A 347,472-nucleotide genomic window follows, 5' to 3' on the forward strand; every position below is an offset into this window, starting at 1 on the left:
TCCGGGCGAAGCCTCGTACACCCAAACTCCACTACTCGCTTCGCGCGCACCCTCCCCCCAACCCTCTCCGGGCGGAAGAGGCGCCAAGGCGGTCCCAAGCCGCGCCCGGCGTAGAATTGCCCGATGAGCCGATTAGTCCTGATCGACGGGTCCAGTTACCTGTATCGCGCGTTCCACGCGCTTCCCCCGCTGACCAACCCCGCCGGCGAGCCCACCGGCGCGCTGTTCGGCGTGGTCAACATGCTGCGCGCCACGCTGAAGGAGCGCCCCGAGTACGTCGCCTTCGTGGTCGATGCGCCGGGCAAGACCTTCCGCGACGACCTGTACGCGCAGTACAAGGCCAACCGCCCGCCGATGCCCGACGAGCTGCGTGCGCAGGTCGAGCCGATGTGCCAGATCGTGCATGCGCTGGGCATCACCATCCTGCGCGAGGGCGGCGTGGAGGCCGACGACGTGATCGGCACCCTGGCCCTGCAGGGCGCCGGCGACGGCCTGGAGGTGACCATCTCCACCGGCGACAAGGACTTCGCCCAGCTGGTGCGCCCCGGCGTGCAGCTGGTCAACACCATGAGCGGCAGCCGCATGGACTCCGACGCGGCGGTGATGGAGAAGTTCGGCGTGTGGCCGAGTCAGATCGTCGACCTGCTGGCGCTGATGGGCGACGCCATCGACAACGTGCCGGGCGTGGACAAGTGCGGCCCCAAGACCGCGGCCAAGTGGCTGGCCGAATACGGCTCGCTGGACGGGGTGATGGCCAACGCCGACGCGATCAAGGGCAAGATCGGCGAGAACCTGCGCGCGGCGCTGGCGCGGCTGCCGCTGAACCGCGAACTGGTCACGATCAAGACCGACGTGGCCCTGCCCGGCGGCCCGCGCACGCTGGGCCTGCGCGAGCAGGACCCGGAGCAGCTGCGCGGCCTGTACCAGCGCTATGGCTTCACCCAGGCGCTGCGCGACCTGGACGGCGGCGTGGCCGCCCCGGCCGGCGCCGCCGAGGTCGCGCCCAGCCTGCGCGGTACCGCCGCCGGCTATGCCCGCGCCGCTGCGCCCATCGATGAAACGCTGGACCCGGCGCTGGCCGCCAAGGGCGAATACGCCGCGATCATGACCCCGGAGCAGTTCGAGGACCTGCTGGCGCGCCTGCGCGCGGCCGACGGCTTCGCCTTCGATACCGAGACCGATGCGCTGGACGCGATGCGTGCCAACCTGGTCGGGCTCAGCTTCGCGATCGAACCGGGCCGCGCCGACTACCTGCCGCTGGGCCACGACTACCCCGGCGCGCCGGTGCAACTGGACCGGACCCTGGCGCTGGCGGCGCTGAAACCGCTGCTGGAAGACCCGGCCAAGGCCAAGGTCGGCCAGCACGGCAAGTACGACCTGCACGTGCTGCGCCGGCACGGCGTGGACGTGCGCGGCTACGCCGACGACACCATGCTGGAGAGCTTCGTGCTCAATTCCACCGCCAGCCGCCACGACATGGACTCGCTGGCGCGGCGCTACCTGGGCTACGCCACGGTCAAGTACGAGGACGTGGCCGGCAAGGGCGCCAAGCAGATCGCGTTCTCGCAGGTGGCCATCGACGACGCCACCGGCTATGCCGCCGAGGACGCCGACATCACCCTGCGCCTGCACCGCGCGCTGTCCGCGCAGCTGGACGCCGAACCGGCGCTGGCCAAGGTCTACCGCGAGATCGAGATGCCGCTGGTGCCGGTGCTGGCGCGGATCGAGGCCAACGGCGTCAGTGTGGACATGGCCGAACTGCGCAGGCAGAGCCAGGACCTGAGCCAGCGCATGCTCGCCGCGCAGCAGAAGGCCACCGCGCTGGCCGGGCGCACCTTCAACCTGGACTCGCCCAAGCAGCTGCAGGCGGTGCTGTTCGACGAGCTGAAGCTGCCGGCGCTGCTGAAGACCCCCAAGGGCCAGCCCAGCACCAACGAGGAGGCGCTGGAGGCGATCGCCGACCAGCACGAGCTGCCGCGGGTGATCCTGGAGTACCGCGGCCTGGCCAAGCTGCGCAGCACCTATACCGACAAGCTGCCGGAGATGATCAATCCCGACACCGGCCGCGTGCACACCAGCTACCACCAGGCCGGCGCCGCCACCGGACGCCTGTCCTCGGCCGATCCGAACCTGCAGAACATCCCGATCCGCACCGACGACGGCCGCCGCATCCGCCGCGCCTTCGTCGCCCCGCCCGGGCGCAAGCTGATCGCCTGCGACTACTCGCAGATCGAGCTGCGGATCATGGCCCACCTGTCCGAGGACCCGGGCCTGCTGCGCGCCTTCGGCGCCGGCGTGGACGTGCACCGCGCCACTGCCGCCGAGGTGTTCGGGCGCAAGCTGGAGGACGTCACCAACAACGAGCGCCGCGCCGCCAAGGCGATCAACTTCGGCCTGATGTACGGCATGAGCGCGTTCGGCCTGGCCCGCAACCTGGGCATCGGCCGCGGCGAGGCGCAGGACTACGTGGCGCTGTACTTCAGCCGCTACCCCGGGGTGCGCGACTTCATGGAGCGCATGCGCGAGCAGGCGCGCACCCAGGGCTACGTGGAGACCCTGTTCGGCCGCCGCCTGTACCTGAACGACATCAACGCCAAGCAGCAGGGCCTGCGCGCCGGCGCCGAGCGCGCGGCGATCAACGCGCCGATGCAGGGCACCGCGGCGGACATCATCAAGCGCGCCATGGTCACTGTGGACGCCTGGCTGGAGCCGCACCGCGCGCGCGCGCTGATGATCCTGCAGGTGCACGACGAACTGGTGTTCGAGGCCGATGCCGACTTCGTCGACACGCTGCTGCCCGAAGTGACCCGGCTGATGGCCGGCGCCGCCGCGCTGAAGGTGCCGCTGGTGGTGGACAGCGGCGTCGGCGACAACTGGGACGAGGCGCACTAGCCTTTTCTCGGGACTCGGGACTCGGGACTCGGGACTTGCCGGTGCCGCTGCGGCGAAGACGGCGCCGGCGCTGCGCCCGGCCCGGGTTGGTCACCTGGCAGCGAGCGCACCCAACGCCGCGGTCGCGATGCAGCAGTGCGACTGAACGCCTTCATTCGGCCGCGTAAGCGTCTGCGGAGCGATGCGGACGGCGGAGGGATGCGCGGCGTCCGTGCCCGATGCGTTCGGCGTCATCGCCAGCATGCGCCGCCGGATCGCGTCGCTGCTGGAACATCGGCGCGGCAAATGACGAACAGCGCACGGTTTCAGGCTCCACTCCGCAGCGCAAACGATCGTCCGCCGTGTTCTTGCGCACGGATCCCTCCTATAAAAAGCGGTTGTTTCTGACACCCTGCGCTGCACTGGATTTCGTGAATGAATCGGCCCTAAATTCGATGAATTTTTAACTGAAATCTTCACGAACTAGCAAGGTGCAAAATGTTTTTATATCCCTCGACAGGCGCAATACCTGTCGCGGATCTCCTCCCATCCCCTGGAGCAGATCCAGGAACGGCGACTCCTCCCCAAGTCTCCGTTCCCTGGCCCCGCCGACCTCCCCCTGGTCCGCGGGGCTTTTTTATTGCCTGCGAAAAAATCCAGCTCAGCGCCATCGCCGCCGGCGTCCGTCGCGGCGCCACCACCAACCTGCGAGCCGTGCGATGCCCGATCTTTTTCATTTGTCGATGCCGTGGTGGGAATTCATTTTCCGCGCGGTGGTGGTGTATGTGGCGGTGCTGAGCATGGTGCGGGTGTCGGGCAAGCGGGCGATGGGGCAATTGACACCGTTCGACATGCTGCTGATCGTGCTGCTCGGCAACGCGGTCCAAAACGCCCTGCTCGGCGAGGACACCTCGCTTGGCGGCGGCCTGTTGCTGGCGGCGACGCTGATCGCCCTGAACTTCGCGGTCGGCCTGATCACCTCGCGCAGCGATCGCGCCGAGCGCCTGATCGAAGGCGAGCCGGTGGTGCTGGCGCGCGACGGCCACGTGTTCCGCCAGGTGCTGCGCCGCGAACTGGTCAGCAACGCCGACTTCCAGGCGGCGATGCGCCAGCAGGGCTGCCCCGGCCTGGACAACGTGCGCCTGGCGCTGCTGGAGACCAACGGCCACATCACCATCCTCACCAACAAGGACAGTTGAGCGCGAATGCCGCGCGGAGGCAACCGCGGGGCGGTCGCCGCGCTGCTGCCGGCAGTGCGAGCTGCGGCGGGCTAGCGGCGCGGCTCGGTCGGTCGCTCCAACTGGTAGAGCGCGTCGTCCAGCGCGTCCAGCTGGGTGGCCAGCAGCGCGCGCGCATCCTGCAGGCCGCGGTTGTAGAACTGCGCGCCGATGCGCTCGGCGACGAAATCGAGCAGGAATTCGGCCTCGAAGCCACCGATCTGCTGCTGTAGCTCCTCGCGCAGATAGCGCTGCAACTGCTCGGCGATGCGTGCCTTGTCCTCGCGCCCCAGCACGCTCGATGGCAGCGGCGCGCTCATGCCAGCCAATCGCGCGGCACCAGGTAGTCGGCCAGGCGCGCTTCGGCGCTGCCGGGTTCGGGCTGGAAGCCGTATTCCCAGCGTACCCGCGGCGGCAGGCTCATCAGGATGCTCTCGCTGCGGCCGCCGCTCTGCAGGCCGAACAGGGTGCCGCGGTCGTAGACCAGGTTGAACTCCACGTAGCGCCCGCGCCGGTACAGCTGGAATTCGCGTTCGCGTTCGCCCCACGGCAGGTCGCGGCGGCGCTCGACGATCGGCAGGTAGGCGTCCAGGAAGCCGTCGCCGACCGCGCGCTGGTAGGCGAAGTCGCGCTCGAAGTCGGCGTGCAGGTCGTCGAAGAACAGCCCGCCCACGCCGCGGGTCTCGTTGCGGTGCTTGAGGAAGAAGTACTCGTCGCACCAGCGCTTGTGCGCGGCATAGCGGTCCTGCCCGAACGGCGCGCACAACGCCTGCGCGGTGCGGTGCCAGTGGCGCACGTCCTCGTCGAACGGGTAGTACGGGGTCAGGTCGAAGCCGCCGCCGAACCACCAGGCCACGGTTTCGCCGTCGCGCTCGGCGCGGAAGAAGCGCACGTTGGTATGGGTGGTGGGCAGGTAGGGGCTGTGCGGGTGGAACACCAGCGACACGCCGGTGGCGCGCCACGAGGCGCCGGCCAGTTCCGGGCGGTTGGCGCTGGCCGAGGGCGGCAGGCGCGTGCCGGACACGTCGGAGAAGCCGATCCCGGCCTGCTCGAACAGCGCGCCGTCGCGCAGGATGCGGGTGCGCCCGCCGCCGCCCTCCGCACGCTGCCACAGGTCTTCGGCGAAGCGGGCGCGGCCGTCGGCGGCCTCGATGGCGGCGCAGATGCGGTCCTGCAGCCCGGTCAGGTAATCGCGTACTCGGTCGAACTCGGTCATGGTGGCGGTAGGCAGTCAGGCGGGGGAGGGGGGCCACCTGTAGCTGGGCGACAGGCAGCGGCGTGCCGCGCATTATTGCGTGCCGGTCGCCGGCGGCTGTTAACGCGATCGGATGACCGCATTGCGGTGCGCTGCGTTCAAGCGTCGAGGCGCGGCGCCGCGGCTGGCTGGGCGCCCGGGCGCCTTTCCGGGCCGTCCGCTGCCATGTGCCTGGGGGTGTCATCCATTGCAGGGCAGGTCGCAGCCCCAACCCGCAGGACCACGCTTGCGCGTGCGCGCTGCCGTGTCGGCGCCGAGGTGGACACGCCTGCGCGGCAGTGGCGTGAGTCGCCCGGGGAGGCAGGACACGCCCTAGGGCGCCGTGGCCCCGCAGTGGTCGGCCTCGTCGCCGAAGAACACCACGAAGCGGTGCGCGCGATCCAGGCCGAGCAGCCGCTTCGCGCCGAGCGGACGCAGCCGCCATGGCTGTCCATCCTGCTGGCGCAGTGCGACCTGGCCGTCCTGCAGACGCGCTTCCATCACGTTGCCGTTGCCGTCGCGCACGCGGCCATCGGCGCCGAACTGCAGGCTGATCGCGTCGCCGATGGGGGCGATGAAACGGCCGCATGGCAGCCGTGTGGCCGGCGGCGACTGCAGCAGCGCCGCGTCCACGTCTTGCAGTGCCGTGGTGCGGCCGCAGGCCACCGGATCGGACAGGGCGCAGGCCTGTTCCAGCAGCGCTTTCGCCTGCAGGAACTGGCCGTCGTCCCACTGCCGTTCCGCCGCCGCAGTGCAGATCTGCGGGGAGGCGCTGCGCTGGCACACGGCTTCGGGCTGCACGGCGGCCCCGGCCCGGCCGGGGGTGGCGGTCGCCGTCGCGGCGGGATCGAGCAGCGCACGGCAGGCGAACGGCAGCTGCGGCCCGCACAGCGCTGCGGCTTGCGCCTGGTCGCCTCGCGCCAGCCGCTGCGCGCAGGCCGGCAGGTCCGCGCGGCATTGCGCGATCGCCGCGGTCGCCGCCGGGACGGAGGCGGCGCACGGCGCGCTGCTGCCGCGCCGATAGACGGTGCCGTCCGCCGCACGGACCTGCGCGGCGTCCGCCGACAGCGTGTAGCGCTCGCTGCGGCCGCTGGCCAGATCGAACAGCTGCAAGGCGTTGCCCTCGCGCTGCAGATGGAAGCGCCGCGGCGTGTCCTGCTCCGGTTCCAGCCGCGCGCTGTCGGCGCTGTCCAGGGACAGCGCGTTCTGCGCGCCGTCCACGTACAGGCCGCAGACCGGGGCGGCGGGCGTGGCGTCGGCGCAGGCGGCGACGCCGAGCCAGGCCAGCGCGAACAAGAGGGTGCCGGCCGGGAAGCGGCGGCGGTGGGCATGCGATGTCATCGGAAATCCTTTTCGAAGCCGGCGCGATGCCGGCGGGTGGGATCAGCTGCGGAATTCGGCGCGGATCGCCGGCCGGTACAACTGGTAGACGATCCAGCCATGCAGCGCGGCGAAGACCAGCGCGGTCACCGTGGCGGTGGCGATGCTGATCGTGCGCCCGGTCTGCAATTGACCGAGCAGCTGCGCGCCTTCGGCGGTGTGCCGCATCGCTTCGGGCAGCACCTGGTTCAGCGCTCCGAAGAATTGCCACAGCACCGGCAGACTGGCGAAGTTGGCCAGGCCGGTGACGATCAGGAAGAGCACGAAGCACAGCCGCGCCCATTCGCGCCGTCGCAACAGTCCCCAGCCAGCGGCGCTGAACAGCAGCGCCAGCAACACGGACAGCAGCGACAGGGCGAGCATGTGGTCCAGGCACCATTGCAGCAGCGCCGGCAGCGTGATGCCGATGCGCAGTACCACGCCTTGCAGCGCGCCATCGGGCAATAGCGCCAGCACCGCCAGCTGGCCCAGCGCGTACAGCAGCCAGACCACGCCGAGCACCAGCGAGATCTTCGCCATCGTGTCGATCATCGGGTTGCGTGCGGCGGGCAGGGGCGGTGGCGGCATCGGCGGTCCTTCGATGGGTGGCGCGGCCGGTGTGCCGCGAAGCGTCGGGCAAGGATAGGGCGGGTTGCTGCCGGCGCAAGCGAGCTGTGTCCCTTCGCCCGTCGGTCAGCGGCAAGCCGGCGCTTCGCTCGTCGCCACTGAAGTCGCTCCCACAACAGCCCCTGCGTTCCGCAGGCGGCCCTGTAGGAGGCTTCCGCCGCGACTGCTTGCCGCAGGCAGGCGCCTACTTCAACTGCTGCTCGAACAGCTTCAACACCCGCTTGTATTCGTCCAGCCACGAGTCGGCGCGGGTGAAGCCATGTTTTTCCAGCGGGTACGGGGCGATCTCCCAGTTGTCCTTGTGCAGCTCGATCAGCTTCTGGCTCATGCTCACCGAATCGCGGAAGAACACGTTGTCGTCGACCATGCCGTGGGCGATCAGCAGGTGGTCGCGCAGGCCGGCGGCGTATTCGATCGGCGAGGAGGCGCGGTAGGCCTGCGGGTCCAGTTCCGGGGTGTTGAGGATGTTGGCGGTGTACTCGTGGTTGTACTGGGTCCAGTCGCCGACCGGGCGCAGCGCGGCGCCGGCCTTGAACGTGCCGGGGCTGCGGAACAGCGCCATGTAGGTCATGAAGCCGCCGTAGGAACCGCCGTAGATGCCGGCGCGGTCGTGGTCGCCCTGCTTGTCGGCGACCAGCCAGTCCAGGCCGTCCAGGTAGTCCTCCAGCTCCGGATGGCCCATGTTGCGATAGATCGCGGTGCGCCAGTCGCGGCCGTAGCCGGCGCTGGCGCGGTAGTCCAGGTCGAGCACCACGTAGCCCTTCTGCACCAGCAGGTTGTGGAACATCTGCTCGCGGAAATACGGGGTGTAGCGCGCCGACACGTTCTGCAGGTAGCCGGCGCCGTGCACGAACATCACGATCGGGTAGCGCTTGCCGGGCTCGGGATGCTGCGGGCCGTAGTACTTGCCCCAGACCACGCCGGCGCCGTGCCTGGACGGCACTTGCACGTACTGCGGCTGGATCCAGTCGCGCGCCTTGAACGCGGCGCTGCGCGTGTCGGTCAGGACGCGCGCGCTGCCGCCGGCCACCGGCACCACCGCCAGCTGCGGCGGCAGGTAGCTGCCCGAATAGCGCACCAGCAGCTGCTGGCCGTCCGGCGACAGCGCGAAGTCTTCCACGCCGTCGAGTGCGGTCAGTTCGCTGACGCGGTCGTCGCGCAGGTCGAGCTTGCACACCTCGTAGTCGCCCGGCCACTTGCGGTTGCACAGGAACAGGAAGCCCTGGCCGTCGGCAGTGGCGACCGGCGCGGAGACTTCCCATTTGCCCGAGGTGCGTTGCCGCGGCTTGTCGTTGCCGCGCTGGGTGTACAGGTGCGCATAGCCGGATTGCTCGGACAGCAGCCACAGCGTCTGGTTGTCCGCCAGCCAGCCGAAGTCGTTGAAGCTCCAGCCGATCCAGGCCGCATCGGTGAGGCGGTGGCGGTTCTGCAGCGTGGCCTTGTCCAGATCGACGCTGGCGATCCAGCGGTCCTTGTTGTCCACCGCGCGCAGCATCACCGCGGCATTGCGGCCGTCGTCGCTCCAGTGGATCGCCGGACCGGCGCCATCGCCGTCGGTCTCCACGCGAATCGCGCGCGGGCCCTTCAGCGGCTCCTGCCTGGCCGCCTTGCGCAGCGCCGCCAGCGGATCGGCGTCGATGCCGGGCAGGGCGGCGACGTCGAGCTTGCGCGCGCTGCCGGCGCTCACGTCCACCAGCCACAGCGTCTGCGCCAGCGGCGGATTGCGGCCGACGCGGGTGCGGGTTTCCTGGAATTCCTCGTAGCCCGATTCGGTCACGTACTTGGGCATCTTGCCGTCGCGGCCTTCGTCGCCGCCCTTGGCGTGGGTCACCACCAGCAGGTGGCGGCCGTCCGGCGACAGCGCGCTGTCGTCGATGGCCACGTCTTCGCCCAGGTACACCGGCGCCGGCGCGCGGCTGCCGTCGGCGCGGCGCCAGGCTTTTTCCTGCTGCCGCGCCAGCTCGCGCTGCGCGCGATCGCGGGCCAGGGTTTCCAGGGTGCGCAGCTGCTGCTCGCGCAGCGCATCGGGCTTGGGCGCGGCGTCGGGATCGCGCTCGGCCTTGAGCACCGCCGCCTGCAGCGTGCCGCCGCCGGCGCTCCAGCGGTACCAGTCGTTGCCGACCCGCCACAGCGCGCCGCCGTCGGTGGTGAACTGCGGGCGCGCCGCGGCGTCGTTGCTGCGGGTCAGCTGGGTCAGCGCGCCGCTGCGCAGGTCGCGCAGGAACACGTCGCCGTTGCGCACGAACAGCATGCGCTGGCGGCGCGCGTCGTAGACCGGGTTGGCCGCGTCCAGGGTACTGCGCTGGGTGTCCTCCACCCGCTGCGCGGCGGCGCCATCGGTGCCCTGGCGGTAGGTGTCGCGCACCGGGCTGCCGGCGCGCTTGAGCTGGTACTGCACCTGGCGCCCGTCCCAGGCCCACCATGCCGCCTCGACCGGCGGCCCGATCCAGTCCGGATCGGCCATCGCCTGCTCGATGGTCAACGGGGCGGCGGCATCCTGCGCGGCGGCCAGCGGCGCCAGGCAGGACAGGGACAGGGACAGCAACACAACGCACAGGGTTACGCGACGCATCTGGATTCCGGACGAACGGGCAAGCGGGGAGGGTAGCAGGGGGGCTGGGAATCGGGAATCGGGAATCGGGAATGGCAAGAGCGGTTTCCTGAGAGGCTGTTGACCGCGCGTGCAATGCAGATGCAGACGAAGTGCCTTTGCCATTCCCGATTCCCCATTCCCCACTCCCAGCCCCCTGCGACAAGACGTCACACGCAATTTCGCCCGGCTGGGCCAACAATGGCGGCCATTCACGGTTTCTCGAGCAAAGGTCCATGGACGCAGTGCTGCTTTCGCGCATCCAGTTCGGATTCGTCATCAGCTTCCACGTGTTGTTCCCGGCCTTCACCATCGGCCTGTCGAGCTGGCTGGCGTTCCTGGAATGGCGCTGGCTGCGCACGCGCGACACGCTGTGGCGCGACCTGTATTTCTTCTGGCTGAAGATCTTCGCCGTGTCGTTCGGCATGGGCGTGGTCAGCGGCATCGTGATGAGCTTCCAGTTCGGCACCAACTGGTCGGTGCTCAGCGAGCGCGCCGGCAACATCCTCGGCCCGCTGCTCAGCTACGAGGTGTTGACCGCGTTCTTCCTGGAGGCCTCGTTCCTCGGGGTGATGCTGTTCGGCTGGCGCAAGGTGCCGGAGAAACTGCATTTCCTGGCGACCTGCCTGGTCGCGGTCGGCACGCTGATCTCCACCTTCTGGATCCTGTCGGCCAACAGCTGGCTGCACACGCCGGCCGGCTACGCCATCGTCGATGGCGTGTTCCAGCCGGCCAGCTGGCGCGAGGTGATCTTCAATCCGTCGTTCCCGTACCGGCTGGCGCACATGGTGCTGGCCGCGTTCATCACCACCTGCTTCGTGATCGGCGGGGTCAGCGGCTGGTATCTGCGCCGCGGCGTGCACGTGGACGTAGCCGGGCGGATGCTGAAACTGGCGGTGGCGTTCGCCGCGATCGCGGTGCCGCTGCAGATCGCCGCCGGCGACGCGCATGGTTTGAATACGCTCGAGCACCAGCCGATCAAGGTGGCGGCGATGGAAGGCCATTGGCATGGCGAGGCGCCCGGCGCCGGCGTGCCGCTGGTGCTGTTCGCGGTGCCCAACGAGCAGGCCGAACGCAACGACTACGAGGTCAAGATCCCGCGCGTGGGCAGCCTGATCCTGACCCACACGCTGGACGGGGAGATCGCGCCGCTGACCTCGGTGCCCGCCGACCAGCGGCCGCCGGTGAAGCCGGTGTTCTACGCGTTCCGGATCATGGTCGGATTGGGCATGGCCATGCTCCTGCTGGCCTTCGCGTCGCTGTGGTTCTGGTGGCGCGGCACGTTGCTGCGGCAACGCTGGCTGCACCTGGCCTGGAACGCGATGCTGCCGGCCGGCTTCGCGGCCTTGCTGGCGGGCTGGTTCGTCACCGAGATCGGGCGCCAGCCGTACGTGATCTACGGGCTGCTGCGCACCCGCGACGCGGGCAGCGCGATCAGCCCGGCGATGGTGTGGGTGTCGCTGGGCGTGTACGTGGCCGCGTACGCCTTCGTGTTCGGCTTCGGCGGCTGGTACATCCTGAAGATGCTGCGCAAGGGGCCGCTGCCGCACGAGCCCGAGCCGCAGCTGCACGATGGCGACAGGACGCCGGCGCGGCCGATCTCGGCGGCCGGCGACGCTCTCGAGGAGACGCGCTGATGGACATGGCCACCGTGCTGCCGGTGATCTGGTTCGGGGTGATCGGGTTCGGCGTGCTGATGTACGTGCTGCTGGACGGCTTCGTGCTCGGCCTGGGCATCCTCGCCCCGTTCGCCGAGGACGAGGACCAGCTCGACCTGATGATGAACACCGCCGCGCCGATCTGGGACGGCAACGAGACCTGGCTGGTGCTCGGCGGCGCCGGCCTGCTGGCCGCGTTCCCCAAGGCCTATGCGTTGATCCTGTCGGCGCTGTACCTGCCGGTGCTGCTGATGCTGATCGCGCTGGTGTTCCGCGGCGTGGCGTTCGAATTCCGCTTCAAGGCGCATCGCTCCAGGTACCTGTGGGGCTGGGCGTTCGCGCTGGGCTCCCTGTGCGCGGCGTTCTGGCAGGGCGTGATCCTCGGCGCGCTGGTCGAGGGCATGCCGCTGCAGGGCGGCAAGTATCTCGGCGGCGTGCTCGGCTGGTTCAGCCCGTTCTCGATGCTGACCGGCGCGGCGGTGGTGTTCGGCTATGCGCTGCTCGGCGGCAGCTGGCTGATCCTGAAGACAGAAGGGCCGATGCGGCGCATCGCGCGTTCGCTGACCCGGCCGCTGGTGCTGGTGGTGGTGGTGTTCATGGGCCTGGTCAGCGCCTGGCTGCCGTTCCTGGACTCGCGGATCATGGCGCGCTGGTTCCACGACGGCCATTTCTGGTGGCTGTCGCCGGTGCCGCTGCTGGTGCTGCTCAACGCGTTCGCGCTGTGGCGCGCGGCGATGGCGCAGGGCCGCGATGCGCGCCCGTTCGTGCTGACCCTGTGCTTCTTCGTGCTCGGTTTCTTCGGGCTGGTGCTGGGCATCTGGCCGAACATCGTGCCGCCGGGGCTGAGCATCTGGGACGCGGCGTCGCCGCCGTCCTCGCAGGGTTTCGTGCTGGCCGGACTGGTGGTGCTGCTGCCGGTGATCCTGGGCTATACGGCATGGTCGTACCGGGTGTTCCGCGGCAAGATCACGGCCGACAGCGGCTACCACCACTGAGTTCTTCGGTGGAATCGCGGCGCGCGTGCGGCGTGCCGCCATCGCGTGAGCAGTGCGCCCGGCTTGCCAGCGACGGCGGTGGCCGCCAAGCTACCGATTCGCGCTGCCCGTTGCGGGCCAGTCGCCCGCCGAGTCTTCGCCACGCATGCCTGTCGCTTCGTCCGCCGTTTCCCCGCCGCTCCTGCATCCGCTTGCCATCGGCGACCTGCACCGCCCGCTGGCCTACGCCGGCGGCCAGCACATCGATCTGGCCACGTTCCTCGGCCATGTGCGCGGCCTGGCGGCGGCGCTGCCGCCGGGGCGGCATGCGCTGAACCTGTGCGAGGACCGCTACCGGTTCATGGTCGCGTTCTGCGCGGTGGCGCTGCGCGGGCAGACCTCGCTGCTGCCGTCCTCGCGCGCGCCGGCAGTAGTCGCCGAGGTGCAGCGCAGCCATGCCGACAGCTATTGCCTGGGCGACCTGGCGCTGGCCGAGTCGCCGCCGCGCTACTGGCAGCTGCCCGACCCGTTGCCGAGCCTGGACGGCGCCATGCCGCAGCTTGCGGCCGATGCGCTGGTCGCGATCGGCTTCACGTCCGGCAGCACCGGCGCGCCCAAGCCCAACCCCAAGACCTGGGGCAACTTCCTGACCAGCACGCGCCAGGACCTGCTGGCGCTGGTCGGCCTGTGGGAGGCGGACGCGGTGCCGCAGGTGGTGGCGACGGTGCCGCCGCAGCACATGTACGGCATGGAGCTGTCGGTGTTGCTGCCGCTGGTGACGCCGCTGGCGGTGCATGCCGGGCGGCCGTTCTTCCCCGAGGACGTGGCGCGCGCGCTGGCGCAGGTGCCGGCGCCGCGGCTGCTGGTGACCACGCCGGTGCACCTGCGCGCGCTGGTCGAATCCGGCATCGCCCTGCCGCCGCTGGCCGGCATCGTCTCGGCCACCGCGCCGCTGGCGCAGGACCTAGCCGCGGCCGCCGAGGCGCGTTTCGGCGGGCAGGTGCGCGAGATGTTCGGCTCCACCGAAACCTGCGTGTTCGCCAGCCGCCGCACCGCCTGCGAGGCGCAGTGGACGCCGCTGCCGGGCGTGCGCGTGGCGCCGCAACCGGACGGCACCCTGGTGCACGCGCCGCACCTGCCGCAGCCGGTGCTGCTGGCCGACCTGATGGACGTGGACGCCGACGGCCGTTTCCAGGTGCGCGGCCGCCAGGCCGACCTGCTGGAGATCGCCGGCAAGCGCGCCTCGCTGGCCGACCTGACCCGGCGCCTGCTGGCCGTGCCGGGCGTGGTCGACGGCGCGATGCTGCAACTGGAGCCGGAGCCCGGCCACACGGTCGGCCGCATCGCCGCGGTGGTGGTCGCGCCGAGCCTGGACGAAGCCGCGATCCTGGCCGCGTTGCGCCGCGAGCTGGACCCGGTGTTCCTGCCGCGCCGCCTGCGCAAGCTCGATGCCCTGCCGCGCAATGAGACCGGCAAGCTGCCGCGCGACCGCTTGCTGGCATTGTTGGCGGGCGCGCGCGCGGGCTGAGTTGCGGCTTGTGGCGTTGCGCCCATCGCGCGGCGCTGAGTCTTGTCGAGTCCGGGTCAGCGCGGATTGTGCATTGGCCGCAGATGCCTGATGGCGCAGCGCCAATGGTTTTGGAGGGCTCGATTCGTATACTGGCCCCGTCGCTCCGTGCATCAGGGACGTTTCGCATGCGCTATCGCGCTTCTCCCGTCTTCGCCGCCCTGTTCCTCGTGGGCGCCTGCGCCTACGTTCCTGCGCGAACGTCTTCCGTTCCGACTCCCGCCAAGGAAACTCCTGCCATGACCTCGTCCGCCACGCCCGGCGCTGCCGATCAGGCCGCAGCGCCCTCGTCTCCGAAGTTGACGGCCGAACAGATGCTGACGCGATTGCTGGCCCTGATTCGCACCAGCAAGAGCGTTGCCGAGTTCACGCCGCAGCGATTGAGCGAGGTGATGGGGGTGGAGGTCGAATATTCGGAGAAAGGAGTGGAGCGTTATGGGTTCGGCGAAAAAGTGAGTCCGGAATGGACTCATGGCTTTGAGGTCAACACAGGCAAGCCCTATCCGCGATTGGATTTTGGATTCAATCCGATCGTTCGAGGTGCTTCGCCAGACATGCAGGATATATGTCGCCTCGACTTCGATCAATTCGCCAGCCAACTGGAGGCGATGGGTTTCACTCGTCAGCATAATTTCGATTCGCCTCCGCAGCCCCCTCCGGGGCAACCGAGTCTGCCGAATGGTCGACTTTTATACGACTATTTTGATCGTCCAGGCATGCACGTCGAGGTCTACCCGGAAGGCGAACGGGTGTGGACACCGGGAGCCGGTAGCGGTCGTTCTTGCGTCAAGATGGTCATTGTCACTTGATGGCAGGAGAACATCATGACGGCACTCAGCTCGCAATCTCAAGGTGTCATTGCTGCGTTCGCAGCTCAGCCAGGCGTCACCCAAGATCAAGCCAGTAACTTGCTGGCGATCATAAATGCGTCCCCTACATTGATAGATCATTTTAACGCGGCTGTTGAGCAACGGCACTTGAGGCAGGTCTTACCCTTGACAAACCCCAATGCAGGTGGCGAATACGATGCTCAAAACCATGCCATGCGCATCCCCTTGGCGCGACTTGCTACGCCGCCAGGAGGGCGGTTGTCAACCGCAGGCGAGATCACCTTCGTGTTGGGTCACGAACTGCAACATGGATTCAATGCTGCTGCCACCAAGCAAGCACTCGCGGATTTCGACAGTGCCGTTAAAGATATTGCTCGGCATCATCCAGCACCTCGCGATTACACCGATCCTGCCATGACTTTGCTGGCTCAGAATCGTCGTGATGAGGCCGAGGCAGAAATTGCAGGCTGGAATGCAATTGTGGGCAAAGTAAGGGCGGCTAATTCGAATCCCACGCTGGAGGAAATCTACAGGGAGCAGCCGGGTCGAATGGCCGATTTCATAGATATAACCAATGGTCCGCGTGGTTTTTCCTACAGCCTGAAACCAAATCTAAGTATAAATCATGACCTCACGCTCAGCCCGACGTCTGCCAATCTGGAAGCGATGGGGCAGAACTATTTCGATAAGCCGGCTAGAAACCCCGGTGGCCTGGGTGCTCTCGGCAACTCGGACTACCCGAATTACTACGCAGTGAATCCGATCTCGTTCATTGCGCAGACGGAGCGTTCGCTGCATCCGCCGCAGCCCGGTGACAACACCCCGCAAATGATGCTGAATCTATCGCGCCTGCATCTGCGCGAGCCGCTGCTGGAGGAAAACGGACTGAACCTTGGCCGGAACACGCAACCGCTGCCATATTTGGACAGCAGTACGCAACCGCCTACCGCAGGATTGTTCCAGCACACCATCGACACCCACCGGCATGTCGCTCCAGTCGCAAATCAGTTGCCTGAGGTCGAGCCTGCCTTCAGACACGGCGGTACGCCTCCACATGGCTCTGATCCCACGCACCCGGAGCATTCCGATCACGCCCTGCTGGAACAGATCCGCACCGGCATGCGCAAGCTCGATGCTGGCCTGGGCAAGGCCTACGACGACGACAGCGAACGTCTCAGCCGCAGCCTGCTGGCGGCCTGCAAGGACAACCGCGACATGTATCCGGGCAAGGCCGATTATTCGCTGGCGGGCAATGCGCTGGATCGGGTCGACCACGTCGTGCTGGGCAAGACCGGCAATCTCATCGCCGTGCAGGGGGCGCTGGACGATCCGGCGATGAAGCGCGCGATCGTTCCGGTGGAACAGGCGCTGGCCACGCCGGTGGAGCAGTCGGACCAGAAGCTGGCGCTGGCCAATCAGGCGCTCGCGCAGGAGCAGCAGCGCACCGCGCAGCAGCAGGAACTCGCCCGCGGCATGGACGAGCCATCGCGTGCGATGCCGGGGCGTTAGCGGCCGCGCCCTGTCCGTTGCTGTGCTGTGGCCGTGCCGCCGTCCTGGCAGCCCAGGGCGGGCTTCGGCAATGCCCTGTCGCGGCTGAAGCCGGGCATGCTGTGGCTTGCGGCGATTCAGCACAAAGCGCTCAATACCTTCGCCACGAGCCGCTCCAGGTCCACCGGCATCCGCGTATCCACTGCGATCACGGTCCCCAGCCGCACCGGTCCGGCGTACTGCGCAAGCATGTCCGGCGGCAGTTCTTTCAAGGGATGCGCTGCATGATGCGCGCTGGCCGCGGCGCGATCCCGAAAGCGTCGGGCGGTTTCGTCGGGGCCGCAGTCGCAGTGAACCTCGACGATGACCGCGTCCAGGCTGGCCAGTTTGTCGCGTTCGTATGTGCTGCGCGGCCGGAAGTTGGCTTCCAGCACCGCGTGCGGCGCTTGGCGCGCCAGCGACCATAGCAGTTCCATCGCCGCGCCGCCGATCCGGCGCGATGCGGCGAGATCGCCGCCGCTGTCGCCGAGGCTGTCGGTCAGCGTTTCCTTGATGAAATCCTTGCAGAACAGCGGAAACCCGAGCCGTGTGGCGAGCGGTACCGCCAAGGTGGTTTTGCCTGCGCCAGGGGCGCCGGACACGATCACGATCTTGCGGCGACTGTCGGACATGGCATGCCAGTGCGAGGATCTGGAGCCAACGCCGCCGAGCAGCTGGCGACGTTACTTGGGATTGGGGTGCGCGCATCTGCGAGTGGCGAACCGCGGCGGCGGTCGCGGCCGAGCGTCCTGCATTGCTCGACGCCCGCGCGAGCGAACCGCACCCGCCGTCGCGGCGATGGCGAGCTGGCGCGCTCGGCCGCGCGCCAGCTCACCCATGCACGCCATCGATCTCCACCGCCAGTTCGTTGCGGCAGATCACCGCGTGCAGCAGCAGGCGCGGCACGCGGTCGCCGAAACGGGCGTCCAGCGCGGCGGCCACCAGCGGCAGGTCGGCCGCTTCGCGCACGTAGACCTTGAGCCGGGTGCCGTCGCCGAACTGCGCCGGCAGGTCGGGGCTGTGGGTGCGCGCGGCGGCCAGCAGCGCGTCGAAGTTGGCGAAGGTTTCCTCCAGCTGCGCCAGCAGCTGGCCGGTGTGCATCGAGGCGTGGCCGACCACGCTGGCGGTGCCGGACAGCAGCAGCGGCATGTCGCTGCCGGCCGGCGGCAGCATCGCGCGGGCGAAGCTCGGCGATTGCGGGCCGTACTGGCGCGGATAGCGGTAGGCGCTGACCTGGCGCGGGTTTTCCAGCGGGGTGCCGGCCTGCGCGGCGGCCAGCCAGTAGATCTGGATCACCCGCGCGTCGTCGCAGCGGCCGACCGCGGTGGCGGCCGGCAGCTGGCTGGCGTCGAAGTCGCCCAGGCCGCGCGCGCGGCCGACGCAGAACTGGCGGTAGCGCTCGCGGTCGCCGCTGCCCAGGGTGATCGCGTCGAGGTAGTTCCAGATGCGCAGCAGGCGCGGCGTGGCGCTGCGGGCGACGAAGGCGGTGATCTGCGCATAGGCCAGGGCCGAGGCTTCTTCGATGTCCAGCGCCTGCTCGTCGATCTCGATCACGCCGAACTGCAGGCGCCCGTCGCTGGCCCAGGCGATGTCGCCGTCGTGGCCGCTGCTGACCGGCGCGTCGGTGCGCCAGACCTCGAGCATGCGCGGGCCGTGCGGCTGCAGCGGCACGCGCAGGTAGCGCGGATCGGCGCGGCGCGGCGCGTCGTTGCCGAAACCGAACACCGCCAGCACCCGTGCGTCGCGCAGCAGCTCGCCCGGATCGGTCTCGGCGACGTAGTCCACCTGCAGCTGCGGATGCCGCTGCTCGTGGTGCGGGAACTGCGGGTGCGGCCGGCTCATCGGTTGTCTCCGTGCAAGGTGTCGCCGTGGAACTGTTCGCGTGCCTGGCGCCGCCGCTGGCGCCAGGATCGCCAGGCGCGCGGCAGCATCGCGGCGGCGGACATGGCGTAGATCGCGCGGAACACGCGCAGCCGGCGCAGCACCGCGCGGTTGTCGAACACGTCGCCGGCCAGCATCGCCACCACCGCCTGTTCCACCTGCAGCACGTTGCGCGGCTGCGCGAACAGCTCGCGCATGGTCGGCGAGGTGAAGCGGTAGATGAACCATTTGAACTCGCCCAGGCCGCGCCGCAGGTGTTTCTCCAGGCCGCGCTGCAGCCGCGCCTCGCGCGCCGGATCGCGCAGCGCCGCATCGACCATCGCCGCGCCGCGCTCGGCGCTGTGCATGGCCAGGTACACGCCGGAGGAGAACATCGGATCGACGAAGGCATAGGCGTCGCCGAGCATCAGCCAGCGCGGCCCGCTCATGCGCGTGCACTCGTAGGCGTAGTTGCCGGTGGCGTGCACCGGCGCCACGCGCTGCGCGCCGGCCATGCGTGCGACCACGTCGGGGTTCAGCGCCAGGGTGCGCATCAGGAACGCCTCGCTGTCGCCCTGGCGGGTCTTCATGTAGTCCGGGTAGCACACCGCACCGACGCTCATCACGTCGTCGGGCAGCGGGATCAGCCACATCCAGCCATGCGGATGGCGGTAGATGCTGATGTTGCCGGCGTCCTCGCCAGGGCGCCGCGCCACCCCGCGGAAATGGCTGAACAGCGCCGCCGACTGGTGCCGGGCGTTGGCGCGCTTGAGCTTGAGCTTGTTGCCGAGGAAGGTGTCGCGGCCGCTGGCGTCGATCAGGTAGCGCGGGCGGAAGCTGTGCACGCCGTCGGCGCTGCGCTCCTGCACCAGCGGCTGCGCGCCGTCCAGCTGCACGGTTTCGACCTTGATGCCTTCGCGCAGATCGGCGCCGGCGGCGCGGGCGTGGGCGAACAGGACCCGGTCGAAGTCGGCGCGCGGCACCTGGAACGCGTAGTCGGACTGCGCGTCCAGCGCCTTGGCGAAGCGGAAGGTGTTGTAGCCGCCGCTGTCGTTGGGGAAATCGGCGCCGAGCTTGAGCACGCCGATCGCACGCACCTGCTCGAGCACGCCCAGCCGCTGCAGGATCGGGATGTTCATCGGCAGCAGCGATTCGCCGATGTGGAAGCGCGGATGGCGGTCCTTTTCCAGCAGGATCACCTGCCAGCCCTGCTGCGCCAGCAGGGTCGCCGCGGCGCATCCGGCGGGGCCGCCGCCGATCACCAGCACGTCGGGCGTTTCCGCCGCGGGCGCCTGTGGGGCGGCGGGGGACGGCGCGGACGCGCGGACAGAGGCGGTGGAATTCATCCTGAAAAACCTGCGCTGGACATGTAAGACGGATGCCATGATAGCTTGCCTGCCAGGGTCGGACAGTTGCGTCGCTGCGCGCGATGCACCATCTTGTCGCACCTGTCCTCACCGCCTGGAAGCCCCTGGATGTCTTCGCAAACCGCCGCCGAACGTGAACTGGCCGAGCTGCTGGTCGAGAGCCTGAACCTGGAAGACGTGCAGCCCGGCGACATCGATCCGGAGGCGCCGCTGTTCAATACCGGGCTGGGACTGGACTCGATCGACGCGCTGGAACTGGCGCTGGCGATCAGCAAGCGCTACGGCTTCCAGCTGCGCTCGGACAACGACGAGAACCGCCGCATCTTCGCCTCGCTGCGCGCGCTGTCGGCGCATGTCGAAGCCAACAAGACCAGCTGACCCGGCCGCCGCCGCGCCGTGGGCGCTGGCGCTGGGCGTCGTGCTGGCGCTGGCGTATTCGCCGCTGGCGCACTGGGCCAACGCCGCGCACCGTCCCGATCTGGCCGTGCTGGCCGGCGCGGCGCTGGTGCTGATGGTGCTGGTGGAGCCGATGGCGCGGCGGCGGCCGTGGGCCTGGGCGCTGGCGCTGCTGGCGCTGGCCGCGCTGGCGCCGTTGTGGCGTTCGCCGCACGCGCTGCTGCTGCTGGCCGCGCCGCCGGTGCTGTTCACCGCCTGGGTGGCCTGGTTCTTCGGGCGCAGCCTGCAACGCGGGCGCACCCCGCTGATCTCGCGCATCGTCGACGCACTGTATCGCCAGGCCGGGTTGCCGCTGACCCCGGAGCAGCTGCGCTACACGCGCCGGCTGACCCTGGCCTGGACCCTGCTGCTGGCCGCCATGACCTTGCTGAACCTGTTGCTGGCGCTGTGCGCCGTGCCGAGCGGGGTGCTGGCGCAGCTGGGGCAGGCCTCGCCGGTGCCGATCGGCGATGCGCGCGCCTCGCTGATCGCCAACCTGCTGGGCTACGGCGTGATCGGCGGCTTCTTCGTCGGCGAGTACTTCCTGCGCGGGCGCTGGTTTCCGCAGCGTCCCTACCGTAATCTGCCTGACTTCCTGCACCAGCTGGCGCGGCTGGGGCCGGTTTTTTGGCGCGATCTATTGCGCTGACGCGCGCATCGGGGGATGCAGAGGCTTGTGCAGATCATCAAGGACAAACTGAAGATGCCGCAGGCAGGGATGCCGTCGCGCATGGCCTGGGCCGTGTGGAATACCTTGCAACTGCTGTTCACCCTGGCGTTCACCGGGTTGGGCATCGTCGTGGCGCTGGGCCTGTTGCTGCTGGCCGGGCCGCGGCTGCCGCTGCGCATGGGTGCGCGGGTATGGGCGCCGGTGCTGTTCTTCGGCGCCGGCGTGCGCTTCGAAGTGGAAGGCCAGGAGCGGGTGGACTGGTCGCGCAACCACCTGTTCGTCAGCAATCACCAGTCGATCATCGACATCTGCGCGCTGTTCGCGGCGCTGCCGGTGCCGCTGCGCTTCCTGCTCAAGGACGAAATGCTGCAGGTGCCGTTCGTGAACTGGTACGCGCGCGCCACCGGCATGCTGTTCCTGGACCGCGACAGCCGCCGCGCCGGCGCCATGGTGCGGCGCCAGGCCGCGGCGCTGCTGCGCCAGGGCCAGGACCTGTGCCTGTTCCCGGAAGGCACCCGCAGCCGCAACGGCGAACTGGCCGACTTCAAGGCCGGGCTGCTGCAGGCCGCGATCGATGCTGGCGTGGACGTGGTGCCGGTGGCGTTGGACGGAGCAGGCAAGGTGCTGCCGTCGACCAGCCTGTTCCGGGTGCGGCCCGGGGTGATCCGGGTGCGGATCGGCACGCCGATCAACGTGAACGGCGCCGACGGCGCGCTGGACCGGCAACAGCTGACCCAGCGCGCACACCAGGCCGTCCGTGCCATGCTCGAACCCAGGATCTGAGTCGCCAGCCTTATGGATTTCGTCGTACCGCATGATCATCCCAGCCTGCCAGGGCATTTCCCGGGCCACCCGGTGGTGCCCGGCGTCGTCGTGCTGGACCACGTGCTGCAGGCCGTGGAGGCCGCGCACGGTGCGTGCGGGCCGCTGCGCCTGCCGCAGGTGAAGTTCCTGCAGCCGCTGCTGCCCGGGCAGCCGGCGCGGGTGGAACTGGACGGCGCCGCGCCGCGCTGGCGTTTCCGCGTGCGCCGCGGCGAGGACCTGCTGGTCAGCGGCGACCTGGTCGCCGAGGCGGCCCCGTGAGCGCCAGCTGGAAACACCGCCCCGAGGGCGGTGGCCGCTTCGCGCTGTGGCTGATCCGCAGCATCGCCCGCTACGGCGGCCGCGCGCTCGGGCGCCTGCTGCTGTATCCGATCACCGTGTATTTCCTGCTGGTGCGCGGCCCGGAGCGTCGCGACTCGCGCGACTACCTGGGCCGCGTGTTCGCTCGCCCGGCCACGCTGCTGGACGTGGCCCGGCACATCCACACCTTCGCCTCGACCATCCTGGACCGGGTGTTCATGCTGTGCGGGCAGATGCACCGTTTCCGGGTCGACATCCAGGGCCTGGAGCAACTGCACGCGCAGATGGACCGCGGCCGCGGCGTGCTGATCTTCGGCTCGCACCTGGGCAGCTTCGACGCGCTGCGGGTGCTGGCCACCGAGCGCCCCGACGTGCAGGTCAAGGTGGTGCTGGACAAGGCCCACAACCCGGCGATGACCGAACTGCTGGGCGCGCTGAACCCGCAGCTGGCGGCCAACATCATCGATGCCGGCATGGACAGCACCTCGATCGTCATGGCGATCAAGCAGGCCACCGACGAAGGCGCGCTGGTCGCGCTGCTGGTCGATCGGCCGCGCCCGGAAGACCCGGCGCTGCCGGCCGCGTTCATCGGCCAGGGCGCGATGTTCCCGACCTCGCCGTGGCTGATCGCCGCGGCGCTGAAGGTGCCGGTGGTGCTGGCGTTCGGCCTGTACCGCGGCGGCAACCGCTACCAGCTGGTGTTCGAGACCTTCAGCGAAGGCCTGGACCTGCCGCGCCGGCAGCGTGCGCCGGCATTGGCCGCGCTCATCCGCGATTACGCCGCCAGGCTGGAACATTACACGCGCTCCGCGCCGTACAACTGGTTCAACTTCTACGATTTCTGGAACAACCGCCATGCCGATGCGCCGCCTCTTGCCGTGGATGCTGATACTGCTGTGCAGCGCCGCACCGCTGTGCGCCGCGTCGCCTGAGCCGCTGGACCCCGGCTGGATCCTGCAGAAGCTGGCGCGGCCGGTCCCGGTCAGCACCGAGTTCGTCGAACTGCGCGGCTCGGCGCTGCTGAAGGCGCCGTTGCGGGTGCAGGGCCAGTACCGGCGCCCGGACACCGACACGCTGGTGCGCGAGGTCACCGCGCCGTACCGCGAGACCACCACCCTGCGCGGCGGCGAAGCCACGCTGGAGCGCGCCGGCAAGCCGCCGCGGCGCTTCTCGCTGGCGCGGGTGCCGGAACTGGCCGGCCTGCAGAACGGTTTCGGCGCGCTGCTGTCCGGCGACCAGGCGCAGCTGCAGCAGCACTACGCGCTGAGCAGCAGCGGCACGCGCGAGCGCTGGCAGCTGCAACTGCAGCCCAAGGACCCGGCGCTGGCCGCGCAGGTGCGCAGCCTGCGCCTGTACGGCCGCGGCGCCGAGCTGCGCTGCATCGAGACCACCCCGGCCAAGGGCGACGTGCAGCGCACCCTGCTGGCCGGCGCCGCGCGCGACGCGGCCAGCCTGGCCGAGACCGAGGCGCTGACCGCGCTGTGCCACGGCGACGCGCGCTGATGTCCGCCTGCGATCGCTGCGGGCGGGCCGTGCTGCGCGTGGCCCCGGGTAAGAACGTGCTGGCGCTTGCGTGGTCGCAGCGATGAAACGTGGATTGAGTTCGAAGGCGCGTATCTCGCTGGCGCTGCTGTGGCTGGCGCTGCTGACCGTGGCCGGCATCTGGCTGGGCAACGTGCTGCAGGTCTCGGGCGATCTGCGCAAGTTCATGCCCGAAGCTCAGACCCCCGCGCAAAGATTGCTGCTCGACGAACTCGGCGAAGGCCCGGGCTCGCGGCTGCTGCTGATGTCGCTGTCCGGCGCCGATGCGCCGACCCTGGCGCGGCAATCGCAGGCGCTGCGCGCGCAGCTGGCCGCGCAGCGCGACACCTTCGAGCTGGTCGCCAACGGCGCCGATGCCGGCCTGGACGCGATTCCCGAGCGCCTGCTGGCCTACCGCTACCTGCTCAGCGACAGCTTCGACGCCCAGCCGCTGGATGCGGCCACCCTGGCCGACGCGCTGCAGGCGCGGCTGCAGGACCTGGGCTCGCCGGCCGCGGCGATGGTCGAGCCGTTGCTGCCGCGCGATCCGACCCTGGAAGTGCTGCACCTGGCCGAAAGCCTGCAGCCGGCCGGCGGCCCGCAGCAGCGCGACGGGGTCTGGTTCGACCGCGCCGGCAAGGACGCGTTGCTGGTCGCGCAGACCCGCGCCGCCGGGTTCGATCCGACCGGGCAGCAGCAGGCGGTGGACGCGATCCATGCCGCCTTCGCCAAGGCCAGCGCCGGCAGCGGCAGCCGCCTGACCCTGACCGGCCCCGGCGCGTTCTCGGTGGAGATCGGCGGGCGCACCCAGAACGAGGCGCAGTGGATCGGCATGCTGGATACGCTGGGCCTGATCGTGCTGCTGCTGGTCGCCTACCGCAGCTGGAAGATCCCGGTGCTCGGCGTGCTGCCGCTGGCCAGCGCCGGCCTGGCCGGGCTGGGCGCGGTGGCGCTGCTGTTCGACGGCGTGCACGGCATCACCGTGGCGTTCGGCTTCACCCTGATCGGCGTGGTCCAGGACTATCCGATCCACCTGTTCAGCCATCAGCGCCCGGGCCTGGATCCGCGCGCCAACGCGCGCCACCTGTGGCCGACGCTGGCCACCGGCGTGGTCTCCACCTGCATCGCCTACGTCACCTTCCTGTTCTCCGGCGTGGACGGCCTGCGCCAGCTGGCGGTGTTCACCATCGCCGGGCTGCTGGTGGCGGCGCTGACCACGCGCCTGCTGCTGCCGGCGCTGATCGATCCGTCGCCGCGCGACCATGCCGATTCGCCGGCGCTGGCGCGGCTGTGGCGCGGCATCGCGCGGTTGCCGCGGCCGCGCTGGTCGCTGCTGCCGCTGGCGCTGGTCGCGGCGGCGGTGATCGCGTTCGCGCCGGGCCCGTTCTGGCAGAACGACCTGTCCAAGCTGACCCCGGTGCCGGCCGACGGCCTGGCCCGCGACGCGCACCTGCGCAAGGAACTGGGCGCGCCCGACGTGCGCTACGTGCTGGCGCTGCCGGCCGCCTCCGCCGACGCCGCGCTGGCCGCGTCCGAACGGCTGCGACCGCGCCTGGATGCGCTGGTCGCGCGCGGCGAGCTGGCCGGCTACGACATGGCCGCGCGCTACCTGCCCAGCGCGGCGACCCAGCAGCGGCGCCAGGCGGCGTTGCCGGACGCGGCGCAGGCGCGCGCGCTGACCGCCGCGGCGGTCGCCGCCACGCCGTTCCGTGCCGATGCCTTCGCCCCGTTCCTGGCCGACCTGGAGCGCGCGCGCAATGCGCCGCCGCTGACCGCGCGCGACCTGCATGGCACGCCGCTGGCAACCACGGTCGATGGCCTGTTGCTGGACCGCGCCGACCGCGCCACCGCGCTGGTGTCGCTGACCGGCCTGCGCGATCCGGCGCTGCTGGCCGGCGCGGTGCAGGGCAGCGGCGCGCAACTGATGGACCTGAAGGAGGCCTCCGAATCGCTGGTCGCCGCCTACCGCGGGCGCGTGCTCGGCGCGCTCGGCATCGCCGCGCTGCTGCTGGCGCTGACCGTGGCGATCGCGCTGCGCACGCCGCGCCGGATCGCGCGCGTGCTGCTGCCGATGGCGCTGACCACGCTGCTGATCCTGGCGATCCTGCGCGGCTGCGGGGTCGAACTGAACCTGTTCCACCTGATCGCGCTGATCCTGGCCGCCGGCCTGGGCCTGGACTACGCGCTGTTCTTCGACCATGCCGGCGACGACCGCGCCGACCAGCTGCGCACCCTGCACGCGCTGATCGTGTGCAGCCTGATGACGCTGCTGGTGTTCGCGTTGCTGGCCGCCTCCAGCATCCCGGTGCTGCGCGCGATCGGCAGCACCGTGGCGCTGGGCGTGCTGTTCAATTTCGTGCTGGCGTTGCTGATCTCGCGCGAGACCGCCAGCGACGCGCCGGCCGTGGCGCATTAGGAGACGCTGCATGACCGAGCTTCCGCGCGGCCGCGACGCGATCGCGGCGCTGGTGCCGCACCAGGGCCTGATGTGCCTGTGGGAAGACGTGCTCGCCTGGGACGCGCAGCGCATCGTGTTGCGCAGCCACGCGCACCGCGCCAGCGCGCATCCGCTGCGCAGCGGCGGCCGCCTGCGCGCGCTGCACCTGTGCGAGTACGGCGCGCAGGCGATGGCGGTGCACGGCGGCCTGCTCGGCCGCGCCAGCGGCAAGCCGGTGCGCCCGGGCATGCTGGTCGCGCTGCGCGGGGTGCAGCTGCATGTGGCCGAGCTGCAGGATCTGCCGGAGGCGATCGAGTGCGAGGCCGACGTGCTGCTGCAGGCCGAGGACAGCCAGCAGTACGGCTTCCGCATCGTGCATCGCGACCAGCTGCTGGCCGAAGGCCGCGCCACGGTGATGCTGGGCGCGGCGTAGCGCCCAGCGGGCTCGGCGGGGGCGCGCCTACCAGGCCCAATGCGGCGTACTCGGGAATTGATGTCGCGCCCTAGGGGTCCCGCTCGAGTCCGGTTCGAATCCCGCTCGCTACGCCGCCGCCACCGCCGCCGCGCCGGACTGCGGGCGCGATCCAGCCGACCGCTGCGGCAGCGGCCAGGAGGTAGACGCTGCCCGCCAGCATGGCGACGCTCCACAGCGCGGTGACCAGCTGCGGCGCCAATGCCGAGGCCGCACTGGCGGCCGCGACGCCAAGCAGGCTGCCGGCCTGGCGCAGCGCGTTCAACAGGCCGGATGCGACACCGGATGCCGTATCGGGCACTTGCTCGAGCACGACCGCGATCATCGGCGGCACCGAAGCGGACGTGCCCGCGCCGAACACGGCGAGCGCCGCCGCGATCGCTAGCCAGGACGCATGTCCGGCCAGCAAGTGCGCCGCCAACGGCACAGACACGGCGGCGAGGAGCAGGCTGCCGGCGATGAGCCGGCGCGGCGACACGCGCGGCTGCAGCCTTCCGGCGATCGCATTGCCGATCGACAGGCTCGCCGCGACAGGCAGCAAGGCCAGCCCGGTGTGGTGCGCGTCGAGCCCATCGCCATCATGCAGGTAGAGGCTGAGGATGAACAGCATCCCGAAATAGCCGACATAGACCAGACAGCCGATGAGGTTGGCCGCGACGAAGACCGGATTGCGGAACCACGCGAGCGGGACCATGGGGACGTGCACGCGGCGCTCGATCGCGACCCAGCCGAGGGCGGCGCCGACCGCGATGGCCGCGGCGAGCCAGATGGCAGGTGACCTCGATCCCTGATCCGGCCATTCGATCATGACGAAGCAGAGCGCGCCGAGCGCTGCGATACTGGCGATCTGCCCTCCCCAGTCGAACCGCTGCGGGCGCGGCGTCGAGCGGTCGCGCACGACCCGGGCGGTCAGCGCGAAGGCCAACAAGCCCGTAGGCACGTTGACGAAGAAGACGCTGCGCCAGCCGAAGCTGCCGACCAGCAGGCCACCGCCGACCGGGCCGAGCGCTGCAGCGACGGAAGCGATACCGGCCCATGTCGCGATCGCGCTCGCTCGCTCGCCGGCCTCGTCGAAGGTCGCGCGCACCACGGCCAGCGAGGCGGGCAGGAACAGCGCCGCTCCGATGCCTTGCACCAGCCGGGCCGCGACCAGCCATGCCACTGTGCTGGCGCCCGCGCATAGGGCGGAAGCCAGGACGAACAACGCCAATCCCGCGAGATAGACCCGTTTGCCGCCCCAACGATCCGCCAAAACGCCGCCGGCCAGGATCAGCGCCGCCATGCTCAACGTATAGGCATCGACGATCCAGGCGAGGCCACCGACCGTCGCGGCGAGATCGGCGCGCAACGCCGGCAGCGCGACGTTGACGATGGTGGCGTCGAGCACCGCCATGAACATGCCGCCGGCGACGAGCCACAAGGTCGCCTTGCGCCGCCTTGGCGAGATCGGTCCATGGTCGCCGCTGCCAGGAACATCGGCGCGGGAAGGGCTTGGAATATCGCATCGCATCATCGGACACCTCTTGCTGGATCCGATTCTACGAATGCGCGTGATGCATCAAAGCAGTATATTTGCGTACGTCTGATGCATGAATGCGTCAGCGCCCACGCGCTCGGGAGGGCTGCGATGAACTGGGACAATGCGCGGTTCTTCCTGGCCATCGCGCGCGCTGGCACGCTGCGCGGCGCGGCGCGGCAGTTGCGCGTCGATCAGGCGACGGTCGGGCGGCGCCTGGCGGCACTGGAAGAAGAGCTCGGCGCGCGGCTGTTCCTGCGCACGCCCTCGCTCTACGTGCTCACGCCTGCCGGCGAGGCGCTGGTCGAACCGGTCGAGGCGGTCGAACGCTCCGTCGCGCAGATGGAGCGACGGGTGATGGGCCTGGACGAACGGCTGACCGGTTCGGTGCGGGTGGCGACGACCGATTCCCTCGGCAAGCGCTTCGTCCTTGCGGCGATCGCCCGCATGCGCGGCCAACACCCCGGCATCGAGGTCGCCTGCCTGACCTCGCAGGATGTCGCCAACCTGACCCGGCGCGAGGCGGATATCGCCATCCGCACCGTGCGCCCGGACGCGCCCGATTTGATCGTGCGCCGCCTGGCGACGCTGCAGACGGGAATCTATGCCTCGCGGGCTTATCTCGCCGTGCGCGGCACCCCGGCCCCGGGCAGCGGCCTTGCAGGCCATGATCTGGTCGCCTACCACCAGCCGGTGGCGCCGACGGCGCCGGCCACGCTCTGCGGGGAACCGGCCGGCAGCGGGAGGGTGGTGCTCCGCGCATCCTCCTCGGTTGCCCTCGTCGATGCCACGGTGGCCGGGATCGGCATCGCCGAACTGCCCTGCTACCGCGCCGACACCGAGCCGGAACTGATGCGGCTCATGCCGGATCGCCACGCCGATTTCGACGTCTGGCTTGTGGCCCATGCCGATCTCTACAAGACCGCCCGTATCCAGGCGCTGATCGAGGCGCTGGTCGAGCAGTTCGAGCTGGCCCGGTCCTGAACCCAACCCGGCCTCGCGCATCGCCGCCCACAGCGGCTTGCGCGCAGACGCAGGGTCGCGGGAAGCGCGCATGACCGTGCCGGCAATCGCCGCTTCGGACGCGCAGCGGCCGGCGCCACGGCCTCGCTCATCGGCCGCTGCGCCGCGAGCGGGCATTGGCGCGTGGCAGCATGCCCGCGAATCGCTAGGATGACGGCCCGCCCATGTTCCGCCGCGTCCGCGGCCGAGGAAACCCGATGCCACAGCTTCCCTCTCCGCGCCGCGCCCTGGTCACCGGCGGCAGCGGCGACCTTGGCGGTGCGATCTGCCGGCGCCTGGCCGCGGACGGACTGCACGTGATCGTGCACGCCAACGGCAATCTCGCACGCGCCGCGGCGCTGGCGCAGGAGATCGCCGCCGCCGGCGGCAGCGCCGAGGCGGTGGCGTTCGACGTGGCCGATGCCGATGCCAGCGCCGCGGCGCTGGCGGCGCTGCTGGAGGCCGGGCCGATCCAGGTGGTGGTCAACAACGCCGGCATCCACGACGACGCGCCGATGGCCGGGATGCGCGCGGCGCAATGGCACCGGGTCATCGACGTGTCGCTGCACGGCTTCTTCAACGTGACCCAGCCGCTGCTGCTGCCGATGGCGCGCACGCGCTGGGGGCGCATCGTCAGCGTGTCGTCGGTGGCGGCGGTGCTCGGCAATCGCGGGCAGACCAACTACGCCGCGGCCAAGGCCGCGCTGCACGGCGCCAGCAAGTCGCTGGCACGGGAGATGGCCAGCCGTGGGATCAGCGTCAACGTGGTCGCGCCCGGGGTGATCGAAGGCGCGATGGCCGGCGCGGCGTTCGCGCCGGAGGCGATCAAGCAGCTGGTGCCGGCCGGTCGCCCCGGCAAGGCGGACGAGGTCGCCGCGCTGGTGGGCTTCCTGTGCTCGGACGCGGCCGGCTACATCAACGGCCAGGTGATCGGGATCAATGGCGGCATGGGCTGAGGCCCGCGGCGCGGCACTTGGAATGCGAGTGGGCCGGGCCTATAGTCGGGGCATGTCCGCTGTTCCTGCCATCAAGAAGCGCCCTAGCCGGATCCCTGGCGGGACGGTCGCGACCGTGTCCGAACTCAAGGACCGGACCTATGCCGTGTTCACCGGGTCCGGCGTGCGCGTGGACCTGCAAGCGTTCTTCAACAGCGAGTCCGGACGCCAGGCGGTGAGCAAGCTGGCGCGTACGGTCAGGGGCCACGTCGAGGCGAAGCGCTCCAAATAGCCGCAGGGGCAAGGAATGCCTTTCAACCAATTGCTGTTGCCGCTCATCGGCGGCTACCTGTTCGTCAACTTCACCTTCATCACCTCCTACTGGGCATCGCGCCAGGGCAAGGAGCAACTGCTGTTGGCCTCGGCGTTGGTCGGCATCGTCGCGCTGGCGCTCGCGCGGGTGCTGGCGGTGCTGTTGATGGCCACCGCCTGGGGTCAGGAGGCCTGGCGGCTGCTGCATCTGGTCGCGCCGTATCCGGGCATCGGCACCGCCTTGCTCGCCTTCCTAGTCTGCTTGGCGCTGCGGGTGTGGATCAATTGGTTCTGGCCGCGCGACGAAGCGGCGCTGTGGCTGTATGGCACCGGCACCTACAACAGCCTGGAGCGGTTGTTCTTCCTCAGTGTGCTGCGTGTGGAGCAGGTCCGGACCCGCGGCTTCGTCGCCGAACTGGCGATCCGCATGCTGTGGCATCCACCGCTGCGTCTGGGCCGCTGGCTGTCGCGCCTGCTGCCGCCGCGCTCGGCTTCGGAACAGGCTGCGCTGGATGCGCAGGTGCATCCGGCCGATCGCCTGGACGCACTGGAGACCAGCGACGGCCTGCTCGCGCCGGTGCCGGTGCTACTGTCGCTGAAGGACCGCAAGGTCTATGCCGGCTGGCTGGAATGGATTCCGCCGTTGCGCGCCGACGCTTCGCCGTACCTGCGCATGATTCCGGTGTGGAGCGGCTACCGCGATGCGCAGACATTGCGCGTGGTGGTGACCGAAAACTACTCCGAGGACATCTTCTCCGGTTCCGAACTGCCGGCGGCGAAGGTGATCTCCACCGGCGACATCGCCAACGCCAGCCTGTTCGATCCGGATGTGTTCGATCGCTTCGGCGGCGAGCCGGACGAGGCGGAGCAGGGCGAGCCGGGTGCCGCCGAGGGTTCGGTCCAGGCAACGCCGCCTGCATTGCCCAAGCAATGACGCGGCCAGGGGGGCGCTGCGCACGCTGGCAGGCCGGCGCCCGCCCGCCAGCTCACGCGGCGCGCGCGTACCAGGTGTCGGCCAGCGAGCTCTCGCCTTCCAGCATGTCGGCGAGCAGCGCGTCCAGGCCGTGGTCGTCGATCTGCGGATGCTGTGCACGCGCCTGGCTCAGCACTTCGCGCGCCAGCCATCCCATCCGCGCGACGTTGCCGCGCAGGCGCGCCAGGAACGCCGCGTCGTCCAGCTCCTCGCGCAGTGCCGCGTTGAGCTGGTGGAACCAGCCGATCAGGTACTGGTCGAGCAGCCGGCCATCGGCGTCCGGCCGGCCTTGCGCGTCGTTGTGCCGGCCCCAGTCGCGCAACAGCGCCTGCATGCCCAGGTTGAGCGCGCGCGCGCGGGTGAACTCCGGCCGCAGCCGGCCCAGCATGGGCAGATCGGCGATGCGTTCGGAGAAGTACAGCGGCGCCAGCAGCGCCCAGTAGTAGGTGTAGTCCCAGATCACCTTGACCGGCATCACCTGCGCGTCGCCGAACAGCGGGTACTGGTTCTGGTACAGGGTCAGGGTGTTCTCGTAGAACGAGAAATACAGCTGCTGGTACAACTCGGTGTAGGGCGCGATGGTGCGGCCGGCGCGATCGAGTCCGATCAGTTCGCAGATGTAGGTGTTGGAGATGGCGATGAAGTCGCTGCCCGGCGAATAGAACGGATCCAGGAACACGCCGGCCTCGCCGGTCAGCGCCCAGCGCTGCGCCGAGAACACCTGCTTGCAGCCATAGGAGAACTTGCGCAGGAACAGGAAGTCCTGCAGCGCGTGCTGGCTCTGTTCGAGCGTGCGCGCGACCTGCGGCTGGTGCGTGTGCAGCCAGGCCATCGCTTTTTCGTGTGTGTTCATCGTCTCCAGCGGATGCATCTGCGCATCGCAGACGATGCCCAGCGAATGCGCGCCGGAGGACAGCGGGATCAGCCAGAACCAGTAGCCCGGGCCGCACATGTGGTTGGTCGAACGCCAGCGGTCCGGCGGCGTGCAGCGCTGCAGCCAGGCGCTGTCCTGCGACCAGGCATTGGGATCCACCAACCCGTCCACCCGCCACCACACCGCGTTGGCGTGGTGCGCGTTGTCCTGGGCCAGGCCCAGCTTGCGCTTGAGCAGGCCGGCGCGGCCGCTGGCGTCCACCACCCAGCGCGCATGCAGCGTCGCCGCTTCGCCGTCGCGCTCGTAGCGCACCTGGTGGTCGGCGTCGTCGTCGGCCAGATCGATGCCGCGCACCGTGCAGCCGTCGATGAATTCGATGTCCAGCGCGCGTGCGCGTTCGCCGAGGAAATTCTCGAAGCGGCCGCGGTCGATCTGCCACGACGGGGTCGGCAGCAGCTGACTCACGCCCAGCTCGGTGCAGCGGTCGATGTCCTCGCGCCCGTCGGAGAAGAAGAAGCGGAAGCCGAACTTGCGGATCTGTTCGCTCTCCAGATGCTCGTGCAGGCCGAGCACGTCGGCGAAGTAGTGCGCGCCGATCTCCACCGAGGATTCGCCGACCTTGAACGCGGCCTCGCGCACCGGATGCGCGCGCCGTTCCAGCACGCTGATGCGCAGCTGCGGATCGCGCTGGCGCAACTGCAGGGCCAGGGTCAGCCCGGCCAGGCCGCCGCCGGCGATGACCACATCCGCATGCCGTTCGTTCATGTCGCTTCTTCCTTGTCCAAAGGGAGGGGCTTGGCCGCGAACTCGCCGGCCGCGTCGTCGATCAGTACCGGGTTGGCGCGGGCGCGGCGGTATTCGCGCACCACGTGGCCGTACTGCCAGACCTGGGCGATCACGTGCGAGGTGATCTTCCACAGATCGCGCACCAGGCGGAAATGGCTCTTGCGGAAGCTGCCCGGCGTCTGGTTGGCGTAGCGCGTCTCGATCGGCACCGCGACCACGCGCGCGCCGGCCTGGCGCGCGGCGGAGATCAGCAGTTGCGCCTCGAACACGAAGCCCTCGCCGGGCACGTTGGGCAGGGTGTACACCGCCTGCGGATACAGGCGCTGCCCGCTCTGGCTGTCGACCAGGCGGAAGCCGCAGCCCCAGGCGATGCCCCAGTCGCCGAAGTCGTTGCCGATGCGGCGGATGGTCGGCTGGCTGGCGCGCTTGCGCAGGCGCGCGCCGACGATCACGCAGCCGGGATGGCGGTTGGCCGCGGCCAGCAGGCGCGGGAAATCGGCGGCGCTGTGCTGGCCGTCGCCGTCCATGGTCATCACTGCGCGCGCGCCCTGGCGCTGCGCTTCGGCGAAGCCGCTGCGCAGCGCGGCGCCCTTGCCGCGCCGCTGCGGATGGCGGATCAGGGTGACCGGCAGATCGGCGATGCAGTCGCTGGTGCCGTCGTCGGAGCCGTCGTCGACCACGATCACCCGCGGGCAGTGCGCCAGCGCATCGCCGACCACCTCGCGGATGCGCAGCGCTTCGTTCAGCGCCGGAATCAGGATCGCGGCATCGGCGGCGCTCAGCGCGATCCGGCTCATGCCTGCAGCTCCACGTGCAGGCAGCGGCCGCCGCCTGCATCCAGCGTGCAGCCGGCGGCGCCGGCGGCCAGTGCGTCGAACAGCACCAGCATCGGCGCCATTGCATTGCCGGCGGCATGCCGCGCCAGTGCGCCGTCGCAGGCGCTGGCGTCGCCATCGGCCAGGTGCACGCGCAGGCGCGGCTTGCCGGGCAGCGCCGCGGCGCCGAGCACCAGCGCGCCGCCGAGCAGGCCCTCGCTGTGCGAGATGCGGCCGAGCGGACCGGTCGAGCGGCTGTCGTAGCCGGCCAGCAGCACCGCCGCCTCGCCGGCGGCCAGCTGCGACAGCGCTTCCAGCAGGCCCTGCGCGAAGCTGGCGCGGTGCGCGCTGATCGCGGTCGCCGCGACGGTGGCGCCGGCGCCGATGGTCCAGTAGCCGGCGGCGGCGTTGTGCACCGAGTTGTGGAACTTGGTCGGCGAGATCGCCAGCGGATCGCTGGCCAGCGTGGTGCACATGTAGTCGGTGATCGCCAGGTCGCCGTGGGTGGAGGTGAACACCGACGGCAGCGCGGCCGGATCGCGGCCGGCGTCCTGGCAGGCGGCCAGCGCCACTTCCAGCGACACCGCCACCGTGTCCGGCGCGCGGCGCCGCTCGTTGGGCGCGAGCAGTTGCGAGGCCGGTCGCGCCGGCGTGTCCACGGTGCCGCCACTGCCGGCGGCGAACGCGCGCGCGGCCGCCCAGCTGGGCAGGCCCGCGGTCCAGAAACCGATGCCTTCGAGGGTCGCGGTCAACATCGGCGTGCTCATGCGCGGCCGAACAGCAGCGAGCAGTTGTTGCCGCCGAAGCCGAAGGAATTGTTCATCGCGTAACGGACCTGTGCGTGGGCATTGGCGAAGCGGATCTGCGGGCCGCACTCCGGATCGGGCTGTTCGCTGTTGAGGGTGCCGGGGAGCAGGCCGTCGCGCAGCGCGAGCAGCGCGAACACCGACTCGACGATGCCCGCCGCGCCCAGCGTATGCCCGGTCCAGGCCTTGGTCGAACTGGCATGCAGGGTGGCCGGGAACAGCGCGGCGACCGCGGCGGCCTCGACGCTGTCGTTGGCCGGGGTGGCGGTGCCGTGCAGGTTCAGGTAGCCGATCTCGGCAGCGTCCACGCCCGCGCGCTGCAGCGCGCCGCCCATCGCCAGGCGCGCGCCCAGGCCCTGCGGGTGCGGCGCGGACATATGGTGCGCGTCGCTGGATTCGCCATAGCCGCACAGCAGCGCCAGCGCCGGCGGCGCGGCGGCGGCATCGGTGCGCTCCAGCAGCGCGTAGCCGCCGGCTTCGCCCAGCGACAGCCCGATCCGGCGCACGTCGAACGGCCGGCACAGCTCCGGCGACACCAATTGCAGCGCATTGAAGCCGAACAGCACGCTGCCGCAAAGCGTGTCCACGCCACCGACCAGGGCCGCATCCACCACCCCGGCGGCGATCAGCCGCGCCGCCTGCGCGAACACCTTGGCGCTGGACGAACACGCGGTGGCCACGGTGATGCACGGGCCGCGCAGGCCGGTGGCGGCGCGCACGAAATCGCCCAGCGAATGCGGGGTGTGCACGATCGGCCGCTCCAGGTCGGCGGGAAAGCGCGCGCCCTCGGCGTCGTGGTCGAGCCGGGTATAGGCCTCTTCGCTGGCGCCGATGCTGGAAGTGGAGGTGCCCATCACCACCGCCACGCGCTCGGCGCCATGGCGTTGCGCGGCGGCGGCGACCGCCTCGCGCAGGCCGTCCTGCTGCAGCGCCAGCCAGGCCAGGCGGTTGTTGCGGCATTCCCAGGCGGCCAGCGCCGGCGGCAGCGGCAAGGTCTCCAGCGCGTCCACGCGGCCGATCCAGCAGGGCAGCGGCTGCGCGCCGAAATCGTTGCGGCGCAGGCCGCTGCGGCTGTCGCGCAAGGCCGTGGCCTGGGCCTGCAGTCCGCTGCCGAGCGCGGTGGTCGCGGTGTATGCACGAATTGCGACGGGTGCCATGCGGGGCGACGGGGACGCTTCGGTCACGCGATATTCCGTAAAGAATGAATTCAGGGAGTATATCGACGCGCTCCGCAAAGCCGTGAAGCGCGCGCCCACGCTGAACGTGAACGTGAACGGGCACGGCGCATGCATTTAATGCAGCGCGGCGCGCGCGCTTTCGCCGCTGGCGCATTTCCTCCACAATCGCTTGCCTTTCCACGCCAGGCGCACGCCACGGGCATGCAAGCCTACGTCTACAAAAGCCAACGCAAGCCGGACACCTATCTCTACCTCGCCAAGCGCGACGACTTCGGCTGTCTGCCGCCGCCGCTGCTGGCGTCGTTGCAGCCGCTGGTGTTCGTGCTGGACGTGGCGTTGACCGCCGAGCGCACCCTGGCCCGGACCGACCCCGCGGCGGTACGCGCGAACCTGGCCGGCTGCGGCTTCCATCTGCAATTGCCGCCGCTGCCCGACGGCCGGACCGATCGACACGATGACTGAATCCCCCTTCCGCGCGCGCGCTCCCTGGATCGCCGCCGCGCTGGGCGCGCTGTTGGCGCTGGTCGCCGGGTTCGGCCCGCTGGCCGCGGCGCTGGGCGCGTGGCTGGCGCAGCCGGCGTTCGCGCTGGCGCTGTCCTGGTCCCGCGGCAGCCGGCCGCGGCCGGCCAGCCTGGCGGCGCTGGGCCGCGAACTGCTGCCGCTGCTGGCGCTGTGGGCCGGCGGGTTGGGCCTGGTCGCGCTGCTGGTGGCCTGGCCGCTGGCGGCGCTGCGCGACAGCGGCAGCCTGGCCGCCGCCCTGGCCCTGAGCGTGGCCGCCAGCGCGGCGCTGCTCGGGCTGTGGCGCACCTGGCCGCTGTGGCACGGCAGCGAATGCGAGGGCGGCGCGCTGGGCGCGCGCTGGCATGCGCTGGCGCAGCAGGACGTGCAGGCCTGGCGCGGCCTGGCGGTGGCGGCGCTGGTGCTGCTGCTGGCCGGGGTGGGCGTGCTGCTGGCCTGGCCCGGATTGCTGGCCGCCGCGGCGCGCTGGCCGCTGGCGCTGGCCTATGCGCTGCTGTCGCCGCTGCTGCATGCCCTGCTGCAGCGCGTGGCGCCGCCGCAGGCGCTGCCGGTGCGGGCGACCTCGGCGGACCTGTTCGCCGAACTGAGCGCCAAGGCCGCGCCGCGCGAGGACGAAGCGGCGCCGGCGGCGGACGAACTGCATGCGGCGCTGTACGCCGCCGCGCGCGGCGGCCGCGTGGACCGCGCGCTGCAGCTGCTGCAGTCCGGCGCCGACCCGCATGCGCTGCCGGCGCCGGACTGGCGCGACCAGCGCAGCCTGCCGGTGCTGGCCGCGGTGCTGCCGGACCTGCGCCTGCTGCGCGAGCTGATCGTGCGCGGGGTGGACGTCAACCAGCCGCACCTGGGCATGACCCCGCTGCTGGCCGCCACCCGCGACAGCTGGCACGGCCGTCCCGAGGCGGTGATGACCCTGCTCGCCAACGGCGCCGATCCGCGCGCCAGCGACAGCGACGGCAACACGCCGCTGCACCACGCCGCGCGCAGTTCCGATCCGGGCGTGGCGGCCTTGCTGCGCGATGCCGCGGCCGAGCTGGACGCGCTGAACCGCGACGGCCTGACCCCGCTGGCGGTGGCCTGCCACGTCGGCAACTGGCGCATGGGCAAGTTCCTGCTCGAGCGCGGCGCCAAGCCCGAGCCGGCCGACGGCAGCCCGGTGCTGCTGGCCGCCGCCGGTACCGAGGAAGACGATCCGGCCGGCGTGCAGCTGCTGCTCAAGCACAAGGCGCGGGTCGATGCGCGCGACCGCCAGCGCCGCAGCGCCCTGCACGAGGCGGCGCAGGCCGGGCACGTGGAGATCGTCGATGCGCTGCTCGGCGCCGGCGCCAACCTGGAAGCGCGCGATGCCTTGGGCCGCACGCCGTGGCTGGAAGCGGCGCGGCATGGCCGCGTCGCGGTGCTGGAACACCTGCTGCCGCACAAGCCCGACCTCACGGCGGTCGATGGCGACGGCCGCAACGCGGTGCTGCTGGCCTGCACCGCCGACCAGGTCTCGCCCGGGCTGATCCGGCGCCTGCTGGAACTGGGTATCGCCGCCGCGCAGCCGGACCAGAGCGGACGCCGCGCGGTCGATCTGGCCGCAGAGGCCGGGCGCTGGGCGATCGTGTCCGCGCTGGACCCGGACTACCCGCTGCCGGCCGCGGTCAGCGACGGCCAGGGCGAGGTCGGCAGCGCCAGCCTGCCCGACCGGCCGCCGCTGGAACTGCTGCGCGAAGGCCTGCAACTGGGCCAGCGCGACGGCCTGGCGGCGCTGGCGCGGCTGTGCGCGGCCGAGGAACTGGGCGCGCTGCTGCACGATCCGCACCTGGCGCTGAACCCGCAGGCGGTGGACTGGCTGCTGGCGCATGGCGCCGCGCCGGAAGTGCTCGACGCCTGCGGCGACACGCCGATGTTCGCGCTGCTCTCGCGCGGCGTGGAAGCGGTGCCCAGCCTGCAGGCGATGCTGCGCCAGGGCGTGTCGCCGGCCGGCCGCGGCGGCCTGACCCGGCTGCTCGCCGCCTGTGCGCAGCACGACCACGCCTCGCGCGCGCTGGAGCAGTTCGCGCTGGAACTGCTGGAACGCGGCGCCGACCCGTTCGCGCCGTCGCCGGCCGGCGACCCGCCGCTGTCGCTGGCGGTGCGCCTGGGCTGGCTGCGCCTGCAACTGCAATTGCTCGAACGCGGCGCCGACCGCGAGGCGCGCGACAGCCACGGCATGACCGCGCTGCACCTGGCCGCCGCGCTGGGCCGCGAGGCCTCGCTGAAGCTGCTGATCCAGCAGGGCGCCTCGCCGGAGGCGCGTGCCGCCGACGGCCAGACGCCGCTGGGCGTGGCCCTGGCCAGCGGCCGCCGCGACCTGGCCGACTGGCTGGACTGGCGGATCTGGCCGTTGCCGCGGCGCCCGCTGCGCGAGGCCGACCTGCCGGCCGCGGCGATGGTCGGCGATGCCGATGCGATCCGCCGCCTGATCGACCTGGGCCTGGCGGTGGACGCGATCGACGCGCAGGGCTGCACCGCGTTGCTGCGCGCCGCCGGCGGCGGCCATGCCGCGGCGGTGGACCTGTTGCTGGCGCGTGGCGCCGACCTGCAGCACGCCGCGGCCAGCGGCGCCACGCCGTTGTCGGCGGCGGTGAGCATGCGCCAGACCGAGATCGTCGCCGCGCTGCTGGCCGCCGGCGCGCAGATCGAACACCGCCTGCCCGGCGGCGTCACCGTGCTGATGCTGGCCTGCGCGCTGGGCCTGCCGGACATCGCCGCGCGCCTGCTGGCCGCCGGCGCCGACGTGCATGCCGGCGACGCGCAACAGCTGGCGCCGCTGCACTGCGCCGCGCTGTACGGTTTCACCGCGCGCGACAAGTCGCGCCTGCTGGCGTTGCTGGACACCTTGCTGCTGGCCGGCGCCGAAGCCGACCGCGGCGCCGCCGGCGGGGTGACCCCGCTGTTGCTGCTGCTCGGCGCGCGCGCCGAACCCGGTACCGCCTGCGAAGAGCCGGTGGTGCTGGCCGGGGTGGAGCGCCTGCTCGACGAAGAGGTGAGCCTGGACGTGCAGGACCCGCGCGGCTTCGGCCCGCTGCACCTGGCGGCGTTGCACGGCCTGCCGCTGCTGGTGCAGCGCCTGCTGCGCGCCGGCGCCGACCCGGACCTGCGCGATACCTTGAACCGCCCGCCGCGCGAGATCGCGGTGATGCGCGGCTTCGTCGACGTCGCCGGCCAGTTCCAGCCGGCGTTGCCGGGCGTGTCGTCGATGGCCCGCTTCCTGCGCGAAGGCCGCTGAGCCGACGTCAGGATCTCGCAGAAGGCAACGCGCGTCCCCTCATCCGCCCGGCGGGCGCTTTCCGCCGGAGGGGGGCATGGTCCCGGTGGGAGAAGGGCAACTGCTGCACTCAGACCGACGCGGTAAAGCAGAACCACCACGCAACCTCACAGCGCATCGGGCGCCTGCGCCTGCGCCGCCGGATGGCCCGGGCCGCCAGGTGCGACACGAGGTCGCGCCGGATGCAAGCCTCGGGACCGCGACCGGTTGCCATCCGCCGCAACGCCGCCGTCAGCTTTTGCAAACATTTGCCATGGGAAACTGACGGTTTGGTGCGCCAATGCGCGCCGGCAAGCGCGGAGAGCGGTACCCATGGCAGCACGCATCGAGGACTACGCCATGCTCGGCAACTGCCGCAGCGCGGCGTTGGTGGACAGGCATGGATCGATCGACTGGCTCTGCCTGCCGCGCTTCGATTCCGATGCGTTGTTCGCGGCCCTGCTGGGCACGCCGGAACATGGGCGCTGGTCGATCGCGCCGGTCGGCGAGTTCCGCAGCACGCGCCGCTACCGCGACGGCAGCCTGGTGCTGGAGACCACGTTCGAGACCGACGATGGCGCGGTGGCGGTGCTGGATTTCATGGCCGCCAGCCACGACGAGGTGCCGCACAACCAAGTGGTGCGCATCGTGCGCGGGCTGCGCGGCCGGGTGCCGCTGCGCATGCAACTGCAGCTGCGCTTCAACTACGGCCGCACCGTTCCGTGGGTGTCGCAGATCGAGGGCGGCCTGCAGGCGATCGCCGGGCCCGACCAGATCGCGCTGCGCAGCCCGCAGCCGATGCATGGCCACGGCTTCGCCACCGAGGCGGACGTCACCCTGGAGCCCGGCGACAGCACCTGGTTCGTGCTCAGCCACGGCGCTTCGCACCTGGAATTGCCGCCGCCGCTGGCGCCGGAACAGGCGCTGGCGCAGACCGAGGCGTTCTGGCACGCCTGGTCGCACCGCTGCGTGGATGCCGGTCCGTGGACCGAGGCGGTGCGGCGCTCGCTGGTGGTGCTGAAGGGCCTGAGCTACCTGCCCACCGGCGCGATCGTCGCCTCGCCTACCACCTCGCTGCCGGAACGCCTCGGCGGCGAGCGCAACTGGGACTACCGCTTCTGCTGGCTGCGCGATGCGGTGTTCACCCTGACCGCGTTGCGCGCCGCCGGCTATTCCGACGAAGCGGCCGCCTTCCATGGCTGGCTGCAACGCACCGTGGCCGGCTCGCCGGACCAGGTGCAGGCGCTGTACGGCATCGGCGGCGAACGGCGCATGCCCGAATGGGAAGTGGAGTGGCTGCCCGGCTACGAAGGCGCGTTGCCGGTGCGGGTGGGCAACGCCGCCGCTGGCCAGTTCCAGCTCGACGTGTACGGCGAGGTGATCGGCGCCTTCCATCGCGGGCACCAGGAAGGCATGGCCACCGCGGTGCATGGCCGCTCGCTGGCGCGGCAGCTGCTGGAAGTGCTGGAGCAGCGCTGGCGCGAGCCGGACGAAGGCATCTGGGAGATCCGCGACCGGCGCCGCCACTTCGTGCATTCCAAGGTGATGGCATGGCTGGCGTTCGACTGCGGCGCGCGCGACGGGGTCACCGACGCCGACGCCGCGCAGCGCGCGCACTGGCGCGCGCTGGCCGACGAAGTGCATACGCAGGTGCTGGCGCAGGGCGTGCATCGCGATGGCCACTTCGTGCAGAGCTACGGCAGCGACCGCCTGGACGCGGCGACGCTGCTGATCCCGCTGGTCGGCTTCCTGCCGGCGGACGATCCGCGCGTGGCCGCCACCGCCGATGCGATCGCGCAGCAGCTGAGCATCGACGGCCTGGTCGAGCGCTACCGCGCCGACGACGGCAGCGGCGACGGCCTGCCGGCGGGCGAGGGCACCTTCCTCGCCTGCAGCTTCTGGCTGGTGGAGAACTACGCATTGCTCGGCCGCACCGCGCAGGCGCGCGCGCTGTTCGAGCGCCTGCTCGGCCTGTGCAACGACGTCGGCCTGCTGGCCGAAGAATACGATCCGCGCAGTGGCCGCATGCTCGGCAACTTTCCGCAGGGCTACTCGCACGTGGCATTGGTCCACGCCGCGATGCGCCTGCATGGCTTACTCGGCGAACAGGAAACCCATTCATGAGCGATGCGACGCAAACCACCCCGCCCTGCCTGATCGTGGTCTTCGGCGCGCGCGGCGACCTGACCCGGCGCCTGGTGCTGCCGGCGCTGTACAACCTGCGCCGCAGCGGCGCGTTGCCCGAGCAGTTCGCGGTGATCGGCGTGGACCATGGCGACATCAGCGAGAACAGCTGGCGGCGCATGCTCGGCAATTCCCTGCACGGACTGATGGCCGACCGCGACGCCGAGTTCAAGGCCGACGGCCTGGATGAAGACGTGTGGACCTGGCTGCGCACGCGCCTGCACTACCTGCGCGGCGACTTCGCCGCTGCGGCGACCTATCGCGCGCTGGGCGAGGTGATCGCCAAGTACGACGCGCAATACCAGACCTGCGGCAACGTGCTGTTCTACCTGGCCACCGCGGCGCGCTTCTTCGCCCCGGCGATCGAACAGCTGGGCGCGGCCGGGCTGGTCAAGCAGCACGCCGGCGGCGGCTGGCGCCGGGTGATCGTGGAGAAACCGTTCGGCCACGACCTGCGCAGCGCCAAGGACCTCAACGCCATCGTCGGCCGCGTGCTCGACGAGGACCAGGTGTTCCGCATCGACCATTTCCTGGGCAAGGAGACGGTGCAGAACATCCTCGCCTTCCGTTTCGCCAACGGCCTGTTCGAGCCGGTGTGGAACCGCGACCGCATCGACCACGTGCAGATCACCGCCGCCGAGACCATCGGCGTGGAAGGGCGCGGCGGCTTCTACGATCCGACGGGCTGCCTGCGCGACATGGTGCCCAACCACCTGTTCCAGCTGCTGGCGATGATCGCGATGGAACCGCCGGCGGCGTTCACGCCTGCGTCGATGCTGCGCCGGCGCGCCGAGGTGATCGAGGCGGTGCGGCCGCTGGCCCCGGCCGACGTGGTGCGCGGCCAGTACGCGGCCGGCGCGATCGGGCGCAACGCGGTGCCCGGCTACCGCGAGGAAGACACGGTGCCGGCCGATTCCAACACCGAGACCTACGTGGCGATGAAGCTGCAGGTCGACACCTGGCGCTGGGCCGGCGTGCCGTTCTACCTGCGCACCGGCAAGCGCCTGCGCGAACGCACCACCGAGATCGCGATCCGCTTCAAGCCGGCGCCGCTGGCGCCGCTGCGCAGCGCCGAGATCGGCGGCTATGGTCCCGACTGGCTGGTGCTGCACATCCAGCCCGACGAGGGCATCTCGCTGCAGTTCGACGTCAAGCGTCCGGGCGCGCGGGTCAGCCTGGCGCCGGTGCGCATGGACTTCCGCTACCGCGACTGGTTCCCGAAGGAATACACGGTGGGCTACGAACGCCTGCTGCAGGACTGCATGAACGGCGAGGCCGGCCTGTTCCAGGACGCGACGATGGTCGAGGCGGCCTGGCGCATCGTGCAGCCGATCCTCGATGCCTGGCAGGCCTCGGCCGACGAAGTGGCGCAATATCCGGCCGGCAGCGCCGGCCCGGCCGCGGCCGATGCGTTGCTCGCGCTCAACGGCGGCCACAGCTGGCGCACCCTCACCGCCGGCCGCCGCCCACCGCCGCGGCGCCCGCCGGAAGCCGGCGCCGAGGCCAAGTCCGCTGCGCCGCCGAAGCGCCTGGCGACGGCCAAGCCGGCCGCGTCCAAGGCCAAGGCGGCTGGCGCTGCCGCGCCCAGGAAAGTCGCTGCGGCCGGCGCTGCTTCGGCCAAAAAGGCGGTCAAGAAGGCGGCCAAGGTTACGAAGGCGACCGAGGGTAAAAAGACGCCAGAAGGCGAGAAGACGGCCACGCCCAAGAAGGCAGTCAAATCCTCTTCCGGAAAAGTGAGCAAGCGCGCGACGAAGAAGCCGCCTGCGACGCTGGCTAAACGCGCTGGGACGAAGCGCTGATCAGCAATGCGCTTCGCCTGGGGAAAGCGGCCTCGGATGGCCTTGGGCGATCCGTCGCGACGAGGACTTGGCTGCAGTCGGGACTGAAGTCCCTCCCACAGTGCACGCGGCACGTGAGCCGCAAGTCCTGTGGGAGCGACTTCAGGGCACCTCTAATAACCCCAAAAAACTCGACTAAAACGCTCGCAAGTCATTGATGCGCATAGTGCGAAATTTTTAGAATCGAGGTTATTAGAGGTGCCCTTCAGTCGCGACGAACGAAGCGGCGGAGTCGTCCAGGTTTCGGATTCTGTCGGGGCCGATGGCCCGAGGCCATCAGGATTCCCTTCCACAGCACCCGGCAAGCTGGCCGCAAGTCCTGTGGGAGCGGCTTCAGCCGCGACGAACGAAGCAAGGATCCGGCCGGCATCCGGCACTGCCGTGGCCGGCACATCTGCCGCCCGTCCCTGTGTCGCATAAGCCGCGCAAGCGCCGCATCACCAACATCCCCATGCCCGCCACTACGACGGCGTCTTCGCCGCCGCATTACCCTCCGCCGCTTCCCCAGGCGCCTCGCTCACATCCGCCTCGAACAGCTGCATCAGGTCCGCGCGTGCGGCGCGCGAGGTCTGCACCACCGCCGCCTCGTCGTCGTACACCAGGTGTTGCGCGCGCAGCAGCTGTTCGTCGTGCTGGCGGAAGCGGGCGATGCGGTCGCGGGCGGTGTCCTCGCTCAGGCCCAGGTTCACCAACACCTTTTCGCTCAGTTCCAGGCTGGAGGCGAACACCTCGCGGAACGGTTCGGCGCCCAGGTCCATCAGCCGCCAGGCGTGCTGGCGGTTGCGCGCGCGCGACAGCACCTGCGCCTTCGGATACAGGCGGCGGATCAGCCGTGTGGTCTTGATGTTGGTCTCCGGGTCGTCCATCGCCACCACGAAGACGCGGATGCCATCGCTGCCGGCCGCGCGCAGCAGGTCCGGGCGGCTGGGGTCGCCGTAGTAGATCTTGTTGCCGAAGCGGCGCAGGTCTTCCACCGTGTCCGGGTTGTGCTCCAGCGCCACGAACGGGATGCGCTGCGCGGTCAGCAGGCGCGCCACGATCTGGCCGAAGCGGCCCATGCCGGCGATCAGCACCTGCGCGCGCTGCTCGTCCACGGTGTCGTACTGGGCGGCCGGGGGCGGCGTGCGCCTGGCCTTGGCCGCCTCGCCGCGGTCGAGCAGGCGCTGGATGCCGATCAGCAGCAGCGGGGTCAGCGCCATCGACACGCCGACCACCGCGACCAGGCGGTCGTGGTTGGCGTCGTCGAGCAACTGCACGCGCTGCGCTTCGGTGAACACCACGAAGGCGAACTCGCCGCCCAGCCACAACAAACTGCCCAGCAGCAACGCGCTGCGCAGCGGCAGCCGCGCCACCCGGCCGATGCCGACCAGCAGGCTGAACTTGACCAGCAGCAGGGTGGCCACGCCGCCGGCGATCAGCCACGGCTCGGCGACGATGCGGTCCAGGTCGATGCCCATGCCCACGGCGATGAAGAACACGCCCAGCAACAGGCCCTGGAACGGCTCGATCTGCGCCTCCAGTTCGTGCCGGAATTCCGAATCGGCCAGCAGCACCCCGGCCAGGAACGCGCCCAGGCTCGGACTCAGCCCGGCCTTCTGCAGGAACCACGCATTGCCCAGCACCACCAGCAGCGCGCTGGCGGTGAACACCTCGGGCATGCGCGTGCGCGCCACCATGCGGAACAGGTGGCGCAGCGCGAAGCGGCCGCACAGCACCACCACCGTCAGCGCACCCAGCGCCTGCGCCACTTCGGTCCAGGTCAGGGTGTCGTTCTTGGCGCCGCCGAGCAGCGGGATCGCGGCCAGCAGCGGGATCGCGATCAGATCCTGGAACAGCAGGATCGCGAAACCGAGCCGACCGTAATCGCTGTTGAGCGCCTTGCGCTCGGCCAGCAGCTGCAGGCCCACCGCGGTGGACGACAGCGCCAGCGCCAGGCCCACCACCAGCGCGCTCTTCCAGTTCAAATCCAGGCACAGCAGCAGCACGCCCAGCGGCAACGCGGTCAGCGCCACCTGCGCGGTGCCGGCGCCGAACACCGCGCGCCGCATCAGCTTCAGTCGCGCCGGCGACAGCTCCAGGCCGATCAGGAACAGCAGCATCACCACGCCGATCTCGGCGGCGTTGAGGATGCGGTCGGTGTCCTGCACGAAGCCCAGCCCGTCCGGACCCAGCACCACGCCCGCGGCCAGATAGGCCAGCACCGCGCCCAGGCCCAGGCGCTTGAACACCGGCACCGCGATCACCGCGGCCAGCAGCAGCACCAGCGCCAGTTCCAGGCCGCCGCTATGCACGAGTCGTCTCCATCGCAATAGTATGCGGCCGTCGCGCGACCGTCCGCTTACCCGGATGGGGGGTAGGGCGCAGGCGGCGCTGACCTTCGGCAGGGTCAGGATGCCGGGCGGGCCGGGGGTGGGGCGCCTTGGCGGCCTCGGGCCAGCGGCGCCGACAAGGCGCGACGTCGGCAAGCGTCCCCCGCTTCGTTCGTCGCGACTGAAGTCGCTCCCACAGAACCTGCGGCCAGCGTCCGGTGCACTGCGGGAGGGGCTTCAGCCCCGACGCGCGGACGTCGGAACCCACCGTCTTTCCCGCATCGGCCCAAGCCGCTTCGCGGCAGGCCGCGGCGCGTCCGCATTCCCCGATCATCCCCGCGCCAGCATCACCCGTGTACCGTGGTCGCACCGCTTGCCCGCCCCGCGCCCGCCATGAGCACCTACCACCTGCAGTCCGTGTTCCGCCCCGCCTCGGTCGCCATCGTCGGCGGCAGTCCGCGCGAGCGCTCGGCCGGCCGCGCGGTGGTGCGCAACCTGCGCGCCGCCGGATTCCCCGGGCAGATCGGCTGGGTCAGCCCGCGTTACCGCGAGATCGACGGCGTGCCCACCGTGCGCCGGCTCACCGATCTGGCGTGGGTGCCGGACCTGGTGGTCATCACCGCGCCGGCACGGATCGTGCCGCGCATCGTCGCCATCGCCGCGCGGCGCGGCGTCGCCGCGGCGATCATCCTCACCGCCGGGCTGGGCGAAGGCCCGGGCTCGGCCGCAGCGCGGGTCGAGGCGGCCGCGCGCGCCAAGGGCCTGCGCATCCTCGGCCCGCATTGCCTGGGCGTGATCGCCCCGCACGCCAAGCTCAACGCCAGCATCGCCGCGCACTGCCCGCAACCGGGCGACCTGGCGCTGGTCTCCGAATCCAGCGCCATCGCCGCGGCGCTGGTGGAGTGGGGCGTGGCGCGCTCGGTCGGGTTCTCCGCGGTGGTGTCGCTGGGCGATGCGCTGGACGTGGACTTCGGCGACCTGCTCGACTACTTCGCCACCGACTACCGCACCCGCGCCATCCTGCTGTACGTCGAACACATCCACGACGCGCGCAAGTTCATGTCCGCCGCGCGCGCCGCGGCGCGCGCCAAACCGGTGGTGGTGGTGAAATCCGGGCGCCTGCTGCGCATCGATCCCACTGCCGACACCCACGTGCAGGCGCTGGCCAGTTCCGACGCGGTCTACGGCGCCGCCTTCGCCCGCGCCGGCCTGCTGCGCGTGCGCGCGCTGGACGAACTGTTCGCCGCGGCCGAGACCCTGGGCCGGCTCAGCACCTTCCCTGGCCGGCGCCTGGCCATCCTCAGCAACGGCGGCGGCGTCGGCCGCCTGGCGGTGGACACGCTCGCCGACCTCGGCGGCACCCTGGCCGCGCTGTCGCCGCAGACCCTGCAACGCCTGGAGCAGGCGCTGCCGCAGGAGTGGTCGCACGCCAACCCGGTGGACATCGTGGTCGACGCCGACGGCGAGCGCTATGCCGCCGCCGCCGAAGCGCTGCTGGCCGATCCGGAGAACGACGCGGTGCTGGTGGTCAACGTGCCGACCGCGTTCACCTCCTCGGCCGACGCGGCGCAGGCGCTGACCCGCACCCTCGGCCTGCGCCCGCGCCACCACCGCGACAAGCCGGTGTTCGCGGTGTGGCTGGGCAACGACGAAAGCGCCACCGCCGCACTCAACGCCGCGCACATTCCCACCTACGCCACCGAGGCCGACGCGGTGCGCGGCTTCATGCACCTGGTGCGCTACCGCGAAGCGCAGGCGGCGCTGATGGAGACCCCGCCCAGCCTGCCCGAGGATTTCGTGTTCGACGCGGCCACCGCGCGCGGCATCGTCGACGCCGCGCTGGCCGCCGGGCAGACCTGGCTGGATCCGCTCGCCACCACCCGCCTGCTCGCCGCCTACGGCATCCCCACCGCGCCGGTGGTGCATGCCGCCAGCGCCGCCGACGCCGCGCTGGCGGCGGCGCCGATGCTGGCGCAAGGCCTGGCGGTCGCGGTGAAGATCCATTCGGCCGATATCCCGCACAAGTCCGACGTGGACGGCGTGCGCCTGAACCTGGTCAGCGCGCAGGCGGTGCGCGACGCCGCCGAAGGCATCCTCGCCCGCGCGCGCGCCGCGCGTCCGGACGCGCGCATCGACGGCGTGCTGGTGCAGCCCACGCTGTTGCGACCGAAGGCGCGCGAACTGATCGCCGGCATCGCCGACGACCCCACCTTCGGCCCGGTGATCGTGTTCGGCCGTGGCGGCACCGCGGTGGAGGTGATCGACGACAAGGCGCTGGCGCTGCCGCCGCTGGACCTGCGCCTGGCCCACGAACTGATCGGCCGCACCCGCGTCAGCCGTATCCTCAAGGCCTACCGCGACGTGCCCGCGGCCGACGAGCGCGCGGTGGCGATGGTGCTGGTCAAGCTCGCGCAACTGGCCGCCGACCTGCCGGAAATCCGCGAACTGGACATCAACCCGCTGCTGGCCGACCGCGACGGCGTGATCGCGGTCGACGCCCGCGTGGCGGTGGCGCCGTCGCGGCGCCTGCACAAGGGCCGCGGCCACCCGCGCTTCGCGATCTTTCCGTATCCCAAGGAATGGGAGCGGCGCATCGTGCTCAACGACGGCACCGCCGCCTTCGTGCGCCCGGTGCGCCCGGAAGACGACGCGCTGTTCCGCAGCTTCTTCGCCCGCGTCACCGACGAGGACCTGCGCCTGCGCTTCTTCCAGGCGGTGAAGCACTTCAGCCACGAATTCATCGCGCGCCTGACCCAGCTCGACTACGCCCGCTCGATCGCGCTGGTGGCGATCGAGCCCAAGACCGGCGACATGCTCGGCGCAGTGCGCCTGCACGCCGACGCCGATTACGATCGCGGCGAATACGGAATCCTGATCCGCTCCGACCTCAAGGGCCACGGCATCGGCTGGCAGCTGATGCGGATCATGATCGAATACGCCCGCTGGCTCGGCCTCAATATCGTCGAAGGCCAGGTCCTGCGCGAGAACCGCACCATGCTCGCCATGTGCGAACACCTGGGCTTCAAGGCCACGCCGGACCCGGAAGATGCGACGCTGATGGATGTGGTGTTGCCGGTGGGGAAGGGGTGAGCGGGCTGTCGTTGTCGATCAGGTTGGCGTGTCGCGGAGGTTGGAGCGGCGTTTTCGCTGATGTTCATTGCGTTCCTTGTCCTTTCCATATTGGTCGCGGTGCCTATCGCTCGGACCCTGCGGCCGCCGAAGCATAGCCCGCTGATCTTCGCTACCGGCGGCTCCTTCATGTTTCTCCTGGGCACGATGGGTGGCTGGGCATTGCGTCAGGATCTCCAATCCGGATATGTCCACTTCAATGGCCGGCTGTTGGGTGAGGTCCACGCCGTCTCCATGCAGCAACCTTTGAAGTATTGGATGATCGTCCTGATGCTCTATGCCTTATCTGTGTCTATTGCAGGCTTCGGACTCGCCGGGATTGGTCTTTGCTTCCGAAAGAAGGCAGGCGGTGGCTCTCGATAGCGCGATCGGATCGGCGCTGGCTGCAGAACATCCTGACCCGCAACACGTCGTTAGCAGGTCCTCGCTTCGTTTCGATGCAGGCCGCGTCGCGGCAGCGGTGATTGCCGGCGAGTCCGCGCTTGGCTGTCACCATCGGAGCAGCGCATCGTGGCGGTGCATTCCTACCGCCGCACGCCAGGCGGGCGGCGTGCCCACCTGGCGTGCATTCCATGGCACTGGACCTACGTCGAGCGAGAAGGTGCGTGTTGCGTTGGCAGGCGGCATCGGGGGACGAATGCTGCGGGGCGGGCGGTGTCGCTGCCGCGCGGGTGCCGGACGTCGTCTTGCTCGACGGTCCCGACTCTAGTCGATCGCCCCGGTGCAAGGAGTAGACAACCCCGATGCGGCGCAGGCGCTGTGACGCATGCCGCAACAGTGGCAGCGAATACGATGGCGTACGGAAAATGGCGGGCCGCCACGCGTGCCGATTTGCTGGCGCTGGACCGTGGTCGGTGTCAGGCTTGCGCAATCCGGCGTCAGGGAGGACGACAGCACATGGTGCCATTGCGTTGCGATCGCGACCGGCGCCGGCATGGCCGCTGCGCTGCATTCTTGCCGTTGCCTGCAGTGACGGTTTGCCAGTTCCGGTCTTTCCGGTGATCGCATGCGTACGCACGGGACGTTGATCAAATGGAACGAGGAGCGGGGCTTCGGCTTCGTGCGCTCGGCGCATGCCGATGCCGAGGTGTTCGTGCACATCGCCGCGTTCCCGCGCGACGGCATACGGCCGCGGCTCGGCGAGTTGATTTCGTTCGATCTGGAACAGGACGCGGAAGGACGACCGCGCGCGGTACGGGTGATGCGCCCGGGGCGCGCGGCGGCCAAGCCCGCGCCTCGTGCCACCGCCGATGCGCCGCCTCGCAGTGCCTTCGGCCGCGTGCTCGCGGTGCTGCTGGTGGTCGGTATCGGCGCCTGTGCGTATTGGCTGGTCGCTCCCCGCGTCGCAGCGCCACCGACGCCGACGCCGACGCCAGCTCCAATCATGACTCAGGCACCGATCCAGACACAGACATCGAGCGCGGTAGCGCCCGCCGCGAACGTGGCGGTACCGCAGCCGGGCTTCCATTGCGACGGACGCACCCGCTGTACGCAGATGACTTCGTGCGAGGAGGCCACCTATTTCCTGCGCAACTGCCCCGGCGTCCAGATGGACGGCAACCACGATGGCGTGCCGTGCGAGCGGCAGTGGTGCCGTTAGGGCGGGCGCTTCACTTGCGCAAGCCGATATCCTTTTGCAAGGCGACTCGAACCAGGGGCTGGACCATCGTGCGATATCTTCCAACGATCGATATCCCCGCAGCGTTCCGTCGCGGGAAGTCCGTTGAACAGTTCCTCGGCCGCAGTCTCAATGACAAAGGATGCATTCGTCAGGTCGAGTTGCGCCCCTCGAAAGGAGCGATAGAGGTCTGCGTCCATGATGTCGAGGCTATCGGCGAGGAGGAACACCTGGATCTGTACGACTTCCCCTCTCTGCAGCCAGGCGGGCCCGAGGCGCCGGTGGCGACATTCGCCGATCCGCAAGACGCACTTGTCCATGCGAGCGCATCACTGGCCGCCGATCCGAGCCGCTGGGTGAACGAGGGCGTGGCTCAGTCCGACTGCCTCGATTACATCCGCGCAGGCCGGCCAAAGGCCCGGATGCCAGTTGAAGATCACGGAAGAACCGAGGCGGCTTCGCAGGCCGGTTTTCGACAGTGGACCTTGTGCGCAGATGCTTGCGCGCAGCCAGCCACTCGCAGGGCAACGACATTCCTTCGCGATGCGTTGACGCCAGCTCAGTTGTCGCCCTCGTCGCGGGCGAACGGCGCCAGCCGCAGCTTGACCCGATGCTCGATGCCGGCCGGGCACTGCCCCGGCGCCGGCCCGCGGAAGTAGCTGCGCTGCCAGCCCTCGCGCTGGGCCGCCGGATCGGCCTGCGCCAGGTCGTGCAGGAACTGGCCGCGGCTGCGCATCCAGGCCTGGTAGTCGCGCTCCAGTTCCGGGGTCTGCGACAGCGGTTGCCAGCGCGGCTCGGTCTCGGCCAGCACCCGCCGCTGCACCGGGAAGAAGTGGCAGAACGGTTCGCCGGCGTCGAAGCGCACGCGTCCGGGGCGGGTGAACTGCCAGTTCATGGTGAAGGTGTAGGGACTCCAGTCGGTCTCGATCAGGCCGGTCAGCCCGGCGATGCCGTCCTTGGGCCGGTTGACCGGCGCGGTCACGTACAGGTCCATGCCCGGCTCGGTGCGGAACAGGCAGGGCACGTGGAAGGTGAGCACGCCGTAGCCGAAATGGCTGACCGCCGGTGCGTGGCTGCCGGCGTCGGCGTGGAGGCGGATCGCGTCGAGCGCGTTGCCGCCGTTCCATTCGGCCTCGAACCCGCTCTGGCACAGCAGTTCCCAGCCGTGCGCGTTGGCGATGTCCAGCGGCAGGCAGCGGTAGGCGTAGCGCTGGTCGGTGCGGTCCATCCACGGCCGCTCGCGCGGCGCCGGGCGCACGTCGAGGGTGTGGCCGTCGAGAACGTGGGCGGTGAGTTTCATGGCGGCGGCGTTGGCTGAGGGTCCGCCGAGTGTGACGCGTCGGCGCCGGCATGGCGACCGGGGTCGCTGCCGCGGTGCGCTCGTTGCAGCCGGCCTCGGCTGGCCTCGACCGCACGCATCGAAGTGCGATCGCGCGCGGTCGACGGTGCAAAGCAGTCAGTGCCTCTTCTGCAAGGCGTGCGCGCTGCCCGGCGCGCGGACCCGTGCTCAGTCGGCCTCGAACTCCAGCAGCGCCACGCCGTCGCCGACCAGCTCGCCCTCGCGCACGCGGTAGCCGTGCACCACGCCGTCGGCGGGGGCCTGCAAGGTGTGCTCCATCTTCATCGCCTCCAGCACCAGCAGCGGCGTGCCGCGCGCCACGTGCGTGCCGGGCGCGACCAGCAGCGCGACGACGCGGCCGGGCATGGGGGCGGTCAAGCCGCCGGTATCGGCGATCGGCTGGTCGGCCTCGGCGACCGGGTCGTGCAGGTCGAACAGCTGCGCCTGGCCAGCGACGAACAGATGCAGGCGGCTGCCGGCGAACACCACGTCGGCGTGCACCCGCTGCGCCTCGAGCCGCGCCTGCAGGCGGCCATCGTGCAGGCTGCCGGCGGCGAAGAGCACCGCATCGGTGGCGTTGTCGTGGATGCGCCAGCCCGTGTCGGTTGCCGCCGCGCGCAAGGTGCGGCGTGCCTCGCCCGACTGCAGCATCAGGCTGCGCGGCGCACGTTCGCCCAGGCGCCAACCGTCGCGCAGATCCCAGGGCGAATGCGGGTCGCCCGGCTGCGCGGCGTCGGCACGCTCGTGCAGCAGCCAGGCCAGCGCGGCCAGGGTCCAGGTCGGCTCGGCGGTAGCCGGCGCGGTGTCGAACAGCGCGGCATGCTCGCGCTCGATCAGCGCCGTATCCAGGTCGGCCTGTGCGAACGCCGTGGTGCCGATCAGGCGCTGCAGAAACGCGGCATTGGTGGCCACGCCGACCACCTGGCACGCGGCCAGCGCCGCGTGCATGCGCCGCAGCGCGCGTTCGCGGGTCTCGTCCCAGACGATCAGCTTGGCGATCATCGGGTCGTAGTGCGGGCCGATGACGTCGCCCTGTTCGACGCCGGCATCGACGCGGGTATGTGCGTCGGCCGCCGGCAGGCGCAGATGCTGCAGCGTGCCGGTCGAGGGCAGGAAGCCGCGGGCCGGATCCTCGGCGTACAGCCGCGCTTCCAGCGCGTGGCCGCGGATCGCCAGTTCGTGCTGGCGTTTGGGCAACGGCTGGCCGGCGGCCACGCGCAGCTGCCACTCGACCAGGTCGGTACCGGTGATGCACTCGGTGACCGGATGTTCCACCTGCAGCCGCGTGTTCATTTCCATGAAGTAGAACGCGCCGTCGGGCGCGACGATGAATTCCACCGTGCCGGCGCCGACATAGCCGACCGCGCGCGCGGCGTCCACCGCGGCCTGGCCCATCGCCGCGCGGCGTTCGCCGCGCATGCCCGGCGCCGGCGCTTCCTCCAGCACCTTCTGGTGGCGGCGCTGCACCGAGCAATCGCGTTCGAACAGGTAGGCGAGTTCGCCATGGGTGTCGCCGAAGACCTGGATCTCGATATGCCGCGGTCGCAGCACGTAGTTCTCCACCAGCACGTGGGCGTTGCCGAACGCGGCCTGCGCTTCGCGCTGGCAGGCGGCCAGGGCGGCGACGAACTCCTCGCTGCGGTCGACCCGGCGCATGCCCTTGCCGCCGCCGCCGGCGCTGGCCTTGATCAGCACCGGATAGCCGATGGCGTCGGCCTGTTCGCGCAGGAACTCCGGTTCCTGGCGTTCGCCGTGGTAGCCCGGGGTCAGCGGCACGCCGGCGGCATGCATCAGCGCCTTGGCCGCGCTCTTGTCGCCCATGGCGCGGATCGCCGCCGGCGGCGGCCCGATGAACACGATGCCGCGCGCGGCGCAGGCCTCGGCGAAGTCGGCGTTCTCGGAGAGGAAGCCGTAGCCGGGGTGGATGGCTTGCGCGCCGGTTGCCAGGGCGGCGTCGAGGATGCGTTCGCCACGCAGGTAGCTGTCGCGCGCGGTTGCGGCGCCGATGTGGATCGCTTCGTCGGCCAGGCGCACGTGGCGGGCGTCGCGGTCGGCATCGGAGTAGACGGCGACGCTGGCGATACCGAGTGTGCGGCAGGTGGCGATCACGCGGCAGGCGATCTCGCCGCGATTGGCGATCAGGATCTTGTCGAACATCGGCAGGTCGGGCGTGGCCATGGTCAGTTGCCTGGAGAAGGGGTGTCGTGTGTGGCTTGCGCAGTTGCAGTTGCAGTTGCAGTTGCTTTGGCTGTTGCTGTTGCTGTTGCTGTTGTTGTTGCCATTGCTGTTGCCATTGCTTTTGACTTACCGGGTTCCCTTCCGAAGCGGCGGCCATGCCGGGGAAAAACCCCGAAGGGGCGGCGCACAAGGATGTGCGCCGTTCGCGGCAGGGGCAGGATGCCCCTTCCGCGAATCCCCGGTATGGACGCGGACCCGGAGCGCGCAGCGCGGAGGGCGCGAGGCAGGGCGCGCTTTCTTTTGGTTACTTTTCTTTGCGCGAGCAAAGAAAAGTGACTCGCCGTAAGGCGAAAGCTTTTGCCTTTGCGTTTGCCGTTATCTTGGTTCTGGCATTGGTGTTTTGAAGCTTTGAAGCAAGAGCAGGAGCTTCCGCTGGCGCGGGTCACTTTTCTTTGCTTGTGCAAAGAAAAGTAACCAAAAGAAAGCACACCCCGCAGCGCGCCCTCCGCGCTACGCGCTCCGGGTCCGCAGCCCCGACGGGCATTTTTCGATGGCACATCCATGTGCCAGCGAAAAACGTCGCGCATCCTGCGCGCCGCCCTTCGGGTATTCGCCCGCCGGGTCTGCCGCGCTGAGGGGACCCCGTAGATCAAAAGCAAAGCAAAGGCGACAGCAACAGCAGAAACAACGGCAACGGCAGAAGCAACAGCAGAAGCAACAGCAACAGCAGAAGCAACAGCAACAGCAACAGCAACAGCAGAGCTGTCGGCCACGGTCGGTGGGACGACCGCCGACCGCGATGCGTGCAAAGCAGGGCGGTCGCGCCCGCTCACATCCGGAACACCCCGAACCGGGTCGGTTCCGCCGGCGCGTTCAACGCCGCCGACAGCCCAAGCCCCAGTACTCGCCGCGTCTGCGCCGGATCGATGATGCCGTCGTCCCACAGCCGCGCGCTCGCGTAGTATGGATGGCCCTGGCGTTCGAACTGCTCGCGGATCGGCGTCTTGAACGTCGTCTCGTCCTCGGCCGGCCAACTGCCGCCCCTGGTTTCGATGCCGTCGCGGCGCACCGTCGCCAGCACGCTCGCCGCCTGTTCTCCGCCCATCACCCCGATGCGCGCGTTCGGCCACATCCACAGGAAATTCGGCGAATACGCACGGCCGCACATGCCGTAGTTGCCGGCGCCGAACGAACCGCCGATCACCACCGTGAACTTGGGCACCTTCGCGCAGGCCACCGCCATCACCAGCTTGGCCCCGTCCTTGGCGATGCCGCCGTGCTCGTACTTGCGCCCGACCATGAAGCCGGTGATGTTCTGCAGGAACACCAGCGGGATGCCGCGCTGCGCGCACAGTTCGATGAAATGCGCGCCCTTCAGCGCCGACTCGGAGAACAGGATGCCGTTGTTGGCGACGATGCCGACCGGATAGCCGTGCAGGTGCGCGAAGCCGGTGACCAGGGTGGTGCCGTAGCGCGCCTTGAACTCGTCCAGGCGCGAACCGTCGACCATCCGCGCGATCACCTCGCGCACGTCGAACGGCTTGCGCGGGTCGGCCGGGATCACCCCGTACAGCTCCTCGGCCGGATACAGCGGCGGCTCCGGCGCGCGCAGCGCCAGGGCCGGCACGGGCTTGCGCCAGTTGAGTCGGGCCACGATCGCGCGTACCCGCGCCAGCGCCTGCAGGTCGTTGTCGGCGAAATGGTCGGCCACGCCGGAGATGCGCGTGTGCACGTCGGCACCGCCCAGCTCCTCGGCGCTGACTTCCTCGCCGGTGGCCGCCTTCACCAGCGGCGGGCCGCCGAGGAAGATGGTGCCCTGCTCGCGCACGATCACCGTCTCGTCGCTCATCGCCGGCACGTAGGCGCCGCCGGCGGTGCACGAACCCATCACGCAGGCGATCTGGGCGATGCCCTGCGCCGACAGGTTGGCCTGGTTGTAGAAGATGCGGCCGAAATGGTCGCGGTCGGGGAACACCTCGTCCTGCAGCGGCAGGAACGCGCCGCCGGAATCGACCAGGTAGATGCACGGCAGCCGGTTCTGCTGCGCGATCTCCTGCGCGCGCAGATGCTTCTTCACCGTCATCGGGTAGTAGGTGCCGCCCTTGACCGTGGCGTCGTTGGCGACGATCACGCATTCCACCCCGGACACGCGGCCGATGCCGGCGACCACGCCGGCGCACGGCACCTCGTCGGCGTACAGGCCCAGCGCGGCGAGCGGGGCGATTTCCAGGAAGGCGCTGCCCGGGTCGAGCAGCGCGTCGATGCGCTCGCGCGCCAGCAGCTTGCCGCGCGCCTGGTGCTTGGTGCGTGCGGCGGCGCTGCCGCCCTGGGCGATGCGCGCCTGGGTCTGTTGCAGGTCGTCGACCACCGCGCGCAGCGCCGCGGCGTTGGCGGCGAAGGCGTCGCTGCCGGGTTGCAGTTGGGTCTGGATCACGCTCATGGCATGGGACCGTGGAGGAGAAGAGGAAAGGCAGTTTCTGTAGGAGGGGTTTCAGCCCCGACGTGGCCTTGCCGAAAAGGCGTCGGGGTTGAAACCCCTCCCACAAGGGATCACTTGGTCCGCTCGAACAGCTCGCGGCCGATCAGCATGCGGCGGATTTCCGAGGTGCCGGCGCCGATCTCGTACAGCTTGGCGTCGCGCCACAGGCGTCCGGTCGGGTAGTCGTTGATGTAGCCGTTGCCGCCCAGCACCTGGATCGCCTGGCCGGTCAGCCAGGTCGCCTTCTCGGCGGCGTACAGGATCGCGCCGGCGGCGTCCTGGCGGGTGGTGCGGCCGGCGTCGCAGGCGCGCGCCACCGCATACACGTAGGCGCGGCAGGCATTGAGGCCCACGTACATGTCGGCCAGCTTGCCCTGCATCAGCTGGAAGCTGCCGATCGCCTCGCCGAACTGGCGGCGCTCGTGCACGTACGGCAGCACCACGTCCATCGCCGCGGCCATCAGCCCCAGCGGGCCGCCGGACAGCACCAGCCGCTCGTAGTCCAGGCCCGACATCAGCACGCGCACGCCGCCGCCGACGCTGCCCAGCACGTTCTCCACCGGCACCTCGCAGTCCTGGAACACCAGCTCGCAGGTGTTGGAGCCGCGCATGCCGAGCTTGTCCAGCTTCTGCGCGGTGCTGAAGCCGGGCATGCCCTTCTCGACCAGGAACGCGGTGATGCCGCGCGCGCCGCCGGCCGGGTCGGTCTTGGCGTAGACCACCAGCACGTCGGCATCGGGGCCGTTGGTGATCCACATCTTGTTGCCATTGAGCACGTAGCGGTCGCCGCGCAGCTCGGCGCGCAGCTTCATCGACACCACGTCCGAACCGGCGCCCGGCTCGCTCATCGCCAGCGCGCCGACGTGTTCGCCGCTGCACAGCCGGGGCAGGTAGCGTGCCTTCTGCGTTTCGCTGCCGTTCTTGCGCAGCTGGTTCACGCACAGGTTCGAATGCGCGCCGTAGGACAGGCCGATCGCGCCGGAGGCGCGCGAGATCTCCTCCATCGCCACCACGTGCGCCAGGTAGCCCATCGCGCTGCCGCCGTACTCCTCTTCCACGGTCAACCCGAGCAGGCCCTGTTCGCCCAGCTTGCGCCACAGCGGCGCCGGGAACGCGTTGTCGCGGTCGGCCTGTTCGGCCAGCGGCGCGATCTCGCGCGCGGCGAAGGCGGCCACGGTGTCGCGCAGCAGGTCGATGTCCTCCCCCAGTTCGAAATTCAACGACGGCATCAGCATGGCGGGCGGGCTCCGGAAGGCGGGCGTGCGGCGGATGGGGCGCCTAGAATCCAGGCGGCGCCGGGGAATGGACGCCAGCGTAGCCGGGAACGGCAAAGAAGTGAACAATAATTCATTAATTGAACATAGAATCACCGCATGGCCTACAAACGCTCCGCCCTGATGGAAGAACGCCTTGCCGGCAACCGCCAGCGGATCCTGCTGGCGGCGCGGCGGCTGGTCGCGGCCGGCGGCTTCCGCGGCGCACCGGTGACCGCGGTGGCGGCCGAGGCCGGGGTGTCCACCGGGCTGATCTACCGCCACTTCCCGTCCAAGGCCGAGCTGTTCGTGGAAGTGCTGACCGCGGCGGTGGACCACGAACTGGCGATCCTGCGCGGCATCGCCGCCGAACCGGCGCCGGCGGCGCAGCGCCTGCGTGCGGCGATCGCCTCGTTCGTGCGCCGCGCGCTGGCCGGGCCCGGGCTGGCCTATGCCTTCATCGCCGAACCGGTGGAGCCGGAGGTGGACGCCGAGCGCATCCGCTGCCGGCGCCTGTTCGGCGACCTGTTCAAGGGCATCCTGGCCGATGGCGTGGCCGCCGGCGAATTCCCGGCGCAGGACCTGGACGCGGCCGCGGCCTGCCTGGTCGGCGCCTATACCGAAGCCCTGGTCGGGCCGACCGCGCCCAGCCGCGATGGCCCGCGCGACAGCGAACGCCTGGTCGAAGCGGTGTGCGGTTTCTGCCTGCGCGCGGTCGGCAGCGCGCAGGCGCCATAGCGGCACGCGCGTCGCCACGGTCCTCCAATCGCGCAGGCAGGTGCGGTGCGAACCGGCTTGGCGCAACGCGGCCTGTGCCGCAACGTCTCGCTCGCTGCACCGGACTGTGAAGGCGGGCCGGTCGCCCTGCAGGAGGGCGTCAGCCCCGACGGCATCCCAGGCCGGAAGGCACGAGGCGCGTTCGTCGCGCCAGCTGCTGCAGGAAGTGCGGGTATCCGCCGACCGCGCCCGAAGTCGGCGTCGCGGTGGCGATGCCTCCGCGCGGTCCAACTGCTGCGATGCAGCACGCATCGTCTGCGATCCGCCGCGTCGCCGGGCTGCCGTGCACGGCAAACGCTGGCTATACTCGGCCGCGTAGCGGTGGTCCGGTCACCACGTGCCAAAGGGGTGTGATGTGCGGAATTACGACCTCGAATTTCTCAAGCGGTTCTCGATGGTGATCGGCCTGTTGGTCGTCATCACCCTCGGCCTGATCGCGTTCGCGGCCTACCTGCAGCGGGCGATCCCGCCGGAGGTGTCGCCGGTGGCGCTCAAGCGCACCGAGGAACGCATCGCGCCGGCGGGCGCGGTCTACGCCGGCAGTACCGGCGCCGCGGCGCAGGCCGCCGCGCAGGCGGCGGCGCTGGCCAAGGCCTCGGCGCAGGTCGCCTACGGCGGCACCACCGACGGCAAGGTGATCTTCGACAACCTGTGCACCGCCTGCCACACCACCGGCGTCGGCAAGGCGCCGACCCTGGACCATGCGCATTGGGATGCGCGCATCGCGCAAGGCAAGGACACGCTGTACAAGCACGCGATCGAGGGCTACACCGGCCCCGATGGCGGGATCATGCCGCCCAAGGGCGGCAATCCGGCGCTTAGCGAAGCGCAGATCCACGCCACGGTCGATTGGATGCTGTCCAACCTGAAGTAATCTGCGCATCCTGCGGGTTTCAGCGCCGCCTCCGGGCGGCGCGTTCGTATTCGATGCCGGCCGCGTGCCGGCGAGCTAAGGAGAGTGATCGCATGCGCGTACTGCCCCCGATGTTGTCGTTGTTGCTGCTTGCCGGCGTGCCCGCCGCCGATGCGCTGACCCCGCCGCAGATGCTCCCGATCGGGCAGTTGCGGCCGGCCGATACCGCGCAGGGCGTGGTGTTCGAAGGCGTGGTCACCGCGCGCGTGCAGGCCGGCGGCGACGGCTATCTGGTGCAGGATGCCGGCGACGGCGATCCGCTCACCGCCGACGCGCTGCTGGTGCGCGGCGATGCCGACGCCACGCTGGCGCCGGGCGATCGCGTGCGGGTCTGGGGCGAGTTGGCGCCGCGGCGTGCGCCGGGCGCGACGCCGGCCGGCATGCCGTTCGCCGGGCGCAGCGTGCGCGAGGCCGGGCACACCGTGCTGGCGCGCGCGCAGCCGCTGCCGCTGCAGGCGCTCGACGCCGCACCGGCCGACTGGTCCGCGTTGGCCGGCATGCGTGTGCGCATCGATGCGCCGCTGACCGTGGTCGATACCGACGCGCTGGCCAAGGCCGGCGAACTCGGTGTCGCCTTCGGCGGGCGCCTGTGGCAACCCAGCGAAATCGCTGCACCGGGCAGTGCCGAGCTGGCCGCGGCGAACGCCGACAACGCACGCCGGCTGCTGCGCCTGGGCGAGGTCGGCGCGCATGCGCCCGACAGCCTGCCGGCCTACCTGGGCACCGGCGCGGCCGCCGCGGCGCCGCGCGCCGGCGCGACCCTGCAAGGCGTGGAAGGCATCGTCGGCGGGGTGGTCGAGGGAGCGGCACGGCTGTATCCGACCACGCCGCTGCAACTGACGCCGCCGCCGGCACCGGCACCGCCGCAGGTCGCCGGCACGCTGCGCGTGGCCGCGTTCAACCTGGAGAACTTCTTCAACGGCGATGGCCGCGGCGGCGGCTTCCCGACCTTGCGCGGCGCGCGCAACGCGGCCGAATTCCAGGCGCAGCTGGCCAAGCTGGTCGCCGCCATCCGTCCGCTGCAGGCCGACGTCGCCGCGCTGATGGAACTGGAGAACGACGGCTACGGACCGACTTCGGCGATCGCCGCGTTGGTCGCCGCGCTCAATGCCGGCGACGGCGGCGACTGGCGCTTCGTCGATGCCGGGCGCGGCCCGGGCGACAACCCGATCCGGGTCGGCCTGATCTACCGCGCCTCGCGGGTCAGTCCGGTGGGCAAGCCGGCGGTGCTGGAAGGCGGCCCGTTCGCCGCGCACAGCCGGGTGCCGCTGGCGCAGGCGTTCCGGCGCGGCAACGGACAGCCGTTCGTGGTCGTCGCCAACCACTTCAAGTCCAAGGGCTGCGGCGACGCGACCGGCGACGATGCCGACCGCGGCGACGGCCAGGGCTGCTGGAACGCCACCCGCACCGAATCGGCGCGGCGCCTGGACGCCTGGCTGCGCACCGATCCCACCGGCAGCGGCAGCCATGCCAGCGTGCTGCTCGGCGACTTCAACGCCTATGCGATGGAAGACCCGCTGCGCCTGCTGCGCGACGCCGGCTGGCGCGATGCGCTGGCGCAGGCGCATGTCGAACAGCCCTACAGCTTCGTCTACCGCGGCCTCAGCGGCCGTCTCGACCACGCCCTGCTGAGCCCGGCGCTGGCGCCGCTGCTGCGCGGCGCCGCCGAATGGCACATCAATGCGGACTCGCCCGACGAAGACGGCTACCGCGAGCGCAACCTGCCGGGTCCTTGGCGCAGCTCCGATCACGATCCTCTGCTGCTGGGCTTTGAGCTTTGAGAGCGGGGATTGGGGATTCGGGATTGGGGATTCGTTGAAGCGCAGGGTCGCGGGCGGTCGGTTTTACGGTCTACGTTCGGCAAGAGCGGGGTGACCAGCCACTCGGCTGTTGAACAGTCGGGATTGGGGTGGAGCGAACCGCAGGCCGCGATCTGCGCTTTTGCCAATCCCGAATCCCGAATTCCCAATCCCGGCTAGCCGTGGCGATGCCCACTGCGCCGCCAGTTCCACAGGTGCGCGCTCGCCAGCAGCAGGCTGCCGATCACGGTGACCGGGGTTTCGGCCTGCGCGCTGGGGAATCCGATCGCGCCGGCCAGCAGGCCGCACAGGCCGAGCCCGGCCATCGCCCACAGCGGCCACGGCAACGGCCGCTGCCGCTGCGCACGCCACAGCGCCAGCCCGGCCAGGGGCAGCGCGATCGCCACGAACAGCGCATGCACCCATTCGGCCTGCGCCCACACGCCGAACAGGGGCAGGGCCGCGGCCAGCAGGGGCAGGGCCAGGCAGTGCAGCAGGCACAGCGCGGACAGCAGCACCGCTGAAGCATCGAAGAACGGCTGGGGCAGGGATTTCATGGGCGGCGACTCCGGCATTGAAGTGTTATATAGTAACATTTCTCCCGCCACGTCCAAGCCGCCATGCCAACGTCCGCCGTGCTCGACCGCCGCCTTCCCGTCACCGTCCTGTCCGGCTTCCTCGGCGCCGGCAAGACCACCTTGCTCAACCGCGTGCTGCGCAACCGCGACGGCCGCCGCGTGGCGGTGATCGTCAACGACATGAGCGAGATCAACATCGATGCGGCGCTGATCCGCGACGGCGGCGCCGCGCTCAGCCGCACCGAGGAGACCCTGGTCGAGTTCAGCAACGGCTGCATCTGCTGCACGCTGCGCGAGGATCTGCGCCAGGAGGTGCAGCGCCTGGCCGACAGCGGCCGCTACGACTACCTGCTGATCGAATCCACCGGCATTTCCGAGCCGATGCCGGTCGCCGCCACCTTCGCGGTGCGCGACGAGCACGGCCGCAGCCTGGCCGACGTGGCGCGGCTGGACACCATGCTCACCGTGGTCGACGGCGCCAGCTTCCTGCGCGACTTCGGCTCGGCCGAACGGCTGGCCGAGCGCGGCCTGCAGGCTGGCGCCGACGACGAGCGCGGCCTGGTCAACCTGCTGGTGGAGCAGATCGAGTTCGCCGACGTGATCGTGATCGGCAAGTGCGACCTGGCGACCCCGGCCACGGTGGCGCGCACCCGCGCGGTGCTGCGCGCGCTCAATCGCCACGCGCACATCGTCGAAGCTTGCGACGGCGACGTGCCGCTGGACCTGGTGCTGGACACCGGCCGCTTCGACTTCGTCCGCGCGCAGCTGGCGCCGGGCTGGATGCAGGCATTGCGCGGCGAGCACGCGCCGGAAACCGAGCAGTTCGGCATCGGCAGCTTCGTCTACCGCGCGCAGCGCCCGTTCCATCCCTTGCGCTTCGCGCGGCTGGCGCAGAACGGCCTGCGCGACGTGGTGCGCAGCAAGGGCTTCTTCTGGCTGGCCAGCCGCATGGACTGGGTCGGCGAACTGTCCATCGCCGGCGCGGCCACCCAGACCCAGGCCGCCGGCTTCTGGTACGCCGCGCGCGAACGCGTCGAGCAGGGCCTGCTGGACACGCCGCTGCCGTTGCCGCCGCGGCCGCTGCCGTATACCGAGCTGGGCTGGCAGCGGCAGCACAGCGCGTGCTGGAGCGCGCCGCCGCCGCGCGCCGAGGAAGTGGGCGACGCGCGCGAATACGCGGCGCTGCGCGCGCTGTGGCATCCGCTGTGGGGTGACCGCCGCCAGGAACTGGCGGTGATCGGCGTCGACCTGGACCAGGCGCGGGTGCGCGCCGAACTCGATGCCTGCCTGCTCGACGACGCGGAACTCGGGCGCGGGCCGGCGGCCTGGCAGGCCTTGGCCGATCCGTTCCCGGTGTGGCGGCGCTGAGCGGGTACCCGGCGTTGTGCAGCAGCCCGGCTTCGGCGTCTGCCGGCACTGAAAGTCTCCAGCATCTCCTGATCCGGGACTCCTGCGCGTTGTGCTGGGCGGCGGCCATGCCTTTTGTGGGAGCGGCTGCAGCCGCGACAAGTGGAGACATGCAACCGTCCGGCCGGGAAGCCGTCGGGATTGAAGTCCCTCCCAGCGTGTCTCCGGCCGGCGATCGCGGCGAGGCGATCTTCTGCGGCGCAATTGGCCGCCGGCCCCGTCGCTATCGGCGCGCGCCGACCGCGATCAGCACGATCGCCAGCAGCGCCGCCAACAGGCCGGCGCGATTCCAGGCGCTGGTCTTCTCGCCGAACGCCAGCACCCCGAGCAGCGCGCCCAGCACGATCACCCCCAGGTTCATCGCCGCGAACACCACCGCCGGGCTGTCCGGCAGCGCCTGGTGCGCGCGCACGTAGAACGCGATGTTGCCGAAGTTGAACGCGCCCAGCAGCAGGCCGGCGCCGAGATTGCGCCAGGCCAGCGGCGCGCTGCCGCGCAGGTGCCGCCACAGCTGCACGCCGAGCAGCAGCACGAAGGCGATCGCGAAGGCGACCAGCAGCGAGGCGGCGAACGGCGTGCCGGCCTGGGCGATACGCTTGAGCAGCACGTCGATCAGGGCGAAGCCGGCCCATACCAGCAGCAGCCACGGCGCCGCGCGCGCCGTGCCGGCCGGGGCCGGCCCGGGCCGGTGCACGATGCCGGCGATGGCCAGCAGGCCCAGCGCCAGCCCGGCCAGCTTGTAGCCGTTGGCGCGCTCGCCGAACAGCGCGAACGCCGCCGCCAGCGACAGCAGCAGCGACAGCCGCTGCGCCGCGTCGGTGCGCACGATGCCGGCCAGCGCCACCGCGCGGCCCAGCACCAGGAACAGCGTCGGCAGCAGCACCGCCAGGCCGAGTAGTTCGGTCCACGGCGCCTGCGCGCCGCGCAGCGTGGCCAGCGGCGGTTGCAGCAGCGCCGCGCACAGCAGCGCCGCCGCCAGGTAGTTCCAGGTCACCGCCTGGGCCAGGTCGATGCGCCGGCGCGGCGCCAGCTTCAGCAGCATCGAGACCAGCACGCTGCACAGCACACTCAGCAAAACGAACGCCATGCGCGGGAATCCTTCGGGGAAGAGAACGCTGCGTGCGCATGGCCGGCATGTGGCCTGCACGCCGCCCCGGTATTATGAGCGCATGACCTCTCCCGCTTTCCCCACCGAATCCGGCGCGTTGACGCTGGACGGCCCCGCCGGCCCGCTCGAGGCCGCGGTCGATCTCCCCGATGCCGCCGTGGCCGCCGTGCCGGTCACCGCGATCGTCTGCCACCCGCTGTCCACCGAGGGCGGCACCATGCACAACAAGGTGGTGACGATGGTCGCGCGCGCGCTGCGCGAGCTCGGCGTGCAGGTGGTGCGCTTCAATTTCCGCAGCGTCGGCGCCTCCGCCGGCAGCTTCGACCATGGCGACGGCGAGCAGCAGGACCTGGCCGCGGTGGCCGCCTGGGTCCGCGCGCAGCGCCCGCACGACGCACTGTGGCTGGCCGGCTTCAGCTTCGGCGCCTACGTGTCGCTGCGCGCCAGCGCCGCGCTGCAGCCGCGGGCGTTGATCTCGATCGCGCCGCCGGCCGGGCGCTGGGACTTCGCCGGCGTGGAACCGCCGCCGCAGTGGCTGCTGATCCAGGGCGACGCCGACGAAATCGTCGATCCGCAGGCCGTGTACGACTGGCTGGAGACGCTGGAACAGCAGCCGCAGCTGGTGCGCATGCCCGACACCAGCCATTTCTTCCACCGCAAGCTGATCGACCTGCGCGGCGCCTTGCAGCACGAGGTCAAGGCATGGTTGCCGGCCAAGCAGGCGTGAGCGCGCTGCGTCGCCAGGCGGCCGCATGGCCGCAGGCAGGGCGCTGCGCGGGCACGCGCCGATGAGTTCCGCCGCCACGCCTTCGCAACGCTACGCCGCCGGCGTGGCGCGCGGCGATTGGCGCGACGACCCGGCGCAGCATGCCGCGCTGGCCGAGCTGGACCGCATCCACGCCGCGATCGTGGACAGCGACCAGGACGGCTGGCTGGATCGCCTGGCCGCGTTCTGGAAGAAGCCCGAGCCGGTGCGCGGCCTGTATTTCTGGGGCGGCGTGGGCCGCGGCAAGACCTTCCTGGTCGACCTGTTCTACGACGGCCTGCCGATCGGGCAGAAGTACCGCACCCACTTCCACCGCTTCATGCGCGGCGTGCACGAGCGCCTGCGCGAGCACGCCGGGCAGAGCGACCCGCTGGCCAAGATCGCGCAGGAGTGGCGTACCCAGTTGCGCGTGCTGGTGCTGGACGAATTCTTCGTCACCGACATCGGCGACGCGATGCTGCTGGCGCGGCTGCTGGAGCGCCTGTTCGCCGAGGGCGTGACCCTGGTCACCACCTCCAACACCGCGCCGCAGAACCTGTACCTCAATGGCCTGCAGCGCGAGAGCTTCCTGCCGGCGATCGCGCTGTTGCAGAAGTACTGCGTGGAGCTGTACGCCGAAGGCACCGAGGACTACCGCATGCGCGCGCTGACCCGCTCGCCGGTGTACCGCGCGCCGCTGGACCCGCAGTCCGACGCATGGCTGGAGGGGCGCTGGGGCGAACTCAGCGGCAACGAAGCCGCGCGCAGCGGCAACATCGTCATCGAGGCGCGCAAGATCCCGGTGCGCGGCCGCGGCAAGAGCATCGCCTGGTTCGATTTCGCCGCGCTGTGCGAAGGCCCGCGCGGGCCGGCCGACTACATCGAGATCGCGCGCGAGTTCAACACCGTGCTGCTCGGCGGCATCCCGCACTTCGATCGCATGAACGAGGACGCGGCGCGGCGCTTCGTCAACCTGATCGACGAGCTGTACGACCGCCAGGTCAACCTGGTCTGCACCGCGCAGGACCCGCCGCCGCAGCTGTACAGCGGCGAGCGCCTGGCCGGCGCGTTCGAACGCACCGCCTCGCGCCTGATCGAGATGCAGAGCGCCGAGTACCTGGCTACCGCGCACCGCGCCTGAGCGCGGTGGCATCCCAGCGCGGGCAATACCTTCAAATTGCCGGTACGCCGATGTGCGCCAGGTTTTTCCTGTGGGAGCGACTTCAGGGCACCTCTAATAACCTCGATTCCAAAAATTCCGCGCTATGCGCATCAATGACTTGCGAGTGCTTTGGTCGAGTTTTTGGGGTTATTAGAGGTGCCCTGAAGTCGCGACGAACGAAGCGGCGGACTCGCCGGGCACGGTGCAGTCGGGACTGAAGTCCCTCCCACAAGGAGCGGCAGGCGCGCTGTATCGCCAATCTCCCTTTATGGAGCGACTTCAGCTGGTCCCGGGGCATCAGTTGCAACGAGCGAAACCGCGGGCAATTCGACCGAAGAGAGCTGAGGTGCTTGCAATTAAATAGCGCACTATGTAAATTGCAGCCATGCCGAAGAAGCGCACCCCTGCCGAGATCCCCAGCCGCGACGCCGCGCTGCAGCTGGATCAGCAGCTGTGCTTCGCGCTGTACTCGGCCAACCTGGCGATGCACAAGCTCTATCGCGGCCTGCTGAAGACGCTGGACCTGACCTATCCGCAGTACCTGGTGATGCTGGTGCTGTGGGAGCAGGACGCACGCACGGTCGGCGCGATCGGCGAGCGCCTGTTCCTGGATTCGGCCACGCTGACGCCGTTGTTGAAGCGGCTGCAGGCCGGCGGCCTGGTCACCCGCGAACGCTCGGCCGACGACGAACGCCAGGTCGTGGTGCGCCTGACCGCGGCCGGCCGCGCCTTGCGCAACAAGGCCGGCACGGTGCCCGAGCAGGTGTTCTGCGCGGCGGCGTGCTCGCTGCAGGACCTGCGCCAGCTCAAGCAGCAACTGGAAACCTTGCGCGGCAACCTGGGCGGCGGCTGATGCCGTTGCCACGGAGCCGACACGGGTCCATGACGTTCCGTTAATTAAGTAGTGTGCTATTAAATAGCTGTCAATCAACCGGCGCGACGCGCCTCACCAGGAGCAACCACCATGGCCTCACCCGAAAAGATCCTCTACACCGCTCACGCCACCGCGACCGGCGGCCGCGAAGGCCGCGCCGTGTCTTCCGACAAGGCGCTGGACGTGAAGCTGTCCACCCCGCGCGAGCTGGGCGGCGCCGGCGGCGATGGTACCAACCCGGAGCAGCTGTTCGCGGCCGGCTATTCGGCCTGCTTCATCGGCGCGATGAAGGCGGTGGCGGCGCAGGACAAGCAGAAGCTGCCGGGCGAGGTCAGCATCGAAGGCAGCGTCGGCATCGGCCAGATCCCGGGCGGCTTCGGCATCGCGGTGGAACTGCGCATCGCGGTGCCGGGCATGCCGCGCGCGGAGCTGCAGGCGTTGGTCGACAAGGCGCACCAGGTCTGCCCGTACTCCAACGCGACCCGCGGCAACATCGACGTGAATCTGGTCGTCCTCGACTGATTGATGCGGCTGGCCCGAAAACCCCGTCGCGCGACTGCGCGGCGGGGGTTTTTGCTGTCTGCCATACGGCAGTGGTCCGAGCCACCGTGCCGTAAGCGCGGCGACGGCATCGAGAGCAAGGCCGGCAGTTGGTCGGCCGAGAACGAAACGTCTTTCAAGACGCCGATCCGCGAACAATTCGAACAGCAGGGCCATCCGTGCCACGCGAGCGCGCGGCTGTGTGGTGACAGTAGCGAGATGCGGTGCAGACGTGGTGGGCTGCTGGGACTGGGGCTGTCGGCGGTGTTGAACGAGCCGGCGAAACTGATCCGATTCGGAGTATTCCGTAACTGAGCGAGCGCGATAGCTCTGCGTTGCATGCGCGGCGGTCACTGGCCGTTCCATCGATCGTGTCTACTAGCTCGGCTGTTGTTTCTGCTTCTGCTTCTGCTTCTGCTTCTGCTGTTGCTGTCGCTTTTGCTTTGCTTTTGATCTACCGGGTCCCCTCAGCGCGGCAGCCCCGGCGGGCGAATACCCGAAGGGCGGCGCGCAAGGATGCGCGACGTTTTTCGTTGGCACATGGATGTGCCATCGAAAAATGCCCGTCGGGGCTGCGGACCTGGAGCGCGTAGCGCGGAAGGCGCGCTGCGGGGTGTGCTTTCTTTTGGTTACTTTTCTTTGCACAAGCAAAGAAAAGTGACCCGCGCCAGCGGAAGCTCTTGCTTCAAGCTTCAAGCTTCAAGCTTCAAAAGCTTCAAAATCTCAATGCCAGAACCAAGGCAAAGGCAAAGGCAAAGGCAAAGGCTTTCGCCTTGCGGCGAGTCACTTTTCTTTGCTCGCGCAAAGAAAAGTAACCAAAAGAAAGCGCGCCCTGCCGAGCGCCCTCCGCGCTGCGCGCTCCGGGTCCGCGTCCATACCGGGGATTCGCGGAAGGGGCATCCTGCCCCTGCCGCGAACGGCGCACATCCTTGTGCGCCGCCCCTTCGGGGTTTTTCCCCGGCATGGCCGCCGCTTCGGAAGGGAACCGGTAGGTCAAAAGCCACAGCAACAGCACCAGCCACAGCAACAGCAACAGCAACGCCTCACGCAATTACGATGACGACACGACAGCACCGACGGCAGCCGGTCGCATGTCATGGCGACAGCGATCGCATGGCCTTCGTCTCGAAACTTGTGTCGTATCCACAGCCGCGGCGGCATTGCTGTGCTGCAGATTGAGGTGGAACTGGGTCAATGCAATAGTGCGAATACCATCACCTTTGTGTGCGCCATGCTCAGCTCCGCCTACAACGCCGATACCGTTGCCGCCTTCATCCAGGGCGCGCGCCGCCTGCTGGTCCTCACCGGTGCGGGCATGTCCGCCGAGAGCGGCGTGCCGACCTTCCGTGGCCAGGACGACAGCCTGTGGGCGCGCTTCGATCCGCAGCAGCTGGCTACCGAAGAGGCGTGGCGGGCGGACCCGGCGCTGGTCTGGGGCTGGTACCGCTGGCGCATGGCGATCGTCGCGCAGGCGCAGCCGCATGCCGGGCACCACGCGCTGGTCCGCCTGGCCGCGTGGAAGAGCACCACCCTGGTGACCCAGAACGTGGACGACCTGCATCAGCGCGCCGGCAGCGAGGTCGCCGCGCATGTGCATGGGCGCCTGTCGGCATTGCGCTGCGGCGACTGCGGTCAGGCCTGGCACGGATTGCTGCCACCGATCGACGTGCAGGCACCGGCCCAGCGCCTCACCCCGCCGGCCTGCGCGGCTTGCGGCGGTGCGGTGCGTCCGGGCGTGGTGTGGTTCGGCGAGGCGTTGCCGGCCGCGGACTGGGCGCGCGCCGAGAGCGCCGCCGACGCGGCCGACCTGGTGCTGGTGATCGGCAGCTCCGGCCTGGTCCATCCGGCGGCCGGGCTGCCGCTGCGGGCCAGGGAGCGCGGCGCCTACGTGGTCGAGATCAATCCCGAGCCCAGCGCGCTGTCCGCCCGCGCCGACCTGCACTGGCGCGACAGCGCGGCGGTGGCCTTGCCGCTGTTGCTGCAGCGCTGGCCGGCGGGCTGAACTCCGCGCGCGCCGCCCGCCAGGCGCGCGCTCAGCGCAACGAACGCAGGAAGGCGTCCACCGCGTCGGTATAGGCCGAGGACAGGCCCAGGTCGTGATTGATCTCGGCGTGGCTGCGGTCCTGCGGCAGCACCTCGACGCGGATCCGCCGCGCCGTCGCCTTGTCGGCCAGGTGCCGGGCCTGCGCGCAGGCATCGGCGCGGCGGCTGGAGCACACCGCCAGCAGCGGCGGCGCGGCGGTGCCCATCTGGTGATACGGCGAGGCGGCGATCCACTCGCTGCGCCGGCTGCCGAAGGCGCGGTCGTACAGCGGCAGGTGCCGCGCCTGCATCACCTGCTCCACGTCCATCGCGGCGCTGTCCAGCGCCACGGTGGCCAGCGGCGCATGCGCGCCGGCCTGCGCCAGCAGCGTCGGCGACAGGTCCAGCAGCGCCACCAGATGCGCGCCGGCCGAGTGCCCCATCAACACCATCCGTGCGCCATCGGCGCCCCAGCCGGCGGCCAGCGCCTGTACCCTGGCCACGGCGAGGGCGACATCGCCGGCCTGCTGCAGCGGCGTGGCCTGCGGCAGCAGGCGGTAGTTCACCGACACCAGGGCGTAGCCCTGTGGCAGCCAGTGCGCGACCTTGTTGGCGGCGACCCCGGGATTGTCCTTGTCGCCGTTGGCCCAGCCGCCGCCGTGCACCATCACGAGCAGCGGCGCGTTGCGCGCATTGGCGGGCAGGTAGACATCGAAGCGCTGCGCCGGATCGGCGCCGTAGGCGACATCGCGCAGCACGCGCGTGCCGTCGGGCAGCGGCGCGCGCGGCGCGGACGCCGACTGCGCCAGCCGCGCACGCAGGCGTTCGTGCAGGCGGCCATCCTGCGCATGCAGCGTTGCCGCGGATAGCGCGGTCAGCAGCAGCGAGACGCCAAGCAAGGTACGGGCGAGCGAGGTCATCGGCGGAGTCCTTCGAGAGCGGAGGCGTGGGAGGGAGGGGTGGGGTGACGCGGGATCGATCCGTTTCCGGCGCGAGCGCAACGCCGCGGGTCCTCGGGTGCAGCGGCTGCCGCAGTGCGCATGGCTGCCTGCGCCGTCGCCGCGGCGCCCGCGCTCATGCCTCGCGCACCCGCAACGTCGCGCGCAATCCGTGCGGCGCGGCGTTGTCCAGGCGCAGTTCGCCGTGATGCTGGCGGGCGACGCGCTCGACGATCGCCAGGCCCAATCCGCTGCCGCCGTGGCCGCCGTGCACGAACGGCTGCCGCGCGCTTGCGGCCAGCGCCGGATCCAGCCCCGGGCCGTGATCGCGCACCTCGATGCACCAGCCGTCGCCGTCGCGCGCCAGGCGCAGCTGGAACGGTGCGGCGCCGTGGCGCTCGGCATTGCCGATCAGGTTGCCGAGCGCGCGCTGCAGCGCCATCGGCTTGGCGTACAGCGGCGCCTGCGCCGGCAGGTCGACGTCCCAGCCCGCCTGCGCCGCGCCCAGCGCATGCCGGCACAGTTCGGCCAGGTCCAGCGGCGCGCTGGCTTCGTCGCGGCCGTCGCGGGCATAGGCGATGAACTGCGCCAGGATCGCGTCGATCTCGCCGATGTCGCGCTCCATGCCGTCGCGCAGCTCCGGCTCCACCTGCGGCAACAGCGCCAGGGCGTACTGCAGGCGGGTCAGCGGCGTGCGCACGTCGTGCGAGATGCCGGCCAGCATCAGCGTGCGTTCGGCCGCGGCGGTGCGCACGTCGGCGCTGGCGTCGGTCAGCGCCCGTGCCAGGTCGTTCACTTCGCGCGGGCCGCCGCTGACCACCGGCACGGCGCCATCGCCGCGCACCAGATGCGGCGCCGCCTGCGCCAGCTGCCGCAGCGGCAGCACCAGGCGCCGCGCGAAATAGGCCGCTGCCAGCCACACCAGCAGCGCGCAGGCGGCCAGCAACGCCACCGAGAAGCGGCGTACGCCGTGGCCGCGGCGCTCGCCGGCGAACGACACCCACAGCGGATCGGGGGTGGCGAGCTTGAGCCACACCGCGCCGTCGCCGTCGCCGCGGCGCAGCTCGCGCCCCGGACCGAGCTGGTCCGTAGCGCGCCGTTGCAGTTCGTCGGCCAGTGGCCCGCTGCGCGCATCCACCACCGGTGGCGGCGCGTGCCGGACCTGCAGCCCGGCCTCGCGCAGCGCCGGCTCCAGCGCCGCCGAAGACGGCGAGCGCTGCAGCGCCTCGGCGACATTGGCGAAGCCGTCCATCGCCCGCAGCAGTTGCTGCGCGGCCGGACGCAGCGCCAGTTCGCGGCCGAGCAGCAGCGCCAGCAGGCCGGCGCCGGCCAGCACCAGCGCGATCACCAGCGCCAGCTGCCCGAACAGGCTGCGCGGCCAGCCATCGCCGACGTGGCGGGTGCGGCTCATGGCGCGGTCTCCGGCGGCACGTAGACGTAGCCGATGCCCCACACGGTCTGGATCAGCCGCGGGGTGCGCGCGTCGTCTTCGAGCAATTTGCGCAAGCGCGCCACGGTGACGTCGATGCTGCGCGCCAAGGCGTCGTGCTCGCGGCCGTGCGCCAGGCTCATCAGGCGGTCGCGGCTGAGCGGCTGCTGCGGATGCCGCAGCAGCACCGACAGCACCGCGAACTCGGCGGTGGTCAGTTTCAGCGGTCGCCCATCGCCGCTCAGTTCGCGCCGGCCCAGGTGCAGGCGGAAGCGGCCGAAGCCGATCTCGCCGCCGTCCGGCTGCGGCGCGCCGGCGCCGGCCGGGCGCGTGCGGCGCAGCACCGCGCGGATCCGTGCCAGCAGCTCGCGCGGGTTCACCGGCTTGGGCAGGTAGTCGTCGGCGCCGATCTCCAGGCCGACGATGCGGTCGACCTCGTCGCCCTTGGCGGTGAGCATCACGATCGGCGTGGTGTCGCCCTGGCCGCGCAGGCGCCGGCAGATCTCCAGGCCGCTCTCGCCGGGCAGCATCAGGTCCAGCACCACCAGGTCGTAATGGCCGCGCGCCAGCGCCTGCTGCAGCTGGGCGCCGTCGGCCACCGCCTTCACCGAGAAGTCCTGGCTTTCCAGGTAGCGGCGCAGCAGTTCGCGCAGGCGTTCGTCGTCGTCGACCAGGAGCAGGCGGGCAGGGGCGTCGTTCATGGAGCCCACTATCGGCGGTGCCGCGGTCGCCCGGCAACGCCCCATGGAGGGTTTTTGTAAGCGGATGTTTCCATCGCCGCCGGCGGAAACATCCGCTGGCCAGGACGCAACACCTTGCGGCCGCGCGCGGCCTACCGTGGCTCCACCGCAGCGCTCGTGCTGCTTCCCCGGAGAGCAACGATGACCCTTTCGCTACGCAATTCGATCCTGCTGCTGACCCTGGCCGCCGGCGGCCTGAGCGTCCTGGCGGCGCCGGACGCGCAGGCGCGCGAGCGCACCCGCACCCGCACCGCCAGCCACGTGGACGGTGCCCGCAGCGCGGCGACCCATGCCAGCGCCAGCGGCGCCAACGGCAGCGCGACGCGGGCGCGGCAATGGCAGGCCGACGGCCAGGGCAACGCGTCGGGCAGCAGCAGCGCGACCGCCAGCGGCGTCAACGGCGGCGCGGCCACGCGCCAGGGCGGCTTCTACCGCAACGCCGACGGCAGCGCCGGCCGCCAGGGCAGCGCCAGTGTCAGCGGCACCAACGGCGGCAGCGCCAGCAGCAGCGGCAGCGTCGCCAAGAGCGCCGACGGCAGCGTCACCGGCAGCCGCCAGACCAGCGCCATCACCGCCAACGGCGCCAGCTATCAGGGCTCGACCACCGCCGCCGACGGCAGCGTCACCCATACCGGCACCTGCACCAACGCCGCCGGCGAGGTCGTGGCCTGCCGTCCGTAACCGGGTGCCGCGGGGTGCTGTGTCGCGCTTCCACGGTCGCCATCGCGCTGCGGCGCCGCGTGCGCCGCAGCGCCTACGTCCATCCCTTCCATCTCTTGCCCGAGGATCGCCATGAAGACCGTCATCGCCCAAGCAACGCTGTGCAGCCTGCTGTTGGCCGGCAGTGTCGCCGCCCAGACCGCGCAACCGGCGCCGAGCGCTGCGCAGAAACAACCGCTGCAGCAGCGGCTGAAGGCGGCCGACGCCAACGGCGACGGCCTGATCAGCCGCAGCGAGGCCGATGCGTCGCTGCCGCGCATCGCCAAGCGCTTCGATGCGCTCGACGGCAACCGCGACGGCCAGTTGTCGCCCGACGAGCTGCGCGCGGCCATGCAGGCCATGCAACAGGCCAAGCAGCGCGAACCCTGAGCCGGCGATGCGCCCCTGGTTGCCACTGCTGGTGTTGCCGTTGCTGGCGGCGGTCGCCGCGCTGGAGGCCTGGGCCTGGCGCAGGCGCGGCCGTCGCTACGACTGGAAGGCCTACTGGGCCTCGCTCGGCGATGCGCTCGGCCGCGCCGCGCTGGGCCTGCTGCTGCAGGGCGGTGTGGTCGGCGCGCTGCTGTACGCGGTCTGGCCGCTGCGGGTGGCGACGATCGCGATGGACCGGCCCTGGCACTGGCTGGCGTTGTTCGTGGGCCAGGAGTTTTGCTACTACTGGATGCATCGCGCCGATCACCGGGTGCGCTGGTTCTGGCTCAACCACGCAGTGCATCACTCTCCCCAGCAGTACACCCTGGCCAATGCCTACCGGCTGGGCTGGACCGGCAAGCTCACCGGCGCGGCGGTGTGTTTCGCGCCGCTGGTGTGGCTGGGCTTCCCGGTCCCCTATGTGCTCGGCGCGCTGGCGGCGAACCTGTTCTACCAGTTCTGGCTGCATACCGAGCTGATCGGATGCCTGCCGCGGCCGCTCGAGTTCGTGTTCAACACCCCGGCGCACCACCGTGTGCACCATGCCAGCAATCCCCAATACCTGGACTGCAACTACGGCGGGGTGCTGATCCTGTTCGACCGGCTGTTCGGCAGCGTCCGCGCCGAACTGCCCGGGGTACCGCCCCGCTACGGGCTGACGACCCCGCTGCGCAGCCACAATCCGGTGACGATCGCCTTCCATGCCTGGCCGCCGCTGCTGCACGACCTGCGCCGCGCCCGCGGCTGGCGGCAGCGCCTGCGGGTGCTGTTCGGTCCGCCCGGCGCGGCAGGGGCCGACGTTGCGGCCGATCCCCCGCGCAGTTAGCGCTGGCCGCTGCGCACCGACGGCCGCCGACGGCCGCGCCGAGGCCCTTGCGGCATGGGCGCTGCGGCCGGCTCCAGGCCCGATCCGGCGCCCCGCCGCGGGGTTTTGCCGCGTCGCCACGGCAAACTCTTGCCCCGCTTGGGTTTTCGCTTTTTGGACTACATTTAGCGTTGACGACGCCGGGGGACCCCACTATCTTGTGGTGGTCGGTTCCAGTAGCCACCAGGCTGCGGGATCAAAAGGGAAGCCGGTGCGGCGCGCGAGCGCTCAGGCCGGCGCTGCCCCGCAGCGGTAATTGGGAACGAACCCGTCACCCGCACTGAGGCGCCCTGCCTTGGGAAGCGACGGGCTAGGACACCGGCCATCGGCCGTCGCCCATCAGCCCGAAGACCTGCCGACAGCCGCGCGATGCACACAGCGCGGCGCCGACCGTTGCATCTCCGGGGGGAGATGGTCGGTGAAGCGTTGACCGCCCGCAGGCTTCGCGCCTGCGCCGTCGCGGTCTCTGCGACACCGCGTCTCCACCCTGCTGATCCGGTCGGACCGTTGCCTGCGAGGGTCAGGCAGCCGGGTGCACCACGCTTGGAGACCTTCATGAGCCAGACCCACAGCCTGCCGGCCGCAGCCCCCCTCGACACCGCCGATGTCGACCCCACGCCTGCCGCCGCCGCTGCCGCGCAGCCCGATGTGGCCGCCAGCGAGCCGAGCAACGACCAGCGCGCCGTGACCTGGATCGTCAAGGACGGCGGCAACCGCCGCATGGCCTTCGACCGCTCGCGCCTGCAGCGCACCCTGGACCGGATCCATGCCGAGTTCCCGCAGCTGGACGTGGCCGACTACGAGCGCAAGGCGTTCGCCTTCGTCGAGAAGAAGGAAAGCCTGTCGGCCGACGAGATGGTCGACTACCTGATCCGCGAGGCCGAGTCGCGCGTGGACATCGCCACCCCGGAGTGGGAGTACTTCGCCGCGCGCCTGTACCTGCACCGCCTGTACAAGCGTGCCAGCAAGAACCGTTTCTACGATGCCGGCGAGAAGTACGGCTCCTACGTCGGCCTGCAGGAAAGCCTGGCCGACCGCGGCGTGTACTCGATCGACATCCTCAAGAACTACTCCAAGGACGAACTGGCCGAAGCCGGCCGGATGATCGACCCGGAGCGCGACAAGCTGTTCGCCTACAACGGCCTGTACCTGCTGGCCACGCGCTACCTGGCCACCGACAACTCGCGCAAGGTCTACGAACTGCCGCAGGAGCGCTGGCTGACCATCGCGCTGTACCTGATGCAGGACGAAAAGCCCCGTGAGCGGCGCATGCAGCTGGTCGGCGAGGCCTACTGGGCGCTGTCCAACCTGTACATGACCGTGGCCACGCCCACGCTGGCCAACGCCGGCAAGATCGGCGGGCAGCTGTCGAGCTGCTTCATCGACACCGTCGACGACAGCCTGCAGGGCATCTACGACTCCAACACCGACGTGGCGCGCGTGTCCAAGCACGGCGGCGGCGTCGGCGCCTACCTGGGCTACGTGCGCTCGTCCGGCTCGGCGATCCGCGGGGTCAAGAACTCCAGCGGCGGCGTGGTGCCGTGGATCAAGCAGCTCAACAACACCGCGGTGTCGGTGGACCAGCTCGGCCAGCGCAAGGGCGCCATCGCCGTGTACCTGGACATCTGGCACCGCGACATCGAGGCGTTCCTGGACCTGCGCCTGAACAACGGCGACCAGCGCCTGCGCGCGCACGACGTGTTCACCGCGGTGTGCGTGCCGGACATCTTCATGGAAGCGGTGGAGCGCCGCGGCGAGTGGTACCTGTTCGACCCGCACGAGGTGAAGGAGGTCAAGGGCTGGTACCTGCAGGACTTCTTCGACGAGAAGCGCGGCGAAGGCAGCTTCCGCGCCCGCTACGAGGAAGTGGTGGCCGACGAGCGCATCGGCCGCAAGGTGGTCAAGGCCATCGACATGCTCAAGCGGATCATGGTCAGCCAGCTGGAGACCGGCAACCCGTTCATGTTCTATCGCGACGAAGTCAATCGCATGAACCCGAACAAGCACCAGGGCATGGTCTATTCCAGCAACCTGTGCACCGAGATCCTGCAGAACATGAGCCCGACCCGGGTCATCCAGGAGATGATCAGCGGCGACCAGATCGTGACCACCAAGCAGGCCGGCGACTTCGTCGTGTGCAACCTGTCCTCGGTGAACCTGGGCCGCGCGGTCACCGCGCAGCCGGACCTGCTGTCGGCGGACGTGCTGGAGCGGCTGATCCGGGTGCAGGTGCGCATGCTCGACAACGTGATCGACCTCAACGACCTGCCGGTGCCGCAGGCCACCATCACCAACCAGAAGTACCGCGCGATCGGCCTGGGCACCTTCGGCTGGCACCATCTGCTGGCGCAGAAGGGCATCGAGTGGAACTCCAGGCAGGCCGAGGACTACTGCGACGAGCTGTACGAACGCATCAACTACCTGACCATCCAGGCGAGCCTGGCGCTGGCCAAGGAGAAGGGCGCGTACAAGGTGTTCAAGGGCAGCGACTGGCAGAACGGCGAGTACTTCAGCAAGCGCGGCTACGACAGCGCGCAGTGGCAGGAACTGGCCGCGCAGGTCAGCATCAACGGCGTGCGCAACGCGTGGATGATCGCGGTGGCGCCGAACATGAGCACCGCCCAGATCGCCGGCTCCACCGCCTCGATCGACCCGATCTACAGCGCGTTCTACTACGAAGAGAAGAAGGACTTCCGCCGTCCGGTGGTGGCGCCGGGCCTGACCGTGGACACCTATCCGTACTACGAGAAGGGCGCCTACCGGGTCGACCAGTTCGCCAGCGTGCGCCAGAACGCGCGCCGCCAGCGCCACGTCGACCAGTCGATCAGCTTCAACTTCTACGTGCCTAGCACCATCCGCGCCAGCACCCTGCTCGACCTGCACATGACCGCGTGGAAGGAAGGCCTGAAGACCACCTACTACGTGCGCTCCAACGACATCGACATCAGCGAATGCGAGTGGTGCTCGAGCTGATCGCCACCCCGTAGCGGCGCCTGCGCGCGCATGGCTTCCCCCTGGGAACACCATGCGCGTGGTGCGCCGCTCCCGCATCGCCGCGCCGCCTGCCGGCGCGCTTCACCCCACTACCGAATCCCACCCATGGCCATCGCGCTCGACCGCATCAAGATCCTCGAACCGATGCATCCCAACCGTTCCACCGGGATCATCAACGGCACCACCAGCGGCATCCTCAACTGGAACGACATCCCGTACCCGTCGTTCTATCGCGCGTACAAGGAGCTGTCGACCAACTTCTGGATCCCCGACGAGGTGGACATGAAGGGCGACGCCAAGCAGTACGGCGAACTGTCGGCGCGCGAGAAGAACGCCTACGACTCGATCATCGGCCTGCTGGCCACGCTGGATTCGCCGCAGACGCGCTTCATCTACAACGTCGCCGAATACATCACCGACCCGGCCGCGCACGCCAACGCGGCGATCATCGGCCAGCAGGAAGTGATCCACAACGAGAGCTATTCCTACGTGCTGGCCTCCATCGCCGGGCTGGCCGACCAGAACCGCGTGTTCGAGATCGCGCGGACGCACCCGACCATCATCGCGCGCAACCAGCCGATCATGCAGGCCTACGACGACTTCATGCGCGAGAAGACCGCAGAGACCCTGCTGCGTTCGCTGATCCAGTCCTCGATCCTGGAAGGCATCAACTTCTATTCCGGCTTCGCGTATTTCTACAACCTGGTGCGGCAGAACCGCATGACCGGCACCGGCAAGATCATCAGCTTCATCAACCGCGACGAGCTGGCGCACACCAAGTTCATCAGCGAGCTGATCCGCGCCATCATCGGCGAGAACGCCGAGCTGCAGACCAACGAACTGACCGACTACGTGCACCAGGCGTTCGAGCACGCGATCCGGCTGGAGACCGAGTGGTCCGCCGAAGTGCTGGACGGCATCGAGGGCATCGACGTGGACGAGATGATCCAGTACGTGAAGTACCGCGCCAACAAGATGTCCGGCATGCTCGGCATCGAGAAGCTGTACACCGACGCCAGCGACAACGTGATGCCGTGGATCAAGGCCTACGCGGACAACTTCACCGAGACCAAGACCGACTTCTTCGAGATGCGCAACGCCAGCTACAAGAAGACCAACTCGGACAACGGCTTCGACGATCTGTGAGGGGCCGGGATTGGGGATTCGTGATTGGGGATTGGCAACAGCAAATCCCCGTGCTCTGACGAATCCCCAATCCCCAATCCCCAATCCCCGCCTCATGAACATCCTGCTCGCCTACGCTTCGCTCAGCGGCAATACCCGCGACGTCGCCCGCCGCGTGCATGCGCAGTGTGAGGCGGCCGGGCATCAGGTGACCTGGATCCACACTGACCTGCAGACCCTGCACGGCGCGCTCGGCGATGCCGCGCGCGCGGCGGACTTCGACCTGCACCTGCTCGGCAGCTGGAGCGACAACGCCGGGCGTACCCCGGCGGAGATGAAGCGCTACATCGCCGAACTGGTCGAGGCGACCGGCAAGACGATCGAGGTGGCGGCGTTCGGCACCGGCGAGACGCAGTGGGGGCTGGAGTACTACTGCGGCGCGGTCAAGCGCATCGCGCGTTTCTTCGGCAGCGCCTATCCCTTGCTGGAGATCGAGCAGATGCCGCACGGCGACCGCGACTACGCCGCGATCGACGCCTGGTGCGCGCAGGTGCTGGCGCTGCGCGCCGCGCGTGCGCTGCCGGCCGGGACCGCGCCCGTGGCGACCGCCGCCGAACCCGCGTTCGGCAGCGCGACCGGGTTCGCCTCGACGGCGTTGCCGCTGCACGGCAGCGGTTGACGCCGCATTGGTCCATTCGTTTTGCTGGCATCGCCGGCGTCGGGACATCCCGCGCCAGGCATCCTCCGACATCAGACAAGGTTCCGCACCATGTTCACCACCATCACCGTCGCCACCGCCGAACAGTTCGCCGACGCCATCGCCGCGCATCCGCGCGTGCTGGCCGATTTCAACAAGGACAACTGCCCCGGCTGCCGCATGCTCGACAAGTCGCTGGAGCGCTTCGCCGAGAGCGACAGCGCGCAGGGCGTGACCTTGCTGAAGGTGAAGATGGAGGACGTGGGCGAGGACTTCTTCCGCGCCCGGGGCCTGCGCCAGACGCCGACGCTGATGCTGTTCCGCCAGGGCGAGGAAGTGGCGCGGGTGCCGGGTTTCGTACCGCCGGCGAAGATCGACGAAGCGGTACGCGCGCATCTGGGTTGAGCCGCTGCGGCGGGTGCCGCGGTTCGATCGCCAGTGTGTGCGTTCGCCCTGGTGTTCGACCGGAATCGTGCATGCGCGATCGCCTGGCTGAGGCCATCGCGAAGCAGCGCGTTTGCCGCTCATGCCATTGCCGCATTGAATTCTGCGCAGTTGCCGGTCTGCTCGTTGCGCCGCGCAGCATCCTTGTGGGAGCGACTTCAGGGCACCTCTAATAACCCCAAAAAACTCGACTAAAACGCTCGCAAGTCATTGATGCGCATAGTGCGAAATTTTTAGAATCGAGGTTATTAGAGATGCCCTGAAGTCGCTCCCACAGGCGACATTGACGGCAGAGCGCGGCAGCGCATGCCGAACAATGGTCGGACTTCCATGCCTGACGACCTCCGCGGTACGCGGTACACGCTCGTCAACACGCTTGACCTCAACCACGCTTGAGGTCGTCCAATAAAGGCTCCCGCACAAGGAGCCACCATGCGCATCACCCAACTGAGCCTGCCCGCCAGCGATCCTGCGGCGAGTACCGCCTTCTATCGCGACGTCCTGCAACTCCCGGTCGCGGCCACGCAGGTGCGCATCGGCTGGAGCCTGCTCGATCTGCTGCCCGCCGACGCCGAGGTCGGCAGTGTGCATCTGGCCTTCAACATCCCGTCTGCGCGCTTCGACGCCGCCTCCGCCTGGCTGTCCCGGCGCGTGCCGTTGTTGCGCGATCCGCTGGGCGAATCGCGCTTCGCGCTCGACGCGGCGTGGCAATCGCAGTCGGTGTATTTCGCCGGGCCCGATGGCGCGGTGCTGGAACTGATCGCGCGCAAGCCATTGCCGGCGCACGCTATCGCCGACGGCGCGTTCTCCGCGGCCGAGCTGCTGTGCATCAGCGAGATCGGATTGCCCAGCGCGCAGGTGCCGGCGGTTGCCGCGGCAGCGCAGGACCGTATGGGGCTGCCGCCGTTCATGCCGGCATCCGATGTGTTCGCGCCGCTCGGCGATCACGAGGGCCTGTTGATCGTGGTCGATGGCCAGCGGCGCTGGTTCCCCGAGCAACGCCAGTTGCCGTTCGCGCACGGCGTGCGGGCGGTCGTCGAGGGCGTGCGCGGCGGGCAGGTGTTGCGCGACGCGGCGGGGTGGGACGTGGTGTCGCAGTGAGCCTGTCCGCACGGGCTCCCACATCAGGTGGCGCGGCGCGCGCCGATCCGCGGCTACCCGCGCTTGCCCGCCGCATGCGCCTGCGCCAGCTGCCACAGGTGGCGCACCACCGGCAGCGCCTGCGCGGTGGCCGGCAGCGCCGCCAGCGCCAGCCGCGCCATCGGCACCCGGCCTTCGATGTCCAGGTAGCGCACGCCCGGCAGTTGCACCTGGGTGGTCGAGGCCGGCACCACCGACACGCCCAGTTCGGCGGCGACCAGGTTGACGATCGACGACATCTGCGGCGCTTCCTGCCTGATCTGCAGTTCGAAACCGGACTGGCGGCAGGCTTCCAGGATCTCGTCGTACAGGCTGGTGCCGAAGCTGCGCGGGAACAGGATGAACGGTTCGCCGGCCAGCGCCGACAGCGGCGCGCGCCGGCGCCTGGCCAGGCGATGCGCGGCCGGCACCGCGATCTTCATCGGCTCGTCGGGAAATTTCAGCAGCTGCAGCTCGGGTGGGGTGACCACGCTGTAGCGGATGAAGGCCGCATCCAGGCGCCCCTGCACCAGCGCGGCGAGCAGGCCGGCGGTGTTGGTTTCCTCCAGCGCCAGTGCCACCGCCGGCCAGCCGCGGCGGAAGTTGCGCACCAGCGTCGGCACGATCGGGTTGAACGCGGCCGAGGCGGTGAAGCCCAGCCGCAGCACGCCGCTCTCGCCGCGCGCGGCGCGGCGGGCGGCATCGCCGGCGCGTTCCAGGTCGGCGAGCACGCGCCTGGCCTCGACCCGGAACGCGCGGCCGGCCTCGGTGAGGTCCGCGCCGCGCGGGGTGCGCACGAACAGCGGCGTGCCCAGTTCCTGTTCCAGCGCGCGGATCTGCTGGCTCAGCGGCGGCTGCTGGATGCCCAGCTGCGCCGCGGCGCGGGTGAAATGGCCGGCCTCGGCCACGGCCAGGAAATAGCGCAGATGGCGCAGTTCCATGTCATATCCAGAAGATATGGAGAATGCCCAGATCATATATTGGACACCGGATCGACGCAGGCAAATACTGGCCGCCCTTGTTCGTTGCCGCGCCGTCGTGACCACTTCCAGCCAATGCCCGCCGCTACAGGCCGTGGCGGACGCGCCGCTGTTGCGCATCCGCCTGGCGCTGTTCCTGGCCGGTTTCGCCACCTTCTCGCTGCTGTACAGCGTGCAGCCGTTGCTGCCGGCATTCGCGCGCGAATTCGGGGTCGACGCGGCGACCAGTTCGCTGCCGCTGTCGCTGGCCACCGGCGGCCTGGCGATCGCGATCTTCTGCGCCGGCGCGGTGTCGGAGAACCTGGGCCGGCGCGGGCTGATGTTCGTGTCGATCGCGTTGGCGGCGCTGCTCAACCTGCTCGCCGCCTGCCTGCCGCACTGGGGCGCGCTGGTCGTGGTGCGCGCGCTGTCCGGCGTCGCCCTGGGCGGCGTGCCGGCGGTGGCGATGGTGTATCTGGCCGAGGAAGTGCCGGCGTCCAGGCTCGGCGCGGCCACCGGTCTGTACGTGGCCGGCAACGCGTTCGGCGGCATGGTCGGGCGCATCGGCATGAGCGTGCTCACCGATCATTTCGACTGGCGTACCGCACTGGCGGCGGTCTCCGCGATCGACCTGCTGGCCGCGGTCGGCTTCGTGCTGCTGCTGCCGCCCTCGCGGCATTTCGTGCGCCGCCGCGGCATCAACCTGCGTTTCCATCTGCAGGCCTGGGGCGGGCATCTGCGCGACCGCTGCCTGCTTTGGCTGTTCGCGATTCCGTTCCTGGCGATGGGCGTGTTCGTCAGCGTCTACAACTACGCCGGCTTCCGCCTGGGCGGGCCGGAATTCGGGCTCAGCCAGAGCCAGCTCGGGATGATCTTCAGCGCCTACGTGTTCGGCATCGTGTCCTCGTCGGTGGCCGGCGCCGCGTCGGACCGCTTCGGCCGCGGCCCGGTGGTGCTGGCCGGCATCGCGGTGGCGGCGCTGGGCGTGGCGCTGACCATCGCGCACGTGCTGGCGGTGGTCATCGCCGGCATCGTGCTGTTGACCATCGGCTTCTTCATCGCGCACTCGGCGGCCAGCGCCTGGGTCGGCCGCCTCGGCGGGCGCAACAAGGGCCATGCCGCGTCGCTGTACCTGCTGGCCTACTACAGCGGCGCCAGCCTGATCGGCTCGCTCAGCGGCGCGGCCTGGCAGCACGGCGGCTGGAATGCGCTGGCGGGCTGCTGCCTGCTGCTGCTGGGCATCGCGCTGTTCGCCGCGCAGGCGCTGCGCCGCGGCGCCGACGACAGCCGGCCGTACGGACGTTTCGGCCCGCATCCGCCGCGCGGCGAATAGCGGATGGGGAATGGGGAGTGGGGAGTGGGGAATCGGTAGAACAGAGCAAAGGCGATTGCCCGTGTTTTCCGATTCCCGATTCCCATTTCCCCACTCCCGGCATCATCGGCGCGTCATTGCACCGAGTAGGCCACCGACAGGCTCACGTTGGCGTAGCCGCCGCTGCCGCCGACCGGGCGGATGAAATAGCTGCCCGACACCGGCAGCGCCATCTGTACGTTCTGGGTGGTCCCGCTGCGCACCGAGCTGTAGTCGGCGTCGCTGCCGTCGGCGCTGGGCGCGCGGATGGCCCGCACGTAGAGCTTGAGCTGACCGCTGCCGCCCAGGGTGCGGATCTGCAGGTTGCGTGCGTTGGCCGGCAGGTCCAGCCGGTACAGCGTGCCCTGGCCGGCGGCCGCGGACAGCTTGCTCAGCGTGCCCGGCCCGATCGCGACTGCGGTGGCTTCGTCGCCGCCGCCGCTGGCGCCGGCAGCGCGCGCCACCGCCTTGCCGGCGTTGAGGATACCGGCGCCGACGCGCAGGGTCTGCTTGACCGGGAACACGTTGGAGGTCTGGGTCAGGATGTCGCGCAGTTGCGCGATCGAGGGCATCGGCCGGCCTGCGCCGATCGCGGCGCTGATCGCCAGCGCGGCCACGCCGGCCACGTGCGGCGAGGCCATCGAGGTGCCTGCGTAGCCGGCATAGACCGGCTGGTCGGGGCCGTGCGCGCCGTTGTTGAGGGTCGACCAGACCAGGCCGGTGCGCACCGAGCCGCTGCCGCTGGACGCATCGTTGGCATACACGCCGCCGCCAGGCGCGGACAGGGTGATGGTGTTGCCGTAGTTTGAATAGTAAGCGCGACCGCCGGTGATGCCGGTGGCCGCCACATTGATCACTCCCGGGCAGCTGGCCGGCGTGAACGCCGCCGCGTCCGCGTTGCTGTTGCCGGCCGCCACCACCACCAGGGTGCCGCGCGCGATCGCGCCGGCGACGGCCTGCGCGGTGACCGTGTCCTGCGTGCAACTGCCGTAGCCGCCCAGGCTCATGTTGATCACCTCGGCCGGGTTCGGGTTGTCCGGCACCCCGTCGACGTGGCCGCCGGAGGCCCAGACGATGGCGTCGGCGATGTCGGCGGTGCTGCCGCCGCAGTGGCCCAGCGCGCGGACCGGCAGGATCCTGGCGTCCGGGGCGATGCCCGCCATGCCCACGCCATTGTTGGTCCGCATGGCGATGGTGCCGGCGACGTGGGTCCCGTGCCAGGAGCTGTCGCTCTGCTCGCCCGGCTCCGCGCAGCCGCCGTTGGAGGTCAGGTACTTGTCGTCGCTGGTCCAGTCGCCGCTGTCCCAGCCGCCGGGCACGCGCCCATTGCTGGCGCGGCCGGACATCAACGCGTCGCTGATGAAGTCGTAGCCGGCGTTGGCCAGCGAGGTATCCAGGTCCGGATGCGCGGTGATGCCGGTGTCGATCACCGCGACCACCACGCCCTGGCCGGTGCCGTACTGCCAGGCCGGCAGCAGGTCGATGCCGCCGCGGTTGGCGTAGCCGGTGGTCTCCGGAGCCAGTGTCTCCAGGTGGCCGTCGGGCGTGCGCAGGTGCCACTGCACCACGTAGCCGGGATCGTTGGGTGCGGCGATCGCGCTGGCGGTGGCCTGGATGGTGCTGCGCACCGGCTTGAGGATCAGGTTCGGTTCGACGTGCGCCACCGCCGGATCGGCGCGCAGGCTGGTCATCAGCATCTCCAGCTGGGACGGGCTCAGCGCGCGGTTGGGGCGCACCAGGTCGGCGCCGATGGCGAGCCGGCGCACCCGGCTCAGCGCTGGTGCGCTCTGCCGGTAGGTGCTGGACCAGGTCGACGTGGTGCTCGGTGCGGCCATGATCTGCCTGAGTTTGGTCGCGGCGGCGCCCGCGTCGCGGCGTTCGCTGCTGCCGTCGCGGTAGGTCACGATCAGGCCGTCGTAGACCTTGGACTGGCCAGGCACGCCGGCGTCGAGCACCGAGAAGCGCGGTGCAGTCTGCGCGTGGGCGGTGGAGGCGAGCGCCAGGCTCAGCGACAGGGCCAGCAGGGTGCGGGAAAGCGATGGGACGGTGGTCATGTCTGTCTCTCTACGAGGAGGGTGATGGGGAGCGCCGGCCGCGCAGTGCGGCCGGCCTGCGGAAAACGGTGCGTGGATGTGCGGCCGGCGCGCCCGGCGCGGCATCACCAGCTGAAGCCGGCGCCGGCGGAAACGCTCTTGTCGTTGCCGGAGAACGCACCGCCCAGCGAGACGCTGGCGCGGTTGCCGATCGCGCGCTGGTAGCCCACCGCCAGCGCGCTCTCGCCGCCTTGCGAGCCGACACCGACACCCATGCGGTTGGCGCCAGCCAGCCCCGAGGTGTTGACCGCCATGCCGGCATAGGCGGCACTCATCGCGCCCATGCGGTCGATGCGCCGGTCCACGTCGTGGAAACGGCGGTCGGTGTCGCTGCGCAACTTGGTCAGGTTGTCGTCCCAGCCGGCCATGCGGCTGTCGGTGTAGGCGTTGGCGCTGCTCAGCGTGGCGCTGTCGCCGGCCTGCATCTGGCCGACGTTGGCCGCGTCGGTGGCGGCGGTGCCGGCCGCCACGTTGCTGATCTGGCGCTCGTTGCCAGCGCTGCCCACCGACACGGTGTTGGCGCGGGTGGCGCTGGAGCCACGGCCCAGCGCCACGGCGTTGTCGGCCGAGACCGCGGCGCCCTGGCCGAGCGCGGTGCCGGAGGCGGCGGTGACCGTGGCGCTGTCGCCGACCGCCACCGCGTTGGTGGCATCGGCGCTGATGCTGGCGTTGGCGCCGACCGCGGTGCTGCCGTCGGCATTGACCCGCGCGTTGCCGCCCAGCGCGGTGTCATTGGGACCGTAGGCCAGGGCATTGGCGCCCATCGCGGTGCCGTTGTGGCCGTTGGCGGTGGCTTCCGCGCCGACCGCCACCGCATTGGTGCCGGCCCCGACGCTGGTGCCGCCGCTGGTGCCGCTGCCCATCGCCACCCCGCCGCCGCCACTCTGGGTCAACGTGCCGACGCGGGTGTCCAGCGACGACAGCGCACCGTCCAGCGCCGACAGCGCCGAGCCGACGCTGCCGTAGGTGTGGCCCTGGATCAGGTAGGCGCTGCCGCTCAGGCTGCCGTCGCTGCCGACCACGCTGCCGGCGCCGAGCGCGCTGGCGATGCTGCGCAGCTGCAGCACGTTGACCGCATCGGTATCGGCGGTCCCGGCGGCGACGTAGGTCAACTGGCGCAGCGCGCCGTCGTTGCCGAAGGCCACTGCGTTGTCGCGGTCGGCTACCGAGCCGGCGCCGATCGCCACGCTGTTGGCGCCGCTGGCGGCGCTGTTGTAGCCCAGCGCCACGCTGCCTGCGGTCAGCGCAGTGGCGCCGCTGCCGAGCGCGGTGGCGCCGGCGGCGTTGGCGCTGGCGATGGAACCGAAGGCACTGGCGTCCTCGCCGTCGGCGAAGGACTGCGTGCCCACCGCCACCGCGTTGCCGCTGGTGGCCAGCGCCTGAGCGCCCAGCGCCATGCTGTAGGCCGCGTCGGCATGGCTGTCGAAGCCCAGCGCGGTGCCGTAGTCGGACAGCGTCCACGCGCCGGCGCCGACGGTGACCCCGCCCAGGCCGTTGGATTGCGCCTGGATGCCGCCGTTGCTCGCGCCGATCGCCACGCTCTGTTGGCCGGCGGCCGAGGCGCTGTCGCCTATCGCGATGCCGCCGTCGCCGCTGGCGGAGGCGGTGTAGCCCATGGCCACGCCGAAGAAGCCTGAGGCGACGCTGTAGCCGCCGTGCGCGATCGCGCCGGTGCCGCTGGCGGAGGCGGCGTAGCCGAACGCGCTGGCCTGCTCGCCGCGGGCCTGGGTCGAACTGCCGAAGGCGGTGGCGTATTGCCCGCTGGCGGACGAGGCCGCACCGACCGTCGTCGCGCCGGCGGCGCTGGCGCTGGCGTTCCAACCGAGCGCACTGGCGGTGGTGGCGGACGCGGTGGCGGCGGTGCCGATGGCTAGCGCACCGAAGCCGGTGCTCTGCGCGCCGGCCGAATCGCCGTAGGTGCTGCCGAAGAAGCTGCCGCCGATCGCGATCGCCGAGGTGCCGCTGGCTACCGCGCCGTCGCCCATCGCGATGGCCGCGCTGTCGGAGGCGGTGCTGTGGTGGCCGATGGCGATGGCGAAGTCGCCGGCGGCGTCGGCGCGGGCGCCCATGGCCACCGCGCGCAGGCCCGCGGCGGTGGCGGCATCACTGCCGTCGTTCAGGCCTTCGGCGAGGAAGTAGCCCAGGGTGTTCTGGCTGCCGGGCGCTATCGGAGCGACCGCGGCGGGCGCGGAGTCGTCGGAGTCGTCGGTCTCCTCGGCGGCTCTGGCGGTCGCTGTCTCTGCCGCCGTTGGGTCGGCAGCGGTGGCGGCGCGGGCGGCCGGCGCCGTCAGCGTGCCCATCGCCAGCAGCAGTGCGGCGGTCAACAGGCGGTAAGACGTGTGCGGCAGGATGGCAGGATGGGCGAGTGTGGGGGGCGAGTGTACGGGGGCTGGGACGGCGGGCATGGTCGGATCCAGGGTGAGAGCCGGGCGCAAGGCGCCGGCGGTGGGTTTAAGTCCGATTAAGGCGCCAAGCCCGGTACCCCTTCAATGCTCGGAAATTCACCCGAACCTCACGGTAGACTCACCGTCATGGGGTCCCGGCCGAGACATGCATCGCAAAATTCCGTCGCCGCACCGAGGGCCCGACTCTGGCGGCGCGGCTCGGCGTGGCTGCGCCGCGTGCCGATCGCCGACCCGGTGGACCGGCGCAATGCGCCCGCGCTGCAGGTGCTGTTTGTGTTCCTGGGCAGCGAGATCCCGCTCAACAAGCTTTATCACCTGTTGACCGCGCCGCAGATCCAGATGACCGCCGGGCAGCTGGCGGTGGACGTGGGCACCGACACGGCGATGGCCTCGGCCGCCTGGGCCGGGGTCTGGATGATCCGCCGCGGCCTGTTGAAACAGGCCGCCGCCATGTTCGTCGCTGTGGTGCTGTGTTCGGCGGTGGCCGCCAACCTGGCGTTCGGCTACCAGCTGCAGGCCTTCGATCCCTACCCGATGATGATGTTGACGCTGGCGGCGCTGGTGATCGGGCGGCGCGCGCTGTGGTTGGTGTACCTGTGCATCACGCTGATCTTCTGGCTGGGCATGGAGAGCCCGTGGGGCCAGGATCCGCACGCCAGGCGCAGCCCGTTCCAGAACCTGCCGTCGCTGGCGCTGAGCTATCTGATGATCACCCTGGTACTCGATCGGACCGTCGCCGCGCTGCGCGAGAGCCTGTGGCGTGCGCGCCGCAACGCCGCGTGGCTGCGCGTGGAGATGCGCGAGCGCGCTCAGGCGCAGCAGCGGTTGTTGCACCTGCAGAAGATCGAGTCGGTCGGGCATCTGGCCAGCGGGGTATCGCACGATTTCAACAACATCCTCGCCGCGATCGTCGGCTACACCGAGCAGCGCCACCGTGTGCACGAGCTGGATTTCGAGCCGCACGGCGACGCGCTGGCGATGGCCGAGGCGCTGGAGGGCATCGAACTGGCGGCGCAGCGCGGCGTGGCGATCAGCCGCAAGCTGCTCAGCTTCAGCCGGCGCGAACTGAGCGTGCCCGAGCGCTTCGATGCGAACGAGGCGCTGCGCGGCATCCAGCCGATGTTGCGGCAACTGTTCGGGCCAGCGGTGCGGCTGCAACTGGAACTGGCGCCCGAGCCGATGGCGCTGTTCCTGGACCGCAGCCAGCTCGATCTGGCGATGCTCAACTTCGCCGCCAACGCGCGCGATGCGATGCCCGGCGGCGGCTGTTTCTCGGTGCGCCTGCAGCGCGACGGCGAATCCGCGCGCATCGAGATCGTCGATACCGGCATCGGCATGAGCGCGGACGTGCAGCAGCAGGTGTTCGAGCCGTTCTTCACCACCAAGCCGGCCGGGCAGGGCACCGGGCTGGGGCTGGCGGTGGCCTTCGAGATGGCCCAGCAGGCGCGTGGCAGCCTGCAGGTGCACAGTGCACCGGGCGCGGGGACCCGCTTCGTGCTGCGCCTGCCGCTGGCCGCCGCGCTCAGCGCTCCTGCGGCATGAACAGGTAGCCTTCGCCGCGCACCGACTTCAGCGGCAGCGGCGCGCCGGTGCGCTCCTGCACCTTCAGGCGCAGCCGGTGCAACAGCGCGTCCAGCCGATGCGGGTCGATCTCCATGCCAAGGTTGCCGCCGAGCATGCCGACCAGCGCGTCGCGGGTGACCAGCCGCCCGCGCGCGCGCCACAGGCTTTGCATCACCTTGCGCTCGGAGCCGGTCAAGGGCACGGCGTTGCCGTCGGGCGCGAACAGGCACCAGCCATCGTCCTGCAGCTGCCATTCCTCGCTCGCGGCCGGTTGCGGGTCATGCAGGCGGCGCATGCGCCGGGCTACGCTGAACAAGGTGGCGGCCAGGATCTCGATCTGCACTGGCTTGACCAGATAGGCGTCGGCGCCCTGGTTGAGGCCGCGCAACAGATCGGGGTGGTCGCCGCGCCCGCTCAGGATGACGATGCCCAGTGCCGGCCGCAGCGACTGCAACTGCTCGGTCAGGGTGAAGCCATCGCCGTCCGGCAGGCCGATGTCGAGCACGATCAGGTCGAAACCGCCGCCGTCCAGCGCCGTCCACAGCGCCTGGATGGTGCGCAGCGGCGTCACCTCCAGGCCGTGCCGCCGCAGTCCGGGCACCAGGACCCGGTCGCGCAACAGATCGTCGTCCTCCAGCAACGCCACCCGCAGCGCGGCGTTGGCGGTGGAGGCGGTCGGCAGGCCACTGGAATCGGAAAGTCTGCTCACGACGCGGGATCGGGGAAGAGGCGGCATTCCCCGCGGCCGCAACGTGCGGCGGCGAGCAAGGTCCGGCGTCATGCGGCCTGCAAGCAGCGCATTCCGTGAAGTCCCGACAGTAGCCAGTTTCCGCAGCGCTTTCAATGCGCGGCGCCGCGCACCGCCCGCGCTGCGCCGCCGCGCCGGTGACTGCGGCGCGCATGCGCCGCCGTTGCCGCGTCCTTGCGTTGCCGCGCAGAGCACCCAAGATAGGCGGCATCGCCGCGTTTTTCGGAAATTCCCATGCATGCGCCTGCCGACCGCTGCCCCGCCACCACCTGCGCTGTTGTCGACGCGGCGGGAGCCATGCGATGAATGATCCGTTGCAGGCAGCCGATCCGCGCACCGATCTCGCCTCCGTTGCGGCGCTGGAAGCCTTCGTCGCCCGCCACCGGCGCCTGTTCGTGCTGACCGGCGCCGGCTGCAGCACCGATTCGGGCATTCCCGATTACCGCGATGCGGCCGGCGGCTGGAAGCGTGCGCAGCCGGTCACCTACCAGGCGTTCATGGGCGAACTGGCCACGCGGCAGCGCTACTGGGCGCGCAGCCTGGTCGGCTGGCCGCGCTTCGGCCACGCCCGGCCCAATGCCACGCATGCGGCGCTGGCGCAGCTGGAAGCGCGCGGCCAGGTCGAACTGCTGTTGACCCAGAACGTGGACCGCCTGCACCAGGCCGCCGGCAGCCGCGCGGTGATCGACCTGCATGGACGCCTGGACGTGGTGCGCTGCATGGGCTGCGAACGGCGCCTGCCGCGCGAGGACTTCCAGCAGCAGTTGCTGCAGGGCAATCCGCACTGGGCGACGCTGCAGGCCGGGCAGGCGCCGGACGGCGACGCCGACCTGGAGGACGTGGATTTCGCCGCCTTCGCGGTGCCGGCCTGCACCCTCTGCGGTGGCGTGCTGAAGCCGGACGTGGTGTTCTTCGGCGAGAACGTGCCGCGCGAGCGCGTGGCCGCGGCGTTCGCGCACCTGCAGCAGGCCGACGCGATGCTGGTGCTGGGGTCGTCGCTGATGGTGTATTCCGGGTTCCGCTTCGTGCAGGCCGCGGCCAAGGCCGGCGTGCCGATCGCCGCGGTCAACCTGGGCCGCACCCGCGGCGACGACCTGCTGAGCCTGAAGCTGGCCCAGCCCTGCGCGCAGGCGCTGGCGTTCCTGCTGCCGCGCGCGGCCGCGTAGCGGGCGCGGCGCAGCGCGTTTCGAATCCTGACACGAACTGATCCATCGGCAGTGGTTGATCGGCAGCGGCCGCAGGAGTGCAATGGCCGCTTGCCTGCGCTACAGCAGGCGCCCCCACGGAACGCCGCCTTGAGCCATCTGTTCTCGCCCCTCGCGCTGGGGCCGCTGTCGCTGTCCAATCGCATCGTCATCGCGCCGATGTGCCAGTACTCGGCCGAGCAGGGCCAGGCCAGCGATTGGCACACCATCCATCTCGGCCAGCTGGCGCAGTCCGGCGCTGGCCTGCTGATCCTGGAAGCCACCGCGGTGGAGCCGCGCGGGCGCATCAGCTATGCCGACCTGGGCCTGTGGGACGATGCCACCGAAGCGGCGCTGCGCACCGTGCTGGCCTCGGTGCGGCGCTGGTCGCCGATGCCGCTGGGCATCCAGCTGGCGCACGCCGGGCGCAAGGCGTCCACCGGCAAGCCTTGGGACGGCGGCGGCGCGATCGCGCCGGGGCAGCCGAACGGCTGGCAGACCGTGGCGCCGTCGGCGTTGCCCTTCGCCGAACACGGCACGCCGCCGCAGGCGCTGGACCTGGCCGGCATCGACGCCATCGTCGCCGCGTTCGTCGCCTCGGCGCAGCGCGCCGAGCGGCTGGGCTTCGAACTGATCGAGCTGCATGCCGCGCACGGCTATCTGCTGCACCAGTTCCTGTCGCCGCTGAGCAACCAGCGCGACGACGCCTATGGCGGCAGCCTGGAGAACCGCATGCGCCTGCTGCTGCGCGTGCATGCGGCGGTGCGCGCGGCGGTGTCGGCCTCGGTCGCGGTGGGCGTGCGCCTTTCCGCCACCGACTGGGTCGAGGGCGGCTGGGACGTGGCGCAGAGCATCGCGTTGGCGCAGGCGCTGCAGGCACAGGGCTGCGACTACCTGCACGTGTCCAGCGGCGGCCTCGACCGCCGCCAGCAGATTACGCTGGCGGCCGGCTACCAGGTGCCGCAGGCCGAGGCGATCCATCGCGCGGTGCGCATGCCGGTGATCGCGGTCGGCCTGATCACCGAGCCGCAACACGCCGAGGCGATCCTGGCCGAGGGCCAGGCCGACGCGATCGCGCTGGCCCGCGGCATCCTCTACGACCCGCGCTGGCCGTGGCATGCGGCCGCCGCGCTGGGCGCCAGGCTGAAGCCGTCGCCGCAATACCTGCGCTGCGAGCCGCGTTCGGCGCGCGGCCTGTTCGACGCGTGATGCGCACGCGCTGCGTCGCGCAGGTCGCGGCATCCCCGACGAATTGTGCAAGGAGCTTGCGATGAGCATCGGATTTCTGGGCCTGGGCACGATGGGCCGGCCCATCGCGCACAACCTGCTGCGCGCCGGGCACGCATTGACCGTATGGAACCGCAGCGCGGCTGCGGCGCAGCCGCTGCTGGAAGCCGGCGCGCAGCTGGCCGCGCAGCCGGCCGACACGGTGCGCGGCCAGGTGCTGTTCTCGATGCTGGCCGACGACACCGCGGTGCGCGAGACCCTGCTCGAGCGCGGCGCGCTCGACGCGCTGCCCGCCGGCAGCGTGCACGTCAACATGGCCACGATCTCGGTGGCGCTGGCGCGCGAGCTGAGCGCCTTGCATGCCGAGCGCGGCGTGGCCTACCTGGCCATCCCGGTGCTGGGCCGCAACGACGTGGCCGCGGCCGGCCAGCTCAACCTGCTCGCCGCCGGCGACACCACCGCGCTGGCGCGGGTGCAGCCGCTGCTCGATGCGATCGGACGCAAGACCTGGTATTTCGGCGCGGCGCCGGAGCAGGCCAACGCGGTCAAGCTGGCCGCCAACCTGTGCCTGGCCAGCGCGATCGGCACCATGGCCGAAGCCTCGGCGCTGGTGCGCGGGCATGGCGTGGACGCGGCCGATTTCCTGGGCATGCTGGTCAATACCCTGTTCGCCGCACCGGCTTACCAGAACTACGGCGGCATGATCGCCGAGCAGCGCTACAGCCCGGCCGGCTTCAAGACCACGCTGGGACTGAAGGACGTGCGCCTGGCCTTGAACGCCGGCGAGACCCGGCATGTGCCGATGCCGCTGGCGGCGGTGCTGCGCGACCAGTTCATCGACGCGATCGCGCACGGCGACGGCGAACTGGACTGGTCGGCGCTGGCCAAGGTCGCCGCCCGCCGCGCCGGCCAGGCCTGAGCGTTCGCGGCTCGCACGCGGCTGCGCGCATCTTCAGGCGCTCTTGCCGCGGTGTGGCGCAGACTGCGTCGCCGCGCTTGAGCTGGCCGCGTGCTTGCCGCTAAGGTGCGGCGGCCTGCAAGCGCATCATAGGAGGATGCCATGAGCCCGAATTCGCCCGACCCCGGCGCCATGACGCCCATCCAGCCGCCGCGTGCGGTCGCGCGCGAGGCCGTGCTCGGCCCCGAGCATCCGGAGCATCCCGATCATCTGCTGTATGCGCAGATCCGCGAGGGCGTGCATGCGCTGGACGCCGCCTGCGGCCGCGCACCCGATGCGATCAGCGAGCGCATGGTGGCGCGGCTGCTGCCGCTGGCCAAGGAATACGGCTTCGACCAGGTCGACCACGTGGTGCTGAGCCGCGAACTGGGCGAGGTGGAGCAGGGCGAGAACGTGTTCCTGGTGCGCGGCGACCTGGACGACCCGGCGCATCTGCGCGCGCACATCACCACCCACGAGGCGGTCGGCATGTCGGTGGAAGACTCGCTGGCGCGGCTGGAGAAGGTCAACCGGCGCCTGGCGCTGCGCCTGCGCCCCGAGTGAGCGCGGCCTGGCGCGCAGGCGAGGCTGTGTGCCGCCAGCATGCGGATGCCGCACCTTGCAGGGGCGGCGTCAGCCGCGACGAGCGAAGCGGTGCGCTTTCCTGTGCATTGGAGCGTCGGCACTGAAGTCCCTCCCACAGTGCACGCGGTTGGCCCGCCGCAAGTTCCCTGTAGGAGACACAAGCGGCTTCAGCCGCGACAGGACCTATTGGTCAAGCCCGTCGCGGCCGGAGCCGGCTCCTACATTCGGCAAGACGCCGGGCAGCGCCGCTGCGGCATCCCACAGGCAACGGCCTGGCAACATCCGCAGCCCACCATCCCGAGTCCCGAGTCCCGAGTCCCGAGTCCCGGAATTCTCCCCTATCATTGCGCGGATGCGCCCCGACTACATCCTGACCCTGTCCTGCCCGGACCGTACCGGCATCGTCTACCGCGTCAGCGGGCTGCTGTTCGAGCACGGCTGCAACATCCTCGACGCGCAGCAGTTCGGCGACGAGGAGAGCGGCCGCTTCTTCCTGCGCGTGCACTTCGACGTGCCCGCCGACGGCATCGCCGCCGCGGTGCAGGCGCAGCTGGCGCCGCTCGCCGCCGACTACGCGATGGACTGGCAACTGCACGATGCGCGGCGCCGCGCGCGCCTGCTGGTGCTGGTCAGCAAGCAGGGCCATTGCCTCAACGACCTGCTGTTCCGCGCGCACAGCCGGCAGCTGCGCGTGGACATCGCCGCGGTGGCGTCCAATCACAATGATTTCGCCGCGCTGGCGCGCTCCTACGACGTGCCGTTCCACCACCTGCCGGTCGGCGCCGGCAACCGCGCCGAGCAGGAAGCGCAGCTGTTGGCGCTGGTGGAGCGCGAGCGCATCGACCTGGTGGTGCTGGCGCGCTACATGCAGATCCTGTCGCCGCCGCTGTGCGCGGCGCTGGCCGGGCGCGCGATCAACATCCACCACAGCTTCCTGCCCAGCTTCAAGGGCGCGCAGCCGTACCACCAGGCGCACGCGCGCGGGGTCAAGATCATCGGCGCCACCGCGCACTACGTCACCGGCGATCTGGACGAAGGCCCGATCATCGAACAGGACGTGGCCCGCGTGGACCACGCGATGACCCCGCGCGACCTGGTGCGGCTTGGCAGCGACACCGAATCGCAGGTGCTGGCGCGCGCGGTGCGCCGCCACGTCGAACACCGCATCCTGCTCAACGGGCATCGCACGGTGGTGTTTCGGTGAAGCCGGGATTGGGGATTGGTGATTCGGGATTGGTAAAAGCGGCTTGACTGATTACCGTTTCAGCCGTGGCGCCGCCGGCTCTTGCGAATCCCCAATCCCGAATCCCGAATCCCGAATCACAGCTCAAACCGATAGCCCGCTCCATACACCGAGCGCACCCACTCTTCGCCGCCGACGTCGGCGAGCTTGCGGCGCAGGTTCTTGACGTGGCTGTCCACGGTGCGGTCGGTGACGATGCGGTGGTCGGCGTAGAGCCGGTCCATCAGCTGTTCGCGCGAATACACCCGGCCCGGCGCGGCGGCGAGGGTGCGCAGCAGGCGGAACTCGACCTGGGTCAGGTCCAGGTCGTGGCCTTGCACGCTGGCGCGGCAGGCCGCTTCGTCGATGCGCAGGCCCGGCGCCGGCGCATCGTTGGGATCGTGGCGATGGCGGCGCAACACCGCCTGCACCCGCGCCACCACTTCGCGCGGACTGAACGGCTTGCAGATGTAGTCGTCGGCGCCGATCTCCAGGCCGAGCAGGCGGTCGATCTCCTCCACGCGCGCGGTGACCATGATCACCGGCACCGCGCTTTCCTTGCGCAGGTCGCGGCAGATCTCCAGGCCGTCGTGGTTGGGCAGCATCACGTCCAGCAGCACCAGGTCCGGCTTCTGCGCGCGGAACGCGCCCAGCGCCAGCGCGCCGTCGGCGATCCAGTTGTGAGAATAGCCGGCCGCATGCAGGTATTCGCGCATCACCGCGGCCAGGCGCGGTTCGTCCTCGATGATCAGGACGTGGCCGATCGGATCCAGGCCGCTCATGCCGCCAGCGCCGGCAGGCGCAGCACCACGCGCAGGCCGCCGAGCGCGGAGGCCTCGGCGTTGATCGAGCCGCCGTGCGCCTCGGCGATGTTGCGGCAGATCGCCAGGCCCAGGCCGCTGCCGCCGCTGCCGCGGTTGCGCGAGGCCTCGGTGCGGTAGAAGCGTTCGAACAGGCGCTCGCGCTTGTCCGCGTCCACGCCCGGCGCGCTGTCCTCGACCACCAATTCCAGCACCGTGTCGCGACGCGCGCAGCTTACCCGCACCGTGCCGCCGGCATCGGTGTAGCGCAGCGTGTTCTCCAGCAGGTTGCCGAGCAGTTGCTGCAGCCGGCGCTCGTCGCCGTCCACCTGCAGCGGGCCGGCGTCGATCTGCACCTGCAGCTGCAACGGCGCGGCGGCGAAGCGCGCCCGCACGCCGTCCAGCACGGTGCCCAGGATCACCGCCAGATCGACCGGCGCGCGCCGGTAGGCGAGCGCGCCGACGTCGGTCAGCGACACGTCGTACAGGTCCTCGATCAGTTTGCCGAGCTGGCCGACCTGCTGGTGCAGCGAGCCCAGCGTGGCCGGGGTCATCGGCCGGATGCCGTCCTGCAGCGCTTCCAGTTCGGCGCGCAGCACCGCCAGCGGCGTGCGCAGCTCGTGCGAGATGTCGGCCATGAACTCGCGCCGTGCGCGTTCGTTGTGTTCCAGCGCCTGCGCCAGCAGGTTGAAGTCGCGCGCCAGCTGGCCGAATTCGTCGCGCGCGCCGGTGTCGATGCGGGTGGCGTAATCGCCGGCAGCCAGGCGATGGGTGGCACCGGTGAGCCCACGCATGCGCCGCAGCAAGGCGCGCGACAGCAGCCAGCCGAGCAGCGCGGCGACCAGCAGCGAAGCGCTGCCGATCGTCCACCAGGCGCGTTGCTGCGCCGCATAGAAGCGCGCATCCTCCGCCGCCAGCACCTTCTGGAACGGCAGCATCGCCATCCAGCCGACGGTGCGGCCGGCGACCACCACCGGGCGCAGGATGTCGTTGCGGCCGACATCCGGATTGCCGATCACCGACTTGTAGTCCTTGTCGAGCACGGCGAAGCGGAACACCGCGCCGGTCTGGTCGGAGATCGGCGGCGGGCGCCGCGGCAGGCCGGGGCCGCGCTCCGGGCGCATCAAGACGAACCAGGCGTCGGGGTTGTCGCGCACGAAGTCCCAGTTGCCGTGCCGCGCGTACTCGGCCCTGACCCGCGGCAAGGTCTCCAGCATGCGTTGCACGCCCTGTTCGTTGAGGTAGTCCAGGAACTGGCGCTTGACGAAGACCTGCACGGCCATGCCGTTGATCAGCAGCACCGCCACGCACGCGGCGAGGATGGCGAGGAACAGCTTGGCGGTGATGCCCAGTTTCATCGGAGAGACAATGCGCGACGCGGCGACGGGGATGCTGCGTATTAGCCGCGCCGCGGCAGGGGAAATCAAGCGAATCCGCACCGTTGCCGGCAATCTCCAAATTTGCTGCACATTCGCGCCGTAGCGTGGCCACATTCGGATAAACCGTGAGTTCGCCGCATGCTGCCCGTCGTCGCCCGTCGCTTCCCCGTTTCGTCCTCGCGTTGGCTGCTGGCCATGGCCATCGCCGCAGCGGTCGCCGCATGTTCCTCCGAGCAGCCGCCGCAGCCGCCGCAGGCGCAGGTCGGCGTGCAGACGGTGAAGGCACAGCGGTTGGCGCTGGAGCAGACCCTGTCCGGCCGCACCGTGGCCTACATGACCTCGGAGGTGCGCCCGCAGGTGGCCGGCATCATCCAGAAGCGGCTGTTCACCGAGGGCCAGGACGTCAAGGCCGGGCAGGTGCTGTACCAGATCGATCCGGCCAGCTACCAGGCCAGCTACGACAGCGCCAAGGGCGACCTGGCCGAGGCCGAGGCGGCGGTGCTGTCCTCCAAGCCGGAGGCCGAGCGCTACGCCAACCTGCTCAAGGTCGACGCGGTGAGCAAGCAGGACGCCGACGACGCCATCGCCACGCTGCGCCAGAACGAGGCGGCGGTGGCGGCGGCCAGGGCCTCGCTGCAGAGCGCGAAGATCAATCTCGACTACACCCGCATCAAGGCGCCGATCGCCGGCCGTATCGGCACGTCGACCTACACCCCGGGCGCGCTGGTGACCTCCGAGCAGGACACGGCGCTGACCACGATCAACCAGCTCGACCCCATCTACGTCGATGTCACCCAGACCAGCGCGCAACTGCTGGCGCTGCGCAAACAGCTCGATAGCGGTGTGCTGAAGGCGGTGGACGGCAAGGCAGTCGTGAAGATCGTGCTGGAGGATGGCAGCACCTACACGCATACCGGCACGCTGGAGTTCGTCGGGACCTTGGTGGACACCGGCACTGGCACCGTCACCTTGCGTGCGGTGGTGCCCAACCCCGAGCGCCTGTTGCTGCCTGGCAGCTATGTACGCGCGCTGCTGCCGATGGCGATCAACGACAGCGCGATCCTGGTGCCACAGGGCGCGGTGACCCGCAATACCAAGGGCGAGGCCACCGTGAAGTTGGTCGGCAATGACGCCAAGGTGGTTGAACGGGTGGTGCAGGTCGGCGACGCGATCAAGGACCAGTGGGTGGTGACCTCCGGGCTCAAGCCCGGCGAGAAACTGATCGTCGACGGTGGCAGCAAGGTTTCCGCCGGCCAGGCGGTGAAGGCCGAATCTGCCACCACGACCAGCGATGCTGCCGCGACCAAGACCGGTGCTGCCAGCACCAGGGTCGAGTAAGGAACCGCCATGGCTCGTTTCTTCATCGACCGCCCGATCTTCGCCTGGGTCATCGCGATCGTCATCACGCTGGCCGGCATGCTGGCGGTGTTCACGCTGCCGGTGGAGCAGTATCCGAACATCGCCCCGCCGAGCGTCTCGATCCGCGCCACCTACACTGGCGCCTCGGCCGAGACCGTCGAGAACGCGGTCACCCAGGTGATCGAGCAGAACATGACCGGTCTGGACAGCCTGCTGTACATGTCCTCCAGCAGTTCGTCCGCGGGCAGCTCACAGGTGACCCTGACCTTCGCCTCCGGTACCGACCCGTACATCGCCCAGGTACAGGTGCAGAACAAGCTGCAGCAGGCCGAGTCGATGCTGCCCGACACGGCGCAGAGTACCGGCGTCACGGTGACCAAGTCGTCCGGCAGCATCTTCATGGTGCTGGCCTTCACGTCGGACAACGGCAGCATGAACGGCACCGACATCGCCGACTACATGGTGTCCACGCTGCAGGATCCGGTCAGCCGCGTTTCCGGTGTCGGCAATGTGCAGGTGATGGGTTCGCAGTATGCGATGCGCATCTGGCTCGACCCGGAAAAGCTGCGCACCTACTTGCTGATGCCGTCTGATGTGACCAGCGCGATCACCGCGCAGAACGCCGATGTGTCCTCCGGTTCACTCGGCGCGCTGCCGGCAGTCGAGGGTCAGGCGTTGAGCGCCACGGTGACTTCACGCAGCCGCCTGCAGACCGTGGACCAGTTCAAGGCGATCGTGGTCAAGTCCGACAGCAGTGGTGCGAAGGTGCTGCTGTCGGATGTGGCGCGGGTAGAGTTGGGTAGCGAGTCGTACTCGGCCGTCAGCCAGTTCGACGGTAAGCCTGCCGCCGGCATGGGCATCGAACTGGGCTCGGGTGCCAACGCACTGGATGTATCCGAAGCGGTCGATGCCAGGCTCAAGGAACTGGCGCCGTACTTCCCCACCGGATTGAGCTACCACGTTGCCTACAGCACCACGCCGTTCGTGCGGATCTCGATCGAGGAGGTGGTCAAGACCTTGATCGAGGCGATCGTGCTGGTGATCGCGATCATGTACCTGTTCCTGCAGAACTGGCGGGTGACGTTGATCCCGGCGGTCGCCGTGCCGGTGGTGCTGATGGGCACGTTCGGGGTGCTGTCGCTGCTGGGCTACTCGATCAACACGTTGTCGATGTTCGGCATGGTGCTGGCGATCGGCCTGCTGGTGGACGATGCGATCGTGGTGGTGGAGAACGTCGAGCGGCTGATGAGCGAGGAGGGGCTGTCGCCGTATGAGGCCACGCGCAAATCGATGGGCCAGATCACCGGTGCACTGGTCGGCATCGCGCTGGTGCTGACCGCGGTGTTCCTGCCGATGGCGTTCTTCGGCGGCTCCACTGGCGCGATCTACCGCCAGTTCTCGGTAACGATTGCTTCGGCGATGATCCTGTCGGTGCTGGTGGCGATGACGCTGACCCCGGCGCTGTGCGCGACGATCCTGATCCCGGTCGAGAAAGGCGGCCACGTCACCACCAAGGGGCCGCTGGGACGCTTCTTCGCGTGGTTCAACGAGCGCTTCGACCGCGTCGGGCGTCGCTATCACCGCGGCGTGAAGCACGTGACTGGGCACCGCAAGCTGGGCGTGCTCGCCTATGCGGTGATCCTGCTGGTGATGGGCCTGCTGTTCTGGCGCCTGCCCACCTCGTTCCTGCCCGAAGAGGACCAGGGCATGCTGATGGTGCAGATCAAGCTGCCTTCCGGCGCTACCCAACAGCAGACGCTGAAGGTGATCAATCAGGTTGCCGACTACGTGCGCGAGCAGCCGGAGGTCGCATCGGTGATGGCGGTGGCCGGTTTCAGCACCGGCGGCAGTGGCCAGAACTCGGGCATGGGTTTCGTGCGTCTGAAGGACTGGAGCGAACGCGATGCCGACGCTGCCTCGATCGGCATGCGTGTCACCCGCGCGATGACGCAGAAGTTCCGCGACGCGCAGATCTTCGCGATTGCGCCATCCGGTATCCCAGGACTGGGGCAGAGCGCCGGCTTCACATTCGAGCTGCAGGATCTGGGCGGCGCCGGTCACGAAGCGCTGGTATCGGCGCGGCAGCAGTTGTTGGCGCTGGCGGCCAAGAACGACAAGCTGCAATCGGTGCGCTACGGCAGCCTGGAGGATGCACCGACCTTCGACATCAAGATCGACGATGCCAAGGCCGGCGCGTTGAGCCTGGCGCAGAGCGACATCAATAGCACGTTGTCGACCGCACTGGGCAGCACCTACGTCAACGACTTCATCAACCGTGGCCGGATCAAGAAGGTCTACGTGCAGGGTGAGGCGCAGGCGCGAATGCTGCCGCAGGACATCGGCCGCTGGTCGGTGCTCAACAGCAGCGATGCGATGGTGCCGTTCTCGGCCTTCGCCACCACCGGCTGGAGCTATGCACCGGCCTCGCTGGCGCGCTTCAACGGTTCTGCGTCGATGGAGCTCAGCGGCGAGCCTGCCAGCGGCGTCAGCTCGGGTACCGCGATGACCGAGATGGCGGCGTTGGTGAAGCAGCTGCCGAGCGGCTTTGGTTATGCGTGGTCCGGCCTGTCCTATCAGGAACAGCAATCCGGGGCGCAGGCGCTGCTGCTGTACGCGGTCTCGCTGCTGGTCGTGTTCCTGTGCCTGGCGGCGTTGTATGAGAGTTGGTCGATCCCGTTCTCGGTGATGCTGGCGGTGCCGATCGGCATCCTCGGCGCGCTGCTGTTCACCACGCTGCGCGGGCTGGAGAACGACGTGTACTTCCAGGTTGGCTTGCTTGCCAGCGTCGGTCTGGCAGCCAAGAACGGCATCCTGATCGTCGAGTTCGCCAAGGAGCTGGAGGAGCAGGGCAAGCCGTTGGTCGCCGCCACGTTGGAAGCCGCACGTCTGCGTCTGCGTCCGATCCTGATGACCTCACTGGCGTTCATGCTCGGCGTGCTGCCGCTGGTGGTCAGCAGCGGCGCCGGTTCGGGTAGTCGCCATTCGCTTGGCACCGGCGTGCTTGGCGGCACTTTGGCCTCGACCACGCTGGGCATCTTCTTCGTCCCGTTGTTCTACGTGATTGTGCGCAGCCTGTTCCCCGGGAGGACCGCTCCCGGCAACGGCAAGGCCGCCATGCACGAGGAGGTGACCCCGTGATGCGCGTCCGCGTCCCCCGCCTGGCGCTGGCGAGCGCCTGCGCCGTCGCGCTGGCCGGCTGCGCCAGCACGGCGCCGCGCTACCAGCGTCCGGCCGCGCCGGTGCCGGAGCAGTTCCGCGACGCCCCGGCCGGCGCTGCCGCCGCCGCCGCGGTGGCGGCGCTGGACTGGCGCCAGGTGTTCCTGGACCAGCGCCTGCAGAAGGTGATCGCGCTGGCGCTGGACAACAACCGCGACCTGCGCGTGGCCGTGCTCAACATCGACAAGGCGCGTGCCGAATACCGGATCCAGCGTGCCGATCTGTTCCCGAGCATCACCGCCAGCGGCAGCCAGACCAACGAGGGCGCGCGGTCGGGTGGGCAGTCGCAGGTCAGCCGCAGCGCCAGCGCCGAGGTCGGCGTCAGCAGCTGGGAGCTGGACCTGTTCGGGCGCATCCGCAGCCTCAAGAACGAGGCGCTGGAAACCTACCTGGCGACCGAGCAGACGCAGCGCGACACCCGCTTGAGCCTGGTCGCCGAGGTCGCCGGCGACTGGCTCGCTGTAGCCGCCGACCAGCAGTTGCTGGCGTTGGCCAAGCAGACCCTGGAGAGCCAGCGCAAGACCCTGGAGCTGACCGAGCGCAAGCACGAGCAGGGCGTGGTCTCCGGCGTCGACCTGGCCTCGGTACAGGCCAGCGTGGAGCGCGCGCGCGCCGACCTGGCCAGCTACAGCACCTCGGTGGCGCAGGCGCGCAATGCGCTGGAACTGGTGGTCGGTGCGCCGCTGCCCGAGCAACTGCTGCCGGGCCCGGCTGCCGGCGCCGACGTAGTGGCCCTGGCGCCGCTGCCGGCGGCACTGTCCTCCACGGCGCTGCTGCAGCGCCCGGACGTGCTGTACGCCGAGCACACGCTCAAGGCTGCCAACGCCGATGTCGGCGCGGCGCGCGCGGCGTTCTTCCCGACCATCTCGCTGACCACCTCGGCCGGGCGCAGCAGCGATCAGCTGTCCGACCTGTTCAAGGGCGCCGGCAGCCGTACCTGGTCGTTCGTGCCGAGCATCAGCATCCCGATCTTCCAGGGTGGAGAGCTCAAGGCCGAACTGGATCAGGCAAAGATCAGCAGGAACATCTACGTGGCCGACTACGAGAAGGCGATCCAGAGCGCCTTCAGCGAGGTCGCCGACGCGCTCGCCGAGCGCGCGCATGTAGACGAGCAGCTCGATGCCCAGCGCGCCTACGTCGACGCGACCCGGCGCAGCTACGAGTTGAGCGATGCGCGCTACCGCAACGGCGTGGACAGCTACCTGGACGCGCTGACCTCGCAGCGCTCGTACTACAGCGCACAGCAGGACCTGATCACCCTGCGCCTGACCGAGGCCAGCAACCGCGTCGCCCTGTACAAAGTGCTGGGCGGCGGCGCCGACGCGCAGAGCGATGCGCCGATGGCCGACGCGGGACGTTAGCGCGTCCCCGACTCCGGTACTCGCAGTTCGCGCAATGTTGTGGGAGCGGCTGAAGTCGCTCCCACAAAACACATCAGACTTCACCGGGCCTGCAGTGTCCGTTGCAGCCGCTTTTGCCAATCCCTAATCGCGGCTTTCCGCAGCCGAATGGCTGGTCATACCAGACCCGCCCCTCACCGCGCCGCGTTGGCGTTCATCGTCGCGTTGCGGCTGGCATCCAGATACTGCGCCGGATCGCGCATGCCGGTGGTGTGGCACTGGCCGGTGGTGTGGCCGCGGTTGATCCCGCCCGGCAGCTGCGCGTTGACCTGCTCGACCACGCCGTCCTCCGGATCGTCCAGCACCAGGTCCGAGGCCGCGTTGCAGTAGTCGTTGGTGTACCAGTTGGTCTTGGCGAAGGAGGTGGTGTAGTAGTTGACCAGCGCCCGCGCCGAGGTCGGGATGCCGGCCAGCCACGCCTTGGCGCCGTCGTAGGTCATGTCGCTGTTGCTGCCGCAGCCCACGCCGAACCACGAGCCCACCGTGGCCAGGATGCCGGACAGGTTGGTGCCCTGGTACGGCGTGCCCACCGACTGCATGACGCGCCCGCCGCTGGCGTTGTCCAGGCCGCTCCAGTAGTAGCTGTACAGATGCAGCGCGGCCATGCCGCCCTGGCTGTGCGCCACCGTGCCGAACGAATTCCATTGGCTGCCGAACTGGCCCAGCAGCTGCGCGAACTGGTCGTTGCTGCGGTTCTGGTTGGCGTCCAGGAAGGTCGAGGCGTTGCTGAACTGCGCCACCGGCCACACCCCGCCCGAGCAGTAGCCATGCACCAGCACCAGCCGCTGGTCGGTCGCCTGCGCTTGCGCATCGGTCGCCGCGCGCTGCAGCGCGGCCGGTCGCTCGCCCATGCGCATGCTGGCGTCGATCGCGCCGCCGCGCGCCACGCTGCTGCGGCGCAGGGCCGGCAGGCTCAGCGCCAGCGTGTCGCGCGTGGCCAGCAGCACGAAATGGTCCGGGTCCTCGATGCGCAGGTTGCGCAGCGTGAACGGCGCACGCGCGCCGGCACGGACGATCCAGCGTTCGTCCACGCTCAGCGGCAGGCGTCCGTTCTGCGGCGCGAGCATGCCGCCGAGCCAGGCGACCGGCACGGCGCTGCCATCGCGGCCGGTGCCCCACAGTTCGCCGAGCACGCGGTAATGCGCCGGCGCCTTGCCGTCGGCGCTGACCGGGATCGGCAGCGACAGGCGGGTGCCATCCTGCGCGCTGGCCGTCACCGCGTCGGCGGCGATGCGCAACGTGGTGTCGAGTACCGGCAGCACGTGTTCGGCGGTCCGCACGAAGCTCTGGCCGGCCGCATCCTCGCCATGCACCACCACCTGCGCGAGATAGCTGCCGGGGACCTTCGCCGGGAAATCGCCGGCATAGATGCCGTCGCCGGCGGCGCCGTCGCCGTGGCGGCCGTCGTCGGCCATCGGCCATTGCGTCACCGTGCCGTCGGGCGCGGTCACGCGCAGCTGCGCATCGCGGATGCGCCCGGCAGTGGCGCCGAGCGCGGTGGCGCCGTGTTCGTCGCTGCCGCCGAGCATCGCGGTCAGGCCGATGCGCTGGCCGCTGTGCAACTGCCGGCGATCGCTGGGATAGGACGCCAGCTGGGTGCGCGCATCGCCTTCCATCAACAGGTAGCCGCGTTGCGCGGCGCTGCCGTCGGCGCGCAGGGTCAGCGTCCAGCTGCCGTTGGCGGCGCTGTCCACGCGGTACTCGCGCGCCGGCAGCGCGGTATCGCCGCTGCCCAGGCGGGTGGCGACGGCGTTCGGCACGACGGCGGCGGCGCTGGTGCGTGCGTTCGCCGCACCGGGCGCATGCAACTGCGGTTGCCAGTCGTGCGTGCCGGACAGCAGCACGAAGCGCAACTTGCCGTTTTCCACGGGCAGCGTCGCCTGCCATTGCGCCGCCTCGCCGCTGCGCGCGGAAGCGAATTCCACCGGCAGCAGCGCACTCTTGGACAGGATCGCCGCCTCGGCCGGCGCCGGCGCGCGCATCTGCGCGAATTCCTCGGGTGGACCGGCCAATTGCTTGGGGACCAGCTCGGCCGCATGCGCGAACATGGGCGACAGCAGCAGCGTGGACAGCAGGGACAGCGTCGGTAGCGTCGACATGGCGGCTCTCTCCTTGAACAGTGCGAAGCCGGACAGTGCGCCGATCGCGATCGCGATCGCGATCGCGACCGCACGCCTGCGCAGCGGATGCAGCGCCCCCTCGCCGCGACGTGACTGCGTTATACCCCGCCACCATGACAGTTCCACGATGCGCTGCAGCACCGCCGTGCGTGCTGCGCTGTGGTACGGCCGCGGCGGATGGTCTAGTGTCTGCGCTGGGGCGGCACCGCGGTGCCGGCGGGGATGCTGGAACAGCCAGGGGGATGTCCGGATGCTGCGCTATGCAATGCCTTTGTCTATTTTTTGCGCCGCGCTGGCGCCGGTTACGGGCCTGGCGCAAGCGCCTGCGCCGATCCGCAGCGCGTTCGCCTTCTGCAGCGTGACCGACACCGGCGGGGTGCCGGCCAAGGTCTGGGCCTCGCCAGTCGTCGAGGTGTCCTATCAAGACGACGCCACCGGCTGGCTGCGGCGCAGCAACGAGCTGGCCAGCGATTTCCTGCAGCACGTGGGCAGCCTGGGCGGGGCCGGAACCAAGGACTGCATGCTCGGTCCCGGGCGCGAGCAAGCCCAGGCGCAGCGCGAGCAGCAGCGCGCCATATGGAGCAAACGCCTGTTGCTGATGAAGGTGGGCAGCTGGCGCGACGTGGACTGGACGCCGCCGCCGTGGGATGCCAGCGCCAAGGCGCCTGCGCAGACGATGCGCTATTTCTATTGCTACGCGACCCAGGTCGACATTCCCGATCGCAGCGACCTGGCGCGCACGGTCGCCAGCCAGGTCTTCGTCATGCCCACCGGCGCCGATCCGATGGCGGTCTACACGCAGAGTGCGGCGTACGCCGAGGAATTCAAGCAGACCGTGCGCGCGCATGGCCTGCCGGACGAAGGCACCACCTGCACCGCGTACGACACCCAGGGCGAAGCAGGCAAGGCCAGTCGCGACTACCGCAGGCTGTTCGGCGGGTTCAATACCAAGTTCACCGACGTGGCGTGGATGCCGAGCGGGCGCGCAGCTGCCGCGGTCGCTGCGACGCCGATGCCGATGCCGACGCCCGCAGCGCCGGCCGCGGCGGCTGCGACTGCGGCTCCCAGAGCGTTGGGAGTGCGCATCGGATCGGTCACCGAGACGGTGGCGCAGGCAACCGGACTTCCTGCCGCGCGCGGCGCTTGGATCGTGGAGGTGATCGACGGCAGCGTCGCCATGCAAGCCGGGATCAAAGCGATGGACGTGTTGCTGGAGATCGACGGCCGGCCTGTCGGCGCCCCTCAGGACCTGCCAACCCTGGTGGCCGGGCTGCGCGCAGGCGTTCCGGTGCCGGCGCAGGTATGGCGCGATCGCCGCGTGCAGCAACTGAGCCTGCTGTTTCCGGGCGGCGCTGCCGCTGCGGCGCCGACGCAAGGACAAGTGCCGGCGGCCACTGCGCCAACGACGCAATGAGCCGCGCCCGCCTGTAGCGTTGCAGGGTGTCTGTCGCCTGCCGCGGGTTCGTGGCCGCCGCCCGCGGCGCGTCTGGCAATGTCGCAGGGCAGGGCTGTTTCGATAGCACCGGCATCAACCAGACGCTGCGCGGCGATGCCCGCGAACGGCAGGCCGGGCACCGCTGTCGCTGCGATGCCCGGCGTGCAGCACGCCGGGCACCGTTGGCCTACGTCGATGACCTACGCCGCTTGCGCCTGCTGCGCGCGTAGCTGCCGCGCCGCGGCCACCATCGCTTCCAGCGCGCTGCGCGTTTCCGGCCAGCCGCGCGTCTTCAACCCGCAATCCGGATTGACCCACAGCTGCTGCGGATCCAGCACCGCCCGCGCCTTGTCCAACAGCTGCACCATCTCCTGCGTGCCGGGCACGCGTGGCGAGTGGATGTCGTACACGCCCGGGCCGATCGCGTTCGGATAGCGGAAGCGCACGAACGCATCGAGCAGTTCCATCCGCGAGCGCGAGGTCTCGATCGAGATCACGTCGGCATCCATCGCCGCCACCGCCTCGATGATGTCGTTGAACTCCGAATAGCACATGTGGGTATGGATCTGGGTGGCGTCGCGCACGCCGGCTGCGGCGATGCGGAAGCACTGCACCGCCCAGTCCAGGTACGCCTGCCAGTCGGCGCGGCGTAGCGGCAGGCCTTCGCGGATCGCCGGCTCGTCGATCTGGATCACGCCGATGCCGGCCGCCTCCAGGTCGCGCACCTCGTCGCGCAGCGCCAGCGCGATCTGCCGGCAGGTCTGCGCGCGTTCCTGGTCGTCGCGCACGAACGACCACTGCAGCACCGTCACCGGTCCGGTCAGCATGCCCTTCATCGGCTTGTCGGTCAGCGACTGCGCGTACTGGGTCCAGCGCAGCGTCATCGGCGCCGGCCGCTGCACGTCGCCGAAGATGATCGGCGGCTTCACGCAGCGCGAGCCGTAGCTCTGCACCCAGCCGTGCTTGGTGAAGGCGAAACCGTCGAGCTGCTCGCCGAAGTATTCGACCATGTCGTTGCGCTCGAACTCGCCGTGCACCAGCACGTCCAGCCCGATCTGCTCCTGCGCGCGCACGCAGCGTTCGGTCTCCGCGGCCAGGAACGCGTCGTACTCGGCATCGCCGAGCTTGCCGGCCTTGTGCTGCGCGCGCGCCTGCCGCACCTGCGCGGTCTGCGGGAACGAGCCGATCGTGGTGGTCGGGTAGGCCGGCAACCGCAATGCCGCCTGTTGCGCATCGCGCCGCTGCGGATACGGCGACTGCCGGTGGCCGGCATCCTCGCTCAGCGCCGCCACCCGGCGTGCGACCTCGGGCCGATGCACGCGCGCCGACGCGCGCCGCGTCGCCAGCGCCTCGCGCGCCGCGTCCAGCTCGGCCTGCGCATGCGGCAACTCGTGCACCGCGTCGGCCAGCGTGCGCAGCTCCTGCAGCTTCTGCCTGGCGAAGGCCAGCCAGGCGTACAGCTCGCGGTCCAGCGCCTTTTCCTGTTCCAGGTCCACCGGCACGTGCAGCAGCGAGCACGACGGCGCCAGCCACAGGCGTTCGAGGCCGACATGCCCGGCCGCGTAGCGCGCCAGGGTCAGCGCGTTGTCCAGCGGCGTGCGCCACACGTTGCGGCCGTTGACCAGTCCGGCCGACAGCACCCGGTCCGCCGGCAACGCCTGCAGCACCGCGTCCAGCTGCGCCACGCCGCGGACCAGGTCCACGTGCAGGCCGTCCACCGGCAGCGCCGCGGCCAGTTCCAGGTTGTCGCCCAGCTCGCCGAAATACGTGGTCAGCAGCAGCTTCGGCCGCGGTGCCTGGGCCAGGAACGCATAGGCGCGGCGGTAGGCGTCGCGCGCGGCCTCGTCCAGGTCCAGCACCAGCGCCGGCTCGTCGATCTGCACCCAGTTGGCGCCGGCCGCGTCGAGCTGCTGCAGCAGCTCGGCGTAGACCGGCAGCAGGCTGTCCAGCAGCGCCCAGCGATCGCTGCCGTCCACGGTCTTGGACAGCAGCAGGAAGGTCACCGGCCCGATCAGCACCGGCCGCGTGGTGATGCCCAGCGCCTTGGCTTCCAGGAACTCGGCCAGCGGCTTGTCGCCGCGCAGGCGGAAGTGCTGGCGCCGCGCCAGCTCCGGCACCAGATAGTGGTAGTTGGTGTCGAACCACTTGGTCATTTCCAGCGCGTGCAGGTCCAGGCCGTCCTCCTGCGAGCCGCGCGCCATCGCGAAGTAGCCGGCCAGCGGATCGGCATCGGCCAGCGCGCGGTAGCGCTGCGGAATCGCGTCGAACAGGAACGCGGTGTCGAGCATCGCGTCGTACAGGCTGAAGTCGTTGCTGGGCGGCAGATCCACCCCGGCTTCGACCTGCAGCCGCCAGTGCCGCTGGCGCAGCTGCCGCGCCGTGTCTTGCAGGCTTGCCTCATCCGTTTCGCGGCGCCAGTAGCTTTCCAGCGCACGCTTGAGCTCGCGCCGCGCACCGATGCGCGGGAAGCCCAGGTTGGTCACGATCGTCATTTGCGTTTCCTCATTGCGTTCATGGGCATTGAGGAACGAAGGAACCGCGCGCCGTCCGCCCGTTCGCACGGGACGCCCGCCACGCCAGCGACCTTCGCCCCCGCGGGCGAACCGGCGCCACGCGGGCAGGCGGAAGAGCGCGGCGCGGCGCAGGGCCACGGCACGGCTTCCGGCCGCCTCCCCGCGGAGGCGCCAGGTCGAATCGGAGGACGCACAGGTCCTCCGGCCGGGGCCGGTATTCGGGCTGATGGACGAGCGCACCGTGCCGGCTGCGCGCCTACTGTCCGCCGCTTCCCAGGCCGGCATGCGCCGGCCCAGTGCCATTGACGGAGGTCGTTTCCATTCACCGCTGCGGGGCAGCTCCGGAATGGGCAGGCGCTTGCGGCGCCGGCCGTCACCGGATTCCCGTTTAAATCCATCCCTTCATCCGAATGAAGCGATGGATACCTTCGGCGAGCGCACGATAGGCCGGATGCGGCGGCGGGTCAAGCGCCAGGTGAATGGAGGCTGATGTACAACTTGTATATGCATCCTGCTGCTGCACGCAATTCGCGCTAGCGAACGGGCATGTAGCTTGATGCATTGTGGTCCTCGAGGTCGGCTTGTCCCAAGCACTCCAAGTCTCGGCCTGTCAGATCAGTCAATGATCCTATAGATTGCATGGAGGAGCGGCTTCGGCGCCCTTGATGAGAACTTCGCTTTGTAACCGTTATAGGCAAGTTTCAGAAGTCGGCTGTTCATGAGCACTTCCCCAGCTCGCGTTTGATGTAGGCCTCGCTCAGCCGGTGCGTGAGTTCGATCAGGTTGATGATACGGCCTTGCTGATCTTGATCCGACCAGGGGAGAACCATGTCCCCGTGCATTGAGGAATTGCGGATGCGACTCCATGCGTCGATCTGGTCAGAAGTGACGATCCCTTGTTGCACCAGCGATTTCAGCGTCTTGGCGATGCCCTTCTTCTTGAATCCATTGAGATAGTCCAAGACTCTGTTGCGAAGGTTGCTGTCGCCTTTCCAATCCTTGACTACCTGCTTGAGGCTATCGACGTCGGTGGCTGCCCAGTCGGCCTTCCACTCTGCCTCGGAGAACATCATTTTCGCGATGCCTTCGACAGTGCTGGCCAACGTCATGCAAACGACCCAGTTGGAGCCCCTGCTTGCCTGTACGATCTCCCAGTAGTATCGAGTCAACGGATGTGCCTCGAAGTTTGGGTGGCCATCTGCGTCTCGAGCTGCGGCAACTATCGTCAGGATGTCGCGGTACAGGTTCCAAAAGCGCTCACCGGCTCCAAGCGGATCTTCGCGCAAGATGCTGGCCGTCAGCGTGGTGGCTGGTTCCCACGAGGATGGGCTGAACCTGATAAAGGCTCTGCCGTCGCCGAAATTCCGGGCGTACAGGCTTGGGGACACGATTTCACCTGGCAGGAGATTCAGAGGTTCGCTGAGCCAGTTTTCCAGATGCGGATGTGGGAAGTCTGGCGTAGTGTTCGCCACGGCCCAGACATGTTGATGCTCAGGTGACAGAAAGAACTCAATCTCTGCATCCAGCACATTGATGGTTCTAGTGCCTGAACTGCGCGACCAAAGAACCTGCTTGTCGCCCCGAAGCACGGTCTTGACCATGTTCATAGGCATCGGTAGCCGTAGAGACCGATCAAATATCAGCTCAACACCGCTCTTCTCGGCAACGCCGAAACCGCTGGCGTCTGTAGCAGGCTATGTATGGGGCCGGATAGCCGCCAGATGTTTGCGGCCTCTTCGCCCACAGTCAGCTCCCGACCACTCCGCTCCATCGTATGCGGTCGCATTGATCCTGAATTGGCGCTGGATGTCATGGGGATGCCTCTGCGCCTGGACTATCCTTTTGAAGGCATCGGATCCGTCTCGTGGAGTGCCGTGCATGACGAAGTAGATGCGCTTGTCGGAACCGACCTTGATATGCCCTGGTCCAGTAAAAACTGGCGGCTCATGGTCGCGCCCAAGGATCTCCATGCGCGGGCATTCAATCGTGACCGAACCCTTCAGTAGGCGATCGACCCATCGGGAGAGCGTGCGGACTGTCACTAGTTATCGATCAGGCAGCTTCAAGCTCGACGTGGACTTGCTGGCCCAGGGCGGCGGCGATGTTCACCAGCGCATCGAGCGAAAATCTAGAGATCCGACCACGCAGCAGGTCATTGATGCGTGGCTGAGTGATGCCGCACCTTTCAGCCGCAACAGCCTGCGTCCAGCCGCTTCCCTGGATCAGATAGGCGATCTTCCTCATCAGTTCGGCGCGGACCTTGAGGTTGGCGGCTTCCTCGGTGGTATCTGCAAGCGCATCCCAGACGCTGGTGAATCGGTCGGTCTTGGTCTTGCTCATGGTCATTTCCTGCTTAGCAGGGCGAAGCGTTGCTTCGCCAGGTCGATGTCGCGTTTCGAAGTGGCCTGCGTCTTCTTCTGGAAGGCATGAAGTACGTAGACAGCATCGGTCAATCGGGCCATGTAGATGACACGGTAGGCGCCAGTCTCGTCACGTACCCGAATCTCCTCGACGCCCTTGCCGATCGTCGGCATGGGTTTGAAGTCGTCCGGCTGCAGTCCGTGCTGTACGCGATCCAACTGGTATCCGGCATCTCGCTTCGCGTCGTCGGGGAACTCCCGCAGACGGTGCAGGGAGTCCCCCAAGAACTCGATTGGCCTGGCAGGCATGAATATATCCGTTTTGATATAAATGGCAAGTGAGTCATGAAGTGGCCTTGGTGGGGCGTTCCTCGACTTGCTCAGGCCGCAGGTGGGTGTACCTCTTCAAGATCGTCCAGGACTCGTGCGTGGGAACGGGGCGTTCCGAGACGTCTTTCCGTGCTCGGCCTCGTCAGCCGCAACACGTTCTCTGTGCGATTTCGTAGCCTTGAGGTCCACATTCTTGGTGCGTCTCCATGCGGGGGTTCCTCGATGTCTTTACGGTAGCACTCCAGTAGCCCGACTGACATCGAGCCTTTCTTAGAGGCTTGCTGCGGCATGCGTTGCTGTCCAACTGGGCCTTGCAGAGGCGCATTCATTCGGTTGCCAGTTGGCGGCGATCAAGGGTCTCCGGCTCGGAGTGGATGCGCTTGCTCTGCCGGTGGGGGCGGATCTGGGCCGTGTACTCTAGTGATCTGCCTTTGCAACCACCGCTGACGATTGTTCTCATGTGGCCGATGCTACATGGCCATTCTCGTAGCTCCAGCTTAGCAATGGGCACCCGAAAGCTCGCAAAATCGACCGATCATGAGCGTAACCAACCATCACGAAAATGTAGGCATGTCATTGGATCTGCGAGAGAAATCGCGCTATGAGGCGACCTTTCGTCTTTCGGTCGCCCCGATGATGGACTGGACCGACCGCCATTGCCGCGTGTTCCACCGGCTGCTGGCGCCGTCGGCGCGGCTGTATACCGAGATGGTGCACGCCAATGCCGTGGTGCTGGGCGACCGCGAGCGCTTGCTGGGCTTCGATGCGGTCGAGCATCCGCTGGCGCTGCAGCTCGGCGGCAGCGATCCGGCGCTGCTGGCGCAGGCGGCGCGGATCGGCCAGGAGTGGGGTTACGACGAGATCAATCTCAATTGCGGCTGCCCGTCCGACCGGGTCCAGGCCGGGCGCTTCGGCGCCTGCCTGATGCGCGAGCCGGCGCTGGTCGCCGACTGCGTGGGGGCGATGGGGCAGGCGGTGGACATCCCGGTCACGGTGAAGTGCCGGCTCGGGGTGGACCAGGACGACGATTACGCGGGGTTCCTCGCCTTCGTCGACCAGGTCGCCGCCGCCGGCTGCGGGCTGTTCGTGGTGCATGCGCGCAACGCATGGCTGCAGGGCCTGTCGCCGAAGGAGAACCGCGAGGTGCCGCCGCTGCGCTACGACTGGGCCTACCGGCTCAAGCGCGAGCGCCCGCAGTTGCAGATCGTGCTCAATGGCGGGTTGGCCGACGTGGACACGGCGCGGGCGCAGCTGGAATCGGTGGATGGGGTGATGCTGGGCCGCGCCGCCTACCACGATCCCTACGTGCTGCACCGGCTGGACGCGGCGCTGACCGGCGCCGCGCCGCGGCCGCGCGCCGAGCTGCTGCGTGCGCTGCGGCCGTATGTCGAGGCGCACCTGGCCGAGGGCGTCGCGCTCAAGCACATCGCCCGGCACCTGCTCGGCCTGTTCCACGGCCAGCCCGGCGGCCGCGCGTTCCGCCAGGTGCTCAGCGAGGGCGCGCACCGGCCGGGCGCGGACTGGGCGCTCCTGGAACAGGCGTTGCGCATGACCGAGGGGACACCGCGGGTCGCAGCGTAGTGGTGCACCGGCCGGCGGGCGGTTTGTCCTCCGCCAAGGCGCCCGGCGACCCAACGCAAGCTGTCCCGACCGACGCCACGCTTCCCTTTCGGATACGCGTTCAGTTACTTTGTTCAGCTTGCTGCGGCAGCCGACACCGCCGCAGCAGGGGCGGCAGATCGTTGCCGAGGCGGGGTCAGGCGCCGCTGGCGAGGGCCTGCCGGCGCGGTGCCGGGAGTTCATTTCACTGAACGCAAGCGGCCGCGGCGGGAAAAGTTCAGATCGGATTCACCCCGAAAAATCAAGAATTTGGCTCGATTTTGCGAAATCGCGGCACCGCTGCCGGGTGCCCTGTTTCACGACTTTTGAACGTTTCCGATCAGTCCGTTAGGATGCCACCTCGTGACCTCGCCCACTCTCCGCCGCTGCCGTACCACTGCCGTGATCGCGCTCGCGCTCATGGCGGTCGGCCATGGCTGGGCGCAGCAGCCCGGCCCGCCAGGCGTACCGCCGATGGCGCCGGCCCGAGAGGCGGCCCGGGCGCGCGACAACGGCAGCTCGCTGTCCGATGCGGTGCGCCGGGTGCAGCGGTCTACCGGTGGACAGATTCTCGGTGCCGAGCGTGTGCCGTTCGACGGGCGCGACATCAATCGCGTCAAGTACATGGATGGCCGCGGCCGCGTGCGCTACATGGACGATCCGCAGCCTGGCCGCGCCACGCCGCCGCGCGTGCCGCGCCCGAGCGACGCGCAGGAACCACCACGCGGCGATAACCCCTGAGCCCGGATAGTCTGGTTCAGCTTGTCATACACACTGCCCCGGCCGCCGGCCAACTGTAAGTCACTAGGGAGAGTTCATGCGTATCCTTCTGGTCGAAGACGAAGCTCCGCTGCGAGAGACCCTGGCTGCTCGCCTGAAGCGCGAAGGCTTCGCGGTGGATGCGGCGCAGGACGGCGAGGAAGGCCTGTACATGGGCCGCGAAGTGCCGTTCGACGTGGGCATCATCGATCTCGGCTTGCCGAAGATGTCGGGCATGGAGCTGATCAAGGCGCTGCGCGACGAAGGCAAGAAGTTCCCGGTGCTGATCCTCACCGCGCGTTCCAGCTGGCAGGACAAGGTGGAGGGCCTGAAGCAGGGCGCCGACGACTACCTGGTCAAGCCGTTCCATGTCGAGGAGTTGCTGGCGCGGGTCAACGCGCTGCTGCGCCGCGCCGCGGGCTGGAGCAAGCCGACCCTGGAATGCGGGCCGGTGGCGCTGGATCTGGCGGCGCAGACGGTCAGCGTCAGCGGCAGCAACGTCGATCTGACCAGCTACGAATACAAGGTGCTCGAGTACCTGATGATGCATGCCGGCGAACTGGTCTCCAAGGCCGACCTCACCGAGCACATCTACCAGCAGGACTTCGATCGCGACTCCAACGTGCTGGAAGTGTTCATCGGCCGTTTGCGCAAGAAGCTGGATCCGGACGGCGAACTGAAGCCGATCGAGACCGTGCGCGGTCGCGGTTACCGGTTCGCGATCCCGCGCACCGAAGGCTGATCCCACGCGCCTGCGACGAGCGACCGAAGGACGCGACAGCGTGGCGGCACGGCCCAAGTGGTACAAGCGCTGGCGCCCGCGCTCGTTGCAGGCGCGCCAGCTGCTGGCCGCCAGCCTGAGCCTGGTGGCGTTCCTGGCCGCGGCCGGCTATGCGCTGGACCAGGCCTTCGCCGACACCGCGCTGAGCAACCTGCGCGAGCGCCTGAAGAGCTACGCCACCGCCTACGCCAACAACGTCGACGTGGCGCGCGACGGCTCGCTGTACATCAACAACGACAAGCCGCCGCCGGACCCGCATTTCGACCGGCCGGGCAGCGGCCTGTACGCGCAGATCGTGCTGCCCAACGAACGCTGGATCTCGATGTCCAGCGAGGGCCCGCTGCCGCCCAGGGGCGGCATGCTCGAACCGCGCCAGGAAACCTTCGACGGCCCCTGGCCGATGACCCAGATCGACGGCAGCGAAGGCGAGGTCTACCGCTACGGCATCGGCCTGGCCTACGTGCGCCGCGACAAGGAAACCCCGGTCACCATCTACATCATGGAGGACACCCGCGCGCTGGGTGCGCAACTGCGCGTGTTCCGCGGCCGGGTATGGTTCAACCTCGGCGGTGCCGGGCTGATCCTGCTGCTGCTGCAGGCCTTCATTCTGCAATGGAGCCTGCGCCCGCTGCGACGGGTGATCAACGAACTGACCAAGGTGCAGCGCGGCGAAGCGGTGCGCATGGGCGATCGCCATCCGCGCGAACTGGAACCGCTGACCGACAGCATCAACGCCTTCATCGAGAGCGAGCGCGAGAACCTGGACCGCCAGCGCAACACCCTGGCCGACCTGGCGCACAGCCTGAAGACGCCGCTGGCGGTGCTGCGCACCCAGCTCGACAGCGGCACCGAAGGCCCGGAGCTGCGCGAGGAACTGGACGCGCAGCTGCGGCGCATGAACAACCTGGTGACCTACCAGCTCAGCCGCGCCGCTTCCAGCGGCCACAAGCTGTTCTCCGCGCCGCTGCCGATCGAACCCAACGCCGAGGAGATCGTGCGCGGGCTGGAGAAGGTGTACGCGGCCAAGGGCGTGCTGTGCGAGTTCGACATCGAGCCGAGCGCGCGCTTCCACGGCGAACCCGGCGACCTGCAGGAACTGCTCGGCAACCTGCTCGAGAACGCCTTCAAGTGGGCGCGGCGGCGGGTGCTGCTGAGCGTGCGTCCGGCCCCGGCCGCCGGCAGCCGCCGCGCCGGCCTGGTGATCTCGGTGGAGGACGACGGCCCCGGCATCGCGCCGGAGGAAGTGGCGCACATCCTGCAGCGCGGCGTGCGCGGCGACGAACGCGTGCACGGCCACGGCATCGGCCTGGCGATCGTGCAGGACCTGGTCAAGGGCTACCGCGGCGAACTGCAGGTGAGCCGTTCCGAGGAGCTGGGCGGCGCGCGCTTCCTGGTCACCATGCCGCCGGGACTGTAGCCGCACAGCGTCCGTGTGCTTCAGGTGAATCCCGCGCAAACGTCGCGGCGGCTTCCGACATCGGCTTAACGCCTGGCGCAGGCAGACGCGGATACTGCGCGAGTCGTCACACCCGGTTTTTCCGTCCAAGGAGTGCCGCATGCCCGAGCCCCGGCATCGTCCCGTATCGCGTCTGCGCGTGCATGGGCGCCGCGCGTTGCGCAACGCGCAGCGGCTGCTGCTGTCGCTGTTGCTGGTGCTGTTCACCGTGGGCGCCATCGCCGGCAGCCAGAAGGTGCTGGAGCGCGACGACGCGCGCTGGCTGCAATCGATGACCACCGGGCTGGACAGCGCCAGCATGTCGCAGCTGCAGCACGACGGACGCAAGCGCTTCCTGCGCGACCAGTTGCAGGCCTCCAGCGGCGACGACGCCCTGCCCGCCGCGGTGCGCACGCAACTGGACGGCTACGAGGCGTTGCATACGCCGGTGCAGGAGTTGCTCAAGCAACTGGACGCGCGCCAGCAGTACATCAAGGCGATGCCCGACGGCGAGGCCAAGATCGCGGCGAAGAAAGCACTGCAGCAGCGCGCCGATGCGCTGCTGGCGCAGGCGCGGCAGGCGCAGCTGCTGCGCGCGGTGTATTCGCGCGACCAGTTGCGCGAGCAGATGGTGTGGTTCTGGCTCAACCATTTCAGCGTGTTCGCCGACAAGGGCCGCCTGCACTGGACCGTCGCCGACTACACCGACAACGCGATCCGCCCGCATGCGCTGGGCAAGTTCTCCGACCTGGTGATGGCGACGCTGCAGAGCCCGGCCATGCTCGAGTACCTGGACAACGCGCAGAACGCCAAGGGCAAGGTCAACGAGAACTATGCGCGCGAACTGATGGAGTTGCACACGCTGGGCGTGGACGGCGGCTACAGCCAGCGCGACGTGCAGCAGCTGGCGCTGATCCTCACCGGCGTCGGCATCGCCCCGCCCAACCGCGATGCGCCGCCGAAACTGCCGCCGCCGCAGCAGGCGCAGTACCTGCGCCGCGGCGCGTTCGAATTCAATCCGGCGCGGCACCAGCCCGGCGACAAGACCCTGCTCGGCCAGCGCATCGCCGGCGGCGGTTTCGACGAGGTCCAGCGCGCGGTGCAGCTGATCGTGCGCCAGCCGGCCTGCGCACACTTCGTGTCGCGGCGCCTGGCCGAGTATTTCATTGCCGACGATCCGCCGCCGGCGCTGGTGGAGAAGATGGCGCGCGCCTTCCAGCGTAGCGATGGCGATATCGCCGACGTGCTGCAGGTGATGTTCACCGCGCCGGAAATGGCCGCCGGCGCGCCGCACAAGTTCAAGGATCCGTACCGCTTCCTGGTGTCGTCGCTGCGCCTGGCCTACGACGGGCAGACCCTCGTCAATCCGCAGCCGCTGCTGGGCTGGCTGAGCCAGATGGGCGAACCGACCTATGGCCGCATCACCCCCGACGGCTGGCCGCTGCAGTCCAGCGCCTGGAACAGTTCCGGGCAGATGGCGCAGCGTTTCGAGATCGCGCGGGCGATCGGCGGCGGCAATACGCAGCTGTTCACCAGCGACGGCCAGCAGCGCGGCGGCTTTCCGCAACTGACCACGCCGCTGTATTACCAGGCGATCGAGCCGCAACTCGGCGCGACCACCCGCCAGGCGCTGGCGCAGGCGCGATCGCAGCAGGAGTGGAATGCGTTCCTGCTGGCCTCGCCCGACTTCAACTACCGCTGATCCGGCCCATAGCGCCGGGCGCGGCGGTTGCCGCCACGCCCGGCGATCACGGAGGTCCATCCCATGCACCGTCGCCATTTCCTGTTCGCGTCCGCCGCCGCCGCGGCCAGTCTGCCGTTCGCCGGGCGCCTGTTCGCCGCGCCGGCACCCTCGCCGCGCCTGCTGGTGGTGTTCCTGCGCGGCGGCTACGACAGCAACAATCTGCTGATTCCCTACGCCAGCGATTTCTACTACGCGTCGCGGCCGACCCTGGCGATCGCGCGGCCGGATCCGGCCAACCCCAACAGCGCCATCGCGCTGGACACGCAGTGGGGCCTGAACCCGCGGCTGCGCGATACCTTGCAGCCGCTGTGGGACGACAAGCAGCTGGCATTCGTGCCGTTCGCCGGCACCGACGACCTGTCGCGCAGCCATTTCGAAACCCAGGACAGCATCGAGGCCGGGCAACCGGCCGGACAGCGCAGCGACTACCGCTCCGGCTTCCTGGCGCGGCTGTCGCAGGTGGCCACCGGCACCCCGGCGATCGCCTTCACCGATTCGCTGCCGCTGAGCTTCCAGGGCGGCGGCGACATTCCCAACCTGTCGCTCAAGCGCAATCCGACCCCCGCTTTCGACCAGCGCCAGGCCGGGATCCTGGCGCAGATGTACCAGGGCACGACCCTGGCCAGCGCCGCGCACGAGGGCCTGGCGCTGCGCCAGCAGGTGTCGCAGGCGTTGCAGGACGAAATGCAGCAGGCCAACCGCGGCGCCGCCAGCGCGCGCACCTTCGCCGAGGAGACCCGGCGCATCGCCACGCTGATGCGCGAGCGCTATCGGCTCGGCTTCGTCGATGTCGGCGGCTGGGACACGCACGTCAACCAGGGCAGCACCGACGGCACCCTGGCGACCAATCTCGGCAACCTGTCCGAGGGCCTGGCCGCCTATGCCGAGGCGCTGGGACCGGAGTGGCGCAATACCGTGGTGGTGGTGCTGTCCGAATTCGGCCGCACCTTCCGCGAGAATGGCGACAAGGGCACCGACCACGGCCACGGCACCACGTACTGGGTGATGGGCGGCGCGGTCAACGGCGGCCGCATCGCCGGCGAACAGGTCGCGGTGAGCAAGGAAAAACTGTTCCAGGATCGCGACTACCCGGTGCTGACCAACTACCGCGACCTGTTCGCCGGCCTGCTGAGCCGCATGTGGGGCCTGTCGCCGGCGCAGTTGCAGCAGGTGTTCCCGCAGGCGCATGCGCGGGATCTGCAACTGGTGTGAGGCGCGCGATGCGGCATTGCCGCACGCGCGGCGGCGGGCCGACTCGGCGCACCTGCAGAAACGGGCTTCAGTCCCCGGCGCTATCCGGCACCGTGATGTCTGCCACTGCGCCGGCCGCGGCTGAAGGGCACCTCCGATAACCTCGATTCCCAAAAATTGCACGTTGTGCGCATCAATGAATTGCGAGCGCTTTAGCCGGGTTTCTTGGGGTTGTTGGAGGTGCCCTGAAGTCGCTCCCACAGGGGCTTGCGGCAAGCTGGCTGGGTGCACTGACCCATCGTCGGATGCTGTGCGCCCGCTGCTTCGCTTGGCGCGGTTGAAGCCGCTCCTGCACAGACAGTAGCGAGCCAACTGGGTGCACTGTGGGAGGGACTTCAGTCCCGACAGCGTCCGCAGCCGCAGGGTTCACCGCTCCGATCGTCGCGGTTGAAACCGCTCCTGCAGGGCATTGGTCATGCCGTGGTCTGTGCGCCTATGACCGAGCGGTTACGCCGCAGCGAACGGAGAACGGCCATAGAAGCGTGCCAGGTGCGCGGCCACGTCCGGCATCTCGCGCTGCAACCGTTCCGGCGCGGAGAAGTGGTATTCGCTGACCACCGCGAAGAATTCTTCCGGCGCCTCGGCGGCATAGGCGTCGATCGCGCTGGCGCGGCCGCGGTCCACGCGCTTGCAGAACGCGTCGTAGCTGCGCTGGAAATCCGCGGCCCAGCGCCGCTGCCAGTCGCGCGGCAGCGGCGGGGTGCCGTCCAGCGCGCCGTCGAGCACGTCGAGCTTGTGCGCCATCTCGTGCACCGCCACGCAGTAGCCTGCATGCGGGTCGTCCAGGTCGGCCTGCACATCGGCCCAGGACAGGATCAGCGGGCCGCTGTCCCAGGATTCGCCGATCAGTTCGTCTTCCCACTCGTGCAGCACGCCGGCCGCATCGACATGGCTGCGCTGCACGCGGAACGCGTCCGGATACACCAGCACTTGCGACCAGCCGCGCAGGCCGTCGGCGCCGAACTCCAGCAACGGCAGGCAGCACAGCGCCGCCAGCACGGTGCGCTGCGCCGCATCCAGGGTCAGCCCGTGCAGCGGCGAGATGGTCTTGCGTTGCAGGAAGTGCGCGGCCAGCGTGCGCAGCCTGCGCTCGCGTTCGGCATCCAGCGCCGGCACCCACGCGCAGCGCTGCCGCACCCGTTGCCAGGTCGTGTCGTCGATCGCAACAGGCGCCGGTCGCAGCCAGCGCAACCAGCGTGGGATCAGCGGAACATCCCCGGCAGGAAGCTGTGCCACTTGGGCATGCGCAGGCGCGGCACCAGGTCGCTGTCGCTGCCGCCACCGCTCGGCGCGGCGGGCTTGGCCGCCGCGGCGGGCGGGCGCGCCGTCGAGGCCGGGCGCGCCTGGACGGCGTCCGCCTCGGTGGTGTCGGCGTAGACGCAGTCGTTGCGCTGCTTGTTCGTCAGCGCTTCGGACGCGTGGACGGCAGCCAGCGGGAGCAGCAGCAGGATCAGGCACGGCAGGAAGCGGCGCATCGTCGGCATCCAGGGCGAGCGGCGGTGAATCGCGATTCTAACGCGGTTTTTACCCGTTGCAGGGCCGGCGCTGGGCGCGGGGAGGGCGCTTCCCGCATACTTTTCCGATTCGAGGTCACGTCTTCAGGGGCGTGTGGATTGAAACGAGGCGATGGAATCTGCGTGGACGAGCGCGAACTACTGACCCGGCTCAGCCAGGGCCGCCTTTCCGGCGACGCCCTGGCGCGCTCGTTCGGGCTGACCCGGGCCGCGGTATGGAAGCGCATCCAGGGCCTGCGCGCGGCCGGGGTGGAGATCGACGGCCGCGCCGGCGAGGGCTACGGGTTGGCTCGGCCGCTGGAATTGCTCGAGGCCGGGGGTATCCGCGCCGCGCTGGCGCCGGCCGCGCGCGACGAGTTGGCCGGGCTGGAGATCGCCTGGAGCCTGGCCTCCAGCAACAGCACCCTGCTGGCACGGCCGGCGCCGGCGCGCGGCAGCGAGGTGCTGCTGGCCGAGCGCCAGACCGGCGGCCGCGGCCGCCGCGGCCGGGTCTGGGCCTCGCCGCTGGCGGCGCACCTGTACCTGTCGGTGGCGCGCGGCTTCGACGGCGGGCTGGGGCGGCTGGGTGGCTTGAGCCTGGCCGCCGGCGTCGCCGTGGCCGAGGCGCTGCGCGCGGCCGGCTTCGCCACGGTCGGGCTGAAATGGCCGAACGACCTGCTCGCCGACGGGCGCAAACTCGGCGGGCTGCTGGTCGAAGGCGGCGGCGAGTTCGCCGGGCCGGCGCGCGCGGTGATCGGCCTGGGACTCAACGTGCGCATGCCGGCGGCCAGCGCCGCGAGCATCGGCCAGCCGTGGACCGACCTGGCCACGCTGGCCGGCGCCGACGCCGACGCCGAGGTCTCGCGCAACGCGATCGCCGCGATGGTGCTGTCGCATCTGCTGCCGGCGTTGGCGCTGTTCGACGCGCAGGGCCTGGCGCCGTTCCTGCCGCGCTACGCCGCGCTGGACCTGCTGGCCGGGCGCGCGATCCGCATCGACGAGGGCGGCGTGGCGCGCGAGGGCGTGGCGCTGGGCCTGGCCGACGACGGTGCGCTGCGGGTGGCCTTCGCCGATGGCGAGCGCCCGCTGCATGCCGGCGAAGTCAGCGTGAGGCCGGTATGAGCGATTGGTTGTTCGACCTGGGCAATTCGCGCTTCAAGTTCGCTGCGCTGGAACACGGCCGCGCCGCTGCGGTGCAGGCCTGGCCGCACGGGGCCGAAGCGATGGACGCGGCCGCGGTGGCGGCCTTGCCGCGCGGCGACACCGCCTATGTCGCCAGCGTCGCCGCGCCGGGCTTGACCGCCACGGTGCTGGACGCGCTGCGCGCCCGCTTCGCGCAGGTGCAGGTGGCGCACACCGAGGCGGTCTGCGCCGGCGTGCGCATCGCCTATGCGCAGCCGCACAGGTTCGGCGTGGACCGTTTCCTGGCCCTGCTCGCCGCGCATGGCGCCGGCGATGTGCTGGTGGTGGGGGTCGGCACCGCGCTGACCCTGGATCTGCTCGATCGCGACGGCCTGCACCACGGCGGGCGCATCGCGCCGTCGCCGACCACGATGCGCCAGGCCCTGCAGCAGCGCGCCGCGCAGCTGCCGGCCGAGGGCGGCGACTATCGCGAGTTCGCCGCCGATACCGCCGATGCGCTGGCCTCCGGTTGCGATGGCGCGGCGCTGGCGCTGATCGAGCGCAGCCTGCAGCAGGGCGAGGCGCTGCTGGCGCGGCGGCCGCGGCTGCTGCTGCACGGCGGCGGCGCGCCACCGTTGCTGCACGCGTTGCCGGCGGCCGAGCAGCGGCCATCGCTGGTCCTGGACGGGTTGGCGCTGTGGGCGCAGGCGCACGCCGCGGCCGGGTCCGCCGGGTAGAATCCGCGCATGCTCGTCCGCGCCCTGCTCGTCGTCCTGGCCATCCTCAATCTCGGCGTCGCGCTGTGGTGGGCGACGCAGCCGCAGACCCCGGCGCCGGCACCGATGCCGGCATTGCCGGCCGGCGTGGCGACGCTGCAACTGGTGCCGGCGTCCGCGTCCGTGCCGCAGGCCGCGCCTGCGGAACCGGCTGCCGCGGCGGCGGCACCGACACCTGCCGTCCACCCTGCCACCGTGCCGGCCGCGGTCGCCACTGTGCCGGTGGCGGACGCGCCTGCGACCAGCGCAGTGCCCACAACCGCAGTGCCCGCCGCCACCGCGCCGGCTGCCGCCGCCGCGCCGCCGCCGCCGCCCAAAGCGTCCAGCGCCGCAGCGGCTGCCGCCGCCGAGCCTGCCGCCGCCGCCGCCGTGTGCCTGAGCCTGGGCCCGTATCCGGACCGCGCCGCCGCCGAGACGGCGGCCGCCGCACTTGGCGCCGCCGCGTCGCGCCCGCGCCTGCGCGAGGTCGGCGACGGCGACGCCACCAGCTTCCGCGTGCTGCTGCCGACCATCGGCGGCGAGGACGGGGTCAAGGTGGCGGTCGACCGCATCGTCGCCGCCGGCATCCGCGACTACTACCCGATCCGCCAGGGCGACGCCGGCAATGCCATCGCCCTGGGCCAGTACCGCAGCCGCGAAGGCGCCGAGCGCCGCAAGGCCGAACTGGCCAAGGCCGGCTTCAACGTCGATCTGATCCCCAGCGGCGGCAGCGGCCAGTCGCGCTGGTGGCTGGACCTGCGGACCGACTCCGCCGCGCAGGCCACGGCGCTGCGCCGGCAACTCGGCGCGCAGCGGCAACGCGCGCTGGACTGCGCCACGCTGCGCTAGAATGCCGCGCTGCAGCTGCTTCGGTCGTGTGCGGCCGGCGCGGCTCGCGGTCCAGCACCGCCACCGCGATGTGCCGCAGCGGCCTGCCAGCAGGTAGACTGCGACGGCCCGCAGCGCGGGCGCTGCAGTCCCCGTGCCGCTTTAGCTCAGTCGGTAGAGCAACTGATTTGTAATCAGTAGGTCGTCCGTTCGATTCGGACAAGCGGCACCACACTTCATGCATCGCATCGCGCAGGCCCGTGTCACGCTGCGCCCTCCTCGTGTCGATCTCGCGCGCAAGCACGCTGCAGCGCTGCATTTCCCGTGTATTTCCGGCAACCGGCGCACACCGTCAGTGTCCGTCCTGCTGCGCCGCGGCGGGTCGCGCTGCGGGCGGCTCGCTAGACTGGCGCACACTTTCGCTGGAGCGTGTCCGCATGAGTTCCTCTTTTTTGCCGGTGACCCTGATCGGCGTTCCTACCGACATCGGCGCCGGTCACCGCGGTGCGCGCATGGGGCCGGAGGCGCTGCGCATCGCCGGCCTGCACGAGGCGCTGGCCAATCGCGGCATCGAGGTGCGCGACCTGGGCAACCTCGACGGTCCGCGCAACCCGTGGCAGTCCCCGGTCGGCGGCTATCGCCACCTGGACGAAGTGGTGGCCTGGAACCGCGCGCTGATGGAGGCCAGCTACGCCGAGCTGCGCGGCGGGCGCATGCCGATCATGCTCGGCGGCGATCATTGCCTGGGCATCGGCTCGATCACCGCGGTGGCCCGGCATTGCCGCGAACAGGGGCGCAAGCTGCGGGTGCTGTGGCTGGATGCGCATTCGGACTTCAATACCAGCGAGGTGACCCCGTCGGGCAACGTGCATGGCATGCCGGTGGCCTGCCTGTGCGGGCTGGGGCCGCAGGCGCTGACCGAACTGGGCGGCGCCGCGCCGGCGCTGCGCCCGGAGCAGGTCCGCCAGATCGGCATCCGCTCGGTGGATCCGGACGAGAAGCGGCTGATCAAGCAGCACCGCATCGACGTGTACGACATGCGCTACATCGACGAGATGGGCATGAAGCGGACCATGGAAGCGGCATTGGACGGGCTCGACGCCGACACCCACCTGCATGTCAGCTTCGACGTGGATTTCCTCGACCCGAGCATCGCGCCTGGTGTCGGCACCACCGTGCCCGGCGGACCGAATTACCGCGAAGCGCAATTGGTGATGGAGATGATCGCCGACAGCGGACGCATGGGGTCGCTGGACATCGTGGAGCTCAATCCGGTGCTGGACCATCGCAATCTGACCGCCGAGCTGGCGGTGGACCTGGTCGAGAGCCTGTTCGGCAAGTCCACGCTGATGCGCGATTGACGCGGTTTTCGCCACGAAGCTGAACATTGCCGCGCTTCATTCACGTGAAATCCACAGTCGTGAAGTCAGATTCACCGCCAGACGGTAGCTCGGCAACGGCTATCGCCGCCACCACCCAGATCCGATCCACTGCGAGGACTCCACGATGAAGCGACTGCTCACCTTGATGATGCTGACCCTGTTCTGCGCGGGCATGCTGACTGGCTGCAACACCATGGCCGGTGCCGGCAAGGACATGCAGAAGGCCGGCGACAAGGTGGAAACCAAGGCCGACGATTGCAAAGACGGCAAGTGCTGATCGATTGTCCGCAGTGGTTTGGCGTTGACCGATTACCCAATGCGTAACCCCGCGCGGCCACCTGCGCCGCGTTCCCATGACCAAGAAGGAGTGAGATCTATGAAGCGTACTTTTGCGTGGATGCTGCTGGCGATGTTTTCGGTGGGCCTGCTGTCGGGCTGCAACACGGTTGCCGGTGCCGGCAAGGACGTGAAGAGCGCCGGCGAGAAGGTCGAAGACGCCGCGAAGAACTGAGCCCAGCGCTCGGTGACGAAAGACGGGTCGGCTTGCCGGCCCGTTTTTTTTTGCGCGTTTTTCAGCGCGTATCGGCAGATTCGCGCTAAACGATTCAGCGCACTCATGCGCCGTTGACGGCGCATTGATCGATCGGCAACGGCGCCGGCGCAATGCTGTGCCCGCGGTGCAATCGCCGCCCACCTTCAACGAGAGCGATGCTATGAACAAAGACATCATTTCCGGCAAGTGGACCCAGCTCAAGGGCAAGATCAAGGCGCAATGGGGCGACCTGACCGACGACGATTTCGACGTGGCCACCGGCAATGCGCAGTACCTGTCGGGCAAGCTGCAGGAACGCTACGGCTGGGATCGCGACCGTGCCGAGAAGGAAGTGCGCACGTTCCAGGACGGCCTGGGCAAGGAATACCGCGACTGAGGCGATCCATGCGCCTTGCGCGGAAAGACGGGCCGCGATGCGGCCCGTTTGTTTTTGCGCGGTCGTGCAGGCTCAGCGCGCCGGCGGATCCGGCACGAAGTCGCCGGGGAAGGCCTGCGGGACGTCGGCCACGCGCGGGTAGGGGCGCGGCCGCGGGATCACCCCGCGCGCGACCAGCCGCGCATGGCTGTCGTAGCGCAATTGCAGGCGCTGCCGCGGCACGTCGCTGGCGCGTTCGAATTCGGTGACGCTGGACGGCGACCATTCGCGTTCGCCATGGCCGGTGCCCAGGCGCTGCATCCTGCCTTGCGCCGCGTCGCTTTCCTGCGCGCGTGCGGCGGCGGCGGGCGCGGCTGCGACCGGCGCCGCAGCGCGCTCGCCGTACCGCTGTTCGCTGTCCTGCTCGACGCTCGCCTGCGGCACGCTCGTCGGCGCTTCCTCGAACACCGCCATGCCGATCACGCCGACGTTGTCGGGGCGGCCGGTGCGCGCGGCGTAGCTGTCGGCGAGGTCGGTGAACACGAACTGCGCGATCTCGCGCTGCGACTTGCGCCAGCCGGCGATCTCGGTGCTCTGCCAGGGCGCCAGCACGTAGCCGCGCTGGTCGCTGGCCGCGGTCTGGCCGCTGACCGCGTTGACCCCGTCCACCGACAGCACCGCCAGCACGCGGCGGCCGCTGCGGTTGGTCAGGCGCAGCGCATAGCGGTGGCCGGGCGCGGCGGCGATCCAGCGCTCGCCGCGCTGCACGTACTGCGGCAGGTCGGCGCCGTCGGCGTCGCGGTCGATCACGCTCAGCTCCACCAGCGGGGCGGACGCGGGCGGCGCGGGGTAGGGGCGGAAACCGCACAACAGGCCGATGCACAGCAAGGCGATCGAGATCGGGCCGATCGGGCGGATCGAAAGCAGGCGGACGAGGGTGCGCATCGCGGCGACTCGAGGAAGGGACCCAGCGTTGAACGCGCCATGCGCCGGAACGGGGTTGCCGCGCAGCGGTTAAACTCGGCGGGTTTTCTTCTGGCCGTCGATTCCCCGCATGACCACCCGCGTCCTTACCGGCATCACCACCTCCGGCACCCCGCACCTGGGCAACTACGTCGGCGCGATCCGCCCGGCATTGCAGGCCAGCCTGCGGCCCGGCATCGAGAGCTTCTATTTCCTGGCCGACCTGCACAGCCTGATCAAGGCGCAGGACCCGGCGCGTACCCAGCGCTCGACCCTGGAGATCGCCGCGTCGTGGCTGGCGGCCGGGCTGGATCCGTCGAAGGTGTGGTTCTACCGCCAGTCGGACGTACCGGAAACCAACGAGCTGACCTGGTTCCTGACCTGCGTCGCCGGCAAGGGCATCCTCAACCGCGCCCACGCCTACAAGGCGGCGGTGGACAAGAACCGCGCCGACGGCGAGGACGACGATGCCGGGGTCAGCGCCGGACTGTTCATGTACCCGGTGCTGATGGCCGCCGACATCCTGCTGTTCAACGCGCAGCAGGTGCCGGTGGGCCGCGACCAGATCCAGCACATCGAGATGGCGCGCGATTTCGGCCAGCGCTTCAACCACGTCTACGGCCACGACTACTTCACCCTGCCCGAAGCGCTGATCGACGAGAACGTGGCCACCTTGCCCGGCTTGGACGGGCGCAAGATGAGCAAGAGCTACGACAACACGATTCCGTTGTTCGCCCCGCGCGAGGAGCTGAAGAAGCGCGTGTTCGCGATCGTCACCGATTCGCGCGCGCCGGGCGAGCCGAAGGACACCGAGGGCTCGGCGCTGTTCCAGCTGTACCAGGCCTTCGCCACTGCCGAGGAAACCGCTGCGTTCGCGCAGGCCTTCGCCGGCGGCATCGGCTGGGGCGAGGCCAAGCAGCAGCTGTTCGCGCGCATCGATGCGGAGATCGCGCCGCTGCGCGAGCGCTACGAGGCGTTGATGGCGCGGCCGGGCGAGATCGAGGCGATCCTGCGCGACAACGCGCAGCGCCTGCGCGCGCGCTATGCCACCCCGTTCCTGGCCGAACTGCGGCATGCGGTGGGCCTGCGCGACCTGTCGCTGCGCGAGGCCGGGCACGCCGATGCCGCCGCGGCCAGGCAGGCGCTGCCGAGCTTCAAGCAGTACCGCGAAGGCGACGGCCGCTTCTACTTCAAGCTGCTCGACGGCGAGGGCGCGCTGCTGCTGCAGAGCGGCGGCTTCGATTCGCCGCGCGAGGCCGGGCGCGTGATCGGCGCGCTCAAGCAGGCCGTGCAGGCCGATGCGCTGCACAGCGCGGAGCTCGCCCTGGCGGTGCCGGCCGAGGCCGTGCTGGCCGCGCTGCAGCGGCTGCGCGACGCGGGTTGAAGTGAGAGCCGGCCGCGGGTTCGGCCATGGATTTTGTGGGAGGGACTTCAGTCCCGACGAGGCCTTGGCGGTAAGGCGTCGGGACTGAAGTCCCTCCCACAACGGCTGAAGATCGTGGTTGACTGTCAGCGTGGGTCATTCGCGCAGCAGTACGTCAGGACGGCATGTCCCGATGGCACCGCGGGTGCCGTGGATTGCCTGGAGACCGAGGCGTAGCCAGCGGGGCTGGCAACCGCTTCCATACGGTCTGGAATGGAGGTTCGCCCAGCCAACGCCCTGCGCATGCCACGCGACCCCAGCATCCATCTCATCGACACCGGCTTCCAGCGCGCGCAGTTCGATGCGGCCTACCTGATCGTGGAGAACGGACGCGGCGCGTTCGTCGATTGCGGCACCAGCCACTCGCTGCCGGCCATGCTGGCCGCGCTCGACGGCGCCGGCCTGGCGCCGGGCGACGTGGACTGGCTGATCCTGACCCACGTGCACCTGGACCACGCCGGCGGCGCCGGCGCGCTGCTGCAGCAGCTGCCGAACGCGCGCCTGCTGGTGCATCCGCGCGGCGCGCCGCACATGATCGATCCGGCGCGGCTGATCGCCGGCGCCACCGCGGTGTACGGCGCGGCCGAGATCGCGCGCAGCTACGGCACCATCGTGCCGGTGCCGGCCGAGCGCGTCGTCGTCGCCGAGGACGGCCATCGGCTGCGGCTGGGCGAGCGCGAACTGCTGTGCATCGATACGCCCGGCCACGCGCGCCATCACCTGTGCGTGTGGGACGCGCGCAGCCGCAGCTGGTTCAGCGGCGACACCTTCGGTCTGTCCTATCGCGAACTGGACAGCGCGCAGGGCGCGTTCGTGATCCCGACCTCCTCGCCGGTGCAGTTCGACCCGGAAGCGATGCGCGCCTCGATCCAGCGCATGCTCGGCCATGCGCCGGAGACGCTGTATCTGACCCACTACGGCCCGGTCGGCGCGGCGGACACGCTGGCGGCGGACCTGTTCGAACAACTCGACGCGATGGTGGCGATCGCGCGCGGTTGCGACGGGCGTTCCGATCGCCATCGTTGCCTGGTCGCCGCGCTGAGCGCGCTGTACCTGGAGCGCGCGCGGCTGCATGGCTGCCCGCTCGACGATGCCGGCGTGGAGCGGGTGCTGCAGATGGATATCGAGCTCAATGCGCAGGGCCTGGCCTGCTGGCTGGATCGCTGAGAGGCAGGGAAACGGGAGTGGGGAATCGGGAATGGGAAAAGCGGTGTGTCTGCGCTGCTCGCGTCTCGATCCACCTCATTGCTGTTTCGTGACGGTGTCACGCTCTACACTGTGCGGCCCGCTGTTTTCCAGGTCGTTGCCGTGAATCCGATGCGTATGTTGCTGCTGTCCGCCTGCCTGTTCATGGGGGGCGCCGCGCAGGCGGCCAACGAGGCGCTGCCTGGCGGCGGCATCGATGCGCAGGCGCTGGAGCGGCATGTGCGCACGCTGGCGTCCGATGCGTTCGAGGGCCGCGCGCCGGCCACGCCGGGCGAGGACAAGACCATCGCCTATCTCAGCGAACAGTTCCGCCTGGCCGGCGTGCAGCCGGGCGGCGACAACGGCGGCTGGACCCAGGCGGTGCCGTTGGTGCGCGCGCAGGTGGACGGGCCGGTGACGGCGACGCTGCGCGTGGCTGGCGCTTCGCAGGCGCTGGTCAACGGCGAGGACGTGGTGCTGCAGAGCCTGCGCCCCGGCAGCAAGGTGGCGCTGAAGGACGCGCCGCTGGTGTTCGTCGGCTACGGCATCCATGCGCCCGAGCGCGGCTGGGACGACTACAAGGGCGTGGACCTGAAGGGCAGGATCGCGGTGATGCTGATCAACGACGCCGACTTCGAGACGCCGCAGCCCGGCGCCTTCGACGGCCGTGCGGTCACCTACTACGGGCGCTGGACCTACAAGTACGAGGAAGCCGCGCGGCGGGGCGCGGCCGGCGTGCTGATCGTGCACGAGACCGCGCCGGCCGCGTACGGCTGGGCCACGGTGAAGAGTTCCGGGCTGTCGCCGCTGTTCGACATCGAGCGCAGCGACGCGCAGGCGCGCGCGCAGCACGTGCCGGTGCGCGGCTGGATGCAGCGCGCGCTGGCGGTGTCGCTGTTCCAGCGCGCCGGGCTGGATTTCGAGGCGGAGAAGCAGCGCACGCAGCGCGCCGACTTCCGCCCGCAGGCGCTGGGCGATGCGACGCTGTCGGTGCGCTTCGCGCTCAAGCGCGAGCGCGTGGTCACCCACAACGTGGTGGCCAAGCTGGAAGGCGCCACGCACCCGGAGGAGACCATCATCTACTCGGCGCATTGGGACGCGTTCGGCCTCGGCGCGGCCGACGCCGGCGGCGACCGCATCCGCCATGGCGCGATCGACAACGCCACCGGCGTGGCCAGCGTGCTGGAGCTGGCGCGGGTGTTCGCGGCCGGGCCGCGGCCGCAGCGCACGCTGTATTTCATTGCGCTCACCGCCGAGGAGAAGGGCCTGCTCGGCGCGACCTACTACGTCGCGCATCCGCTGGCGCCGCTGGCGACCACCGTGGCGGTGATCAACAGCGAGATGTTCAGCCCCGACGGCGCCACCCGCGACATCGCCTCGTGGGGCCGCGGGCGGGTGTCGCTGGAACGCGATCTGGCCGCCGCGGCGCAGGCGCGCGGCCGCGCCTATTCGCCGGATCCGAACCTGGAGGCGGGCTTCTTCTACCGCGCCGACCATTTCGCCTTCGCCCGCGCCGGCGTGCCGGCGATCACCGTGGGGCCTGGCTTGGACAGGCTGGACGGCGGCGTGGCGGCCGGCAAGGCGATCCGCGACCGCTATTTCGCCGACTGCTACCACCAGCCCTGCGATCGCTGGAACGCGTCCTGGGATCCGGCCGGGCATGCCGCCGACACGCTGCTGCTGTACGACCTGGGCCAGCGCCTGGCCGACAGCCGCGAATGGCCGCGCTGGGACGAGGGTTCCGAATTCAAGCCGGCGCGCGATGCGAGCGAGGCGGCGCGGCGCTGAGATTGTGCGGCGCTGAAGTGATATGGCCGCGGGCCGGAAATGGTATCCGGTGGCATGTGGCCATCGCCCCGCCGGGTTTCCGGGCCATCAGGCTTGGCCGACTCCGCTCGTCGCGACTGAAGTCGCTCCCACAAGGGATTTGCGGCGAGCGTGCTGGGTGCACTGTGGGAGGGGCTTCACCCCGGCGCTGTCCGTCCTGACACCGTCCTTGGCTGTTGTTCCCGGCTTCGCTCGTCGCGACTGAAGTCGCTCCCACAAGGGGGTTGCGGCGAGCGTGCTGGGTGCACTGTGGGAGGGGCTTCAGTCCCGACGCGGGCGAGTCTGCCGGCGGCGCGCGGCATCGATGGGCCGACGTCGCCAGAGCTGCTCGTGCGCGGAAAGCGGGTGCGCTGCCGCGATCGGATATCGATCATGCGCCGTCGATGCGTCGAGAAGGCGGCGCGTGCGCCACGCGCAAAACAGCGTGCCGTGGATGGCGTGCCGCGTCGCTGTCGCTGGTCGTCGTCGCGGCCTAGAATCCCTCTCCACACCGCCAGGTCCTTCTGCGCATGTCGTCGTCCCCGTCTTCTCCCGTCGCCGCCGTGCCCGCGCGCGGCGGTTTCGTGGTCCTTGCGCTGCTGCTGGTCTACGTGGTCTGGGGGTCGACCTATCTGGCGATCCGCTTCGCGCTGGAGGGCGGCACGCCGCCGTTGAGCATGGTCTCGGGACTGCGCTTCGTGATCGCCGGCTCGCTGCTGTACGCGGTGCTGCGCTGGCGCGGCGTGGCGCCGCCGACGCGCGCGCAGTGGCGCGCGCTGACCGTGCTCGGCGCGCTGCTGCTGTTGTGCGGCAACGGCATGGTGGTGCTGGCCGAACGCCAGGTGTCCTCCGGCCTGGCCGCGGTCGCGGTGGCCTCGGTGCCGCTGTGGATGGCGCTGTTCGGTGCGTTGCGCGGGCAGCACGCCAGCCGCGGCGAGTGGCTGGGCATCGTGGTCGGCTTCGCCGGCGTGCTGTGGCTCAACGCCGGCAGCAGCCTCAGCGCCAGCCCCAAGAGCCTGGTGCTGCTGCTGATCGCGCCGATCGGCTGGGCGTTCGGGTCGGTGTGGTCGCGCGGTCGCGATCTGCCGACGCCGTTCATGGCCGCGGCCGGGCAGATGCTGTGCGGCGGCGCGCTGCTGGTCACCGCGGGGGTGCTGAGCGGCGAACGCCCGCATGCCTGGCCGACCCCGCATGCGTTGATGGCGGTCGCCTACCTATGCGTGTTCGGCTCGATCGTGGCCTTCACCGCCTACGTGTGGCTGCTGCAGAACGTGCGCCCGGTGCTGGCCGGCAGCTATGCCTACGTCAATCCGGTGATCGCGGTGGCGCTGGGCAGCTGGCTCGGCGGCGAGCGCTTCAGCGCCAGCGACCTGGGCGCGATGGCGGTGATCCTGGCCGGCGTGGTGGTCATCACCGTGGCGCGGACGCGGCGATGAGCGTCACCGAGCAGGAGACGCGTCGCGGCCTGGTGATCACCGCGCTGACCTTCGCGCTATGGGGCGTGGTGCCGGTGTACTGGCATCTGCTCAAGGCGGTGCCGTCGGCCTCCATCATCGCCCACCGCATCGTCTGGAGCGCGGTGCTGGTGGTGGCCTGGCTGCTGTACAGCACGCGCCTGCAGTGGTGGCGCAGCATCGCCGCGCAGCCGCGTGCGCTGGCCATCCTGGCGCTGAGCAGCCTGGCGATCGCGTTCAACTGGAGCCTGTACATCTGGGCAATCAATGCCGGCCACGTGATCGAGGCCAGCCTGGGCTATTTCATCAATCCGCTGGTCAACGTGTTGCTCGGCGTGCTGGTGCTGAAGGAGCGGCTGCGTGGACTGCAGTGGCTGGCGGTGGCGTGCGCCGCGCTCGGCGTGGCCTGGCTCACCGTCGATGCCGGGGCGTTGCCGTGGATCGCGCTGAGCCTGGCCGCCTCGTTCGGGCTGTATGGCCTGCTGCGCAAGCTGGTGCAGGTGGATGCGGTGGCCGGACTGGGCGTGGAGAGCCTGTACCTGTTCCTGCCGGCGCTGGGTTTCGTGCTGTGGAGCGAGAGCGGACACGGTGGCGGTTTCGCCGCCGGCTGGGGCTGGCGCAACGATCTGCTGCTGGCGTTCGGCGGCGTGGTCACCGCGGTGCCGCTGATCGGGTTCGCCTACGGCGTGCGGCGCATTCCGCTGTCGCTGGTCGGCTTGCTGCAGTACATCGCGCCGAGCCTGCAGTTGCTGCTCGGGGTGTGGTTCTTCCGCGAGCCGTTCGACAGCGGCAAGGCGGTCGGCTTCGCCGCGATCTGGGTCGGCCTGTTGCTGTTCGCGGGCGAAAGCCTGTGGCGCTCGGGCTGGCGGCGGCGGGGGGGCTGAGAGGCCGGGATTGGGGATTCGGGATTGGGGATTCGTAACAGCGACCTGCGCGGGCCGCTACGCCCCCGCTGTGAGCGGCTTCGGCCCTTGCGAATCCCCAATCCCGGCTCAACCCCGGCTGGCGCTCGCAATCGGGGTACCCGTCAGCTGCTGCTCGGCGTCCACGCGCGGCGCCAGCGGCTGCGGGCAGTGGCCGTCGTGGCGCTGCGCCGGCAGTTCGGCGAACCAGTCCTCCACGGTCGGCGCCAGCAGGTCCAGCCGCATCGGCAGGCTGATGTGGTTCTCGCCGGGCATCTCCAGGTAGTGCGCGCGCGGCGCATCCAGCGCCAGCAGGCGGCCGTGCGCGACCGGGATGTGCTGGTCGGCGCTGCCGTGCAGCAGCAGCAGGCAGGCCGGCGCGGTGCGCGCGGCGGCGGTCACATCGACCTGGTCCAGGTTCAGCGCCAGGCGCTGGTTGGCGTTGGCGATGACCGCGTCCAGGTTCTGCCCGCCGTAGCGCCAGCGCGCCAGGTCCATCGCCGCGCTGGCCATCCAGCCCTGTGGGCGGCTGGCGAGCATGTGCGGGATCATGTCGCGGATGCCGCGCCCGGCGTTGGCGAAGGACTCCATCGCGACCACGCCCTCGACCTCGCCGCCCAGCTTCTGCGCGGTGAACAGCGCGGTGGCGGCGCCGTAGGAGACGCCGAACAGGTACAGCGGGCCCTGCACCTCGCCGCGCGCGCGCAGCGCGCGGATCACCGCGACCACGTCGTCGGATTCGCGGGTGCCGTAGCCGGCCAGGCCGCCGCCGGAGCGGCCGTGGTTGCGCAGGTCGATGCTGATGCTGCGGTAGCCGGCCTGGGCCAGGTCCAGCGACCACGGCAGCAGCGAATCGCCATCCATCATCCAGCCGTGCAGCAGCACCACGGTGCCGCGCGGCGCGGCGCGGGTGCCGGGCTGCGGGGCGGCCACGTCCATCGCGAAATCGGCGTGCTCGTGGCCGTTGGCGTCGCGGCCGGCGTGCTCGTAGCGGTAGCGCATGCGGTAGTCGCCCGGATCGATCGCGCGCCAGAAGATCGGGATCCCGGCCGGGGTGAGCACGTGCCCGCTGCGGTTGGGCAGCGTGGCCAGCAGGCCCTGGATGCGTTCCTCGTCCATCAGCGGCGACACGCCGCCCGGCGCGACCAGGCGGTCGCTGAGCGAGGTGGCGGAGCGGGCGGCCAGGCAGCCGGCGGCCAGGCACAGGCTGGTGCAGAGGACGAGCAGCAGGCGGAGGCGCGACGGCATGGCGATAGGCGGTGGATGAACGGCCGCGCAGGCTAGCGTCTTCGCCGGCGCGGCTCTACCGCAATTGGATGACGAAACCATGACGCGCGCCGGGTGCGGGGCGCCGAGGCGCGGCCGCCGGCCCGGTGTTCCCGGCCGCGCCTTGCGCTGCGGCGCTTTGCGGCCTGCGTGTCGGCCACGCCGGGCCTGCGTGGGACTCGCTCGGCGGCGCGTGGTGCAGCCTGGCATTCAGGTCGGGGCATGGCGGCGCCGGCTTGCGGCACGCCGCGCCGGACCCGCAGTGCCGCGCTTGCGCAAGCGGACGGGTCCGCCCCGGCCTGGCCTTCGCCGAGCCGGGCAGCAAGCATGGCGCGCCTGCCGGGGGACGCAGGGCGGCCGCTACAGCGCACGCAGGGCGGTGGTGATCGGCAGCCGCGCCGCGCGCAGCGCCGGGAACAGCCCGCCGACCAGGCCGATGCCCAGCGCCCACTTCAGCCCGCTCCACAGCAGCGCGGGGGAGACCTTGAACTGGAACACCACCTGGCTGAAGTTGCTGCCCAGGGTGGACACGCTGTAGCCGTTGAAGATGGCCCAGGCGATCAGCCCGCCGAGCACCCCGCCGAGCAGCGCCAGCAGCATCGTCTCCAGCATCACCGCGGTCACCACCGGCAGGCCGCGGAAGCCGATCGCGCGCATCGTGGCGATCTCGCGGGCGCGGGTGGCCACCGCCGCGTACATGGTGTTGAGCGCGCCGAACACCGCGCCGACCGCCATGATCGCGCCGATCACGGTGCCGAGGATGCTGATCAGCTTGCTGAGGTTGCCGCCCTGCTTGGCGTAGTAGGCGCGGGTGGTTTCCACGTCGAGCTTGAGCCGCGGGTCGGCGGCCATCGCCGCCTTGAACTGGGCGTAGCCGTCCTTGCCGGCGTTACGCACGCTGATCGACTGGTAGGCGCTGCGGTTGTAGGTGGACGCCAGGGTCTGCGCATCGGCCCACAGTTCCGAATCGTGCGCGTCGCCGGAAGCGAACACGCCGACCACGGTCCATTGCTCGCGGCCCAGGCTCAGGGTCTTGCCCACGTCCAGGCCGCGGAACTGCGCCTTGGCGCCCTGGCCGACCACGATCTCGCGCAGGCCGGCGCCGAAGCGGCGGCCCTCGACGATCCTGAGCTTGTCGTGCACCGCCCAGCCGGCGTCGCCGACGCCGCGGAACTGCACGTTGGTGTCGGTGCCGTCGGCCTTGCTCGGCAGGTTGATCACCTGCGACAGCTCCGGGGAGACCAGCGGCTTGCCGTCGGCGCCCTTGGCCACGCCGGCCAGGCTGGCGATCAGCGGCACCTGGTCGCGGGTGATCACCGAATTGGTCTCCGCGCCGGAGCCGCCGCGCAGCACGATCGCGGTGCTGTCGTCGCCGGTGCTGTTGAGCGTGGCCTGGAAGCCTTCGCCCATCGCCAGCATCGCCACCAGCACGCCGACCACGCCGGCGATGCCGACCACGATCACCGACGAGGCGCCCCAGCGCTGCGGCAGGCTGGCCACGCCGATGCGGGTGGCGGCCAGCGCCAGGCGGCCGCCGCGGGTCAGCAGCAGCCACAGCGCCACGCCGAGCGCCAGCGCCAGCAGGCCGTACCAGGGCAAGGCGATCCACAGCGCCAGCCCTGCGCCGAGCAGCAGCAGCGAGAGCAGATTTCCCAACCAGAGTTTGAGTTTCATCAGTGCGTCTTCCGAGAAGGCGAAAGGGAACAATGCGGCGGCGGGCTCAGCGCCCGGCCAGCGCGTCCACGATCTTCAGGCGCTGCGCGCGCAATGCCGGCAGCAACCCGACCACGATGCCGATGGCGACCATCAGTCCCAACGCCACCCCCCAGGTCTGTGCCGGTACGCCGCGCATCGGCATCATGCCGCCGCTGGCCGCGGCCACGCCGGGGATGATCAGCGCCGCCAGGCCCATGCCGATCAAGCCGCCGAGCACGATCAGCAGCACCGACTCCACCATCACCAGGGTCAGCACGGTGCCGTCGCGGAAGCCGAGCGTCTTCAGCACCGCCAGTTCCGGGATGCGCTCGCGCACCGCCTGCGCCATGGTGTTGCCGGTGAGCAGCAGCAGGGTGAAGAACACCGCGGCCATGATCGCGGTGACGATCAGGCCGACGTCGGCGAACTGCTTGGCGAAGGCCTGCGAGAACGCGGCTTCGGTCTGGCTCTTGGTCTCGTGGTCGGAGTTGAGCGACAGCGCATCGATCGCCTGCGCCACCCGCGAGGCCTGCTCGGCGCTGCCCAGCTGCACGGTGTACCAGCTGACCTTGTTCTTGATGTAGTCGTTGGACTCGTCGAAGTACTTCCAGTTCATCATCAACTGGTTCTCGGCCTGCACGTTCCTGGCGTCCTTGACGTGGAAGATGGTGGTCAGGGTCAGCGGCCAGTCGTTGCTGCCGCCGCGCGGGAAGATGGTGGCCTGCAGCGGAATGGTGTCGCCGATCTTCCAGCCGTTCTTCCTGGCCAGCGACGCGCCCACCGCCGCCGCGGTGCGTGTCTCGCGGAACGCCTTGAGCTGCGCCGGCGGCACGTCGTATTCGCTGTACACGTCGAAGAAGTTCGGCGCCACCGAGAAGTTCGGGAAGAAGTTCTTCGGGTCGCGGTAGATGCCGCCGAACCACATCGCGTAGGTGACCTTCTTCACTCCCGGCACCGATTCGATCTGCGACTGCAGGCTGACCGGCAGCGACTGGGTGATCGACAGCCGCGAGGACACGATCAGCCGGTTGGCGCCTTCGACGCTGCCGCCGGAATTGAACGCCACGCGTACCGAGTCGAGCATGCCGAACAGCAGGAATGCGGCGACCACCGACAGCAGGGTCAGCAGGGTGCGGGTCTTGCTGCGGAACAGCTGCGCCCAGATCAACGAAAAATATTTCATGTTCGATCCTCCAAGGGACGGGATGCCGGGGCGCGGAACCCGCGCGGCGGCAGCGGCCGATTCAATGCGCCACGAGCGGCGCGTCGACCAGCTCGCCCTTGTCCAGGTGCACGGTGTGGCTGGCGTACTCGGCGGCCTTGGGGTCGTGGGTGACCATGATGATGGTCTTGCCGTGTTCGCGATTGAGCTGCTGCAGCAGGTGCAGGATCTCCTCGGCGGCGGTGCGGTCCAGGTCGCCGGTGGGTTCGTCGCAGATCAGGAAGGTGGGGTCGGAGACGATGGCGCGGGCGATCGCCACGCGCTGCTGCTGGCCGCCGGACAGTTCGTTGGGGCGGTGGCTGCGGCGATCGGCCAGGTTGACCAGGGTCAGCGCGATCTCGGCGTTGCGTTTGCGCTGGGCGGCGCCGAGGTTGGTCAGCAACAGCGGCAGTTCCACGTTCTTCTGCGCGGTGAGCATGGGCATGAGGTTGTAGAACTGGAACACGAAGCCGACGTGCTGGCTGCGCCAGGTGGACAGCTGGCCGCCGCTCATGCGGTCGATGCGTTCGCCTTCGATCTCGATCTCGCCGCCGCTGGGGGTATCCAGGCCGCCGATCAGGTTCAGCAGGGTGGTCTTGCCGGAGCCGGAGGGACCCATCAACGCGACGAAGTCGCCGCGTGCGATGTCCAGGTCGATGCCGTGCAGGACTTGTACTTTCTCGGGCCCGCGCTGGTAGGTCTTGGTGACGTTGCGCAGTTTGACGAGGGTGGACATGGTGGTGTTCCTGGCAGTGGACGGTGGTGGATGTACCGATTGCGGTGAGGCGGTTCGCGGATACTTGTGTCGCTTGCAGTTGCAGTTGCCTTTTTTGCTTTGCCCTTCAGCTTTTCGCTCTACCGGGTCCCTTCCGCAGCGGCGAATAGGGCGGGAAAACCCCCGAAGCGGCGGCGCACATCCCTGTGCGCCGCCCTTCGGGTTTTTTTCCGGTCCATCCGCCGCTGCGGAAGGGAACCCGGCAAGTCAAAAGCAAAAGCAAAGCAACAGCAGAGCAACAGCTGGAGCAGAGCAAAAGCACAGCCGAGCAACAGCTGGAGCACGGCGACAGCCAAAGCAAGATCAACAGCTGGATCAATGGCAATCTCTGGAGCTGGAGCAACAGCTAATGCGGCGTGGCGGTTGAAGCGTTTGCAGCCAGCTGCAGGCTCGATCCGGCACGAGCGAAACCAAGCGGCGCGATGACAGGATGGGCTGGAGCCATTCCCCCTACGACATGCACTGCCCGGGAACCGGCGCAAACGCCGTCCGCATCTCGGCCAAGCGAGCGCCATGCGGCAGCGATGGCTCGCGGCGAAGCGCGGTCCCTCGCAGGCATCCGTCGCTATTGCTCGCTCGCCTCCGCCAGCTTCACCTTGACCCCGTCGCGCAACGTCTCCGGCGGATCCAGCACCACCGTGTCGCCCGCCGCCAGGCCCGACAGCACCTGGCGGTCGTCGCCCAGGGCGATGCCGGTCTTCAGCGCGCGCTGCTCGACCGTGTTGTCCTCCTTCAGCGCGAACGCCACGTCCTGGTCGCCGCGCTTGACGATCGCCGCGCCCGGGGCGCGCACGCCCGGCGGCTTGTCCTGCGCCTGCGCCTGCGGCGCTTCCAGGAAGCTCACGCGCACGCCCATTTCCGGCACGATCCGCGGGTCCTTCTGCTTCAGCGCCACGCGCACCTTCACCGTGGCCTTGCCGCGGTCGGCCGAGGGGATGATCGCGATCACCTCGGCCGGGATCTTCCACTCCGGGTAGGCGTTGAGCGTGGCTTCCACCGGCATGCCCGGCTTGACCCGGCCGATGAAGGCCTCGCCCACTTCCACCTCGATCTCCAGCGAATCCATGTCCACCACCGTGCCGATGCCGGTGCGGGTGAAGCCGCCGCCGGCCGACAGCGGCGACACGATCTCGCCAGGCTGCGCCGCCTTGGCGGTGACCACGCCGGAGAACGGCGCGCGCACGATGGTGTTGTCCACGTTGAGGTCGGAGATCGACAGCTGGTTGCCGGCCACCACCACGTTGCGCTGCGCGCTCTGCAGTTGCGCGCGCAAGGCGTCGCGCTGCGACAGCGCCTGCTCGTATTGCGAGCGCGACACCAGCTGCTGCGCGGACAGGGTCTGTAGCCGCTGCGCATCGGCTTCGGCCTGGCGCAGCTGCGCCTGCATGTTGGTCACCTGGCTGCGCGCCGCGTCCAGCTGCGAGGCCGACAGCTGGCGCTGCGCGCCGGCGTCGATCGGGTCCAGCGTCGCCATCACCTGGCCCTGCTCCACGCGCATGCCTTCCTCGATCAGCACTTCGCGCACCTTGCCGGTGATCTTGGCCGACACCGTGGCCATGCGCCGCGCCACCACGTAACCGCTGGCGTCCAGCACCGAGGCGCTGCTGCTGCCGGCGGCGATCGCCACCACCGGCGCGGTGGTCACTTCGACGGCCTTGCCGCGGCCGAACAGCAGCCAGCCGCCGACGCCGAGCGCGAGCAGCAGCGCCACGGCCGCGGCGATCCACAGCCCGCGCCGCGACGGCGGTTCGCTCGGCGGTGCCTTGCGGTCGATACGGAGTTCTTTGAGCAGATCGGCGGAGGTACTCATCTTGTCCCTGGATGAATCGGTAGGCGCAGTGTGGATCGGCGAGGCGCGCGCTTCCAAGTTGCCGGAAGTCACTTTCTGCGTTGCGCTGCGGCAGGTGCGGCGCCATTCCCCATGGCGTGGAGCGCAGCATGCGGCAATCGCGCGGCCATCGCCAGTGACAGCTGTCACCCGCCGCGGCTGACGGGCCGCACTGGGATGCGCCGACGGCGCGGCGCAGCATGGCCGCTCCTGCCACGACCGGTCCATGCCGATGCGCGCTCCCGACACTCTCCCGCTGGCGCAGCTGCGCGGCGTGCACAAACGCTACGGCGCGGTGGTCGCGCTGGATGGCGTGGACCTGCAGCTGCAGCGCGGCCAGTTGCTGGCGCTGCTCGGCGCAAATGGCGCGGGCAAGAGCACGGCGGTGGCGCTGCTGCTCGGGCTGCAGGTGGCCGATGCCGGCAGCGCGCAGCTGTGCGGGCAGGACCCGCGTGCGCTCGGCGCGCGCCGCCAGGCCGGGGTGATGCTGCAGTCCGCCGGCCTGCCGGACACGCTGCGCGTGGGCGAACTGCTGGAGCAGGCGCGCGGCTACTACCGGCGCCCGCGCAGCGTCGCCGATTGCGTGGCGCTGGCCGGGCTGGAGGGCCTGATGTCGCGCCGCTACGGCGGCTTGTCCGGCGGCCAGCAGCGGCGCGTGCAGTTCGCGATGGCGATCTGCGGGCGGCCGCAGGTGCTGTTCCTGGACGAACCCAGCACCGGCCTGGACATCGAGGCGCGGCAGGGCCTGTGGCGGGCGATCCAGGAGCTGGTCGCGGACGGCTGCGCGGTGCTGCTGACCACGCATTATCTGGAAGAGGCCGAGGCGCTGGCCGACCGGGTCGCGGTGCTGCAACGCGGCACGCTGATCGCCGAGGGCAGCGTGGCGCAGCTGCGGGCGCGCTTCGAGCAGCGCACCATCCGCTGCCGTAGCGCGCTCGCCGCGGCGCAGGTGGCGAGCTGGCCGCAGGTGCGCCGCGTGGAAGCCCGCGACGGCGTGTTGGAGATCGTCGCCGAACCCGCCGAGCCGGTGGTGGCGCAATTGCTCGCCGCCGATCCGGGGCTGGACGAACTGGAAGTGAAGCGCGCCGGCCTGGCCGACGCCTTCCTCGCCATCACCCGTGCGCAGGCCGCATGAACGCTCACGATCCACGCCGCATCGAGCCCGTCACAGCGCCAGCGCATGGCGCAACCGCCGCACTGCCGTACGACGCGTCGGCGTTGCCGTTGCGCGCGTACGCGGCGCTGCTGTTGCGCGAAATCCGCTACGAACTGCTGCGCTGGCTGCGCGCACCGTCGTTCGCGTTGCCGACCCTGCTGTTCCCGCCGATGTTCTACCTGCTGTTCGGCGTGGTGCTCAACCGCGGCAATCCCGCGGCCGCGGTGTACCTGATGGCCAGCTACGGCGTGTTCGGGGGGATGGCGCCGGCGCTGTTCGGCTTCGGCGTGGGCCTGGCGCTGGACCGCGAACGCGGCCTGCTGACCCTCAAGCGCGCGATGCCGGTGCCGCCGGGCGCAATGCTGCTGGCGCGCACCGTGCTGGCGATGCTGTTCGCACTGGCGATCGGGGTGTTGCTGCAACTGCTGGGCAGCACGCTCGGCGGGGTACGGCTGGCGCTGCCGCAGCGCGCCTTGTTGCTGCTGATCGATGTGCTGGGCACGCTGCCGTTCTGCGCGATCGGCCTGTACATCGGCGCCCGCGTCGGCGGCAGCGGCGCGCCGGCGGTGGTCAACCTGATCTACCTGCCGATGGCGTTCCTGTCCGGCCTGTGGATCCCGTTGCAACTGCTGCCGTCGCTGCTGACCACGCTGGCGCCGCTGTGGCCGTCCTATCATCTGGGCCAGCTCGCACTGCGCGTGGTCGGCCAGGATGGCGGCGGCAGCAGCGCCGGTCACGTCGCCGCGCTGCTGGCGGTGACCGTGGCGTTCTATGCGCTGGCGCACCGCCGCCTGCGCCGCGGCTGATGGCCGGCTTCTGCCGCGCCGGCGCGGCCACGCCGGCACCATTCATTGCAGCCACGCCGCCCGCACCGATGCGCGGTATCCCTGCGCGCTCGCTATGCTATGGAGCGCGGCAGCGCGTCCGCCCCTGGAGCCTGCCGTGATCGCCTTGCTGCACGCCTCGCCCGATTCGCTGATCTCACGGCGCCTGGGCTGGAACACCGCCCGGCCCGGCGCGCACTGGTTCGTGTGGCTGTCGCTGATCTGGTCGATCTGGCTGTTCGTGACCCCGCTGTACGAGCCGCACTACTTCACCCGCTGGTTCTGGCCGACCATGGTCAGCTACGCCGTGTTCCTGGCGCTGTATTACTGCGCCTATTACCGCCATCGCCGCTACCTGCGCTGGTGCGTGGCCGGCATGGCTGCGCTGGGATTCGTGTTGCTGCCGTACAACCCAGGCGCGCAGTGCTACATCATCTATGCCTGCGCGTTCCTGCCGTTCTGCTTCCGGCCATTGCGCGCGCTGCTGGGGATGCTGCTGCTGCTGGCCGCATTCGCGCTGGCCTGGTGGGCGCGCGGCTGGTCGCCGCTGTACATGACCAGTGCGGTGCTGGTGGGTCTGGCGGTGGGGTTGATGAACATCAGCTTCGAACGTCGCGCCCGCGCCGATGCGCAGCTGCGCCTGAGCCACGAGGAAGTGCGGCGCCTGGCCGGCGTCGCCGAGCGCGAGCGCATCGGCCGCGATCTGCACGATCTGCTCGGCCACACGCTGTCGCTGGTGGCGCTGAAGGCGGACCTGGCCGCGCGCCTGCTGGCGCGCGACCCGGCCGCGGCGCGGCAGGAAATGGAGGACGTCAGCCAGGTCGCGCGCGAGGCGCTGGGCCAGGTGCGGCGTGCGGTCAGCGGCATCCGCGCCGCGCAGCTGGCGGCGGAGATGGCCTCGGCCAAGCTGCTGCTGGAATCCTCCGGGGTCACGTTCCGCTACCAGGTCGATGCGCTGCCGCAGTGCGCGCAGCTGGAGACGGTATTCGCGATGGTGCTGCGCGAGGCCGCCACCAATATCCAGCGCCACGCTGGCGCCGGCAATGCGCAGCTGCGGCTGTGGTGCGAGCGCGACCAGGCGTGGCTGGAGATCCGCGACGATGGTCGCGGCAGCCCGATGCAGCCGGGCACCGGCCTGGCCAGCATGCGCGAACGGCTGGAGGCGGTGGGCGGTGCGTTGCGGATCGAGTCCGAGCGCGGCCAGGGCACGCGCCTGCTGGCGTCGGCGCCGTTGCCGCGCACGCCGCCTGCGCCGCCGCCCGCAGCGGAGATCGCACCGGAAGCGCGCGGCTGCCAGGATCCCGCGCTGCGCTGAGCGTCGCTGTGGCCGGCGCCCTACAATGCGCCCATAGGGACCGGGGGCAGGCGTGATTCGACTAGTGCTGGCGGAAGACCAGGCGATGGTGCGCGGCGCGCTCGGCGCGCTGCTGGGCCTGGAAGCGGATATCGAAGTGGTCGCCAGCGCCGCCGACGGCGAGGCCGCGTGGCGCGCGCTGCAGGCGCACACGCCGGACCTGCTGGTCACCGACATCGAGATGCCCGGCCTCGGCGGCCTGGAACTGGCGCAGCGGGTGCAGCGCCAGCAACTGCCGATCCGCGTGGTCATCGTCACCACCTTCGCCCGTCCCGGCTTCCTGCGCCGCGCGCTGGATGCCGGTGTCGGCGGTTATCTGTTGAAGGACGCGCCGCCCGAGCGCCTGGTCGATGCGATCCGCCAGGTGCATCGCGGCGGCCGCGCGATCGATCCGGAACTGGCGCTGGAAGCCTGGTCCGAAGCCGATCCGCTCAACGACCGCGAGCGCCAGGTGCTGCGCCTGGCCGGCGAGGGCGCCTCGGCCGGCGACATCGCCGCGCAACTCGGACTTTCGCACGGCACGGTGCGCAACTATCTGTCCGAAGCGATCGGCAAGCTAGGCGTCGGCAACCGCATCGAGGCGGCGCGGCTGGCGCGGCAGAAGGGCTGGCTGTAGCGGCGCCGAAAAACGCGAATGCCGGTGGACGCGGGCCACCGGCATTCGGGTCGAAACCAGGCCCGTCCGGCGCAGCGCGCCGGACGGGACGACGGATCAGAACGACCAGGTGAAGCTCAGCGCGCCGCTGCGCGGTTCGCCCCAGGCGCCGTAGCCGTAGATCTGCGCGTAGTACTTCTTGTCCAGCAGGTTGTTGAGGTTGGCCTGCACCGTGAATTCGTCGGACAGGCGGTAGCGCGCGAACGCGCTGACCAGCGCATAGGCGTCCTGCTCGAAGCGGCCGTAGGGCGCATCGACGTAGTAGATGCGGTTCTGCCAGTTGACGCCGCCGCCGAAGGTCAGCTCGGTGAGGCGGCGCGGGGTGTAGCTGGTGTAGAGCTTGAGCGTGGTCTGCGGCAGCTGCGCGTTGATGTCCGCACCGCCGGCATCCTTGGCGACGTAGCGCGAGGCGCCGAAGGTGCCGTTCCAGCCCGGCGCCAGTTCGCCGTTCACCTCGAACTCGAAGCCGCGGCTGACCGTGCCCTGCGCCGCGACGTAGGCCGTCTCGGTGGTGCCCTGGACGAACTCGGTGGTCGCCTGCGCGACGTTGTCCTGTTCGATGCGGAACACCGACAGCGAGGCGTTGAGGCGGTTGTCGAACCAGGCGGCCTTGACCCCGGCCTCGTAGCTCTTGCCGATCACCGGATCCAGGTAGGCGCCGCTGCGGGTGCGCGACGTCTGCGGCTGGAAGATGTCGGTGTAGCTGGCGTAGGCCGACCACACCTCGTCGATCGTGTAGACCAGTCCGGCGTACGGCGTGGTTTCCTTCTGCCGGCTGCTGTAGGGCACGCCGCTTTCGGCGCCGTCCACCTTCCAGTCGGTGTAGCGCGCGCCGACGATCAGCTTCAGCGGATCGGCCAGCGAGAAGCGCGCGGCCGCATAGCCGGCCTTCTGGGTGACGGTGCCGCGGCTGAACTCGGTCAGCGCCGACCAGGCCGGCTCCGGATAGTTGCCGGTCCAGTTCAGATAGCTGGCCATCGGCGCCGGGAAATCGAACGCGCCGTCGTTGACGTAGCGGCGGCGGTTGTAGCTGACCCCGGCCATCAGTTCGTGCTCGCGCCCGAACAGCTGCAACGGGCCTTCGGCATAGCCGTCCAGGCCATCGACCTTGCGCTCGGTGACGTAGTAGCCGGAGTAGGGCACCACGCCGGCGCCGGTGTTCTTGTCGAAGCCGTAGATCGTGTAATACGGGTAGAACAGCTTGTCGGTGACGTTGGTCTGGTCGTGGGTGGCGTTGGCCTTGAGTTTCCAGCCGCTGGCGAAATCGTGCTGCAGCGTGGCGAAGGCGCGCTTGGTGGTGGTGTCCCAGAACGTCCAGTCGGCGGCCGGGTTGAACGAGCGCGCATAGTCGGTGCGGCTGCCGTCGGAATACCACAGCGGGAAGCCGCCCCAGGTGACGTCGTCGGACTGCTTCTTCTGGTAGTCGTAGCCCACGCTCAGCTGGGTGTCCGGGGTCAGGTCGGCGTCGATCACCGCATAGCCCAGGGTCTTGTTCTGGCGGTAGCGGTCCACGTACGAGTCGGTATCCAGGTAGCTGCCGATCACCCGCGCGCGCACCGTGCCGCTGGCGTTGAGCGGGGTGCTGACGTCCACCGTCGAGCGGGTCCTGCCCCAGCTGCCGGCGGTGACCTGCACGCTGCCGGTCAGCTCGGCGCTGTCGGCGTGCTTGCGGATCAGGTTGACCGAGGCCGACGGGTTGCCCGCGCCGGTCATCAGCCCGGTGGCGCCACGCACCACTTCCACGCGGTCGTACAGGGCCAGGTCCAGCGCCGAGTCGCCGTAGCTCCAGTTCTGCACCATCGTGGTCGGGATGCCGTCGAACTGGTAGTTGTCGATGTAGAAGCCGCGCGCGTAGAACTCGAAGCGCTCGCTGTCCGAGCGGGTGTTGGACACGCCGGTGGTGTTCTCCAGCACGTCGATGATGTCGTCCAGGCCCTGATCCTCGATGCGCTGGTGGCTGATGATGCTCACCGACTGCGGGATCTCGCGCGGCGCCAGTTCGAAGCGGGTGCCGGCGGTGGTCTTGCGCACGCTGTAGCCTTCGGCGCGCTCACCCTTGACGCTGACCTTGTCCAGGGTGGTGACGTCGCTATCGGCGGCGCTGTCGGCGGCCGCTTCGGCGGCGAAGGCCGGCACGCTGGCGAGCAGGCAGGCCATGGCCAGGGCGCAGCGGCGCGGGAAACGGCGGGGAGGGAGGAAACGGGTCATTGCAGGGCTCCGTGGCAAGCAGGCATGGCCATCGACGGCGCTGCACGAAGCGCCGCAGGACGGTCGGGTTTGGCTGCTGGCTTGGAGCGGGACGCCCGGCGTGCGCAGGGCAGGCCTGTGCGCGGGACGTCGGCACCTGGCTGGCGCTGTCGATGCGACCGGCTGCCGCGGGAAGGGCGGCCTGCGCAGGGACGGGTGTTTCGGGAAACGGGCGGGGTGACCTGGCGATCAAGGCGCGCCCACGGTGGCAAGTGTAACGGTGTCGGATCGGCGCGGCCATGTCGGCGCGGCCATGGTGCGCGCAGGCCCTGGCGTTTTTTTGCGCGGGAGGATGGGGGCGCGCTGGGGCGATGCAGGCCGCCGCAAGTGGCCCGCCGGCGAGGGCTGCGGCGGACACGCCCGCCGCGCGCTGGCCATCGGTATGCCGGAAGCGCAGGCGCCTATGAAATTGTGCGTGCCCGCGTGGTCGCGCTGTCGCCAGTGACTATGCTGTCCGCAATCGGATCCAGCGACGCGCCAGGCCGGGAGTGCCCGGGATGGAGCGTCTGCGGACGGCGGTGCGATGCCGCCCACCGCCACCCTCTCGAATCCCGATGGAGGCGCCCGGATCGATGGACAGGAGGAGTTGCATGAAGTGGATGCGCGCAGTGTTGTGCGGATGGTCGTTGCTGCTGGCCTGGTCGCTGCCGGCCGGCGCCGCGCTGGCCGCCGACGGGCAGTTCAAGGTGCTGGTCGCGGCGATTCCCAACAAGTACCACCACGACTACATCCCGGTGGCCAAGCCGCGGTTCGAGGCGCTGGCGCGACAGCACTACTTCGAGCTGGTGTGGGCCTGGAATGCCGAGGCCTTCGATGGCGACCTGTCGCAGTACGCGGCCATCGTGCTGCTCAATACGCCGGCCACCGACCTCAATCCTGCGCAGCGCGCCAATTTCCAGAAGTACGTGCGCGGCGGTGGCGGCGTGGTCGCGGTGCACAAGGCGTTCGCGATCGCACGCGGGCAGTGGGACTGGTACGACCGCCTGATCGGCCGCGCGTTCCGCACCCATCCGTACCTGCAGACCGCGATGGTCGATGTGGTCGACCACAACTTCCCCGCTACCGCCGGCCTGCCGCAGCGCTGGCTGTGGTCGGACGAGTGGTACGAATACGATCCGCCGTACAGCGACGACCTGGTCACGCTGCTGACGGTGGACGAATCCAGCTACGACCCCACGCTGATCTGGCCCGGCCAGGTCGCCAAGGGCATGGGCAAGCCGCACCCGGTGGCCTGGTACCACCGCTTCGAAGGCGCACGCGTGTTCGTCACCGCCCTCGGCCACCAGGCCGAGGCCTACAACGATCCGCGCTACCTCGAACACCTGTACGGCGGCATTTACTGGGCCGCCACCGGCCATGGCATCGCCAACGATCCGGCCGCGGCCGCGCCGCCCTCGCGCTGAATCCGCTTTGCACGCCGCGCCCAACCAACACACACCGCACGCTTTTGCAGGCGACTTCAGCCGCGACAGGAGCCAAACCGTCGCCGGCAACCTGTCGGGGCCGAAGCCCCTCCTACCGAAGCGCCTCGCCAGCGCGTCGCCCGCTTTTTGTGGGAGCGACTTCAGGGCACCTCTAACAACCCCAAAAACTCGGCTAAAACGCTCGCAAGTCATTGATGCGCATAGCGCGGAATTTTTGGAATCGAGGTTATTAGAGGTGCCCTTCAGTCGCGACGGGCGTTACCGACAACGCCCGCCGCGACCGATGGCCCAGTCCACCATGGCCCGCGAACAGCAGCGAGCAACCCCTAGACCTGCTCCCGCCGCAGCGCCGGCTCCACCACCGGCGCCGCACCACCCCGCGCCATGCTCGAAAATACCCCATCGCGGCGCACCCAGGCATGGAACAGCGCCGCGCACAGATGCCCCAGCACCGTGGCGAACAGCAGGTAAGCCAGCCAGCCATGCGCGCTGCGCAGCCAGGCGTACAGCGCCGGGCTGTGCGGCGCGATCGGCGGCAGTTGCGCGCCCGGCCACAGCACGACCGGATAGCCGCCGGCCGACAGCATCGACCAGCCGAGCAGCGGCATCGCCAGCATCAGCGCGTACAGCAGCCAGTGCGAGGCCAGCGCCGCCGTCTTCTGCCACCACGGCAGGTCCGCCGGCAGCGGCGGCGGCCGCTGGCGCAGGCGGTTGCCCAGGCGCACGATCGCCAGCAACAGAATCGCGATGCCCAGCGGGCGGTGCAGGTCGAGCAGCCACGGCCGCTGCGACACCGAGGCGACCATGCCCACGCCGACGAACAGCATGGTCAGGAGCATCGCCGCCATCAGCCAGTGCAGCACGCGGGCGGTCAGGTTGAAATGCCCGGAGGCGTTCGCGCGGCTCATTGCGCACCCCCATGCGCCTGGCCGGTCGCCTCGGGCGCTTGGCCGCGGCCGATCTCGCGCTCGCGGCGGTTGAACGACTGCGAATACACCGCCGAGCGCGCGGCCAGGATCGGATCGTCCGAACCGGCGATGCCATGCGGCAGGATCAGCGGGTCGTAGTTGAGATCGCGGCACGGGCCGCTGGCCTGCGGCTCGGCGTGGTCGAGCACCAGCGTGCCGGCGACCACCTGTTGCCGGTCCTGCGGCCAGGGTTGCGACGGATCGTTCACCGGATCGCCGGGCGCGGCCACGGTCAGCACCAGGTCCCAGCGCAGCGGTCCTTGCGCCAGCCGCGCCTGCAGGTCCTCGCCGAGGAAGTCGGCATCGGCCTGCGCGCGCTGCGCCGCGGACAGTTCCTTGAACGCGGTCTGCGGCCGCATCGACCAGCGCACGAAACGGCTGCTGCCGTCGGCGGCGATGAAGCGGAAGCTGTTGACCCCGTTGTACTGCGTGTTGGCCCAACTGTCCGACCACGGCGCGGTCTTGACCCACTCCTGGAACTTCTTCGCTTCCGGATAGCGCTGCGCGAACGCGGCCAGCTTCGCCGGGTCCGGCTTGCCGGTGGCCGGGTCCGGCTGCGCGGCCAGGGTCTGCGCCATGAAGCCCTCCGGCGTGGCCACCACGAAGAACGGGAAACTGTTCATCGCCGTGCGCCACTGCTGGCCGTCGTCGCTGCGCAGCAGCAGCGCCATGCTGCGCACCCGCGCGCTGGCATCGGCGCCGTGCGGATCGCCGCCGCCGATCGACATCCGCCCCAGCACCGGCACCGATGCCTGGGTGAACACCCGCGCCGCGGACAGCGCGCGCGCCTGGCCGTTGCCTTCGAAGTGGCCGCTCACGCACATGCCCTTGCTGTGCGCGCGGCGGAAGCCCGGATGCGGCGGGCCGCCGGCTTCGATGGCATCGGTCATGCGCTGCGCGGTCAGCCGCTGCGGCCCGCCCAGCCAGCCCGCGCTCCAGGCGAAGGCGGCGGCGAGCACGGCGGCGATCGCGGCGATGCCGGCCAGCGGCAGCCAGGGCCGCGGGCGGGGCGGCGGGGTGGGATCGGGATGGGACATGGGGCGACTCCTGTGGCGGCGGCGATTGGGAGTGGGACGTGCGGCGCCGCGTTCTATTCCCGGCGCAGGCGCTGGTTCGGGGTTTGCGTTGCGTTTTTCGCCGGCAGCGGTTCCTTGCGGCCCGGCAGGCGGCACAATCGCGTGCCAGCCGCCCGGACAGGCGGCTCGCCCAGGCCAGGGAATAATCCGCCTTGCCGTGCGTCCTACCCGTGATTGCCCCTTCCCGAGCGCTGCACGCGACCCTGCCCATGGACGAACTCGACGACGACGCCCTGCGTGCGCTCATGCCCCGATTGCGGCGCTTTGCCCAGTCGCTGAGCGGCGATGCGGCCAGTGCCGACGACCTGGTGCAGGCGGCGCTGGAGCGCGCGCTGCGGCACTGGTCCACGCGCCGCGATGCCGATGCGCTGCAGCCGTGGCTGTTCGCGATCGTGTACCGGCAGTTCGTCGACGCGCGCCGGCGCGCGCAGCGCTGGCAGCGGGTGCTGGCCCTGTTCGCGCCGCAGCAGCCGACCCAGGTGCCGTCCGCCGAGCAGGTGCACGACGGCCGCGCGATGCTGGCCGCGTTCGCGCAACTGCCGGCCGCACAACGCGCGCTGCTGTTGCTGGTCAGCGTCGAAGGCTTCAGCTATCGCGACGCCGCCGCCGCGCTGGACCTGCCGATCGGCACGGTGATGTCGCGGCTGTCGCGCGCCCGCGAGAAACTGCGCCAGATAGGCGAAGGCCGCAGCGCCGGCGGCCCTGCCTTGCGAGTGCTCAAATGACCGTGCTGCGCCCCGACGACCAAACCCTGCACGCCTATGTCGATGGCCGCCTGGATCCTGCGCAGCGCGCGCAGGTCGGCGCATGGCTGCAGGCCAATCCCGCGCAAGCCGCGCGCGTGGCCGGCTGGAAACAGGACGCCGACGCGCTGCGCGCGGCCTGGGCCGGCGCCGAGGCGATGCCGGCCAACCCCGCATTGACCGTGCCGGCCCTGCGCCGCCGCGTGCGCCAGCGGCGCCGCACGCTGGCCGCCATGGCCGCCAGCTGCGTGCTGATGCTGGGCCTGGGCACCGGGCTGGGCTGGCAGTTGCGCGACAGCCGCCTCGGCGGCGAGCGCCTGCCGATGGCCGATGCGGTAGCGGCGTATCGCCTGTTCGCCGACGGCGAGCAGCCGCTGGAATTCGACCCGGCGCGGCGGGTCGCCTTGCAGGGCTGGTTGCGCCGCCATTTCGGCGCCGCCGGCGCGGTGCCGGACCTGCAGGCGCAGGGCTTCGCGCTGCGCGGCGGGCGCCTGCTGTCCACCCCCGAGGGCGCCGCGGCGATGCTGGTCTACCAGGACGCCAATGGTGCGCGCATCGGCCTGTACCTGCGCCCGCGCAGCGCCCGCCTCGGCGACGGCGAGCGCCGCGACGGCCGCCTGCTGGCGCAATACTGGTCCGAAGGCGACACCGCCTTCGCCCTTGTCGGCCCGGCCACGCAGACCCGCATGCGCCAGATCGCCCCGTTGCTGCGCGGGCAGGGCTGAGCCAGCAGAAGGCGAAGGCGTCGGGACTGAAGTCCCTCCCACAACGCACCCGGCAAGCAAATCGCAAGTTCCCTGCGGGAGCGACTTCAGTCGCGACGAGCGAAGCGATGGAGGTGGCGCGACCGGATCGCGCCGGGACTGAAGTCCCTCCCACAGTGCACCCGGCGGGCAGGTCGCAAGTCCCCTGCAGGAGCGGTTTCAACCGCGACGAACGACGCCGGGAACCCCGGCAGCTTCGAGCGTCTGTCGGCGCCGAAGCACGCCTGCAACGAGCGCTCCGGCAACCTCAGCCACGCCTGCGGGACGACACCCCGCCAAACCCTACCCGGCGTAGCGCGCCTTCAGCATCGCGTAGGCCGAGCGCAGCGCCAGCGCTTCGCCGCCGGCCGGGCGGCCGGGGCGGTCGCTGTCGTTCCAGGCGTACACGTCCAGGTGCGCCCAGGCCTGCCGCGCCGGCACGAAGCGCTCCAGGTACAGCGCCGCGGTCACCGCACCGGCCATGCGCGAGCCGGCATTGGCCAGGTCGGCGATCGAGCTGGTCAGGTAGCGCAGGTAGGGGCGCCACAGCGGCATGCGCCACACCGGGTCGCGGCTGCGTTCGCCGGCGGCAATCCAGGCCTGCGCCAGCGCGTCGTCGTTGCAGAACAGCGCCGGCAGGTCCGGGCCCAGCGCGACCCGCGCCGCGCCGGTCAGCGTGGCGAAATCCAGGATCGCGTCCGGCGCCTGTTCGCTGGCATAGGTCAGCGCGTCGCACAGCACCAGCCGGCCTTCGGCATCGGTGTTGTCGATCTCCACGCTGATGCCCTGGCGGGTGGCGATCACGTCGCCGGGGCGGAACGCGTCCGGGCCGACCGCGTTCTCCACCGCCGCGAGCAGCACGGTCAGCCGCAGCGGCAGCCGCTGCGCCATCACCAGCCCGGCCAGCGCCAGCGCATGCGCCGCGCCGCCCATGTCCTTCTTCATGTGGCGCATGCCGTCGGCCGGCTTCAGGTCCAGCCCGCCGGTGTCGAAGCACACGCCCTTGCCGACCAGCGCCACATGCGGGTGCGCGTCCTCGCCCCAGCGCAGCACGATCAGCCGCGGCGCGCGGTGCGAGGCGCGGCCGACCGCGTGGATCGCCGGGAAATTGCGCAGCAGCAACTCCTCGCCGACGATGCTTTCGCACTGCGCGCCATGCGCGTCGGCGATCGCGCGCGCCGCCGCTTCCAGGTGGTCAGGCCCCATGTCCTCGGCCGGCGTGTTGACCCAGTCGCGCACGCGCACGCACGCCTCCAGCTGGTCGCGCACCTCCGCGCTCGGCGTGGCCAGCAGCTGCGCCGGCAGCCGCGTCGGCTGCTTGTAGCGGGCGAAGCGGTAGCTGCCCAGGCCCCAGCCCAGCTGCAGCGCGGCCTGCTCGTCCTCGTTCAGCGCAGTGGCCAGCCGCCAGCGGCTGCCGGCCGGCAGCGCGTACGGTGCGTGCGCGTACGCATGGGCATCGCCGCGGTCGCCCACGCCCAGCACCGCCGCGGCCACGCCGTCCGCGCCGGGCAGCAACAACATCGTGCCGGGGGCGGCCACGAACTGCTGCGCATCCAGCCACCCCACCCAGGCCGGCGCCTGCGCGGCGCGCCATTCGGCCAGGCGTTCGCGGTCCAGCACATGCAGCGGCAGCGCATGGGGGGAGGCATCGGTGAAGCCGGAAGGCAGGGACATCAGCGGGTCCTTGTGGGTCGGGCGCGGCCGGCGGCAGGCGCGGCCAGGGCAAAAAGGCAGTGGGCAGCGCTCATGCGCGCGCGCCGCCGGCCGGCTGGGTGGCGTCCAGCCAGTCGGCCAGGCCGGTGAGGGTGTCGAAGTGCAGGTCCGGCGGCGTCGGCGGATGCCAGGCCTGCGCCTCGCGGTTGATCCAGCAGCCGCGCAGCCCGGCCTGCATCGCGCCGACCACGTCCATCTCGATGTGGTCGCCGACGTGCAGCACCTGCGCGCAGGGCAGCCCCAGCCGCGCGCAGGCGGCGTGGAAGATGCTCGGGTCCGGCTTGGCCGCGCCGTGTTCGCGCGCGCTGAGCTGGAATGCGAAATGCGGCGCCAGGCCGATCGTGCCCAGGTCGGCGTTGCCGTTGCTCAGCGCCGCCACCGGCACGCGCGCGGCGATCCGCTGCAGCGCGGCGATGCTGTCCGGGTAGCACTCCACCTGGTTGCGCGCGGCATAGAACACCGCGAACGCCGGCTCCACCAGCGCCTCGTCGCCACCGCTGTCGCGCAGCGCGCGGCGCAGGGTCAGGCGCCGCATCTCGCTCAGGTCGTGGACCAGGTGTGGATGCGCGGCGAACACCTCGTCGCGCAGCTGGCGCATCGCCGCGATCGGGAACCGCTCGGCGGTGCGCGGACTGTGCTGCAGCAGCCAGTCGTGCAGCACCTGTTCGATGCGCGCGCCGATCGGCGCGAACGGCCACAGCGTGTCGTCCAGGTCCAGCGTGATGGCGCGAACGGGGAAGGAAGGCAAGGAAGTCACTCGCAACATTTTACGCCAACCGACAGTGCCGGCTCCTGCCAACAGGAGACACACGTGCCGGCCCCGGCGCCGCATCGATCGCTTTTCCGAGTCCCCAGTCCCCAGTCCCCAGTCCCGGCTTCATTCCAGCAACCTGGCCCAGCGCTGCATGCCGTCCACCCGCGCCAGCACCATCTTGATGCACACCAGCAGCGGCACCGCCAGCAGCAGCCCGATCATGCCCCACAGCCAGCCGAACAGCATCAGCGCCAGGATCAGCATCAGCGGCGAGATCGCCATGCGCCGGCCGAGCACGATCGGCGTCACCACCTGGCCTTCGAGCATGTGCAGCGCCAGGTACAGGATCGCCGGCAGCGCCGCGCTCAGCGGATCGCGGAATTCGACGAAGCCCATCAGCAGCATCAGGATCGCGCCGATCAGCGGGCCCACGTACGGGGCGAAATTCAACAGCGCCACCACCGTGCCCCACAGCAGCGCTTCCTGCAGCGGAATCTTCAGCAGCACCAGCATGCCGGCGAAGATCAGTCCGACCAGGGTGTTGATGATGCTGATGGTCAGCACGTAGCGCGAGACCTCGCGCTCGATCGAACGCAGGATGTCGGTGGTGAATTTCTGCTGCTGGCGGTTCGGCAGCAGCGCGATCGCATGCCGCTGCAGGTTCTCGCCGAAGACCATGAAGAAGAACGTCAGCAGCACCACCGCCAGCGCCGAGGCGGCCAGCCGCGGGGTCCGCACCAGCGCCTTGTACGGATCGTCCAGCTGGGTGCGGATCACCTGCACGCGGCGCCCGTTCTCGCCGCCGGCGGCGCGCGCGAAATTCTCCGCCGCCTGGTTGGCCTGCTGCATCGGCTTGGTCAGGTCGCGCACCTGGGTGGCGATGTGGCGCATCTGCCCGGGCGCCTGCTGCACCCACTCGGCAGCCGGCCCGGCCAGCTGCATGGTCAGGGTCGCGGCCACCGCCATGCCCGACAGCAACACCAGCAGCGCGCCGAGGAAGCGCGGCACGTACAGCCGCCGCAGCCCGCGCAGGATCGGGTTGCCGACCAGGGCGAAGAACGCGGCCAGCAGCACCGGCAGGATCACCTCCTGCGCCGCCCACAAGGTGTAGCCCACGGCCAGCGTCGCCAGCACCACCAACGACACCGGTCCGCGCGGGCGCGGTGCGGGCGGTGGCGGGAGGGCGTCCTCGGGGGGCGGTGCCACGTCGCCGGCGTCGGCCACGGATTCGAACAGAGTGCTCATCGGACCTGCGCTGCGTACGGTGGCCCGGGCACGTGTCCTGCGGACACGCACCTTTCGGCGCGAAAAGGGGAAGCGGAGTGTAGGCCGATCCTGGCCTGCGCGGTATGAAGGCGGTGTGGCGACCGCAGCGGGTCGCCGGTGCTGCTCAGCGTTCGGACACGTCCGTGGCCGCTTCGGCTGCGCGCGGCGGTGCGGCGGACGGCGCATCGACCGGTGCAGTGGCCACGGCGGGCGCAGCCGGCTGCCGCCGCGGCGCGCCTGCGGCCGCGGGTGCCTCGACCGCCTGCGCGGTGTCCGCCGCGCGTTCGGCTTGGTCGGAGGCGTCCTTGACCCCGGTCGCGGTCAGCAGGCTGGAGACCGCGCTGAGCATCTGCAGCCAGCGTGCGCCGCCGAGCTTGCCGATCGCCGCCGCCGGCTCGGCGCGTCCGGCCAGGAAGCCGGCCCCCAAGCCCACCGCGACGATGCGCAGCGGCGTCCAGCCTTCGCGCCAGACCCGCTGCAGCGTGGTCCACTGCGTCTGCATCTGCTGCTGGCGGCCTTCCAGCACCGTTTCGGCGCGGGCGATGCGGTGCTGCAGTTGATCGAATTTCATCGGTGCGCCTCGGCTGCCGCGGCCGTGTGGCCGTCGGCCTTTTCGTCGTCGTCGCCACCGATCCCCAGCTTCGCCAGCTGGCGGCGGGTGGCGTCGAGCTTGCTCATCTCGAAATAGCGCAGCGCCTGCCAGGCGCCCAGGGCGGTGACCACCAGACTGAACGCGGCGGTCGCCGAGATCGACGCCAGCCACGACCAGCCCAGCCGCTGCAGCACCGCGATCAGTGCGCCCATCAGCAGCATCCACGCCGACGCGCCGAACGACACCGCGATGGTCAGCCACACCAGCGCGCGCGCCAGCGCCGCGCGCGCCAGGGCCAGATCCGCCACCACCAGCTTGCGCAGCGCGCGGCTGGCTTGCAGCGTGGCGGTCAGGCCCTCGCGGCCGGCCTGGCCGAACTCGCGGAACGATTGCTCCAGCGACGGCTGTTCGGCCTCCGCTGGATCGGGCGCAGCGGCGTCGCGGGCCTGCTCGTCGCTCACGTGGCTTACTTGTCGCTGCTGCGCGCCAGCTTGGCGATGATCCAGCCGGTGGCGAAGGCCACGCCGAACGAGGCCAGCGGGCGCTCGCGGATCAGTTCGGCGGCGCTGTCGATCAGGTCGCGGCCCTTGTCCAGCAGCACATCGACCTGCTCCTTCGCCGCGGCACCGCCGAATTCGGCAGCGGCCAGCCCGGACAGCGCGCTGTCGGACAGCTCGGCCTTGACGTTGGCCTTGCCCAGCTTCAGCTCGTCGCCCGCGGCACCGGCGGCGCCCTTGATCGCTTCGCCGGCGTAGCTGGCGGCCGACTTCAGGTGCGAACCGGCTTCGCTGAGGTTGTCCTTGAGGTTTTCGGTATTGGTGGGATTGGCATTCATCGCGTGTCTCCTGACGGTGGTAGGGGCATACCTGCGCACGGCAGGCGGTTCGCGGATCGCGATCCAGAGAAATAGCACCGACGCGGTGTAGAGCTTGTTAGGTCCGGACGCCGCGCGTACATCCCGATGGACCGGCATTATGGCCAACTGCGGGCCGCGCCGCGCGCGCCGAGCAGATGCGTGCCTTGTGCAGGAGCGGCTGCAGCCGCGACGAGCGGAGCCGAAGCAACCGGTCGCGGCTGAAGCCCCTCGCACCGTGCACCCGGCCAGGCGCCCACACGCCTTTTGTGGGAGCGACTTCAGTCGCGACAAACGAAGCCGCCGGCCCGGCCGAGCCCGGACCCGTTCCGCACCGCCCTCACCCCCGCCTCACTGCATCAACAAATCCGCCTGCGCGCCGCCGCGGATCACCCGCAGCACCAGCTGCGCCGGCTTGCGTGCGAAATTGGCGCGGTAGCTGGCCAGGTCGGCGAACTCGCCGGTGGACGCGGCCACCACGATGTCGCCGCCGGCCAGGCCGTTGCGCGCGGCGCGACTGCCGCGCGCCACGGTGCCGACCAGCACCCCGTTGATGCCGGACTGGCGCAGCGACTCGGGCAGGTCGGTGAAGGTGGCGCCGCCCAGCCGCGGGTCCAGCGATTCGCCGCTCACCGCACGCGGCTGTTCCTTCAGCATGGCCTTGAGTTGCAGCGGCTTGCCGTCGCGGCGCACGTCCAGCGTCACCGTGCTGCCCACCGGCTGCAGGCCTTCGTAGTTGTGCAGCGCCTCGGCGCTGTCCAGGCGCTCGCCGTTGGCGCCGACCACCACGTCGCCGGGCTGCAGGCCGGCCGCGGCCGCCGCCGAGCCGGTCAGCACCCGCGTCACCAGCGCGCCGCGCGGCGCGTCCAGGCCCAGGCCCTGCGCCATCTGCGCGGTCAGGTTCTGGGTCTCGATGCCGAAGGTGCCGCGGATCATCACCCCATTGTTCTTCAGCAACTGCTCGACCACCGCCCGCGCCAGGTTCGACGGGATCGCCAGGCCCAGGCCGATGTTGCCGGCCATGCTGCCCTGCGGATTGAAGCTGGCGGTGTTGATGCCGACCAGTTCGCCGTGCAGGTCCACCAGCGCGCCGCCGGAGTTGCCCGGGTTGATCGAGGCGTCGGTCTGGATGAAGTTCTGGTAGCCCAGGCCGCGGATGCCGTTGCGGCCCATCGCCGAGACGATGCCCGAGGTCACCGTCTGGGTGAAGCCGAACGGGTTGCCGATCGCCACCACGAAATCGCCCACGCGCAGCTTGCTGCTGTCGCCCAGGCGGATCTCGGTGAGCTTGTCGGCCTTGATCCGGATCAGTGCCACGTCGGTGTCCGCGTCCGAGCCCATGAACTCGGCCTTGAAGCTGCGCCCGTCGGCCAGGGTCACCTGCACGTCGTCGGCGTTCTCCACCACGTGGTGGTTGGTCAGCACGTAGCCGTTCTTGGCGTCGATGATCACGCCCGAACCCAGCGACTCGTTGATCCGCTCCTGCGGGATGTCCGGAAACAGGCGGCGGAAGAACGGGTCGTTGAAGTACGGATTGCGCACCCGCACCACCTGCTTGGTGTTGATGCTGACCACCGCCGGCATGGTCTGCTGCAGCATCGGCGCCAGCGACGGCAGCGGCTGGCCGGCCACCGAGGCCGGCAAGGCCGCGCTGCCGGCCACCGTCTGCGCCACCGGCGCGGCGGGGGCGGGCGCGGCCTCGGCGCGATTGTCCAGGTGCGCGTTGATCGCGGTGGCGGCGAAACCGCCGAAGGCAGCGGCGGCGGTCAGGGTCAGCAACGTGGGCAGCGGTCGCATGGGTCGGGTTCCGGATGACAGCGGCGGGAGACGCAAGGCAGATGGGCGCCGGGGCGTATAAATCAAGATGAACGCGCGGCGTTTAACCGCCAGTGAAAGCCCGTCGCAGGCCAAATCCGCAGCGGCGTACGGAGGCGCCGAACCACCGGGTGTCGGCGTTGACAGCCGGGTCGCCCAGGGTTAGCTTGGACACTGGGTTTTGCCACTACATGTAGCGGTAGGACGTCAAAGCAACCCAACTACTGGGGTTTTCACTGGGGTCCACACCCCAGGGGGCGCACGCAGTGACGCATGGCGTGAACGTGAGACGGGCGGGCGAACGCCCTACGCATTCCCATTCGGCCGAAGGGCGCCGCCGCGCGCGCTGCCGCGGCTGTCGTCGTCGCGCAGCGCAAACCGCATACAAATGAGAAACGCGGCGGACGGCCACCCCCATCCGCCCCATCGGGACAGGTTCGAGGAGAACACAACAGAATGAGCACGGTGCGCCTGGAAGTCGTCCAGACCGAGTCCAAGCAGAACCCCATCCCGATGCAGCCTGCGTCGCAGGATATCTGGGACAAGAAGTACCGCCTGAAGACCAAGCAGGGCGAGCCGCTGGATGCCGACATCGACGGCACCTACCAGCGCGTGGCGCGCGCGCTGGCCGATGCCGAGGCCACCGAGGAAAAGCGCGCCTACTGGTTCGAGCGCTTCGCCTGGGCGCTGCGCCGCGGCGCGATCCCGGCCGGACGCATCACCTCCAACGCCGGCGCGCTGGAACACAAGCCGGCCACCAGCACCATCAACTGCACCGTGTCGGGCACCGTCACCGACTCGATGGACGGCATCCTGGAGAAGGTCCACGAAGCCGGACTGACCCTCAAGGCCGGCTGCGGCATCGGCTACGAGTTCAGCACGCTGCGCCCGCGCGGCGCGTTCGTGGCCGGTGCCGGCGCCTACACCTCCGGGCCGATGTCGTTCATGGATATCTTCGACAAGATGTGCTTCACCGTGTCCTCGGCCGGCGGCCGCCGCGGCGCGCAGATGGGCACCTTCGACGTGTCGCACCCGGATGTGAAGGACTTCATCCGCGCCAAGCGCGAGGACGGGCGCCTGCGCCAGTTCAACCTGTCGCTGCTGATCACCGACGGCTTCATGCAGGCGGTGGAGAGCGACGCCGACTGGCCGCTGGTGTTCCCGGTCAACCGCAAGGAAGAGGCCGACATCGACCTGGCCGACGCCAGCGCCGTGGTCTGGCGCGACTGGCCCACCCACAGCAACTACATCGTGCGCGACGACGGCCTGGTCGCGTGCAAGGTGTACGGGCAGATCCGCGCCCGCCACCTGTGGGACATGATCATGGTCTCCACCTACGACTACGCCGAGCCGGGCTTCATCCTGATCGACCGCGTCAACGAGATGAACAACAACTGGTGGTGCGAGAACATCCGCGCGACGAATCCCTGCGTCACCGCCGATACCTGGGTGCAGACCGCCGAGGGGCCACGCCAGGTCGTCGACCTGCTGGGCACCCAGTTCCTGGCCAGGGTGGATGGCGCCGACCATGTCACCGCAGAGCAGGGCTTCTTCAAAACCGCGCGCAAGGACGTGGTGCGGCTGCAGACGGAGGAAGGCTACGCGCTGCGTCTGACCGAAGACCACCGCGTGCGCCGCGTCGTGCGCCAGACCCGCTGGTCGCTGGACACCGAATGGTGCGCGGCTGGCGCGCTCGTGGCCGGCGATCGCGTGCTGCTCAACAACCACCGCGCCGGCGCCGAGTGGCGTGGTTCGCGCAGCTACGAGGAGGGTTTCCTGCTCGGCATGCTGGTGGGCGACGGCACGCTCAAGCAGGACGCCGCGCTGTTGTCGGTCTGGTCCCAGGCCGCCGCGGTCAATGCGGCCGCGACGGCGCCGGTGGCGCTGATGGACGAAGCCCTGCGCTGCGCGCGCAGTCTGCCGCATCGCGCCGACTTCGCCGGCTGGACCGAAGTGCGCGATCGCGGCGAGTACCGCCTGAAGTCGGCGCCACTGCGCGACCTGGCACTGGAGCTGGGCCTGCGCCCGGGCGACAAGGCAATCACGCCGGCCGTCGAGAAAACCTCCAGCGATTTCCATCGCGGTTTCCTGCGTGGCCTGTTCGACACCGACGGTTCGGTGCAGGGCAGCCAGGACAAGGGTGTCAGCGTGCGCCTGGCGCAGTCCGATCTGGCGCGGCTCGAGGCGGCGCAGCGCATGCTGCTGCGGCTGGGCATCGCCTCGCAGATCTACCGCGAGCGGCGCCCCGCCGGCACCGCGCTGCTCCCTGACGGGCATGGCGGCAAGCGCGCCTACGCCACACAGGCCCAGCACGAACTGGTGATCAGCGGCGACAACCTCGACGCATTCGCGCAGCGGGTGGGCTTCGCCGACACCGCCAAGGCCAACCGCCTGAAGGCGCTGCTGTCCGGCTACCGCCGCCAGCTCAACCGCGAGCGCTTCATTGCGACCGTGCAGTCGGTGCTCGCCGATGGCCACGAAGACGTCTACGACGTGCAGGTGCCCGGCATCAATACCTTCGACGGCAACGGCCTGCACGCGCACAACTGCGGCGAGCAGCCGCTGCCGCCCTACGGCGCCTGCCTGCTCGGCTCGATCAACCTCACCAACTTCGTGCGCGACCCGTTCACCGCGCAGGCGCGCTTCGACTGGGAGGAATACAAGGAAGTGGTGCGCGTGTTCACCCGCATGCTCGACAACGTGGTCGAGGTCAACGGCCTGCCGCTGCAGCAGCAGCGCGACGAGATCCTGCGCAAGCGCCGCCACGGCATGGGCTTCCTCGGCCTGGGCTCGACCATGACCATGCTGCAGATGAAGTACGGCAGCGCCGCCTCCTGCGAGTTCACCGAAGCCATCGCCCGCGAGATGGCCGTGGCCGGCTGGGAAACCGCGCTGACCCTGGCCAAGGAAAAAGGCCCGGCCCCGATCATGCAGGAGACCTTCGCCGTCACCGCCGCGATGCTGCGCCAGCGCCCGGAAATGGCCAAGGACGGCTGGCACGTGGGCCAGCAGATCGAAGGCAAGCGGCTGCACGCCAAGTACAGCCGCTACATGCAGCGCATCGCCGACGTGGCGCCGGAACTGGTGGACGAGCTGGCCGAGGTGGGCGCGCGCTTCACCCACCACAGCTCCATCGCCCCCACCGGCACCATCTCGCTGAGCCTGGCCAACAACGCCTCCAACGGCATCGAGCCCAGCTTCGCGCACCACTACAGCCGCAACGTGATCCGCGAAGGCAAGAAGTCCAAGGAGAAGGTGGACGTGTTCTCCTTCGAGCTGCTGGCCTACCGCCACCTGGTCAACGCCAAGGCGATGCCGTTCGCCGAGGCCGCCGACGCGCAGCTGCCGGACTACTTCATCTCCGCCGACGACATCCACCCCAAGGAACACGTGGACGTGCAGGCCGCGGCGCAGAAGTGGGTGGACAGCTCCATCTCCAAGACCGCCAACGTCCCCACCGACTACCCCTACGAGCAGTTCAAGGACATCTACCGCTACGCCCACCAGCAGGGGTTGAAGGGCTGCACCACGTTCCGCTTCAACCCGGCCGCCTTCCAGGGCGTGCTGGTCAAGGAAGCGGACCTGGAGAACACCACCTACCGCTTCGAACTGGAAGACGGCAGCGTGGTGGAAGTGAAGGGCAACGAGCAGATCGAATACGACGGCGAAATGCACACCGCCGCCAACCTGTTCGACGCCCTGAAAGAAGGGTATTACGGCAAGTTCTGACGGCCGTCTCGCGCGTCCCCCCGCGGCGACGGGGGGCGCCGCGGGGGCGGGAACCCAGGGTGGCCGCGCGCCGGCTTTCCCCAACGCTTCCCTACCGCCCATCGTTTGTCGCCACATCCGGTTCCACGCTTTGCTTCAATCGGTATAGCATCGCCCGCGTTACATAAACACTGACACCCTGAGGAGGGTTTTTATGAGCAACGGTAATGGTGTGACGGCGACGCTGACGCAAGTCGCCGAAAACGTGAAAGAGACTGCCAGCAACGTCGGCGACGCGATCGCCGCCACCGCCAGCGACGCCGTCGCCAGCGTCAAGCAGACCGCCGAGAACGTGCAAAAGCGCGTGCAGGACCAGGTCGCCAAGACCCGCAAGGCGGTCAAGAAGGCCGAGAAGGCCGTCGTCAAGCGCGCCGAGAAGGCCGGCAAGTCGGTGAAGAAGACCGTCGCCAGCGCGCGCAAGAAGCTGGAAGCGGCCAAGGCCAGCGCCCAGTCCGAAGCCGCCGCGCTGAAGAAGGCCGGCAAGAAGACCGCCAAGAAGGCGGCGGCGAAGAAGACGGCCACCAAGAAGGCCGCAGTGAAGAAGGCCCCGGCCAAGAAGGCGGTCGCGAAGAAGGCCGCGCCGAAGAAGGCGGTCAAGAAGGTCGCCGCGAAGAAGGCCGTGGCCAAGAAGTCGGTGGCCGCCAAGAAGACCGCGGTCAAGAAGAGCGTCGCGGTCAAGAAAGCCTCGGCCAAGAAGGCAGTGAAGAAGGTCGCCAAGGCCGTCAAGAAGAGCACCGCCAAGGTCGCCAAGAAGACCGCCGCGGTGAAGAAGACCGCCGTGCGCAAGAGCGCCGGCAAGAAGGCCGCGGCCACCCGCGCCAGGAAGTAAGCCGTCCCACGCTGCACCCTCTCTCCCGTGCGCGGGAGAGAGGCAGCGCGCGCGGGACGCGCGCCCAATACGACACGCACACCAGGAACGCACCATGGCCGTCAAGATCGACAAGAAAATCAAGGGCTACGCCGTCGTCACCGCCGAAGACAAGGCGCGCGAGGCCGCACCGCCCGTGCCCGCCGCGTCGATCGACCGCGCCACCGCCGAGGCCGAGACCCCGGTGGACAACATCATCCACATGCACGAGCGCATCGAGCGCCCGGACGTGCTGATCGGCAGCACCTACAAGATCAAATCGCCGTTGGTGGAACACGCCATGTACGTGACCCTCAACGACATCGTGCTCAACGCCGGCACCGAGCACGAACTGCGCCGCCCGTTCGAGATCTTCGTCAACTCCAAGTCCATGGAACACTTCCAGTGGATCGTGGCGCTGACCCGCATCATGTCCGCCGTGTTCCGCAAGGGCGGCGGCGTCACCTTCCTGGTCGACGAGATGAAGGCCGTGTTCGACCCCAAGGGCGGTTACTTCAAGGCCGGCGGCGTGTACATGCCCTCGCTGGTGGCCGAACTGGGCAGCATCGTCGAAGAACACATGAAGTCCATCGGCCTGCTGCACGACCCGGAGATGAGCGACCACCAGCGCGCGCTGATCAACGAAAAGCGCAAGCAGTACGAAGACCGCTCAAAAAAAAACAGTGAAGTGAAGCCGGCCGTGCCTTCTCCTGCGGGAGAAGGTGCCCGAAGGGCGGATGAGGGTACGGGTTCGAGCGACTCCACCGCCGACCACGAAGAAGACATCGCCGTCACCGGCGACGGCGCGAGTTTCCCGCCGTCGGCCACGATGTGCCACAAGTGCAACACCAAGGCCCTGGTGATCATGGACGGGTGTGCTACTTGTTTGAATTGTGGGTACAGTAAGTGCGGGTGATGATTAGCGAAAGCTTGGGGAATCTACTCGCATTTGTGTATGATCCAGAGCAGTTTCTTGCTCTAGTGCTATTTTAGTGACATATGCTTTCTATGCAATGATCAATTGGTTCGATAGAGAACGCATTTTTTATACGTTTCTTTCAGGTTTTTTGGGGGGTGTATGCGCTGGATTCTGCTTTTGCTTCTGATGATTGCGGGGCAGGTTAATGCTGACGGCTGGAAGTATTTCGGTGGCGCGAAAATTTTGTCGATCACGGAATGGCAGGGGAATGGGCCGGTCTTTATTGAAATGGAATCCGGAACTTACTGCTTCATCCCGTCCGATGAGAAGAACATGATCGCTCTTGTTTATAGCCTCTATGCTAATTCAAAGGCAGTCGATATCTATTGCAACCCTGCAGAATCCACTGTATTCGCTGGAATGACCGGGGATAGGGTGCATCGGATCGCGACCACTCGCCTCTGAAGAACGGACGTCGGGGAGCGAATACCGGCGAATACCACGGGCGGAGTCTGAGGTGTTCCTGCGTTTCATATTGTCAAATCGGCAGCTTACAGGATGTCATGCTGGAAGTGAGAGCGCGCATGGCGCAGTCTTCTACAAAGCATCGTTGATGCCGACAGTGTCAACGAGTAAGAATGAATCGCTGTGTTAAATCACGCAGCCGGGATTGGTCTCCCGCTATCGAGCCGCACCAGCGCCCATCGTCCGATGCTCGGCGCTTTTTTGTTGCCCTGCATTGTGCGAGGCGCGTGCTCGCCAGCTCATGGCGGACGGTACGCGGGGGGCTTCGGCCCCGCCGGTCCTCGGTCCGGTAGACCAACCCGTACCGTCCGCCACCTCGATTGGTCTCGGTGTGGCGGATTCCCTTTCTACCGAGGAATCCCCTATGGCTCGTAAAGCAAGCGTATCCGCAAACACCTCTGTTCCCCGTCCCCGCGCGCGTAGGCCCGCAAACCCGTTCGATGCGTCTGCCAACACGTGACAGATGCTGGGCCTATCGCTTGGCGACCTGAGGTACACGACGCTGTTCAAACCATTGCTCACGAAGACGAACTGCCGCCCAAACGCGCGCCGCGCCCGCGCCAGCCCGCCCAGTGCACTATTGGCTGCACCTGCCACGACGTGCTGGTGGACGGCAGCCGCAGGCAGAGCCAGCGCATTCCCACCTTGCGCCTGAGCGGCCAGCGGCTGGAAGCTTTGGGATTCGTGCCGGGTAGCAAACCGCGTATCGCCATCGTCGATGGGGCGCTGATGATCAAGCCGACGTGGAAAGCATCATAGTTAGTAGTACCTCTTCATTTCCTCGCGCGAGGAAGTGGAGCAGCACTCCAGTCGTTGCGGTACTTTTCCATCTGGTAGAAGTGTCTTAGTGCTTTTGCATGTTCACCAGCATCTCTAGCCAAGAGCAGGTCGCCTGCTGGAAGCATTTGATGGTTGCATAGGCCCTATGTCGTTCAATGCGTTATGCTGAAATGTTGAAGGCGCTCGACTTACCGGTGCCTTCGTTAATAATTTAATGTTCAAATAGTCAAAGAGGGTTGTCTCAGGTGAGAAGGCCATTAATGCGATTGCTTGGCTATGAAGTTACAGTCTTCCTGGTCTGCCTGCTCTGCTATGGGGTTCTCTACCTGAGGGGCATGCCGAACGGCTGGAAGTTCGCGCTCTATGAGCTCGTAATCATCCAGCCGTTCTTGATAATCCCACACTATGTGGCTTGGAGAAGGTTGCGCAGAAGGAAGTAGGTCGCTAGTGGCTAGCGTGGCCCACCGAGCACGTTCTTCGTCGGAAAATCGGCGTCAGAGTAGAATTCCCATTGGTACAAAGCCTGTACTGCTGTCTACAAAGCTTGTTGACGCCTATCTTGTCAAAGAGCAATATTTAGTTGTTGCTTTAAATCACGCAGCCGGGCTTGGCAGCCCGATCACTCATGAAACGCTGGGGTCAGAGTAGAATATCTATAGGACTGGGATTCGCCGCGGGCAGCAAGCCGCACGTTGCCATCGTCGATGATGCGCTGGTGATCACAGCCGCGCCGCAAGCGTAGGACGCTAAGCAATCGCACCGACTGACGGGCTGCGTCAGTCAGCGCTGACCAGGTTCCATCCAGGCTCGCTTCGCGAGACGTGGTGGATGGAATCAACGTGAGCGCTTTAAAGGATCCGTAGCTCGGAAATGCAGACGGCGGCTGGGACTCTTTCCGCGATTGCGATAGGGTTTCCGCTGTGCTAGAAAACCCATCCTGCCGCGCGTTGGATGGTCGTGAAAACACCCTTCGTCCTTTTGTTGGTCGCTAGCGTCCTTTCCTCGTGCGGTTCATGGAAGGCGCCCGATGCGCCAATCTCCGTCGCTTCCGCAGCTGCCGCGGCCGCAGTTGGAACGGTAGAGTACCCCCGGGAGCGACGTGGCGCATGGATGCCTGCCGATCTTGGGTGCCCGGCGGCAGATAGCGAGTCGCTTCTGCTGATCGAGGCAGACATCCTTGGGCAACACGAAAATACCAGCAAGCCGTTGCGTGTAGAAAAGGTAAAACAGCATCCCCGTGATCTGGCGCATACGCTCTACGTATAGCCCTGGGACGGGCGAATGCGAAGGAGAGGATGACGAGACGTTTCTGCTGGATGGGCAGTCCCTGTCTATCAAGAATGAGCGCGCTACAACCACTTATGTCAGATGCAAATGATGGAGTCTGCATATGCCCGAACAACCACGGACGTTCTTGGTCGAACAGTTAGGCCCTCCACGCGGAGCGAATGGCGCTCAGGCGAACGAGGCGGTTGCCGATCTGGATGATGTAACGACGCATCATCCAGGTGCCAATCGTGCCATTCATATGGAAGATGGCCACATCCAGGGTGCGGAAGACCAGCAGCCGACCTATTGAGGTGGTGACAGGGCATACGCCTACATCGATGGCGAGTTCCAGGAGGTAATAGACCAGGCGACCGATCGTTACGGATCGTTGAAGCAAGATCAGGTTCTGATGGTCAAGGACTACATCTTGGAGGGCCCCTCGCCACCGCAAGGAACCAGTGCTCGCGCGATAGGCGTTCCTTCCCCGACCGCGGGCTATGTCAGTCTCGTTAGGGACAGCGGCGGTATGGTCGAGATCATGGATCGGCAAGGGGGCGATGTGATCGCAAGAGTCCGTCATCTCGATCCGGTTTCTGTGCGGCAAGGCGACACTATCGCCTGCGGCGAGTCGCTCGGCACGCAAAGCAACAAGGGGCTTCCTCGCAGCGCTGGCGTGCACATTCACGTCGAAATGGAAACCGCGCATCATCAACAATTTGCGAACTATTTCGATGATCTGAATACTAGCAGGCTTTCTGTCCAGTCCGAATTGCGTGCAAACACTGCGCAGGCAGTCGTTGGTGACGGAACTTTTTAGCCTTGGCCAGTCGAATGAACGGATTCGCGACGTCCAACGTGTCATGGCAGGTGAAGGATATCGTGCCGTGGATGGTGCCGCATTGGTTCAAGACGGTGTGTATCGTCCCAACATGCAGGGCGCCTTGCTCGATTTCCAGAGAGACCACGGTCTGCCGCAGACTGGAATATCGATCCGCCAACGTTGGACCTTGCGCCCCCTTTGCCGTGCCGTGAGCTAGACGGCGATCACGGTCGCCCTGCGTATCAAGCTCCGCTACCACCTGCCGCGCCCGGTCATCCGAATCATCCCGACCATAGGCCCAATCTTCCGGAGCAGCCTGCTCCTGCATGAACCAGCAAAGAAGAAATCACGCCTCAACCGATATGCGCGATAGCCATCATCCGGGCAACCACGACTATCGGAGCGCATTGGGAATAGTCCAAAGATTTGAAGTGACGCATGGAATCGAGAGTGGGACGCACAGCGAGCAATTCGCCGCCGCATTCGCGGTGATGAGCGAGCGCGACAAGTTTAGCGTCCACCACATTGAGAAGGGACAGAGTGGCAACATCGAGGCTGTGCGATGGTTGACGCACTATAACGGTGAAGAGGAGCGTCGTTATGTCGATGTAAGCGCCGCGCTGGCGCTTACGGTCGAACAGCACTCGGCCCAATGGTCGCAACTTGGCTCCGCTCACTACGCGAGCCACGCACAAAACTCCGATCGGACACCGGAGCAGGCTCAAGCGATAAGTCCGCTCTCCGCATCCGACCGAGAAATGTTTGAGAAGTTGCTGGATCGGATTCCTGGGTATATTTCTGATGACGCGTTAGCCGCAGCACTTCATGGTGCGAAGAAGGTCGATATCAACTCTGCCGAAAAAGTGGCGGATGTTAGGTTGGCAGGAGATAAGATGTATGTTGTCGGTACCACCCCAGGATTTCGAGCAGTCGTAGATTTGTCGCAGAGGATTCCTCCTGCGAAAGAGAGCGTTCATCAAACCCAGGTGCTAAACCAGGCGCAGGCGCTGGCGCAACAGCAAGAAGAACAGCAGCGGCAGGCACGTGCCGCAGATAGCAACTGCCGGGCGGTTTGAATGCTTTCCGCTTGATGACGGCTTGGATTCGAACGAGCGGATGGACTTCCAGGAAAAGCAATACGATTCTTACCAGGTGATTTGATGAAAAAGGACGTTGTTCTGTGTATGGCCGCACTTTCCATTGTGCTCGCCGCGTATGGAAAAGCAGATAGACCTGCAGGCGAGAGCGCTTCCGCAACGTCGCAGTCGAAGGTCGCCGTATCCGCAGTCCATGCAAGCGAATATCGTTCCGCCGCGAATCCAGAGCATCAAGAACGTGCCCAGGCGCCGACGCATCGCCAGGACGCCAAGCAGTATCTTTGCCAGGGCGGTGCAGGTGCCTGCAGGGTCAGGGGGCCTTTGGTGGCCAACTCCGAGGCGGAAGCGCAGTGGCTGCTGTCTCATGGCTATCCGACGGAAGCCGAACTCGCGCGCCTGGAAGCGATGGGGCTGTCGCAGCTGAAAGCGGAGACGCAAGCTGGCAATACGCTCGCGACCGTGATCTATGGCAGGAAGACCGCGATCGAGGGCGGTCGCTTCTTCGAAGGCCTGGGCGTTCTTCGAGATGCGGCGATGTCGGGCAACCTGTACGCGTATTACGGGCTGTCCGACGTCTATGGCGCCGAGACGAAGCAAAAGAACCTGGTCCACAGTGCGGCTTATTTGCGGTTGGCTTACCTGCTGGGTGACGGAAAGGCGTCGGCAGGCATGGCGTTGCAGGGCCTGAACGGTGTCGAACGTGTCGCTGCGGATGAGCGTACGGCTTCGCTCTACCAGACATTTGCCAAGAATCGGAGGCCTTCGCCTAGGCCGCTCGAATGATGTTGTCGCGATTTGAATACTGTGGGGGAAGCGTCGACTTCCCCGCTCTTGCCCTACCAAGTTCCGTTCTATGCTCTCCGGCGCTACGCATGTTGGATCGGCGGCAACAGGAGATCACCATGTCACGCGTCATGTTGAGCAGATCGCTGCATTGCGGGCGTTGGCCGCAGTCGCGATGCTGCCGCTGACGTCCTGCGCCAATGCAGGCACCAACGGCAGTACCAGCCAGGAAGACGCCATGCACTCAGCAGTTGGCCCCGCTGCTGGAAGAAACCTACGCCTCCCGGAAGCCGGTTCGCACCCCCTTCGATCCTCAAAAGGCCCTTGCCTGTTAGAGGGGAGGACGGTCTCTACGAAATGCATGATGCACGCAGAGACAAACCTGCAGGCATAGGCGCCGTCTTTACGCGGACGACGGTGTGGACGGATGCGCCACCGGCGCGGAGGCCGCCGCCGGCAGACAGCCCAACCCGATCAGCGTCGCCTCCACCGCCGCGTCCAGCGGCGTATGCGGTTCTTCGCCGAGCGTGCGCAGCAGGCGCGCGTTGCGCATGCGCAGCGGATGCTGCCACAGCGGGCGCATCTCGCGCAGTTCGCGCGCCAGTGGCCAAACCGGTGCGGCCAGGGTCAGCAGCCACCACGGGAAGCGGCGGGTCTTCGGCGGCGCCATGCCATGGCGGTGCAGCACGCGCGCGATCGCCGCGGCCATCTGCGTGCCGTCGGCGTCCCAGTGTCCGTCCATGTGCAGCCGCGCGAACGCCGGCAGCGTCGCGCGCTGCTGCAGCAGCCGCAGCATGGTCCGCGCCACGTCCGGCACGTACGCCCATTGGTGGCCGACGCCGGGGGCTCCCGGCAGCGTCACGCTGGCGATCGGGCGCCCCGGTTTCACCAGGCCCTGCGCGAACCAGCTGTTGCCCACGCGTGGGCCGAAGAAATCGCCGGCGCGCACCACGATCGCCCGCGCGCCGTGCGCGGTCGCGGCCTGCAGGCGCCGCTCCAGTTCCACCCGGATCGCGCCCTTGCGCGTGGTCGGCGTCTGTGGCGCGTCTTCGTCCGGCGCCGGGTAGGCATCGAGGCCGTAGTTGTAGACCGTGCCCGGCAGCACGATGGTCGCGCCTTCGGCGCAGGCCGCGGCGATGGTGTTGTCGATCATCGGCAGCACCAGCTCGGCCCAGCGCCGGTAGCCGGGCGGATTGACCGCGTGCACGATCGCCGCGCAGCCGCGTGCGGCCTGCAGCACGTGTTCGCGGCACATCGCGTCGCCGCGCAGCCAGTGGATGCCGTCGCGGGTTTCGCTGGCGGCCGCAAGCCCGCGCTGCAGGGCGCGCACCTGCCAACCGGCGTCGCGCAGCTGGCGCGCCAGTTCGCCGCCGATGCCGCCGCTGGCGCCCAGGACCAGGGCGGTGGATGTCGTTGTCATGCGGGTGCTCCGTTGTGGGGAATGCGATCAGTGTGATCGCCGCCGCATAGCGAAGGAATTGGCGAACATCGGCCATCGGCTATACATTTATGTATGGACAACGCCATCGGTTGGGAGCTGTACCGGTCCTTCCTCGCGGTGCTGGAGGAGGGATCGCTGTCTGCGGCGGCACGCGCGCTGGACCTGACCCAGCCCACCGTGGGACGGCATGTGGCGGCACTGGAGAAGGCGCTGGCGGTGCCGTTGTTCGTGCGCTCGCAGAGCGGATTGCTGCCGACCGACGCGGCCCTGGCGTTGCGCGGTCATGCCCAGGCCATGGGCAGCATCGCCGCGTCGCTGCAGCGTGCGGCGGGCCGCCACGGCGAGGCGGTGCAGGGCACGGTGCGGATCTCCGCCAGCGAGGTGATCGGCGCGGAAGTGCTGCCGCCGGTGCTGGCCGGATTGCGCCTGGCGCATCCGCAGCTGCGGCTGGAACTGGTGCTGAGCAACCGCGTGCAGGACCTGCTGCACCGCGAGGCCGACGTGGCGGTGCGCATGACCCGGCCGCAACAGGATCTGCTGATCGCCCGCCGCATCGGCGAAGTCGCGCTCGGTCTGTACGCCCATCCGGACTACCTGGCCCGGCACGGCACGCCGCACCACCTGGACGAACTGGCGCAGCATTCGCTGATCGGCTTCGACGTGGAGACGCCGTTCCTGCGGGCCGCACGTGCCGGGTTGCCGCTGTGGCGTCGCGAGGCGTTCGCGCTGCGTGCCGACAGCGACGTGGCGCAATTGGCCTTGATCCGCGCCGGCTGCGGTATCGGCTTCTGTCAGGTGGCCCTGGCCCGGCGCACGCCGCACCTGCTGCCGGTGTTGCCGCAGCAGGTGCGCGTGGGCCTGGACACCTGGATCACCATGCACCAGGACCTGCGCGGCAGTGCCGCCTGCAGCGCCGTGTTCGCGGCGCTGGCGGAGGCGATGACCGCGCACGTGGCCTGAGCGACGTGCGCGGCGATTCGCTGGTGATTCGATGGGGCGAGCCGCCCGTCTGCGCAGATGCGGTCTGTTCGCGCGAGTGCAAGTCGCTTCCGCAACTCCACATACGCCCACGGGATCGACACAGCCTCAGCAGGCGACGCGGCGAATCCCCAATCCCCAATCCCGAATCCCTGCTTTCAAGGCAGCGTCAACGCGATCGGGGTGGACTTCATCGCCGCGGCGATCGACGGGAACGGATCGACGCTGGCCATGGTGATCACGTCGTCGATCGAGACCACGTCGCAGCTGATGCTGTCGTCGTTCACGCACAGGTATGCCGCCGCGCCCACGCCCGGCTCGTACACCGCCTTCCACACGTACTCCGGCACTTCCACCTTGTCGGTGCCGATGGTGGTCGCGTTGCTGTCGAAGGCCGGGCCGGTCACCACGTAGATCTCGCCGCGCTGCTTGGCCAGCTGCCGCACCTGCTCCTCGATGCGCGCCCACTCGCCGGTGTTGAGCTTGTGGTCCTGCGGGACCACGTTGGCCATCGAGAAGGTTTCCTTCTCCGTGCTTTCGGTGGAGGCGTCGCCGGCCGGGGTCATGTGGCCGCGGTCGAAGCCGGTGTTGGTGTAGTCCGAGCTCTTGGAGCGGTCGGCGGCGGGAATGGCGGTTTCCTCGTGGAACGAGCCGACCCGGCCGATCGCCTCGGCGCCGGCGACCTGCTGGTCGGTCAGGTGCTCGGCTGAGTACAGCGGGCCCTTGGTCACGCCCGAGGCCAGAATCGCGTATTCGGTGTGGCAGACCTCGGTGGTGCGGGCGGTCAGCGAGGCATCCACGCTCGGCGGTTTGCCGCCTGCGTACAGCGTGGCGCAACTGGTGGCGGCCATCGCCGTTTGGGCCGTGAACAACGCAAGCAGAACCAGACAACCGCGCAGGGAGAAGGACATCGCGTACCTCGCTAGCCAAGGGGGAGTGAAGAAACTGGCCAGGGGCGATGTCGTTACGGTGACGACTCGATGTGTCGCGCATGGCAAATGAGCGGCCGGTCACACTTACGGGTAGACGGCGCGGGTCGCGCCGAGGCGGATCCGATAAGCGTTCTCATTTACAATGCGCGGCCGCCTTTCGAACGTGTCCTGCGCCGTGACCAAGAAGCTGCTGTTCCAGCTGCACTGGCTGTTCGGCATCAGCGCCGGGCTGGTGCTGTCGGTGATGGGCCTGAGCGGGGCCACGCTGGCGTTCGAGGACGAGATCGTGCGCTGGGCCAATCCGCCGCTGGCCGAGGTGGCCGCGCGCCATGCGGCCGGCGAGTCGCCGCTGCCGCTGGCCGAACTGGTGCGGCGGCTGGACCTGGGCGGCTCGCACCGCACCACGCGCTTGCTGATCGACCCCACCGGCACGCGTCCGTCCAACGTGCGCCTGGCCGGCCGCGACGCTGGGCGCCTGTACTTCGACCCCTATACCGGGCAGACCGTGCCGGAGCCGCGGCTGACCGGCGTGTTCGAATTCGTCGAGGATCTGCATCGGCATCTACTGGCCGGCGAACGCGGCAAGGCCGTCACCGGCGCCTGCGTGATCGCGCTGCTGTTCTTCTGCCTGTCCGGACTGTATCTGCGCTGGCCGCGGCAGTGGTGGAGCTGGCGCGCGTGGTGGGTGGTGGAATGGAAGCGGCAGGGCCGCAGTTTCCTGTGGAGCCTGCATTCGGTGATCGGCACCTGGTGCCTGGCGATCTATCTGCTGATCGCCCTGACTGGCCTGTACTGGTCCTACGACTGGTACCGGCAAGGGCTGGTGGCGGTGCTCGGCGGCGAGCGTGCGGACAACGAGGGCGGCGGTGGCGGCCGCGGCGGCAAGCCGCCGGCGGTGGACTATGCGCGGCTGCAGGCCACGCTCGACGCGCTGCCGGACGTGCGCCGCGCCTATCTGGACCTGCGCCTGCCCGGCCGCCCCGGCCAGCCGCTGACCGCACGTTATCTGGCCGCCGATCCGGTGCACAGCCGGGCCTTCGACGGCCTGGAGATCGATCCGCGCAGCGGCCGCATCGTGCGCCGCCTGGACTATCGGCAGCAGCCGCTGGGGCGGCAGCTGCTGAGCAGCGTGTTCGCCCTGCACACCGGCAGTTTCTTCGGCCTGGCCGGGCGCGTGGTGGCGATGCTGGCGAGCCTGTGCATGTCCTTGTTCTTCGTCACCGGCTGGCTGCTGTACCTGGACCGGCGGCGCAAGAAGCGCGCGCTGCGTGATGCGCGGCGCGGTCTGGCCTCGCCCGCGGCGGCGGCCGCCGAGCCGTGGCTGGTGGGGTTCGCCAGCCAGAGCGGATTCGCCGAGCGGCTGGCCTGGCAGGCGGCCGGCCAGCTGCAGGCGGCCGGCGTGCCGGTGCAGGTGCAGTCGCTGGCGCAACTGGATGCGGCGCAGCTGCGCCGTGCACGGCGTGCGTTGTTCGTGGTCAGCACCTTCGGCGACGGCGAAGCGCCGGACCCGGCCCGCACCTTCGAGAAGACGGTGCTGCGGCAGGCGCAGGCCCTGCCCGAGCTGGGCTACGCGCTGTTGGCGCTGGGCGATCGCCAGTACGCGCGCTTCTGCGGGTTCTCGCGCCGGCTGGAGCAATGGCTCGCTGCACAGGGCGCGCAGGCGCTGTTTCCGTCGGTGGAGGTGGACAACGCCGATCCGCAGGCGCTGGCGCAGTGGCAGCGGCAGTTGTCCGCGGTCACCGGCGTGGCCGAGGCGCCACCGGAACTGCAGGCGCCGCCGCCGCTGGAGTGGCGCCTGGCCGGACGCGCGTTGCTCAACCCCGGTAGTGCCGGCGCGCCGGTGTGGCGCGTCGATCTGCTGCCGCCGGCGCAGGCGCAGTGGCAGGCGGGCGATATCCTGGAAGTGCAGCCCTGCCACGCGGCGGACGACGTACGTGCCTGGCTTGCCGCGCATGGCCTGGCGGCCGACACGCCGGTGCGCGCCGGCGGCGTGCCGGTGCCGCTGCAGGCGGCGCTGGCCGATCGCGCGCTGGTGCCGCCGTCCGCGCATCCGCAGGATCTGCAGGCCTGGCTGGATGCGCTGCCGCCGCTGCCGCTACGCGAATACTCGATCGCCTCGGTGCCGGCCGACGCTGTGCTGCACCTGGTGGTGCGCCTGACCCGCTGCAGCGACGGCAGTGCCGGCGTGGGTTCGGGCTGGCTGTGCCTGCATGCGCCACCGGGTGCCGCGATGCAGGCGCGGGTGCGCGCCAATCCGGGTTTCCGCCGTCACGGCGATGCGCCGCTGCTGTTGATCGGCAATGGCACCGGCATCGCCGGCCTGCGCAGCCTGCTGCGCGAGGCCGAACAGGCCGGCGTGCATGGGCACTGGCTGTTGTTCGGCGAACGCAACGCCGCGCACGATGCGCTGTTCGGCGCGGAACTGCGCGCCTGGCAGGACAGCGGCCATCTGCAGCGCCTGGATCTGGTGTTTTCGCGCGACCAGCCGGGCAAGGTCTATGTGCAGGACCGCCTGCGCGACGCCGCCGACGAAGTGCGCGCCTGGCTGGGGCGTGGCGCCACGCTGCACGTCTGCGGCAGCCTGGACGGCATGGCCCGCGGGGTGGATGCGGCCTTGCGCGAGATCCTCGGCGAGGATGCGCTGGATGCACTCAGCGCGGCCGGGCGCTATCGGCGCGATGTGTATTGAGATGGGCCGATGCGGTTGCAACGATCCGGGCGGAGTTCTTGGCCCGGACCGAACCCGATCGCGTTGTTTCCGCCGCTGTGCCTGTCGCGGCTGAAGCCGCTCCCACAAGGATTGGCGATCGGCCGGCTGGGTGCACTGTGGGAGGAACTTCAGTCCCGACGCCCGCTGAGTGGTCCACCGCTGCGTCTGTCGCGGCCGAAGAAGGTATCTACAAAGAGCAGAGCGCGCCCGCTGCTTCCATGGTAGCGGCTTCAGCCGCGACCAAGGGTTCGGCGCTCAGTGTGGCCACCGCTGCGGCAGCGGCTGGCAACGAATGTGCGGCAAGCGGTTTCCGGCACCCACACGATCCGCTCTCGAAACCATCGCCAATCACCGCTCACCCGCACAATCGCCGCTGCCGCTCGCAACCGGCGCCTTCATCCGGTACACGTCGAGCTTGCCGGCCTTCGGGGCGCGCGCGCTGCCGATCACCAGCAGCTCGGTCGGCTTGGAGGCATCCACGACCGCACCGCGCGTGTCGCCGTCGGCGCTGTTGAACGACAGCGCCAGCGGTTGCGGCTGCACGTAGTGTCCGCCGGCGCATTGCGCGAGCGACAACTGCGTGCCCTGCGCCTTGCGTGCCCGCGCGAACACCAGCGCGCGGCCGTCGCCCAGCCAGGCGGCATCGGTTTCGTCGTCGGCGCTGTTGATCCCATCCAGCGCCTGCAGTTGGCCGAAGGCCTGGCCCTGCAGCCGCGCCACGAACAGATCCATCCCGCCGGCACCGCCGTGGCCGTCGCTGGCGAACAGCAGCCGGGTGCCGTCCAGCGACAGCGTCGGCGCGCGCTCGTCGCCGCGCGAGTTCACCGCCGCGCCCAGGTTCTGCGGCGGGCCGTAGCGGCCGGCGGCCAGCACCGGCGCGCGGTACAGGTCGCTGCCGCCGTGGCCGCCGGCGCGGTCGGAGGCGAAGTACAGCCAGTGTCCGTCGGCGCTGAAGAACGGGTCGCTGTCGGCGCCGGGCGAGTTCAGCGGTGCCGGCAACGGTTGCGCGTCGACCCAGCGTCCATCGCGCAACGTGGCCTGCCACAGGTCGCCGCCGCCAGGCCCACCGGTGCGGTCGGGGCTGGCCCAGACGATGCGCTGTCCGTCCGCAGCCACGCTGGCGCGGATCTCGCTGGCCTTGGTCGAGACCACGCCCATGCCCTCGATGCCGAACTCGGAAAGCGCGAACGCCGACGGCGCGCAGAGTAAACTCGCGGCCAGCGCGAGCGGCAGGGCGGGGGTCCGCATGTCGGATTCCTTCGGATGTCGCGACCAGTCTAAAACAACCAACGAGCGTTCCATGCCCACATCCCGTTATGCCGTGTTCGGCCATCCCGTCACCCATTCGCTGTCGCCGCGCATCCATGCCGACTTCGCCAAGCAGACCGGCATCGCGCTGCAGTACGACGCGATCGACGCCGTGCCGGACGGCTTTGCGGCGACGCTGGCGGCCTTTGCTGCAGAAGGCGGCGCGGGCGCCAACGTGACCCTGCCGTTGAAGGAAGCCGCTTATGCGCTCAGCGTCATCCACAGCGAGCGCGCGCAGCGCGCCGGGGCGGTCAACACGCTCAGCTACCGGGACGGGCAGTGGCACGGCGACAACACCGACGGCGCCGGCCTGGTGCGCGACCTGACCGGGCGCAACGGCCTGGATCTGCGCGGCCGCCGCGCGCTGCTGCTCGGCGCCGGCGGCGCCGCGCGCGGCGTGGCGCCGGCGCTGCTGGAGGCCGGCGTGCAGCAGTTGCTGATCGTCAACCGGTCGCCCGAGCGCGCCGACGCGCTGGTCGATGCGCTGGGCGATCCGGCGCGCGCCGTGTCCCGCTATTGGGAAGACCTGCGCGAGCAGGGCGACTTCGAACTGATCGTCAATGCCACCGCCGCCGGCCGCGACGCCAGCGCGGGTTTCTCGCTGCCGCTGTCGCTGGTCAACAGCATGACCCTGGCGGTGGACCTGAACTACGGCGAGGTCGCGATTCCGTTCCTGGCCTGGGCGCGTGCGGCGCACTGCCGCGATACCGTGGACGGGCTGGGCATGCTGGTCGAGCAGGCGGCCGAGAGCTTCGAGCGCTGGCACGGCGTGCGCCCGGATACCGACCCTGTCTACGCCGCGCTGCGCGCGCGCGACGCGGTGCTGGTCAGCGCCGACTGAGTCCGGCGCCGCGGCGCTTCCTTTCCTAGCTCGATGAAGATGGCCATGGACGATGGATTCGCGATGCAGCTGTTGACCACGGTGGGCTTCCAGCTGCCGATCCTGATCGTGCTCGGCACCGGCCTGGTGCTGCTGGCCACGCGCCGCCCCGGCCGCGCCCGCACGCTGGGGCTGTGGGGATTGAGCCTGCTGCTGCTCGGCGGGCTGTGCGGCACGGTGGCCTCGCTGCTGCCGATGTGGGTCATCGCGCAGGGCGGGACCTTCTCCAGCTACGCGGCCTGGTACGGCATCCTGCAGGCGGTGTTCACCCTGCTGCATGCGGTGGCGATGCTGCTGGTGGTGCTGGCGTTGCGGCTCGCCTTGCCGCGCTAGGCGCGTCGCCGGCGTTGGACGCTGCAGCGTTGGGCGCTGTTACCATCGGCGACGCCTACCGTAGCTGGAACGATCGCGATGCGCCTTGACCATTTCGTGGATTTTGCGCTGGTGGCCGGCAGCGTCGGCCTGGCCGTGAAGTTCGGCGTCCTGCTGCTCGGGTTCCTGCTGCTGTTGCGCTGCGCACCCGGCCGCCCGCGCACGTTGTTGCAGTGGGGGGTGGTGGTGCTGCTCGGCAACGTGCTGCTGCCGCTGTTTCTGGTGGCCGCGGTGAGCGTGGTGCGGCTGATCACCGGTTTCTCCGGCGACATGTGGGCGGACACGGCGATCAAGCTGCTGCAGGATGTGCTCTTGGCGATCGGCGTGGCGCTGCTGCTGCAGGCCTTGTGGCTGACCTTGCCGCGCAAGCGCGCGGCGGCGCCGGACTGACCGAGCGGCAGATGCACGCCGGGTCGCGATGGCTGCGACCAGACGTGAGAAAATGCCGGCATGAACGATGACGCCACAGCGGCCGCGGCCCGTGCCGCCGACAAGCCCCAGCGCCAGCTGACCGAGCCGCTGAAGCTGGCGATCCGCGACGCCTACACCAAGCTGCAGGCCAACACGCCCGGTTTCCGCGTGCGCCGCGCGCAGAGCCAGATGATCGGGGTGGTGTCGCGCGCGCTGGGCACTTCCGGCGGTGTTGGCGTGGCCGAGGCGCCCACCGGCGTCGGCAAGAGCCTGGGCTACCTCACCGCCGGCGTGCCGATCGCGCTGGCCAGCAAGAAGAAGCTGGTCATCAGCACCGGCACCGTGGCGCTGCAGTCGCAGCTGGTGGAACGCGACATCCCCGCCTTCCTCAAGGCCACCGGCATCGAGGCGACGGTGGCGCTGGCCAAGGGCCGCACCCGCTACCTGTGCGCGCGCAACGTCGCCGAGCTGCATGGCGAAGCCGCGCAGAACAGCATGTTCGAGGACGAGGCGCCGCTGTACGACCGCCCGCTGAGCCCGGCCGAGGCCGAGCAGGCGCGCAGCCTGGCCAAGGCCTACGCCGACAAGACCTGGAACGGCGATCTGGACACCGCGCCGGAGCCGATCCCGTCGTCGCTGCGCGCGCGCATCACCACCAATGCCGCCGGCTGTGCCGGGCGCCGCTGCTCGTTCGCGGTGCAGTGCCCGGTGCTGAAGGCGCGCAGCGATGTGCGCGAGGCGCAGATCGTGGTCACCAACCACGCGTTGTTGCTGTCGGCGCTGGCGCTGGGCGACAGCGACAACGGCCAGCCGCTGATCGCACCGCCCGCGGACATGCTGCTGGTGCTCGACGAAGGCCACCACATCGCCGGCGTCGCCATCGACCAGGGCGCGGCCAACCTGGCGCTGGACGACATGGCGCGGCGCACCGGCCGCCTGCAGGCGCTGGTCGGCGCCGCCTACCGGCTGGCCGACAAGGACACCATCGGCAACCAGTTGCCGAACGAAGCGATCGAACTGGCGACCCAGGTCAGCAAGGGGCTGAAAAGCTTCCGCGCCGAGATCGAACGCGCCTGGGTGCCGGACCCGGGCCAGGAAGAACCGATGTGGCGCGCGCCCAACGGGCGCCTGCCCGAGGACTGGAAACCCTTCATCGAGGCGCAGGCGCAGGACACCGCCGCGCTGCTCAACTGGGTGCAGGCCGCGCATCAGCTGGTGGCCAAGTCCAAGCAGGAGGACGCGGCCAAGGAACGCCTGCAGCGCAGTCTGGGCATGGCCCTGGAGATGGTCGAGCAGCAATACGCGCTATGGCTGGGCTGGCGCCGTGAGGACCAGGACGGGCAGGCGCCGATGGCGCGCTGGATCACCGCCTCGCGCGATGCCGACCTGGTCTGCCATTGCTCGCCGGTGTCGGCCGCGCAGGTGCTGCGCGCGCTGTTGTGGAGCGAAGTGGACTCGGCGGTGCTGACCTCGGCCACGCTGACCGGCGGCGGCGATTTCCAGGCGCTGGCGATCGACAACGGCCTGCCCGCGCATGCCGAGATGGTGTCGCTGTCCTCGCCGTTCGACCTGCCCAACCAGGCCGAGCTGATCGTGCCGAAATTTCCGGTGGCGCCGGACGACCGCGACGGCCATCCGCGCGAGGTCGCGCGCTACCTGGTCAAGGAGCTGGACTGGGGCAAGGGCTCGATCGTGCTGTTCACCTCGCGCTGGAAGATGCTCAAGGTCGCCGACCTGTTGCCGATCGCGCAGCGCAACCGGGTGCTGGTGCAGGGCGAGGGCTCCAAGTCGCAGATGATCGGCGAGCACATGCGCCGCATCGGCGCCGGCGAAGGCTCGGTGCTGTTCGGCCTGAATTCCTTCGGCGAAGGCCTGGACCTGCCGGGCGAGGCCTGCACCACCGTGGTCATCACCCAGGTGCCGTTCGCGGTGCCGACCGACCCGCAGACCGCCACGCTCGGCGAGTGGTTCGAAAGCCGCGGCCTCAACGCCTTCAACCTGATCGCGGTGCCGCACGCGCTGCGCACGCTGACCCAGTTCGCCGGCCGCCTGATCCGCAGTTCCAGCGACCATGGTCGGGTCATCATCCTCGATTCGCGCCTGCTGACCAAGCGCTACGGCAAGCGCATCATCGATGCGCTGCCGCCGTTCAAGCGGGTGATCGGCTAGCGCCGCGCCGCGGGCCGCTGCCCGCTCACTGCGGTGCGTACCGATCCAGCTCCGGCTGCAACACCACGCTCTCCTGTTCGTTGGGATCGGTGCGCGCGATGACCATCGTCGCCGGACGCTCGCTGAGATTGGCGGGAAGATGCGCCACCCCTGCAGGGATGTAGAACATCTCGCCTTCGCGGACCACAGTGTGCTCCTGCAACTGCTCGCCGTACCAGCAGTGGGTCTCGCCGGAAAGCGCATAGATCGCGGTTTCGTGCGACGCGTGCAGATGCGCCTTGGCGCGCCCGCCCGGTGGAATGGTCAGCAGATGCATGCAGATGCCGGTCGATCCGACGGTCTCGGCGGCAATGCCCTCGAAATAGCTCAGGCCTTGCTTGCCTGCATACAGATTGCCGGGCCGCACGAGAAGGCAGGTGGGCTTCGCTGCTGCGTTCATGGCCTTGATCCTCATCAACGGTGTTGGGGAATCGCTATGCAGCGCCGGCTGCAATGGGGGGGCACGCTAGCACGCAAGCGGCGCTGGGCGGTGAGACGGCGGCGCGCCCTGGCGCCGCCGCTCACGCTTCAGACAGCTTGCGAGCGGCAGACGCTGCCAGGCAGCGCCGCCGGATGGCGCTTACGGGGTCTGCTGCAGGCTGTACATCAGCGTGCCGTAACCCAACTGGTCGTAGCCGCCGCTGGTGCTGCCATAGTCGCCGCCGCCGCCTTCGGCACGCAGCTTCTTGGCGAACCTGGTCACATACGGCGCGTCCAGGCCTTTCAGGACCACGTAATGGTTGTACAGCAGCTCCCATTCCGGGCGTATGGTGCCGCGCGCGGTTGCCGAAAGCGTCGTCTGGGTCACGTCGCTATTGGTGTAGGTGGTGTAGGGCAGCACCAGCGTGTTGTCGCAGTCGCCGTTGCTGTTGGTGTCGCAGACGTTGTAGGCGGCAACGTATTCGGCACCCTTGAGCACGCGGTTGTCGTCGTAGCCGAACAGATCGTCGCCCTGGTTCCAGGCCATCTGGCACAGCGAGCCGAGCAGCGCGATCACCAGCGTGGCATGGCCCTGGTCGCGTCCGCTTTCCTGCACCTGGCCCATGCCCAGGTCCGGATACAGCTTCCACACCGCATGGGCGATGCTGCCGTTGCCGGCGCCTTGCTTGAAGTAATCGACCGCCTCGTCGTACAGATCCGAGCGGTCGGTCAGCACGCCGATGGCCATGATCGCGTTCATTTGCGCCAGGTCCCAGTTCGCCCAGTAGTGGTCGATTTGCCGATTGTTGTGGCGGACCAGGAAGTCATGGTTGATCGGATAGAACACGGTCAGCATCATCTGCTTGAAGCTCGCGAAATCCGTGCTGGTCCAGCCCTGGTAGCCGCGCATCAGTTCGGCGGCGTTGGCGAACTCGTAGCCCTGGATGCCGGCGACCAAGGCGGCGTCGCTGGTGCCGTGGATCGCGGTGAGCGTGGACGACCATGCGTTCATGATCTCCACGGCCTTGTCGGCATAGCGGGTGTCGCCACTGAGCGTCCAGTACAGGGCCAGTGCATACGCGGCGGCCGCGTCTTCATACAGCTGCGGATAGTTCTCGGCGTGTTTGCCGTCGTAGCCGCGGTAGATGACGGCCGCCGGGTTCGGTTTCCAGGTCAGCGCCGTATGCCGGTTGGCGGCCAGGCGGTCCCACCCAGCCTGCCAGGGTTGCAGCCCGCCGGCGAGTTTTTCGCGGGTCCTGGCCAGGTCCTGCGCACTGTGCAGCAAGCCCGGATGGGAAAAGGTTCGCGTCGCGGCCGCGGCGGGGGCGAGGCAGGCCAGGCACAACAGCAGCAGTGCAATCCAGCTCAACGCCATCCGCGCGCAGCGGTGGCGTTCTTGCTTGGGAACGGTCATCGGATCATGCATCGGAATTTTCCTACAAGGTGGTGGTGGGGGGGGAGCGGCGGAACGGTCATCGCCGCGAAGGCATGCTGGTCCGCAGCGTCTACATTTTCATGTCGGTTTGCGGCCTGCGGCGGCGCGTGTGCGTGGCGATGTCGGACTTGCGACAAGCCCTGCAGGCCATAAGCGACGGCAGTCACATCGTAGGCCCCACATCCGGGCTGCCTATTGCTGCCATAGCAACTATCGAATTCTCCGCGCGCAGCACGACCGCCATGATGCAGTCCCCTTAAACACGAGCTGACGCCATGCGCCCTGGATCACTGTTGGTGCTCGCCCTGCTGTCGCAGACCCTGATCGTCCCCGCCGGGTTCGCCCAGTCCACGCTCACCCGCGACAACGGCGCGCCGGTCGGCGACAACCAGAACTCGCAGACCGCCGGCGCCACCGGCCCGACCCTGCTGCAGGACGTGCAGCTGATCCAGAAACTGCAGCGCTTCGACCGCGAGCGCATTCCCGAGCGCGTGGTGCATGCGCGCGGCACCGGCGTGCACGGCGAATTCACCGCCAGCGCCGACATCTCCGACCTGACCAAGGCCAAGGTGTTCGTCGCCGGCGAGAAGACCCCGGTGTTCGTGCGCTTCTCCTCGGTGGTGCACGGCAACCATTCGCCGGAGACGCTGCGCGACCCGCACGGCTTCGCCACCAAGTTCTATACCAGCGAAGGCAACTGGGACCTGGTCGGCAACAACTTCCCGACCTTCTTCATCCGCGATGCGATCAAGTTCCCGGACATGGTGCATGCGTTCAAGCCGGATCCGCGCACCAACCTGGACGACGATGCGCGCCGCTTCGATTTCTTCTCGCACGTGCCGGAAGCCACGCGCACGCTGACCCTGCTGTACTCCAACGAAGGCACGCCGGCCGGCTACCGCTTCATGGACGGTAACGGCGTGCACGCCTACAAGCTGGTCAACGCGCAGGGCGAGGTGCACTACGTCAAGTTCCACTGGAAGTCGCTGCAGGGCCTGAAGAACCTGGATCCGAAGCAGGTGGCGCAGGTGCAGGGCAAGGACTACAGCCACCTGACCAACGACCTGGTCGGCGCGATCAAGCAGGGCGACTATCCGAAGTGGGATCTGTACATCCAGGTGCTCAAGCCGGAAGACCTGGCCACGTTCGATTTCGATCCGCTGGATGCGACCAAGATCTGGCCCAACGTGCCCGAGCGCAAGATCGGGCAGCTGGTGTTGAACAGGAACGTGGACAACTTCTTCCAGGAGACCGAACAGGTGGCGATGGCGCCGGCCAACCTGGTGCCGGGCATCGAGCCGTCGGAAGACCGCCTGCTGCAGGGACGCATCTTCTCCTATGCCGATACCCAGCTGTACCGCGTCGGCACCAACGGCCTGAGCCTGCCGGTGAACCGGCCACTGGTGGCGGTCAACAACGGCAATCAGGACGGCGCGATGAACTCCGGCGCCACCGCCAGCGGCGTCAACTACGAACCGAGCCGGCTCAGCCCGCGTCCGCAGGATCCGAATGCGCGCTACAGCCAGTTGCCGCTGTCGGGCAGCACCCAACAGGCGAAGATCGTCCGCGAGCAGAACTTCAAGCAGGCCGGCGATCTGTTCCGCAGCTACAGTAAGAAAGAGCAGCAGGACCTGATCCAGAGCTTCGGCGAATCGTTGGCCGGCGCCGACGACGCCAGCAAGCACATCATGCTGTCGTTCCTGTACAAGGCCGATCCGGCCTACGGCAGCGGTGTCGCCCGCGTCGCCAAGGGCGACCTGGCGCGGGTCAAGCAGCTGGCCGCGCAGTTGCAGGACTGATCGTTCACCGCGCAGCGCGGCGGCGCCTCCCCCACGCCGCGCTGCGCCTTCTTCTCCGGAGACCGAGCATGCGTCGTTTCGTTTTTCTCGTCATGAGCCTGGCGGCCGCCGCGTCCGCCAGCGCAGCGCCCGCGGCGGTGGCGGCCGACCCGGCCAAGGTCCAGGCGCAACTGCGCGACTACTTCTTCGATGCCGCGCGCGAAGGCCGCCAGGACATGCTGGCCGAGTTCATCCATGCGCACTACGACCTCAATACCCGCGACGACAAGGGCTATACCGCGCTGATCCTGGCGGCCTACCACGGCCAGCAGCCGGCGGTGGAGCAATTGCTGCAGGCCGGCGCCGATCCCTGCGCACAGGACAAGCGCGGCAACACCGCGCTGATGGGCGCGATCTTCAAGGGCGAGCTGGCGATCGCCAAGCGGCTGATGCAGGCCGATTGCGCGCCCGACCAGCGCAACAACGCCGGGCAGACCGCAGCGATGTACGCGGCGCTGTTCCAGCGCACCGAGGTGCTGAAGGACCTCGCCGCCAAGGGCGCCGATCTGCAGGCGAAGGACGCGCAGGGCAACGACGTGGCCAGGTTGCAACGCGGCGAGTTCGCGCAGGCGCCGGCGCGCTGAGCAGGCGGTCGCGATGGACAGGGCTTGCAGCAGGCCTGGGCGAACGCAACCTGCGTCGCCACGGACGCAATCCGGTCACCGCAGCATGCCGGTCGCTGTGTCGGCAGCGATGCGGCAATGCGGCGACGCGGTCGCGTGGGCTGCCGATCGCCGGCTAGGTCTCGGCAAGCTCCAGTAACGACAGGGCGGGCTGCGCCAGCTCGAACACGCCCTGGCCCTGGCGCTTGCCCTGACGCTTGGCCGCTGCGGCCAGCGAGGCCACCTCTTCGGGGCTGTGGCATTGGCTCGGTTGTACCATCGCCACGCCGATGGTCAGGGTCGTCAACGGGAAGCGGTTGATCTGCCCATTGCGGTCCTCTCCTTCGAGCATGCCGCGGACCAGGTCTTCGGGGTCGAAGAGCGCCTTGGCCGCCTCGTTGAAGTCGCGCACGCAGTCCTGGCAGATGCGCATCCAGTCATCGCTTTGCAGCAGCATCACGAAGTCATCGCCGCCGACGTGGCCGACGAAGTCCCAGTTCGGCTGCGCATGATGCTGCAGCGTGGCGGCAACAAGCTGGATCATGCGGTCGCCGCGAAAATAGCCGTACTGGTCGTTATACGGCTTGAAGTAGTTCAGGTCGCAATAGGCGGCCACGAACGGCCGCGTGGAGCGCAGCAGGCGGCCGATATGCTCGGAGATCGGCATATTGCCGGGTAACAACGTCAATGGATTGGCGTAGCGCGCCGCCTCGATGCGCAGCTCGGTCACGCGTCGGACCAGCGCCTCGCCGGTGGCCACGCCGAGATAGCGGCCGTCGCGGGTGATGACGAAGCCGTCGCTCAGGTAGCGCTGGTCCTCGCCGAGCAGAATCGCCGACATTTCGTCGATGTTCTGCTGCACGTCGCAGACCACCGGCGAGGCATGCATCATCAGCGTGCACGAGCGTCGTGCATTCAATTCGCGCGAGAACGGGCGCCCGATCCACTCGCTGAAGATGCGCCGATTGATCAGCCCTAGCGGTTGCTGTGCGGCATTGACCACCGGTAGCGCGGCCAGGTTGGGATGCCGCTGGAACAGCCGCTCCGCTTCCAGGTTGTTCTTGTCGGCGCCGATGCACGGTGCAGGAATCAACAGGTGCCCGGCATTGATGTTGCGAAAGCCGGTGGGGCGGTTGTTGCGCGGCAGCACCGGCAGCTTGCTTTGATGCGCCGTCAGCACCGAATCCGGCACCTCGCGGCAGGGCGTGGGCAGCGGGCGCCCGAGCAGGTATCCCTGCGCGTTGGTCACGCCGAGGTCGCGCAGGATCTCCAGGTCTTCCTGTCGCTCCACGCCTTCGGCGATCAGTTCGCTGCCCAGGTCGTCGGCGATCTGGATCAACGCGCGCAGGATGCTCAGCGCGCCGCTGGACTGGGCGATATTGTGGACCAGGCAGCGATCGATCTTCAGGTAGTCCGGGGATATCCCCATCCACAACGCGAAGTTGGAATGCGCATGGCCGAAATCGTCCAGCGCCACGCGCACACCCGCTGCGCGCAGGTAGGCCAGCGCATCGGCCAAGCCGCGGACGTTGTCGACCGTGTCGCGCTCGGTGATCTCGATGACGAAGCGGCCGAGATCCTGCCCGCGCGCGCTGAGCTGATCGAGCAATCGCCGCGGATGCTGGTGCAGGGCCAGGACCGAGTTGCCGCTGATATTCAGGAACAGGCGTCCGCCCTGCGCGAAATCGAAGCCGTCCATCGCGGCCTGGATCGCCAGCAGCTCGAACCGCTCCAGTGTGCCGGCCGCCTTGGCTCGTTCCAACAGTGCGACAGGAAACGCCTGCAGGTCGGCGACCCGCATCAATCCTTCGTGTGCGAACACTTCATGGCTTGCCAGCCTGACGATCGGTTGGTACACCGGGCGCAGGCCGCCCGGCGATAGTGCCTGCTCGAGCAAGGCGTGTGGATCGAATCGAACGCAATGCTCAGTCATGGCCGGCTGTCTGCCTCACTCCCCAAGAGTCGACAGTTACTATCGTATTCATTGCCGGTGACACTACTGCGGCAACTGCGCGTACAGGTTGATTATGTCGCCGCTGAAGTCGACGAGTTATTGACGCCTCCAGCCGTGCAGGCCAGGCGGCGGTTTTCTGGCGCTGGCCGGAGCGAAAGCGCGCCAGAGTGGCGGGGTAATGCCCTGGCACGTGCGCACAAGCGCGCTGTGCGTAGCCCCGCCGCCGCCGTGCATCGCACGCACTCCGGCGCGTCATTGGCGGCGACGGCCGCCGCCGTACGAGGGTGCGCTCTATGCACCACATCGCGAAGAGCTGGCGCAGGCTTGGAGCATGGGATTCGATAAACTCCATCATCGGCGTGGGCGATTCGGTTTCTGAAGTAGAACCAGCCGCCGCCGCCATGGCGCCAACGCCACTGGATCGGCGAATGCGCCTGCCCTGTCGGCTGTGCACAGCTTCGTGCGATGTTCCCGACGCAGCCGCGCCTTCCACGGCTTGTTGTCGCTTCTCCCTGGATCCATCTTGAACACCAACGCGCGAGATCCCGGAGAGTATCTGGTCGCGCCGGTCGCGCCGCTACGCTCGCTCGAGGCGCCGGCGAGAGCAGTGGGACATCGAAGCCGGCATCGGTCGCGGGAAGCAGGTCGTGTGCGTCCCACAGGCCACGATGTCGCTGCTTGGCGACGCAGCGGACGGACCTCGCATCCGTCCGCGGCAGAGGCTGCTGCGCAAGGTCGACGCGCCTGCCGATGGCGCATGAGCGCGGCGCCTGCGGCGCGGGCGCCGGCCGCACTGGGCCGCCAGGCGGGATTGCGCGATGATGCACGGCCGACATGGCGCCGGCACCCCCGGATCGGCGAAAATGCCGCCTGGCCGCTCCCTCCCGGCCCCTCGCAACGCCTCTTGCGCTGCCGATGCCCGTTCGCCGCAAGCGCCGGGTGCGCAGCATCGCCGCCCACCGCCGTCTTGCCCCGGCTCGCTGCCGCGCTTTCCTCACGGCTCGCCACCGCCCACTCCGGATCCGTCTTGAACACCACCGCCTCGCCCCCCGCCACCGACGACCTACCCCTGACCGAGCGCCTGCGCGTCGCCCTGGACCTGCTCGAAGCCATCGACGCCGACCGCAGCTTGCTCGACGCGCTGCCCGAGGCCGACCGCGTGCGCCTGCACCAGGTCGTCGCCAAGGTCTACCACCCCGAGCCCAAGGCGCGCCGGCAACTGCTCAAGCAGCAGGCGCGCGAACGCCACCAGGAGAAGGTGCGCAAGGCCGAGGCGCTGCTCGAGCAGACCGGCATCCGCGCGCTGCGGCGCAAGCCGGTGTTCAGCACGCCGAACTACTTCCCGCCGCATGCCGCCGGCCTGCACGACGCCAGCAATGCCGCGGCCGAGGAACCCGCGGCGGCGCAATCGCCCGAGCTGCGCCACTGCTACGTGTGCAAGCAGAAGTTCACCCAGCTGCACCATTTCTACGACCAGATGTGTCCGGCCTGCGCCGAGCTGAACTACTTCAAGCGCACCGAGACCGCGGACCTGCGCGGGCGCGTGGCGCTGCTGACCGGCGGCCGGGTCAAGATCGGCTACCAGGCCGGCCTGAAGCTGCTGCGCGCCGGCGCCGAGCTGATCGTGACCACGCGCTTCCCGCGCGATTCGGCCGCGCGCTACGCGCAGGAACCGGATTTCGCCGAATGGGGCCACCGCCTGCAGGTGTTCGGCCTGGACCTGCGCCACACGCCCAGCGTGGAGGCGTTCTGCAGCCAGCTGCTGGCCACGCGCGAGCGCCTGGACTTCATCGTCAACAACGCCTGCCAGACCGTGCGCCGGCCGCCGCAGTTCTACGCGCACATGATGGCCGGCGAGACCGCCGCGCTGCACGAACTGCCCGAGCACGTGCGCCGTCTGGTCGGCCACTACGAAGGCCTGCGCAGCCCGGAGCTGCTGCCGGCGGCGTCGGCGACCACGCTGCCGGCGGGCCAGGGCCACGGCATCAGCGGCGCCGACGGCCTGACCCGCGCCGCCGAACTGTCGCAGGTGCCGTTGCTGGCCGACGAACTGCTCGGCCAGCAGCACCTGTTCCCGGAAGGCCGGCTGGACCAGGACCTGCAGCAGGTGGACCTGCGCGGGCGCAACTCCTGGCGCCTGCTGATGGCCGAGGTACCGTCGGTGGAGTTGCTGGAGACGCAGCTGGTCAACGCCATCGCCCCGTTCATCATCAACGCGCGGCTCAAGCCGCTGCTGCTGCGCACGCCCGAGCGCGACAAGCACATCGTCAACGTCTCGGCGATGGAAGGGCAGTTCTACCGCAACTTCAAGACCACCCGGCATCCGCACACCAACATGGCCAAGGCCGCGTTGAACATGATGACGCGGACCTCGGCGGCCGATTACCAGAACGACGGCATCCACATGAACAGCGTGGACACCGGCTGGGTCACCGACGAGGATCCGGCCGAGATCGCCGCACGCAAGGTGCAGGAAGAACGTTTCCACCCGCCGCTGGACATCGTCGACGGCGCCGCGCGCATCGTCGACCCGATCATCCACGGTTTCAACACCGGCGAACACGTGTGGGGCCAGTTCCTGAAGGATTACGCGCCGACCGATTGGTGAGGGGCGGCGTGGCCCACGCCAACCCCTCTGCTTCCACGATCGTGGCGATCTGACCCACCACGGGAGGCACGCCGCGGCGTCGGCGAGGACCTATTTGCGCACGCTCTGCGTGTGCGACTTCAGCGCGTCCTCCAGGCCCGGCACCTGTGCCGCGCCGTCCGGCACGCCGAGGCTGGAGCCGACCAGGTCCTGGCCGAACGGCTGCGTGCGTCCGCCCAGGCACTTGCCCAGGAACGCTTCGCTCACCGCGTTGAAGGCCTTGTTGTTCTCCGGCCGCGCGAAGCCGTGGCCTTCGTCGGGAAACAGGACGTAGGTGACCGGGATCTGCTTGGCCTTCAGCGCGTTGACGATCTGGTCGGCCTCGGCCTGCTTGACCCGCGGGTCGTTGGCGCCCTGGCCGATCAGCAGCGGCCTGGCGATGCGGTCGGCGCGGCTCAGCGGCGAGCGTTCTTCCAGCAGTTTCTTGCCGGCCTCGGTGCGCGGATCGCCGATGCGCCGCGCCATCTGCTCGAAACCGGATTTCCAGTACGGCGGGATGGTGCTGAGCAAGGTGTTCAAATTCGACGGGCCGACGATGTCCACGCCGCACTTGAACGTGTCCGGCGTGAAGCTCAGCCCGACCAGCGTGGCGTAACCGCCGTAGCTGCCGCCCATGATCGCGACCTGGTCCTGGGTGGTGACGCCCTGCTGCACCGCCCACTGCACCGCATCGAGCAGGTCGTCGTGCATCTTGCCCGCCCACTCGCCGTCGCCGGCGTTGGTGAAGCGCTTGCCGAAGCCGGTGGAACCGCGGTAGTTGACCTGCAGCACCGCGTAGCCGCGGTTGGCCAGCCACTGGTTGTAGCCGCTGTAGCCGTAGTCGTCGCGCGCCCACGGCCCGCCGTGCACGAACAGCACCAGCGGCACCGGCTTGTCGGCCTTGCCGTCGCCGTTGGCGTCGGCCTCGCGCGGCAGGGTGAGGTAGCTGACCAGGGTCAGCCCGTCGCGCGAGCGGATCTCCTGCGGCCACTGCGGCACCAGCGGCTGCCCTTCCAGCGCAGGGCGCGCGGCGAACAGCTTGGTCAGCTTGCCCTGCGCGGACGGCGTGCGCTCGTAGCGGTAAAAGGTGGCCGGCGCATCGGCGGCGGAGTAGGCGACGATCCAGGTGCGGTCGTCCTGGGTGCGGGTCAGCACCGAGATCTCGCCCGGGCCGATCGCCTGCAACTGCTTGATGTCCGCGGCGATGGCCGGGTCCAGCACCTTCCATTCCGGGCGCAGGTAATTCGATTCCACCGCCTGCACCACGCCGCTGCGCGGATCGGTCAGGGTGCCGCCCACGTCGGCGCGCGCATCCTCGAACAGCAGCTTGCGCGTGCCGCCGGCCACGTCCACCGCGTACAGCGCCGAGGTGTCGCGCTGGCGCGAATCGACGAAGTACAGCGTCTTGCCGTCGGCGGTGAAGCCGGACGGCGCGGTGGTCAGCGAATCCTCGAACGGGATCTCCTCGCGCTTCTGCCAGCCGCCCTTGCCGTCGGGTTGCAGCAGATCCTCGCCGCCGTCCTCGCGCGAACGCGTCGCCAGCCGCACCTGGTAGTCGTCGTGGGCCAGGTACTCGCCGATCTGTTGGGTGTTCTTCTGCAGCAGGGTGCGCTTGCCGCCGGCCAGGTCGACCCGGTACAGATCGTGCCACTGCGCATCGCGGTCGTTCATGCCGACCAGGATCGATTCCGGATGCTTGCGGCTGACCGCCACCACCCGCGCGCGGGTCTTGGGGAAGTCGCTGAGGTCGCGGCCCTTGCCGCCCTTGGCGACGTCGAGCGCGAACAGGTGGAAATCCTCGTCGCCGCCGCTGTCGCGCATGTACAGCAAGGTGTCGGGCAGGAACGACCAGAAATAGGAGCGGATGCCGCGGCCGCTGTCGTGGGTGACGGCGCGCGCCTGGTCGGGCGCGTCGGCCGGCGCGACCCAGACGTTGAGCACGCCGTCCACCGGCGCCAGCCAGCTCAGGGTCTTGCCGTCGGGGCTCAGCTGCACGCTGCTGCGCTCGGGGTTGCCGAACAGCACGTCGCGCGGGATCAGCGGCGGCGGCGCGGCAGTCGCCGCCGGTGCCTGTGCGGCGGGTGCGGCCTTGGCGGCGGGAGCGGCGGCCTGCTGCGAGCAGGCGGAGACAGCGAGGGCGAGACTGGAAGCCAGGACGAGGCGGCGCATGGGATCTCCGGGAAAGGCGAGGGGCAGGCAAGGTGGCGGGCGATTTTGTTACTGAATAACAATTTCGATTGTAGGCGCTCGTGCGCGGCGCGTAACCATGACTTCCGACGCACACGGCGGTGGCCGCAGCGTCCCTGGCTCACTGCAGCGCGTGCAACTCGCCGCGGACGCCGCCGGCCTCCAGATACAGATAGCCCACGCCGATTGGTAGCTTGAAGCGACGCGGCCCGGCGCTGCCGGGGTTGAGGGACAGCACCCCGTCGCGGGTCTGCAGTGCGGGTGTGTGCGAGTGGCCGCTGACCACCACGTCCACGCCAGCCAGATCGCGCGCCAGCGTCTTCAGATCGTGCAGCACGTGCAGGCGCACGCCTGCGATCTCCACGTCCAGCGTGTCGGGCAGCGCCCGCGCCCATGGCGCGGTATCGATGTTGCCGCGGATCGCATGCAGCGGCGCGAGCGCGCGCAGCGCATCGAGAATCTCCGGCTTGCCGATGTCGCCGGCATGCACGATGGCGATGCAATCGTGCATCGCTGCCAGCGCCTGTGGTCGCAACAGGCCGTGGGTGTCGGAGATCAGGCCGATTCTCTGAGGCTGGGCGCGGCGCATCGGCATCGATTCGAATGGAACTCGGGACGGACTAGCCTAACCCCAAGTCCGCTGTCGCCGTCGCCATTGTTGGCTGCCGTGGCGCGCCGCTTACGGCGCCTGATTGATGACGGCCTCGATAGGCTGGCCATCCGGATCCGCCACGAATGCGGCGTCATGATCGGGACCGTCGTCCGGGCGCCGACCGGCAGCGCCGTTGCTGCGGCCACCATGCTGCAACGCCGCGTCATGGAACGCGGCGCCCGCGTCCCGGCTGGGCGCGGCGAAGGCGAGCTGGAAACCGGGACCGGGCACTCGCGCGCTGCTGCCTCGCAGCTTGATCGTCAGCAGGTCGGCGCCGCCCGGTACGCCATAGCCGACGGCCTGGTCGTCGTCTCCCCGGGCACAGGTCGTCCCCCACCCGGGCATAGCCGAGTGCGCCCAGCACCGCGCCGTAGAGCCGCGCGGCGCGTTCGATGTCGGCGACGCCGGGGAAACGTGATCGAGCATGCTGCGGAGTGCCCGATCAGGTGGATCGGCGCCTGTGCGGCAGCAGGTGAAGTGCGACGGTGCGCGGTCCGTTGCGGACCGACAATTTCAGACGCGGCGTGATCCAGATATCGGGCTCACCAACGCCAGCCATATTTCTTCATCCGCTTCCTGTGCGCCTGCTTGTCTTCCGCGGCCGTGGAGCCCCGGCGAACCCTTCCATAGCGGCCGACACAGTAGGCGACAAGCGCAAGCACGATGCCCAGCGCTGCGTAACAGGCATGGCGGAGGTCTTGCAGCGCCAATGCGAGGTACACGTTGCGCAGCGCGCCGAGTACCAGCAGCATGCAGAATCCAAACAGCACCAGGCGCCTGACGCCAAGCCAGGTCGTCGCCAAGGCTTCTTCTGCAGATCGCATGGGCCGGCGCCTGCTGCGCAGCCAGAACAATGCGGAGAAAAGGAACGCGAGAAGGCCGAGAATGTAGATTCCAGCATGAGGCATGCAACGTCCCTGTTAGTCCCCCATGCGTCGGCTTGAACAGTTTAATCGCCATTGAGCGGCTTGTGCGCCGACCACGCGCGCTCGAACTCGGCTTGGCCGATGCGAAACGGCGCGAACTCGTCTGGATCGAGCGCTGCGCCACTCAGGCCCCCATACGCATCCTCGAGATGGGCGTGGTGGTAGCACAGGACCTGGCCGGCGTCGTAGATTTCGATCTGCCGGGTCGGCCAGAACGCATCATCGGTTTCGAAGAACCACCAGGAACGACCCCATGCGTCGTAGCGATCGGCGCGAGACTGGTTCCAGCGGCGTTTGTAGTAGTGCGGCATGGGGGAGCGCCAACCTAGGGGGACGTCGAGCCGCGAAGTGGCCTCGACCGCATATGGCGTCAGGAAACCTTGCCTCCCGCAGCCAGGACCCGGGCGATGATGAACTCCGCGGTCTCCGGGGGCATGTCGGCGAGGGGCAAGGTGACGAATTGAGCCTTCGAAAGCAGGAGCAGCCAGCAAGATTCGAATTGCCACACTTCCACGATTGCGGACCAGGGCAGCGTGGTCTTGCCGGCGCCGGAGGACAACGACAGCGACGTCTCGGCTGCGTCGAGCGTGGCGCTGGGAGCGCCCATTGCATCGAGCCTGAGCAGCGAGTTGCGATAGTGGATGGCATACAGGGCAATGGGGAAGGCGACGCCGAGCGCGAGCACGCTTGCCAAGACGCTCGCCACCCAGGAGGTGTCGCCGCGGGCAATGATGACACCAAGGGATACCGCCAGGAAGATCAGGGCTGCGACATATCGGAAGCCGGCGACGCGCCACCAGAAGTTCCGTACCGCTCGACGAATCAGCTTCCTGTCGTAGCGGAGGGTGGCATGGCGCATGGATGGCATCCGAATTGGGCTCCGCTGCGAAACGGCATCATCGATAGGAGTACGGAATCTGCACGGCTGCGGCCGTTGCGCATCGCCGGGGCTGGCAACACGGCGGCCACGCGCCTGTTCAGTCCTGTCGGGCGTCGTCGGCAGGACGCCGCGCCACTCCGACGGATCACTCCGCCGGCACGGCGCCGTCGGCATCGTCCAAGGCATGGTGGACATACAAGTGCTTGACCAGCACGTAGATCACCACGGTCAGCGGCGCCGCCAGCACCACCCCCATCGGTCCGAACAGCACGCCGATGCCGAACAGCGAGAACAGCAGCAACGCCGGCGGCAGGTCCACCGCGCGCGCCTGGATCAGCGGTTGCAGCACATGGCCCTCGATCTGCTGCAGCACCACGAACACCAGCAGCGCGCCCAGCGCCACCTGCGGACTGACCGTGAAGCCGAGCAGCACCGCCGGGACCGCCGCCACGATCGGGCCGACGATCGGGATGAAGTCCAGCAGCGCGGTCAGCAGGCCGATGCCGAGCGCCACCGGAACGCCCAGCAGCCACAGTCCCAGGCCGGTCAGGCTGCCGATCACCAGCATCGCCAGGAACTGACCGCCCAGCCAGGCGCGCAACACCTGGCCGCTGGCGGCCAAGGCCTCGTCGGCGACATCGCGCCGGTCGCGCGGCAGCAGCCGCAGCAGCCCGCGCCGGTACAGCTTGGGCTGCGCGGCAAGGTAGACGCCGCCGACGAGCATCAGCACCGCGTCGGTGATCCCGCCGCCGGCCGATAGCACGATCGCGCCGGCATGCGTGGCCAGCGTCGAAGCGCCGTCGCGCAACTGGTCGGGGATGCTCTCGATCTGCGGCCCGAGCGGGCCGGACTGCAACCACGCGTGGAACTTGTTCCATGCCGCCGGCAACGTGGTCCGGAACGCGTCGATCTGGGCGGCGACTTCCGCGCCGAACAGCAACACGATCGAGGACAGGATCAGCACCAACAGCAGGATCACCAGGCCCAGTGCGGCCCATTCCGGAACCGGCAGCCACTTGCGCAACGCCGACGCCAGCCCGTGCAGCAGCACGCCGACCACCACCGCGCCGAACACGACCAGCAGCAGTTCGGAGAGTTGCCAGGCCAACAGGGCCAGGCCGCCCAGCGCCATGACGACCAGGACACGCGCCGCGAAAGGCCGCAGCGGGGACGGAGAACTCGGGGCGGAGGACAGCATCTGGAACATCCCGGCAGAACGGCAGTGTACGGACGATACGGTCAGCGAAGTGCAAGCCGGGCGAAGAGCGCGAGGCGCCGCGGTTGCCGCAACCATGCCCGTCCATGACCCGGGCTCGGCGCGGATGACCGGCCTGGGCGCATTCCTGGCATGGGAAGAAGAAGTAGGCGAACGCCGGCGCCTGGCCGCCTAGCCTACGCCGACCATCCCGCAAGACCCAACGCCGATGACGGCACAGCGGGCAAGCCAGCGCATGCCACGCGAGCGCCGGACCAGGTAAGCGAACGGCAGGCCGCCAACGACGATGCCCACGGCGGCGACCAGCCGGCCCGGCAGGTCGACGATCGGATTCTTCGGGCCGAATTCGGGCGGGCATTGGCTCGTCGCGTAGGCGGGGAAGGAGAGCGCGAGTAGCGCAATAAGCGCGCCGCCTGGCGAACGCCGCGATCGAATCTTTGTCCGTGCTAGCGCAGCGATCGCACAATGGCCGCAGGAGCGGCGACGGATGCCAAGACCACGGCGGGCGCAACGGCTGGCACGGCGCCTGGGTCGCGTGCCTATCTGAGTTCCTTGCGAATGACCAACTTCAGGCCCGACCAGATCGCGTCCACCGCGCAGACCTTCACGTCGACGAAGCCGAGCGGCAGCGCCAACTCCCGGATGGTGTCTTCGGTGATGTCGGTCGGCAGCTTCGATGCCTTCTTGGGCCAGGAGACCCAGACAACGCCATTGGGCCGGATCGCGCTTCGCAGCGCTGCGAGTTCTGCTTCCAGGACGCGCTTGCGCTCGGCGAAGAAATGCACGATGTCGGTGGCGGGAGAAACGGCCGAGTCGAAGACGGCCCCAGCGGGAAGCGGCCCGAGCAATGTGCGGTAGTTGTCGGGCGCGTATCGCGCAACCACGGTGCTGTTGGCCGCGATCCCCAGCTTTTGGGCGAGAGGCGTTCCGGAGCAGCCGGCGGGCTTCATGCTCATCATTGTCTGCATGCCTGAATGTGTGGCGGCACCGGGCCGGAGGCACAAACACGGCCCAAGGTGGGCAAGCAGCCGCCATTGTGCGGCAGGCTCGGCTTGCATGCAGCGTCGGCTGCATTCAGTAGAACTGGCAGGACCATGACCATTGCCCTTCGGGCGAGCGGAAGAAGTAGCCGACGCCGTTGTCTGCCCACATCCAGCCAACCTTCTCTTCCGACGCCACCTGGAAGACGAAGTCCTTCAAGCCGACGCCATGCTGGATCTCGGTAGGGTATCCGCCGAACTTGGTACCGGCGTAGCGCGCGAAGTCGTCGAAGAATGCATCGGATGCCGCTTGGTCGTCGTTGACGGGCGTCAGGTCGACGCAGTCCCAGGCGTCTTCCCACCCGGGAGCATCGTCTCCTACCTCGCTCCATCGGATCGGAAAAGGCCGAAACGGGTGCGCTGTGGAGGGAAGCGGCTGCAGGCCATCCAGCGACCTGTACTCGCGGACCAGCCAGCCATCGCCATGCGCACGATCGAATGGGTGACGCTGCAGGTTCTGGAACAGCACCAGCAGCGCGATGCCGTCCAGCTGCGGGGGAACGAAGGGCAGCTCGTCGATCCGGACCTGCAACAGCGGAAACATCGGCTCGCCGTCCCACCAAGGAAGGCCTTCGTCCGGCAGGCCGACTGCGCGGCAGAACCATGACGTCAACGGGTCCTCGGGTGGGCGGAAGCCGCCGACCGTAGCGACGGAAGCATGGCGTAGCCGGGTGCGCAGCTGGTGCAGCGTTTGGACTGCAGCATCAGTCATGAAGTCGGATGGAACGGCCAGTCAGCTGCGCGCAGCTTCGGCCGGCAGCTTTCCAAGCCTGATGAGCCTTGATCGAATGGCGCCAACCGTCCGTTCGTGCGATTCGGCCAACTCTCTTGCTGTCTTCCCCGCCTCAAATTGCTCCACAAGTTGCCGATCTTCAGCCTCGGACCAAGGCGCACCGACATTGCCTGGACGGTCGGTATTCCGGGCAGTGGATTTCTTGGCTCGCTTGTCTTTCGATCCTTGAAGGGCGAGCGACGCGGTATACAAAGCGCGTACCGCATCCGGATGTTGGAGCGCGCTGTCGCTTGGAAACACCTCGCCGGTGAAGGGGTCGACCCCAGCTGCAAGTGCGGTGATGATCTTTAGTGCGCTATCAGTGTCCATACCAAACTCCAATGGTCGCCAAGGCCAGAGTTGAGCCGCCTGCCGAAGCGGACCGCTCGAACGAAAGGTTAGCCCGCTATGCTCGTCAGTCAACCCCCAACGAAAAGGCCTCGGCTTGAATGAATTCTTGGACCGTAGCCCAGTCGATGGCGAGAGGTTTGGCGACCTTGCCTGGATCGATACCAGCACACCTCATGCAGTCGCCAAAGAATAGAAAACGGTTGCCGCCAGTGGCGCCAAATGGACGGCTCCCTGTTTCGGCGTGCTGAGCGGGCGGCAGGACGAGCGCAACTCGGTCAACGCCGCCGCGAAGCGGATTCGGCTCGATGGATTGTTAGCGCCCGCCTACGGCGGTGTAGATATGATGCTTTCAATCCACTCGCTGTAATGACTCAGGCGGACATTGCAGCTGATCTGACCATATCTTCCTGGCGTCCTGATGGCGCTTTGAGGATCCGACCATGAGGTCAGTCCGGCCAAGAGCCAATCCTTCCGAGTCTGGAAAAGGACGGGTCCGCCACTGTCCCCACTTCCAGACCCGCCCTCAAGCGGGAGGGCGTCCGACGGCTTGTCGAACATATAGCAGAACCAGCGGCCATCGGCGCTGGTGACTTTGTTGTACGCACGGCGAAGCTCCGTGCGGTGGGCGCTGCTGAATTCGTATCCGGTGACTCCGTTACCCGTAGCGCCTTTTCCTATGATCTTGATGACCTGGCCGAACTCGTCATTGCTCCTGCTGATTGCGGCCGGAGTGACATCCGTAACGGGTTGTGCCAACTTGAGAAGTGCGATGTCATCGGAGGAGGAGAGCAATACTCTGAACAGCGTCCAATCCCAAGTGGCTAGCGCTTGGTCGAGTAGCTCTTGCGGAGGCTTCTTGTATCCGGGGTGTATCACGAGGCGTTCAACGTCCCGAGGTATCCCATTAAGAGTGACCTGCTTGATTTCGGATTGCCACGTGACCGCATGGGCAGCGGTCACAACCCATTGCGGTGCAATCAGCACGCCATGTCCCTCACCAGGCATGTCCACTAGAGCAGGAAACTCAGACGCCGGAACCCGATACTTTGCGTCGTCAACGTCATCTCGAATGACGATTGCGCTTGCACTGAAGGACACAACAAGCAGTGCGAGCAAGAAGAGTCGGGGCATATGCGATTCCTTCGGAAGTCTCTTGGAGTGGCTAACGCTTGAATCAAGCCAGGCCGCGAGGTGGCTTCCGAGTGAGCGAATTATTAGGCGGCCGCTGCGCGGCCCGGCCGCCAACCAAGGAGGCGGGCAGGCAGGAACAGGATGGCCTGAAGGAGCGCGAACACAGCAGAGAACGTGATCCCTACAAGGCGAAACGGCACGGTGAGCAACCAGGCGATTGGCCACAGGACCAAGGCCAGCACGGCAAGCGGCCAGCACAGAACAAAGAGAAGGCACCAGGCAACGATCGCAATTAGCGCTTTCATAACGCGACTCTTTTGGTCCGTGAGCAGAACCGGAAGGGTTGCAGATTCAGGGCAATGCGGGGACTGGCGTGCGACGAACCAGCCAAATCGCCGGATAAAACCCCAGATATGGCGACGGATTCTCCCCCGCCGCCTGGCGTTTGAGCCGTGGCGGGGCCGACGGCGAGGTGGCCCGCCCGCTGGAAAAAACGATAGGCCCTGCCCGGAAGCGGGCCAGGTAACGGATTGCTTGTGGGCCACCGGTTTGTCGGAGGTGCACCGCGACTAGAGGAGTTTCCACGCTGCTTGGCGACGAGATCGCCATGGTGGGTGTGGATGTCAAGCGACCGGACGTGCTGGTGCTGCGCGCTGAAGCCAGAGCTACGCCGTGCTGCAAAGCGACGTCGGCTGGATGGATCGACAGCGCCTACCGCGCGTTCTCGATTGCTTCGCGTAAGGCGGCGCGAGCGAGCAATCGCGTCGAGTCCAATGTTGGAAGCGCAGAGTTGTCGTCGTTGATGATCAGCGGGATCTCCGTGCATCCAAGAATGACGGCGTCGCAACCGCGATTCTTGAGTCGATGAATCATCTGCTGGAAATACGCGGTGGTTTCCGGCTTGAACACGCCATAGACCAGTTCATCCATGATCAAGCGGCCGATTTCGTCGCGTTCCGCGTCAGTGGGACGAATGCACTCCAGTCCTTGCGCATGCAACTGGTCCGGATAGACGTTGCTGGCAACGAGCCACTGGGTCCCGGTAATGCCGAGGCGGCCGTAGCCTCTTGCGACGGCCTCCGACGCCACAACCTGCGCAATGTTCAGCCATGGCAGCGGAGATGCCGCCGCAACCTGGGCGAACGCTTGATGGATGGTGTTGTCGGGGCAGATCAGGAAATCCGCCCCTGCGGCGGCCAGCTTCCTGGCCGACGAAAGCATCAGCGTTGCAACACCGTCGAGATCGCCGGCGTTGAGGCACGCGACGTACTCGGCAAGAGACGCCGAATGCAAGGACACCTCCGGATGCGCGTGCGGTCCCAACAAGGCTGCCCCCTCCGCGCAGATGGTCCGGTAGCAAAGCGCCGCGCCCTCGGCAGAACATGCAACGATGCCGATATGTAGGGGGATTCTCATTGCACCTCTATCACTTTCGCGAAGCCCTCAATCAGGCTTGGCGGCTCGATGGCCGAGTGTACATTCCGCACAGCTTGCTCGGCCACGACTTCATCGGCCGGCCGTGAGGCGTTACCCGAGAGGCATGCCTCGAGCGGCGTCTTGAACCAAACGGCGAGGGCCTCCACCGGGTGCGATCTTGCTGCGGCCACGATGGGCTGGCGCTCGGCCTGCTCGACCAAGATGGCGTCGAAGATGATCGCGCCCCGGAGTGTTGATGCGACGGATTTGGCCAGGCGCTCTCGCCCGCACCCCGCGGGCCTACAAGCACGTAGACTTTGCTGGAAGGATCCTGCGTTCCGAAGCGCTTCGTCCAAGACCTGGTACGATTTCGTCCATGCCGCCTGGTTGCATTCCGGCGTGACGACACGGCCGGTTTCGATCTGCAGGAAGCGATCGGGGTTGATATGCACGGTTCGATGTCGAGCTGGGCGTCTAGCGCCTTAGCCAAGCAGCGCCGCGAAGCGAATGGTTAGGCCGCCGCTGCGTGTCCCGGCCGCCAACCAAAGAGGCGGGCAGGCAGGAACAGGATGGCCTGCAGGAGCGCGAACATCGCAGAGAACGTGATCCCCACCAGGCGGAACGGCAGTGTCAACAACCAGGCGATTGGCCAAAGGACCAACGCCAGCACGGCCAGCGGCCAGCACAGAACAAAGAGGAGGAACCAGGCAACTACCGCAATTAGCGCTTTCACAACGCGACTCCTTTGGGCCGTGGGCAGAACCGGTCGGGTTACAGATCCAGGGCAATGCGGGGGGTAATTGTTCCGCGAAGTGCAACGTTCCCAAACAGTAGTGCAGGTCCATGTCGTTTGACTACAGCGATAGTTCGAGCTTTTCTTCGGGCGGTATGCACTCCACGCAGCATCCTTTTGCTTGTGCTGATCATTTTCGCAACCGGAGAAGCAGCTAACGCCTGGATTAAGTCGGCCCGCGCGATCCACTGTCCGCTCGTGGCCATAACGATGCGGGCTCGGCTTGAGTGAATTGTTAGGGCTCACACCCCGCAAGCTGGAACAACTGCTGGTGCAGGACTCAAGTATGTGACCTGACCCTTGCAAACACGATATGCGAATGACTTGCTCGCCATGCCGGGATCTGGAACTTTTGCGGTGTGTAAAACTTGGCCTGAGGGCGATACAAGCCGAATGAGTGCACCATCTGGGCTCGCCGAGCTGCCCGGCGCGGCCAACTCCAATGTTAAGCCATCTGATAATTGAAGTGTCGCCGCCTGCTTGGAGGGCAGTTGTAGGTCAAAAGTGACGGGGGTTAGGTCTTGTCATCATTTGCTGAGATAGGCGATGCTTGTCGCCCCCTCCTACATCGCCCTGCAATGAGACGTCGCTACGCCCTTCGAGACGATCAGTGGGATCGCATCCGCGATCTGCTTCCCGGCCGAGCCGGCCATGTCGGTGTGACCGCCAAGGACAATCGACTGTTCGTCGAAGCCGTGCTGTACCGCTACCGCGCCGGCATTCCCTGGCGGGACCTGCCTGAGCGCTTCGGTGATTTCCGCGTCATCCACCTACGACATACCCGCTGGAGCCGGTCAGGCGTCTGGCAACGGGTGTTCCAGGCCCTGTCAGAAGACGCGGACAACGAATACGCGATGATCGACAGCACCATCGTCCGGGCGCATCAGCACAGCGCCGGGGCAAAAGGGGGGAGCCGCAGGCCATCGGACGCAGCCGCGGCGGACTGAGCAGCAAGATCCACGCGGTGGTCGATGCGCTGGGCAATCCGGTGGCATTTCATCTGACCGCAGGCCAGGCCTCGGATCTGGAAGGTGCAGATGCCTTGTTGCCGCGATTGTCGGTCGGCGCCTTGCTCGCTGATCGAGCCTACGACGCCAGCGCACGGGTGATCGAGCCGATGCAGCGACAGGAGACGCAGATCGTCATCCCCTCCCATCCAACACGCAAGGTGCAGCGTGACTACGACCGGGTGTTGTACAGGGATCGACACCTGATCGAGAACTTCTTCGCCAGACTCAAGCAGTACCGGGCCATTGCCACCCGCTACGACAAGACAGCCTGCAACTTCCTCGGCGCGATCTACTGGATCGCCTCGGTCATTTTGCTAAATTGATGACAGGCCCTAGGTCATCGTGCTGCACCGAACCCGTGAACTGAACGCGATCAGGCACTGAAGCCAGAGCAGCGGCGGAAACAACACACATCAGTAAAGAAACAGCGGTAGCTTTCATCGTACACCTCCGGATTGTGCGAAGTTGCTTGTGAGCCCTAACGTCTGAATTAAGTCGCGCCGCGAAGCGGCGTCGGCTTGAATGAATTGTTAGCCCTCTCGCTTGGCAACGCGCTGAGCGACAGGCACTGTGGCAGAAAGCTTACGCAATTCCGTGAGCGGAAACGACAGCAAGGATTTGCCGATTCCCTTCCTGTGCGAGTAGCGGTCATAGATGATCTGGCCTGGGCCGTTGTAGATCTCTTCGTGCTCACCGTTGGAATGCAGCTTGAAGCCAAGATACAACTCTGGCGTGCTCTTGAAGGTTAGCGAGTCTTTGAAGGTGGCTTTGACTTGGACGAGCTTGCCGTCAGATGTAACTCCGTCATGCTTGGCTTGAGATACCTCATGAACCTCCATGTCGTACTCAAGCGCGGCGATGACTTCCCCGATATCACCAACAAGACGCCCATCAATAGTAAAAAACCGATTGGGGAATGCATCTTTCAGGCGATCAATTCCTTGAAAAATGAGTTCAAGTGCTTCGGTGATTGCACGACGCTGCGGCATAGAGGTCTAACGCCTGAATTAAGCCGGGCCGCGAAGCGGGCTCGGCTTGAATGAATTGTTAAGCCTGCCGGATCGCACCGCCAGAGACAGAGGTAATGAAATCTGCTGTCTGCCGACAAAGTGATTGACCCAAAGAGCGTACCACGAGAACCAAAGGGTCACTGGAAAGTGGATCAATGTCTACCCTTTGCTCTGGACTGCTGCGCAAGCGCAAGGTTAGCTCCGTCCAGTGACGATCCTCTGGGGTAGCGCTGTCACCGTCTGAGTCGATATCGCAACCTACGCCCCACAGGTGCTCCGCAACTTGAAGTAAGGTGGCCGAGGACCCGGTGCGATGATTTGCAGTGAGTAATCCATTGCTGTTTGGCAGATCGCTGGAGAGTCTGTTGCGGGCCTAACGCCTGAGTTAAGCCGTGCCGCAGAGCGGCGTCGGCTTGAATGAAATGTTAGGCTTAGACCGGATCATTGAGATCCAGCTCATCGATTAGGTCTCGCAACTGCGAAGCAGTGGGCGAATACCTTTGAGTGTCAACGACGAGATACAAGTACCCACGGTTTGTCACGTTTTGATATGCCGTGACTGGCGTGATGTCGTCGTATGGTCCCAGTGCATCAATAATCCTGTTGCAGTAAGGGACTGCAATGGACTTTGTGCCTTCAACCGCTGCGTAGCCATCGGCCACAACTGCATCTACCGCGTTGCACACGTTCTCGGGTGGAATGAAGACTCGGTTCATGGGCATCCTTGTTCTGAGCCTAACGCCTGAGTTAAGCCGACCCGCGAAACGGGTTCGGCTTGAATGAATTGTTAGGCCGCTGCCCGAAGTAGCAAAAGCCCAATGATGCAAAAGACCAGCAGCCCGACGAGAACCTGGTGAGCACGGTAGTGCCGCCTAATGGCAACGTGATCAGGGTCTGACAAGTCATTAGCTACTGGAATCTTTCGCATACGTAATAGGTTAAGGAAGATCCCGAGTGGTGAGCCGCCCGAACGAAGGCTGTCCAACTCAGGAGACCTTAATTGCTGTGTCCCAAGGGCCTTGCGGATGCTACGGGTCAGTAACCAGTCATTCGCTATGACGGCAGTGAAAAGAGCTACAGGTACATACGTCAAAGGGTGCATGAACTCTCCGAGCGGCCTAACGTCTGAATTAAGCCGCGCCGCGAAGCGGTGTCGGCTTGAATGAATTGTTAGGCTTGGTCCGCAGCATCGAGGTCTTCTTCGCGAACTATTTCCTTGGAGGAGCGAACTGCAGAAGCAATCACTTTCGCCAACTCCTTTGTCTCTTCGTTTTTCGCGTTTGCGGAGATGGCGTCGAGTTCACTGAGGACGTTAGTGGAATTGCAAGGAGTTGTCTGCGTGTAGGCCCTTATAACCCTGCCGATGAGCAACGCCAAGCGCTGAGTTGACGCTTCTGTACTAGGCTCGCTGCTTCCCGAAAAGATGATGCTCAACACTGCCAAGATGGCTGACGCAATGGCCATGATCGCGGCTAGTGCGTTTAAATCCCAAGGCATCCAATCAACAGGCCTTGTAGAGAGGTGCCAAAGACAACCAGATGCCAAGGCAGAAAGAACAGATAGTGCGGTAAAATTTTTGCTACTAAATAATTCTTTGAGGATTTCCATCGTTCGTCCTTGTTGAGAAAAACCTAAGGCTTGAATGAGTTGTTAGGCAGTGAGTGGCCGAAACGGTTGAGGCCGCAGCCTTGCTCCCCAGCACTGCCCGCGTGAGCCGAGTGTGCCACAGCTTGCGGGATGAAGCTTGCACCGCAATGCCACGGGGCCTGTTGGCTCCGAAGCCAGGCGCAATGAGTGCCGCGCGGCAGCGACACGAAATGACGAAGCGGCGGACTGTCCGATGCCAGTTACGGTGAGAATCACTGTCCGGAGCCGACCGCGTGCGCGCCAGTGAACTGGTCGAAGATGCGAGCACCGATGATGTTGCTCCACCACGGCCTAACTACTATTGGACCGCCTAAAAGCGGTGTTGCGCCAAGTATCGACTAACGCCAGAAGTCTGGGAAGAGGGGAATTCCTACTTCGTAACAATGACTTGCCGGATGGCAACCGACGGTCTTGGCGTCGATGCTGGTTGCGTTATCCGACGGTTGAGCAGGCGTATGAGTTACACCCGTGACGATGCAGGCGTAACGACGCGCCTTGCGCCCAAGCTGTTGGATCGGGTCCGTGGTCGGCTGCGGCTTCGGCATTACAGCCTGCGCACCGGGCAAGCGTATGTGGGCTGGATACGGCGCTTCATCCTGGCCAACGGCAAGCGGCATCCGGCGCAGATGGGGCAGGCCGAGGTCGAAGCGTTTCTGACCGAACTGGCGACGCGTGGCCAGGTGTCGGCCGGAACGCAGAATCAGGCGCTGGCGGCGCTGCTGTTCCTTTATCGCGACGTTCTGGGCGTGGAGTTGCCCTGGATGGAGAATCTGGTGCGCGCCAAGCGGCCGCGGCGGATTCCGGTGGTGCTCTCGGTCGAGGAGGTCGCGCACTTGCTGACGATGCTCGAGGGGTCCTGCCGGCTGATGGCAGGGCTGCTGTACGGCAGCGGGATGCGGTTGCTGGAATGCCTGCGGTTGCGGATCAAGGATGTGGACATGGTTCGCGGCGAGATCGTGGTGCGCGACGGCAAAGGCGGCAAGGATCGGCGGGTGCCGCTGCCGCGCAGCCTGCGTGGGGAATTGACGCAGCAACGCGAGTGGGCGCTGCTGCTGCACGCCGCGGATCTCGCCGAGGGGGCAGGAAGGATGTTCCTGCCGCATGCGCTGCCGCGCAGGGCATTACTTCGACGTGAGCCGGTACAGGCCACCGGGTTGCGCATCCTCCAATACCCACAACGCGCCATCCGGCGCCTCTTCGATATCGCTTATGCGTTTGTCCGGGCTCCAGCGCTGGACCGCGGTGGCGCCGCCCTTGCGGTCAACGGTGACGCGAATGACTCCCCCGCTGACAAGGCCGCTGATCAATGCGCTGCCCCTCCACTGCGGGAACATGCTGCCCTTGTAGAACATGAGGTTGCCTGGTGCGCGTGCGGTGGCCGGTGGACCAGGTTTCGGCCGGCGTGAAGGCCTGATCGTGGGCGTGAACCCTGCCTTCATCGATGGTGCGGAGGGGGCAGTTAGATCACTTGGGGAGGTTTTGCTCGCATCTGCCTATCTGTGAGAGGTTAGATTCGGATGACGTGGCGGATGACGTTGCTCCGTCGCTTGATGACTTGAGCGACAAGTTTTTACCGGATCATCCTGAGGGCTATTGGGCGAAGAAGGTCACATCGAGAATACTTTTCGTCATTCCGTTATTGCCGCTGGCTCAGATTCTCGGTGCGCCATGCTTGCCATCATCATTTCGCACCTGGGCTAAGCCGTGCCGCGAAGCGGGTCCGGCTTGAATGCATTGCTAGGTTGCATCCACACCGCCGTCCGATCTGTAGTTTGATATTGACGTCACTACTGGCAAGGACGCTGGACGATCCGAGTAGCTATAGACCTCCAAGCCCGAAAGATGGTCGTCCAGCGCCCAGACGATCAGGCCTAGGTGCTCGCCGTCCGGAGCCTTGGCTACCGCGTCGGCAACGATGCGTGCGACTTGGCCCTGAGCGGGAACACGAAAGTCCACCGACGCGCAGCCGCACTCGCAACGGCCAACCACCTGCAGTGAGCGAACAAGTCCAATCAGATCCTGAGCGGACTCATCGGTTGCCGTAACGGCAAGTGCACGCTCAATGATCGCCACCTCTGAATCGGAGATCGATCTAACAGTCACCAAAGGTCTGGACATGCTATCTAAAAACTGAATTAAACCGATCCGCGGAGTAGGGATGGTTTGAATGAATTGTTAGCCCCCTGGATGAGCATGGAACCAAACCTTAGTGGCTGAGGAGCGGAGCATAGAGAAAAGTATCACCGCGCCACCAGCGATTTCTATGGCCGAAAAGGCGGCTGCATAAGGCGTTAGTGTCCCATAGAACTCTTGTGTAGGAAAAAAAGCAGCGTTTATGACTGGGAAAGAGAGCGCAATCCAAAAGACACACCGCCACGTCCATTGCTTGCGGCGCATGAACAATACGACCAGCGTCACTAGGCCGATGCCGATTGCTGGGGAAAGGTACTGCCCGATTCCATGTTCGTATAGTGGAGCGATGACCGCTCTGCCGAGAATGCCAATGATCAAAACGATGCAAGCAATGAGAAGGTGACGCGGCATGGGAAGGAGCCAACTCCTATTGGACCGCCTAAAAAGCGGTGTTGCGCCAAGTATCCATCAACGCCAGAAGTCTGGAAAGAAGGTAATTCCTAGACTGCATCAATGACGTGCCGGATGGCGGCCGCTGCTCCGGGCGTCGATGCTGGCTGTGTGATCCGGCGTTTGAGCAGGCGTATGAGTTACACCCGTGACGATGAAGGCGTAACGGCGCGCTCGCCCTGAAGTTGCTGGATCAGGTCCGTGGCCGGTTGCGGCTGGCAGGATGGGCATCGGCCGTGACGAGCGAAGCCGGGTGGTTTTCCGGCTTCGGATAGATGCTGTCGGGGCTGAAGCCCCTCCTACAGGGACTCAATGGCAACCGAAGCAACGCCTCAACCGTCCAGCATCGCCTTGTCGCGCACCGCGCCCTTGTCGGCGCTGGTCGCCAGCAGCGCGTACGCCTTCAACGCGGTGGTGACCTTGCGCGGGCGCTCTTCCACCGGCTTCCAGCCTTGCGCATCCTGCGCGGCGCGGCGGGCGGCGAGTTCGGCGTCGTCGACCAGCAGGTTGATGCTGCGGTTGGGGATGTCGATCAGGATCCTGTCGCCGTCGCGGACCAGGCCGATGGCGCCGCCGGCCGCCGCTTCCGGCGAGGCGTGGCCGATCGACAGGCCGGAGGTGCCGCCGGAGAAGCGGCCGTCGGTGAGCAGGGCGCATTGCTTGCCCAGGCCCTTGGATTTGAGATACGAGGTGGGGTAGAGCATCTCCTGCATGCCGGGGCCGCCCTTGGGGCCTTCGTAGCGGATCACCACCACGTCGCCGGCCTTCACTTCGTCGGCGAGGATGCCCTTGACCGCCGAATCCTGGCTCTCGAACACCTTGGCGTTGCCTTCGAACACGTGGATCGATTCGTCCACGCCGGCGGTCTTGACCACGCAGCCGTCGAGCGCGATGTTGCCGTACAGCACCGCCAGCCCGCCTTCCTGCGAATAGGCATGGGCGACGTCGCGGATGCAGCCGGCTGCGCGGTCGGCATCCAGCGTCGGCCAGCGCGTGGCCTGGCTGAAGGCGACCTGGGTCGGGATGCCGGCCGGGCCGGCCTTGTAGAACGTGTGCACGGCGTCGGCGTCGGTCTGGGTGATGTCCCACTGCGCGATGGCCTCGGCGAGGGTGCGGCTGTGCACGGTGGCCTGGTCGGTGTGCAGCAGGCCGCCGCGCGCCAGTTCGCCGAGGATGGCGAGGATGCCGCCGGCGCGGTGCACGTCCTCGATGTGGTACTTCTGGATGTTCGGCGCGACCTTGCACAGCTGCGGCACGTGCCGCGACAGGCGGTCGATGTCGCGCAGGGTGAACGGCACTTCGCCTTCCTGCGCGGCGGCGAGCAGGTGCAGGATGGTGTTGGTGGAGCCGCCCATCGCGATGTCCAGGGTCATCGCGTTCTCGAACGCGGCGAAGGTGGCGATGCCACGCGGCAGCGCGGTCGGGTCTTCGGCGCCGTACCAGCGGTGGCACAGTTCGACCGCGGTGCGTCCGGCCTTCAGGAACAGCTGCTCGCGGTCGGCATGCGTGGCGAGCACGGTGCCGTTGCCGGGCAGGGCCAGGCCCAGCGCTTCGGTCAGGCAGTTCATCGAGTTGGCGGTGAACATGCCCGAGCACGAGCCGCAGGTGGGGCAGGCGCTGCGTTCGAACGCGGCGACCTTTTCGTCGGAGGCGTTCGGATCGGCGGCGATCACCATCGCGTCGACCAGGTCCAGGTTGTGCTCGGCGAGCTTGGTCTTGCCGGCTTCCATCGGCCCGCCGGACACGAACACGGTAGGGATGTTGAGGCGCAGCGCGGCCATCAGCATGCCGGGGGTGATCTTGTCGCAGTTGGAAATGCACACAAGCGCGTCGGCGCAGTGCGCGTTGACCATGTACTCCACCGAGTCGGCGATGATCTCGCGGCTGGGCAGCGAGTACAGCATGCCGTCGTGGCCCATGGCGATGCCGTCGTCCACGGCGATGGTGTCGAATTCCTTGGCCACGCCGCCGACGCGCTCGATCTCGCGTGCGACCAGCTGGCCGAGGTCCTTCAGGTGCACGTGGCCGGGCACGAACTGGGTGAAGGAGTTGGCGATGGCGATGATCGGCTTGTGGAAGTCGGCGTCCTGCATGCCGGTGGCGCGCCACAGCGCGCGCGCGCCGGCCATGTTGCGGCCGTGGGTGGAGGTCTTTGAACGATAGTCGGGCATGGGGGTATCTTGCGGTCGGAAGGCGGGCGGGGGCTGGCGCAAGTGATCGATCCGGTGGGCCGCCAAAGGGTTGCATTCGCCACCGTTTGCGCCGCGCACAGGATCACGGACCACGTTATCACGCGGCCTGCACGGCTACCCTTGCCGGCGATGAACGGGCGCGACGCGCATGGCGCGCAGCGGGCGCATCGGTGCCGGCGATTTCCGTCCCCGGCCGGAACCAGGCATCATCGCGGTCTGTGGTCCCGGAGGGAACCGATGAAGCGATCCAAGAAGGCCGCGCTGTTGCTGATGGGCAGTGCGCCGTTGCTGTTCACCGCCTGTGCGCCCGAAGCCAAGCGCCAGGAGGGGCTGTACACCTCGGTGGAAGCCTGTGCGGCGCAGACCCACGACATCGCCACCTGCCGCGAGGCGTTCAAGCAGGCGCAGCAGCAGTCGGCCGACCAGGGGCCCAAGTACGCCAGCCGCGAGCAGTGCGCGCAGGCGTATTCCGCCGAGCGCTGCGTGGAGCAGCGCGACAGCCAGGGGCATTCGTTCATCGGCCCGCTGATGACCGGCTTCTTCCTGTCGCAGATGCTCAACGGCAACCGGATGGCCGGCTTCAACGCCGCGCCGGCGTACCAGGACCGGCAGAGCCAGTGGCAGCGGCCTGCCGCCGCCGGGGCCGGCGCGGGTGCCGCCGCTGCGGCCAGCAGCCTGCGCGGCAACCAGACCATGACCGCTATCGGTGCCACGCCGAACCGGGCGGTCACCGTCAGCCGCGGCGGCTTCGGCAGCTCCAGCGGCGCGCGCGGCAGCGTCGGCGGCTGATCGCCGCGCTCTCCTTCCGAATCAAGGCAAGCACATGCAACGCATCGCGATCGTCGAACGCGGCGACTGGCGCGCGCAGGCCGCCGAGTGCGGCTTCCGCTTCCACACAATCGGCGGCGAACGCTACTGGGACGAACGCGCCTATTACGCCTTCACCCTGCGCCAGATCGAACGCGATCTGGAGGATCCCAGCGCCGAGCTGCACCAGATGGCGATGGGGCTGGTCGAGGAGATCGTCGCCAGCGAGGAGTTGATGCAGCGCCTGGCGATTCCGCCGGCGTTCCGCGACTGGATCGCCGAGAGCTGGCGCCGCCGCGATCCGCATCTGTACGGTCGCCTGGACCTGGCCTACGACGGCACCGGCCCGGCCAAGCTGTACGAGCTGAACTACGACACGCCGACCTCGCTGTTCGAGTCGTCGTTCTTCCAGTGGCAGTGGCTGGAAGACCAGCGTGCGCAGGGCCGCCTGGCGCGCGATGCCGACCAGTTCAATTCGATCCACGAGACGCTGGTGGAGCGCTTCGCCGAGCTGGCCGCGCAGCTGCCGCCGCCGCTGTCCTTCGCCGCGGTGCGCGATTCGGAGGAGGACCAGGGCACGGTCGCGTATCTGCGCGACTGCGCGGCGCAGGCCGGGCTGTTCGGCGAGGCGATCGCGATCGAGGACATCGGCCTGTCCGAGGACGGGCGCTATACCGATCTGGACGACGTGGTGATCGGCGCGCTGTTCAAGCTGTATCCGCTGGAAGACCTGTTCGCCGAGCGCTTCGGCCAGGCCCTGCCGGGCTCGGGCCTGCGCCTGCTGGAGCCGCCGTGGAAGGCGGTGCTGAGCAACAAGGGCATCCTGCCGCTGTTGTGGTCGCGCCATCGCGGCCATCCCAACCTGCTGCCGGCCGCGTTCGACGACGGCGCCGCGCTGCCGCCGGGCTGGGTGCGCAAGCCGCTGCATTCGCGCGAAGGCGCCAACATCGCCCTGCACCTGGCCGACGGCCGCATGCTGGAGAGCGACGGTCCCTATGGCGGGCCGTGCATCGTCCAGCAGGCGCATCCGCTGCCGGTGTTCGATGGCCGTTATCCGATGGTCGGCAGCTGGATCGTCGGCGATACCGCGTGCGGCATCGGCATCCGCGAGGACGACGGCCCGATCACCCGCGACAGTGCGCGCTTCGTGCCGCATGCGATCGTCGAGGCCGGGCGGCCGGGCGTGCTGTATGCCTGAGGGGGACGCCTTGCCGGCATGACGCTGGCGCCCGCGCGCCCCCCTGCAGCAACGGAGTCGTGACGATCGCGGACGCGCGACTACAGCAATCCGTCGCGTTTCACCGCGAGATAGCGCTCCACCAGCGCGCCCGGCAGCTCCTCGCCGGTGACGTCGAGCACCATCACGCCATGGCTGCGCAGCGCGTCGTGGGCGTCGCCGCGTTGTTGCAGATAACGCGCCACCGCGCCGGCCTGCACCGCCTGCTGCAGGTCGTGCACGTCCTGGGTCAGCGCCTGGTCCAGGTCGCGCTCGCGCAGGCTGGCCACGCACACCAGGTGCCGGCGCTGCAGCAGCCGCACCGCGGCGAGCAGGTCTTCGATGTCTTCGTCGCGCACGTTGCTGACCAGCATCACCAACGACCGGCGGCGCTGGCGCAGCGACAGTTCGGTGGCCGCGGCCAGGTAGTCGGTGGCCACCGCCTGCGGCTGCAGGTCGTAGCTGGCGCGCAGCAGCGCATCGACGGTGCCCATGCCGCGCTGCGGCGCGACCCAGCGCGCGTCGCCGCCGCAGGCCATCAGGCCCACCGCATCGCCCTGGCGCAGAGCCAGGTACGACACCACCAGCGCGGCGTTGAGCACGTGGTCGAAATGCGACAGGCCGCTTTCGCTGGCCATCATCCTGCGGCCGGTGTCGATCAGCATCAGCAGCTGCTGGTTCTTCTCGTCCTGGTATTCGCGCGAGATCAGCTTGCGCGCGCGCGAGGTGGCCTTCCAGTCGATCTGGCGCAGGCTGTCGCCGACGCGGTATTCGCGCATCTGGTGGAAGTCGGTGCCTTCGCCGCGGCGCCGCTTCAGGTGCGCACCGACCAGCCGCGAGGCCTGTTCGGCGCTGAACAGGGCGAAGCGGGTCAATGGCGCGAAGTTCGGGTAGACGCGCACCGTCTGCGCCGCGCCGGCCACGCGCCGCTGCCGCCACAGGCGCCAGGCCGAATGCAGGCGCAGGTGCGTGCCGGGAAAGGCGAAGCGGCCGCGCGCGGTCGGGCGCAGCCGGTAGCGCAGGTGGGTTTCGCTGGCCGCGTGCAGGGTCACCCGCCGCGGCAGGCCCTGCATCCACCAGCCGCTGGGGACCAGGTCGAACACGTCCAGCGTCTGCCGCCGCGCGCTGTCGAGGCGTAGCCCGGCCTCTCGCTCCAGGCCCAGCGGCAAGGCCTCGGGCAGCTCGCGGCGCAGCTGCGGGGTGGGGCTGCGCCACAGCCGCCACGCATCGATCGCGGCGACCACGCCGATCGCCGCGCCCAGCGCCTGCCACGGCCACAGCGGCAGCACCTCCAGCGCCGAGGCCAGGCCGCACAGCGCCCATAGGCCGAGCAGGGCGAGCAGTGGCGGGGCGGGTCTCATCGGGGGCTCGCCGGGACTGGGGACTCGGGACTGGGGACCCGGAACAGCACGGCGCTGTGCGGAACGTAAGTGAAGCACCTGCCGCATGTCGCGTGCCATGCCTGCATACGATCAGCCGCGACCCAGCACCGAGTCCCGAGTCCCCAGTCCCCAGTCCCGAGCTTCATTTCCGCGGCGCCTCCACCTTGGCCAGCAGCGCGCCCAGCGCGTCGTCGGCGCTCTGGCCTTCGATCTGCAGTTCCGGGGCCAGCGCGATGCGGTGGCGCAGCGCCGGCTTGGCGATGTCGCGGATGTCGTCGGGGGTGACGAAGTCGCGGCCGGACAGCACCGCCTGCGCGCGCGCGGCGCGGATCAGCGCGATGCTGCCGCGCGGGCCGGCGCCGAGCGCGATGCCCGGCCAGCTGCGGGTGGCGGCGACGATGCGCACCGCGTAGTCGATCACCTGCGGGTCCACCGCGATCGCCGCGGTGCCCAGCTGCATCGCCACCACGTCGGCGGCGCTGAGCACGCGCGGCACCTGCGACAGGTCGAAGTCGCCGGCGCTGCGCCCGGTGGTGACCGCTTCCACCATGCGCTTTTCGTCTTCGAGCTGCGGATAGTCGATCAGGATCTTCAGCAGGAAGCGGTCCAGCTGCGCTTCCGGCAGCGGATAGGTGCCTTCCTGTTCGACCGGGTTCTGCGTGGCCAGGGCCAGGAACGGCGGCGCCAGCGGAAACGATTTTCCTTCGATGGTGACCTGGCCTTCCTGCATCACTTCCAGCAGCGCCGACTGGGTCTTGGCCGGGGCGCGGTTGATCTCGTCGGCCAGCAGCAGGTGGGTGAACACCGGGCCGCGGCGGATCTTGAAGCTCTCGGTCTTGGGGTCGTACACGGCATGGCCGCTGACGTCGCTGGGCATCAGGTCGGGGGTGAACTGCACGCGCGCATAGTTCAGTTCCAGCGCCTGCGCCAGCGCGCGCACCAGCAGGGTCTTGCCCAGCCCGGGCACGCCTTCGATCAGCACGTGGCCGCCGGCCAGCAGCGCGATCAGGATCTGATCGAGCACCTCCGGCTGGCCGATGAAGGCCTGGCCGACCGCGTCGCGGATCGCCTCGACGCGTTCGATCAGGGCGGGGCCGGTGAGGGGGGCGACGGAGTCGGCGGGGGCGGTGGTCATAACTGGTTTCTCATCTGGACGAGGAGGCGAATGCGATCGCGGAAGGCGGCGTGTTGCTTGGGCGCTGGCGCCTGCAGCGCCTGTTCGACCTGCGCCGGCGGCAGGTTCAGGCGTTCGGCGATGGCCGCGGCCTGCGCAGGGCCGTGCAGCGCCGCGGCGAGCGGCGCGCGGCGCCGCAGCCGGGTCAGGAACGCCTGGCGCATCGCCGTGTACAGCAGCGCGGCCTTGCCGTAACGGAACAGGTGCTCGCCGCTGGCGCGCACGTGTTCCAGCAGCGAGCGGCGGTCGCCGGCCGGCGCGGCCAGCAGCGGGCCGAAGCGTTGCGTGCGCGACCACAACCAGGCCAGCAGCATCAGCAGCGCCGGCAACCAGGCCGGCCAGCCGCGGGTGAACAGGGTGCGCCACAGCGACGGCAGTTCGGCGGAGTAGATCAGGTAGACGGTGCCGTGGCCGTAGTTGGGCGCCAGGATCTGCCGCGCCAGCAGGCGATGCGGTACATCGCGCAGGCCGCCGCTCGGCGGGGCGGGCGGCGCGTCCAGCGCGTCGTCGCGCAAGCGGTTGCCGCCGTTGCTGCCGTTCTCAAGGAAATCCATTTCCGCCAGCAGGTCCACGTTGCCGTCGCCGTACGGCAGGCGCGCGTAGGCGTAGTCCTCGCTGCTGCCCCACAGGTTGCTCGCCGCGTCCTCGTCGATCTGGAAACGCCGGCCGTTGCAGAACTCGCTGTGCTCGGGCTGTCCGGGAATGGCCAGCTTCAGGCAGTGGTCCGGCTTGCCTTTTTCCAGGTCGACATCGAGCGCAGCGAAGATCGGCAGCCTGGTCTTGTCGTCGTCGTTGTCGGTCGCCGGCGTGCGCAGGATCAGGTGGCCGCCGCGCTCGACCCAGGCCAGCAGCGCCTCGCTGTCGGGCTTGCTCAGCGCGCGCGGGTCGCCGAACAGCAGCACGCTGTCGTGCGGCTGCAGGCGCATCGCCGCCAGGTCCAGGCGCTGCCGCGATTCGGCGCGCACGCCGTCGGCGCGCAGGGTCTGGCGCAAGGCGTACAGCGGGTTGTACGCGGCCTCGCCGCGCGGCGGCAGCGCCAGCTCGCGCTCGGCGCGTTCGTAGCGGCCCAGGAACCAGGCCGCCAGTACGCTGGTCACCAGCAGCCCGAGCAGGAAGATCAGCGCATTGCGCGTGCCGCTGTTCATGCGCGCCACCGGTACTGCTGCTGCAGCTCGTCGAGCAAGCCGGCGAAGGCGTCGTCGTCGGGCAGGCGCCCGGCGTAGGCGGCGTATTGCCAGGTGCGCACCATGCGCGCGAACAGGCTGCGGTCGGCGTCGTCCTGCAGGCGCCTGGAGGCGCGTAGGCATTGCGCTTCGGTGGCGCCGGGCGGCAGTACCAGGTTGGCGCGTTCGCACACGGTCGCCACGCTGGCGCGATACAGCAACGCCAGCGCGTCGCGCTGCCTGCCCTCGCGCCACAGCCGATGCGCGAGGGTGGCGACGTCGTCTGGCAGCGGCTCGGCGCTCACCACCGGTGCATGCGCCACCGGCGTCTCGACCGCGGCACGTTTGCGCACGCTGCCGCGCATCCACGGCAGCCAGTGCTTGGCGGTCAGCAGCAGGACCAGCACCAGCATGCCGGCCAGCAACCACATGCCCCATTCGCCGACGAACGCGAACACGGCCGCCAGGCTCGCCAGCACGCCCTTGCCGAAGCGCGGATCGAGCTTGTCCGGATCGGGTTTCTTCTCCTCGTCCTCGTTGCGGTCGCGCTTCTTCCAGTAGCCGATGCTGCGCTTGCCCGACAACAGCGGATCTTCGTAGGCGCGGTCGGCGGCGCGGTCGAAGCGCGCGTCGGCGGCAGGGACGGTGTTGAAGATGTCGTCGAGCGCGGCCGGCTCGGCGGCGTCCTCGTCGTCGGCGGCGGCGTCTTTCTCCGGATCCTTGGGGGCGTATGTGTCGCTGGCGTCGGCGCCGGTTTGCGACGCTGCGGTCGCCGGAGCGGGCGGCGGCGCGAGCGGGGCCGCCGCGACCGGGCCGTCGCTGCCCGGCGCGGCGCTTTGCGCGCGCAGCGCGGCGCCGGGCGCACCCAGCAGGACCAGCGCCAGCAGCAGCGGTGCGGCGCCGCCGAGCCGATCGCGCAGCCGGCGCAACGCCATTTCCACGTCCCAGGCTTCGATCTCGGTGCGGCGGTTGAGGTACAGGCCGAAGCCGGCGCCGACGAAGAACGGTTCGATCAGGGTCATCGCCAGCCAGCCGAAGGCGTTCAGGCCGATGTCGGCCCACAGCGGGTTCTCCTCGCCGATCAGCGCCCACGCCGCGCGCACCGTTTCCGGCAGCAGGTCCACCGGCACGAACATCGCGATCGCGGCGATGCAGGCCAGCAGCAGCATCGCCTCGAAGTGCCAGCACACGCTGGCCAGCAGCAGCGCGTGCCCGTACACCGCCCCGCCCAGGCTGCGGCGGCGTTGCCGCTGCTGCTCGGCGCTGGCGCCTTCCAGCACCTCCAGCGGCATGAACACGCTGCGCGCCGGGCTCAGCCGGCGCCAGGTCAGGTAGCCGAACATCGGGCCCCAGCCCCAACGCCATTGCGCGCGCAGCGTGTCGCGCACGCGCGGCACGTCGCCGAACACGCCGCGCGAGATCACGAACAGCGGGATCCGGTCCAGCACCGGCTTCAGCCACCACAGCGCCAGGCTGGCCAGCCACAGTTGGTCGATCGCCCAGGCGCCGAGATTGAGCAGCGCGAACAGCGGCAGGGTGAACAGCAGCCACGGTTTCCAGATCGCGCCGGCATGGCGGCGCACCAGCGCGCTGCCCAGCTCCATCGCCTCCCAGGCCGAGCGCGCGCGCAGCACCACGTCCAGGCGTTCAATCCGCATCGCCGGCCTCCGCCGTGCCGCGTCCGCCGCGCCACAGCCAGACCAGCACCAGCGTCCACAGCAGGCCGGACACGCCGTACTTCACCGCCGCCGGCAGCGAGCCGATCGAGGACCAGAACGCCTCGATGAAGGCGGCGACCAGCAGCATGAAGGCCACGCCCAGGCACAGCTTGGCGCCGATCGTGCCGCCTTCGACCAGCGCGTCGATGCGCCGGCGCCGGCCCGGCGCCAGCAGCTTCAGGCCCAGTTGCAGGCCCGCGCCGCCGGCGATCACGATCGCGGTCAGCTCGAACGGCGCATGCCCGGCGACGAAGCGCCAGAACGTCACGCCGTACCCGATCTGGTGCAGATGCCCGGCCACCGCGCCGATGGTGACGCCGTTGAACAGCAGCACCAGCACCGTGCCGAGCCCGGCCAGCAGGCCGCTGGCGAAGGTGCGCAGGCCGATGCTGATGTTGTTCATGATGTAGGTGCCGAACATCTGCCAGTCGTCGCCGCTGTCGCGGCCGAGCTTGTGCACGGCGGTGGCCGGGTCGTACATCCGTTCCATCTGCGCGACCTGCAGCGGATCCATCAAGCCGTGGATCAGTTCCGGCCGGTACTGCAGCAGCACGAAGATGGTGACCAGCGGCACCACGAACAGCGCGGTGGCCGCGGCCATGCAGCCGGCCTGGCTGCGCACCAGCTGCGGGAACTCGGCGAACAGGAACTCGGCCGCACGCCGCCAGCGCGGCCGCGGCGGCCGGTACAGTTCGGTGTGGCCCTGCTGCATCAGCTGCTGCAGGCGCGCGGTGACCAGCGGGCTGTAGCCGCGCTTGCGGGCAAGCGCCAGCTGCTGGCAGAGCCGCCGGTAACGCGCCGGCACGTCCTCGTCGGCCAGGCGCCATGCGTCCGCGGCGCTGTCGGCTGCGCTCGCGGGACGCTTGCGTCCGCGCGTCTGCAGCCAGCTCTCGAACGCATGCCACTCGTGCTGGTGGCGGGCGATGAACTGCTCCTGCCTCATCGCCGCCCCAACAGCCAGTTGGCCATCGCATACAGCCGCAGCACGCCGGCCTGGCCGGGCGCTTCGGTCAACGGCAGCGCCAGCGCGGCCAGTTCCAGCTGCCGCGCCGGGGCCAGCCGCGGCGCGCGCTCGGCGAAGGCGATCAGCGCCGCCTGCTCGGCCGGCAGCAGCACCAGCGGCGGCGGCGCGGCGCTGGCGATCGGCGGCAGTCCGGTTTCGTGGCGCGGCGGTTGGTGGATCACCAGGGTGCCGGCGACCATGTCGCCCAGGCGCCGCGCATGCGCGTCGAACAGGCAGGCGACCAGGCCGATGGCGTAGCCGAACGGCAGCATGTCCACGGTGCGCAGCAGGTTGCGGGTGATCGCCGCCATCCATCCGGCCGGCGCGCCGTCGCGCGAGACCACGCGCAGGCCCAGCGCCTTCTTGCCCAGGGTCTGCCCGAACCAGCCTTCGAGCACGATCGGATAGGCCCAGAACACCAGGAACATCGCCACCAGGTACAGACCCTGGCCGAAGCCGCCGAGCGCACCGAGCAGCAGGCCCATCAGGGTCAGCACGCCGAAGCGCACCGCCAGGTCGATCAGCCAGGCCAGCGCGCGCGGCACCGCGCCGGCGGCCGGCAGATGCAACGGCACGCCTTCGGGCGTGATCACTTCACGGTAGGTATCGAGCATGCCGCTCACCGCCGGAGTGCGGCGTGGCGCGCATGCGTGCCTGCGATGTAGGGAGGCCGTCCTTCCGTCCGGCCGGCTGCCTGTGGCGGCATGCGTGATCTCGACTGCGTCCTGCTCCGAACCGCGACTTTAGCGGGCGCGGCGCCAATTGCCCAGCCGCGCGCCGCGCTCGGCGCCGCAGAGGCTTCAGGCGATGACGATGACGACGGCGTGGCAAGCGCGCCGCGCGGGCCGCTCAACGCACGGTGCCGCCGTCGCGCTTGCGCCCGGAGAACAGCTTGCCGATCCCGCCGACCAGCGCCATCAGCCCCAGCGCCACCAGTTTCCAGGCCTTGGCCAGGAGCAGGCCGAGCTTGGCGAACAGGCCGGCCTTGGCCGCCAGGCCGCCGCCGATCAGCGTGGCCAGGCCGTAGCTGGCGATCTTGTCGGTGGACGGGTTGTGGTCGGCGTAGCGCGCGCCGCTGTCGAACTCGGCCATCGGCAGCAGTTGCTGCATGCCTGCACGGACCTGCGGCAGTTCGTCCATGCCGGCGATCGCGTTGAGGCTCAGGTAGCCGTGGCGGCCGAGCACGCGGATGTCGTAGTTGAGGGTGTGGCCTTCGTTGCCCTGGAACGCCAGTTCGCGCGCCCAGTACAGCTTCTTGGTCGCGGCGTCGTAGCGCGGCGGCACCGCCCAGCCCACCAGGTCCACGCTCTCGTAGCCGGCTTCCTTGCGCTGCGTGTTCTCCTCGCGGGTTTCCTTCTGCATGTCCGCGAGCATGTCCTGGTAGTCGATCTTGCTGGCGTCCTCGTCGGACACGTAGCCGTCGTCGGCATAGGTGACCACCACCGCCCAGCTGCCCTTCTGGTCGAGCGCGGGTTCGCGCGGCACGATCAGGCCCAGCACGGTGTCGTCGGGCGGGTTGCCCCAGTACGCCTCCAGCACCTGCCGTGCATCGTCCTTGCCGAGATAGCGGAAATCGTGGTTCAGATCGAAATGCACCTTGGCCTGCGGCACCTCGATGTGCCCATCCTGGAAGTGCAGCGAGGCGACGAACTGCTCGGCGGTCATGCCGTCCTTGCCGTGCTCTTCTTCTTCGGCCATGGCTGGCCCGGCACCGGCGCCCAGCGCAAGCAGGAAAGCGGCCAGCAGGCCGCGCAGCGGAAGTGTCTTGGTCATCGCGAATCCATTCGGTGGCGTCCCCACGCCAGAGGCGCGCAGTGTCGCGCAAAGCGCCACGCCGCGCCAGTCGTCCGCGCCGATCAGGCGCGCGCGGCGGGCGCGTGGCCGATGCCGGCGTCGAAGGCGGCCAGCAGTTGCGCGCCCGCTGGCCACTCGCCCAGGCCGCTGGCCGCATTGAGATGGCCCAGGCCGTCGAGTTCGACCAGCCCGCTGCCCCACTCGCGTGCGCAGCGGCGGCTGTACGCCGGTGTCGCATACGGATCGTCGCTGCTGGCCACGATCAGGCTGGGGAAGGGCAGCGGCGCCGTCGGCACCGGGACGAAGCTGGCGGCCTGCGCATGCGGAAACGCCGCGCTGTCCGGATCGGGGACCGCGACCAGCAAGGCGCCGCGCGGCAACCGTTGCGCGCGCGCCGCCCAGTGCGCGACCAGCAGGCAGCCCAGGCTGTGCGCGACCAGCAGCGGCGGCGTGGCGCAGTCCTGCACGCAACGGTCGAGCGCGTGCAGCCAGTCGTGCAGCTGCGGTTGCGCGAATGAACCGGGCTGCAGCCGCCGCATGTGCGCGTTGCGCCGTTGCCAATGCGTTTGCCAGTGCCCCGGCCCCGAGTCGCCGATGCCCGGCACGATCACCACCGCTTGCATGCGCTACGCTCCGTTCGAGAGAGCGGCCAGTGTCGCGATGCGTGCGTCGCCGCGCCATGGCGATTCATCGCCGTACGCGGCGTTTTGCCGATGAATCCAAGGTGCACGAAGAGAGGACGAGCGGCGTGGCAGCGAAACCCTGGCAGGGCGATGCCCTGGATCACGCGATTCTGGAGGCCTTGCAGTGCGACGGGCGCATCGCGTTGGCGGAACTGGGCCGGCGCATCGGCCTGTCGCAGCCGGCGATGTCCGAGCGCGTGCGCCGGCTCGAGGAGCAGGGCGTGATCACCGGTTACGCGGCCCGGGTCGATCCGCGGGTGGTGGGTCTGGCGACCGCGGCCATCGTCCGCCTGCGCACCACGCATGCGCAGATCGGCGCATGCCTGGAACAGTTCGCGCAGATGCCGCAGGTGCTGGAAGTGCATCGGGTCACCGGCGAGGACTGCTTCGTGCTGCGGGTGCTGGTGCCCGCGCCGGCGCAGCTGGAGCCGATCATCGATGCGTTGGCGCGGTTCGGTGCGGTGACCACCAGCGTGGTGTTGCGCAGCGAGGCGCCGCGCCCGATCGGCCGCGCCTTGCTGGCGTTGGCGGCAGAGTAGCTACGGCGCCACGTCTGCGCTTACTGCGGCGCCTGTGCGACCGCGTCCAGGTAACGGTCTTTCAGGCGCACGTAGTGCTGCGCGGAGTAGTGCAGGCTCTCGACCTGCTTGTCGCTGAGCGTGCGCGCCAGCCGCGCCGGATTGCCCAGCCACAGTTCGCGCTCGCCGACCGTCTTGCCCGGTCCGACCACCGCGCCGGCGCCGACGAAGCCGTATCGCTTCACCGTGGCGCCGTCGAGGATGCACGCGCCCATGCCGATCAGGCACAGGTCCTCGATGGTGCAGGCGTGGATGATGCAGCCGTGGCCCACGGTCACGTCGGCGCCGATCAGGGTCGGATAGCCGGCGGTGTTGAACGGGCTGTGGTGGCTGACGTGGATGATGCTGCCGTCCTGGATGTTGCTGCGCGCGCCGATGCGCACGTGGTTGACGTCGCCGCGGATCACCGTGCCCGGCCACACCGACACGTCCTCGTCCAGCACTACGTCGCCGATGACGGTGCAGGCCGGGTCCACGTAGACGCGTGCGCCGAGCTGCGGCGTCTTGTCCAGGAACGGGCGGATCGGGTTCACGGCATTCTCCGGCGAAGTGGGCGGGACCTGCGCCAGGCCATGGCGCGGCCGCCGATGATAGCGCCTGCCCGCCAGGCGCTCGCGCAGGCAGGATGCAGCGGCTGTCTCGCTTTTCCGGGTCCCAGGTTCGGAGTCCCCGGTCCCGGCGAACCGCCAGCGGCGCAGCCTTCGATCACCGGATGTCCGATAAACGCACATTACATCGATATTCGCACTTGAATGCTGCAGTGCGATAAAACTAGCTTTGCCTCTCGTTCCAGCGTTCCATCCCTGACGTGGCGAGGGCGGCACTTGTGTGCCGAGGTCGGGTGCAGGGGAAGACCGCCGGGAGTGCGCGCCGCGTGGCGGCGCCGATCAAGGTCCTTGTGCGGAGATGTGTCCCATGCGTCGTATGTTTTCCGGGTGTGCGCTGCTGGCCGCGGCGGTCTTGCCGCCGTGCGTGTCCGCCTACCAGGCCGAGCCGGCGCCGGCGGCGTTGAGCGTGCTCACGGTGGACCGCTATGCCGACGATGGCGCGCCGGGCTCGCTGCGCTGGGCGATCGCCACCGCCAACCAGGCGCCGGGCCGCCATCGCATCGAGATCGCCGCGGTGGGGCGGCCGCCGTACGTGATCCGGCCGGCGTCGCCGCTGCCGGAGATCAAGGGCCCGGTGCAGATCGTGGGCAGCGCGCGCGACGTGGACGGGCAGTACATCGTCATCGACGGTTCGGCCTACGTGCGCGGCAAGGGCACCGACGCCTGCCCCGGCGCGGAGAAAGGCCAGTTCGGCGCCAACGTGCGCACCACCACGCTGCCCGGGCTGGTGCTGCGCGACACCCAGGGCGTGGAGCTGAGCGGCCTGGAGATCCGCAACTTCTGCATCGGCGTGCTGATCAACCGCGCCAGCGGCAACGAACTCCACGACAACCGCATCGTCGCCAACAAGGGCGGCGCCGGGGTGATGCTGACCGGCGACGACGGCAGCGGCCAGTCCACCACCACCACCACCGTGCACAACCGCATCGTGCGCAACGAGTTCATCGACAACGGCGACGGCCTGGAGCTGACCCGCGGCGCGGCCTGGAACCTGGTGGCCGACAACCTGTTCCGCTCCACCGACGCCAATCCCGAGCCGTCGCAAGGCATCGAGATCCTGTGGGGCAACGACAACAGCGTGCTGCGCAACCGCTTCGAGCACTACTCCGACGGGTTGCAGATCAACTGGGGCAACCGCAACACCATCGCCGCCAATACCTTCACCGGCAACTCGATCGGGGTCAGCCTCAGCGGCCGCGGCAACGTGGTCGACGGCAACACCCTCAGCGGCAACGGCATCGGCATCGCGGTCCGCCCGCAGCCGCGCAGCGAGGCCAACCGCTTCACCGCCAACCTGCTGTCCGGCAACGGCCTGAAGATCGAGCGCTGCCAGGCCGGCGGCGCCTGCGTGCCGGGGCAGCCGCGCGGCGCGATCGTGTTCGGCGTGCCCGGCCTGGAACACGCCAGCTTCGTCGGCTCGCGCGGGATCGGCGTGGACACCGATCCGTCCAGGCGCGCCAGGATCTGCGCCGCCGGCGAGACCACGGACTGCCAGCCGGCGCCCAACCACGGCCAGGCGCCGCCGCGGTTGCTGGCGCTGCGCGGTGGCGCCGGCCAGCGCGAGCTGCAAGGCGAGTTCGTCGGTACCCCGCGCAGCCGCTACAGCGTGGAGGTGTTCGGCAACCGCGCCGCCGGCAGCGACGAGGCCGAGCGCTATCTCGGCCGCCTCGATGCGGTGGTGGACGGCGACGGCCACGGACGCTTCCGCTATCGCCTGCCTGCCGACAGCGCCGACCTGGCCAATCTCACCGCCACCGTCACCAGCGCCGACGGCGCGACCTCACCGCTGAGCGCGCCGCTGGCACTGCCGCGTTGATCGCTATGACCCTTTTTCCGCTCAGCAAGAGTTCCCGCATGTCCGCATCGCCGCCTCCATCCCGCCTGCTGCTCGTCGCCGTGCTGCTGGCGCTGCCCGCCGCCGCCGCCGCGCAGTCGGCGAGCAATGCCTACGCCGGCAACACCCTCACCGGCGATTGGGGCGGCACGCGCAGCGCCTGGGCCGCGAACGGGGTCAGCGTCCGCGGCGACTACGTCGGCGAAGCGCTGGGCGTGATCGACGGCGGCTACGGCCGCACTGGCGCGCGCTACGCGCAGCAGGTGCGGCTGGGGCTGGACCTGGACATGGGCAAGCTCGCCGGCTGGGAGGGCGGCACCTTCCGCTTCACCCTCAACGACCGCCGCGGCCGCAGCACGTCGGTGGACCTGATCGGCAACCGCTTCCCGGTGCAGGAGGCCTATGGCGGCCAGTACACGCGCCTGTCCGAGTTCAGCTACGACCAGACGTTCGCCGGCGGCACCTACTTCAAGCTCGGCTACTACGCGATGGGCAACCAGTTCGGCCTGCTCGGCGCCGGCACCAGCTTCGTCAATGCCGCGTTCTGCGCGCATCCGCTGGCGATGTCCGGCAACAGCGGCTGGTACAACTATCCGGTCGCGCGCTGGGGCGGCGAAGTGGCGCAGCAAATGAGCCCGGCGCTGAACCTGCGCGTGGGCGGCTTCCAGGTCAATCCGAACCTGGCCGGCGACAACGTGCACAACGCGTTCCGCCCGTTCGTCGGCGGCACCACCGGCACGCTGTTTCCGGTCGAGTTGACCTGGACCCCGGGCAAGGGCACGCGCCATGCCGGCGTGTACAAGCTCGGCGGCTATTACGATTCCTCGCGCGTGGCGCGCAAGGGCCTGGACAGCCGCGACACCACCGGCCGCCATGGCGCCTACCTGCTGGCCGAGCAGAAGCTGTACAGCGAGGCGGCCGATCCGGCGCGCGGCTTCAGCGTGTTCGGCGAGTACATGCAGTCCGACCGCGCCACCGCGCAGATCCGCCGCTGGTACGCGCTGGGCGGGATCTACCAGGGCATCGGCGCGCGCAGCCAGGACCGCATCGCGCTGGGCTATGTCGGCGGCGACATCAACCGCACGCTGGTGGATGCGCGCCGCGCCTCGCTGGTCGAGGCCGGGGTGCCGGCGGACTCGTCGCTGTACGCGCTGAGCGGGGCGGAGGAACTGTACGAGCTGTCCTACAGCGCCCAGATCACGCCGTGGCTGATGCTGCGCCCGGATGTGCAGTACGTGGTCAATCCCGGCACCTTCTCCTACCGCCAGACCGACAACGCCTGGGTGGTCGGCCTGCAGGCCAAGGTCACGTTCTGATGCGTGCCGGCGCTTCCCGGCGCGCCGCGCTGCGCGCTCCGTCGTTTCCACGAGGTGTTCCGATGACCATGTCCCTGTCGCGCGTTTTCGTTGCCGCCCTGGCCGGAGTGCTGCTGCTGGCCGCCCTGCCGGTGTCGGCGCAGTCCGCTGCGGCGGCAACGCCGTTGCCGGCGACCAAGGTGCTGGACGTGCGCGGTGTGCGCATCGGCGAAGGCGCGCCCAAGACCATCGTGCCGATCACCGCCACCACGGCCGAGGAGGCGCTGGCCCAGGCCGCGCGCATCGCCGCCAACGCCGATACCGACATCGCCGAATGGCGCATCGACTACCTGGACATCGCCCTCGACGGCAAGGCGCTGGCGCGGCTGGGGCCGCAAGTGGCCAAGGCCCTGCACGGCAAGCCGCTGCTGCTGACCTTCCGCACCAAGGCCGAGGGCGGCGCCAGGCCGATCGCCGATGCCGACTACGGCAAGCTCTATGCGACGCTGCTGCAGGCGCGCTTTGCCGACCTGCTGGACGTGGAGATGTTCCGCGACGCGGCGCTGGTGCAGGCGCTGGTCGCGCAGGCGCACGCCGCCGGCGTGGCCGTGGTCATGTCCAGCCACGACTTCGAGCGCACCCCCGGCACCGCCGAGATCGTCGCGCGCCTGCAGCGCCAGCAGGCGCTGGGCGCGGACGTGCTGAAGATCGCGGTGATGCCGCACGACGCCGGCGACGTGCTCAAGCTGCTCGACGCCACCTGGCAGCTGCGCCGCCGCAGCGACCGCCCGCTGCTGACCATGGCGATGGGCGGCACCGGCGTGGTCTCGCGCCTGTCCGGCGAGACCTTCGGCCAGGCGCTGACCTTCGGCATGCTCGGCAAGGCCTCGGCGCCGGGGCAGGTCGAGGTCGGCCGCCTGCGCGAAGTGCTCGACACGATCCACCAGGCCGCCAGCGCCGCGCGCTGAGCCGGTCCCGCCAACCAGGAGTTCCGCCATGAGCCACGCCGCCGCCGCGCCATCCTCCGTCGTGCTCGAGCGCATGAGCGGCTTCCAGTGGATCGCGATCGCGATCTGCGTGCTGCTCAACATGCTCGACGGCTTCGACGTGATGGTGATGGCGTTCACCGCGCCGCATATCTCCGGCGACTGGCAGCTGTCGGGCAAGGTGCTGGGGCTGATGCTCAGCGCCGGCCTGGTCGGGATGGCGATCGGTTCGCTGTTCCTGGCGCCGCTGGCCGACCGCATCGGGCGGCGCGCGGTGATCCTGTGGTGCCTGGGCATCCTGACCGTGGGCATGGCGCTGTCGGCGCTGGCGCAGGACGCGTGGCAGCTCGGGCTGCTGCGCGTGTTCACCGGCGTCGGTATCGGCGGCATGCTGGCCAGCGTCGGCGTGATCACCGCCGAGTACGCCGACGCCAAGTGGCGCAGCACCGCGGTGGCGCTGCAGGCGACCGGCTATCCGGTCGGCGCCACCCTGGGCGGGCTGATCGCCGCGTTCGTGCTCGAGCGCTGGAGCTGGCACGCGGTGTTCCTGCTCGGCGCGGCAGCGTCGCTGCTGTGCGTGCCGCTGGTGCTGCGCTGGCTGCCGGAATCGCTGGACTTCCTGGTCACGCGGCGCCCGCCCGGCGCGCTGGCGCGACTCAACGCGCTGCTGGCGCGGATGCGGATGGCGCCGCTGGCCGAACTGCCGCCGCTGCCGGTGCGCGCCATCGGCGACAAGCAGGGCTACGCGGCACTGTTCGTCGGCAGCCTGCGCAGGCCTGCGCTGCTGATCGCGCTGGCGTTCTTCCTGCACATGTTCGCGTTCTACTTCGTGCTCAGCTGGACCCCCAAGCTGCTGGTCGCCGCCGGCGTCTCGGCGCAAGAGGGCATCACCGGCGGGGTGCTGCTGAACCTGGGCGGCATCGTCGGCGGCAGCCTGTTCGGCTGGCTGGCCTCGCGCCTGCCGCTGTCGCGCCTGACCATCGTCAGCCTGTTGTTGGCCGGCCTGGGCATGGTGTTGTTCGCCGGCTTCAACACCCGGCTCGGTATCGCGTTTCCGGTGGCGTTCGTGATCGGCGCGGCGCTGTTCGCGGCGATGGCCGGTCTGTACGCGACCGCGCCGGCGGTGTTCGCGCCGCAGGTGCGCAGCACCGGGCTGGGCTGGGCGATCGGCATCGGTCGGCTCGGCGCGATCCTGTCGCCGCTGACGGTGGGCCTGCTGGTCGACCGCGGCTGGACGCCGTCGACGCTGTACGTGGTCTGCGCGGTGCCGCTGCTGTTGGCCGCCGCGGTCTGCCTGCTGTTGCAGCGTAGCGCGCGCTGAGCCGGGCGCCGGCCTGGCGGCGACGTCAGAAGACGTTGCCGAATGCTGCAGTGCAGCTTGCCATAATGATTATGATCAATAACTATTATTTCAAGTAACGGAAGCGTGCGGTGCCCGGTCCGGGTTGCCGGCGCGGGACGGATCGGACCGTGGCGGTTGCGCGCCAGTCCGAAGCCGCGGTGTCCATGGCGTGTGGTCGGATCCGGGAGGATGCGGATGCAGCAGCGAGGCAGTGCGTCGTTCTTGCCGGCCATGCCGGCGCCCGCGGTGCCGGCGGCGGCGCCATGCGGCCGCGCGCCGCTGGCGGCCGGGACCGGCGAACGCCTGCGCTATGCTGTGCGCACCGCTTCCCCTGCACGGCGCACCGCCCTTGAGCAACACGCAACTTCCCGACAGCAGCGCACCGGCCGAATCGATCGACCAGGCCCGGCTGACCCGGCTGCTCGGCTTCCGGCTGACCCGCAGCGAGCTGCAGATCCGGCGGATGTTCCTGGAGTGCGTGCGCGACTACGACCTCAAGCCGGTCGACTTCTCGGTGCTGGTGCTGGTGGATGCGAACAGTGGCGCCAACCAGCGCCAGCTCGCCGAGGTGCTCGACGTCTCCCCGCCCAACCTGGCGATCGTGATCGCGCGGCTGATCAAGCGCCGGCTGCTGCGCCAGGTGCGCGGACGCCAGGACCGGCGCATGCAGCATCTGCATCTGACCGCGACCGGCAAGGCATTGCTGGACGAGGCCGAGGCGGCGGTGCAGCGGATGGAAGCGCAACTGCTGGACGCGCTGGGCGCGTCCGCAGGGCGCTCGCTGCTGCGTGCGCTCGACCTGCTCGGCAGGATCGCACCGACGACCTGATCCCCGCGGCGCCTGCGCGCCGCTTCGCCGCGTCCCGCTCCACGCCGCCGTGTGTTCCGGCCGGCGCGTGCAGCGCGTGCGGCGTTCTTCTCCCCCCGCGCTCGGCCGTTCCATCCCGTCCAGGAGAACCCTCGCCGTGAGTCGCATGTCCGTCGCCGTGCCCGCAACGCCGCGTCCGCGGCACCTCGCCTTCGCCCTCCTGCTCTCGCTCGCCGGCACGCCGGCCTGGGCGCAGAGCGTGCCGCAGACAGTGCAGCTTCCGAACGGGCTGAACACCGGCGGCACCAGCTTCATGGATGGCTTCACCAGAACCGAGCCAGGCTGGGCGATCGTGCAGTACGCACGCTATACGCGCCTGGATGCGGTCGAGGACGCGCACGGCGACGACTCGCCGGCGTTCCGCGGCACCCGCATCGATTCCACGCTGCTGATGACCCAGTTCGCCTACGCCACGCACTACACGCCGTTCGGCGGCGTGTTCGGCCTCAACGCGCTGGTGCCGCTGGTCAATCTCGACGCCTCGTTCGCTGCCGACAGCCCGGCACGGCTGCGCGACAACGGCTTCGGCCTCGGCGACATCACCTTCGGTCCGTATCTGCAGATGCTGCCGACGATCCGCGACGGGCGGCCGGTGTTCGTCCAGCGTTTCGAGTTCGACGCGATCGCGCCGGTCGGCAAGTTCGATCGCGACCGCGATCTTAACCAGAGCTCGGGCTATTGGTCGCTGATCCCGAGCTGGGCGTTCACCGTGTTGCCCACGCCGCAGTGGGAGCTCAGCGCGCGCCTGAACTACCTCTACAACTTCCGCGCCGACAAGGCCGCCAATGCGCCGCAGCTGGCCGGCTTCACGTTCCGCAACGGCCAGGCCGGCGATGCGTTCTGGGTCAATTTCGCCGGTTCCTACGCGCTGACCCCGGCGTTCCGGCTGGGCGTGAACGGCTACTACCTCAAGCAGCTGCGCGACAACCGCACCAACGGCGTGCGCGTGGCCGACACCAAGCAGAGCCAGTTCTATCTCGGCCCCGGCGCGTCGTGGCGGATCGATGCGCACAACATCCTCAACGCCAATGTGTACCTGCCGGTGGAGGTGAAGAACGCCGCCTCCGGCAACAACGTCAACTTCCAGTACATCCACGTGTTCTGAATCGGAATCCCTCGCACATGAACCTGCACAACAAGACCTTGGTGGTGACCGGTGTGGCCTCGGGCATCGGCGGCGAAGTGGCGCGGCTGGCGCGCTTCCACGGCGCGCGCGTGATCGGCGTGGACCGCAATCCGGTCAGCATGACGCTGGACGGCTTCCACCAGGCCGACCTCGGCGATCCGGCCGCGATCGATGCGCTGGTGGCGCACTTGCCCGAACGCATCGACGCGCTGGCCAACATCGCCGGCGTGCCCGGCACCGCGCCGGTGGCGCTGGTGGCGAAGGTGAACTACCTGGGCCTGCGCCATCTCAGCCAGGCGCTGTTGCCGCGGATCGCGCCCGGCGGCAGCATCGTCAACGTCGCCTCGATCCTCGGCGCGGAATGGCCGCAACGGCTGGACCTGCATCGCGAACTGGCGCAGACCCCCGACTACGCCGCAGGCGAACGCTGGCTGCAGGCGCATCCGGTGGCGCAGGCCACCTGCTACCAGTACTTCAAGGAAGCGCTGATCGTGTGGAGCGCGCTGCGTTCGCAGGATTGGTTCGCCGGCCACGACGTGCGCGTCAACAGCGTTGCGCCCGGCCCGGTGTTCACGCCGATCCTGGGCGATTTCGTGACCATGCTCGGGCCGGAGCGGGTCCAGGCCGACGCCGGCAAGATGAAGCGCCCGGCCTATGCCGACGAGGTCGCCGAGGCGATCGTGTTCCTCGCCTCCGATGCGGCGCGCTGGATCAACGGCGTCAACCTGCCGGTGGATGGCGGCCTGGCCGCCACCGCGATCTGAGCCTTCGTTCTCCCGTCCCTTTTCCGAGACCACGCACCATGAATGTCACCAGCACTCCCCTGGCCCATGCCGCGACCTGGCAGGGCACGCTGTTCGACGGCGACTGGATCGCCGCGGCGCAGACCCTCGAGGTGATCGAACCGGGCTCCGGCCAGCCGCTGCACACGGTCGGCAAGGCCGGGCCGGCCGAGGTCGGCGCCGCGGTGGCGAAGGCGCGCGCGGCGCAGCGCGCCTGGGCCGCGACGCCGCCACGCGAGCGCGCCGCGGTGTTCCATCGCGCCGCGGCGATCCTGCAGGAACAGGCGGCCGCGGCCGCGTCGCTGATCGCGCGCGAGACCGGCGGCATCCTCGCCAAGGGCGAACACGAGGTGCGCGAGGCGATCGTGCTGCTGCAGCGCGCCGCGGCGATGCCGTTGCACGCCAGCGGGCAGGTGCTGCCGAGCGCACCGGGCCGCTTGAGCCTGGCGCGGCAGCTGCCGATGGGCGTGATCGGGGTGATCTCGCCGTTCAATTTCCCGCTGGTGCTGTCGCTGCGCTCGGTGGCGCCGGCGCTGGCGGTCGGCAATGCGGTGGTGCTCAAGCCCGATCCGCGCACCCCGTATGCCGGCGGCTTCGTCATTGCCGAGGTGCTGGCCGCCGCCGGCCTGCCCAAGGGCCTGCTGCACGTGCTGCCCGGCGGCGCCGATGCCGGCCAGGCGCTGGTCGAGGCGCCCGGCGTGCCGATGATCGCGTTCACCGGTTCCACCGCGGCCGGCAGGAAGATCGGCGAGCTGGCCGGCAGGCACCTGAAGAAGGTCTCGCTGGAACTGGGCGGCAAGAACGCGCTGATCGTGCTGGAGGACGCCGACCTCGATCGCGCGGTCTCGGCGATCGCCTTCGGCGCCTACTTCCACCAGGGACAGATCTGCATGGCCACCGGCCGCGTGCTGGTCCAGCGCGGCATCGCCGCCGAGCTGACCCGGCGCCTGGCCGAGAAGGCGCGGCACCTGCCGGTCGGCGATCCGGCCAGCGGCCAGGTGGCCCTCGGGCCGATCATCGAACGGCGCCAGCTGCAGAACGTGGTGGACATCGTCGCCGCCTCGGTGGCGGCCGGCGCGGTGGTCGAGGCCGGCGGCAGCTTTGATGGCCTGTTCTACGCGCCGACGGTGCTGTCCAACGTGCAGCCGGGCATGCGCGCGTTCGAGGAGGAAGTGTTCGGGCCGGTGGCCAACATCATCGTGTTCGACAGCGACGAGGAGGCGGTGGCGCTGGCGAATCGCACCGAGTACGGCCTGTCGGCCGGCGTGATCTCGGCTTCGCTGGGCCGCGCGCTGGCGATCGGCGAGCGCCTGCACACCGGGTTGCTGCACATCAACGACCAGACCGTGGCCGACGAGGTGGTCAACCCGTTCGGCGGCACCGGCGCCTCCGGCAACGGCACCAGCGTGGGCGGCCCGGCCGACTGGGAGCAGTACACCCACTGGCAGTGGGTCACGATCCAGGATGCGGTGCCGCAGTACCCGTTTTGAGCTTAAAGCCCCTCTCCCGTTCGGAGAGGGGTTGGGGTGAGGGTACGGCGCGAAAGCGACTCGCGGATTCAAGTACACGAGGCTGCGCCCGGACCCTCATCCGCCCCTTCGGGGCACCTTCTCCCGACGGGAGAAGGGAATCCCCATTCTCCCCCACTGAAGGTGATCCACATGAGCAGCAATCCCGAACACGACACCGTCGCCTACGCCGTCGAGGACGGCGTGGCCTGGGTGAAATTCAACCGCCCGCAGAAGCGCAATGCGATGAGTCCGGCGCTCAACCGCAGGATGATGGAGGTGCTGGACGCGCTCGAGTTCCGCGACGACGTGCGCGTGCTGGTGCTGAGCGGCGAGGGCAGCGCCTGGACCGCCGGCATGGACCTGCAGGAATACTTCCGCGACACCGAGGCGCACGGCCTGGCCGGCACGCGCAAGGCGCAGCGCGAGAGCTACGGCTGGTGGCGGCGCCTGCGCTGGTACCAGAAGCCGACCATCGCGATGGTCAACGGCTGGTGCTTCGGCGGCGGCTACGGCCCGCTGTTCGCCTGCGACCTGGCCTTCGCCGCCGAGGACGCCAGGTTCGGCCTGTCCGAGATCAACTGGGGCATCCTGCCCGGCGGCGGCGCCTCCAAGGTGGCGGCCGAATTGCTGTCGTTCCGGCGCGCGATGTACCACGCCATGCTCGGCGAGCCGATCGACGGCCGCACCGCCGCCGAGTGGGGCCTGGTCAACGAGGCGCTGCCGGGCGAGCGCCTGCGCGCGCGCGTGGCGGAGGTGGCGCAGGCCTTGTCGAAGAAGAATCCGGTGGCGCTGAAGGCGACCAAGGACGCGGTGCGGCGCGTGCGCGAAATGACCTACGAGAACGCCGAGGACTATCTGGTGCGCGCGCAGGAGGCGGCCAACAGCTACGACAACGACGGCCGCAAGGAAGGCCTGAAGCAGTTCCTGGACGAGAAGACCTACAAGCCCGGCCTGGGCGCCTACGACCTGTCCCGGCAACGCCGCGGCGCCTGAGCACAGCGAGGTCACGATGGACATGAGCACGACTCCCGCCGCGCCGCCGCTGGGCGCAGTGCGGACCCCGGTGCAGCGGCTGCTGGAACCGGCTTCGATCGCCATCGTCGGCGCCTCGCCGACGCCGGGCGCGCTCGGCGCCTCGGTGCTGGGCAATCTCGAGCGCAACGGCTATGCCGGGCAGATCCACCTGATCAACCCCAAGCGCGAGGAGATTGGTGGGCGCCCGTGCCTGGCGTCGATCGCGCTCCTGCCCGATGGCGTGGACGTGGCGGTGCTGGCGATCCCGCAGCCGGCGGTGCTCGACGCGGTGCGCGCGCTGGCCGCGCGCGGCGTGGGCGCGGCGGTGATCTTCTCCTCCGGTTTCGCCGAGGCCGGCGAGGCCGGGCAGGCGCAGCAGCGCGAGATCGCACGGATCGCCGCGGCGGCCGGCATGCTGGTCGAAGGCCCCAACTGCCTGGGTTGCATCAACTACCTGGCGCGCATCCCGTTGACCTTCATCGAGGCCGAGGTGAGCGCCGAACAGGCGGCGCGCAACCGCGCCGCGCCGGCGATCGGCATCCTCTCGCAGAGCGGGGCGATGATGACGGTGCTCAACACCACCCTGGCCAGCCGCGAGCTGCCGCTGTCCTACGCGATCTCCACCGGCAACGAGGCCGCCAGCCACATCGAGGATTACATCGCGTTCCTGCTCGATCATCCGGGCACGCGGGTGATCGCGATGATCGCCGAGCAGTTCCGCCAGCCGCGGCGGCTGCTGGCGCTGGCGCGGCGCGCGCGCGCGGCCGGCACGCGGCTGGTGTTGCTGCATCCGGGCAAGAGCAGTGCGGCACGCGACTCGGCCGCCACCCATACCGGTGCGCTCGCCGGCGACTACCAGGTGATGCGCACGCTGGTTGAACGCGCCGGCGTGGTACTTGCCGAGACCCTGGAAGAACTGGGCGACATCGCCGAGATCGCGTTGCGCTGTCCGCGCCTGCCGGCAGCGGGCACCGCGATCCTGGGCGAGTCCGGTGCGTTCAAGGCACTGTGCCTGGACCTGTGCGAAGAGCTGGGCCTGGACCTGCCGCCGTTGCACGACGGCGATTCCCCGGCGCTGCGCGCGGCGCTGCCGCCGTTCGTCGCGGTCAGCAATCCGCTCGATCTCACCGCGCAGGGGCTGGTCGATCCGGACCTGTACCAGCGTACCCTGGCGGCGCTGTTCGACGACCCGCGCTGCGCCACGATCGTGGTCGGCCTGATCCAGACCGACCCGGTGACCTGCGCGATCAAGCTGCCGCCGGTGCTGCGCGCGGTACGCGAACACCGCCCGCACAAGGCGGTGATCTTCGCCGGCCTCGACGAGGGCGCGGCGCTGCCGGCCGACTATTTGGCGCAGCTGCGCGAACTGGGCGTGCCGTACTTCCCCAGCAGCGAACGCGCGCTGCGCGCCATCGCGCGCCTGGCGGCGCTGGCCGAGCGCGATTTCGACGAAGCCGCGGCGGTGGCGATGCAGGTCGCGTTGCCGGCGCAGGCTGGGGTGATTCCCGAGCATCGCGCCAAGGCGCTGCTGGCCCCGCTCGGGCTGCCGTTCGCGCGCGGCGAACTGGCCGCCACGCTGCAGCAGGCGCAGGCGGCCGCGGCGCGGATCGGCTATCCGGTGGCGCTGAAGGTGCAATCGGTCGAGCTGGGCCACAAGAGCGATGTCGGCGGCGTGATCCTCGGCCTCGGCGACGCCGCGGCGCTGGCGGAAGGCTGGCAACGGCTGCACGCCAATCTCGCCCGGCATGCGCCGCACGCGCCGCTGGAGGGGGTGCTGGTCGAGGCGATGGGCGAGCGCGGCCTGGAGATGATCGTCGGCGCGCGCCACGATCCGCAGTGGGGACCGGTGATCCTGGTCGGCTTCGGCGGCGTCGCCGCCGAGGTGCTGCGCGACGTGCGCCTGCTCGCGCCGGACCTGCCGGCCGCCTCGGTGATCCGCGAACTGGACCGGCTCAAGGGCGCGGCGCTGCTGCACGGCCATCGCGGCGCCGCGGCGCTGGACGTGACCGCGCTGGCGGACCTGGTGGTGCGGCTGGGCGCCGTGCTGCGCGCCGAACCGCGTATCCGCGAGATCGACCTCAATCCGGTGATCGTCTATCCACAAGGGCGCGGCGTGCTCGCGCTGGATGCGCTGATGCTGATCGACTGATCCGGCCCGCGCGGCCGGCTCCCCACTACGCAACCAAATGCGGAGCGCGTCATGCAGGCAGATCCGTTCGACCCCGCGCGGCTGGCGCCCGAGGTGCTCAAAGTGCTGGGCACGCTGGCCGCCGCCAGCGCCGGCGCACCACCGCTGCACACCCTGCCGGTGCCGGCCATGCGCCAGGCGTACCGGGGAATTTCCGCCTTGCTCGGTGGCGAGCCGTGGCCGCTGCCTGCGGTGCGCGCGCTGCAGGCCGAAGGACCGCTCGGGCCGATCCGCTTGCGCCTGTATCTACCCGACGCGGCCGCGGCGCCGCATGCGGCCACCGTGTACCTGCACGGCGGCGGCTGGACGATAGGCGACCTGGACAGCCACGACCGGGTCTGCCGGCGCCTGGTGCATGCCGCCGGTTGCGCGGTGGTCGCCGTGGACTACCGGCTGGCGCCGGAGCACCCGGCGCCGGCCGGTCCCGAGGACGTGCTGGCGGCGATCCGCTGGCTGCACGCGCATGCCGCGGAACTGGAGCTGGATCCGGCGCGCCTGGCGGTGGCCGGCGACAGTGCCGGCGGCAGCCTGGCGGCGATGGCCTGCCAGCTGCTGCGCGGCAGCGGCGTGGCGTTGCGCGCGCAGGTGCTGTTCTATCCGTGCACCGACCTGTCGCCGAGCGGCGACGCATTCGCGTCGCGACGCAGGAACGGCGCGGTGCCGCCGTTGACGCTGGAGCTGATGCAGGTCTTTTCCGGCGCGTTCCTGTCCAGCGGCGTGGACACGCGCGACCTGCGCCTGTCGCCGTTGCAGGCCACCGATTTCGCAGGATTGCCGCCGGCGCTGGTGCTCACCGCCGACTGCGATGCGCTGCTCGACGACGGCCGCCTGTATGCCGATGCAGTGCGCACCGCGGGCGTACCGGTGGAGTACGTCGAACTGCCCGGCATGGTCCACGGCTTCATCGAGATGGCGGGCGTGTTGCCGGCCGCGGTGCAGGCGATCGCGCGCAGCGGCGCGTTCCTGCGCGAGCGCCTGGCCTGAGCGGCACGCGCAGGCCGCTTCCGATCGTGCCGACAGGCTGCACGCAGCAGCGCGGGCGGTCCTAGCGCGCTGCCGGCGCGCCGACGCCGCCCTGCTGCGCGCGCCGGTACGCGTTCGGCGAACAGCCGGCGTTGCGCGCGAAATAGCGGCTGAAATAGGCCGCATCGGCGAATCCCAGCCAGGTGGCGATCTGCTGCACGCTCAGCGAGGTGTAGACCAGGCTGCGCTGCGCCTCCAGCATCACCCGCCGCTGCAGCAGCTGCAGCGGCGCGGCGTTGGCATGCTGCCGGCACAGCGCGCCGAGGTGGCTGGCGCTCAGGCCCAACTGGTCGGCATAGCGCTGCAGCGGCCAGTGTTCGCGATAGTGCCGGTCCACCAGCGCCAGGAAGCTGCGGACGTGCGCGCTGCCGCGGTCGTGGCCGCTGTCCGCGCCCGGCGCGGGTTGCTGCAGCACGCGCCGCGCGGTCCACACCAGCAGCTGCCCGGCCAGCGCGTGCAGCATCGGCACCCGGCCCTCGCGGCGGTGCGCGTGTTCGGTGGCGAGTGCGGCGAAGCAGGCGTCGAGCGTGGCGCGCTCGCGCCCGACCTCCAGGCACGCCGGCCGCGCCAGCGCCTGCGCCATCTGCGGCCATTGCGCCTGCCAGGCCTGCAGCAGCGCGGCGGACAGGGTGACGATGTGGCCGCGGATGCGGCGATGGAAATCGAAGCCGTGCACGTACAGCGGCGGCATCCATACCAGCGTGGCGCGATCCACGCGCTGGCTGCGGCCGTCGATATGGAGTCCGGCCGGGCCGCGCTGCACGTACAGCAGCTGCGACAGGTCGTGGTGGCGGTGCGGCCGGATCCGCCAATCGTGCAGTCGGCTGCGCGCCGCGATCGATTCCCAGTGCAGCGCATCGGCCGCGGCGCCGTCGCCGGTTTCGCCATACAGGCGGAACGCGGGGACGGGGTGTGCCTGAACGCTCGGTTCGGTGATCGTCGCCATCGTCGGAAAGTGCAGGAATTCCTGCGGTTAGTCCATTGGCATCAGCCGTTCGCGGCGGAAGACTGGCGAAAAGTACCGTAACCCTTGTTCGGAGAACAGCATGAAGACCACCGTGGCCATCATCGGCGCAGGTCCCGCGGGGCTGCTGCTCGGCCAGTTGCTGCTGCGCCAGGGCATCGACACCCTCGTCATCGAGCGGCGTTCGCCGCAGTACGTGCTTTCGCGCATCCGCGCCGGGGTGCTGGAGCAGGGCACGGTGGAGCTGCTGCGCGCCGCCGGCGCCGATGCCAGGCTGCAGCGCGAAGGCGTGGTCCACCACGGCTTCGAACTGGTGCTGGATGGCCGCCGCGAACGCATCGACCTGGGCGGCCCCGGCGGCGCGGGCGCGGTCACCATCTACGGCCAGACCGAGGTCACCCGCGACCTGATGCAGGCGCGGGCCGAGGCCGGCGGGGTCAGCGTCTACGAGGCCGAGGACGTGACCTTGCACGGTTTGGACGGCGACCACCCATGGGTGGAGTACGTGCAGGACGGTGCGCGGGTGCGGCTGGACTGCGATTACATCGCCGGGTGCGATGGATTTCATGGGGTCAGCCGCGCGTCGATCCCGGCCGGGGTGCTGCGCGAGTACGAGCGGGTGTATCCGTTCGGCTGGCTCGGGGTGCTGGCCGATACCGCGCCGGTCAACGAGGAGCTGATCTATGCGCGGCATGCGCGCGGGTTTGCGCTGTGTTCGATGCGCTCGCCCACGCGCACCCGCTACTACGTGCAGGTGCCGGCCGGCGAGCGGGTGGAGGACTGGTCGGACGCGCGCTTCTGGGACGAGTTGCGCGCGCGCCTGCCGGACGCGGTGGCGGCGCGGCTGCGCACCGGTCCGTCGATCGAGAAGAGCATCGCGCCGTTGCGCAGCTATGTGGTGGAGCCGATGCAGTATGGCCGGCTGTTCCTGGCCGGCGATGCGGCGCATATCGTGCCGCCGACCGGGGCCAAGGGCTTGAATCTGGCGGCGGGCGACGTGGGGCTGTTGGCGTCGTTGTTCGCGCAGGCGCGGCAGGAGGGCGGCGATGCGCCGCTGCTGCGCTATTCGGCGTTGGCGTTGAGGCGGGTGTGGAAGGCGGTGCGCTTTTCGTGGTGGATGACGACGATGCTGCATCACTTCCCGGACGAGGACGCGTTCGAGCGGCGGCTGCACGAAGCCGAGTTGGACTATTTGCTGGGCAGTGCCGGTGGGCGCGCGACGATTGCGGAGAACTATGCGGGGTTGCCGATGGAGACGGGGGCGGCGTTGGCTTAGCCGGGTCGGCGCGGCGCCGGATGGGGTTTGCCTATCGGTTCCTGCGCTCCCTGTAGCAGCGGCTTCAGCCGCGACGAACGACGCCTCACGGCGGCCGATCTCGTTCACTGCGGGCGCCGGATCATTTCTGATCCGGATGTTGTTTGGGATTCTGGAGTCACGGCTGAAGGATCGCCAGAGCTAGAGCTAGAGCAAAGATTGAGAGCAAAAGCTTTCGCCTTGCGGCGAGTCACTTTTCTTTGCTTGTGCAAAGAAGCGCTTCACAGCAGCCGAAGGCTGATCAAAGTAACCAAAAGAAGTGCTTTCCCACAGCCGAAGGCTGGTCGAGCACACCCCGCAGTGCGCCTTCCGCGCTGCGCGCTCCGGGTCCGCAGCCCCGACGGGCATTTTTCGCTGGCACATCCATGTGCCAACGAAAAACGTCGCGCATCCTGCGCGCCGCCCCTCGGGTATTCGTCCGCCGGAGCTGCCGCGCTGAGGGGGGCCGGAAGATCAAAAGCACAGCAGCAACAGCAGGAGCAAGAGCCGGGTAAGGACAAGCGCGACGGTGGAAGTAACGGCGCTAGCGCGCGCTTAGCCCCTCTCCCATCGGGAGAGGGGTTGGGGTGAGGGTACGGGCGCAGCCTGGCGCTGCTTCAAATTGCACGAGGTTCCGCACGTTCCCGTATTCGCCTCGATGGGGCGCGTGTTAAATCCCACCCTGGCCGCTCGCGCGGCGCACGCTCACAGCGCGTCGGCGCGGTAGCCGGTGTCGATGCTGATGCTGCCGCCCAGGGCGCGCGAGACGCAGGCGCAGAGTTTGCGGTTCTCGCGGCGCTGTTCGTCGCTGAAGAAGACGTCGCGGTGGTCCAGGCCGGCGTCGGCGGCGAGCACGTCCACCTGGCACAGGCCGCATTCGCCGCGCCGGCATTCGGCCATCATCTCCACGCCGGCCGCCTGCAGGGCGTCGAGCATCGATTCGTTCTCGGCCACCGGGACCTCCAGGCCCAGCGCCGGCAGCCGCACCACGAACGGTTGCGCCGCGGCGCTGCCGCTGTTGCCGAAGGTCTCGAAGTGCAGCCGCGCGCGCGAACGTCCGGCGGCGTGCCAGTGGCGGCGCACCGCGTCGAGCATGCCCAGCGGGCCGCAGACGTAGATCTCCGCGGTCGCGGACAGCTTGGCGATCTCGGTCTCCAGGTCGGGCGCGCCGTGTTCGTCGTCGCAATGCAGCTGCAGGCGCTCGCCCAGCGTGGCCTGCAGCTGCGGCAGGTAGGCCATCGCGCTGCGCGCGCGGCCCACGTAGAGCAGGCGGAACGCCGGATGCCGCTGCGCCAGCCGCTGCGCCATGCCCAGGATCGGGGTGATGCCGATGCCGCCGGCTACCAGCAGGATCTCTGCGGCGCGCTCGTCGAGCGCGAAGTTGTTGCTGGGGACGGAGGTCTCGAGGCTGTCGCCGGGCGCCAGCGTCCACATGTGGCGCGAGCCGCCGCGGCTGTCGGGCATCGCGCGTACCGCGATCAGGTAGCGGCCGTCGGCGCGCGGCTCGCCGACCAGCGAGTAGGAGCGGATGTCCTCGCGCCCGTTCAGGCGCAGGCGGAAGTCGAGGTGGCTGCCGACCGCGAACGGACGCGAGTGCGCGCCGGGGTCGAGCAGAATCTCGCGCACGCCGTCGCAGGCATCGGCGATCGCGACCACGCGGGTGGGGTACCACTGGGTTTCCTTGCGCATGGCGGGGGTCCAGGTGTGGAGGAAGAAGAACGGTCTGCTGAGAACGCGAGCGGTGCGCGCCGCGGCCGGCACGCTGTCGGCTCAGGACGTTCCGTCGCTGCCGCGCGCCCGCGCGCCAGGCGCCTTGCGCCGGATCAGCGCGCCGCCGTGGACGCGGCCGATCGCGTGCTGGTCGCGCAGGGCGTAGCGGAAGTTGCGTTGCGCCAGGTGCGCGTGCTCGCGCATCAGCGCCTCGGCGCGTGCGCCCTGGCGCTGCTCGATCGCCTCGACCACCTGCCGGTGCTGGTCCTGCGCCAGGGTCAGGATCAGCCGCGCTTCCGGCACCGCCGCCTGCGCCATCACGAAGCCGTTGGGCGAGGCGAACGGCAGCTGCACCGTGCGCGCGAACTCGCGCGCGAGCAGCTCGCTGCCGGCCATCCCGATCAGCAAGGCATGCAGCCGTTCGTTGTATTGCACGTAGTCGGCGAAGTCGTCCTCGGCCAGGTCCGAGGCGAGTACCGCGTCCAGCCGTTCCAGCAGCACGCGCGCCTGCTGCAGGTCGGTGGCGCTGGCGCCGCGTTCGGCGGCCAGGCGCGCGGCCAGCCCCTCCAGGGTGCCGCGCAGTTCGATCGCGTCGTGCACGTCGCGCTCGCTGAAGGACTTCACCGCGTAGCCGCCGCCGGGCAGGGCGGTGGTCAGGCCTTCCTCGCACAGGCGTTGCAGCGCCGCACGCACCGGGGTGCGCGAGACGCCGAGGCGTTCGACCACCGCCAGTTCCGACAGGCGCTCGCCCGGCGCCAGCGTGCCGCCGAGGATCAGGTCGCGCAGTTCGAGCAGCGCGCGGGTGGTCTGCGCGGCGCTGGAGCGGAAAGGAGGCGTGGCGTTCATGGCAATCCGAAAGAAAGGGCGGGCGGGATCAGCCGACCATGCGCAGGTCCAGGTCGCGGCTGCGCTGTTCGCGCGCGATCATGCGCTCGATCAGACGCCGCGCCCACATCCCGCCGGCATCGACGTTGAGGTTGTAGAACACGTGGTCCGGATGCGCGTCGATCGCGCGCTGCTGCGCCTCCAGCACCGCCTCGTCCTCGCCGAACACGCCGGTCACGCCCTCGCGCAGCAGTGTGGTCATCGACTGCTCGTGCAGCGAGTGGTTGCGCATGAACGCCCAGAAGTAGTGGCAGCTGCCGTCGGTCTCGGGAGTGATGGTGTTGAGCACGTAGCCGTTCACGCCCTGGCGGCGGTCGCCTTCCGGCGCGCCGCTGCCGGCGATCGCCACGCCGACGTCGATGGCGATGGTGCACGGCGCCTCGAAGCGGATGATCTGCCAGCGGTCGACCTTGCCGCGGTAGCCCAGCGCGTGCTCGATCTGCCGCGCCCAGAACGGCGGCGGGTCGATGTCGCGCATCCAGCGCGAGACGGTGACGCTGCGCTCGCCGTGGACCACCTCGAACGGCGCCTCGGCCACCGCGTCCTGGCCGATGCTGGAGCCGTGCACGAAGGTCTCGTGGGTCAGGTCCATCAGGTTGTCCAGCACCAGCCGGTAATCGCACTTGACCTGGATGGTGCGGCCGTCGCCGGCCCAGGCCGGGTCGCTGTTCCAGTGCAGGTCGGGGATCAGCGCCGGGTCGGCCAGTGCCGCGTCGCCAGGCCAGATCCACACGTAACGGTGCTTCTCGGCGACCGGGAAGCTGCGCACGCAGGCCGCGGGGTTGATCGTCTCCTGCGAGGGCATGTGCACGCAGCGGCCGTGCGCGTCGTAGACCAGGCCGTGGTAGCCGCAGACCACGTCGTCGCCGCGCAGCTTGCCCATCGACAGCGGCACCAGCCGGTGCCAGCAGGCGTCCTCCAGCGCCACCAGCGCGCCGGCGCCGGTGCGGTAGAGCACGATGTCGAGATCGCAGGCCTTGCGCGGCAACAGGGCGTGGCGGACCTCGTGGTCCCAGGCAATGGCGTACCAGGCGTTGAGCGGGTAGCGGGGAGTCGAGTCGGACATGGTGGATCCTGTATACATTTTGGCGGCCCGTGCATGCAGGCGTTGCGAGAATTTACATATAAATTGGTTTTTTGCGGGGTTGGAAAAAGCGGATGCCGCCAAGTTGTATACATTGTGCCGCAGCCGTGCACGCCGCATTGCAGCATCGATAATGTTCGATTATCGATTTGTATGGGCGGTAATCGAATTGACCGCGTGGAGCGCTGCGCCTAACGTGTGGCTCTGTCCGGTGGCGCGACGGCGGCCGCGCGAGGCCTCGTCGGCGCACCGACGCTTCGATCAACCAGGCGCAACGGCGTCCGCCGCCGCTGCGCACCCGTGGGAGGCAGCACACATGTCGGCAACCCTTTATCGCCCCCTGAGCGGCCTGCATCCGCTTGCCGGGCAAGGCCCAGCAGGAATGGCGGCATGATCGACAAGACCGTCGCCTCGTACGAGGCCGCCGTGGCCGACATCCACGACGGCGCCACGGTGATGATCGGCGGCTTCGGCAGCGCCGGCATGCCGGACCAACTGATCGACGCGCTGATCGCCCAGGGCGCGCGCGCGCTGACCATCGTCAACAACAACGCCGGCAACGGCGAGACCGGGCTGGCCGCGCTGATCAAGCACAAGCGCGTGCGCAAGATCATCTGCTCGTTCCCGCGGCAGAGCGATTCGCAGCATTTCGATGCGGCCTACCATGCCGGCGAGATCGAGCTGGAACTGGTGCCGCAGGGCAACCTGGCCGCGCGCATCCATGCCGCCGGCAACGGCCTGGGGGCGATCTTCACCCCGACCGGCTACGGCACCGAACTGGCCAGGGGCAAGGAGACGCGCGAGATCGATGGCCGGCACTACGTGCTCGAATATCCGATCCGCGCCGACTTCGCGCTGATCAAGGCGCACCGCGGCGACCGCTGGGGCAACCTGGTGTACCGCAAGACCGCGCGCAACTTCGGCCCGCTGATGGCGATGGCCGCCGACTGCACCATCGCGCAGGTCGGCGCGGTGGTGGCGCTGGGCGCACTGGATCCGGAAGCCGTGGTCACCCCCGGCATCTTCGTGCAACGCGTGGTCGCCGCAGGAGAGCGCGCATGAACCGCCTGAGCCGCGAACAGATCGCCGCGCGCGTGGCGCGCGACATCGCCGAGGGCGCCTACGTCAACCTCGGCATCGGCCTGCCGACCCTGGTCGCCAACTTCCTGCCCGCCGACAAGGAGATCTTCCTGCATTCGGAGAACGGCGTGCTCGGCATGGGCCCGGCGCCCGCGCCCGGCGAGGAGGATCCGGACCTGATCAACGCCGGCAAGCAGCCGGTGACGCTGCTGACCGGCGGCTGCTACTTCCACCATGCCGACTCGTTCGCGATGATGCGCAGCGGACGCCTGGACGTGTGCGTGCTCGGCGCATTCCAGGTCTCGGTGCATGGCGACCTGGCCAACTGGAGCACCGGCGCGCCGGACGCGATCCCCGCGGTCGGCGGCGCGATGGACCTGGCGATCGGCGCCAAGGACGTGTTCGTGATGATGGACCTGCTGACCAAGAACGGCGACAGCAAGCTGGTCGCCGAGTGCACGTATCCGCTGACCGGCCTGCGCTGCGTCTCGCGCGTCTACACCGACCTGGGCGTGTTCGCGGTCGGCAAGCACGGCGCCGCTGTCATCGAGCTCGTCGACGGCGTGTCGCTGGACGAACTGCAACGCCTGACCGGCCTGTCGCTGACCATGGAGAAGGCGCAATGAGCGACGTGTTCATCATCGACGGCATCCGCACCCCGATCGGCCGCTATGGCGGCGCGCTCGCCGGCGTGCGCGCCGACGACCTCGGCGCGCTGCCGATCAGGGCGCTGCTGGCGCGGCATCCGCAACTGGATCCGGCCTTGATCGAGGACGTCTATCTCGGCTGCGCCAACCAGGCCGGCGAGGACAACCGCAACGTCGCGCGCATGAGCCTGCTGCTGGCCGGCCTGCCGTCCAGCGTGCCCGGCAGTACCGTCAACCGTCTGTGCGGCTCGGGGCTGGACGCGGTCGGCACGGTCGCGCGCGGCATCCGTGCCGGCGAGTTGGGGCTGGCGATCGCCGGCGGCGTGGAGTCGATGTCGCGCGCGCCCTACGTGATGGGCAAGGCCGCCACGCCGTTCGCGCGCGAGCAGCGCATCGAGGACACCACGATGGGCTGGCGTTTCGTCAATCCGCAAATGCAGGGCCTGTACGGCGTGGAGCTGATGGGCGAAACCGCGGAGAACGTCGCCGCGCGCTACGCCATTTCGCGCGAGGATCAGGACGCGTTCGCGCTGCGCAGCCAGCAACGCACCGCCGCCGCGCAGGCGGCCGGTTTCTTCGACGGCGAACTCGTGCCGGTGACGGTACCGGGCGGCAAGCGCGGCGAGACCGTCGAGGTCGCGCGCGACGAGCATCCGCGCGCGGACACCAGCGCCGAGGCGTTGGCGCGGCTGAAGCCGATCTTCCGCCAGCCGGGCACGGTCACCGCCGGCAACGCCTCGGGCATCAACGACGGCGCCGCGGCGCTGCTGCTGGCCTCGGCCGCGCAGGTACAGGCGCTGGGCCTGACCCCGCGGGCGCGCGTGCTCGGCTTTGCTTCGGCTGGCGTGGAGCCGGCCTACATGGGCATCGGCCCGGTGCCGGCCACGCGCAAGTTGCTGGCGCGGCTCGGCGCGACGATCGAGGACTTCGATGCGATCGAATTGAACGAAGCCTTCGCCGCGCAGGGGCTGGCGTGCCTGCGCGAGCTGGGCGTCGCCGACGATGCCGCGCACGTCAACGCCAACGGCGGCGCGATCGCGCTCGGCCATCCGCTGGGCATGAGCGGCGCGCGCCTGGCGCTGACCCTGCTGCGCCAGCTCGAGGCCAGCGGCGGCCGCCGCGGCCTGGCGACGATGTGCATCGGCGTCGGCCAGGGCGTGGCGCTGGCGATCGAGCGGGTCTGAGCGACTATCTTGTAGCCGCAGCGTTGCAGGCATGAAGCGGCTCCTGCCCAAGCGCAGGCAACGAACACGCAACAGGCTCCGTGCGGAGCCACCGGAAGGAGCAAGATGAGCGATTCCACCAACGCGGCACTGCTCGGCTATCGCAAGCCGTATCCGGGCACGCAGCCGCCGTACATCCATCCGGCCTATGCCTCGACCGTATGCCGCGGCCCCAGCCGCGACCCGATCGCGATTCCGGCCACGTTGTCCGAAGTCACCGGCCCCACGCTGGATCGGATCACCCTGGGCGCGCATGCCGCCGACCTCACCGCCGGCTTTCCCGGCGCGCCGCTGGGCGAGCGCATCGTCGTCTCCGGCCGTGTGCTCGACGAGAACGGCCAGCCGGTGCGCAACAGCGTGGTCGAGGTCTGGCAGTGCAACGCCGCCGGGCGCTACCTGCACGCCGGCGACCAGCACGATGCGCCGCTGGACCCCAACTTCACCGGCACCGGCCAGGTGCTGACCGACGCGCACGGCCGCTACCGCTTCAAGACCATCAAGCCCGGCGCCTATCCGTGGCGCAACCACTACAACGCCTGGCGTCCGGCGCACATCCACTTTTCGCTGCACGGCGAGGGCATCGGCCAGCGCCTGGTTACGCAGATGTACTTCCCCGGCGACCCGCTGCTGGCCTACGACCCGATCTTCAATTGCGTGGACGACGACAAGGCCAAGGCGCGGATGGTGTCGGCGTTCGACTGGGAGAACGCGATCAGCGAATACGCGCTGGCCTACCGGTTCGACATCGTGCTGCGCGGCCGCAAGCAGACCGTCTGGGAGTGACACCATGAGTTTTCAGGCAACCCCTTCGCAAACCGTCGGCCCCTACTACCGCCTGGGCCTGGAGCCGCTGTACCGCACCGAGATTGCGCCGGCCGCGGCGCGCGGCGAGCGCGTGCAGGTGAGCGGCACGGTGTTCGATGGCGCCGGCGTGCCGGTCGCCGATGCGGTGCTGGAGATCTGGCAGGCCGACGCCGCCGGCATCTACGCGCATCGCGACGACCCGCGCCACGACGATCACGATCCGGCGTTCCACGGCTGGGGCCGCGTGCCGACCGACGCGCATGGCCGTTTCTCCTTCAGCACGATCAGGCCCGGTGCGGTGGCCGGGCCCAAGGGCGTGCCGCAGGCGCCGCACCTGGTGGTGCTGGTGTTCATGCGCGGCTTGCTGCGCGCCGCGTCCACGCGGCTGTACTTCGCCGATGCCGCGGGCAACGACGAGGATGCGATCCTGGCGCTGGTGCCGCCGCAACGGCGCGGCACGCTGCTGGCCCAGCGCACCGCGCCGGGGCAGTACGCCTGGGACGTGCACATGCAGGGCGAGCAGGAGACGGTGTTCTTCAGTTATTGAGTGGCGTGTTGCTCTCAGTCGAGTGAAAGCTGTGGGAGCGACTTCAGTCGCGACGGGCGTTACCGGTAAGGCCTGTCGCGACTGAAGTCGTTCCCACAGGTGACTGCGGCAGGCGGACGATGTCGGCCGATCAGCGCAAGCCACTGAATGCTCAGTCTCCCATCCCGTCATCGCGTTGGCGCTACCCTTGGCCGGCCCGATGTGCCGGCACAACCCGTAGAGACGTTACCCATGAGTTCCAGCCTTTCCCTGCTCAGTCCCCTGTTCGGCGACCCCGCCATCGATGCGCTGTTCGACGACGCCGCGCGGTTGCAGGGCATGCTCGATGTCGAAGCGGCGTTGGCGCTGGCCGAGGCGCGCTGCGGAGTGATTCCGCAGGCGGCGGTCGCGCCGATCCAGGCGGCCTGCCAGGCGCAGCAGTACGACCTGGCCGCGCTCGGCCAGGCCACCGCGCTGGCCGGCAATCCGGCCATTCCGCTGGTCAAGGCGCTGACCGCGAAGGTCGAGGCCGCCGATGCGGCGGCCGCGCGCTGGGTGCACTGGGGCGCCACCAGCCAGGATGTGATCGACACCGGCAGCGTGCTGCAACTGCGCGCCGCGCTGGACGCGCTGCAGCCGAAGCTGGCCGCGCTGTGCGATGCCGTGCACGCGCTCGCCCAGCGCGAACGCGACACCGGGTTGCCCGGCCGCACCTTGCTGCAGCAGGCGGTGCCGGTGACGTTCGGACTCAAGGCGGCCGGCTGGCTGGATGCGTTGCAGCGCGCGCAGCGCCGCCTGCAGGCGTTGCGCGAGGACGCGCTGGTACTGCAGTTCGGCGGCGCCGCCGGCACATTGGCCTCGCTGCAGACGCAGGGACTGGCGGTGGCGCAGGCGCTGGCGCAGGCGCTGCGCCTGCCGCTGCCGGCGCTGCCCTGGCATGCCGCGCGCGACCGCATCGTCGAGGTCGGCAGCGCGTTCGCGCTGTTGGCCGGGACCCTGGGCAAGATCGCCACCGACATCGTGCTGCTGATGCAGTCGGAAGTGGCCGAGGCGTTCGAGCCGGCCGCGTCCGGCAAGGGCGGCTCCTCGGCGATGCCGCACAAGCGCAATCCGGTGGGCTGCGTGGCCGCCATCGCCGCGGCCACGCGCGTGCCCGGCCTGGTGTCCACGCTGTACGCGGCCTTGCCGCAGCCGCACGAACGCGCCGCCGGGCAGTGGCATGCCGAGTGGGACACCGTGCCGGAGATCGTGCGCCTGAGCGCCGGCAGCCTGGCGCAGATGCGCAGCGTCATCGAGGGCCTGGAACTGGACCGCGCGCGCATGCGCACGCACCTGGACAGCCATGGCGGGCTGCTCTACGCCGAGGCGGTGTCGGTCGCGCTCGCCGCCACCTTGGGCAAGGCCGCCGCGCACGCGCTGGTGGAGGAATCCGCGCGCCACGCGTTGCAGCAGGGCCGTCATTTGCGCGAGGTGCTGGCGGCCGACGCACGGGTGACCACGGTGCTCGATGACGACCGACTGCAGGCGCTGTTCGCTGCCGATAGCTGGCGCGGCATGGCCGATGTCTGGATCGACCGCGTGCTCGCCAACGGCTGAGCCTGTGCAACTGGATTCCGCGGAGCCGCCATGCCGTTTCTCGATCTGCCCAGCCATCGCCTGCACTACCGCCTCGACGGCAGCGCCGGCAAGCCGTGGCTGACCTTCTGCAATTCGCTGGGCACCGACCTGCACATGTGGGACGCGCAGATCGACGCACTGGCGCCGCACTACCGCCTGCTGCGCTACGACCGTCGCGGACATGGCGGCTCCGGCGTGCCGGCCGGCCCCTATCGCGTCGACGATCTCGGCGGCGACGTGCTGGCGCTGTGGGATGCGCTGCGGATCGAACGCAGCCATTTCTGCGGGCTGTCGATCGGCGGCCTGACCGGGCAGTGGCTGGGCCTGCACGCCGGCGCACGCCTGGAGCGCCTGGTGGTGAGCGCCACGGCGCAGAAGATCGGCAGCGAGGACAGTTGGCGGGCTCGCATCGCGCAGGTTCAGGCCGAGGGCCTGACTGCACTGGCGGCGGCGACGCGCGGGCGCTGGTTCACCCCGGCCTTCGCCGCGCGGTGTCCGCAGCGGCTGGACGAGATCATCGCCACCTTCCTCGCCACCTCGCCCGAAGGCTATGCGGCGTGCTGCCACGCCGTGGCCAGCGCCGACTTCCGCGGGCGGCTCGGCGCGCTGGCGGCGCCGCTGCTGGCGATCGCCGGCGACGACGATCCGGTGTGCCCGCCGCAGGACCTGCGCGAGATCGCCGCGGCGGTGCAGGACGGCCGTGCTGCGCAGGTGCCCGGCCGTCACATCTGCAATGTGGAGTCCGCGCAGGCGTTCAACCAATGCCTGATCGAGTTTCTGCATGCCTCCTAGAGTGCAGTCCGCTCCGCCCGCCGCTTGCCGACAACCGCCGTCCAGCGACCCCGACGCTGCATCCTCCCGCCATCACAACGGAAACCCCATGGACGAGAAACAACGCTATGACGCCGGACTGCAGGTCCGCAAAGCCGTGCTCGGCGAGGAGCATGTGCAACGCTCGCTGGACGCGCGCACCGACTTCACCAGCGAGTTCCAGGAGTTCATCACCCGCACCGCCTGGGGCACGGTCTGGACCCGCGACGGCCTGCCGCGGCACACGCGTTCGCTGCTGACCCTGGCGATGATGGTCGCGCTCGGCCACGACGAGGAATTCAAACTGCACGTGCGCGCCGCGCGCAACAACGGCGTCAGCGCGGACGAGATCAAGGAAGTGCTGCTGCAGGCGGCGATCTACTGCGGCGTGCCCGCGGCCAACCACGCCTTCGCGCTGGCCAAGCCGATCCTGGAAGAGCAGGCGGCCGAGGGCTGAGGCCGGCGGCGGCGCAACGCCGCATTTTTTGTGGGAGCGGCTTCAGTCGCGACGGGACTTCCTGGTAACGCCCGTCGCGACTGAAGGACACCTCTAATAACCCCAAAAAACTCGACTAAAACGCTCGCAAGTCATTGATGCGCATAGTGCGAAATTTTTAGAATCGAGGTTGTTAGAGGTGCCCTGACGTCGCTCCCACACGGTAATCCGTACTTCATCGACCGGCACGACGGCACGGGTCGCCGTGGCAAGATGCGGGCAATGGTCGGACGCGGCTCCGCGCCACGCACCCCTTTCTTTCGCGAGGTCCGCCATGCCATTCCGAAGCGTCTGCCTTGCCCTGCTGCTGCCCTTGCTGCTGCTCCCCGGCCTCGCCGCACAGGCGCAGCCGCAGCCCGGCCCCGGGACGCGGATGGCGCAGGTGCGCGCCGACGACGGCCAGGTGCTCGCGGTCTGGTCGCGGCTGCCGGCGCAGCCGCGCGGCACGATCCTGCTGGTGCACGGCCGCACCTGGAGTTCGCTGCCCAATTTCGACCTGCAGGTGCCGGGCGAGCCGGCCGATACGCGGTCGGTGCTGGCGGCGCTGGCCGGCGCCGGCTATGCGGCCTATGCGCTGGACCTGCGCGGCTACGGCGCCAGCGCGCGCGACCGCAGCGGCTGGAACACGCCGGCGCGCGCGGTTGCCGACGTCGGCGAGGTGCTGGCCTGGATCGCGCGCCAGCACCCGCCGCTGCCGCCGCCGGCGCTGCTGGGCTACTCCAACGGTGCGCGGGTCGCGTTGCTGGTCGCCCAGGCGCAACCGCAGGCGCTGTCGGCGTTGGTGCTGTACGGCTTTCCCGACGACGTCGATGCGCCCGCCGCTGCCGAGCCGGTGGCGGCGCGGCCGCCGCGGGCGCGCACCACCGCCGAGGCCGCCGGCTCGGACTTCGTCACCGCCGGCGCCGCGCCGCCGGCGGTGCGCGCGGCCTATGTGGCGCAGGCGCTGGCCGCCGACCCGGTACGCAGCGACTGGCGCGCGCAGGAACAGTTCGCCTACCGCCCCGAGCAGGTCGCGGCGATGCCGGTGCTGTTGCTGCGCGGGGTCGACGATCCGCTCGCCACCCAGGCAGAGAACGCGCATCTGTACCTGCGCCTGCGCAGCGCGGACCGCAGCTGGGTCACGCTGCCACATGCCGACCACGTCGCCCACGTGGAGGACGTGCATGCGGCCTGGGTGGATGCGGTGGTCGGGTTCCTGCGCCGGCCGCGCTGAGCGCGGCACTGGCAGGGTGACGCGCATTGCGGCCGGCAGCGCAGGGCGCAATGCCGCGCTCGCAGCACCCGCGCCGCTGGCGCCAGCGCGGCGTTGTGGCAGCGCTGGCGCCGTACGCTCGGCGTTGTCGACGTCGCGCGCGGCGCGCAACGCGCTTGCCGGGACTCAGCTGAGCAGGCCGCCCAGGCGCTGCGCGGCGTCCTTCAGCGGCGGCAGCAACTGCGTCTGCATCGCCTGCAGGCTCACCCGGCCGGCCTGGGTGCCGATGTTGAGCGCGGCGATGACCTCGCCGCGGCGGTTGCGCACCGGCACCGCGATCGAGCGCAGGCCGATCTCCAGCTCCTGGTCGATCAGCGAAACGTCCTCGCGGCGCACCCGCGCCAGCGTCTCCAGGAACTCGCGCTGGCCGGTGACGGTGCGCTCGGTGCGCGGGCGCAGCGGATTGCGTTCCAGGTAGCTTTCCAGGGTGTCGTGCGGCAGCGCCGCCAGCAGCACCCGGCCCATCGAGGTGCAATAGGCTGGCAGCCGGCTGCCGGCGCGCAGCCCGATCGACATGATGCGCACGGTCTCGGCGCGGGCGATGTACAGCAGGTCGTCGCCGTCGAGCACGCCCAGCGAGCAGGATTCGTGCGCCGCGTCGCGCAGCGCGTCCAGCACCGGTTGTGCGGCGGCGGTCATCGACGAGGACGCCACGTAGGCGCCGCCGATGCCCAGCACGCGCGGCAGCAGCACGTAGCCGCGGCCCTGTTCGCCGACATAGCCGAGCTTGGCCAGGGTGTAGAGCACGCGCCGTACCGCCGCGCGCGAGATGCCGGTCTCGGTGCTGATCTGCGACATGGTGACTTCGCGCGCGTGCTGCGCGAACACGCTGAGCACGGCCAGGCCGCGCGCCAGCGAGGTCATGAAGTCCGGGTCGCCCTGCAGCCCGTCGATCTGCTGCATCAGCTCGTGGGTGAGCCCGCGCTCGGCGGGCGGCGAACCGGGGCCGGCCTTGCGCCGGCCTGCGGGAGCGGGGGAAGCGGCCATCAGGTGAGCGTGCACTCCATCGGATACCCCGTCATGGTAAGCGCTGCACGGCCACCTGCGCGGCGGCCGTGTTCCCGGCGCGGCGGAACCGGCGCGTGCTGGCCGGTTCCGCAGACCTCAGTGCTTGCCCGGCAAGGCGTAGGCGATCACGTAGTCGCCGCGATCCGGCGACTGCCGCGCGCCGCCGGCGGTGACCACGATGTACTGGCGGCCGCTTTTGGGCGAGACATAGGTCATCGGCGTGCCCTGGCTGCCGACCGGCAGCCGCGCCTTCCAGATTTCCTTGCCGGTGTGGCTGTCGAAGCCGCGCAGGTAGTAGTCTTGGGTGCCGGCGAAGAACAGCAGGCCGGACTGGGTGGCCAGCGCGCCGCCCAGGGTCGGCATGCCGATCGGGATCGGCAGGCGCATCTTGATCCCGAGCGGACCGGTGTCCTGCACGGTGCCCACCGGCACCTGCCAGACCAGCTTGCGGGTGGCCAGGTCGATCGCCGACAGGGTGCCGTACGGCGGCTTCTGGCACGGGATACCGAGCTTGGAGACGAAGCGGTCGCGCAGCGAGCCGTACGGGGTGCCGGTCTGCGAGGCCGCGCCCATCTCCACGCCGCCGGCCTTCTGGCTCTCCATCTGCCGGCGCGGGATCAGCTTGGTCCACAGGCCGATGCGCATGTCGTTGACGAACAGGTAGCCGGTGGTCGGGTCCAGCGCGGCGCTGCCCCAGTTCATGCCGCCCAGCGAGCCCGGCCACTGCAGCGCCAGGTCCTCGCCCGGCGGGGTGTACATGCCGTCGTAGCGCATCTGCTTGAAGTGGATGCGGCACAGCATCTGGTCGATCGGGGTGGCGCCCCACATGTCGGCTTCGGTCAGTGTCCCGGTGCCGATCTGCGGCATGCCGGTGGACAGCGGCTGGGTCGCCGCGTAGCGCTCGCCGTCGGCCTTGCCTTGCGGTGCGGCCACCTCCTGCACCTGCGCCAACGGCTGGCCGGTAGCGCGATTGAGCATGAAGATCTGCCCGGCCTTGGTCACCTGCAGCAGCGCGGGCACGCTGCCGCCCTTGCCGTCGGGCACGTCGGCCAGGGTCGGCTGCGCCGGCAGGTCGTAGTCCCACAGGTCGTGGCGCACGGTCTGGTAGTGCCAGCGCACGCGCCCGGTCGCCGCTTCCAGCGCCACCACCGAGGAGCTGTACTTGTCGTCCTGCGGCGTGCGCTCGCCGCCCCAGGCATCCGGGGTGGTGTTGCCGGTGGGCAGGTAGATCAGGCCCAGCGCCGGATCGTAGGCCATCGAGGTCCACACGTTCGGGGTGGCGCGGGTGTAGTGGATGATCGGGTCCAGCGGGGTGTCCGGGGTTTCCTTGGCCAGGTCCCAGGCCCACACCAGCTTGCCGCTGCGCACGTCGAAGGCGCGGACCACGCCCGAGGGCTCGCCGACCTCGATGTTGTCGGCCACGCGGCCGCCGATCACGATCAGGTTGCCGGCGATCAGCGGCGCCGCGGTCAGGGTATAGAAGCCGGGCTTCACCTCGCCCATGCCGGCCTTGAGGTCGACCACGCCGTCCTGGCCGAAGTCGGCGCAGGGCGTGCCGGTCTGCGCGTCGAGCGCGAACAGGCGCGCATCGACCGTGTTCATCAGGATGCGGCGGCGGCACAGCGCCGGTGTTGCCGCTGGCGCTGCAGCAGCGGGCGCCGGCATCAGGTTGTCGCCGGCGGCCGCCGGCGCGGTTGCGGTCGCTGCGCTGTCTGCGTCGTAGTAGCCCAGGCCGCGGCAGCGTTGCCAGTTCGGCGCGGTGGCCTTGGGGTCGAACGACCAGCGCTTCTGTCCGCTGTCGGCATCCAGCGCGAACACCTGGTTGTGCGGGGTGCACACGTACACGGTGTCGCCGATCTGCAGCGGCGTGGCCTGGTCCTCGGCGCCGAAGCCGTTGCTGGTCGGCACGTCGCCGGTGCGGGTGGTCCACGCCACCTGCAACTGGCCGATGTTGTCGCGGTTGATCTGGTCCAGTGCGGCGAAGCGGGTGCCGGCCACGGTGTTGCCCCAGTGCATCCAGTCCTTCTGCGCAGCGCCCGGCGCTACCGGCGTGACGGGCGCATCGGCGCTGGCCTGTACGATCGGGCGCGGTACGAAGGCATAGGCCGCGGTGGCGGCCAGGCCGGCCACCAGCAGCGCGGACAGCGCATAGGCGCCGCGTCCAGCCGGCTGCCGGCGGCTGCGGCGCAGCGTGGGCCACAGCAGGGCCACCAGCAGCGCCAGCACCGCCGGCGCGACCAGGCGCGAGACCAGCGGCCAGAACGCCAGCCCCACTTCCCACAGCGCCCAGGCCAGCGTGCCGACGAAGGCCGCGGCATACAGCACGGCGCCGGCGGGCCGGCGCGCGATCACCAGAATGCCGGCGGCCAGCGTGGCCAGCCCCATCAGCAGGAAGTACCAGCTGCCGCCCTCCGTGGCCAGGCGCAGGCCGCCGACCAGCAGCACGCCGCCGATCAGCACCAGCAGCAGGCCCACCACCCAAAGCAGTCCGCGGCCCAAGGCCGAGACATCCGATTTCGTATTCACGTTGCGTATTCCTCTGCAGACTCCGTGACCGCGCGCGGTTGCGCGACGGCGGTGTGCCCGGGCGTTCCGTCAGACGGCTAGGGAAACGGACGGGTCCTGACCGCAGCGGAAGGCGTCTTCCGTGGCCTGCCGCTGCGCCGGGAAACGCGACGGCGACACCAGCGCGCCGCCGTCCTGGCGGGCGGCACCGACAACGGCGCATTCCGAGAGGTCTGGTCGATTATCGCACCGATGTGCGAATTTGGCATCGTTCGCGGCAGGGCCGCGATCGGGATGCGGCGGGCCTGTCGATCGGCGTGGGCGGGGCATGGGGCAGCGACCGGCGGACGGCGGCAGAGCGCGACGTGGGCGATCCGTTGGATGTACGAGGTTTGCGACGCAGGCGCGGACCGGCGTCTGCACGCTGGCCGTGTCGATGAAGGGGTGTCGAATCGCAGTGCGCTTGGGCCGGCACGGTCGTTCACGTGCCGGGCAGGATCCGCATCGGGCCGCAGCCCACGGCGTCTGTCTCGGGCCAGGCCCGGATGCGGTGTGCCGGGTCTGCGGTCGCGTTCCGGCGAGCCCGTCGCGCGAGCTCGCCGGAGGCGCTTGCTACTTCTTCTTTTCTTTCTTGGCCGCGCGCTTTTCCTTCAGCGTCTTGGTCGGCTGCTTCTTGTCGCTCTTCTTCTGATCCAAGCCCTTGCTCATGACACCCTCTGGACGATTGCACTGTGGATTGCCGGCTGCGGCCGCCGTGGCGGCGATCGCGGCTGCCACTTTACTCCGCTGGCGGCCGGCCATGCCGCAGTTGTCGCCCGGCATGAACGCAAGGTTGGGCCATAATCCTGTTTTCCCCCAAGGTGCCCCGCGTCCGATGAAAACCCCCCAGGGCCTGCAGCCGCTGATCGAGGACGGCGTCATCGACAGCGTGCTGCGCCCGCTCAAGAGTGGCAAGGAGGCCGCCGTGTATGTGGTCCAGGCCGGCGCCGAGGTGCTGTGCGCCAAGGTCTACAAGGACATGGCGCAGCGCAGCTTCCAGGCGCGCGTGCAGTACCAGGAAGGGCGCAAGGTGCGCGGCAGCCGACAGGCGCGGGCGATGGGCAAGGCGACCAAGTTCGGCCGCCGCGAGCAGGAAGCCGCCTGGAAGGACACCGAGGCCAACACCCTGTACCAGCTGGTGGACGCCGGCGTGCACGTGCCGCAGCCGCGCGGCTATTTCCACGGCGTGCTGCTGATGGATCTGGTCACCGATGCCGACGGGCAGAGCGCGCCGCGGCTGGGCGAGGTGGAGCTGGAGCCGGAGCAGGCGCGCGCCTTCCATGCGCAGCTGGTCGGCGACGTGGTGAAGATGCTGTGCCTGGGCCTGGTGCACGGCGACCTGTCCGAATACAACGTGCTGGTCGCCGCCGAGGGCCCGGTGCTGATCGATTTCCCGCAGGTGGTCAGCGCCGCCGGCAACAACGCCGCGCGCGACATGCTGCTGCGCGACGTGCACAACCTGCGCGATTGCCTCGGCCGCTTTGCCCCGGAACTCAACGAAACCCATTACGGCGAAGAGATGTGGGCGTTGTACGAGCAGGGCGAATTGCGCCCGGACAGCCCGCTCAGCGGCCGCTTCGTGTTCGACACCCGCCGTGCCGACGTGCGCGCGGTGCGCGACTCGATCGAGGACGCGCGGCAGGAAGCGATCATCCGCCAGCAGGGCCGCGAGGCCGCGGCGGACGAGGACTGAGTCGCGCGGCAGCGCGTCCTGCACGACGCGCTGCCGAAAAACCTCCCCCTCTGCTGCGCCGCTCGCTGCAGCGCGGCGCCGATCGCATCGGTGGCTCCTTCACTGTCGCGTTCCTGTCATTTCCGCATCGCCACACGTGTTCGCCAGGGCGTGTCATCGATTCCCCGGCAGGTTGCGTTGGCGCTGACAGATACGAGCCGCACGCCTGCTCTTGCGCGCGCTGGCGTGTCGCCCCAGCTCACTTCCTCCCTCTCTGCTTTCCATGCACGCGCAAGGTGGTGCGTGTTGCTCGGGATCTATGGTGCGTCTTGGTATAGGCAACGAATGGCGCTGCCATTGGCGAGCGCCACAGCGCGCCGTCGCGCGCCCGGCAACGGGTTGGAAACGTGCCGCAAACGCGACGCGCCGACCGGAACATCCGTATCCCGATGCGATACCAACGTATCGTCCGCTATACGAATCTTTCGTCAATCTTTCTGCGCGCACATGCAAGTTGTAGTGGCAGCTGACTGCGGTTTTCGTGCGGATATATCGCGGGAATACATTTCGTGTAGCGTTGCGCGCTTCGATCTTCCCACCCCCTCGATTTGACGCTCATGCTCGACGCTTTCGCCGCGCCTCGTTGTTTCGTTCTCTGTGGTTCCGTTGTCGCGCTCGCGATGGCGGCGGGGTGTTCGTCCACGCCGCAACCGCCGCCGCCGATCAAGGTCGGCACGCTCACGCTGACCCCGCACAGCATGCCGGTGGAGCAGACGCTGCCGGGACGCACCGTGGCCTACGAAGTCTCCGACGTGCGGCCGCAGGTCAACGGTCTGCTGCGGCAACGGCTGTTCACCGAGGGCCAGGAAGTCCAGGCCGGGCAGGTGCTGTACCAGATCGATCCGGCGCCGTACCAGGCCGCCTACGACACGGCGCGCGGGCAGCTCGCCCAGGCCCAGGCCGCCGTGATCGCGGCGCGTCCCAAGGCCGAGCGCTACCGCACCCTGGTCGAGCAGGACGCGGCCAGCAAACAGGATGCCGACGACGCGCTGGCCGCGTTGAAGGAAGCCGAAGCCAACGTGGTGGCGGCGCAGGCGTCCTTGCAGGCGGCGCGGATCAATCTCGACTACACCCGCGTGACGGCGCCGATCTCCGGCACCATCGGCACCTCGGCCTATACCGCCGGCGCGCTGGTGACCGCGCAGCAGGACGCGGCCCTGACCAGGATCCAGCGGCTGGACCCGATCTACCTGGACGTGAGCCAGTCCAGCATGCAGATGCTGGCCTTGCGCGAGCAGCTCGACGCGGGCCAGATCAAGGCCGCCGACGGCAGGATCTCGGTGCGGGTGCGGCTGGAGGACGGCACCTTCTATCCGCATCCCGGCACCCTGCAGTTCGTCGGAACCTCGGTCGATCCCGGCACCGGCGGTGTCACCCTGCGCGTGGTCATCCCCAATCCGCAGCATCTGCTGCTGCCCGGCCTGTACCTGCGCGCGCTGCTGCCATTGGCCAGCGACCCGAGCGCGATCCTGGTGCCGCAGCAGGCGGTGACCCGCGACAGCAAGGGCGAGCCGCTGGTGAAGCTGCTCGACGCGCACAACCGGGTGGTGGAGCGGCGGATCCGCACTGGCGACGCGGTGGGCCACGACTGGGTGGTGCAGGCCGGGCTGAAGCCGGGCGAGCGGCTGATCGTGGTCAACGGCAGCCGCGCCGAGATCGGCAAGCCCGCCACGCCGTACGTCGTCAGCGCGGCCCAGCTCGAGGCCGCGCCCGCGGTGCCGGGCGACGCCCAGGCCGACTGAGGAGCTGCCATGTCGCGTTTCTTCGTCAACCACCCGGTGGTGGCCTGGGTCATGGCCATCGTGATCGTCCTGGTCGGCATGCTGGCCATCCACGCGCTGCCGGTCGAGCGCTATCCGCAGATGGCGCCGCCGACCATCACCGTGCGCGCCAGCTACACTGGCGCCTCGGCGCAGACCGTGGAGAACACCGTCACCCAGCTGATCGAGCAGTCGCAGCAGAGCCTGGACCACCTGCTGTACATGACCTCGACCAGCGCCTCGGACGGCAGCGCGCAGGTCAACCTGGTGTTCGAGACCGGCACCAATGCCGACACCGCGCAGGTGCAGGTGCAGAACCAGCTGCAGTCGGTGATGTCGGTGCTGCCGCAGGATGTGCAGCAGAACGGCATCGTCATCACCAAGTCCAGCGGCTCGCTGTTCGAGGTGGTGGCGTTCACCTCCGACGACGGCAGCATGGACAACTTCGATGTCGCCAACTACATGGAATCGAACATCGACGACCAGATCAGCCGGGTCAGCGGCGTGGGCAACATCCAGCCGATGGGCTCGGAGTACGCCATGCGCATCTGGCTGGATCCGGAGAAGCTGCGCAAGTACGCGCTGATGCCCTCGGACGTGGAGAACGCGCTGCAGGCGCAGAACACCGACGTGTCGGCCGGCGAGATCGGCGGCCAGCCGGCGCCGCGCGGGCAACGCCTGGATGCGACCGTGACCACGCGCAGCCGCCTGCACACGCCGGCGCAGTTCGGCGCGATCGTGCTCAAGAGCGGTCCCGGCGGCGCGGCGGTGCACCTGTCCGACGTGGCCAGTATCGGCCTGGGCCCGGAAACCTACGACAGCATCACCCGCTTCAACGGCAAGCCGTCGGCCTCGCTGGGCATCGAATTGAACGCCGACGCCAACGCGGTGGAAACGTCCAGGGCGATCGACGCGCGCCTGCAGGAGCTCAAGCAGTACTGGCCGCACGGCTACACCTACCACATCGCCTTCAGCACCACCCCGTTCGTGACCACCTCGATCAAGGAAGTGGTCATCACCCTGGTCGAGGCGGTGCTGCTGGTGGTGGCGGTGATGTACCTGTTCCTGCAGAACTGGCGCGCCACGCTGGTCCCGACCATCGCCGTGCCGGTGGTGCTGATGGGCACCTTCGGCGTGCTGGCCGCGTTCGGCTACTCGATCAACACCCTGACCATGTTCGCGATGGTGCTGGCGATCGGCCTGCTGGTGGACGACGCCATCGTGGTGGTGGAGAACGTGGAGCGGGTCATGAGCCAGGAAGGGCTGCCGCCGAAGCAGGCGACGCTGCGCTCGATGCAGCAGATCGGCGGCGCGCTGGTCGGCATCGTGCTGGTGCTGACCGCGGTGTTCGTGCCGATGGCCTTCTTCAACGGCGTCACCGGGGTGATCTACCGCCAGTTCTCGATCACCATCGCCGCCTCGATGATCCTGTCGGTGCTGGTGGCGATGACCCTGACCCCGGCGCTGTGCGTGACCATCCTCAAGCCGCTGCACCAGGGCGAGGAACCGATCGGTTCGCATGGCCGCCTCGGCCGGTTCTTCGTCTGGTTCAACACGCGCTTCCGTGCTCTGTCCGAGCGCTACCGTGCGCTGGTCGAGCGGCTGCTGGGCCGGCGCGCGCTGGGCCTGCTCGCCTACGCGCTGCTGCTGGGCGTCACCGGCGTGCTGCTGTGGCGCCTGCCCGGCGCGTTCCTGCCCGACGAGGACGAGGGCATGCTCAACGTGCTGGTCAAGCTGCCGGCCGGCGCCACCCTGGAGCAGACCCTGGCGGTGACCGACCGCCTGACCAGGGCCGCGCTGCATGAACCGGGCGTGCGCTCGGTGCTGTCCTCGGCCGGCTTCAGCGTGACCGGCGCCGGCCAGAACGTCGGCATGGCCTTCGTCCGCCTCAAGGACTGGGACGACCGCGAGGACGACGCCGACACCATCGCCGCGCATCTCAACAAGGCCCTGGCCGACGTGCCCGACGCGGAGCTGTTCGTGACCTCGCCGCCGGCCATCAGCGGGCTCGGCGACGCCTCCGGCTTCACCTTCGAGCTGATGGACTACGAAGGCGCCGGCCACGCCGCCCTGGTGAACGCGCGCGACAAGCTGCTGCGCCTGGCCGGGCACGATCCCAGGCTGCGCGACGTGCGCTACGCCAGCCTGGAGGACGCGCCGGTCTATGCGGTCAAGATCGACGACGACAAGGCGCAGGCGCTGGGCGTGGACCCGGGCGACATCAACGCCACGCTCAACAGCGCGCTCGGCGGCGACTTCGTCAACAACTTCATCTACAAGGGCCGGATCAAGAAGGTGTTCGTGCAGGGCGACGCCGAGGCGCGCATGGCGCCGCAGGACCTGCAGCGCTGGACGGTGCGCAACGCCAGCGGCGACATGGTGCCGATGTCCGCCTTCACCACCTCGCACTGGACCAGCGCGCCGGCCGCGCTGGAGCGCTACAACGGCGTGTCGGCGATGGAACTGACCGGGCAGGCGGTGCCTGGCGTCAGCTCCGGCGCGGCGATGGACGCGATGGCCGCACTGAGCAAGCAGCTGCCGCACGGCTTCGGCTATGCGTGGTCGGACATGGCCTACCAGGAGAAGCTGTCGGCCAACCAGGCGCCGGCGCTGTACGCGATCTCGCTGCTGTTCGTGTTCCTGTGCCTGGTGGCGCTGTACGAAAGCTGGACGATCCCGTTCGCGGTGATGCTGGCGGTGCCGGTGGGCGTGTTCGGCGCGGCGCTGTTGATGACCGTGCGCGGCCTGCAGAACGACGTGTACTTCCAGGTCGGCCTGCTGACCACGGTCGGCCTGGCGGCCAAGAACGGCATCCTGATCGTCGAGTTCGCGCGCGAGCTGGAGCAGCGCGGCGAAAGCCTGCTGGCGGCCACCCTGCACGCGGTGCAGATGCGCCTGCGGCCGATCCTGATGACCTCGCTGGCGTTCCTGCTCGGTGTGCTGCCGCTGGTGTTCAGTCACGGCGCCGGCTCGGCCGCGCGCCATTCGCTGGGCACCGGCGTGACCGGCGGCACGCTGGCCTCGATCACCCTGGGCCTGTTCTTCGTGCCCTTGTTCTACGTCATCGTGCGCAGCGTGTTCCCCGGCAGCAAGCATCCGCCGCTGGAGGCCACGCCATGAGCGCAGGGTCGTCCCGCCTGCTGGCCGCGACGTGCTGCGCGGCGCTGGCCGCGTGCAGCATGGCCCCGCACTACGCGCGCCCGGCGCCGCCGGTGCCGCCGCAGTTCGACGCCGCGGGCAGCGCCACGCCCGGTGCCGGCGCGGCGCTGGCGATGCCGGACTGGCGCGAGGTGTTCCTCGATCCGCGCCTGCGCCAGGTCATCGCGCTGGGGTTGGAGAACAATCGCGACCTGCGCGTGGCCATGCTCGACATCGACAAGGCGCGCGCGCAGTACCGGATCCAGCGCGCCGCGCTGGCGCCTTCGCTGGATGCCAATGCCAGCAGCAGCCGCCAGCGGACCAGCGCCAGCGCCAGCGACAGCGGGCAGGCGCAGACCGGCAGCAGCGACACGCTGCAGGTCGGCATCAGCAGCTGGGAACTGGACCTGTTCGGGCGCGTGCGCAGCCTCAAGGACGAGGCCCTGGAAACCTGGCTGGCCAGTGCCGAGACGCAACGCAGCGTGCGCCTGAGCCTGATCGGCGAGATCGCCGACGACTGGCTTGCGGTCGGCGCCGACCAGCAACTGCTGGCCCTGGCGCAGCAGACCCTGGACAGCCAGGAGCAGACGCTCAGGCGCAGCCGCGCCCAGCACGACAACGGGATCGGCTCCGGGCTGGACCTGGCGCAGATCCAGAGCAGCGTGGAAGCGGCCCGCGTCGATGTGGCGCGCGATGCCACCCAGCTCGCCCAGGCCCGCGATGCGCTGCAACTGGTGGTCGGCGCGCCGGTGGACGCCGCGCTGCTCGCCGGGTCCGACGCGTTCGACCGCAGCGTGGCCCTGGCCCCGCTGCCGGCAGGACTGGATGCCGCGGTGCTGCTGCAACGCCCCGACGTGCTCGCCGCCGAGCATGCGCTGCAGGCGGCCAATGCCGACATCGGCGCCGCGCGCGCGGCGTTCTTCCCGACCGTCTCGCTGACCGCCTCCACCGGCCGCAGCAGCGACGCGCTGTCCACGCTGTTCGCGGCGGGCTCGCGGACCTGGTCGTTCGTGCCCAGCATCGCCCTGCCGATCTTCCACGCCGGCGCGCTGAAGGCTTCCTTGGACGTATCGAAGATCGGCAAGAACATCGCCGTGGCGCAATACGAGAAGGCCATCCAGAGCGCCTTCCGCGACGTCGCCGATGCGCTGGCGCAGCGCGACCACCTCGCGGCGCAGCTGAGCGCGCAACAGGCGTTGGTGGACGCGGTGCGACGCAGCCACACGCTGGCCGAGGCGCGCTACCGCGCCGGCGTGGACGACTACCTGCAGGTGCTGGATGCGCAGCGTTCGCTGTATGCCGCGCAGCAGGACCTGATCGGCTTGCGGCTGCAGGACGACAGCAACCGGGTCGCGCTGTACACGGCGCTCGGCGGCGGCGCGGATGCGGGCGCGGCAGGCCCCGCATCGGCAGATCGATGAGCGCAGGGCCGATGCGACGCATCGACCCGCGTGGCGCGTGGTCGGCGTAGATTCGAGCCAGCCCAAACCGATGCCATTTGTGGGAGCGACTTCAGGGCACCTCTAATAACCTCGATTCTAAAAATTTCGCACTATGCGCATCAATGACTTGCGAGCGTTTTAGTCGAGTTTTTTGGGGTTATTAGAGGTGCCCTTCAGTCGCGACGCGCCTTCTCGATAACGCCCGTCGCGACTGAAGTCGCTCCCGCAGGGGGCTAGCGAGCTGGCAGTGCCAGCGACCGCGAGATCCCGTCGTCGCGCAAGGCGTTCATCCTTGCCGTGACCAGTACCAGGTCGCTCGCGCGAAGCGCGGGTTCGCGACGCAGCGATGCCTAGGCGTCGGCGCGGATCAGCTGCCGGAATACCCCATCCAGCGCCCGTGGATCGCCGCTGCCTGCCGCCAGGCGCGGTGCGGCGGCAGCCATGCGCGCCAGTTCGGCGTCCAGGAAATCGCTGATCGCCGGCACCCGTGGCCCGTCCTCGATTTCCGCGGCGATGCGCTTCTTCGCCAGCAAGGCGTCGATCGCCGCGCGCAGCGTGCCAGACGGCAGCAGCGCCTGCAGCAGCAGTTCGAAGGCCATCGGCGGCATCCCGTGCCCGCGTTCGATCCACTGGCAGGCCAGCACCGGGCGCAGCACGTACAGGTACTTCTTGGTGCGGATGCGCTCGCCGCGCAGATAGCCGCGGTAGTTGCTCCTGGCCATGTTGAAGTAGTGCCACCAGGTGCCCAGCGCCGAATAGAACGCGCGCGCCCTCTCCAGCAGCGCGGCGCTGGCGGCCGCGTCCTGGCGATAGACCAGCGGCGACTGCAGCCATTCCAGCAGCGTCGGGTTGGATTTGGACACCAGCCGCAGCGCCTTGCGCAGATCCCAGCCGCTGACGTCCAGGTCGTCGGCGATCGGCAGTTCGATGACGTCGCGCTGCGCCTCGCCCGGTCCGGTGCGTTCGTTGACGGTCAGATACCAATCCGGCCGATGGACATAGACGAAGCGCGCATCGCAGTCGCTGTCGGGCGAGGAAAAGCCCCAGCCGCGGCTGCCGGATTCGCAGGCGAGCAGGATGCGCACGGCGTGGTCGCGCTCGATGTCGCGCAAGGCGTCGAGCACGGCGGCGCGCTTGTCCGCCGCGAGCGGGTGGATGTCCATGGTCTGCCGTCCTGGGATGGGGCGGGACAGGGTGCCGCTGCGTCGCCGCTCACGCCACCCGGCTGCGCCGCGCACGCTCCAGGTGCACCAGCAGCAGCGAGATCGCCGCCGGGGTCATGCCGGGGATGCGCTGCGCCTGGCCAACGGTCTGCGGGCGCACGCGCTGCAGCTTCTGCTGTACCTCGGCCGACAGCCCGCGCACCTGCGCGTAGTCGAAGGCCTCGGCGATCGGCGTGTCCTCGTGGCGCTGCTGGCGCGCGATCTCGTCGCGCTGGCGGTCCAGGTAGCCGGCGTACTTGATGCCGATCTCGACCTGCTCGGCGACCTGTGCGTCGTCCACGCCCGGACCCAGCGACGGCACCCGCATCAGCGCGGCGTAGTCCAGTTCCGGGCGCTTGATCAGGTCGAGCACGGTGGTCTCGCGGCTGACCGCCACGCCCAGCGTCGCGGCGACCTCGCGGCCCAGCGCATTGCCGGGCGTGGCCCACAGCGCGCGCAGCCGCGCGTTCTCCCGCGCCACCGCCTCCTGCTTGGCCTGGAAGCGCGCCCAGCGCGCCTCGCCGACCAGGCCCAGGTCGTGGCCGATGCCGGTCAGGCGCGCATCGGCGTTGTCCTCGCGCAGCTGCAGCCGGTATTCGGCGCGGCTGGTGAACATGCGGTACGGCTCGGTGGTGCCGTGGGTGATCAGGTCGTCGATCAGCACGCCGATGTAGGCCTGGTCGCGGCGCGGCGTCCACGGCGCCAGCCCGCGCACCTGGCGCGCGGCGTTGAGCCCGGCGATCAGGCCCTGCGCGGCCGCTTCCTCGTAGCCGGTGGTGCCGTTGATCTGGCCGGCGAAGAACAGCCCGGGCATCGCCTTGGTCTCCAGCGAGGCCTTCAGCCCGCGCGGGTCGAAGAAGTCGTATTCGATCGCGTAGCCGGGGCGGGTGATGTGCGCGCGCTCGAAGCCGCGGATCGAGCGCACCAGCGCCAGCTGCACGTCGAACGGCAGCGAGGTGGAGATGCCGTTGGGATAGATCTCGGCCACGTCCAGGCCTTCGGGCTCGACGAAGATCTGGTGGCTGGCCTTCTCGGCGAAGCGCACCACCTTGTCCTCGATCGACGGGCAGTAGCGCGGGCCGATGCCCTCGATCTGGCCGGTGTACAGCGGCGAGCGGTCCAGCGCGCCGCGGATGAGGTCATGGGTGCGCTCGGTGGTATGGGTGATCCAGCACGAGACCTGGCGCGGATGCTGGGCGAGCTCGCCGATGAACGACATCACCGGCAGCGGATCGTCGCCGGGCTGCTCCTCCATCGCCGCGTAGTCCAGGCTGCGCCCGTCGATGCGCGGCGGGGTGCCGGTCTTGAGCCGGTCCACGCCGAAGCGGCCGTCGCGCAGGGTCTGCGCCAGCGCGGTGGCCGGTGGGTCGCCGGCGCGGCCGCCGGCGTACTGGGTCTGGCCGATGTGGATCTTGCCGGCCAGGAAGGTGCCGGCGGTCAGCACCACCGCCGCCGCCTCGAAGCGCAGGCCGGTCTGGGTGACCGCGCCGCGCACGCGCTCGCCTTCCACGATCAGCGCGTCCACCGCGGCCTGGAACAGGGTCAGGTTCGGCTGCGCCTCGACCAGGCGCCGGATCGCGCCGCGATACAGGTTGCGGTCGGCCTGGCAGCGGGTGGCGCGCACCGCCGGACCCTTGGAGGCGTTGAGCGTGCGCCACTGGATCCCGGCCAGGTCGGCGGCATGCGCCATCGCCCCGCCCAGCGCATCGATCTCCTTGACCAGATGGCCCTTGCCGATGCCGCCGATGGCCGGGTTGCAGCTCATCGCGCCGACCGTCTCCACGTTGTGGGTCAGCAGCAGGGTGCGCGCGCCGGCGCGCGCGGAGGCCAGCGCCGCCTCGGTGCCGGCGTGGCCGCCGCCGATCACGATGACGTCGTAGCGGTAGAAGGAATCGCTCATGGGGTACTCGTCCGCCCGGTCGCGGGGACCGGGATGGGGGCGTGCGCAGGGTCGCGGGCGCCGGAAAACGGGAATTTTAGCGGTTGCATCACAGTTTGCGGATTCGGCCCTAAAGTTGGCACGCCCTCTGCAGATAACCCTACTGCACCCAACGTGGCAGTGCGTCAGGGGCGTACGACTGGAATTGGAACAGGGGCCAGTCACGCGCACGTTGGGGGAGCTGGGGGCCGGTAGTCGGGGGACTGCCGGCCCTTTTTTTATGCCTGCGCTTCGGGGCCGACGCCAGCGAGCGCAAGGCTGGAACGCGAAAAGCCCCGGCGAACCGGGGCTTTTCGTTTTAGGCGCCGACGCCCGACAGGGCCGGAACAGGGGGGATCCAGATTTCCCTGTCGGACATCGACATAGACGGTGGGGCGATCGCTTCGGGTCATAAAGCGACGCAGGCGGTCACCCCGTACGACGTAGAGTGCGTCTTGTGGCTGCGTGAAATCAAGCCTTTTCTTAGGGCTCTAGTGTGCGCCTTGTCCCATTGCTACGACCCAGATTGCCGGGCCGGGGCGCGGCCGGACGCGGCTGGGCGGCGGGACGGGGCGCGCTGGCCGGACGCGGCTGCATCGATTGGGGGCGCGGACCGGCGTTGGCCGCATCCGGACGGCGCAGCCGGTCCAGGTCGCGCCACGGCGACTTGACCCGGCCGCCGCCACCGCCGATGACCGGCGGCGGGCGGTCCGGCGGGCGGCCGTTGTCGTCGGGCCGCGGGCGCGGCGGCGGACGGTGGCGCGGCGGACCGTAGTAGTCGCGGTAGTAGTACGGGCCGCCATAGCCGTAGTAGCCATAGCCGTAATAGCCGGCGCCGTAGCCGTACGGCACGGCGCTGTAGGGCGCGTAGTAGCCGTCGTAATAGCCGTCCGGATAGCGGTATTCGACCGATGGCGCGCCGCGGTAGTAGCCGCCGCCATTGTCGGCGTAGTCGTAGGTGGCGCAGCCACCCAGCGTGGCCAGCAGTCCAGCGGCCAAGATCAGGCGCATGTTCATGGCGAATCCTCTCCCTGAGGCTGACCGACAGGTTCGGCGTGTTGCATTGAATGCCTCCTTAACTCGCTTCGTCGTTGATTGAACGCTTAAGTCGCGCGCAACGGTTGCGTTGCGCCGGCCGCTGGCGACACCGCGAGCGTAAGGCGATACGTTAACCTTTCGCGCATGTTCTCATCTTCACTGCCCGTTTTCGCCGATGTGACGGCGGCGGCCGCGCGGATCGCGCCGCACGCCCAGGTCACCCCGGTCCTGCGCTCGCAGGCGCTGGACGCGTTGACCGGCGCCAGCCTGCACTTCAAGGCCGAGCACCTGCAGCGCGGCGGCGCGTTCAAGTTCCGCGGCGCCTGCAACGCGGTGTGGGCACTGAGCCAGGCGCAGGCCGCGCGCGGCGTGGTCACCCATTCCTCCGGCAACCATGGCGCGGCGCTGGCGCAGGCCGCGCTGACCCGCGGCATCGGCTGCCACGTGGTGGTGCCGGAAGGGGCGGTGGCGGCCAAGCTGGCCAATATCGCCCGCCACGGCGCCACCCTGTGGCGCTGCGCGGCCAGCATCGCCGCGCGCGAGGCGATGTGCGCGCAGGTGCAGCAGCAGACCGGCGCGACCCTGGTGCATCCGTACACCGATCCGGCGGTGATTGCCGGCCAGGGCACCGCGACCCTGGAATTGCTCGGCGCCAGCGGCCCGCTCGACCTGCTGGTGGTGCCGGTCGGCGGCGGCGGCCTGGCCGCCGGCAGCCGCCTGGCGCTGTCGGCGCTGGCGCCGCAGGCGCGCCTGCTGCTGGCCGAGCCGGCCGGCGCCGCCGACACCGCGCGCTCGCTGGCGGCCGGCGCGTTGCGGGTGGACTGCGTTCCGGACACCGTCTGCGACGGCCTGCGCGGCACCCTCGGCGCGCCCAACTTCGCGCTGCTGCAAGGCCAGGCCGAGGCGGTCGTGGTCGAGGACGCCGCGACCGTGGCGGCGATGCGGCTGCTGTGGCAGGTGCTCAAGCAGATGGTGGAGCCCTCGTCGGCGATCGCGCTGGCGGCGGTGCTGGCGCAGCCGGAGCGCTTCGCCGGGCGCCGGGTCGGGCTGATCCTGTCCGGCGGCAACGTCGACCTCGACGCCTTGCCGTGGGGGACTGCTTGAAGGTGCGGCGACGACGCGGCTGGCTCGGCTGGCTCGCTCGGCTGGGCGCGGTGCTGGGCCTGTGGCTGCTGGGTGTGGCGATCTACATCGTCTGGGTCGGCGACCGCGACCAGGCGGCGCCGGCCGACGCGATCATCGTGCTCGGCGCGGCCGCCTACGATGCCAAGCCCTCGCCGGTGTTCGAGGAACGCATCCGCCACGGCCTGGACCTGTACCAGCGCGGCTATGCGCCGACCCTGATCTTCACCGGCGGCTTCGGCGGCAACGGCGCGCGTTTCGCCGAATCGCAGGTGGCGCGCCGCTATGCGCTGCGCCACGACGTGCCGGCCGACGCGATCCTGATCGAGACCGTCTCGCGCACCACCCGCCAGAACCTGCTCGAGGCGCGCGGGCTGATGCGCAGCCACGGCCTGCACCGGGCGATCGTCGTCAGCGATCCGCTGCACATGGCGCGGGCGCTGCGCCTGTGCCGCGAGCTGCAGATCGACGCGCTGGCGTCCTCGACCCCGAGCACCCGCTTCCGCAGCTTCCAGACCCGCTGGCGCTTCCTGCTGCAGGAGGTCTACTTCTTCCACCGCGACCTGCTGGTGCCGGGCGCCTGAGCGGGCCCGGCCGCCGTATCATGGACGCCCGCATGGCATGAGGTGGTGGCGATGAAGATCGACGGAACCCGCGAGCAGGACCGCGCCATCGAACTGGTGCTGTCCTATTACGACGCGTTCAACCGCGGCGACTGGGCGGCGATGCTCGACAAGCTGACCGACGACGTGGCGCATGACCTCAACCAGGGCGCGCGCGAGATCGGCAAGGACACCTTCGCCGCGTTCCTGCAGCGGATGAACGCCAGCTACCGCGAACAGCTGCGCGACATCGTGGTGCTGGGCGGGCAGGACGGCTGCCGCGCCGCTGCCGAGTACGTGGTGCACGGCGAATACCATCACACCGACGAAGGCCTGCCGCCAGCGCGCGGGCAGACCTACGTGCTGCCGGGCGGGGCGTTCTTCGACATCCGCGACGGCAAGATCGCCCGGGTCAGCAATTACTACAACCTGCAGGACTGGATCGACCAGGTGTCGGTCTGATCCTCAAGCGAATGCCTTGGCGCTGGCAGGCTGGAGGCTGCCTGTGCCGAAGCGGCTTCGACTCAGGACTGTTTGCGGTCGGCGAAGTGTTGTGGGAGCGACTTCAGTCGCGACATGGCGTTGCCGGTAGAGCCCGTCGCGACTGAAGTCGCTCCCACAGTGACATCGCCTGGATCAAGGAGGGGGCGCTGGCTCAATCGCCGCGGCGGCGGATCGGGATCGCCGACACCGGCACCGCGGCGATCTCGCTGCCGCCCTCGCGGATCGGCGCGCCCGGCGGCGGCGCCCAGGCGTGCGCATAGATCACTTCCCAACTGCTCGGCAGCGTGCCGTCGGCGTTGCGCAGCGGCTCATAGGCGGCGCTGGCGGCGGCGAAACGGCCGCGCCCGGTCAGCGTGTGGCGGCGCGCGTGCAGTGCGTTGGTCGCGCCGATCGCGCGCAGTTCGCGCATCAGCGCGGCCAGGTCGGGATAGGTGAGGGTGAACAGGTCGCGGTCCAGCACCGGGTCGCGGAAGCCGGACAGCATCAACGCATCGCCGAACTGCGCGATCGGCGCGAAGCGGCTCACGTGCGGCGCCTCGCGGTCGGCCTGGGCGAAGGCCTCGCGCAGTTCGACCAGCGTGTCCGGGCCGAAGCTGGAGCACAGCAGCAGGCCGCCGGGCTTGAGCACGCGGCGGAAACCGGCGAACACCGCCGGCAGGTCCTCGACCCACTGCAGGCACAGATTGCTGAAGATCACATCGACGCTGTGCTCGGCCAGCGGCAACGCGCGCGCGTCGGCGCAGACGTGGCCGAACGGCTTCCACCAGCCGGCCTGGCGCTTGGCCTGCTGCAGCATCGGCAGCGCCTGGTCGAGCGCGATCACCTGCGCGCGCGGCCAGCGCTTCTTCATCGTCGCGGCGGCATGCGCCGGGCCGCTGCCCACGTCCAGCACCACCTGCGGCACGCGGTCGCCGAGATAGTCCAGCGATTCCAGCAGACGCTTTTCGACCTCGTGCTGCAGGGCGGCGGCGGCATCGTAGCTGGCCGCGGCGCGCGAGAACGCACGGCGGATGTGGTTGGCATCGAACGAGGAAGGATCCATCGGCGCATTATCGCCGGCCGCCGTACGCGACGGCCAGCCGCATCGCACTGCGCCGCCCGCGCAACCTCGTCCGCGCTTCAGTCTGCAACGAACTCCTTGACGCGCGCCGCAGCGACCGCGCACAGCCACCCATACAAATCCCGAATCCCGAATCCCGAATCCCCAATCCCGGCTCTTCCGCGCTTCAGTCTGCAGCGCCCCCAGGGCGCGCGCCGAGCGACCGCGCGCAGCCACCCATCCCAATCCCGAATCCCCAATCCCGACTCTTCCGCGCTTCAGCCTGCAGCGCCCCCCAGGACGCGCGCCGCAGCGACCGCGCGCAGCCACCCATCCCAATCCCGAATCCCCAATCCCCAATCCCCAATCCCAGCTCTTCAGAACGTCCCCGGATACGCGCCGCCGTCGAGCAACAGGTTCTGCCCGCTGACGTAGCCGGCCTGCGCGCTGCACAGGAACGCGCAGGCCGCGCCGAATTCCTCCGCCGTGCCGAAGCGCCCGGCCGGGATCTGCTGGCGCTTCTGCGCCGCCACGGTGTCCACGTCGGTGCCGCTGCGCTGCGCGGCATGGGCGAAGTTGCCGCGCAGCCGGTCGGTGTCGAACTGGCCGGGCAGCAGGTTGTTGAGGGTGACGTTGTGCGCGACCGTGCGCCGCGCCAGCCCGGCGACGAAGCCGGTCAGGCCGGCGCGCGCGCCGTTGGACAGGCCCAGGCTGTCGATCGGCGCCTTCACCGCCGCCGAGGTGATGTTGACGATGCGGCCGAAGCCACGCGCCTGCATCGCATCGACGGTGGCACGGATCAGCGCGATCGGCGCCAGCATGTTGGCGTCCAGCGCGCGCAGCCAGTCCTCGCGCTCCCAGTCGCGGAAATCGCCGGGCGGCGGGCCGCCGGCGTTGTTGACCAGGATGTCGACCTGCGGGCACGCCGCCAGTGCGGCGCTGCGGCCGGCCTCGGTGGCGATGTCGGCGGCGACCGCGATCACCTCGCCGGCACCGGGCAGCGCGCGCAGGCCGGCGGCTGCCGCATCCAGCCGGGCCTGGCCGCGCGCCACGATCACCACATTGACGCCTTCGGCGGCCAGCGCCCGCGCGCATCCCAGGCCCAGGCCCTTGCTTGCGGCGCAGACCAGCGCCCATTTGCCGGCGATACCAAGATCCATGTCTGCGTTCCGATCGATCGAAGGAACCGCGATGATCGGGCATCGGCGTGGCGGCGGCCAGCGCGGTGCGTCGATCCGACCGCGAAGCCGGTGCTCTGTCTCGGCACGACCGAAGCAGCGCACCTGGCCGCACTGGCGATCCGAGCGGGCAGGTTTCCTGTGGGAGGGGCTTCAGCCCCGACGCTTTGCCGGTCACGCATCGAGGGCCGAAGCCTGCTCGCAGGAACGCGCTATGCCAGCCCGGCAAGGAACCCGCGCAACGCCTCGGCGACCTCATCGGCATGGCCGAGGAACGGCGCATGGCCGCCGCCGGCGATGTCCAGCGTCTGCGCCTGCGGCGCCAGCGCCGCGGCGTCGTGCATGCCGGCGGCCGAGACCAGCCGGTCGCGCTGGCCGCTGATCCACAGGCTGGGCACGCGCAGGCCGGGCAGCGCGCGGCGCAGGTCGCTGCGCTCGAGCAGCGCCAGCCCAGCCTGCAGCGCCTGCGCATCGGGTTCGCCGCGCGCGCTCAGCGTTTCGCGCAGGGTGCGCAATTCGGCGCGCGCATGCGCCGAACCCAGCGTGTCCAGCGCCAGGAAGCGGTCCAGCGTGCCGCGGTAATCCTCGGCCAGGTCGCGGCCGAACTGGGCGAACACCTGCGGTTCCACCGCATGCGGCCAGTCGCTGCCGCGCACGAACCGCGGCGTCGCCGCGAGCATCGCCAGGCCGCGCACCTGCGGCTGGGTCGCCGCGGCATGCAGCGCGAACAGCCCGCCCAGCGACCAGCCCAGCCACACCGCCGGCGGCGTCGCCGCGGCGATCGCGCTGACCACGTGCGGCAGCGCCAGCGGGGTGTCGTCACCGCGGCTGTGGCCATGCCCGGGCAGGTCCACCAGGTGCATGCGGCACTGCGCCGACAGGCGTTCGACCAGCGGCGCGAAGATGCCGCCGTGCAGCGCCCAACCGTGGATGAGGACCAGATCGGGGCCGTGCCCCAGGGTTTCGATGTGCATCGTCGATCGTGTGCCGAATGGGAAAGAGAACCGGGGAACGCCGCGCTCAGCGTTGCGCGCGCAACGCCAGCAGCCGCGGCAACAGCAAGCGCCATTGTTCGCGCGGGTAGGCGCGGGTGCGCCAGGCCGGCCAGCGCTGCACGCCTTCGCCGCGCTGGATCGCCACGCTCAGCCAGGCGGCGTCGAAGCCTTGCCAGACCCCGGCCACGCTCAACAGGTTCGGCGCCAGGCGCGGATGCACGTCGTGCAGCAGCATGCGCCGCAGCGTCTGCGGCGCGTACGGCGAGGCCGCGAGCACGGCGGCGATGTGCGCATGCCGCGTGGCGACATCGTCGTCCAGGTACAGCTCGGACAGCGCGGCCCAGACCTCGCGCCGCGCCGCGGGGTCGCCGTCGCTCACCGCGGGCCGCTCACATCGGCCCGCTCATGCCGGCAGGCCGACCGGGTGCGCGGCCAGGCGGTCGCGCGCCAGCGCCAGCGCGTCCAGCAGGTTCTGCACCTGCGCCGGCGTGTGCAGCGCCGACAGCGTCACCCGCAGCCGCGACTTGCCTTCCGGCACGGTCGGCGGGCGGATCGCCGAAACCAGGAAGCCGGCCTGCTCCAGCGCCGCCGACAGCGCCAGCGCGCTGGCTTCGTCGCCGCACAGCAGCGGCTGGATCGGCGTGTCCGAGGCCATCAGTTCCAGGCCATGGCCGCGCGCGCCGCCGCGGAACGCGGCGATCGTCTCGGCCAGGCGCTCGCGCCGCCACTGGTCGCGCCGCGCCAGCTTGACTGCAGCCAGCGAGGCGGCGGCCTGCGCCGGCGGCAGCGCGGTGGTGTACAGGTAGGGCCGCGCGGTTTCGGCCAGGTGCCGGATCAGCGCCTCGTCGCCGACCACCAGCGCGCCGTAGCCGCCCAGCGCCTTGCCCAGGGTCACTAGCTGCAATGGCACGTCGTCCACGCCCAGTCCGGCCTCGGCCACGCAACCGCGGCCATGCGGGCCGACCACGCCGATGCCGTGCGCATCGTCCACGTACATCAGCGCCTGCTGCATGCGCGCCACCAGGGTCAGCGAGCGCAGCGGGGCGATGTCGCCATCCATGCTGAACACGCCATCGGTGGCCAGCATCGCCGCGCCGTCGGCGGCGTGCCTGAGCTGACGCATCGCGCCTTCCGTATCCAGGTGCGGATAGCGGCGCAGGCGGCAGCCGGCCAGGCGGGTGGCGTCGAGCAGGCTGGCGTGATTGAGCCGGTCCTGCACGCACACATCCTCTTCTTCGCTCAGCAGCGCCTGCTGCACCGCCAGGTTGGCGAGGAAGCCGCTGCCGAACAGCAGCGCGCGCGGATAACCGAGCCAGTCGGCGACCTCGCGCTCCAGGTTCTCGTGCAGCGCATGGTGGCCGCAGACCAGGTGCGAGGCGGTGGCGCCGACGCCCTCGCGCGCGGCCGCGTCCTGCAGCGCGGCGAGCACTTCGAACTGCTGCGCCAGGCCCAGGTAGTCGTTGCTGCAGAAGCCGGTCAGCCAGCGCCCGTCCAGCTCCAGGCGCACGCCGTCGCGGCGGCCCACGCTGCGGCGCACGCGGATGCGGCCCTGCGCCTCGCGTAGCTTGCGCAAGGACTGGATGCGGTCGTGCAGATCGGGGCGGGCCATGGGCGGCGGGGCATGGGGTGGCTGGCTAGCGTAGCGCGTCCCCGGCCGGGCCGGGCGCCGCCGGCGATGGACGGCCGGATCGGCGGATGGACGCGCGCGCCGGCGTCAGACCAGTGCCGCGGCGATCGCCGGCCGTGCCGGCGCCGCTGCCGGCGCGGTGATGTCCGCATGCACGGTGCCGGGATGGTCGTGCGCGTCGGCATCGACGTGCACCTGCATCGGCGTCAGCCCCAGCCGCGCGAACAGCGCCTGGTCGCGCGCGGTGTCGGGGTTGCCGGTGGTCAGCAGCTTCTCGCCGTAGAAGATCGAGTTGGCGCCGGCGCAGAAGCACAGCGCCTGCAACTCGTCGCTCATGCTCTCGCGGCCGGCCGACAGCCGCACCATCGCCTGCGGCATCGCGATGCGGGCCACGGCGATGGTGCGCACGAACTCGAACGGATCCAGCTCGACGGTGCCGTGCAGCGGGGTGCCGGCAACCTGCACCAGGCGGTTGATCGGCACCGAGTCCGGATGCACCGGCAGGTTGGCCAGCGCCTGCAGCAGGCCGGCGCGCTGCTCGCGCGATTCGCCCATGCCGACGATGCCGCCGCAACAGGTCTTCATGCCCGCATCGCGCACGTGGGCCAGCGTGTCCAGGCGGTCCTGGTACTGGCGGGTGTGGATGATCGTGTCGTAGAAGTCCGGCGCGGTGTCCAGATTGTGGTTGTAGTAGTCCAGCCCGGCCGCCTTCAGCGCCTGCGCCTGGCGGCCGTCGAGCATGCCCAGGGTGGCGCAGGTCTCCAGGCCCAGCGCCTTCACTTCGCGGATCATCGCGGCGACCTTGGGGATGTCGCGGTCCTTGGGCGAGCGCCACGCCGCGCCCATGCAGAAGCGCGAGGCGCCGGCGGCCTTGGCCTGGCGCGCCTTTTCCAGCACCGCCTCGGTGCTCATCAGCTTCTGCGCGTCCACCCCGGTGTCGTAGCGCTGCGCCTGCGGGCAGTAAGCGCAATCCTCCGGGCAACCGCCGGTCTTCACCGACAGCAGCGTGGAGACCTGCACCTGTGCCGGGTCGAAGTGGTCGCGATGCACCGCGGCGGCGCGATGCAGCAGCTGCGGGAACGGCAGGTCGAACAGGGCGAGCAATTCCTGGCGTTGCCAGTCGTGTCGGACGACAGCGGACATGGGAGTTTCCTGACGGTAAGCGGCTGGGAAAGCGGGCAGTCTGGTGAGCATGGATATCCCTGTCAACTTCATTGCCGGCAGCAGGGTTGACGGCTGGTGGCGGCGCTTGCAGCGCTGCGTGCTGCCCGAGCGCTGCCTGGTCTGCGCCGAACCCGGCGCCGCCGGCCTGGACCTGTGCCCGGCCTGCCGCGATGCGCTGCCCTGGAATGCCAGCGCCTGCCAGGCGTGCGCGCTGCCGCTGCCCGCGTTGGACGCCGCCCAGCTGTGCGGTGTCTGCCAGCGCAAGCCGCCGCCGCTGACCCTGGTCGCCAGCGCCTGCGTCTACGGTGCCCCGGTCGACGGGTTGCTGCGGCGCTTCAAGTTCCATCAGGATCTGGCCGCCGGGCGCCTGTTGGCGGCATTGCTGCAGGCGCGCTGCGCCGGCTTGCCGCGTCCGCAGGCGGTGCTGCCGGTGCCGCTGCATGCCGTGCGGCTGCGCCAACGCGGTTACGACCAGGCGCTGGAACTGGCGCGGCCGCTGGCGCGCGCGCTGGGCCTGCCGCTGTGCGACGGCCTGCAGCGGGTGCGCGCGACGGCGCCGCAGTCCGAACTCGATGCGCAGGCGCGGCGCCGCAACCTGCGCCATGCGTTCGCGGTGCGGACGCCGTTGCCGACGCATGTGGCGTTGATCGACGACGTGATGACCACCGGCGCCACCCTGCATGCCGCGGCACAGGCGCTGCGCCGCGCCGGCGTGGACCGGGTCGATGCGTGGGTGGTGGCGCGGGTGCCGTGAGTACGTTGGTGACTTGCGTGCCGCAGCGGCGATTGGCCCTGCGACGGCAAAGGCGTGGCAGGTCATGTGGGTATGCGTGTCTGGTGCGGGCCGTGGTCGCGTGATCTGTCATGCACGCAGGGAGCGGTTGCTGCTGTGGTTGCCTGTGGACCGCGCAACGGCAGCGAGGGCGTGTCTGATGGGGGGCGAGCGTTACGCTTCGTCGTGCGGCGCAGAAGCCACGACCCGACGCAATCGGCCGCTGGCGGCCGGGTTCCGCAGCGCGATGCATGGCACGTTCTTCTGCGTGACGCGGCTGGGGCGGCGGTCTGCGACAGGCCGCAACGGCCGGTTCTTCTATGATGTCGCCAAACGAACTGCGGGAGATGGCGATGCGCTTGAGAACTCTGGGACTGTCGTTGGCGTTGTGCGTGTTCGGCATGAGCGGATGCAGCTACGTCCCGTCGCCCGATGGCGCCGGCGCGAGTGCGGACGCGAGTGCGGTGAAGGCGAAGATCGAATGGCGCCTGGCCAGCAATGCGCCCAGCGCCGGCTATACCGAGGCCGCGTACCAGGGACGGCCGGTGTATCTGGCGCCGCAGCCGTTGTTGGCCGTCGATGGCGCCGCGACGGTGGCGCGCGTGGACGGCGACGATGGCAAGCCGGCACTCGATCTGCGTTTCTCGGGGCACGACGATCGCCTGACCCGGGCGACGGAGCAGAACATCGGCAAGCCGATCGCGCTGCTGGCCGACGGTCAGGTGCTCACCGTGGCGACGGTCATGGCGCCGCTCCCCGGCGACAGGCTGCGCATCAGCGGTCTGCAGGATGCGCAGGAACAGCAGCGGGCGTTCGCGCTGCTGACGCACGCGCCGACGGCAGAAGGGAAGCCGTAACGCTGGCTGGCGCGATCGGGATGGGCCGCCGTGTTCGCGATGGCGGGCTTGTATCGCATCGCGCGCCTGTTCGAGCCGCGCGCCGCTGTCTTGTTCCGCTGGCGTAGCGCGATGTCGCTGCTTCGAAGCGGAGCGCGCCGCCGCTCTCCCCGATTGCGCCGTCGGGCAGGTCGGGGGCGGGGACATGCCGATCCAGCAGGTGGGAGGCGGATTTTGCCGGTCTCATGCGTGTCGTGATCGAAGTCGTTCCCGGCACCGGTCGTGGAAACGGCGTCGCGGCTGACGCCGCTCCTGCAGGAGTCGATCGACGGTTTTGTGGGAGGGACTCAGTCCCGACGCTTTATTACCGGCAACGACGGGACGAAGTGCCCTGCGGTATTGCCGTCAGCGACCGGAGCGCCGCCTGGCTCCTCACGACATCGTCGGGGGGGGGGGGGGGGGGCAGCCGCCACTGCGCGGCGTCTCGCCAGGGTCTACCCTGCGCGCAGCGCCAGGGCCGCGGCGATGCCGACGAAGATCGCCAGGCCGACCCAGTTGTTGTGCAGGAAGGCGCGGAAGCAGGGCGCACGTTCGCGGCTGCGGGCGATGCGGAATTCGTGGGCGACCAGCAGCGCGGCCACGCCCAGCCCCGACCAGTACCAGATTCCCAGCGCGCCGCGGGTGCCGACGAAGGCCAGCGCGACGAACATCAGCGCGTACAGGATGCCCTGCGCGATCAGGTCCAGGTCGCCGAACAGGATCGCGGTGGACCTGGAGCCGGCGCGCAGGTCGTCCTCGCGGTCCACCATCGCGTACCAGGTGTCGTAGGCGGTGGCCCACAGGATGTTGGCCGCGTACAGCAGCCAGCCCAGCGCCGGCACCTCGCCGCGGATCGCCGCGAACGCCATCGGGATGCCCCAGCCGAAGGCCATGCCCAGATAGACCTGCGGCAGGTAGGTGTAGCGCTTCAGATAGGGATAGCTGGCGGCCAGGAACAGCCCGACCACGCTCAGGCCGATGGTCAGCGCGTTCATCGTCAGCACCAGCGCGAAGGCCACGATCATCAGCAGGGCGAACACTGCCAGCGCCTCGCGGCCGCTGACCGCGCCGGTGGCCAGCGGCCGGCTGCGGGTGCGCTCGACCTGCGGGTCCAGCCAGCGATCGGCGTAGTCGTTGATGACGCAGCCGGCCGAGCGGGTCAGCCAGACCCCGGCGGTGAACACGAACAGCGTCCACAGCGGCGGCACCCCGTCGGCGGCCAGCCACAGCGCCCACCAGGTCGGCCACAGCAGCAGCAGCGCGCCGATCGGACGGTCGCCGCGCAGCAGTTTCCAGTACTGGCCCAGGCGCGCGCGCGGCGGCAGCGCGGCGGGCGTTTCGTAGCGTTCGTAACCCATCGCGCAAGGGTAGCAGCCGGGCCCGACCGGCGGCAGCACGCTCGCGCGGTGGCCGCCGCGACGGCGACGGCCTGCGCACCCGCTTCGGGCTGCAGACCCGGGCGCAGGAACTGGCTGTACGCACGCGATGTGCCGCCGCCGAACGTCGGTCCTCGCGGAAGTCGCGCCGCGCGGCCGCGGATACGGCGACCGCCGGGGCGGGCCGTGGCGGCAATCGGGCATGGGGGAGACGCGGCGCGCGGTTTGCCGTTAGAATGCGCGTCCGTTGCGCCCGTAGCTCAGCCGGATAGAGTAGTGGCTTCCGAAGCCATTGGTCGGGGGTTCGAATCCCTCCGGGCGCACCAATTCGAGTTCCAGGTTTGTCCCAGGATGTCCAAAAACCCTCGAGAAATCGGGGGTTTTTTGTTGTTGGTGTCCGCTGAAGTTCGGGGCGATCCATTGAAATCCAGCGCTGTTGGGGGCATAGATGGGGGCATTCCACGTGCGCCGAAGTCGAGATGCCCCCATGCCCCTAAATGACCTCCTCATCCGCAAGGCGCAGCCAGCCAGCAAGCCCGTACGCTTGTTCGATGGCGGGGGGCTGTATCTGGAGATCGCGCCGAGCGGGGGCAAGCTGTGGCGTTGGAAGTATCGTTTCGCCGGGAAGGAAAAGCGGCTTGCCCTTGGGGCCTATCCGGAGATCAGTCTTGCCGAAGCCCGTAAGCGTCATGCGGAGTCGCGCCAGGTACTGAAGTCCGGGATTGATCCAGGTGAGCAGCGCAAGGTCCAGAAGCTAACGCGCCTCGATCGTGCCGATAGCAGCTTTGGAGCGATCGCACTGGAGCTGTTGACCATGCGCGCCAAGAAGAATGCCAAGTCCACCGCTGTGCGCAACACACGGATCGTGGAGAAGGATCTCAACCCCTACATCGGTGAACGGCCGATCACGGAAATCTCCGCACCAGAACTGCTGGCAGTCCTGCGCAAGATGGAAAAGCGCGGTGCCGTGGAGACGGCCCATCGCGCCCGTGGCATTGCCAGCATGGTCTTTCGCTATTCGATTGCTACCGGCAGGGCGAAACATAACCCGGCTCAAGACCTGCTCGGGGCATTGGAGCCCACCCAGACCGAGCATTTCGCCAGCCTCACGGAGCCAGCACAAGTAGCGCCGCTACTTCGCGCTATCTGGGGCTACGAGGGGAGCACTATCGTTCGAGCGGCTCTCAAGCTCGCCTCGCTCCTATTTGCACGCCCGGGAGAGCTTCGTGCAGCGAGATGGGCGGACATTGACCTAGAGGCTCGCGAATGGCGATACATCGCCACGAAGACCGGAACCGCCCACATCGTTCCATTGTCGAAGCAAGCCATCGAGATTCTGGAGGAACTGAAGCCCCTGACCAGGCGTGGCGAGTACGTCTTCCCCAGTCTGCAAGGCAAAGGGCGGCCCATGAGCGAGAACACCCTCAATTCCGCCATGCGTCGCATGGGCTTCGTCAAGGAGGAAATAGGCAAGGATGGCAAGGTGCGAACGTCATCCACCATGACCGCGCATGGCTTCCGCGCGATGGCTCGCACCGTGCTCGATGAAGTGCTGGGCTTCCGGCCCGACTATATCGAGCACCAGTTGGCTCACGCTGTGCGCGATCCTAATGGGCGTGCGTACAACCGAACGGCCCACTTGCCGGAGCGCCGGAAGATGATGCAAGCATGGGCCGACTACCTCGACAAGTTGCGTGCTGAGAGAAATTTGGTGCCGATGTAGGGTGTAACATAAGCCGTCCGTAATCAGTCGAGCACCCCAAAGAATTTCGGGGAGGGGATTCGAAGTGGGCAGTGACGTTCAACTACCTTCGTGGGCAGCCCGAAGTGTTCCAGTGCCACTCGGCTGATGCGCTACAAATCAGTGTCCGATATTTGAGGTTCAAGTAGAAACCGAGTGTGCCCACAGGGCGCCAGATAATTGGCTGGAAATAATCACCAAGCCAATGGAGTTCGATAAATATGACAGTTCGCATCAAAAAGCCTCAATTCAGCAACCTTCGTTCTCGCTTTGATTTCGGAAAATGTAATGATTCCGACGGCGCCCAAACTGCAACAATAAAAGAGTTGATGGACGAGCTGGTCTATGAAAGGACCACCACGACAAGTGGTGCGTCACTCGATACCGATGCCAAACAGATGAGTATCCATCAGCTGAAGCCCGTTCTCAGGTTGCTTCGCTTCATTTCGGGGAAGCCGCTCAAGAGCATCGCCGAGAAGCATCCCGTCGCTGACATCAAGACTATCAAGACGCTTTACAACTACAGCTATGACAGCGGCATGCACCTTGTCAGCCTGCTTGAGCCGCCCGGCCCCAAGTCGCAAGTCATCATGGACGTTCTTGCCTTTACACCCACGCAGGAGAGCGAAAGGGTTAGTGAGGCAAAGCGCCGAATCATCAGCGACCTAGAGCAAGAAATCCCTGCGAAAGAGAAGGCGCAGATTGACGTTCTCTTCAGTTCTCGGAATGCGCCTCACGTCTACTGGAAAGAAACGAACGAGGCAATCGACAAGGTGCTACTTACCCACCTCCATGTCGACGAGGACAGGGGTCTCTTGTTCGAAGCAGATGATTATTTGATCGCAAAGACGAAAGAATTCATGGGCGCTGTAGCGCCTATAGAGCGCGAACAGAGGCTGCACGTGGCGGCATACTTTCATCTCAGGGCTCTTGAATTCCTGCATTCCTTGCACTTCGAGATCACCACGAATCGTGCAATCCCGAATGACAAGACTATAAGCAACATACAGGTGGATTTCAGTTATATCTGTAAATCGATTCCGCCTGTGCATGGCGTGGTTATCAAAGGCCACACTCCCTTCATGTCTCTCGATGAGGTTCCGGCGTTCTGCGCGGAGAATGCAGCGGAGATTGCCCGTCTTGTGTCAGCAGCTACAGGATTCACCTACAACAAAAGGGACATCCTCACCGGGAGAGATGCTGTCAGAGCCTGTTACGCTCTCGCCGTTTATCTGGCGTCGATCAAGCTGCCGAGTAATGAGAATCCGAGGCCTATCGGGATCGTGCATGTCGTCGCGGCATTCTGCTCCGTTCTGCACCAGCGTAAGATGAAGTCAAAGCCAAAGAAGTCTCGACGATACGGTTCGAAGCTAGCGGCACCTCAAAAACAGCTGGATGCCTTCATCGAAGGGAAGGAGAAGCATCTTGCCTATACAGCATGGTTCATCTACTCGGAAAGAACGCTCTGGTATAGCCACGCAATGCTTGGCAGGGCGCACATGACCTGCTCTCACAGGCCGTTACAACCTGAACAGGCGAAGTTGATCGCAGGGATATATACGTCACTTGATCACGTCAAGACCCGAGAATTGATTGCTGATTACCGAGAATATATTGTGAAAGCTGCTCGGGACTTTGTCGTGCTGCATGGCAGAGAAGAAACGAGGTACGAATGGATTCATGGCCTGCGTTGAGAGTGGACATGTAAATTTTCACTCTGTCGTCCTTATCTCTATGGAGATGGAACAAGCAGTCCGATCGAACAGACAGACACTGAACTGATGCAATGGATAGGGAGGGGTAAAAGCACGCGCACTTACCTTTTCTTCCAAAGCAGATAGCGCGCGGACTGAGAACCATGTCTCCATGGCAGCCGACAAGAGCAATCTTGTCGGCTTTTGTTTGTCCAGAGAGAAAGGGTGATACACAGATGGCAAGCTTCCACCACAGCATCAAGAGCGGAAAGAAGGGTAGTGCACGCAGGCACGCCAACTATATCGAGCGTCGGGGCGCGCAGAGCGCCCGAGGAGACCTGATTCACGCGAGCCACGGGAACATGCCGGAGTGGGCCGAGGGTGATCCCAGCCTATTCTGGAGCATGGCCGACCGACATGAGCGCGCCAACGGTGCGACCTACCGCGAACACGAGATCGCATTGCCGAACGAACTAACTGTGCCGCAGCTGATCGACCTCACAGAGCGGCTGGTCGGGAATCTGATTGGAACCAAACCATACCAGTATGCAATCCATGCACCTGAGGGAAAGTTAGGCGGCATCCAGAATCCTCACGTCCATCTGATGTGCTCGGACAGGATCCCGGATGGAATAGCTCGCTTACCGGAGCGGATGTTCTCGCGCTACAACGCGAAGCAACCGAGCGCGGGTGGTTGTCGTAAGGACAGTGGGGGCAAGAGCCCGATGGAGCTGAGACAGCAGGTGACGGCCACTCGCAAGCTGGTGGCAGAAACGCAGAACAAAGTGCTAGCAGAGTATGGGCAAGATGCCCGGGTTGACCACCGCAGCTTACGTGACCAAGGCGTGCAGCGGCGTGCCGAACGTCACCTTGGGCAGCGCTTCATCGAGGGCATGGCTGACGCCGAGAAGGCACAATATGCCGAGTGCCGCGCTGGCGGCGCAGTAGTGGTTGCCCAACCTGAATTGCTGATACCTGTGGCCCGGTAACCGGGTGATTTTGCGACAAAATCGCAGAATCGCATGTGTTTCTCCCCCTGAGCAGCAACAAAAAGGCCCCGGCGCTGGGCCGGGGCCAAGGTTACTTACGAATGCGGTATCTACAGTCTCGTCCAATGGAAGAAGTTGTCGTTCAGACGTAGGTAGGCCTTCTTGTCCCGATAGCCAGTGGAGATCCAGACGGCTCCTTGGGCCGCCAGTAGTTCCAAAGCGGCATTTAGGCGGGTACGATTGCGCACCGGCCCGTTACGTAGGACATGGTTCCTTGGAACATAGGTGTCCGACCCAGGGCCGCCCCAGATGCGCGAGTGGAGATAGCTTGCCACCGCCTGCGCATCGACCTGGTCCTGTGGAGCCACGAATTGTGGTGAAAACAGGTACTTGTACTCGTCGATATGCCACCGGACGATGGTGAACGCCCGATTCAGCGTGTCGAGCGTGATATCTCCACTTTCCCCGCCGAAGTGATGCATGGACGCTGCAAGGCGAGCGAGGATCTCCATCGCCTTCGAGGCGAAATCGTTGATGTCGCTGAGGTATTCTCCCTCTCGCAACATGCTTTCCGTCTGACTCGCCAGCTCGACCCAGCGCGCTTTCGCATCGACCGAGAAACCGATCAGTTCGCGTTCGATCGCGCCTGATTCGATCATTTCACGGTACTTTTCCAACAGCTCTCGGACGCGGGCATGGAAGGTCGGCAGGTATTCCCATACCTGTTCATTGGTATCGACATGGCGATAGCCCATCATCGAGCGCGGCCAACCGACCAGATAGCGCGCCCAGTGCCCGCTTCCCTTTGCAACAGACCCGCGCCTGTCCAGGAACTCCTTCAATGGTACTTGCTGGGTCATGATGCTCACCGAAACGCGAGGGTTCATCGCAAGTAGCCGTTCGTTATCCGCGCGGTCCAAGGGCAGCGCTTGCGGAGAGTCCCATAGCCGGTTGAGCAGCCCAAGATGGAGCATGGCTTCGCTCTTGAACAACATGTGGCCTTCATCGGTAGTGATCGCGATCGACTCCCCATCGCCCTGCAAGGCCTCCATGACGGCCTTAGAGGTGATGTCCTGGCGCAGGAAATAGCGAAGACGCGGTTTGCTGGGCATGGACCGGGCGTGCTCAAGCAGCTGGTTATCCAGTTCCGCGGCCGACTTTCCTTTCCCGGTTGCCTTGCTGATGGCGGTGCGCAAGCCTTTGCCCTTGGCCACCCACGACCCGAGCTCGGCCTGATGCTGCTCCATCTTCAGTTTGTGGTTGGCCAGTGCCTGCGTGTCGGCTTCATGAAAGGGGGCGAGTAGCAACGACGACACAGTCGACTTGCGTTCCCCCGATTCGGCGACAAGCATCAAGTTCTGAGAAACCGGACGCACTTGCCCGGTTGGCAGCTTTACGTCGATCAAGCCCTGGCAGGCCATCGAGATCGCGTTGATGAGGCTCATGCCGATCAACGCATCCGGCGCCTGCACGTTGCGGGCAAGCTCGTACCCGGTCTCTCGCGTCATGAAGAGAAATGCATTCAGCGGGTAGGCGGACACCATTCTTGGAGGTATGTTGCTCATTATGCTTCCTCCCCGTTGCCGGAGTCTGGAGCCATATCCTTGGCGTAAAACAGACGTTGCCCACAGGTGGCGCAGGTCATCACGTCGCCGGATGCCTTGCGGCATTCACGCTCCATGTTCAGCAGCTTGCGGAATTGGATCAGGTTCAGTTGGTGCTTGTAGGCGGCGTTGAACTGCTCCATCAGCATCTTCTTGCGCATCTTTCGCGCAATGTGCTGCTCGAACACCGGGTAGGCCTCCTTGAAGTCGCGTTCGAGCTTGTTCTTGCCGCTGGTCAATTCTTGCTTCAAGGCTATTTCCAGCTTCTCCAGTGGGCTGTTCGCGCCTGCCAAGGCTTCGTTGATGGTGTTCATGGTCAGTTGCCCTCCTGCCGGATGCGGAGCTTGCTGGCGCGACCTTCGACCCAGGCGATTGCCTCGTGCGTCCAATAGAGCCTGGGCGAACGGTCGCTGTCGTAGAGCGGAATGCCTTTCGGGAAGGTCGGATCGGTTTTTTTGAGTTCGTAGGCCTTGCTTTTGCTCACGCCAGTGATCTTGAGCAGGCCCTTGAAACTCAAAGTCGGACTGTCCGGCAACCAAGCTGTCATGACATTCCAGTGCCCCGCATTGGGTGCGGAATTGCCATCGTCATCTGCGTTAGGCGATCGTTTCGTTTGGATACTCATCGGGGGTATTCCTTTTTTATGTCATTGTCGGGAGGAATCCGGCCGGAGTTCCTGGCTGGAATTGATCCAGCTAGGAGTATTTGGCTCCATAGCGGAATAAAAGCCGAGGAAGAAAAAATCAACGTTTTTGCAGATGCTTTTTCCACGTTTTCCAGTAGTTGCTAACCAGTTGTTTATCAAAAAAATCAATCACTTATGCTGGCGGAGAACCTTGGCTCTCCGTCCTGGCCTAGTTCATTGCAATACCTGCTAGCTGTTTGGAGCGGGACGAATCGTGGTCGACACGGACCGCACCCAGCCCATTTCGATCCGCGATGCAGGTCGTTACGCTTCGGCCGTTTCGGTCACAGCCGTGCCGCTTCGCTGCATTCTTGTTCCGAAAGTTGTTAATGCCGGTCGGTTGGGATCATCTGCATCCTCACCAGGTAGAACTCCCCGGCGGCCACGGCCACGGGCACGTCCACCTCATCACCTCAGTCAAGGTCTGCCCTAGCATTAGGCACATACGCTCCACAAGGCCTACGTAGCAGATCGCCGAGCGGCAGTTCACGGACTTGCCTTCGGATTCACTTTCAGCGGCAGGCTCCGGTCACCGGGTCTGGCCAGATGCCGAGGTTGGCTGGGTCGGACAGCTCCATCCATGTGGGCCCGCGTGACCAGCGGGGCCATGGCCAGGTTCTGGGCAGCCCGAAACAAGTAGGCCCGGCAGTAGCTGACTACCTTTCATCTCCAGCCACCAGAAGCCTGGCTTGGCGTCCTGAGCGAGCTCCTTCGCGTCCTCTTAGGAACCCAGACGCAGCTGGAGCATGAGCACCTATGCCTGGTTGAAGGCCCGCATCAACGCTTCGACCGGGACTGGCGGGTACCCTCCCCACCGGACTGGGCTTCGCTTCGAGGACCAACGGTTAGGCCCGACATCCAGCCGGCATGGGAGAGGCGGAGGAGCCAGGATTTTCTTATTTATATTTCCATGCGCCTACCTCGTCGTCGCCTCTCTGCATAGCACCTGTTTGTTCAAAAAAAGAAGGATGTCGCCGGAGGAGGAGAGTCTTAGGCTCTCCTCCTCCGGCGATAGTTCGGGACTAGGGTCGCGGCTGCGCCTGTAGCCATTTCCCGTTGTGGACCACGTATGCAGCTTCCTCCTCGGTCGAAGGGCAGCAATCGGGATCATTCGGCCCTTGGACCAACCGCTTCAGACGAGCCATACCATCCCGTACTTCCATTCCCAGGACTGCGTTTCCGAAACCGCCAACCGGTTGGTTGTCGATGAGCTTCAGTTGCGCGGCTTCCCGCGAGAGGACAGCCAAGTAGGTTGTACTGCCGTTACCACCGCCAGCTCCCTCCAAGGTGTACAACACCACAACTTCAGGCTTACCGTCGCCTGTGAGATCAGCGACAGCCGACTTGCGGGCGTCTTTGTACTCGCTTGCGCCATCATCCTTTACCGCCTGCTCGGTGATCATTGCGGCGATGACCTCCTCGTCGGATAGCGCAGGCGCCACGGGAGCCGCAGGTGCAGCTTCCGTTGCCGTAGTACCAGCAGCAACCTGTTCCTGTTTCGCGCACTGGACCATCTCGGCTTCTTCGCGGGATAGGCCGGCCGGCACCTCACAGCCAGCCAAATTAACCTCGCCAACCTTGGTTGGCGTCTCTTCCTTGTTGCACCCCGCGAGGGCCAGTGCGGCGAGCAGAATCGTTGTTGCGATATGGCTGTGCTTCATGTCAATTCCTTGATTGTTCCCTGCATTGTTGTGCCGCTTCGGCGAGCTGATCGAGGAAGCCTGGTGGTGGGTAACCACGCTCCTCGATCGCGACCAATCCCTTCTCCCCATACCTTTCCTGCAACTCATCGATGGCACACGTGCACGTGGACAAAGGAGCGCCACTGCCTACACAGCTGTCGATGAACTGATCGCGCACCTTGTCCAGCTTGCTGCTGCAGCCCGCTACGAGAAGCAGGAGCACAACCCATAATGCGGTGATATTCATGGCTCTCCGGCTCATCAGCGTCCCCTTGACCTGAGCGAGAGGACGGATAGGATCACCAGCAGCCAGATGACGCCGCTCAGGAGCTTCCCGAAGGACGGGAACACGACAGCAGGCCATACCAGCGCCTGCCCCAAGTTGTAGAAGAACCCCTTGTAGGCGTACTGCCCCCAGATATCGAAGCAAATTGCGGCTATCAGCACCGTTGCCCCATAGATTCCAACCAGATACTTCATCGCCGCTCCTTTTGATGGCTTTTTGGTCAAGCAGATTCCTGCAGGTATCGGGTGACGGCCTCGAACAACGTTCTCAGATCGTCCCGGTTCGGTATGTTCAATTCGGCGTACCGTTCGCCGTTGATGTAGACGTACTTGCCTTCGGCCGAGATCTCCTCCAGGCATCCCAACAGCCGGGTATCAACCGACTGGAACGCGCCCTTGAACCGGATCTCTGATTCCGTGATCAGGATTCCTTCCCTTGCGCCGCCAAACAGCGTGTCGTCGATCAGGGCCACGACGTCTTTGGGACGAATCCCTTCGCCATAGCTGTCGATCGCACCACCAAGCTTCTTTCTTGGAATGTGCGGGGACACGAACACTCTTTCGAAGGGTTCATCGTCGAACACCATGTGTCCCAGAGCCTCCCTTAGGCTTGGGGCAGGCGCCACGTTCGGGTGCCGCGGATGTGCTGCGGATTCGAAGGCCTGGGACTGGCGGACATGGTCGAACAGAGCGCGCTCCGCCGGGTCCTTGAGTACCGCGTAAGCCCCGTTGACCTCCTGCATCCTGCTGGTGGCCCAGGCCTGGGTTTCCCCATCTGCATTGGCGTAGCGATCCGGGTGGTACTGGCTTCGCCGACCCCGGTATGCCAGCTCGATCTCTTCCGGCCCGGCATTGGGACGGATCCCGAGTAATTCGTAGTAGTCCTTGCCTGACACTGTTTTCTCCTGTCTATCCCTCAAATTGCGATCCGCCAGCAGCGGACACCGCATTGACACGTTCACCATCTATCTGTCAGATAGAGTCTGACATACCAGAAGAGGCTTCGTCATGATTCGGTCACCCTTCCGCACTCTCCTTTCTCGGTGTCCGACCCGCTTCGCGCCCTCTTCGCTGCCCGTCTTGTCCAGGCACGGCAACTGCGTGCCCTGAGCCAACGCGCATTGGGAGATCGCATGGGTTTGGGCAAGGAGAGAGGCTCCTCGCGGATCAACCGCTATGAACACCAAGTCACGGCAGTCGGCTTCGATAGCCTCAGTACGCTGGCCAAGGTGCTTGAGGTACCGCCGGCCTACTTGCTGGCGGATAGTGCGGAGATGGCGGATGCGATCCTGGCGCTGGCCCAGATCGACCGGACACATCAAGTGGAGGTAACCGAGCTGCTGCAGCTGCTGGGCACCCAGCCGGACTTGGTCGAAAAACTTCTGAAGCTCATACAGAGTGAAGAATCCAGGAAGGCAGAGCCCGCTCGACAGCCGGCCAGCAACACCGGGCGTAAACCTCCTCGTTGAGCCAGCTGGTCACGTACCGGTCTGGGTCAGAATTCCTCAGCGGCGACATGGAACGCTCCGCTACTGGATCCTCGGCTGACATCGTCCGAAAGTTCCAATAAAGCGCCCGGCCAAGGGCCGGGCAACCTTATGGCCATCTTCTAGCGTCCCAGGACTCAGAGCAGTCCGTGTGTCGCCATCGAGACAGCCTCCCCAGCTGTGACCACGAAATGGTCCAGCACCCTCACCTCCACCAGCGCCAGTGCGCTCTTCAAGCGTGTTGTAACCGCTAGATCCATCCGCGATGGCTCCGGATGGCCGCTGGGATGGTTATGAGCCACCATGACGGCTGCCGCGTTCAAGGCCAGCGCGCGCTGGACCACGATGCGTGGATACACCTCCGCCCCGTCCACCGAGCCGGAGAACAGCCGCTCAACTGCGATGAGCCGGTGCCGGGTGTCAAGGAAGGCCACCTCGAAATGCTCCCGAGCCTCGTCGCCCAGCCGCAAACGGAAGAATCGCCCGCACGTGCCAGGATCGCTCATCAGCACACCGGACTTGCTGGCCCGGCTCTCAAGGATGCGCAGCGCGCGAGCGATCACCTTGTCCTGGCGAACACGGTCTGGTTCATCGCCTGACGTGCCGGCCGATGGCGCTTGATCCATTGGTGTCGTCATCAGGCCGCCAGCGTCATCACTTCGTCCCAGGCCCGTTGCTTGATCGCCGCCCCTTGACCGAACCAGGCCGCGTCGCGGCGATGATCGTCGCTGCGCGCCCGGCGATGGTGATCGATGAACTCGGTTACGCTGTTGAGCAAGCCCCAGGCCGTACCGCGGCTTGAGGCCATCAGTGCACCGCGCCCACCACCCTCGTACAGAGAGCGCACGTTGGCCAACGCTTGCTCGTTCACTACCGCGGCCTTGCCGTCAGGCGCGGCGTAGGTCAGCACCCGGCGCAGCAGCACTTCCACCGAGTCCGGATCCACCGGTCTCTCCACCAATGCCTTCATCCGGGCCACGAACCCATCCCAGGACGAGACGGTGATGCCCAGCTGGCGCTTCACCACGTCCGGATCGAACTGGCTGCGGTGCGGCACCTTGATGGCTCCGGAGGCGTTGCCCAGTGCGATGGACAGGGTGTTGTTGCAGACCACCCGGACCGACGTGAACTGCGCCGTGGTCGCCAACGTGCCGTCGCAGGCGGTGGCCAGCAGCAGGTAGCCATTTACCTTGTCCTGTCCTTTCAGCGTCGCACTCTGTCCAGTCCGGGCCAGCGCCCAGAACTTGCGGCCCTCGCGCAGCACCCCTGCCGTTTCCAGTTCGAAGCCGTTGCTGGAGGTCAGGTCCCGATAAAACTCCAGGATCTGGCCCGGCTGCACGACCTGGAAGCGCTTGGACACCACAGACAGGGGCAAACGCGTATCCGAGCGGTAAAGCACCTTCTGCTCCGGGAAGGCATGGATCACGCCAAGGTTGTGGCTACCCGCAACGTAGCGCACCTCCGCCTCCTCTATCTTCCAGTCCATGCCCGCCTGCCGCTTCCATACGTCGATGGGCTGCCGCGGTGCCAGCCGGTTACCCAAGCCGTGCCAGGGTATCTCTCCGGCGTAGGCCATCGTTTCGATCAAGTGCATTTCTGTCTCCTCGTTGTTGACGGCACAAACGCACAAGGCCCGGACGATGCCGGGCCTTGTGCGAGGTGCCAAGGTGGGTTGGGGATCAGTCGAACGAATCGACGAGGTCACCACATCTGCTGCAGGCAGCGCTCGCCGTGCATTTCATGACACTAGCAAGAACAGCCGTAGCCACGACCATCACGCAATAGATCAGCTCGACCTTGCTCCTCATGCTCATTTGCTCCTGCAAGGACGCTACCGGCGCAGCGTCATACGCGAAGCCGGTACCAACCAGCTTCAAGGAGGTGATATGGGTTTGAAATTTCGTCGAATCGCGATTTACGCAGGATCACCAAGTAGATTCGAGAGCGGGCATGCGCACGGTCCTTGTTCAGCGAGAAATCGCCCACTGTTCCCTCTCGATGCTTAGCCCGACGAGCAAGCGGAACAGCAGGCCCCGCTCGGACCAACAGTGACTCACCGCACGCTTGGAGCGGTACTGGGCTACCGCCGTTCATATCAGCCTCCTACATCGCTTAGGAATTGGCTTCCGGCTTGGCCGGCAAATCGTTGACCCACAGTCCGGTCACATGCACGGCATAGGTGCTCCTCACCTGAGCCACGATCGTAGACGGCGCGCGATCCAGGTGAGCCAGTGCCAACCTGGCGCATCTGGTCAACGGGCCGCCACAACACTTCATCGAGAAGTAGGGACTCACGATGTTGCACCAAGGCAAGTGGATCGTCAGAATTTCCCTACTGCACAGCGCGGCCTGGACTGGCATCCTAGGCGCGCCTAACCTGCGCAGTCCATCCACGTGCCGCTCTATATCCCGCACGCCTAAAATTCTTATTTCCAGATAGATAGTGGAATTGTTTGGATGGCATGCGCTTGACAAGTGGACCTTGGAGGAAGATGTCGTGACCACAATGAAAGACGATGCTCTATTTGACCTGCAGCTGATCATTGATCCTGTAATTCGCGACCAGAGTGCGCTTCTGCGCCATCTTGAGGGTAGAGGGTTGTTTGAGATAGATGCTGCGATTAACAGGCTTTACCTGCCAATCGATCAAGAATTCGCCACAAAGCTGGGATGCTCGCGCTACAGCAGCGATCCGCTTCCGTCCTATAGGGAGGGCATGCTGCAGGAACTGCTGAAGATCGAATTTTCGCCAGACGGGCAGTCAACGATGCATGGTGATGCATCTGCTACCCCGCGTGTTGTTGAAGCGGTGTGGCAACTGCAGGCTACGATAAAAGTAGCGTTGACCAATGGAGACTTGATACTGGCGTGATCAGTTCGGCAGGGCATTTGCTGTCGCCGATCAAAGCACCGACATGCTTACTTAAATTGCCGCACTCACATTTAATAAGAAAGTTATGAGGCAAAATCTTTTATGAACGAAAAAGAAAAAATCGAGCCTCAAAACAAGCCGAAGAAAGGCGAGTTCTACATACTAGAGCCCGATATGCGCGGTGGGCGCGGCCCTGGTGTCGAGTTCGAAAATGAGGACGCCATCCCGCTTCCGCTCTACATGTGCGAGCCATCGGAAGCTGGTGGGCTTGCACAAACAAAGGAAACTCCGCGCCTCCGTTACGACAGTCGCATCGGCGATATGCCAAATGACCTTGAGAGTGGGTTTAAGTGCTACTGGCTTGTGTCAGAGCCACTCAAGCGAGTATTTGAGTTGGTGGATCCGCATGGCTTTGCTTTTTTGCGGTGTTCGCTCCTCCTGGAAGATGGCATGGAGGCACCTCCGCACTATCTTTGTGAAGTAGTAAGGATACTGGATGTGATCGATGAGTCCGCGTCGACTGTCAACGTGTTCACTGGGTATCCAAACGGCAAGTACTACAGCATCACCGGCGGGGCGATCCTGGCATTCAATAAGGAAGCCATTGGATCGGCACACGTTTTCCGAACGCCGTATACCGCGGATGCTTTCTGTGATCGCGCTATGCGTGATGCATTGCTTGAGCATGGCTTTGGCAAATCGCAGAGAACACTAGGTGTTCGACTTATCGATACCGTGGGTTGCTAGATCTTGGTGCTGGCTACTACTGGAGTAGATGGACATGCCGCCAAACAACGTCATTCTTCCAAGCCATCACGTCATCGAGCAAAGTACCTTTCTGCGAGACCCTTTGCTCAAAGAGTTGGTCAAGCATGGTTTGATCCACAAGGACGCATCAAGCAATCGCCTCTATCTCCCTTCGGACGGCGATCTGGCGGGAGAGCTTGAAGTTTCGCCGCATCGTGGCCGGACCCGTAGTTCCTATACGGAAGGGGTCTCCCGTGTACTGAAGGACATCCTTAACTCGCCCGATGGCCGCGCGGCACTGAACAAAGATGCCGCTGCCCTCAAGCGCGTCGCAGCCCAGGTCCGTGACCTGCAAGACACGCTCAAGGTCGCGCTGGACAATGGCGACCTGTATGCAACCACACCGAACCATCTGACCGACGAGCAGGCTAACGCCCAGAACAACAAGACATTCTCCAAGTACAACCAGTACCGCGTCGAGCACGCACAGCGACTGCAAGCCCTGCGTTCCATGAACGACGTCGAGTCCGAATGGTTCGCCATCACCCGCTCCGAGCAGCGCATCGTCGCAGTGGCGGAAGCTAAGCAGGGGACGTCCGCCAATCTGGTCCGAGGGCCCAGCAGTTTGCGCGATCCACCCGCTAAAGAAGCGGCCGGACGTGCAGAGTTCCGCATGGCCATCGCCCACGCAGAGCAATCCGGCCGCGTGCAGCTATCCGGGCACAATGCGGAGCTGATCACGCAGGTCATTGGCGACGAACTGCCAGCGACCGGCCGCGCCGGCGGCGCACTGCCCGCGTACAAACCTCTGTCGCAACGCGGCTTCGTCACCGCCGAGCTTCTCGCCGGCGATCACTCTGCCGGCCAGCTGTTGCGCGGCGCCGGCCTGCTCGCCAGCGCCGCCGACACTGCCATTACCGCGCGACGCGCCGGAGACCTGTACAGCCAGGAGAACCCGCTCGCGGCCCAGTCGGAGCTGACCCACTTCGCCGGTCGCAATCTTGGCGGTTGGGCCGGCGGCGGTACGGCAGCCTATGCCCTGGGCACCTCCGGCGCCGGCCCCATGGTGCTGGTCGCGGCCGATGCGTACTTCATGAGCAAGGCCGGGGAGAAGCTGGCCGATCTATACGACAACCGCCAGATCTACCAGCAGACCGACCGCGATCGCACGCAGTGGTCCTTCAACGGCTACGCCTGGTCGCGCCAGGGCATGGTCGATGGCACGAACGATGGTGCGAACAATCCTGTCCCCATGCCGGTCGTCGCCAGCTACGACAAGGCGCGCGAGCTGAACTATGCCGCCACCAACGTCGCGGCGGCACTGGCGCTGAAGGATGCGCCGAAGCCCGAGGATCCCTGCATCCTGCCGGCCAACGACAGCGACCGCCCAAGCCTGGCCCCGGCGGACTGGAAGCGCGACCCCAACGACGGCCAATGGCATCGCCTCGTCAAGACCGGTGTGTCCGGGGAAAACAATCGCGGCAGCTACGCGCAAGAGACCGCATTGCCACCCCGCGCAGCGGAACTGGAAGCGCAGGCCGCCGCGGTTGTTGCACGCAACCTCGCCAACAGCCCCGGCGCCATCGCCGCGCGCTACGAACTGGCCTACCACCGCAGCGGCTGGGCGGCAGAGGGATGGCCGATGTCGGAGGCCGTGCGAGCTGCGCTGCCCGATCCGGATACCTTGACCGCCTCCAACGGCCAACAGTACCGCCGCGACGCAGAGGGTCAGTGGACCAGTCATGGCGTCCCAGCCGACAGCAACCGCGCACTGGAGCTGAACACCGCGCGCGCCCTGCTGCAACCGGCGCTGGCCGAGCATGCCCAGGCCATTGCCGCGATCCCGCAATCGCCGCAGGACCTGCAGCGCGAGCAGACGCTCTATCGCTACCGTATCGTCGGAACCGAGTTGAGGCCTGATTGGCGCGAGGCGATCGACCTGGCCACCCAGCGCACGCGCGAGGCGCAAGGGCTCTCCGGCGATGCCGCGCTGCAGCTGCAGCGCGGCCCCGGCGGGGTGTTCGGTGCCGACAGCCCGATCGCCCACCTCCAGCGCGGCGCCGATGGGGTGAATCGCATCGCAGCTGTCACCAGAACCGAGGACATCCGGCAGGCGCTGCAAGAGGTGCGGGCGCACCAGCAAGCCCAGCCGTCCCCCGACATGCCGACGCCGCGGCTGGCGTCGACGGCGCGCGCCTCCGACGGGTCAGCCGACTCGGACGGCGCGTCCTCCAACCCGTCTTCCAGCCCGCAGCATGCGCTGGACATGCAGGCGCAGACCCAGGCGGCCAGCGCCGCGCAGCAACGCCAGGAGCGCGAACAGCAGGAGCGCCAGGCCCAAGAGCAGCAGGCCGGACAGGCGCGCGAGCACGCGCTGGCGCAGGCGTCCCACGAAGAACAAGCGCATGCGGTCCAGGCGCTGGAGGCGCATGCCACGCTCGACCATCAAAGCCAGGACCTGCAGCAGCGCGAACAGCAAGAACGCCAGACCCAAGAAATCCAGCAGCGCGAGCGGGAGCAGCGCCAGGTCCAGGACGCCCAGCAGCGCGAGCATGAGCAGCGCGCGGCCCAGGACACACAACAGCGCGAACGGGAGCAGCGCCAGGCCCAGACCGACCAACAGCGTGAGCAGGAACAGCGCCCCACCCAGGATGCGCTGGCGCGCGAGCAGGAACGACGCCAGCCCGAGGATGCCGCGCCGTCAGCGCAGGAGCAGCGACAGGCCCAGGATGCCCTTCCGCACCGGGAGGCGCCGCGCCCATCGCAGGACGCCGTGCCGTTGCCGCACGGGCCTGAGCGGCGCCAAGCCGATGACGCGCTACCGCCCGGGCAGGAACAGCGACAGGTTCAGGATGCCCAGCCGCGCACCCAGGCGCCACCTGGCGCACAGGAACGCTACGCGCGAGACACCGGCGAGCAATCGGCGCCGTCTCGGCGACCCCAGGAGGCTGAGGCATTTCCGCAGGAAACACACGACCTCCAAGCCCAGGAAGGCCGCACGCAGGATGCTCAGCATTCGGCAACGCCAGCGCCGGAGATCACGCACGCATCGAACACGGAACCCACCGATGCGCAGGCGCAGCGCGCTCAGCACTTGCCGGGTGCTCAAGCGTCGGCCATGCGCGAGGACGCACCACTGCAAAGGCGCGAAGAGCCTCTGGAAGCGCCAGTGCAGGAGCACCACGCCCAGGTGACGGAGGCAGCGTCGGATGCGTCTGTGGCCATGCCGCTCGCTGCCGAACACACCGAGGACCAGCGCACACCAAAGCCCTCGATGCCCCCATCGGACCCACCAGTAACCGATCATGGAGTCGCACACGCGTCCTCCTCGGGAACGCGTGGTACCGACCGCGCCAGCGGCGGCATCGAAGGCGACGAAACGGCCCGCGAGCAGCGCCGCGATGCGCCGGCAGATGGGCAGGAAGCCCGCGCCGCTCCTGCGCCACAGAGAGCCGAAACCTGGGAGGAGACGCTGCAAACGATGCGTGCGCTCCGGATACAGCTCGAAAAAGATCTCCAGCAGGAAGAACGCCTGGAGCAGGAAAGGCAGCAGCGGCGAGAGCGCGGAGACGACGATCCCCTCGCAGACCTCGATGTCCGCCATCAGCAGGATGCGTACGCGCCTGTACCAACCGAGCACGCGGCGTTCGAGCCACAGCCCGCAACGGCGCGCCGCGAAGCCGCTTCTGCCACGGCGCAAAGGCCCGGCGAGCCGGACGATCCCCACTTGCCCCAGCGCAAGGAGATCACTGGCGACCGCGACGTGGACGATCTACTGCATGCCATCGATTCCAAGAACGACGCGGCCATCGAGCAGGCTTTGAACCGGATCTCGAACGGTCCCCTCACCCATGCCCTGCTGCAACAGGGCCATGAGCACCTGGAGGCCAAGGCCATGCAGGAAGCGACGGAACAGGTCACGGCGATGCAGTCGCTGGGATTGGACACGTCGGCCGAGGTACAGACCAGCCGTGGTCCGGTGATGGTGATGACCCTACCGCAGTTCGCCAGCGGGCCAATGATGCAAGGCGGCGCACCGGGAGGGGGCGGCGATGGAGGGGGCGGCGGTGGTGGAGGCAGTGGCGGCGGCGGTGGTGGGGGAGGAGGCGGTGGCGGCGGTGGAGGCGGCGGGTGATCGCAACCCGATCCTGCAGCGAGTGGAATTCTCAAGAGGGACACGATGGACACGCAAAGCATGCCCGCGCTGCCGGAGAGCGAAACCTCCAACGAGGCGCTGCAAGAAACGATCAAGGCCATGGCGGCATTGATCGCAACGATGCAAAAGCGGGAGCAAAGCCTGCAAGACCAAATCTCCCGGCAACTGCAGGTGCTCCATGGCGCGGTCGGCAACGCCGACCGGAGCGTCAATCGCGTGGTGGAGAACGCGCTGCCGCGGCTGACGCAATTGACGCAACAGGCGCTCTCGGTGGCACTGGATCCGGCGGCCGAGCGATTCGATCGCACGCTGACCGCTGCGAACCAGGCGCTGCAGCAAGCCACCCAGCGCTATGCGCAAGCGCAGCAATCCCTCGAAGCCGCGGCCATGCGCCGCATGTGGATGGGGTCCATTGCCATGCTGGCGGCGGCCGTCATGGGATTGTGCGGCGTGGGGTACGTGCTCTACAGCACCAAGGCGACGCTGGCCGAGGCCGAACAGCGCCGGGCGGAAATCGCGTATCTGGATCGCGTTGCACGGGCCGACCTGGTTCCTTGCGGCGAAGACCGGCTCTGCGCCGACTTCGAGAAGAAGGGGCCGCGCTACGGCGACCACGGTCAATATCGGGTCATCACCCTGCGCCAATCCAGTTCACGCTGACCACTGCACTGGTACTGCTGCTACACACATCGCGCGGGGAAGCTTGTCAACCGCGCCGAAGCGCGGACCACGTACCGTGGTCGTGCCTGAACTGCAGGCGGACATTCCCCAGCAGGGGAAAAGGAACAGTGTGATGGAGATGAAAGCAAAGACCCTGGCATTGGTCGTCGTCGCAGGGGTGGCCCTGTCCTTCCAGGCCCATGCGCAATCGTGCTGCCCTTCGGGCGGGCATGGCGTGCCGGCGGCCACCGGGCTGGGTGAAAGCGCCCCACGCGCAGCCAACCTCGCCACCGATTCGGCGTGGCGTATCTATGAGTTCCAACGCGACGGCGTGACCTATCTGCAGATCAACGACGCCACCGGCGTGGTCCGGGCCGCGGTCGGGCGCATCAACGAGACGTTGTGGGTGCTTCCGATGGGCAAGGACGTGGCCCGCGTGTCGCTGTCGGCCACGCCTGCCGCCCCGGGGCGCGTGGTCTACCAGACCGGGTATTTCGTGGTCTGGTTGCGGTCGGATGCGAAGGGCGATGCCTGGGTGGTCACTTCGCGAGATTGATCCCGACGCCGACGCGCTCGGAGACGAGAAAGCTCAAGGCCAACGCATGGCGGCGCCGGCAGGTGCCGCCATGCGTCTTGAGCCGGACCGACAGTTCCCGATCGGACTCGGGATGTTCGCGGCGGACGGCGTTGAGCACGGACGCATCGGCGGTGATGCGCACGACGATCCCCTGCATGCCCCGCACCCGCCATACCCGCGCCTGGATCAGGTGGGTTCGCGCAACGGGCAACGTTTCCACGGCGTTGAGCACGCAGCGATAGGCCACCAGCTGCAGCCCCAGCGAAAGCTTGCGGGGATCGCCGCACATCCGCCAGCGGAACTCCGTGTTGCAGAGATTGGCGAAGCTGACCGAGCGCAACGTGTGGTACAGGCCATGCGTTTCGATGCCCAGCGGATAGAGCGCAGTAACGTACTCATCGAGCAGTTGCGCCTGGATCACCCCGGTGCGCGTCATCTGCATTGCCGCCGCGTGGTGCCCCTGGGAGCGCAGGTACTCCACGACATCCCTGCGCATCCGATTGATCTGCACGGTGAGATCGGTGTAGTCGACCACCCGTTTGCGTAACGTGCGCTCGGCAGACAAGTAGCCGGCCTGTGCGAATTCCAGTGCCTGCTCACGCACCCGCCCGAAATCGCGCACTTGCCGGTAGGCGGCAGAGATGCGCGAGCCGAACGCAAACAGGCCGGTGGCGGTGACCGCGAGCAGGATCTGCACCGCGAAAGCCAGTGGGTCGTGCACGCCGGCTTCGACGGTCTTGGGCAGCGACAGGGCCACCGCGACGTTCGCCAGTACCACGCCAAGTGCCGCGCCGCGCCATCCATGGCGCAGGGTGAGCGCGATGGCGGGCACAACCAGCAACACCCTCAGGAACTGCCGCAGCACGGTGTCGCCGATGAGGGTGATAGCGACGAACAGAAGCGCAACCACCGCGACGGACGCCAGGCCTTCATGCAGCAGAGGGGACGGCCGGCGCACGGCTTCATCACGGCGCACCCAAAGGAGCGCCGGCAGGACGAACATCAATGTGCCCAGGTAGTCGCCCAGCCAGTACCGGATCAGGGTGTCGATCGGCGCAGGCCCCGATGGGCCACCCAGCGCGGCATTGAGCGCCATGTTGCACAGCGTGCTCCACAAGGCTGTCACCAGCGCGAGCGGCAGCAGCCAGTGGTCCTTGCGCGTCAAATCGGGAATATGAAAGCGTGCCGTGACGGGAAGCAGCGAGACCGCGGGCATCAAGAGGAACGGACTCAGGTATGCCCAGGTGGTGCTGGCACCCCAGTCCTCGACCCTCGGCACGCGCAGCACCAGCAGGGCCGCTGCGTCACCCGCCAGCAACCATGGCCATCGCCGCGCAGGCAGGAACAGCAGGCTGGCAGCGCGCAATCCTGCCGGCAAGTACCACTGGTCCACCGAGCATCGCCAAGCCAGCAAGAACGCGACGCAGTAGCCAACGCTCAGCAAAGCTCCCTTGGCAATGTCTTTTCCAGCGGCCATTCGACCATCCGTGGCTCGTGTCAGAGCCACTGTACAAGTCGCGCCCGCTATAGGAGTAGACATTTTGCCGTTCGATCAAGGTGATGGACTGCCGATACGTACGGCTTGGGATTGGATGGCTGGCCGCCCCGAGGCAAGCAGTCTTTGTGTCAGCGCCGCGGCGCGCCTAGCCGCGGACATCGCTTGCGCGTGTCTACACGGTCGCTGTGCTACAAGACCTAGGCTATGCCATTGTGGAGGCCACCGACGGCCTGGTAGGAACCAGCGTCCTGAAGAAGCGCAGGGTAGACTTGGTATTTACGGACGCGGCCTTCCCTGGCAGATAGATGGGAGCCTAAGCGGCGGCTCGCGCGCGCTAACTGTGGCCCGGCATCAAGGTACTCTTCACGATCGGCTATGCACACAGTGACATCGTCGCAACAGGCGCTTGGATCGTGGTGTCTGAACCTGTCCCACTGAAACGGACGCCAGGAAGCGATACTTTCATCGCAACCTGGAGGTTCCCATGCAACGCATTACCCGTCGTCGCTACACGGACGATTTCAAGGCCCAGGCGATCGCCTTGGCAGAGTCGATTGGTCGTGCCAAGGCGGCCCGTCAGTTGGACATGTCGGTCAAGACGTTGGGCAATTGGGTAGACGCTGCGCGTGCCGGCCGGCCGTGCAGTTCTCCCAGCCGCAAGCCGGTGAGTGAGGTGGAGAGCGAACTGGCTCAGCTACGGGCCGAGAACGCCACGCTCAAAATGGAGCGCGAAATCCTAAAAAAAGCGACGGCGTTCTTTGCCAGGGAGTCCAAGTGAGGTACGCCTTCGTCGCGCGTGAACGGACTCACTATCCGATCCGGATGTTGTGCCGCGTGCTGGCCGTGTCGGTCTCCGGCTTCCATGGGGACCTGCACCGCCGCGATCGCCCGGACCCGGAGGCGGCCCTGCGCGCCGACCTGCGCACGCTCCACGCCGGCAGCCGTGGCACCTACGGGCGCCCGCGCATGGTCCGTGCGCTGCGCGCATGCGCGCACGCCGTGGGCCACAAGCGCGTGGCCCGGCTGATGCGGGAGGAGGGGCTGCGTGGCAAGACCAAGGGCCGCTTCACGCCGCGCACGACGGACAGTCGGCATGGCCGGCCGGTGGCCGAGAACCGTCTGGATCGTCAGTTCGCGGTGGACAGCACGGTGCCGGCCTGGGCCGGTGACATCACCTACGTCCCGACCCGCGAGGGCTGGCTGTATCTGGCCACCGTACTCGATCTACGGACTCGGCAGGTGCTCGGCTACAGCCTGTCCGAACGGATGCCCGACGATCTGGTACGGCAAGCGTTCCTCAATGCCTGGTCGGCCTCGCAGGTCGGTGCCGGCGTGCTGTTCCACTCCGACCGCGGCAGCCAGTACGCAAGCGGCGATTTCGGCAAGACGCTGGCCACGCACGGCTTCGTGCCGAGCATGAGCCGCAAGGGCAACTGCTGGGACAACGCCGTCGCCGAGAGCTTCTTCGCCACGCTCAAGAACGAAGAGGCCACCGGCGTCTACGAGACCCGGGCCGCTGCCCACGCTGCTATCGCCAGCTACATCCATGGCTTCTACAATCCCACGCGCTTGCACTCGGCGCTTGGATACCTGTCCCCCAACGACTATGCCAAGACACTCAAGCAAGCCACGTAACCCGCTGCTTCTTGGCGTCCGTTCTTAGGGAGCAGGTTCAGTCTAACTCATTGGCAAGCCGTTTCCTTTGATGATTTGACCGCGAAGCTGAGGGGCGTACTCGAGTGCGAGGGCTAGGGGATGCTGTCAGTCCCGGTCAATCCAATCGCTTATTTGAAGCGCCGACGTGCCTCGACAATTCCATGGCGACCTCGCAAAAAAAATCCAACCCCTTTTCTCCACCGAAGGTGCCTGCAGGTGCTTGTAAGTTCGGCTGGCAGTATTGGAATGCCCTGTACCAGAAATTCGGCACTTCCGGTTGGTATTCCGAGGAGCGTTGGCAGTTGGCGGCGCTCCATTCCAAGTCAAGTCTCAACGCCTTGGCAAGGCAGGTGGCTTGCGGCTTTAAGGCTGCAGGGAGGCCTGCCCAAGTGTTGGTGGATTCTTTCTGGATCGATGGCACACCTCAGGTTCAAGGCCACTTGCCGAGTGGAAAGAAGCTGGCACAGTGCGAATTGGCGGACCTGCTGCTCATCGTGGAACAGAGGGACATGGCAGGGAACCTAATGATCCGCACTGGGATGCTCTTGCAAGGGAAGACCGTGAAACGCCACGATGCCCTGCCATCAAATCCTTCGACAAAGAAGGAGCGCCTGCTTCTGGAAGGCCTCTGCCGCGCCCGACCCTTATCGGTCTATAGGGACATCAAGCTGACAGGCCACATAGGGGACTATGTATTCGGCGTTGGTACGGGCCTGAAGGACTGTGCACGCTACTTGATGATGCCGAAGAAGGCGAACTGGTGCCCAGGCTGCACCCCGCACGAGCCACTTCAAATAGGATGGCCTAAGACGCGCTCTTCGAACTCAATTGCTCCGATGACCAGCTTCGTGGCAGCCATCCAGAACCTCGCGATCCATGGCAGCGTGGGGCGCGTGATCCAAGACAAAAGCCCTAGTGGTGCCTGTGAATGGTCAAGGTTGGTCTGGGACCTTCTGGGTGGCTTCAAATCTGGTCCAATGATGGGGTACGGCGGCCAGTCCCGAGCCAACCGCTCCAACTTGATGTCGTTCATCGCGTCGGACTACGGCGACTACCCCGAGGTTCCGCCCGTACCGCCGCCAGAACTAGCAAGTGCACGTAATGCGCCGCCGGCCATCAGTGTGATTCAGGTGAGCATTCGCACCCCATCGATCGACCGGCAGCCGGTGGACTGACCGATCGGAATCTGCAGGGGATGCACAGGGTCGGCCGTGCCCGCGGCCAATCATTAATGGTCGCGGTGAAGCAGGGGCCGCCGCCGTGCCGCTGGTTGGCGTGCCGAGCCGTACTCGTCTTGCGAGCATGTGCAAGCGGCGACTCGTTGTCCGCGTCAGGCATTGGCCGGCGCTAACGGTTTGCTTGGCGGCAAAGAGGGAATTCTCTAGGCTCGACGAGCCGCTTTCGACCAGGCTTACCGTGCGGCAGAACGAGCGCAGCGCTGTGCCCACGATAGTGGATGCCGGGCGCGACCCGTAAGACGCCCACACCTGTGACCTTTGCGTGCGTAGTCGTGTCCCCTCAATCAGGGCATTGTCACTCGCGCCGCAGGCTTCCACTTGGCGTGCAGCGTCAACCGCCGTGAGGGTTCTGCCTGATGGCGGCAGCAAGCCGTTCTGCCGTTTGCAGCGCCTTGGCGGGCGTGGAGAGTTCGCATTCCCAGGCTACGAGGACTCTCCAGCCTTGCTCTTCGAGCTGGGCCGCCACGCGCTTGTCCCTATCCGTGTTCTTCCCGAACTTTTCCAACCAAAATGCCGTGTTGCTCTTCGGCGTCGTGGCGATGCTGCACCCGGCGTGGCGATGCCAGAAGCAGCCATGCACGAACACGACTGTCTTGTATCGGCGAAACACAAGGTCTGGCTTGCCTGGAAGCCTCGTCCCATGCAGGCGATAGCGAAGCCCCAGGCGATGCACGGCCTTGCGAAGCGTGAGCTCGGGCTTGGTGTCCTTGCCTCGGATCCGGGACATTCTCTCCGAGCGTTCGCTAGGGGATAGGGAGTCGACCAAGTTGCCTCCTAGGTTTCCCCTGACGTGTCTTTCTCCAACTCGTAGAAGGGCAGGCCTCGTATTACCTCGCCGGAAACACCAGCCGTCTTGTAGAGGCAGTGGTGGTTGGCCAAGGTCTTGACCCTCTCGGACAAGTCTCCCAGGTCAGATGTGAAGCCAAGGGCGCCTAGTTCCGCGGGCGTTACATTCGGCACCTTGTGAATGAACCATGTCAGTAACGGATCGCGGTAGTCCGTTGTACCAGTCTTGAAGTGCCTCAGGTATTGCGAGGCCAGGATCACGCCGGTGCCAAACTCCCGGCCTTGCAGGAGCAGTTTGCGTAGGACATCGAACTCGTAGCGCATGATGTTGTCGGCCTCGTCGACTAGGAGGTACGAGTCGATCACGCGCAGTTGTGGATCGCTCCCGACGAAGGGACGCTTGGGTGTCCTGAGCATGTTCTCGTAGAACATGTTCAGCATGATGGCCACCAGCATGTTCTTGCTGCGGTCATCCTGGCCCATCGCGTCAAGCGACACCACGACGATGCCGTCGAGAAACTCGTCGAATGGCCTCGTCTTGGCAGGATCCTTCTCGAACACCTCCATGTCCACGAGGTCGTCGATGATCGCCATCGGCGCGTCGGACTTGCCCGCAAGCAATTCGCGGTACTCGGCATGGATGTCGTATATGGTTGGCTGCCGCCCTTGCGAGGAACAAGCCTCGTACGCGCTGCGGACTGCGCCCTTGAGCTTGTCGCGCTGTACCGGGCCTATGCCCGAGTACACCTTGTCGAGGACATCGGCGAAGAAACGGAACCTGTCCAGCCATGGGGCCACGGACTCTCCCATGGACGTGGTATCGAATAAGTTGAGCGGAAGACGCGAAGGCTTGACCACGCGTGCACCAGTGGCCGCGACGAATTCGGTACTGCTGTAGTCACGCTTGTAGTCGAATACCAGGAACCTTGGCTTGATGCCGCGGTTCTCTCGCCTTGCGGTGGCAATCTGGAATATTAGCGACTTCAGTAGCTGCGTCTTCCCGGTACCGAGGTCACCTACCACGCCGATGTTCAGGTGGTTTAGCCGCGTGTCCGACACGTTCAGGGCAAGCGGGCGAGGTTCGAATCCATCGACGGTCCTGCCTATGGAGAGGGCGATACCTGTGTCGTTCTCGCAGGATATTGTGGCCGCTGCTGCAGTTGGCGCGAAGGGTTCCTCTTGCACGAGGGGCCCGGCGGGAACCTCTTCTTCTGGGCGGGGCACTTGCACCGCGTCATCGCCCTCGGATTCCATGCCGCTGGATGGCGCTGATTGAGGATTCTCAGGCTCGACGGCGCGAGCTGATGCAGCACTGGCTGCAGGTGCAAGTGGAAGTAGGTTCCAGTCCCCGACCTTGGCGCGGACGGCCTCGTAGAACGCCTGGGCATCGCCGCCCACGATCCGCCCTGCGTCCATTGGCGAGATGGCGATGCTCTCGCGGAAGCCGTCCCCATCGTGGTCGTGCGCGTCGCTTAGGGGTGATCCATCCACCACGATGAGGCGACCATGGAGGTCTATTGTGATTTCGGGGGATGGGCCCAGTATCGCGGCTGCGATGCGCTCGTGGTAGCCGGCCCATCGCCCGGCCTGTTCCCTGACGAGCTCGTGCTGGCTGTAGACGCGCAGTCCAAAGCCGATCATTGAGAGCAAGAGGTGCTGGTATGCCAGCTTCCACGCCAGTGACTGGGTGGCGCGCAGCTCCATTGCCTTCAGCAACGAGGAAAGCGCCCTTGCCTGGCCAAGCGCTTCCTTCGCGTCGTTCGTGCTGAGGGTGTTGCTCTGCTGGCGGCATTTCACCTCTAGCGGGGTGAGGTGGATGCGGGTCGAGCCCTCGCTCACACGGAAGCCGACGACCAGAAGGTCTGGGCGAGAGAGCGACGCTTCCTTCCGGTCCTTGCCAAGCGATAAGGCTAGGTCAGCGAGATAGCCGCGGAAGGGATCCACTGGGATGATTATCGCGATGGAGGCATCGTCCGGCGTACCGGAGAGCACGGGCAGGAGGCTGTCCAGGTTGCCTGATGTACGGAACTGGTCCTGGAGGAGCCGGACCGCGAGGAATAGCCCAAGGTCGCCAGTCGCCCCGGAGTCGCCGCCGGACAGGCCGCGCACCGTCGGGATGCCTCGCCGGGCGACCTCGAGCAGGACCTGCTCGATTTGGCCTTCGTCGAGCTCGCTGCAGCCTGGCAGGGGGCGCAGGACCCGCCCGAGCGCATCGCGATCGGCGTCCCTCACTTGCGACAGCAGGTAGTAGCCACTGGTGTCGCCTGCACGGTGGGAGTATGACGGCAGGTCGTAGTCCCACAGGTACGTCCCCTTGATCCAGCCTCCCAGGAAACACGCTGGGTCGATCGCGGAGGAGGACACCGCGACGAAGCCAGCCTTCTTCTCCTCGAGCATGCTGGAGACAGCATGCACGTTGGGCGCGAACTGGAGCCCTATAGCGTCGTCGTGGCTATCCTCTAGGGCGCCGATGCAGTGGGCGACCTTGTCAGCGAACATCTCGCCCGAGGGCGGTGCCGCCAGGGCTTGGCGCGACTCGCTGAGGAATGCCCCATGTAGTTGGCGCCTGATCCTGTGACGGATCAGGCCCCCCGTCCCCAACGGGGAACGCATGCCTACGGAGGTGGATTCTGGTTGCGCCGAGTCCAACTGGGCAATGATCCCGAGGTCCGGCTTGGCTCCCGCCGGCTGCTTCTCGAACCAGCGGACGCGGTTGCTGGTGTCCTCTGACAGGTTGGCGATCGTGGCTTGGTCCGGACGCGAGCTGGATGGCCTCGTGTCGAAGACCTCTAGGATCCTCGAGCCCACGCCTTGCCGAGGAACAGTGGCCTCGCTAGCCCCGAATCGTCTGGTGCACCAGGTCGCTAGCCCTTCGGTGCAAGCATCCGTTGCACCACCACCACTCGATAGGACGACACTGACGATTGGCTTTGCCGCCAGAAGATCGGAGACGTCCTCGAGGGCGCGCGCGACCTGGGCAGGACTGAACCCACTGGAGATGCCACCCACGATCAAGCCGAATGCGTCGTCGAAGGGCGGCTGCCGCGACTTGTCTGCGATCTGGCCGAGTCGCGCGCCGTTCCACAGCACCGACCAATAGTCGGAGTTGCACTCGACGGACAGGAATGGAACGCGGTCGACACCGGTGGGCCCCCCGGGCGTCTGGAGCGACATGACCAGTAGGTCGGGTATGCAGTCCGGGTCCAGAATGCTGGCCGCAGGGCAGGGGCGCGGCACGTCGCCTTCGGCCGCGTCGTAGAGCACTCCTTGTGCGAGGCAATGCCAAGCCAGGCGCAGGGGATGCAACGGGGAAAGGATGATCGCGTCAGGCACGCGAGCGAGTGTTCGGCCGTCGGCCTCCCTCGGGCAAACAGCGACCACGTCCACCCAGCACGCTACGTCGCGATCTGCAGCGAGCCACGCCGTGTATGCATCGAGGTACGTCTCGACGACTGCGCGAAAGTCGGGGTCCCTGGCGAGCCACTTGCCAAGCGGTGCGGATTCCAGGAGGCCCGCTTGGTCGCTAGTGGCCCTCACCCGGCTGGCAATTTCCTTGCGGGCCTCGACGAACCCCGGCGGGGGCACGAACAGTGAAGCCTCGGGCCTTGGATCGTGGAGGAAGCGCGCCTCCGAAAGGACGGGGCCGGCGGGCGCTTCCCAGTCCGGGAATGTCCACTTGGTCGCATAGTCGTCGGAGAGCACCAAGGGGATGAAGGACCTGCCAACGCTCTGCTCATCGAGCATCCACGCCTGCAGGCTCGACGAACGAGCATGTCGATCAAGCTGCACGATTGCCTTGCTGTCGAATCTTTCCAGGTGCCGACGATTGAGCTTGATCAGGCGCTCGAACTCGCTCCGGCAACCTTCCTCCTTCGCCTCCTCGCACGTGACGTAGACCCTGCAGGTTTCCGTGCCTCGCCCTGGCACCACGAAGGAGACAACCAACTGGTAGTTGCCGTCGGCGTCTATCTCTACCTGGTAGCCACCGTCTTTCGCTGCATGAAGCTGTAGTGTTTGCGTCGCCTCCAGGGCTTGCTCCGTCGCATCGTCCGGCACTGCCTCTGCTTGCGTGACGGTGACGCCCTCGGCGCCGAGGATGAGGAGTTCGAAGCGTCCCGAGCCAGGGACCGACAGCGCGGATTCCCAATCCGCGCGTCCAACTCCCTTGCGGGGCTTCTTTGGCAGCGAAAGCTTGGATGCCATGCGGGATGTGACGATGATCCCCGGGAGCCAGCTTGCAAGCGACACTACCCGGGTGGTGGCGGCCCTTCGCCCGCTAGCGACCACCTTGTAGGTGGTCGGGGAGCGTTGGCCGCTCGAAGGAAGCACATCGTGGTACGGCGTTTTCGCCGCCGGTGCAACATGTATAGACGTGCCCGTCTTGCCGAGGGACCCGCCCGTGAGCAACACCTCGATCGCCTGGTCTGCAAGTGCCCCTGCCGATATGGAAAGCTCGACACCGGCGCGGACGATCGCGGGCATGCCAGGGGTCACGGGGAGAACGGAGTTGGTACAGCTGATCGCGAGGTCGCCAATCTGCGCGTCGGGTTCTTCCGCGAGGAGCTCCAGCCAGCACTCGCTCGTAAGGCCTAGCCACCACGATGGCGGGGGCTCGAGCTCAAGAGCCGTCGATGGCAAGTAGAAGGCCGAGGCGGCGCGCTCGAAGATCGTCGGTACGTTGCACCTTGCCTGCACGTGCGAAAGGAAGGCCTGAAGGGACTGCTTCGTAGACTCGGCCGTGGCAAGCGCCGCAAGGCGATCCACGCCGGCCTTGAACCCATCGGCCATCTCGTCGGCGATCCCGTCCAGGATGCCGAGTTGCAGCTTGGCCGCAATGCTGCCGTCCTGCAACGGTGGTACGCCACAGGCGAGCGCCAGGGCCGAGCCAGGCAGCAAGCCCTGCGTATCGTCATGGATGGAATAGAGGCGCGAGAGCAACTGCCACGTGCCTTCACCTGGAGCTACCTCGTCCGCCGACGCTGCCGTCCGCCTTACAAGCAACCTCGCGTCGTCCATTGAATCATCGGCGATGCCAGCATCCTTCAGGCTTCGACTAACCAGTTCCTGGATGAAGCCGTCATCCCACCACGTCTCGAACGTGGCGTGGCCCGTGTTGTTGGAGACGTTCATGCCGAACTCTTCCGTCGTCGAGGCCACCGACCTATTGTTGTGCTGGCCGGGTGGCATGAGCGCCACGAAGCTAGCCATGTTTGGATCGTTGCGGATATGTAGTAGATGGCTTTCGTCGCACTTGCCGGAAACGCCGATATCTGGATTGGGGCCAGCCCCCTTGCCAGCCGGAAGCTGTAGCAGCACGGGTAGCATGGCTTCTGCAGCGTCCTGGCCATGGGTGACGCTTATTCCACCGGGAGCGACGAGCTCGTCGAATACCTTCTCGAGGATCCCGAGCGGGGGCCCGTGGAAGACGAATCTGGACTCGAGCTTGTCGCTTGCTTGCTCACGCGCTGCGCCTTGGACCTTTTCGCGGATGATGCTGGCCAAGCTATGTACGAGTCTTTTCATTGTTCTTGACCTAGTGCCGGGTTCGCGGGAAACGGAGGGAGCAACAACATTCCGCTCTCTGCATCCGGGCTATCGAGCACTAGGCCGAGCATCCTGAGCTGGTGGCCGAGGTCGTTCCGGGCGATGTCCTGCCGGTCGACGATGACACCGTATGCCGCCAGGTGCTGGCTCAACCTGTGGATCGACCGGGGCCCTCCCATGCCGGCGAGCGCGCAGTGGACGAGTGCGAGGACGGCGACGGGCCCGAGGGACACGATCCAGGGACTCGAGGAACTGCTTCCCTTCTTCTTGAGCACGTAGCCCTGGTCATATCCTCTCAGCAATTGGACTGCCGTCTGCCGTTGGCCGAGCGTGTGCCTCGCAAACTCGAGGATGTTGGCGCCGATGCCCTTCTTGCAATTCAGCGCGCGAGCCTCTTGCTCCCTGATATCGACAAGAGCCGCCAGCGTTTCGGCATCCGATAGGAGCTTCCTGTTGTCACGGAGGTGCGCGCACAGACGGGCAACTCCTTCGCTCGACGAGATATCCTCAGGGCATGGGATACCTGCGTCGGAGAGCGACCAGAGGAGGGTGTTTATTCCCAACCGAGCGAGAAGGTAGCTAGAAGCCTTGTCCTTCAACCCGTTCAGGGCCTTGCCCCCGTATGCCATGTACTGAGCGCTAGCGGGAAAGATCAATTCCCGTGTCGCATCGGTCCCGACAGGGCCAGCGCCTTCGAGCGCCTCCGATAGGCAGCGCCAAATTCGTGCTTGCACATCGCAAAGCCATGTCACGTGCGCCACGGCGGCAAGCCGGAGGATCGCTTCCAGCAAACTTTCCCATTGCCGACGAGTCATCGAGTGCTTGGCCTGGATGAGCGCATGCAGGTCCTTGGCGAATCGGCGCGCGGGCATGAACCGCACATTGTCGAAGTCGTCGCTCGTGAGATTGGCGACCTCCGACCTGGGGACTGGCGCCAACTGCCAGGAAGACGCGTTCCCCCACGCGGCGGTTTCTTGCTCGAGCCAGCGCGCGAAGACATCGTCCTGGCTATCCACGCCGAGCGCGGCAAAGAGGGCTTCCCAGAGTGCTTTGGCAGCCTCGTGATCCGGGGAGCCGAGCCAGACCATGCGCCTCACGAGGCCGCCGGCCCGCCAGGAGTTGCTACTTAGTCGCGCCGATCCTGAAAACGGCGCCAGCGACGGAACGAGCGGAGTGACCTGCAGAAAGCGCTTGGCGGATTGGTTGGGGAGCTTTGGGCTTTCCAGTACTCCATGCAGTACCGCATTCCAGTCCTCCACGCCGAGCGTCGCGCCTGTCGGCGCCCCTTGCCTCTTGTCCCGCCGCTTCTGCAGTTTTTGATCCAATTCACGACCAGCCTGCGGCACGCTCCCTTCGCTGATGGATTCGAATCCAATGGTGCGGTAGAGGGACGCGACCAGCACCTCCGAGCTTGCGTATTCCGGCGCGGGGCTGATGGCAAGCGCGGAATCCTTGTATGCAGGGTGGGACGTTTGCCAGGGAGACTGCCTGAAAGCGGCGAGCGTCATGCTTGTTTCTCCTTCGCGACTGAAACGAACCTGTCGTCCCAGGAAGGGCTGACCTCCGTACCATCCGCACCGATCCTGATCCGTGCATCCCCGAGGATCCCAGGGTCCCTCACGATCGGGCCGGACAACCTGGCCTTGGTGGTATCGAGCAAGGCGACGACCGTACGAGGCAGGGATGCGGGCGACAAGCCGCGCTCCAGTTCCTTGACCGCCTTGAAAAGCTCGTATGTCAATGCGATTGATTGCAGGGATTGGCCGCTCCCCACCTCGAGGAAGCAGAGAGGGGATCGGGGCCGTCCGGCGGTAGGAAGGCGAAGCATCCTGACCTGGCGAACTGGCACTACCAAGATGGCTTGTCGCTGTTGCGGCGGAAGCGGTTGCCCAAAGGTGGTGGTAAGCGAAACTTCAAAGTCTTGCCCATTGTTGAGTAGGTTCTTCACCTGTTTCGCCACCTCGAACAACCTCTGGCCCCTGTCGTCGTCTTCTACTACTTGCTGGAAGGCCTCGAGGATGTTCACGTCGGCCACGACGGCAGAGCGCGTGCAGACGCTGCGCCTGACCAACCGACACGCGAAGTCGCGAACGATTCGCTGCAAGCGACTTGCCGCTGCCGGGTTCCTCCGGCGGACGGAGGCCGAGGAAAGCAAGTCATCTGCCTTGGCTAGCTTGCGCAACAGCTCGAGCTCGGTTTTTGCCAGTACTTGGTACTTGCGGACGAACTCGATACCGCCCACGATGGAGCGGCTGAACCGGGTGTCGAGCTCGCCAAGCAGTACCTTGCTCCGGCCGCTGACCGCCACCTCGACGTCAGGGCTAGCCATTGCCGGGTCCAGCAGGTCTACCAGGTTCTCCAGCAGGGAACCGATCGCCGCCGGCAGGTATGAGTCCTTGCGCTCCTGCAGGAAATGCTGGAGCCCTAGCAGGACGCGAACCTCGGGCTTCTCCTTGTCGAGCATTAAGTCCTTGATGCCGTGTCGCAACGCGCTGGCTGCTTCCGGTTCCCAACGATGGAAAAGCGCGTGCTGGTAGCCGGAGGTCGCAAGGTGGAATGCGGCGGTCAACTGCTGTCGCCGGGGGGTGCTCGCTTGTTCGGCCGCCTTGTCTTGCTCCATCAAGTACGCGGCCCACTGGCAAGGATCGCCTTGCTGGTCCTGGCCTGCAGGGCGGCTGCCCGCGAGCAAGTAGGAGACAAGGGAGAAGAGATCGCGGAAGCTCCAGCGCTTGCCACTTGCCAGTTCGTACCAGCGCAGGATCTGAAGCAATGCGATACGGGGCTCTTCGCGAGCTAGCAGGCGCTGGCTATGGCAAAAGGGGCAGTCGTCACCGGCGGGGCATTCGCCGGCACCGGGCCAGTGCGTCGGACTCGTGGCGTATGCAATGAGGGTCGAGGCAGGAGAGGGTAGCCCCTCGTCGGGACTGACCAGCAATGACTCGACATCCATTGGCCAGACGGCAACTTCAGGGAAATCGACCAGCGGCCAGCATGAAGGCGCGGTGGAAGAAAGGCTGACGGACCGTGTGACCGCCTCGAGCAAGTCCCGCGCTCGGCCAAGGCCATGGTCAAGCGCGTGGATCAATGCGTCGTCCAGAACACCACGATTGACGCAGCACAGATAGTAGCGTCCAGGGGTGCTATCGAGCAGTCCAAGAAGCTCCTCCACCAGCAACTCCGGAGCGGGGCGTCCCTCTTGCCCGGCCGTGGCTGACGCGTCCTGCACGATGGACAATTGCATCTGCCGTGGCACGGAGGCGAGGTTACCCGCGTCGATGTCGACAACCCGGGCGACGGCTTTGCCGGCGGGTGGGTGGAACGCCTCTGACAGGCTTTCGATCAGCTTTCCCTTGGCTGCCAGTCCCTTGTCTAGGCAGTTGATCGTGTGCTCGATCGCCTCGGTCTTTCCGTTCCCGGGGCCACCTACCAGTAGCAGTATGCGAGGGGTTCCCGGCGCTCCGGATGCTGCCTCCTGCGCCCAGACCTCGAGCCGCGAGATCAAGCGAGTACGCAGCAGCTCCCTGCCAGGCCGGCCGCTGCCAGGATCAAACAAGCGCTTGACGCCACCCGAGTGATGTCCGGCCCATTCAAGGAGGTCCTTCGGGAACCTTGGACTCGCCTTCGATGCATTTTCCATGAGTTCCCTCTACCTTCTTTATGCCATGGCCACTGCGAGCGCGGGCTGCCTTGCCACGCTAGCTCTTGCTTGCTGTTTGGTCGATTGCTTCAACTGGTCGAGGATGGACATAACGGCAAGGCCGATGGCCTCGGCGAGTAGCGGGGGGACTGCGTTGCCTACCTGGGTGTAGCGGGGGCATTCCTTGGTACGCATCTTGCCGCCGGTCGTGAACTTGCCGCGGAAGCGAAACCAGTCAGGGAAACTCTGCAACCGGGCGCTTTCCCGCACGGTGAGGATCCTGGGCTCGGAGTAGTGAAGGACATCGTCCGGTAGGGTGGTGATCGTCGGCGCGGGTTCCCAGGCCGACATGGGGTAGACCCGGTGTTTCTTGATTCCGAACCGTGCCCGGCTTGCCTCGTTCATCCTTACTCCTTGGGTGCACTCCTTGATGATCGCCCGGAACCGCTCCCGTACCTCGTCCCCGTGCCGCGCGAGGCGCATGCTGTCCATGGCATCAGTCCGGCAATGCTTGTGCATCAGCTTCTGGTAGCTAGTCGATGGGCCGAGATACACAGGCTCTTCGAAACCCTTGGGCGAGAAGGGATCGACGCAAGTGGTGGTGAAGGTGCGCTTGACCAAGAGATCCGATATCGCATCTTGGGCCGAGACAAGCTTGGTCTTGGGAAGCCCATGCTTGGCGAGCATCTCCAGCCGCTTCGACCCAAGTGCCTTGAAGGCATGCATGACGCCTCCCTCGAGCCTTGACGCTAGATGCCCAGCTATTCCAATGACGATCAGGCGCGAACGCCGCTGGGGCACCCCGAACAGGGATGCATCCACGATCTGGCCGTGTACTTCATAGCCAATGCCTTCGAGGCTTCTCTTGAGCTTCTCGTAGTAGGACTCCGGGACCTGCGCCTCCGCTCCTTCTTCCTGCTCGATCCCCTTGCTCGAATGCGCGACCTTCATACCAGGAACGTTCTCCAGTACCAGGATCGACGGCCGTATGGCGTCTACGACCTGCACGTACTTCTCGAACAACTGGTTCCGGGGGTCGGCCTCCTGTCTCCGGCCAGCGAAGCTAAATCCCTGGCATGGCGGGCCGCCAGCGAGCACATCGATCTCGCCCCGAAGGCCGGCAAGTTCGCCACGATGGTTGTCCAATAGCTCGTCGATACCGCAGGCCTGCTTTTTCAGCCAGGATGGCCAATCGAACTTGTCGACCGGAACTTTCCTGTCCCCGAGGAAGTTGTCGGAGAACGTCTCGAACGCCATCGGGTCCCGCTCCACGGCGAACCTGCCTTGTAGCCCTGCCATGGACAGTCCTAGCGAAAGGCCGCCACAGCCGGAGAATAGGTCTACGAATTTGTACTTGGACATGTATGGGCTAGGTTTCTTGGTGTCGGGCTGGACAACGTGATCACGGGGGACGTAGTTGCCCTCCCGCCTATCTGGCGTGCTCCCTGGATCGTGGGCATATCGGCGCGGCTGGCGCATCTGCTTGGATCTCGCCGTGTCTACGCCATGGAGAAGGACGTTCAATTGCGCGCCTCTGCGGGCGCAGTGGAAGGGAGGTCCGCAAGGCAACCGGCCATGGGCTCAGCCACGTACGGACTCCTTGCCGATCGCCTGCGCCAGCCACGATGGAAGGATGGCGCGCGAGCTCGTCAGCGCGTGCCATTCAGGTGGGGGAAGGGTGCGTCGTAGTGCGATCAGGGCCTTGCTCGCATGCGCCGGGCCCATCCAGGCAAGGGCGCGTATTGCTGCACCTGCCGGACTGCTGCCCAGCACCAGCATCCATTGGGGCGCGTGCTTCACGAGCACCTCCGAGCGTCCAAGCTGCAGCTTCTTGGTACGCCCGGACGTGAGGAAGACCTCTTCTGCAGGCACTTGCCTGGTCAGCCCCAGAAGGTTCGCGGCACTGGCTCCATGCGAGGCGACCATGTCGCCGCTCTGCTCGGCGATTGACTTTACGACCTTGTCGGGCGAAGGCGGGCGTGCGCCGGACCGGCAAGGGACCGGGGCAACATATGTTCCCCGCGCGACACGTAGCAACTTGCCCTCCTTCGCAAGGCGAGAAAAGGCTTGGTCAATCGCGGCCCTGCTTCCAAGATGCAGGAATTCCTTTGGGGAAAGGACGCCTCCCTCGGTCAGGGATCGCGCATGCAGCATGATCGACTCTGGCAGGTTCATGTCAGCCCTCGTGGGAAGTAAGAATTCTACGTCAGTTTCTGACATTCTGACTGCTGCCATGCACCGTTAGGGCACCTCATCTTTGCCTCCTGTCCTCTCACAGCTTGCGATTGGCGGCAATCGCAAGCACTGGATCGAAGTATTCTTCCCCTCGATCGAGCCCGTTCAGAGAAGCTGCTGTGACGCGGAGTACAACGGCAAGCGCAAGCGGACGCGTCGAGAGGTGTTTCTGTCCGAGTGGATCAGGTGGTGCCGCGGAGGGCCTGCTGGTGCTGGTCGACCGCACTACCCGAAGCCTGGCAGCCAGGCCGTCAGCCATACCCGCTGGAGACGATGCTACGCATCCACTTTTTCATGCGACACCGTGCAACATCTGGCATAGGCCGTTGCGATGAAGCTGTCAGGTCTTCTATTGGGCAAATGTGAGCTTGCCGGTCAGTGTGTTTTGAGCTTCTATGACTTGATTTGGCTCGGCTTTCTGCGCTACTCGCCCGCGATCAATGTAGCGCGCTCGCGCGCGTTCAACGCAGAGCATCTGGCTGGAGGGCAAGGGTCACTACGGCATGGACTTGAAGTCAGGCAGGATCAGTTAGAACGAAGGCTGTTTGCATTCTGAAGAAGAGGGCGAGGCTTTGGACCGGCAGAGTCACTTCTGCTGTGCCACCCTGATTCAGCTATGGCTTAGTTGCGTGCTGCTGTCCAATGATGTCCATGGATGTCTACAAAATTTGGGGGCATTAATGGGGGCATTTGTGCCTTGAATTCTGCATTTTTCATTTATAGAACAAGAGATTGTGCTTAAATTTCGAATCCCTCCGGGTCCCCAGCCTGCATGGCCTCTTCGACCGCGAATCCTGCCGGTGGTGGACACCGCCTTCGGCGCTGCGGCGATCGTCGGCCTGCGGCGTATGACGCCGCTGCGCGGACTAGTACGGCTCGGGATGCCGCGCTGGCACCCTCTGCGTCGAAAGGCCGGCGCGCACTGCGTGTCTCTCCGCGCGCTCCGCATCATCGTCCATCGCGCATGGAATTCCTTCCGCCGCTGGCCTGCATCGCCTTCGGCATTGCGGCGACCGGCGGTCTTGGGCGCGTGACGCCGCCGCTCCCCGGGATGCCGCGCTGGATTTCGCTGGGCTGCATCGCCAGCGCGTGCGGCGCACACAACACGACGTCCTCCGTCGTGCCGGCGCCGCCGCTGAGACGCTCGCGGCCGCGGTTTCTACGTTCGCGGCGGTCCAGGGCGGGCCATCTCTTTCGCATCCTCTCCGGTGCCCGTGTCAGCGAGGCCGCCATGAATGTCGTGGGGCGGGCTCCGTTGCGGCCCCTTGCCGGAGGCCACCGGTGATCGGTCCGCGCACCCCGCTAGGCAAGCCTGCGGTGCACTTGCTGGGCGACGACGATGCGCTGGCCTACCTGCGGCTCGGCGACGGCGCCCCGGTGGTGCTGGTGCATGGTGCGCTGTGCGACTACCGCTATTGGGCGCCGCAACTGCGCGGCCTGTCCGAGGGCTTCGAGGTCGCCGCACTGAGCCTGGGCCAGTATTTCCCGCAGTTGCCCTCGTCGCTGCGGCATCGCTTCGGCTGGCGTTGGCATGCGCAGCAGGTTGCCGGGTTCCTCGCCAGCTACGGACAACCGGTGCATCTGGTCGGGCACTCGCGCGGTGCCGCCGTGGCCTGGCAGGCCGCGCTGCGGCAGCCGGCGGCGATCGCCAGCCTGAGCCTGTTCGATCCGGGCGGGCCGCAGCCGCAGGGCCTGCCGGAGGAGGTGGTGGCGATCCGCGCGCGGGCGATCGCCTTGCTGCGCGACGGGCAGGTCGAGGTCGGCCTGGAATGCTTCGTCGATTCGGTCAGCCAGCCCGGCGCCTGGGCGCGCAGCAGCGCGACGTTCCGGCAGATGGTGCGCGACAACGCGCAGACCCTGGTGCCGCAGATCGGCGATGCGCTGCCGGCCTACGACCGCGAAAAGGCCGCGGCGCTGGCGCTGCCGGTGCTGCTGGTCAGCGGCGAACTGAGTCCGGCGCAGTACCGCGACAACGCGTCCGCGCTGGCCGAGTGGTTGCCCGATGCGCGCCACCACGTCCTCGCCGGCGCCTCGCACGGGATGACCTTCACCCATGCGCGGCGCTGCAATGCCTTGCTGGCCGAGTTCGTGACATCGGTGCCGGTAGGTTGAAGCCACGCAGGCATCCGCGCTGACGGACCGTCGCCCGTCGCGCGGAAATGATCGGAAGCGATGCTGGCCGGCATTGCCGTGATGTGCGGCCAGCAACCGTGGTCGGCGGCAGGCGGCGGGATGGCGCTATCGCACAACTGCGGCGCTTTGTGTGCAGCGTGCCCTGCTGCGTCGCCGCCGCACCCGCTTGCGGCATGCGCGTTGCGGTATGCCAGGCCGCTACGCGGCTCCGTGCCGTGGACGCATGCAGACCAGGCGGCTGCTGCGCCTGCACGCTTGGCGCTATCGCGCCGCGTGCCGCGCTTCGCCTGCGCGCGCAAACGAACCCGGCTGAGGCGAAGTGGGCTCGCCGCGATCCAGTTGCCGATAGCCGATCGCTTCGGTCAGGTGCGCGGTGGCGATCGCGTCGCTGCCAGCCAGATCGGCGATGGTGCGCGCCACGCGCAGGATGCGGTGCAAGGAGCGCGCCGACAGGCGCAGGCGGTCGATGGCGTGTTCCAGCAGCGCTTCGTCGCGCGGTTGCAGGCGGCAGTCGCGCAGGGTTTCGCTATGGCCGAGCTGGCCGTTGGGGCCGCCGGCGCGTGCGAGCTGGCGTTGCCGCGCCTGCTCCACCCGGTCGCGCACGGTGGCGCTGCTCTCGCCGGGAGCGGCGTCGGCGCGCAGCGCCTGCGGCGGCAACCGTGGCACATCCACATGCAGGTCGATGCGGTCCAGCAAGGGGCCGGAGATGCGCGCGCGATAACGGCGGATGCTGTCGTCGCTGCAGCGGCAACGGCCGCTGGCATCGCCGGCCCAGCCGCAGGGACAGGGATTCATCGCCGCGACCAGCTGGAAGCGGGCGGGGAATTCGGCGCTGCGTGCGGCGCGCGAGACGGTGACCGTGCCAGATTCCAGCGGCTCGCGCAGCACTTCCAGCGCGTGCCGGTTCCACTCGGGCAATTCGTCGAGGAACAGCACGCCGCGATGCGCCAGCGAGATCTCGCCCGGGCGCGGATGGGTGCCGCCGCCGACCAGCGACACCGCGCTGGCGGTGTGATGCGGTGCGCGGTAGGGCCGCTGCCGCCAGCGCGCCGGGTCCAGACCGCGGCCGCTGACCGAGGCGATCGCCGCCGCTTCCAGCGCCTCGGCCTCGCTGGCCTCGGGCAGAATCCCGGGCAGGCGCGAGGCCAGCAGGGTCTTGCCGCAGCCCGGGCTGCCGATCAGCAGCAGGTGGTGGTGGCCGGCGGCGGCGATCTCCAGCGCACGCCGCGCCTGCGCCTGCCCGCGCACGTCGCTCAGGTCGGGAAACGGCGTGGCCGCGGCCGGCAGGGCTTCGGCGGCGGGCAAGGTCTTGGTGCCGTTCAACAGCGCGCAGACCTCGAGCAGGGTGCGCGCGGTGAACGCCTGCACGTGCTGCGCCAGCGCCGCTTCGGGACCGTTGCCCGCCGGTACGATCAGCGTGCGTCCGGCCTGCGCGGCGGCCAGTGCCGCCGGCAGCACGCCGTCCACCGGGCGCAATTCGCCGGTCAGGGCCAGTTCGCCGAGGAATTCGTAGTGGCCCAGCGCCTGCGGGTCGAGTTGCCCGGCGGCGGCGAGGATGCCCAGCGCGATCGGCAGGTCGAAGCGGCCGCCTTCCTTGGGCAGGTCGGCCGGGGCCAGGTTGACGGTGATGCGCCGCGCCGGGAACTCGTATTGCGCACACAGGATGGCGGCGCGTACGCGATCGCGCGATTCGCGTACCGCGGCCTCGGGTAGGCCGACGATCTGCGTCGCCGGCAGTCCGCCGGACAGATGGACCTCGACCCGAACCGGAGGCGCAAGCACCCCCGCGCGGGCACGGCTGTGCACCAGCGCCAGGCTCATGGTGGCGGGTGGGTCAGGCTTGCGCGGACGGCGCGTCGCCGCTGCGCGCGGCTTCCAGCGCGGCGACGCTGCGTTCCAGCGCTTCCAGCTTCTCGCGGGTGCGCAGCAGCACCGCGCGCTGCACGTCGAATTCCTCGCGGGTGACCAGGTCGAGCTTGCCCAGCCCGGCCTGCAGCGCGCTCTTGAAGGTGCTCTGCAGTTCGTCGCGGGATTCGCGCAGGCCTGGCGGCACCAGGTCGCTGAGGCGGCGGGCGAGGTCGTCGAGGTGATTGAGGTCGATCATGGCGATGCTCCGGCAGGGAGCGCCAGACTGCGGCACCCTTCGGTTCGGGGCCATCGGTATCGGGCGCGGCGCGCTGTCGGAAAATTCCGGCGATGGGGCGCGCGCCATTTGAACCCGGCGGCCGGGTATCGCGCAACCGCGCTATCCTGAGGCCATTGTGATTGGAGAAAGCCGCATGAAGATGATCATGGCCGTGATCAAGCCGTTCAAGCTCGACGACGTGCGCGAAGCGCTCGCCGCGCAGGGCGTGGCCGGCATCACCGTCACCGAGGTCAAGGGTTTCGGCCGGCAGAAGGGCCACACCGAGCTGTACCGCGGCGCCGAGTACGTGGTCGATTTCCTGCCCAAGGTGAAGCTGGAAGTGGCGGTCACCGAGGACCAGGTCGAGCGCGTGCTCGAGGCCATCGTCAAGGCGGCCGGCACCGGCAAGATCGGCGACGGCAAGGTGTTCGTCTACGACCTGGGCACGGTGGTGCGGATCCGTACCGGCGAACTGGATGCGGACGCGCTGTAGCGGCTGAGGCGGCGCCGCCCATGCGACACCGGCAAGCCGGTGTCGCGTTCCGCGGTCGCTGCGGCCGGGCGTCGGGGCCGGTCGCTCAGGCGCCCAGCGCCTCGGCCACGAACGGCGGCAGCACCTGGGTGCCGGTGTGCAGGTGCGCGCTGTAGTAGCGGGTGGCGAACGGCTTGGCCGCCGCGTCGGCCTGGCGGAAGTCGAAGCCGCCGGACTTGCGCGCCAGGGTCACGCTCCACCAGCCGGTCGGGTAGCACGGCTGCGGGAACGGCACGGTGTGGAAGCTGGCGAAGCCGGCCTTGCCCATCTCGGTGCGCATTTCCTTGATCAGGTCCAGCAGCGCCAGCGGCGATTCGGACTGCTGGACCAGGATGCCGTCGTCCTTCAGCGCCTCGAAGCAGCTGGCGTAGAACGCCTTGTTGAACAGGCCTTCGGCCGGGCCGACCGGATCGGTCGAATCGACGATGACGATGTCCACGCTGCCGGCCGGGCAGTTGGCCATGTAGGCGATGCCGTCGTCGAACAGCAGCTCGGCGCGCGGATCGGCGTTGGACTCGCACAGTTCCGGGAAGTACTTCTCGGCCATGCGCGTGACCTGCTCGTCGATGTCGCACTGGGTGGCACTTTCCACGCCCGGGTGCTTGAGCACCTCGCGCAGGGTGCCGCAGTCGCCGCCGCCGATGATCACCACGCGCTTGGGCGCGGCGTGGGTGAACAGCGCCGGGTGGCTGATCATCTCGTGGTAGAAGAAATTGTCGCGTGTGGTCAGCATCACCGCGCCGTCGATCACCATCAACTTGCCCCAGTCGGTGGTGTCGTAGATCTCGATCTTCTGGAACGGCGACTGCACCTCGTCCAGCTTGCCGGTGATGCGGTAGCCGATGGCCGAGCCGGTGGGCTGGAAGTGTTCGATGTACCAGTTGTCGTTGGCGCTCATGCAGAAGATTCCTAGGAAAGCAAGAAAGAAGACGGACTCATCCTTCTCCCACCGGGAGAAGGTGGCGCGACGCGCCGGATGAGGGTGGGGCGCAGCCTCACGCAGCTAGACCACGCGACGCCAGACACCACCCTTCGCCGGATGAGGGCAGGGCGCAGCCCCGCGCAGCCAGACCACGCGATGCCGGCCCAACCCTGCGCCGGATGAGGGTGGGCGCGGCCTCGTGCACCCGAACCGCGCGGCACGCGAACCCTCACCAGACCCCGCTCCGCCGGGGAGAGGGGCGTCAGGTCGGCACGGATTGTAACGGAGCCCACGCGTAGCAGGCGTTACAATCCACGCCCCTTTTCCCCGCCGAGCCGCCACGATGAGCGATTGGTCCCTCGACCAAGCCCGCAAGACCTATTCGATCCCGCACTGGGCCGATGGGTATTTCGACGTGGATGCGGCCGGCCGGGTGGTGGTGCGGCCGCAGGGCGCCGACGGCGTGGCGATCGCGCTGCCCGAGGTGGTGGACGCGGCGCGCGCGGCCGGCGCCAAGCTGCCGATGCTGGTGCGCTTCCCGGACATCCTCGGCGAGCGCCTGGGCAAGCTGCAGGCCGCCTTCGCCCAGGCCCAGGCCGATTGGGACTACGCCGGCGGCTACACCGCGGTGTACCCGATCAAGGTCAACCAGCACCGCGGCGTGGCCGGCACCCTGGCCAGCCACCAGGGCGAGGGCTTCGGCCTGGAAGCGGGCAGCAAGCCGGAACTGATGGCGGTGCTGGCGCTGTCGCGGCCGGGCGGGCTGATCGTGTGCAACGGCTACAAGGACCGCGAATACATCCGCCTGGCGCTGATCGGGCGCAAGCTGGGGCTGCAGACCTTCATCGTCATCGAGAAGCCGTCGGAGCTGAAGCTGGTGCTGGAGGAGGCGCGCGCGCTGGAGGTGAAGCCGGGCCTGGGCGTGCGCATGCGCCTGGCCTCGCTGGGCGCGGGCAAGTGGCAGAACAGCGGCGGCGACAAGGCCAAGTTCGGGCTGTCGCCGCGGCAGGTGCTGGACCTGTGGAAGACGCTGCGCGACACCGAGTACGCCGAGTCGCTGAACCTGCTGCATTTCCACATGGGCTCGCAGATCTCCAACGTACGCGACATCGCCAACGGCATGCGCGAGGCCACGCGCTACTTCGTCGAGCTGTCCAAGCTGGGCGCGAAGATCAGCCACGTCGACGTCGGCGGCGGCCTGGGCATCGACTACGAAGGCACCCGTTCGCGCAGCTACTGCTCGATCAACTACGGCCTGCATTCCTACGCCAGCAACATCGTGCAGCCGCTGGCCAACGCCTGCGAGGAGCACGGCCTGGCGCCGCCGCGCATCGTCACCGAGTGCGGCCGCGCGATGACCGCGCACCATGCGGTGCTGATCGCCAACGTCTCCGAAGTGGAGCAGGCGCCGGAAGGGCGCGTGCCCGACGCGCACGCCGACGAGCCGGCGGCGATCCGCCACCTGCGCGAGATCCACGACGAACTGGACGTGCGCCCGGCGGTGGAGCTGTTCCAGGAAGCGCAGCACTTCCATGCCGAAGGCCTGTCCAGCTACGCGCTGGGCCAGATCGACCTGCCGCAGCGCGCGCGCATCGACGACCTGTTCTATGCGATCGCGCATGGCGTGCGCGCGCGCCTGAGCCACGAGGAGAAGAGCCACCGCCCGGTGCTGGACGAGCTCAACGAGCGGCTGGTGGACAAGTACTTCGTCAACTTCAGCGTGTTCGAATCGATCCCCGACGTGTGGGCGATCGACCAGGTGTTCCCGATCGTGCCGATCGAGCGGCTGAACGAAGCGCCGGCGCGGCGCGGGGTGATCTGCGACATGACCTGCGACTCCGACGGCATGGTCAAGACCTACGTCGAGAACGAGAGCCTGGACAGCTCGCTGCCGCTGCACGAACTGCGCCCGGGCGAGAGCTACCGGATCGGCTTCTTCCTGGTCGGCGCCTACCAGGAGATCCTCGGCGACATCCACAACCTGTTCGGCGACACCGATGCGATCGAAGTCAGCGCCGATGGCGACGGCTACCGCATCGCCCAGCAGCGCCGCGGCGACACCACCGACGTGATGCTGGACTACGTGGGCTATGCACTGGCCGACCTGCGCGCGGCCTACGCCGAGCGCGTGGCCGCCGCGCAACTGCCGGCCGAGCAGGCGCAGGCCTTGTCGGCGGCGCTGGAAGCGGGGCTGACCGGCTACACCTACCTGTCGGACGAACCGCTGGGCTGAGCGGCCAGGCACGCGGCGGCCGGCGCGTGCCTGCCGGCCCGCGCAGCGATCGGCGCGCACGCCTCGACCGGTGCCGCTTCGCCCGCGGCAGCGCATCTGCCGCAGGCGATGCGGCGTTCCGGCGTCGCCAAGGCCGCCGCCGTGCCCGGGCGGTGCTTGACCTACCGGGCGCACCGTTTTCGCGCGCGCCTGGAACCGCTGCAGCGCACGGATAGCCGCGTCGATCCACCTCGTCGCGCTCGCCCGCCCAGCTGCGCGGGCCATCGGCTTGCGCCGTGCGCTATCGACGCAAGGTGCTCCAGGCATGGCGCTGCCGCTTTGGATGGACGGCATGCTCGATGCCGATGGATCGACGGCAACAGTGTTCCGAGTCACTGTCCACCGGCATGTCTACGGTAGGGGACATGGAACTGGGATTTGCCGCACTTGCCACCGGTGGACAGCCTGCAGATGCGCAAGGAAACTCCTTGTAACGAATTCGATTAACGAATTCGATTATTCGTCCGATTATTGACCGCCGAGCTGTTTTCTTCGGCAGTCGCGGTGGCGTGCTTGTGGGTTTTTCGATCAAGTGAATGATCATTCGTCGTCCTGCCGCGGATCGACGTGTAGGAGTGTTGTCGCAATTCCTCGCGCTTCCGGTGTTCCGGAGCGGGAACCAGATTCACTCGATCTCAATCCGACTGCCCGGTGTGGCGTCTTCTCGGCGGCGATTTCGACGGCGATGGCGATGCCGTGCCGGCGAGTCCAATAAGGATGCATGCCATGAACCAGCTCTCCTGCGGCGCACTGCCTTTGACCACCGCCCAGCGCGGACTCTGGGTGGGGCAGAAAATAAATCCGAAGGCTTCGCTGAATATGGCCGAGGCGCTGGAACTGTTCGGTCCGATCCAGCCGCAACTGATCTTGCGCGCATCGCAACAAGTGGTGCGCGAATTCGAGAATATCCGGGTACGCATCGTCGAAGAGAACGGCGTGCCGCGGCAATGGGTGGAGGACGATTACCGGGGCGATCTTCCGTATCTGGATCTGAGCGGCGAAGCGGCGCCGCGGCAGGCGGCCGAGCGCTGGATCGCGCAGGCGATGGAGCGGCAGTTGGACATCGCGCGCGATCCGCTGTGGAACTGCGTACTGTTCCGGTTGGGCGAAGACCACTATCTGTGGGTGCAATGCGTGCACCATCTGGTGGTGGACGGCTACACCGGCGGCATGGCCGCGCAGCGGCTGGCCGAGCTCTACAGCGCCTATGCCGCGGGCGTCGAGCCACCGCCGAGCACGGCGGGTACCCTGGCCGGGCTGGTCGAGCTGGAAGCGTCGTACCGCGAGTCCGAACGTTGCCGCCGTGATCGCGACTACTGGGTGCAGCAGTTGGCCAACCCGCCGCCGGCAGTGAGCCTGACGCGCCGTCCCGGCGCATTGCAGAGCGGCTTGCTGCGCAGTACGGGCCACCTGTCGAGTGCGCAGATCGCGCGTCTGCGCGAACTCGGCGCACTGTACGGCGCCACGCTGCCGCAGCTACTGATCGCGTTGGTCGCCGCGTTCTACCATCGCAATACCGGCGCGGAGGATCTGATCTTCGGCATGCCGGTGACCGGGCGGATCAACCGCCAGTACCGCAGCACGCCGGGCATGGTCGCCAATGCGGTGTCGATCCGCCTGGCGATGGCGCCGCAGGCGCCGTTCCATAGCCTGTTCGCGCAGGTGGCGTCGGTGGTCAGGTCGGCGCTGCGGCATCAGCAATATCGCTACGAAGATCTGCGCCGCGACCTGGGCCTGGTCGGCAACGACCAGCAGCTGGCATGGCTGGCGGTGAACATCGAGGCGTTCGACTACGCGCTGGAGTTCGGCGGCGTCCAGGCGATTCCGGACAACCTGTCCAACGGCTCGGCCGAGGATCTGACCATCTTCTTCTACGAACGCGGCGACGGTGCCGACGTGCGCTTCGATTTCGATGCCAATCCCGGGCTGTACACCCGCGAGGAACTGGACGAACACCGCCGGCGCCTGCTGCAGCTGGTCGATTCGGTGCTGGACGATCCAACCCAGGCGTTGGGGCAGGTGGACATGCTGGGTGCGCAGGAACGCGCACGCCTGCTCTACGATTGGAACCGTACCGACGCCGCGCTGCCCGAGCCGAGCAGCCTGCCGCACTGGTTCGCGCAGCAGGCCGCCGCCACGCCCGACGCGGTCGCGGTGCGTTGCGATAGCCAGCTGCTGGACTACCGCAGCCTGCAGCAGCGCAGCGCGCAGCTGGCGGCGCAGTGGGTCGAGGATGGGGTGTTGCCGGGCGACGTGATCGCGGTGGCATTGCCGCGCAGCGAGCAGTTGCTGGTGGTGCTGCTGGCGGTGATGTGGAGCGGCGCCACGTATTTGCCGCTGGATCCGCTGGGGCCGGCGGAGCGCAATGCGACGATGCTGGACGACTCCGGCGCGATCGCGCTGGTGTGCGAGCCGGCACAGTGGGAACAGCATGCCCTGGGCGGCATCGTGTGGCTCGACCCGCAGGCAGGGACCGACCTGGCGCCGTTGCCCGTGCCGCGCGCCACGGCCGACGGCATCGCCTATCTGCTCTACACCTCCGGTTCCACCGGAACGCCAAAGGGGGTGGAGGTCAGCCACCGCAATCTGGCCAGCTTCCTGTTCGCCATGCAGCACGAACTGCAATTGCAGGCCAGCGACCGGGTGCTGGCGCTGACCACGATCAGTTTCGATATCGCCGCGCTGGAACTGTATTTGCCGCTGATCTGCGGCGCCAGCGTGGTCGTGGCCGGCGATGGCCTGCTGCACGATCCGCACGGCCTGTCGCGGTTGATCGCGCGCGAACGTATCAGCCTGATGCAGGCCACGCCTTCGCTGTGGCGCATCCTGCTGGCCAACGAGGATCTGCCGTTGCAGCACGTGCATGCGCTGGTCGGCGGCGAAGCGCTCAGCGGCGAGCTGGCGGCCCGGCTGCTGCAGCGCGCCGCGCGGCTGACGCAACTGTACGGCCCCACCGAAACCACGGTGTGGTCCACGGTGATGCATCTGACGCCGGCCGATACGGCGTCGGTGCCGATCGGCCGGCCGCTGCGCAACACCCGCGTCTACGTGCTCGATGCCCAGCAGCAGCCGGTTCCGACCGGCGCAAGCGGCGAGCTCTACATCGGCGGCGCCGGCGTGGCCAAGGGCTACCGCAAGCGGCAACAGCTCAGCGACGCCCGCTTCCTGCCCGATCCGTTCGCCGCCGATGGCGGGCGCATGTACCGCTCGGGCGACCTGGCGCGCTGGCGCGAGGACGGGGTGCTGGAATTCCTCGGACGCGCCGATGCGCAGTTGAAGATCCGCGGGCACCGGGTCGAACCGGGCGAAGTGGAAGCCGCGCTGCTGCGCCATCCGGCGATCGCCGCGGCGGCGGTGGTCGGCCACCGCGATGGCGACGGCGATGGCGCGGTGCAACTGGTGGCCTATCTGGTGGCGGCCGGCGACGCCGCGCTGCCGACGCTCGATGCGCTGCGCCAGCAACTGCAGGGGCGTTTGCCCGAGCACATGCTGCCCACCGTGTGCATGGCGCTGCCGGCGCTGCCGCTGACCCCCAACGGCAAGCTCGACCGCAAGGCACTGCCGGCTCCGGGCAGAGCGGCGGCACCGCGCTACGTGGCGCCGCGCGATCCGCTGGAGCAGCGCCTGGTCGCGCTGTGGCAGAACCTGCTGCAAGTGGAGCGGATCGGCGTGCACGACAACTTCTTCGAACTGGGCGGCGATTCGTTGACCGCGGCCGAACTGCTGGCACGGTTTCCCAGCCAGTTCGGGATCGAGCTGCCGCTGGGCAGCCTGTTCCATGCCTCGACCGTGGCCGGTCTGGCGACGCTGATGGCCAATGCCGAGGAGGCGCAGAACGATCCGCTGGCGCCGCTGTTGCGGCTGCGCGCGGGCGACCACGGCAACCGGCCGCTGTTCTGCATCCATCCGGTGGTGGGGTTGGGGTGGTCGTACCTGGGACTGCTCGGCCAGCTCGATCCGGGCTGCCCGGTGTATGCGCTGCAATCGCCGGCCCTGCGCAGCGGCGCCGCGTTGCCGGACAGCATCGAGACGATCGCCGCCGACTATGTGCGGCGGATCCGCCGCGTGCAGCCGCAGGGGCCGTACCGGCTGCTGGGCTGGTCGCTGGGTGGATTGATCGTTCACGCGATGGCCGCCGAGCTGCGTGCGAGTGGTCACGAGGTGGAGTTGCTGGCCGTGCTCGACGCCTATCCGTATGCCGAGCGCATCGCCACGCTGGGCGACGAGGCGGCCAGGGTGCGCGCCGCCGTGGCCTTCCTCGGCCTGCGCCTGGATCCTGGTCAGCCGGCTCCTGCCTGCGTGGCCGATCTGTCGATGCTGTTGTGCGAACACTACGGCTTGCTGTCGATGCCAATGGTGCAACAGCTGCTGCAGGACGATCCGCAGCTGCTGGACCGCATCGCCGCGCTGACCGAGCATCAGCTGGCGCTGGCCAGTCACTACCAGCCGCCGCGCGTGGACGTGGAGGTGCTGTTTTTCGACGCGGCGATCAAGCCGGCGCTGGACCTGTCGCCGCTGCTGGATCATCGTCCCGATGCCTGGCGCGCGTTCGTTGCGGAACTGGACGTGTGCCCGATCGACAGCGACCATCAGTCGATGCTGCAGTCGGCGCCAGCGGCGCAGATCGCGCGGATCGTGGATGCGCGCCTGCATCCGCGCCAGTCCGGACAGCGCGCGGTCGCATCGCGGCTGGCCCAGCCGCTGCCGGCCACGGAGGCATTGGCCGATGCGTGAGCAACAGCATGCCGCGCCGGCGCACGGGGCGACGGTGGCGATCTTCACCCTGGGCACGCGCGGCGATATCCAGCCGCTGCTCGCGCTGGGGCGCGGACTGCAGCAGCGCGGCCACACGGTGCGCATCGTCACCAGCGCCAACTTCGCCGAGCAGATCCGCGCTGCCGGTCTGAGCTTCTTCGCGCTCAGCGGCGACTTCCAGGCCTTGCTCGAAAACGATCCGAGTATCGCCGAGCGCGGGCTGCAGTGGAAGGCGATGGCGACGGTGTTCCGCGAGCGCATGGCGTTCTGGGCCAGGGACTGGGCCGCGCAAGGGCAGTTGGCGAGCACGGGCGCCGATCTGCTGATCGGCGTCGGCAGCGGCAGCCTGCTCGCCGCAGCGCTGGGCGAGGCGTGCGCGATTCCGGTGGTGTTCGCGCAGTTGCAGCCTTTGACCGCGTCGCGGTACTTGCCGCCGATGCCGCTGGCCGGGCGCAACGTGCCGGGGCCGCTGAGCATGGCCGCCTACCAACTGATGCGCCTGGCGGTGTGGCGGGTGATGCGGCCGGCGATCGACCAGTGCGTGCGCGCGCAGCTCGGGCTGCGTCCTTATCCCTGGTACGGGCCTTACTTCCATCGCGGTTCGGCGCAGGTGTCGGTGTTGTACGGCTTCAGCCCGCAGGTGCTGCCGCGCCCGCGCGACTGGCCCGCGTCGGTACAGATCTGCGGCTACTGGATGCTGCACGAATCGCAGTGGCAGCCGCCCGCGGCATTGCAGGCGTTTCTCGACGCCGGTCCGGCGCCGGTCTACATCGGCTTCGGCAGCATGGTCAGCGCCGATCCCCAGGCATTCGCCGCGACGCTGGTCGAGGCGGTGCGGCGCAGCGGCCGGCGCGCGGTGCTGGCCAGCGGCTGGGGTGGGCTGGACGCCGCGCAGGCGCATGCCGATGCGCAGATCTTCCCTCTGCAGCAGGCGCCGCATGCCTGGCTGTTCCCGCGCATGTCCGCGATCGTGCATCACGGCGGCGCCGGCACCACCGGCGCGGCGGCGGCGGCGGGCGTGCCCTCGGTGGTGGTGCCGTTCTACGGCGACCAGCCGTTCTGGGCGCACTGCCTGGCGCGGCAGGGCGTGGCACCGCCGGCGCTGGCCCGCGCCGGCCTGCAGGCGCAGACCCTGGCCAACGCACTCGAGCAGGCGGCGCAACCGGCGATGGTGCAGGCCGCGGCGCAGCTGGGTGCGCGCATCCGCACCGAGGATGGCGTGGCGACGGCCGTGGCGTGGCTGGAACGTTGGGGCGTGTTGCCGCGGCTCGGGCGTGGCGAACGCGATCGCGATCGCGCGGTGACGCAGCAGGTCCTGGGAGCGGGAAGACGCTAGCCCGCGTCGTCGCGTTGCGGCGTGGTCATCGCGCGATGCGGCACGCAGATGTGGACGGATCGAGCGCGCATTGAGCGGCCGAGGTGCGCTGCCTAGAATGGCGGCCACGTTCCTTGTCGTGAAAGGATGCCGGCCACATGCGCTACCCCGGACTGGATGTGCTGCGCGCGCTGGCGATCGGGTGGGTGATGCTGTTCCACGCGTTCGTGGTCGGCGGCCTGGGGCCGGACTGGGCCTGGCTGTCGCGCTACGGCTGGATGGGCGTGGACCTGTTCTTCGTGCTCAGCGGTTTCCTGATCGGCGGCCAGGTGCTGGCGCCGCTGGCGCGCGGCGAACCGCTGCGCTATGGCGATTTCTATCTGCGCCGCGCGTTCCGCATCCTGCCGGCCTTCGCCGTGGTGCTGGCGCTGTATTTGGCCTGGCCGGACTTCCGCGAAGCGCCGGGCCTCGCGCCGTGGTGGATGTTCGCCAGCTTCACCTTGAACCTGGGCATCGACTACGCCAACCAGCAGGCGTTCTCGCATGCCTGGTCGCTGTGCGTGGAGGAGCATTTCTACCTGGTGTTCCCGCTGTTGGCGGCGCTGTCGATGCGGCGGCCGTCGGCGCCGCGTTTCGTCGCGGTGTGCGGCGCGGTGGTGCTGGCCGGCATCGCGCTGCGCACGGCGACATGGCTGCACGACAGGGCGCTCGACCGTATCGGCGACGGGCTGCAACGCAACTGGTTCATCGAGGACATCTACTACCCGACCTGGAACCGGCTCGACGGCTTGCTGGCCGGGGTGGTGCTGGCCGCGATCAAGGTGTTCCGGCCGCAGCGCTGGCAGTGGCTGCAGGCGCGGGCCAACGCACTGCTGCTGGCCGGGTTGGCGGTGTGCGCGCTGGCGATGTGGCTGTTCCGCGAACGTACCGGCCTGCTCGGCAATGCGATCGGCTGGCCGGTGGTGTCGCTGGGACTGGCGCTGCTGACGATCGCCGGCGCCTCCACGCGCAGTTGGATCGGCCGGCGCGCGTTGCCTGGGGCGGGGTGGCTGGCCGCGGTCTCCTACAGCCTGTATCTGTCGCACAAGGCCGTGTTCCATCTCACCCAGAGCTGGTTCGGTGCCGCGCTCGACGGGCGCGGGTTGCTCGCCTTCGCGAGCTATGCGGCGATGGCGCTGCTGGCCGCCGCGCTGCTGCACTACGCGGTGGAGCGGCCGTTCCTGCGCCTGCGCGAACGCCTGCGGCGCAAGTCCGCCGAAGTGCCGGTGGCGGCCTAGGCCGCCACTGCCGGAGCGCATTGGCGCGGCGAGCCGGTCGTGCGTGGTTCTGCACGCGGCCGCCTCACTCCGGATCGGCGTATGCCATGCGCGCCTCGTGCAGGCGCTGCTGCAGGATCTCCGCCAGGCGCGCCACCGCCGGTGCCGGTTCCGCGTCGGCACGATGCAGGTTCAGGTCCAGCGCCGGCAGCGTCGGCAGGCCGCCTGCCCCTGGCAGCAGCAGCGCCAGCGACTCGGGCAGGCCGGCCGGCGTGCGCAAGGTCAGGCCCAGGCCGGCGCGCACCGCCGCCCAGACGCCGCCCAGGCTGGCGCTGGTGAAGGCGATGCGCCACGGGATGCCGGCGCGATCCAGCGCCGTGGTCGCCGCGGTGCGCAGCAGGCAGGGCGCCTCCAGCATCACCAGCGGCAATGGCGTCTCGCTGTGCCAGCCGCTCGGGTCCGCAAGCGGCGCCTGGGCCGCGGCGATCCAGCGCATCGGCCAGGCCGCCTGCGGCGCCCGATGCGCCGTCGCGGTCCCTGCGTCCCAGACCAGCGCCAGGTCCAGCTGGCCCGCGTCGACCCGGGCCAGCAGTTCCTGATGGCGCGCGATGCGCGCTTCGATGCGCACCTTGGGATGGGCGCGGGCGAAGCGTCCCAGCACGTCGGGCAACATGTGCTCGCCGAAATCCTCCTGCAGCCCAAGCCGTACCCAACCCTGCAGGACCGACCCGTGCAGGGCACCGGTGGCTTCGTCGTTGAGGTCCAGCAGGCGCCTTGCGTAGGCCAGCAACACCTCGCCAGCGTCGGTCAGCGCCAGTCCGCGGCCGCTGCGGCGCAGCAGCGTGTGGCCGGCCTGCGCTTCGAGCTTCTTCAGCTGCGCGCTGATCGCGGACGTGGAGCGCCCGTGCCGATCTGCCGCCTTGGCGAAGCTGCCCAGTTCGACGCCGGCGACGAAGCTGCGCAGCGCATCGAGATCGAAGGTGATGCGACGCATGCTATCGATCCTGTTTTATCGAAGATTTGCTACTGGATTTCCCGATTTTCAGGAACATCTTCGGTGGCTAGGCTGTGCGCAGTCAATCTCCAGCGCGAGACGCCAATGTCCGCTACATGCCAGCCTTCTGCATCCTTGTTCGGTGATATCGCACCGAAATTCGCGCAACTGACCGATGAAGTGCTGTTCGCCGACCTGTGGCAGCGCCCCACGCTGTCGCCGCGCGAGCGCAGCTTGGTCACGGTGGCGGCGCTGGTGGCCCTGTACCGGCCGCAGCAACTGCCGTTCCACCTGAGCCGCGCGCTGGACAACGGCCTGGGCCGCGACGAACTGGCCGAAGCGATCACCCATCTGGCGTTCTACGCCGGTTGGCCGTGCGCCGCCTCGGCGCTGCCGCTGCTGCGCGCCGCGACCGCGTCGGCCGCCTGATTCCCGAGCAGGAGACATCCCATGCCCTACGCCCGTATCTCGCTGCATCGCGGCGCCACGCCCGACTATCTGCGCGCCTTGTCCGCCAGCGTCTACCAGGCCATGCACGAGGCTTTCGAGGTGCCGGCCGGCGATTGCTTCCAGGTCATCCACCAGCACGATCCAGGGGAACTGGTGTTCGATCGCCACTATCTCGGCGGACCGCGTTCGGATGGCTTCGTGCTGATCGCGATCACCGCCGGGCGGCCGCGCAGCGAGGCCCGCAAGCGCGCGTTCTACCGGCGCCTGGTGGAGCTGCTGGCGATCGCGCCGGGCATCGCGCCGGAAGACGTGATGGTGAACATCGTCACCACCGCAGCGCAGGACTGGTCCTTCGGCGGCGGCCGCGCCGGGATCGTGGCCGCGGAGGCCGGCGCATGATCGCCATGCAGTACAGCATCGCGTTGCCGGCCGACTACGACATGACCATCATCCAGCGCCGCATCGTCGACAAGGGGCCGTTGCTGGATGGCCTGCCGGGATTGGTGTTCAATGCCTATCTCAGCGCCGACCGCGGCGATCGCGCGCTGTCCAGCCACAGCAACCTGTATGCGCCGTTCTACCTGTGGCGCGATGCCGAGGCGATGCACGATTTCCTCGCCGGCGCCGCGTTCCGCGCGCTGACCGCGTCGTTCGGGCGGCCCGCGGTGCAACTGTGGACGGTGTGCGCTGCGCATCTGCGCGCGGACCTGCGTGGCGCCCGCTACGCCCGGCGCGAGATCGTCGCGATCCCCGATGCCGACGCGCTCGATACGCCGGGCGACCGCGAGACCGAGCGGGCGAAGGGCGATCTTGCCGCAGGCGCGCTCGCGGCGGTGAGCGCCTACGAGCCGCATGGCTGGAACCTGCTGCGCCTGCGGCTTTGGCGCGATCTGCCGCCGCCCTCGCCGGACGTCGGTCAAGCCTATGCCGTCGGCCACGTGTCCATGCCGGCAAGCGGCGGTTGAGGCAACAGCACCCCGGCTTTGCCTGTTTGCTTTTACCATTCCCGATTCCCCACTCCCATTCCCGGCCTCTCAATGACCCAGACCGCCCTGATCACCGGTGCCACCTCCGGTTTCGGCGCCGCCGCCGTGCGCCGCTTCGTCAACGCCGGCTGGCGCGTGATCGCCACCGGGCGCCGCGCCGAGCGGCTGCAGCCGCTGCTGGCCGAGTTCGGTGCCGAGCGCGTGCACGTGGCGGCGTTCGACATCCGCGACGAAGCCGCGCTCGATGCGATGCTGGCCGAGCTGCCGGACGCATTCCGCGGCATCGACCTGCTGGTCAACAACGCCGGCCTGGCGCAGGGCACCGCCCCGGCGCAGGCCGCGTCGCTGGACGACTGGCGCACGATGATCGACACCAACATCACCGCGCTGGTGACCCTGACCCACCGCCTGCTGCCCACCCTGATCCAGCGCCGCGGCGCGATCGTCAACATCAGTTCGGTGGCCGCGCTGTACCCGTATCCGGGCGGCAATGCCTACGGCGGCACCAAGGCCTTCGTCAGCCAGTTCTCGCTGGGCCTGCGCTCGGACCTGCACGGCACCGGCGTGCGCGTGACCGCGATCGAGCCGGGCATGGCCGAGACCGAGTTCACCCTGGTCCGCACCCACGGCGACCAGGGCGCGTCGGACAAGCTGTACCACGGCGCGCAGCCGATGACCGCCGAGGACATCGCCGAACAGATCTTCTGGGTCGCCACGCTGCCGCCGCATCTGAACATCAACCGGCTGGAAATCATGCCGGTGACACAGTCCTTCGCCGGCTTCCAGGTGGCTAGGGGCCGGGAATAGGGAGTGGGGAATCGGGAATAGGAAAAGCGAAAGCAGGCGTCGACGTGCCTCGCCTGCTCTGGGTCACGGTGGCCAGGCTGCCATCAGTCGCGCTCGCGCGACTGGCGAGGCAATGAAGCGGCTGGCCTATGCAGGCCAGTCGCAAGGAATGCAGGAGAAGCCGCTTCTCCCCATTCCCGTTTCCCCAATCCCCAATCCCAGCCTCACTGCGCCTTGATCGCGATTGCCGGCAGTCCGCTGCCGGTCAGCTTCTGCTTGGCCGCGGCCAGTTCGCTGGCGGTGCCGTACGGCCCCATGCGCACGCGGTACACGGTCTTGCCGCTGATCTGCGCCGATTCCACGCGCGCCGACAGGCCCAGCATCGCCAGCTTGGCCTTGGTCGATTCGGCATCGCCGGAGGCGCCGAACGAACCGGCCTGCAGGATGTAGCGGGCGTTGTCCGGCGCGGCGGCGGTTGCCGCGGGCGCGGTCGCTGCCGCCGTCGGCTTGGTCGCCGTGGCCACGCTGTTGGCGGGCACGCTCGCGGCGGCCGTTTCGGGCAGCGGGGTCGGATTGGACACCGCCGCCGCCGTTGCCGGAGCGGTCGCGGCCGCGGTTGCCGTGGCCGGCGTGGCGGTGGCGGCCGCCTGCGGCGCGCGTGCCTGTCGGGCAGCCTCGGCACGCGCGCTGGCGGCCAGTTCGGCGTCGGACATCTGCACTTCCTTGCCGGGCAGCAAGGTATAGAAGTCGTACTGGGTCTGTGCGTCCTTCTTGGCCTCGGGCTTGGTGCTGCCGGCCGCCGTCGCCGCCGGCTTGGGCAGTTCCGGCGCCGCGTCCACATCGGCATCGGCCACCGGCGCCGGCTGCGCATCCGGGTTGGCGCGCGGGCCGCCCACGCGCAGGAAGCCGTCGCCGTCCTTCTTGAACAGGCCCGGTGCCGCCAGGAATACCACTGCCGCGATCGCCACGCCGGCGATCAGCCATACCCATCCGGGCGTGCCGTTGCCGCTGTTGCGTCGCGCCTGCGTCTTACCGCGTCGTGCTGCCATCTACCGCTTCTCCACTCACATTTTTTCCGGGGCGGACACGCCCAGGAGGTTCAGGCCGTTCGCCAGCACTTGCTGCGCCGCCACGGCCAGGGTCAGCTTGGCGTTGCGCTCGCCCGCATCGTCCACCAGCACCGGGGTGCCGTGGTACCAGGTGTGGAACGCGGTCGCCAGTTCGCGCAGGTATTGCGCGATCAGGTGCGGCTCCAGCACATGCCCCGCATTCTCCACCACTTCCGGGTAGCGCGAGAGTTCCAGCATCAGTTCCAGCGAGGTCGCATCGTTCAGCCGGTTCAGCTGGCCCAGGCCGTCGGCCTGGTCGTAGTCCAGTTTCTTCTCCTGCGCCTGGCGCAGCAGGCTGCACACCCGGGCATGCGCGTACTGCACGTAGAACACCGGATTGTCGTTGCTCTGCTGGCGCGCCAGGTCGATGTCGAAGGTCAGCTGCGAATCGGGCTTGCGCGCGATCAGGAACCAGCGCGTGGCATCGCGGCCGGCTTCCTCGATCAGGTCGCGCAGGGTCAGGTAGCTGCCGGCGCGCTTGGACAGCTTCACTTCCTCGCCGCCGCGCATCACCGTGACCATCTGGTGCAACACGTACTCGGGCCAGCCCTTGGGGATGCCCAGGTCCATCGCCTGCAGGCCGGCCCGCACCCGCGCCAGCGAGCCGTGGTGGTCGGCGCCCAGCTCGGTGATCGCGCGCACGTAGCCGCGCTGCCACTTGCTCAGGTGATAGGCCACGTCCGGCACGAAATAGGTGTAGCTGCCGTCGGACTTGCGCATCACGCGGTCCTTGTCGTCGCCGAAATCGGTCGATTTCAGCCACAGCGCGCCGCCTTCCTCGTAGGTGTGGCCGGAGGCGACCAGCTTCTGCACCGCTTCCTCGACCTTGCCGTCGCGGTACAGCGAGCTTTCCAGGAAGTAGATGTCGAAGTCCACGCCGAACGCGGCCAGGTCGTGGTTCTGCTCGTTGCGCAGGTAGGCCACGGCGAAGCGGCGGATCGCCTCCAGGTCGTTCGGGTCCTTGGAGCCGGTGACCTGGTGGCCTTCCAGGTCCACCGCGGCGCCTGCCAGGTAGGCGTTGGCCACGTCCTGGATGTAGTCGCCGCGGTAGCCTTCTTCCGGCCAGCCGGGGCTGTCGGGGGTCTTGCCCTGCGCGCGCGCCTGCACCGAGCGCGCCAGGTTCTCGATCTGCCCGCCGCCGTCGTTGTAGTAGAACTCGCGCTTGGCGTTCCAGCCGTTGGCCTCGAGCAGTCGCGCCAGGCAGTCGCCGATCGCCGCGGCGCGGCCGTGGCCCACGTGCAGCGGGCCGGTCGGATTGGCCGAGACGTATTCCACACCCACGGTGCGGCCATTGCCGACCAGGCTGCGGCCGTAGTCCTCGCCCTGCTTGAGCACCGCCAGCACTTCGCGCTGGTAGGCGCTGGGGCTGAGGTGGAAGTTGATGAAGCCGGGGCCGGCGATCTCGACCCGGGCCACCTCGTCGCTGGCCGGCAGCGCGGCGACCAGCTGCTGCGCCAGCGCGCGCGGGTTGCCGCGCGCGGCCTTGGCCAGCAGCATCGCCGCGTTGGTGGCGAAGTCGCCGTGCTCGCGGGTCTTGGGCCGTTCGACCACGAAGTCCGGCGGCAGGGTGTCGGTCGGCAGGGTGCCGTTGGCGCGCAAGGCTTCGATGCCTTGACCGATCAGGGCGCGGAGTTGGGATTTCACGTGATCTCTGCTTGAAGCGCGGAACCGGCGATTTTACCCGACCCGCCGCCTCCCGGCCCGTGCCGGGTTCAGCCCGACCTCAGGCCGTCTGGCGAAGGCGGGATTGCGGATTGGGCATTCGGGATGCGCAGCGACCGCCGCCGTGCGGCGACGGCGTCCGCACCCCGGCTCAGGCCCAGCCGCGCGCCGCCATCGACACCGGTGCCCCGTCGCCGACGATGAAATGGTCCAGCAGGCGGATATCCAGCAACCCCAGCGCCTGTTTCAGGCGATGGGTGACGGCGCGGTCGGCGGGCGAGGGTTCCGGGTTCCCCGAGGGGTGGTTGTGGCCGATCATCACCGCGGCCGCGTTGTGCATCAGCGCGCGCCGCACCACTTCGCGCGGATGCACCTCGGCGCCGTCCAGGGTGCCATGGGACAGTTCTTCGAACGCCAGCGAGCGGTGCTTGGTGTCCAGGAACAGCACCGCGAACACCTCGTGCGGCCATGCCCGCAACCGCCGCGCGAAGTACAGGCCGGCCATGTCCGGATCGGTCAGGATGGTGCCGCGTTCCAGTTCGGCGGCCAGGTGACGCTGGCCCAGCTCCAGCGCGGCCGACAGCTTGCAGGCGCGCGCCGGGCCGAGCCCCGGCAGGTTGACCAGGTCGCCGGGCGGGCGGTCGAGCAGCGTGCGCAGCGGGCCGTGCCGCTGCAGCAGGTCGCGCGAGGTCCGCACCGCGTCGCTGCCGGGCAGGCCGGAGCCGAGGAAGATCGCCAGCAGTTCGGCGTCGGAGAGGGCGCCGGGGCCGCGTGCCAGCAGCTTTTCCCGGGGGCGTTCGGTGTCGGGCCAGTCGTGTATGTGCATATCGCCAGATTGGCGGGCGATATGGCGCAACGGTATCAGGGCCGCAAAGGGCCATCGGGTAAGCTAATCGTTCTTGCATGGGTAGGACATTCCCGACGTGACCGGTACTTTCGAGGGGCCCCTGCAGGGGCGGCGTGTGCTGTTGTGCGTGGGCGGCGGCATCGCTGCCTACAAGGCGCTGGAGCTGGTGCGGCGGCTGCGCGAGGCGGGGGCCGAGGTGCAGGTGGCGATGACCGCCGGCGCGCAGCAGTTCGTCACGCCGCTGAGCTTTCAGGCGCTGTCCGCGCACCCGACCCGCACCAGCCTGTGGGACAGCGCCGCCGAGCAGGCGATGGGCCATCTGGAGCTGGCGCGCTGGGCCGACCGCGTGGTGGTGGCGCCGGCCACCGCCGACCTGTTGGCGCGGCTCGCCCACGGCCTGGCCGACGATCTGGTGACCACGCTGTGCCTGGCCAGCACCGCGCCGCTGACCGTATGCCCGGCGATGAACCACCGCATGTGGCTGCACCCCGCGACCCAGGCCAACGTCGCCACGCTGCGCCAGCGTGGCGCCAGCGTGGTCGGGCCGAACGACGGCCCGCTGGCCGAAGGCGAGTCCGGTCCCGGGCGCCTGGCCGAGCCGGAGGAGATCGTCGCCGCGCTGGCCGCCGGCCGCGCCGCGGCCGCGGCGACCCTGGCGGCGCCCGTGCCGGTCGCTGCCGGCACCGCTGGCGGCGCGCTGCACGGCCTGCGCCTGTTGATCAGCGCCGGGCCGACCTACGAAGACCTGGACCCGGTGCGCTACCTCGGCAACCGCAGCAGCGGCAAGATGGGCTATGCCCTGGCCGCCGCCGCGGCGCGGCAGGGCGCGGCGGTGGTGCTGGTCAGCGGCCCGGTGCACCTGCCCACGCCCGACGGCGTGCAGCGCATCGACGTGCGCTCGGCCGCGCAGATGCGCGCAGCGGTGCTGGGCGCGTTGCCGGCCGATATCTACATCGGCACCGCCGCGGTCGCCGACTACACGCCCAGGCAGGTCGCCGCGCAGAAGATCAAGAAGGGCGGCGAGATGCTGACCCTGGAACTGGTGCGGACCCCGGACATCCTGGCCGAGGTCGCCGCGCAGACCCAGGCGCTGAAACTGGTGGTCGGCTTCGCCGCCGAGACCCACGACATCGAGCGTTACGCGCGTGGCAAACTCAACGACAAGCACCTGGACCTGATCATCGCCAACCAGGTGGGAGTGGCCGGCAACGGCTTCGAGAGCGACCAGAATGCCGCCACCGCCTACTGGCAGCAGGGCGCACGCAGCTTCCCGGCCGTGTCCAAGGCGCAACTGGCCGAACAATTGCTGGCCCTGATCGCGGAGCGACTGCACGCATGACCATCCCCACGCCGTACCCGCTGCAGGTCAAACTGCTCGACCCGCGCTTCGGCGACAGCTGGCCGCTGCCGGACTACGCCACCGAGGCCAGCGCCGGACTCGATCTGCGCGCGGCCACCGAGGCGCCGCTGACCCTGGCGCCGGGCGATACCGCGTTGATCCCCAGCGGGCTGTCGATCTACATCGCCGATCCGCAGCTGTGCGCGGTGGTGTTGCCGCGCTCCGGGCTGGGCCATCGCCACGGCATCGTGCTCGGCAACGGCACCGGCCTGATCGATGCCGACTACCAGGGACCGCTGCTGATCAGCGTCTGGAACCGCGGCCGCGAGCCGTTCACCATCGCCCCGGGCGACCGCATCGCGCAGCTGGTGGTGATGCCGGTCGTGCGCGTTGCCCTGCAGGTGGTGGATACTTTCGCCGACAGCGCCAGGGGAACGGGTGGATTCGGCCATACCGGAGTGCGCTGACAGGGGATCGTGTGCATGAGCGAGGCAACACAACGGCCGCCGGCGCCGCAGGGTTTGCGCAAGGCGGCGCCGCTGCTGGCGCTGCTGCTGGCCGTGCTGGCCGGCTGGTTCGGCTGGAGCGGCGCGCAGCAGTGGCGCTACGAACACAGCGCCACGGAACTGCAGCAGGCGCGCGACGCGGCAGTGGCGCAGACCTCGCAGGCGCTGGCGGCCGCCGCCAAGCGCTTCGCCGCGCAACTGCGGCAGCCCGCGGTGCAGGCCGCCCTGGCGCGCGGCGACGCGACGACGGCCGCGCAGGCGCTGCGCGAGGGCTGGAAGGACGCGGAAGACGCGCAAGTGCTGCCCGGCGACCTGAGCGCCGGCTACGCCGACGCGGGTGGCTTCGGCTACGGCCGCCTGGCGCTGCTGGAAAAGGCGTTGCTGACCGACGCGGTCGCCAGTGCGGTGATACGCGACGGCGGCGGTGCGCGACTGGGGCTGGCCGCGCCGGTGAGCCTGGACACGGGCGCCGGTGTCGCCTACCTGCGCCTGCCGCTGCGCGTGCTGACCGCACCGATGGCGCAGGCCGCGGTTCCGGCCAGCGGCTACCTGGCGCTGCGCCAGGGCAGCTATGACGTGATCGGTGCCGGCGATGCCGGCCTGGCCGACCATGGCGACGCGTTGTCGCGGCCGATCGGCAGCAGCGGGCTGCGGGTGGTCGCGGCGTTGCCCGACGCCGAGGCCGGCCTGCTCGGCCTGGAGGCGCTGCCCTGCCTGATCGTCGCCGGCCTGCTCGGCTTTTTGACCCTGGCGGTGCTGCTGGCCGCGCGCGGCCGCCTGCCGCGGCCGCGCCGCGCCAAGGCCGCCGCCGCGGCGGCCGAGCAGGAACCCACCCTGCGGCAGAGCCTGCAGCACCAGGAACCGCCGCCGCCGCCAGCGCTGCCCGAGGGCGAGGCCACGCCGGCCAGGACGGTGCCGGCGCTGACCGTGCCGGCCGGCATCTTCCGCGCCTACGACATCCGCGGCGTGGTCGGCCGCGACCTCAGTCCGCAGGTCGCGGCGCTGATCGGCCAGGCGATCGGCGCGGTGATGCAGGAGCAGGGCCTGAACGAGGTGGTGGTCGGTCGCGACGGCCGCCTGTCCGGCCCGGAACTGTCGGCGGCATTGATCGACGGCCTGCGCCGCGCCGGCTGCCACGTCACCGACATCGGCCTGGCGCCGACCCCGGTGGTGTACTTCGCCAGCTTCCACCTGCGCGCCGGCAGCTGCGTGGCGGTGACCGGCAGCCACAACCCGCCGGAGTACAACGGCTTCAAGATCGTGGTCGGCGGCGAGACCCTGTCCGGCGCGGCGATCACCGACCTGTACGCGCGCATCAGCGAAGGCCACCTGCCGAGCGCCGCCGAGCCGGGGCGGCTGCAGCAGCGCGACGTCGGCGACGACTACATCCAGCGCATCGCCGACGACGTGCAGCTGGACCGCCCGCTCAAGGTGGTGGCCGATGCCGGCAACGGCGTCGGCGGCGAACTGGCGCCGCGGCTGCTGGAGGCGATCGGCGCGGAGGTCATCCCGCTGTACTGCGACGTCGACGGCACCTTCCCCAATCACCACCCCGATCCCAGCGAGCCGCACAATCTGGAAGACCTGATCCAGACGGTGCAGCGTTTCGACGCCGACCTGGGCATCGCCTTCGACGGCGATGCCGACCGGCTCGGCGTGGTGACCAAGGAAGGCACGGTGATCTACCCCGACCGGTTGCTGATGCTGTTCGCCGCCGACGTGCTGCAGCGCAACCCGGGCGCGCTGGTGATCTACGACGTCAAATGCACCGGCAAGCTGTCCGACTACGTGCTGCGCAACGGCGGCAGCCCGATGGTGTGGAAGACCGGGCATTCGCTGATCAAGGCGAAGATGCGCGAGACCGATGCCGAACTGGCCGGCGAGATGAGCGGCCACTTCTTCTTCAAGGAGCGCTGGTACGGCTTCGACGACGGCCTGTACGCGGCGGCGCGTCTGCTGGAGATCCTGGCGCAGCGCGAGGAGAGTCCGTCCGAGGTGCTGGCCGAGTTGCCCGACAGCGTGTCCACGCCGGAGATCAAGCTGCCGTTGGCCGAGGGGCAGGACGCGCATGCGCTGGTCGCGCAGCTAGTCGCCATCGCGCAGCAGGAAGGCTCGGCGTTCGCCGGTGCGCGGCTGCTCACCATCGATGGCCTGCGCGCCGACTTCGCCGATGGCTGGGGCCTGGTGCGCGCGTCCAACACCACGCCGGTGCTGGTGCTGCGCTTCGAAGCCGACAGCAGTGCCGCGCTGGAGCGGATCAAGGACCTGTTCCGCGGTCAGTTGCAGGCGCTGCTGCCGTCGCCGGTGGCGGGATTCTGAAGTGTGCCGCGCGCGTCCGGCGCAGCGTCGGGCGCGACGATGCAGCGCCGCCGGCATGCGGATTCCTGCGGGAGCCGCTTCAGCCCGCGACAGGGTCGCCGAGCGCGCCGCGATTCCCGGCTGCGCGCGTCGCGGTTGAAACCGCGCCTGCAGGCAGCGCGGCCAACTCGCTGGGTGCACTGTAGGAGGGGCTTTAGCCCCGACCGCATCCGAAACCGCCGGGCATCCGGGCTTCGCTCGTCGCGACTGAAGTCGCTCCCACAAGGGACTCGCGGCCTACTTGCTGGGTCCACTGTGGGAGGGACTTCAGTCCCGACTTCCCTGACACGGCGACCTGGCTACCGCCGCTGGCCGCGCGCCGCGCTCAGCCGCTGTTCGTCGTCGCAGCCGGCGCCGTTCCGGTCGCGGGCCGCTTCGCTGCGCGATAACGTTGCAGCGCGTCGTCGATTTCCTGGTTCAGGCCGAGCCGCTGCTGTTCGAAGTTCTGCTGCATGCGCAGCTGCCACAGCAGTGCGCGATGCCGCTGCTGCACGTCCTCGACGATCTTGCCGGTCACCTTCTGCCCGGCCAGCTCGCGCGCGCCGGCGTTGGCGAGCAGGCCGACCAGCCCTTCGCGCAGGCTGTTGACGTTGTAGCGCGCGGTGTTGATGTTGTTGTCGACGATGCCGATGCGCTCGGAGAACACCCGGCGCAATTCCTCTTCGGTCTGGAACGACAGCAGCATCGCCTGGTCGGTACGCTTGCGCGTCTCCAGCGCCGCCTGGTCGGCGCGCTGCTGCGCGGCATCGGCGGCGGCGGCGGCGCGCTCCTCGGCATTCAGCGCGCGGCCGACCGCGCCGCTGCGCATTCCGCTCCTGGCGTTGAATTCGTCGCGCGCCTGATTCACCGCTTCCGGCGGCAGCGCATCGCTGCACACGCGCTGCCCGCCCTGGTTCCAGCAGTACAGCTTCTTGGATGGCGCCGGCTGCGCGGCGGCCGGCAATGCAAGCAGCGCGAGCAGGACCGGCAACGCGGCCCGGCTCCATGGTCGTTGGATCGGCATCATGGCAGCCCCCTGCTGTCAGCCTGACGGATCGCAGCCGTAGCGTGCCCGGTAGGCCAGCAGCGGTTCGCGGAAGCCGACAAGTTCCGCGTTTCCATCGATGAATGCAAGCAGGTCGCCCAGGTGCGCGACCGACACCACAGGAACCCCGGCTTCGGCCGCCACCGCCTGCGCCGCCGAGCGCCGGTCGTGCTCGCCGGCGATCTCCTGCCGGTCCAGCGCGACCAGGATCGCCGCCGGGATGCCGCCGGCCTCGCGGATGATGCCCAGCGCCTCGCGGATCGCGGTGCCGGCGGTGATCACGTCGTCCACGATCAGCACCCGGCGCCCGGCCAGCGGCGCGCCGATCAGGCTGCCGCCTTCGCCATGGGTCTTGGCTTCCTTGCGGTTGAACGCCAGCGGCAGGTTGCGGTCGCGCTGCGCGTACTCGCAGGCCAGCGCGGTCGCCAGCGGGATGCCCTTGTAGGCCGGGCCGAACAGCAGGTCGAAGTCGAGCCCGGCGGCATCGGCCGCATCGGCATAGCACGCCGCCAGGCGCGCCACCGTGCTCCCGGCATCGAAGCGCCCGGCGTTGAAGAAATAGGGACTGATGCGCCCGGACTTCAGCGTGAATTCGCCGAAGCGCAGCGCCTGCGCATCCAGGGCCAATTGCAGGAAACGTTGCCGGTAGTCGGTCATTGGGATGCCGGGAATGGGGAATGGAGAATCGGGAATGGCTAAAAGCATAGCGGTTGTTCTGTCTTCGCGGTCTCACTGGGGTACGCTTTGCCGATTCCCTATTCCCCTTTCCCAATTCCCGGCTCTTCATGCGCATCATCAGTTTCAACGCCAACGGCCTGCGTTCGGCCGCCACCAAGGGCTTCTTCGAGTGGTTTTCCAGCCAGCACGCCGATGTGCTGTGCGTGCAGGAAACCAAGGCGCAGGAGCATCAACTGGCCGGGCCGGCGTTCCTGCCGGACGGCTACCGCGCCTGGTTCCGCGATGCCAGCACCAAGAAGGGCTACAGCGGCGTGGCCATCTACAGCAAGCGCGAGCCGGACGAGGTGCGTACCGCGCTGGGCTGGCCCGAGTTCGACGAGGAGGGCCGCTACCTGGAGGCGCGCTTCGGCAACCTGAGCGTGGTCTCGTTCTACATCCCCTCCGGCTCGTCGGGCGAACTGCGCCAGGGCTACAAGTTCCAGGTCATGGACTGGCTGCGGCCGATCCTCGCCGAATGGCTGGCCAGCGGCCGCGACTACGTGCTGTGCGGCGACTGGAACATCGTGCGCTCGGCGCTGGACATCAAGAACTGGAAGTCCAACCAGAAGAACTCCGGTTGCCTGCCGGCCGAGCGCGACTGGCTCAACGGCCTGTGCGCCGACCGCGCCGAAGACGCCGATCCGGCCAGCGGCCGTGGCTGGGTCGATGCCTACCGCGCGCTGCACCCGGACGGCCAGGACTACACCTGGTGGAGCAACCGCGGCGCCGCCCGCGCCAACGACGTCGGTTGGCGCATCGACTACCAGTTCGTCACCCCTTCGCTGCGCGAGCGCCTGCAGGGCTGCGCGATCTACACCGCGCAACGCTTCTCCGACCATGCGCCGTTCGTGGTGGATTACCGCGAATGAGCCAGGCCGCATCCGCGCCGGCGTCCTACAAGGGCTGGGCCGGGATCAAGCGCGCCTTCGCCACGCCGTCGGCGGCGACGATGGCGCTGCTGGGCTTCGGCAGCGGCCTGCCGTTCCTGTTGATCGCCTCGCAGACGCTGTCCACGCGCCTGCGCGACGTCGGCCTGGACCTGGGCAGCATCGGCCTGATCAGCCTGGCCAGCTTCTTCTACCTGCTCAAGTTCCTGTGGGCGCCGCTGCTGGACCGCTACCCGTTTCCGCTGGTCGCCTTCCTCGGCCGGCGCCGCTCGTGGCTGCTGGTCTCGCAGTTGGGGGTCATGCTCGGCCTGGCCGCGCTGGCGCTGATGCGCCCGGAGCTGAGTATCGGCGGGCTGGTGACGTGGGTGCTGATCGCCTCCTTCGCCGGCGCCACCCAGGATTCGGTGGTCGATGCGTACCGGATCGAGATCGCCCCGGCCTCGGCCCAGGCCGCGCTCGCCGCGACCTATACCTTCGGCTACCGCATCGGCCTGATCCTGTCCGGCGCCGGCGCGCTGTACCTGGCCCAGTTCGGCGACTGGAGCCTGGCCTACCTGGTCATGGCCGGGCTGATGCTGCTGCCGATCGCCACCACCTTGCTGTGCCGCGAACCGGAGGTGCCGGTGGCCACGGTGGTGCGCAAGATCGACGTGGTCGGCGCGTTCTGGCAGCCGATCTCCAGCTTCTTCACCAGCAACGGCCTGGCGCTGGGCCTGGGGCTGCTGCTGTTCGTGGGCCTGTTCAAGTTCCCCGACCAGGTGATCGGGGTGATGTCCGGGCCGTTCTACCTGGACTCGGGCTTCAGCAAGGCCGACATCGCCACCGTCTCCAAGCTGTTCGGGGTGTGGATGGGCATCGCCGGCGCCTTCGCCGGCGGCCTGGCGGTGGCCGCGTTCGGCTTCCGGCGCATGCTGTTCGTCGCCGCGCTGGGGGTGGCGCTGTCGAACCTGGCGTTCCTGCTGATGGCCCACCATCCCGGGCAGCTGTGGTCGTTCTACGCCGCGCTCAGCGCCGATAACCTGTTCCAGGGCTTCGCCGGCACCGTGCTGGTCGCGTTCATGTCGTCGCTGACCGACCGCAACTTCACCGCCACCCAGTACGCGCTGCTGGTGTCGCTGGCCAACCTGCCGGGCAAGTTCGTCGGCGGCGCCTCCGGCTATATCGTCGAGGCCACCTCCTACAGCACCTTCTTCGTGCTCAGCGCGTTCACGGTGATCCCGACCCTGCTGCTGCTGGCCTGGCTGTGGCCGCGGATCCGCGAACAGCCGGCAGTGGCCGCGCCACCAGCCGATTGAAAGCCCGCGGCGAGTTGCGGATGATGGGCGCCGGCGCATGGGGTGCGCCGCCGTCCGTCAGGGAGTCCGCATGACCGATCTGCTGTTGCGCGACATCGACCCCATCCTGGTCGATCGGATCCGCCGCATCGCCGTGGCCCGCGGCTGGACCCAGCACCAGACCGTGCTCAACCTGATCGAGCAGGGCCTGTTCGCCAGCGAGCATGAAGTGCGCAGCGGCTTCGAGAACCCGGAAGTGGATGCCTTGTCCGACGCGATCGCGGCGTTGCGCGAACTGCCGGCCGGCGCCGGCTTCTGAGCCGCGCGTCGGCGCCCGTGACGCGGGCCGCTGCCGCCGCGGTCAGGCCAGGTGGATCGCGCCCAGGATGCGCGGTCCACGCGCGCCGCTGACCGAAGGCAGATTGCCGGGCAGCCCGGCCAGGGTCTGCCGCGCCAGCCAGGCGAAGCCCATCGCTTCCACGTAGTCCGGATCCAGGCCCGACGATTGCGTGGACAGCACCCGCACGCCCGGCAGCCGGGCCTGCAGCCGCGCCAGCAGCAGCGGGTTGTGCACGCCGCCGCCGCAGACCAGCAGTTGCCGGGTCGCCGGCTGCTGCGCCAGCAGCGCGTCGGCCACGGTGGCCGCGGTCAGTTCCAGCAAGGTCGCCTGCACCGCCGCGGCCGGATGCGCGGCCGGCTCCAGCAGCGCATCCACCCAGCGCAGGTGGAACTGCTCGCGCCCGGTGCTCTTGGGCGGGGCCAGCGCGAACCAGGGATCGGCCAGCAGCCGCTGCAGCAGGCCGGCGTCGACCTGGCCGCTGGCGGCGAAGGCGCCGCCGGCGTCATAGGGCTGGCCCAGATGGCGCTGGCACCAGGCATCGAGCAGCGCGTTGGCCGGGCCGGTGTCGAACCCGCGCACGCTGCCGCGCGCCGGCAGCAGGGTCAGGTTGCCGATCCCGCCCAGGTTCAGCACCGCGCGGTCTTCGTGCGCATCTCCGAGCATCGCCGCGTGGAAGGCCGGCATCAGCGGCGCGCCATGGCCGCCGGCGGCCACGTCGCGGCGGCGGAAATCGCACACCGTGGCGATGCCGGTCAGCTCGGCGATACGGTTGCCGTCGCCCAGCTGCCAGGTGAAGGCCGGGTCGGCCAGCGGCCGGTGGCGCACGGTCTGCCCGTGCGAACCGATCGCGCGCACCTCGGCAGGCGCGACGCCGGCCTCCTCGAGCAGGCGCAGCGCGGCCTCGGCGAAAGCGATCGCCACCTCCGCATCGAGCCGGCCCAGCGTATCCAGCGAATCGATCTCGCCGCCCTCGCCCAGGGCGATCAGCGCCTCGCGCTGGCGCGGCGCCCAGGCATAGGTGCGGCCGATGCGCAGCTGCGCCTGCCCATCGGCGGTGAAGCGCACCAACGCCGCGTCGATGCCATCGGCACTGGTGCCGGACATCAGGCCCAGGAACAGGGACGCGTCGTCGATTGCGATCGGATCGGACATTACGGGGCACCAGGCAGCGTCAGCACCGCAGCGTGGGCGAGGGGCGGCGGCGCGTCAATCCGCGCCGCCGTGGCGGGGCCGCTACGCGGCTCAGCCGGCGTCGCTGGACTGTGCCTGCCTGGCCGAGGCGACGGTCTTCTTCTTCGCCGGTGCGTCGCTCTTCGCCGGTGCGGCGTCGGCGTAGATCAGTTTCTCCACGCGCTGGATGCGTGCCAGCGCCGGCGAGGTCTGCGCGCGAAACGCCACCAGTTCCGCGCCGGCCAGCGGCGTCGGCGGCGGCATCGTCACCGACGCCGGATTGCGCTGCACGCCGTCCACGCGGAATTCGTAGTGCAGGTGCGGGCCGGTGGCCATGCCGGTCATGCCGACGAAGCCGATCACCGTGCCCTGGTTGATGCGCTGGCCGGGCTTGATCCCGCCGAAGCGCGACATGTGCCCGTACAGCGTGCTGTAGCCCTTGCCGTGGTCCAGGATCACCACGTTGCCGTAGCCGCGCTGGGTGCCGACGAACTGCACCCGCGCATCGCCGGCGGCCATGATCGGCGTGCCCGACGGCGCCGCGTAGTCGATGCCCTTGTGCATGCGCATGGTGCCCAGCACCGGATGCTTGCGCGCGCCGAAGGTCGAGCTGATCCGGCTGTAGGACACCGGCATGCGGATGAAGCTCTTCTTCAGCGGCCGCCCGCTGACGTCGAAGTACTCGGCCGGCTTGCCGTCGCGCTCGAAGCGGAAGCCGCTGTAGGTCTTGCCGCGGGTGGTGAAGGTCGCCGCCAGGATCTTGCTGGTGTCGATCCGCTCGCCTTCGCGCCAGGTCTCGTCCATCACCACGCTGAAGCGGTCGCCCGGCTGCAGGTCCTTGTCGAAGTCGATGTCGTACTTGAAGATCTCGTCGGTCATCGTCGCGATCGCCGACGGCGACAGCCCCGCCTTGCGCGCGGCCACGTACAGCGAGCTGGTGATCTCGCCGCTGATGACCGCGGTGCGGGTGCTGGTTTCGCGCTCGGTCACCTTCTCGCGGATGTCGTCGCCGAGCAGCGACAGTTCCACGCGGTGGGTGGCGTCGCGGTCGAAGCGGATCCCGCGCAGGCTGCCGGCCACCGGCAGGTCGAAGCCGATCTCGGCACCGGGGCGCAGCTTGGTCAGCGCCTCACGCGTGCCGGGGTGGTCCAGTACCTGATGCATCACCGTGGCCGGGATGTCGAGCTGTTCGAACACCGCGCCCAGGGTCTGCCCGGGCTGGATCCGCACCACCTGCCAGCTGTCGCCGGCCACGCCCTGCTGCTGGGCCAGCGAGATCGGCGGCAACGGCAGCGCCAGCGTCGCGTGCGTGGTCTGCAGCGGCACGTCGATGGCATTGGAGAAGCCGGGGACGATCGTGGCCACCAGCGCGCCGATGGTGGCGAACAGGCTGGCATGGATCCAGTGGCGGCGCGTCCAGCGGCCGGCGGGAAAGTGCTGCGTCAGCTGTCGATGCAGTGCAGTGTCGTGAAGGACATGGAGTCGTTCCTGGAAGCGCTGCTTGCGCGCGCGTTCCTGTTCGCTTTCGCTGTTCGGCATCAAGGCTTCCTCATGAGCCCGAAGCGCGAGCTCAAAACTCGGCTACCATAAACATCGATCAACAGCGCGTCAAACCATTGAACCGGCTCGGGTTTTCGTCGGACGCGCGGTTAACTTGCACTTAACGTCATTCATGTTGCCTGGATGCAACCTGTCGGAGTTCCGCTTTGTCCACGATTGAAGAGTCCCTTGCCCTGATCGGCCGCGGTGCCGACGAAATCCTCAAGCGCGAAGAACTGGAAGCGCGCCTGCGCACGGGCCGCCCGCTGCGCGTCAAGGCCGGCTTCGACCCGACCGCGCCGGACCTGCACATCGGCCATACCGTCTTGCTGAACAAGATGCGCCAGTTCCAGCAACTGGGGCATCAGGTGATTTTCCTGATCGGCGACTTCACCGGCATGATCGGCGACCCCACCGGCAAGAACGTCACCCGCAAGCCGCTGACCCGCGAGGACGTGCTCGCCAATGCGCGCACCTACGAGGAGCAGGTGTTCAAGGTGCTGGACCGCGAGCGCACCGAAGTGCGCTTCAACTCCGAGTGGTTCGGGCAGATGAGCGCGGCCGACATGATCCGCCTGGCCGGCCAGCACACGGTGGCGCGCATGCTCGAGCGCGACGATTTCGCCAAGCGCTATGCCGCGCAGCAGTCCATCGCCATCCACGAGTTCCTGTATCCGCTGGTGCAGGGCTACGACTCGGTGGCGCTGAAGGCCGACGTCGAGCTGGGCGGTACCGACCAGAAGTTCAACCTGCTGATGGGCCGTGGCCTGCAGGAGCATTACGGGCAGCCGGCGCAGATCGTGCTGACCATGCCGTTGCTCGAAGGCCTGGACGGGGTCAACAAGATGTCCAAGTCGCTGGGCAACTACATCGGCATCAGCGAGCCGCCGATCGACATCGTCACCAAGACCATGAAGATCGGCGACGAGCTGATGTGGCGCTGGATCGAGCTGCTGTCCTTCGACATAGGCCTGAACGAGGCGCAGGAGCTGCAGCGGCGGGTGCAGGCCGGCACCTTGCACCCGCGCGAGGTGAAGCTGCGCCTGGCGCGCGAGCTGACCGCGCGTTTCCACGACGCCGCGGCGGCCGAGCAGGCCATCGCCGGCTGGCATGCGGTGGTGACCGGGCAGGGCGACACCAGCGCATTGCCGCTGCAGGACGTGGCGGTGCCG

The 347,472-nt window shown here is 68.6% G+C and carries 294 protein-coding genes, 2 tRNA genes, 4 pseudogenes and 2 riboswitches (1 of these 302 running past the window's edge); of the genes and pseudogenes, 165 read left to right on the forward strand and 135 right to left on the reverse strand.

Going from position 1 to position 347,472, the window contains the following annotated elements; translation table 11 throughout:
* The first annotated feature begins 123 nt into the window (after positions 1-123).
* Positions 124-2,892, forward strand: coding sequence for a DNA polymerase I (gene polA, locus NRY95_01360; GenBank protein ID UYC16660.1), 2,769 nt, complete (start codon positions 124-126; stop codon positions 2,890-2,892).
* A 151-nt stretch (positions 2,893-3,043) separates the two neighbouring features.
* Here polA and NRY95_01365 read toward each other — a convergent pair whose 3' ends face one another.
* Positions 3,044-3,247, reverse strand: coding sequence for a hypothetical protein (locus NRY95_01365; GenBank protein ID UYC16661.1), 204 nt, complete (start codon positions 3,245-3,247; stop codon positions 3,044-3,046).
* A 343-nt stretch (positions 3,248-3,590) separates the two neighbouring features.
* On the opposite strand from NRY95_01365, the gene NRY95_01370 reads away from it, so the two are divergent.
* Positions 3,591-4,070, forward strand: a complete 480-nt coding sequence (locus NRY95_01370) for a DUF421 domain-containing protein (protein ID UYC16662.1) — start codon at positions 3,591-3,593, stop codon at positions 4,068-4,070.
* 71 nt (positions 4,071-4,141) lie between these two features.
* On the opposite strand, the gene NRY95_01375 is transcribed toward NRY95_01370, so the two are convergent.
* The 5 genes from NRY95_01375 to NRY95_01395 all read right to left on the reverse strand — a co-directional run bounded on the left by NRY95_01375 (position 4,142) and on the right by NRY95_01395 (position 9,880).
* On the reverse strand, positions 4,142-4,408 hold the full coding sequence (locus NRY95_01375; GenBank protein UYC16663.1) for a DUF2164 domain-containing protein: 267 nt from the start codon (positions 4,406-4,408) through the stop codon (positions 4,142-4,144).
* A complete protein-coding gene (gene hemF / locus NRY95_01380) occupies positions 4,405-5,304 on the reverse strand; it encodes an oxygen-dependent coproporphyrinogen oxidase (protein ID UYC16664.1) in 900 nt (299 codons plus the stop codon). The genes NRY95_01375 and hemF overlap by 4 nt, the downstream gene beginning before the upstream one ends.
* A 351-nt stretch (positions 5,305-5,655) precedes the next feature.
* Positions 5,656-6,663 (reverse strand): hypothetical protein, encoded by a 1,008-nt coding sequence (locus tag NRY95_01385; GenBank protein ID UYC16665.1) that lies wholly within the window; start codon positions 6,661-6,663, stop codon positions 5,656-5,658.
* A gap of 42 nt (positions 6,664-6,705) precedes the next feature.
* The gene (locus NRY95_01390; GenBank protein UYC16666.1) at positions 6,706-7,269 is read right to left on the reverse strand and encodes a hypothetical protein; all 564 of its coding nucleotides are present in this window, start codon (positions 7,267-7,269) and stop codon (positions 6,706-6,708) included.
* 223 nt (positions 7,270-7,492) lie between these two features.
* Entirely contained in the window at positions 7,493-9,880 is a 2,388-nt protein-coding gene (locus NRY95_01395; protein UYC16667.1) for a prolyl oligopeptidase family serine peptidase, read from the reverse strand.
* 254 nt (positions 9,881-10,134) lie between these two features.
* On the opposite strand from NRY95_01395, the gene NRY95_01400 reads away from it, so the two are divergent.
* From NRY95_01400 to NRY95_01420, 5 genes are all read left to right on the forward strand, one after another.
* Entirely contained in the window at positions 10,135-11,535 is a 1,401-nt protein-coding gene (locus NRY95_01400; GenBank protein ID UYC16668.1) for a cytochrome ubiquinol oxidase subunit I, read from the forward strand.
* A complete protein-coding gene (gene cydB, locus NRY95_01405; protein UYC16669.1) occupies positions 11,535-12,551 on the forward strand; it encodes a cytochrome d ubiquinol oxidase subunit II in 1,017 nt (338 codons plus the stop codon). The genes NRY95_01400 and cydB overlap by 1 nt, the downstream gene beginning before the upstream one ends.
* A 145-nt stretch (positions 12,552-12,696) precedes the next feature.
* Positions 12,697-14,058, forward strand: a complete 1,362-nt coding sequence (locus NRY95_01410; protein ID UYC16670.1) for an AMP-binding protein — start codon at positions 12,697-12,699, stop codon at positions 14,056-14,058.
* Positions 14,059-14,336: 278 nt separating this feature from the next.
* Positions 14,337-14,906, forward strand: a complete 570-nt coding sequence (locus NRY95_01415; protein ID UYC16671.1) for a hypothetical protein — start codon at positions 14,337-14,339, stop codon at positions 14,904-14,906.
* 15 nt (positions 14,907-14,921) lie between these two features.
* On the forward strand, positions 14,922-16,436 hold the full coding sequence (locus tag NRY95_01420; GenBank protein UYC16672.1) for a hypothetical protein: 1,515 nt from the start codon (positions 14,922-14,924) through the stop codon (positions 16,434-16,436).
* A gap of 116 nt (positions 16,437-16,552) precedes the next feature.
* Here NRY95_01420 and NRY95_01425 read toward each other — a convergent pair whose 3' ends face one another.
* From NRY95_01425 to NRY95_01435, 3 genes are all read right to left on the reverse strand, one after another.
* On the reverse strand, positions 16,553-17,086 hold the full coding sequence (locus NRY95_01425; protein UYC16673.1) for an ATP-binding protein: 534 nt from the start codon (positions 17,084-17,086) through the stop codon (positions 16,553-16,555).
* A gap of 199 nt (positions 17,087-17,285) precedes the next feature.
* On the reverse strand, positions 17,286-18,296 hold the full coding sequence (locus NRY95_01430; GenBank protein UYC16674.1) for a pteridine-dependent deoxygenase: 1,011 nt from the start codon (positions 18,294-18,296) through the stop codon (positions 17,286-17,288).
* The gene (locus tag NRY95_01435; GenBank protein UYC16675.1) at positions 18,293-19,660 is read right to left on the reverse strand and encodes an FAD-dependent oxidoreductase; all 1,368 of its coding nucleotides are present in this window, start codon (positions 19,658-19,660) and stop codon (positions 18,293-18,295) included. The genes NRY95_01430 and NRY95_01435 overlap by 4 nt, the downstream gene beginning before the upstream one ends.
* A 129-nt stretch (positions 19,661-19,789) precedes the next feature.
* On the opposite strand from NRY95_01435, the gene xanC reads away from it, so the two are divergent.
* The 8 genes from xanC (at position 19,790) to NRY95_01475 (ending at position 26,299) form a co-directional block, all read left to right on the forward strand.
* Positions 19,790-20,059, forward strand: coding sequence for a xanthomonadin biosynthesis acyl carrier protein XanC (gene xanC, locus NRY95_01440; protein ID UYC16676.1), 270 nt, complete (start codon positions 19,790-19,792; stop codon positions 20,057-20,059).
* A complete protein-coding gene (locus tag NRY95_01445) occupies positions 20,034-20,765 on the forward strand; it encodes a ketosynthase (protein UYC16677.1) in 732 nt (243 codons plus the stop codon). Before xanC ends, NRY95_01445 begins: the two co-directional genes overlap by 26 nt.
* Positions 20,766-20,819: 54 nt before the next feature.
* Positions 20,820-21,569 (forward strand): 1-acyl-sn-glycerol-3-phosphate acyltransferase, encoded by a 750-nt coding sequence (locus tag NRY95_01450; protein UYC18462.1) that lies wholly within the window; start codon positions 20,820-20,822, stop codon positions 21,567-21,569.
* A 12-nt stretch (positions 21,570-21,581) separates the two neighbouring features.
* Positions 21,582-21,869, forward strand: a complete 288-nt coding sequence (locus NRY95_01455) for a hypothetical protein (GenBank protein ID UYC16678.1) — start codon at positions 21,582-21,584, stop codon at positions 21,867-21,869.
* Positions 21,866-22,840, forward strand: a complete 975-nt coding sequence (locus NRY95_01460; protein ID UYC16679.1) for an acyltransferase — start codon at positions 21,866-21,868, stop codon at positions 22,838-22,840. Before NRY95_01455 ends, NRY95_01460 begins: the two co-directional genes overlap by 4 nt.
* Positions 22,791-23,411, forward strand: a complete 621-nt coding sequence (locus NRY95_01465) for a fatty acyl CoA synthetase (GenBank protein ID UYC18463.1) — start codon at positions 22,791-22,793, stop codon at positions 23,409-23,411. The genes NRY95_01460 and NRY95_01465 overlap by 50 nt, the downstream gene beginning before the upstream one ends.
* Positions 23,412-23,493: 82 nt before the next feature.
* A complete protein-coding gene (locus tag NRY95_01470) occupies positions 23,494-25,845 on the forward strand; it encodes an MMPL family transporter (GenBank protein ID UYC16680.1) in 2,352 nt (783 codons plus the stop codon).
* Positions 25,846-25,855: 10 nt separating this feature from the next.
* On the forward strand, positions 25,856-26,299 hold the full coding sequence (locus NRY95_01475; GenBank protein UYC16681.1) for a phosphotransferase: 444 nt from the start codon (positions 25,856-25,858) through the stop codon (positions 26,297-26,299).
* Between the two features lie 70 nt (positions 26,300-26,369).
* Here the strand turns inward: NRY95_01475 and NRY95_01480 are convergent, their stop codons facing one another.
* Complete coding sequence (locus tag NRY95_01480) at positions 26,370-27,758, reverse strand: MFS transporter (GenBank protein UYC16682.1); 1,389 nt, start codon at positions 27,756-27,758, stop codon at positions 26,370-26,372.
* Between the two features lie 207 nt (positions 27,759-27,965).
* Here NRY95_01480 and NRY95_01485 point away from each other — a divergent pair, with 207 nt between their 5' ends.
* The 4 genes from NRY95_01485 (at position 27,966) to NRY95_01500 (ending at position 31,037) form a co-directional block, all read left to right on the forward strand.
* The gene (locus tag NRY95_01485) at positions 27,966-28,838 is read left to right on the forward strand and encodes a LysR family transcriptional regulator (GenBank protein ID UYC16683.1); all 873 of its coding nucleotides are present in this window, start codon (positions 27,966-27,968) and stop codon (positions 28,836-28,838) included.
* 236 nt (positions 28,839-29,074) lie between these two features.
* Complete coding sequence (gene fabG, locus NRY95_01490; protein UYC16684.1) at positions 29,075-29,812, forward strand: 3-oxoacyl-ACP reductase FabG; 738 nt, start codon at positions 29,075-29,077, stop codon at positions 29,810-29,812.
* A 115-nt stretch (positions 29,813-29,927) separates the two neighbouring features.
* Complete coding sequence (locus NRY95_01495) at positions 29,928-30,083, forward strand: hypothetical protein (protein ID UYC16685.1); 156 nt, start codon at positions 29,928-29,930, stop codon at positions 30,081-30,083.
* Between the two features lie 15 nt (positions 30,084-30,098).
* Entirely contained in the window at positions 30,099-31,037 is a 939-nt protein-coding gene (locus NRY95_01500) for a hypothetical protein (GenBank protein ID UYC16686.1), read from the forward strand.
* A gap of 52 nt (positions 31,038-31,089) precedes the next feature.
* Here NRY95_01500 and NRY95_01505 read toward each other — a convergent pair whose 3' ends face one another.
* The 4 genes from NRY95_01505 to NRY95_01520 are packed head-to-tail and all read right to left on the reverse strand — an operon-like array spanning position 31,090 to position 35,514.
* Complete coding sequence (locus NRY95_01505; GenBank protein ID UYC16687.1) at positions 31,090-32,715, reverse strand: NAD(P)/FAD-dependent oxidoreductase; 1,626 nt, start codon at positions 32,713-32,715, stop codon at positions 31,090-31,092.
* The gene (locus NRY95_01510) at positions 32,712-33,533 is read right to left on the reverse strand and encodes a glycosyltransferase family 2 protein (protein ID UYC16688.1); all 822 of its coding nucleotides are present in this window, start codon (positions 33,531-33,533) and stop codon (positions 32,712-32,714) included. The genes NRY95_01505 and NRY95_01510 overlap by 4 nt, the downstream gene beginning before the upstream one ends.
* Positions 33,530-34,306 (reverse strand): beta-ketoacyl synthase chain length factor, encoded by a 777-nt coding sequence (locus NRY95_01515; protein ID UYC16689.1) that lies wholly within the window; start codon positions 34,304-34,306, stop codon positions 33,530-33,532. The genes NRY95_01510 and NRY95_01515 overlap by 4 nt, the downstream gene beginning before the upstream one ends.
* Before the next feature lie 8 nt (positions 34,307-34,314).
* Positions 34,315-35,514 carry a beta-ketoacyl-[acyl-carrier-protein] synthase family protein gene (locus NRY95_01520; GenBank protein ID UYC16690.1) on the reverse strand — a complete coding sequence of 400 codons (1,200 nt, stop codon included), beginning with the start codon at positions 35,512-35,514 and terminating at the stop codon, positions 34,315-34,317.
* A 222-nt stretch (positions 35,515-35,736) separates the two neighbouring features.
* On the opposite strand from NRY95_01520, the gene NRY95_01525 reads away from it, so the two are divergent.
* The 4 genes from NRY95_01525 (at position 35,737) to zwf (ending at position 43,305) form a co-directional block, all read left to right on the forward strand.
* On the forward strand, positions 35,737-35,997 hold the full coding sequence (locus NRY95_01525) for a YcgL domain-containing protein (protein UYC16691.1): 261 nt from the start codon (positions 35,737-35,739) through the stop codon (positions 35,995-35,997).
* A complete protein-coding gene (locus NRY95_01530) occupies positions 35,990-39,304 on the forward strand; it encodes an ankyrin repeat domain-containing protein (GenBank protein ID UYC16692.1) in 3,315 nt (1,104 codons plus the stop codon). The genes NRY95_01525 and NRY95_01530 overlap by 8 nt, the downstream gene beginning before the upstream one ends.
* 351 nt (positions 39,305-39,655) lie before the next feature.
* The gene (locus NRY95_01535) at positions 39,656-41,446 is read left to right on the forward strand and encodes a glycoside hydrolase family 15 protein (protein ID UYC16693.1); all 1,791 of its coding nucleotides are present in this window, start codon (positions 39,656-39,658) and stop codon (positions 41,444-41,446) included.
* On the forward strand, positions 41,443-43,305 hold the full coding sequence (gene zwf / locus NRY95_01540) for a glucose-6-phosphate dehydrogenase (protein ID UYC16694.1): 1,863 nt from the start codon (positions 41,443-41,445) through the stop codon (positions 43,303-43,305). Before NRY95_01535 ends, zwf begins: the two co-directional genes overlap by 4 nt.
* 500 nt (positions 43,306-43,805) lie before the next feature.
* On the opposite strand, the gene NRY95_01545 is transcribed toward zwf, so the two are convergent.
* A complete protein-coding gene (locus tag NRY95_01545) occupies positions 43,806-45,635 on the reverse strand; it encodes a monovalent cation:proton antiporter-2 (CPA2) family protein (GenBank protein ID UYC16695.1) in 1,830 nt (609 codons plus the stop codon).
* 411 nt (positions 45,636-46,046) lie between these two features.
* Between NRY95_01545 and NRY95_01550 the strand changes: the two genes are divergently transcribed.
* The 3 genes from NRY95_01550 to NRY95_01560 all read left to right on the forward strand — a co-directional run bounded on the left by NRY95_01550 (position 46,047) and on the right by NRY95_01560 (position 50,382).
* A complete protein-coding gene (locus NRY95_01550; protein ID UYC16696.1) occupies positions 46,047-48,743 on the forward strand; it encodes a bifunctional acetate--CoA ligase family protein/GNAT family N-acetyltransferase in 2,697 nt (898 codons plus the stop codon).
* Between the two features lie 60 nt (positions 48,744-48,803).
* Entirely contained in the window at positions 48,804-49,145 is a 342-nt protein-coding gene (locus NRY95_01555; protein UYC16697.1) for a hypothetical protein, read from the forward strand.
* 643 nt (positions 49,146-49,788) lie between these two features.
* The gene (locus NRY95_01560; protein ID UYC16698.1) at positions 49,789-50,382 is read left to right on the forward strand and encodes an excalibur calcium-binding domain-containing protein; all 594 of its coding nucleotides are present in this window, start codon (positions 49,789-49,791) and stop codon (positions 50,380-50,382) included.
* Here NRY95_01560 and NRY95_01565 read toward each other — a convergent pair.
* The 6 genes from NRY95_01565 to NRY95_01590 form a co-directional block, all read right to left on the reverse strand.
* On the reverse strand, positions 50,379-50,720 hold the full coding sequence (locus NRY95_01565; protein ID UYC16699.1) for a hypothetical protein: 342 nt from the start codon (positions 50,718-50,720) through the stop codon (positions 50,379-50,381). The genes NRY95_01560 and NRY95_01565 overlap by 4 nt on opposite strands.
* Before the next feature lie 239 nt (positions 50,721-50,959).
* Positions 50,960-51,700, reverse strand: coding sequence for a DUF6065 family protein (locus NRY95_01570; protein UYC16700.1), 741 nt, complete (start codon positions 51,698-51,700; stop codon positions 50,960-50,962).
* A gap of 207 nt (positions 51,701-51,907) precedes the next feature.
* Positions 51,908-53,917, reverse strand: coding sequence for an acetyl/propionyl/methylcrotonyl-CoA carboxylase subunit alpha (locus NRY95_01575; GenBank protein ID UYC16701.1), 2,010 nt, complete (start codon positions 53,915-53,917; stop codon positions 51,908-51,910).
* A 2-nt stretch (positions 53,918-53,919) separates the two neighbouring features.
* On the reverse strand, positions 53,920-54,690 hold the full coding sequence (locus NRY95_01580) for a hypothetical protein (GenBank protein ID UYC16702.1): 771 nt from the start codon (positions 54,688-54,690) through the stop codon (positions 53,920-53,922).
* 56 nt (positions 54,691-54,746) lie between these two features.
* On the reverse strand, positions 54,747-56,357 hold the full coding sequence (locus tag NRY95_01585; GenBank protein UYC16703.1) for a methylcrotonoyl-CoA carboxylase: 1,611 nt from the start codon (positions 56,355-56,357) through the stop codon (positions 54,747-54,749).
* 110 nt (positions 56,358-56,467) lie between these two features.
* Entirely contained in the window at positions 56,468-57,631 is a 1,164-nt protein-coding gene (locus tag NRY95_01590; protein ID UYC16704.1) for an isovaleryl-CoA dehydrogenase, read from the reverse strand.
* A gap of 138 nt (positions 57,632-57,769) precedes the next feature.
* Here NRY95_01590 and NRY95_01595 point away from each other — a divergent pair, with 138 nt between their 5' ends.
* From NRY95_01595 to NRY95_01605, 3 genes are all read left to right on the forward strand, one after another.
* A complete protein-coding gene (locus NRY95_01595) occupies positions 57,770-58,387 on the forward strand; it encodes a TetR/AcrR family transcriptional regulator (protein UYC16705.1) in 618 nt (205 codons plus the stop codon).
* A gap of 394 nt (positions 58,388-58,781) precedes the next feature.
* Positions 58,782-59,300: a c-type cytochrome gene (locus NRY95_01600; protein ID UYC16706.1), complete on the forward strand. Its 519-nt coding sequence runs from the start codon at positions 58,782-58,784 to the stop codon at positions 59,298-59,300.
* A 92-nt stretch (positions 59,301-59,392) separates the two neighbouring features.
* A complete protein-coding gene (locus NRY95_01605) occupies positions 59,393-61,120 on the forward strand; it encodes an ExeM/NucH family extracellular endonuclease (protein UYC16707.1) in 1,728 nt (575 codons plus the stop codon).
* Between the two features lie 194 nt (positions 61,121-61,314).
* Here the strand turns inward: NRY95_01605 and NRY95_01610 are convergent, their stop codons facing one another.
* Complete coding sequence (locus NRY95_01610; GenBank protein ID UYC16708.1) at positions 61,315-61,695, reverse strand: MerC domain-containing protein; 381 nt, start codon at positions 61,693-61,695, stop codon at positions 61,315-61,317.
* Positions 61,696-61,758: 63 nt separating this feature from the next.
* Here NRY95_01610 and NRY95_01615 point away from each other — a divergent pair, with 63 nt between their 5' ends.
* A complete protein-coding gene (locus tag NRY95_01615) occupies positions 61,759-63,084 on the forward strand; it encodes a GTP-binding protein (GenBank protein ID UYC16709.1) in 1,326 nt (441 codons plus the stop codon).
* 262 nt (positions 63,085-63,346) lie between these two features.
* On the opposite strand, the gene NRY95_01620 is transcribed toward NRY95_01615, so the two are convergent.
* On the reverse strand, positions 63,347-64,210 hold the full coding sequence (locus NRY95_01620) for an EamA/RhaT family transporter (GenBank protein ID UYC16710.1): 864 nt from the start codon (positions 64,208-64,210) through the stop codon (positions 63,347-63,349).
* Positions 64,211-64,292: 82 nt separating this feature from the next.
* Here NRY95_01620 and NRY95_01625 point away from each other — a divergent pair, with 82 nt between their 5' ends.
* The 4 genes from NRY95_01625 (at position 64,293) to NRY95_01640 (ending at position 67,534) form a co-directional block, all read left to right on the forward strand.
* The gene (locus tag NRY95_01625; protein ID UYC16711.1) at positions 64,293-64,958 is read left to right on the forward strand and encodes an alpha/beta hydrolase; all 666 of its coding nucleotides are present in this window, start codon (positions 64,293-64,295) and stop codon (positions 64,956-64,958) included.
* Between the two features lie 61 nt (positions 64,959-65,019).
* A complete protein-coding gene (zapE, locus tag NRY95_01630) occupies positions 65,020-66,117 on the forward strand; it encodes a cell division protein ZapE (protein UYC18464.1) in 1,098 nt (365 codons plus the stop codon).
* A 406-nt stretch (positions 66,118-66,523) separates the two neighbouring features.
* Positions 66,524-66,991 (forward strand): MarR family transcriptional regulator, encoded by a 468-nt coding sequence (locus NRY95_01635; GenBank protein UYC16712.1) that lies wholly within the window; start codon positions 66,524-66,526, stop codon positions 66,989-66,991.
* A 111-nt stretch (positions 66,992-67,102) separates the two neighbouring features.
* Complete coding sequence (locus NRY95_01640) at positions 67,103-67,534, forward strand: organic hydroperoxide resistance protein (protein ID UYC16713.1); 432 nt, start codon at positions 67,103-67,105, stop codon at positions 67,532-67,534.
* 733 nt (positions 67,535-68,267) lie between these two features.
* Here NRY95_01640 and NRY95_01645 read toward each other — a convergent pair.
* The gene (locus NRY95_01645) at positions 68,268-68,585 is read right to left on the reverse strand and encodes a hypothetical protein (GenBank protein ID UYC16714.1); all 318 of its coding nucleotides are present in this window, start codon (positions 68,583-68,585) and stop codon (positions 68,268-68,270) included.
* Positions 68,586-68,783: 198 nt separating this feature from the next.
* On the opposite strand from NRY95_01645, the gene NRY95_01650 reads away from it, so the two are divergent.
* Complete coding sequence (locus NRY95_01650; protein UYC16715.1) at positions 68,784-69,554, forward strand: NAD-dependent deacylase; 771 nt, start codon at positions 68,784-68,786, stop codon at positions 69,552-69,554.
* A gap of 31 nt (positions 69,555-69,585) precedes the next feature.
* Here the strand turns inward: NRY95_01650 and NRY95_01655 are convergent, their stop codons facing one another.
* From NRY95_01655 to ompR, 3 genes are all read right to left on the reverse strand, one after another.
* Positions 69,586-70,494 (reverse strand): alpha/beta hydrolase, encoded by a 909-nt coding sequence (locus NRY95_01655; GenBank protein ID UYC16716.1) that lies wholly within the window; start codon positions 70,492-70,494, stop codon positions 69,586-69,588.
* 154 nt (positions 70,495-70,648) lie between these two features.
* Complete coding sequence (locus tag NRY95_01660) at positions 70,649-71,923, reverse strand: ATP-binding protein (GenBank protein ID UYC16717.1); 1,275 nt, start codon at positions 71,921-71,923, stop codon at positions 70,649-70,651.
* Positions 71,920-72,642, reverse strand: a complete 723-nt coding sequence (gene ompR, locus NRY95_01665) for a two-component system response regulator OmpR (protein ID UYC16718.1) — start codon at positions 72,640-72,642, stop codon at positions 71,920-71,922. Before ompR ends, NRY95_01660 begins: the two co-directional genes overlap by 4 nt.
* A gap of 180 nt (positions 72,643-72,822) precedes the next feature.
* Between ompR and NRY95_01670 the strand changes: the two genes are divergently transcribed.
* The 8 genes and pseudogenes from NRY95_01670 (at position 72,823) to NRY95_01705 (ending at position 81,035) form a co-directional block, all read left to right on the forward strand.
* Positions 72,823-73,362, forward strand: a complete 540-nt coding sequence (locus NRY95_01670; protein ID UYC16719.1) for a hypothetical protein — start codon at positions 72,823-72,825, stop codon at positions 73,360-73,362.
* Between the two features lie 240 nt (positions 73,363-73,602).
* A pseudogene (locus tag NRY95_01675) lies at positions 73,603-73,722 on the forward strand (hypothetical protein).
* A gap of 55 nt (positions 73,723-73,777) precedes the next feature.
* Positions 73,778-74,635: a sterol desaturase family protein gene (locus tag NRY95_01680; GenBank protein UYC16720.1), complete on the forward strand. Its 858-nt coding sequence runs from the start codon at positions 73,778-73,780 to the stop codon at positions 74,633-74,635.
* Positions 74,636-74,825: 190 nt separating this feature from the next.
* A riboswitch (cobalamin riboswitch) is annotated at positions 74,826-75,049 on the forward strand.
* Between the two features lie 180 nt (positions 75,050-75,229).
* The gene (locus tag NRY95_01685; GenBank protein ID UYC16721.1) at positions 75,230-77,647 is read left to right on the forward strand and encodes a ribonucleoside-diphosphate reductase subunit alpha; all 2,418 of its coding nucleotides are present in this window, start codon (positions 75,230-75,232) and stop codon (positions 77,645-77,647) included.
* A 126-nt stretch (positions 77,648-77,773) separates the two neighbouring features.
* Positions 77,774-78,814, forward strand: coding sequence for a ribonucleotide-diphosphate reductase subunit beta (locus NRY95_01690; GenBank protein UYC16722.1), 1,041 nt, complete (start codon positions 77,774-77,776; stop codon positions 78,812-78,814).
* A 94-nt stretch (positions 78,815-78,908) separates the two neighbouring features.
* Positions 78,909-79,472: a flavodoxin gene (locus tag NRY95_01695; GenBank protein ID UYC16723.1), complete on the forward strand. Its 564-nt coding sequence runs from the start codon at positions 78,909-78,911 to the stop codon at positions 79,470-79,472.
* Positions 79,473-79,562: 90 nt separating this feature from the next.
* Positions 79,563-79,895, forward strand: a complete 333-nt coding sequence (locus NRY95_01700; GenBank protein UYC16724.1) for a thioredoxin family protein — start codon at positions 79,563-79,565, stop codon at positions 79,893-79,895.
* Positions 79,896-80,366: 471 nt separating this feature from the next.
* Positions 80,367-81,035: a hypothetical protein gene (locus NRY95_01705; protein UYC16725.1), complete on the forward strand. Its 669-nt coding sequence runs from the start codon at positions 80,367-80,369 to the stop codon at positions 81,033-81,035.
* 53 nt (positions 81,036-81,088) lie between these two features.
* Here the strand turns inward: NRY95_01705 and NRY95_01710 are convergent, their stop codons facing one another.
* Positions 81,089-81,994 carry a LysR family transcriptional regulator gene (locus tag NRY95_01710; GenBank protein ID UYC16726.1) on the reverse strand — a complete coding sequence of 302 codons (906 nt, stop codon included), beginning with the start codon at positions 81,992-81,994 and terminating at the stop codon, positions 81,089-81,091.
* Between the two features lie 97 nt (positions 81,995-82,091).
* Here NRY95_01710 and NRY95_01715 point away from each other — a divergent pair, with 97 nt between their 5' ends.
* Positions 82,092-83,345, forward strand: coding sequence for an MFS transporter (locus NRY95_01715; GenBank protein ID UYC16727.1), 1,254 nt, complete (start codon positions 82,092-82,094; stop codon positions 83,343-83,345).
* A gap of 113 nt (positions 83,346-83,458) precedes the next feature.
* Here NRY95_01715 and NRY95_01720 read toward each other — a convergent pair whose 3' ends face one another.
* Positions 83,459-85,417 carry a S8 family serine peptidase gene (locus NRY95_01720; GenBank protein ID UYC16728.1) on the reverse strand — a complete coding sequence of 653 codons (1,959 nt, stop codon included), beginning with the start codon at positions 85,415-85,417 and terminating at the stop codon, positions 83,459-83,461.
* A 104-nt stretch (positions 85,418-85,521) separates the two neighbouring features.
* A complete protein-coding gene (locus NRY95_01725) occupies positions 85,522-87,780 on the reverse strand; it encodes a YadA-like family protein (GenBank protein ID UYC16729.1) in 2,259 nt (752 codons plus the stop codon).
* Positions 87,781-88,077: 297 nt separating this feature from the next.
* On the opposite strand from NRY95_01725, the gene NRY95_01730 reads away from it, so the two are divergent.
* Complete coding sequence (locus NRY95_01730; protein UYC16730.1) at positions 88,078-89,403, forward strand: ATP-binding protein; 1,326 nt, start codon at positions 88,078-88,080, stop codon at positions 89,401-89,403.
* Here NRY95_01730 and NRY95_01735 read toward each other — a convergent pair.
* Positions 89,384-90,133 (reverse strand): response regulator transcription factor, encoded by a 750-nt coding sequence (locus tag NRY95_01735; protein ID UYC16731.1) that lies wholly within the window; start codon positions 90,131-90,133, stop codon positions 89,384-89,386. The two genes, NRY95_01730 and NRY95_01735, sit on opposite strands and share 20 nt — an antisense overlap.
* Positions 90,134-90,474: 341 nt before the next feature.
* Between NRY95_01735 and NRY95_01740 the strand changes: the two genes are divergently transcribed.
* From NRY95_01740 to purU, 5 genes are all read left to right on the forward strand, one after another.
* Positions 90,475-91,338 carry an NAD-dependent protein deacetylase gene (locus NRY95_01740; GenBank protein ID UYC16732.1) on the forward strand — a complete coding sequence of 288 codons (864 nt, stop codon included), beginning with the start codon at positions 90,475-90,477 and terminating at the stop codon, positions 91,336-91,338.
* Between the two features lie 129 nt (positions 91,339-91,467).
* The gene (locus NRY95_01745; GenBank protein UYC16733.1) at positions 91,468-92,565 is read left to right on the forward strand and encodes an NADH:flavin oxidoreductase/NADH oxidase; all 1,098 of its coding nucleotides are present in this window, start codon (positions 91,468-91,470) and stop codon (positions 92,563-92,565) included.
* A 61-nt stretch (positions 92,566-92,626) separates the two neighbouring features.
* A complete protein-coding gene (locus NRY95_01750; GenBank protein ID UYC16734.1) occupies positions 92,627-93,502 on the forward strand; it encodes an NAD(P)-dependent oxidoreductase in 876 nt (291 codons plus the stop codon).
* Between the two features lie 171 nt (positions 93,503-93,673).
* On the forward strand, positions 93,674-94,084 hold the full coding sequence (locus NRY95_01755) for a hypothetical protein (GenBank protein UYC18465.1): 411 nt from the start codon (positions 93,674-93,676) through the stop codon (positions 94,082-94,084).
* Between the two features lie 373 nt (positions 94,085-94,457).
* Positions 94,458-95,309: a formyltetrahydrofolate deformylase gene (purU, locus tag NRY95_01760; GenBank protein ID UYC16735.1), complete on the forward strand. Its 852-nt coding sequence runs from the start codon at positions 94,458-94,460 to the stop codon at positions 95,307-95,309.
* A gap of 116 nt (positions 95,310-95,425) precedes the next feature.
* On the opposite strand, the gene NRY95_01765 is transcribed toward purU, so the two are convergent.
* A complete protein-coding gene (locus NRY95_01765) occupies positions 95,426-96,109 on the reverse strand; it encodes a response regulator (protein ID UYC16736.1) in 684 nt (227 codons plus the stop codon).
* The gene (gene baeS / locus NRY95_01770) at positions 96,106-97,485 is read right to left on the reverse strand and encodes a sensor histidine kinase efflux regulator BaeS (GenBank protein ID UYC16737.1); all 1,380 of its coding nucleotides are present in this window, start codon (positions 97,483-97,485) and stop codon (positions 96,106-96,108) included. The genes NRY95_01765 and baeS overlap by 4 nt, the downstream gene beginning before the upstream one ends.
* 159 nt (positions 97,486-97,644) lie before the next feature.
* Between baeS and NRY95_01775 the strand changes: the two genes are divergently transcribed.
* Genes NRY95_01775 through NRY95_01785 form a run of 3 tightly spaced genes read left to right on the forward strand, consistent with a single transcriptional unit; the run spans position 97,645 to position 103,442 of the window.
* Positions 97,645-98,844, forward strand: coding sequence for an efflux RND transporter periplasmic adaptor subunit (locus tag NRY95_01775; protein ID UYC16738.1), 1,200 nt, complete (start codon positions 97,645-97,647; stop codon positions 98,842-98,844).
* Positions 98,845-98,853: 9 nt separating this feature from the next.
* Complete coding sequence (locus NRY95_01780; GenBank protein UYC16739.1) at positions 98,854-102,003, forward strand: efflux RND transporter permease subunit; 3,150 nt, start codon at positions 98,854-98,856, stop codon at positions 102,001-102,003.
* Entirely contained in the window at positions 102,003-103,442 is a 1,440-nt protein-coding gene (locus NRY95_01785; GenBank protein UYC16740.1) for an efflux transporter outer membrane subunit, read from the forward strand. Before NRY95_01780 ends, NRY95_01785 begins: the two co-directional genes overlap by 1 nt.
* A 173-nt stretch (positions 103,443-103,615) precedes the next feature.
* Here the strand turns inward: NRY95_01785 and NRY95_01790 are convergent, their stop codons facing one another.
* Positions 103,616-105,580, reverse strand: a complete 1,965-nt coding sequence (locus tag NRY95_01790; GenBank protein UYC16741.1) for a conditioned medium factor — start codon at positions 105,578-105,580, stop codon at positions 103,616-103,618.
* Between NRY95_01790 and NRY95_01795 the strand changes: the two genes are divergently transcribed.
* Positions 105,528-107,015, forward strand: a complete 1,488-nt coding sequence (locus NRY95_01795) for a PDZ domain-containing protein (protein ID UYC16742.1) — start codon at positions 105,528-105,530, stop codon at positions 107,013-107,015. The genes NRY95_01790 and NRY95_01795 overlap by 53 nt on opposite strands.
* A 221-nt stretch (positions 107,016-107,236) precedes the next feature.
* Here NRY95_01795 and metE read toward each other — a convergent pair whose 3' ends face one another.
* Positions 107,237-109,528: a 5-methyltetrahydropteroyltriglutamate--homocysteine S-methyltransferase gene (gene metE / locus NRY95_01800; GenBank protein ID UYC16743.1), complete on the reverse strand. Its 2,292-nt coding sequence runs from the start codon at positions 109,526-109,528 to the stop codon at positions 107,237-107,239.
* A 212-nt stretch (positions 109,529-109,740) separates the two neighbouring features.
* Positions 109,741-109,994, reverse strand: a riboswitch (cobalamin riboswitch).
* A 271-nt stretch (positions 109,995-110,265) separates the two neighbouring features.
* A complete protein-coding gene (locus NRY95_01805) occupies positions 110,266-111,156 on the reverse strand; it encodes a hypothetical protein (GenBank protein ID UYC16744.1) in 891 nt (296 codons plus the stop codon).
* 210 nt (positions 111,157-111,366) lie between these two features.
* On the opposite strand from NRY95_01805, the gene NRY95_01810 reads away from it, so the two are divergent.
* Positions 111,367-111,555, forward strand: a complete 189-nt coding sequence (locus NRY95_01810; protein ID UYC16745.1) for a hypothetical protein — start codon at positions 111,367-111,369, stop codon at positions 111,553-111,555.
* Positions 111,556-111,601: 46 nt separating this feature from the next.
* Here the strand turns inward: NRY95_01810 and NRY95_01815 are convergent, their stop codons facing one another.
* Positions 111,602-111,889: an XRE family transcriptional regulator gene (locus tag NRY95_01815; GenBank protein ID UYC16746.1), complete on the reverse strand. Its 288-nt coding sequence runs from the start codon at positions 111,887-111,889 to the stop codon at positions 111,602-111,604.
* Between the two features lie 2 nt (positions 111,890-111,891).
* Positions 111,892-112,218 carry a type II toxin-antitoxin system RelE/ParE family toxin gene (locus NRY95_01820; protein ID UYC16747.1) on the reverse strand — a complete coding sequence of 109 codons (327 nt, stop codon included), beginning with the start codon at positions 112,216-112,218 and terminating at the stop codon, positions 111,892-111,894.
* 591 nt (positions 112,219-112,809) lie between these two features.
* Between NRY95_01820 and dusA the strand changes: the two genes are divergently transcribed.
* The 6 genes from dusA to NRY95_01850 all read left to right on the forward strand — a co-directional run bounded on the left by dusA (position 112,810) and on the right by NRY95_01850 (position 119,769).
* A complete protein-coding gene (gene dusA / locus NRY95_01825) occupies positions 112,810-113,820 on the forward strand; it encodes a tRNA dihydrouridine(20/20a) synthase DusA (GenBank protein ID UYC16748.1) in 1,011 nt (336 codons plus the stop codon).
* A 492-nt stretch (positions 113,821-114,312) separates the two neighbouring features.
* Entirely contained in the window at positions 114,313-114,579 is a 267-nt protein-coding gene (locus NRY95_01830; GenBank protein ID UYC18466.1) for a hypothetical protein, read from the forward strand.
* Positions 114,580-114,655: 76 nt separating this feature from the next.
* Complete coding sequence (locus NRY95_01835) at positions 114,656-115,339, forward strand: response regulator transcription factor (GenBank protein ID UYC16749.1); 684 nt, start codon at positions 114,656-114,658, stop codon at positions 115,337-115,339.
* Between the two features lie 85 nt (positions 115,340-115,424).
* Positions 115,425-116,795 (forward strand): sensor histidine kinase, encoded by a 1,371-nt coding sequence (locus tag NRY95_01840; protein UYC18467.1) that lies wholly within the window; start codon positions 115,425-115,427, stop codon positions 116,793-116,795.
* A gap of 139 nt (positions 116,796-116,934) precedes the next feature.
* Entirely contained in the window at positions 116,935-118,515 is a 1,581-nt protein-coding gene (locus NRY95_01845) for a DUF1800 domain-containing protein (GenBank protein UYC16750.1), read from the forward strand.
* Between the two features lie 63 nt (positions 118,516-118,578).
* Positions 118,579-119,769, forward strand: coding sequence for a DUF1501 domain-containing protein (locus NRY95_01850; GenBank protein UYC16751.1), 1,191 nt, complete (start codon positions 118,579-118,581; stop codon positions 119,767-119,769).
* A 486-nt stretch (positions 119,770-120,255) separates the two neighbouring features.
* On the opposite strand, the gene NRY95_01855 is transcribed toward NRY95_01850, so the two are convergent.
* On the reverse strand, positions 120,256-121,044 hold the full coding sequence (locus NRY95_01855) for a zinc-dependent peptidase (protein ID UYC16752.1): 789 nt from the start codon (positions 121,042-121,044) through the stop codon (positions 120,256-120,258).
* Positions 121,011-121,283, reverse strand: coding sequence for a hypothetical protein (locus tag NRY95_01860; GenBank protein UYC16753.1), 273 nt, complete (start codon positions 121,281-121,283; stop codon positions 121,011-121,013). The genes NRY95_01855 and NRY95_01860 overlap by 34 nt, the downstream gene beginning before the upstream one ends.
* 162 nt (positions 121,284-121,445) lie before the next feature.
* Between NRY95_01860 and birA the strand changes: the two genes are divergently transcribed.
* From birA to NRY95_01900, 8 genes are all read left to right on the forward strand, one after another.
* Entirely contained in the window at positions 121,446-122,423 is a 978-nt protein-coding gene (birA, locus tag NRY95_01865; protein UYC16754.1) for a bifunctional biotin--[acetyl-CoA-carboxylase] ligase/biotin operon repressor BirA, read from the forward strand.
* The gene (locus NRY95_01870) at positions 122,420-123,160 is read left to right on the forward strand and encodes a type III pantothenate kinase (protein UYC16755.1); all 741 of its coding nucleotides are present in this window, start codon (positions 122,420-122,422) and stop codon (positions 123,158-123,160) included. Before birA ends, NRY95_01870 begins: the two co-directional genes overlap by 4 nt.
* A gap of 9 nt (positions 123,161-123,169) precedes the next feature.
* On the forward strand, positions 123,170-124,027 hold the full coding sequence (locus NRY95_01875; GenBank protein ID UYC16756.1) for an SPOR domain-containing protein: 858 nt from the start codon (positions 123,170-123,172) through the stop codon (positions 124,025-124,027).
* Positions 124,028-124,162: 135 nt separating this feature from the next.
* A tRNA-Thr gene (locus NRY95_01880) sits at positions 124,163-124,238 on the forward strand.
* Between the two features lie 205 nt (positions 124,239-124,443).
* Positions 124,444-125,367, forward strand: a complete 924-nt coding sequence (gene rocF, locus NRY95_01885) for an arginase (protein ID UYC16757.1) — start codon at positions 124,444-124,446, stop codon at positions 125,365-125,367.
* 145 nt (positions 125,368-125,512) lie between these two features.
* The gene (locus NRY95_01890) at positions 125,513-125,665 is read left to right on the forward strand and encodes an entericidin A/B family lipoprotein (GenBank protein UYC16758.1); all 153 of its coding nucleotides are present in this window, start codon (positions 125,513-125,515) and stop codon (positions 125,663-125,665) included.
* A 99-nt stretch (positions 125,666-125,764) separates the two neighbouring features.
* Entirely contained in the window at positions 125,765-125,899 is a 135-nt protein-coding gene (locus NRY95_01895; protein UYC16759.1) for an entericidin A/B family lipoprotein, read from the forward strand.
* Positions 125,900-126,101: 202 nt separating this feature from the next.
* Positions 126,102-126,317, forward strand: a complete 216-nt coding sequence (locus NRY95_01900; GenBank protein ID UYC16760.1) for a CsbD family protein — start codon at positions 126,102-126,104, stop codon at positions 126,315-126,317.
* Positions 126,318-126,389: 72 nt separating this feature from the next.
* Here the strand turns inward: NRY95_01900 and NRY95_01905 are convergent, their stop codons facing one another.
* Entirely contained in the window at positions 126,390-127,241 is an 852-nt protein-coding gene (locus NRY95_01905; protein UYC16761.1) for a hypothetical protein, read from the reverse strand.
* A gap of 109 nt (positions 127,242-127,350) precedes the next feature.
* Here NRY95_01905 and NRY95_01910 point away from each other — a divergent pair, with 109 nt between their 5' ends.
* From NRY95_01910 to rarD, 5 genes are all read left to right on the forward strand, one after another.
* On the forward strand, positions 127,351-128,643 hold the full coding sequence (locus NRY95_01910) for a tryptophan--tRNA ligase (GenBank protein UYC16762.1): 1,293 nt from the start codon (positions 127,351-127,353) through the stop codon (positions 128,641-128,643).
* A gap of 282 nt (positions 128,644-128,925) precedes the next feature.
* Positions 128,926-129,849 (forward strand): MBL fold metallo-hydrolase, encoded by a 924-nt coding sequence (locus NRY95_01915; protein ID UYC16763.1) that lies wholly within the window; start codon positions 128,926-128,928, stop codon positions 129,847-129,849.
* Positions 129,850-129,999: 150 nt separating this feature from the next.
* Positions 130,000-131,655, forward strand: coding sequence for a M28 family metallopeptidase (locus tag NRY95_01920; GenBank protein UYC16764.1), 1,656 nt, complete (start codon positions 130,000-130,002; stop codon positions 131,653-131,655).
* Positions 131,656-132,203: 548 nt separating this feature from the next.
* Entirely contained in the window at positions 132,204-133,109 is a 906-nt protein-coding gene (yedA, locus tag NRY95_01925; GenBank protein ID UYC16765.1) for a drug/metabolite exporter YedA, read from the forward strand.
* Positions 133,106-134,011, forward strand: a complete 906-nt coding sequence (rarD, locus tag NRY95_01930; protein ID UYC16766.1) for an EamA family transporter RarD — start codon at positions 133,106-133,108, stop codon at positions 134,009-134,011. Before yedA ends, rarD begins: the two co-directional genes overlap by 4 nt.
* A 108-nt stretch (positions 134,012-134,119) precedes the next feature.
* Here the strand turns inward: rarD and NRY95_01935 are convergent, their stop codons facing one another.
* The 5 genes from NRY95_01935 to NRY95_01955 form a co-directional block, all read right to left on the reverse strand.
* Complete coding sequence (locus tag NRY95_01935) at positions 134,120-135,277, reverse strand: alpha/beta hydrolase (GenBank protein ID UYC16767.1); 1,158 nt, start codon at positions 135,275-135,277, stop codon at positions 134,120-134,122.
* 378 nt (positions 135,278-135,655) lie between these two features.
* Positions 135,656-136,969, reverse strand: a complete 1,314-nt coding sequence (locus NRY95_01940; protein ID UYC16768.1) for an ABC transporter permease — start codon at positions 136,967-136,969, stop codon at positions 135,656-135,658.
* Positions 136,970-137,015: 46 nt separating this feature from the next.
* Positions 137,016-138,173, reverse strand: a complete 1,158-nt coding sequence (locus NRY95_01945; protein ID UYC16769.1) for an FtsX-like permease family protein — start codon at positions 138,171-138,173, stop codon at positions 137,016-137,018.
* A gap of 61 nt (positions 138,174-138,234) precedes the next feature.
* Positions 138,235-138,927 carry an ABC transporter ATP-binding protein gene (locus NRY95_01950; protein ID UYC16770.1) on the reverse strand — a complete coding sequence of 231 codons (693 nt, stop codon included), beginning with the start codon at positions 138,925-138,927 and terminating at the stop codon, positions 138,235-138,237.
* A gap of 604 nt (positions 138,928-139,531) precedes the next feature.
* Positions 139,532-140,776: an efflux RND transporter periplasmic adaptor subunit gene (locus tag NRY95_01955; GenBank protein ID UYC16771.1), complete on the reverse strand. Its 1,245-nt coding sequence runs from the start codon at positions 140,774-140,776 to the stop codon at positions 139,532-139,534.
* A 244-nt stretch (positions 140,777-141,020) separates the two neighbouring features.
* On the opposite strand from NRY95_01955, the gene NRY95_01960 reads away from it, so the two are divergent.
* From NRY95_01960 to NRY95_01975, 4 genes are all read left to right on the forward strand, one after another.
* Positions 141,021-141,929 carry an ABC transporter ATP-binding protein gene (locus NRY95_01960; protein ID UYC16772.1) on the forward strand — a complete coding sequence of 303 codons (909 nt, stop codon included), beginning with the start codon at positions 141,021-141,023 and terminating at the stop codon, positions 141,927-141,929.
* Positions 141,926-142,756, forward strand: a complete 831-nt coding sequence (locus tag NRY95_01965) for an ABC transporter permease (protein ID UYC16773.1) — start codon at positions 141,926-141,928, stop codon at positions 142,754-142,756. The genes NRY95_01960 and NRY95_01965 overlap by 4 nt, the downstream gene beginning before the upstream one ends.
* 136 nt (positions 142,757-142,892) lie before the next feature.
* Positions 142,893-144,089 (forward strand): sensor histidine kinase, encoded by a 1,197-nt coding sequence (locus NRY95_01970; GenBank protein UYC16774.1) that lies wholly within the window; start codon positions 142,893-142,895, stop codon positions 144,087-144,089.
* Between the two features lie 52 nt (positions 144,090-144,141).
* Positions 144,142-144,744 carry a response regulator transcription factor gene (locus tag NRY95_01975; protein ID UYC16775.1) on the forward strand — a complete coding sequence of 201 codons (603 nt, stop codon included), beginning with the start codon at positions 144,142-144,144 and terminating at the stop codon, positions 144,742-144,744.
* Between the two features lie 96 nt (positions 144,745-144,840).
* Here the strand turns inward: NRY95_01975 and fhuE are convergent, their stop codons facing one another.
* Positions 144,841-146,991, reverse strand: a complete 2,151-nt coding sequence (gene fhuE, locus NRY95_01980; protein UYC16776.1) for a ferric-rhodotorulic acid/ferric-coprogen receptor FhuE — start codon at positions 146,989-146,991, stop codon at positions 144,841-144,843.
* Between the two features lie 638 nt (positions 146,992-147,629).
* On the opposite strand from fhuE, the gene NRY95_01985 reads away from it, so the two are divergent.
* Positions 147,630-148,433, forward strand: a complete 804-nt coding sequence (locus NRY95_01985) for a ThuA domain-containing protein (GenBank protein UYC18468.1) — start codon at positions 147,630-147,632, stop codon at positions 148,431-148,433.
* A 347-nt stretch (positions 148,434-148,780) separates the two neighbouring features.
* Here the strand turns inward: NRY95_01985 and NRY95_01990 are convergent, their stop codons facing one another.
* Both NRY95_01990 and NRY95_01995 read right to left on the reverse strand, forming a co-directional pair.
* Complete coding sequence (locus tag NRY95_01990) at positions 148,781-149,362, reverse strand: cytochrome b (GenBank protein ID UYC16777.1); 582 nt, start codon at positions 149,360-149,362, stop codon at positions 148,781-148,783.
* Positions 149,359-150,459, reverse strand: coding sequence for a catalase family peroxidase (locus NRY95_01995; GenBank protein ID UYC16778.1), 1,101 nt, complete (start codon positions 150,457-150,459; stop codon positions 149,359-149,361). The genes NRY95_01990 and NRY95_01995 overlap by 4 nt, the downstream gene beginning before the upstream one ends.
* Before the next feature lie 248 nt (positions 150,460-150,707).
* Here NRY95_01995 and NRY95_02000 point away from each other — a divergent pair, with 248 nt between their 5' ends.
* Together NRY95_02000 and NRY95_02005 are read left to right on the forward strand one after the other, a co-directional pair.
* Positions 150,708-151,223, forward strand: coding sequence for an RNA polymerase sigma factor (locus NRY95_02000; protein UYC16779.1), 516 nt, complete (start codon positions 150,708-150,710; stop codon positions 151,221-151,223).
* On the forward strand, positions 151,220-151,966 hold the full coding sequence (locus NRY95_02005; protein ID UYC16780.1) for an anti-sigma factor: 747 nt from the start codon (positions 151,220-151,222) through the stop codon (positions 151,964-151,966). Before NRY95_02000 ends, NRY95_02005 begins: the two co-directional genes overlap by 4 nt.
* 321 nt (positions 151,967-152,287) lie before the next feature.
* Here NRY95_02005 and NRY95_02010 read toward each other — a convergent pair whose 3' ends face one another.
* The 7 genes from NRY95_02010 to NRY95_02040 all read right to left on the reverse strand — a co-directional run bounded on the left by NRY95_02010 (position 152,288) and on the right by NRY95_02040 (position 158,959).
* Positions 152,288-153,658, reverse strand: a complete 1,371-nt coding sequence (locus NRY95_02010; protein ID UYC16781.1) for a leucyl aminopeptidase family protein — start codon at positions 153,656-153,658, stop codon at positions 152,288-152,290.
* Between the two features lie 70 nt (positions 153,659-153,728).
* Positions 153,729-154,445 (reverse strand): HAD-IA family hydrolase, encoded by a 717-nt coding sequence (locus NRY95_02015; protein ID UYC16782.1) that lies wholly within the window; start codon positions 154,443-154,445, stop codon positions 153,729-153,731.
* A 129-nt stretch (positions 154,446-154,574) separates the two neighbouring features.
* Positions 154,575-155,696 (reverse strand): AI-2E family transporter, encoded by a 1,122-nt coding sequence (locus tag NRY95_02020; GenBank protein ID UYC16783.1) that lies wholly within the window; start codon positions 155,694-155,696, stop codon positions 154,575-154,577.
* A gap of 145 nt (positions 155,697-155,841) precedes the next feature.
* The gene (locus NRY95_02025; protein UYC16784.1) at positions 155,842-156,288 is read right to left on the reverse strand and encodes a hypothetical protein; all 447 of its coding nucleotides are present in this window, start codon (positions 156,286-156,288) and stop codon (positions 155,842-155,844) included.
* Positions 156,285-156,770 (reverse strand): phage holin family protein, encoded by a 486-nt coding sequence (locus tag NRY95_02030; GenBank protein UYC16785.1) that lies wholly within the window; start codon positions 156,768-156,770, stop codon positions 156,285-156,287. The genes NRY95_02025 and NRY95_02030 overlap by 4 nt, the downstream gene beginning before the upstream one ends.
* Positions 156,771-156,775: 5 nt before the next feature.
* Positions 156,776-157,144: a hypothetical protein gene (locus tag NRY95_02035; GenBank protein UYC16786.1), complete on the reverse strand. Its 369-nt coding sequence runs from the start codon at positions 157,142-157,144 to the stop codon at positions 156,776-156,778.
* A 369-nt stretch (positions 157,145-157,513) separates the two neighbouring features.
* The gene (locus tag NRY95_02040; GenBank protein UYC16787.1) at positions 157,514-158,959 is read right to left on the reverse strand and encodes a Do family serine endopeptidase; all 1,446 of its coding nucleotides are present in this window, start codon (positions 158,957-158,959) and stop codon (positions 157,514-157,516) included.
* 474 nt (positions 158,960-159,433) lie between these two features.
* Between NRY95_02040 and NRY95_02045 the strand changes: the two genes are divergently transcribed.
* The 9 genes from NRY95_02045 (at position 159,434) to NRY95_02085 (ending at position 169,785) form a co-directional block, all read left to right on the forward strand.
* Entirely contained in the window at positions 159,434-162,706 is a 3,273-nt protein-coding gene (locus tag NRY95_02045) for a ribonucleoside-diphosphate reductase (protein UYC16788.1), read from the forward strand.
* A 193-nt stretch (positions 162,707-162,899) separates the two neighbouring features.
* A complete protein-coding gene (locus NRY95_02050; GenBank protein ID UYC16789.1) occupies positions 162,900-163,574 on the forward strand; it encodes a hypothetical protein in 675 nt (224 codons plus the stop codon).
* A 94-nt stretch (positions 163,575-163,668) separates the two neighbouring features.
* Positions 163,669-164,508, forward strand: a complete 840-nt coding sequence (locus NRY95_02055; protein UYC16790.1) for an NrdJb — start codon at positions 163,669-163,671, stop codon at positions 164,506-164,508.
* A 180-nt stretch (positions 164,509-164,688) separates the two neighbouring features.
* Positions 164,689-164,976: a hypothetical protein gene (locus NRY95_02060; protein UYC16791.1), complete on the forward strand. Its 288-nt coding sequence runs from the start codon at positions 164,689-164,691 to the stop codon at positions 164,974-164,976.
* Positions 164,977-165,642: 666 nt separating this feature from the next.
* Positions 165,643-165,795, forward strand: coding sequence for a type I toxin-antitoxin system SymE family toxin (locus NRY95_02065; GenBank protein UYC16792.1), 153 nt, complete (start codon positions 165,643-165,645; stop codon positions 165,793-165,795).
* A 1,411-nt stretch (positions 165,796-167,206) separates the two neighbouring features.
* Entirely contained in the window at positions 167,207-167,395 is a 189-nt protein-coding gene (locus NRY95_02070; GenBank protein UYC16793.1) for a hypothetical protein, read from the forward strand.
* Between the two features lie 99 nt (positions 167,396-167,494).
* Positions 167,495-167,902, forward strand: coding sequence for a M23 family metallopeptidase (locus NRY95_02075; GenBank protein ID UYC16794.1), 408 nt, complete (start codon positions 167,495-167,497; stop codon positions 167,900-167,902).
* Positions 167,903-168,231: 329 nt separating this feature from the next.
* Complete coding sequence (locus NRY95_02080; GenBank protein UYC16795.1) at positions 168,232-168,981, forward strand: hypothetical protein; 750 nt, start codon at positions 168,232-168,234, stop codon at positions 168,979-168,981.
* A gap of 84 nt (positions 168,982-169,065) precedes the next feature.
* Complete coding sequence (locus NRY95_02085; GenBank protein ID UYC16796.1) at positions 169,066-169,785, forward strand: hypothetical protein; 720 nt, start codon at positions 169,066-169,068, stop codon at positions 169,783-169,785.
* A 403-nt stretch (positions 169,786-170,188) separates the two neighbouring features.
* Here NRY95_02085 and NRY95_02090 read toward each other — a convergent pair whose 3' ends face one another.
* A complete protein-coding gene (locus NRY95_02090) occupies positions 170,189-171,205 on the reverse strand; it encodes an NAD-dependent epimerase/dehydratase family protein (protein ID UYC16797.1) in 1,017 nt (338 codons plus the stop codon).
* 93 nt (positions 171,206-171,298) lie between these two features.
* Between NRY95_02090 and NRY95_02095 the strand changes: the two genes are divergently transcribed.
* A complete protein-coding gene (locus tag NRY95_02095) occupies positions 171,299-172,186 on the forward strand; it encodes a LysR family transcriptional regulator (protein ID UYC16798.1) in 888 nt (295 codons plus the stop codon).
* Between the two features lie 176 nt (positions 172,187-172,362).
* On the opposite strand, the gene NRY95_02100 is transcribed toward NRY95_02095, so the two are convergent.
* Positions 172,363-173,115 carry a DNA/RNA non-specific endonuclease gene (locus NRY95_02100; protein ID UYC16799.1) on the reverse strand — a complete coding sequence of 251 codons (753 nt, stop codon included), beginning with the start codon at positions 173,113-173,115 and terminating at the stop codon, positions 172,363-172,365.
* Positions 173,116-173,311: 196 nt separating this feature from the next.
* Here NRY95_02100 and NRY95_02105 point away from each other — a divergent pair, with 196 nt between their 5' ends.
* Positions 173,312-175,825: a sulfite reductase flavoprotein subunit alpha gene (locus tag NRY95_02105; GenBank protein UYC16800.1), complete on the forward strand. Its 2,514-nt coding sequence runs from the start codon at positions 173,312-173,314 to the stop codon at positions 175,823-175,825.
* A gap of 369 nt (positions 175,826-176,194) precedes the next feature.
* Here NRY95_02105 and NRY95_02110 read toward each other — a convergent pair whose 3' ends face one another.
* Positions 176,195-177,094, reverse strand: a complete 900-nt coding sequence (locus NRY95_02110) for a TolB-like protein (GenBank protein ID UYC16801.1) — start codon at positions 177,092-177,094, stop codon at positions 176,195-176,197.
* A 52-nt stretch (positions 177,095-177,146) separates the two neighbouring features.
* On the opposite strand from NRY95_02110, the gene aroE reads away from it, so the two are divergent.
* The 4 genes from aroE (at position 177,147) to dinG (ending at position 180,986) form a co-directional block, all read left to right on the forward strand.
* Positions 177,147-177,995 carry a shikimate dehydrogenase gene (gene aroE / locus NRY95_02115; GenBank protein UYC16802.1) on the forward strand — a complete coding sequence of 283 codons (849 nt, stop codon included), beginning with the start codon at positions 177,147-177,149 and terminating at the stop codon, positions 177,993-177,995.
* Between the two features lie 45 nt (positions 177,996-178,040).
* Positions 178,041-178,367 (forward strand): hypothetical protein, encoded by a 327-nt coding sequence (locus NRY95_02120; protein UYC16803.1) that lies wholly within the window; start codon positions 178,041-178,043, stop codon positions 178,365-178,367.
* Positions 178,368-178,445: 78 nt separating this feature from the next.
* The gene (locus NRY95_02125; GenBank protein ID UYC16804.1) at positions 178,446-178,796 is read left to right on the forward strand and encodes a hypothetical protein; all 351 of its coding nucleotides are present in this window, start codon (positions 178,446-178,448) and stop codon (positions 178,794-178,796) included.
* A 60-nt stretch (positions 178,797-178,856) separates the two neighbouring features.
* The gene (dinG, locus tag NRY95_02130; GenBank protein ID UYC16805.1) at positions 178,857-180,986 is read left to right on the forward strand and encodes an ATP-dependent DNA helicase DinG; all 2,130 of its coding nucleotides are present in this window, start codon (positions 178,857-178,859) and stop codon (positions 180,984-180,986) included.
* 25 nt (positions 180,987-181,011) lie between these two features.
* Here dinG and NRY95_02135 read toward each other — a convergent pair whose 3' ends face one another.
* Positions 181,012-181,440: a cupin domain-containing protein gene (locus NRY95_02135; protein ID UYC16806.1), complete on the reverse strand. Its 429-nt coding sequence runs from the start codon at positions 181,438-181,440 to the stop codon at positions 181,012-181,014.
* A 165-nt stretch (positions 181,441-181,605) separates the two neighbouring features.
* Entirely contained in the window at positions 181,606-182,859 is a 1,254-nt protein-coding gene (locus NRY95_02140; protein UYC16807.1) for an alginate lyase family protein, read from the reverse strand.
* A gap of 296 nt (positions 182,860-183,155) precedes the next feature.
* Here NRY95_02140 and katB point away from each other — a divergent pair, with 296 nt between their 5' ends.
* Both katB and NRY95_02150 read left to right on the forward strand, forming a co-directional pair.
* Complete coding sequence (katB, locus tag NRY95_02145) at positions 183,156-184,679, forward strand: catalase KatB (protein UYC16808.1); 1,524 nt, start codon at positions 183,156-183,158, stop codon at positions 184,677-184,679.
* A 68-nt stretch (positions 184,680-184,747) separates the two neighbouring features.
* On the forward strand, positions 184,748-185,302 hold the full coding sequence (locus NRY95_02150) for an ankyrin repeat domain-containing protein (protein ID UYC16809.1): 555 nt from the start codon (positions 184,748-184,750) through the stop codon (positions 185,300-185,302).
* 154 nt (positions 185,303-185,456) lie between these two features.
* Here NRY95_02150 and NRY95_02155 read toward each other — a convergent pair whose 3' ends face one another.
* Positions 185,457-187,253, reverse strand: coding sequence for a GGDEF domain-containing protein (locus NRY95_02155; protein ID UYC16810.1), 1,797 nt, complete (start codon positions 187,251-187,253; stop codon positions 185,457-185,459).
* A 1,048-nt stretch (positions 187,254-188,301) separates the two neighbouring features.
* Between NRY95_02155 and NRY95_02160 the strand changes: the two genes are divergently transcribed.
* A complete protein-coding gene (locus tag NRY95_02160; GenBank protein UYC16811.1) occupies positions 188,302-189,882 on the forward strand; it encodes an SDR family oxidoreductase in 1,581 nt (526 codons plus the stop codon).
* A 90-nt stretch (positions 189,883-189,972) separates the two neighbouring features.
* Here the strand turns inward: NRY95_02160 and NRY95_02165 are convergent, their stop codons facing one another.
* The 15 genes from NRY95_02165 to NRY95_02235 form a co-directional block, all read right to left on the reverse strand.
* Complete coding sequence (locus NRY95_02165) at positions 189,973-192,069, reverse strand: S9 family peptidase (GenBank protein ID UYC16812.1); 2,097 nt, start codon at positions 192,067-192,069, stop codon at positions 189,973-189,975.
* A gap of 139 nt (positions 192,070-192,208) precedes the next feature.
* Entirely contained in the window at positions 192,209-192,676 is a 468-nt protein-coding gene (locus tag NRY95_02170; protein ID UYC16813.1) for a metallophosphatase family protein, read from the reverse strand.
* 90 nt (positions 192,677-192,766) lie between these two features.
* Entirely contained in the window at positions 192,767-193,165 is a 399-nt protein-coding gene (locus tag NRY95_02175; GenBank protein UYC16814.1) for a VOC family protein, read from the reverse strand.
* A 116-nt stretch (positions 193,166-193,281) separates the two neighbouring features.
* A complete protein-coding gene (locus tag NRY95_02180) occupies positions 193,282-193,647 on the reverse strand; it encodes a hypothetical protein (protein ID UYC16815.1) in 366 nt (121 codons plus the stop codon).
* Positions 193,648-193,688: 41 nt separating this feature from the next.
* A complete protein-coding gene (locus tag NRY95_02185) occupies positions 193,689-193,976 on the reverse strand; it encodes a hypothetical protein (protein UYC16816.1) in 288 nt (95 codons plus the stop codon).
* A gap of 59 nt (positions 193,977-194,035) precedes the next feature.
* The gene (locus tag NRY95_02190) at positions 194,036-194,524 is read right to left on the reverse strand and encodes a YcxB family protein (protein ID UYC16817.1); all 489 of its coding nucleotides are present in this window, start codon (positions 194,522-194,524) and stop codon (positions 194,036-194,038) included.
* A gap of 166 nt (positions 194,525-194,690) precedes the next feature.
* Positions 194,691-195,677, reverse strand: a complete 987-nt coding sequence (locus NRY95_02195; protein UYC18469.1) for an AI-2E family transporter — start codon at positions 195,675-195,677, stop codon at positions 194,691-194,693.
* A 623-nt stretch (positions 195,678-196,300) separates the two neighbouring features.
* The gene (locus NRY95_02200; protein UYC16818.1) at positions 196,301-196,717 is read right to left on the reverse strand and encodes a DUF3052 domain-containing protein; all 417 of its coding nucleotides are present in this window, start codon (positions 196,715-196,717) and stop codon (positions 196,301-196,303) included.
* Positions 196,718-196,835: 118 nt separating this feature from the next.
* Positions 196,836-197,513, reverse strand: coding sequence for a YwqG family protein (locus NRY95_02205; GenBank protein ID UYC16819.1), 678 nt, complete (start codon positions 197,511-197,513; stop codon positions 196,836-196,838).
* A gap of 21 nt (positions 197,514-197,534) precedes the next feature.
* The gene (locus NRY95_02210; protein UYC16820.1) at positions 197,535-197,903 is read right to left on the reverse strand and encodes a hypothetical protein; all 369 of its coding nucleotides are present in this window, start codon (positions 197,901-197,903) and stop codon (positions 197,535-197,537) included.
* Between the two features lie 345 nt (positions 197,904-198,248).
* Entirely contained in the window at positions 198,249-199,055 is an 807-nt protein-coding gene (locus tag NRY95_02215) for a trypsin-like serine protease (protein UYC16821.1), read from the reverse strand.
* A gap of 83 nt (positions 199,056-199,138) precedes the next feature.
* Positions 199,139-199,360: a hypothetical protein gene (locus NRY95_02220; GenBank protein ID UYC16822.1), complete on the reverse strand. Its 222-nt coding sequence runs from the start codon at positions 199,358-199,360 to the stop codon at positions 199,139-199,141.
* A gap of 406 nt (positions 199,361-199,766) precedes the next feature.
* Positions 199,767-200,471 carry an amino acid racemase gene (locus NRY95_02225; protein UYC16823.1) on the reverse strand — a complete coding sequence of 235 codons (705 nt, stop codon included), beginning with the start codon at positions 200,469-200,471 and terminating at the stop codon, positions 199,767-199,769.
* Positions 200,468-200,923 (reverse strand): ATP-binding protein, encoded by a 456-nt coding sequence (locus tag NRY95_02230; protein UYC16824.1) that lies wholly within the window; start codon positions 200,921-200,923, stop codon positions 200,468-200,470. Before NRY95_02230 ends, NRY95_02225 begins: the two co-directional genes overlap by 4 nt.
* A gap of 59 nt (positions 200,924-200,982) precedes the next feature.
* Positions 200,983-201,204 carry a hypothetical protein gene (locus NRY95_02235; protein ID UYC16825.1) on the reverse strand — a complete coding sequence of 74 codons (222 nt, stop codon included), beginning with the start codon at positions 201,202-201,204 and terminating at the stop codon, positions 200,983-200,985.
* 638 nt (positions 201,205-201,842) lie between these two features.
* Between NRY95_02235 and NRY95_02240 the strand changes: the two are divergent.
* A pseudogene (locus tag NRY95_02240) lies at positions 201,843-202,597 on the forward strand (IS5 family transposase).
* A 207-nt stretch (positions 202,598-202,804) separates the two neighbouring features.
* Here NRY95_02240 and NRY95_02245 read toward each other — a convergent pair.
* The 3 genes from NRY95_02245 to NRY95_02255 all read right to left on the reverse strand — a co-directional run bounded on the left by NRY95_02245 (position 202,805) and on the right by NRY95_02255 (position 204,892).
* The gene (locus tag NRY95_02245; GenBank protein ID UYC16826.1) at positions 202,805-203,263 is read right to left on the reverse strand and encodes a hypothetical protein; all 459 of its coding nucleotides are present in this window, start codon (positions 203,261-203,263) and stop codon (positions 202,805-202,807) included.
* A 452-nt stretch (positions 203,264-203,715) separates the two neighbouring features.
* Positions 203,716-204,000: a hypothetical protein gene (locus NRY95_02250; protein ID UYC16827.1), complete on the reverse strand. Its 285-nt coding sequence runs from the start codon at positions 203,998-204,000 to the stop codon at positions 203,716-203,718.
* Positions 204,001-204,454: 454 nt separating this feature from the next.
* The gene (locus NRY95_02255) at positions 204,455-204,892 is read right to left on the reverse strand and encodes a hypothetical protein (GenBank protein ID UYC16828.1); all 438 of its coding nucleotides are present in this window, start codon (positions 204,890-204,892) and stop codon (positions 204,455-204,457) included.
* Positions 204,893-205,386: 494 nt separating this feature from the next.
* Between NRY95_02255 and NRY95_02260 the strand changes: the two are divergent.
* Positions 205,387-206,049 (forward strand): annotated as a pseudogene (locus NRY95_02260) (integron integrase).
* A gap of 3 nt (positions 206,050-206,052) precedes the next feature.
* Here NRY95_02260 and NRY95_02265 read toward each other — a convergent pair.
* Both NRY95_02265 and ilvD read right to left on the reverse strand, forming a co-directional pair.
* Positions 206,053-206,265: a PQQ-dependent sugar dehydrogenase gene (locus NRY95_02265; protein UYC18470.1), complete on the reverse strand. Its 213-nt coding sequence runs from the start codon at positions 206,263-206,265 to the stop codon at positions 206,053-206,055.
* Positions 206,266-207,846: 1,581 nt separating this feature from the next.
* Positions 207,847-209,685, reverse strand: coding sequence for a dihydroxy-acid dehydratase (ilvD, locus tag NRY95_02270; GenBank protein ID UYC16829.1), 1,839 nt, complete (start codon positions 209,683-209,685; stop codon positions 207,847-207,849).
* 258 nt (positions 209,686-209,943) lie between these two features.
* On the opposite strand from ilvD, the gene NRY95_02275 reads away from it, so the two are divergent.
* Both NRY95_02275 and NRY95_02280 read left to right on the forward strand, forming a co-directional pair.
* A complete protein-coding gene (locus NRY95_02275; GenBank protein ID UYC16830.1) occupies positions 209,944-210,495 on the forward strand; it encodes a DUF1190 domain-containing protein in 552 nt (183 codons plus the stop codon).
* A 34-nt stretch (positions 210,496-210,529) separates the two neighbouring features.
* Entirely contained in the window at positions 210,530-211,711 is a 1,182-nt protein-coding gene (locus NRY95_02280; protein ID UYC16831.1) for a glutathionylspermidine synthase family protein, read from the forward strand.
* A gap of 80 nt (positions 211,712-211,791) precedes the next feature.
* Here the strand turns inward: NRY95_02280 and NRY95_02285 are convergent, their stop codons facing one another.
* The 8 genes from NRY95_02285 to NRY95_02320 form a co-directional block, all read right to left on the reverse strand.
* On the reverse strand, positions 211,792-213,090 hold the full coding sequence (locus tag NRY95_02285; GenBank protein UYC16832.1) for a DUF58 domain-containing protein: 1,299 nt from the start codon (positions 213,088-213,090) through the stop codon (positions 211,792-211,794).
* 163 nt (positions 213,091-213,253) lie between these two features.
* Positions 213,254-214,246 carry a MoxR family ATPase gene (locus NRY95_02290; protein UYC16833.1) on the reverse strand — a complete coding sequence of 331 codons (993 nt, stop codon included), beginning with the start codon at positions 214,244-214,246 and terminating at the stop codon, positions 213,254-213,256.
* Positions 214,243-215,430, reverse strand: coding sequence for a DUF4350 domain-containing protein (locus tag NRY95_02295; GenBank protein UYC16834.1), 1,188 nt, complete (start codon positions 215,428-215,430; stop codon positions 214,243-214,245). Before NRY95_02295 ends, NRY95_02290 begins: the two co-directional genes overlap by 4 nt.
* Complete coding sequence (locus tag NRY95_02300; protein UYC16835.1) at positions 215,427-217,106, reverse strand: DUF4129 domain-containing protein; 1,680 nt, start codon at positions 217,104-217,106, stop codon at positions 215,427-215,429. The genes NRY95_02295 and NRY95_02300 overlap by 4 nt, the downstream gene beginning before the upstream one ends.
* Entirely contained in the window at positions 217,096-218,109 is a 1,014-nt protein-coding gene (locus NRY95_02305) for a stage II sporulation protein M (GenBank protein UYC16836.1), read from the reverse strand. The genes NRY95_02300 and NRY95_02305 overlap by 11 nt, the downstream gene beginning before the upstream one ends.
* A complete protein-coding gene (locus NRY95_02310; protein ID UYC16837.1) occupies positions 218,106-218,783 on the reverse strand; it encodes an RDD family protein in 678 nt (225 codons plus the stop codon). Before NRY95_02310 ends, NRY95_02305 begins: the two co-directional genes overlap by 4 nt.
* Before the next feature lie 235 nt (positions 218,784-219,018).
* Positions 219,019-219,942 carry a DUF2167 domain-containing protein gene (locus NRY95_02315; protein UYC16838.1) on the reverse strand — a complete coding sequence of 308 codons (924 nt, stop codon included), beginning with the start codon at positions 219,940-219,942 and terminating at the stop codon, positions 219,019-219,021.
* Positions 219,943-220,025: 83 nt separating this feature from the next.
* Positions 220,026-220,586: an alpha/beta hydrolase gene (locus tag NRY95_02320; protein ID UYC16839.1), complete on the reverse strand. Its 561-nt coding sequence runs from the start codon at positions 220,584-220,586 to the stop codon at positions 220,026-220,028.
* A gap of 125 nt (positions 220,587-220,711) precedes the next feature.
* Between NRY95_02320 and NRY95_02325 the strand changes: the two genes are divergently transcribed.
* Positions 220,712-221,185, forward strand: coding sequence for an Lrp/AsnC family transcriptional regulator (locus NRY95_02325; protein ID UYC16840.1), 474 nt, complete (start codon positions 220,712-220,714; stop codon positions 221,183-221,185).
* Positions 221,186-221,205: 20 nt separating this feature from the next.
* On the opposite strand, the gene NRY95_02330 is transcribed toward NRY95_02325, so the two are convergent.
* Positions 221,206-221,757 carry a gamma carbonic anhydrase family protein gene (locus NRY95_02330; GenBank protein ID UYC16841.1) on the reverse strand — a complete coding sequence of 184 codons (552 nt, stop codon included), beginning with the start codon at positions 221,755-221,757 and terminating at the stop codon, positions 221,206-221,208.
* 382 nt (positions 221,758-222,139) lie between these two features.
* On the opposite strand from NRY95_02330, the gene NRY95_02335 reads away from it, so the two are divergent.
* The 11 genes from NRY95_02335 to NRY95_02385 all read left to right on the forward strand — a co-directional run bounded on the left by NRY95_02335 (position 222,140) and on the right by NRY95_02385 (position 235,762).
* Positions 222,140-223,648, forward strand: a complete 1,509-nt coding sequence (locus NRY95_02335) for a right-handed parallel beta-helix repeat-containing protein (protein UYC16842.1) — start codon at positions 222,140-222,142, stop codon at positions 223,646-223,648.
* Between the two features lie 38 nt (positions 223,649-223,686).
* Positions 223,687-224,982, forward strand: a complete 1,296-nt coding sequence (locus NRY95_02340; GenBank protein UYC16843.1) for a carbohydrate porin — start codon at positions 223,687-223,689, stop codon at positions 224,980-224,982.
* 62 nt (positions 224,983-225,044) lie between these two features.
* Complete coding sequence (gene aroD, locus NRY95_02345) at positions 225,045-225,929, forward strand: type I 3-dehydroquinate dehydratase (GenBank protein ID UYC16844.1); 885 nt, start codon at positions 225,045-225,047, stop codon at positions 225,927-225,929.
* Positions 225,930-225,957: 28 nt separating this feature from the next.
* Positions 225,958-227,268 carry an MFS transporter gene (locus NRY95_02350; protein UYC16845.1) on the forward strand — a complete coding sequence of 437 codons (1,311 nt, stop codon included), beginning with the start codon at positions 225,958-225,960 and terminating at the stop codon, positions 227,266-227,268.
* A 370-nt stretch (positions 227,269-227,638) separates the two neighbouring features.
* Positions 227,639-228,118, forward strand: coding sequence for a MarR family transcriptional regulator (locus tag NRY95_02355; protein ID UYC16846.1), 480 nt, complete (start codon positions 227,639-227,641; stop codon positions 228,116-228,118).
* Between the two features lie 145 nt (positions 228,119-228,263).
* Positions 228,264-229,262 carry a transporter gene (locus tag NRY95_02360; protein UYC18471.1) on the forward strand — a complete coding sequence of 333 codons (999 nt, stop codon included), beginning with the start codon at positions 228,264-228,266 and terminating at the stop codon, positions 229,260-229,262.
* A gap of 17 nt (positions 229,263-229,279) precedes the next feature.
* A complete protein-coding gene (locus NRY95_02365) occupies positions 229,280-230,047 on the forward strand; it encodes a coniferyl-alcohol dehydrogenase (GenBank protein ID UYC16847.1) in 768 nt (255 codons plus the stop codon).
* 38 nt (positions 230,048-230,085) lie between these two features.
* A complete protein-coding gene (locus NRY95_02370) occupies positions 230,086-231,555 on the forward strand; it encodes a benzaldehyde dehydrogenase (protein UYC16848.1) in 1,470 nt (489 codons plus the stop codon).
* Between the two features lie 171 nt (positions 231,556-231,726).
* On the forward strand, positions 231,727-232,569 hold the full coding sequence (locus NRY95_02375; protein UYC16849.1) for a p-hydroxycinnamoyl CoA hydratase/lyase: 843 nt from the start codon (positions 231,727-231,729) through the stop codon (positions 232,567-232,569).
* A gap of 22 nt (positions 232,570-232,591) precedes the next feature.
* Positions 232,592-234,739, forward strand: coding sequence for an acetate--CoA ligase family protein (locus NRY95_02380; protein ID UYC16850.1), 2,148 nt, complete (start codon positions 232,592-232,594; stop codon positions 234,737-234,739).
* Between the two features lie 51 nt (positions 234,740-234,790).
* Positions 234,791-235,762: an alpha/beta hydrolase gene (locus NRY95_02385; protein UYC16851.1), complete on the forward strand. Its 972-nt coding sequence runs from the start codon at positions 234,791-234,793 to the stop codon at positions 235,760-235,762.
* A gap of 61 nt (positions 235,763-235,823) precedes the next feature.
* On the opposite strand, the gene NRY95_02390 is transcribed toward NRY95_02385, so the two are convergent.
* On the reverse strand, positions 235,824-236,747 hold the full coding sequence (locus NRY95_02390; protein UYC16852.1) for a helix-turn-helix domain-containing protein: 924 nt from the start codon (positions 236,745-236,747) through the stop codon (positions 235,824-235,826).
* 100 nt (positions 236,748-236,847) lie between these two features.
* On the opposite strand from NRY95_02390, the gene pobA reads away from it, so the two are divergent.
* Positions 236,848-238,041 carry a 4-hydroxybenzoate 3-monooxygenase gene (gene pobA / locus NRY95_02395; GenBank protein ID UYC16853.1) on the forward strand — a complete coding sequence of 398 codons (1,194 nt, stop codon included), beginning with the start codon at positions 236,848-236,850 and terminating at the stop codon, positions 238,039-238,041.
* 723 nt (positions 238,042-238,764) lie between these two features.
* Here pobA and NRY95_02400 read toward each other — a convergent pair.
* The 3 genes from NRY95_02400 to NRY95_02410 all read right to left on the reverse strand — a co-directional run bounded on the left by NRY95_02400 (position 238,765) and on the right by NRY95_02410 (position 241,720).
* Entirely contained in the window at positions 238,765-239,748 is a 984-nt protein-coding gene (locus NRY95_02400) for a PDR/VanB family oxidoreductase (GenBank protein ID UYC16854.1), read from the reverse strand.
* Between the two features lie 81 nt (positions 239,749-239,829).
* Positions 239,830-240,615: a GntR family transcriptional regulator gene (locus tag NRY95_02405; protein ID UYC16855.1), complete on the reverse strand. Its 786-nt coding sequence runs from the start codon at positions 240,613-240,615 to the stop codon at positions 239,830-239,832.
* 28 nt (positions 240,616-240,643) lie between these two features.
* Entirely contained in the window at positions 240,644-241,720 is a 1,077-nt protein-coding gene (locus tag NRY95_02410) for an aromatic ring-hydroxylating dioxygenase subunit alpha (GenBank protein ID UYC16856.1), read from the reverse strand.
* A gap of 408 nt (positions 241,721-242,128) precedes the next feature.
* Here NRY95_02410 and NRY95_02415 point away from each other — a divergent pair, with 408 nt between their 5' ends.
* The 9 genes from NRY95_02415 to NRY95_02455 all read left to right on the forward strand — a co-directional run bounded on the left by NRY95_02415 (position 242,129) and on the right by NRY95_02455 (position 250,154).
* On the forward strand, positions 242,129-242,800 hold the full coding sequence (locus NRY95_02415) for a 3-oxoacid CoA-transferase subunit A (protein ID UYC16857.1): 672 nt from the start codon (positions 242,129-242,131) through the stop codon (positions 242,798-242,800).
* Positions 242,797-243,444 carry a 3-oxoacid CoA-transferase subunit B gene (locus NRY95_02420; GenBank protein ID UYC16858.1) on the forward strand — a complete coding sequence of 216 codons (648 nt, stop codon included), beginning with the start codon at positions 242,797-242,799 and terminating at the stop codon, positions 243,442-243,444. Before NRY95_02415 ends, NRY95_02420 begins: the two co-directional genes overlap by 4 nt.
* Positions 243,441-244,649 carry a 3-oxoadipyl-CoA thiolase gene (gene pcaF, locus NRY95_02425; GenBank protein UYC16859.1) on the forward strand — a complete coding sequence of 403 codons (1,209 nt, stop codon included), beginning with the start codon at positions 243,441-243,443 and terminating at the stop codon, positions 244,647-244,649. Before NRY95_02420 ends, pcaF begins: the two co-directional genes overlap by 4 nt.
* Positions 244,650-244,754: 105 nt before the next feature.
* Entirely contained in the window at positions 244,755-245,471 is a 717-nt protein-coding gene (gene pcaH, locus NRY95_02430; protein ID UYC16860.1) for a protocatechuate 3,4-dioxygenase subunit beta, read from the forward strand.
* 4 nt (positions 245,472-245,475) lie between these two features.
* On the forward strand, positions 245,476-246,039 hold the full coding sequence (gene pcaG / locus NRY95_02435) for a protocatechuate 3,4-dioxygenase subunit alpha (GenBank protein UYC16861.1): 564 nt from the start codon (positions 245,476-245,478) through the stop codon (positions 246,037-246,039).
* A gap of 231 nt (positions 246,040-246,270) precedes the next feature.
* Complete coding sequence (locus tag NRY95_02440) at positions 246,271-247,614, forward strand: 3-carboxy-cis,cis-muconate cycloisomerase (GenBank protein ID UYC16862.1); 1,344 nt, start codon at positions 246,271-246,273, stop codon at positions 247,612-247,614.
* Between the two features lie 30 nt (positions 247,615-247,644).
* Positions 247,645-248,427, forward strand: coding sequence for a 3-oxoadipate enol-lactonase (gene pcaD / locus NRY95_02445; protein ID UYC16863.1), 783 nt, complete (start codon positions 247,645-247,647; stop codon positions 248,425-248,427).
* 88 nt (positions 248,428-248,515) lie between these two features.
* Positions 248,516-248,902 (forward strand): 4-carboxymuconolactone decarboxylase, encoded by a 387-nt coding sequence (gene pcaC, locus NRY95_02450; GenBank protein UYC16864.1) that lies wholly within the window; start codon positions 248,516-248,518, stop codon positions 248,900-248,902.
* Between the two features lie 412 nt (positions 248,903-249,314).
* On the forward strand, positions 249,315-250,154 hold the full coding sequence (locus NRY95_02455) for an alpha/beta hydrolase (protein UYC18472.1): 840 nt from the start codon (positions 249,315-249,317) through the stop codon (positions 250,152-250,154).
* 165 nt (positions 250,155-250,319) lie between these two features.
* On the opposite strand, the gene NRY95_02460 is transcribed toward NRY95_02455, so the two are convergent.
* The 3 genes from NRY95_02460 to NRY95_02470 all read right to left on the reverse strand — a co-directional run bounded on the left by NRY95_02460 (position 250,320) and on the right by NRY95_02470 (position 254,528).
* Complete coding sequence (locus NRY95_02460; GenBank protein ID UYC16865.1) at positions 250,320-251,180, reverse strand: helix-turn-helix domain-containing protein; 861 nt, start codon at positions 251,178-251,180, stop codon at positions 250,320-250,322.
* A 117-nt stretch (positions 251,181-251,297) separates the two neighbouring features.
* Positions 251,298-253,727 carry a membrane-bound PQQ-dependent dehydrogenase, glucose/quinate/shikimate family gene (locus NRY95_02465; protein UYC16866.1) on the reverse strand — a complete coding sequence of 810 codons (2,430 nt, stop codon included), beginning with the start codon at positions 253,725-253,727 and terminating at the stop codon, positions 251,298-251,300.
* A gap of 591 nt (positions 253,728-254,318) precedes the next feature.
* On the reverse strand, positions 254,319-254,528 hold the full coding sequence (locus tag NRY95_02470; GenBank protein UYC18680.1) for a hypothetical protein: 210 nt from the start codon (positions 254,526-254,528) through the stop codon (positions 254,319-254,321).
* 52 nt (positions 254,529-254,580) lie between these two features.
* Between NRY95_02470 and NRY95_02475 the strand changes: the two genes are divergently transcribed.
* The 4 genes from NRY95_02475 (at position 254,581) to NRY95_02490 (ending at position 261,796) form a co-directional block, all read left to right on the forward strand.
* Positions 254,581-255,438 (forward strand): serine protein kinase RIO, encoded by an 858-nt coding sequence (locus NRY95_02475; protein UYC16867.1) that lies wholly within the window; start codon positions 254,581-254,583, stop codon positions 255,436-255,438.
* Between the two features lie 659 nt (positions 255,439-256,097).
* Positions 256,098-257,219, forward strand: a complete 1,122-nt coding sequence (locus NRY95_02480) for an efflux RND transporter periplasmic adaptor subunit (GenBank protein UYC18473.1) — start codon at positions 256,098-256,100, stop codon at positions 257,217-257,219.
* 9 nt (positions 257,220-257,228) lie between these two features.
* Positions 257,229-260,357 carry a multidrug efflux RND transporter permease subunit gene (locus NRY95_02485; GenBank protein UYC16868.1) on the forward strand — a complete coding sequence of 1,043 codons (3,129 nt, stop codon included), beginning with the start codon at positions 257,229-257,231 and terminating at the stop codon, positions 260,355-260,357.
* Positions 260,354-261,796, forward strand: coding sequence for an efflux transporter outer membrane subunit (locus tag NRY95_02490; protein ID UYC16869.1), 1,443 nt, complete (start codon positions 260,354-260,356; stop codon positions 261,794-261,796). Before NRY95_02485 ends, NRY95_02490 begins: the two co-directional genes overlap by 4 nt.
* 371 nt (positions 261,797-262,167) lie before the next feature.
* On the opposite strand, the gene NRY95_02495 is transcribed toward NRY95_02490, so the two are convergent.
* From NRY95_02495 to NRY95_02505, 3 genes are all read right to left on the reverse strand, one after another.
* Positions 262,168-262,980, reverse strand: a complete 813-nt coding sequence (locus tag NRY95_02495; protein ID UYC16870.1) for a nucleotidyltransferase domain-containing protein — start codon at positions 262,978-262,980, stop codon at positions 262,168-262,170.
* Positions 262,981-263,029: 49 nt separating this feature from the next.
* Complete coding sequence (gene mnmG / locus NRY95_02500; GenBank protein UYC16871.1) at positions 263,030-264,919, reverse strand: tRNA uridine-5-carboxymethylaminomethyl(34) synthesis enzyme MnmG; 1,890 nt, start codon at positions 264,917-264,919, stop codon at positions 263,030-263,032.
* Between the two features lie 501 nt (positions 264,920-265,420).
* Complete coding sequence (locus NRY95_02505; GenBank protein ID UYC16872.1) at positions 265,421-265,954, reverse strand: hypothetical protein; 534 nt, start codon at positions 265,952-265,954, stop codon at positions 265,421-265,423.
* A gap of 165 nt (positions 265,955-266,119) precedes the next feature.
* On the opposite strand from NRY95_02505, the gene NRY95_02510 reads away from it, so the two are divergent.
* Genes NRY95_02510 through NRY95_02520 form a run of 3 tightly spaced genes read left to right on the forward strand, consistent with a single transcriptional unit; the run spans position 266,120 to position 268,161 of the window.
* A complete protein-coding gene (locus NRY95_02510) occupies positions 266,120-267,079 on the forward strand; it encodes a pyridoxal-phosphate dependent enzyme (GenBank protein UYC16873.1) in 960 nt (319 codons plus the stop codon).
* Positions 267,080-267,081: 2 nt separating this feature from the next.
* Positions 267,082-267,681, forward strand: coding sequence for a YdcF family protein (locus NRY95_02515; GenBank protein ID UYC16874.1), 600 nt, complete (start codon positions 267,082-267,084; stop codon positions 267,679-267,681).
* 51 nt (positions 267,682-267,732) lie between these two features.
* Positions 267,733-268,161, forward strand: a complete 429-nt coding sequence (locus NRY95_02520; protein UYC16875.1) for a nuclear transport factor 2 family protein — start codon at positions 267,733-267,735, stop codon at positions 268,159-268,161.
* A 193-nt stretch (positions 268,162-268,354) separates the two neighbouring features.
* Here the strand turns inward: NRY95_02520 and bioC are convergent, their stop codons facing one another.
* From bioC to bioB, 6 genes are all read right to left on the reverse strand, one after another.
* Entirely contained in the window at positions 268,355-269,245 is an 891-nt protein-coding gene (gene bioC, locus NRY95_02525; protein ID UYC16876.1) for a malonyl-ACP O-methyltransferase BioC, read from the reverse strand.
* Between the two features lie 374 nt (positions 269,246-269,619).
* On the reverse strand, positions 269,620-270,402 hold the full coding sequence (locus tag NRY95_02530; protein UYC16877.1) for an SDR family oxidoreductase: 783 nt from the start codon (positions 270,400-270,402) through the stop codon (positions 269,620-269,622).
* 230 nt (positions 270,403-270,632) lie between these two features.
* Positions 270,633-271,394 carry a pimeloyl-ACP methyl ester esterase BioH gene (bioH, locus tag NRY95_02535; protein ID UYC16878.1) on the reverse strand — a complete coding sequence of 254 codons (762 nt, stop codon included), beginning with the start codon at positions 271,392-271,394 and terminating at the stop codon, positions 270,633-270,635.
* A gap of 46 nt (positions 271,395-271,440) precedes the next feature.
* Positions 271,441-271,794, reverse strand: coding sequence for a hypothetical protein (locus NRY95_02540; protein UYC16879.1), 354 nt, complete (start codon positions 271,792-271,794; stop codon positions 271,441-271,443).
* Between the two features lie 24 nt (positions 271,795-271,818).
* Complete coding sequence (bioF, locus tag NRY95_02545) at positions 271,819-273,024, reverse strand: 8-amino-7-oxononanoate synthase (protein UYC16880.1); 1,206 nt, start codon at positions 273,022-273,024, stop codon at positions 271,819-271,821.
* A gap of 105 nt (positions 273,025-273,129) precedes the next feature.
* Positions 273,130-274,185, reverse strand: a complete 1,056-nt coding sequence (bioB, locus tag NRY95_02550) for a biotin synthase BioB (protein UYC16881.1) — start codon at positions 274,183-274,185, stop codon at positions 273,130-273,132.
* Positions 274,186-274,234: 49 nt separating this feature from the next.
* Between bioB and NRY95_02555 the strand changes: the two genes are divergently transcribed.
* Positions 274,235-274,960 (forward strand): ComF family protein, encoded by a 726-nt coding sequence (locus NRY95_02555; GenBank protein ID UYC16882.1) that lies wholly within the window; start codon positions 274,235-274,237, stop codon positions 274,958-274,960.
* 341 nt (positions 274,961-275,301) lie between these two features.
* Positions 275,302-275,835 (forward strand): preprotein translocase subunit SecD, encoded by a 534-nt coding sequence (locus tag NRY95_02560; GenBank protein UYC16883.1) that lies wholly within the window; start codon positions 275,302-275,304, stop codon positions 275,833-275,835.
* A 473-nt stretch (positions 275,836-276,308) separates the two neighbouring features.
* Here NRY95_02560 and ubiA read toward each other — a convergent pair whose 3' ends face one another.
* Positions 276,309-277,211 (reverse strand): 4-hydroxybenzoate octaprenyltransferase, encoded by a 903-nt coding sequence (gene ubiA / locus NRY95_02565; protein UYC16884.1) that lies wholly within the window; start codon positions 277,209-277,211, stop codon positions 276,309-276,311.
* 267 nt (positions 277,212-277,478) lie between these two features.
* On the opposite strand from ubiA, the gene NRY95_02570 reads away from it, so the two are divergent.
* From NRY95_02570 to NRY95_02585, 4 genes are all read left to right on the forward strand, one after another.
* Positions 277,479-277,555 (forward strand) — tRNA-Arg (locus NRY95_02570).
* A 161-nt stretch (positions 277,556-277,716) separates the two neighbouring features.
* The gene (locus NRY95_02575; GenBank protein UYC16885.1) at positions 277,717-278,952 is read left to right on the forward strand and encodes an integrase arm-type DNA-binding domain-containing protein; all 1,236 of its coding nucleotides are present in this window, start codon (positions 277,717-277,719) and stop codon (positions 278,950-278,952) included.
* 239 nt (positions 278,953-279,191) lie between these two features.
* Complete coding sequence (locus NRY95_02580; protein UYC16886.1) at positions 279,192-280,664, forward strand: hypothetical protein; 1,473 nt, start codon at positions 279,192-279,194, stop codon at positions 280,662-280,664.
* Positions 280,665-280,900: 236 nt separating this feature from the next.
* On the forward strand, positions 280,901-281,653 hold the full coding sequence (locus NRY95_02585; GenBank protein ID UYC16887.1) for a MobA/MobL family protein: 753 nt from the start codon (positions 280,901-280,903) through the stop codon (positions 281,651-281,653).
* A 110-nt stretch (positions 281,654-281,763) separates the two neighbouring features.
* On the opposite strand, the gene NRY95_02590 is transcribed toward NRY95_02585, so the two are convergent.
* The 7 genes from NRY95_02590 to NRY95_02620 all read right to left on the reverse strand — a co-directional run bounded on the left by NRY95_02590 (position 281,764) and on the right by NRY95_02620 (position 286,805).
* Positions 281,764-283,218 (reverse strand): YfjI family protein, encoded by a 1,455-nt coding sequence (locus NRY95_02590; GenBank protein ID UYC16888.1) that lies wholly within the window; start codon positions 283,216-283,218, stop codon positions 281,764-281,766.
* Positions 283,218-283,571 (reverse strand): hypothetical protein, encoded by a 354-nt coding sequence (locus NRY95_02595; protein ID UYC16889.1) that lies wholly within the window; start codon positions 283,569-283,571, stop codon positions 283,218-283,220. Before NRY95_02595 ends, NRY95_02590 begins: the two co-directional genes overlap by 1 nt.
* Before the next feature lie 2 nt (positions 283,572-283,573).
* Entirely contained in the window at positions 283,574-283,882 is a 309-nt protein-coding gene (locus NRY95_02600; protein ID UYC16890.1) for a hypothetical protein, read from the reverse strand.
* A 1,082-nt stretch (positions 283,883-284,964) separates the two neighbouring features.
* Positions 284,965-285,603 carry a hypothetical protein gene (locus tag NRY95_02605; protein ID UYC16891.1) on the reverse strand — a complete coding sequence of 213 codons (639 nt, stop codon included), beginning with the start codon at positions 285,601-285,603 and terminating at the stop codon, positions 284,965-284,967.
* A 1-nt stretch (position 285,604) separates the two neighbouring features.
* Positions 285,605-285,871 (reverse strand): hypothetical protein, encoded by a 267-nt coding sequence (locus NRY95_02610; GenBank protein ID UYC16892.1) that lies wholly within the window; start codon positions 285,869-285,871, stop codon positions 285,605-285,607.
* A 14-nt stretch (positions 285,872-285,885) separates the two neighbouring features.
* Positions 285,886-286,104 carry a hypothetical protein gene (locus NRY95_02615; protein ID UYC16893.1) on the reverse strand — a complete coding sequence of 73 codons (219 nt, stop codon included), beginning with the start codon at positions 286,102-286,104 and terminating at the stop codon, positions 285,886-285,888.
* Between the two features lie 26 nt (positions 286,105-286,130).
* Positions 286,131-286,805, reverse strand: coding sequence for a DnaJ domain-containing protein (locus NRY95_02620; protein UYC16894.1), 675 nt, complete (start codon positions 286,803-286,805; stop codon positions 286,131-286,133).
* Positions 286,806-287,042: 237 nt separating this feature from the next.
* On the opposite strand from NRY95_02620, the gene NRY95_02625 reads away from it, so the two are divergent.
* Positions 287,043-287,378: a DNA-binding protein gene (locus NRY95_02625; protein ID UYC16895.1), complete on the forward strand. Its 336-nt coding sequence runs from the start codon at positions 287,043-287,045 to the stop codon at positions 287,376-287,378.
* 155 nt (positions 287,379-287,533) lie between these two features.
* Here the strand turns inward: NRY95_02625 and NRY95_02630 are convergent, their stop codons facing one another.
* Together NRY95_02630 and NRY95_02635 are read right to left on the reverse strand one after the other, a co-directional pair.
* Entirely contained in the window at positions 287,534-288,022 is a 489-nt protein-coding gene (locus NRY95_02630; protein ID UYC18474.1) for a hypothetical protein, read from the reverse strand.
* Between the two features lie 11 nt (positions 288,023-288,033).
* Complete coding sequence (locus NRY95_02635) at positions 288,034-288,990, reverse strand: DUF932 domain-containing protein (protein ID UYC16896.1); 957 nt, start codon at positions 288,988-288,990, stop codon at positions 288,034-288,036.
* A 912-nt stretch (positions 288,991-289,902) separates the two neighbouring features.
* Here NRY95_02635 and NRY95_02640 point away from each other — a divergent pair.
* From NRY95_02640 to NRY95_02660, 5 genes are all read left to right on the forward strand, one after another.
* The gene (locus NRY95_02640) at positions 289,903-290,268 is read left to right on the forward strand and encodes a hypothetical protein (protein ID UYC18475.1); all 366 of its coding nucleotides are present in this window, start codon (positions 289,903-289,905) and stop codon (positions 290,266-290,268) included.
* Positions 290,269-290,388: 120 nt separating this feature from the next.
* Entirely contained in the window at positions 290,389-291,015 is a 627-nt protein-coding gene (locus NRY95_02645) for a DUF1629 domain-containing protein (protein UYC18476.1), read from the forward strand.
* Positions 291,016-291,049: 34 nt separating this feature from the next.
* A complete protein-coding gene (locus NRY95_02650; GenBank protein UYC16897.1) occupies positions 291,050-295,150 on the forward strand; it encodes a hypothetical protein in 4,101 nt (1,366 codons plus the stop codon).
* 45 nt (positions 295,151-295,195) lie between these two features.
* A complete protein-coding gene (locus NRY95_02655) occupies positions 295,196-295,831 on the forward strand; it encodes a hypothetical protein (protein UYC16898.1) in 636 nt (211 codons plus the stop codon).
* A 133-nt stretch (positions 295,832-295,964) separates the two neighbouring features.
* A complete protein-coding gene (locus tag NRY95_02660) occupies positions 295,965-296,387 on the forward strand; it encodes a hypothetical protein (protein ID UYC18477.1) in 423 nt (140 codons plus the stop codon).
* Here the strand turns inward: NRY95_02660 and NRY95_02665 are convergent.
* Positions 296,371-297,885: an MASE1 domain-containing protein gene (locus NRY95_02665; protein ID UYC16899.1), complete on the reverse strand. Its 1,515-nt coding sequence runs from the start codon at positions 297,883-297,885 to the stop codon at positions 296,371-296,373. The genes NRY95_02660 and NRY95_02665 overlap by 17 nt on opposite strands.
* Before the next feature lie 505 nt (positions 297,886-298,390).
* Between NRY95_02665 and NRY95_02670 the strand changes: the two genes are divergently transcribed.
* The 3 genes from NRY95_02670 to NRY95_02680 all read left to right on the forward strand — a co-directional run bounded on the left by NRY95_02670 (position 298,391) and on the right by NRY95_02680 (position 300,737).
* A complete protein-coding gene (locus tag NRY95_02670) occupies positions 298,391-298,684 on the forward strand; it encodes a transposase (protein ID UYC16900.1) in 294 nt (97 codons plus the stop codon).
* Positions 298,681-299,541, forward strand: coding sequence for an IS3 family transposase (locus NRY95_02675; protein UYC16901.1), 861 nt, complete (start codon positions 298,681-298,683; stop codon positions 299,539-299,541). Before NRY95_02670 ends, NRY95_02675 begins: the two co-directional genes overlap by 4 nt.
* 182 nt (positions 299,542-299,723) lie before the next feature.
* Positions 299,724-300,737, forward strand: coding sequence for a hypothetical protein (locus NRY95_02680; GenBank protein ID UYC16902.1), 1,014 nt, complete (start codon positions 299,724-299,726; stop codon positions 300,735-300,737).
* Between the two features lie 394 nt (positions 300,738-301,131).
* Here NRY95_02680 and vsr read toward each other — a convergent pair whose 3' ends face one another.
* The 6 genes from vsr to NRY95_02710 form a co-directional block, all read right to left on the reverse strand.
* On the reverse strand, positions 301,132-301,527 hold the full coding sequence (gene vsr / locus NRY95_02685) for a DNA mismatch endonuclease Vsr (GenBank protein UYC16903.1): 396 nt from the start codon (positions 301,525-301,527) through the stop codon (positions 301,132-301,134).
* 47 nt (positions 301,528-301,574) lie between these two features.
* Entirely contained in the window at positions 301,575-307,088 is a 5,514-nt protein-coding gene (locus NRY95_02690; protein ID UYC16904.1) for a hypothetical protein, read from the reverse strand.
* Positions 307,089-307,105: 17 nt separating this feature from the next.
* Entirely contained in the window at positions 307,106-308,638 is a 1,533-nt protein-coding gene (locus NRY95_02695) for a hypothetical protein (GenBank protein UYC16905.1), read from the reverse strand.
* On the reverse strand, positions 308,635-310,767 hold the full coding sequence (locus NRY95_02700) for a hypothetical protein (protein UYC16906.1): 2,133 nt from the start codon (positions 310,765-310,767) through the stop codon (positions 308,635-308,637). Before NRY95_02700 ends, NRY95_02695 begins: the two co-directional genes overlap by 4 nt.
* An 18-nt stretch (positions 310,768-310,785) precedes the next feature.
* A complete protein-coding gene (locus NRY95_02705) occupies positions 310,786-312,066 on the reverse strand; it encodes a DNA cytosine methyltransferase (protein ID UYC18478.1) in 1,281 nt (426 codons plus the stop codon).
* A 282-nt stretch (positions 312,067-312,348) separates the two neighbouring features.
* The gene (locus NRY95_02710; GenBank protein ID UYC16907.1) at positions 312,349-312,942 is read right to left on the reverse strand and encodes a type IV toxin-antitoxin system AbiEi family antitoxin domain-containing protein; all 594 of its coding nucleotides are present in this window, start codon (positions 312,940-312,942) and stop codon (positions 312,349-312,351) included.
* A gap of 154 nt (positions 312,943-313,096) precedes the next feature.
* On the opposite strand from NRY95_02710, the pseudogene NRY95_02715 reads away from it, so the two are divergent.
* Both NRY95_02715 and NRY95_02720 read left to right on the forward strand, forming a co-directional pair.
* Positions 313,097-313,293: pseudogene (locus NRY95_02715) on the forward strand (IS5/IS1182 family transposase).
* A gap of 990 nt (positions 313,294-314,283) precedes the next feature.
* Positions 314,284-315,114: an alpha/beta fold hydrolase gene (locus tag NRY95_02720; GenBank protein UYC16908.1), complete on the forward strand. Its 831-nt coding sequence runs from the start codon at positions 314,284-314,286 to the stop codon at positions 315,112-315,114.
* A gap of 282 nt (positions 315,115-315,396) precedes the next feature.
* On the opposite strand, the gene NRY95_02725 is transcribed toward NRY95_02720, so the two are convergent.
* Together NRY95_02725 and NRY95_02730 are read right to left on the reverse strand one after the other, a co-directional pair.
* Positions 315,397-316,956, reverse strand: a complete 1,560-nt coding sequence (locus NRY95_02725) for a YifB family Mg chelatase-like AAA ATPase (protein ID UYC16909.1) — start codon at positions 316,954-316,956, stop codon at positions 315,397-315,399.
* Positions 316,957-316,969: 13 nt separating this feature from the next.
* Complete coding sequence (locus NRY95_02730; protein ID UYC16910.1) at positions 316,970-317,239, reverse strand: accessory factor UbiK family protein; 270 nt, start codon at positions 317,237-317,239, stop codon at positions 316,970-316,972.
* A 175-nt stretch (positions 317,240-317,414) separates the two neighbouring features.
* On the opposite strand from NRY95_02730, the gene NRY95_02735 reads away from it, so the two are divergent.
* Positions 317,415-317,753 (forward strand): P-II family nitrogen regulator, encoded by a 339-nt coding sequence (locus NRY95_02735; GenBank protein UYC16911.1) that lies wholly within the window; start codon positions 317,415-317,417, stop codon positions 317,751-317,753.
* Positions 317,754-317,838: 85 nt separating this feature from the next.
* Here the strand turns inward: NRY95_02735 and speE are convergent, their stop codons facing one another.
* Complete coding sequence (gene speE, locus NRY95_02740) at positions 317,839-318,690, reverse strand: polyamine aminopropyltransferase (protein UYC16912.1); 852 nt, start codon at positions 318,688-318,690, stop codon at positions 317,839-317,841.
* 367 nt (positions 318,691-319,057) lie between these two features.
* Between speE and speA the strand changes: the two genes are divergently transcribed.
* From speA to NRY95_02760, 4 genes are all read left to right on the forward strand, one after another.
* Positions 319,058-320,947 (forward strand): arginine decarboxylase, encoded by a 1,890-nt coding sequence (gene speA / locus NRY95_02745; protein ID UYC16913.1) that lies wholly within the window; start codon positions 319,058-319,060, stop codon positions 320,945-320,947.
* Between the two features lie 822 nt (positions 320,948-321,769).
* A complete protein-coding gene (locus NRY95_02750) occupies positions 321,770-325,720 on the forward strand; it encodes an amino acid adenylation domain-containing protein (GenBank protein UYC18479.1) in 3,951 nt (1,316 codons plus the stop codon).
* Positions 325,713-327,077: a glycosyltransferase gene (locus NRY95_02755; GenBank protein UYC16914.1), complete on the forward strand. Its 1,365-nt coding sequence runs from the start codon at positions 325,713-325,715 to the stop codon at positions 327,075-327,077. The genes NRY95_02750 and NRY95_02755 overlap by 8 nt, the downstream gene beginning before the upstream one ends.
* A gap of 137 nt (positions 327,078-327,214) precedes the next feature.
* Positions 327,215-328,333: an acyltransferase gene (locus tag NRY95_02760; GenBank protein ID UYC16915.1), complete on the forward strand. Its 1,119-nt coding sequence runs from the start codon at positions 327,215-327,217 to the stop codon at positions 328,331-328,333.
* Positions 328,334-328,397: 64 nt separating this feature from the next.
* Here the strand turns inward: NRY95_02760 and NRY95_02765 are convergent, their stop codons facing one another.
* Complete coding sequence (locus tag NRY95_02765) at positions 328,398-329,306, reverse strand: LysR substrate-binding domain-containing protein (protein UYC16916.1); 909 nt, start codon at positions 329,304-329,306, stop codon at positions 328,398-328,400.
* A gap of 105 nt (positions 329,307-329,411) precedes the next feature.
* Between NRY95_02765 and NRY95_02770 the strand changes: the two genes are divergently transcribed.
* The 4 genes from NRY95_02770 to NRY95_02785 all read left to right on the forward strand — a co-directional run bounded on the left by NRY95_02770 (position 329,412) and on the right by NRY95_02785 (position 331,549).
* Positions 329,412-329,735 carry a carboxymuconolactone decarboxylase family protein gene (locus NRY95_02770; GenBank protein UYC16917.1) on the forward strand — a complete coding sequence of 108 codons (324 nt, stop codon included), beginning with the start codon at positions 329,412-329,414 and terminating at the stop codon, positions 329,733-329,735.
* A gap of 21 nt (positions 329,736-329,756) precedes the next feature.
* Positions 329,757-330,155 carry a tautomerase family protein gene (locus tag NRY95_02775; protein UYC16918.1) on the forward strand — a complete coding sequence of 133 codons (399 nt, stop codon included), beginning with the start codon at positions 329,757-329,759 and terminating at the stop codon, positions 330,153-330,155.
* Complete coding sequence (locus NRY95_02780; GenBank protein ID UYC16919.1) at positions 330,152-330,721, forward strand: DUF4865 family protein; 570 nt, start codon at positions 330,152-330,154, stop codon at positions 330,719-330,721. Before NRY95_02775 ends, NRY95_02780 begins: the two co-directional genes overlap by 4 nt.
* Before the next feature lie 72 nt (positions 330,722-330,793).
* A complete protein-coding gene (locus NRY95_02785; protein UYC16920.1) occupies positions 330,794-331,549 on the forward strand; it encodes an SDR family NAD(P)-dependent oxidoreductase in 756 nt (251 codons plus the stop codon).
* A gap of 203 nt (positions 331,550-331,752) precedes the next feature.
* On the opposite strand, the gene NRY95_02790 is transcribed toward NRY95_02785, so the two are convergent.
* From NRY95_02790 to radC, 3 genes are all read right to left on the reverse strand, one after another.
* Positions 331,753-332,577 (reverse strand): SPOR domain-containing protein, encoded by an 825-nt coding sequence (locus tag NRY95_02790; protein ID UYC16921.1) that lies wholly within the window; start codon positions 332,575-332,577, stop codon positions 331,753-331,755.
* 15 nt (positions 332,578-332,592) lie between these two features.
* On the reverse strand, positions 332,593-334,281 hold the full coding sequence (gene argS / locus NRY95_02795) for an arginine--tRNA ligase (protein ID UYC16922.1): 1,689 nt from the start codon (positions 334,279-334,281) through the stop codon (positions 332,593-332,595).
* A gap of 169 nt (positions 334,282-334,450) precedes the next feature.
* Positions 334,451-335,125, reverse strand: a complete 675-nt coding sequence (gene radC / locus NRY95_02800) for a DNA repair protein RadC (protein UYC16923.1) — start codon at positions 335,123-335,125, stop codon at positions 334,451-334,453.
* Between the two features lie 97 nt (positions 335,126-335,222).
* On the opposite strand from radC, the gene coaBC reads away from it, so the two are divergent.
* Genes coaBC through NRY95_02815 form a run of 3 tightly spaced genes read left to right on the forward strand, consistent with a single transcriptional unit; the run spans position 335,223 to position 339,310 of the window.
* On the forward strand, positions 335,223-336,485 hold the full coding sequence (gene coaBC / locus NRY95_02805) for a bifunctional phosphopantothenoylcysteine decarboxylase/phosphopantothenate--cysteine ligase CoaBC (GenBank protein UYC16924.1): 1,263 nt from the start codon (positions 335,223-335,225) through the stop codon (positions 336,483-336,485).
* On the forward strand, positions 336,482-336,952 hold the full coding sequence (dut, locus tag NRY95_02810; GenBank protein ID UYC16925.1) for a dUTP diphosphatase: 471 nt from the start codon (positions 336,482-336,484) through the stop codon (positions 336,950-336,952). Before coaBC ends, dut begins: the two co-directional genes overlap by 4 nt.
* Before the next feature lie 15 nt (positions 336,953-336,967).
* On the forward strand, positions 336,968-339,310 hold the full coding sequence (locus tag NRY95_02815) for a phosphomannomutase/phosphoglucomutase (GenBank protein UYC16926.1): 2,343 nt from the start codon (positions 336,968-336,970) through the stop codon (positions 339,308-339,310).
* Between the two features lie 364 nt (positions 339,311-339,674).
* On the opposite strand, the gene NRY95_02820 is transcribed toward NRY95_02815, so the two are convergent.
* Both NRY95_02820 and pyrE read right to left on the reverse strand, forming a co-directional pair.
* Entirely contained in the window at positions 339,675-340,355 is a 681-nt protein-coding gene (locus tag NRY95_02820) for a hypothetical protein (GenBank protein ID UYC16927.1), read from the reverse strand.
* A gap of 15 nt (positions 340,356-340,370) precedes the next feature.
* A complete protein-coding gene (gene pyrE / locus NRY95_02825; protein UYC16928.1) occupies positions 340,371-341,030 on the reverse strand; it encodes an orotate phosphoribosyltransferase in 660 nt (219 codons plus the stop codon).
* A gap of 128 nt (positions 341,031-341,158) precedes the next feature.
* On the opposite strand from pyrE, the gene NRY95_02830 reads away from it, so the two are divergent.
* The 3 genes from NRY95_02830 (at position 341,159) to NRY95_02840 (ending at position 343,570) form a co-directional block, all read left to right on the forward strand.
* Positions 341,159-341,959, forward strand: coding sequence for an exodeoxyribonuclease III (locus NRY95_02830; protein ID UYC16929.1), 801 nt, complete (start codon positions 341,159-341,161; stop codon positions 341,957-341,959).
* Entirely contained in the window at positions 341,956-343,272 is a 1,317-nt protein-coding gene (locus NRY95_02835) for an MFS transporter (GenBank protein ID UYC16930.1), read from the forward strand. The genes NRY95_02830 and NRY95_02835 overlap by 4 nt, the downstream gene beginning before the upstream one ends.
* A gap of 70 nt (positions 343,273-343,342) precedes the next feature.
* Positions 343,343-343,570 (forward strand): hypothetical protein, encoded by a 228-nt coding sequence (locus NRY95_02840; GenBank protein UYC16931.1) that lies wholly within the window; start codon positions 343,343-343,345, stop codon positions 343,568-343,570.
* 42 nt (positions 343,571-343,612) lie between these two features.
* On the opposite strand, the gene NRY95_02845 is transcribed toward NRY95_02840, so the two are convergent.
* Both NRY95_02845 and NRY95_02850 read right to left on the reverse strand, forming a co-directional pair.
* On the reverse strand, positions 343,613-344,743 hold the full coding sequence (locus NRY95_02845) for an anhydro-N-acetylmuramic acid kinase (GenBank protein UYC16932.1): 1,131 nt from the start codon (positions 344,741-344,743) through the stop codon (positions 343,613-343,615).
* 90 nt (positions 344,744-344,833) lie between these two features.
* On the reverse strand, positions 344,834-346,300 hold the full coding sequence (locus tag NRY95_02850; GenBank protein ID UYC16933.1) for a M23 family metallopeptidase: 1,467 nt from the start codon (positions 346,298-346,300) through the stop codon (positions 344,834-344,836).
* 167 nt (positions 346,301-346,467) lie between these two features.
* Here NRY95_02850 and tyrS point away from each other — a divergent pair, with 167 nt between their 5' ends.
* Positions 346,468-347,472 carry the 5' portion of a tyrosine--tRNA ligase gene (gene tyrS, locus NRY95_02855; GenBank protein ID UYC16934.1) on the forward strand. It continues 207 nt past the right edge of the window, so 1,005 of the gene's 1,212 nt are visible here — the first part of the coding sequence; it begins with the start codon at positions 346,468-346,470; its stop codon lies off the right edge, out of view.

This window comes from Xanthomonas campestris pv. phormiicola, assembly GCA_025666215.1.
In the GTDB taxonomy this organism is placed as follows: Bacteria; Pseudomonadota; Gammaproteobacteria; order Xanthomonadales; family Xanthomonadaceae; genus Xanthomonas_A; species Xanthomonas_A campestris_A.

Bases quoted from the DNA above. Each gene is read 5' to 3' on its own strand.
- NRY95_02300 (UYC16835.1), bottom strand. From the start codon at position 217,106: ATGCGGATTGAACGCCTGGACGTGGTGCTGCGCGCGCGCTCGGCCTGG.
- NRY95_01690 (UYC16722.1), top strand. From the start codon at position 77,774: ATGGCCATCGCGCTCGACCGCATCAAGATCCTCGAACCGATGCATCCC.
- NRY95_01785 (UYC16740.1), top strand. From the start codon at position 102,003: ATGCGCGTCCGCGTCCCCCGCCTGGCGCTGGCGAGCGCCTGCGCCGTC.
- NRY95_02605 (UYC16891.1), bottom strand. From the start codon at position 285,603: ATGAAGCACAGCCATATCGCAACAACGATTCTGCTCGCCGCACTGGCC.
- NRY95_02195 (UYC18469.1), bottom strand. From the start codon at position 195,677: ATGGCGCTGGGCGGCCTGGCCCTGTTGGCCTGGCAACTCTCCGAACTG.
- NRY95_02495 (UYC16870.1), bottom strand. From the start codon at position 262,980: ATGGACATCCACCCGCTCGCGGCGGACAAGCGCGCCGCCGTGCTCGAC.
- NRY95_01875 (UYC16756.1), top strand. From the start codon at position 123,170: ATGCTCGTCCGCGCCCTGCTCGTCGTCCTGGCCATCCTCAATCTCGGC.
- NRY95_01905 (UYC16761.1), bottom strand. From the start codon at position 127,241: ATGCGCACCCTCGTCCGCCTGCTTTCGATCCGCCCGATCGGCCCGATC.
- NRY95_01935 (UYC16767.1), bottom strand. From the start codon at position 135,277: ATGCCGTCGCGCCTCCGCCTGCTGCTCGTCCTCTGCACCAGCCTGTGC.
- NRY95_01450 (UYC18462.1), top strand. From the start codon at position 20,820: ATGCCGCAGGCAGGGATGCCGTCGCGCATGGCCTGGGCCGTGTGGAAT.
- NRY95_01845 (UYC16750.1), top strand. From the start codon at position 116,935: ATGCCCGAGCCCCGGCATCGTCCCGTATCGCGTCTGCGCGTGCATGGG.
- rocF (UYC16757.1), top strand. From the start codon at position 124,444: ATGAGTTCCTCTTTTTTGCCGGTGACCCTGATCGGCGTTCCTACCGAC.
- NRY95_02280 (UYC16831.1), top strand. From the start codon at position 210,530: ATGCAACGCATCGCGATCGTCGAACGCGGCGACTGGCGCGCGCAGGCC.
- vsr (UYC16903.1), bottom strand. From the start codon at position 301,527: ATGTCCCGGATCCGAGGCAAGGACACCAAGCCCGAGCTCACGCTTCGC.
- NRY95_02135 (UYC16806.1), bottom strand. From the start codon at position 181,440: ATGAGGATCAAGGCCATGAACGCAGCAGCGAAGCCCACCTGCCTTCTC.
- NRY95_02220 (UYC16822.1), bottom strand. From the start codon at position 199,360: ATGAAAGCGCTAATTGCGATCGTTGCCTGGTGCCTTCTCTTTGTTCTG.
- NRY95_02100 (UYC16799.1), bottom strand. From the start codon at position 173,115: ATGTCCTTCTCCCTGCGCGGTTGTCTGGTTCTGCTTGCGTTGTTCACG.
- NRY95_01985 (UYC18468.1), top strand. From the start codon at position 147,630: ATGCGCGCAGTGTTGTGCGGATGGTCGTTGCTGCTGGCCTGGTCGCTG.
- NRY95_02600 (UYC16890.1), bottom strand. From the start codon at position 283,882: ATGAGTATCCAAACGAAACGATCGCCTAACGCAGATGACGATGGCAAT.
- NRY95_02595 (UYC16889.1), bottom strand. From the start codon at position 283,571: ATGAACACCATCAACGAAGCCTTGGCAGGCGCGAACAGCCCACTGGAG.
- NRY95_02765 (UYC16916.1), bottom strand. From the start codon at position 329,306: ATGCGTCGCATCACCTTCGATCTCGATGCGCTGCGCAGCTTCGTCGCC.
- NRY95_02390 (UYC16852.1), bottom strand. From the start codon at position 236,747: ATGGCGACGATCACCGAACCGAGCGTTCAGGCACACCCCGTCCCCGCG.
- NRY95_02110 (UYC16801.1), bottom strand. From the start codon at position 177,094: ATGCGGACCCCCGCCCTGCCGCTCGCGCTGGCCGCGAGTTTACTCTGC.
- NRY95_02210 (UYC16820.1), bottom strand. From the start codon at position 197,903: ATGGACACTGATAGCGCACTAAAGATCATCACCGCACTTGCAGCTGGG.
- NRY95_02575 (UYC16885.1), top strand. From the start codon at position 277,717: ATGCCCCTAAATGACCTCCTCATCCGCAAGGCGCAGCCAGCCAGCAAG.
- NRY95_02830 (UYC16929.1), top strand. From the start codon at position 341,159: ATGCGCATCATCAGTTTCAACGCCAACGGCCTGCGTTCGGCCGCCACC.
- NRY95_02705 (UYC18478.1), bottom strand. From the start codon at position 312,066: ATGGCAGGGCTACAAGGCAGGTTCGCCGTGGAGCGGGACCCGATGGCG.
- pcaD (UYC16863.1), top strand. From the start codon at position 247,645: ATGCCGTTTCTCGATCTGCCCAGCCATCGCCTGCACTACCGCCTCGAC.
- ubiA (UYC16884.1), bottom strand. From the start codon at position 277,211: ATGGGTTACGAACGCTACGAAACGCCCGCCGCGCTGCCGCCGCGCGCG.
- NRY95_01560 (UYC16698.1), top strand. From the start codon at position 49,789: ATGCGTACGCACGGGACGTTGATCAAATGGAACGAGGAGCGGGGCTTC.
- polA (UYC16660.1), top strand. From the start codon at position 124: ATGAGCCGATTAGTCCTGATCGACGGGTCCAGTTACCTGTATCGCGCG.
- NRY95_01995 (UYC16778.1), bottom strand. From the start codon at position 150,459: ATGTCCCATCCCGATCCCACCCCGCCGCCCCGCCCGCGGCCCTGGCTG.
- NRY95_01695 (UYC16723.1), top strand. From the start codon at position 78,909: ATGAACATCCTGCTCGCCTACGCTTCGCTCAGCGGCAATACCCGCGAC.
- NRY95_02020 (UYC16783.1), bottom strand. From the start codon at position 155,696: ATGAGCACTCTGTTCGAATCCGTGGCCGACGCCGGCGACGTGGCACCG.
- NRY95_01525 (UYC16691.1), top strand. From the start codon at position 35,737: ATGCAAGCCTACGTCTACAAAAGCCAACGCAAGCCGGACACCTATCTC.
- NRY95_02035 (UYC16786.1), bottom strand. From the start codon at position 157,144: ATGAATGCCAATCCCACCAATACCGAAAACCTCAAGGACAACCTCAGC.
- NRY95_01655 (UYC16716.1), bottom strand. From the start codon at position 70,494: ATGACCTCGCTCGCCCGTACCTTGCTTGGCGTCTCGCTGCTGCTGACC.
- NRY95_02420 (UYC16858.1), top strand. From the start codon at position 242,797: ATGAACCGCCTGAGCCGCGAACAGATCGCCGCGCGCGTGGCGCGCGAC.
- fhuE (UYC16776.1), bottom strand. From the start codon at position 146,991: ATGACCCGTTTCCTCCCTCCCCGCCGTTTCCCGCGCCGCTGCGCCCTG.
- NRY95_01470 (UYC16680.1), top strand. From the start codon at position 23,494: ATGAAACGTGGATTGAGTTCGAAGGCGCGTATCTCGCTGGCGCTGCTG.
- NRY95_02640 (UYC18475.1), top strand. From the start codon at position 289,903: ATGAAAGACGATGCTCTATTTGACCTGCAGCTGATCATTGATCCTGTA.
- NRY95_02045 (UYC16788.1), top strand. From the start codon at position 159,434: ATGAGCACGGTGCGCCTGGAAGTCGTCCAGACCGAGTCCAAGCAGAAC.
- NRY95_01660 (UYC16717.1), bottom strand. From the start codon at position 71,923: ATGAGCCGCACCCGCCACGTCGGCGATGGCTGGCCGCGCAGCCTGTTC.
- NRY95_02165 (UYC16812.1), bottom strand. From the start codon at position 192,069: ATGCGCCGCCTCGTCCTGGCTTCCAGTCTCGCCCTCGCTGTCTCCGCC.
- bioF (UYC16880.1), bottom strand. From the start codon at position 273,024: ATGGCCCGCCCCGATCTGCACGACCGCATCCAGTCCTTGCGCAAGCTA.
- NRY95_01720 (UYC16728.1), bottom strand. From the start codon at position 85,417: ATGACCACCGTCCCATCGCTTTCCCGCACCCTGCTGGCCCTGTCGCTG.
- NRY95_01570 (UYC16700.1), bottom strand. From the start codon at position 51,700: ATGAAACTCACCGCCCACGTTCTCGACGGCCACACCCTCGACGTGCGC.
- NRY95_02635 (UYC16896.1), bottom strand. From the start codon at position 288,990: ATGCACTTGATCGAAACGATGGCCTACGCCGGAGAGATACCCTGGCAC.
- NRY95_02510 (UYC16873.1), top strand. From the start codon at position 266,120: ATGTTCTCATCTTCACTGCCCGTTTTCGCCGATGTGACGGCGGCGGCC.
- NRY95_02530 (UYC16877.1), bottom strand. From the start codon at position 270,402: ATGGATCTTGGTATCGCCGGCAAATGGGCGCTGGTCTGCGCCGCAAGC.
- NRY95_02140 (UYC16807.1), bottom strand. From the start codon at position 182,859: ATGACCGTTCCCAAGCAAGAACGCCACCGCTGCGCGCGGATGGCGTTG.
- NRY95_01370 (UYC16662.1), top strand. From the start codon at position 3,591: ATGCCCGATCTTTTTCATTTGTCGATGCCGTGGTGGGAATTCATTTTC.
- NRY95_01375 (UYC16663.1), bottom strand. From the start codon at position 4,408: ATGAGCGCGCCGCTGCCATCGAGCGTGCTGGGGCGCGAGGACAAGGCA.
- speA (UYC16913.1), top strand. From the start codon at position 319,058: ATGAGCGATTGGTCCCTCGACCAAGCCCGCAAGACCTATTCGATCCCG.
- NRY95_01900 (UYC16760.1), top strand. From the start codon at position 126,102: ATGAACAAAGACATCATTTCCGGCAAGTGGACCCAGCTCAAGGGCAAG.
- NRY95_01650 (UYC16715.1), top strand. From the start codon at position 68,784: ATGCTCAGCTCCGCCTACAACGCCGATACCGTTGCCGCCTTCATCCAG.
- NRY95_01775 (UYC16738.1), top strand. From the start codon at position 97,645: ATGCTGCCCGTCGTCGCCCGTCGCTTCCCCGTTTCGTCCTCGCGTTGG.
- speE (UYC16912.1), bottom strand. From the start codon at position 318,690: ATGAGCGCCAACGACAACTGGTACATCGAACACTTCCAGCCCACCGGC.
- hemF (UYC16664.1), bottom strand. From the start codon at position 5,304: ATGACCGAGTTCGACCGAGTACGCGATTACCTGACCGGGCTGCAGGAC.
- NRY95_01795 (UYC16742.1), top strand. From the start codon at position 105,528: ATGGGCGACAGCAGCAGCGTGGACAGCAGGGACAGCGTCGGTAGCGTC.
- NRY95_02650 (UYC16897.1), top strand. From the start codon at position 291,050: ATGCCGCCAAACAACGTCATTCTTCCAAGCCATCACGTCATCGAGCAA.
- xanC (UYC16676.1), top strand. From the start codon at position 19,790: ATGTCTTCGCAAACCGCCGCCGAACGTGAACTGGCCGAGCTGCTGGTC.
- NRY95_02090 (UYC16797.1), bottom strand. From the start codon at position 171,205: ATGACAACGACATCCACCGCCCTGGTCCTGGGCGCCAGCGGCGGCATC.
- mnmG (UYC16871.1), bottom strand. From the start codon at position 264,919: ATGAGCGATTCCTTCTACCGCTACGACGTCATCGTGATCGGCGGCGGC.
- NRY95_02735 (UYC16911.1), top strand. From the start codon at position 317,415: ATGAAGATGATCATGGCCGTGATCAAGCCGTTCAAGCTCGACGACGTG.
- NRY95_01685 (UYC16721.1), top strand. From the start codon at position 75,230: ATGAGCCAGACCCACAGCCTGCCGGCCGCAGCCCCCCTCGACACCGCC.
- yedA (UYC16765.1), top strand. From the start codon at position 132,204: ATGTCGTCGTCCCCGTCTTCTCCCGTCGCCGCCGTGCCCGCGCGCGGC.
- NRY95_02835 (UYC16930.1), top strand. From the start codon at position 341,956: ATGAGCCAGGCCGCATCCGCGCCGGCGTCCTACAAGGGCTGGGCCGGG.
- bioH (UYC16878.1), bottom strand. From the start codon at position 271,394: ATGCACATCGAAACCCTGGGGCACGGCCCCGATCTGGTCCTCATCCAC.
- fabG (UYC16684.1), top strand. From the start codon at position 29,075: ATGCCACAGCTTCCCTCTCCGCGCCGCGCCCTGGTCACCGGCGGCAGC.
- NRY95_02710 (UYC16907.1), bottom strand. From the start codon at position 312,942: ATGAACCTGCCAGAGTCGATCATGCTGCATGCGCGATCCCTGACCGAG.
- NRY95_02040 (UYC16787.1), bottom strand. From the start codon at position 158,959: ATGCGACCGCTGCCCACGTTGCTGACCCTGACCGCCGCCGCTGCCTTC.
- zapE (UYC18464.1), top strand. From the start codon at position 65,020: ATGAGTTCCGCCGCCACGCCTTCGCAACGCTACGCCGCCGGCGTGGCG.
- NRY95_01710 (UYC16726.1), bottom strand. From the start codon at position 81,994: ATGGAACTGCGCCATCTGCGCTATTTCCTGGCCGTGGCCGAGGCCGGC.
- NRY95_02770 (UYC16917.1), top strand. From the start codon at position 329,412: ATGTCCGCTACATGCCAGCCTTCTGCATCCTTGTTCGGTGATATCGCA.
- NRY95_02610 (UYC16892.1), bottom strand. From the start codon at position 285,871: ATGAATATCACCGCATTATGGGTTGTGCTCCTGCTTCTCGTAGCGGGC.
- ilvD (UYC16829.1), bottom strand. From the start codon at position 209,685: ATGCCCGACTATCGTTCAAAGACCTCCACCCACGGCCGCAACATGGCC.
- baeS (UYC16737.1), bottom strand. From the start codon at position 97,485: ATGAAACTGGGCATCACCGCCAAGCTGTTCCTCGCCATCCTCGCCGCG.
- NRY95_01750 (UYC16734.1), top strand. From the start codon at position 92,627: ATGAGCATCGGATTTCTGGGCCTGGGCACGATGGGCCGGCCCATCGCG.
- aroD (UYC16844.1), top strand. From the start codon at position 225,045: ATGACCATGTCCCTGTCGCGCGTTTTCGTTGCCGCCCTGGCCGGAGTG.
- NRY95_02845 (UYC16932.1), bottom strand. From the start codon at position 344,743: ATGTCCGATCCGATCGCAATCGACGACGCGTCCCTGTTCCTGGGCCTG.
- NRY95_02755 (UYC16914.1), top strand. From the start codon at position 325,713: ATGCGTGAGCAACAGCATGCCGCGCCGGCGCACGGGGCGACGGTGGCG.
- NRY95_01820 (UYC16747.1), bottom strand. From the start codon at position 112,218: ATGCCTGCCAGGCCAATCGAGTTCTTGGGGGACTCCCTGCACCGTCTG.
- NRY95_02255 (UYC16828.1), bottom strand. From the start codon at position 204,892: ATGGAAATCCTCAAAGAATTATTTAGTAGCAAAAATTTTACCGCACTA.
- NRY95_01520 (UYC16690.1), bottom strand. From the start codon at position 35,514: ATGGCACCCGTCGCAATTCGTGCATACACCGCGACCACCGCGCTCGGC.
- NRY95_02655 (UYC16898.1), top strand. From the start codon at position 295,196: ATGGACACGCAAAGCATGCCCGCGCTGCCGGAGAGCGAAACCTCCAAC.
- NRY95_02075 (UYC16794.1), top strand. From the start codon at position 167,495: ATGGTCAAGGACTACATCTTGGAGGGCCCCTCGCCACCGCAAGGAACC.
- NRY95_02760 (UYC16915.1), top strand. From the start codon at position 327,215: ATGCGCTACCCCGGACTGGATGTGCTGCGCGCGCTGGCGATCGGGTGG.
- NRY95_01505 (UYC16687.1), bottom strand. From the start codon at position 32,715: ATGAACGAACGGCATGCGGATGTGGTCATCGCCGGCGGCGGCCTGGCC.
- NRY95_01530 (UYC16692.1), top strand. From the start codon at position 35,990: ATGACTGAATCCCCCTTCCGCGCGCGCGCTCCCTGGATCGCCGCCGCG.
- zwf (UYC16694.1), top strand. From the start codon at position 41,443: ATGAGCGATGCGACGCAAACCACCCCGCCCTGCCTGATCGTGGTCTTC.
- NRY95_02725 (UYC16909.1), bottom strand. From the start codon at position 316,956: ATGAGCCTGGCGCTGGTGCACAGCCGTGCCCGCGCGGGGGTGCTTGCG.
- NRY95_02665 (UYC16899.1), bottom strand. From the start codon at position 297,885: ATGGCCGCTGGAAAAGACATTGCCAAGGGAGCTTTGCTGAGCGTTGGC.
- NRY95_01455 (UYC16678.1), top strand. From the start codon at position 21,582: ATGGATTTCGTCGTACCGCATGATCATCCCAGCCTGCCAGGGCATTTC.
- NRY95_02630 (UYC18474.1), bottom strand. From the start codon at position 288,022: ATGGATCAAGCGCCATCGGCCGGCACGTCAGGCGATGAACCAGACCGT.
- NRY95_02695 (UYC16905.1), bottom strand. From the start codon at position 308,638: ATGACGCTCGCCGCTTTCAGGCAGTCTCCCTGGCAAACGTCCCACCCT.
- NRY95_01920 (UYC16764.1), top strand. From the start codon at position 130,000: ATGCGTATGTTGCTGCTGTCCGCCTGCCTGTTCATGGGGGGCGCCGCG.
- NRY95_02485 (UYC16868.1), top strand. From the start codon at position 257,229: ATGTCGCGTTTCTTCGTCAACCACCCGGTGGTGGCCTGGGTCATGGCC.
- NRY95_01955 (UYC16771.1), bottom strand. From the start codon at position 140,776: ATGAGTACCTCCGCCGATCTGCTCAAAGAACTCCGTATCGACCGCAAG.
- NRY95_02080 (UYC16795.1), top strand. From the start codon at position 168,232: ATGAACCAGCAAAGAAGAAATCACGCCTCAACCGATATGCGCGATAGC.
- NRY95_01990 (UYC16777.1), bottom strand. From the start codon at position 149,362: ATGAGCCGCGCGAACGCCTCCGGGCATTTCAACCTGACCGCCCGCGTG.
- NRY95_02385 (UYC16851.1), top strand. From the start codon at position 234,791: ATGCAGGCAGATCCGTTCGACCCCGCGCGGCTGGCGCCCGAGGTGCTC.
- NRY95_02850 (UYC16933.1), bottom strand. From the start codon at position 346,300: ATGCCGAACAGCGAAAGCGAACAGGAACGCGCGCGCAAGCAGCGCTTC.
- NRY95_02780 (UYC16919.1), top strand. From the start codon at position 330,152: ATGATCGCCATGCAGTACAGCATCGCGTTGCCGGCCGACTACGACATG.
- NRY95_01595 (UYC16705.1), top strand. From the start codon at position 57,770: ATGGCCTACAAACGCTCCGCCCTGATGGAAGAACGCCTTGCCGGCAAC.
- pcaG (UYC16861.1), top strand. From the start codon at position 245,476: ATGAGTTTTCAGGCAACCCCTTCGCAAACCGTCGGCCCCTACTACCGC.
- pcaH (UYC16860.1), top strand. From the start codon at position 244,755: ATGAGCGATTCCACCAACGCGGCACTGCTCGGCTATCGCAAGCCGTAT.
- NRY95_01385 (UYC16665.1), bottom strand. From the start codon at position 6,663: ATGACATCGCATGCCCACCGCCGCCGCTTCCCGGCCGGCACCCTCTTG.
- NRY95_02085 (UYC16796.1), top strand. From the start codon at position 169,066: ATGAAAAAGGACGTTGTTCTGTGTATGGCCGCACTTTCCATTGTGCTC.
- NRY95_02700 (UYC16906.1), bottom strand. From the start codon at position 310,767: ATGGAAAATGCATCGAAGGCGAGTCCAAGGTTCCCGAAGGACCTCCTT.
- NRY95_02310 (UYC16837.1), bottom strand. From the start codon at position 218,783: ATGCTCGATACCTACCGTGAAGTGATCACGCCCGAAGGCGTGCCGTTG.
- NRY95_02340 (UYC16843.1), top strand. From the start codon at position 223,687: ATGTCCGCATCGCCGCCTCCATCCCGCCTGCTGCTCGTCGCCGTGCTG.
- NRY95_01790 (UYC16741.1), bottom strand. From the start codon at position 105,580: ATGTCGACGCTACCGACGCTGTCCCTGCTGTCCACGCTGCTGCTGTCG.
- cydB (UYC16669.1), top strand. From the start codon at position 11,535: ATGGACATGGCCACCGTGCTGCCGGTGATCTGGTTCGGGGTGATCGGG.
- NRY95_02190 (UYC16817.1), bottom strand. From the start codon at position 194,524: ATGCGCCATGCCACCCTCCGCTACGACAGGAAGCTGATTCGTCGAGCG.
- NRY95_02335 (UYC16842.1), top strand. From the start codon at position 222,140: ATGCGTCGTATGTTTTCCGGGTGTGCGCTGCTGGCCGCGGCGGTCTTG.
- NRY95_02200 (UYC16818.1), bottom strand. From the start codon at position 196,717: ATGAGCATGAAGCCCGCCGGCTGCTCCGGAACGCCTCTCGCCCAAAAG.
- NRY95_01895 (UYC16759.1), top strand. From the start codon at position 125,765: ATGAAGCGTACTTTTGCGTGGATGCTGCTGGCGATGTTTTCGGTGGGC.
- pcaC (UYC16864.1), top strand. From the start codon at position 248,516: ATGGACGAGAAACAACGCTATGACGCCGGACTGCAGGTCCGCAAAGCC.
- NRY95_01945 (UYC16769.1), bottom strand. From the start codon at position 138,173: ATGAAATATTTTTCGTTGATCTGGGCGCAGCTGTTCCGCAGCAAGACC.
- NRY95_01940 (UYC16768.1), bottom strand. From the start codon at position 136,969: ATGAAACTCAAACTCTGGTTGGGAAATCTGCTCTCGCTGCTGCTGCTC.
- dusA (UYC16748.1), top strand. From the start codon at position 112,810: ATGTCATTGGATCTGCGAGAGAAATCGCGCTATGAGGCGACCTTTCGT.
- NRY95_01780 (UYC16739.1), top strand. From the start codon at position 98,854: ATGGCTCGTTTCTTCATCGACCGCCCGATCTTCGCCTGGGTCATCGCG.
- NRY95_01610 (UYC16708.1), bottom strand. From the start codon at position 61,695: ATGAAATCCCTGCCCCAGCCGTTCTTCGATGCTTCAGCGGTGCTGCTG.
- NRY95_01700 (UYC16724.1), top strand. From the start codon at position 79,563: ATGTTCACCACCATCACCGTCGCCACCGCCGAACAGTTCGCCGACGCC.
- NRY95_02285 (UYC16832.1), bottom strand. From the start codon at position 213,090: ATGAGACCCGCCCCGCCACTGCTCGCCCTGCTCGGCCTATGGGCGCTG.
- NRY95_02265 (UYC18470.1), bottom strand. From the start codon at position 206,265: ATGTTCCCGCAGTGGAGGGGCAGCGCATTGATCAGCGGCCTTGTCAGC.
- rarD (UYC16766.1), top strand. From the start codon at position 133,106: ATGAGCGTCACCGAGCAGGAGACGCGTCGCGGCCTGGTGATCACCGCG.
- NRY95_02585 (UYC16887.1), top strand. From the start codon at position 280,901: ATGGCAAGCTTCCACCACAGCATCAAGAGCGGAAAGAAGGGTAGTGCA.
- NRY95_01860 (UYC16753.1), bottom strand. From the start codon at position 121,283: ATGCGCCGCTTCCTGCCGTGCCTGATCCTGCTGCTGCTCCCGCTGGCT.
- NRY95_02840 (UYC16931.1), top strand. From the start codon at position 343,343: ATGACCGATCTGCTGTTGCGCGACATCGACCCCATCCTGGTCGATCGG.
- NRY95_01915 (UYC16763.1), top strand. From the start codon at position 128,926: ATGCCACGCGACCCCAGCATCCATCTCATCGACACCGGCTTCCAGCGC.
- NRY95_01475 (UYC16681.1), top strand. From the start codon at position 25,856: ATGACCGAGCTTCCGCGCGGCCGCGACGCGATCGCGGCGCTGGTGCCG.
- NRY95_01430 (UYC16674.1), bottom strand. From the start codon at position 18,296: ATGAGCCGGCCGCACCCGCAGTTCCCGCACCACGAGCAGCGGCATCCG.
- NRY95_01965 (UYC16773.1), top strand. From the start codon at position 141,926: ATGAACGCTCACGATCCACGCCGCATCGAGCCCGTCACAGCGCCAGCG.
- NRY95_01680 (UYC16720.1), top strand. From the start codon at position 73,778: ATGCGCCCCTGGTTGCCACTGCTGGTGTTGCCGTTGCTGGCGGCGGTC.
- NRY95_02440 (UYC16862.1), top strand. From the start codon at position 246,271: ATGAGTTCCAGCCTTTCCCTGCTCAGTCCCCTGTTCGGCGACCCCGCC.
- NRY95_02215 (UYC16821.1), bottom strand. From the start codon at position 199,055: ATGCCCCGACTCTTCTTGCTCGCACTGCTTGTTGTGTCCTTCAGTGCA.
- NRY95_01515 (UYC16689.1), bottom strand. From the start codon at position 34,306: ATGTTGACCGCGACCCTCGAAGGCATCGGTTTCTGGACCGCGGGCCTG.
- NRY95_01805 (UYC16744.1), bottom strand. From the start codon at position 111,156: ATGAACATGGTCAAGACCGTGCTTCGGGGCGACAAGCAGGTTCTTTGG.
- NRY95_02775 (UYC16918.1), top strand. From the start codon at position 329,757: ATGCCCTACGCCCGTATCTCGCTGCATCGCGGCGCCACGCCCGACTAT.
- NRY95_01485 (UYC16683.1), top strand. From the start codon at position 27,966: ATGAACTGGGACAATGCGCGGTTCTTCCTGGCCATCGCGCGCGCTGGC.
- NRY95_01415 (UYC16671.1), top strand. From the start codon at position 14,337: ATGACCTCGTCCGCCACGCCCGGCGCTGCCGATCAGGCCGCAGCGCCC.
- NRY95_02680 (UYC16902.1), top strand. From the start codon at position 299,724: ATGGCGACCTCGCAAAAAAAATCCAACCCCTTTTCTCCACCGAAGGTG.
- NRY95_01870 (UYC16755.1), top strand. From the start codon at position 122,420: ATGAGCGATTGGTTGTTCGACCTGGGCAATTCGCGCTTCAAGTTCGCT.
- NRY95_02025 (UYC16784.1), bottom strand. From the start codon at position 156,288: ATGAAATTCGATCAACTGCAGCACCGCATCGCCCGCGCCGAAACGGTG.
- NRY95_01435 (UYC16675.1), bottom strand. From the start codon at position 19,660: ATGAATTCCACCGCCTCTGTCCGCGCGTCCGCGCCGTCCCCCGCCGCC.
- NRY95_02185 (UYC16816.1), bottom strand. From the start codon at position 193,976: ATGCCGCACTACTACAAACGCCGCTGGAACCAGTCTCGCGCCGATCGC.
- NRY95_01740 (UYC16732.1), top strand. From the start codon at position 90,475: ATGAATGATCCGTTGCAGGCAGCCGATCCGCGCACCGATCTCGCCTCC.
- NRY95_02170 (UYC16813.1), bottom strand. From the start codon at position 192,676: ATGCGCCGCGCCCAGCCTCAGAGAATCGGCCTGATCTCCGACACCCAC.
- NRY95_02225 (UYC16823.1), bottom strand. From the start codon at position 200,471: ATGAGAATCCCCCTACATATCGGCATCGTTGCATGTTCTGCCGAGGGC.
- NRY95_01390 (UYC16666.1), bottom strand. From the start codon at position 7,269: ATGCCGCCACCGCCCCTGCCCGCCGCACGCAACCCGATGATCGACACG.
- NRY95_02785 (UYC16920.1), top strand. From the start codon at position 330,794: ATGACCCAGACCGCCCTGATCACCGGTGCCACCTCCGGTTTCGGCGCC.
- NRY95_02245 (UYC16826.1), bottom strand. From the start codon at position 203,263: ATGCCGCAGCGTCGTGCAATCACCGAAGCACTTGAACTCATTTTTCAA.
- NRY95_02305 (UYC16836.1), bottom strand. From the start codon at position 218,109: ATGAGGCAGGAGCAGTTCATCGCCCGCCACCAGCACGAGTGGCATGCG.
- NRY95_01420 (UYC16672.1), top strand. From the start codon at position 14,922: ATGACGGCACTCAGCTCGCAATCTCAAGGTGTCATTGCTGCGTTCGCA.
- NRY95_02400 (UYC16854.1), bottom strand. From the start codon at position 239,748: ATGCGCAAGGAAACCCAGTGGTACCCCACCCGCGTGGTCGCGATCGCC.
- dut (UYC16925.1), top strand. From the start codon at position 336,482: ATGACCATCCCCACGCCGTACCCGCTGCAGGTCAAACTGCTCGACCCG.
- NRY95_01605 (UYC16707.1), top strand. From the start codon at position 59,393: ATGCGCGTACTGCCCCCGATGTTGTCGTTGTTGCTGCTTGCCGGCGTG.
- NRY95_02455 (UYC18472.1), top strand. From the start codon at position 249,315: ATGGCGCAGGTGCGCGCCGACGACGGCCAGGTGCTCGCGGTCTGGTCG.
- NRY95_02120 (UYC16803.1), top strand. From the start codon at position 178,041: ATGGACGATGGATTCGCGATGCAGCTGTTGACCACGGTGGGCTTCCAG.
- NRY95_02480 (UYC18473.1), top strand. From the start codon at position 256,098: ATGGCGGCGGGGTGTTCGTCCACGCCGCAACCGCCGCCGCCGATCAAG.
- NRY95_02730 (UYC16910.1), bottom strand. From the start codon at position 317,239: ATGATCGACCTCAATCACCTCGACGACCTCGCCCGCCGCCTCAGCGAC.
- NRY95_01500 (UYC16686.1), top strand. From the start codon at position 30,099: ATGCCTTTCAACCAATTGCTGTTGCCGCTCATCGGCGGCTACCTGTTC.
- NRY95_01830 (UYC18466.1), top strand. From the start codon at position 114,313: ATGGCGCCGGCCCGAGAGGCGGCCCGGGCGCGCGACAACGGCAGCTCG.
- dinG (UYC16805.1), top strand. From the start codon at position 178,857: ATGAACGATGACGCCACAGCGGCCGCGGCCCGTGCCGCCGACAAGCCC.
- NRY95_01445 (UYC16677.1), top strand. From the start codon at position 20,034: ATGTCGAAGCCAACAAGACCAGCTGACCCGGCCGCCGCCGCGCCGTGG.
- NRY95_02290 (UYC16833.1), bottom strand. From the start codon at position 214,246: ATGACCACCGCCCCCGCCGACTCCGTCGCCCCCCTCACCGGCCCCGCC.
- NRY95_02070 (UYC16793.1), top strand. From the start codon at position 167,207: ATGCCCGAACAACCACGGACGTTCTTGGTCGAACAGTTAGGCCCTCCA.
- NRY95_01950 (UYC16770.1), bottom strand. From the start codon at position 138,927: ATGTCCACCCTCGTCAAACTGCGCAACGTCACCAAGACCTACCAGCGC.
- NRY95_02095 (UYC16798.1), top strand. From the start codon at position 171,299: ATGGACAACGCCATCGGTTGGGAGCTGTACCGGTCCTTCCTCGCGGTG.
- NRY95_01635 (UYC16712.1), top strand. From the start codon at position 66,524: ATGCCGAAGAAGCGCACCCCTGCCGAGATCCCCAGCCGCGACGCCGCG.
- aroE (UYC16802.1), top strand. From the start codon at position 177,147: ATGCCCACATCCCGTTATGCCGTGTTCGGCCATCCCGTCACCCATTCG.
- NRY95_01615 (UYC16709.1), top strand. From the start codon at position 61,759: ATGCCAACGTCCGCCGTGCTCGACCGCCGCCTTCCCGTCACCGTCCTG.
- NRY95_01410 (UYC16670.1), top strand. From the start codon at position 12,697: ATGCCTGTCGCTTCGTCCGCCGTTTCCCCGCCGCTCCTGCATCCGCTT.
- NRY95_01555 (UYC16697.1), top strand. From the start codon at position 48,804: ATGTTCATTGCGTTCCTTGTCCTTTCCATATTGGTCGCGGTGCCTATC.
- NRY95_02180 (UYC16815.1), bottom strand. From the start codon at position 193,647: ATGCCTCATGCTGGAATCTACATTCTCGGCCTTCTCGCGTTCCTTTTC.
- NRY95_01670 (UYC16719.1), top strand. From the start codon at position 72,823: ATGACCCTTTCGCTACGCAATTCGATCCTGCTGCTGACCCTGGCCGCC.
- NRY95_02250 (UYC16827.1), bottom strand. From the start codon at position 204,000: ATGAACCGAGTCTTCATTCCACCCGAGAACGTGTGCAACGCGGTAGAT.
- pcaF (UYC16859.1), top strand. From the start codon at position 243,441: ATGAGCGACGTGTTCATCATCGACGGCATCCGCACCCCGATCGGCCGC.
- NRY95_02380 (UYC16850.1), top strand. From the start codon at position 232,592: ATGAGCACGACTCCCGCCGCGCCGCCGCTGGGCGCAGTGCGGACCCCG.
- NRY95_01590 (UYC16704.1), bottom strand. From the start codon at position 57,631: ATGCTGATGCCGTCGTTGAATTTCGAACTGGGGGAGGACATCGACCTG.
- NRY95_02375 (UYC16849.1), top strand. From the start codon at position 231,727: ATGAGCAGCAATCCCGAACACGACACCGTCGCCTACGCCGTCGAGGAC.
- NRY95_01890 (UYC16758.1), top strand. From the start codon at position 125,513: ATGAAGCGACTGCTCACCTTGATGATGCTGACCCTGTTCTGCGCGGGC.
- purU (UYC16735.1), top strand. From the start codon at position 94,458: ATGCGCCCCGACTACATCCTGACCCTGTCCTGCCCGGACCGTACCGGC.
- NRY95_01755 (UYC18465.1), top strand. From the start codon at position 93,674: ATGACGCCCATCCAGCCGCCGCGTGCGGTCGCGCGCGAGGCCGTGCTC.
- metE (UYC16743.1), bottom strand. From the start codon at position 109,528: ATGACGATCGTGACCAACCTGGGCTTCCCGCGCATCGGTGCGCGGCGC.
- NRY95_02125 (UYC16804.1), top strand. From the start codon at position 178,446: ATGCGCCTTGACCATTTCGTGGATTTTGCGCTGGTGGCCGGCAGCGTC.
- NRY95_02660 (UYC18477.1), top strand. From the start codon at position 295,965: ATGGAGATGAAAGCAAAGACCCTGGCATTGGTCGTCGTCGCAGGGGTG.
- NRY95_02155 (UYC16810.1), bottom strand. From the start codon at position 187,253: ATGACTGAGCATTGCGTTCGATTCGATCCACACGCCTTGCTCGAGCAG.
- NRY95_01765 (UYC16736.1), bottom strand. From the start codon at position 96,109: ATGAGCGGCCTGGATCCGATCGGCCACGTCCTGATCATCGAGGACGAA.
- NRY95_02405 (UYC16855.1), bottom strand. From the start codon at position 240,615: ATGAACGCCACGCCTCCTTTCCGCTCCAGCGCCGCGCAGACCACCCGC.
- NRY95_01550 (UYC16696.1), top strand. From the start codon at position 46,047: ATGAGCACCTACCACCTGCAGTCCGTGTTCCGCCCCGCCTCGGTCGCC.
- ompR (UYC16718.1), bottom strand. From the start codon at position 72,642: ATGAACGACGCCCCTGCCCGCCTGCTCCTGGTCGACGACGACGAACGC.
- NRY95_01565 (UYC16699.1), bottom strand. From the start codon at position 50,720: ATGGACAAGTGCGTCTTGCGGATCGGCGAATGTCGCCACCGGCGCCTC.
- NRY95_02555 (UYC16882.1), top strand. From the start codon at position 274,235: ATGGATATCCCTGTCAACTTCATTGCCGGCAGCAGGGTTGACGGCTGG.
- bioB (UYC16881.1), bottom strand. From the start codon at position 274,185: ATGTCCGCTGTCGTCCGACACGACTGGCAACGCCAGGAATTGCTCGCC.
- NRY95_02590 (UYC16888.1), bottom strand. From the start codon at position 283,218: ATGAGCAACATACCTCCAAGAATGGTGTCCGCCTACCCGCTGAATGCA.
- NRY95_02150 (UYC16809.1), top strand. From the start codon at position 184,748: ATGCGTCGTTTCGTTTTTCTCGTCATGAGCCTGGCGGCCGCCGCGTCC.
- NRY95_02350 (UYC16845.1), top strand. From the start codon at position 225,958: ATGAGCCACGCCGCCGCCGCGCCATCCTCCGTCGTGCTCGAGCGCATG.
- NRY95_02820 (UYC16927.1), bottom strand. From the start codon at position 340,355: ATGATGCCGATCCAACGACCATGGAGCCGGGCCGCGTTGCCGGTCCTG.
- NRY95_01585 (UYC16703.1), bottom strand. From the start codon at position 56,357: ATGAGCGTGATCCAGACCCAACTGCAACCCGGCAGCGACGCCTTCGCC.
- NRY95_02475 (UYC16867.1), top strand. From the start codon at position 254,581: ATGAAAACCCCCCAGGGCCTGCAGCCGCTGATCGAGGACGGCGTCATC.
- NRY95_02615 (UYC16893.1), bottom strand. From the start codon at position 286,104: ATGAAGTATCTGGTTGGAATCTATGGGGCAACGGTGCTGATAGCCGCA.
- pyrE (UYC16928.1), bottom strand. From the start codon at position 341,030: ATGACCGACTACCGGCAACGTTTCCTGCAATTGGCCCTGGATGCGCAG.
- NRY95_01465 (UYC18463.1), top strand. From the start codon at position 22,791: ATGCTGATACTGCTGTGCAGCGCCGCACCGCTGTGCGCCGCGTCGCCT.
- NRY95_01810 (UYC16745.1), top strand. From the start codon at position 111,367: ATGCCTCTGCGCCTGGACTATCCTTTTGAAGGCATCGGATCCGTCTCG.
- NRY95_01910 (UYC16762.1), top strand. From the start codon at position 127,351: ATGACCACCCGCGTCCTTACCGGCATCACCACCTCCGGCACCCCGCAC.
- NRY95_02315 (UYC16838.1), bottom strand. From the start codon at position 219,942: ATGACCAAGACACTTCCGCTGCGCGGCCTGCTGGCCGCTTTCCTGCTT.
- NRY95_02460 (UYC16865.1), bottom strand. From the start codon at position 251,180: ATGGCCGCTTCCCCCGCTCCCGCAGGCCGGCGCAAGGCCGGCCCCGGT.
- pobA (UYC16853.1), top strand. From the start codon at position 236,848: ATGAAGACCACCGTGGCCATCATCGGCGCAGGTCCCGCGGGGCTGCTG.
- NRY95_02005 (UYC16780.1), top strand. From the start codon at position 151,220: ATGACCGTGCTGCGCCCCGACGACCAAACCCTGCACGCCTATGTCGAT.
- NRY95_02000 (UYC16779.1), top strand. From the start codon at position 150,708: ATGGACGAACTCGACGACGACGCCCTGCGTGCGCTCATGCCCCGATTG.
- NRY95_02050 (UYC16789.1), top strand. From the start codon at position 162,900: ATGAGCAACGGTAATGGTGTGACGGCGACGCTGACGCAAGTCGCCGAA.
- NRY95_01815 (UYC16746.1), bottom strand. From the start codon at position 111,889: ATGAGCAAGACCAAGACCGACCGATTCACCAGCGTCTGGGATGCGCTT.
- NRY95_02415 (UYC16857.1), top strand. From the start codon at position 242,129: ATGATCGACAAGACCGTCGCCTCGTACGAGGCCGCCGTGGCCGACATC.
- NRY95_01850 (UYC16751.1), top strand. From the start codon at position 118,579: ATGCACCGTCGCCATTTCCTGTTCGCGTCCGCCGCCGCCGCGGCCAGT.
- NRY95_02370 (UYC16848.1), top strand. From the start codon at position 230,086: ATGAATGTCACCAGCACTCCCCTGGCCCATGCCGCGACCTGGCAGGGC.
- NRY95_01575 (UYC16701.1), bottom strand. From the start codon at position 53,917: ATGGCCACGCCCGACCTGCCGATGTTCGACAAGATCCTGATCGCCAAT.
- NRY95_01400 (UYC16668.1), top strand. From the start codon at position 10,135: ATGGACGCAGTGCTGCTTTCGCGCATCCAGTTCGGATTCGTCATCAGC.
- NRY95_01425 (UYC16673.1), bottom strand. From the start codon at position 17,086: ATGTCCGACAGTCGCCGCAAGATCGTGATCGTGTCCGGCGCCCCTGGC.
- NRY95_02295 (UYC16834.1), bottom strand. From the start codon at position 215,430: ATGAACAGCGGCACGCGCAATGCGCTGATCTTCCTGCTCGGGCTGCTG.
- NRY95_02275 (UYC16830.1), top strand. From the start codon at position 209,944: ATGAAGCGATCCAAGAAGGCCGCGCTGTTGCTGATGGGCAGTGCGCCG.
- NRY95_02815 (UYC16926.1), top strand. From the start codon at position 336,968: ATGAGCGAGGCAACACAACGGCCGCCGGCGCCGCAGGGTTTGCGCAAG.
- NRY95_02410 (UYC16856.1), bottom strand. From the start codon at position 241,720: ATGTCCGACTCGACTCCCCGCTACCCGCTCAACGCCTGGTACGCCATT.
- NRY95_02320 (UYC16839.1), bottom strand. From the start codon at position 220,586: ATGCAAGCGGTGGTGATCGTGCCGGGCATCGGCGACTCGGGGCCGGGG.
- NRY95_01510 (UYC16688.1), bottom strand. From the start codon at position 33,533: ATGAGCCGGATCGCGCTGAGCGCCGCCGATGCCGCGATCCTGATTCCG.
- NRY95_02365 (UYC16847.1), top strand. From the start codon at position 229,280: ATGAACCTGCACAACAAGACCTTGGTGGTGACCGGTGTGGCCTCGGGC.
- NRY95_01535 (UYC16693.1), top strand. From the start codon at position 39,656: ATGGCAGCACGCATCGAGGACTACGCCATGCTCGGCAACTGCCGCAGC.
- radC (UYC16923.1), bottom strand. From the start codon at position 335,125: ATGCACATACACGACTGGCCCGACACCGAACGCCCCCGGGAAAAGCTG.
- NRY95_01960 (UYC16772.1), top strand. From the start codon at position 141,021: ATGCCGATGCGCGCTCCCGACACTCTCCCGCTGGCGCAGCTGCGCGGC.
- NRY95_02490 (UYC16869.1), top strand. From the start codon at position 260,354: ATGAGCGCAGGGTCGTCCCGCCTGCTGGCCGCGACGTGCTGCGCGGCG.
- NRY95_01625 (UYC16711.1), top strand. From the start codon at position 64,293: ATGACCTCTCCCGCTTTCCCCACCGAATCCGGCGCGTTGACGCTGGAC.
- NRY95_01395 (UYC16667.1), bottom strand. From the start codon at position 9,880: ATGCGTCGCGTAACCCTGTGCGTTGTGTTGCTGTCCCTGTCCCTGTCC.
- NRY95_01640 (UYC16713.1), top strand. From the start codon at position 67,103: ATGGCCTCACCCGAAAAGATCCTCTACACCGCTCACGCCACCGCGACC.
- NRY95_02625 (UYC16895.1), top strand. From the start codon at position 287,043: ATGGGTTTGGGCAAGGAGAGAGGCTCCTCGCGGATCAACCGCTATGAA.
- NRY95_02670 (UYC16900.1), top strand. From the start codon at position 298,391: ATGCAACGCATTACCCGTCGTCGCTACACGGACGATTTCAAGGCCCAG.
- katB (UYC16808.1), top strand. From the start codon at position 183,156: ATGCGCCCTGGATCACTGTTGGTGCTCGCCCTGCTGTCGCAGACCCTG.
- NRY95_02205 (UYC16819.1), bottom strand. From the start codon at position 197,513: ATGACTGATGCTGCAGTCCAAACGCTGCACCAGCTGCGCACCCGGCTA.
- NRY95_02790 (UYC16921.1), bottom strand. From the start codon at position 332,577: ATGGCAGCACGACGCGGTAAGACGCAGGCGCGACGCAACAGCGGCAAC.
- bioC (UYC16876.1), bottom strand. From the start codon at position 269,245: ATGGATCCTTCCTCGTTCGATGCCAACCACATCCGCCGTGCGTTCTCG.
- NRY95_02520 (UYC16875.1), top strand. From the start codon at position 267,733: ATGAAGATCGACGGAACCCGCGAGCAGGACCGCGCCATCGAACTGGTG.
- NRY95_02470 (UYC18680.1), bottom strand. From the start codon at position 254,528: ATGCCGGGCGACAACTGCGGCATGGCCGGCCGCCAGCGGAGTAAAGTG.
- NRY95_02010 (UYC16781.1), bottom strand. From the start codon at position 153,658: ATGTCCCTGCCTTCCGGCTTCACCGATGCCTCCCCCCATGCGCTGCCG.
- NRY95_01620 (UYC16710.1), bottom strand. From the start codon at position 64,210: ATGGCGTTCGTTTTGCTGAGTGTGCTGTGCAGCGTGCTGGTCTCGATG.
- NRY95_01705 (UYC16725.1), top strand. From the start codon at position 80,367: ATGCGCATCACCCAACTGAGCCTGCCCGCCAGCGATCCTGCGGCGAGT.
- NRY95_02560 (UYC16883.1), top strand. From the start codon at position 275,302: ATGTCGCCAAACGAACTGCGGGAGATGGCGATGCGCTTGAGAACTCTG.
- NRY95_02175 (UYC16814.1), bottom strand. From the start codon at position 193,165: ATGCTCGATCACGTTTCCCCGGCGTCGCCGACATCGAACGCGCCGCGC.
- NRY95_02360 (UYC18471.1), top strand. From the start codon at position 228,264: ATGTCCGTCGCCGTGCCCGCAACGCCGCGTCCGCGGCACCTCGCCTTC.
- NRY95_02055 (UYC16790.1), top strand. From the start codon at position 163,669: ATGGCCGTCAAGATCGACAAGAAAATCAAGGGCTACGCCGTCGTCACC.
- NRY95_01835 (UYC16749.1), top strand. From the start codon at position 114,656: ATGCGTATCCTTCTGGTCGAAGACGAAGCTCCGCTGCGAGAGACCCTG.
- NRY95_02505 (UYC16872.1), bottom strand. From the start codon at position 265,954: ATGAACATGCGCCTGATCTTGGCCGCTGGACTGCTGGCCACGCTGGGT.
- NRY95_02580 (UYC16886.1), top strand. From the start codon at position 279,192: ATGACAGTTCGCATCAAAAAGCCTCAATTCAGCAACCTTCGTTCTCGC.